Raw genomic sequence first — 461373 nt, forward strand, 5'->3', positions numbered from 1 at the left:
TCGAAATGCACCATGCGCGACATGTCGTAATCACTCATGGGGTGCGGATCGTTGGGATCCGGAATGGGACGCCTCATATATCGCAGACCTTTCTTCTTTTATGCATCACCGCTCTCTGCCTGCTTCTGAAACACTTCGCGTGACCGGCGACAGCAGATAGGACAGCACACTCCGCTTGCCCGTTTTGATCTCTACGGCGGCCGACAGACCTGGCGTCAGCAAGGATCGATACTCTGTATTCTGATTAATTTGGACTGGGAGTTTGTTTGCATCGTCACCGAGCGAGCGGAACTTCGATCCGGTGATCCGGATCCGGGCTAGGAAAACCAGCCCCCGTGCTTCATCCACAACAGCATCCGGCGACACAGACTCAACCTCCCCTTGCAAATATCCGTAGCGCATGAAGGAATAAGCCTCAAGCTTAATATTCGCCTCCTGGTTGATTTTCACAAATCCGACATCCCGGTTGAGCAGGTAGGCCTCGATGATGAGTTCATCACCTTCCGGGACGACCGTCACGACAGGGGATCCGGGCTCGGCCACCTGCCCGATGGACGTGACGGAGACTTGCTGGACGACACCATCAACGGGAGAGCGCAGCGTCTGCAAAGCTTCGCGCCGCTCAGCCTTGGTCAGCAATTCACTCCGCGTTGCAATAATTGATTCGGCCTCGGACAATTCGGTTGCTGCGCCTGCTTCAAAACTTTCCTTTGCCGCCGTGATGTCTCGGTAGATCATCGCGACCTGCCCTTCCGCCTTCGAGATCTCGTCCTGCTGGACAACTCGTTCGAAACGGAGATTCATTGCCTTCTCCTCAAGCTCGCGCACCTGAACCATGGGCGCATACCCATTTTCCGCCAGTTCGCGCCTCGAGGCGAGCTGCTGTTCCACAAGGGGCAGGGTTGCATTGACCTTGGCCAGTTGGGTTTCGGCCTGCCGACGTGCGATGTCCGCCCCGTTTATCTTCTCCATCAAACTGTCGATCTCGGCCTCATGCGCGCGGATACGGGAGGCCACCAGGCTCTGCTCGGCAGCCGAGACACCTGGGGCAAGACCTTCAGGGTCAATCCGCCAGGGCTCGCCATGGCTGTATTGGATCAGCGCGCGGGATCGTGCCCGTTGGAGGCGCGCCGTTGCCAGTTCACTGCGCGCCGCATCCGCATCTGCGTCGGCATTGGTTGGGTCCAGTTCAACCAATGCCTGACCCGCCTTCACTCGTTCGCCTTCCTGGACGAGCAGGGCACGGACCACCCCCGCCTCAGCCGCTTCGACCGTTTGCAACCGCCCCCTTGGCGCCACCCGGCCTTCGGCCACCGCAACAATGTCGACCTTGGAATAGGCCGCCCAGACAATGGCAAAAGCGGCCGCGCCAATGATGAGCCAGAGAATTGCCCGCCCGATCGGACGGGGCGGCGAGTCCATGATCTCGAGCGCAGCGGGGAGGAAAGCGGTTTCGATCCGCTCACGCCTGGACGTCTTTCGGCGCCTGGTCTCGTCCTTCCACGCATCTTTCAGGGCCTTGGCATGTCGCATCAGGCGCCTCCTGTCCGTGTGCCCATTTGCTCGTTCCACAGGCTGGCATATCGCCCGCCTTTCGCCATCAACGCTTCATGAGTCCCGCTTTCGGTCACAACGCCTGCTTCCATGGTGATGATCCGGTTGGCATGGCGCAGGGTCGCCAATCTGTGCGCAATGATCAGAACTGTCCGCCCCTCTGACATCGCAGCCATATTTTTCTGGATGATGGCTTCGCTCGCGGCATCGAGCGCGGAGGTGGCTTCGTCGAAGATCAGCATGCGTGGGTCGGCTGCCAGCGCCCGGGCAATGGCGACCCGCTGGCGTTGCCCCCCGGAAAGATTGCTTCCACGCTCTTCCAGCTGCGTGTCATAGCCTTCCGGAAGCTCCAATATGAATTCATGCGCACCGGCAAGCCGGGCCGCATGCACAATTTGTTCCATCGACATACCGGGATCTGCAATCGCGATATTGTCCCGGACGGACCGATTGAACAGAATATTCTCCTGCAGCACCACGCCGACCTGGCGCCGGAGCCAGGCAGGGTCAATCAGGGCAAGGTCAACGCCATCAATTAGGATCCGGCCGCTTTCCGGCACGTACAGGCGCTGGACCAGCTTGGCGAGCGTGGACTTGCCGGAGCCGGAAGGACCAACAATGCCGAGCACTTCGCCGGGCTGGACCTCGAGATTGACGCGCCGCAGAATCTCCCTCGCCCCTGGCCGGTAGCGGAAGATGACATCGTCAAACCGGATCTCGCCATCCAGGCGCGGCAAGGACGTCCTGGACCCTGAGGCCGAGGCTTCCTGCGGCGTATTCAGGATGTCACCCAGCCGACTTACGCCGACGCGCGCTTCCTGGAATTGCTGCCAAAGCTGGGACAGGCGCAGGACGGGTTCCGCGACACGTCCCGACAACATGTTGAAGGCGACAAGCTCCCCGACGGTCAGCTTGCCTTCAATCACCAGCGTCGCCCCGACAAAAAGCACGACTGCTCCCGAAACCTTGTTGACCGCCTGGATGGACTGCCCGCCCCAGATGCCGAGGACATTGGCATTGAAGGAAGATCGCACATAAGCGGCAAGCAATCGCTCCCACCGTCCTTGCATCTGTGGCTCGACCGCAGAGGCCTTCAATGTCTGGACGGCTGTGACACTCTCCACAAGGAAGGCCTGGCTTTCCGCGCCGCGTTGGAAGCGTTCGTCAATTTTTGACCGGAGCGGCGGGGTCAGGAATCCCGAAATCAGGACATAGAACACGATCGCCACAAGCACGATGAGCAAGAGCACTTTTGAATAGAAGTACATGACCGCCAGGAAAACAAAGGTGAATAGCAGGTCGATCACGAGCGTCGCAGCCGAGGAGGTCAGGAACTCCCTTATGGTCTCGAGTTCGCGCACGCGCGCCACCGTGTCTCCTACCCGACGTGACTCAAAATAGGCGAGCGGCAGGTTGAGCAGATGACGATAGAGCTTGGCCCCAAGCTCGACATCGACCCGGCTTGTCGTGTGCGTGAACAGGAAGGATCTGAGGCCCCCGAGGACGGACTCAAACAGAATGATCGCCACCAGGCCAACGACCAGGACATTCAGGGTTGTCAGGCCCTGATGGACCAGGACCTTGTCAATCACGACCTGGAAAAAGAGCGGCGTGGCGAGCGCGAATAGCTGCAAAACGAATGACGCCGCCAGCACGTCACCGATGAGTCCGCGGTACCGGACGAGGGCTGGCACGAACCAGGTCACATCAAACTTCCGCTCGCCATTCGCCCCGGTGACCCGGCTCGTGAGCAACAGGAAACGCCCTGTCAAAAGTCCGACGAGATCCTCCAGCACCATCTCTTCGGCCTGACCGCCCGGGCGCTGGACAAGCGCCCGCCCGTTCCGTATGGCGCCGACAATCATGAATCCGTCTTCCCGGGTTTCGGCAATCGCCGGTAGCGGCGCATCCTCCAGACGGCCAGAGGGCAAGACCGACTTTTTCGCGCGCGCGCCTGATCGGCGGGCGAGTCGGGTCAAATCATTGAGCGTGGCGGGTGTGTCACTGCCAAGCTGGTGTCGCAATTGCGCAGCATCAGCTGGCAGTTCGACAAAGCCGAGCATCATGGACAGGCACCAGAGCCCTTCATCCTCAACGCATTGCGTGCTGCCATCCACAACTACAAGGCCCCTCTGATTCCCCCATCCATACCACCCGTTTAAGGAGAATTATGCAATCGTCAGGGGCACGCCTTGCGCGATGTTTTTCGACCTGTATGAGTTTTTCATGTGGATAGCGGCGAGTCGGGGCGTACCTTATGGGAGACGGAAACGTGAAGATTGGTCGCGCGTGTGTAGCGATACTCCCCGCTATCCTGATAGCAGGCCTGTCAAACGCACAGACCGTAGACGACGCGATTTCGGCGGCGCTCCTCGAAAGTCCCGCGCTGGACCGGACCGAAGCAGGCATCAAGGCGGCGCGAGAAGGCGTGCGGCAAGCGCGCGCTGCCTACCTTCCCGAAGTCACTTTCAGTGCGTCTGCCTCCACGGCGCGCAGGGATGCCCGGCTCCGCGAGAGCTCTGACTTTTCAGAAACCTCAGAACCCACCTCAGTCACAATCCGGGCCAGCCAGCCCCTCTACACGAATGGGCTGCGCCAGGTAGCGCAACAACAAGCCACCAACACCGTCCGGGCACGCCGTCATGAACAGGAGGCGACCAGGTTGGACGTGGCCCTGCAAGTCGTCGAAGCCATGGTACAGTTGGATCTGGCCCGGAAATCCGCAAGCCTTGATCGCACACTCCAATCCCTGCTCCGCGACCAGGTCCGTGCCGAGGAAGAACGCTACCGCCTCGAGACGGGGACCCAGACCAATGTCGTACAAGCCCGTGCCCGCCTCGCGGCTGCGGAGGCGGCCATCACGGCATCGGATATGGGCGTGCAACAAGCTGAAATCCGATTGGCTCTCCTGACCGGATACCCGGTCGACATGCTGGCCCCAATGATCACGGCTTCGGCGGAACTCCCGCCAAGCCTAGACGACGCTCTCTTTCTCGCCCGGGAAAACTCCCCGAATATTGCCCTTGCAAGATCCTCCTATACCGCAGCCCGACTTGGTGCCGTAACTGCCGCCAGAAAATACGGACCCCAAATCAATTTGTCTGCAGAAGCCTCAACTGCGCGCACACCGTCTCCCGCGATTGAGCAGGACGACGACATAAGAGCAACCCTCACTTTCTCCATGCCTTTGTTCAATGGCGGCCGGAGCAGTTCGGAACGTCGCCAGGCCTATGCCGAGCGCCGGGCTTCAGCCGCCGATGTGCGGAAAGCAGGGCAGGACCTTCAACGGCATGTCACCGACACCTGGGTTCGCCTTGCCAGCGCAAAATCCCGCCTCACCGCGCTGCAAGTCCGTCTTGATGCGGCAGGCGAAGCCCTCAAAGGCGTCCGTCAAGGCCAGCAAGCCGGCCTCTGGACCGTGACGGATATCCTTGATGCGATGGAGGAACGCGTTGAAGCGGAACGGGCCCTGGAGCAGGCCCGGGCAGAGCATATTCTGTCCGCCTACGAATTGTCCATAACCTGCGGCCTCTACATTTTGCCAAGATAGGACCTATTCACGAGGTCGCAGATGCTCCAGGACCATGGTGCGCAGCGCATCGGTCCTCCGGGAAATATCTGACGCTGTCCAGCGTTGCGCTTTTGAAAGCGATGTATTCACTTCTAGCTTCGCACACGCCTTCGACAACCCCTTCTTCCAGTCCTTGAACCCACCCATTGCAGGCTGACCCGCGTCTACTCCTGGCGTCACCAAGGCGAAATTGCCCCATGCATGCGCCAGAAGCCAGCGCGCGTCGCGTTCAGGAAAATCCTTCTCCCACTCGCTAAATTCCTCAGGATTGGCAGGCAGGATATGGCGCGGGACCAAGGCCAGTAAGTCCGGATTCCCTCCGCGATGCCCCGGAGCCTCCAGCCAGCGGAACACTTGCCGGATCACGGGCAGGTCATAGGCGGGCTCGTCGAGGATTTTCGAAATACGTTCCAGCCGCGCATCCGATATGACCAATGCATGGGTTACGGGATTGCGGCCTGACTGGAGGTCCCCCAACGCGCGCAGGCAAACCGACACCCGGTCCATTTCAGCCGCTCCCTCCAGCGTCATGGCCGCGCAGGCTCGGTGAAGGGCGGAGAATCTCGTGGTCAAGGATTTCACTCTTCGCCGGTCTTTCGCAGCCAAGGACCGACGCAGCTGCCCTGCCAGTTCAAGCGCCACCGGACGCCATTCCGGCCAATCGAACGCAAATAGCTGGAAGACATGCCCCTTTGTGACATCGGCATTTTTCGGATTCTCCCGGATCGCAGACAGCCAGTGCCAGGAGATTGCCCGGTCTTCGAACCCTTCGAGCCAAGGCAGGATCTGGTCATCACTGAGTGTGGACGCCAAATGCTCACCAAGCTGGGTCAAGCCTTCCGAGCTGCGGCCCTCCCGCCGCGTCAGGAAATCCACGGCATAAAGGAAATCGGTGTAATCGGTATCGGACTCGAAACTGTCCCGGATACGGGTCCAGCCTGACAGGACCTTAACGGCAACATCCTGGCGAAACGGGATGGAATTGACCTGGCTCTTCAGGACATCGGCTTCATTGAGCGGCACGCCCCGATTGTTCGTGCTGATGAATATCTGCCGCGCCAGACGCTCATCCCCCACCTCCACAATACCGACAAGGACATTCTTGAGCACATAGTCGGCAAAACCCGCCAGCGTTTCGGGAGACCAGCCTTCGAGGCGCGCGCGGAACAATCCGGCTGCCGAGAGCAAGCGGGCCCGCAGCGTGTTGGCCGAGAGATTTCTCCGGGAGCGGACCGCTTCACTATGTTTCTGGATGAGGTTCGCAAGGGTTTGGTCGGCGCTGCCGGCATTGAGGTGCGGCTGGCCCTTGGTGTCCATGACCATTAGCGACAGTCGCGCATGCAGTTCCTTATCAAACGACTCAACGAGGTCCCGCATGACCGCAAACAAGATGGTGAGAGTCGTTAGACGCTGGAGGCCGTCAAAGACCTCGAAACGTGCTTCAGCGTCAGGCCGCAGCACGAATGTGCCAAGGAAATAAGGCGTTGCCTCTTGGGTCTCCGGCATTCCCCGCACGAGGGATGCAGCGGGATGATCGGCACCTCGATTCTTGAGTGTCCATGCGCGAACAAAATCACTGAACAATGCGCCACATTGGTCGACGGTCCACTGGTACTCGCGCTGCACTGCGGCTGGCCGGAAGTAATAGCCGGACAACATGGTCTCGACATCCTCAACCCGGCTCCGGATTGGCTCCATGGCAATAGGCCTCCTGATAGGTTCCCGGTCGGGAGAAACACCCGGTTCGCTTCGGAATTCAAGACCGGCGCGCGGGATTTTCTCCCTGCCAGGCGTCATGGCCAGCCCTGCATCAAGATAGGACAGGCCCGCAGCGCACATACCTGCCGGCGAGCGTCCTAAGAGGCATGCCCTCTTACGGCCTCTGGCCCTCCTGCCCGGCCCGGGGATAAGCTGGCACAATCAGGGTCCGGCCTTCGTCCCGCGTGAGCTCAGCCTCGGCGTAGAGCGTGAACGCTTCGGCAAATTCCTCCTCCGCGCCTGCCGGGAAGGTGCCGCTGATGCGCTCGCTGGCGAGGCCCGGATCCTCGATGACGATCCTTGTTGCCGAACAGTGGTTCATCTCGGCGATGGCCTCGGCCAAGGTCACATTGTTAAATTCGACTTAGCCTGTGCGCTATTACGCGAGCGCGTTGAGATCTGCAGGCGACACATCGAGCCCTGCCCGGATATGGCCAGGGCTTGCTGGCCGGGCGAGAGTTCTCGCACCCCGGTTCCGGCGGCCGCCACGCTGGCCCGGCCTCTGACCAGCGCGTGTCCAGCCCCCATTTTTAGGCCACTTTGCATTAGAGTTTCTGGGACTGGTGGACGCATGCCAAGCGCCTGGTGAGGCCGGACACGATTGTATTGTTTAAGCCATGTGTTGATGACGGTTTGGGCCTGATCGAGCGAGACAAACCACTCGGCGTTCAGGATTTCACGGCGCAGCGACAATTATAGGTTTCTTGTCATTCGTCGTTGACAGCACACCGCGTAACAACAGCTCAGACACAGCTGCACCCGCAATCGCGGGTGTGTAGAAGCCTGCCTTAGGGCGGCCACTTTCATCGTTCAGCGTCAAAAGCAGCAAGAATTGAGGAAGCGTAAGAGCGTCTGACAAACGGTACCCTTCAAATATATTTATTGATTTCAATATATTGGAGGACTAAATTCGATTTTTAAGGGGTAATCGCTCGTTATGTCCCCTGTTGGCGATTTTCTGACATTCAATTTCGTTTAGCCGAATGGCTACTTTCAGGATGAAGTAGTCGTTGACTATTTACGACTGACAACACGATGAACCAGCAATCACGGCCCCGACGCATAAACTTTGGTGCTGAAGTCAGTCACACACACGTCACACAAACAGAATGTAGTACTGACGGGGACCTATATTTTTTCGTGTGATATCAGCAGCTTAACAAATAGTTCAGTGAACTGGCGGAGAGGAAGTCCGTTCTCCGCCAATCTCAGAATGATAATGATCTGTTTTATCAGCATTTATAATTTTTGTGTGCAGCATAGTGTGCAGCAAAATGTGCAGCAGATCTGGCGCTCAGAAGGTGAGACGCCCCCCCTTGCTCTGCCCCACAGAGGTGGTCCACCAATTTTGTTGGTCCGGTGGTTTCCAGGTTTAAGGGGGAAGGACATTCGGACCCGCGGGGCTGAAAGAACCACCGCCTATAGGCTTGTAGTGAAAGTGTAGCTCTCAGGACACATGCACCCTGCCATTCAGAAAAGCGTCGTCACGTACGGCTCTCAAGCACCGGAGATTTATAAGTAGAAGGGTCCGTCACAAATTCAGCGTGCCCATAACCAGCCAGCTGTTTTCTGATTTTTTGGATAAGCGACCTATCTACGCGAGCCCGCATGCCAGGTACTCTAGAGGCCCAGTTAGCGGTCTTGAGCTGGATCACGATCCACAGCAACACCACACCTGCCCGAATTCGGTCGGTGCGCGAGAGCCGCACCCCGAGATCGGCTGCTTTCTTTGTGTCTCCACTCAGAAAATTCCGTACGAAAAATGTTTTGGAGAAGCTCTTCTCGAAACGTTCCCGTACATTGCTCATAAATGAATCGTCGTCTGCGAGACGTGCCGACATTGTTGCGCGAACCAGTTCGCCGCAGGTCGCGTCGTCAAATCCTTTTCGAAGGGAGGATTGGCGAGCAGCCATGATGTCGATGATGCTTTGCGGCGTATCGGCTAGCAAGTCCTCAGGCAAACCAAGAAGAAAGCAACGATAGCGGCTAAATTCGACACGAGCTCGCTCATTGGTCGTGAACTCCGTGCGACCACTTTTTAACACCCTCATCGACAAGAGGGACACGCCTGTCAGTCCGGCCGGCATCTGATCCACCTGAGGGATAGGAATCCCATAGATCTGATCGCTCCATGCTCCGCTCCGGAGAGCATTGAATCTTACCATGGAGTGCATAAGGCGCACCATGGCAGCCGCTTTAAAGCCTTCGCCGAAACGACCAAGGGCACCCGGCAACACGCTGGTGCTGAAAAATGTCGCGGTCTCCTTCACGCGGCGAGCGGCCAAGTTGTTGGAAAGCGTCCCCGTCAATGCCATGGGCAAAGCTGCATATTTATTCATGAACGTGGCGATCAGGCCGCCACGAATTGCCCAAGGCGCAATGATTGCCGCAGAGCTTCGTTCAAGCTCGGCACCGTTTTCGACCAAGGCCATATCGAGCCATGATGGCGTACGTTCCATATCCCGTATCAGGACGACGAGTTCGTCAGGTGCACCTTCGACCTTTTCGACGCCTTTTTCGCAGGCCTCCATCAGCATTCCGACGAGACGACGAAAGCCAAATGTCGGAATAAGCGCCGCATAGGGATCAGCGACGGAATCCCCAAGCATGGTGTACAAACGCATACGCTGAACAAGGTCCGGATCTTCGGCAAGGGGTGACTTGTAGCGCGAGAAATCCCCCCTCAAAGCACTCTCCGCAACATTGTCCGAGATGCGTTCTGGCGTCGTTTCAAAGTCTACCTGCCCATACAATTCCGGTATCTCAGTAGCTTGACTTTTCACGGCTCGTTTAATTGTCAAAATGGGCAACTGCATTTGAAATTCTCCTCGGAAAATGTGCGCTACCGCCGCAATGTGACGCCCCATCAACTCATAAGGTCGCCATCGGTGCGCGCTTTACCGACCAGTAGCTTTCTATTGTTGGACTACGTTTTCATATCCAAGACGCACGTTTAAACTTGCAAAACATGCGGCTTCAAACGACGCGCCGAGCGCGCAGGCGCGTACCGGTCTTCATTTGGAAAATGAACCATTCATTGCGTGGCATAATCCAACTGAGGGGGCGCATCTCCCACGAAGGACTCGTATTCGAACTTCTCACCTCTCCGCATACGATGCTCAGATTTGACTGCAGTCAAAGTGTCAGGGGACATAATCATTTCAGCAGCAGTGAGCCCCATGACTTTTGAAGCCACATGCATACCCTTCAATCCAATGCTCGTATTTCCGGCTGCAACCGCTTGCCAGCTATGCGGTGCCGTTCCAGGCACCCAGGTCGCCGTCACAAAGCTGTTCGTGGGGGTTACCCAAGACACGTCTCCTACATCTGTTGATGCAGGCAGGATAACGACTTTGTTCATGAACAATGGCCTGACTTGGCGACTTACGTCCAATGGTTTGGCGTTTTGTCCGAACGTAGTGGACATCTGACTCGCAAATTTAGCTTCCTCGGGTGTGTAGGTTACACCGCCCACTGATTTTAAGTGTTTGTCCGTCAGCTGCGCGAGCGCATCGTTCGGCAGCAACGGGTAGACCGCACTAACGATCTCGACTTCACTCCGCGTATCAGTTCCTAAGGCAGCACCTTCTGCGGCACGGTTGACCCGCCCCCACACATCTCTCAGCACATCGGGTTTGTCATGCCGTACATAGTAATAGACTTCTGCGAAGTCCGGGACGACGTTTGGTGCACTTCCGCCAGAGGTAATTACATAATGGATACGAACTCCGGACGGTATATGTTCGCGCATCATGTTTACCATGTCATTCATGGCTTCGACGGCGTCCAACGCCGATCTTCCTCGCTCTGGCGCTGCAGCTGCATGTGCCGACTCGCCATGGAACCTGAATTTTCCGGAAATGTTTGCCATGGTCGATAGAGACGTGACAGCGTTCTGGTCGGCCGGATGCCAATTCATCATCGCATCGACATCATCGAACAAGCCCTCTCGGGTCATGTAGACTTTTCCGCCCCCGCCTTCCTCGGCTGGCGTGCCGTACACGCGAACAGTCGCGGGAATGTCGGCTCGGTCGAGCCAGTTCTTTAGAGCGACCGCGGCCTCTATACTGGCAGTTCCCAAGAGGTGGTGGCCGCATGCATGCCCTGTGGACATTCCTTCAAGAGGAAGCTTTTCAGGCTGAGGTGCCTGAGAAAAGCCAGGCAAAGCATCAAACTCAGCCAGAATGCCAATCACAGGACCTTCCGTACCGTAACTGGCAACAAAGGCTGTTCGCATATCCGCTACACCCCGTTCGACATCAAAACCATTCTGTTCCAAATGTTCCGACAACCGGGCAGAGCTCTTCCATTCCTGGAATCCGAGTTCCGCGTATGACCCGATCTCTAGAGCCATATCATCGTATTCAGCTGTGTGACGTTCGATATATGAGAGGATCTGCTCTTCCCAACTCTCCCTTTGAGTATTCATATCCTGAGCGACTGCTGTGCACGTCATGAAAAAGAACGTTGTGACAGCCAAAATAGGTTTTTTCATTTGAATTCCTTCAGAACTGCGTTCGCTACCATTTGCAATTCAGGTCGTCTGATTAAGTGGACGCCCGCACCGCAAAACTTCGACCTAAAATGACCAGCGCGCATTTAGACCGAACGTACGAGGCATATTGACATACGCGTTGTAGCTTCCAGCCTGGAGTGGAGCCGCCGTATTCTGCAAGGGGTACTCATCATTGAAGAGGTTACGCCCCCACAGCGTAAAATCGATTTCGCCGACCCTCAGGCCCGCACTCGCGCTGAACGAATTCACGCCCCGCTTTCTGGTTTCACCTGTTTCCAGAATGGCGTTGACAGGATTCGCCCCCTCGCCTCTTTCTGTATCCACATCTGACTCGTACTGGTACTCTGCGCGAATGAAGACGTCATGATCCTTGATCGACCACATATACGTTCCGGAAAGCGTTCCATAGAATTCACTTACGTTCCCGGGTCGCGTGCCACTGATGTCGCCGCCCTCCGGAGAGGCCGTGTACGTATCAAATACAGCGTCCAGATAGGCCCCCGAGGCCCTGAACGTAAGGCCTTCCACAGGCGAGACAGTTCCGTCAAATTCTATCCCTTTAACTGACTGGCGCTCGGCGTTTGCCAATGCGTTTGATGTTCCGAGAAAGACGGTGGCCTGGAAATTTTCGATCGCTTGGTCGAACAAGGCAAGATTCGCTTCCCACAACGCACCTTTGGCCTTGATACCTGCTTCGTATGCTTCGGACTCCTCTGGAAGAGCGAACCGCGACCCCGCCCCCAAACGCGCGGCGACCGAGCCTGGCTCTGCATTGGCAAACAACCGCAAATAGTCTTTCGGTATCGGCCGCGTACCCGTTGTCAGGTTGAAGGAAGACGCCTTGTAGCCCGTCGCATAACTGGCATAAACATTGAGCCAGTCATTGACGTCATACGATGCTCTCAGAGTGTAATCGACATTGCTGTCATTTGTTTTGCCACCCTCGACGCCATTCGGAAAATCGGACAGCTGCGGCATGAACTGGAATGCGGAAAGCCCGTTCAAGGCATCATTGACACCCGATTGAATCGCCGCAGTCGTCCCCGGCGCAACAGACTCGATAAACGCAATGTTTTGCGGCGTCGCCTGCAGCCCGGTCGCCCCCTGAAAGGCAGAAGAGAAGAACGCAGCCGGGATGATACCATTGTTTACAGTGAACAGATTTATCTGTGAGAAGGCATCAGTGTTTGACTGCTTGATGGCGAGACTTTTGTAGTCTTCCATGTAGGACAGGCCCGCGGTGATCGTCAGCCTGTCAGTAAGGTCAAAATCCAGTTGTCCAAAGATCGATAGCGTCTCATTGTTTTGTGTGTAGTTCGTAACGGAACCGGTACCTGGGGCATAAAACGTCCCCGGTACATTTCCAGAGAGATATTCCAGCGTCCCGATCAGGCCGGTCCCTCCCGACAGAGCCTCGAAGAATGCGCGAGAGTCTTCCCCGTGCTGAAACAAATCTGTTTGAGACAAGGATTCATCGTAGTAGAACGCCCCGAAAAGCCAGTTCAATGGTCCAGTATAGTCGGAACTTGCACGAATTTCTTGAGAGACGGAGTCAATTTCCAGGTCCGTAGGTAATGGACTGAAGATGTCCAGGTTCGAAAAATCACCGTCGATTGAATTGTTGGTCCTATTCTCTCGAACGGCCGAGATCGATTCAATTTTGACATCACCAAGCCTGAGGTCGGCATGGAATGAGAGACCTTGGTTCTTGACCTTGTTCTCAGGGTCAGTGTTCTGCGCGGTTTGATAGTCGAACGGGCCAGTTACGATTCGCCCCCCCAGAGCCTTCACTAACGCGCCTGTTGGACCTTCCACGGCATTGATCAGTGCACAGCATGCCTCGTCAATCTCGTCGACATCCCCGATCACCCTGAACTCCAGATTTTCGCTTGGCGTGTAGAGGAGCTGTCCACGCAGTGCGTATCTATTTGTGTCACTGAACTTCGTGCCGAGTTCCAAATTATCAATATAGCCATCTCTTTTCCGGTAACTTCCGCCTAGGCTAAACGCAACTTGATCAGAGATCGGGCCGGTGAAGAAGGCTTTCGTATGAACTCCGTTGTAGTTCGACACCCCTGCCTCCACATAGCCTTTTTGGACGAAGTTCGGCTTTGGCGTCACAACGCTCACGACGCCCGCAGAGGCGTTCTTGCCGAATATCGTGCTCTGAGGGCCCCGCAGCACCTCAACTCGCTCGAGCATCGGTAAGTCTGACATGGCCGATGCTGAACGAGACCGGTAGACGCCGTCGATGAAGACACCAACAGACGGCTCCAGCCCAGTATTTCCCCCTCCGTTTCCAAAGCCGCGGATAAAGAAGCTTGTATTCGTGGTGCTGTACAACTGCTCTGCACGGAAAGACGGGACCAGCGCCTGAAGATCGATCAAGTCCACGACACCGGATTGTTCGATTTCTGCTTGCCCAATAACGCTGACCGCGACCGGAACGTCTTGAAGAGTTTCTTGGCGCTTGGTTGCTGTCACAATGACCGCGTCCAAAGTACGCCCCTCTTCACCGCGCTCATCTCGTACATCCTGAGTTGCTACATCCTGCGCTGCCGCTACGTCAGTCACGTTTGATAGAGCCGCCAAGGAGACTGCGCACAAAAGGGTGTATCTCGCCGTTTTCATAAATTCGTCCTGTAGATGAGAGCCTGTTCACCAAGCAGGCTACCGACGATTATATTCAATGAAATATCAGTTTGGTTCTCGGCTTATCATTTTCGTCTGGCACATTAGGTTTTTCTGTGTGACAGGTTTTGCTAGTACTGGAACATATCAATGAGCCAAGCAGCATCAAAACAAGATAGAATAAATAGAAATGGCCACTTCAAGCGACTATCTCGACGCCCAACCCCATTCCGGTATTGTTTCGAGAATCCTGAACACTGAAACAACTGAAATCCAGTTCGACCAGTTTCCGTTCTTTCATAATGATCAGCCTGCCCCAAACGGGGGGGGACATTTCGCCAACTATACGCCAGGATACGGAAACGGGCGCCTCTTAACTTTGAGCGTCGCCCCAGGAATTGGATTCGCCAAATTTGAAGGGACTCACACATCTCAAAGCATGATGAGCCAATCGTCTGTCGCCAATTTTCTCAACACCAAGTCTTATAGTATTCGCCTGCTCGAATACGGACTGGAAACCATCAGAATAGGTGAGGAAGAAACCACAATTCAATCCGGTGACGGACTTTTAAGCTTTTACGCCGGCGATGAAACGGAACACTCTCATCAATCAAGCCCGACCTATCAATGCAAGTCTCACTTCATCTTCACGGATCGAGGGTTAAAGGCGATGTCTGAACGGTTCGGATTTTCCACTCCTTTCCCCTTGTCAGACTGGCAATTCCAGAACCGCGTCCAACGAACCATGCGGCCATTCAAAATGTCTCGGTCGATGATTTCACTCTGCCAGTCCCTTTCGCAAGAGACTCTCTCGCGCAAGGAAGGACGTCGCTTCGCACAGCTGAAATTCGCAGAGTTGATCTTCCACTTGAGCGAATCATTGTCAGCCGACCAACAAATGGACAATCAAAGCATCTCCAGCCGGGATGATAAAATCGAGGTTGCAAAACGCATCGCCGATACTGTAACGGGTGTTCTGCACACCGCTGAAGCCATAGCGCAAACCGTACATCTGAGCCCCAAAGACCTGAGCAGAGGATTCAAACATAAATACGGAAAGGGCTTCGGTAGCTATTTGATCGCGAAACGTCTCGAAAGAGCCAGGCTACTACTCTCAGAAAAAGACCTGACCATTCGTCAGATTGCGACGGAATGTGGCTACAGCGAAGTCAGCAATTTCTCTCGCGCCTATAAATCCTTTTACGGGTACCCGCCGAGCGCATCAATATAGGACTCGTTTCTGCGGCGATGCGATTCTAACCCGAACAACAAACACATCCAAACCGTGCAGAGTCATCTGTCCATCGTCCGAAACTGCCATAGTATGGGCGGCACAAAGCATTCGGCAGTCGCTTCAAGTTTATCAAATGCGACGTCATCTCCCAGAAGAGAAAACGCACTCTCGATCTCCCTGATACTGGACTTGGACTTCCCCCGGTTTGATGGACAATTTTTGATCTATCGAACAGGATGTTTTCATGCCGAGAACGAGTAACCCGTACCCTGCGGAATTCAGAGAGCATATTGTTGCGCTGGTGGTGTAATTCTAATGCGAACCCGTCTCCATTTTTCGTGAACGAGCATGTGTTAGGCGACGAGAAGGTCGCGCCACTCGCGAAGAGCGGCGTCTCGTTTCTGTTTGAACCTTGTTCGGGAGTTGATGTGCATTTCGAAGTTGAAGTGATTGTACACTGACGAACCGATCGAGACGAATTTCTGCAAACTTCGCATGCGCCGGAATCGAGACATCGCCCGCTCTCGCCTTCGGAACGGCAAGTGCGAATTTTCGGCGCGGTTATTGAGATGACGCCCCGTTTCCTGGCGCGCCTCGTTTCCAATCACTTTCATTGCCGCACGGTATGAGGGACATCTGTCCGTTACCACGACACGCGGATTGGCTTACCGTTTCATTGCTTTCTTGAGGAATTTCAACGCAGCAGCCTTAGCCCGGGTCTTTGTGACATAGGATTCCAGCACTTCACCTTCGTGATCGACAGCTCGCCAGAGATAGTGCCTCTCGCCGCGTATCTTTACCAAGACCTCGTCCAGGTGCCACTGCCATTGCGGGCTCCGGCGCATCGCTTCGGATCGCCGTTTCCGGATCTTGTGAGCGAAGTAGGTGCCGAACCGATCGACCCATAGGCGGACGCTTTCGTGGCAGACATCAATGCCGCGCTCGTGGAGCAGGTCTTCAACATTCCAAAGCGACAGTGGAAATCGGACATACATGAGTACGCCTAGATGGATAATCTCGGGCGAAGTTTTGAAGTAGCGAAACGGGTTCTTGGCCATTTTCCGAAGCTATTCACCAGGATCGGTCACCTCAAGCCCAGTTCGGCTAACAACACTTGATATTTAACTACTATTTGAATTTGCGTGCAGCAATTTGTGCAGCAAACTGTGCAGCAGTTCTTGTCACAGTATACGCAAATGATGGATTTGTTCAGCACGAGAAAAAGCCTCGACAGACCCGTCCAGCCCCCTCAGCGGAAAGCGTTGAAATATGCGGTGACCAGAGATGCCGACAGCGAATGGTTCAGTCGGATCGGCCGGTGGCGGGCAACATTCCTGCCATCAGGCTATTTCGTCATCCAGTCCGACTCTGGATCATCTCGCGTCAAATGCATTTGGTAGTGAAACCTATCCGCGCGGTAGTGGGCCGTCACGTCCTGAACCGAGCGCCCGTGCCGGTCTCGCATGATACGATGAATACGCAGGATCGGTGCGCCTGTATTCAGCCCGAGGGCTGACGCAACATCCGGGGGGGCGGACACAGCCATGATTGTTTGGTCTGCGGAGACCGGCGAATGCCCAGACTTTTCCAACAGCTCAAGAAGATTCTGGGTAGCCAGGTCACGTTTGCTGAACTCAGCTGCTACGTCCTCGGGAACAAATGTGATCAGGTAGGAAAAGGGTTCTCCACCCAATCTCCGTAACCGCACAATTCGTTGGACCGAATCACCGGGAACCAACCCCAGGGACTCGGCAACACCCGAATCGGCAACCATAATCTCGGAAGACAGCAGTTCGACTTCGGTCTCGAGGCCCATGCGCTTAAGACCATCGATCAAATTATCAAAACTTCCTTTTACGACGGCTGCAGTCGCATCATATGCAACGATCGTTCCCTTTCCTCGATGCCGTCGAACGAGTCCTGCCAGAGCCAGCTCATCGAAGGCACGTTTTATCGTGATACGGGATACGCCCAAGCGCTCGATAAGCACCTGCTCTGCAGGAAGCCTGCTTTTTGAAGCGACTTCGCCAGAAAGAATACTCTTGCGAACCAACCCATAAATCTGTTGGTAGAGGGGGATGTCAGACTCTTCATCGAGCTGATCCGGCGAAATCTTGAGATCGACATCTATGAGCATGATTCTATGGTTCCGCGTTCTGGCTCAGACATTCAGGGCTATTGGTTCAATTAGCCGTTGAACTGGCATTTGTCGTGTAAAAGCTGTCAATCGGTGGAGTTACTTCTTGTAGGCGTTTTAGCGCCCATCATTTTTATCATGCCTGGCCCGGTAGTAGAAATGATGAATTGACTTGTGCGGCAGTGACTACTTCGAGTTCTGGCATTCCAGCCAGACCGCTCAGCAGGTTTCTGAGTGACGATACTCTGAAGGGCTGTCCCACAATGTAAGGCGTGAGCGTAAACCCGAAGCATTGCGCGCCAGCATCAGCATAGGTATCAAGGTGAAACTGCGCGGCCTCCAGAATCTGAGCCGCCCAATCGTCAGCCTGTTGCCGCCGATCTATCAACAATGTGTAATCCGACAACTCATTCATCAGTGGCAAGCTCGTTATCGGGCCATACTCCGTCCTGAGGGCAAGCGGCCTTTGATCAGGTTCCCAATCAAGACAGACTTCAAAACGTGCCTTCGCAAGCAGGTCGAGGGTTCTGTAGCTTTGGTTTCTTGCCGGGCTTATCCAGGTTTTGGCATCCGGAAACGCAGCGCGACACCGGTCAATGAGTTCCTCTTCCTGTTGGCACGATAGCCCCGCATGGTGAATATGCGCAGTGGACACGCCATGTGCCGCTATTTCGTGACCAGCATGCTCTACGGCTTTCAAAAGTGGCGGATAGCGCTCGGCGACCGCGGCATTCACAGCAAACGTAGCCTTCAGACCAACATCTTCCAGAGCTTTGAGTATCCGAAAGACACCAACTCGACTGCCATAGTCCCGAGTGGTATAGTGCCGAAGATCCGGGTAAGGCGTTTTCATTGAACCAGGGTGCGAAAAAGGTTTCGCAGGTGGATCCAGAGGAAAGAACTCAAGCGGCACTACAATAAAGGCCGCAGCCTTTTTCCCACTCTTCAGTTGCAAGGGACCGCGTCGGTCCGCGGGTGCCCAATCATGCCGATCATGATCCAGACCGTAGCGCCGTTTAGAATATTCAAGGTAGCTCTCAGGCAAGTTCAAAACCGCTCCCTCCTTTAGCGACGCCGCGGGCTCGAATGTCCATCAGGCTCTGGTCCCAGTATGTATTCCGGAAATAGTCGGCAATTTCCCGTCCGGTGGTGATCCAGACGTCATCGGAATGGGATGCGATATATGCAAGCGCCTCCTCGAACGGCCGGAGCCTGTGTGGTTGACTCACAAGATATGCATGAAGCGGGATACACATGACCGTACCACTTTCCTCCCCCTCTTCGAGGAGTTGATCAAAATGCCGTTTCAACATGTCGGTATATTGATCAGGAGTATACCCCATTACCGAATAGGTGATGACGTCATTGACTTCGAGTGAGTACGGAAGAGATATTAGCTTCCCGCTCTTTGTTTTGACGGGTTGGGGCTGGTCGTCCTGGAAAAGATCGCACGTATACCAGAAGTCTTCTTCCGCAATCAGGTCCATGGTCTGTTCAGTATGTGTCAATGCAGGAGCCAGGTATCCACGTATGCGTTGTCCGGTTGCCCGCTCCACGCTCTCGATAGAGTCACGGATGACCGCGCGCTCCTGATCTTCAGTCATCTCATAAGAAAATCGCGTGTTGTAGATTCCATGAGAAAAGAACTCCCAGTCTCTTTCCGCAACGGCCTCGATGATTTCAGGATGATGGTCGATCAATCCAATCGACAGGGAGATCGACCCCCGCATGCCATATTTGTCGAGCAGCTCCATTAGCCGCCAATGGCCAATTGTGTTGCCCCAGCTTCGTTGTGAATAGCCTACAATGTCCGGATTGCCCCTTGGCCACGCCTGCCGCTTCGGGTTTGCTGGCGGCGCGTACTCATAATACTCGATATTGGGGGCAATCCAGAACGCCAGTTTTTTCTCCCCCGGCCAGACAAGTTTGGGCCTTCCTGCATATGGCCAGTAATCATAGAGGTTGGGATCTGATAGCATTAGCCAACATACTCCTCTATCCAGTCGAATACTTGTTGAACCGACACAACGTCTGCATATTTTATCAACAGGTCTGTCAGGTTGGCGAAGTGGAAGCTTTCATGCTTGTCGGCCACGCATTCGATCGGAACAATTGTCCTGTATCCATGCGACAGCGAGTCCACTGCCGTGGCCCGAACACATCCGCTGGTCGATCCACCGGTCACAACGACCGTGTCAACGCGATGCCATGTGAGGAAACTGGAAAGACGCGTCTCGAAGAAGGCGCTGGGCATTTTCTTCTCATAAACCGCATCGACCGAGCGATCGATCTCCAGTCTGTCATCAAACTCAGAGCGAACACTGTTTGCCTTGATATTCTGGAGACTGTTTTCGGTGTTCGTGCGCGTTCCCCATACGCCCGCATCCGCCGCATTGTCCATGTAGGAGACATGAGTCCACACAACCGGAAGCCCCTTCCGTCGAGCTGCGCCCGAAAGAGAGTTTATGTGCGTGATCTGATCCGGGTCTGTAATATAACCTGATTGCGGAAACAGGTCCGGACGGGTGTAAGCCTTCTGTGGATCGACGTTTACAATTGCGATCTTTTCTCCAAATCCGAAACGGGCTCGCTTGGGGTTTGACCGAACTTGTTCGAAAATCTCTCTCGCTGTTAGGTCGGACCGCTCCATCGTTGGGTGATTGCCTGTTTCACTCATAATACTGCCCCTCTCGACATCCACATCTTAAATGTTATATCTTTTGAGAGATGTCCAGTCCATAGCCAAGGACTTTTGCACAGGGGCTCATCCAAGAGGCTCGGACCGACGGCGATGCGCAATATCTGACACCAATTACGCACTTTACAAATGTTATATCTTTTTATACGGATAATTTAAGTCGAGAGCGATGCAGAGGCGCGCCAGCCCCTACTCTACCTTCGACTTTATCGCCTGATCCCGTCAGAAACCCGGTAGCACAAAAATAGCGAGACAGAATTGAGCTCGAAACCGCAAACACTCTTTGACAAGCTTTGGGCATCACACAGAATTGGAAGCGCTGGAGATGGGGCCGACCTCATAGCGATTGACCGAATTCTCTTGCACGAACGCACCGGTGGTGTCGCCCTGAAAATGCTGGCGGAAACGGGACATGCCGTCCACGCGCCGTCCCGCGTCTTTGCAATTATGGATCACATTGTTTCGTATCGGGCAGATCGGGCGGCTGACGATGCACGCTCGCCCGGTGGGGAAGTGTTCATCCGCGAAACCCGCAACATGGCCCAGTACGCTGGCATCCACCTCATAGACAGCAATGACCCTCGCCAAGGCATTGTTCATGTCATTGCCCCGGAACTTGGCATCGCCATACCCGGCGCGTCACTTGTCTGCCCGGATAGTCATACTTGCAGCCTGGGTGCACTTGGCGCGCTGGCCTGGGGTATAGGATCAAGCGAAGCTGAACATGCGATGGCGACGGGGGCCTTACGCGTGAACCCACCACCTCAGATGAGAATTACCATTCATGGCGAACTGCCGGAGGGAACCGGAGCCAAAGACCTCGCCTTGCACATCATAGCGCAGCATGGAGCATCGGGAGGAAAGCGCTGCGCCGTCGAGTATGCCGGAAGCACCGTTGAGAACCTGTCTGTCGAAGAACGACTGACGCTGTGTAACCTGGCTGTCGAATTTTCCGCTTTCACGGCGATTATTCGCCCGGATGACAAAGTATTCGAATATGTCGAAGGCCGGCCTTTCTCACCGGCGCAAGAATACGCGCACCGCGCCGCAGAGCAATGGATGGCACTCGAAACCGACGAACATGCCGAATTTGACTATGAACTTTCAATTGATGCCAGCCAGGTGGTCCCACTCGTAAGCTGGGGAACCAGCCCGGCGCAGTCTTCTGCGATCCACACCCCTATTTCGCAGAAAGCAGATTCGCGAGCCATGGCGTATATGGGGCTTGAACCAGGCGCCCCCTTGGCTGGACTAAGGATTGACGGCGCCTTCATTGGTTCGTGCACTAACGGGCGATTGTCTGATCTGAGATCGGCGGCTAAAATCCTAGCCGGACAAAAAGTGGCCAGTCACGTACACGCCGTTTGCGTTCCGGGATCCCAGCAAGTCAAGCGACAGGCAGAAGCTGAGGGATTGGACATCATATTCAAGTCTGCCGGATTTGAATGGGGCGCTCCTGGGTGCGCAATGTGCTTCTATGCTGGTGGCATAACCTTCCCCCCCGACGCCAGGGTGATCTCTTCTACCAATCGGAACTTCGAAGGACGACAGGGGCCCCGTGTACGGACCCATCTCGCGAGTCCGGCAACCGTCGCGGCATCAGCTGTTGCGGGTATGATCGCGCAATCTGAGTCCAGCAAGCCGGAAATTGACGCATGAAGCGCACTCCCTTTATACGCCATTCAGGAAAGATCGCTGTTCTTCCGGTCGATAATATCGACACAGACCAGATCATTCCCTCGAGGGAAATGAAAACCGTCGGACGCACGGGTCTGGCTGACGGATTGTTTGCAGGCTGGCGATACGTGTCTGCAGATGACCGAACCCCGAACCCCGACTTCGTCCTGAACGACCCAGAGCACTCAGATGCAACTATTCTTGTAGCGGGAGAAAACTTCGGGTGCGGATCATCTAGAGAACATGCTGTCTGGGCGCTTTTCGAATATGGCATTCGGGTCATCATTGCTCGTTCCTTCGGAGACATATTTTTCAACAACTGTTTGCGAAACGGCATATTGCCCATTCGACTAAGTCCCGAAAAAACCGATAGAATCATGGCTTTAACCCGGGACACCACATTCGTGATTGACCTCCCCGAGCAGCAATTGCATTTCGGAGATTCAGCAGTACGATTTGACATCAGCGCATACGGAAAACGGTTGCTGGTAGAAGGCCTGGACCCAATTGACCTGACGCTGAAAAGTTTCGAACAGATCAGGCACTTCCACCGGGAAGATGAAACACTCAGGCCATGGATCTACCGCGCGGTGCATTGAGACCGCGGACGCATAATTTTCCTAGACTTAGAAAGCACCTCCATGAACTCAGCGCAGGTACTAATTAGCGAGGTCGGCCCTCGAGACGGACTTCAAAACTGCAAGAGTATTATGCCCACCCAGTCCAAGAAGGACTGGATCGGCGCTTTGGCATCAGCAGGGATTCGGGAAATTGAGGTCGGCTCCTTTGTTTCCCCGCGTCTCTTGCCGCAAATGCAGGATACGGCCGAAATAGTTCAACATGCTAAAACCCTGCCGAATCTCGAAGTCGCCGTCCTGGTACCCAACCTGAAGGGCGCTGAACTCGCGATCGCTGCGGGCGCCGATAAGATCACTCTGCCACTCTCCGTGAGCGAAACCCATTCCATTCGCAACATCAGAAGAACTCACGCCCAGGTCCTCTCTGAAGCTGAAGAAATTTCCAAGCTGATTAAGCAACTTCCGAAAGACCAACGTCCGCATTTCGAAGGATCCCTGTCAACCGCATTCGGATGCACATTGGAAGGACGAATTTCTCAGGTCACAATCTTGAACTGCGCCGAGAAATTGATGCAAGCCGGGTGCGACGAAGTCGGGCTTTCAGACACGACAGGTTATGCGGACCCACGATCCATAAGACACATGATCAGAGCGGTGAGAAACCTGGTCGGAATTGACAATCTGACCGGTGTTCACTTGCACAATACCCGGGGGCTTGGTCTTGCAAATGCGCTCGCGGCGTTCGAGGAAGGCATCACCACGTTTGACGCGTCTCTTGGAGGCCTTGGAGGCTGTCCAACCGCACCGGGAGCCAGCGGAAACATCGTGACCGAAGACCTGGTTTTCATGTTCGAATCCATGGGTGTAGCAACCGGCATTGATGTTTCCAAACTTGTTTCAACGCGCGACATTCTGCATTCCGCTCTACCAGAAGAAGAACTCTTCGGATTTGTTCCTGGGGCAGGCTTACCTCTGGGGTATGAGCCGGCAAGTACAAGCCTGAACGTTTGATATCCGCCAGAGATGACGAACTATCCTGCTCTAATTACGCTCGTCACATATTCGGCAATTCTTGTCGCTATAGGTTTTTCCTTTGCGCGAAGGGCAACGTCTGAAGACTCCTTCCTCGTTGGAGAGCGAAAACTTGGCCCTCTGATCATTGGACTGGCGTATGCGGCGTCCAGTTCCAGCGCTTGGGTGCTTTTAGGGTTTTCAGGATTTGTTTATTCAGTCGGCCTGTCCGCACTCTGGATGGTGCCGGGAATATTGGCTGGATACGCCGCGGTCTGGTTGTGGGCCGGCCGAATTCTGCAATCAGAGAGTCACAAGCTGGGGCTTGTTACATTCTCCGACTTCCTGACCATTGGTTGTAGCCCCGGCGCATCAAGACTCATCCGCATTGTCGCGTCGCTCATGATCGCATTTTGCTTTTCATACTATGTCGCCTCACAATTCCAGGGGGCCGGAAAGGCGTTTGATGATTTGTTCTCGACCGGAATGGTTGCGGGCGTCTTGCTGGGTGCCACGATCATACTTGTCTATGTGCTGTTGGGCGGTTTCCTTGCCATATCGGTGGTCGACACATTGCAGGGTGTTCTCATTGGCTGCGTAGCCATCGCATTGCCCGTTCTGGCATTCTTCGAGGCTGGCGGCTTTAGCGGAATCGGCCAAATTCTCGTTACGGCACCCGCACCTTATTCCGATACCTTTGGCAACAGAACAGGATGGATTGCGGGCGGCTTTGCACTGGGTATGACCGCCACGGGCTTCGGCGCCCTTGGTCAGCCGCACCTGGTTACATGGATCATGGCAGCGCGTGACACCCGGTCGAGGGTCGTCGGGGCCGGCGTGGCCATCGGTTGGGCGGCGATCGTTTATGGTGGAATGGCAGTTCTCGGCTTGTGCGCCAGAGCGCTCCTCGACCCGCAAACCGCTCCGGAATCCATTTTCTTCCTTCTTACGGCAGAGCTTCTTCCTGGAATGCTTTCAGGCATTGTGGCGGCGGCCATCCTCTCGGCCATTATGTCCACAGTCGACAGCCAGCTCCTCGTGGCCGGGGCTGCAATCAGTCATGATATGGGGATTGCACGAAAGTTCCGAGGTCAGGACATACTCCTCACACGCCTCTCCATTCTAGCCGTCTGTGCTGCAGCAGTCATAATTACGCTCACGCTCCCTTCTACAATCTTCGAACGCACCCTATTCGCTTGGACGGCGCTCGGTGCGAGCTTCGGACCAACACTTGTCGCAAGAATACTCAGATACCGCTCCTCGGGCGCAGCGATCCTATACTCGATGTTGATCGGATTCAGCCTTTCAGTGGCCTATGAGTGGATATGGCCTGCCGGCCCGGGATCCGTCTGGGCCAGGATAGTGCCATGGGTCGGCGCGTTCCTCCCGCACTATTTATCACGCGTCTTCAAGGGCAAAGGCACACCTCTTTAGGCTCACCATAATCAAACCCAGTTTCATAGTCTGCAAACAAAGTGTTTGACCGTCTGATCATCGGCCACTGAATCATGAAGGGCCGGGCATCCAACAATGCCCGGCCCCAAACGCAAAACGGCCCAGAAGGCGTTTAAAAATCGTAGGACAGCTGGATCCCGAATTGACGGGATTTTGCAAGCGGCATCAGGAATGCGCGCTCCGTCGATGTTGTACCTGGTACATTGTCCAGCGCCGGATTTCCGTTTGGACCTGTGTTCAGGTTACCCAGGTCCGCATAGCGAACCAATGTAGACGGCGTACGATCATCAAAAACATTGTCGAGGAACATGGTGAAGGTCACTCCACTGTCCAGACGCACGCCCGTCTTGAGATTAAACAAGCTCCGATCGCCAGTATGGGCAAGATTGTGAACCTGCGCATACTTCTTGCTGGTAAAGGAATAGTCCGGGCGCACAAACCATTCACCACCTCTCAATAGCGGGTATGTGAACTCGGAAGACACGACGAGATGATGCTTTGGTGCGTTCGGAATCTGATTTCCGGCAACCTGCCCGCCCTGGATTCCATCCGAATTCACACAGTCGAACCCGGTCAGTTCCGCGCCTTGGGTTGGATCGCAGAAGTCAGTTATCTCAGCGTCTGCGTAGGCGTAGCCAAGACTGAAGACTAGATGATCAGTTGCCAACCATTGTGTATCAATCTCAACGCCCTTGACCTCAGTTTCGCCTGCATTGGTCACCACAGATTGCGGAACGCCATTCACGAACACTGAGTCTGACAGTTGCTGATTGGTCCAGTCGATATAATAGACCGCACCGTTCAACTTCACACGTCCATCCATCAGCGTGGTCTTGGCTCCAATTTCGTAGTTCCAGGATTCCTCTTCGTCGGCATACCGAATATTCTCTGGAAGGCTGGACGCCGTGTTGATGTATCCCGGCTTGTTGCCTTTCGCGATCACGCCGTAGACCATGACATCTTCACTCGCATCATAGTTCAAGGTGAACCGGGGCGTGACGCTGTCAAAAGTCGTCTCATACATAGTACCGGTTGTATAATCGACACCGATCGTGTCTTCCTGATATCGAACTTCAGCTCGCGCCGTCAGTCGATCTGTCAGATCATACTCGGCCGCACCAAAGATCGCCCAGTTTTCGGTATAGGCGTTACCATAGTCCGTCAGCGTTGCGGTTGACTCCGGACGCCGACGCTCGGCTTCCTTCTCGCGGTCATAATAGAACAAGCCTACAGTACCGCGTAGCGATTTCTCGACGGGCGTATCCAGACGAAGTTCGCTTGACCATTCTTCCTGATCTGTGGTCTCGACCCGGGTAAAGATCCCTCCATAAAGACTGATCGGGTCGCCAAGATACGTACCGTCATGTCCGAAGACAGACTCTGATTTGGTGAGTCCGGAATTGGACGTGAGAACATATCCGGATCCGCCAATATCCCATTCAACCTTGCCCACAACTCGCGAGATCTGCCGGTCCAGTCCCACCTCACTTCCCAAACCATCTGTGTTGAGTGTGACCTCGTCGAACTCGACAACTTCACCACAATAATACTGACGCGCCTGGTCCAGAAAGCAGTTATTATAGAAACGGCTCTGGGCGATCTGTGCAGGTATGCCGTCATCGTCCTCATTGTACCCTCCACTCAGCAGCATAGTTACATTTTCTGAAGGGTGGAACTCCAGAGACCCATTAAGCCCCCAGGAACTCTCGTCACCAATTGTCTGGCCGGTTAGAGTGTTCGTATACTCGCCACCATACTCATACTTCCGGGCATTCAGGAAATAGAACAATTTATCCTCGACCAGCGGACCGCTGCTCGACAGATTGACTTCGTATTCGTCATCCTGGGCGAGACGCGCCGTGACATTGTGCTCGTAATCATTCGTGCCTCGCTTTGTGATGACATTGACCGCGCCTGCAAAAGTCGAACGACCAAACAATGCCGCTTGTGGACCTTTTACGACTTCAACACGCTCGACCGACGCAAGGGGGTAGGACAGGAACGATCCCGAAAAAGGAATCCCGTCGACAAACACAGCTGCATTGGTCTCACCCAGAATATTCGCCTGTCCCCGAATGACGGGTCGCGACGTATCGCCTTCAGCCCCCCGACGTCCGCCGAACTTCTCCATGGTGAATCCAGGCGTGAAGTTGGACAACTCGCTGATATCCTTCACGCCCATATCGGTGATCGCTTCGGAATCCAGGGCGCTAATCGAAAGCGGCGCGTCCTGAAGCGATTCCTCCCGTTTTCGAGCGCTGACTGTGATCGTGTTCAGTTTCATGGCAGATTCGGTTTCTGCCTGCTCGACTGGTGGAAGCGCGTCGACCTCCTGGGCACTGGCACCCGACAATAATGGGAATCCCAAAGCGAGTTGAGATGTGGTTGCGAGCGCTGCAAGTCGTATTGCGGTAATCTTGGTCATAAGTATTCCCCTTCCGTGAAAATTGGCATTTCTAGGACCGTTTCCCTTAGTCCATTTGATCTGTATAAAGCCGGCTTCACCACGCGGATGTTGGTATTCGACAGCGAGCCCCCTCCGCTTGAAGGCAAAGCTGATCCTGCCACCAGATGACAAGGTCTCTGGCGTTGACAGAATTGCAAAAAATGTAGAGTCGACGTAATCGTCCGTGAGTTTGCTAACTATCTTTCATGGGGCCTCCCCCGTTCTGCCTCGGGACCGCGGACCTCATACTGCTTGACCAGATCCTTGATGGGGGCGAGCACATGCTCGCTCAAGCGCGCCGCCATGATGCGCTTCTGGTTTTCCGCATGCGCGTCCGGTTCGAACCGATCGACCTCTTCAGGATCGATTTGTCCTCGCTGGCTCAATACGCGCTCGAGCGTATCCAATCGGTCCTGTGTGACGGCCAACTCTTCAGCCAGGGCCAGGCACGTCCGGTAAAGCATGTCCAGGCCGGGCGTCTCAAAGAACCTGACGCCATCATCTTCACGTTTTGATATTGGGGGCGGTATCTTGCTCATGACATTTCATCCGCAACAGTCTTTTCAGCTGCAGCCAACAACCAGCTCATTGTCTTGTCGAGCAATGGAAATGGTTTGCAATCTATAGCGGCCGGATCAAAGCCCGCCACTTCTAGTCCGGCTTGACAATCGGTTTGCGCATAGTCCGACCAATGCAGTTCCCCATTATACCATTCATCGAACATGATATCAGCTTGCCGAACGGGTGACATTTCAGCGAACTTCACTGGAAGATCCTGGTGAACACACACACCGCCTCTGCGGAGAAGGCGGAACGACTCATTGAACATCGCCTGTTGCGTCGAAGACGACATTTCATGCATCGCATTGTGCGACACAACCAAATCGAAAGATCCATCCGGAAAGCTTATTTGCTCTGCACTCATCTCATGAAAGTGAACTGGCACCCCGATCGACTGAGCGCGCGCGTGCGCATAACGCAACAGGCCTTTGCCGATATCGATTGCGTGAACTTCCGCTTCAGGAAACGCGCTCGCATAGGGCACTGACGATGCCCCGGCAGAACATCCAATATCCAGGATCCGGCGAGGCTGAAAATCCGGCTTCCACTCCTTCAAAAAGCGGATAATGCACTCAGCCTTGCTTTCCTTCGTACCAACTCCCTGCCCCCTCGAATAAAGCGCGCCTCCCTCTTCATAGAGAGCACCGGCGACCACGTCCCGATCCCCATCATCTCTTAGATAGCCGCCAGGCTGGAGGTGGACTCGCGCCGTCGTCCATTCGTCAGGCAGCGACACGTCATCTCTCAGATTGAGGCTACCTCCTACATCGCGCTTTCCGGCATCTTCGAATAGGCTTCTCAATCTTGGCAATTCAGCGTCGATTGCATCTTCGATCGCATTCCACATCATTTCCTGACCGGCACGCTTTACGAGGCAGACGGCGCGATACTCGTCTTCCGAGTAAAGTTTGGACACGGCCTGCTGAAAATTGCCCTCGGCACCTTTCCCCGCGGCAGAAAAGTGGGCGTCTACACTTCCGACAAGCTGACGACGTAATTGCTCGCCACTACTCTTCAGCGCGAGAACAAATCGCTGCCGCGCTCTGATTCGAGAGGATGGAGAGGTCAACATTTCATGCTGTACATTCCGAGCCATCAGGCGCTCCTATACGCTGCGAGGTTTCTGGATCTGATCATGAAGAACCCGCTTGCCGGGCATTGGCTTCGACTTCGTCTTCGCTCAAATTGTATTGTGTCAGCAGAAGGATGCTGAGGAACAACATCAGCGCCGGGAGTATCGACTGACAGATATAGACGGCCAAGATAGCGCTCTCTGGCTGTGCAACCGATCCACTTGTGGATGAGACATATCCCATGGCCCCGAGAAATATCCCGGTCAGCGCTCCGCCTACCGCAAACGCCGTTTTCTCAGCCGTAGTGAATATTCCGGAGAAAACGCCTTCCCGCCGCAAGCCTGAACGCTTCGCGTCGTGGGCAATAGCATCCGGAAGCATGGACTGCCCAAACAGAAGCGATCCGGCGGTTGCGATTCCGTGCAGCAGCTTGCGCAGCATCGTTATGGCCATCGGCTCGGCAGGCGTTGCGAACCACCAGCTCAGTATAATACAGGCCGCCAATGCCGAGGCGATCATGTAGAGCGTGCGCTTGTCGCGGAGCTTTCGCGCCGCCGCATACCAGATCGGGGTTCCAATAAGCATACCAATCGCATTTGCCAGTCCGAGCATGCCCACCGCGACATAGCCTTTTTCGAGGACGTAAACGACAAAGTAGATAAAGGCGGCCTGCGTAATTGCGAGAGAGGCAAGGTGCATGAATTTCACGCCAACCAGGACCAGAAAAGGCTTGTTGGACAGAATGAGTTTGAATTGATCTCTCCGGCTGAGCGACGATGACTCCACTTTCTCCGTTGCGCGCGCATTGCGTGTCATCAGAAAGCAGAGAACGCTTGCGGAAACAATCACTCCGCCGAAAACAACGGAGAGCACCGCGTGCCCTTCTTTTCCACCCCCAAAAATCGGGATGAGGGTTGGCGCAAGGGACAGACCAATCAAGCTGCCGATGCCAATCGCATAAACACGAAAAGAAATAAGACGCGCCCGCTCCAGATATCCATTGGTCATTTCGACGGGCATCGAAAGATACGGCACATTAAAGACCGTATAGCCAGTGGAGTACAAGATCATGCCCAATGCCAGAATCCACGCAGCATTGGCGGCCGTATCAATACTTGGCGTGTTGAAGATGCAAATGAACGCGACGGCGGAAATCGCTCCGCCCAGAAGCAAATAGGGTCTACGTCGGCCGAATCTCGACTTTGTTCGGTCAGACAACCACCCCATTGTGGGATCCGTCACAGCATCATAAATCTTCGAAACGAAATAGATCACTCCAAAAGTACTGGCGGCAATGCCAAGATAATCTGTCGCAAATCTGGAGAGCAGCAGATTGACCGAGTTGAACATGACCGACATGCCCAATGTTCCGATACCCCATCCCATGCAGAGCCAGAGCGGCAGTTTGCCGAGTGCCCCATCCGAAGACTCCGTGGAGGTTGTTTCGGCTTGACTTGTTCCCGCTTCAACAGACATCAGGCCTCTCCCGCTCCAAGCTTTCTCAGCGGAACATCGCCAGTAAGAAATGCCGTTGTCTTTAGTTCACTGTAAAATGCTTCGCAGGCTGCGCCGCTTTCACGGCCAACGCCCGACTCCTTGTACCCGCCAAACGGCGCTCTCAACTCACGAATAATCGGGGAGTTGATGCAAAGCACGCCGGACTTTACATGCTCGTGTGCCGCCATCGCGGTTGCGTAGTTACTGGTCCAGACATAGCCCAACAGCCCGAACTTGCTGTCATTGGCGATATCCCATGCTTGCTGCGGCGTCTTGAAGATCTGGAACGCAGCAAACGGGCCGAAGATTTCCTCCTGGCACACGACCGCCTTGTTGTCCGGTGCAAGCACCGCGGTCGGTTCATAATAGAATCCCTTTTCGAACCCCGCACACGGATTTCCGCCAATCAACAACTTGCAACCATCTGCCTCAAGTGTATCCACGAAACTGTGCACACGGTCCAAATGTTGCTTGGTCGCCAAGGGACCCACTTCGGTCTCGGGCAGAAGCGGGTCTCCAATTCTCAGATTCCTGGTCCGCTGGACAAACGCATCTATGAAGCGTTCAGCAATACCCTCCTGAACAAGAATCCTGGAACCAGCCAGACATTGCTGCCCATTATTGCTGAAAATACTGATCAAGGCTCCATCCAGAGCACGTTCGAAATCAGCATCATCAAAGATGATATTGGCTGACTTTCCACCAAGCTCCAAAGTCACCGGCGTCAAATTCTGTCCGGCGGCAGACATGATTGCACGGCCGGTCGCTGTACCGCCCGTGAACGATAGCACGTCAATATCGGGGTGCGATGCCAATGCGGCTCCAGTGACCGCACCCGATCCATTGACCAAATTGACAACACCATCCGGCACACCAGATTCCCGAATAAGGTCCACCATCCGCAGGGCAGTTAGCGGAGAAATCTCCGAAGGTTTGACAACGCAGCAATTTCCGAACGCCAAAGCCGCAGCGATCTTCATTGATGTCAGCGCGATTGGCGCATTCCACGGTCCGATCAGGGCCGCGACCCCCACCGGCTCTCTTGTGACAACGGAAAGATAATTGTCTAGCTGAGTATATGCATCACTCCGACTTTGAGAGATATACTCTGCAAAGAAACGGAAATTGTACGCTGCTCGAGGAACATGCCGTCCGCGACATTGGCTCAATGGTGAGCCAATATTCATTGATTCAAGCCAGGCAAGTTCGTCAGCATGTTCGTCTATCAAATCCGCGATTCGAAATAGAACCTTTTGGCGCTCCTCAAGCCCGAGCTTTGACCAAGTACCCTTTTCAAAAGTTCGACGAGCGGAGCCAACCGCATCATCAACAAGACCTGCGTCAGCCTCGGCGATTTCAGTCAAAACCTGCTCGTCAACCGGATTGATTACCGGCAATCGAACGCTCGAATTCACCCATTGCCCATTCACAAAGTTTCTGCACACTTCGGGAATTGCATATTCGGGTTTTGCTCGCGCAAGCATAAAGCGTCTCCTGCCGCAGGTGATGGAATCTCTCCTTATCACCTAATTTCAATGCAAGCCGAGTTTCCCCGGCAGGCGACTTCCATCCAAACACACACATGTTGAAAACATCAGTCGGCCATAAAGATATATCTTATTTGAACTTGATCTAAAGTAAAGACAAGTTCGTTATGCGGTGTCACTTTTTTAAATGTGACCAGCATTCCGATTGATTGTTTGGCGGAGAAGCTGGTCTGTGCTTAAACACCGTTCAGGGAGCTATCGAATTGATCAAACAGACTGGCAATACCGGCGGCGTATTCTCTACGCCAGATTCGCAAAGAGGCGGCGTGCCCGCTTACTACAAGTTGTATGTCTTGCTGGCTCAGAAGATTCGCGACGGTGAGCTGCAGCCCGGCCAGGCGCTTCAGTCCGAAAACAATATGACTGCTGAATATGGTGTGTCGCGCATTACAGTGCGGAAAGCCCTCGATGTGCTTGAACAAGAGGGCCTTATCGTTCGACGACGGGGCGCACGGACATGCGTGGCCACAATTGAGAATGACGTACCCGAACCAATCGTTGAAGGCCCAATAGACAACTTGCTCACTCGCGGCCTGGCAGCCAAAGCACTAAACATCGAAACAGGCTGGAAGCTCGCCACTCCCGATGCCCGATCTGCGCTGCGTCTGCAGAATTCGGAAAAGTGCTTCTCCGTCACGCGTTTGCGATCTCATGCGGATACGCCATTTTCCTACAGCCGGATTTATGTTGCGCCAGAGGCTGCCCAGATCCTGAATCAGGACGATCTCGGAAGCGAACCCATTCTTGTCCAAATCGAGAAAACGGGTTTGTTCGCATCATCAGCGGACCAGACCTTAAGCGCTAAACTTGCCCAGGATCCAGCTGCTTCTGCCTTGAGAGTTCCAATCGGATCCGCCCTGATCGAACTCCGGCGTATCGTGTTCGACAAGATGGAAAAGCCATTCCTGTTTCAAGTTAGTCTCTATCGGCCTGATAAATATGAATACAATATGCGCCTGTCGCGGGACAGTGCGACGGCCCGCCCGCAGTGGCGCCACACCTAACCGGCCGGCGAGCTTGATCTTGCTTCTGACAATCGCATGCCCCAACCGCGAATGAAGGGCGGATGGTCAGTCTCTAGGAGCTCTGCCTTCCCAGCGACCTGCAGGAGTCGCCACGCCAAACAGAGGTTTGACGAGATGATGGGTACATTGAGCTTTACATCATGTATCGCGGACAGTGTTGGCATGCCTGTCCCACTTATCAGTACAGCGTCCACACCCGTCATCATGCTATCCCGCAACAATGGCAGAGCATCCGCGCTGGAAAGCTCGTAAATGGTTTCGGTGTTGGTTGTTCGGGTCGCTACTCGGCGCACATTCGTTACCTGGAATCCAGAAGCGGTCCAATAGGCATGCGCCGCGTCTGATAGCCAGTCAGGATAAGGAGAGACAAGAACTATCCGCTCCGCTCCCACGGCTTGCAAAGCGGATCGGATCGCCGAAGCGGCCAGCACGACAGGATAACCGAACTGGTCAGACAGCTCTTCTTCTATCACCTGTTCGGCGTCCGCACCGACAAGGTAGGAGGAGCCGGTACACGCAAATCCGAAACTGGTCAGCTTCATCCCACCATAACCAAGCAGCGTCTTGTCGAGATTCTGAATATAGCTCATCAATCTCTGCTTTGGATCAGCGGCGTCGCAAATCAGCCGACTTGCTTGTAGTGAAACAGTTCGTGGAAACAGGATTGAAAACTCGGCCTCAACCGTTGGGTTCGCCTGAGGCGTCGCCACCCCCATCCGTCCGTTATTGCCATAGTCGTAAGTCGAATCGGGAAAATAATTCATTTGATACTCTGAGACCTCCGCCATCCGGTTATCATAGAAGAATTCATCAGAAACGTCTTGCATGCCTCCTTGTCGGCGATGGTTGCCTGGAGCTTATCGAAAGCTTCCTGGCGCTTGCCGGGGTCGCGCTCCTGCATTCTTTTGCGGTTTCCATCGGCCTGTTTCAGAATTTGCTCGTGAGCAACCGGTCTTCTTTGGCGCGTATACTGATCAAGAAGGCTTTCACTTGCACCACCCGCCATCTGCCGAAACTTGTCTGTCAGGATATAGGCGTCGTGTAACCCGCCATTCATGCCCATTCCACCACTTGGACTGTTCAAGTGCGCAGCATCGCCAACGAGTACGAGACGGCCCTTTCGGTAATCATTCACAATGCGCATATGCAGACGATATGGGCGAACCTCCAACACACTATGGGGTTCATCTAGTGGAACAATTTGCTGCAGCTTTCTTTCAATTGAAGGCCGACTGGTCGCCTCTTCAATTGTTTCTCCCTCGTCTGGGTATAGGCTGCATCGCCAGAGATCTGGTAGCCGGAGCAAGGTGAATGTCCCACCCGGCTTCCAGACGTAATTTATACCCGACAGATTGTCCAAATGCTCCTCAAACCGGAAATGTGTAGTCGCCAATATAGTAGTTTCCGGATACGTCACACCTTTGAACTGAAGGCCCATCGTTTTCCGGACGATACTTCGTGCACCATCGGCCCCGATGACGTATCGGGCTTCGACGACACTATCCCCCTCGGCCGATTCCACAGTTAAGCGCACGCCATCGTCATGCTCGGATACGGATTTAACCGTATGTCCCAGGAGTACCTGAACATTCGTCCGGGTCCGCAATTCATCATGGAGAAAGCGGCACAACTTGGATTGCTCGCACTGCAACCGATATGGATGCCGTGTCTCACTTTCGAGGATGGACAGATCGAATTCCGCCCTCTCGCCTGTAGAGTGCATCCTGATCTGCCATGTCGGACAGACACGCCCTGCTTCAAGCAGCTTGGCGGTTATTCCGTACTCCTCCATCATGTCCAGGGTAGGCGGATGAAACGTTGACGCGCGCAGGTCATCCTGCAACTCTGTCTCAGCCTCCAAGACGACACAATCAATGCCAAATTCTGACAATCTCAATGCAGTAAACAGCCCCACCGGCCCGGCGCCAACAATAACAATATTGTGTTCAGGAACACTCATACAAAGCTCAATCTATCAAGTTTAAAAGATACTGTTCGACGGAAACATGAGGAGGGAAGCGATCGGCTCACTCACATTGAATAAGGTTTAGCGCTGACAATTCCGTGATCTCCTGGTCAGTAACTCCGAGGTCCAACAGCACACTTCGAGTATGCTCACCGACTCTGGGCGGATTTAGTTCCAGGCCTGGACGCATGCCGTCCATTTGGACCGGCAATGAAGGTAGTTTCGTCCCTCCCCCGTCGGGAAGGACGACGTCCAGCAAGCCGCCATTCGCGTTAAGATGCTCATCTTCGAACAGATCTTCCGGCTTGGATATGGGCGCAAAAGGTAAGCCAACCCGTTCGAGCTTCTCCATTAATTGCGCCTTTTCGAATGTCGAAAACAGTGTCTTGAGACGTGGAATCAGCTCTTCGCGTCTGGCCACGCGCTCATTGTTCTTGGACAAGCTTTCGTCAGCCAACCAATCCGACAGTTCAAATGCCTCGCAGAATTTCTGCCATTGCGTATCCGATACTACGCCCACAAAAACTTTCTCGCCGTCACGAACGTCAAAAACATCATAGACCGCCCAGGCTGAAATTCTGGCCGGCATGGGCGCAGCAGGCGACCCCGTCACGGCATATTGTGCCATGTGCTGCCCCACGAAGAACGCGGTGGTCTCAAACAAGGAAGCCGATACGAGCTGACCTTTCCCGGTCGAAGCTCTCTGTTGAAGAGCTGCCAGTATGGCAATCGCTCCAAACATACCGCCTGCAACGTCAATGACAGAAGCACCCGCGCGAAGCGGTCGCCCTGGCGGACCTGTCATGTAAGCAAGACCACCCATCATTTGGGCGACCTCATCCAGGGCTGTTCGCCGCTCATACGGACCCGGGAGAAAGCCCTTCTCGCTACAATAGATCAGTCCAGGATTTGAAGCCGATAACGCCTCATACCCGAAACCCAGCCGGTCCAGCGCGCCCGGCCTGAAATTCTCGATGAATACATCCGCTCCATTGATCAGCGCCTTGACGTGCTCAGCACCCCGACTTGACTTCAAGTCAATGGAAATACTGGACTTATTCCGATTGTACATGGCGAAGTAGCCAGCGCCTGATCCCTTCAGGCGGCGCGTCTTGTCGCCGCCGATTGGCTCGACTTTGATGACCTCGGCACCGAGATCCGCAAGCACAAGTCCTGCTGCAGGCCCCATGACCATATGGGTGAACTCCACAACTTTTGTTCCGGCGAGCGGCTTAGAGTTCATTTGAGCCATGAGAATCTCTTTCGTAAAACTAGTATTGCACATAATACAAGTTGAGCTGGATTGGCAACTATTTTGTGAGTATTTAGGGCTTTGGTTTTTCACTCACAGAATGAGCGAAGGCGTTGTCAGGGGAACCGGGCTTGAGACGACGTATCCAGGCGTCTAGCTTGAGGAAATGACCAAAAGTCCCTTCCGCTACTTCAAAACCTCGCCCGAGGTCATCCAGCTTGGCGTGCTGATGTATGTCAGATTTCCCTTGTCACTTCGCAACGTAGAGGACTTACTCCACGAACGTGGCATCGATGTCTGCCACGAAAGTGTCCGTCTCTGGGCAGATCGGTTCGGCACGTACTTCGCACATAAGATCAGGAAACGGCGTTCGGAATCTATGCGACGCAGCCCTCAATGGCGGTGGCACCTGGATGAGGTGTTCGTCAAAATCCGGGGCGAGCGCCATTATCTCTGGCGCGCCGTCGACCATGAGGGCGACGTTCTCGTGTCCTTAGTGACCACCTCCCGCGCTAAAGTTTCAGCGTCTAAATGCATGAGAATAGCCATGAAGTCGTAGGGGAACCCGAGGTGTCCTGGTCACGGACAAGCTTCGTTCGTATGGGGCAGCTATGGATGAGGTCGGCAATGCGCACCGCCGGGAAACCGGGTGCCACTTGAACAATCGGGCTGAAAAATCTCGCCTCCCTTTCCGGTAACGAGAGCAGGTGATGTCTCGCAGTCCGGCACATGCGAAGTCTTCGGATATTCGCCTCAATTCATTCGTGCACAGCCACTTCAGTCGCCAAACGAATATCGAGAGCAGGGCCTGGTTCAATTTGCTGCGTAACGCCGCTCTGCTCGAAGGGGTCGAGTGGGTCACAGCACTCCCTGGTCGAAATTTAATCAGCGCTCGACGTCCTGACGGTGAAGCGCTACACATTTTTGGAATGGGCTTTCCAGAGTGCGTCAACACTGCGTGCGACAGGCATCCACTGCAACACCTGAAAAGGGTAAATACTTGATGTTAACAAAATTCAGTAAGCTGGGACTGGCGATAATAGGTTCCTGCGGTTTTGCCTTTGCTGGCGCTGCCGATGCATCCTGTCGCGATGTCCAAATACCCAATGATAAAGTGTTCTTGTTCACGGACGCAGACTGCAAAGGGCAAAAACAGGAATATTCCGTAGGCAATCACCCGCATCTTGGCGGCTTCAATGACAAAGTGTCGGCAATAAAGGTCGGGCGTAACGTCAAAACGACCATTTTTAGTGCAAGCAAGCTCAGTTCGAAAGACCGGTCCGCGACATTGTGGAACGGCAACTATCCACACATTGGCAGTTTCAGCGATGTGATGAGTTCACTTTCCGTCGAGCGCGTCGATGACAATACACCCGTCATTACCATGTTCGACACTACCCAGGACAGCAACCAAAACCCGACCCAAATGATGCATCGCGTCAGTTTTGGCGACTACAACAAGGGAACGAATACATACGAACTTCTGCTCGCAGATTCCATGTCCATGATTTTCATTCCTCAAGGATTAAAAGTCGAGCTTTGGGAGGATCTCAAGCAACAAGGCGTGAGCACAACTTTCGAAGCAATCGGCGGCAACAGAACCGTCAATCTTGAAAAAGAACGCTGGAACAATTCAGTATCAAGCATATCTGTCGACCGGATCGGTTATGAAATGTACAAGATCTCGACCTGGCAGGACAAAAAAGATCTGCCAGGCGACGAGAAGCAAACGGTTGGCATCGGGAATACCTGCTCAAACGACATCAACGCGACCAGCGCCGTTGAATGCACGATAAACGTATCATATTCCACATCGAGCACCGCATCATTTTCCTGGCATGAGACCACCGCCGTTTCTGCGGGTGTCTCAATATCGGAGAATGCGTCCGTAGGGGTGCCGGGCGTCGGAGAAGCCGGTGAGGAGGTCACCGTATCTGCGAGTGTTACACAAGATTTTGGTGTTGGTGGCGATAGTAGCGATACAATCGAAAAATCAAGTGAGGTCAGCGAGACGATTACTGCCCGCCCGGGCGAGGTCGTCCGTCTTGAAGTTGTGGCGGTCAACAAGAAAGTACAATTATTCCCCCGCTATCACTACAGGCCGAAAAATTCATCCTCATCGGTTGGGGAGTACACAAAGGACGCTACGGTCATCATCGATGCATATACTGATGCCGAAACGGTAACAAACGTCTTGAAAAGCGCCGCTTTGTCGAATGATGCCATCATTCCTTCGATAAGTTTGGGGACGGTGATGGACATAGGCGAGCGCCACTATACGCAGGACAAGCAGTACTTTCTCGTTCTCCAAGAAGACGGGAACCTTGTCGTCTATGATGCTAACAGTGTTTTCGTCTGGGATAGTCATACTAGTGCTGGCACACCCTTAACAGCCAAGCATGCTGAGCTGAAAGTGTCTGGAAATTTCGTTCTTGAAGATGGCTCTGACGCGGTCATTTGGCAGACGGGCGTCGAGAACACTCGTGCGCATGTCGCTATCGAAAATCGCAAACTGAAGATTGTTGACGATACAAACAAGACGCTTTGGTCTCACTAGACCGTCCGAACCGGCCCTGCGCGCATATATTCATGGCGCGCAGGGTCTTTTCGCCATGCTCCTGTTCCGCCATAACTGTACTATAGACCAATCAGCGAGACACCGGATCAAGCTATGAATTGATGATCAGGTGTCTCGGTGATTATTCGACCTTACACGTCTCAACCACCTATTCAGTAGAGCAACTATAATTTGCGAGCTGTTGGGAGACTTCCGGGATCCAGACATTCCGTTCCACGTCGGTCAGGGCTTCAGATGCCTCTAATGGGGTCAGCTCCCCCATGGATTCTTGCAGCGCATCGCAGGCTTTGGTGCCGAGGCCGAGGCCGAGCCTCTGATACACAATAGCTGCAGTTTTCAGCGTGCCGGCGAGATCTCTCCGGTGCCCGGCTGTATCCGGGAAATCTGCGATCACCCGGCGGCGAATATCCAGCGCCTCCATAGTGGCTGACAGGGCTGCGTCCCGATCTCCGAATTCGGATTCGACCCGGCCGTCCATTTCAAGCTGAGTGGCGACAAAGGCCCGGGAGGCCGCATCCTTCGGATCTCCCTCTCGAAGCGTTTGCGCAATCCGGACGGCTTCCTTGCTCGTTCGCAGAGCCTGGTCGCCTTTTCCCGTCTTTAGGTAGGACATCACGAGCGGGCTGAGGGTCGTCATTTTCTGGAGATTGTAATAATAGCCGGCAGTGTCCTCTGCGAGGATCTTGTCATAGGCCTTTACGGCATATTCGAACGGCGGGATGGAATCTTCCCAGTGCTGGGTATCTGAAAGTCCTTCACCTTCCAGCCGGGCAAAATAGGCGAGCCTGGACAGACGGCGGCGTGGCTCTTCTTCATATTCGCTCGCGGTCAGTTCGTCCCGATAGCGCCGGGCTTCGGCGATGGCGGTCTCATACTCGTTTCGGTACATCAGGATCTTCACCCTGTCCGTTCGGGAATTCCAGAGCCGGAAGAAAAGTCTCGTCTCATCAGCATCCGGCAGGACCATGCCGCGCTCGATGAGGTGGTCCAGCCTTGGTGTTAAAATCCAGCGGAGGTTAATTGCGAATCCAAAAGTGTCGAAACGGGAGGCGCTAGTCCAACAGAAATGACATCTGTGCCAGCCGTCCTACAAACTCTAAGGTTGGCGTCCTACACTCGAAAGCGACGCCGGACTATCATATTGTTTTTATTGATTAATATATCTGGAAACAGTTGCTGGCGGAGAGGAAGGGATTCGAACCCTCGATACGCGTTAACGTATACGCCCTTAGCAGGGGCGCGCCTTCAGCCACTCGGCCACCTCTCCAGCGCGGAATATGGGGTCTAGAGAAACCCCATCCTGATCGCAAGCCCCTGAATTCGGTGGAGCCGTCAAAATCTCCACAAAAGCTGGCCTACCCTGATTACACGCGCAACTGCTACATATGCGGCGTTACGTATGGTCGCCCCATCCCTCTGTGCTAATCTCCCTTCTAAATCTTGCCAGAGACCGCGATAATGATGACCGACTATTTCAAACCCGTCCCGTTCGACCTGTTCAAATCCGATAAAAAAGCGTTCGGAGATGCGCTCTGCCGCTCCTTTCGAGAGACAGGGTTCGCAGTGGTGTCCGGCCATACAGTCGATCAGGGCGTGATTGACCGCAATCTGGATGCGACCAAGGCTTTCTTTGCTCTGCCGGACGCGGAAAAGCTGAAATATGACGGACGCCAAGGGGGTGGCCAGCGCGGCTATACGGCCTTTGGCACGGAGAATGCCAAGGGCAACGCTCATGCCGACCTCAAGGAATTCTGGCATACCGGTCGCGCCCTGCCGGAGGACAGCCCCTATCGCGCGACGATGGCCGATACACCCAGCGTTAGCGAAGTGCCTGCTTTTGACGAAGCCACAACCGCACTTTTTGATGCGCTGGATGAAATGGGCCGGGAAATTCTGGAAGGTGTCGCCTTGCATCTTGGGCTCGCCGAGGATTGGTTCGACGACAAGGTCAATTTTGGCAACTCGATCCTGCGTCTGCTCCACTACCCCCCGCAGCAAACTCCTCCACCCGCAGGCACGGTCCGCGCGGGCGCGCATGAGGATATCAACGTCATCACGCTTTTATTGGGTGCTGAGGAGGCCGGCCTCCAAGTTCTGCACAGTTCAGGCGAATGGCTGGACGTTAATCCGCCCGCTGGCGCGCTGGTCATCAATTGCGGAGACATGCTACAGCGCCTGACGGGCGGCGTACTGCCGTCGACAACGCACCGCGTGCTTAACCCATCTGCCGAGCGCGCAAAATTCCCGCGCTACTCGACGCCCTTCTTTCTGCACTTCAATCAGGATTACCTGATCGAAGCGCTACCTGGCTGTGTCGCTGAAGGCGGCAAAGCCGAAGCCCCGATCACGGCTCAGGATTATCTCATGGAACGGCTCCGCGAGATCGGCCTCGTAAAGGCCTGACGTAGACCTAATGCTCCGCTGCACTAAACGGTCACAGACATCGAACACTCTTTTGGACGCGAAAATGTTAGCGTTGACATAAATACCCACTCCCCCAATGATTGCGCTAACGAAACGCGGTCGACGCGACACTTATGGGGAGGGAATTATGACCGATGCTTACACGGGCACGAAGCGCCGGCTTGCGATTGGTGCCTTGGCGACCACCTTGTTGGCGACCGCTTGCGCCACGCCTGTACAAGCGCCTACCGCACCCGCTGACACCGTCGTTTCCGACATTTCGGAGGCCAGAGCCTGCACGCCGAATATGAGCCTGACGAGTGCGTCACAGCGCGTGCGGTCATTGGTGGCACAGATGACCATTGATGAAAAACTCGGTCAATTGAACCAGGCCGCAGGTGGCCGCAGCAAGTCACTGAATTCAAAGCTCACCCCTGAAGAACTCGGCAAAGTCCGGAATGGCAAGATCGGCTCCTATCTTCATGTTGCGGGCGCTGAGCCGCTGGGAAAGCTCCAAAAGGTCGCCATTGAAGAAAGCCGTCTGGGCATCCCGCTCCTCTTTGCGATGGACGTAGTACACGGCTACCGAACGATTTTTCCGGTACCACTGGCCATGGCGGCATCATGGGATCCAGGCGTCTGGCGGGAAGCCGCCGCCGTCTCCGCTGACGAGGCATCGTCGGCAGGCCTTCACTGGACGTTCGCCCCGATGGTCGACATTGCGCGTGACCCGCGCTGGGGCAGAATTGTCGAGAGTGCTGGTGCAGACCCATATCTGGGGTCTCGTATGGCAGTCGCGCAGGTCGAGGGCTATCAGGGCGAAAGCCTGGCAACCCCAAACACCATTCTCGCTGCGACGAAACACTTCGGCGCATATGGTGCCCCAACTGGCGGCCGCGACTATGGGTCTGCTGACATCAGCGAGCAAAGCCTGTTCGAAACCTACCTACCGCCCTTCTACGCCGCCACCAAGGCTGGCACCGGCTCCATGATGACGGCGTTCAATGATGTCGCCGGGGTTCCGTCCACAGCCAATGAATATCTGATCGATGATGTATTGCGCGGCGAGTGGGGCTTTGACGGCATGATCGTGTCCGACTGGAATGCAGTCGCTGAATTGATGAATCACGGCGTGGCCGAAACCGAAGAACAGGCGGGAGTGCTTGCCCTGCGCGCGGGCGTCGACATGGACATGACCAGCATGGTCCTGCCAACCAGAATCAAGACCGCTGTGCAGTCAGATGAATGCCTGACACATGATCTCGACGCGGCAGTTGCCCGCATACTGACGACAAAAGAGCGATTGGGCCTGTTTGACAAACCGATGGCCTATCACGATGCAGAACGGGAAAAGACAACTCTGCTGAGCCATGAATTCCGACGCGCAGCACGCGAAGCCGCGGTGAAATCCACGGTGCTTTTGAAGAATGAAAACCAGGTTCTGCCTCTCTCCAAATCTCCTCAGAAAATCGCCGTTATTGGTGCCTTGGCGGAAGACCAGCTGACTCAGCTCGGCTCTTGGCGTGCACAGGGCAAGGTCGAGGATGTCGTCTCATTGCTTGAGGGCCTGCAGCAAAACGCTCCTGACGGCACCACCATCACATATGCAGCCGGAGCGCATCCTTCAAAAAATGCGGATTCTTCTATTGAGGCTGCTGTGGACATTGCGTCAGCCGCCGATCACATCCTCTTGGTGATCGGGGAGGATTTCGACCTGTCCGGGGAAGCGCGCAGCCGCTCAGATATTGCCCTTCCCCTGAACCAGTCCGCCCTCGCCGCGGCGATGTTTGAGATCGGCAAGCCCGTTACGATCATATTGGTGACGGGACGGCCGCTCGCAATGGAACAGGAAGTTGGAGCCGCTGATGCCGTGCTCAACACATGGATGCTGGGCATTGAAGCCGGAAACGCGCTGTCTGACGTGATATGGGGTGATGTCTCCCCTGCGGGTCGCCTACCTATCGAATTTCCGCGACGCACCGGTGCGGTGCCGCATACCTATTCCGAATATCCCGGTGGGCGCCCCGCTGACCCGGACCTGTCGAAAGACACGAACCGGTTCATCGATATTCCGATCACGCCGCTTTTCCCCTTCGGTCATGGACTGACCTATTCCAGCTTCAAATATGGTGACCTGATCGCAACAACCGATGCAGATGAATTCACCCTGAGCGTCAAGGTCACAAATTCCGGAGACGTCGATTCCGATGAGGTAATTCAGCTGTATATGCGTGATCCGCTCGCCACGATTGCCCGACCGAAACGAGAACTGCGCGGATTCAAGCGAGTCCATATCCCTACTGGTGAATCCCGCACAGTGAGCTTCACCCTGACCCCCGACCAGATGGCGTACTACACGGCAGGGGACGGCTGGATCGTAGAACCCGGTAAGATCGAATTCATGGTGGGTGCATCCGCTGACGACATTCGGGCGCGCGCGGAGGTCATCATTGATCAGGCTTACCACACGAACGTTCCAGCCAGCGCAATTGCCACAAGGACACATGTAGAATGAAACAAACGCGACGTGGCTTCATGGGGTCTGCCGCCGCAGCCACCCTGATTTCGGCTTGCAATCCCGATCTCGAGATCTTCGATGCGGAAGCCCATTCCCTGTTGGATATTTCCGCAAGACTGGAGGTTTTGGCCTCCGGTTACACATGGAGTGAAGGGCCGGTCTGGGATCGCGCACGCAACAGCCTGTATTTTACCGATGTACCGGAGAACATTGCGTGGAAATGGTCAGAAGCCAGCGGCGCGACGGAATTCCTGGCCCCTTCGGGCGTTGCACGTGAGCAGGCGACGGGTTTCCGCGAACCGGGCGCCAACGGATTGGCTATCTCTCACGATGGCTCACTTCTCATCTGCAACCATGGTCGTCGCGCGGTCGAAAGAATGGACTTCGAAACCGGGCATCGTAAGATCATCGCCGCCACGTTCAATGGCAAGAAGTTCAACAGTCCAAACGATGTTGTCGAAGCGCCTGACGGAAGCCTGTTCTTCACCGATCCGCCCTATGGGCTGGAGGGCATGAATGACTCTCCCCTGAAGCAGCAAGATGCCAACGGCGTGTACCGTCTGTCACCAGATGGAAAAATCACCCGGCTTATCGATACAATGACTTTCCCGAATGGTATCGTACTGTCACCAGACAGCCAGACGCTTTATGTCAGTCAATCGGATCCCGACCAGCCGGTCATACTGCGCATGGCACCTGATGGTTCTTCCAGTTCGGTGCTTTTTGACGCCAAGCCGTTCATGTCCGACACGGCTCCGGGCCTGCCGGACGGGATGGCTGTGACGCGTTCGGGTCACATCTTTGCAACGGGCCCGGGCGGCGTGTTCCTTCTGGCCTCGGACGGCAAACCCCTTGCCCGGATCAACACCGGCAAGGCAACTGCCAATTGCTGCTTCGGCGACGCAGACGGCCGCACACTTTACATGACCGCACATGACACACTCATGCGCATCAGAACGACATCAATTGGCCTCGCATGGAGCTGACCGAAGCGCTCCTCGTCTACCGCCCCCTGCTGGCAACCGTGTTTGGCATTGCGGCGCTGCTTGCGCTGATATTGCGCGCACGGATGAATGCCTTCGCGGCCCTGCTACTGGTAAGCATATTCAGTGCCTTGGCCGCGGGCATGGCCCCAGAACAAGCCTTCGATACATTGGCAAAAGGCCTGGGCGGCACGCTGGGGTTCATTGCCACAGTCATCGGGCTTGGCGCGTTGTTCGGCGCGATCCTGCAGGCCTCTGGGGCGCTCGACGCTCTGGCTTCAAAACTCTCTACTTCATCCAGCTTCAAGACGAACCAATGGAAGATCGCCGGCATTGGCTTGTTGGCGTCCACACCTGTCTTTTTCGATGTTGCCCTCATCATACTCGCACCCCTGATCCTCACCATGGCTCATGAGCGCCTGAAACCCGCCATGTCTCTAGGACTTCCGCTCATGGCAGGACTAGCGGTCGGCCACGCTTTCCTGCCGCCCACGCCGGGACCGATCGCCATCGCGGAGCTGATAGGCGCGGACCTCGGCTGGGTTATCCTCTTCGGCGCAATAACAGGCTGCGTCGCGCTGGCTGTATCCGGTCCGCTCTTCGCGGCGTTTTTGGAGCAGCGCAATCGCATGCCGATCGGCAATCCGGCCTTCGAACTGGACGAAAGCAGCAATCATACAACCCGACCCATCCCACAGCCCGAACGGGCCATATTCCTGATTACGCTGCCACTCGTCCTGATTCTGTTGGGCACGCTTGCGACAATCTTGCCGGACGGCCCCATCAAATATGTGCTTGAAATCATCGGGCATCCATTCAGCGCGCTCCTGATTGCATGCGGCGCATCCTGGCTGCTGCTTTATCCAAAGACCGTCCAGAGCCGGAAATTGATGTCGGACGCGATGGCCCGCGCATTCGAGCCAACAGGCGCAGTCATCCTCGTCACTGGCGCGGGCGGCGCGTTCAAGCAGGTTCTTGTGGACACAGGCGCTGGCGAGCAGATCGCAGATGCCGCGCTTGGTCTGGGGTTTGGTCCGCTTCTGGCGGGCTATGTACTCGCCGTCATCCTGAGGCTCGCCCAAGGCAGCTCCACGGTTGCCATGATAACGTCAGCCGGCCTGACCGCGCCCATTGTGGCGATGGCCGATCTCTCCGCCCCGCAGCTAGGTATTGTGGCCATCGCGATCGCCGCGGGCGCAACAACCGGCAGCCATGTGAATGATAGTGGCTTTTGGCTCGTTGGACGGATCTTCGGCATCACGCCAGGTGAGACACTGCGTACATGGACCGTCTCCACCACGCTGATCAGCGTGGTAGGATTTTTGATGTGCCTGATCCTGTACGCAGCACTCGCGTTGTTCTGATCAGATCAGGCCCGCAAGCGGCGAACTTGGATCCGCATACGTCTTTTTTGGCATCCGCCCGGCCAGATAGGAATCTCGACCGGCGATCACCGCATGTTTCATGGCATTGGCCATCCGGATCGGATCCTTCGCGGCGGCAATGGCCGTATTCATCAGCACGCCATCACAGCCCAGTTCCATGGCAATCGCGGCGTCCGAGGCCGTTCCGACACCGGCATCGACAATCACCGGCACTCGTGTTTGCTCGACAATGAGACGGATATTGACCGGATTCATGATTCCGAGGCCTGACCCAATCAAGCTACCGAGCGGCATGATCGCGCAGCAACCTGCGTCTTCCAGCATCTTTGCATAGACCGGGTCATCAGAACAATAAACCATGACCTCAAACCCATCGGCGATCAGGGCTTTGGCTGCCTCAAGCGTCTCCGGCATGTTCGGATAGAGCGTCTTCTGGTCAGCCAGCACTTCCAGCTTCACCAAATTCCAGCCACCGGCCTCGCGCGCCAGGCGCAGCGTGCGAACGGCTTCATCCGCCGTGTAACATCCGGCTGTATTTGGCAGATAAGTAAATTCGTCCGGCTTCACAAAGTCTGTCAGCCGCTCTTCGTTCGGGTCCGACAAGTTCACGCGCCGCAAAGCCACGGTGACGATCTCCGCGCCAGCAGCCCGCGCTGCATCCGCGTTCTGTTGATAAGTCTGATACTTGCCCGTGCCCACGATCAGGCGGGAATTATAGGATTTGCCGGCGATGATAAGGGGATCTGTCAAAATTCTAACCTGTCTGGTCTGCAAGAGCTCGATGGCGCAAATAGCTGAGATCGCAAGCGATCAGCCACCACCCACGAACTGAACCACTTCTATCTTGTCGCCGTCCTCAATCACAGTGCTGGCATGCTCTGACTTCGGCACGATTTCGAGATTTCGCTCAATCGCAATGCCGCGCTGATCCCTGCCGGACTCGCCTGCCAGTTGAAGCACCAACATGGCAAGCGTCAGGCCGGGATCGACTTCGCGAGATACGCCATTGACTGTAATCAACATTCGGGTTTTCTCCGTTGACCAGCCCCCTTGCCTTGCCCGGCGTTACAGCGCAAGACGGAAGACTATGACCAAGCCCGTATATGTCCTTGGAGGCCCAAACCTCAACCTTCTCGGCTCACGCGAGCCCGAGATTTACGGGCACGAGACCCTCGCTGACATCCATGCACGTCTCGAAGCGCTGGCAGATGGAACACCGCTGGAGCTTCGCCAGACGAATCATGAAGGCGAATTGGTGGGCTGGATTCAGGAGGCATCTGAAAAGGGCGCCGCCATCATTCTGAATGCTGCAGCCTACACGCATACATCCATTGCTCTTCACGACGCGCTGAAAGCGTGCAAAACCCCTGTAATTGAAGTTCATTTGTCGAATCCTGCGGCGCGCGAAGCGTTCCGCCAGGTGAATTACGTATCCCCCGCTGTGAAGGCCACGATTGCAGGCCTTGGCGCCTATGGTTATGAGCTGGCGCTAATGGCGGCAAAGACCCTCACGGGCAAATAAGAGACCTGACATCCCATGAGCACAACGAAGAACAAGCTGGATACCGGACTTGTCCGGGAACTCGCAGCCATTCTGCGGGAAGCAGACCTTGGCGAAGTTGAAGTTGAACATGAAGGCCTACGCATCCGCGTCAGCAAACCTGCTGCGCCGGTTGTGCAGGCCGCTATGGCCGCGCCGGTCGCTGCACCGGCTCACCACCACAGACGCTCCACCTCAGACATCTGACAACGCCATCAAGTCTCCGATGGTCGGCACGGTATACCTGTCGCCTGAACCCGGTGCGAAGCAATTCGTCGGCGTTGGCGACAAGGTGAAAAAGGGCGACACGATCTTGCTCGTCGAAGCCATGAAGACTTTCAATCCAGTCGAAGCCGACAAGGCCGGTACCGTCAAAGAAATCTACGTCACTGATGCCCAGCCAGTTGAATATGGCGAAGCTCTCATTCTGATCGAGTAATATGGCTGACCAACCCGTTATCAAGAAGGTTCTCATCGCAAACCGCGGCGAGATCGCGCTGAGGATTCACCGCGCCTGCAAGGAAATGGGACTGTCCACCGTGGTCGTCCATTCCGAAGCAGACAGCGACGCCATGGCTGTGCGCCTCGCGGACGAGAGTGTCTGCATCGGGCCTGCGCCATCGTCCGAAAGCTATCTGAAGAAGTCGCAGATCCTTGCCGCTGCCGAGATCACCGGCGCGGACGCGATCCATCCGGGATACGGCTTTCTGTCGGAGAACGCCCAATTCGCCGAAATGGTCGAAGCACATGGGCTCGCGTTCATTGGTCCTACGGCCGAGCATATCCGCATCATGGGCGACAAGATCGCTGCCAAGGCCGCAATGATAGAAGCGGGCGTGCCGTGCGTACCCGGTTCAGAAGGCGCTTTGTCGTCTATTGCCGAAGCCAAGAAGGCCGCCAAGAAAATCGGCTTTCCGGTCCTCGTAAAAGCATCTGCTGGCGGCGGCGGCCGAGGCATGAAGCTCGCCAAGACTGAAGCAGACCTCGAAAATGCCGTTCGAACCGCCAAGACCGAAGCCAAGGCTGCATTCGGTGATGATGCCGTGTATCTTGAGAAATATCTTCAGGGTCCGCGTCACATCGAAGTCCAGATCATCGCTGACACGCATGGCAATGTAGCCCATCTCTGGGAGCGCGATTGTTCGCTGCAGCGACGGAACCAGAAAGTTTTCGAGGAAGCGCCCTCGCCTGCTCTGAATCAGGCTCAGCGTGAAGAGATCGGCGGCATCTGCGCCCGTGCGATGGAAAAACTTGGTTATCGCGGTGCCGGTACGGTCGAGTTCCTCTATGAAGACGGTAAATTCTACTTCATCGAAATGAACACCCGGCTCCAGGTCGAGCACCCTGTCACCGAAATGATCACAGGCATTGACCTGGTGCGCGAACAAATCCGCATTGCCGAAGGCAAGGAACTCTCTTTCCGGCAGGAAGATGTCATGCTGGTCGGTCACGCCATCGAGTGCCGGATCAATGCCGAGCACCCAAAGACGTTCGTGCCTTCCCCGGGCCTGATCACAGACTTCCACGCACCCGGCGGACCTGATGTCAGACTCGATAGTGCGGCCTATTCGGGCTACCGCATTCCTCCTCACTACGACTCGCTGATCGGCAAATTGATCGTGCACGGGCGAACCCGCCGTGAATGTATCATGCGCCTTCGCCGCGCCTTGCAGGAAATGGTCATTGGCGGAGTCTTCACGACTCTGGATCTGCATCGCGAACTCGTTGAGAATGAGGATGTACTCGAAGGTGAATACAATATTCACTGGCTCGAAAAGTTTCTTGAAAATCAAACTGATACAAAAAAGTGAGCATTTTTCACCTTTCGCGTTCCACTAGGATCGACAAAGGGTAGACATCACATAAGCCGCTGGTTCATATAATTCCATGTCACAGCGGTTTAGTTCATCCGATCTGCTTGCTTGCTATCGTCGTGGGATTTTCCCCATGGGCGATGCCCGAAATGACCCGAACTTGTTTCTGGTCGACCCTGATATGCGAGGGATCATTCCGCTTGGTGATTTCCACGTGCCCAAGCGCCTGCTCCGAAAGGTCAAGCAGGATCCGTTTCGCGTGACCATTGATCAGGCCTTTACGCGTGTAATGGAATTGTGCGCTGAGAGTGCAAAGGGGCGAGAAAGCACCTGGATCAACTCGCCCATTCTGAATCTGTACAGCTCGCTCCACCGCGAGGGCCACGCCCATTCCATCGAATGCTGGGACGGCGACAATTTGGTCGGCGGCCTTTATGGGGTGGCACTTGGCGGCGCCTTCTTTGGAGAAAGCATGTTCTCACGCGCGACGGACGCATCAAAGATCGCGCTGGTCCATCTCGTGGCGCATCTTCTCGAAGACGGTTTCGTCTTGCTCGACGCGCAGTTTCATAATCCCCACTTGGAGCAATTCGGGCTTGTTGAAATACCCCGTCAGGATTTCAAGAAACTCTTGAAAGACGCCCTCACTGTAGAGGCCAAATTCTATTCGAACTCCGCATCCTCTTCGGATGGACGTGGTGCGAGCTTCACAGGCTCCGGCGCAGCGCAGCGTATTACCCAGATATCATAGACAGGATGTTCAAGCGCGCTGAGTCCTGGCGATGAAGCATACATCCAGCCTGAAAAGAGTTCTGGATTATCTTCGCTGACGGTTTCGACATCCTCCGCATCGACAGCGGCTTCCATCGTCTCAACAGCCACAGGCTGGGTCGAGGCGATCTTTAGAAATGCTGCGCTTTCCGGCGCTTCCTCCGGCGGGGTCTGGTAACAGACCTGCAGTTCGACCTTCAGGGATCCGAAGACAACCGGCTCACCGACTTTCACGTCAATATCCGTGGAGCGGCCGGTAATCTTGTCGAGCGCGCGCAACGTGGCCGTATCCTTCTGGACGAAGGTGGCCGCGTGTCCGGCGCCCCCAACGAGGGCGGCCAATGCAAGTGCAGAGACCATGATACGCATTATTGGTAATCCTCATCCGGATATGCATCGTCTGCTGTGGCATCTGGGCTGGCCGCCGGGTCGGACGCACCATCACCACCGCTGCCTGAAGCAAAGGACGCAAACAGGGTCAGCAGGTCGACGCTGCCACGCGTATACTTGATCTCACCAGACCCATCCTGGGGGATATTGTCGAAGCTGCCACCTGGTTCCAGAGCCACATAAGCTCCGCCGAGAAGACCGTCAGTCGACACCCGGGCATCCGTATCGTCCGGCAGGGCCCATTTTTCGTCCAGGCTGAGCGTTACAACCGCTTCGAACCGCTCGGGATCACCTACGATACTTTTGACGATGCCAGCCTTCACACCGGCAATACGCACATCGGAACCGCGCGAAATGCCCGATACATTGTTGAAACGCGCCTCAAGCTCGTACTGATCGCCTTGCGACTGGGTTTCTCCACCGCGGTCGATCGCGAACCAGAGGAAGATACCAGCCACCGCGACCACGGCGGCGCCAATCAGGGTTTCGAAGAGTGATTCACGCATCGGGGTTCCATGCCTCATAGTCGCCTGATGCCTTCTGGCGTGCCATGTCAGTCGACAGGCTGCCCTTCGGCTTGGTGGCGTAAGGAGTGCCCGTCATATTGGGCTTGTGGTCCGTTTCCCATTCACGGCGCGTAAGCGGCGACTTGGTGGGCGGATCTTCGACAGTATGATGCAGCCAGCCATGCCAGTCCGCAGGCACCTTGGATGGCTCGGCCAGGCCCTTGTACATCACGTAACGACGCTTGCGCCCTTCGAGAGACGGCTTGCGCTCCTCGAAATAGCGGTTGCCGTATTCGTCGGTCCCGACATAGCCAGAGCGCCGCTTGATATCAAAAGCCGCTCCGATCGTATTGCCGCTCCACCAGGTAAAAATCTGTTTCAGCATCGTGAGGATGTCCTGACCTGTCTTGTTGGCCGTAATATGGCGTTATCCGGGCAGTTAATCCATACGGCAGCCGCAGGCAATGCGACGCACGTTTTTATGATCTGACCGCTAATTTTGCTGCCGGAATGGTTGATACCCCTGACTGGAACCGTCACGCTCGAATATGTGATTCGCTGGTGATTCGCGGGAGGGTTTGATGAAAACTGCAGAGATTGCGTCCATTGTGGAGGCCGCCGAGACTGACGGCCTGCTTTCTCCGGAGATGGAGTTCGGAACCGCCTTCCGCGCCGCGGGAAAACGGCGGCGGCCGATTACTGAAGAATCTCTGAGAAATGTTGCGTCCGCCTATGCGTCTGCTGGTTTGCTCGGCGCGTCCCAGATTGCCACCGCCGAAATGCTGGAACGTCTGGGCAATGCACCACGCAATGCAGAATTGGCGGAGGCCGTGGCATCAGGCCTGCCGCAAGACATACTTGAAGAAGCGCTGCGTCAGCCAGACGGTTTTGCACGCACGGCGGAGGCCTTGAGAATCGCCGCTGCCAATAACCAGCCTCCCCCCGCAGCAGTCTTCAGCGCAGAATCGGCCGATGCGGAATTCGACACTCTGCTATTAAGTGCCCTCAAAGAAGGCGCTGAAATCCTTCTTGCTCAGGATGACCTCGCTCCGGCACGTACCGCTTGTCGGTTGCTGGATGTCTCGCTGGCAGTCAGCCCCGATGGACTCGAAACAGATTTGTTGAGCTCTGTGGCGGAAGCAGCTGGCAAAAGCGTCGGAGACGGCCTGCTCCTGATACAGGGTCTCGGCGCAGCCGTGCTTTCGCTCGGCCTCTCCTATGATAGCGACGACGGACGTTCGGTAGCGGCTGCGATATGTGCCCTTGTAAAGGCCCATGCAGCCGGCTCATCGCTAGCGGCAAGCTATGCCAGCGTACTCGGTCTCGAGGCACGCAGAGCAACGTCCCGGAAATCCTGTACGGTTGCCATTCTGCCCATCACAGACCTCGCCGATTTGATGCCTGAATGCGAAAGCGAGGGCGCTGGGCCTGTGCGCACCGTACTGGCCTATTCCGATGACGGCCCGACCCTGGCGCGATGCGCTCGGCTGGCGATATCACGTACCGCGCCAGAATCTCTCCCAACAATATTGGACCGGGTGGCCAATTGTGGAGGTGAAGACCTGGAAGCCGCCCTTGGGGCAGACCGTTTGCGAGACCGCGGCTTCTCCGAAGCTGCCCTCGACCGGGTTACACGCGCGCTCAGCGACGGACTACCTCTGAACGCCGCCTTCTCCCGATGGGTATTGGGTGACGAGATCATCAGCGAAGATCTGAAACTGGCCCCAGAGAATTTCGATTCGGATGGTCTCGCACTTCTCTCCGCGATGGGGTTCTCCAGAAAAGATATTTCAAATGCTGAAGCTGCCGTTGACGGTACGGTCGAAGATGTTGCTACCAACGCCTTTCGCCAATGCGGGCTGAACCTTTCTGTTGGTTCAGAAGCTGAACTGGCTTTCGCGATGGCGTGTTCCGAAGCGCTTGGCGGGCAGACGACCGTCCGGGTGAATGGGCGAGACGGTCTGGATTTGGCCGACAAGGCTATCGAGGCAGGCCTGTCCGCCCTGTTGATCGGCATACGGGCATCGGCAAACGAAGAAGTGGCCGAGCGCATGGACCATATTCTCAGCCTCGCCGACGAGCTGGCGGCAGAGGCCGAGATTCCACACGAATCCCCTCAAAGCCCGGCTATCGCGGGTCACGGTCCAAATGCCCGTACCCGACTCCCTGATCGCCGAAAAGGTTATATCCAGAAGGCATCAGTCGGCGGTCACAAGGTCTACCTCCATACGGGCGAGTTTGATGATGGCGCGCTCGGGGAGATCTTCCTTGATATGCATAAAGAAGGCGCCGCTTTCCGGAGCCTGATGAACAATTTTGCGATCGCCACCTCTATCGGTCTGCAATACGGTGTGCCGCTGGAGGAATTCGTCGACGCCTTCGTGTTTACCCGGTTCGAGCCGGCTGGTGCCGTCACCGGCAATGATCGCATCACCAAAGCGACCTCCATTCTAGACTACATCTTCCGCGAACTCGCCGTGTCCTATCTCGGCCGGGACGACCTCGCCGAAGCCGATGTCACCCATGACGGCCTCGGTCGGGGCGCTGGGGACGGAACCCGCGAAACTGCAGAGTTTACGGAAGAAGCCGCCCAGTTGATCTCACGTGGCTTCTCACGCGGGCAATTGCCGGACAATATCGTCATCCTGGACAAGAAACGCGAAGAAAAGCTTTCCGGTGAGGAGGGCGACGATGAGACGTTGAACGCGCCAGCCTACCTCACCGACGCTTGCCCGAATTGTGGGAGCTTCACACTGTTCCAGATCAGCGAGGACGGGGATGCCGAGTGCGACACCTGTGGGCAGGAATTACAGGATACGAGTGAAGTTCCGTCCTGATTACTTCAACGTCATCAGTAGAAACGGATGATTCTTTCCCTGAATTTCGGTTAATCGCTGTTTTCTTAGGCATGGCGGAATTGCAACACTTCCCGTGTTTTAGGCAGTCCTTACTGTTTGTTCAGTTTGGGGTAACAAAATCAGGCGTTATCCATGTTCCATGACCCGCTTGGTACATGCACTTCTTTCCGCATCCGCCATGTCCTTTGTCGCCTTGTCGGCACAGGCACAGAGCCAAACCGTGGCTTGGTCCCCCGGTTATGCGGGTGCTTGTGGCGAGTGTGACCTTTCCGGCAAGAATTTGACTGGCTGGTCCCTCGCTGGCGGAAACTATTCCAGCGCAAACATGGAATACGCTTTCATGCGGGGTGTTCAGGCCGGCAATGCCAATTTTGAAAACGCCAATGCGACCAGCGCCGACATGCGTGGCGCCATTCTTACCTCTGCTCAATTCGCGGGAGCCATTCTGTCAGATGCACGCCTTCAGGGTATTCAGGCATCTGGAGCTGATTTTCGGAGCGCAAATGTCCGCGGCGCGAATCTTCAAACTGCCTTGCTTGTCGGAGCCAATTTTGCTTCGGCGGACCTGACGGGATCCCGGATGGAATCGGCAGACCTGTCAGGCGCCAATCTCACCGGGTCCTGGTTAAACGAAACGATCCTGGCTGGCGCCGTCTTCAACGGCTCAAACATGACCGGTTCCCAATTACGGAACGCGGCTGTGAATGGTGCCTCGTTCAAGGACGTCCGCTTCATTGACGCGGACCTGTCCGGCCTGAAAGGCGCTGACACCGCTGACTTCGAGGGCGCGTGCGTTTCGCTCAGTTCGACCCTTCCAGCGACTCTTACCCTACCGCTCTGCGGCACAGCGGTCGCCCCTGCGGCCTTTGCCAGCAAATAGATTTGTAAACTGGTTAAAGAAAAGGGCGGAGCGCTTGGCCCTCCGCCCTTTTTGATTTTGGATGCGGCGTAGTGCTTACGACTTCATCTGCGGTGCCAGGCGGATGTGTAGCTCTTTAAGCTGCTTTTCATCCACAGGGCTCGGTGCCTGCATCATGAGGTCACGCGCCTGCTGGTTCATTGGAAACAGCGTAACGTCGCGGATGTTCTCGGCATCAGCGAGCAGCATGACAATCCGGTCAACACCCGGCGCAATGCCACCATGCGGCGGCGCGCCGTAGCGGAATGCGTTCAACATGCCGCCAAATTCCGCTTCCACAACGTCGGGGCCATAGCCTGCCAGTTCGAACGCCTTCAGCATCAGTTCCGGGCTGTGGTTCCGGATCGCGCCAGAGGACAGTTCCACACCATTACAGACGATGTCGTACTGAAAGGCTTTCAGATCCAATTGCTTCTCTTCAGTGTCTGCAGCCAACAATGCCTCCATCCCGCCTTGGGGCATGGAGAATGGGTTGTGGCTGAAATCGACCTTCTTGTTGTCCTCGTCGTATTCGTACATCGGGAAGTCGACGATCCAGCAGAGGCGGAACACGCCGTCCTCGATCAGGTTCAGCTCTTCGCCAACCTTTGTCCGCGCGGCACCCGCAAGCTTGTAGGCGTCGCTTTTCTTCCCGGCCGAGAAGAAGATGCCGTCGCCAGCCCCCAGACCGAGCTTCTCAAGAAGCGCAGCAAGATGGGCAGGTTCGAAATTCTTAAGCACAGGATCCTGGCTGTCGACACCGCCGCCATCAGCCTCTTTGAGGCGCGCATAGCCGAGGCCGGGCGCCTGCATTTCCTTCTTCGCCCACTTGTCGAGTTCGTCGAAGAATTTGCGGGATTTCTCCGCAGCCGCCTTGGGTGCTGGGATCGCGATCACGCGACCACCCCCGCCGATGATCTTCGCGAAGATGCCAAAGCCGGTCTTGCTGTCATCCTCGAAGAATTCGGAGACATCCGCCAGTTCGATCGGGTTGCGAAGGTCCGGCTTGTCGGAGCCGTACTTCGCCATGGCCTCGGCATATGGGATGCGCGGGAACGCGCCATCCGGAACTTTTCGGCCCTTGCCTTCCCAGTTTGCGAACTCTTCGAACACACCCGCCATGACCGGCTCAATCGCATTGAACACGTCTTCCTGCGTGACGAAGCTCATCTCGATATCAAGCTGATAGAACTCGCCCGGTGAGCGATCGGCGCGCGCGTCTTCATCGCGGAAACAAGGCGCAATCTGGAAGTAGCGGTCGAACCCCGACACCATCAGCAATTGTTTGAACTGCTGCGGCGCCTGCGGCAGCGCGTAGAACTCGCCCGGATGGATACGGCTCGGCACGAGGAAGTCGCGCGCGCCTTCAGGGCTCGACGCCGTCAGGATCGGCGTCTGGTATTCCGTGAAGCCCTGTTCGAGCATGCGGCGGCGCAGGCTGGCGATCACCTGGCTGCGCAGGATCATGTTCTTGTGCAGCGTCTCGCGGCGCAAATCGAGGTAGCGATGCGTCAGGCGGATCTCTTCCGGGTAGTCCGGCTCACCAAACACCGGCAGCGGCAGCTCGGCGGCTTCCGACTGGACGGTTCGCCTGTAGCAAGGTTGGGGTTCACGAGGCTCTCATCCCGCGCAACAACCTTGCCTTCCAGCGTGATAACGCTTTCCGCGCGCAACCGCTCAACCGTACCAAACCCCGGCGAACCAGGATTGAATACAATCTGCGTAAGACCGTAATGATCGCGCAGGTCGATGAACATAACCCCGCCATGATCACGGCGGCGGTGAAGCCAGCCAGACAGTTTTACAGTTTCCCCGACATGGGACTTACGAAGTTCCCCGCAGGTATGGGAGCGGTAGGCGTGCATCGGAAACTCTCTCCGGAAATTCGATCCAACAGAAATAAAGGCGCGAAAGGCATTCAAGCTCTCGCAATTGTCAAGGCGATGCGATACGCAAGCGCGCGATGACTGACAACACCCTGACTCCCATTACTGAGCAGTCCGCACTGGAAGATCTGTGCGGAAAGCTTGCTGAATCCGACTTTATTTGCGTCGATACCGAGTTTCATCGGGAGACGACCTACTGGCCGGAACTCTGCCTCGTCCAAGCCTCCGCCCCCGGTGTAGAAGGCCTGATCGACCCATTGGCCGAGGATCTGGACATCGGCCCCTTCCTCGATCTGATCGCCGCAGACAACCGCGTGAAAGTGTTTCACGCCGCCCGTCAGGACCTTGAAATATTCAACCGTCTGATCGGCCATCCACCCGGCCCGATTTTCGATACGCAGGTCGCCGCGATGGCGCTCGGCCTTGGCGATTCGATTTCATACGACAATCTCGTTCAGCGCGTGCTGAAGCGCCAGATCGACAAATCGAGCCAGTTCACAGACTGGACCCGCCGTCCACTCAGCCAGAAACAACTGGTCTACGCCCTTGGCGACGTAACGCATTTGCGGGACGCCTATCTCAAAATGCGCGATGAGCTGGAACAGCTTGGACGCCTGGGATGGGTGCGCGAGGAAATGGCAGATCTGGAAGATCCCGCCAAATACGATACCGACCCCGCCAAGGCATGGCAGCGACTCAAATTGCGAAAGCCGAAGAAAGACTACGCAGCCATTGTTGTGGCCGTTGCCGCCTGGCGCGAAACCATGGCGCAAGAACTGGACAAACCACGCCGCCGGATCCTGAAGGACGACGCGATTCAGGAAATCGCCAGCCAGAAACCGCGCTCCGAGGGCGATTTCGGCCAGCTCCGCGCAGTGCCAAATGGGTTCATTCGGTCGAAATTCGGCAATGGCCTGCTTGAGGCAGCAATCGATGCCATCGACAATCCAGACAAGTACGCGCCCGAGCTTGGCCCGCGGGTCCAGAACGCCCAGATCCCCGCTGGTGCGCCCGAACTGCTCAAAGTGCTCCTCAAGCATGTCAGCGAGGAGAATGACGTCGTGCCCCGCCTAATCGCAAATGCGGCCGATATCGACCGGATCGCTCGCGGTGAGACCGGTGACGAAATTGCCGCCATGTCAGGCTGGCGTTATGACATGTTCGGGAAACGCGCACAGGCCCTGCTGAACGGGAAACTGGCCGTATCTTTTGAGGGCGGTCAAGTCAGACTGTTCGACGTCTAGGCTGCTCACCCTCAACTAATAATGACATCCGATTTCAAACGCAGCTGGCTCGCCGTTTGCGAAAGCCTGCGCTCGACCGTATCTGAAACCATCGCCTCATCGGCTTTCGACACTTTCAGCTGAAGCGTATCATGCGTGCGAACCAGTCTGGCCCGCTGAAGGATTGGCCCTGACCGACCCGAGAACACAGCCCCCAGTCGCATCGCACTCCCGATCTGGCGGGCGCGCTCATCCTGCTCCGGCGTCGTGAGCGCGACATACTCATCCGGTCTCTTGAAGTCTTTCTGGTAGCGGCATCCAATGGCATAGGCGATCAGAGCGCGTTCGCCGTGCGAGACGCCGACATAAGGCGCCCTGAGCGCTTGATCATAGGCCATGATGGACCGGTGATCCGGATGGAACCGCCCGGCACTGTCAGCCATCATGCAGGCCGCCTTCTCGATTCTTATGTCCGCGGCAGGCGATCCGAACAAGTCCGGCTCGGGGGCCAGGGCCGGCGCGATGAAATCATGCAGCGCTTCGCCGAACAGGATCTGGTTCTTGTCCAGCCGCGCGAACGCGATCGCGCCATCCATCAGCGGATCGTGCAAAGGCGCGCCCAGCGCATCCCGCAGCACGCCTTCCCGCAAGCCTGCCGAGGAAATGGTCACGCCCTCCAACCGGCTGTTGCCAAGAATTTCCTGAAGCAGGATCGCCGCGACCGGCAAATGCTTGGCGCGGCGTTTGTCGACGTTTTCCAGCATCGCCCGCGCCGTCGAACTGGTCACGCTGTCGAAGCAGAGCTTTGCTGCCTTGTCGACCTGGGATTTCGACATCTGATAGCCCTGCAGCACTTTGAGCGAATAGTCCTCGATCTGCATGTTCAGCTTTGCCACGGTCCGCCATGCGCCGCCCACCGCATAGAAGCGCCCCGTCGATTTTGCCAGCACATCAGACGTCTTGAGCTCCGCCCGTATGGTACGGCGCAGCGCCTTCAGATCAATATCCCCCTCGACCAGAGAAAGCGGGCCAAGCATCAGGCTCTCACCGTCTGCGGACTTGCCGCCGATTTGCTTGAACTCAAGGCTCGATCCACCAAGATCGCCAATCATGCCGAGCGGCGCATGGAAGCTCGCCTCTACGCCAATGGCCGATAAGCGCGCCTCATCCTCCCCCGACAGAACCACCACGCGCCGTCCCAGCGCCTTGGACGCCAGGCTGATGAACTCCGGACCATTCTCGGCTGACCGCACGGCTGCAGTTGCCACAGCCGTGTAATGCCTCAAGTGCAAGGCTTTCAGGATCGCGCGATACCGACCAAGAGCCTTCAACGCCGATTCAACACCAGTCGGGGAAAGCTGCCCCGTCTGCATCAAGCCCTGACCCAATCCGGCCATGACTTTCTCATTGAAGGTCGGAAGGATTGAAGCGCCCAGAACATCGTAGATCACCAGACGTACCGAGTTTGACCCGATATCGATAATTGCCGCACGTTCTGATTTGGGAAACATCAAACCTAGACGCCTTCGCGAGGTTTCAGACGTGGCGGCAGGCTGACTTCGAGCGCGCTCCCGCGTCCAGACAGGCTGGGATTGTCCATGAAATATGTGTGGGCCGAGAAAGTCTCTGTATCGGGACGCAATTCCATTCGCTCATAGACGCCGTCTTCTCCCATGATCCAACTTTGTTGTTCGTCATTCAGATTGGCGACCATGATCTGGTTCAGCACCTGACGGTGAACGGTTGGATTTTCAACCGGCACCAATGCCTCGACACGCCGGTTCAGATTTCGCGGCATCCAGTCCGCAGACGAGATAAACACTTTGGCCTTGGGCGATGGCAGAACCTCCCCATTGGCAAAACAGACAATGCGGGAATGTTCCAGGAACCGACCCACAATGCTCTTTACAGAGATATTATCAGACAAGCCCGGAACGCCGGGACGCAGGCAACAGATGCCGCGTACGACCAGAATGATCGGCACGCCCGCCTGGCTGGCCGAATAGAGCGCATCAATCACTTCGCCATCGACCAGCGAGTTCATCTTCGCCCACACGCCGCAGGGTTCGCCCCGGCGCGCCGCGTCTGCCTCTGCCTCAATCATCCCGATGAGTTTCTCTTTCATGTCGAGTGGCGACATGGAAACCTTTTCCATCACGGGACCGACAGAGGGTGGCTCGCGATAGGCCGTCACAAAGTTGAAGAGACGATTGGCGTCACGACCCAACGCCGCATCCGCAGTGAATAGCGACAAGTCTGTGTAGATCCGCGCATTGATCGGGTGGTAGTTGCCCGTCCCGTAATGCGTGTATGTGCGCAGCTCATCACTTTCGCGGCGCACCACAAGCGACACTTTCGCGTGGGTCTTGTACTCGATGAAACCGTAGACAACCTGAACACCCGCGCGCTCAAGGTCGCGTGCAAGTCGCAAATTGGCTTCTTCATCAAAGCGCGCCTTGATCTCGACCAATGCGGTAACATTTTTTCCGGCCTCTGCCGCTTCGACCAGGGCGGCAACAATCGGTGAATTCGCCGTTGTTCGGTAGAGCGTCTGCTTGATCGCAACGACTTGCGGATCGGCTGCGGCCTGCCGGATGAACTGGACTACAACATCAAACGTCTCGAATGGATGATGAACCAGAATGTCCTTTGCCCGGATCGCCGCAAAACAGTCACCCCCCATCTCGCGGATACGCTCGGGGTAGCGCGGCTCATAGGACGGGAACTGCAGGTCTGGCCGATCACTGACAATCAGTTCCGATAGCTGTGCCATTCCAAGAATGCCATCATAGAGAACGATGTCGGCTTCTTCAGCGCCGATCTCATGCGTGATCAGTCGGCGCAGGTCTTCCGGTGCACTGGATTGCATTCGGATACGAACGATCCGGCCCCTGCGACGTTGCTTCAGCAACACTTCGAATTCGCGGATCAGGTCTTCGGCTTCTTCCTCGATCTCGATGTCGCTGTCACGGATCACACGGAACAGGCAGCGGTCTTTCTCCTCAAATCCGGGAAAGAGTTCATCGATGAACATGCCGATGACATCTTCCAGCGCAATGAAGCGCAAATTGCCCTTGGTGCCTTTGGGCAGGCGAATGAAACGCCGAACAAAGGCCGGCAATGGAATGATGCCCACATGGGCATCTCCATTCCCCTTGGCAACCAGATTGATCGCAATCGAAAAGCCCAAATTTGGAATGAACGGGAACGGATGCGCGGGATCGACTGCGAGTGGTGTCAGGACCGGGAAGATGTTCGACCGGAAATATTTGTCCAGCTCAGCCCGGTCTTTCTTGTTCAGTTCCTTCACGCCCAGCACATGAACGCCTTCGGCATTGAGTTCCTGCTTGAGGCTGCGCCAGCGCGCTTGCTGTTCGGCGATCAGGTTCAGGGAAGCTTCTTCAATCCGTTCCACCTGCTCGGCTGGGGTCAAGCCATCCTGACTGGCTTTGACAACGCCGGCCCGCACCTGTTCGCGCAGGCCCGCATAGCGCACCATTTCGAACTCATCGAGGTTGCTCGCCGATATCGACAGAAACCTCAGGCGCTCAAGAAGGGGATGGTCGGTATTCGACGCTTCTTCCAGCACACGCTGGTTGAACTCCAGCCAGGATAATTCCCGGTTCAGGAACCGCTCCGGCGAATTCATCGTCTGCTTCTGGGTTCCAGACTGTCCATCGGCCATGATGCCAAACTCCGCAATTCCATTCAATTCTAGAGCATGGACCTCTGATCGGGGTCGGCCCAGCCCAATTCTTCGACGACTTCCCGGGCCAATGGCACCGAGGGTGCCCGGCCCGCTTCGGTCACCTTATCATTCAATTTCTCTATAAATATTTCGATAGCCTCATAAGAAAGTTCCAGTCGGGGTACCAGATACTTAATGACCTCAGGCTCAAGCTTCAGGAAATAGCGCTCGGCAGCGGATTCCAGCCGCGCCTTGAGCATTTTTTCGTCAGGTTCTCCAATCTCGATCACCGGCAGTGCCATGAGGCGGGATTTCAAGTCGGCTGACTGGGTTTGCCATTGGCTCGGATGGTGCTTTGAAGTCAGCAGGACATGCCCGCCCTCAGCCGTTGCTGTATTGATCAGTGTCAACAAATTCTCGGATTTCTTGACGCGGTCGGCATCGTCCACCGCGACAAATCCCGACGCCAGCGCCGCCAGGCCGCGTGATTTCAGACGGGAAAACTCCTTGGCGACATGATAGCTGCCTTCAAATTCCTGACACCAGGCGCGCGCCAGAACAGACAATCCGCAGCGCGGCGGCCCCAACAGGCAAATGACAGGAAACGGCCAACTCTGCGGCGCGCCGAGCACCGCCAAAGCGCTCTCATTGGCTTCCGTCACCAGAAGCGCATCAAGCGTGGGTTCTTTTGCAGGAAAGCCGAGGCTGAGCTGGCTCGGCTTGTAGGGCCTGTTCGGGTTCGCCGGGTTCACGGTTCCCCCGACGACGACACCGCGGACCGGACAATCCAGCCATAATCATTTTCAGACAGGGAAACCCCGCGCTGCAGCAGGTCGTTCTGCAGGCGCGGTGGATCGCCCGCATAGGAAAAGGCAACCATCGCCCCGTCACGCGCAATCGCGTCAATGCGGAATTCCGAGATCAGAGGCGACCGGGCCAGCGCGCCCCGCAACGTGTTCCATTCGATGAGAGATGTGTAGCGTACACTCGCCGTGGCCGGAGTCCGCTCACCGCTACGGATAACCGAGGTCCGCTTCCAGTTTTCATCCAGCAGGCCAAGCATCGCATCGACCGCGCCGTCCAGTGTCTGGGCGTAGGGTGTCGTGCCGACCGGTTCGGTGCCCGCCGCCGTCACAGTGGACACTGTAACGCGCCATGCGCCATCCTGGCCGGACAGGTCCGCCAGAATGCCTCGGCGCGCGCCCAGGGCAGACGCCTCCGGTGACAGTTCCATCCAGCTGCTGAAGGCGCTGTAACCGGGGCTGTTCGAGGTCACATAGGGCGACAGCGTCTCATCGCGGCCTGTTCCGAGCGCTTCGCGCCAGGCAGCGTCCAACCCCGCAGACGCAGCGAGCGGGACCAGCAGGCCCTTGGGGCCCTGCGTATCAACATAGGGCACCGACAGGGAGTCGAGATGCGCGCGAACCATGCGGGGGTTGTAGACCATGGCCAGCGTGCCCTTGTAGCGGCCATTGCCGGCCGTCTCTTCCTGCACATCAACGGCCGCTGACAAGCGGTTCGCGAGCGCGGCATCAATCGGGATACCCCCGGCAGACACACGGTCATCGGCCAGTGTGATCCGGTCGATCAGCACACGAGCCCCCTTGATCCGGGCTGCAGCCATGGCGCGCTCACGCGCCTCGATCAGTGTGCTGGCGGATTCGTCCACTTCGATATTTGAAACCGTGTAGACATCCCGCGTATCAGCGGAGGCGCCCAGCCCGAGGGCAACCAGCGCGAAAAGGGACGCAATAAGGATACGAATCATGGTCAACGGCCTCCGTTTGGACCTCTTGTAGCAAGCCAGAGCTGGGGCTGGAACCGCAAGCGGCACTGGCAGAGACGTTTTCCCCATGCTAACGCGCGAGTCATCATGAGCGATACATCCAAAACTCCCCTTTCCTACCGTGATGCCGGTGTCGACATTGAGGCAGGAGAAAGGCTGGTTGAGGCCATTGGCCCGCTGGCAAAGGCAACCGCACGCGCAGGCGTCATGGGCGGGCTCGGCGGCTTCGGTGCGCTGTTCGACCTGAAAGCCTCCGGGTATGAGGATCCTGTCCTGGTTTCCGGCACAGACGGCGTCGGCACCAAGCTGATGCTGGCTTTCGAAACCGGCATCCACAACACGGTCGGCATCGACCTCGTCGCCATGTGCGCCAATGACGTGCTCGCCCAAGGGGCTGAGCCGCTGTTTTTCCTCGATTATTTCGCAACTGGCAAGCTCGAAGCCGGCATCGCCGAAGCAGTCGTCGCCGGCATTGCGGAAGGCTGCCGCCAGTCCGGCTGCGCCCTTGTCGGCGGCGAAACCGCTGAAATGCCCGGCATGTACCCGCCCGGCCATTATGACCTTGCCGGCTTCGTGGTCGGCGCCGTGGACCGCGCCAAGGTCCTTCCCCGCATGGGCGACATGGCCACTGGCGACGTGCTGATCGGCATCGCCTCATCCGGCCCGCATTCGAATGGCTATTCTCTGATCCGCCGCATCGTCGAGCGGGAGGGCCTCTCCTATGAGGCCGCATCGCCCTTCTCTGACGGCACGCTCGGCGAAGCCCTGCTGACCCCGACGCGGCTTTATTCCGCAGCCGCCCTGCCGCTCATCAAGGGCAGCCTGATCAATGGCCTTGCCCACATCACCGGCGGCGGCCTGACCGAAAACACCCCGCGCATGTGCCCGGACCATCTTGTCCCCCGCATTGACCGCAACAGCTGGACGCCCGGCCCGGTCTTCCAGTGGCTGCAGGAAGCCGGCGGCGTCGAGCTGGATGAGATGCATCGCACCTTCAACATGGGCATCGGCATGGTCTTCTCCGTCGAGCCGGACATGGTTGAAATCGTCATGAACCAGCTGAGCCTGTTGGGGGAACACCCGGTCGTGCTCGGAGACCTCGCCCCCGCATGACCCGCCTGAAACTGGCCATCCTGATTTCCGGGCGCGGCTCCAATATGGAAGCTATCCTAGAGGCGGCGCGGGACCCGGCCTATCCGGCCAAGCCCGTTCTCGTCCTCTCCAACCGTCCTGACGCGAAGGGGCTGGAAACGGCAGCGCCATAGATCACAAGACCTATGGCAAGGACCGCGAAGCATTTGAGCGCGCCATGCACGAGCAGCTCACAGAGGCAGGCGTCGAGATCATCGCGCTGGCCGGGTTCATGCGGGTGCTGACACCCTGGTTCGTCAACACATGGGAAGGCCGGATGGTCAACATCCACCCCTCGCTGCTGCCAAATTACAAAGGCCTCGACACCCATCAGCGCGCGCTGGATGCAGGCGATACCGAAGCCGGCTGCACCGTCCACTGGGTCAGTCCCGGTGTTGATGATGGCGAAATCATCCAGCAGGGAAGCCTGCCCATCCTGCCGGGCGACACAGCCGACAGCCTCGCCGCCCGCCTCCTGCCAGTTGAACACCAGCTCTACCCGGAAGCGCTGGCCAAGGCCTGCGCCGAAATTCAGGCGCGCGACTGAACTCCCTGCCCAAATTGAAGTCGCGAAGTTCGCTTGGCGCTCTTGATGTCCCGGTCAGCATGGGTAGGCTTCATGCCAAGCCAAAATGACCGTGGGGACGTAATCGGTGCACATCATCACTCGCTACCGCAGGCTCAGCCTGTGGAACAAGATCGCTTTTTGGGGCTCGCTGGCTTCAATCTTCGGCGTCGCAATCTTTGTCTGGAACACGATTGATACGGCCCGGCGACAGTTCTCTGAACCTATCGCGATCAGCCGGGTATATGATGAGATAGACAGCTTCATATACGAAGGTGTGAGTGATGAGCGACCCATCGAGGATGTCCGCCAAACCCTTCCGGCGATTTCCTCCACGCCTTTCCTCTCATTCTCGGTTCGGTCGGACGCCGAGAAACACACAGTGCAGTTTGCGCCCTACCTGCTGGTCGACGTTCTGTCCGCTGAACCTTTCGCACCGCAAATGCTTGCGCTGTACGAAGCCCAGCGCGGTGCAGGTGGTGAACAGCGCGAGTTCAAAGGCATGCTGCGCCCCGTAACCGGCCTGCAATTGGCCCCGCATCTGGACCCTTATGACCGCACCTTGAAACAGGTGGATTTCTTCACGCTCGCACCCGGCGAGATTGAAGAAGTGTTTTTGAACCTTGGCTACTATCCTGGCTACAAGTTCACATACCGGATCGGGCTACAGTATCGGTATCAGGACAAGGACAGGACCCTGTGGCTGCCGGATACATATGAGCGTGGCGTACCCAATACCGAACTTCCTGTGTCACATTTCGGGCGGGCCTATGTCGTCTCATTCCATCCCGACAGCTATGAAGAAGATGTTGCGACAACCCAATCCCGGTACACAGAATTTCAGGATGAAGTTGAGCAATTTGTCAAGCAAACGCGGGTTTTCTCTCCACGTGATGTTGACTTGCAGGTAGCAGACTAGCCTCCAGTCCACGCAGCTTCATGCCTTTCGAATTCGTCGGAGACACAGCGCCAATATGCTGATCAGACGATGCCAGCCCTTTCCCTCTTCCAGCCCTTGCCGGGCCTGCCTTGGCATCTTTTGCTCATCTGGCCCCTGATCTTCTGGCGCATCCAGCGCCTGAGGGCGTGGTTCCGTGCCAATGGCCGCCCCGGCTCTCAGATGCTCTGGGGCATCACACGAAGCGGGCGGGTTGCGGTCAATCTGTTGTCGGATGATCTATCGGGACGGAGGCCGCTCCAATCCGGATTCGGTTTTGAACCGTCACGCCCTTTCCGTGAAGCGGCCTACGGCGAATTGATCGTTCTCACCCCTGATCCGTGCCCCCGGCGCATGCCGGGGCCTCCTGCAGCAAGAGATCCCGGCTTTCGCCAGGAATTCGGACTCTATCACCTGCCGCGCCCAGACACATGACCCTGCCAGCCTTGAAACTGATCTGGTACCCCCCGGAAGGCGCCGCCTGTCCGGCCGCTTGTGCTGCGCGCAAGAAAAAGGGCCCAACCTTACGGCGGGCCCTATGCAAATCTCACCTGCCAGAAGGCGTCGCCTTAACCAGCGATGTCGGCCTCGGAGAAGAATTGCGCGATCTCGATCGCGGCATTCTCTTCGGAGTCCGAACCGTGCACGGTGTTTTCGCCGATGGATTTGGCGAACAGTTTGCGGATCGTGCCGTCAGCGGCTTCGGCCGGGTTCGTGGCGCCCATCACTTCGCGGTAGGCCGCAACAGCGTTCTCGCCTTCGAGGACCTGAACGACGACCGGGCCGGACGTCATGAATTCAACCAGTTCGCCGAAGAAAGGACGCTCACTGTGAACGCCATAGAAGCGCTCGGCCTGAGCCTGCGTCATCTGGATGCGGCGCTGGCCGATGATGCGGAGACCGGCTTTCTCAATGACGGCGTTGACGGCGCCGGTCAGGTTACGCTCGGTGGCGTCCGGCTTGATGATGGAAAAAGTGCGCTGAACAGCCATGATGACATCCTGCTTGAAAGGGAAAAAAGGGTTCTGGCGCGGCCTATAGCGGGGCGGGCCCAGCGGGGCAAGCATCGAAGGCCGCTATTGCGCAGGCGGCCCGAGAGGCATAGGGGCTGGGGCCTGAATTTCGACAAGGATCCGACCCATGAGCGCGCTACCTCCCTGCCCCAATTGCAATTCCGAATACACTTACGAAGATGGCGCGCTGCTGATCTGTCCGGAATGCGCGCATGAATGGAGCGCCGATGCCGCAGGCGCGGCCGATGCGCCAGTCATCAAGGACTCAAACGGCAACCCACTCGCCGATGGCGATACGGTCACGGTCATCAAGGACCTCAAGATCAAGGGCTCGTCCTCAGTCGTCAAACGCGGCACCAAGGTCAAGAATATCCGTCTCGTCGACGGCGATCACGATATCGACTGCCGCATCGACGGCATTGGCCAGATGGGCCTGAAATCGGAATTCGTGAAAAAGGCCTGACGCCTACTTGCCTGCCTCCTGCCAGCCGCCATTCGGCGTCTGCTGGAAATATCGGGTCACCAGCCCGGCATCCTTGGCCGCTTTGAACTGTTGGCGGGCCAGATTGCGCGTGTCCGTGTCGCCATCATCGAACATGACCATGCAGCGCGTATAGGGCGCATCGACAGGCGCCTTCGTCCCGTCCATCAGGAACAACGCATCGGCCTTGTTCAAATTCTCCGGCTTGCCTGCCAGCAGGATCGGCTGGCGCGCAGGATCAAGCCCCGGCGCCTCGGCCTGGCCATGCGGCAGGAAAGTCTTCTCGTCGAAAGTCCAGAGGCTCGCATCCAGCGCCGCCCGGCGCTCGACACTCGGGCTGACCGCCAGAACGCGCCAACCAACATCAAGGCATTTCTGCATAAGCGGCGCCGCAGCCTGCTCCAGCGTGGTGCGGGAGAGATGGTAAAACCACCATTCAGGCTTCGGCGCCTCTGACATCACCTAGTTCTCGTAATTGTCCGCGATCCAGCGATCGAGCAGACGCGGGCCGAAGCCGGATGCCCAGCTCACATCGAAGGCGGCCTTCTCACCTTCAACCCAGGCAACGCCCGCGATATCGAGGTGCGCCCATTTCACGCCTTCTTTTACGAAACGCTTAAGGAATTGTGCCGCTGTGATCGAGCCAGCAGCCCGGCCGCCAATATTGCGCATGTCGGCAAATTTCGACTTCAACAGCGAGTCATATTCTGGCCCGAGCGGCAGGCGCCAGACGCGCTCGCCTTCGGTCTGGCCAGCCTTGGAGAGTTCATTCGCCAGATCGTCGCTCTCCGTGAACAGGCCGGCATGATGATGGCCCAGCGAGATCACAATCGCACCGGTCAGCGTGGCGAGATCCACCATCGCCTTCGGTTTGAAATGCTCCTGAGCATACCAGAGCACGTCGCAAAGCACGAGACGGCCTTCTGCGTCAGTATTCTGGACTTCGATGGTCTGGCCGGAGGCCGACTTCAGGATATCACCCGGACGGATTGCATCGCCATCCGGCATGTTCTCAACCAGACCCACAAGACCGATCACATTGACCTTGGCCTTGCGCTCGGCCAGCGCGCGGATTGCACCGGTCACAGCCGCTGCGCCGCCCATATCCCCGCGCATATCTTCCATGCCCGGTCCGGGCTTCAACGAGATGCCGCCCGTGTCGAAACAAACGCCCTTGCCAATCAGGATCACCGGGTCTTCGCCTTCGGCACCGCCCATCCATTTCATCACGCCGAGCTGGCTTTCCTTGACGCTGCCCTGACCGACGCCAAGCATCGAATTCATGCCGAGCTTGGCAAGTTCGGCTTCGCCAAGCACTTCGACCTGAACGCCATACTGGCCCAGCTCGCGGCACTTCTCTGCAAAGCTCGCCGGATAGAGATCATTCGGTGGCATATTTACCAGATCGCGCGCAAGCTTGGTGCCTTCGGCGCCCGCATTCAACGGCACGAATGCCGCCTCAGCCGCAGGCACATCGGAGACCATCAGCGTCACGCTTTCAAGGCTGGGCTTCTGGTCATCTTTCAGCTTGGTGAAATATGTATCGAAGCGATAGCTGGCGAGCTTCGCACCGAGCGCAATGCGCGCAGCATCCTTTGCGGAGCCAGCATGGATCGCGAGAGATTTGAAACCGCTGCCTGAATGGGACTTGTAAAGATTGGCACCGAGGCCTTCGAGAGCGCGCGCATCGCGCTTGTCTTTCTTGCCTGCACCGATCAGCACCGCACGGCGAGCATCGCTGCCCTTGGGCAGAACGATAAAGGCCTGCTGGTCCTTCTTGCCACTGAACCGGCTACCATCCATGGCTTCTGACAACAGACCGCCCGTGGTTTCGTTCAGCGCGGCCGCAGCTTCGGGAAGATCCCCGTCTTCATCGACCAGAAAGGCGATGATGTCGGCCTTGGCACTTTCAGCAAATGTGATTTTCATGTGTGGATTCTCCATTTGCAGCGGAAACTAAACGTCGACGCGCGTTGCGCAACTCGTTAGCTAGGGAAATATCACCCCTTTCTGAAGGATTCTGCGAAAAGCCTGCTAATCGCCTTATGACCAAAGTCCAGACATACCTGTTTTTCGAAGTCCTGAAGGCTGTGGTCATCATCATTGGCGGGCTCGCCATGCTGGCCTTGCTGGCCCAAGGGCTTTCACGCACCGATTTGATTCTGGAAAACCGCCAGTCTGCGATCACCTATTTCTATATTGTCATGCTCGGCGCACCGCAGATCATAGCGCTTCTGACCCCGCTCGCCCTGTTCGTGGCAACGGTCTGGTCGCTGAACCGCATACACAAGGATAGCGAGATCGTTGTCGCGCAGGCCGCCGGCATGACCCGCTGGCAGATCGCTTCACCGATCATGCGGCTCGCCGTGCTTTGTCTCGTCGCACACCTGACCGTGAACCTCTGGGTCCAGCCCGCCGCTCAACGTGCCATGCGCGAAACCGTGGCGACGGCGCGCGCCGATCTGGCTGCAGCCTTGATCCGGCCCGGTCAGTTTACCTCCAATGGGGACCGGCTGACCTTCTATGCGCGCGAACAGGCCGGCGGCGAACTGCGTGGCGTGCTGATCTCCGACATGACCGATCCGGAGAACCCCACTGACATTCTCGCGCGCAGCGCCGCGCTGATTGAAGTCGAAGGCAGCCCAACACTCCTGCTGCGGGATGCGACAAGCCAACAGCTCGACGCAAACAACCAGCTATCGATCCTGGAATTCGACCAATACTTGTTCGATCTGACTGACTTCATGAAAGAGGACTCAGACCTCGTCCTGAAGGCATCGGACAAGTATCTCTATGAATTGTTCTTCGTGGACCGAACCAATTATTTCGAACTCAAGGAAATAGACTCCCTGCTGGCGGAAGCGCACAGTCGCCTGACCACACCCTTGCTGAACATCGTCATGACGCTGCTGGCGATCTTCGCAGTGCTCGGCGGGGATTTCAGCCGCAAGGGCTACAGCAAACGGATTGGCTGGGCGACCGGTGGTGCCATCGGCGTTCTGATTGTGCAGTTGGTATTGCAATCGGCCGCCGCGAATGATCCGGCGCTCAATGTGCTGCAATGGCTCGTCCCGCTCGGCATTATTGCAATCCTCAGCTATATCTATTTTGCGAGAGGGCGCCACCTCGGCAAGGTCGATCGCCCACCACTTGAGTTATTCCGGAACCCGACCGGAGCCACCAGCTGATGCCTCTATTTTCCAAGATACAGAGATACATCCTGAAGGAATGCCTCATGGGACTGGCCCTTGTGCTGGGCATCCTCCTGCTGGCCATTCTCATGATCGATGTGGTCGAGCAACTGCGCACAGTGGGCGGCGATGTACGCCTCAGCATTCTTGGCGCGCTCAACCTGTCCCTGATGAAACTGCCGCAAATTGTCGAGCAGACCTTGCCCTTCGCGCTGTTGATCGCCTCCATGATGGCCTTCACCCGGCTCAATCGCCGGTCGGAATTGTCCATCATCCGCGCCAGCGGCATTTCGGCGTGGCGCTTCCTGACCCCGGTCATGGTCCTCGGCGTGGTCCTCGGCCTGTTCACAATGATGGTGCTCAATCCGTTTGCGGCGAAACTGACCGAGTCCTTTGAGCAGACGCGCGACCGCCTGCTCAATGAAGGCCGTCCTACCCTTTCGGTTTCCGATACAGGCATCTGGTTGCGCCAGGGTGACGAAACCAACCAGATTGTCATTCACGCCAAGCGCGTCGCCGAAGGCGGGGTGAATCTTCAGGATGTGAAGATGATCCAGGAAGAGCGCCTCTACGCAGATGGGCGACCGACCAATGACTACGCCTTTGCCCGCCGGATCGACGCGGATAGTGCGATTCTGCGCAATGGCTTCTGGCAGCTTGAAGGCGTAATCGAAAATGTTCCGAACGCGCCTCCCGAGTTCAAGGAAAATCTCGCCATCCCCACGACACTGGACGCGGTGACGCTGCTCGACAAATTTGCATCTCCCAACACGATTGGCTTCTGGCAATTGCCGCATTTCGTTCGCCAGACCCAAGCCGCCGGCCTGGACGCTTCGCGCTACAAGATGCGCCTCAACGCGCTCATGGCCCTGCCGGCCCTATTTGTGGCGATGGCGTTGATCGGCGCCGTTGTGTGCCTGCGCCTGCAGCGAATGGGTGGAAATTCACAGCTTCTGGCCATCGGGTCGCTCGCAGCGGTCGGGCTGTATTTCTTCACTCAATTCTCTTCCAGCCTCGGGGCAACAGGTGCAGCGCCCCCCGTGATCGCAGCATGGAGCCCGCCACTCTTTGTGCTGTTCTGCACGCTCACCTTCATCGCCTATCGGGAAGACGGCTAATCACAACCCGGCCTTGACAGGGCCTGTCTCCCGACCCCATCTCTCGCCGCCTTAAAGAGGTAAGCGCATGAAACTTGTCGTCGTCGAGTCGCCCGCAAAGGCGAAAACCATCAACAAGTATCTCGGCAAGGACTATAAGGTCCTGGCGTCCTATGGGCATATCCGTGACCTTCCCTCCAAGAATGGTTCGGTCGATCCGGACGATGATTTTGCGATGGTGTGGGAGGCAGATTCCAAATCGTCCAAGCGTATCTCCGAGATCGCAGCGGCGTTGAAGGAAGCCGATACGCTGATCCTCGCGACCGACCCCGATCGTGAAGGCGAAGCCATCAGCTGGCACCTCGTGGAAGCCTTGCGCAAACGCCGCGCCCTGAAGAAGGACACGCCAGTTGAGCGCGTCGTCTTCAACGCGATCACCAAGAATGCGGTCACGACCGCAATGGAGCATCCCCGCCAGATTGATGGCGAACTGGTCGATGCCTATCTGGCGCGCCGCGCTCTCGACTATCTGGTCGGCTTCAACCTGTCGCCTGTCCTGTGGCGTAAATTGCCCGGTAGCCGGTCGGCGGGCCGTGTCCAGTCTGTGGCACTGCGCATCGTTTGCGATCGCGAGAACGAGATCGAGATGTTCCGGCCGCAAGAGTACTGGAATGTGGCGGCTAACCTGCGCGCACCAGACGGCACCGACTTCGAAGCGCGACTCTACAGTCTCGATGGCGAAACACTGAAGAAGTTCACGCTGGGCAACAAGGGCGACGCCGACAAGGCGCTCGAGATTGTTCAGGCTGGCGGTTATTCCGTCACTTCGGTCGAGGCCAAGCCGGTCAAGCGCAACCCACCCCCACCCTTCATCACGTCCACGTTGCAACAGGAGGCCTCCCGCAAGATCGGCTTCAACGCCAAGCGGACGATGCAGGCCGCCCAGAAGCTCTACGAAGAAGGTCGCATCACGTATATGCGTACCGATGGCGTAAACATGGCCGAGGAAGCCTATGCGGCAGCCCGGTCCATGATCCAGTCGAACTATGGCGCGCGTTACCTGCCGGAAAAGACCCGCCGCTATTCTTCGAAGGCCAAGAACGCCCAGGAAGCGCACGAAGCCATTCGGCCGACCAATTTCGACCTTCGCCCGGAAGATTATCATGGCGATGGCGACCTGAAGAAACTCTACACGCTCATCTGGCGACGCGCGGTCGCCTCGCAAATGGAAACCGCCCGCTTCGAGCGCACCACCATCGACATGACCTCCAAGGACAAGCGCGCGGTCCTGCGCTCGACCGGTCAGGTCCTGGTGTTTGATGGCTATATCAAGCTCTACACCGAAGGTCGCGATGAAGGCGATGATGGCGACGATGACGAAAATCGCCTGCCCAAGATGGAAGAAGGCCAGCATGCGGACCTGCTGAAGGCCGAGGCCAGCCAGCACTTCACCACACCGCCACCACGTTTCACGGAAGCCTCACTGGTCAAGAAGCTTGAAGAGCTCGGCATCGGCCGCCCGTCTACATATGCGTCGACCCTCTCCACGCTGGAAGATCGCGACTATGTCCGTATCGAGAAGAAACAGCTGATCCCCGAGGACAAGGGACGCCTCGTGACGGCGTTCCTTGAGAACTTCTTCCGGCGCTATGTGGAATATGATTTCACCGCCGGGCTCGAAGAGAAGCTCGACATTATCTCGGATGGCAAGCTCGACTGGAAAGCCTTCCTGAAGGAATTCTGGCAGCAATTCGCCGCCGATATCGACGAGACGAAAGACCTTCGTGTCTCAGCGGTTCTGGACGTTCTCAACGAGGAACTTGGCGCTTACGTGTTTCCGCGCCAGGATGCCGATGGCAATCCGATCGAGAACCCGCGTCAATGCCCGCTCTGCAAGGAGGGCGAGCTGTCGATGAAGCTCGGCCGCTATGGCGCCTTTGTCGGATGCTCGCGTCATCCCGAGTGCAAGTTCACCCGCCAGTTCAGCGCAGATGGCGACGCCGCAGCAGCAATCAATCCAGACGGCAACGAGCTAGGCCTGCACCCCGATACAGGCGAGATGATCTATCTCAAAACCGGTCGGTTCGGTCCCTATGTCGAGATGGCGAATGGCGAGAAGCCCAAGCGCGCTTCCCTGACCAAGGCCGAAAAGGAAAACCCGCAGGACATCACGCTCGACCGCGCAGTCGAACTGCTGATGCTGCCCCGTGAAGTCGGCAAACACCCGGAAGACAACGAACCGATCCTCGCCAATTTCGGTCGCTTCGGCCCCTATGTTCAGCATGGCAAGACCTATGCGAACCTCAAGGACCCGAACGATGTCTTCACCATTGGGCTGAACCATGCCGTCACGCTGATTGCCGACAAGCGCGCCAAACAGGGAGCCCGTGGCGGAGCCGCCGCGCTGAAATCTCTCGGCGATCATCCGGATGGCGGCGCAATCGAAGTCTTCGAAGGCCGCTATGGGCCTTATGTGAAGCACGGCAAAACCAATGCAACCCTGCCGAAAGATGTAACGCCGGATATTGTCACGCTCGAACAGGCTATCGAACTGATCAACGCAAAGGCGACCAAGGGCGGGAAGAAGGCTCCGGCCAAAAAGAAAGCCCCTGCAAAGAAAAAGGCACCTGCGAAGAAAAAGGCGCCTGCCGCAAAAAAGGACTAATCCATAGGGCAATAAGCTCAATCGACGGTCACCGGAACACTTCCGGTCGGCCTCCGGTTGAGGGATTGGCCCGCCAATGGTTTACTGTTCCTGCCTCGCAGAACCAGGGGTTTCATCATGCCTGTTTTAGAGAAATTGGCATTCTTGGGAGCGGTTACACTCGCCTCGATTCTGATCGCTCAGGAGCTGGACAAGACGATTGCGGCCTTGGATCGGCCGTCTGAAGCGGTTGATCTAGAGGAAATCCCGCGCCCGGCCCCGGATATCGCGCCAACGCTCATGTCGCTTGCGCCAAGCCCGACGGGGTTTCTGGACATGCTGACCGCGTGCAAGGGAATGGCGCCGAGCTATGGAACGAATGTCGATCAGGACCTCGTAATTACCGACTATAAGCGCTTTGTGCTGGCGGAGGGCCATATACGGCTCGCCACCGCCCCAGTCGGCGGCGGATGCCTGTCATCGGTCTTCGGCCCCCGGAATGGCGGCCTTCACAAAGGCGTGGACTTTTACAGCCTGGAGCCAGTGCCCGTATTCGCCGCCGCAGATGGCAAGATCCGCCGGCAGCGATACCGAGGCGATTATGGCAACATGATCGTCCTGGAGCATGGTCGCGGCGTATTTACACGCTACGCACATCTGGAAGGCTTCGCAGACACGCGGGAAGGCGATCTGGTCACAACCGGCCAATATCTTGGCATGATGGGTAATACGGCCAGCTACCTGATACCGCGCCACCTGCATTATGAAGTGCTGGTCGGCACATGGGGCCCGCAGGCCGGTTCCTTCGCCCTGACACCAATCGACGTGATGTCCCTGCCCGACGCCAGCGACTGAGCCCGAAACACCCCGCTGCGTAAAAGCCCCGCGCATTTTTCTGCGAGTCCCCCTATATGGGCGGTATGAGTTTCCCAGATAAGAAAACAGTGCTCGATTTCATTCGAGACAATCCGAACGCAACGACCAAACAAGAGATTGCCCGCGGCCTGCACGTAAAAGGGCGCGAACGCGCCGTGCTGCGCGAAATCCTGAAGGAGTTGGAGGCCGATGGCACGCTGGAACGGACAGGCAAACGCGCCTGGTCCCAAGCGGATCGCCCCCCTTCGACCGGCGTTGTCCAATTCACCCATACAGACGAAAATGGCGATCTGATCGGCAAGGCCCTCGGCGACAATGGCCCGTTTGGGCCGGACATCATCTATTCCGGCCTGTCCGGTAAGCAGAAAGGTGAGGCAACCGAGCCCGGCGAAGGCGACCGCGCACTGTGCAAGATCACACAAGTCGATGGCGACTGGCAGGCCCGCGCCCTGACCGTGCTGGAAAAGCAGCTGACCAATTCGCTCGTCGGCATGTATTCGCAAGGCCCCCGCGGCGGCAAGGTCACCCCGGCCAATCGCAAGGAGCGCCGTGAATTCCTGATTCAGGAGGCTGACCGCAATGGTGCCGAGGATGGCGATCTCGTCGTCACGACGCCCAAGCCACAGGGTCGCCGACAATATGGTCCAAATCTCGGCGTGATCCGCGAAGTGATCGGCCATATCAGCGATCCCCGCTCAGCCAGCCTGCTGGCCATTCATGCCCATGGCATCCCGGTCGACTTCCCTGAAGCGGCGCTGGAACAGGCCCGCAATCCAAAACCCGCTGCGGCGGAGCGTGAGGACCTGACAAAAACCCCGCTCATCACCATCGACCCGCATGATGCACGCGACCATGATGATGCGGTATTCGCCGAAGAACTGGATGATGGCTGGCGCGTGATCGTCGCCATTGCTGACGTGGCTGCGTTCGTCACGCCGGACTCCCCGCTCGACCGCGAAGCCCTCAAGCGCGGCAACTCCACCTATTTCCCGGACCGCGTGGTCCCCATGCTGCCGTTCGAACTGTCAGCGGATGAATGCTCGCTGCGCGAAGGCGCACTGCGCCGCTGTATGGCGGTAGAGATGATCTTCGACAAGTCAGGCTCGAAACGTTCGCATCGCTTCATTCGCGGCATGATGAAGTCTGCAGCCAAGCTCTCCTATGAGGAGGCTCAGGCGGCCATTGATGGCAAGCCGGGCGGCAAGGCTGGCGACATGCTGGAAACCGTCCTGAAGCCGCTCTGGGGCGCGTACGCGGCGCTTTCCAATGCACGGGACGATCGCTCTCCTCTGGATCTCGACCTGCCCGAGCGTCGCATCCTGTTTTCCAAGGATGGAGAAATCGAAGGCATCATCACCAAGGAACGCCTCGACGCGCACCGCCTGATCGAAGAATTCATGATCCAGGCGAACGTGGCTGCGGCCGAAACCTTGGAGCAGCAAAAAAGCCCGCTGATCTATCGTGTCCACGACACGCCCACAGATGCGAAGATCGCAGCCTTTGCGGAATTCCTGCAGACTATCGACATGAAATGGAATATCGGCCAGCGACCGCAGACCGAAAATTTCAACCGTTTGCTCGGCGAAATCCGCGACGGCGATTACGATCAAATGGTCACCCAGATGGTGCTACGCACACAGGCACAGGCGATCTATTCGGAGGAAAATCTCGGCCATTTCGGCCTGAACCTTGTCCGCTATGCGCACTTTACGTCACCAATCCGGCGCTACGCCGATTTGATCGTGCATCGTGCGCTGATCGCCTCGCTCGGACTCGGCCCGGACGGCCTGTCCAAGGACATGTCAGTGCGGCTCGAAGAAATGGCTCAGCATATCTCTGATACCGAGCGCCGTTCCATGGCCGCCGAGCGCGAGGCTACCGACCGCTATCTTGCCATTTTTCTTGCTGATCGTGTGGGTAGTGAATTTGAGGGTCGCATCACGGGCGTCACTGGCGCAGGGCTGTTCATTGCACTGGCCGGATCCGGCGCCGACGGGTTCGTCCCGATTTCATCTATCTCGGATGATTATTGGGTACATGACGACACCGCCATGCAGATTTATGCGCGGGGATCAGGCAAGACCTATGGTCTCGGTCAGATCGTTCGGGTGAAGCTGAAAGAGGTTACCCCTCTTCAAGGTGGCCTCCTGCTCGAAATGCTATCCGACCCGATGCCAGCCCCGGAAGGACGCCGGGAGGCACGCGAGCGCCATGATACAGGCCGCGGTCGTCCCCCGCGCAGAAAGACCGGCCCCGGCAAACCAACGGGTAAGCGCCCCGGCAAAGGGAAGTTCAACAAGAAGACGCTGCCCAAGCACAAGCGCAAGAGCCGGAAATAGTTTGGACATGAATTCGAATCCGCACTCAGATACGCTGATGGGCTCCGCATTTGACAAGGAAGATGATGGCGATGTCATCGAGACTCGCAAACGCAGTCCCCGCCCGAAAGACGCCGCCACACTCATACTGGTCCGCCGGGACGCCGCCGAACCCCGTGTCCTCATGGGCAAGCGCTCGGCGCGCCATGCCTTCATGCCAGACAAATACGTCTTCCCCGGTGGCCGTGTGGACCCACAGGATGGAAAGGCGGTCTCCTATTGCGAACTGGATGCCCAGCAGGAACGCCTCCTGCGCATCCAGACGCGCCGCAAGCCGCGCGCCTTCGCCCTGACAGCCATACGTGAAACATTCGAGGAAACCGGCCTCCTGGTGGCGCGCGACGCCGAGATGCCAGACAGGCACCCGATCGGGTGGAAACCTTTTCATGAACTCGACGCAGCTCCGCACCTGTCCCCGCTGACCTTCATCGGCCGCGCCATTACCCCGCCCTACCGACCGAAGCGATTCGACGCGCGATTCTTCATGGCGAACGCCGAAGATGCCCTGATTGATGAGCGTCCGCCCGTCGACGGCGCAGAATTGTCAGACCTGCAATGGGTCACCCTGGAAGATGCACTGGCGCTCGATTTGCCCAATGTCACCCGGTTCATGCTGGGGGAAATCGAGGAAAGACTGGACAAGCCGTCACTGAACCGGGGGCCGCCCTTCCTGCGCTGGACCCGCAGCGGGCATTCGACCGACCGCCTCTAGCAGCAATGGTGCTTGACTTCCGACGCGCACATCTCCATTAAGCCGCTTTCCAGTTTCAGACGCTAACACAAGCGAGCATTCGTCATGGCCAAACCAGCCACCATCAAGATCCGCCTCAATTCGACGGCCGACACCGGTTTCTTCTACGTGACGAAGAAAAACCCACGCAACATGACCGAAAAAATGGTCAAGCGTAAGTACGACCCGGTCGCGAAGAAGCACGTCGAATTCAAGGAAGGCAAGATCAAGTAAGATCCTTGTTTTTCATGCATTGTTCGAAAAGCCCGCTCCACAAGAGCGGGTTTTTTGTTGCCTAGTCCTCCGGAACGCCATGATGCAGGTCTCGCGTCTTGCGGATGCCAGGGAACAGGACTGACCACGCCGCAGCCACGCCGACAGCCGCATAGCCACCCGCAACCACGGTAAACACTGCGCCCCATTTGGCGGCCATGAAACCGGCGCGCGCTTCGCCAAGCTCATTGGACGCGCCCAGGAAAATCGAGTTCACGGCATTGACCCGCCCGCGCACCTGGTCCGGTGTCCAGAGTTGTAGGAGAACTTCGCGGATATAGACCGACACCATGTCAAAAGCCCCAACGAAGATCAGCGCAACGATGGATAGCCAGACGACATTCGAATACCCGAACACGACGGTGGAAATCCCGAAGAGCGCGACCGAAACGAACAGTATCAGGCCGGCATGATCCTTGATCGGAAACGCCGTGATGATCGCCAGCATGATCAGTGCGCCAATGCCGGGCGCCGCGCGCAACAAGCCAAGCCCCTCTTCACCGATCTCCAATATATCTCGCGCATAGATCGGCAGCAGTGCCACAGCGCCGCCCAGCAACACCGCGAACAAATCCAGAGAGATCGCGCCCAGCACGACCTTCTGATTGAACACATATTTGAACCCGCCCAACAGCACGTTGAGTGTCGTGGGCTCGCGCTCGATACGCTGGGGAGGTTTTGGGATCGAGAAAATCAGGATGGCCGATATGGCAAACAGGCTGACAGCCGTTCCATACGCAAACCCCGCCCCGACACCATATAGCAAGCCGCCTGCGACCGGTCCGAGGATCGAAGCCGCCTGCCAGGACGATGCAAGCCAGCCCACCGCATTGGCGAAGTCTTCGCGCGGCACAAGATTGACGGCCAGACTCGACGAAGCAGGCGTATAGAATGCCCTTGCAACGCCAAAGACAGTGAGCGTTGCGAGAATGATCAGAGGATCAAATCGCCCCGTCAGCGCAAGCGCCAAAATCACCCCGGCGCATACCAGTTCGACGCTGACTGAGGCTCCCATGACATTCCGGCGACCGAGCCGGTCTGATGCCACACCTGTCACCACGACCAACAACAGGGCTGGCAGGAACTGGACGAGGCCGATCCAACCGAGAAGAGCCGCGTTCTGGGTAACATCATACATCTGCCACGCCACGGCGACAGAAACGACCTGCGCCGCAAGCGATGTCATGAAGCGAGACAGGAAGTATCTGCGATAGGAAGAATGGCGAAACGCCGAGAACCGGTCATTCATGAGCAGCGCCTTGCGACGGGCGGCGGCTCAAGTCAATCAGGCAGCAAGACTTTCGACTCTGTTCCGGCCAGCAGACTTGGCTTGATAGAGCGCCGTATCCGCGCGCTTGGTCAGATCAGCAATCGTATCATGAGCGCCGTTAATGGTGGAAACGCCAGCGCTGAGCGTAATGGAAATTTCGCGCGCACCACTATTCACAATGAATGGCTCAGCCGCGACAGATCGGCGGATTCGCTCGGCTGCTGCGCAAGCGAGATCACCCGGCGTATCTGGCATAATGACCATGAATTCCTCGCCACCCGGACGACAGACCACATCCATGACGCGGCTATTGACCTTCAAGCGCTTGGCCACTTCCTGCAGGACTTCATCTCCGACATCATGGCCATAAGTATCGTTCACGGCTTTGAAGTGGTCGATGTCGGCCATAACCACAGATACGGGTCGTCCCCCCATCTGGGAGCGCTGGATCAATTGTTCCAGCTGGCTGTTCATGTACCGGCGATTGTAGAGGCCCGTGAGCTGGTCGATGACCGACAGCTCAAGGCCACGATCCACGCGGTCTCTCAAGGCCTCGATATAGCGGGTTCGCCTTGCCTGTGTCCGGACACGAGCCAGCAATTCCTGCTTGTCGACGGGTGCAAAAATGACATCGCTCGCACCCAGATCGAGACCTTTTCCAGCCCTGGGCCGATCATCAGGATCGCAAATCAACAGAATTGAAATCGCGCGTGTCGCTTCATTCATCTTGAAGTGCGCACAGAGTTTCAGGGCGTCATAGCGATCGCTGAGCATGGACAGGACGAGAATATCCACGCCAAGCTCATTCAGCCCTTTCATGCCGCCCGCCTCCAGTAGTGTGATGGCCGTATGGCCACCAGACCGCAGGGTTTCGGCGACGCGCGCCGATGATCTGGGATTGTCATCCACTACGAAGAGGCGTGCCGGCTGGTCTTTGACATTGAGGCTTTCGTCGCCATCAATGCCCGCTCGCAGGCCGCTCGCCTGACGCTGGCGAAGCTCTGACGCAACCGCATTGTACCGGGTGATGGCCCCCATACGCGCCATCAAGGCAAAGTCATCAACCGGCTTGGTCAGGAAGTCTTCTGCCCCTACGTCCAGGCCCCGGACGCGATCCTCGGCATCATTCAGGGCCGTAACCATGACGACGGGTATATGCGCAGTGGCAGGGTTTTCCTTCAGGCGGCGGCAAACTTCATACCCGTCCATACCGGGCATCATCACGTCCAGAAGGATAATGTCAGGCTCGCTACGCTCCACCATGCTGAGCGCCTCGATCCCGTTTTCAGCCAGCATCACTGTATAATATTGAGCCTCCAGCTTGGCTTGCAGGAGGCGTCGGTTCGCTTCGATGTCATCTACGACGAGGACGCGTGCTGTCACGCTGCCTCCTTGGGCATCAATGCCTCAACCGCCTTGATGAAGGTTGCAATCTGGATGGGCTTGGAAAGGTACCCCTCACAGCCTGCTTCACGAACCCGCTGCTCATCCGCGCGCATGGCAAATGCCGTGACGGCCAGAACCGGAATGTGCGCGACCTTGTCATCGTCCTTGAGCCATCGCGTGATGTCGAGACCTGAAACTTCCGGCAGCTGGATATCCATGATGATGAGGTCCGGCAGTTCCTGGCGTGCAATCTCGACAGCCTTGGCACCATCGCGACATTGGAAGGTTTCAAAACCGAAAGCATCCAACAAGTCACAGAAAAGGCGCATGTTGAGTTCGTTATCCTCAACAACCAGAACTTTCCTGGTGTGCGACTTCGTCATGATTGAGTTGGTGCCTCTGATTCGGGACGATTCTAAGAGCTCTTTTGCCAGCTACACCCGAAATCGTTAACACTGGTTTACGTGTTTGCGTCCCATTGATTGCCGCGGGCGCCGGAACATGGCATGAACATGGGGCTATGTACACGCTCTGTCGAGACTGCTTTCACCTCTCAGAAGACGATGGCGATTTCTGCAATCGTTGTGGTCGGCACCGTGTCATCCGTAACAGATACATCACAACGCTCGGGATTGCCCATCTCGATTGTGACGCCTTTTTCGCTGCTATAGAAAAGCGCGATGATCCCTCCTTGAAAGACCGGCCCGTCATTGTCGGCGGAGGAAAAAGAGGGGTTGTTTCTACATGTTGTTATATTGCGCGGCTATATGGCGTGCGCTCTGCCATGCCCATGTTCAAGGCCCTCAAAGCCTGTCCGGACGCGGTCGTGGTTAAGCCGAATGGCGAAAAATATCGCGTCGCAGCCCAGCAGGTCCGCGAAAAGATGGAGGCGCTCACTCCGTTGATCCAACCCGTATCGGTCGACGAAGCCTATCTGGACCTGACCGGAACGGAAACTCTCCATAAAGCCTCGCCGGCGGTTTCCCTTGCCCGTCTCGCTGCCGAGATCGAGCGAGATATCGGGATAACTGTCTCGATCGGCCTTTCGGTGAACAAGTTTCTGGCCAAGACCGCGAGCGAACTGGACAAGCCCAGAGGGTTCGCCGTCATAGGTAGCGACGAGGCCGACGCGCTGCTTGCCCCCCAACCGATCGACTTCATTCATGGCGTCGGCCCCAAACTGGCCCATAAGCTCACCATGGATGGCCTTGAGACGATTGAAGACCTCCAGAAGGCTGACTTGAAGCACTTGATTGGCAAGTATGGGGAAACCGGCTTGTGGTTGAAAAACCGCGCGCATGGCATCGACAATCGCCCGGTCCGCAATGATGAAGAGCGAAAATCCGTCAGTTCTGAAACCACATTTAACGATAACATGTCTGATCCGGCCTGGCTGGAAGACCAACTCTGGCGGCTTTGCGTGAAAACCGCTGACCGGGCCAAGGCCACGGGCCTGGTCGGGAATGTGATTACGCTGAAGCTGAAGACAGCGGAGTTCCGAACAGTGACGCGGCGCGTTTCGCTGTCGGAGCCGACACAATTGGCGCAGACTCTCTTTCGAAACGCGAAAGTGCTTCTGGCAAAAGAAGCGACCGGGCGTACACGGTTCCGCCTGATCGGGATCGGCATTTCGGATCTGTCTGAGCATCGCTTCGATTCAGTAGACTTGCTCGACCCCCTCGTTGCCAAACGTGCAGCCGCAGAGCGCGCTTCAGACATTGCCCGAAAGAAATTCGGGGCCAATGCCGTCATTACAGGCCGGTCGGCACGGGTCAAAAACGCTTCCTCGTAAACCGCGTTTGCGTGCTCCGGCGTGGCGGTCTAGGGAAGACGAAACGCCAATTCCAAGGAGCGCGCCATGTCGACCCCAGAAACCCGTCTCGATGAACTCGGCATTGAATTGCCCGAGCCCATGAAACCGGTCGCCACCTATGTTCCCTACGTCATCAGCGGCAACATGTTGTTCGTATCAGGCCAGGTTAGCGCGTCCTCCGACGGCCTCATCAAAGGCCGCCTCGGAGAGGACATGGAGCTTTCAGCCGGCCAACAGGCCGCGCGCTTCTGCGGCATAAACCTCATCGCCCAATGCAAGGCTGCCGTTGGCGATCTGTCCCGGATCAAACGCGTGGTCAAGCTGGGCGGATTTGTAAACGTCACGCCTGGATTCACCGACATCCCGCAAGTCATAAATGGATGTTCAGATCTCATGGTCGACGTATTCGGCGAGGCTGGCCGTCATGCCCGTTCAGCTGTGTCATGTCCCGAATTGCCTCTGGGCGTCGCCGTGGAAGTCGATGGCATCTTCGAGATTGCCGATTAGATGGCACAGGCATTCACGCTCACGGACTTCGTCTATGCGCATAGAGGCCTGTGGTCCGGACACACGACACCTGAGAACACGATGGCGGCCTTTGAGGCGGCGGCCCAGTACGGGCTCGGCATGGAGTTCGATATCCGCCCCGATTTGGATGGAAACCTTGTCGTTTTCCATGATGACACACTGGACCGCCTTGCCGGGCGCCCTGACCGTGTAGAGGATCTTACGTCGGACGACCTGCAGGACATAATGGTCGCCGGAAGCCACCGCTTGCCGACCTTCGAGCGCCTGCTGGCAAAGTGGCCCCACAAGCTGCCCCTGCTGACAGAAATGAAGCTGGACGGACGCACTGACCCGGCAGATCTCGGCCGCCGAACCGGGGACTTGCTTCAGAACTATGCCGGACGCGCAGCGGCGATGAGCTTTTCGGAAGATGCGGTACGGGCCCTCCCCTCGGACGTGACGCGTGGTCAGCTCATTGGACCGTCCCACAAGATTGGCAGATCCGAGTTCGAAACCATTCTTCAGCGCGCCTTGTCAGACGAGATTGACTACATTGCCATCAACATCGCGGACGTCGATGGCATCCGCAGACATGTACCGGAAAACCTCCCCGTTGTGTGCTGGACAGTACGGACGCTGGATGAGGTTCGCCGGTCTGTTCATGAAAATGTTGCCATCATCTTCGAACATCTCGCTCCGGGACTGGTCTCGGCCTACGCCTTGCCCTAGATTCAGGACATGGATGACACCGCGCTGAAATTGAGTTTTGCCTCAGCCATGGCGGAGGTCGATTCCGAAGAGTGGAACGCGGTCGCCAATCCAACTGGCGTGCGCTTCGATCCCTTTCTGAAATGGGAATTCCTGGACGCTATGGAAACGTCTGGTGCAGCCACTCCAAACACGGGCTGGATGCCGCGTCATGTATTGATCCGCGACGCAACTGGCCGCCTCAAGGCTGCGATGCCGCTCTATGGCAAAACCCACTCACGCGGCGAATTCGTCTTCGACCAATCCTGGGCCGACGCCTATGAGCGCGCAGGCGGAGCCTATTACCCCAAACTGCTTGGGGCGGTGCCCTTCACGCCTGTGACCGGGCGTCGCCTGCTTGTGCGTCCGGGCCCCGATGAAATACGCCTGCAGACGGCGCTCCTGTCCGGCGCGATCCAGCTGGCCGAGCAGAATGAGCTATCTTCATTGCACATCAATTTCGCTTCACTGGCAGAAGCCACAATGCTGTCGGAGACGGGCCTGCTGTTGCGCACCGACCAGCAATTCCACTGGCAGAACCGCGACTATGGCACGTTCGATGACTTCCTCGCCGACCTCTCCTCATCCAAACGGAAAAATCTGCGAAAGGAGCGCGCAAAGGCTCAGGAAGGGTTGGACTTTGTCCACCTGCGCGGCGACGACATTACCGAAGCTCATCTCGACGCATTCTACATCTTCTACATGGATACGGGCACACGCAAATGGGGCTCGCCCTACCTGACACGTGAAACCTTCTCCCTTTTGCGCGAGCGAATGGCAGATGATCTTCTGTTTATCTTCGCCATGTCAGACGGCGCACCTATCGCCGGCGCCATGAATCTCATCGGTTCCGACACGCTCTATGGCCGCTACTGGGGGTGTTCCGAGCACAGATCAATGCTGCACTTCGAGACCTGCTACTATCAGGCCATCGACTACGCCATCGAGCACAAGCTGGTTTTCGTCGAAGCAGGTGCACAGGGCGGACACAAACTGGCCCGGGGCTATACACCGGTCACCACCTATTCCACCCACTGGATTGCCCATCCCGGCCTGCGTCACGCGATTGCCGACTATCTTGAACGCGAACGCGAGGCGGTAGAGCAGGATCAGGAATACCTGACCGAACGGACCCCGTTCAAGAAGGGCGAATGAACAGTCCTGCCTCACCTGAAACTCAATACATCACCGAAAGCCCAAAGATGACCCTTCACGATACCTACGATCCCGACAATATCTTCGCCAAGATCCTGCGCGGTGAAATGCCCGCCGTCAAAGTCTATGAGGATGACGCCGCACTCGCCTTCATGGACGTGTTTCCACAGAGCGAAGGCCATACGCTCGTCGTGCCAAAGGGCGTGGAAGCGCGCAACCTGCTCGACATGCCGGCCGACAAGCTCGGCCCCTATGTGGCGGCTGTGCAGAAAGTGGCGCAGGCTGTCGAAGCTGCCCTGACGCCTGACGGCCTCGTCGTGACCCAGTTCAATGGCGCCCCCGCCGGACAAACTGTCTATCACCTCCACTTCCACATCATTCCGCGATGGAAGGATGTGGCGCTCGACCGGCATGGCTCGGGCGAAATGGCAGATACAGCTAAACTCGGCGTGCTGGCCGATCGCATCAAGTCCAAGGTCTAGGCTCTAGAGACCCAGCTTCGCTTTCAGGATGTCGTTGACGGCCTTCGGATTGGCTTTGCCGCCGGAGGCTTTCATTACCTGGCCCACGAACCAGCCCATCGTCTTGGGCTTTTCCTTGATCTGCGCGACCTGGTCCGGATTGGCAGCCATGATGTCGTCGACGATCTTCTCGATCGCGCCGGTATCGGTTACCTGTTTCAGGCCGTGCATTTCGACAATGTCAGAAGCTTCGCCTTCGCCTTCGATCATCCGGGCAAAGACGTCCTTCGCGATCTTTCCACTGATCGTGTCATTAGCAATCAGTTCGATCAGGCCGCCGAGGCTGGAGGCAGATACGGGGCTGTCGGCCAGCTCAATGTCCTGCTTGTTGAGGTAGCCGAACAATTCCTGCGTCACCCAGTTCGCCGCAAGTTTCGGATCGCGGCCTTTGGCGACGTCCTCGAAGAAGCTGGCTTTTTCGGCGTCGGCGCTGAGGACACCCGCATCATAGCGTGACAGCCCATAATCGGTTTCAAAGCGGGCGCGCTTCTCGTCTGGCAGTTCCGGCAGGGTCGCACGGATTTCCTCGATCCAGGCCTGCTCGACTTCCAGCGGCAACAGATCCGGGTCCGGGAAATAGCGGTAATCATGCGCGTCTTCCTTGGAACGCATGGAGCGCGTCTCGACCTTCACCGGATCGAACAGGCGCGTTTCCTGGTCGATGGAGCCGCCATCCTCAAGGATCTCGATCTGGCGGCGCGCTTCATACTCAATGGCCTGCTGGATGAAGCGGAACGAGTTCATGTTCTTGAGTTCGCAGCGCGTGCCGAGATGGCTGAAATCACCCGTTTCACGGAATTTCTCATACTGGCCCGGACGGCAGACCGATACGTTCACATCGGCGCGGAGATTGCCCTTCTCCATGTCGCCATCACAGGTGCCGAGCGCGATCACGATAGCGCGCAGCTTCTTCACATAGGCGGCCGCTTCGGCAGGTGTGCGGATGTCCGGCATGGACACGATTTCCATCAGCGCGACGCCGGACCGGTTAAGGTCCACATAGGTCGAGCTCGGGTCCATGTCGTGAATCGACTTGCCAGCATCCTGTTCCAGATGAAGCCGCTCAATGCGGCACGGGAAAGCATAGGCATCGCCGCCATGCGCGGGCTCGACATCCACCTCGATTTCGCCTTCTCCGACAATTGGGTGAGCAAACTGGCTGATCTGATAGCCCTGCGGCAGGTCAGGATAGAAATAATTCTTCCGGTCGAAGCGGGAATAGGTGTTGATCTGCGCCTTCAGGCCGAGGCCGGTACGGATAGCCTGCTCGACGCAATACTTGTTGATCACGGGCAGCATGCCGGGCATTGCCGCATCGACTAGCGACACATTGCAGTTGGGGTCCGCACCAAACGCCGTGGACGCGCCAGAAAACAGCTTCGCATTGGACGAGACCTGAGCATGGACTTCGAGGCCCATGACCAGCTCCCAATCGCCGGTTTCGCCCTTGATGACATATGGTGTGCGCGCGGACATAGTGTTCCCTGCTGGCAGTATGATTTGGCGCTGTTCTAGCCGCCTGAGCGGCGCACTGTCGAGCCGTCAATACCATTCGATGGGCGCCAACCCTTCCAATTTTCGGGATATGGGCGAATAATTCCGCTCGTGGAGGAAAAAGGGAGTGCCGGAATGATTTTCAAGATGATCATGGATGCCTCGGGCGAGGATGAAAAGCCGGTGGTTCGCGGCTTTCTCAAACATCTTGTCTTAGGATTCGCCGGCGGCGTGGCTGTGGGCTCCATCCTGCTGGGGGGTATGTTGCTATCTCTCCAGAATATGGACCTCGACATGCCCCTGTTATGGATTTTCGCGATGATGCTGCAATGCGGCCCCGTAGGCGGCCTGATCGGGGTTGGCATCTACTTGTCGCGGGTCACACAGCGGGATTCTGATGAGGATGATGACGACAAACCAGATTCCGGCGGTAATGCGCCGGAAGAAGTAGAATTTGACCAGGTTGTCATTCGGCCAAACAGCAAGTCCGGCGGAGCACTCAAGCCATCCAAGGCGTGAGGCCTAATCAAGCTTGCCTGACTCTTTTGCCCGCCGCACCCGTTCGGCACGCGCGGCCATGCGGTCCTTGATGGGGGCCGATTGAGCGACACGGACAGGACCTTCGCTGTCAGACGCTGGTTCGGGTTCTGGCGTGTCTTCCAGCTTACCCTCCTCGACCAGCTTCTTACGCCGCGCGGCAACCCGTGCCTCACGCGCCGTCTGCGCTGCGCTCTTGCCGCCAAACAGGCCGGACAATTTCGACTTTCCCGCACCACCCGGCTGAGGGTGATCCTCTAGTCGCCGCTTCCTGCGTGCGATGATCCGTGAAATCCGAAACGAGACGTATCCCGCCACCAGAACTGCAACGAGCAGCATGGACCGCATTTCCGGGGCAAACAGGCTGTAGCCATACTGCGCCATCATCGCCGCCATAAGGGCGAGGCAGAAGACAAGCAAGACAGCAAAGAGAAGGAGAAAACGGGTGATGTTCATATCCCCGAACCTACCACCACTTCTCCGCCTTGGCCACGAAACCTGCTGCGCGTTCCAGTTCGCCGCCGACGCGGAAACAGGCTGTCTCGTCGAGCGCCTTGCCGATTACCTGTAGACCGAGAGGCAGGCCGCTTGAGGACAGGCCGGCAGGCACGGAGATGCCCGGCAGGCCGGCAAGGTTGGCCGTCACCGTGAACACGTCATTGAGATACATCTCGACCGGATCGCCGCTTTTCTCGCCAAACGCAAAGGCCGGGCTCGGACAGGTCGGCGTCAGTACGGCATCACAGCTCTCGAACGCCTCAACAAAATCATTGAGGATATTGGTGCGAACTTTCTGGGCACGCAGGTAATAGGCATCGTAATAGCCGGACGAAAGAACATAAGTGCCAATCATCAGGCGGCGCTGGACTTCAGCCCCAAAACCGCCAGCCCGCGTGTCTTCATAGGTCGCGGTCAGGTTCTCCCCGGCTACGCGCGCGCCATAACGCATACCATCATATCGAGCGAGGTTTGAGGATGCCTCAGCAGGCGCAACGATATAATAGGCTGGTAGCGCATACTTCGTGTGCGGCAGACTGATATCGACGATTTCGGCGCCTGCAGCTTTCAGCCAGGCAATGCCTTGCCCCCAGAGCTTGTCGATCTCGTCGGACATGCCCTCCATCCGGTATTCTTTCGGAATACCGATCCGCATGCCCTTTACGCCTTTGGACACATCGCTACGCCAGTCTGGCGTTTCGACGCTCAGCGAGGTCGAATCCTTGGGGTCATGACTGCACATGGCTTCCAACAGGATGGCGCTATCCTCGACCGTCTTGGAGATTGGGCCAGCTTGATCGAGCGACGAGGCAAACGCGACCATGCCATAGCGACTGGCACGGCCATAGGTTGGCTTGATACCGACGGTACCTGTGAAGGCTGCTGGCTGGCGGATGGACCCGCCCGTGTCGGAAGCTGTCGCCGCGAGGCAAAGGTCTGCTGCAACGGATGCTGCCGACCCACCTGACGAGCCGCCGGGTGTCAGGCCTTGATTGTCGCCCTTGCGGCGCCACGGGTTGATGACATTTCCAAACCGCGAGGTCTCGTTGGAGGAACCCATGGCGAATTCGTCCATGTTGAGCTTGCCCAGCATGACTGCGCCTTCATCCCAGAGGTTCTGGGTGACGGTGGATTCATAGGTTGGCGTGAACTCACCCAGGATGTTGCTGCACGCCGTCGTGCGCACACCCTTGGTGCAATACAGATCCTTGATCCCCAGCGGGGCGCCTTCCAGCTTGCCGCCCTCGCCCTTGGCCAGTCTCACATCGGACGCGTCCGCCATGGCGAGCGCCTTTTCCGGCGTTTCGACCACATAGGCATTCAGCTTCCGTGCGCCTTCAATGGCGTCGACGAATTGCTGGGTGATCTCGCGCGAAGAAAACTCCTTGGCTTTCAAGCCATCAAGCGCTGCGGCGAGGGTAAGTTTGGTCAGTTCGGTCATCGGACATCCTGAGAAGAAATCTGCCCGCCTGCTATGACGGCTTGGCACAAAAGTTCAAGCCTTCGTGAGCCTTCTTGTCAGTTGCGCGAGAGTGGCGCAGGCTCGGTTCCAGCGCCAAATTCAACGGAGACCCATCATGCGTACCCTCATGCTCAGCCTTGCTGCCCCCGTTATCCTGGCGGCCTGTGCCACTTCAGAGACACAAGAGGACCGACCACGCGGCGTCGAGCGCTATGCCGACGATCCACGACTGGGCGAAGAGGTGAGCAGCATCTGCTTTGCATCCACCATTGATGGTTTTGGCGAAACAACACGGGACACAGTTGTGGTGCGTGACGGGCGCGACCATTACCTGATTGAAGTGTTTGGCGCGTGTACGCCGCTGGATGATGCAATGCGGATCGGAATGGACGCAACCGGCAGCTGCTTGCGAAAGCATGATGCGCTAATCGTGTCCGACTCCATTTCTGATTTCGCAGAGACCTCACCCTTTTCCAAGCAGAGATGCCTGGTGAATGGAATCTATGCATGGGACCCAAAGGCAAAGGCGGAAGAACCTGAAGAAGAATCTGAAGAGGAAGACGCTGAATCCTGATGGCGGCGGCTTCGGCATGTGGTAATCAGGCCTATGGAAAAAACCGGATACGCCTCACCCGTTGAGGTTCGCCAATCTCCCTTTCACGGTCGCGGCCTGTTCGCGGCCGTTTCCTTTGAAGCGGGTGACCTGATCGCAACCTATCCCCTCCTGGTCCTCAGCCAGGAAGACACCGCCGCCATTCGCGGCACCCAGATCCATCATTACGTCTTCTACGTGGATGAAAATGAACAAGGACAAATGCGCGCCGCGGTCGCATTCGGCCTGATCTCGATGTGCAATCACAGTGTCGAAGCCAATGCGGATTTTACCGTCGACCCGGCTGCACAAACTGTGACGCTAAGTGCCCGCACCCCCATCCTTGCCGATGCAGAAATCCTGATCGACTACGAAGAATTCGCTGACCAGATTATCTGATTGCTACCAGCGGCCAGACATCCGATTCCAGCGCCACAGAAGGTGGGCGGTCACATGATACAGGCTACGGGATACCAGATTCAACCCAGGCAGATTGCCCCGCCAGGCCAACCATCCATAGCCGGGCGTCCGCTGCCATATCTCAGCGACCGCTGGCCATCCTTTAACCGTGCGACCATCCGGCAGGACAGCATGCAGTTTCAGGCGAACGTCGTTGAGGGAGATGCCCTGATCGAGAAAACGATCAGGTGTTTGAGAAACATCCACATAATCGACACGGTCTGAACCTGTTCGGGTTCGCCGTTCGAAATGGCAAATTCCCTCCCGACAGACAGGACACACACTGTTGTAGAGAACTGTCAGCCGTTCCATGAGCGCGTTGTACAGCACTTATGGTACGATGGCACTGCGGCGGGTGGCTTATTCCACGGCCTTGGGCACAACGAAGAAGCCATCTTCGGTGCGCGGTGCGTTTGCCAGAACCTGATCCTGGATATCGCCATCTGTGACGATATCTTCACGCATGGGCAGCGTCGTCTCAACCACGGAGGTCATCGGCTCCACGCCGTCAATATCGACCTCGTTCAACTGGTCGATCCAGCTGAGGATGCCATTCAATTCCCCAACCAGTTCCTCGACATGCTGTTCGCTGACGGCAATGCGCGACAGGCGGGCAACCTTGCGGACATCATCCTTGGTAACAGACATGAGCGAACTCCAACGCGTGAAAATGAACCGCCCGAATACGCCATAGGCAACACGGCATCAAGGCGCTATGTGGGCTATTCATGCCCATAACTGATCCTGACCATTTCCCGAAAACCGGCGCCCTGATCGGCATTGATCCCGGGACGAAGACGCTCGGTATCGCGTCGGCGGACGGCCTGCGGATGCTGGCGAGCCCGGTCGAGACCATTCCACGGGGCAAGAAGCTGGCTCCTGTCCTTGATCGCTTGTTCCACCTCTATGATGATCGAGTGGCTGTCGGCATTGTCATGGGACTTCCGCTTAACATGGACGGGTCCGAAGGCCCACGCGCACAATCTGTCCGCGCGCTGGCTTGGCACATCATGAAACGCCGTGATGTACCAATCCTGTTTCAAGATGAACGGCTCTCAACAGTAGAAGCAAAGAATGCGATGATCGAGGCTGACATTTCGAGGAAACGACGCGCCGAGCGAATCGATGCCTCAGCTGCTGCGGTGATCCTGAATGATGCCCTTCAAAGACTGGCTCGCACCTGATGTCAGGCTTTCTCTATGCCCTGTTGCCCGTCATCGCGATCGTGACGCTCGGCCACATCCTGTCGGTGCGCAAATGGATTCCGACCGATAGCTGGCGCGCCATTGAGCGCCTCTCTTACGTGGTCCTCTTTCCAGCTTTGATCCTTCGAACACTGGCAAACGCCCCCTTTGAGGAAGCGCCCTGGGGACTCGCCGCCGCGCTGATCCTCGCGCAGTTTGCCCTCGGTGGTGTCGGTTGGCTGGCCCGATTCCTACCGAATATGCCGGGCCCGGCTGTGGGGTCCGTCATCCAATCCAATGTCCGCTGGAACACGATGATCGGCCTGTCTATCGGCAGCCTCCTGTTCGGTGAGGAGGGCCTCGCGCTTGTCACCATCGCCGCTGCCGTAATGATCCCTACAGCCAACATATTGTCCGTCTATGCGCTGATCGCACACGCGGATGCTCCGCACGGACCAAAGCCCAATCCGTTTATGGCATTGTTCAGGAATCCGATCGTCATCGCGTGCATTGGAGGATTGGCATTGGCGGGCGCTAGCGTCACGCTCCCTCGTCTGCTTGACGACAGTCTTCACATCCTTGGCGATGCGGCGCTGGCCCTTGGCCTGTTGTCTGCAGGCGCGGGCGTTGACCTATCAGCACTAAGGCGCGCCGGGCCGCGCACGCTGACATGGTCGCTTGTCCGCCTGCTGGGGCTCCCCGCCTTCGCGGTTGGCTTCTGCCTGCTGCTGGGTGTCACGGGGACGCCATTGATCATCGCCCTTATATGCGCCGCGACCCCGACAGCGACCAGCTCATACATCCTCGCCAAGGAACTGGGGGGCGATGCAGCGCTCTCGGCCAATCTGATCGCCGTTGAAACAGTGCTCGCCATGGTCACGATCCCAACACTGTATCTGCTTCTCACGCTCTGAACCTCTTGCCCCAACTCCGAAACGCGCCTAAACCGCCAAAAATCGAAAGGGCCTCCATGAGCAAGGCGGCATATCACTACTCCTTCGACCACGAGCATTTGCTGGGCATTGATGGCCTTCACCCGCTCGATCTCACTCATATTCTCGATCTGGCAAACGACTATGCCGAAGCGACACGGACGGGCCAGCGGGCAGATCCGGTCTTGTCTGGAAAGACGGTCGTGAACCTGTTCTTTGAAAATTCCACTCGGACGATGAGCAGTTTCGAGATTGCCGCCCGCCGATTGGGCGCCGACGTCGTATCGATGCCAGTGGCACAGTCTTCCGTGAAGAAGGGTGAGACACTGATCGACACAGCAATGACCCTGAACGCCATGAAGCCCGACGTGCTGGTGGTTCGGCATTCGGCCTCGGGCGGCGCAAAGCTGCTCTCCCGCAAGGTCGATTGCGCCGTGATCAATGCCGGGGACGGCACGCATGAACACCCGACTCAGGGCCTGCTCGACACGCTGACCATCCGCCGCAACAAGGGCCGCATCGAGGGGCTGAAAGTGGTGATTTGTGGTGACATCGTCCATTCGCGCGTCGCGCGCTCCACCACCATGGCACTGCACCTGCTAGGCGCTGAAGTACACCTTTGCGCACCGCGTACACTAATGCCGTCCGGCACGGAAACCTGGGGTGCCGCCTCAGCCACATCCGACTTCGACAGAGCCCTTCAAGGCGCAGACGTCGTGATGATGCTGCGCCTCCAACTCGAGCGCATGGATGGCGCGTATCTGCCAAGCCGCCGCGAGTATTTTCGCTATTTTGGCCTGACTCAGGAACGGCTTGCTCTTGCAAAGGGTGACGCGATTGTCATGCATCCCGGCCCGATGAACCGCGGCATCGAGATCGAAAGTGCCATTGCTGATGGTGAGCGCTCGGTGATTACAGAACAGGTGGAAATGGGCGTCGCTGTGCGAGAGGCCGTGCTCCATTTGCTGGCAGGAGGCCGCCCATGAGCCTGTCCATCTTCAACGCACGCCTGCTGGATCCGGCGTCCGGACTGGATGAAATCGGCGGCATCCTGATCGAGGATGGTTTCATTACCGCAATTTCGCTAGGCGCTACGGGCGCCGTTGGCAATGCAAATGAAGTCATCGACGCAGGCGGACTTTGTCTCGCACCGGGCCTAATTGATCTGCGTGTGAAAACGGGTGAGCCAGGCGACGAGCAAAAGGAGACGCTCGCAACAGCATCCCGAGCCGCCGTTGCAGGCGGTGTGACCAGTCTCGTCGTCATGCCGGACACCAAGCCAGTCGTGGATGACGTCGCACTGGTCCGTTATATTTCAGATCGTGCCAAAGTCAGCGCGAAAGCCCGCATATATGCCGCCGGCGCACTCACCGTAGGCTTGGAAGGTCACGCCATGGCCGAGATAGGCATGATGGCGGATGCTGGCGCGGTCCTGTTCACCAATGGTGATGCGCCCATCTCAAATCCCTCCATACTCAAACGCGCGATGACTTATGCGGCCAGTCGCGGTGCCATCGTCATGTCTCGCCCGGATGATAGCGCGTTGAAGGGCTCTGGCGTGATGAATGCCGGAGCCTTCGCCGCCCGCAAGGGTCTCGCCGGAATTCCAAAAGAAGCTGAATGGATCGGCGCGGCGCGCGACCTGATGCTTGCGGAAGCAACTGGCTGCACCCTGATCCTCGATCAAGTATCCACCCCCCGCACGCTGGAACTGGTCGCAGATTCCCGCGCCCGGGGCGCCAACGTCTTCACGACCATCGCCGCACATTCGCTTTTCTTCAACGAGATAGACGTCGGCGACTACCTGACTTATTGCAAGGTCAATCCGCCCTTCAGGGACGAGGAAACACGCCAGGCCATGATTGCTGCGTTGAAGGCGGGCGAAATCGATTCCGTGGTGTCCGCACACGACCCGCAACCCCCGGAAGAAAAGCGCCTGCCATTTGGTGAGGCGAGCTTTGGCGCGGCAGGCCTCGAGACCACGCTTTCGGCACTACTCAGCCTTGTTCATGATGGCCCGCTCACCCTGCTTGAAGCGCTCGCGCCGATTACCTCCAAGCCGGCGGACATGATCGGGTTGCCTGAAGGGCGACTGGCTGAAGGGGCGCCTGCAGATGTCATTCTGTTTGATCCAAACAAGCCCTGGCTCTGTGAACGTGAACACCTTCTTTCCAGATCAACCAATTCGCCTTTTGATGGGCGGCGCCTGCAAGGCCGTGTGCTGCGGACATTTGTGGGTGGAGTGCAGGTTTTTGAGCGATAGCCCAGACTGGCCTTGCCCACCGCCGGTTCCATTCGTAGAATTTTCAATTGGGAATTGAGGAGATCGACATGACAGCTGAGCTGGCATTCCCCTTGGCCGCACTTTGCGGCTATCTCGCCGGTTCGATCCCGTTTGGCTTGCTCATCACCCGCGCTGCAGGTCTTGGCGATATCCGATCCATTGGCTCCGGCAATATCGGAGCAACAAACGTGTTGCGTACGGGCCGCAAAGACCTCGCGCTTGCGACGCTGCTTCTCGATAGTCTGAAGGCAGGCCTACTGGCGCTAGCATTTGGCATGCTGGCCGGCAGGGAAGTCGGCTTCGTGGCCGGCGCATTCGCCTTTGTCGGCCATTGCTACCCCATATGGCTTGGATTCAAAGGTGGTAAGGGGGTCGCGACCTATGCGGGACTGCTGCCATTCGTGTCCCTGCCCGGTTTCTATATCGCCGCACCGGTTTGGCTCGGCCTGGTTGCACTTACCCGCATTTCTTCTCTCGCCGCGTTGACCGCTGCGACATTGGTCCCGCCCGGCGCATGGCTGCTGGGCGAACGGAACATGTTCATCATTGGCGGGCTCGCGCTGTTGTCGCTCTTCGTGTTTTGGACTCACCGCGCCAATCTGAGCCGCCTATTGAAGGGTGAGGAGCCCAAGTTCGGCTCCAAGAAAACGGTAGACCCGACCACATGAGTCCGGCGCGCGCGCTCAATGATGCAGAACGCCTGGATTGGGTGAGGCTCGCGCGCACCCCGAATATCGGCCCGGTCACTTTCTTCCAGCTGATACGCAAGTTCAAATCAGCGGGCGCAGCGTTGGACGGTCTACCGGAGCTGACCCGGAAGAGCCGCAGAGGCCGTGAACTCGTCCCCCCGGATGTCTCCGATATCAAGCATGAGCTGGACCGGACCCGGAAGTATGGCGCACACATAATCGCAAGCTGCGAACCCGCTTATCCGCCCTTGCTTAAGGCACTCGATCCCCCGCCGCCCGTCCTGACAGCGCTCGGCAAACTCGATCTGGCCGCCAAACCCACAGTGGCCATCGTCGGCGCGCGGAATGCATCCGCCGCCGGACGAAAGCTCGCCCGCGATATGGCTTCCGCGCTTGGCGGCACCGGGTATGCTACGGTTTCCGGTCTCGCCTTGGGCATAGATGGCGAGGCACATGCCGCCAGCCTAGGCACTGGCACCATTGCTGTGCTGGGCGGTGCGGTGGACCATGTCTACCCGCCCCAGCATGACCGACTCTATGCCGAAATCGCGGCGCAAGGGCTCATCGTATCTGAAAGTCCGTTCGGATATCGCGCCACAGCAAAGGATTTTCCGCGACGCAACCGCATCATCACCGGCTTGTCGCGTGGTGTTGTCGTTGTGGAGGCCGCTGAGAGGTCTGGCTCCCTCATCTCGGCCCGAATGGGGGCAGAACAAGGCCGTGACGTCATGGCGGTGCCCGGCTCACCGCTAGATCCCAGATCAGCCGGGACAAACCATTTGATCCGGCAAGGCGCGACACTCGTGCGTCATGCCGACGACGTTCTGGAAGTTTTGGAAAGTCTTTCCTTTTCAGGTGTGTCCGCGCCCAGAGAGTTGTTCGAAGGATCGCCAGAGCGTGATTTGCCAACCGACTTGATTGAGCGAATCCAGCAAGCCTTGTCGCCCCATCCCATGCCCCTCGATGAAATCGCAAGAGCAGCCGGGGCTACACCGGCCCAATGCGCCGCAGCCTTGATGGAACTGGAGATTGCTGGTGAGGCAATCACCCTTCCTGGTGGTCTGGCATCCCGCGCGGTTTGAACCGAGCTGTGCTGTCAGTGCATCGACAAAAACATGAAAAATCAGCCGGAATGGTCTCATGGCTGGACGATTCCCGCCTTCCTCTCTAAGCCTCCAAAAGGAAATGAGTGTAGGCGGAACGCGGCGCGCGTTCGGTTCGACGCCCGAAAACAGCTGTAAGGGTACGCGTTTTGGCAAAATGGCATCATGTTGCAGCTGCACTTGGACTGGCAGCTTCTCTTCCTTGGTACGCCATCGCCCAGGAAAACACGGGCGCTCCGCAACCAGCCGAGCAGGATGAGCGGGTCGTTCTCGAAGCCGACTATGTTTACGAAGTTCGAGATGAGAACAAACTTGTTGCCGAGGGCAATGTTGAGGCGCTGTATCAGGGCCGCATCCTGCGCGCTGACAAGATCGTCTACGACCGCACGACCGAGAAAGTCCGGGCCAGTGGCAATGTCATTATCATCGATGAAACCGGCAGCCAGCAATTTGCAGACGAAATCGAGGTCAATTCCAACCTGGAAGACGGCTATGCAATCGGCTTTTCAGCGCGGCTGGATCAAGGCGCGACGGTCGCCGCCAATTCTGCGATCCGGCAGTCAAATGGCGTCAACGCGCTGGATCAAGTTGTGTATACGGCCTGCCCGGTTTGCGAGGAAGACAAGACGCCGACATGGTCGGTAAGAGCACGGCGTGCTGTCCTGGATCAGGAAAGTCAGATGATCTCGTATCGCGACGCCGTGATCGAGATTGCAGGCATTCCGGTTTTCTACTTCCCCTTTCTCGCGCACCCAGATCCCTCATCTGAACGCAGGTCGGGGCTTTTGATTCCGTCGGCTGGCAATTCGTCAAAACTCGGCTGGTTCTACCAACAACCCTACTACTGGGCGATCTCGGATTCCTCTGAAGTGACCATATCGCCAATGGTGACGCAAAACGTGAACCCATTGCTGGAACTCGATTATCGCAAGAAATTCTATTCGGGCGCTATCAACATCAATACGAGTTTCACCAATGAACAGGACTTCGATAGCGATGGCGAATTGTTCGGCGAAGAGAAACTTCGCGGGCATATTTACGGAAGTGGCCTTTTCGCGATCAATTCAGACTGGAAATGGGGCTTCGGTGTCGAACACCAGACAGACGACCTCTATGATCGCCGGTATGACCTTGATGGACAGAATGAACAGCGCGGTCTGTATGCCAGCCAGCCACGCAGGTTGCTCTCGCAATTGTTCGCCATCGGCCAGGGTGACAGCTACTACACCGACATCGCGCTCCTGAAGTTTCAGGGATTGCGTGAAACCGATGATGACGGCGAATTGCCAACCGCCTTGCCGGTCTTTTCAAGCGAAAAATACTGGGATTTGGGCGAGTTGGGCTTTGCGAGCATCAATGCATCCACAGCCATTCTCAGCCGGGATGTGGGGGATGACAGTCACCGGGTCAGCGTCGGAGCAGACTGGACCGACCTGGACGTCCTGCCCGGTGGTTTCACATTTGAGCAATTCGCCGAAGTACGCGCCGATTATTACGGATTGGACGAAGACGTTTCCGGTGAAGAGAGTGTCTCCCGCGCCGTCGGAAATGTCGGGGGCAAGCTTGCCTACCCGATGATCCGACCCGGCAAATCGGTGGATATAATGGTGGAGCCTGCTGTCATGGCGGCATGGGGTCTATCGAACGTCAACGACGACGCGATTCCAAACGAAGACAGTCTCCTGTATGAGGCCGATGAAGCGTCGCTGTACGACGCCAATGGTTTTGGTGCCTTTGATCTTTATGAGGGCGATGGAAAGCTTGCTGCGGGCATCACCACACGGGCGGTATGGAAAAGCGGCCCGAGCCTGAGCACGACCGTTGGCAAGCGCTGGCGGTCAAGACCTGACGACTCTTTCAATGCCCTCAGCAATCTCGAAGGAACGTCATCGGACTGGATTGTGTCTGCTACAGCAGATTTCGGCCGACTGCTGCGTGTGAACACGCGGGCACGCCTGGACGAAGACGGCTTCAGCCTGAACCGGATCGACGCCAAATTGTCCTCGAATTACAAGCGCTTCCGTGCCGTAGCCCAATACTACAAGGTGGACGAACGCATCTCCACTGCCGGAACCGGTGACGAGGGGATACTTCTACGTGGGGACCTCAAGGTGACCAGCCAGTATTCGGTATTCTTTGGACAGTTGCGAGACATCCAGTCAAACCTCAACGCCCGCCAAGAATACGGCATCGCCTTTGAAGATGATTGTTCGCGCTTCGAACTGGTTTACCAGCGTTCCGAACTGGAAGACCGCACGCTCGGACCTGAAGAGAACATTCAAATTCGGTTCTCGCTGAAGACAATTGGTGACTTCGGTTCGAGCGAATTCGATTGATTCGAGCGGACGGAGCGCGGTTGGACCGGCGTTCCACCCTAAATTTCCGTAAGAATTCAGGGATGACTGCCCTGATGCGTTGCGCGCGATTGCAGGACTTGTATTGTCCCGCAGTATAATAGCCACGGGGCCCGACTGGGCACTCAATGGAGGCCATTCATGGTTCGTCAGATTTTCGCAGCTGTTCTTCTTGCAGCCATGCCTGTTGGCCTTGTTTCAACAGCACAGGAAGCAAGCGCTCCGGAACGGCTGGCGCTGGAAGGTGTCGCAGCCATCGTAAACGACCAACCTATTTCCTATTCAGATGTTCGCCAGCGCGCACGACTATTGCTGCTCAGCCTCGGTGGTCAGCAGCCCTCCCAGGAACAGATTCAGCAGATCACGGGCCAGGCTCTTGAACAGTTGATTGATGAGCGCCTCCAACTGGAAAAGGCGGCCGAATTCGAGATGGAAATTGCGCCGGAAGAGATCAACGGTGCTGTAGACGACATGGCGCGCCAGTCCGGCGCCACAGGCGATCAGCTGAAACAACAATTGCTGGCCGCTGGCGTGAACCCCACTAGCCTTGAAGAGCAGATGCGTGCCGAGATTGCCTGGAGCCGCGTGATGAGCGGATTGTACGGCTCACGTATCCGCATTTCGGACAACCAGGTGGAAGACCAGCTTAACCGCGTGCGCAGCTCCCTACAGCAGACCCAGTATCGTGTTTCCGAAATCTTCCTGTACGCACCGGATGCGGAGACCAAGGATCAAGCCCTGCAAGCCTCAAGTTCAATCATCGAGCAGTTGAATCAAGGCGCTGATTTCCGGATTGCTGCGCAGCGCATCTCCTCTGCCCCGACCTCCGCCACAGGGGGCGATATGGGGTGGATCACAACAGGTGACCTTGATCCTGTGCTCGCACAAGCGGTCGAAGATTCACCTGGACCTGGCATCGTCGGTCCGCTCGCAGTCGAGAATGGAATTTACATTCTGAATATTGCCAGCAAACGTGAGCCAGCCAAACTGACAACCAAGGTCGACCTTATTCGCCTGCAAGTGACAGACGGCGATGAAGCCGTCCTCAAAGAAGCCATGGAAGCCATCTCCAGTTGTGATGATGTTCAAAGCGTTTCCAATTCGAAATCGAACTTGCGGCATGCTGACCTGACAGACATAAACGTCGACGAGCTGGGCACTGAGGGCAAGGACCTCGTGCTTGCGGCAGACGTTGGCCAGCCCACAGAAATCTTTGCCGCCGGCAGCGGCCTTGCAGTCATGTATGTCTGCCGCCGTGAAGATGGTGCCGAAGCCCTGCCATCGCGCGATGACCTCAAGAGTCGCCTGAAAGATCAGGAACTCAGCATGATTTCGGAGCGAGAGCTGCGCGATATGCGCCGCGAAGCGACGATTATCTATCGCTAGGCCTTGCATGACCAGCTATTTGGGTGAAGACCGCCTGAGTGACTGATAAAAGCCGAACTCCACTCGCATTGACAATGGGTGATCCTGCGGGTGTGGGACCGCCGATCACGGTGTCGGCGTGGAACGCGCTAAAGCATGATCCGTCTCGCTGTTTCTTCGTGATTGGCGCGCCACATTTGTATGCTCCGGACATCCCGGTGCAGGAAATTTCCAGCCCGGCAGACGCGCAAGAGATATTCGCTCATGCGCTGCCCGTCCTTCCCTTGGAAGGTGTGCCACAGATCCAGCCTGGACAGGCAGATGACAGCGCCGCCGCATCCATCATCAAATCCATCGAACTGGCCACCACCTTGTGCCTTGATCGCTCTGCAGACGGCATGGTCACCAATCCAATCAACAAGGCGCTGCTCTATGGGACGGGCTTTCGTCATCCGGGCCATACAGAATTCGTGGCCGCGCTGTGCGCGGAAGGCGCTCAGACATCGCCCCTTCCGGTCATGCTGTTGACCGGAGGTGGTCTGCGCGTCGCACTCGCAACCATTCATGTCGCACTGAAAGATGTGTTCAGTCAGCTGAGTACTGAAAGCCTTGTCACACTTGGAAAAATTGTGGCGGGTTCGATGCGTATGGATTTCGGCATTGCCTCGCCCCGTCTCGCTTTCACCGGGCTGAACCCACACGCTGGCGAGAATGGCACGATAGGCCACGAGGAAGTCGATATCATCAACCCTGCAGCCCGAGCCCTGCGCGCCGCCGGCATCGACATGTCGGATGCAAGGTCGGCCGACACAGTGTTCGCGGAGTCCCTGGACGGACGGTTCGACGCCATTATCGCTATGACCCATGATCAAGGACTAATCCCGGTCAAGACGCTGGACATGTGGGGCGGTGTAAACACGACGATCGGCCTGCCTATTGTCCGCACGAGCCCCGATCACGGTACCGGCTACGATGCCGCCGCGAATGGCACAGCCCGGCCCGACAGCCTGATCGCCGCCATCGAGCAGGCCCGAATGATCGCCGATAACCGAAAGCAAACTTCATGAGCCGTGACGAGACGCCTCCAGGCCTGACACAGGCAACTGCGCGCAAGGCGCTAGGCCAACATTTCCTTTTCGATCCGGACATTTTAAAACGCACGGCACTGGCCGCAGGACCGATAGAGGGCCGCACAGTAATAGAGGTCGGCCCAGGTCCGGGCGGGCTCACACGCGCCTTGCTGGACAATGGCGCAGACAAGGTCATCGCCGTTGAGGCTGATGAGCGATTTGCCAAGGCGCTACAATCATGGCCGGAAGCTCAAAGCGGTCGTCTCCATCTGATCCTGAGAGACGCCCGCAAAGTCCGCTGGGAAGAGATGCTGGCAGAACTTGGCGGCACCACACCAGCCATGATGATTTCCAACCTTCCCTACAATGTTGGCACGCCATTGCTGGTAGCTTGGCTGAAGTCTGGTCCGTGGCGTGGCGAGATGGCCCTGATGTTCCAAAAGGAAGTCGCTGAGCGCGTGTGCGCCAAACCCAATACGGATCAATATGGTCGCCTTGCCGTCCTGACCCATGCGGTGACCGATCCCCATATTGCCTTCACTCTGCCGCCGGGTGCATTTCGTCCCCCGCCGAAAGTGGACAGTGCCGTCGCCGTTCTGCACCCATTGCCGCCGGAAAAGGTCTTTCCCCATCTCGACAAGCTGGAAGAAGTGGCTGGTGCAGCTTTCGGTCAGAGGCGGAAAATGCTGCGCGCGGGGCTGAAGCCGCTTGCCAAGCGTCACGGCCTCAAAGCGGTGGAATGGCTCCAGAGCCTCGACATCGACCCGACAGCCCGTGCCGAGACGCTCAGTCAGGACGAATTCCGGCGGATGGCTGCCTCCCTCGTCAAATAAAAAAAGCGGCGCCCCGATTTCCCGGAGCGCCGCGCTTTGGACAATCTGCAACCAGCTAGTCGCGGTCAAGATCGAACCGGTCGGCTTCCATGATCTTCGTCCAGGCCGCGACGAAGTCGTGCACGAACTTCTCTTTGGCATCATCCTGGGCGTAGGTCTCCGACAGGGCCCGCAGTTGCGAGTTCGAACCGAAGACGAGATCAACTCGTGTGCCGGTCCATTTCACTTCTCCGGTGTTGCGATCTCGTCCTTCGAAGACATCCTGCTTCTCAGTGGCTGCTTTCCAAGCGACGCCCATGTCCATCAGGTTCACGAAGAAGTCGTTCGACAGCGTGCCGGGTCGATCCGTGAAGACGCCATGCGTGGAACCAGCATGATTGGCACCGAGTACACGGAGGCCACCGACAAGGACCGTCATCTCCGGCGCCGTCAGAGTCAGCAACTGCGCCCGATCGAGTAGCAATTCTTCGGTCGGAACCGAGAATTCGACCTGAAGATAGTTGCGGAAGCCATCGGCTTTCGGCTCGAGGAAGGCATAGGATTCAACATCCGTTTGCTCCTGCGAAGCATCCATACGGCCCGGCGTGAACGGTACCGAAACATTGATGCCCGCATCCTTGGCGGCCTTCTCCACGGCAGCAGACCCACCGAGCACGATCAGGTCGGCCATCGATACCTTCTTGTTGCCTGTCTGGGCGTAATTGAAAGCGCGCTGAACGCTTTCGAGCAGACCGAGAACCTTGGCAAGCTTTTCAGGTTCGTTGACTTCCCAGTTCTTTGCCGGGTCCAGGCGGATACGGGCGCCATTCGCACCGCCCCGCTTGTCGGAGCCGCGGAACGTGGAAGCTGCGCCCCATGCAGTCGAGACCAGTTCGGACACAGACAAGCCCGAAGACAAGATCTTCTCTTTGAGATCAGCAATGTCACTGGCGTTCACCAGCTCATGGTCAACTGCCGGAATTGGATCCTGCCAGAGCAATTCTTCGCTTGGAACTTCCTCACCAAGGTACCGAACGGCTGGCCCCATATCGCGATGGGTCAGCTTGTACCAGGCGCGGGCAAACGCATCTGCAAACTGATCCGGATTTTCGTGGAACCTGCGAGAGATCTTCTCGTATTCCGGATCCATCCGCATGGCCATGTCGGCCGTGGTCATGATGGTGATCTGCTTCTCGGACGGATTGTGAGCCTTTGGCGCCATGTGCGCCTCGTCTACATCCTTTGGCTGCCATTGGAACGCGCCAGCGGGGCTCTTCACAAGTTCCCACTCATAGCCGAACAGCATATCAAAATAGCCATTGTCCCATTTGATCGGGTTTGGCGTCCATGCGCCTTCGATGCCGCTGGTGATCGTGTCATCGCCATGGCCAATACCGAACTTGCTCTGCCAACCAAGCCCTTGTTCGGCGATGTCGCCGCCTTCAGGCTCTGCACCGACCATCGCCGCGTCACCCGCACCGTGGCACTTGCCAAATGTGTGACCGCCAGCAGTTAGCGCAACAGTTTCTTCGTCGTTCATGGCCATCCGGGCAAACGTTTCACGGATGTCCTTTGCCGAAGCCAGCGGATCAGGATTGCCGTCCGGGCCTTCGGGGTTCACGTAGATGAGGCCCATTTGAACGGCTGCGAGCGGGTTCTCGAGCACACGCTCGCCGCTATAGCGGCTGCCGGGCTTATCGCTGGTGGCCAACCACTCTTCTTCCGTGCCCCAATAGATATCTTTCTCCGGCTCGAAAATGTCTTCGCGGCCGCCGCCAAACCCAAACGTTTTACCGCCCATGGATTCAATGGCGCAATTGCCCGCAAGAATCATGAGATCTGCCCAGGAAATCTTGTTTCCGTACTTCTTCTTGATCGGCCACAACAAACGACGGGCCTTGTCGAGATTGGCATTGTCTGGCCAGCTGTTCAGCGGCGCAAAGCGCTGCGAGCCGGAGGTCGAGCCACCCCGACCGTCACCGGTGCGATATGTACCCGCGCTGTGCCAGGCCATCCGGATGAAGAACGGACCATAATGGCCGTAGTCCGCAGGCCACCAATCCTGGGAATCCGTCATCAGCGCGAAGATGTCCTGTTTGATCGCCTTCAGGTCGAGTTTCGTGAATTCCTTGGAATACTTGAACGTCTCGCCAAGTGGATTACCGACCGGCGGGTTCTGGTGAAGGATGCTGAGGTCTAGCTGGTTGGGCCACCAGTCGCGGTTTACGCGCCCTCGCAGCGAATGCATTACGGGGCACTGGCCCTCTGGAGCTGCGTCATTTCCGTCCATATTCATCTCTCCCTGGATTGGTCTGGCCTGAGAGCAGTCCCTCCCGGAACAACCCTCCTGATTTCATGGTCGCCGAGAGAATATTCGTGCGGAGTAACCGCAATTCTTTGACGACGATCTTGAGGCTACGCAAAGATGTTGAATAGAACCAATCAATAGAAGCCCACTCCGGTATCGATATTTTCTATGCATAGAATTAGTGGCACAAAAACAAAGGCCCCGGCGTCTTTCAACTAGTGGCCTGCGAGAACCGCGAGCATGAGCAAGGCCACGATATTTGTGATCTTGATCATCGGGTTCACGGCTGGACCAGCAGTATCCTTGTAGGGATCGCCGACCGTGTCTCCCGTCACAGCAGCCTTGTGAGCTTCTGAGCCCTTTCCGCCATGATGACCGTCCTCGATATACTTCTTCGCATTGTCCCAGGCACCGCCTCCGGACGTCATCGAGATGGCCACGAACAGGCCTGTCACAATCACACCAAGGAGCATCGCCCCAACCGCCGCGAGGGCCGCGCCTTTGCCGGCAATCGCAAAGATCACGCCGAACAGGACAATCGGTGACAACACTGGCAGGAGTGACGGGACGATCATTTCCCGGATAGCGGCCTTCGTCAGAAGGTCGACCGCCCGGCCATAATCAGGCTTCACTTCGCCTTTCATGATGCCCGGCATTTCGCGGAACTGGCGACGGACTTCCTCGACCACTGCTTGCGCGGCACGGCCAACAGCCATCATGGAGAGACCACCAAACAGGAATGGCAACAGGCCGCCGAACAGGAGGCCGACCACCACATATGGGTTGGCAATCGAGAAATCAGCCGTTGCATTATAGAAGAAGTCCCCTTCCACGGCGCGCGCCGAGAAGTATTTGAGATCTTCTGCATAGGCAGCGAACAGCACAAGCGCGCCGAGCCCGGCTGAACCAATGGCATAGCCCTTGGTCACGGCCTTGGTCGTGTTGCCGACCGCGTCGAGCGCGTCCGTTGTCTCGCGAACTTCCGACGGAAGCTCCGCCATTTCGGCGATGCCGCCCGCATTGTCCGTAACAGGTCCGAAAGCGTCGAGCGCCACGATGATACCGGCGAGTGCCAGCATGGTCGTGGTTGCAATGGCAATGCCGTATAGGCCTGCGAGGTTGAACGTCAGGATGATGCCCGCAATGATCACGATGGCCGGAAGGGCCGTCGATTCCAGCGACACAGCGAGGCCCTGGATCACATTCGTACCGTGGCCAGACTCTGATGCCCGCGCGATGGAGCGTACCGGACGATATTTGGTCTCAGTATAGTAAGCCGTGATCACGACGATCAGACCGGTCACCACCAGGCCAACCACGCCGCAACCGAACAGCATCCAACCGGACACGTCATTGGCTAGGCCAAGCCGTTCGCCCGCATCGTCGAGCACGCCGAACCCATTCGGCAGGACTGTTGCGATTGCGATTGCGAGCCCGCCAATGGACAGTACGCCCGTCACGATGAGGCCCTTGTAGAGCGCCCACATGACATCGGTCTTGCCGGGTGCGAGGTTCACGAAATAGGTGCCGACAATCGACGTGACGATACAGACGGCGGCAATCGCCAACGGCAGCATCATGATTTCGACGATATAAGTTGCACCAGAGAAATAGATTGCGCCGAGCACCATCGTTGCCACCAACGTGACCGCGTAGGTTTCGAACAGGTCGGCCGCCATGCCGGCACAGTCGCCGACATTGTCTCCGACATTGTCTGCAATCGTGGCAGCGTTGCGTGGATCATCCTCCGGAATGCCAGCTTCGACTTTGCCAACCATATCACCGCCGACATCCGCACCCTTGGTGAAGATACCGCCGCCAAGGCGCGCGAAGATCGAGATCAGTGACGCGCCGAACCCGAGGGCCACGAGTGAGTCAATGACGAGACGTTTCTCGCTTTCGATGCCGAGGTTGAGTCCGACCACCATTGTGAGCAGGCCGTAATAGACGACAATGCCCAGCAGGGCGAGGCCAACGACGAGCATGCCCGTGATGGCACCTGATTTGAACGCCAGCTTGAGACCGGCGTTGAGGCCGGACTTGGCCGCTTCAGTTGTGCGCACGTTTGCCTGCACCGACACTTTCATGCCGATGAACCCGGCCGCGCCTGAAAGCGCTGCGCCGACAATAAAGCCGAGCGGCACCTGCCAGTTTCGGAACAGAATAAGCAACAGAACGACGACAACGACGCCGACGATCGCAATTGTACGATACTGGCGCCCAAGATAGGCATTTGCGCCTTCCTGGATCGCTTGAGCAATTTCGCGCATACGCGCATCACCAGCCGGGGCCTTCATGATCGAATTGATCTGGAGCCAGCCATAAAGGACTGACAAGACCCCCGCCGCGAGAGCGAGATAATACCACATGGATTACGTTTCCTTCCCTTAAAACAGAACTTCGACGCCAGGTTATTCCTGATCATGCACTGTTTATTATACGTGACCAGCCTGCCCGGCCCTCGGGAAATAGGCAATATGCCTCCCGTCAGGGGCGAGTCAGCCCAGTCCCACTTCAGCCATGCTCAAAGCCGAGAGTTTCCGGGAGGTTAATGGGCGAATTTCGCAGGGTGACGGAAAGTCCTCCTTCGGGTCGGGTTTCGCCGATAAGCGTAATAATTACGCCAGATCTGCCCGCATCCGCCAGGATTTCATCGCGCCGCGTTTTTTCTGAGGTGAAGAGCAGTTGATAGTCGTCTCCCCATGTCGACAGGCGGATCATTTCGTCCACATCGGTTGCATTCCCCGCAAAGGGCACGGACTCAAGTGCTATATGGACGCCGATTTCGGACGCGCTGGCGAGACTCGCGGCATCCCCCAACAGCCCGTCGGAAACATCCATCGCCGCCGTCGCGAACTGCGCGACAAGATGCGCGGCGGCAAGCGGTTGGACCTGCGGCACCCGATACGCCTCAACCTCGGCGCTTTCAACCGCCCCTTTCTGGATCGCATCAAAGCCCAGATACGCCGCGCCGACACGACCTGTGACCCAGACATCTTCGCCGGACCCTGCGCCCATCCGGCGAACAGGCGTGTCACCAACACATGTGCCGGTCAGCGTGAGTGACAGGAAAAGACCACCCGGGCTGCGTACGGTGTCCCCACCGATCAGCTGGATATCGAATACATCCAGTTCTGCCCCAAGGGCGGATGCGAATTCAGCAAGGTCCGTTTCCGGTCGATCCTTCGGCCATCCGAGCGTCAGTAAAGCTTCAGCCGGCAAAGCCCCGGCGGCGTAGATATCAGAGACGTTCACGCGTACGAGCTTCCGGGCGATGGTCCCAACCGGATCAGATGCGAGGAAATGAACGCCCTCGACCAACGCATCAACCGTGATGACTGTCGGAGACTCGCTCGCGGCTAATTGCGCGAGGTCATCCCGCAACCCAGCCGCTCCGCCGGACATGGCGAGCGGGGCAAAATACTTGGCGATCCAGTCTTTCTCGGCCATCGGATTAGCGCCCTATACACGCTGCGGCTCTACAGGCCTTCGCGGCCAATTGCGTAGAAACGCTCCTTGCGCTGGGTGCGCAGTTCGGACGGGCTCAGGCCTTCCAGTTCCTGCAAGGCCTCATCAAGCGCTTTTGCGGCAGCAGCCATCGCACGTTTCGGGTCACGATGTGCGCCGCCGACTGGCTCCTTGACGACACCGTCGATGACTTTGGTTTTCAACAGGTCCGGCGCTGTGATTTTCATTGCGTCAGCCGCATCCTTCGCCTTGGCAGCGTCGCGATAAAGGATCGAAGCGCAGCCTTCCGGAGAGATCACCGAATAGATGGCGTGCTCCATCATCAGGACCTTGTTGGCCGCCGCGATACCGATCGCGCCGCCCGACATGCCCTCGCCGATGATCAGCGTGACGAACGGCACGCCCAGTGACAGGCCGCGCTGTGTGCCGCGCGCAATGGCTTCAGCCTGCCCACGCTCTTCGCCGCCCTTGCCGGGATATGCCCCCGACGTGTCCGGAAAGCTCAGGACAGGCAAATTGAACTTCTCGGCCATCTCCATCAAGCGCACTGCCTTGCGATAGCCTTCAGGGTGGGCCATGCCGAAATTGTGCTTCAAGCGCTTCTCAATCGTGCGGCCCTTCTCATGGCCGATAATGACCACCGGACGCCCCTTGAAGCGTGCCAGTCCGCCCATAATGGCTTCATCATTCCCAAACACGCGGTCGCCCGCGAGCTCCTCGAAATCGTCGAAGATGTTCTCGATGAAATCAGACAGATGCGGCCGATCAGGATGACGGGCCACAAGGGTCTTCCGCCACGCGCTGAGATCGGAATACATATCCTTCAGCTGCTTGCTCGATTTGGCCTTCAGCTTCTTCAGCTCGTCGGTGATCGATGGACCTTCCTTGCTGGAAGCAAGCGCTTCCAGTTCGGAGATCTTCGCGTCCAGCTCCGCAATGGGCTTTTCGAATTCAAGATAGGTCGTTGTCATGATGCGCAAGTTAGCAATGACCGGCTGACTCGCCTAGCCGAGAATTCACTAAAGTGCGCCTTGCACCTTTACCACGGCTGGCAGGATCAAAACGCCAAGCAGGACCGGAAAAACGAATATAATCAATGGCAAAGTCAGCTTTGCCGGCAGTGCCATGGCCTTTTCCTCCGCCATCAGGATCCGACGCTTCCGCATATCTGCCGAGAAAACTCGTAAAGTCTGGCCCAGGCTGGTGCCCATCTCCTCTGCCTGACGGAGCATTGTGGCCAGAGAACTCGCTTCCTCGATGCTCATCCTGTCAGCAAAAGCGCGCCAGGCATTCTTGCGCGCCTTGCCTGCGCGCAGCTCCAACGATAACTTTTTCATGTGACCGGCAATGATCGGATGCCGCAATTCCAGCTCTTCGCCGACCCGCTGAACCGAGGCATCAAGGCTGAGACCGGCCTCTACGCAGGCAACCATCAGATCCATCATGTCGGGAAAGCCAGCCGAGCATTGCTGCTGGCGCGCTTTGGTACGGCGCGAAACGAGCATGTCAGGCGCGAGCAAGCCCGCAATGATCAGGCCAATGCTGACCATGATCAGATGTTGCTTCGAAAAGCCGCCGAGATACGGCAAAGCCACGAGGAGAGCGAGCTGGGGCAGCACCACGCAAGCAATCCGGGCCATGTAATATCGCCCCACCGCCGAAGGGTTCGTGAACCCTGCCAGAAGTAATCTGGCACGCACCTCGCTGACCGCGTCCTCGTTCGATGGAGTCGCGCGATTGGCAAGTCCGATAACTGCCCGACCTATCCGCGTATCGTTCCGGCTTTGGTCCTGTACCGCAGGACGTGACTCGCGTCGCTCCAACCGACGCTCAAGATCTTCCTTGGCCTTCCAGCTTCTCACGAAGGCCATAATCGCAGGCACGGCGAGGAAGCCGGCAATGGCCAGCATGATGATGGGCAGAAGAGCAGATGCGGAGAAGGGCATGGGTTTGCTTGGAGCCTACATCTTGAAATTGATCATCTTGCGCATGACGAAATTGCCAATCGCCATCCACACAAACAGGATCGGGAACACCACCCGCACAAGCGGCTCATCGATCACTTCGCCGTAAAATTCCGGGCGCAGCACATGAATGCCAGACATCACGATGAAGGGCGCCGATGTAAGGATCATCGCAGAAGCGCGCCCCTCGGATGAAGCGGCCTTCACTTTCAGGCGCATGGTCTGGCGCTCACGGATGGTTGTCGTGTTCGCTTTCAGGAGTTCGCAAAGGTTGCCACCAGTCTTTTCCTGCAGGCGTACCGTGGCGACGAACAGTTCGACGTCCGGGTCGCCCGCCCGCTCGGCCATGCGCTGGACCGCATTGGTCAGCGACATGCCGTATGACACTTCATCCGCAGCCATGCCGAACTCTGTCCCAATCGGGTCAGGCATCTCGCGGGCCACCAGCGACACGGCTGTCGCAACCGGGTGGCCAGCCTCCAGACTGCGACAAACGATCTGAAGTGCGTCGGGCAACTGTTCCGACATTTTCTTCATACGTCGTCCGGCAACCATCTTCAGCCAGATGATAGGTCCGAGCAGAAGAATGAGCGCAGCGATGCCAGCGGCCGGTCCGGGTCCACCAACGAAACGCCAATAGGCGAGCCCCGCTACCAGGCCTGCCCCGGCCGACATCCCGAACCAACGCAATGGCTGAAACTTCAGGCCGGACCTGACGACCAGCTGATTGAACCAGCGCAGCGGCATGGCAAGATTGCCATTCTTGTCGAGACCACGGCTCTTGCGCAGTTCGACCATGGCTTCACTTGTCGTTTCAAACCGTTCCTTGAACTGAAGGCGCTTGTTCACAACGCGTCGCGTTTGGGCTTCGGTCACCAGCCCCACGACTGACTGGATTGCCAGAAAAACCGCGCCGATCGCCATGATCACAGGAATCAGGACTGTCAGGCTGATATTGGTGATGTCAGGCATCCACGACACGAAGCTCGCCTCCTAGAAACGCGTAGAGGGATCAAACATGCCCTCCGGCATAGACACGCCGCGACGTTCCATCTCATCGAGAAATTTTGGGCGTAGGCCAGTCGCGGCGAAGTGCCCCTCGACCTTGCCCTCATCGGTTGTGCCAGTGCGTTCAAAGCGAAAGATTTCCTGCAATTGAACAACTGAGCCTTCCATGCCCGTCACTTCGGAGATTGATACGACTTTGCGCGAGCCATCTGACAGGCGCGTGGCCTGGACAATAAAATTGACGGCGGAAGCAATCTGTCCACGGATCGCCGTCTCGGATATTTTCATACCACCCATCATCACCATCTGCTCCAGACGGGTCAGTGCATCGCGCGGATTGTTAGCGTGGATCGTCGCCATAGAGCCTTCGTGGCCCGTATTCATGGCTTGCAGCATGTCGAACGCTTCTTCTGAGCGAACCTCGCCCAGGATCACGCGGTCAGGCCGCATGCGCAGCGCGTTCTTCACCAGTTCGCGCTGACGGATCTCGCCCTTGCCTTCAATATTGGGCGGGCGGGTTTCCATGCGCGCAACATGAGGCTGTTGCAACTGGAGTTCGGCAGCGTCCTCAATCGTGATGAGGCGTTCATCTTCATTGATAGCGGCTGATAGCGCGTTGAGCAGGGTTGTCTTCCCCGACCCGGTGCCCCCGGAGATAACGGTAGAGGCCCGGCACTTCACCGCCCCGAGGATGAACTTTGCAACCGGCTCAGGAATTGCGCCAAAGCCGACCAGCTTCTCCATTGTCAGTGGCGATTTGGAGAATTTCCGGATTGAGACAAGCGGCCCATCAATGGCGATTGGCAAGACAGCGGCATTGACACGGCTGCCATCCAGAAGGCGTGCATCAACCAAGGGCTGGCTCTCATCGACACGTCGGCCCACAGCCGCCACGATCCGCTGCACAATGCGAAGCAAATGGTCATTGTCCGCAAACCGGACCGGTGCCAGTTGGAGCTTGCCGTGCCGCTCGACATAGACCTGGTCAAAACCATTGATCAGGATGTCGGCAATCGAGTCGTCCTTCAGTAGCGGCTCGATGGGCCCAAGCCCTGTCATCTCGTCCATCACAGCATCGGCAAAGCTTGCCTCTTCTGTGGCCGAGAGCGCCATCTCTTCCTTCTTGATGATCTCCGAAACGATCCCCCGCACGCGGCGCCGCATGGTTTCATCATCCAGCTTGTCGAGAACGGACAGATCCAGTTCGTCGATCAGCTTGGCATGGATACGCAATTTGGCATCGAGCTGGTCAAAAGCCTTGGTGTCGGCAGGAGCGGGCGGCGCGGGCTTCGGCGCAGTTGGCTCAGCTACTTCAGGCGCGTTGACCGGTTCAGGCTTGGCGGCGGCGTTCGAAAATCCAAAACGGCTCATTTCGCTTTCCTCTTACCGGCAACTTGTTGAACGAGCTGCCTCGCGGCGTCGGGCATCATCTTGTCGACCAATGTCGAGACATCTGCGACGAGCGCGCTTTTCGGTTTCACGTCACCAATCGGCTTTCCGAGATTTACCGCCGTGCGGGCAGCATCCCAGTCCGACGTGATCGTTGCATCAATCTGACGGTCGATGGCCTTCTCAGCCTTGTCGACGGCAAACTCGGCACGAAACTTCTTTTTCGGGAACATGCGGTTCAGCACGAGCTTGGCCTTGCGGTCAGGTCCGCGCAGCATATCAACCTCGCGCGCCATATCCGCAGCAGCGTGCAGACTAGGCACGGTTAGCTCACTGATGATAATGGCCTCATCAACCGCGCCCAGTATTGGTTTGGTCCACGGCATCATATGGCGGGGCATGTCCACGAGAACAAATGGAAACTCGGCGCAGGCAACGTCCAGCAATCTCAGGATTGCCGCTTCCGTGGCCAACGCATCCGCATCCGGATTGCGCGGCGCCGAAATTGTGGAAACACCATCCTCGTGTTGCCAGCACCAAGCGGCGAGCAAGCGCGCGTCAAGGCGTTCCGGCGCAGCCGACAAGGCTGCAAGGTCCAGCTTCGGAGCCGCTTCCAGAAACGAACTGACCATGCCGTCAGACACATTCAGATCAACGAGACATACCTTGCCGGGTCCGACTTTCTCACAAATGGCAAACGCGCTCTCAATAGCCAGTGTTGAGACCCCCGCACCACCGACAGCGCCCCGGAACGCCCAGCACACGGCGGATGCCGGCCCATCACCGCCGCTCTCCGCGGCTTCTGTAGCAGCACGAATGCGTTCTACGGACTCCAGAATTTCATCCGCGCCAGCGCTCGCTGGCAGGATGTCCGATGCTTCAATTTTCATCAGTGCTCGAACGATGTGAACCGGAAGATTATCTGATACCATCAGGACGGCGCTGTCCGGCTTTTCAACTGCCAGACCCAGCACGACCTGTTCCGCGCCTGTTTGCCCCTGTTCCAGCAGGATCAATGCGCCGCCGAACTTTTCAACGATGTTCGCGGGGTTCATTGAAGAGAGGTCGATAACATTCCGGCAGATAGACTTGAGCTGCATCAGCCGCTCCGGTCCCGCCAATGCGGCGATCGCTGGGATCATCGCCGGCGCGGAAGCCGGCGGGGCTCCATCAGATAGTTTGCGGGCTACGCCTGACATCAGCTGCCTCCCGAAGCGCTAACTGACGAATCCCGCAAGTCCTTGGTCTTGCCCTCATTGAGGGCCTTTACGGCATTGGCCGCACGCAAGCCGGATGTGGACTCGACGGCCTTGGAGTTGCTCAGATTGACGTCACGAACCGATTGCTCACGTATGTTGCTAGCATTGGCTTCACCCAGCAGAAATTTGTCCTGATTGTCATAACTTGCACATCCGACGAGGAACACGCTCACCATCATGACACTGATAATACGGCGCTTGAAAGTCATGTTCAGTCTCCTTCGCCAACCAGCGGCGCATGAGTGGTTTGGTTCATGAGAAAGAATTCTTCTTCCGTCGGTTCAGCAAATGCGTCGAGCGGAGTCCGAAGCATGGAAGGGTGCGGAGTAGGTTGAACCAGACGCGGAATGATGATGATCACCAATTCGCTTTCCTGACGCTGATAGCGCTTGGAAGAGAACAAGGCGCCCAATACCGGCACATTTCCAAGCCACGGTGTCTGCCGAACATCATTGGAATAATCATTCTGCAACAGGCCCGCGATGGCAAAGGCCTGTCCGTCATGTAGCTCTACCGTTGTATCGGCGCGACGGACGGAAATACCTGGGATCTCGATGTCTTGGGCTCGGATACCATTGTTTCTGTCAAGCTGGGAAACTTCCGGGCGCACCCGCAAATTCACAAGCCCGCCACCCAAAACGGTCGGCGTGAAATCGAGGCTCACGCCAAACTTCTTGAATTCGACCGATACCTGGCCATTCTCGCTTGAGACCGGAATGGGGAACTCGCCCCCGGCCAGGAAGCTCGCCGTGTCGCCTGACAAGGCCACCAGATTAGGCTCAGCCAGCGTACGCACGATTCCCTTCTCTTCAAGGGCGCGCAGTTCGACATCAATATTCTCTCCACCGACATTGGTGAACAGGGCAACCGTCTTGGCGGCCAGTCCGGACACGGTCGATGGCTCCGTGAAAGCAACCGCGTCGCGCCCATCCATGGAATTACCAAATCCGATTTCTTTCACCGCGCTGCGGCTGGCTTCCAGGAACCGCACCTCCAGCAGGACTTGCTGACTCTGACCAACAGACAAACCATTGGCCACACCACCCGGAACATAGCGCTCGGCCACCTGCACCGCCATATCCGCCGCAGCGGCCGTGGTCAGCTTGCCATCCAGGAACACGCCATCATGCACGGGATAAACATCAATACGCTCGCCCGGCAGCAAATTTTCCAGATCAGCCCGCAGTTCATCAAGGCTCAGCTCAACTTCAACATCAATCAGTTCAGAGATCTCGCCTTCCGCATTGTAGATGAGCACGGTCGTTGAACCGGGCACCTTGCCACGCAGGAAGAAAGACCGGTTGGAAGTTGCCATCGCTTCGGCGATATCAGGGTCGGCTACGACGAGCGTGGAAAATCCCTGATCGGACTCGATGACAGTCGAGCGTCCCTTTTCTAGCACGAGCACCTTGGCGTCAGGGCCGGTCGTGCGCTCGGTCCAGGCATGCGCCGGCGCAATGGCGACGACGCCAACAACCAGAAGAAGCAGGATATAAGTCAGTTTAGGCATCAGTTCGCCTCCTCGGTCAGCGGCTTCGGCTGCGCGACAGGCGCGGTTATACTTGTTTCACGGTCCCCATTGATGACGCGCACGGTCGCCGTTGTTGCGCGCTTGGGCGCCGCGCGACGAACAGGGGCCTTCTTGGGCTCCGCCTTCACAAGCGTGATGACATCGGCGTCCTCTTCGCGTCCGATCAATGCCAGTCCCAGTGCGCCTTGCATACTCACCGCACCCAGGCGGAGTGCGCCTTCTGGCGACACTTCCAGAGTTACCGTGCTGGAGGGACGTGCGCCCTCAAGGTTCGATTCGAATGTCTGATCGACCGCCAGCACTTTCACACGCTTGAGCACAGGGCGCGCAATCAGGTCCGATGTGACACGCACGGCATCGCTGCCAAACGAGTTTGCAGACTGGCCAGGTTCACGCTGAATGAATTCGTTCACGTCGACCCTGTCGCCGGGCAGGACGAATCCAGCGACTCCGGTATCACTCCGTACCGTGATGGCCACCGCACGCATGCCGGGCTCGATGGCAGACGCAAGGGTAAGCAGGTTTCCGGCCGCGTCGAGCTTCTCCAGCATAATCGGTTCGCCGGGCAAGATCGGGCCGCGTGCATATAGGATTTCCGACAGTTCTTCCGTCGAGGCCAGAACACCTTCGGGAACAGAGTCACTTGGCCACTTAATGGCTTTCACATTGCTGACCGAGACCTCCTCACCTGCTTCGATCGCTGCAGATGCAACGAGAACAGACGACATCTGGACCGCCGGTGCCGCGATCTGGGCCGTCGCGTCATTGGAATTCGACGTCATGTAATAGCGGCCAAGAAACACTGCTGCGATGCCCAGTATCGCAGAGAGACCAAGACTGATCAGGGGTGCGAGTTTCATTCTGAATGCCCTCTCCCGCGCAAAATGCGCAATCATCAGCATTCATGATTAATCTTCAGGCGATAAGGTCTCTTGAAGACTTGTAGGGAAATCTAAATCACGAACAGAACCGCGCATTAACCATGCCGCAACTGTTTCGCGGCCAGTTCTTAAAATTCAGCACACGCATGTTAATCTGCTAGGCCGATTTAGCCTCTCAAGACAGTGGAGAACATGTCTGCGTCGACGTTCCCGCCCGTGATAAGCACGCCGACCCGCTGTCCGTGCATCTCGGATGGCAAGCCCTTCACTGCGGCCGCCAGCGCTGCTGCCCCGCCCGGCTCGGCCACGACCTTCAAGTAACGGAAGGCCAAGCGCATCGCCTCGCGCACCTCATCATCCGAAACGACCAGCCCACCGCTCAGCAACCGCTTGCCGAGGGCAAAAGTGATCTGGCCGGGCATGGGCGTCAGAATGGCATCACAGATCGACCGCGTCCCAGGCGGATTGCTGTGCCGCTCGCCTGCTGCTAGCGACCGCGCCCAATCATCATGCCCTTCAGGTTCGGCCGTCCAAATTCTTGTTTGCTTCGATAGTTCGGCCATCGCGATCGCCACGCCCGTGATCAGCCCGCCACCACCAGCACAACAGATCAGATGGTCCAATGGCGAACCTAATGCTTCCATCTGGTGCGCAAATTCGAGCCCGGCGGTGCCTTGCCCGGCCACGATGTCTCTGTCGTCAAAACTCGGCACAACGACCGCGCCGCGGTCTTCGGCGATCCGGGTCGCGATCTCCTCGCGGCTTTCGGTCTCCCGGTCATAGAAGTGAACCACGCCGCCATCTGCCTCGACGCCTGCCACTTTTATACGGGGCGCATCGGATGGCATCACAATTATCGCGGGCATACCCAGCAAACGCGCGGCCCGTGCAACGCCCTGTGCATGGTTGCCAGAGGAAAAAGCCACCACGCCCGCTGCGCGTTGCGCCGCCGGGACTTGTGACAGACGATTCATAGCGCCGCGTATCTTGAAGCTACCAGTCACCTGCAGGCACTCAGCCTTGATAAACAGTGATCCGCCAGCAAGGGCGTCCAGCGCCTCATGCGTCAAAATCGGTGTCTCACGCACAACGCCCCGCACACGGTCAGCGGCAGCAAGTACATCCTCGAAAGATGGTAGCGTGTCAGCAGTAGTCATGCCGGTGGCCTAACCCGAACCGGCATGCCCTGCAATGCAATAGGATCGACTAGAGTTTGTCGAGCATCGCCCTGGCGAGTGCCTTGGCGTCTTCGCCTATCTCGTCATTGGCAAGCGCATAACCCAGTACCGCTTCGAAATAGCCAAGCTTCGAACCGCAATCATAATCCTGCCCTTCATACTCGTAGGCATAGAAGGACTGGACTTCCATCAGGCGAGCCATGGCGTCCGTCAGCTGGATCTCGCCGCCAGCGCCCTTGCCCTGGCTTTCGAGCAGGCCGAACACTTCGGGCTGGAGAATATAGCGACCCGTGATCTTGAGGTTAGATGGCGCGTCGGCGACAGGTGGTTTCTCAACCATGCCCGTCATCTCAATCAGGCGTCCGTCGCGATCATTCCCTTTCGGCGCAATGACGCCATAAGATGACACCCGATCCATCGGCACCTGGTCCACGGCGACGATATTCCCACCGACCTTGTCATAGGCTTCCACCATCTGCGCGAGACAGGATGGGCTGCCCTTGACCAGAACATCCGGCAGCAACACGGCGAACGGCTCGTTGCCGACAATATCTCGCGCACACCAAACAGCATGGCCAAGCCCCAAAGGCGATTGCTGGCGCACAAAGCTGGCGGAGCCCGCTGGAAGAGTGGTCTGCCTGACCTGTTCCAGAATGGCCTTCTTGCCCTTGGCCTCCAGCGCGACTTCAAGCTCGTAAGGGATGTCGAAATAGTCTTCGATCGAGCCTTTGTTGCGCCCGGTCACGAAAACGATGTGCTCAATCCCGGCTTCCAGCGCTTCATCAACGACATATTGGATAGCCGGCCGGTCGACGACTGGCAGCATCTCCTTCGGGATAGCCTTCGTCGCGGGCAGGACTCGCGTGCCAAATCCGGCCACAGGAAGAACAGCTTTTCTAACGCGCATGAACAGGAAGCTCCTTGGAATTCAACATGGGGCCGTGAAAGGCCACCTATGTGGGGTTCTAAGCAGACTTGAACTTAGATCGCGTTAACTCAGAGCAATAAAATGGCCGTAAGTCTAAATCCAGCCAAGGCTGTACAAGCTTAACGCACCAACGCTGCACGCAAGTGACAAAACGAGCATTGTAGCCATGGACCGCTTGACCGATGGTGCACGTGTCCCACGCATCTCGGCTTCGAGGAGGCTCTGCAGTCGCCGCGCGGGGGATGGCGCGGCGGGATAACGCGGCTCGGACAGGCTGGCGGATTGCATGTTCGCTTGCGCCATATCTTTGGATTTCGCGGCTTCCTGGGCGCTTGATTCGTCTGGAATCGCCGGCTTGCTTTTCGGAAGGGCCATCTGAATTCTCCGGTATCTGCCAGAGAGTGTGCCAGATGAGACCTAACCGATAGCTAACAAAATTGGATGGACTGAGGTCAGAGCGGGACCGGTCCGAAGAAAACGCCGCCGTCTGGCGCTTCATAGCCATTCGAGCAGCGCAATGTGCCATCAGAACCGCGATCATCCAGAACGATAAAGGTCTTTAGGCGGGTCTCACCGAATTGGCGCGCTTGCGATACGGTCTCACCGCCATCGCTGCGCACTGTTGTCGCCGATGCCATGCTTCCCGAGATCATTACGGCGACACCGGTAGACAGGATTTCCTTGAGCATGTCTCGGCCTTCTGGGGGTTACCCGAAATTTACCAACGATAGGGAGCGAGCGCCGCCTATATTCGTCCGGCCCGAAAACTTCAAGAGTTAAAGCGGGGTCAACGTATGCCCTCCATCCACAACCAGTGTAGATCCCGTCATATAGCCGCCCTGCTCCGACGCCAAAAGCAGGAGCGGACCAGACAATTCCTCATAATTTCCGAACCGACGCATCGGGACCCGCTTCGCCATTCTCTGGCCCGCTTCCGAATCGAGAAACTCATCATTGATCGCAGTCTTGAAATAACCAGGCGCAATCGCGTTCACCCGAATTCCATGTCGAGATGCCTCAAGTGCCATTGTGCGAGTCAGATGATTCACCGCAGCTTTTGACGCTGAATAGGCCGAGATCATGTTTGACGGCCTGAGCGCGGTGATTGATGCGATATTTATGATCGAGCCGCCAGAGCCCGCATCGATCATGGCCTTGGTTGCGTGTTTGGCGACTCGCCACACACCGGTGAGATTGGTCTCAATAACAGTGTCCCAATCCTTTTCAGGCATTTCCCAGAACCATCCCTCACGCGACATTCCGGAATTGTTGACGAGAACATCGCACGGACGACCGAGCGCTTCGCGAATCTCTGCAAACGCCCCCGTAACACTGTCGTCCGAAGTCACGTCCATCTGTACAGGCAACGCCTTTCCGCCGCGCTTTTCGATGCTTTCTGCAACTTCTTCCAATCGGTCCAGCCGGCGCGCCGCAAGCACGACATAGGCCCCTGCATCGGCCAGAACATGGGCAAAATGCTGGCCCAAACCGCTTGATGCTCCGGTGATCAATGCCGTCTTATTAGTTAAACTGAACAATCTCATGCCCTCCAAACAGAAAATTCGTGTTGCACGCCGCAATATTTTTCCTCTATCCCAGCCATATGAAAATATCTGTTCTGAGGGAGCGACGAGCTGGTGAGACCCGTGTGGCGGCTACACCAGAAACCGTCAAGAAGTTGGTGGCCTCCGGCCACTCGGTAACAATTGAGTCCGGAGCGGGCACTGTCGCAGGGTTCCCTGACGACAGCTTTTCTGAGGCGGGGGCTACCCTCGCACCAGACGCGGCCGCGGCAACCAAGGGGGCCGACATTGTCTTCAAGGTGCGCGCACCGGAAGACGGCGAAGTTAGCTCCCTGCCCGACGGCGTCGCGCTAATCGCGTTGATGGACCCCAGCAATCTGGACGCAAGCCCGCTTAACGGAAAGAAAATCGCGTCCCTGTCCATGGAATTCACCCCCCGCATCACGCGCGCACAAAGCATGGACGCCCTGTCGTCCCAATCAAACCTTTCCGGCTATCGCTCAGTCATTGAAGGTGCGCAGATCTACGGCCGCGCCATGCCGATGATGATGACCGCTGCCGGCACGATTGCCCCGGCCAAGGTCTTTATCATGGGGGTTGGGGTCGCAGGCCTGCAGGCCATTGCCACGGCGCGCCGCCTCGGCGCCGTCGTCACCGCAACCGATGTGCGCCCCGCGGCGAAGGAACAGGTTGCCTCGCTCGGCGCGAAATTCATCGCGGTCGAGGATGAAGAATTCAAGGCGGCTGAAACTGCCGGCGGTTATGCCAAGCAGATGTCGCCGGAATACCAGGCCAAGCAGGCAGAACTCACGGCCAGCCACATCACCAAGCAGGACATCGTCATCACGACCGCCCTGATTCCCGGCCGCGCCGCGCCGGTCCTTGTCACCGAGGACATGGTGAAGACCATGAAGCCAGGTTCGGTCATCGTCGACATGGCGGTCAGCCAGGGCGGCAACTGCCCGCTCTCCAAACCTGATGAGATCGTGGATGTGAACGGCGTGAAAGTGGCCGGGTTTTCGAACCTGCCCGCGCGCCTTCCTGCCGACGCCTCATCGCTGTTCGCCAAGAACCTCCTCGCCTTCCTGCCGCTGGTCACAGCCGAGGATGGCAGCCTCAATCTCGACACCGATGACGAAATCGTCACCGCCATGCTGCTCACGCGCAATGGCGAGACGGTGAACGAAAGGATCCAATCATGAAGCGCGCACTCTTGACGCTTTCCACGGCCAGCTTCGCGCTGCCCGCCTTCGCAGATGCTGGCGGCGTCGATTCGACCGTCTTCCTCGCCGCTATCTTCGCGCTGGCCTGTTTTGTTGGCTACTATGTCGTTTGGTCGGTAACCCCGGCCCTGCACACGCCTTTGATGGCCGTGACGAACGCCATTTCGTCCGTCATCATCGTCGGCGCGCTCGTGGCGGCGGCCACGGTCGGCCTCACCTCCGACAATTGGGTGTCCAAGATCCTCGGCACGATCGCCGTGATCCTTGCCAGCGTGAACATCTTTGGCGGTTTCCTCGTCACCCAGCGCATGCTGGCCATGTACAAAAAGAAGGGGGACTAAGACATGGACTCCTTCCACTCCACCTGGGCGCCGATGCTTTATCTCGTCGCCGGTATTCTCTTCATCCTCGCCCTGCGCGGTCTCTCCAGCCCGGCGACCAGCCGCGCAGGCAACCGCAATGGCATGATCGGCATGGCCATCGCTGTCGGCACGACGCTGGCGCTGGTCTGGTCACAGCTTGACCTGCAGACTTGGGGCCTGATCCTCGGCGGCGTCGCCATCGGCGGCACGATCGGCGCGATCATCGCTCGCAAGATCCCGATGACCGACATGCCGCAGCTCGTCGCCGCCTTCCACAGCCTTGTAGGCCTCGCTGCGGTGCTCGTGGCGGCCGCCGCGCTCTACTCTCCGGTCAGTTTCGGCATTACCGGCATCGCAGGCATCAAGGCAGCGTCGCTGATCGAACTCGGCCTCGGCTCCGCTATCGGTGCGCTGACCTTTACCGGCTCGCTGATCGCGTTCGCCAAGCTCAATGGCAACATGTCCGGCTCGCCGATCATGTTGCCGGCCCGCCACCTGCTGAACATCGCGCTGGCTGTCGGCATCATCATTCTGATGGTCATCCTGATCCAGTCTGACGGTTCGGCTCAATGGGCCTTCTGGGGCGTCACAGTGCTTGCCCTGATCCTCGGCATCACGCTGATCATACCGATCGGCGGCGCGGATATGCCAGTCGTGGTCTCAATGCTGAACTCCTATTCGGGCTGGGCCGCAGCGGCGCTCGGTTTCACGCTCGGCAATTTCGCGCTCATCATTACCGGCGCGCTGGTGGGGTCGTCCGGGGCGATCCTGTCCTACATCATGTGCAAGGGCATGAACCGCAGCTTCATCTCGGTCATCCTTGGCGGCTTTGGCGGCGATGATGCCGCCGCAGGCGGCGCAGGCGCAGATGCCGATCGTCCGTTCAAGCGCGGCTCGGCCGAAGATGCAGCCTTCATCATGAAGAATGCTTCTAAGGTTATCATCGTACCCGGTTACGGCATGGCGGTCGCTCAGGCCCAGCACGCGCTGAAAGAGATGTGCGACAAGCTAAAAGAAGAAGGCGTCGAAGTGAAATACGCCATCCACCCCGTTGCGGGCCGGATGCCGGGTCACATGAACGTCCTGCTCGCCGAAGCGCAGGTGCCTTATGACGAAGTCTTCGAACTCGAAGACATCAACTCGGATTTCCGCAATTCCGAAGTTGCCTTCGTGATCGGTGCCAACGACGTCACCAACCCGGCCGCCAAGACGGACAAGACCAGCCCGATCTATGGCATGCCAGTCCTCGACGTCGAGAATGCCGGGACGGTCCTGTTCATCAAACGCTCGATGGGTTCCGGCTATGCCGGTATCCAGAACGAACTCTTCTTCCGCGACAACACGATGATGCTGCTCGCAGACGCAAAGAAGATGGTCGAGGATATCGTGAAGAACCTCTAGGCGCTTCGGAGCGACGCAAACCGACGCGTTGCCGCCCCATCCAATACACAAATCTGATCGGCCGCCTTCTTTTTGAGGGCGGCCGATTTACTTGTTACAGTGCCATCTTCCAGAGCCCAGTCCGACGCAATCTCCGCCAGCGGCTCCAGCACGAACCGGCGCTCCGCCATGCGCGGATGCGGGATGGCCAGCGTCTCGGTATCCATCTCCACGCCTGCCATCAGCAGAACGTCCACATCCATCTCGCGCGGTCCCCAGCGCAAGCGTTCCTGTCGCCCCAGTTCGGCCTCCACGGCCTTGCAGGCATGCAGTAATTGCAGCGGCCCAAGATCGGTCTCGATCAGCAGGCAGAGGTTCAGGAAATCCGGCTGGTCCGCCACTCCCCAGGGCGCGCTTGCATAGAGGCCGGAGATCGCGGTCACCTCAATGCCCGGCATTTGCTCCAGCCGGTCCGCCGCGTGCGCCAGCGCCGCCTCGCGGTCACCCAGATTGGTGCCGAGGCCGAGCGCAGCCTCAGCCATTACGGGTTCGTGTGATCGAGACGCCGACATGGTCCACCAGATGCCGAATTGGCGCCGACGGCTTGCGCACCGTGACGGTGACTTCTTCGACGATGTCCCACTTGGTCAGGATCGCATCGGCGATGCGTTCGGCAAAGGTTTCGATCAGATTGAATACGGTCTTCCCAGACAGGTCTTCGGCAAGGTCACAGACCTCCCCATAATGGACCGTCTCTTCCATCTGGTCGGTTGACGTCGCCGGCTGGCCGAGGCGGCAGTCGATGTCGATGAAGAATTTCTGTCCGAGGGATTTCTCCGCCTTGTGGACCCCATGGAACCCATGAAGGCAAAGGTTTGAGACAAAGATGCGGTCGGTCAAATGGCGCTCCCAATGGCTTGAAACATGTCGAGCGCCTCGCGGTGCGCGGCGACATCATGGACACGAAGAATCGTTGCGCCCCGGTAGACGCTGTCGAGGCCGGCGGCAAGCGTCCCGACAAGACGATCCTCCACGGGCTTGCCCGTCATGCGTCCGATAAAGGACTTCCGGGAGACTCCGACCAGGACCGGACATTGGGTATCGACGAGCACATCCAGGTGCGCGAGCACGCCGAAATTCTGATCATACGTCTTGGAAAAGCCGACGCCCGGATCGAGCAGGATGTGTGCGCGGGGAATACCAGCACGATCGGCCACGTCGAAGGCGCGCCCGAAGAACGCTGTCATGTCCTCGCGGATGTCTATGTCGCCATCCGTTTTGCCGCGATTGTACGTGATGCAGACAAGGCTTTCAGTCTCGGCCACGGCGCCGGCCATGCCCTCATCCTTGGTCATGCCCCAGACATCATTCACAAGCACCGCGCCCGCCTCGGCAGCGCGCCGGGCGATCTCGGCCTTGTAGGTGTCGATGGAGAGCGGCAAGGCGTCCGGTCCGGCAAGGCGTGTAATGGGCTCACGCACGCGGGCCCATTCGTCTTCGAGGCTCACCGGATCACCTCCGGGCCGTGTCGACTCACCGCCAATGTCGAGAATGTCTGCGCCGTCCTCGGCCATTTGCCGGGCATGCGCTTGCGCAGCGGACAGGGTGTCATGCGCGCCGCCATCGGAAAAAGAGTCAGGGGTCACATTCAAGATGCCCATGATCAGCGGCGTTCGGGCCGCGAGCCGCTTCAGCAGGTGGTCTCGAACCGCGATCCGCGCAAGCCTATCCATATACGCATCCTTTCCGGTTGGCAGCGTTACCGTCTCAACAGGTCAGGAACAACGGTTCCGCTGCCACTATCCTCTGCCAATGCGCGACTTTCTCCAGCATTTTCAATGCTCATATCCGCTCAAATCCAACCGGGTTGAATACGGTGTAGAGTGATGTCTGTCGGCGGCCTACGGCATGGCTGCTGGCTTGACGGTCCGGAGCGTGAGAGAGGGGAATCAGCGTCCCTTCTTCCTGCTCCCGGCGGATGGAAGCGGCTTCGCGTGCACTCGGGGCTACTATTGTTTACTCCATCCATAAAAAAGGCCCCAGCGTCCGGAGTTTTGCTCCATCCGCCAGGACCTGATCGCAACACCGGATGGGGTTTGCCCCAGTCCGGCTCTTTTTGCTGTTTTACTGTTTGGTCTCCACCCCCGGGTCGTTTTGGGAATAGGCGTCTTCGAGTTCGTGAGTGTCTGGAGACTGTTTCAATGCGCCCGCCTTTGTGTCTTCGGCACCAGTATCGGCATTGAGCGTCTCGGGGGCATTGGGATGACGCCCATCGCGCGGCATCAGGACGGGGTTCTTGCCCTCATCCAGACGCTGAGCACGTTCTGCGGCGGTGCCTGGGGCCTCAGGTCGGTCCTTCTGACCGTCATCCCGCAAGAATCCGTGCTCGCCGTCCTGCGGCTGGTCGTCCGTGCTGCGGTAGCCAGCCTGATTCGTATCCTCGCGGCCGGGGGTCTCGCCATCACCTCGCTGCTTGCTGAGGTCGTTCTGGCGCTGGGTATCGAGATCTGTTTCTTGCTTGTTCATGATGAGTCTCCTTTCGGAAAACCAACGGGCGACAAGCGCGAGATGTTCCGAGGAGACGTGGCCGGCGGGGTTAAATCGGGGTAATCGGAGAAGACGCAGATGTCTCAGCTACACCTCAATCATTCTTTTCCGATTTTCGATCCTGTGAATCGAAAATTTTTGACTTCGTCAAAAAAGGAAAAGAATGGTGTGCCCTACAGGGTTCGAACCTGTGACCTACTGATTAAAAGTCAGTTGCTCTACCAGCTGAGCTAAGGGCACGCCGGAACGCGCGATTTAGGCGACCAGAACCGAGCGGTCAACCGCCTCTTGCATTGTATGGCTTGAAGTCGCCACAATTTTCGCATCACCCTCGCCGCATGAGACGTACATGGCCCCTTTTCCTTACACTTGCAGCAGTTGGCGCATGCGCCAGCCAACCTGCCCCGACAACACAAAAAACCGCTTCGACCGGCAACCTGACCGAAAATGTCAGCGACGCGGCCGGCAGCGCCTACACGCAGACCCGTTCGGGCCTGTCGGATGCTGCGCTTTCGCCGCTTGAGGATTTCAACCTGCGCAGGGAAGAAATCCCGCCCATTCTTAAAGGGGTGCAGAGCCCCTACGAACTTCCAGAGAAAATGAGTTGTGAGGAAATCGAACAGCGATTGGCCGACCTTGATGCCGTGCTTGGCCCTGACTGGGATACGCCGGTTCCGGATGAACGTCTTCGCACCGAGAAGCTGGCGGATTCAGCCGCGCCTCGGAAGCCCGCGGCCTGATTCCGTTCCGGGGCATCGTCCGTAAAGCTACGGGCGCGGAAAGCCACGAGAAGAAGTATAATCTCGCCTACAAGATCGGTGCGCAACGACGGGCATATCTGAAAGGCATGGGCCTCGCCATGGATTGCCCCCTGCCCGCTCGTCCGGACTTCGCCGCAGAGCGCGACCCAACGGCGGTCACCTTCAAGGGCGATGCGCCGACTATGCCGAATTCAGGCGCGTATGACGCCTATCAACAAAAGCAACTCGACAATCTTACCCCTGTTGGTCCTTCGGAGCCGACTTCGTCGACGCCCAAGCCGTCTGAAGTCGATGACGCAGGGCTTGAAACCGTCCCTCCGCAATACTGAGCCGAATTTCTTGCATAAGAGCCTGAAAGAAAGCCGTATTGTGCCAGCTGAGCAGCATGGGCCCGAGATACTCACCCGCCTTGAAGAGGTGGTGATAATAGGCGCGTGAATAGTCCTGACTGGCGTTGCAGTTCACTGCCTCGTCGAGCGGTGAAGTGTCTTCCGCGAACCGCGCATTCTTGACGTTCACCGGCCCGTCCCAGGTCCAGGCCTGACCGTGGCGACCGGACCGCGTGGGCAGGACGCAGTCGAACATATCGATGCCACGCGCGACGCTTTCCACCAGATCGATCGGCTTGCCGACGCCCATCACATAGCGTGGCAAATGGCCCGGCAGGTGCGGCACCGTCATGTCGATGGTGGCACACATCTGGTCATGCCCCTCACCCACAGCGAGCCCGCCGAGCGCGATACCCCCAAAGCCTTGCGAGACGACGCCTTTGGCGGACTTCTCGCGAAGGTCTGCGAAGTTTGATCCCTGCACGATGCCGAACAGGGTCTGGCCCTCGCGGTCGCCAAAGGCGTCCAGGCTCCGCTGACCCCAATCAAGCGACAGGTCGAGGCTACGCTCGGCCTCTGCGTGCGAACAGGGATAATCGGTGCATTCGTCAAGCTGCATGGAGATGTCGGCGCCGAGCAGGTCAGCCTGGATCTCGATGCTGCGCGCCGGCGTCAGCCGGTGGGTGGAGCCGTCAATATGGCTCTGGAAGGTGACGCCGTCGGCATCCATCTTACGGAGCTGTGCCAGCGACCAGACCTGGAAACCTCCGCTATCAGTCAGCATCGGGCCATCCCAATGCGCGAAGCTGTGCAGGCCACCAAGGCGTTTCACGCGCTCTGCGCCGGGCCGCAGCATGAGGTGATAGGTATTGCCGAGGATGATATCTGCCCCGGCGTCCTTCACCTGGTCCATATAGAGCGCCTTGACCGTGCCGGCCGTACCCACAGGCATGAAGGCCGGCGTGCGGATTTCGCCGCGCGGTGTCTTGAGCGTGCCCGTACGGGCCTTGCCCTCGGTCGCCTTGATCTCGAATGGAAATGTCGTCATAGGCCGAGGCCTATAAAGTCTATGCTGGCCCCTGCCTAGGCGTGGCTACAGCCGGTAGATGCGCCGCGCGGTTTCCGTGAACAGCGCGCGTTGCTCCACTTCGGAGTATTTGGCGGCAATTTTCTTCAAGCCATTCCACAGGACCGGGTAGCTGATGGACCAGCGATCCACCGGGAAGTTGCTCTCGAACATGCAGCGGGCTGCACCGAAACAGTCGATCATGTGATCGTAATAGCGCTGTTGGGCCAGCACGAATTCGTCCGAGGTCGGCGGCGTCTCACGCTCATGCCAGCCCCAGCCATTGTCCGGCATGGCAAGGCCACCCAGTTTGGCGACGACGTTCGGGCAATGGGACAGGTCGGCCATGTCATCTTGCCACTGCTCGAAGATCTCTTCGCGCTTGTCGGCATATGGGCCGATACCGATGGGCGTGCCGAAATGGTCGAGCACCATGGTCGTGTTCGGCACCGCCTTCACCAGGTCGAGATAGTCGCGGTTTTGGTGGTGATAGTGCCATGTGTCATAGGACAGGTCGTGCTCGCCCAGCAATTGCACGCCCCGGCGGAAATCTTCATCCGCATAGAGACGCTCAGGCGCCCGGCCCGGAATGCGCAAGGTCGCGCCGCTCGTGTCGCGTGAACCCGCATGGCGGATGCCGCGGAACAAGCCGTTGGCAGCCTCCCGGTGAGCATCAAGTACTACTTCCAGATGCGGACCCCGAAGGTCGGCATGCCCGACAATCCCTGCGATACAGGGCCCGCCCTTCGTCTTCATCTCGGCTGCAGCGGAGGCCACGAACTCGGTCTCGCCGACGGGTTTGAGGTGATCCGGTCCATCCTCGCGATAGGCCGCACCGCACTCCATGAACACCGTCTGCACGACATTATGCCCGCTGGTCAGGTCAGCGAGGAATTCCGGCACATTGTAGTACATGTCCGCCTGGGGCCAGAGATGGTGATGCGGATCGATGATCTCGCGATCAGGATCGACAATATCTTCCTGAACCTGTGCCAGCCAGTCGCTATTGTTGAACACCATCTGCGCTTCCTCCTGCTTTTAGGAGGAGTGTGAGCCCCAGAAACGCGAAAAGCCAGCCCCAAGGCTGGCCTTTCGTAATATCCATTTCTCAACAGATCAGAATTCGATTTCGGCGCCGACCAGCTCTGGCAGCTGCATGATGATCAACAAGTCACGCATTTCCTGACGGGCGGCGACATGGCTCATTGTGAAGGAGATATTGGAGCCCTTCTCGGTAAGATCGAGCAGGGTCAGACCAGCCGGGAACAGTTCGCGATAAATCACGCGCTCAGAGAGACCTGGCGCAAGGCGGAACCCGATCCGCTTGGACAGATTGGTCAGCGCTTCGCCGACGCGCTCCTTGTTACGCGCCGCTAGAGGCGACATGCGGTTGCGCATCACGATCCAGTCAATCGGACGGCGCGACGTCTGAGCCTTCTTCTTGCGACAGGACCAGACCATTTCTGAGTAGAAGCTTGGACGCAATACTTCGAGCGTCTGCGGGTTCACATCGCCCAACAGGTCAAAATCGACGAAACTGTCATTCAGCGGCGTGATCAGCGTGTCTGCATTCACATGCGCAAGACGCGAGAGATAGGTGTCACCGCCCGGACCATCGATGATGATGAAATCGCAGGCTTTCTTGAGGCGCGCCACGCTGCTGAGAAAACGCTGGGTCTCCTCGGATTCAGCCTTATCGAGATCGCGCTCTGTAGAGGCATCCACGCGCACGATTTCCGGCATGGGAAGTTTCGCACCGGTGGATTGCATCCAGCGGAGGCGGTTTTCGAGATAACGGGTGAGGCTGCGCTGGCGCACATCAAGATCGATGACGCCAACCTTCTTGCCCATCCGCATCAGAGCGACGGACAAATGCATGGAGACGGTCGACTTGCCAGCTCCGCCCTTTTCATTGCCTACGACAATGACGCGGGCCTCGCGCTGCTGCGCTGACAGGTCCGGGCCGCTAACCGTTTCAAGCGGTGCGAATCCATCAGCGGGCATTACGGGCGACTCCTTCAGAGGTATTTCAGTTCGTTAGGGCTCAGGCGACGTGAGACATCTCGGCACCAACAGACTTGCTGCTGGGAACCACGTCCATGAAGAGATCGGCGTCTTCAGCCGGAACGTCGCCATAATGCGCAGCCATCGGCTCACCATCGAAGAGGACATCGTCCGAAGTGATTGGACCGAAAGCAGCCTGCAAGGGCAGCTCGGCGCTGACGGGGGCATGTGCCGCAATGTCAGTGAGCAATGCGCGAAGGCTGGAAAGCGTATTTGAGATGCGTCCGAAGTCGCGGGAATAAAGCGTTGCCGCTTCGGTCACCGGGCTGCCGTCGCGATCAAACATCCATTCGTCGACCGCGTTCGGGTTCAGATATTCGCGGATCGGCTCTGGAACAGCCGTTTCAGCGAGTCTGGACTTGCCTGCTGCCAGTCGGAGACCGATAGAAAGCGCGAAGGTTTTTAGCGGAGCGAGAATGCGATGTGTCATGAGTTTGAAATTCCTCCGAATGGGTTAACAACGCGTTTACGAAATCCTTTGGCGGGACGTTTTAAACAATCCTCATACGGGAAGATTTCATAGTGAATTCCATGACAGGTAAGTTAACGGCGGCCGTCCACTCGCGGGCCGAGCTGCAACAACAGATTCGGGCATGGCGCCAAGCCGGTGAAACTATTGGATTTGTTCCCACAATGGGCGCCCTTCACGGGGGGCACCTTTCCCTTGTGCAGATGGCACGCACAAAGGTGACAAAAGTGGTCGCGAGCATCTTCGTGAACCCCACACAATTCGCACCCGGTGAAGATTTCGACACATATCCGCGCGACGAATCGGCTGATCGGACCAAACTCGATTCGGCGGGCTGTGATCTCGTATACTTGCCTACCGTCGAGGAAATGTATCCGGAGGGCACCCGCACCAATGTACGAGTGGAGCAGATGTCTGATCTGCTGGACGGCATCTATCGTCCCCATTTCTTCTACGGCGTGGCGACTGTGGTGGCGCGGCTGTTCCTGCATGTCCAGCCGGATGTCGCCGTGTTCGGGGAGAAGGATTACCAGCAGCTCCAGATCATCCGGCGCATGGTGAAAGACCTCGGCTTTCCAATCGAAATTCTTGGCGGCGAAACCACACGTGAGGCTGATGGGCTCGCCCAGTCCTCTCGCAACCTCTACCTATCGCCTGAACAGCGTCGCAGCGCCGGGGCGATGCAGGCAGCCTTGCACCGGGCCTCGGTCCGTCTATCACTTGGCGCAAAGCCGTCAGATGTGCTGGAAGAAGCCCGGCGCCTGATCATGGCCTCCGGGTTTACCGAGATGAACTATGTCAGCCTTGTCGACCCAGCCTCCCTGGAGGACCTGCCCGACGCGCCCCTGTCATCTGGCACGGTTGCGCGGCTGCTCGGCGCGGCATGGCTCGGAAAGACGCGCCTGATCGACAATATCAGCGTGACGCGGTGAACTCTTTCAGCGCGTCCAGGACCGCCTGATTGTCGTCGGCCGAGCCGACTGTAATCCGCAATCGTTCCGGCAGGCCGTAGCCCCCAACAGCGCGGACAAGGATGTTGCGCGCCTTGAGGAAGTCGTTAGCCGCCGTAGCGCGCTCTGAGGAGCCGAACTCCGTCAGCACGAAGTTCGCGTCGCTATGCGGGGTCGGAAGGCCCATCGCATTCAAGGCCGCGGTCATGCGGGCGCGCCAGTCGGTATTATGGTCCCAGCTTTTCGTCAGGAAGTCGGTATCCTGAATGCTGGCCATGCCGGCTGCCACAGCGAGACCATTCACGTTGAAGGGTCCGCGAATACGCTGATAGGTCTCAGCGATCTCGGCAGGCATGTACCCCCAGCCAAGACGCAAGGCCGCAAGCCCATGAATCTTGGAGAAGGTCCGCATCATCACCGTATTGGCTTTCCGGTCCACGAGGTCCCGAATTTGCGCTTCATATTCCGGGCCGACATATTCGGCATAGGCACCGTCGACGACGAACAAGACATGCGGCGGCAGGCTGTCCTGCAGCTGTTCCAGCGCCTCGACGGGCAGCATCGTGCCAGTCGGATTATTCGGATTCGCGAGGAACAGGATTTTCGTCCGCTCCGAGACCGCGCCAAGGATGGCGTTGACGCCCGCGGTCAGATCGGTTTCCGGGACAGTCACTGGCGTTGCGCCGTGCGACAATGCCGAAACGCGATACATGGAAAAGGCGTGCTCGGTGAACAGGATTTCGTCGCCCGGTCCGGCATAGCTCTGGGTCAACAAGTGAATGATCTCGTCAGACCCCGCGGAAACCACCACACGGCTAGAATCGGCAATGCCAACCGCCTCGGCAATCGTTTCCCGCAGGGCACGGTATTCCGGATCAGGGTAGACGTGCACATCGCCCGCCACCGCCTTCATCGCCTCAATGGCTTTCGGGCTGGGGCCGAACGGATTCTCGTTGGAGGCCAGCATGATGACGGAGCCACTCGCGCCGGCGAGCTTGCCGCCGGGCACATAGGGCTTGGTCTGGGCGATATGCGGAAGAGGCGTAATCTTGGTCATCGCCGCGCGACTTACACGAAAGCGGCTGACTGGGAAACTCGCGAATTGCGCGTCATGCGCGTGGCGCGGCAGTGGATTGCCGTAGCATCAACTTGTATTCGAGCAACTTGTGGCGGGGCGCATCGCCGGTAGGGGCAGCCTCTTCCAGCAACATGCTGACGGCCTCTGCAGCAAGTTCGCGACTTGGCTGGTAAATCGTCGTCAAAGACGGACTGATTGTCGTGGCCAGCGGCGTATCGTCGAAACCCACTACGGAAAGGTTGGCTGGTACATTCACCTGGCGGCGATACGCCGTCGCGAGTACACCGGCAGCCATGTCGTCATTACTCGCAAATATCGCGGTCGGACGGTCAGGCAATGACAAGAGTTTCTCAGAGCATGAGACACCGGAGTCAAACGCGAAATCACCATCCTCGATTAGATCAGGATCGAGGGGGATGCCCTCTTCTTCCAGTGCCTGCCGGTAACCGGCAAAACGCCGGACAGCCTGCGCATGAGAATCGGCCCCCTTGATGAAGCCGATCCGCCGATGGCCGAGTCCGATCAGATACTCCGTCATCTCTCGCGCAGCCGCAGCATCGTCGATGGCCACATCCTGACCATGCTCAACGTCTTCTGCAGGCGCAATTCGAACGAATGGAATACCACGGTTTTCGAGTTCGGTGATGAGGTTCTTGTCGTCCGATAATGGCGGCGTCAGGATAGCTCCGGCCAGCTTGGTTTCGGCCCTCAGTGCAAGCAGCGACGTATGATTGTCGCTGCAATCCTCGGTGATGAGGCTGTAACCAAAGGCTTGGCAACGTTGCAGAGCGCCCAGCTGGACCTCGCCGATATAGTTGCGCGACGGGTTCGCATAGAACAGGCAGATGATGTGACTGTGGCGAGCCCGCAGATTGCGCGCATTGTGATTGGTCCGATAGTTCAGCGTCTTGACCGCTTCGAGCACCTTCAAGCGGGTCTCTTCGCGCACATTGGTCTCGCCATTCAGCACGCGGCTGACCGTCTTGAAGGACACGCCTGCTTCGCGGGCAACATCAATGATGGTGGCAGGCCGGACATGTCCGGCAGTCCTGTGCGCTTTTAGCCCGTCAGTCATCGCGGCTCCTCGGTTGAAACCCTTGAGAGCAAGCCAATCGCGCAGCAGAAATCCGCCGCCAGCAAGTTCGTCCGCTCTTAGGGGTATGGCCGACAAGCCTAGCTTCTTTTTCCCTACAGTGACAAGGCCTTGCCCGCGCTCAATACGCTCGGCAAGGCCTGCCGCTGTTCAGTTTATTTCAGGCTGCGGTTCACGAGGTTTTCCAACATTTCCTGACGGCCGCTTGTATGGGACGGATTTACGCCCGACTCGGCAGCCTTGTTGGCGATGCTCTCCAGGCTTGCACCTTCCGAAAGCATCATTCTGCCAAGGTCGGAATTCTCCCACCCCGCATACCGCGCGGTCTTGAGCTTGGCGATCTCGCCCTTTTCAAGAATGTCCGCCGCCGACAGCAGCGCGCGGGCCAATGCGTCGACTCCTCCGACATGAGCGTAGAACAGGTCTTCGACCGTGCTCGACTGACGACGTACCTTGGCATCAAAGTTGAAGCCGCCTGTGTCGAGACCGCCGGATGGCAACAATTCGATCAGCGCCAGCGTGATGTCGCGAATGTCGAGATTGAACTGGTCGGTATCCCAGCCATTCTGGTAATTGCCGCAATTGATGTCGATCGAACCCATGATGCCGAGCGATACCGCTGTCGCGATCTCATGCGCGAAGCTGTGGCCAGCCAACGTGGCATGGTTCGGCTCGATATTGACCTGGACTTCGTCTTCGAGACCGAAGCGCTTCAGAAAGCCGTACACGGTCGCAGAATCGAAATCATACTGGTGATACATCGGCTCGTGTGGCTTGGGCTCGATTAGGATCTTTCCTTCAAAGCCGATCTTGTGCTTGTGGTCGACGACCATTGCGAGGAAGCGGCCGAAATTGCCAAGCTCTCGGTCGAGGTCCGTATTCAGCAGGGTATCGTAGCCTTCGCGGCCACCCCAAAGCACATAGTTCTCGCCTCCAAGCGCCTGCGTCACTTCCATACAGTCGCGTATCTGGCGGACCGCAACGGCAGCAACTTCCGGGTTAGGATTGGTCAGGCCGCCGGCGCCGAAGCGCGGGTTGCTGAACAAATTGGCCGTACCCCAGAGCAGCTTGATGCCGGTCGCTTCCTGATAGGCTGCGAGGCGGTCGGCCTGACGCTTGAGATTGTTCGACAGATCGTCCGGTGTCGGAGATTCCTCGGTGACGTCCACGTCGTGGAAACAATAGTAAGGCAGGCCGAGCTTGCTGAAAAATTCGAAAGCTGCGGCCATCTTCGCGTCGGCTGCGGCGCGGTCATTTGCGCCACCATGCCAGGGGCGATTGAAGGTCCCGCCACCAAAGACGTCAAAACCGTCCCAGCAGAAAGTATGCCAATAGCAGACGGCCATGCGCAGATGGTCTTCCATCCGCCTGCCCATGACCATCTGGTCCTTGTTATAATAGCGATAAGCCAGCGGGTTGTCGCTGTCTGGTCCCTCAAACTTGATTGGGTCGATGCCCTTGAAGACGGGGTCTCCGCCTACGTTGATCTGTCCATCAGCCATGTCTTTATTCTCCTCAGAAGGTATCTTTCAGTATACGGTACAGCACACCGAATTTCTCATATTTCGGAGCGAGCCGGTCGCGGTCGCTTTCTTTTGGCTCAACAATCTGCAGCACTTCGGGTGCCTCGAACATTTCTTCGACTGATCCGCCCATGCTGGCGTAGCGAGCCAGGCGCGCGGCGCCGTAGGCCGGGCCAGTGGCCGCGCCGTCACGGTAAACCATGGGGCGGTCCAGCACAGCGGACAGGATGCGCCCCCAATACGTGGATTGCGCGCCACCGCCGATAACCGAAATCGAATGTACGTCCACACCGGACTCCACAAGGGCGCGGAAACCATCCGCCATACCGAAGGCGACGCCCTCAAGCACGGCCTGGCCGATCTGCGCAGAGCCGGAATCATGGTTCAGACCGAACAGGACACCCGACGCATGGGGATTGTTATGAGGTGTGCGCTCGCCAGACAGATAGGGGAGGAATTGCTCAGACCCGGCTAGGCCTGCCTCTGTCTGGGCGAGCTTCACAAGCTCTCCCGCATCGGATGTCCCGGTCAGTTTGACGGCCCAGTCGAGACAGCTGGCTGCACTCAACATGACCGACATCAGGTGCCACCGATCCGGCAAGGCATGACAGAACGCATGCGCTGCAGAATCGGGATTGGAGCGGAACGTATTCCCCGCCACGAAAATTACGCCGGACGTGCCAAGCGACAGCAGCGCTTCACCCTCATCAATCACGCCAACCCCGGCTGCGCCCGCTGCATTGTCACCGCCGCCGGCGACAACAGGAACACGATCCATACCCCATGCCTCTGCCGCTTCCTGGCGAAGCACACCGGTCACTTCATGGCCTTCATAGAGCTTTGGCATATGGTCGACAGTGAGGCCACAAGCAGCAAGCAATTCCTCAGACCAGGTCCGCACCTCGACATCCATCCACAGCGTGCCTGAGGAATCCGACATGTCGGAGGCGAGATCGCCAGTCATCCGCAGGCGGACATAGTCCTTGGGAAGGAGCACCTTGTGCACTTTCTCGAATGCACTTGGCTCATGACGGCGCACCCATTCGAGTTTTGGCGCAGTAAAGCCAGGCATGACAAGATTGCCGCCCTTAGACACAAAGGCTGGTGTACTCTCTTGGAGGTCGCGGCATTCTTCAAAGCTGCGTCCGTCATTCCAGAGGATCGCCGGCCGAATCGGAGCAAGAGATTTATCAAGAAGCGTCGCACCGTGCATCTGGCCGGACAGGCCGACAGCCTTCACCTGATGACGGCGATTCACATCCAGCTTCGCGACGGCCATGTTCGTGGCGGTCCACCAATCGGACGGATTTTGTTCGGACCACAGGGGTTTGGGACGCGAAATCGGGAGCTCCGCCTGGCTGACTTCAACTTGGCGTCCTGCCTCATCGATCAGCGCTGCCTTTACGCTGGATGTGCCTATGTCGATCCCTAGAAACACGTTCGGAATGTCCTCCCTGGCAGCCCGTCTGAGTGCGACTGTCCGATAAATGATACCGCTATCATTTCATCTTTGCCATCGCAAGAGCGGATTATCAACTTGGCGAACCCCGGTAGATCCGCCGCTGCCGCAGCCTCGCGACCCAGCGAAAAAGCTATTCAAGCTTTTAATGTTAGCGTTAGCATGCTTTGTAGCCAATGCTTACGAAAGAGGGAGATCGGGGTTTGGCCGATTCAACTGCGCTGTCGCGCCTTGTACTTCAGAGAGGAGCCCTAGAGCTCATCCTGTTGCCGGATCTCGGCGGCAGTGTGGGTGGGTTGACCTACAAGGCTCAGGACATTCTGCGCCCTCTTACGCGCACAGCAGATGAAAGCCCGCTACAAACCGCCGGCTTTCCTCTTTTCCCGTTCTCGGGCCGGATTTCCGAAGGGCACTTTGCTTGGCAAGGCCGAGATATATCCCTCGCGCCAAACTTCCTGCCGGAACCCCACGCCATTCACGGCCAGGCTTGGCATGCGGCTTGGCAAGTTGCAGAGCATGGCAGCGATCATGCGCGGTTAGTGTTTGACTACTGTCCCGGAGACTGGCCGTGGGCCTATCGCGCGGAACAGGAATTCAAGCTCCGGGATGACGGTCTGCACCTGATGCTTCGCCTTACCAACAAGGCAGATGAGACCATGCCCGCAGGGCTTGGTTGGCACCCCTATTTCCCCCGCTTGGACGCGCGCGTGAAAGTGCCGGTCGACCGGGTCTGGATGTCGGATGAGGGCATGATCCCCGATAGGCTGGACGTACCGGCCGCGAGCGCCGATCTGTCGGACTGGCGTGTCGTGGCTGAGCTCGACCTCGACAATGCCTTCACCGTGTCAGACCGGACAAGCCGCGTCGAATGGCCAAGCCGGAACCTGTGCGTTGAAATGGTCTCGGACGCAGAGCTCGGCCACATGGTGATATACACACCAAAGCAACAGGATTTCTTCTGCGTTGAACCCGTTAGCCATGCGCCCGACGCGGTAAACAGCCAGCATCCGGCCGAGCTGACAGGACTGCACAGCCTCGCACCCGGCGAAACGCTGTCGGCTCAGATAAGCCTGACCATTCGCGAAACCTGAGGCGCCTAGATTCAGACCTTGATGACCGAATCCCGCTCAATGATCGCAACATCGAGAATCGGGTTCAGCTCGCCCAGCTCGGCTTCATCATCCGAAATGAACGCTGCCAGCAAATCAACTGACTGATAGCCCATTTCAGCAATCGGCTGACGCACCGTGGTCAGCTGCGGCCAGATCGCGCTGGCGATGGGTGTATCATCATATCCGACCACGGAAATGTCTTCCGGTACGCGCTTACCATGACGGAAAGCCGATGCGATCACGCCGGCGGCCATATCATCATTGCTGGCAAAGATTGCCGTGGGCTGGTCTGCGAGGTCCAGCATCTTGTCGGCCGCTTCCATGCCGCTGCGATAGGTAAACCGACCCCGCCGGATAAGATTTGGGTCAATGTCGAGGCCGCGTTCCTTCATCGCCAGCTGGAACCCGCTATAGCGGCGATGCGAGGATATCTGGTCTTCGGCGCCGATCACGAAGCCGATCCGGGTATGGCCACGAGCGATCAGGTATTCCGTCATACGCTTGGCCGCGGCTTCATCATCGATGGCGAGGCTTGTGCCCGATTCTGGCGGAGCTTTTGGCGCGATAAGGACGCAAGGGATGCCTGCCTCCTCCAGCTTGGAAAGCAGGAGGTCGTCTTCGCTGAGTGGGGGTACGACGAGAATGCCGTCCAGACCGGCGCCGCTGACGCGCCCCACAAGCTCATCCACGTCGGAAGGGTCCTGATAGGAGGAGAAATCCTCGAGCACGAGGTGGTGCCCCGCTTCTCGGCACCGGTTCATTGCGCCGATGAGCAGCTCACTGAGATAGGAGTTGCTGGGGTTGTTGAAAATCATGCCGATGAACAGGGAGCTCCCACCCGCAAGGCTGCGCGCGAGCAGGTTCGGGCGGTACTTCAGTTCCCGGATGGCATCTTCGACACGCGCCCGGGTCGCTTCACGCACGACATCCCGGCGATTGAGCACACGCGAGACCGTCATCTGTGAAACGCCAGCGAGTTCGGCGACCTCCTTGATGGTCGCGTGCTGGCGACGTCCCGACTTTGTAATTTTTTCGGACATACTTGTTCTTCTTATCCCGTGAGCAGGGTTCCCGCCCTGCTTTTCTTTCGATGTCTTGCGCCGACTTAACACCCAAACCTCAAGCCTTTATGTAATTTTTTCAAGACGATTCAGCCAGATGGGGTAATGTGGCGCAGTTCACGTGCGGGTTGGCGCAGCCTTGAGCGCAGACGCAACGGCGTCGCGCATCAGCTTGGGGCGATAGCTGGAATCGTAAAGGGTCGGTCGTTTTTCCACCCCGTCTTCGCGCGGTTTGAATCCCTGCAGCCAGCTGTGATTGTCCGCCAGACCCCACATCAACAGGTCCTTGGTCTCCCGATAGCTGAACATCATGTCGAGATAGTCCCGCGTAAACGCGGCAATCTCCTGGTCGCGCTGAACAATGCCAGGAGCCATCATCGAGTCATTCACGTCGAATTCGGTGAGGTAGATGTCCAACCCCATACCGATGGCCTCTTCCACGAAGTCCCGCCAGATTTTTTGCTGGGTCGGCGTAAAGGCCGAAGGCGGCGCATCATTGGAATGACTTTGAATGCCAAGTGCATCAATGGGTGCCCCGTTGCGTTTCAAACGCTCGAGCATGCGCAGCACGCCTGTGCGATGTTTTTCATGGCTGGGCTCCCAGCTCATATAATCGTTGTAGGCCAACGTTGCATCCGGCGCCGCTGCGCGTGCCGTGCGGAATGCAAAATCCAACACGTCCGACCCCATGGCTCGGGTGAAGGAGGTCTCGCGAATGTCTCCGGTTTCCGGGTCGATCGTCTCGTTCACCACATCCCAGGAATAGATGAAATCAGCGTCTCGCGACGCCACCGCTGTGATATAACCACCCAGGACGGCTTCGGCTTCCGAGGCGTTCGCAAAATCTATTTCGTTGATCCAGTCGGGGAGCCACTGCGGATGCTGCCATAGCAAAGTGTGGCCCCGCATGCCGAGACTGTTGGCTTTCGCAAACGCCACCAGCGTATCGCCCGGCATCCAGTTCATGGCATCCGGCGTTGGCTGAATCGTGTACATCTTGTGTTCGTTCTCGGCTACGATCACGGCGCAATCACGCAAGACAATATCGAGATACGCTGGTTGGGACACCTCACCCACATCCATCGCCGTGCCGAAGTGAATGCCTTTTGCGGCGGCCAAACTCTTCAACGGCTCAGACTCATTCCCGAGCTGCACGGCGGGCTTACCTGTGGACGTACACGCAGCACCGGTTGCGGACGCAATCAGAGCGAGCGCGTGGCGTCTTGTAAGTTTGGACATTGAGTTCCTCCCGGTCAATTTCGGCTCTTGGCGGCCTTGGCATAGCGATAATGATAACGCTATCATATCGTGAATTGAAACCGGGTCCATACCGGTAGAACGACAGAGGGAGTCGGAAGCGTGATTATTCAAATGCGACATTGGAAGGCGTTTGCCAGTTTCGGGGCGATCGCGATCGCAGCGTCGTGCGGCAGTGTCAGTGCGCCTACGCCGCTGGAAACATCGGAAGCCCGCTTCTCCTATCTGACATATAGCGGCACTGACCCGATCTTTGATCTGCCCGTCTCCGACAGTCAGGCTCGGAATCCGATCCTGGCCGGATACTATCCAGACCCCAGCATCGTGAAAGTCGACGCCGACTACTACCTCGTGAACTCATCCTTTACCCACTATCCGGGTATCCCTATCTTCCACAGCGGAGACCTGATCAACTGGACCCAGATCGGAAATGTGATCGACCGGTCGGACATGCTCGACTTTTCCGGGCTGACCGTGTCGCGCGGTGTGTTTGCTCCGACCATCGAATTCCATGGCGGCGTCTTCTACGTGATCAATACCTGCGTGGATTGCGGCGGCAATTTCATCGTGACGGCTACCGACCCTGCCGGGCCATGGTCCGACCCGATCTGGCTACCCAATATTGGCGGGATCGACCCGTCGCTTTTCTTTGACGAGGACGGCAAGGTCTACATCCTGAACAATGACGCCCCTGAGGGCGACCCCCTCTATGAGGGGCATCGCGCGGTCTGGATCCGCGAAGTTGATGCACAAACGTTCGAACCGGTTTCGGATGCGGTCGTAGCGGTGAATGGCGGCGTGGACTTGTCCGAACAACCCGTCTGGATCGAGGGGCCGCATCTCTACAAGGTTGATGGCAAGTACCTGCTTAGCGCTGCTGAAGGCGGAACAGGCCCGCAGCACTCGCAGGTGATCCTCATCGCGAAGTCCCCCTTGGGGCCATTTACGCCCCATCCTGATAACCCGATCCTGACGCAACGCGACCTACCGGAAGACCGGGCCGAACCGATCACTTCGGTTGGCCATGCTGACTTCACCCAAGATTCTGAGGGCAATTGGTGGGCCGTATTCCTTGGCACGCGCCCCTATCAAGGCAACGAATACAATACCGGCCGCGAAACTTTCCTCATGCCGGTGTCATGGGACAATGGTATCCCACGCATCACCAAGCCCGGCGACGTCATCCCGCACGTCATTGATCGTCCCGCCCTGCCGGCGCAGCCGAAGGCTCCTTTGCCGCTGACTGGCAACTTCACCTATACGGATGAGTTTGAGGAAGACGTACTTCCGCTGCACTGGCTGACGGTCAGAATACCTGCCCAGAAAGCGTATCGACTGGAAAATGGCGAACTCGTTCTGGAAGCGCGCGCAGACGGAGTCGGCAGCCCTGGACAGCCTTCCTTTCTCGCGCGGCGGCAGCAACACACAAATGCTGAAGCCTATACTGAGGTCTCTTTCGTGCCGGGAGATAATGACGACGAAGCGGGAATTGCCGCTTTCCAGAATGATGCGGCCTATTATGCGCTCGGCTTGTCGATGAGTGAAGACGGGAAAGCGATTGTGCGGCTGCGCAAGCGCGCGGGGGACGCGACAGACAAGGACGGCGAGATCGTCGCAGAGGTCCCTGCAGCCGCGCCTTTTGGGGCCTCCCTCAAACTGCGGATCGTATCACGGGGCCCTGAGATCGACTTCTATCAGGCTGCCCGCGGCGACGACTGGGAGCCCGTGGCACTCGGCGAAGACAGCACAATTCTGAGCACGGAAAAGGCTGGTGGGTTTGTCGGTACGCTTCTCGGTGTTTATGCCCAGTCCGCCGCAGACTGATCATTAAAAATGAAAATGGCGGCCTTCGAACGATCAGACCTATCTTTCAGGCTGGCGCTACTCAGAGCAACCTTGGTCACTCTCGGAAGGTTCGAAGCGGATGTCTGCCACTGCCACTGTCCCAGCATCCATCGTTCCGATAACCGCCGGGATCTGCACGGCAGTAAGGTCGGTCAGACCGAGACAGGCCGCAGGCGCTCGGTATTCCGCCCAGTCGGAACCTGTGACGGTGATCTGCTCAACGGCTTCGCAATTGCCATTCTGGTCGCAAGAGCCACTGACGGATATGACGTGCTCCCCGCCATCCATCACCTTGGCTGCGATTACGATGTCCAGCGCGGCGTCGCCAGCCGCATTCAGATTGACCGGATTGGCAAAAGAACCAATGGACAGGACGCCAGTCGGATCCGACCATGAAAGCACCAGTCCATCCTCCTGAATTTCGTAGTCCGTCCGGCTGATCGAAAGGCCCGCCAGTTCGGTAAGCCCCGGCTGCAGCGTCGTGTAAGCCCCCTCAAACGCGAGGAGCGCGCCCCAGCGGTCTCCTGGGCGTCCGCGCCTGAACAAGGTCCGCGGATCCGCATTGCCCATGAGGTCTTCGGACAGACCCGGATCTTCACTCAGCTCTCCAAGCTCGGTTGCGTCAGAGGCATAGCTGAGGCCGTACCCGTAAGCGAATAGCGGCTCATAAGGTGTGTCTTCCGAATTGAGACGCAATGGCTGAGCTGTCGCCGGCCATGAGAAGGAGAGACGTCCCGTAAAGTCGTAGTCTGGTTCCGTCTGGAATAGCACATCGGCAATCCCGGCACCTTCGGAGCCCGGGAGCCAAGCTGCTACGAATGCATCGGAGTCATTGAGTTCGGGATTTACCCAAAGCGGCCGACCCGACAGGAAAACCGACACGACCGGCACGCCCTTGTCCTGGAAGGCTTCGAGCTTGCTTGTGTCAAAACCATTCGGCACAAAATCCATCGTCCGAATATCGCCGATGCCTTCAGCGTATGGATTTTCTCCGTACACAGCAATTACAACATCCGCATCCACATCGGACTCTCCTGTGGGGTCGAAGATCAGCGTTCCGCCGCCCGGCAGCAGCGCATCCTCAATACCTTCCAGAATGGACTGTCCATTGGGGAAGTGGCCATTGTCATAACCACCGCCCTGCCAGGACAAGGTCCAGCCACCAGCGGCCTTGGTGATACTGTCTGCGCCATCACCGATCACGAGAATGGTTTGCTCCGTGCTGAGCGGAAGGAGATTGTCATTGTTCTTCAGCAAAACGAGCGATTCCCGCACGGCGCGGCGGGCGATCTCTCGGGCCTCGGGCGTTGCCATCAGGCTCTCGTCGTTCGCTCCAGGGCGTTCGCTCGGCGCAGGCTTGTCGAAAATGCCATAGGCGAGCTTCACACGCAGGATACGGCGCACGGCATCGTCGAGACGCTCCATCGGGATGGTGCCATCCTTGGCGTGCTGGAGCGTACTTTCATAGAGCCCCTTCCAGCTGTCCGGCGCCATGTACATATCGAGCCCAGCATTCAACGACTGTGGACAGTCAGTATTCGCACAACCCGGCACCTGACCGTGACCATTCCAGTCACCGACAACAAAGCCAGTGAAACCGAGGCGGTCTTTCAGCACTTCGGTCAGCATGACGTGGCTGCCATGCATCTTGACACCCTGCCAGCTGGAGAATGACGACATGACGGTCTGCACACCGGCTTCAAGCGCGGTGAAATAGCCTTGGGCGTGAATGTCGATGAGTTCCTGTTCGGTGGCGAGCGTCTCGCCCTGATCGATGCCATCTTGTGTGCCGCCGTCGCCGACATAGTGTTTGGCACTGGAAATGACACGGCCCTCGCCGAGAAAGTCCTCATCATCCGGACGGCCCTGCAATCCGTAGACGATCCGTTCGGCATATTCGCGGACAATTTCGGGGCTTTCTGAATAGCCCTCATAGGTGCGGCCCCAGCGGTCATCGCGCGGCGTGGCAATGGTGGGCGCAAAGGTCCAGTCATGACCGGACACGATCAGCTCTTCTGCCGTGATGCGGGCAATATCTTCGATCAGGTCCGGATTGTTCGCGGCGCCAAGACCAATATTGTGCGGGAAGATGGTCGCACCGAACAGGTTCGCATGGCCATGCACGGCATCGATGCCCCAGATGACGGGGATGGCGATTTCAACACCTTCTGGATCGACCGAGGCGTGCCAATAAGCGTCTGCATCCGCGAGCCACGCGTCCATGGACGCGAACGGTTCGTCACCGGGCGCCGAGCTGCCACCACTGAGAACGGACCCAAGGCGATAGGCCTTTACTTCTTCGGGGGTCACACTGTCGCTGTCCGCCTGGATGACCTGACCGACTTTCTGCTCCAGAGTCATCTTCGCCATGATCTCGTCAATGCGCGCTTCGATCACAGGGTCGAGATCCGGCACAGTGATTTCGGGCCAAAGTTCTGGTGTTGCAACGAGATCCTGCTCAGTCATGAGCGCGGTCTGCACGGGCTCTGCAGCTACCATGGTTTCGGTGGCATCGGCATCGGTCGGCGTATGGCTACACGCAGCAATGAGCGCCACACTAGCCACGCCGCCGAGCAGCGAAATGATTGACGATTTCCGGACAGCCTTGGCCATCGCGACCTCCCTTATTCAGTTTTTAAAAAAATGCCCTCGCCGACAGATCGGCGAGGGCGGAATGTATATGCCGGGCCTATCCCTGCATTTCCTCGAGTTCGAGACCTTTGGTTTCCCTGACCGCCTTGAAGACGAAGAAGACGGAAATCAGCGCACAGACAGCGTAGAAGCCGTAAGCACCCGCCAGACCGATACCAGCCGTTGCCAGCATGATCGGAAAGGTCATCGTGATCGCGAAGTTGGCGATCCATTGCGCAAAGCCGGAGATGGCGAGACCTGCGCCGCGAACCTGGTTCGGGAACATCTCACCAAGGGCGACCCACATGACAGGGCCCCATGACGCGTTAAAGAACACAACATAGGCATTCGCGGCGAGCAGAGCGATCAAGCCAAAGCTGCCGGGCAGACTGACTGCCCCATCAATCGTGACCGCTTGTGAGAAGCAGAATGCCACGATGGCAAGTGTGACCGTCATGCCGATCGAGCCGATCCACAGTAGTGGTTTGCGACCGATCCGGTCGATCAGCAGCAGCGCAATGATCACGGCAATAATCGAGACCGCACCGGATATGATGTTGATCAGCAAGGCGTCGCTCTCGGAGAAGCCAACCGCCTGCCAGAGCACGGCGCCGTAATAGAAGACGACATTGATACCAACAAGTTGCTGGAACACGGCAAGACCGATACCGACCCAGACGATGGGCTTGAACCCGAACTGGCCGAGCGCGTCCTTGAGCGACGGCTTGTGATCATTGGCGAGCGACTGCTCGATCTCGTCGACCTTGCGACGAGCGGCCTTGGCGCCAGAGAGACGCGACAGAACCGATCGCGCCTTGTCCGTAGAGCCCTGTGCCACCAGGTAGCGCGGGCTTTCCGGAATGAATAGCAAGGCAACGAGGAAGAACGTAGCTGGCAGCAATTCCATCCAGAACATCCAGCGCCACGCTTCAAAACCGAGCAGCCATTCGTTCATGGCAGACCCACCGGTTGCCTGCGCGATCAGATAGTTGGACACGAATGCCAGAAAGAGGCCGCTGATGATGGCGACCTGCTGGATCGAAGTGAGGCGGCCGCGATATTTAGCCGGCGCAACCTCGGAAATGTAGGCGGGAGACATGACGCTTGCGGCGCCGACCGCAAGACCACCGATGATGCGATAGACGACAAATTCCGCCGACGAGCCCGCTACACCGGAGCCCCATGCGGAGATTATGAAACAAACCGCAGCAACGATCATCATCGTGCGGCGACCAAATGCATCCGACAACGTACCTGCCAGTGCCGCACCGACCGCACAGCCGAGCAACATGGAAGCGACATTGAAACCTGTGCCCATTTCTTGCGAGTTGAAGGCGACACGCAGGCCGTCGACCGTTCCGTTGATTACGCCTGAGTCAAAACCAAAAAGAAATCCGCCGATCGTGGCGACGGCGGTGATCAGCAGAACCTGGCCAAAACTGCCCTGTCCTGTATCCATACTTACAGTCGATGATGCGTCGCTCATACCGCGCGCCCTCCCTTGTTTCGCAGCAGGCAACCCCCTGCCCGCTTTTTGCTTATACCGAAGTCTAGCCTCGAATGTTATCGCCAACAAGAAGTCTATCAAAATTGAGTTGTCAACGTTGACAAATTTTTCTGCCGTAACGACGTCTACGAGTCGATGCGACGACGATGCGCCAGTTGCGCATCATCGCGGGCTGAGGTCCAGCATGAAAGGAGAAGGGAAGTTCCGCCTATTTGGCAGTTGCGCAGCTCTGATTATATGAGGCAATGTCCTGATTGAACTGGCGCGCAACTGCCTGCAGCGCACGCTCTTTTCCCATCAGTTCCTTCCTGGCGGTCTGATAGGCAGCCTTGGTCTCATCAGCTGTCGCAGCGTGCGCAGACGAGGCAAGGCGATGGATTTCGGCATCTTCCCAAACCTCACCCAGCTCTTCGACACTGATCGCCAACTCATCACGTTTGGCCTGCAGCGTTTCAATCTCCGCCTTCTTCGGCGCCATGGTTGCCGCCATCGCATTGCACCGCTCCACGTCTGCAGTCGTCATCGCCTGAGCGACGGCCGTTTGTGCAGCAATGACAAGCATGAAACTGGCGACAATGGATTTCATCATGAAACGGGACCTCTTGCTAAGTTCACGCTTTTTATGGCGGAAAGTCACTGAAGCAAAGCTGAACGCTGTTGCCCCCGAACTGCCTCATTTGAACGATCTCAGTCGCGTTCTTGGCCTTCCCGGGTTCGTCCGATGATGACAGCATCCATGATGCGGAATATGGCCGCAAAATCGGTCAGCAATTCCCGCACACGATCCGCACTATCGAGGGGTTTGAACATGCTGCCGGGCTCGAACAGATTCCCTCCCTCCAGCGTGATGAACATCTCGCCACCATCAAAACACGCCTTCAGGCGACCGCCATGGAATGCCTTTTCCAAGTCGACGAGATTCTGCATGAGGTCCGGTGTTAAGAGGTAGCGGCTCTCGACCTGATCGGTCGTGTAGACCTCAAATATCTTTTCAAACACCGGGTCTTCCAGCATGGCACGGGACATGCCCTTCCCCCCGCCAAACCGATTGAAGAAGCCCGAATCACGCGTGATCAGCGTGCGGCCATAGAAGCGCTTGGAAAACTCGAAGCGCAGGCACTGGCCCTTGAAGACCGTTCTCCAGCGGGTTTGCGTATTGCCTTTGGAATCGGTCGACGTACTGCGCTCTTCGAGATGCACCTCGAACAATTCGAAATCCACGCCTTTGCGCCGTCCCGTCAGCCGATCCTCATAATTGGCGCGGTCCCAGCTGGGCACGATTCCAACATCATGATGCTTGTAGATAGAGTCGACAGAGCCGGGCTCCGCCAAGAATTGCAGACCAAGCTTTCGCACAACGGGCAGGACAATCAGATCCTTGGCTTCCTTGCCCAGTCGACGCACATCACGGCCTCCCCAGTACAGATAGCCCACACCGACCACCACAGCGATGATTGCTGCGAAGGGATGCCGAACAAGAAACACGCCAGCAAGCGCACCGATAACAGCAACCGCGATCCCCACATAGCGGGCTTGTCGCGCCTTCGCGACGGCGACTTGTCGTTCGGCCTCACGAGTCAAAAGTGCTGGCCTGATCTCATCCTGGAACAGGCGGGGAAACTCCCGGAATTCCTCTGGAAGATCACCCAATGCCTTTACAACATCCGGATCGACAGGAGATTGTGACGGGAGTGGATCGGTCGATGGCATATCCTGACTCATCTGGGGCGGCCTCTCATAAACAGACCGCCCCAGTTAAGCTTGGATTCCGTGACAGGTAAAACCTGTATCAGATATCGGCGTAGACGTGCCGCTCACCCGCAAAGCCCGGATGGGTCGTCGCGCCCTTGTGGGCAGGCCCGACCAGCGCAGCAAATTTCTGCAGCGCACCTGAGCCATAGGCCGTAATACGCGGCTTCCACTGGCGCTTGCGATCTTCCAGCTCAGCAGGTGTCAGGCGCACATCAATTGTGCCTTTTTCGGCATCGATCGTGATGACGTCCCCATCCTTCAGCAAGCCAATGGGGCCGCCTTCCTGCGCTTCAGGGCCGACATGACCAATGCAGAAGCCTCGCGTCGCGCCGGAGAAGCGACCATCGGTGATCAGGGCCACCTTGTCGCCCATGCCCTGCCCGTAGATCGCGGCGGTGGTCGACAGCATCTCGCGCATGCCGGGGCCGCCCTTGGGCCCTTCATAGCGAATGACAAGCACTTCGCCTTCCTTGTAGTCGCGGTTTGAGACAGCTTCGAAGCAGGCTTCCTCGCCATCAAAGACCCGCGCCGGGCCGGAGAATTGCAGCGTGTGCAGTCCGGCTACTTTCACAATCGCGCCATCCGGGGCGAGCGAGCCCCACAGGCCGACCACACCGCCCGTCGGCGAGATCGGGTCGGTTGCCGGATGAATGACCTTCTGGTTCGGGTCCCACTCGATGTCTTCGAGGTATTCTGCCCAGGTCTGTCCGGTGACGGTCAGGCAGTCGCCATTGATCATGCCGGATTCGTGCAGCGTCTTCATCAGCATGGGCACGCCGCCCGCTTCGCCGAAATCCTTGGCAACATAGTCGCCACCGGGTTTGAGGTTCGCGATGTAAGGTGTCTTCTGGAAGATCTTCGCGACGTCTTCGAGATCGAACTGAACGCCGCACTCATGCGCCATGGCTGGCAGATGAAGCGCCGCATTGGTCGAGCCGCCGGTCGCGGCGACGACGATGGCCGCATTCTCGAAAGCTTCGCGCGTGCAGATATCGCGTGGGCGCAAATTCTTCTCAACCAGCTGCATCACCACTTCGCCGCTGGCCACGGCATAGCCATCGCGATCCGTGTATGGCGCCGGCAGCGCCGACGAGAGCGGCAGGGCGAGGCCGATGGCCTCAGAAACGCAAGCCATCGTGTTCGCCGTGAACTGGCCGCCACAGGCCCCGTCGCCCGGACAGGCGACCTTTTCCAACGCGTGCAGCTTCTCGTCGGTCATCTCGTTCGAGCCGGCAGCATGTGCGCCGACAGCTTCGAACACGTCGAGCACGGTAACGTCGCGGCCCTCATAGGAGCCCGGCAGAATCGATCCGCCATAGAGAAACACGCTCGGCACGTTCAGGCGCAGCATGGCCATCATCATGCCCGGCAGGGATTTGTCACAACCGGCAATACCCACCAGCGCATCATAGGAATGGCCACGCATGGACAATTCGACCGAGTCCGCAATCGTGTCGCGACTGACCAGCGACGAGCGCATGCCCTCATGACCCATGGCAATGCCATCGGTCACGGTGATCGTACAGAATTCGCGCGGCGTGCCATCGCCCTTCTTGACGCCTTCGGAGGCCGCATGTGCCTGGCGCATCAGGGCCGTGTTGCATGGCGCAGCTTCGTTCCAACAGGACGCAACGCCAACGAGTGGCTTCTGGATGTCCTTGGTCGACAGGCCCATGGCGTAAAGATAGCTGCGATGCGGCGCGCGCTCCGGCCCTTGCGTAACGTGGCGGGAGGGCATTTTCGATTTGTCCCAAGTCTTGCTCATGACGATCCTATCCTGTGTGTTCTGCAATGCCCCTAGCGCGCAATCCTGTTGCGGAAAAGGGACTATTCGCCGCCATAGATGGCAGTTCTTGCCCCTGAAGTATCCACGACCCCACGATACATGCCTTCGGAGTTGAAGACGAAGACATATCCACCGTCACCATCGAGGACGATCACGCCACCATCGCCGCCGAGTTCTGCGACTTCTGCGAGCGCGGATTCAGCGGCCGATTCAATCCCGTCGCCCGCCAGTTTCACCCGGTCGCAAATGGTCTTTGCCACGCCCACGCGGATGAAATATTCGCCGTGTCCAGTTGCAGACACGGCGCAAACGCCGTTCTCGGCATAGGTCGCTGCGCCAATCAGCGGCGAGTCCCCGATCCGGCCCGCTGCCTTGGCTGTCATGCCGCCGGTCGTCGTCGCCGCGGCAAGATTGCCGTCCTGATCGATCGCGACCGCGCCGACGGTGCCATGACGGTCGGCGGCGGTCCGTACGCGCTCTTCGAGCACGCGCTCCAGAGACTGCCTGCGCCGGTCCGTGTCGAAATAGGAATTGTCAACTATATCGAGGCCCTGCGCTTCAGCAAAAGCGTCGGCCCCTGATCCGGCGAACATGACATGTTCGGACTTGTCCATCACAGCGCGTGCCGCCTTGATCGGGTTGCGAACGCGGGTGACGCCCGCCACTGCGCCCGCATTGCGCGCACGGCCGTCCATGATTGATGCGTCGAGTTCATGAGTACCCGCCGCGGTGAACACGGCGCCGTGGCCGGAATTGAACAGCGGATCGTCTTCCATCGGTATGACAGCCGCCTCGACCGCATCCAGCGCGCTGCCACCGTTTCGGAGCACGGCTGCGCCAGCTTCCAACGCAGTCTCGAGCGCTGCGGTGTAAGCCGCTTCCTTTTCCGGGCTCATACCTTCGCGGGTGATCACGCCTGCGCCGCCATGGATCACCAGCCGCCATTCGGGCGTGGCGGGCTCAGGGTCCGGGGTCGCAGCGCACGCGCCGAGGAAGATCGCCGACGCGATCACCAGTTTGCGGAAATTCATGAGGGCAACTCCTGTTCATGCTGAAACAGGATGCCCGCATTGGTCAGAGACCTTCAAGCCCCTTGCGGGCAGCTTTCAGCTTTTCCCTGCGCGCGGACCAGTCACGGATCCGCTCACGATTCTCTTCCACGATTTCGGGCGGGGCACGCGAAACGAATTTCTCGTTCGAAAGCTTGCCCTCGGTGGATTTGATATCCTTGTCGAGTTGGGCCAGTTCCTTGTCGAGCCGATTGCGGGCCTCGTCGATGTCGACAATGTCGGCCACCGAAAGCGCAGACATGGTCTCGCCGATGACCGCAGTCACCGCTCCTTCGGGGGTCGCATCCGTCATCGAGATGTCTTCAAGGCGCGCAAGGCGCTTCAGGACGTCCTCATGGCTCATCGCGCGGTTTTCGATTTCCGCGCCGGCATTGACCAGGGTTAGCGGCAGCTTGGAGCCCGCCGGGACACCGAGATCGTTCCGGAGCGAGCGGAGTTCGGTGATCATGTCGATCACCCAGTTGATCTCTTCAGCGGCAGCCTCATCCGTGAACGGCTCAGTCGATGGCCAGGACTGGTGCATCAGGAAGCCCTTGGCCTCAGCGCGGCCCTCAGCGCGGCGTTCCCACAGTTCTTCGGTGACGAAGGGCATGAAGGGGTGGAGCAGCTTCAGCGATTCATCCAGCACATAGCCGCAGACCATGCGGGTTTCCTGCTTGGCGGCATCGTCCATGCCTGCCAGCAGCGGCTTGATCAGTTCGAGATACCAGTCGCAGAGCGTGTTCCAGATGAATTTGTAGAGCGCGCCCGCAGCTTCGTTGAATTTGTAGTCCTCAATGCCCTTGCTGACTTCTGCCGCGCATTGGGAGAGTTCGGACAGGATCCAGCGGTTCACCGGGCTTTCGACCCTGGCATAGTCGATCTCGCCGGGCGCGCCGCACTCATTCATCTCGGCAAAGCGGGCGGCGTTCCAGAGCTTGGTGGCGAAGTTGCGATTGCCTTCGACGGCCTGTTTGGAGAGCCGGATGTTGCGCCCCTGCCCGGCCATGCGGCCCATCGTGAAGCGCAGCGCATCGGCACCGTATTCGTCGACCAGTTCCAGCGGGTCCATGGCATTGCCCTTGGACTTGGACATTTTCTGCCCCTTCTCGTCGAGCACGAGCGCGTGGATGTAGACGTCCTTGAACGGAACTTCCCCCATGAATTCGAGGCTCATCATCATCATCCGGGCGACCCAGAAGAAGATGATGTCGAAAGCTGTGACGAGTGTTGCCGTCGGGAAGAAGGTTTCGAGATCAGCCGTCTTGTCCGGCCAGCCTTGCGTGGAAAAGGGCCAGAGGGCGGAAGAGAACCAGGTGTCGAGAACGTCTTCGTCCTGAACAAGCTTCTTGCCCTTGCCTGCCTGCTCCTGAGCTTCCTCTTCGGTGGATGCGACGTAGGCATTTCCATCTTCATCATACCAAGCCGGAATTCGGTGCCCCCACCAGAGCTGGCGGGAGATGCACCAAGGCTGAATGTTTTCCATCCAGTTGAAATAAGTCTTTTCCCAATTCTCCGGGACGAATTTGGTCTTGCCCTCTTTCACCGCGGCGATGGCAGGCTTGGCCATCGTCTTGGCGTCGACATACCATTGATCCGTCATCCACGGTTCGATGACGACATTGGACCGGTCACCGAAAGGCTGTTCGATCTTGAGGTTCTCGATTTCCTGCAGGAGTTCAGCTTCCTCGAAAGCCGAGACAACTTTCCGGCGTGCATCGAACCGGTCGAGGCCGCGATACTCAGCCGGAATACCGGCCGTGTCAGCCTCTTCGCCGTCCACGATATGCGCGGTCGCATTCAGGATATTCAGGGGCGTGTGGCCCGCGCGCTTGCCGACTTCGAAGTCATTAAAATCATGCGCCGGCGTGATCTTTACCGCGCCTGAGCCCTTTTCCGGGTCGGCATACTCATCGGCGATGATCGGTATACGGCGGCCAACAATCGGCAGCTCGACAAACTTGCCGACAAGGCCAGCATAGCGCGGGTCTTCCGGGTGAACGGCGACGCCGGTATCGCCCAGCATGGTTTCCGGCCGTGACGTGGCGACGACAATGTAGTCGCGCATCTCCTGATCCACGACATTGCCGTCTTCATCCTTGACCGGATGCAGATAGGTGACGCCATCCGCGAGCGGGTAGCGCAGATGCCAGTAATGGCCCGGCACTTCGCGCTGGTCGACTTCAAGATCCGAGATCGCGGTCTGAAAGTGTGGATCCCAGTTCACGAGCCGCTTGTCGCGATAGATCAGGCCCTTCTTGTGGAGCTCCACGAATACTTTCGTGACCGCGCGCATCATGCTGTTGTCGGGATCGTTGCGGTCGCCCATTGTGAAGGCTTCTTTTGACCAGTCGCAAGATGCGCCGAGACGTTTCAGCTGGCCGACAATGGCACCGCCGGATTCCTCTTTCCAGTTCCACACGCGATCGACAAAGGCCTCGCGACCCATGTCGCGGCGGGTGACATTGTCACCGGACTGGGCCATCTGGCGCTCGACCACCATCTGCGTTGCGATGCCGGCATGGTCGGTGCCCGGCTGCCACAGCACATTCTTGCCGCGCATGCGCTCGAACCGGATCAGGACATCCTGCAACGTATTGTTCAAGGCGTGGCCCATATGCAGGACGCCGGTGACGTTGGGCGGTGGTATTACGATGGAATAGGCTTGTGCAGACGTGTCGCCGGAGGGCTTGAAGCATCCGTTTTCTTCCCAGGCCTTGTACAGGCGGGGTTCGGCTTCGGCGGGGTCAAATCTTTGATCGAGCATCGTTTCAGGCGTATTCCATGTAAAAGAAAAGGCGCGCCAGTGACGGCGCGCCCTTCCCTATAACGTATTTGTCAGGAGAGGCTAGCGCGCCATGCGGGCAATGCGCTGTACTTCGGCCTCGACCTTTTCCTCGACGATCTTTGCCAGGTTGGCATCGAGCCAGTCCTTCATCATCGGCTTGAGCATCTCGCGCACGAGGCCCTCGATCGTATTGTCGCCGCCCATGTCCATTTTGGAAATGAGTTTGCCAAGTGCACCAGCTGCCACATCGGCTGTCTGGTCATCGGTCAGGACTGTTTGCTGGTAACGTGCGGTAGCCGCCATGTCTTCCTCCACGGATACGGATGCAGCCACCGGTTCGGGGGCAGCGGGTTCAGGTTCAAGTTCTGGTTCGGGATCCGGAGCGATTTCTTCAACGAGCGCTTCGGGGAATACTTCTTCGACGACTTCCTCAGCCTCTTCAGCCTTGGGGGCCGCCACGACCGCGCGCGCCGCACCGAGCATTTCTTCGAAGCTTGGCGGCTCGCTGACTTCGTCGGCGCTGGAGTCAAATTGCTCGAATTCCACCTCAAAGGCGTCTTCGTCAGCTACAACCTCTTCGGCAGAAGCCTCGTCCGCTGCCGGTTCGTCCTCGAACATGACATCATCGATGTCGTGCAGATCATCCTCATCGAATGAGGCTTCAGCCTCGACAGGCGCGGGAGTCTCTTCGGCGTGCGCCGATTCTTCCGCCTGTGGAGCCGTGTCATCATCTGAGATGATCTTGCGAATCGACGCGAGGATTTCCTCCATCGTCGGTTCTTTGTGTGCTTCATTGGCCATGGCCAGCCCCTCGATATTTGGTGCAGTGCGAATCCCTATGCATTAACCGCTACGGGGATTGTGTTAACAACCGTTTATCGTCGTTAACGCGAGTCTCAGCCCGCGCCATCCAGAACCAGCATGTTCGGAGACAATTGTCCGGTCGCGCGCAGGAGATTGTGAGCGGCGACATAGGAGTCCCGCTCGGCCTGCACGAGGGCAAGCCGGGCTTCGAACAATTGCTGTTCCTGGTCCAACACATCCAGCGTGGTACGAATGCCCACCGCCAGCTCTTCCGTGGCACCATCATACGCGATCTGGGCTGCGTCGACCTGACGCTCGGAGGCCGAAATGGAGCGCAAGGAAGCTTCATAAGCGAACCAGGATTGTGCGATCTGAGCGCGAATGCTGCGTTGGAGTGTATCGATCTGGCGCTGAGCCTGAGCGCGCTGCAGCTTGGCTGATTTCACCTGGCTTTTGATCAGGCCGCCGGAAAGCAACGGGACGGTGCCTTGGGCCACAGCTGAGACGCTCGAATCGCGCTGAGTGAAGTCATTATAGGTTTCCTGGCGCGCCGCAGTGCCCACGATGCTGATCTGAGGCTTGTACTGACCGCGGGCAACGTCGATTGCCTCGCGAGCCGCACGTTCAGCATGGCGGGCGGCGATCAGGTCCGGATTCGTGTCGAGCGCGATCTGGACTGCTTCGTCCAGCGAGGCCGGAAGGGGCGGCAGCGGCGGCGGCGGCGCGAGATCGACCGGCGCAAGACCGGTGAGGAACTGATAATTTGCAATATCTGCTTCGAGAACTGCTTCGGCGCCTGCCAGAGCGGCGCGCGCGCCCTCGAGGCGAGCTTGAGACAACGAAACATCGGTCCGCGTCACCACGCCCACGTCGAACCGGTCAGACGCCGCACGGACCTGCTCACCGGTCACTTCGACATTGTTTTCGCGAATCGAAACGGTTTCGAGGTCGCTGCGCACATCGACATAGGCCGTTATGACCTGAAGGATGAGATCCTGGACGGCGGCATCATATTGCGATTCAGCGGCGTCCACGCCGGCCTTTGCCTGACGGATGCCAGCATTGATACGTCCTCCGGTATAAATGGGTTTGGCAGCCTGAATCTGGGCGCTGGCAATCGGACGGTCGCCATTCGTGCCGGAGAGCGACGCAAAAGCGGCGTTTGAATCTGTGTACTGGTAGCCCGCACTCCCGGACAGATCGACTGTGGTGCGCCCCTGTGAGCGGGCCTGTTCCACGCTCTCACGAGCAATATCGGTCTCAACTCGTTGAGATTGCAGCCCCGGATTGGTTGCGAGCGCTGCATCAATGGCGTCGGCAAGTGTTTCTGCTTGGGCTGCGGTCATCCCGCTGAGGCCAACGGCAAGAAGGCTGACAGCGAGGGATCGGTGGAAATTCATGCGGCGCTCCTTGAGACCCAGACCGACTGAGCCCCTTATATGCTTGATCCCTAATATAAGGGTTCTGATCGCATTAGTGAACACTGTTCACTTTTCTGGAGTCTTAACAAATTGTCGCGGCCTGTCGCTTGTCAGAAGACAAATGACTTCTTGCGGTCGAATGCAGGGAATTTTGGTGGAAAAGCGTCGAATCCTTCGCGGGCCGATACGGTGTCGCCTGCGCGCGTGTAAACCTTGCCGCGCCCAAGCCCTTCCCGCTCGAGCGTCACGACGGCCAGTCGACCGCCCTCAGCCAACTGCGAAGTCCAAGCTTCTGGAAGTGTTTCGACCATGCCGCAGACATAGATAACGTCGAAAGGCGCCTGGTCAGGCAATCCTGCAGCGAGATCACCTTCGACGGCAACCGCCTGATCGATCCCAAGCGCTGCAAAGCGCTCTGACATGGCGTCCACGCGCGCATCGGTATCGTCGAGCGCGATAACGGTTTCGGCCAAATGACTGATAAGCGCCACCTCGTAGCCAGAGCCAGCACCAATCACGAGCACAATGTCGGATGGTTTGATGTCGGCCAGCTTGACCAATTTTCCCGTATCGCGCGGCGTCCAGAGGGCACGGCCCTCGGATGTCTCGATTTCCAGTTCGGAATAGGCCACCGATTTGCGCGATGTCGGCACAAAGGCTTCGCGAGGCGTTTTCAGGAAAGCTGAGACGATGTGAGGGTCAGAGACATCATTCGGGCGCACTTGCGTGTCGACCATGATCTCACGGGCTTTGTCGTAATTCATCTCGATTCCCTCTCGGGCTTTGTTATAGCGCGGTTTCTCTGCCCTTTAACATGGGTTTTCGAGGGCGCAATGCGCGATAAACGCACGCCGCATGAAAAGGACAGATTGCAAGCTACGAAGTTCGTTGCTAAGTGACGCGCCTTCTGGGACGGCTCTGTGGCGGAGTGGTTACGCAGCGGATTGCAAATCCGTGTACGCCGGTTCGATTCCGGCCGGAGCCTCCAGACTTTCAAACAACCACTCCTATCCGCCACACGCCTGACCGGCGCGCCCACAGGTGCACTAACACCCCGACGCCCATGATTTCGGAGTGGTAAACGCAACCAGGCCAATTTTCCCTCCCACATTCGCAAACCGTTTACAGCCCGTTAACCAATTTGAGGGATTGTGTACTCGTCTTCTCTTGGAGACACCCACCATCACCCAACGCCTCGGCGGGAGCTTGTCTCCCGCCTTTTTTTTGCGGAATCTGCAAGTTTTTATGACTTCGCAGCATGTGGGGGCTTGAACGGGTATTCGGGTCTGCTATTCACCCGTCTCCGGCTGTTCCGCGATAGCTCAGTTGGTAGAGCAGGCGACTGTTAATCGCCCGGTCGTAGGTTCGAGTCCTACTCGCGGAGCCACCTTCCCCAAACCAAGCAGAACGACGCTCAGGTCCCGTGCCTGCGCCTACCTAACCAATCAGCCGTTCCCACAACCTGATCACGACATAACAGCTGCTGGCGAGCCCGAGCCCCGCCAGAATCAGCACAAATCCGTCGCGCGCTGTAAGCGCCAACCCGAACAGCAAGACTGTCAGCCCCGGCAATACGGGGCCAAACGGGATCAAACCGAGCGGAAACGATACCAGCGCTGCTGCAATACAGATCAACGCAACCAGCTGAACGAAGGGCGGTTCTGTAAGAAACGCTAGTCGCGGTTTCAGGAACCGGTCGACCTGGCAAACATAAGGATGGGCCTGTTCCACGCCCAGGATCAGCGCCGATCGCGGAAACTCGAAATCCAGAATGCGCCGCGGTACCCATGGATATTTCAGGCCCAGGACGATTTGACCCGCGATTATGAGAATGATCAGGGCGACGAGCCAGTTTGCGCCCGGGATGATGGTCAACGGGCTGATCGACACAAAGCCCAGAAGCAATAACAGCGGTCCGTAAGACCGTCGTCCGACCGCATCAAGCATGGCTCCGACAGTAACCTTCTCTCCCGATGTCTGCTCCCGCAGGCTGATCAGTAGCGATCCGAGATTGTTGACTTGCGTCATCAGCACTCCACGACATTGACGGCCAATCCGCCCTGACTGGTTTCCTTGTATTTCGAAGACATGTCGAGACCGGTTTGTCTCATCGTTTCAATGACCTGGTCCAGGGACACATGCGAATGCCCTGTTGAATGCAGGGCGAGCCGCGCCGCATTGACGGCTTTCACAGCGCCGATGGCATTGCGCTCAATGCAAGGTATCTGGACAAGCCCACCTACAGGGTCACATGTCAGGCCGAGATTGTGCTCCATGCCGATTTCCGCTGCATTGGACACTTGCTGGGGAACCGCCCCCCAAACGGCGGCGAGACCGCCAGCCGCCATAGAACAAGCCACACCAACTTCACCCTGACATCCCATCTCGGCACCTGAGATAGACGCCCGCTGCTTGTAGAGAATGCCGATCGCGCCCGCGGTAAGCAGGAATTTGCGTGTACGGTCACGCGCATCGTCTGTATCGCTGCAATAATGGCGGATCACAGAGGGTATAATGCCAGCGGCGCCATTTGTTGGCGCGGTGACCACTTGGCCACCCGACGCGTTTTCCTCATTCACCGCCATGGCATATACGTTGAGCCAGTCAAACAATTGCTCGCGTTCGTTTGAAGCATGATCTTTGGCGAGTTTCGCCCAGAGTGATGCAGCACGGCGTTTGACATTCAGTTTGCCCGGTAGCGTTCCCGTCTGCGACAGGCCCCGCTCAATGCATTTTGTCATAACGTCAGAGATGCGGTCGAGCGCTTCAAACGTTTCAGACCGCGGCCGCAAGGAATCTTCGTTGGCGAGAACGAGTTGCTCGATCGTGAGATCGTTCTGCGAACACATCATGATCAATTCGGCAGCAGACGTGTAAGGGTAAGGCACGTCGACTTGAGTCTGGATGAGATCGTCTTCAAGCGGCTTTTCAAGCTGGCGCTGCGACGCAATGAACCCCCCACCTGTGGAGTACCACGTCTCATCGGACAAAATTTCGCCTGCTGGGCCGAACGCCCTCAACCGCATCCCGTTGGGATGTAAGCTGGGGATAACTCCATATGCAAATACGATATCCTTATCCGGATCAAATATGATCTGGTGCGTACCGGTTAGGAAGAGATTGTGGCTGGATTTGATCTCTGAGACAGCAGCATCCGCCACGTCCGGATCCAAAGTCTCTGGCGCAAACCCGGCGAGCCCAAGCAAAACCGCTTTCGGCGTTGCATGCCCCTCTCCCGTCAGCGCCAAGGAGCCCTGGAGCTCCACCTCGACCCGCCGAACTTGCGAGAGATTCCCCGCCTTCTCAAGTCCATCAGAGAAACGCGCCGCAATCCGGATGGGCCCAACTGTATGGGAACTGGATGGGCCAATCCCCACGCGGAATAGGTCGAGAACTGAGAGCATAGGGACTCGAATATTGTTTCAAATGAAACATCTGAATGCCCTCTTCCCAGCGAACTGACAAGCCGTGCGCCGCTCAGCCCAGCGTGACATCGTGCCCGTACAGCCAATCATTCCGCAAATGAATGAAGCCCTTCATCATGCGGCCAGCCACCCACATGGGACCGTATGTGGACAATTGGGTTATTGGATTGCTGCGATGGAAAAGGCTCGCATTCTCTCTCGCGCCCGCTTGAACCCTGCTGGTGCGCGGTTTGCGACAGGCCTCGTAGGTCTTGAGGGCGCCTGGCAGGTCTGCTTCGGACGAAACTTCCCTGGCAAGCACATAGGCATCCTCAATCGCCATCACGGCGCCTTGTGCAAGGAACGGCAACATCGGATGACAGGCATCCCCCATCAATACCACGCGCCCGTCGGACCAACGCGGTAACTCGTCCCGGTCAAACAGCGCCCAGCGATGCAGCACCGGCGCGTGTTCGACGATGCCGGTGACAGATGTGTGCCATCCCTTGAAATCAGCGAGCGCATCCTCTCGCGATCCTTTAGCGGTCCATGATTCCAGATGCTTTGCTTTGCGCTCCACCACGCCAACGAAATTGGCGAGGCTGCCGCCTCCCGCATGTCTGCGAGACCCGGTCCACACTGTGGCCGTTGGAGGCGGGATTTCGGTCAGGTCCGAGACCGCCGACACGGCCCGCCACGCCGTCATGCCAGTATATCGAGGCGCTTCCGTGCCGAGCATCTGAGCCCGGACGGCAGAATGAATACCGTCTGCGCCGACAAGGAGATCCCCCTCAACCGTTTCGCCAGTGCCCAATGTCGCGCGAACGCCAGTCTCATCCTTCTGATAGGAAACAATTTTCCGACCAAGACTGACCGTTTCCGGACGGCGTGCGGCCAACGCGTCGTAAAGGGCCTGGATCAGATCCGCGCGGTGGACATGGAGGTAATCAGCGCCCCAGCGATTGATCGCCGACTTTCGGAGTGGAATGTCGAACAGCCGACGACCGCTGCGGCCCATCCGCATTTCCAGAGCCTTGGGACGGAACGCATCCTTGAGAATGCGGGCGGATACTCCCAGCTGATTGAGCACCTGCATGCCATTGGGGCTGAGCTGGATACCCGCGCCGACTTCATCCAGCACGCTGGACTGTTCGAAAACGAAAACCTCGTGTCCAAAATGATCGAGCGCCAGAGCGGCGGTCAGGCCCCCAATGCCTCCGCCTGCTATCAGGACGCGCATTCGGACACCTCACACATCATCCGGCCGCAATCATCGCGCCCGTGAAGGGTCTTGCTTGCCGCCGATCAGAACGAATCGCCGGTCACAATATTTGCACTCGACGAAATCCTCGTCGCCCATTTCGTACCAAACGCGCGGATGTCCGAGGGCGCCGCCGCCGCCATTACACGAGACCCTATGGCTCGTCACCATTGAGATTTCCGGCGGGTCGAACACATCGCGTTTCGTGGACATGACTTGTAATTCCATCTGCAATTTCGTCGGCATGGTTGTTACCGGTGCCACATGGTCCTACCTAGATTGCACCGCCCATCGGCGCAAGATCGAATGGACAGAGTGAAAAGGCCCCCACATGTCGTCCAGCAAACCTGCCCCTGACTTCGCCATTGAAGTCAAAGACCTCAACAAAATCTATCGCGCATCTGGCAAGATGCCCGAAAAGCATGCGCTAAAGGGCCTGAATCTGGAGATTCCGCGTGGCTCTATCTTCGGACTGCTTGGTCCGAACGGTGCGGGAAAATCGACCTTTATCAACATTCTGGCTGGCCTTGTGAACAAGACGTCGGGTTCGGCGAGCATTTGGGGGCTGGATATCGACAAATATCCACGCCAGAGTCGGGCAGCCATCGGAGTGGTCAATCAGGAAATCGTTGCCGATCCCTTCTTCACGCCTTTGGAAATGCTTGAATTGATGGCTGGTTTTTACGGCGTGCCGAAATCGGAGCGCCGCAGCCTTGAAATCCTCACAGCCGTCGGGCTCGATGACAAGAAGGATGCCTATGTGCGCCAATTGTCGGGCGGCATGAAACGTCGCCTGATGGTAGCCAAGGCTCTCGTCCACAATCCCCCCGTCCTGATTCTCGACGAGCCAACAGCGGGTGTCGATGTGGAACTGCGCAGGTCTCTCTGGACCTATGTGCGGGAACTTCACGACAAAGGCACGACGATCATCCTGACGACTCATTATCTGGAAGAGGCCGAGGAGCTGTGTGATTCAATCGCCATCGTGAACCATGGTGAAATTGTTGCTTGCGAGCCGACCCCACAACTACTTTCCCGCCTCGACTACAAGACGCTGGTGATTACGCCGAAGGAACCGCTTGCGACCGTACCCGCTGCCCTGTCGGATATGGATGCATTGTTGCGCCCCGATGGCGATCTCGCCATTACGTTCCGGTCAAGCGAAACCGGTATCGGCAGGTTGCTGGAGACTGTACGCTCAAACGGAATCGGAATTGGCGACCTGGTTACAGAAGCACCTGACCTTGAAGACGTCTTCATCGCCCTGACCACGCAAGCTGCATAAAAAAACGCCGACATCGCTGCCTGCGTTTCTTCAATATCTACTTAGCAAGACGTTTTAGACGCTTTGCTTGATCCAGTCAGAGATGGCCTGTTTGCTCATCGCGCCCAGGTGCGTCGCGGCAACTTTGCCATCCTTGAAGATCATGAGAGTCGGCATACCCCGAACTCCATACTTCGAAGGCGCGATTGGGTTCTCGTCCACGTCGATCTTGGCGACCTTGATCTGGCCTGCCAGCTCTTCGGACACCGCATCAATGTGCGGCGACATCTGCTTACATGGGCCGCACCACTCAGCCCAGAAGTCCACAACCACCGGCAAATCGGAATCGCCGATCAGGCCGTCAAATTCATCGTCGGTAACATTCACCGCTGCCATAGCGTGGCTCCTTCATGCTTTCTGTTTCACTTGGAACATACATAGGAACTCTATTGGGAAGTCAAACCGGGCTCTGCGCACCCTTTAGAGCTTCTAATAGCATCTCCTCAGGCAAGAACATCAGGCGTGGACCGTCAGTCCAGCAAAGCGCCGTGCGCACCGTCCGTCCGGGATAGGCCCGCCTCAGAACAGCCCAATAAGCCGCCATCTGGGCACGATACGTTTCTGCTACACCGTCCGGACTGTCAGGCGCAGGCTGATCGGTCTTGAAATCGACAATCAGCACTTCGTCATCCGTCACCACCAGCCGGTCGACCCGGCCATTGATGATCAGCCCGTCCGGCAGCTCAGGCGCCGAACCGACAATCGCAGCCTCCGCGCGCCCGCCGGGCCGGAAGAGACGCTGCATGTCTGGCGCGTCCAGAATGCCAAAGACCGCAGCGTTCATTTCGTGGCGATCAGAATCTGTGAGGTCGGATAGGCGGGACAGGTACCTATCCGCGGCCGCCTGGCGCGCGGTAGGGTCCAGCGCCGGCAAGTATTCCAGCAAGGAATGAATGATTCTGCCGCGGCGCAGGCGCGCCTGCCGCGTCTGGCTGAAAGGCGCAAGGACCGGTGTCTTGCGGCCAAGCAGGCTGGACGGCGCGCCGAACCTGCGCTGGCGTTCGGCCTGACGGGGTGGCGTAAACACCCAGTCTGGCAGCGCTGAATGCGCTTTGGATTCTTCGAATACATCCCGGTCTTTCGGAGGCACCCGTCCAAACCTGCGGATGCCATCCTCATCAGCCTCTTCAGCAAACCGGCTCATGGCTGCACTACACAATGCGTACCAGCTCCGGTCATGATAGCCGGGCGGGCGCGCACCATGCCAATGACCGGCAATGATCAACCGGTCCTGCGCGCGGGTCAGCGCAACATAGAGGAGCCGGCGAAACTCTTCTTCCGACTTTGCATTCGCAACAGCACGCTCATGCTCTGCAGCGGGGATGTCGCTGTCCTTGCGAGGAGACCAGATCGGCATGTCGCTGACGGTGAACATGGCAGATGAAACAGACTTCGGCCCAGCGGTCGTATCGGGCAACACGACGACCGGAGCCTGAAGCCCCTTGGCACCATGCACCGTCATCACCCTGACCTTTCCTTCAGGCGCGGCGAGATCTCGTTTGATCTCGACAAGCTTCGACTCCATCTCTGCAACGAAGGCCTGCAGTGAAGACGGCTCCGTCGCATCAAAGCCTTGAGCGCGGGAAAGCAGTGCCTCGACTGGATCATGAGCCGGCGTACCAAGCCGTGCATTGATCTTGTCCCAACCCGTCAAATCGTCTGCCCCCGGCACATCCAGCACCCGCGAGAGAAATTCGTATGGCGGCTCATGGCGACGCTCCAGCAGGCCTGACAAAAATCTTTCGGCAGCCTGCACATCGGGATCGTCACTCGCGCGAACGTGCGACCAGAGCGTCTCGCCCTTCCCGCGCTTGCTCGCAAGCCGGTACAGATACCGATCATCGTCCACCAGTCCCACGAAAGGCCCGCGCAGGATTTCGGCCAGTGTCAGATCACGCTCTGGCAGGAGCGCAAACCGCATCAAGTTCAGGCAATCCTGTACTGCAATATGGTCGGTGAGCTTCAACCGGTCGGCCCCAGCAACCGGGAGACCTTCGGACTTGAGCGCTGAAATCATTGCATCGAAGAGTCCACCCGTCCGACTACGCACCAAGATCAGAATATCCTCAGGCTTCATGGCCCGGCGCTGCCAGTCCCGTGTCGGCAATTCCTCCCATACGGTCTCGCCCCGATCCACCATGGCTTTCAACTGTTTTGCAAGTCGGCTTGCAAGCTGCGCCTTTGGAGAACTTGAACGCAGCGCATTTACGGGTCGTGACCACGCATCAGCGTCTTCGTCCTCGTCACGCTCATCCACCGGCCAGAGCTCCACCAGGCCTGGCTGGTTCGCGCGACGAGCCGTATGTGTCACCTCATCCGCCGTCAGCGGAGGTTGTGCGCCAGATGCGATGTCGACCGGCGGGGCCGAGTTCCAGACCGCGTCGACGAAGCCGAGAATTTCCGGCGATGACCGGAACGACATTTCCATGGTTTGGGACAGGGCCGCCGGATCCTTCTGGATATAGGCCTGCTCCTGCGCACGAAGCTGGGCAGGCTCTGCGCCCTGGAAGGAATAGATAGACTGTTTCTCATCCCCCACCACGAACAAGGTACGCGGGTCCTGTTGGCGTTCGGCGCCGATGCCCGCGGTGAATTCTTCCGTCAACGCATTGATCAGCTGCCATTGTTCTGGGCTGGTATCCTGTGCTTCATCAAGCAGTATGTGACTGATTCCTCCGTCCAGTTTGTAAAGTACCCAGTCGGACATGCCGGTCCGGGTGAGCAAGTCACGTGTCTTGCGGATAAGGTCATCGAAATCGAGCGCGCCGCGACGACGCTTCTCTTCCTGGTATGCGACCAGCGCATCCAGCCCGACTTCCAACAGAGCGGAGGTGCGCTCTACGGTCTCGGCCAGCTTCAACTTCGCCGCGAGCGCCTCAACGCGCGCCACTTCTGACCCAATTTCATCCTTGGTCGCGAACAGCGCGACCACATTGGCATCCTTACCCGCCTCTGCATTGTAAAGGGATTTGTATGCGTTGCCCTGAGCGCCGAAGAAGGCACCCTTGTAACAGCCCCACCGGCGGCCCGGGTCTTCTTCGTAAAGCGCCGCCTCTACGGCATTGACCGTACGGGTATCGTCACGCTTACCCGAGGCACGAAGACTGATCAGGGCCTCTCGCAGTGCACCAACCGGCATCTGCGAGCCCATTTCCAGCTCGAGAATTTCTGCAGGGCTCGCTTCAGGAGCGTTGAGCCCCTCAATGAGAGCAGCACGCATTGCAGCCTGATCGAATGCATGCGTTTCAGCGAAATCAAGATAGGCGCTCATCTGGAACCGCATGGCATTCAACGCAACGTCCGCGCCATCATGCCCCCCTTCCAGCGCCAATACGTTCAGAGCTTCAGGAGCCACCTCACTTGCGTTCAGCACCGCTTGCGCACGAACGGCTTGCCAAATTGCCTGAGCCTCATCTTCCTCAATCTCTGCGAAGCCGGGTAGCACGCCGGCCTCCAACGGGAAGCGCCGCAAGATGCGGGCGCAGAAAGCATGGATTGTTTCGATCCGGAGGCCGCCCGGTGTTTCGAGCGCGCGAGCGAAGAGGGCGCGGGCTGCTCTCAGATCATCTGTTTTGTAGGCGTCTTTCGGTCGCCCCTCCAGGCGGGACAATTCCTCGCGCAACTTGTCATCGCGCATGATCGACCATTTTCCGAGCGTTCGAAACAGACGCGACAACATCTCGTTTGCGGCGGCCTTGGTGTAAGTTATGCACAGGATCGAGTCCGGCGCGGCGCCTACGCGACCATCTTCGCGGCGCAGCAACAGGCGGGCGACGCGATCAATCAGGACTTTTGTCTTGCCGCTACCCGCATTTGCCATAACGAAAACCGGACGCGCCGGATCGGCCGAAACGAGCTGGGCAGTGCTCGCGTGACGATAGTCCTCCGTATCCGGCGGAGCAATGGGCGTCTTCACGTCAGGCATCCCCGCCCTCCCCGTCTTCAGTATCACCTGCCCATTCGGCACGGCGGGCCAGGAGATTGTAGCCATTGTCGTATTTAACGAATTTCACCCGCGGCGCAGACAGGAATTTCGAGCTGGGTTCGCGATAGGCTTCAATCAGGCGCAACAGGCCCTCTTCAGCCATCGCCGCCATGTCGGCAGGTTCTATCGGGAGGTTGTGCTTGCCCCCCACGCTGAATGCTTCCGGCTTCGCCTTGAAGGCCACATAGTGCAACTGGTCAACTCGTGCCGATGGCACGCCGTCATAGCCACCCTTCTGTGCAATGAGGGCCTGCAAAGGCATTTGCTGGCTAAGCCCTGTGGCCACTTCCTTGTCGCGCGGCGGACTGCCCGTCTTGAAGTCCACAATGACAAGATCGCCCCTGGACGTTTGCTCTATCCGGTCAGCGGTCGCCGACAAAGTGAACGGGTGACCGGCGACGCTGTACTCAATGGAACCTTTGACTTCCTGCTTCAATTTGCCGCCCGACGTATCACGCTGACTACGCCAGATCATGAACCAGTCTACCGTACGCCGCCACACGGCCTCACGCGCAGCCCATGCGTCACCAGGTTCGCCCACACGCAGCAATTCCTGCCTGAGCAGGGCCATCAATTGATCGGCCGTCTTTGGTTTTCCGTCTTCCTCGAACAGTTCTAGCGCCCTGTGAATTGCGGTCCCACGCGGCGCAGGGCCGAGTTCACCATTCAGCGCATCGATTGACGAGAGGCCCAGCACCTGTTCAGCCCAGAGCGCATAGGGATCGCGCTGCAACAGGTCAACGCGCGTGGCGGACAAGCGCGAGGGCCAGCCTTCAGGCCGCGCGGAGGGGGTCGGCTCAGCGGTAAAATCCGCAAACGCATTTACCTCGTTCAGTTTTAGAGCCTCCACCAGCTTGACCGGATCAAAAGCCGTCGGCGCAAAGTGATCTGCAGCCTGATTTTCCAGTGCGCCTTCCGCGAGCGTCTTCAGCCGCCAGACCCAGCGCGACGCAACTGCCGGTGCATCATTTCGCCGTGAGGCGTAAACCAGCGTGACATCCGGCGCGCAGGCAAGTTGGGCAAAGTCGTGTGCGGCAAGTCCCATGCGTTCTTCAGGATCACCAAGGCCGAGGCGCGCACGGAAATGCCGGGGCAGGAAAGCGTCAGGCGCCGGGCGCTTTGGCCAAACGTCCTCATTAAGTCCGGCAAGGATCACTCGGTCTGCAGACTGGAGTCGCGCTTCCAGCGGTCCCCAGATTGAGAGTTGCGGATGCTCGACTTCACCAAAACTGACAGTCATCTGGGACGCCTGCGCATTGACGAGATCAGCGAGCGCGGCCGGTCGCATCGGCCCAAGGGATGCAGAGACCTCGCGCACGAATTCGAGCAAGCGGCTCGTGGCAGCGCCATCTTCCCCCGCCCAAGGCATCGGCGTCTCGCTGACCGATTCCGCCAAGGCTGCGATACGCTGAATGGCGTCGTCACCGGTGACTTCTTCAATCTGGCTAAGGTCCGCATTGGCATGCTCGAACCGGGCAATCAGGGATTCGACGAGTGTGATCCCCCTGATCTGATCATCCGGCCCGAATTGCGGATAGGGTTCGATCACATCTCGAGTGCGAATGCTCTCGACGAGTTCCTGAAGCGATTTCCATCGCCGCGGACCTCTCAGGAAATGAAGCTCGAGATCAGCGAGATCAGCGACTGGCGCGGCCAGTTCATGCGTTAACACCGCCACGATCAGGACCGGGTCGCCCGGATCGACCACCCATTTCGCACAGAGTCCAACGAAACTACCGGCCGCTGTCCGTCCAACCGGAATACCGGCCGATGGCGGCACACTGATGTCCCAACGCTTCAGCAGGGCGGAAGCCCGGCGCGCCAAACCAGCATCCGGCGTCACGAGGGCTGCTGTGCGGTCCTTGGCTTCCAATGTCTCGCGCATCATCAGAGCGATGGCACTTGCTTCAGCAGACTCGTCCGCAGCCTCTACGAGCGACAGGCCCTCCAGCGCGTCTCTTGCAAAACTCGGTACATCGGTGCCAGCAGTGGCGGAAAGCTGATCGAGGGTATCTCGCCAGTCTGCTGTGGCATCGGCGGGCGCGAGCGCCTCCATGATCATGCGTCGGCGCGCGTCGCGGTTGGGGCCAATCTCGATGCCAGGCCATTCAGCAACAGCCCCTGGCTCAATTTCGAGCGCGACCAGTGTATTGAGCAACGTATTCTGCGGATGTCCGACCTCGGAGAGAATACTGGCACGATGCTCTTCCGAGGCGGCAGAATCGAGCCCAGGCAAAACGATAAGCCCCATCGGCAATTGCAGCGCCGCTTTCATCAACACGCGTCCAGCAGGCGTCGCCCCGGTCGAGCCGGCAATGATGACCGGTGCCTCGGGTGGATGCGCCAGCCAAGCCTCTGCGGTCGCCTCGGCTGCCAGCAATCGCCGTTGCAGGGGGTCGGTCACGCCCTGCTCGTCCAGCCATTTCGGCCAGGCATCGGTGATGATTTCGAGGAATTTGGCTGAATTCTCCCAGTGCTGCGCAAGATCAGCGTCTTTCGCCAGATCCGCCAACCCACTCCAGTCAACCCCGGGGCTGAGGTGGGCCTGGTCCAGCAATCGCGCCAGTTCGTTCGCGGCTGCAAGCGCCGACGATGGCGGAACATCCATGCCGGAACTGTCGTGGTAGAATTTCTGAACCAACCGAGCCAGCGTCCCCAACCGCCTGGCAGGCGCCAAAGCGGGCGGGAGGTCGGTGACGGAGAACTCCGCGACGGGTGGCGCCTCATCGCTTTCAAGGTCGCCCATTGCCCGAATGTCCGGTGCCAAGATCGGAGTATCGTTCGCGGCGAGGAAAAGGGCGGCAGACAATTCCCGCGCAGACCGGCGGTTTGGAACATAAATGGTGGCGTCCGCCAACGCATCCGGGATGTTTTGCAAATCCACCGCGCGAACCAGTTCCGCTGCGAGGCATTTCAGGAAGTTTTCGCCCGGCGGGATGGACCAGACTCTTGGCGCGGCAGTGCCAAACAGGTGCGGATCACGCGCCATGGCAGTGTAACCACATTTCGGCATCTTTCAGGGCGTCCGGATCACCCACATGCAGCCAGAAATCATCAAGTGGCAGACCGTGCAACCGTCCGGATTCGACAAGCGGCCCCCAAATTCGCCAAGCAACCGAGAAGCGCTCCACAGCGAGGCCTGAGAATGCTTGCGGCTTGAGGATGCGGACTCCCGCATAGGCCCATGGGGCAGACAGGTTTTCACCGCGTCGCTTGAGGCTGCCATCCTCGGCACGGAGAAAGTCTCCGGCGCCCCCATATCCCAGGCTGCGCTGCGTATCCGCGAGAAGGAGGAGCTCGTCCATCTGCGCTGGATCAAATGCGCTGGCCAGATCGAGAAAAGGGGTCGGATCACCCTTACCCCAGAACGCATCTGTGTTGACCACGAAGACGGGATCATCGCCAAGCATCGGCGCGGCTTTCACCAGCGCGCCGCCTGTTTCAAGCACTTCGCCACGCTCGTCCGACACAATCAGGTCCACACCCTTGATGCCCGAAACATGATCTTCGACCTGATCGGCGAGCCAATGGACATTGACCACGATCCGCTGAACGCCCGCTTCGATCAGGGGGTCAGTCATTCTATCCATCAGACGCTTGCCACCGACTTCTATCAGGGGCTTCGGACATGTGTCCGTTAGCGGCCGCATCTCGCCGTATGCGGAATATTTGAAGACATCAGCTTTCCTTGAACACGAAGGGGGTCGTCTCCCGCACAAAGGCCGCCATGGGCTCCAGTGCGGGGTGGGACAGATTGCGGGCGAGCAGTTTCAGCTGACGCGGCTGGAATGTGCCATACCGAGCCTTGCCATCACGATGCTGCAACCGGGAGAACACACCAGCGATACGCAGCGCGTTTAGAGCCCCAATCACGGCGAGCCGCTCGTTAAAAGCCTCACGCGTCTTGCCGGTCTGGTCGAGATAGTGCCGGATCGCCGCTTCGGATGCCGCATGCGAAACGTCCCGTCGCGCGTCCTGGGTCAGCATGGCCATATCCCAAGCATCCCATCCCTTCACCGCATCCTGGAAATCGAGCAACGCAATACGGCCATCGCCCAACCAGAGCAGGTTCTCAGCATGGTAGTCACGCAGAGTGAACACACGCGGGAATGCCATAGCCTGTTCGATCAGGGCATCACGTTCGGACTCCCATCTAGCGCGGGCAAGTCCAGTCAGCGCAGCGCCACCCGCCTCCACTGGCAACCAGTCCGCATACAAGTCAGCATTCGAGGACAATGCGAGGCGATCAAAATCGAGTATCGGCCATTGCTCGGCCTCATGGGTTACAGAGTCGGGGATCGGGTGTTGATGAAGCCTGGCCAGCATGCCTGCGGCCAGCGTGTAGGCGGGCACTTCCAAAGCCGGATCCTGCTCGATCTGCCGCGCCAGTTCCTTACCGTCGCCGAAATCCTGCAGAATCGCCAACCCGGCCTCAGTATCATGCGCAAGGATTTCCGGCGCCTCAAAACCGAGTGATCTGAGATGGTGAGCTATCAGGACGAAGGCGTCGACACGAGAGGCCGCCAAACGCGTCTGCGCATTCCAGCCCATCGCGTTGCGCGTGGCATCATCGGCATCCGGTGGGCACGGATCAGCTTCGATGCGTGGAGCATCCATCAGCATCGCCGTCGAACCATCGGTCCGCACCATCCGGATATACCGACGCGTGGATGCGTCTTGTCCCAACGGCTTGAGGTCTGCACCATCCCATTGATGGCGCGCAAGAAAATCAGCGATCAGCGCGTCGCGGGAACTAGAACTGAAATTCATTGCAGCGCGCCTGCCAATCTTCGCCATGGGGTTCCAGGGATACGAGCCGATGTTCGCCTTCAAAGTCAAAGACGATGTCCAGCCGCCAAGCAGGTAGGTGCTTTCCCCCTTTCTCCGGCCACTCGACAATCGCCACGCCTTCCGGCGTCTCGTCCCACCCAATCTCAGCCATCTCGTCAGGCGATTCCAGCCGATAGAGGTCAAAATGCCAGACGGGAAAATCCGGAGCCTCGTAGGTTTGGACCAGAGTATATGTCGGGCTCGGCACTTCCTGGATATCCGGTATGAGCGCCCGAACCAGCCCTCGCGTAAATGTCGTCTTCCCGACGCCCAGTCCGCCATGCAGGGCAATCACATCGCCCGGCTTCAGCAAGGGGGCGATGGCATTGCCGAATGCGAGCGTGTGAGCTTCATTGTCGAGTCGGTAGGTCAATTTCATCATCATGTGCATATAAAAGACTGACCTCACACACCATCGTTTCCTGACCAAATTGCGGCAAAACGCGTGGTGACATGCCTTGCAGTAGCAGGCAGACTGGCCTAGAACATTAAAAATGACGCAGGCGTCACGAATTGACCCTACGTAGACCGGGAATAGCACATTGGATTTGACAGACGCAAAACGCATTGTGGTGCTTGGGGCTGGGCAAGCTGCGGCGCAAGCAATTCAATCCCTGCGCATGGGTGGCTATACGGGCGAATTGACATTGGTCGGTGAAGAACCGGCACTGCCCTACCAGCGCCCACCATTGTCAAAAGCCTATATGAAGGGTGAGTTCGCCGAGGAGCGCCTCTACTTCAAACCAGCCGCCTGGTACGAAGACAACAATGTGGAATTGATCCTTTCGACACGTGCAACCAGCATCGACCGGGCGGAACGCAGAGTGGATCTCGAACATGGTGGCCACCTCGAATATGACGCGCTGATCATCGCGACGGGTTCGCGCCCTCGCGCCCTGCCGATCGACGGTGCAGAGCTTGAGCATGTCTACGCGCTGCGCGGTCTTGCCGATGTCGAGCGGATCCGGCCGCAAATGGTGGCCGGACGCTCCATGGTGATTATCGGAGCTGGTTATATCGGTCTTGAAGCAGCGGCCGTCGCCCAGCAAATGGGTCTGAAAACGACCGTTCTGGAAATGGCACCACGTGTTCTAGCCAGAGTTACAAGCCCGGTCATGAGCGAGTTCTATGAGGCTGAGCATCGCCGCCAGGGCGTTGAGATTCGCACAGAGACGAGCCTGTCGAAGCTTGAAGGGAATGATGGCGCGGTGACCGCTGCCGTGCTCACCGATGGGACCAAACTCGATGCGGACATTGTTCTGGTCGGCATCGGTATCCTGCCAAACGAAGCACTCGCCAAAGATTCCGGAATTGCCTGCAATAATGGCATTCTTGTTGATCGCGATGCGCGCACATCCGACCCACGAATCTTTGCCGCAGGCGATTGCGCCAGTCGGCCGCTGGTGCATTTTGGTCGCTCTGGTCGGCTTGAAAGCGTCCACAATGCCATCGAGCAGGGCAAGCTCGCTGCCGCCGCCATTCTTGGCAAACCGCGACCGAATGAAGATTGCCCTTGGTTCTGGTCGGACCAGTACGACCTCAAGCTCCAGATCGCCGGGCTCAGCGCCGGCTATGACGAGATCGTGGTGAGAGGTTCACCGGAGGATCGAAAGTTTGCGGCCTTCTACCTGAAGAATGGAACGCTCATCGCAGTGGATGCGATCAACAGTCCGCCCGAATTCCTCGCATCCAAGAAGCTCATCATGTCAGGCGCCAAGCTTTCGGCTGACATTCTTGCAGACACATCAATAACAATGAAAGAGATTGCCACTAACGCAGTGGCAGCTTGAAGGAGAGAAACCCGCACATGGCGAAAATTACCTATATCGACCACGACGGCACGGAGCGCGTTGTGGAGGCCCAGAACGGCGAGACCGTGATGGAAGCTGCTATCAAGAACTCCATTCCAGGCATTGATGCCGATTGCGGCGGCGCCTGCGCGTGTGCCACATGCCACGTATATGTCGACCAGGCCTTCATGGACAAAGTTGGCGAGCAGGAAGAAATGGAAAAATCCATGCTCGATTTTGCTGAAAATGTTCAGGAAAATTCCCGCCTGTCTTGCCAGATCACCGTTTCGGAAGATCTGGATGGCCTGAAAGTCACGACACCGGAGAGCCAGCACTAGGTTACGCCTCATTGAACACATTGAGCGTCCCGGTGATATACCGGGGCGCTTTTTTGTTCGCATACCCCGGCGTCATGAGTTGGTTCCCTTCCAGAACTGACTAGATTGGCACCCTGTAGTCAGGGAGAGACTGATGGATTTCACCACCCTCATGCGCAGCGGCAAACAGACCGGCGACCATGCCATGTCTTTCCATGTGCCGGAGACCTGGATGCAGGGCCGCACAACCTATGGGGGGCTGACAGCGGCGCTATGCCTACAGGCCGCGATGCCGACCTCTGGTGGGCGTCAGATCCGGTCAGCGCAAGTGGCATTTGTTGGACCTGTGTCAGGTGACGTTGCTTGCACCGCCACCCTGCTGCGCGAAGGCAAGAACACCGTATTTACAAGCGTGCGCATGATGGGCGAGACCGGCGTCGCTGCCGAGGCGATCTTTGCCTTTGGGGCACACCGTGAGTCGTCGCTCAACTTTGCACACCTTCCTGCACCTGCAGTTACCTCCCCGAACGAGACCGTATCTTTCTTCGGAGAGTCACCGAGGCGCCCTGCCTTCACCCGCAACTTCAACATGCGGCTGGCGAAGGGAAGCCCCCCGATGTCGGGTGCGCCAGACGCAGACATGTCTCTCTGGATGCGGCACAAGGATGGCTCGGTTCCGCCGGACGCGGTTTCCGTGCTGGCACTTGCAGACGCACCACCGCCTGCGGCCATGTCGATGCTGACAGGACAGGCCCGTATCAGCTCCATGACATGGATGGCAGAATTCCTGACAGATGACATCAAGACGAACGAGGGGTGGTTTTTGGCCCGGCATGTCGCCGACACGTCAAAGGATGGCTATAACAGCCAAGCCATGACGTTGTGGAATACATCAGGCCAACCTATCATGATCGGCCGACAGACCATCGCCGTCTTCGCCTGAACTAGTTTTCAGGTTCCGAATCTTCGGTATCATTCACAATCGGCCCCGGCTCGAGCACTTTCATGAGTGATGCCGGCACCTGGCCTGCTGGACAGGATTCCTGAAGGACATACGCATTTCCGACACCCGGTGCACCGGCATAGACCGGAGCAGTGATCGTCTGAGAGCGGAAAATCCAGCTCAGGAAGAACATAGCGAACACGGCTGCGCCAACTGCGGCAATCGTGCCCCATCCCATACCCAAGGGATCTGAAGCGGCAGGCGCCGCTGAGCTTGTTGGGCGTTGGCCTGGACCGGAACTTGCGACATGCGGTTTGACGGAAGCCTTTGCCAAGGCGGCTGCGCTGGCCGTCTCGGCCGCTGGCGCAGGCTTGATACCCATCGCCTTCTCACGCTTCTTCTTTGCATCAATAGCAAGCGGGTCGTCCGGATGAGCCGTGAGCCAGTCTTCCCGCGCTTCTTCATCCTTCGAGCCATACCCCATCCACTCTCGAAGGTCGGAGCGCCCATCGCGCTGGCCGAGCTCTTCGATCAGTTTATAAAAGCCTTCAGGAGTCTTGCGCGACGTCATGCCCTCAATTGAGAAACGTTTGTCGCTTTTGAACGGCTCGTAAGGGATCGTCTTGTCGACGCTGACCTGGGCCAACATGCCAGGCCGCGAATGCCCGACAGAAGCCGCCGCACGCACCCAGTCGCTCTTCACTGCATGTTCGGACCACATGACAAGCATATGCTTGGAATTGCCCGCATTGCGTGCATCCTTGGCATCGAACGTATTGTCGACCTGCTTTTGATCGAACCAGACCTTGAACTTCAGCGAACGCAGCCGACGTGCGACCAACTTCGCCATGTCGCGATCTTCGATCGCCGATACCAGGAAAACATCGTACGCCATATGCGCGCTACCTCTTGAAGTAATGGGCCAAGCATACCCATAGACCCTTAATATTCCACCCAATTCCGCTATCAGGCGATATTTCAGTCTGTTTTTCGGCTGTGAATACGGCTATTTGCGCGGCGAACCAGTTACTCAGGAGACCGGTATGGGCTTCAAATGCGGCATCGTAGGCCTTCCCAATGTGGGCAAGTCCACACTCTTCAATGCGCTCACCCAGACAGCGACGGCACAAGCAGCCAACTATCCATTCTGCACGATCGAGCCAAATGTTGGCGAAGTCGCCGTACCGGAGCCCCGACTGGAGAAGTTGGCCGAAGTGGGGGGCTCGAAAGAGATCATCCCGGCGCGCATGAACTTCGTGGACATTGCCGGCCTCGTCGAAGGCGCTTCGCAGGGCGAAGGCCTTGGCAACAAATTCCTCGCCAATATTCGTGAAACAGATGCAATCATCTATGTCCTGCGTTGCTTCGAGAATGACGATATCACTCATGTCAGCGGGAAGGTCGACCCGATTGCCGACTTCGAAGTCGTCGAGACCGAACTCATGCTGGCTGACATGGAAAGCCTTGAAAAGCGCAAGGCCGGCGTCGTGAAAAAGGCCAATTCCGGTGACAAGGAAGCCAAGGCTCAGGTCGCTTTGATTGATCTCGCACTTGCCGAGCTGAACGAAGGTCGGCCGGCCCGACGCGCTGTTGTCTCGAAAGACGACACAAAAGCGTGGAACATGCTGCAGCTCTTGACCTCGAAACCGGTTCTGTTCGTCGCGAACGTTGATGAGGACAGTGCCGCAACAGGTAACGAATATTCCAGTCGAGTCGAGGCCCGCGCGACTGAAGAAGGCGCTGCGTGCGTTGTGATTTCAGCTCAAATTGAAGCCGAGCTCGCCCTGTTGGATGAGCCGGACCGCAGCGAATATCTTGAGACGCTCGGACTGGAAGAGCCGGGCCTGACCCGTCTGATCCATACCGGATACGACCTTCTCGACCTGCAGACCTATTTCACGGTCGGACCGAAGGAATCCCGCGCCTGGACCATCCGGAAAGGGTGGAGTGCGCCCAAGGCCGCCGGGGTTATCCATGGTGACTTCGAGAAAGGCTTTATCCGCGCCGAAACCGTTGCCTACAAGGACTATGTCGAACATGGCGGCGAAGCAGGCGCAAAAGAAGCCGGCAAGATGCGGTCAGAAGGCAAGGATTACATAGTCCAGGATGGCGATGTGATGCTGTTTCGCTTCAACGTCTAGGCTATTTTGTTGACAACGCAGCGCGCCTTTTCCCTCGCTCGCTTCCAGACAAGCTGGCCCAATCAGGACGTACGTACAGGAAATTGAGCGGCGTGCCGCGAATGAGGGCGTGAAGGGCAAGCGGGAGCGCAACAGCAAGTGCAAGGGTCAAGGCGGACGCCAGCCCCACATCGCCGAAGGGCGCTCCAATAGAAGGCAGCACCAGTCGCTCCATCGCAACGAGCGGAAACGCGTAGGTCAGGTAGATAACGATCGAGTGCCGGCCGCAATATCTGAGAAAGTCTGCTGCGCGGAACCGGGTCAGCAGCGCTGAGACGACGCAGACGGCGGTCGCGCCGGCAATGCCCAGAATGAAACTGGCAACCACTTCTTCGTGCAAGGCGAGGCTGACAGCCCACCAATTCAGCATGCCCCACGCGAGCAAACCAAGGGATCCGATCCAGGGCGCTTTGGCTGCCCTTTCCGCAAATCGGAAGATTTGTGGTGCAAACGCATAGCCCATGAAGAAGTAGACATACCGGTTTGCGAACCGGTCGATCACGCCCCATCCCGTATCAATCAGCACAAGTTGGTAGAGAGACTGGAGGACGAAGGCGCCTGCAAACACGATCCAGACCGGCACGTTCCGTAACAGGCGCGTTACCATATAGAAGATCGCCAGCATGTGCACGAACCAAAGCGAGTTCGAGGGCTCAACGAAACTGTAGACCCACAGCTTCAGGACGTAGCCAGGATGGGACACGAATGCATCGAACTCCAGAACGGGAAGCTGGAGCGTGAGCCAGAGCACGTAGAAATATATGAAATGCACGACTTTCCGGTCGAGATAGTCGACGAGCGGCGCATGGATCGACCGGCTCAGGAACAGACCCGCCACCAAAAAGAAGTCCGGAATTCGGAAGGGCCGTGCAAAATCGATGATGGGATGCATCCATCCTTGCTCATCGAACAGATATTCGACGCCGTTTACCGCGTGCATCATTACCACCAGAATGATGCAGATGCCCTTTGCGTAATCTACCCAATCTACCCGTTGCGCAGGTGGTGCGGCGATAGGATGCGTCGAAACCATTCAATTCAACTCCAATGGCGACATCGTTTCAGCGTCGGGATGAAGAAACCACCGACAAGTTGGGATGATCATTACAATAGGCTTTGATGCAAGCAGTGAACCAATCGAATGTCTGGTCCACGCGGGTGACTGCATTGCGTTGGCGCGACAAAACGCTGGCCTTGCCATGGGGTAACCAGAAATACGGATTGGCCTCCCATATGATGATGCGCCCATCTGGTCGGATACTGTAGTCGACCGCGGCAAAGTCCAGCCCAAGCGCCTTGACCGCCTGAACGAGTTCCTGCGCCTCTTCCAAAGGCGCAGAGAAATATGCCTTGTCTGCAGCAATCAGTTCAGCCCGCAAACGCTCATGATAGCCAAAATGTCTTGCGAGGCGCCGCAGGCGACTCGCCTCCCGCTGGAACAGACTGTTCGACAGGCCAACAATCCTTTCTGTGGAAAAGAACAGGTGAGACGCCAGCACTCGGTCACCAAACACAAACGCCCGGGCCTTGTGGTGATAGCGCGCAAACAGATCGGAGCGGGGCCTGCCAACGTCACGATACTCCTGACGGATGTCATACAGCTTCAGAACAACTGCTGGCAGCAACGCCTCACCATCCAGCTCCTTTGCGTCCTCAGCCTTGAACAGGGTCGTAACCTGTCTTTGTGCATGCTCCTGATCACTTCGGACAATACAGGGAAACCCGATGCGCTCGATCGCGCCAGCCATATCCCCCAACGTCGATGCAGACGCTGCGGCGGCGCATGGTGCGCCTGCGTCAGCCCAGATATGCGCCTGTCTGGATTTGGTCGTGTTGCTGAGCGCGTCTGGATGGTTGAGTATTCGGATACCTCGACCAACCGCCTCTTCGGCGATGGCCACAGCGTCAACATAACAGGCAGGATACTTCTGCATCAGAGGATCGCCCAGCCAGAAAATGACCAGTCCCACACCCTCAAGGTCCGCGGACCCGGAGCCTGTGCGATGGATCCGGATGTCCTTGAGCAAGGGATCAGACTTGGCTGCCAGCCGTTTCAGGAAAACATCGCCTGTTGGCACTTTTCGGCCGCGACCCGCGCCATGCGTGATGAAGAGAATCTTGCTGTCACCGGAGGCGCGCATACGCAACTTAGTCCCGAATCCTGACAGTCGCACAATCGCTGCGACGCATAGACTTTACGACGCAAACAGTATGCCAGGATAGCGAAACTGGCACAGGACAAATGCCCTCAAGCGAGGCGAGACTGACTGGCCCGGGGTAATCGCGCCCTATCCGCCTACTCCGCTGTGACAACCGGAGTTTTTCTTATGCGCGGGACACCAAGAAGCAGGTCAAATAACTGCGCAACTTGAGCCGAACCTCCTCGCAAAAGCTCAGTTGAGATATTTGCAAGCCTGTACAATCGCTTCCGATGCTGCCTAGAACCCCGCCACACGATTTACGTCAACGGGCATTCTTCATCATGCAGACATTTCCAGATACGGATTTATCCCATTCTGAAGCGCAATTTGAAGCTCAGATTCGCGCAGCAATCGATGGCAAGACCAAACCACTTGGCGCGCTGGGGGGTATCGAAACCCTTGCTGTTCAGATAGCCCAGATCCAGAAGTCCCTGACACCTCGCGCGGACACATGCCGGCTCACCATCTTCGCAGCTGACCATGGCATGGCAACAGCGGGTGTTTCGGCATTCCCGCAGGATGTGACCCGCCAGATGGTGCTCAATTTTCTTTCCGAGGGCGCAGCCGCCAACGTCTTCGCCCGTTCTGTCGGCGCAAGCGTGCGCGTCGTTGACGCTGGAGTAACTGGATCGCTGATGGATCACCCAGGCCTGATCCAACGTCGGGTCGCCGCAGGTACGGCCAACGCCATTGAGCGGCCCGCCATGACCCCCTCCGAACACGCTGCTGCGCTGTCTTCCGGGTCAGCGCTGGGTCATGAAGGCGACGAAGCGGTTGCGTGTTTTGGCGAGATGGGCATCGGCAACACATCTTCGGCAAGCCTCGTGGCGGCCAAAATACTCGGAGTGCCAGTTGCCGACCTGACCGGACGGGGCACAGGTCTCGACGATGATGGTCTTCGCCGCAAATGCGAACTGTTGGAAAAAGCTGCAAACCGGACGAACGATAAACTGGAAGCTGGTCTGGCGCTCCAGGAGTATGGCGGCTTCGAGATTGCCATGATGGCCGGCGCCATGATCGGAGCGGCAGCGAGCGGCAAGATTGTCATCGTGGACGGCTTCATTGCGACAGTCGCCGCATTGGCCGCTGAAGCGATTTCACCCGGTTGCCGGAAGAGCATGATCTTTGCGCACCAATCCGCAGAGGCCGGACATGCGCGTGTACTGGACGCGCTGAAGGCCAGGCCTTTGCTGCATCTGGACATGCGCCTGGGCGAGGGCACGGGCGCATTGCTCGCCTTCCCGCTTGTAAAGGCAGCCGCCGCGATGCTGCGCGAGATGGCGAGCTTCGACAGCGCCGGAGTGAGTGGCCCGGCATGAATGGCGAACTCGCCAAACTCGTGCTGGCTGTGCAATTTCTGACCCGGCTGCCGCTTGGAACTGACAAGATGTTCACGCCGGAGCGCATGGCGCAGGCGCCGAGATACTTCCCCCTGGTCGGCATACTTGTGGGACTCGTAAGTGCAGCCGCTTTCTGGATCGCCGCGCTGGTCCTGCCGGGCTATCTGGCAGCGCTGCTGGCGGTCAGCGCAGGCCTGCTGCTGACAGGTGCGTTCCATGAGGATGGCTTGGCCGACACGTTTGACGGCGTTGGCGGCGGACATACACCTGTTCGTGCAATGGAAATCATGAAGGATAGTCGGCTCGGCACATATGGGGCCGCCGCGCTGTTCCTGGCGCTCGCAATCAAGGTGGGTGCGCTGTCGGCGATACCGCCAATCTGGGTCTGCGCTGCCCTGCCCGTTGCGCATTGCGTCTCTCGGTTCTCAGCTGTGTGTGTGATCGCGACCAGCCGGTATGTGCGGGAGGAAGGTACGGGAAAGCCTGTGGCAACGGGTATATCTGCGTCCAGCTTGATAATTGCCGGTTTCACAGCGTTGGGTGCTGTTGCAGTCGGTGCTGTCCTGTTTCCTTTCGTCTCACTCCTGTCCGGTATTGTTTCATTGTGTTTCGCGCATGTTCTAATGCGCCTGTTCTTTGAGCCCAAACTGGGGGGCTATACGGGCGACACGCTCGGCGCGGTGCAGCAAGCAAGCGAGATCGGATTCTATCTGGGGCTCCTCGCATGGCTCTGACCCTCCTTCGGCATACAACGCCTGATGTCGCACCCGGCACCTGTTATGGTCGAACTGACTTGGCGCTCGCGACCTCTTTTGCGGACGAGGCCAGCATCGTTCTGGCCGGACTGCCACGGATAGACCGCATCGTATCGAGCCCGCTGACCCGGTGCGCTGAGCTTGCCGAATTCGTCGGAAAACGGAGTGGGCTGAACATCATCCGGGATGAACGACTGGTCGAGATGGATTTCGGAACCTGGGAGATGAAGCCCTGGAACGAATTGCCGAGACATGAACTCGATGCCTGGGCATCGGACTTCCTCCATGCGAGGCCTCATGAGGGGGAAAGCGTCGCCATGCTGACCGCCCGCACTCAGAACGCCATAGCCGAACTCAACCACCCCGACAGCCACACTCTGGTCGTGACCCATGCCGGCGTGATCAAGGCAGCCTTTGCCGCGCTCGGCGGCCACCATCACTATCAGAGCTCGGTCGCCTATGGCGGCCTCATCACGCTGCTGGAACACTCAGGAAACGCGACATGACCGACGACACTTCCCATACTGAAAAGATGAAGGCGCTGCAGGCAGAGCAACGCAAGAAGACCGACGCGGCCGCCGTGCCTGACCGCGGGCTGGTGCTGGTTCACACGGGAAATGGCAAGGGCAAGTCAAGCTCGGCCTTCGGCGTCATTGCCCGTGCCCTTGGCTGGGGTCACCATGTGGGGGTCGTCCAGTTCATCAAGGGCAAATGGATTACCGGTGAACGACAATTCTTCGACAAGTTCCCCGATCAACTCGATTGGCACACAATGGGTGAAGGCTTCACTTGGGACACACAGGACAAGGCTCGCGACATCGCCGCCGCCGAGGCAGCGTTCGACCGTGCGAAAACCATGATGGCAAATGGCTCCTACAATCTTGTTGTGCTGGATGAGATCAACATTGCCATGCGCTATGACTATCTCTCAACCGACGCTGTTCTTGAGGGACTGAAAGCGCGCGACAGCCAGACCAGCGTCATCCTGACGGGGCGCGATGCCAAACCGGAACTTTGCGACTATGCCGATCTTGTCAGCGAGATGGTCGAGGTGAAGCACCCCTTCAAAGCGGGGCTCAAAGCCAAGCGTGGCGTCGACTTCTGACCATTTTGCCGCGCGTCCTGTAATAGCGGCAGTATTGACAGGTCGCGAGGCTTGCAACATTACCACGTTCAGATGGTGCTTTCTGCAAGGAAAGCTAAGAGGGAAGCCGATGTGAATTCGGCGCTGTACCCGCAACTGTGAGCCGGGAGTTGAAGGCCATACAGCCACTGGAGCAATCGCTCTGGGAAGGCGGCCTGAGATGACGATCGGTGAGCCAGGAGACCTGCCATCGCGTCGTTCGTCCGGAGGCCGGGAATAGTTCTCAGCGGGCGGGAAGGCTTCAAGCCTATCCTTTGTAACGACATCCGAACCCCTGGGCCTGGCCGTCCGCACCAATCACAAGGTGAGGCCAGATTGTCGTTATGAACTGCATCCACCATTCGGGCGGCTGGGATGCGAGGAAAAGATATGTTCTACAAAACCGCCCTGCTGGGGGCTGTTGCGTTCGGCTTTACCGTCTCGGCGACCGCCCAGACTGCAAGCATCGAAGAAACCAAACTCGATACGATCATCGTCAATGGATCACGCCTTGACCAGACGATGACCGAAATTGGCTCAAGTGTCTTCGTCATCACGCGGGACGACCTGGAAGAGTTGGGCGTCGACTTTGCCCTGGACGCTATTGCAACCGCGCCCGGTGTCACGGTCAACCAGAACGGTGCCTTTGGCGGCAACGCCAGCGTGCGTATACGCGGTGCTTCCAATGACCAGACATTGGTGCTGATCGACGGCGTACCCGTAAACGATCCGACCGGCACCGGTGGCGGCTACAACTTCGCTTATCTGGACACAGACACCATTGAGCGTATCGAAGTGCTGAAAGGCCCGCAATCGACGCTCTGGGGGAGTGATGCCATTGGCGGCGTCGTGTCCGTCACGACCAAGCGCCCCACAGAAGGCTTGTCAGGCATGGTGTTCGGCGAATACGGCTCCTTCAATACATTGCGCGGCGGCGCGTCGATCAGCAATGCGAATGAAATCGGTGATTTCCGGCTCGCGGCTACCGGACTGACCACGGATGGTATTTCCAAAGCGGATGAGGCGAATGGTAACTCCGAAGACGACGGCTACGACTCACAGACGGTCTCGGCCAAAGGCGGTTTGAACCTGCCGGCCAGTGTTCGTCTCGAAACCAGCCTGATGTGGAGCGACGCAGAGTCAGAATATGACAGCTATGCGTTCGTCGCGCAGGGCAGCGTGGCGGATGGAGATGAGGTCACGAATTCGGAGACGCTGTCTGGAAACATCACCCTGAAAGCGCCACTGTTCGATGGCCGACTCGAGAACCTTGTTCAGATTGGCTATGCCGATATTGAACGCGAAAATAGGTCAAACGGTGTCCAGAGTTATTTCACCGAAGGTGACCGCGTGCTGTTTCGCTATCAGGGCACATTCGCCATCAACGACACAAATACATTGGCCTTTGGAACGGAGCGCGAAGAGACAAGTGCCAATGAGCAAGAGTCCTCGATTGACAGTTTGTTTGCGCTCTACGAATTCAAACCCGTGGACGATCTGACCCTGACGGGCGGAATTCGGGTCGACGATCACGAGACTTTCGGCTCTGAAACGACGGGTCGCGTGGCAGCAGCTTGGACCGCAACAGATCAGCTCACCTTCAAGGCAAGCTGGGGTCAGGGCTTCAAGGCACCCAGCATCTTTCAGTCGACCTATATCTGCACTTTCTGTGGACTGACCGCACCCAATACCAACCTCAAGGCTGAAACCTCCGAGGCCTATGACATTGGTGTGCAATGGCAGTCTGCTGACGAGCGCATGGTCCTTGGTGCAACCCTGTTCGATCAGGAAACCGAAAACATGATCGATTTCTCTTACACGGCTGGCTACGACAATATCGCCCTTGTGGACTCGCAGGGGATCGAGTTGACTGGCGCTTACGCGATCAATAACTGGCTGGGTATCGCGGCGAGTTATACGTTCATTGACTCAGAGGATGGCAACGGAAACGCATTGGCCCGCCTTCCGGAAAGCACCGGGAACATCTCAGCTTCTTTTGATCCGGACGGCCCCTTCTCTGGCGCAGTGCTCGTTCGCTATAATGGCGAAGAAGCCAATACAGACGGATCCGAACTCGACAGCTGGACACGCGTCGACCTGACCGGCAGCTATGATCTCAATGAAACAGTCGAAATCTATGGCCGGATCGAGAACCTGTTCAATGAGGAGTACCAGCAGATCTTGGGATATGGCACACCCGGACTGTCCGGATCTGTCGGCATGCGGCTCCGCTACTAGGACATCTCCATGTCGAGGCTGATAATCCCAATTCTTGCGCTTCTTCTGTCTGCTTGCGGACAGGCCGGCAAGAATGTGCTCACAAAGCCTGAGCGCCCTGCCCGGATTGTCAGTCTCGACTATTGCGCCGACCAGTATGTTTTGAAGCTTGTCGACCGGGAACGCATCCTGGCCTTGTCGCCGGACGCGGGCCGGGAATTTTCCTATATGCGGGACACCGCCGGCGGCATCGCGACGGTCAGGCCAAACGCCGAGAATGTACTGATCCTCAAGCCCGACCTTGTTGTGCGGTCCTATGGCGGCGGACCGAATGCCGCCGCGTTCTTCCAGAAGGCAGGCGTGCCTGTGGTGGAAGTTGGTTGGACGCCTGACATTCCTTCCGTGATGAAAAACACGCAACGCATCGCCAACGAGTTGGGAGAGCCTGAACGGGGTGCGGTCGTGAACACTGAGATGCAACACCGCCTTGCGCGGTTGAGAAAGCGCGAGACTGGCCAGATCGCATTGTACATGACGCCCGCAGGTGTAACGACCGGCCCGGGCTCGCTGATTCATGAAATGATCGTGGCGGCGGGCCTGACCAATATGGAAACAGAACATGGCTGGCGATCCATCCCGTTGGAAACGCTTGCCTATGAGAAACCTGATGTCGTAGCGGCTGCGTTCTTCGGATCGCGCACCAATCATCCGGACGCGTGGAGTCCGATGAAGCACCCTGTCGCAAAGGCGCAGCTTACCCAGAGCGAAGTCGTATCGCTTGAAGGCGCGTGGACCTCGTGCAGCGGCTGGTTCTTGATGGATGCCGTCGAGGCGTTGGCCGGAAAGGACGGACAATGACGCGTGAAACCCTGCTCATGCCGACATTGATCGCCGCAAGTGTGTTGGCAATTCTCTCGGCATGCTTCCTCGGATCAACCGCCTTGCCCGCCGACCGGTTGCTGGCAGCCCTCTTCGGGGGAGCGGAAGCAGGCGACCGCCTGGTCGTTTGGCAGATACGGCTGCCGCGGGCGATCGCGGCTTACATCGTTGGGGCCGCGCTGGGCATCAGCGGCGCTGCCTTGCAGGGCTTGCTGAGGAACCCTCTGGCAGAACCGGGGGTTCTGGGAGTCTCGGCGTCTGCGTCGCTTATGGCTACGTTCGCACTCTATTACGGGATCGCCTCGATCACCCCCTGGGCCGTACCGATTGCTGCGATCATCGGTGCGCTGACGGCAACAGGCCTCATCACCGTCGCCGCATTGCGCACACAGTCTGTTGTCACGCTCATCCTGATCGGTGTTGGCCTGTCGAGCTTTGCTGGCGCGGCCATGAGCCTGTTGATGAACCTGGCACCGAACCCGTTTTCACTATCTGACATGATCAACTGGATGCTGGGCTCAGTTGCCAATCGCAGCTTTGACGAAATTACGCTGGCGGCGCCCTTCATCCTTGCGGGCGGCGCAACTCTGTTTGCTACGCGGCGCGGTCTGTCTGCATTAACTCTCGGCGAAGAGGCAGCGGCAGGGATTGGCCTCAATCTGCGGCGCCAGCAGATATTCACCGTGGTTGGCGCGGGTCTGGCAACCGGTGGCGCGGTGGCGCTGGCTGGAGCAATTGGCTTTGTCGGCATTGTTGCGCCTCATATCATTCGTCCCTTCGTCGGGCATGACCCAGCGCGCTCGCTTGTGCCGTCCGCGCTGTTCTCCGGATTGATCCTGGTCGTCGCTGACATTTTCGTTCGCCTGATGCCGACGTCAGCGGAGCTTAAACTCGGCGTTGTCGCGGCGCTCATTGGTGCACCCGCTTTTGTCTGGATCGCGATGCAAAGGCGGACCGGAAATGACTGATCTCGTCGTCGAAAACATCTCCGTTCTCGCAAGGGAGAGCGTGCTGGTAGACGATGCCAGCTTCCGCCTCGGCTGTGGCGAGTTCGTAGCGCTGCTTGGTCCGAATGGTGCGGGCAAGACGAGCCTGATCCGCGCCGGTCTGGGCCTGCAATCGGCGAGTGCGGGGCTCAGCTTGCTTGGCGGTAAACCGGTTGATGCTCTCTCACCGACGCAGCGCGCCCGGCAAATAGCCTACCTTCCCCAGACCCGGCCGCTTGCTTGGCCGAATAGTGTCCGTGACGTCGTATCCCTTGGGCGGTTCAGCCACGGAGCGCCGTTGGGCCGCTTGAAAGGATTAGACGCCGAAGCCGTTGACCGCGCGCTTCAGGCCTGCGGACTTCTAGAACTGGCGGGGCGCCGCACGGATACGCTTTCAGGCGGGGAGCTGGCCCGCGTCCATTGTGCGCGCGCGTTTGCCGCCGAAGCGCCTTTGCTCATCGCGGATGAGCCCATAGCTGCGCTGGACCCCCGTCAGCAATTTCGGATTCTCGACCTGATCCGCGCCTATGTGGACCAAGGTCGCGGCGCACTGGTCGTGCTCCATGATATTCAACTCGCTGCACGCTATGCCTCTCGCATGGTCTGGATGAAGGATGGGCGTATTGAAGCGGACGGCCCTCCGTCCGAAACACTGACAGCCGAGCGAATGCGGGACATTTATGGCGTTGCGGCGCGGGTTGAGGGGTTGAATATTCATATTGACGGTGCCGCATGACCGCCCGCGCACTGATGTTGCAAGGCACTGGCTCGGATGTCGGCAAGTCTGTCCTGACGGCGGCCCTTTGCCGGATCGCGCGGCGCCGAGGCCTGAGTGTTGCCCCCTTCAAACCTCAGAACATGTCCAACAATGCCGCCGCCTGTCCAACGGGTGGTGAAATTGGCCGCGCTCAGGCGCTGCAGGCGCGTGCAGCAGGCCTGGACCCCCATGTTGACATGAATCCGGTGCTTCTGAAGCCCCAGACAGACCGTACCGCGCAGCTCGTCGTACATGGCAAGGCTACTCATGCCATGGAGGCCGCAGACTATATGGCCAATCGCGACCAGTTGATGGGCGCAGTCATGGAGAGCTTTGGCCGACTTACCAATGCGTACGACCTGGTCATTGTCGAGGGTGCCGGCAGCCCGGCGGAAATAAATCTGCGCGACCGGGACATAGCAAATATGGGGTTTGCCCGACGCGCGGGCGTTCCCGTTTGTCTGGTTGGCGACATCGAAAAAGGTGGTGTCATTGCCAGCCTTGTTGGAACACGGAATGTAATTGAGAAGAAAGACAGTGCGATGATCCGCGCCTTTCTGGTGAACAAGTTCCGGGGCGATTTAAAGCTATTTGATGAAGGCGTGACGGAAATCGAAACCCGCGCCAGGTGGCCGTGCCTCGGCGTGATACCCTGGTTGCCCGCCGCTTCAAAACTGCCTGCCGAAGACGCGCTCGTCCTGGACACGCCGCTCACCCCCTCTGGAAAGGCTTTGAAAATCGCGGCCCCCATGTTGTCGCGGATCGCAAATTTCGACGATGCCGACCCCCTCAAGCTTGAGGAGAACGTCAAGTTCAGTTGGATTCCTCCGGGCCAAGCCATTCCGCGCAACACGGATGTTGTTATCCTGTTTGGTACGAAATCAACCCTCGGTGATCTCGCCTTCCTGCGCGCGCAGGGTTGGGACCATGACATCATTGCTCACGCGCGTGCGGGGGGCCGGGTGCTCGGTATTTGTGGAGGTTACCAGATGCTTGGCAACCGGATCTCTGACCCTTTCGGCGTAGATGGTGAGCCGGGCGAAGCAGCCGGCTTGGGATTGCTCAATGTCGATACAATAATGACCCGGCACAAGGAAGTGAAACCTGTCAGCAGAGCCGTGAGTACCTTGGGACCGACCGCATCCGGATATGTCATTCATGCCGGTCGCACGTCAGGCCCTGATACGAAGCGTCCGTTCATAAATCTTGGTGCGGAGCAGGATGGCGCGTGCAGCGCAAATGGCCGGATCGAAGGCACATATCTGCACGGAGCGTTCGCAGGCAATGAGTTTCGCCGCGCGTGGCTGGAACAGGCCGGACATTTTCGCGGGGCAAATCTCGACTATGATGCGGCAGTGGACACCGCTCTGGACGAATTGGCCGATGGCGTCGAGCAAGCCGTGGATGTTGACGCACTGCTGAACCTTGCGGAAGAGCCTGGTTGGCGACGGAAAGCTTGATGGGGTTCGCGCCATTGATACTATGCGCATGGGGGTTGGAGGTCATAATTGGCTGGCCTCAACAACTGTTTCGCCGAGTTGGTCACCCAGTGACATGGCTGGGCGGGGTAATCGGCACCGCGGACCGGATGCTGAACCGCCCGAATTGGTCACACAAGGCTCGCTACCTGATGGGCGGATTTGCAAGCGCGGTTCTCATATTGAGTGTCGCCGCTCTGGCGCACGCCATTTCGCGCCTATTGCCACCAACGCTTGTCGGAACTGTTCTTGAAGCAGCCATCGCCTCAAGCCTCATCGCGTCCCGTAGCCTTCATTCACACGTAGCTGACGTGGCGAAACCTCTAGTGACAGGAGATATCAGTGCAGCACGCCAGGCGGTTTCGTTGATCGTGGGCCGGGACCCTGCGCTGCTGGAGGAGGATGGCATCTCGCGCGCAGCGCTGGAAAGCCTTGCCGAAAACATGTCTGACGGTGTGATTGCCCCGGTGTTTTGGGGGCTTGTATTCGGACTGCCGGGAATTGCTGCGTACAAAGCCACCAACACACTCGACTCGATGATCGGGCATCGCAGTGAACGGCATCATGCGTTCGGTGGTTTTGCCGCAAGACTGGATGATGTGGCAAACTTCCTTCCGGCGCGCCTGACGGGCTTGCTCCTGGCACTAACCTCCCTCAAGCAACAAGCGTGGAAGGTGATGCTGAGAGACGCGGGACGACACCGTTCTCCCAATGCTGGATGGCCTGAAGCTGCAATGGCCGGCGCGCTTGGTATTCGGCTGTCGGGACCGCGCGCATATGAAGGACGAACCACCAATCAGCCCTGGCTAAATGGTGGTGCGAGAGATCCGGCGCGGGGTGATGTGTCGAGGGGACTGGCGCTGTACCGCCGTTCATGCGCGGTCGCATTCGCATTGGTGGCATTGGTCGTTTTCGGAGCGTACATGTTATGAAACACGATCTCGTTCACGGTGGCTCTCTCGACAAGATGCGCGCCGCATTTCCAAATGCGTCAGGGCCATGGATAGATCTATCGACCGGAATCAATCCGTGGCCCTATCCCGTATCGGATGTATCGCCAGATACGCTGAATGCCCTGCCGACCCGCGACGCATATCAACAATGCCGAGCCGCCATGGCATCGGTCATTGGCGCGCCCGCTGACACATTGGCACTTGCGCCTGGAAGTGAATTGCTGATCCGGCTGTTGCCGCAGATCATTTCTCCGAAACGTGTCGCAGTTCTGACCCCCACCTATGGGGATCATGCACAAGTTTGGCGCACAGCCGGATGTGACGTCATGGAAACCACTGCCCCCCTGTCCCGAACTCATGACGCAGATGCCGTCATCATTTGCAATCCGAATAATCCTGATGGGCGGCTCTTCAATCCGGATGAACTGGACGCTGCACGTGCGGAGCTGGCAGAGCGGGGCGGATGGCTGATCGTGGACGAGGCGTACGCTGATCTTGCACCAGAGCTCAGCCTCGCCCGACATGCCGGTGCAGCCGGCTTGATTGTGTTGCGATCCTTTGGAAAATTCTATGGACTTGCTGGCCTGCGTCTCGGGGCGGTCATCGCTCCTGAAGACATACTGCGAACGATTTCGAACCTCCTCGGTGTTTGGCCCGTATCCGGATTGGCGCTCGGCATTGGCAAGCGCGCCTATCAAGACACTTCCTGGCAAGTCAGCGCGCGAGCGCGGCTTGACGATGCCCGAAAACGTCTGGACGAGATATTGGTGGGCACCGGAATCAAGGAGATTCACGGAACCAATCTTTTTCGGTTTGTTGAGTGCGAAGATGCTCATCTGATCTGGAGACGACTCGCCGAGCGCGGCATTTACGTGCGTCGCTTTTCCTGGTCGAACCAGCATCTGCGTTTTGGCCTCATCGCGAACGAAGCGGCAGAGACGCGATTGCGGGAAGCGCTCAGCCTTTCAGTCTGAGCGGAAGGCCGGCAGCGACGAAGTCTACCTGATTGCAAACAGCAGCTACCTTCTGGTTCAGCCGGCCCTGCGCATCCCGAAAAGCCCGTCCCAAAGATGTCTCTGGCACCAACCCCAAGCCAATTTCATTAGAAACGAGTGCAATCTGCGCCTGTGACGACTGGAGCGCATTACAAAGCGCCATAGTTTCCTGCTCTATATCTCGATTGTGGTGGAATAGATTGGAGAGCCAGAGCGTCAGGCAATCTATAAGTACGGACTCACCCGGATTGATCTCCCCCTGAATCACGGACACCAGATCAAGCGGCGCTTCAATTGTTCGCCAGCCTTCACCGCGATCGGCCTGATGCCGTTTGATCCTGTCGGTCATTTCGGCATCGAGTGCCTCGGCGGTTGCCACGAACAGGCGGTGCGGCGAGGCGGCCTCTGCGAGAGCCTGCGCGCGGGCGCTTTTACCGGATCGTGCGCCCCCCAGAACGAGGAATTTCGTCATCGGCTCAATAAGCAGAATTGCATCGGCTTGGCCAAATTATTCGTCTCGGTTCATGTGCGCTCAGTCGGCGGCTGGATCAGGCGGGTGTATCGTCGTCGTTATCCAGAATGCGATAGGCAGGTCCCTGCATGTCGTCAAACTGACCCGAGCGAATCGACCATACAAACGCGCCCAACCCCAGCAGGCCAAGTGCCAGAGCAACTGGAATAAGATAGATGATGATGGTCATAGACCTTTAGTTCTCGATCTGCAGCCGCATTGCGTTGAGGGTTACAATAATTGAGGACAGCGACATGGCAATGGCGGCGATCAGAGGTGTTACGTGCCCGGTCACCGCAATCGGAACGGCGACAACATTGTAGGCAGCGGCCAGCGCGAAATTCTGCCGCATGACCGACCGTGTTTTTCTCGCTACGCGCAGAATGACCGGAATGGCTTCGAGCCCCCCACTATATACGGCGTCGCTGGCTGACTGGGAGATGTCGATTGCGGCTCCCGGTGCAAGAGAGGCATGGGCCAGGGACAAAGCGCCGGCATCATTCAAGCCGTCGCCCACCATCAGGACGCGATGGCCATCGGCGCGGAGACGCTCCAGACGGGCAACCTTTTCCTGCGGTGTAGCCTCGCCGGTCCAGTCACTGATTCCGAGGGCCTCAGCCAGCGACGCAACGACGCTATTTTGGTCCCCCGACACAATCTCCAATCCGATGCCCTGGTCCCGAAGTGTCTCAAGCGCCTCAGCGGCACCCGGCTGTACGTCATCCACGAAGCGGAACTGGACCGCTGGTGCGACGCCCTGGTCTAGCCACAAGGATGGGCCGTGCAGAGCGCCTTTCGCTGCCGCACCTGTCCAGCCGGCCGAGCCCAGCCGCCAAACCTGACCATCCACTTCCGCCTCAAGACCGCGCCCGGCAATTTCATGTACACCTTCCAGCACAGTTCCCGGTCCCGCGATGGCCACGAGGGCGCGCGAAAGCGGATGATGGCTGACACGTGCCATGCTGGCAGCATCTGCCAGCATGGCCGCAGCCTCAGTCGACTCAAGCGGCACTGGGCAGCCATTCTGCTGAATGCCTTCTAGTTTTGGCGTGCCGAGCGTGAGCGTCCCCGTCTTGTCAAAGACGATATGATCCACGTCGGCCAAACGCTCAAAGGCATCCCCGGACCGTAGATAGACGCCCTTGCGAAACAGTCGCCCCGCCGCCACGACTTGAGCCACTGGCGCCGCGAGCGCGAGTGCACATGGGCAGGTAATGATGAGCGTCGCTGCGGCGATCATCAGCGCTTCAGGTAGTGACGCGCCAAGCAGCAACCAGCCAACACAGGCGAGCACCGCTGTCGTATGAACGAACGGCACGTAGATGGATACCGCACGGTCGGCGATCCGGCGATAGGCAGACCGGCGCTGCTCACCAGCCTCCAGCATCTCGCCAATTTGTGACAGCAGCGACTCTTCAGCGACCTTCAACGCCTCACCGCGAAGCGGTCCGGTCACGTTGATCGCGCCCGCGTGAAGCGTCATTCCCGGAGAGAATGTACGGGGAAGAGATTCTCCCGTCACGAGGCTCTCATCTACATCGCTAATGCCTGTGAGAATACGCATATCCACCATTGCGCGCTCTCCTGGCGCGAGCAGGATGCGATCGCCTGCCGCAATGTCGCTGGCCGCAACAGAGACGGCGCTTCCATTGTCGTTCAGACGGGTGACAGCACTTATCTGCATTGCCGCCAGGGCATTCGCTGCCGCATGCGCCTGCCGACGGAGACGCGCATCCAGGAACCTTCCGATCAACAGGAAGAAGCACAACATCACGACCGCATCGAAATAGGCGTGCTCGCCGCCGCGTATTGTTTCGAAAACGCTCACCCCGAATGCGAGGCTCAGAGCCAGCGAGATTGGGACATCCATGTTTGCATGCCCCTTGCGAAGCGCAGCCCATGCCGAGCGAAAGAAGTGCCGGCCGGAAAACAGGAGGACGGGAAGAGCGATAATCCCGGAAAGCGCATGCAACGTTTTGCGTGTCGCCTCGCCCATCTCGCCATGCCCGGCCCATACCGACACTGACAGCAACATGATATTGGCGGCGGCGAACCCGGCGATGCCCATGGAAATCATGAGGGAGCGTTCTTCCCGCGCCTTGTCATCAGCACCAGGGTCAGCCGCTTGCGCGGCGACGCCATAACCCAAGTCGGATATTGTCTGGGCAATACGGTCAGCGCCCAGCTCGCCTGTCCAGCGAACGCGCATCAAACCGTTAGAGAGATTTAGCCGGGCCTGCGTCACGCCCTGAAGGGCGAATACGGACTTCTCGATCTTGCTGAGGCAGCCACCACACTTCGCCCCCCGAACAATGAGATCAATCGCGCGCTCGTCTCCGACATTCCGAACAAAGCCCGAATACCCTCTCTTGGTATCTCGCGCGGCTGCAGGCGCGAGACCAGATGGGCAGCCAGGTAAGGCAGGCACAACAGCCGTCATGGCAGGATCACGATCCGCTTGTTCGCGCGAAACACCACCTCGTCTCCCGCAATATCGAAGACCTGGAATTGAGCGTCCCATCTGCCAGCCGGCAAATCGGCAATACTCGTGACATAGTCACCGCCACCATAAGGCTCGAGCACCACGATCTCGTCATGGGTCGTCGTGCCAGGATGGCGCAATTCAACAGATACCAGACGCGCCGAGATGGGTGCACCTGCGGCGTCAACCAGATTGAAAACAAGATTCTCATCATACTGGCCGGCCGCAGCGCTCCATCCGAGCAGGTCCTGCGCGGCCTTCGCTTCCAGCGTGCTGTTATAGTCCAAGCCCTGCAGGTAGGACTTCCTTACATCCTCACCCGGGAAGCTGGTAATCGCATGATAGAGGAAAATACCGTTCACCGTGAACATCAGGCCAAAAAAGCCCACCATGATCCAGAACACATGCCATCCGGTCAGCTTTCCACTCCTGGCACTCGGGTTGGCGCTCAGCGCATGGTCGGTCATTGTTCGGCTCCTCTGAACGAAGATATGTTTACATCGGTCTCACCCGTGGCCGCGTCGCGCACAGTGAATGTCACTTGTCGGCGAGGAACGGTAGCATCTGCCACGACGAGAATACGGTAGCGATCCACCCCGAATGCCTCCACAGGCAATTCGAGCGTATCGCTGCCTTCGTGGTCCATACCGATTACCCTGAACGCCCCCCCTTCCAGTCCGCTGACATCGAGCAGCATTGTACGGGGTTCACTTGCCTTGTTCACGAGCTTGAGCGTGTAACCATTCTGAATGCGTCCGTTCGAAAGGGTGACAAAAGGGGGCGAGCGATCCTTGAGTATATTTGCCTCGATGGTCGACTTGGTAGCAAGGCCCCACGCCATCAGACTCCCGATGGCAAGCATGACGACGGCGTAGACGACGGTACGTGGTCGAACCAGTTTGTGCTTTGTCGGGGTTAGCCCTTCATTGCGTGCAGCCACGGCAATTTGGGTGTCATAGGCAATCAAGCCCTTTGGCCGATCTACCTTCACCATGATCTCGTCGCACGCATCGATACACAGCGCGCAATGGATGCATTCGAGCTGCTCACCCTCCCGGATGTCGATGCCCATCGGACAAACTTGAACACACTGATTGCAATCGATACAATCGCCACGGTCGTCCCAGCTCTCGGATTTACGCTTCGGACCGCGGGGTTCACCACGGTCATAGCGATAGGTCACATTCAGGGCCTGCTCATCTGTCAGAGCGCCCTGAATGCGCGGCCAGGGGCACATATAGGTGCACACCTGTTCGCGCATCGTCCCTGCCAGGAAATACGTCGTCAATGTGAGGATTCCGGCGAACCAATAAGCGGTCAGGGGCGCATCGCCCGTGAACCAGCCCGCAGCGACTGTCGGCGCGTCATGCCAGTACAGGATGAAGGCGCCACCGGTCCAGAATGCGATGACAAGCCAGACAGCATGCTTGCCCAGCTTTCGCGTAATCTTGTTTGCCGTCCAAGGCGCTTTGTCGAGACGCATTCGGGCCGCACGATCACCCTCAAAGGCACGCTCGACCCAGATATAGAGATCGGTCCAGACGGTTTGTGGACAAGTGTATCCGCACCAGACCCGCCCAAGCAGGGAGGTTACAAGGAACAGCAATAGCGAGGCGAGGATCAGCCCGCCGGCCATGTAATGAATGTCCTGCGGCCAGAGTTCGATAAAGAAAAAGTAGAATTTTTCACTGGAGAAGTCTGCCAGCACAGCCTGGTCCGGAATGCCGTCACCGCGATCCCATCTTACCCATGGCAAGCCATAATAAACTCCCAGAGTGACAGCCATCACAAGCCATTTGATCGTCCGGAACTTGCCATGCGCGAGCTTGGGGTAGATCTGCTTGCGTTTGGCATAGAGGTCTTCATGGCGCGGTGGCTCCCCGCCCGATTGGGCAGGGAGTTCCGAAGTGTGGTCGATCAAGGTTGTGCTGGCCATGCGAGGCTCCTACTCGCCGCCGCCAAGCGAATGTACATAGACGGCAATTGCCTTGATGGTTGCGTCATCCAAACGGTCGTCCCAAGCAGGCATGTGGGAGTTACGGGCATTGTAGATAGTGGCTTCGATGTCCGCCTCGCGCCCACCATATAGCCACTCAGCGTCCGTCAAATTCGGCGCCCCTTGGGTACGGTCCCCAGTGCCGTCCGCCCCATGACAAGAAGCACATTGCTGCTGAAAGATTGGTGCGGCTCGCAAAACAGCTTCCGGTTCATCGCTGCGTCCTGACAGATTGAGCACATATTGCGCCAGATCATCTACTTCGCTGCGCTTCAGCAAACCATCTCGCCCAAATGCCGGCATGGCGGAAAAGCGGGTTCCATCATCTGTATCATGCCGGATGCCGTGGCGGATCGTGTACTCGATACCGTCCAGAGAACCATCCCAAAGCCATACATCGTCTGCCAGCGCTGGATAGCCAATTGCGCCGCGCCCGCCTGCCCCATGGCAAGTTGCACAATTGTCGCCAAAGGCACTTTCGCCCATGGCCAGCGCAAATTGCTGCAAGGTGCGGTCGGTTTCGATCTTTTCGAGCCCTGCGTCCAGAAGAACGATGGATTGGGCGTCACGCGCCGTCTTGAGTTCGCTCACCGCCTTGGCGACTTCAACCCGGTCTGAGTGTCCGCGAAGGCCTTTGGTGTTGGTGCCGAGCCCTGGCAATGCAGGTATGGCAGGCATCAGGATCATGTAGACGATCGCCCAAGCAATCGAAATATACCAGACATACAACCACCAGCGTGGCAGCGGGTTGTTCAATTCCTTGATACCGTCCCAGGAATGACCCGTTGTCTCCACACCGGAATGCGTGTCGATATCCTTGGTTTCATCAGTCATTTCCAGGCCCCTTGTCGTCAAGTGGAGAATGCGCGGCGCGGTCGAACGTGTCCTGATTGCTGGGCCACAGCGCGTAGATGAGCGCCCCAGCAAACATCAGTACGAAATAGACCAGGCCACCTGTCTGGGCGAAACTTGAAAGTGCTTCATACATAGTGAGTTCCTCCTAGCGACGGTTGCTGAGGTCATCGGCCTCGTAGGTGGAAAAATCGACGAGCGTGCCGGTCATTTGAAGATAGGCCACAATGGCATCCATTTCTGTGACGCGCCGAGGATCACCATCATAGTCGCGAAACTCAACGGAGCCCTCGCGCCCGGATGCGCCATCATATTGTTCAAGTAAGCCATCTAGATAATCGTATCCTTTTTCGTCTGGATCGGCCTGAGCGTAGAGGTGTCCTTCCGCGTTCTCGATCATTTCATCTGTATAAGGCACGCCAAGCATCCGCTCGGTGCGAAGGCGATCCTCAATCCGGTCGAAGTTCAGCTTCTTCTCTGCAAGAAAGGCATAAGGCGGCATGACACTTTCCGGCACCAGCGCACGCGGATCCTTGAGGTGGTCCACTTGCCATTCAGCAGAATACTTTCCACCAACACGGGCCAAATCGGGACCAGTCCGCTTGGAACCCCACTGGAAAGGATGGTCGTACATACTTTCTGCCGCGAGTGAGTAGTGGCCATAGCGTTCCACTTCATCCCGCAAAGGGCGCACCATCTGGCTGTGGCAAACATAGCAGCCTTCTCGGACGTAGATGTCCCGCCCCATCAGTTCGAGCGGGGTGTAGGGACGCATCCCGTCCACTTTCTCGATCGTGTTGTCCATATAGGCAAGCGGTGCCATCTGGATCAGACCGCCGATGGAGACCACGACCAGGATGCCTATGGTGAGCAGAAGCGAGTGACGCTCCAGCAATCCATGTTTGTTCAGAATACTCATGGATTCGCTCCTATTCAGCCAGAACCAGCGTCGCGCGTGGTTCAGGAGTTGCGTATGGGTCGGGCTTGGCCTCGACCGGCTCGGCAGCGCCATGGCCAAGGGCGGTACGCACGAGGTTGTAGGCCATGATCAGGGCACCGCTGAAGTAAAGGCCGCCACCCAGCGCACGGATCATGTAGCTGATATGCTTGGCTTCGACGGTTTCCACGAAGCTGTATTCGAGGAAGCCATACTCGTTGTAGGCACGCCACATCAGGCCTTCCATGATTCCGGCAAACCACATCGAGATCATGTAGAACAGGATGCCGATCGTGGAGATCCAGAAGTGCCATTCGACAAGAGACTTCGAGAACAGCGCCTTCTTCTTGTAGAGCCACGGCACGAGGCAATAGAGCGCTCCGAAACTGATATACCCAACCCAGCCGAGCGCCCCGGAGTGAACATGCCCGATGCCCCATTCTGTATAGTGACTAAGTGAGTTGACGGCACGCACTGACATAAGCGGACCTTCGAAAGTCGCCATACCGTAGAACGCCAACGACACGACCATCATGCGAACTACTGGATCAGTGCGCAGCTTGTCCCAGGCACCAGACAGGGTCATGACGCCATTGATCATGCCTCCCCAGCTGGGCATCCAGAGCATGATCGAGAAAGTCATTCCAAGCGTCTGCGCCCATTGTGGCAGCGCCGTGTAATGGAGGTGATGCGGCCCCGCCCAGATATAAATGAAGATAAGGCTCCAGAAGTGAACAATGGACAGCCGGTAGGAATAGACTGGCCGATTAACCCGCTTCGGAATGAAGTAATACATGATGGCGAGGAAGCCCGTGGTCAGAAAAAAGCCGACCGCGTTGTGACCGTACCACCATTGCGTCATCGCATCCTGAACACCTGAAAATACCTGCACTGACTTTGTACCGGTCAACGAAACAGGAATGGATAAGTTGTTGACGATGTGAAGCATCGCGATGGTCACGATGAAAGAAAGGTAGAACCAGTTCGCCACGTAGATGTGCGGTTCTTTCCGCTTCCACAGCGTGCCGAGGAAGACGAGCAGGTACGCGACCCACACAATTGTCAGCCAAAGGTCTACGTACCATTCCGGTTCTGCATACTCTTTCGACTGGGTCACCCCCATCAGGTAGCCCGTTGCCGCAAGCACAATAAAGATCTGGTAGCCCCAAAACACAAACCAAGGCCACATGCCACCCGCTATGCGTGTACGGCAGGTGCGCTGGACGACATAAAAGCTCGTTGCCAGCAGAACGTTTCCGCCAAAGGCGAAGATCACGGCGCTGGTATGCAGCGGCCGCAATCGCCCGAAATTTGTCCATCCCAGTTCAGGGAAGTAGAAGACGTTCGGAAAGGTCAGCTGAAGCGCGATGATGACGCCAACCAATAGTCCGGCAATACCCCAGAACATGGACGCGAACACACCAAACTTGACCAGCGTGTCTTCATAGCGTGACTCATCGAATGGATTGCGGTCGAGCAAATTGCCAGCCCACATACCCGTGCCCACCAGAAATGCTGTAGCCAGCGCGATAAACGTCATCGCCTGAATGCCCATGGCGTGATCAATCGTGCGTCCTGCGATGATCAGGGCAAGCACCCCGAAGATCGCAACCAGCGCGGAGACACTTGCGATGCTCCCCCCGCTGGCATTCGATGAGTTGGTTCGTGATATCATCATTCTGATTAGCCCCTTCCGCAGAGCGTTGCGGTTGCGTCGTATGGGGCCTGATTACGGTGATCGCTTCGCGGCGCGTATAGGGGCTTTCCCGTATAGGACAGTTCGTCCCTGGAGGGTCTTGCCTGTGAAACGAGTTCATTCTTATGCCGCCGCCGCCGCGCTGGTCTTCGCGGGTATCACCAAGATGGTCTTACAGGCCTCCGCGCAATCCACGCTCCTTCTGCCGACCTGTCTTGGAAAGTCTGTAACTATTCCAATTGAAAGCGCGGGCACGTCACTGATGCATTGTTGGGGTTGCTATGCGCTTCTGCTCGGGCTGCTGGTTATTGGTGCGCTCTTGCTGAACGACCTGCGGCATTCACGCCTCCGCACGAGGTCCGTTCTTTCCTAAATGCCCGGCCACACTTACACTGGTCGGGATATGTCAAATCCCCTGTCCGACCTCTGGCGCTTAGAGAATACCGACTTTCAGGATTCGGATTCGCTTCAATCGATTTTGAGGTCGATCCTGCTGTCTGTCCCGGACGCGATGATTGTGATCGATGATGCGGGAATCATAATGGCGTTCAGCCGCGCAGCAGAAGCCTTGTTTGGTTACAAGTCGGAAGATGTCGTTGGTACGAACATCAAATGCCTGATGACGCAATCTGACCAAGCGCACCACGACCAATATATCCGCAATTACCTCACCACGGGAGAGCGCCAGATCATCGGTATTGGTCGGATCGTTGAAGCGCGTCTCGCAAATGGCGATTCCATACCGGTCGAATTGAAGATCGGCGAAGCCAACATCGGCGATCGCAAGCTGTTTACGGGGTTCATCCGGGATATCACCGAGAAGCAGGCCAACGTGCATCGGATCGGGGAGCTCCAGGCGGAACTCGGAAACTTCTCGCGGCTGAGCGCGGTCGGCACGATGGCCTCCGCCATGGCTCACGAACTCAATCAACCGCTCACAGCCGTCGCCAACTATCTTGAAGCCGCACGTGACCTGTTGGATGAACCGAGCGAGAATGATCTGGCTATGGTCCAGGAAGCGGTGTCGGCCGCTGCAGAACAATCAATCCGGGCCGGCCAAATTGTTCGCCGGTTGCGCGATTACGTCTCACGCGGGGAGCTCGATCTCAGGCCCGCTCCCTTGAAGGGCGTAATTGACGACGCTGCAGCCATCGCCAAGGTCGGCATTGAAGGCCCCCTCGCACGCGTGATTCTCCGAATGGAAGATCCTGATGTCATCGTGATGGCGGACAGGCTTCAGCTGCGACAGGTGTTCGCCAACCTCATCAGGAATGCCATTGAGGCGCTTTCGGGAACAGAAACACCTCAGATCTGGATCTATACGCAGTCTTCCGGCGAGGAAGTGACGATCGAGGTCAAGGACAATGGCCCGGGGCTTTCAGAGGAGTTGCTCCATTCCCCATTCGATGCTTTTCAAACAACCAAAGCCAGTGGCATGGGGCTTGGCTTGTCGATTTGCCAAACCATAATCGAGGCGCATGGCAGCACGATTGCGGTTTCGTCCGAACCTGGCGCTGGAGCATCGTTTACGTTTACTTTAAGAGTAGCCACGAACGTGGCAGGGTGAGCATGCGATGACGAAGACCATTTTCCTCGTAGATGACGATGATGCCATCCGGCATTCCGCCAGCTTCATGCTGCGGCATGCCGGCTACACGGTGAAGACCTATCCGGATGGCGTGAGCTTCCTGGACGAATATGAGCCGAACGACTCCGCCTGCATACTTCTGGATGTTCGCATGCCGGTGATGGATGGCCTGACTGTACAGCAGGCCTTGTCCGAACGCGGCAACAAGATGCCCATCATTGTGCTCACCGGGCATGGAGATGTATCGGTCGCCGTTCAGGCCATGAAGAATGGCGCCATCGAATTCCTGGAAAAGCCTTATGAGAAAAAGGCTCTGCTTGAAGCCATCGAAACCGGTTTCAGCCGCATTTCCGACGACGAGGCCCAACAAGGGCTCAAGAATGAGGCGGTTGCGAAACTAACCCGACTAACGACCCGAGAATCCGAAGTGCTCGATTGCCTGGTTGAGGGTATGACCAACAAGGCCATCGCCGACGAATTGTCGATCTCCCCCCGAACGGTGGAAATTCACCGTGCAAACCTGATGGAAAAACTTGAAGCCGACAGTTTGTCTGCAGCGCTGCGCGTTGCATTCATGGCGGAACGAGGCCGCAAAGAGGCGCGCTAAGTAGGTCTACTTAGAGACGTCTTACTCCTGCGATCATAGATGTGTGACTCCGAAACTATCGAGACCACGCCTAAATGAATCAGTCCGTTTCACAGCCTGGCCTGCTGAGGGTTGCACTTGTCGAGGATGATGAGGAGGTACGCTACTCCCTCATGATGCTCCTGCGATCGCGCGGGTTTGCCGTAGATTCCTATCGGAACGGCATGGAAATCCTGATGAATCAACCAAGTTTGCAAGTTGATTGCCTGCTGATCGATTACAAGCTGCCGCGATTTGATGGTGTGGATCTTCTCGAGAAAATGAGGCTGGCTGGTGATACGACACCCGCAATCCTCATCACTGGCTTTTACTCTACAACGCTTAAGGACCGCGCGCTCAAGGCTGGATATGCCGCTGTTGTCGAAAAATCTTCTGCTCCTCAGGAAATCCTGGACCGATTGTCAGAAGCAACGAAGCAACTCCATTAGGTCCGTCTCGGCTCCCATGGGAATTACTGGTCGTAGAACTTACACAAAGTCTCTATGACTGCCGTGCCAACGCCTCCGGTCGAACGGTAGAATATCGCCTGACCGTCCCGTCGCGACGCAACCAGCCCCTCGGCCTTCAATTTCGACAAATGTTGCGACACGGCTGATAGCGATTGGTTCACTGCCTCGGCAATCTGGTTTACCGGCATTTCACCGTCAAACAACTCGCAGAGAATGCGCAGACGGGTCTCATTGGCCATCGCCCGCAGTGTCGCGCAAACTTCGGATACTTGATCCGACAGCGCATCAACTGAATCAGGATCGGGACGTGGGTCGGCAGGCTCGCTCATGCCGTCCGGCCTTCTGTGGAAAGATCATCATTGCCATCAGAAACCGCTGGCGCCACCCAATCTGGGCCCTTCAGCGCCACATAGATCGCCGGAATCACGAGCACCGTCAGAGCCGTTGAAGAGGCAAGCCCGAAAAGGAGCGAAATCGCGAGTCCCTGAAAGATCGGATCTGTCAGAATCACTGCCGCACCAATCATCGCCGCCAGCGCCGTCAACAGGATTGGCTTGAAGCGGATCGCGCCCGCATCCAGTAGAACTTCTTTCAATGGCTTGTCCGAAAATTGGCCATGCCGAACGAAGTCGACCAACAAGATGGAGTTTCGAACGATGATCCCGGCAAGGGCAATGAAGCCGATCATGGAGGTCGCCGTAAAGGCCGCGCCGAACAGCCAATGCCCAATCATGATACCGATAAGAGTGAGCGGCACAGGTGTCAGGATAACGAGGGGTGTCCGGAACGTGCCAAACTGGGCGACCACCAAAATGTATATGGCGACCAGAGCCACCCCAAACGCCACACCCATGTCACGGAAAGTGACATAGGTGATTTCCCACTCGCCATCCCAGAGCAAGGAAGGTTTCGATTCATCAGATGGCTGACCATAGAGTCGGATGGCAGGCTGCTCCAGCCCTGCGCTTTCCCAATCATACGCTTCTACCTGATCCTGAATTTCCAGCATGCCATATATCGGCGCCTCGAACCGACCGGCGAGCTCACCCATGACCATGTCAGCGAAGTAGCCATCTCTCCGGAAAATCGTCGATGACCCCGCTTCCATCCGGGCGTCCACGAGCGTGCCGAGTTCGACAGCTTGCGCGCCCGACTGTATGGGAACCGGCAAACTGGCCGTGCGCTCGGACCAGACCTGCGCAGATTTCGGTAGACGGATCGATACGGAGAGTGGGTCACGTCCTTCGCCGCGGGGTGCCACACCTACAATCTGACCCGAATAGATCAACGCCAGCGAATCCAGTATATCCTGCTCAGCGACGCCCTGATCAGCCGCAATCGTCTCATTCACGGAAAGGACGAGACGCGGTTGCGGTCCTCCGAAGGAATTGTCCACATCGACAATGTACTCCGTGTCCCGGAACAATTGCTCAATCACATCGGCCGTCTTGCGCCGCGTTTCGGCATCCGGGCCGTATATCTCGGCCAGCAGTGTCGAAAGGACTGGCGGACCGGGCGGCACTTCCACCACTTTCACACTCGCCCCTTCGGGCAATGGAACGACATGTAACTGGTCCCGCAAGACAAGAGCGATGTCATGGCTGGATCGGTCTCGGTGGCTCTTTTCCAGCAGGTTGACCTGCAAATCCCCCAATTCGGGTGCGGTGCGCAAGAAATAATGACGTACCAACCCATTGAAATTGAACGGCGCGGCTGTGCCAGCATATGCCTGAACCGATTCAACTTCCTCTACATCGTACATCGTCGCAGCGAGGGCAAACAGCGTGCGTTCAGTTTCTTCCAACGTCGTGCCTTCGGGCATGTCCAGCACGATCTGAATTTCCGATTTGTTGTCAAAGGGCAGCAGCTTGACGGTAACAGCCTTAGTGGCAAATAGAGTGAGTGATGCCAGCGTTGCAACACCGACAAGGCCCAGGAAAATCCAGGCATTTTTCCGGCTGGCAACAATTGGACTGGCAACGGATCGGTAGAAGCGACCCAGGCGGGTTTCCTCATGCTCCGAATGACCACTGACAGGTGCCTGCCCGGCAATCTTCATCAGCAACCAAGGCGCGATTCCTACCGCGACGAAGAAAGAGAACAGCATGGCGGCCGACGCGTTTGCTGGAATGGGCGCCATGTAAGGGCCCATGAGTCCCGACACGAACATCATGGGCAAGAGGGCTGCAATAACGGTCAGTGTAGCCACAATGGTGGGATTTCCCACTTCCGATACCGCATCAATGGCGGCCTGTGCGCGTGTTCGACCGTCCTTCATCGCCCAGTGCCGGGAGATATTTTCAATCATGACGATCGCATCATCAACCAGAATGCCGATTGAGAATATCAGCGCGAACAGGCTGACCCGATTGATCGTGTATCCCATCATCAGTGCCGCAAACAGGGTCAGCAGGATGGTCGTGGGGATGACAATAAGGGTAACCAAGGCTTCGCGCCAACCAATGGAAAACGCGATCAGCACAACAATCGAAACGGTCGCTAGCCCAAGATGGAACAGCAATTCATTCGCCTTGTGGTTTGCCGTTTCACCATAATTGCGGGTGACGGCAATATGGACCCCTTCAGGTATCATTTCACGTTTCAATAGCTCAAGACGCTCGAGGATCTGGTCCGCAACGACCACCGCGTTGGCGCTTGGTCGTTTCGCCAGTGAAAGCGTAACGGCAGGAAATGATTCGAACTCCGAACGCTCAGCACTCCGCTCCAGCGTCCAGGCTCGCGCTTCAGTCTCAATGCCAGCGACACGAACCCGCGCGACGTCGGAAAGATAAACCATGCGACCATCGGGAGCTTGAATTTCTAGCCGTTCGAGATCGCCCACGGCGGCAATCCGGTCACCGGCTTGAATGATGATCGAGTCGCCAGAGCCGCGAGCCGTACCAATGGGACGCGCCTGAACGGCCTGCGCCGTCACATCGACCAACGCCTGAAGCGAGACGCCATAAGAAGACAGCGCCTCGATGTCGGGTTCAACGCGAAGCTCGAGACTACGTCCCCCAATAACGTCAGTCAGGCCGACATCCTCCACCTTCAGGAGTTCTTTCAGAACCTCATCGGCGAGCATGCGCAGGCTGGTATCGTTCCAGACGTTTCCGGTCCACGTTTCCGGGGACAGCGTCAATGTAACGATGGGAACATCGTCAATGCCGCGCCCCACGACTTGCGGCATCTGAACTTCAGGTGGGATGCGGTCGATATTGGCGCGAATCTTTTCGTGTATTCTCAGGATGGCATCATCAGCATCTGTGCCGACCATGAATCGAGCCGTGACGGTAGCACCATCATCCCGGCTCTGGCTGTAGACATGCTCGACGTCGGGAATTGCCTTGATGATTTCTTCCAGAGGCTCGGTAACCTGCTCGACCGTGTCAGCCGCTCGCAATCCCGGTGATTGCACCAGAATATCAACCATAGGCACAGAAATCTGCGGCTCTTCTTCACGGGGTATCGTCAGCAGGGCAATCAACCCCACGGCAAGAGCGGCCAGCAAGACAAGAGGCGTCAGCGGTGAACGGATCGTGGCTCGCGTTATGGAGCCGGAGACATCGGCTTTCATGAATTCTCCGCTCCCGGCAGTGCAACCACATCGCCCGGCCGCAGACCTGAAAGCACCTCAAAGACCCCATTGGAAACTAATGGCTCCGCCAGCACGACGGGGGCCTCAACGAAGCGATCACCCACCTTTACGCGCACAAAGTCCACGCCATAGCGCGTGGTGACGTATTCCTGTGGCAGACTGATCGCGCGGCGATCACCCACCGGGGCGAGCACATCGGCCCGTTCGCCCACCAGCGCATTCAATCCGCCATCCACAACTGCGTCCGCGACCACTGCACCGTCTCGCAGCGCTGGATAAATCTTCTCAATGCGTGCTGTGCGCACGTCATTGTCGCGCGCGGGCAGGCGTAACGAAACTTCTCCGCCTTCGGCAAGAAAGCTCAAATGCCGCTCCGGCAAGGACAAGCGTACCAGTCCGTCCAGCGTCGCGAGGCTGGCAACGACCTGCCCCGGAGACACCACACTGCCTTCAACCACGAGTACATCTGTCACTCGTGAGTCAACTGGCGCGCGGACATACCCTTCCGCCCGACGGGCGATCAGACTGCGGCGTTCTTCCTCTGCGGAGGCTCGATTGGCCTTCACAACATCCAGAGCGGCCTTTTCCTGCTCGAACCGGGCTTTGGGATAAAATCCATCTGCTAACAGTTTGCTCGCGCGGGCGAGGTCTTCTTCCTGTTGTGTCATTTGCGCCGTCAATCCATCGACGCGAGATTGGAGTGCATTGATTTGCGGCGCTATCGTGTCGTCAGCCACGAAGGCGAGCACCTCACCAGCCTTGACCGTTTGGCCCTCATCGATGCTCAACTGTGTGATGACACCCTGAAGGCGAGACCGCGCCATAGCTGTATCACTCGCCTCAATACGCCCCACAACCGGACGAAAATCCGTGATGATGGACTCCTGAATGGTCAGTGTCTGCGCGGTGGCAGTCATGCTCAGCGCCAAGCCAACAATGAGACCACCGATATGTCGGGCGACCATCTCAATAGTCTCCCTTGTCAACGATCGCACCCGTCGCCGGGTCCAGCCGAATGCAGGGCTGCCCTGCCGACGTCCAGGCCGCGATGCCTCCCGCCAGATGAGCCGCGTCTGCGCCTGTTTCCTTCATGAAAGTGTTGAGCGCCATTCTGGACCGTTTGCCAGATCCACACTGAAACACGATCCGCCTGCTTCCATCCGCAGGAATCGCTTTGGGTTCAAACGTGGATAGAGGGTGCAGCAATGCGCCATGAATGCGTTGGTTTGCGAATTCTGCAGGCTCGCGGACGTCGACCAATACGATCTTGCCAGCCTTGAGGTCTGTAAAGACACTTTGCGGTGTCAGGTCATATTTATCAGCCATGATTTTTTCCTCTGCCAAGCCACCGGTCGCATTCGCGCAGTCGGTCTTTGATTTAGCTCAATGCCATCGTGACCTATATAGGTAATATTGCGTATTTGCGAAAGTGCTAATATACAACATGTTTCCGGCAAGGAGGATTGGTCATGGCGAACATTGTAATTCTCGGCGCGGGCCTAGGCGGATTGATCGCCGCCTACGAAATCAAAAAGACCCTCGGGCGGGACCATCAGGTTTCGATCATCAGCGAAACGGACTACTACCAGTTCCAACCCTCCAATCCCTGGGTGATGGTAGGGTGGCGGGATCGCAAGGACATCACGGTCGACTTGGCAAAACCCCTCCGCAAGCGAAACGTCAACTTGATTGTCGGCAGGGCAGAAAAAGTTGATCCCGCGAACAAATGCGTGCGTATGCCGGATGGGTCGCAGGTAGAATACGACTATCTGGTCATAGCCACGGGCCCCGAACTCGCCTTCGATGATGTCGAAGGCCTCGGCCCGAACGGCCACACTCAATCGGTCTGCCACATCGACCATGCCGAAGCAGGAGCCTCGGCCTTTGAGACCTTTTGCAAGAACCCCGGCTCAATCGTGATTGGAGCGGCACAGGGGGCTTCCTGTTTCGGGCCAGCCTATGAAACCGCAATGATCATTGAGACCGAACTGCGCAAACGAAAGATTCGCGATCAGGTGCCGATGACCTTTATCACCCCCGAACCCTATATTGGTCACCTCGGTCTCGATGGCGTGGGAGATACGAAAGGTCTGCTCGAGAGTGAGATGCGCAATCGGCATATCAAATGGATCACCAACGCCAGAGTACTCAAGGCCGAAGCCGACATGGTACGTGTGGAAGAGTTGAATGAAGACGGCTCTGTCAAGCAAATACATGAACTGTCGACCCGGTATACGATGCTCATGCCGCCATTCAGAGGGGTAGCCGCCGTGCGGGATGTCGAAGGCTTGGTGAACCCCAAGGGCTTCGTGGTTACGGACGAATTTCAGCGCAATCCACGGTGGCCGAATATCTTTGGTATTGGCGTCTGCATCGCGATTCCGCCCATGGGGAAAACGCCCGTGCCAGTTGGCGTACCCAAAACAGGCTTCATGATCGAATCCATGGTGGAAGCAACCGCCCGCAACATCGCGCAGCTTATCGAAGGAACCCAGCCAACACACAAGGCGAGTTGGAATGCGATCTGTCTCGCTGACTTCGGCGATGGCGGCGTGGCGTTCGTTGCGCAGCCCCAGATCCCCCCTCGCAATGTTAACTGGTCGGCTTCCGGGGGATGGGTACACTTGGCCAAGGCGGGATTCGAAAAGTATTTCCTACACAAGCTGCGTACAGGCCAGTCTGAAACCTTCTATGAAAATGCAGCGTTGGGTCTACTGAAGGCTCATAAATTGAAAGACCATTCCTGATGCCTGATCACCAGCATATTGTTTGCACCAAATGTGGCGCTGTAAATCGTACGCCCATAGGGAGTAGTTTGGCGAGAGGCCATTGTGGATCGTGCAAGGGTGACCTTGCCAGCGATGCTCCCGTCGAAATCAACACGAAGATTCTCAACCGACTCATGTCCCGTGACGAAGGCAGTTTTCTCCTGGATGTATGGGCCCCTTGGTGTGGACCGTGTCGGATGATGGCGCCTTCATTTGCCGAGGCCGCAAAGCACTTTGATGGCAATCTTCGCTTCTTCAAACTCAACACGGAAGCCCATCCGGAAGGTGGAGCCGCTTTGAATGTTCGCGGCATTCCTGCCCTCCTGTTGTTCCAAGACGGCAGCGTGATTGATCAGCGGTCTGGTGTAATGACTGCGCCCACAATCATCCAGTGGGTGAATAGCCTGAATATTCTGAAAACCAGCGCCTGACAGTATCTGACGAAAGGTAACAGATATGAATCTTGATCGTGCCGTACTCGCCTTTGCCGGATTGGTCGTTCTGATCAGCCTCGCATTGGGATACTGGGTATCCCCCTATTGGTTCCTGCTGACTGCTTTTGCGGGGCTTAACATGTTTCAGGCCGCCTTCACCGGTTTTTGTCCGGCCGCACTGGTCTTCAAGGCTATCGGCATACGGAGCGGCAACGCCTTCAAATAACGTCTGAGAGATTTGAGTTCGACCTTGGGTCAACAGCACATCACAAGGGCGACGTCCGCCGCCAGCTATCGCACTAAGCTTGATGGCTCATCGCTTGTCGCAAACTGAAGGCCAACATGGAAGCCGTCTGCCGAAGGATCTCGCCTTCATCAATCGACCGTTCATCAAACACCATCTCGACCACCGCATACCCGATCTCAACACTCAGCCTCGCTGATGGCAGGATACGTCCATGATCAAGATCAGGTCGTGTTTCGATTATCCGTTCCGCCAACAATCGCGCAACATGTCGGTGAGACTCAACCCTGACACCCGCCAATACAGGCGTGGCATGCATGGACCGCATAATCCACGCGCCTGCTTTGGTCTGTCGAGTTACCCGTATTGTCTCGAAGAGTAGCGTTTCGATTTCAGCCTCAAGATTGCTCAAGTCACCTGCGTCGAGGCTCCAATTCTCCATCAAAATATTCTGCTGAGCCATCAGTCGCTCGCCCAGTTCTTTCAGGACCGAATATTTGTTCGGGAAGTAGCGGTACAATGCCGGCGGCGTGAGTTCAGCTCGTCTACAGATCATGTTTGTCGAGAGTTTCTCGAACCCGACCTCCTCAATCAAGTCAGCCGCGGCGATCAAAATCTGCTCAAGCGTGTCTCGACTTCGCTGCTGGTTAGGAGCGGATCGTCTTGTGGTGTTGGGTTCGATTTTCGTTGTCATCACTCAAACATACTTCATTGACAGTTCAGGGGCGGCTGCCTATCGATAGTCATCGCTACCATTTTGGGGAGGTTGGCGCAATGGGAGTATCCAGACGGAGAGTGATTCAAGCTGGCCTCGGACTCACGGCAGTATCTGCCATTCCAATGGTTCAACACGTAGCGTGGGGCACGAGAGACTATGTCCGCGAAGACTACGCTCCAGATTATCCTGAGCCACCTATTGGCGAAGAGAGCTGGAGGAACTGGTCAGGCGCGCAAACTGCCACGCCCAAACAGTTTCGGTCTCCAGCGTCAGCTGCCGAACTTTCAGAAATCATCCGAACTACGCCAGGACACATCCGCCCAAGAGGCAGCGGCCATTCTTTTTCGGGGCTCGTACCCAGTGAAGGAGTTATTCTGGATGTTGGGCAGCTCGCCGGCTTGAAGGCCTATGACCCTGTAACTCAGCGCGCGACCTTTGGCGCTGGAACCGTTCTGTTTCAGGCAGCATCCCAATTGAATGAGATTGATCGGGCCTTTCCAAACCTTCCCGACATTGTCGACCAAACACTCGCGGGATCCTTCTCGACCGCCACCCACGGCGCAGGCCAAACCCTGACCGCACTCCATGACTACATCCACTCCTTCAAACTGGTAACTGCCGACGGCAGTCTGTTGGACGTCACGGCCGATTCCAACCCCGATCTGTTTTCTGCGGGCAAAGTCTCTCTCGGTGCGCTGGGTGTGATCAGCGAGTACACGGTTGAGACTATCCCCTCCTTCAATCTGAGGCGTATCGTTAGTGCAGAACCCATAGATGCCGTACTCGATGACGCTTTTTCCCGTGCCAGCTCATATCGAAATTTCGAATTCTATTATCTTCCAGGTACGGGACTCGCTGCCAGTATCACTCACGATCTGCATCACGGAGAGACGACCGGCCTGGAACCTTCCAACGATGACGATGAAATGTTGGAGGGCCTTAAACAGCTACGGAATGAATTCGGGTGGTGGCCCTGGCTCCGAAAACGCATTGCGCAATCTGCTCTTCCCAGCGGCACGATTGAAGATGTCACCGATACCTCACTCCAGCTCCTGGCCACGACCCGCCCGATAAAGTTCAATGAGATGGAGTATCACCTCCCTTGGGACGATGGTCTCAAGGCCTTGAGGCAGATCATCAAAATGATGGATCAGCGAAAGCACGTCTTCTTTCCCATGGAGGTCCGGTTTACCGCTCCCGACGATGCTTGGCTTAGCCCGTTCCTTGGTGGCCCCCGAATATCCATCGCGATCCATGCGGCAATCGACGAAGCCTATGATTATTTCTTCAGCGAGTTCGAACCAGTTTTCAAAATGTATGGCGGCCGCCCCCATTGGGGCAAACACCACAGCCTGCAACGCAAAGATTTGGAAGCTCTCTATCCGGACTTTACCAAGTTCGCAGACTTGCGCCGTTCGCTCGATCCGACTGGAAAATTCCTGAACCCCCATCTCGCCGATGTGTTTGGAGTTCCCTTCAATGTCTGAACTTAGCAGAAGGACACTCTTGATCGGAGGAACAGCTTTAGCAGGAGTAGCAACTCTCATGTCGAAACCCAGTGACAAGAGCGGACCAAGAGATCCTTATTTCTTGCAAATGCAAAAAGCTCTCACCGATGCAGGGATCGCAACACCGACCCTGGTGATCGATCGCGCACGGCTCAACGCCAATATTGATACGCTGAAACAACACCTGCCGCAGGGCATGGGATATCGTATTGTCGCCAAGTCCCTGCCATCGCTTCGATTGATTGACCATATTCGCAAGCGAACCGGCACGGATCGGTTGATGACATTCAATTTACCCATGCTGCTGGCACTGAGCACGGAAGTGCCCGAAGCCAGCCAGTTGCTTGGCAAGCCCCTGCCCATTCAGGCTGCGCGCCAATACTTTCACAAACTGCCGCCCGAGCGCTCTGATGCGGCAGGTCGCGTCCAATGGCTCATAGATACTCCGAAGCGACTTGAGCAGTACCAGGAACTCGCAAAGGATACTGGTCGCACCCTGAATATTAATCTGGAACTGGATGTAGGACTCCACAGGGGCGGCTTTGAACCAGGTTCCGAGTTGGGGAGCGTGTTGCACGAAATAGAACTGGACCCGAATCTGGAATTTGCGGGTTTCATGGGTTACGAACCGCATATTCCCAGCCTGCCCACGAGCTTGGGCTGGCGCGACAAGGCGCTCGCAGGAGCTTGGCGTTCATACAGGGCGGCGCTTGATCAAGCCGCTGAGGTGTTTGGCAAGGAAGCCATAGAGCAAATCACCCGAAACGCAGCAGGCAGTCCGACCTATCGTTACTACGAGGACACTTCGATTGCGAATGAAGTCTCTGCAGGGTCGTGCCTGATGAAGCCAACGCATTTTGACACTGAATTGTTGGAGCCCCATACGCCCGCGAGCTTCATTGCAACACCGGTCATCAAATCTGTCGCCAGAACTCGAATGCCCGGCCTCGAGTTCGCCGACAACACCAAACGGGCGTGGGATCCGAACTACAGCAAGACCATATTCATTTATGGAGGCCACTGGCTCGCCGACCCGGTTGATCCGCCCGGCCTGAAATACAATTCGACGTTCGGACGCTCCTCCAACCAGGAAATGCTGAATGGTGGGCCGGAGCTGCAAATCGCGCCAGACGAATTCGTATTTCTTCGTCCGCACCAGAGCGAAGCAGTCTTCCTGCAATTCGGGGATATCGCCGTTTACGAAGACGGAGAAATTGTTGACTCCTGGCCCGTCTTTGAGGCTTCAGCTTAGACTGTTTCAGCAGTATCCTCAGTCTGGAGCGCGAGACTGCTCCGCAACGCCTCGTCCGCTTCAGCCAGACCGTTGCGGGGCATCATGGCAACTTCCAGAGATCGGGTACGCAGGGCGCCCTGGATCACGCCGCGTCTGTCGAGATCTTTGAAGCAGGTCGGGACACACCAGACATAGTGCCACCAACCGTTGCTTTCCTTCAGGAATTTTGATCCAAGTGAAAATGCTTCATCGCCGTTTGTAGTGCAATCAGTTCGCATTTTGTGGTGCACGACGGGCGAAACGGCTTAGAGCGCCTGAGCTTTTCCAGGTAATTTCAATGATTTCAAGGGAGGTGTCAGGCGTCACCCTGAAAGAAATGGCGCGAGTGACGCGCCCGGTAATCGTGCTTGAAATTAAATTAATTCAACGCACTATGGCGCTCGAAACTTCGCTTGTTGTGCAGATTGTTTGCAATTTGTAGTGCAAACTGTGGTGCAGCCCTTTCGTGTTGTCAAAGTTCGACGCTGCCTATCAGCGACATTCACATCGCTAACATGATTTGCTGGCCGTTCAAATTCGCGCTGGAGCGTAGCCATGCAACTTTTCGCTCGGGACTGACCCGCGGGTCTGGGTTGATCCTGCTCCGTTACGACAAACCTTGAGTGCTCAGAGGTTCTTTCTTGATTTAAACCCCTATGGGGTATAAGTGGTAGTCATGAACTTTGTTGTCGCAACTCTCGTGACGGTATTTTTCAGCCTGTCGCAGGTGCTCTGCGCGTGTCCCGTCGATATGTCGGCGACGAACAGCATGGCAACCGAGTTCACCGCTCATTCTCACCAGGCGCCCGCCGATGGGCCTGAGGCGCCCTGCGATGATGAGACTGATCACTGCAAGCTTCAGACAGCAACGGTCGCCCAAGCCGACAAGACGGCGAACCCGGTCCAGCACGTATTAGGCGATACGACGCCCATCGGGCTTGCTACACCCTCATGGCAACACGCATGGAAGCGCGTCGTCAATGTCCGCACGCCCTGGCCTGAGGTCCGAAGTTACCTGCTGCAACAAACGCCAGTCACATTAAAGGTGCGTTCCCTGAGCTGATTTCGTGCGTCGCTGCATTAGCAGCCCGATTGCATAAATTCACCTCACGGAGACGATTATGTTGAACAGACGACATATGCTGCAGACGGTGCTCGGCACCGGCGCAGCCTGGGGGGCAAGCAGCCTCCTGCCCGCTTGGGCAAAATCTTCCAGCAACGGAAACCTTGGTGTGCCCTCACTTTCGGGCACGCGCTTCGACCTCGAAATCGGGCAGTTCCCGGTCAGGCTCAACGGCAAAGTCGGTATGGCAACCGGAATCAATGGCACACTTCCCGGTCCGCTCTTGCGGTTGCGCGAGGGCGATGACGTTACAATGAACGTCACCAACCGGCTTGCCGAAGACACTTCGATCCATTGGCACGGACTGCTTGTCCCCTTCCATATGGACGGCGTGCCGGGCGTCAGCTTCCCGGGCATCAAACCGGGCGAAACGTTCAAATATCAGTTCAAGGTGCCGCAAAATGGCACTTACTGGTATCACTCCCATTCTGGTCTGCAGGAACAACTCGGCCATTACGGTCCGATCGTCATAGATCCGGCAGGTACAGACCCAGTGGCTTATGACCGGGAATATGTTCTCGTCCTCAGCGACTGGAGTTTCACGCATCCGCACCGGATCTTCGACAAGCTCAAGAAGAATGCCGAGAGCCTGAATTTCAACCGCCCGACCCTGTCGAACCCAACCGGACTTGGCGGCATGTGGGGGCAGATGCGAATGAGCCCGCGCGATCTCGCAGACGTGACGGGCGAAACCTACACCTACCTGATCAATGGCCATTCGACGGCCGATAATTTCAATATGGTCTTCCAGCCGGGCGAGCGGGTTCGCCTGCGCATTATCAACGCCTCCGCCATGACCCTCTTTAATGTCCGCCTCCCGGGCTTGCCGATGACGGTGGTCCAGGCCGACGGTCTGAATGTCCAGCCGGTTGAGACCGACGAGTTCCAGATGGGCGTGGCCGAGACGTATGATGTCATCATCGCGCCGACCGAAGCGCGCGCCTACGCCTTTGTTGCCGAATCGATCGACCGCTCCGGCCAGGCCGTTGCCACGCTCGGCCCGCGTGCCGGTATGCGGGCCGATGCGCCTGCGCTTCGAGCCGTGCCGATGCTGACCATGCGGGACATGGGAATGGCCCATGGAGACATGGCGGGCATGTCAGGCATGGAGGGTATGGATCACAGTCCCGACACCAGCATGGACACGGACATGTCGGATCACGCCATGAAAGGTCACGACATGGGCACCATGTCCATGCAGCCTGACCCCAACGGTGCGGCCGTCCAGCCCGTCAAGATCGAAGCAGATATAGAGCGCGGCCCCGGTGTCGCAAAAGTATCAGGCATGACGATGAGCCGCTTGGGCGAACCCGGTCTCGGGCTTGATGATGTCCCCCACCGCACGCTCACCTATAACCAGCTTCGCGCGCTCGACATGAATGAGGACCATCGCCCGCCTGGCCGCGAAATTGTCATTCATCTGACGTCGAACATGGAACGCTACATGTGGTCGTTCGACGGTGTAAAATTCTCCGAGGTAACCGAGTCAATCAAGTTCTACGAGGGTGAACGTGTTCGCCTGACGCTCGTAAACGATACAATGATGCCACACCCGATCCATTTGCACGGCATGTTTTTCGATCTCGTGAATGGCGGTGGTCATCACATGCCTCGAAAGCACACAGTAACGGTCAAGCCTGCAGACAGGGTCAGCGTCGACATCACCGCAGAACATGTCGGTGACTGGGCGTTCCACTGCCATCTGCTTTACCACATGCACGCTGGCATGATGCAGGTCGTCAGCGTCATTCCGCCAGCAGACGATACGACACCAGCTGAAAAAATGCCGGCAGGTCAGATGAATATGCCCATGGACCATCACGGCATGAACCATGGGGAGGGAAAATCATGATGAAACCGAATTTGGCAGCCCCTCTCCTCCTCGGCTTCGCGCTCTACGCGACCGGCAGCGCGTTCGCGGAAGACACAAATCAAACCCCGCCCTGGGATCAGGCCGACGCCATCTACGGCGAGGATGCAATGGCGGACGCTCGCCGGGACGTTCTTGCGGAAGGCGGAGACCAGAAGAGCTTCTACATCCTCTTCAACCAGCTCGAGGCTCAGATGTCTGACGAGGGCGACAGTTTGTACTGGAACGGACAGGCTTGGTATGGGGGCGATATCAACAAGCTCTGGTTCAAGAGCGAGGGCCGCGCCTCTCTGAATGGAGAGGGCGTGGATGATGCCGAGATCCAGGCGCTCTATTCCCGCGCGGTTGCGCCTTTCTGGAATGTTCAGGCGGGCGTTCGCTACGACATCGAACCGGATAGTCTCGCGCATGGGGTCGTCGCACTGAATGGTCTGGCGCCCTACTGGTTCGAAGTCGACGCTTCCGCCTTTCTCAGTGAAAAAGGCGATGTAACGGCCCGCATCGAGGCTGAATATGAGTTGCTCCTGACCCAGCGGTTGATCTTGCAGCCTCGGATCGAAGCAAATCTTTCCGCGCAGGACATACCGGAAAGGGAAACGGGCGCGGGACTTAGCACACTCGATGCCGGCTTGCGGCTTCGTTATGAAATCAGGAGGGAGTTTGCGCCTTATGTCGGCGTCGAATGGCAAAGCGCCTTCGGTGAGACACGCGACATGATCAAAGCCGCAGGCGGTGAAGGCGACGATATCGTCTTTCTCGTGGGCCTGCGGACCTGGTATTAGGAGAACAAAATGGGCGGTTTCATAGAACCCAATATTCACCCCGTGCTGGTGCATTTTACCTATGCCCTCGGCACATCTGCAGCCCTGGCATATGTGGCTGGCCTCCTCGTACCTGCAGGCCGCTGGCGCGACAGCCTTCGACCGGCCGCCGACTGGATGCTGGCATTGGCTGCCTTGGCGGTTCTGGCCACCATCGCGGCCGGGTTTCAGGCCTATTACAGCGTTGCTCACGATGCGCCGTCCCATGAAGCGATGACAACCCATCGCAACTGGGCTGTTCCCACGGGCCTCGCATTACTGGCCCTCGCCGGTTGGCGCTGGCTGAGAAGGGCCTCGTCGCCCGGCCCGGTATTTGCGATCAGTGCCCTGGCGGTGGCAGGTCTTTTGACGGTTACAGCGTGGTGGGGAGGCACAATTGTCTACAAGTACGGACTTGGCGTGCAGACCCTTCCTGAAGCCAGCGGGCCAGGCCACGATCATGATCATGGCGGCGGAGCCGGTCATGGCGACCAAGGCACCGTAAATTCAACAGACGATCATCAAGACGCTCACGGAGCGCCTCCATCCGACACGATGGATGGATCATCGGCGAGCGGCGATGGACATGATCACGACCATACCGACGGTGCAGCTGATCGAGAAATGTCAGGCACGGTCCCCGCCGGACACGACAACTCCGACGGCCATCACGACACCAAACCGGTCTCGACTGATGAACAGGCGATCCTGGATATCATGGCCGCGATCGAAACCGGTTGGGAGACCGGCGATGGCGAACTGTTCCGACAGAACTTTCTCGACTGGTCAGGCGCCCGGTACTTTGAGTCAGGCGGCGAGAATACTGGCCTGCTCGACCTTGTCGAAAATCATGTCGAGCCCGAAAAAGATACCATTCCGGATCTCGAACTCGACTTCTCGAATATAGACGTGCGATTCGAGGGAAGTGACTTTGCATGGGCTGTCGCGGACACAGCGATCAGTGGAACGTTCAGCTCCAATGGCGAACGCCTGGAGCGTATCGGGAAACAAACGGTGCTGTTCCGCAAGGTCGCCGGCACCTGGCAGGTCATTCACACGCACTCGTCCTCCCGTGCGCCGCGATAAGGAGGAAATCCAAACTGCCGCTTGCCGGCCAAGTTGAAAAGCAACCGGCAAGCGGCGATGATATTGAATATACCCCCTAGGGGTACTATACTATGACTCTCCTACTTGCTCTTGCCTGGACCGCTGGAGGTCAGAATGAAAATCATCCCCGTCGGACACTCGCTGTCTCTGTTCCTGCTCGTCAGTTATTTGCTGTGCGTCGGCTGGGGGAGTGTGACGCCGTCCAGCCTTCACATGCATCCAGCATGGCAGGATCTACTGCCCGGATTTGAGTTTGGAACGCTGACCGGTTTCCTGATCGGCCTTGTCGAGAGCTATCTCTATGGCTGGTACATCGCCCTTCTGTTCGTTCCCTTGTTCAACTTCTTCAACCGAAACAGCAGCGCATAAAAGTGATGCATACCCTCATCCTGTGAAGCACTCCTGCTGAAAGAGTCAGAGCCATGACCAACGACACTTCTCACGCCCATTCCGGACATGCGTGCCATCACAACGATCAGGCCGCTCCACAGAAGCCCGATGATGCCTATGACAAGGTTCCGATCGGCTATGCCGGCACCGTCTGGACCTGTCCCATGCATCCGCAGGTACGCGAAACTGCCAATACAGGCTGCCCGATCTGCGGCATGGCGCTCGAACCGGAAACGGTGACGGCCGAGCAGGATACCAGCGAACTGGATGACATGACGCGGCGCTTCTGGGTCGCCCTTGTCTTCTCGGCGCCACTGCTCGCCTTTGTCATGGGCGAAATGATTCCCGGCAGCCCGCTCAGGCACTGGATTGATCCGACATGGAGTGTCTGGCTTCAGGCCCTGATCGCGACTCCCGTTGTCGTTTGGGCCGGCTGGCCTTTCTTCGTGCGCGGCTGGCAATCCGTGAAGCGACGCAACCTCAACATGTTCACCCTGATCGCGATGGGCGTCGGCGTGGCCTATATTTATTCCCTGGTCGCAACATTCGCGCCTGGCATATTTCCCGATTCATTCCGTGGGCATGGCGGCGCGGTAGCAGTCTACTACGAGGCGGCCGCCGTCATCGTTACGCTGGTTTTACTTGGCCAGGTGCTCGAACTGCGCGCGCGCAACGCCACCTCAGGAGCCATTCGTGCACTGCTGGAGCTTGCCCCTGCTACTGCGCGCAGGATTGCTGACGATGGCAGCGAACAGGATGTCGATCTCGCGGATGTAAAGTCTGGCGACAAGCTGCGGGTCCGGCCAGGTGAGAAGATCCCGGTCGATGGCGAGGTCGTCGACGGCCATGGGTCGGTTGACGAGTCCATGGTCACCGGCGAACCCCTGCCCGTCGAAAAAGCCGCTGGCGCCCGTGTGACCGGCGGCACGGTCAACGGAACCGGGTCGCTCGTTATGAAGGCGACACATGTGGGCGAAGACACGCTCTTGTCCCAGATTGTCCGAATGGTTGCCGCCGCTCAGCGGTCCCGAGCTCCAATCCAGCGGCTCGCTGATCTCGTCGCTGCCTGGTTCGTTCCGGCTGTTATTGGAATTGCAATCCTGACCTTTGTCGTTTGGGCCGTGTTCGGACCCGACCCGGCGATGGCTTTTGCGATCGTGAATGCCGTTGCCGTCCTGATCATCGCATGTCCCTGTGCGCTAGGTCTGGCAACCCCGATGTCGATCATGGTCGGCACGGGCAAGGGCGCGTCCAACGGCATCCTGATCAAGAATGCTGAAGCGTTGGAGACGCTTGAGAAGGTCGATACGATCGTGGTCGACAAGACCGGGACGTTGACGCTCGGACGCCCCGAACTGGTACGCGTCCAGCCAGGCGAAGGCTTCGACGAAGCCTCGTTGCTTAGTCTCGTAGCCGCGGTGGAACGTTTGAGCGAGCACCCACTTGCCGACGCGATCGTGCGTGGCGCAAAAGGCAAGGGCGCGCCTCACAAGGATGCGCACGGATTTGAATCCGTCACTGGCGAAGGTGCGCAGGCAAGCGTCGACGGCCAAACCGTCGCCATCGGCAACAGAAAGATGATGCAGCGGATCGGGGGCTGGTCTGACGACCTCGGGACACGCGCTGACCAGTACCGCACCGAAGGCCAGACGGTTATGTTCGCCGCCGTCGACGGAAAACCGGCAGGCCTTGTCTCTGTGGCGGACCCGATCAAGGAGACGACACCGGAAGCCATCAGACGTCTTCATGCCGAAGGGTTGAAGATTGTGATGTTGACAGGTGACAATGAGACGACAGCACGCGCGGTCGCCGACAAGGTCGGCATCGATGAGGTTCACGCCGACGTCTCGCCTGAAGACAAGCATCGGATCGTGTCCGAACTCCAGAAGAACGGTGCCCGCGTGGCCATGTGCGGTGACGGCATAAATGATGCGCCCGCGCTCGCTCAGGCGGATGTCGGAATCGCCATGGGAACCGGAACCGATGTGGCCATGGAGAGTGCCGGTGTAACGCTTGTGAAAGGCGATCTGATCGGGGTCGCAAAGGCCCGGGAGCTCAGCCACGCCACGATGCGCAACATCCGCCAGAACCTGTTCTTCGCGTTCTTCTACAATACGCTTGGCGTGCCGGTTGCCGCTGGCATTCTGTATCCCTTCTTCGGCTTGTTACTGAGCCCGATGATCGCGGCGGCCGCCATGAGTTTCAGTTCCGTATCTGTTATCGGCAACGCCTTGCGGCTGAGAACCCTTAAACTCTAATTTTCCGGAGCACAGACATGTCCAGACCACTTGCTATGAGCGCGCTCGGTGCGCTGATGATTGCAGCCCTGATAGCGGGTATGATGCTCTTCTCCGCGTCACCCGCAGCCAACGCGCAAACAGTCACTGTACACAAGACGCCATGGTGCGGTTGCTGCGCCGCCTGGGTGGACCACCTGCATGACGAGGGTTTCGACGTCATCGTGAAAGAGGAAGAGGACCTGACACCCATTCGGTCACGGCTTGGTGTTCGGGATGAACTGATGAGTTGCCATACCGCAGAAGTCGCCGGATATGTCGTTGAAGGTCACGTTCCCGCTCGGGAAATACGACGCTTGCTCGAAGAAAAGCCTGACGTCAACGGCGTCTCGGTGCCCGGCATGCCGCAAGGCTCTCCCGGCATGGAAACACCGAACGCGCCAGATCGGTATGATGTCATCATCTTCTCTGGAGAGGATGCCAGGACATATGCCTCCTATCGGGGAACGCAATTGGTCTCCGAACCGGCAAGACCATGAGTGAGGATGACTACAAGCATGGGTCACTGACGCTGGCGGGCACCGTCGCCATGGGGACGGGCGTGATGATCGGTGCCGGCATCTTTGCCCTGACCGGTCAGGTCGCTGAATTTGCAGGCGACCTGTTTCCGCTCGCATTCCTCACGGCAGCCATCATCAGCGGCTTCAGCGCCTATTCCTATATCAAGGTCTCCAACAAGTATCCTAGCGCCGGCGGCATCGCGATGATACTCCAACGCGCTTACGGCCCGTCTACCGTGACCGGAAGCGCCGCCCTGCTGATGGCGTTCTCGATGATCATCAATGAAAGCCTGGTCGCCCGCACGTTCGGCACGTACACGCTGCAGCTGTTTGGCGTCGAGGGCGGCATATTCGTCCCCTTGCTGGCAATCGGACTGATTATCCTGGCTTTCGTGATAAATATTGCCGGTAATCAGGTGATCGGCGGCGTATCGAAGGTCACGGCTATTCTCAAGATTGGTGGCATACTGATTTTCGCGCTTATTGCGATCTGGGCTGCCGGATTCAGCTTCCAGCCAGCAGCAGACGGTTTCGCTGACAGCACATCTGCCGGTGGGTTCCTGGCCGGCGTCGCGCTCGCCATCCTGGCCTATAAGGGATTCACCACCATCACGAACAGTGGCGACGAGGTGAAGCAACCGACCCGCAATGTCGGGCGGGCCATCATGATCTCACTTGCGATCTGCACTTTCATCTATCTCTTTGTCTGTTTCGCTGTCGGATCAACCCTCACTGTCTCGGAGATTGTTGCGGCGAAGGACTATGCCCTCGCCGAAGCGGCCCGGCCAGCACTTGGAAACTATGGATTGTGGTTCACCGTAACGATTGCGATCATCGCGACAGCGTCAGGCCTGCTTGCTAGCTTGTTTGCCGTCTCCCGCATGCTCGCCATGCTGACCGACATGAACCTGATTCCGCATAGACATTTCGGCATGCCCGGAACGGTACAGCGTCATACGCTCGTCTATACGGTTGTGGCTGCCGGATTGCTCGCGGCTTTCTTCGATCTCAGTCGGATCGCTTCGCTTGGCGCAATCTTCTATCTGGTCATGGATATCATCATCCATTGGGGCGTCTTCCGGCATTTGAGACAGGATGTTGGCGCCGCACCTGCAATCCTTATCTGTGCGATGGCGCTCGATGCCTTCGTCCTGATCGCCTTCATCGCCCTGAAGTGGCAAGCCGATCCAGTCATCATCCTGATCGCGGCTTTCGGCATGGCTGCAGTCTTTTCATTCGAGCATTTCTTCCTGAAACGTCTCCGCGACAATCCTCCCGGAGAGGAGTCCGGAAACGACCAGCACAAAGCCCATTCATGATCATTGCAACCTTGATCGGACTGCTCACTTTTGTGCTGGCAAGCACGCTGCATTATCTCGCACTGGCGCATCTGCACCGACGCCTGAACCATGAAGCGCGTTCAGGTCTCCCGATCGTTGTTTCGGGTATCGTAGGTGCAGGCCTGGCGCACCTGGCTGAGGCAGCGCTCTATGCAACCAGCTTTACGCTACTGGATGCCTTCGACTTGGGTGGTTTCAAGGGCGGCGAAGCGGACGGGTTCATGGACATATTCTATTTCTCCCTCGTCAACTACACATCGCTTGGGCTGGGCGATATCTATCCAACCGGACATTCGCGGTTCCTGGCCGGACTGGAATCACTCAATGGTTTCCTGCTGATTTCGTGCTCGGCATCCTTCATTTTCCTCCTGATGCGAAACCAAATGGATGGTCCAACTTCAGGCGGAATTCAAAAATCGGATTAACTCGGAACCTGTTCACACACTTCTCCGTTAGTCGTGGAAATACCCCACCACTGTATAAGGAGGATGTTGAAAGTGGATATGAAGAACAGTTATTGGCGGTTTGGAGCAATGATCATCACATCGGTGATCGTGATGTTTGGACTGATGTACCTCAACACCTATGCGTGGGAGCATGTTCGCTGGAGCGAAACGCGCTTCTACATGGCCTTCATCATGGGCGCCGCGATGGCCGTCGTGATGCTGAGCTTCATGCTCAACATGTACAAGGACAGCCGGATCAATTTCGGCATTTTCATTGGCGCTGCGGTCGTGTTCGTCCTGGCCCTCTGGCTGGTGCGCAGCCAGAGCACTGTCGACGACCGGTCCTACATGAAAGCGATGATCCCCCACCACTCCATTGCCATCATGACAAGTGAACGCGCCGGCATCGACGATGTCCGTGTGCGCGAGCTTGCCGACGAGATCATCACGGCGCAGCGCAGCGAGATCAAGGAAATGGAATGGCTGATTTCCGACATCGCGGAAAATGGACCGGCATCGACGGAAAGCGAGGCGGCGAGCCGCCCCGTTCCCCCCTTCGAAGGCACGCTCAATCCAGACGACGCTGCCGGGGCAGCCATCGCGGAGGACTAACGCGCCTTCCACGTCCAGTCAGACCCGTTCGATCCCGAAAAGGAGCGAAACAGAACGAGACTCGAAAAGATCAAGACACAGGGCCTTGCCCACCTTTCCTACTTCCTGAGCGCCGATGGCGAAGCTGCGGTCATTGATCCGCGGCGCCTTCGCGGGCTGGTTGCTGCCAGGCGACAAACCGGTGCTGCTGGTAGCGCGCGATGACGACCAGGCGGTCGATGCGGCCACCACGCTTCAGCGGATCGGCTTCGACAATGTGAGCGGATTTGTCAGCGGCGCCATGCCCGTGGCGGTCCAGAACGGCCCGCTCGACACACTCGACTTCGTCGATACCGAAACCGTCGCCGCGCGCGTAGACAACCCGCCGGCTGGCTGGACCCTGCTCGATGTCCGCGCCATCGATGAATATGAGAGCGGCCACATCAAGGACAGCATGCACGCTTATGTCGGCAAGCTGCCTGATGCGGCCAGTGACCTCGACCCGGACAAGCCCGTCACCGTCATGTGCGGAAGCGGCGCCCGGGCCACCATTGCCGCCTCGCAGCTCATGCGGAAGGGGTTCTCCGAGGTCGATGTCTATATCGGCTCGATGAAGGCGTGGACCGCAGCTGGAAATGCCATTGAGTGATGACTGTCAGTCCATCTTGGGCTGAACCTTTCGTTTCTGACGCATAAAGAGACTGGAAATTGCTTCACGAGGTCCCCATATGTATACCCTGTATGGGGTATTTGCCATGAAGACTGAAACCAAAGAGGCCGCGACCCGGAGGCTTGCCCGCATCGAGGGACAAGTGCGCGGCATCACGAAGATGGTGTCCGACGACCGGTATTGTATTGATGTCATTCGTCAGGTGCAGGCTGTGAAGGCCGCGCTTGTCGGTCTCGAGGCCGTTATCCTGGATGACCATATTGCAACGTGTGTGGATCATGCCCTGACCGGAAGCAATGTCGATGACCGGCGTGAAAAGGTCGAGGAACTTGTTGCTGTGCTTGGTGGCCGCAAGAAGTAGCGGCCTCACAGTTTGTTGAAATGAAAGCTTTAATCTTTTCACGTATTTGAACAATGATGCAGTTTGTGACCCGCCTCCTGACACTGTTTGCCGCTGCCTTCATGGCGGCTCATCCGGTCATGGCGTGTCCATTGATGGTCGGGGCCTCCGAAACCGCGCCGACTGAAATGAGCAGCAATCATCCCTGTCATGACATGGCGATGGAAGCCATGGCCGACACCGGGCATACAGATCAGGCGTCATCGTCTGATTGCCCCGCGGGATACGACTGTGCACCCATGCTTATCCAGGCGCACAGTGACGCCAATCCAGTTGCACCTGTTGCGAATGTAGACGCAGAATTTGCTGCGGTTCTCGCTAACCCACCAAAGGCATTCCTGCCAGAGCGCGAAACACTAAAGACCGGGCCTCCACCTCGGCTGGATATCGTCCAGCACACGCCAATATCGCTAAAGCAGCGCTTCCTGAATTGAGAGCGATGACCTGCGGCTGGGATTCAGAAGAGCCTGTTTTATCATGCCCCACATTTCGAGAATGCTGCTGGTCGCAGCGTTTGCCGCTGTGCCCCTTGCGGCGGTTGCCAGCGCTCAGAGCTTTGCCGAGCTTGAAGCCCGTCTCGAGGCCCATCCAAGCCTCTCCGCTCTCGGTTACGATGCCGAAGCCGACCGGGAGCGTGCAGTCGCCTCAACCGCACTCCCGGACCCGGTCGTATCCCTCGGGATCAACAACATTCCGATTTTCGATCCCTCATTCGACAGTTACTTGCCGACCAATAAAGCCGTTGGTATCCGGCAACAATTTCCGAGCTTCGCGGGCCGTGAAGCCCGCGCCGGTGAAGCCCGGGCGATGTCAGCACAGACCGAGGCGGTTCGCGATGCCCGTTATGCGGCCTTGCGCGCCGAACTCATCGCTTTTCTCGCTGACAAGACTAGACTGACCAGGCAGAGATCCCTCGCCGAAGCGCGAAACGCCAAATATGACGAGCTTGTCGACATTGTCGAGGCCGAGATCGACGCGGGCCGCCCGGCCGTCTATCGCCTTGCCGAAATTGAAAGCGAACGGGCAGAAGTTTCCCGGACGCTTGTTGATCTTGATCGGCAGGAAGCCGAGACCGATGCGCGCCTGATCGAACTCGTCGGACTGGTCCCTTCGACCGGCCTCCCTCCCCTGACTGAAAGAGACTGGTCCGGCGCAGCGCTTGAGTTCCATACCGTGCGTGTTGCCGACGCGGCCGTCCGCGTTACCGATTACGGTATCGACGAGGCCCGCGCGGCCTGGAAGCCAGAATGGGGGGCCCAGCTCACTTATCAACAGCGCGATGAAGGCGCGATGTTCGCGGGGGATGACTGGGTCTCCGGTATGGTGACTTTTACGGTTCCGCTCTGGGCCGAAAGGAAGCAGGCGCCGAACTTGCGCGCCGCAAAGGCCGAGCGGGCCGGCGCCGAGCAACGCTACCAGGCCGCCGCACGGAATGCGGCGGCCCAGTATGCGTCCCGGGACGCCATTATCCGCGCGGCCGATGCCAGTATCGACGTCCTGCAGGTCAAGATCGCTGCCGTCGAAGACGAAGTCGAGGCCCAGCTGATTACCTATGAATCCGGTGTTGGCGGCTATGCGCCGATCATTGACGGCGAGATCGCCATTCTCAAACTCCGGGCGGAAATCGAAGCTGAAACGGCCCGCAAGGCCGCTGCGATCGCACGCCTGAATGCCCTCCTGGTGACACAATGAAAAAGACATTCCTGATAATGGGCACCGCATCTGCCGCCCTCTTGCTCGCCGCATGCGGCGCACCGGGCGGATCACCGGGCGGCCAGGGTGAAAAGCCGAACGCCTCGAGCGAGACGCAACGATACACCTGCCCCATGCACCCTCACTATATTTCGACCGATCCGGACGGCACCTGCCCGATCTGTGGCATGGACCTGGTGCCTGCCGACAAGGCCCAGGAACCAACGAGCTCAGCAGGCGAAATCCTTTACTACAAGCATCCCATGGGCAAGCCGGACACCTCGCCCGTTCCGAAAAAGGATTCCATGGGCATGGATTACATCCCGGTTTATGCCGATGACACCGGATCGGGCGTGGCCGTCTCGCCGGAAATGATCCAGACCATGGGGATCCGGACAGCACCTGCCGAGACCGGGGATTTCAGCCGTGTACTGAGAGCCTTCGGCACGGTCGAGACCAATGAACGGCTCGAAAATGTTACCGTCTCGCGGCTAGAAGGCTGGATTGAGAATCTGGCGGTCAATGCCGAGGGCGACACCGTCCGCCCCGGCAGTCTCCTCTACCGGATCTACAGTCCGGACCTGATCGCCGCGCAGAAAGATTATCTGAACTCGTTCAAGATCGGCAACGAAGCGCGCATCGCGTCGGTTCGCCAACGCCTGCGCTCCCTTGGCATGCAGAATGCGGCCATCGACCGGCTGACCGAAACCCGCCAGGTCATTGAACGTGTTCCAGTTTACGCAGAAGCCGGCGGCACGGTTGCCGAGCTTCAGGTCCGCAATGGCGACTATGTCAAACCCGGTACACCCATACTGCGCCTGCAATCCTATGCCGATGTCTGGGTCATTGCCTCTGTGCCGGAGAGCGACCTGCCGCTAGTGCAGGCAGGCATGCCGGCCGAACTCGATTTTCCGAGCGCGCCCGATGCCCCCGGTAAAGGCCAGGTCGACTATATCTATCCGACAATCGACCCGAAAACCCGTACAGCCGACGTCCGGATCGAAGTGGACAATGTGTCGGGCTATCTTCGCCCGGGCGCCTATGCGGACATAAGGCTGAATATCGGCGGCCGACCGCGTCTTTCGGTTCCAAGTGAAGCCATTCTGCTTGGTAGCGAGGGCGCCCGTGTCGTCATCGCCGAAGGCAATGGCCGCTTCTCCGGACGCGCCGTGCAAACCGGGATTTCGGCCAATGGCCGGACCGAAATCCTGTCGGGTCTGGAAAGCGGCGACATGGTCGTCGCCAGCGGGCAGTTCCTGCTCGATAGCGAAGCCAACCTGAAAGAAGGCCTTGCTAAGCTGGAAGCTCCAGATGCGAGTGCGGCCAGTCCGGAAACACCGCTCTTCGATATACCGGTGGACAGTAAAGCCCTCGCCGAAATCGATCACTTCACTGACATGGCGCTCTACTTCCACGAGGCCCTGACAGACGGGTATGACATCGATCCGCTATTCGTGGATCCGGCGCTCGCCCTGGTGCCAGTGCTGCGGGACCGTTACGCGAACACGAAACTGGCACCGGTCATGGATGCTACGCAAACCGCTCTCGCCGCCGCGCAAAACGCCACGGACCGCGAAGACCTTGCCACGCAACTCTCAGACCTGGTCGAGGCCTTGAAACCCTGGCTGCTGGAAGGCGCACCTCAGCATTACAGCGAGGCTGGTCTGGTGCTCTACCGGGACATGGCAACGGGCCGGTACTGGCTGCAGGAAGAAGCCAAACCGGCCAATCCGTACAGCGCAGATGGGGCCGAACGGATTGACTGGCCCAGGCCGATGGCCGGCATGTCGATGACGACCAATGACAGCGAGACTGGCGCTGACCAGGCCCCTGGGCATTCGGGGGACGGTCATGACTGAACGAAACGACAGAGACCTCGCGGGGCAAGACCCCTCCAGATCATGGGTGGCAAAGCTGATCTCCTGGTCGGTTTCCAACCAGCTCATCGTCCTCATGCTCGCCGCTGCACTGGCTGTGACCGGGTGGATGGCGATCCAGCGCACGCCGCTCGATGCAGTGCCGGACCTGACAGATACCCAGGTCATTATTCGTACCGATTTTCCGGGCCAGAGCCCGCAGATTGTCGAGGACCTCGTCACCTATCCACTATCGACGAACCTTCTCGGTCTGCCGAAGACCAAGGATGTGCGCGGCTCCTCAATGTTCGGCACCAGTTTTGTCTATGTCATATTTGACGATGATGTTGACCTCTACTGGGCCCGCTCGCGCGTGCTCGAAGCCTTGTCCCGGCTGGGGTCTGAACTCCCGGAAGGCGCCGTACCGCAGATAGGACCGGATGCGACCGGCGTTGGCTGGGTCTATCAGTATGCCTTGGTCGACAAAACCGGCAAGACCGATCTCGCCGAGCTGCGTTCACTCCAGGACTGGTTCCTGAAACTCGAACTGGCCGGTGTGGAGGGGGTCTCTGAAGTCGCCTCGGTCGGCGGTTTTGTCAGGGAATACCAGGTTCTCCTCGATCCCAATCGCCTGAGAAGTTACGACCTGTCGATCACCCGTATCCGTGACGCGGTCCGCGCAGCCTCAAGCGAAGTCGGTGGCCGCGTGCTCGAACAGGGCGAAACGGAATATGTCATCCGCTCATCAGGCTATGTCGATGAGAAGCTTGATCTCGAACAGGTCGTGGTCAAGGCAGAGGATGGCACCCCCGTCCAGCTGAGCCATGTCGCCCGGATTGTCGAAGGCCCGGCCCTCCGGCGCGGCATTGTCGAACTCAATGGCGAAGGCGAAACGGTGTCCGGCATCGTGGTGATGCGCGATGGCGAGAATGCGCTGTCGGTGATCGAACGTGTGAAGGAGAAACTTGATAGTCTCCAGCGCGGCCTGCCGGAAGGTGTCGAGATTGTCACTGTGTATGACCGCGCGCCACTCATCGAGGGTTCGGTCGATTATCTGAAAGACAAGCTGATCGAGGAAGGCATCGCGGTTGCGCTCGTCATCCTGATCTTCCTCCTCCATGTAAGGTCGTCTCTGGTTGCCATCATCACCTTGCCGCTCGGAGTGCTCGGCGCGTTCCTGATCATGTCCTGGCAAGGTGTCACAGCGAACATCATGTCACTTGGCGGGATCGCCATCGCGATCGGCGCCATGGTCGACGCCTCGATTGTGCTTGTCGAGAATGCCAGCCGGAAACTGGCGGATCTGGGACCGAAACCCGATCCGAGCGTGCGCCGCCAGGCGCTGGTCGAGTCGGCTCAGGAAGTCGGCCCCGGCATATTCTTTTCACTCCTCATCATCACGGTCTCCTTCCTGCCCGTCTTTGCCCTGACCGGTCAGAGCTTCAGGCTCTTCAGTCCTCTTGCCTATACCAAGACCTATGCGATGGCCTTCGCGGCCATTCTGTCGGTGACACTTGTCCCGGTTCTGATGCTGTACCTGATGCGGGGTCGGTTCCGGCGCGAGGAAGCCAATCCCCTGAACGCCTTCTTCGTCTGGGCCTACAAACCGCTGCTCCATCTAGCCCTGAGGTTCAAATGGATCACGGTCGCCCTAGCGCTCGCGCTGACGGCCACCGTCATCGTGCCGGTCCAGAGGATCGGCTCGGAATTCATGCCGGCCCTTTATGAAGGCGAGCTCCTCTACATGCCGACCACCCTGCCCGGCGTGTCATCCACCAAGATGCGGGAGATTCTTGGCCAGACAAACCGCGTCATCAAGACCGTGCCAGAAGTCGATCGTGTCTTCGGCAAGGCCGGGCGCGCCGATACCGCAACCGATCCAGCGCCACTCACCATGATCGAGACCTGGATCAAGCTGAAACCGAAGGAGGATTGGCGGCCAGGTGTGACGGTCGAGGACATCACCGATGAGCTCGATGCCAAGCTGCAAATGCCCGGCCTCGTGAATTCATGGGGCTATCCGATCAAGATTCGCATGGACATGGTTTCAACAGGAGTGCGCACGCCCATTGGCATCAAGGTTACGGGCGATGATCTGACAGAGATTGAGACCATTGCCCGGGACATAGAAGCGGCCATTTCGGACGTACCCGGAACGCGCTCGGCCTTCGCCGACAGGGTCATGGGCGGCAAATATCTCGAGATCACGCCGGACAGGGGCGAACTCGCCCGGCGGAATATCGACATGGCAGCCTTCCAGTCCGTGATCCGAACCGCCCTGGGCGGCATGACACTCTCCCAGTCTGTCGAGGGCCGGGAACGCTATGACATCATCCTGCGCTATGATCGGCCATTTCGTGAGAGCGCCACAGACCTGGAAGAGATACTCGTGCCCGCCCCGTCCGGCGCCCATATCCCTCTCAGCGAACTGGCGGACATTTCCTATACGGAAGGCCCGCCAATGATCCGATCGGAAAATGCCAGGCTGACTGGCTGGGTTTTCGTCGATATCGCGGACCGGGACATGGGCAGCTATGTTGCAGACGCCGGACAGGTGATTGCCAACGCCGTCGACCTGCCTGCGGGATATGCGGTGGAGTTCTCCGGACAGTATGAACAGATGCAGGAAGCGAATGCGCGGCTGAAGATCGCCATTCCAGCTGCGATTGCACTGATCTTCCTGCTGCTGATGCTACATTTCGGTCGGCTCGACCGGACCCTGATCATCATGGCCAGCCTGCCATTCGGCCTGGTCGGCGGAATGTGGGCCGTCTGGTTGGCAGGCTACAATCTGTCAGTAGCCGTCGCGGTCGGTTTCATCGCCCTGGGCGGCATCGCGGTCGAGACAGCCGTCGTGATGCTGCTCTATATCGACGCGGAAGTCCGCAAGGCGAACCCGTCTGACAGGAGCCAGCTTTTCGCAGCTGTCAGCAAGGGCGCGGCCATGCGCGTCAGGCCGAAGTTGATGACGGTCACGACCATTTTTGCAGGTCTTGCCCCGATCTTCCTGACCGACGGCCTCGGATCGGACGTCATGCGCCGGATTGCCCTGCCCATGCTTGGCGGCATGGCCTCAACCCTCATCCTCTCCCTGATCGTGATCCCGGCCATCTACTACATCCGGGTCGGGCTGCAGATTCCATCAGATTTACCCCGGGCCGAACCGGATAACCGGGCCGGCTCATTCACCCCCGAAGGAGAAAAACCATGACGAGACACCTGTTGAAAATTCCGCTTTTGTTTCCACTGCTTCTGAGTAGCGCCATGCTGCCGGCGGCCGCGCAGGATCGCTCATCAGGCAGAATGATGATCGACGGCGGCATGATGGGTGGCGGCCTGTTCGGCACGGTGTTCATGCTGCTTGCTGTGCTCCTCCTCCTGCTCGGGATCGCTGCCCTCATCAAATATCTGAGGTCGAAATAATAGTCCCGTGTCCATCCACCCTATTCCCCCGTCCCGGCGCGCATCGGGGGCCTCTGTTGAAAGCCGCGCCTGACAATCAAAAAGGAAGAAAACGATGAAAACCCTCGTCAGAAAGACAGCAGTCACAGGCGCAATCCTCGGACTGGCCCTGATTGGTCCGGCGCTCGCCCAGGAGGCCGGCATGAAAATGGACAGCATGAAAGACATGGACATGTCCGGCATGAGCTGCTGCGGCGACATGGCGCCCGGCTTTGGCGTCATTAACGGCGTCGATCTGGATGCCCGAACCGTCAATATTTCACACGATCCGATCAAGAAGATCGGCTGGGGTGAAATGACAATGGACTTCGAGGTCGGCGGAATGGTTGCGCTCGACAAATTCGAGAATGGCGACAACGTCCATTTCATGCTCAAGCAGGACGACAGCGACAATTATGATATCGCCATGATGATGCCGATCGGCGGCGATCCGGATGCTTTCAAACTATCCATGATGTCGATGATGAAAGGCAAAGGCATGATGGACTGCAACATGGCCGGACACGGATCCATGTCCGGCATGTCAGGCAAGGATCATGACGACACCGATCACTAGCCGGTCCTCTGTTTCAAGCAAAAAATTCGTAAATCAGGTTCCGGCCGCGTTCCGATTAGTTCACCAGGAAATCCCAATGACTCAAAGAATTCTGATTACCGCCTTCTTGTTAGGTTCCGCTTCCCTGACAGCCTGCAGTGACCCCGAAAGCCGAACGCCGCCAGCATCCGGCCCTGCGGATCAGACCAGGCCTGAACCGTTCGAACAGGCAGATGAAGCTATGCCCGGCGATACTGGACGGGCCACGGGCAGGATCACATCCCTTGATCGCGACGACGGCCGGGTCACCATCGACCATGGCCCTTTCGAAGGCATCGCCATGGGCGCGATGACCATGAGTTTCGCTTTAATGGGCGATCTTGAGCTGACTGACCTCTCTGAAGGCGATGACGTGATCTTCCAGGTCAAACGGGGCCGGGACGGTTCTCACCGCATCATGGAAATTTGCAGCATTCCCGCGAATGGCCGCGACTGCCCGGACCAAGAAACAGTCTATCCGCACAACCCTCCAGATCAGTAAGGCGGCATACTCCGGCACTGTCCCCGATCGAGCTAAAGGGAAGACGATAAAGACCCGTTTCGCCATAGTGTCAAACTGGCATGCGCGGACCAAAAAGAATAACCGCAGCCCCGATCAGACAGGTTACAACCCCTATCAGATCCCAGCGGTCGGGACGAATCCCCTCAATGGTCCATAGCCAGATGAGCGAGGAAGTTATGTAAACCCCACCATAGGCGGCATAGGCGCGCCCGGCTGCAGACGCTTCCACCAGTGTCAGCAGCCAAGCGAATACAACAAGGGATATCATCCCCGGAACCAGCCAGAAAGCGGACTTTCCAAGCCGCAGCCAGGCCCAGAATGCAAAACAACCGGCAATTTCGGCGGTTGCCGCGCCAGCATAGATCAACAACGTCGCGCGAATATCCATGGCTGGGACGTTTCCTGATCTGGCTGGACTGGCGAGGCCCCGTTGCGGTTAAAATTGGTTTCAGCCTGCGCAGCATGAAAGCTTCGCCACGTCCTTGTCGAACGTCTGTGCCGCCAATTTTAACCCTTCAACAGTTGTCAGGTATGGAAAAATTGTCTCGCCAAGCGCCTTGCTCGTCATGCCGAACTTCAACGCCATAGCCAGCGTCTGAATCGCATCAGACCCTTCGGGCGCCGCGATCTGTCCGCCCAGGAGGCGGTCGGTCTTCGCATCCGCGACCAGCTTGATGACGCCGCGGGTATCGCGGGCGGCGGCGGCGCGTGCCACGTGGTCCAGCGTCAGCACGCTGGCCTTGACGTCATGACCGGCTGCCTTCGCCTGCACCTCGGAAAGGCCGACGCCGGCGACCTGCGGATCGGTGAACACGACCCAGGGCATGGCCCCATTGTCATAGCGCAAATCCTGAAGCCCGAGCGCATTGTTGGCCGCCACCTTGGCCCCATAAGCGGCCATGTAGACGAACTGGTCGCGATCGGTGACATCACCCGCTGCCCAGACGCCAGGCCGCGTTGTGGCCATGTCGGCTCCGACCTTGATCGATCCACGCGCATCGGTCTCGATGCCGAACTCGCGCAAGCCGAGGTCTTCGGAATTGGCCACCCGGCCTGTGGTGGCCACAGGCTTTCCACCCCGTTCGATTGTCAGCGTGACGCCGCCGTCACTCCGTCTCACCGATCGGTAGGACAGGCCGGTCTCGACCGCGACCCCCTCAGCCTTCAACGCGTCGGTCAACGCCTTGGCCACTTCCGGTTCCACGCCGGGCAGAAGGCGAGAACGCGTGACCAGTGTAACCTTGACGCCCAGCCGCGACGCCATCTGCGCCAGTTCACAGCCAATATAGCCGCCGCCCAGTACCAGGATGCTTTCGGGCTGATCGGGCAGGCTGAGAAGGTCCCAGGAATCCAGCGCCTCCACGGTCTCGATCCCGTCAATTTCCGGCAAGAAAGGGCGCGAGCCGGTGGCGATCAGAACCTTCGGTGCAGCGATGATCCGCCCGCCGACCTCAATCCCACCTTCGATCAGGCGTGCGGCACCTTCCTCGATATAGGTGACATTCTCATAGGAAGGCAGCAGGTCGATGTATTTTTTCTGGCGCATCTCGTCGACCAGATCGGCCGTGCCCTTGACGACCGCCGACCAGTCCACGCTCTGCGCACCGGGCTCAATGCCCGGAAACCGTGCCGCCGCTGTACCAGCATGCACCGCTTCACCGGCCCGTATCATCGCCTTGGACGGCACGCAGCCGACATTGACGCAGGTGCCGCCGATGGTGCCATGCCCAACCATGGCCACGCGCCTGCCGGCCTCGGCCGCGCTAATCGAAGCCGAAAACCCGGCCGAGCCAGCACCTATGACGATGAGGTCATAGCTGTCGTCGCCGTTTTTATTGACGGAGCAGCAATCGCCTGTCTTTACGGTTTGATTCATTATTTCTTCCTTGGCTTGTGACCAGGCATGGCGACGCGGCCTCGATCAAGTATTCAAAATCACACCATCGACCCGATGTCGGAGGCGTGGCCGGGATCAGGTTGAGGCCGCTGTCGCCGCATTCGCCTGCGGCGAAGACCGCGGGATCGCTCGTACGCATCGATGTGTTCACCTGGATGCCCCGCCGAGTGCACTCGGCGCAGGCAGCTTCAAGGTTCAGCCTGTCCATTTTTGGTACCCGGCCGGGGCTGAGGCACATGCTCATTGATGCAAAACAAGAAGGTGTCGCAATGACGGTACCGGCCAGACCCGTTATCAGCAGTTTTCGGTCAGTCCATTTTGACATCAAAGTGAAAGCCTTGTGTGAAAATCTGACGATGTATGCGAACATCGACTGGCAGGTGCCTCATCAGGATATTCCAGATGCTGCGTGTTCAACCGTCCGTAACGCTTGCCGGGTATCCTACATCGGTTGAAGCCGCAGCGATCAGCTCAGGCGTTGTCGCCGCCGTATCGTAAACCACTTCTGCGGTCCTGGCCGCATAATCGATATCGACAGATTTAACGCCCTCGACACGCATCATCGCTTTCCTGACAGCAATCGGACATGTCGCGCAGGTCATGTTTCCGATCGTAAAACGGGCTGTCGCCTGTTCGACCTCCACCGAGGCATCCGGAGCATTCTGCGCGCCGGCGACTGCGAGCCCCCCCGCGAGTGCCAGACCTGCCAGTCCGGCGATCATCCATGTGCGTTTCATACTTGTCTCCCTGGCTAGTAAAATAACGGTGCCCATACATCGATGGTCAAGGCCGCCAGCACGACAAGCGCGCCGCTCCACAGGGCGACCTGCTTGACGACTGACGACTGCAAACGGGCGCAATAGCTACCATCCTCGCAGACACTGGTTTTTCGAAAGTAGACATCCCAGAACCCAGCCGCGAGAAATCCGATCGCGACCAGAAGAAAAAGGGGCTTGTAGGGTTCCAGCGCCGTCAACTGGCCAATCCACGCTCCGGAAACACCGAGACTGATCAGCACAAGCGGCACGATGCAGCAGGATGATGCAAGGAATGCCCCCAGCATGCCACCGGCAACAAGCCACCTTGAGCGACGCTCATTTGCTGGGCTGTTTTCCGTACCTGCCATGACCAGCTGTTCCCATTGCTTTATTGATCATGATCACGTTACGCTCTGTAGTTGGTACAGACACAAGTGGGTATTTCATCATGGCCATCACATCGCCGCGAGCAGCACTCAAACGGGCTGAACTGGCCGGGCGGCTCGGCTGCAATCTTGAAACGATCCGCTATTATGAAAAGATCGAATTGCTGCCCGAACCAGCCCGCACGGCAAGTGGCCACCGGCTGTATTCGAATGAAGATCAGGTACGACTGCGTTTCATATTGCGAGCCCGCAGCCTCGGCTTCTCCGTGGAAGATGTACGCTCGCTACTTGGCATCAATGATGGCAGGCCGAGCTGCGCGGAGGTCAGGGCGCTGGCAGAAGCACATCGGGGCGATATCCGTAAACGCATCGCCGATCTGAAGCAGATGGATCGACGGCTCGGCGAGATCATGGCTGGTTGCACCGGCGCTGAAACACCCGATTGCGCACTCACCGACAAACTGTTCGAAGATAGCTGACAAAAGGGGCTCCTGCATCTGCCAGAGATGCAAATGATGGACATCCACGACACCATCACCGCTCCGCATCGCCTCAATGACGGTACCGTTGTCAATGTCCGGCGGACTACCTAGCCACAACATGTGGATCGGCCCGCCGATTTCGCGGAACGACAGGCAGAGAATGTTACCGCGATACCGATCGTCACGAACGGATCGAACAGTATTCAGTCATAGATGAGGATGAGCGCGTCGCCCGCAACCACGGCTACAGATGCGAGTGCGTCGGACAGATTGTGAAGGAGGAGCGCCCGGATATTCACGCTCCCATTCTGCACCGAATAGATCAGGAGGGCTGTAAGCTCTGCAATGACCAGCGCAACACCGCCAAGAATAACGATCGTCCAGCCACCAACGGCGGGCGGATCAGTGATCCGTATGACAGTCTTATTGACCAGATGGCAATGGAGACCCGACGATCATCGCTCGCGGGATCAAGATCGTCATGATCATGTGCGTGGCTCAGGATCGGCCTCCTCTTCCAGCACCTTGCGCTTGCACTCGAGATACGCGCGTCGCCGCGCGTGTACCGCGTTTTTTACGCGGCTCTTTGGTGGTATCAGGCCGCATTCCTCCTGCACCTTGGCCGCCTGCTCACTTGAAAGGGCCCCCATCACGTTGTCGAGACTCTCGCAGCCGGCCAGGGCTGCGAGAGAAACGGACATGACCGCGAAGCGAAGTTCACGATGGATGAACATGCTCGGCCTCCAACAAGGAATGGTGCGCGTCGGGCTTTGGTGCGAACCAGCGGTGAAGGGCGGGTAGCACCAGCAAAGTTAGCACGGTCGAGGAGACCAGCCCGCCCATGACCACCGTGGCCAGTGGCCGCTGCACTTCAGCACCGACACCACTTGCGAAGAGCAGCGGCGCAAGGCCGAGCGCCGTCGTAAGGGCGGTCATCAGCACAGGACGTGCCCGCAAGCCTGCCGCCTCGACGGCAAGTTCATCGCGACCACGGCCCTCCCTGGCAAAATCATCCATGAAACTGACCAGCACCATGCCATTGCCGAGCGCGATACCGAACAGGGCAATAAAGCCGACCGTCGCAGGCACCGAGATCGGCAGGCCTGCAATCCAGAGCGCCATCGCCCCGCCGGTCAGCGCCAGCGGAATGTTGAGCAGGATCAGGATGGCCGATTTCATGCGCCCGAACGTCAATAGCAGGATCAGGAATACGATACCGAGCGTGATCGGGATCACGACCGCGAACCGCGCATTCGCTTCCTGCTGGAGTTCGAACTGTCCGCCCCATTCGACGCGATAACCAGCCGGCAGGTCGAGCTGGCTGGCGACCGATTGCTGCGCATCAGCGACATAGCTGCCAATATCGCGTCCTCTCACATTGAGTTGAACGGTGATGAATCGCTCACCATTCTCGCGCGTGATCTGACGTGGACCGACAATCTCCCTGATGTTTGCCACGCTTTCGAGTGGAACCCGTGCGCCGCTGGACGATTCCAAAATAATCCGTCCGATGGCCGCGGGCGTGTTGCGGTCCTCTTCGGCATAGCGCACGATGACGGGAAACTGGCGCACGCCCTCAAAAACGGCACCAGCCTCTGCCCCGCCGACGCCGGAACGCAAGGCATCGAGCGCCTCCTCCACGCTCAGTCCATACCGGCCGAGCGCAGGACGGTTGAGCGAGACCACAAGCTGCGGCGCGCCGGTGATCTGATCGGCCTGGACGTCGGTCGCCCCTGGAACCTCCTGAAGAATGGACTGCAAGTCCTGCGAGCCTTCCAGCAGGACCGCCGTATCCGGACCGAAGATCTTGACCGCCAGTTGCGCCTTTGTGCCGGTCAGGAGTTCATCAACCGACATGGCGATTGGCTGGCCAACATTGACCCTGACGCCTGGAAAGCCGCCGAGATTCTCGGAAATCGACGCCCGGAGTTCATCCGGGCTGATGCCATTGCGCCATTCGTTTCGGGGTTTGAGCGCCACGAAGGCCTCGATACTGTTGACCGGGTCGGCATGCGCGCCGACTTCCCCACGACCGATCCGGCTGACAATGGAACTGATCTCGGGGAAGGCTTCAAGCAGTCTTGCCTCGATGCGGGTCGACGTTTCCTTTGCTTCGGTTAGCGAGATGGACGGCGCCATCGTCACACGCAACAGGACATCGCCTTCCTCCAGCGCAGGCGTGAACTCCGAGCCAAGGCGTGTCGCTGAGAGGCCCCCAACCAGAAGCAGGACGCCTGCTAGCCCGACCGCCGCGAGACGTCGCCGGACGAAGAAGGCCGCAAGCGGCTTGATCAGCGAAACAAGCCGGCTGTCGCTCTCCTGGCTATTGCTCTTGGGCGGACGCATGAGGCCGAGCGCCATCGCCGGAGCGATGAGCGCGGCATAGATCAGCGACCCTGTCATGGCGAGCGCGGCAGAGGCGGCGAGCGGCCGGAACGTCTTGCCTTCGGTTCCCTGCAAAGAGAACAGCGGCAGGAAGACAATGATCACCACGAGGACGGCAGCAATCAGCGGCGCGATCACTTCGGCGCTCGCTCGCGCGACCGTCGTGCGGCTATCTTCACCCTCGCGTCGTTCGCGCAAGCCGCGATCCACGTTCTCGGCGATGACGATGGCGCCGTCGACCATCATCCCGATGGCGATCGCCACCCCGCCCAGCGTCATCAGATTGGCCCCGATGCCGAGGAATTTCATCGCGATGAAGGCAAAGCCGACCGAGAAGGGTATGGCCATGACAACCACGAGGCTTGGACGCCAGCCGCCGAGGAACAGGAAGACGATGACCGCGACCAGGAGCGCGCCCTGCCAGAGGGCGGTCGTCACGGTCGCGGCTGCCTTATTCACCAGCGTACCCTGATCATAATACGGAACGGCTTTGACACCGTCGGGAAGCGACAGGTTGATCTCGTCGAAGCGCGCTTGCGCGTTCTCGATCACCTCAGACGTGTTTGTGCCATAAAGTTTCAGGACGAGACCGGCGACGGTCTCCCCTTCGCCATTGGCAGTTGCGAGCCCCTGCCGGACGCCGCCACCTATCGCGACTTCACCGAGGTCGCTGACGCGGACGGTTCGTCCATCCACGGTCTTGACCGGCGTTTCACGCAGATCATCGAGGGAGCGAGCGAGCCCGACCCCGCGCACCGTGTACTGTTCGGCGCCAATTTCGATGAATTGCGCGCCGGCCGTCCGATTGGCGCTCTCCAAGGCGGCAATCACCTCGCCGACGCTGAGGTCATAGGATGTCAGCTGATCGGGATCGAGGCGGACCTGGTACTGCTTCTCGAAACCCCCTAGTGACAGAACCTCCGTCACCCCTTCAACCGACTGAAGCGGATACTTGATCATCCAGTCAGCAATCTCGCGCAGCTCAACCAGCGACCGCTCGCCGGTCTCATCGACGAGCCGGTAGTACATGATGATACCAAGGCCGGTCGAAATCGGCCCCATCTTGGGTGTGCCGAAGCCGTCGGGAATGGCGTCGGCGGCCTCGCCGAGGCGCTCGCCGACGACCTGGCGGGCAAAATAGACGTCCGTGCCGTCCTCGAAATAGATATTGATGACAGACAGGCCAAAATTGGATGTCGAGCGGATCTCGTCGACCTTGGGCAGGCCGGACATGGCCGTCTCGATCGGATAGGTGACATAGCGTTCGACCTCTTCGGGCGACAGGCCTTCAGTTTCGGTGAAGACTTGGACCAGAGAAGGTGAGGGATCGGGAAAAGCGTCGACAGGCAGGCTGCGAAAGGCAAACAGTCCCCCGATCGATAGGGCGAGTGCGGCAATGGCGGCAAGCAGCCGGCCACCCGCAAGGCGGTGCATCAAATTGATCATTTTGCGGGTCTCCTAGTGTGCGTGGCCGTCGCCGAAAGCGTCTTTTTCAAGCTGCGCTTTCAGGGTGAAGGCGCCCTCGGCAACGAATGCTTCGTCGGCCTCGAGCCCGGAAATGATCTCGGTATAGCCCCTCGCGCTGTCCCCTGTGCGGACCTCGCGCGGTTCGAACCCGTCATCGGTCGGGACGAAGACCGACATCCTGTCTTCAACACTGACAATCGCATCGGAGGGAACGCGCACGACGGGGCGCCCCTCTCCCGTGTCGATCCGCGCCGTTACGAACTGACCGGGCTTCAGCCTGTGTTCGGCATTGTCGACAATGACCCGCGCGGTCGCGGTGCGGGATGCCTCACTGATGACAGGCAGGACATTTGAAATTGTCCCTTCGGCCAGGACGCGGCCATCCTCCTGCTGGAATGTCACGGTCTGGCCTTCGCTGACCTTGCCGAGATCTTCCTTGTAGACGGCGATGTCGGCCCAGACGACGCTATCATCGATGATGACAAAGATGGGCGCGCCGCCAGCCGATACGGTTTCTCCAAGAGAAACGCTCCGCTGAATCACCTCTCCGGCAAGGGGAGCCGTCACATAGGCTTGTGCAAGCGACCCATCCGCAGCCTCATTAAGCTTGTCCAGTGTGCCATGACCAATGCCGATCGCATGAAGCCTGTTTTCAGCAGCTTCCCGGCCGGCATTGGCTGCAGCGAATGCCGCACGCGCCGACTGCAGATCGGCCTCGGCGGTGATTTTCTGCTCCCAGAGGTTTTCCTCACGCTCAAGCTCGGCTTGCGCGAGGCGCTCGGCGCTCAGGGCATTCAGATAATCGGCCTTTAGGCCGGCGAGTTCACGACTGGTCAGCCGGGCAAGCGTGGCGCCGGCTTTCACGATATCGCCTTCGCCTGCATAAAGTTGGGCAACGGTGCCCTCGACCTGTGGCGAGACCCTTGCGACACGGTCCGCATCGAAACGGATCTCGGCCGGCAGTTCCAGCTGGCCCGAAACCGCTCCGGTTTGGGCTCGCCCGGTCCGGATACCGGCAGCTTCCGCCTCCTCGGCGGTCAGCTCGACATGATCGCCGCCTTCACCTTCGTGTTCGGTATGACCGCCTCCATCTTCATGTCCCTCATGATCGTCGCCATCGGCCTCATCATGGCTTTCATGCTCCTCATCACTACCGTCCTCGTGGTCGTCATGGCCATCTTCGGCTTGTGGGGGCGTCCGGTTTGCACCAGACGAATCGGAGGCGTCACTGCCGCAAGCACTAAGATACAAAAGCGCTGGAGAAAGCAGCGCCGCATAGAATAAATTCAGTTTCATTCGATCTCTCCTTCGAACGGCGCGGCGCCAATCAGCGCACGCAACCGCAGCGTGTATGTCTGGAGCGCCAGCCGGGCATCGATTACGGCGGCGCGGGTTTCAATCAGACTGCGCCGCGCATCGAGCGTGGCTGTGAGGTCGAACTTGCCAACCCGGTAGCCCTCTGCCGCAGCTGTATAGGCTTCTTCTGCGAGCGGCAGCGCTTCGCCCTCGAGACGCTGCAAGCGAGACTTCGCAGCCCGCACCTGCGCGGCGAGGCTCGCTTGCTCGGCCCGCAACCTTGCCTCAACAGTCTGTGCTGATAGCTCGGCACTCTGGGTACGTAATCCCGCCGCCCGCGTTGCGTCCTGATTGCGGTCAAAGACCGGCAAAGGAACACTGACACCCGCCAGAAACGCGCTATCGCCCGTGTCCTCAAATCTTCGGACACCAGCCGATACGGTTATATCAGGCCATGCGCCAGCGCGGGCCCGGTCCGTCGCCGCGCTACGAGCCGTCGCTCCGGCCTTAGCCGCCGCAAGTGACGGATGAACGCCAGAATCTGGTTGAGCCGACCCACCCGCCGGATCTGTTACGATTTCCGCAGTGCCAGACAAGACAAAGTCGATCTCTGGACTACCCCAAACGGACGCAAGCGCTAGCCCTTTGGCTTCGACCTGGCCCCGCGCACCATCCGCAACCGCCTGAAGCGCTGCTGCTTCAGCCCGCGCGCGCAGCAACTCAGGCGGAGCCGACGCTCCAGCGTCCACGCGGCGCTGGACGACGCCAGAGAACTCGGATGCGAGATCGGCTGAGGCCTGAGCGACCTCGGCCATGTCGTAAGCGGCACGAAGTTCCAGATAGAGTTCCCCTGCGAGTTTCTGAGCTTCCAGGCTTCGTACAGAACATTCGGCACTCGCCAATGCGGCTTCAGCTCTGGCGGCCCGCTCGGAAAGTCTTCGTTTGTCGCCAAGCTGTAAGGTCTGCGCCACTGCCAGGGTCGTCTCGTAGGCATTGAAGCCTTCAAGCGATCCGCTGCCGGCAAAGTTCTCGGTTTCGACAGACAGAGATGGATTAAGCCAACGGCTCGCCTGATCGGCGTCGGCCGATGAAGCTTTCGCCTCGAGAGCCGCCGTCAGAACTTCAGGCGAAGCATTGGCGGCGCGAGCAATAGCCGCGTCGAGCGTCAGTGGTTGGGATAGATCATAGTCAGTCGCGCTGACATAGACAGAACTACACCCTTGCGCATAGGCCGTACCGGCCATGACCGGCAGGGCGAGCGCGGTGATCGCGCTGCATATAATAATTTTCATTTTTGCTGGTTTCCTCGTCCAGATTCAACGACAGCGAGGCCGTAGCCACGCAAAATATTCCTGTGTCGTTGGTCTAGGCGCGAGGAGGACGGTAAAGACCGTCTGGGCGGAGGTTCTCGAGAAAAGAACCGCCAGGCAACAAATGTTTTGTCTGCACGACAGACTTCGGAGCGCCGCTTAGATCGCCGCCGCCTATCAGATGGAAATGACAGCTTCCGCACTGATGCGCGGTATGGTCATGACCTTCATGCGATGGCTCCTTATCAGGGGCATCTTGGGCCAGCTCACTCGTAGAACATTCCTCTGCGGCCTGATCGCCCGGATGCATGATATCCGCCGCAGCCGTCATCGGCGCAATAACAAAAGCTATCGCCATCACCATGACGAGCAACCTTCGTAAACACGTTATGACTTGGAACGGAACCATGATTGCTGGCTAGCTACTTTCTTTTACGATCGGGTAAACAGGCTCACTCTCTTTTTAGCACCTCCAGTCACTGGAGGGTCAAGCGCCTTTTGACGGAAGCCCTGCAAGCACCTCGGCGCCATCATGCTGTTCGTGCAAGCAATTCTCGTGCTGGCCAAGGGCAGCGAGCACAGAGCAGGATCCGATCTTGCCGCCTTCGCAAGCGCGGATCATGCGCTTGAGCTCGGCCTCGAGCGCCTCCAATTGGGTCAGCCTGCGGCGAACCTCGTCAAGCTGGCGACGTGCAATCTGGTCAACCAGGACGCACTCCCTGCCTGGCTCTACCTGCAGCGAAATCAGTTCCCTTACCGCTGAGACGGGAAACCCCAGATCCCTTGCATGACGTATAAAACGGAGACGCTCTACAGAGTCCCCTGCGTACAACCGCTGTCCGCTTGCGCTGCGTTGCGGCTCGTCGAGCAGGCCAATGGATTCATAATAGCGGATTGTCGTGACTTTTACGGCCGTCGCCCCTGACAGTTTTCCGATCGTCATCAAGGCCATGATAGCGCCCCTTGCCCCTCTAGTTACTGTAGACTGCAGGAAATAACCTAGACGGCTGAAAACACAAGCGCAGGAGGCAACATGAGTGGCGATACGACAATCCAGATACTCGGCATTGCCACAGGTGGCGCAGTTGCTGTGATTCCTATTTGGTCTGCAGCCTTCCCCGCGCAGAGAATTTGGCTCCCGCAGCGTTATTCGCGTTTTGTGGCACCAATCATCTGGATGGGTACGATCACGAATTTCGGAGCGGCGCTGTCGATTGGGGCTTCAGGTAGGGCAACCGCTCCCGTACCCTGCTGGGCGATATTCGGCCTCGGGTTTGCCCCTCTCATCATCGCGAATATGGTGGTTTGGCGCGCAGATTTCCGTTTCGGTTTCGACGAGACACCAGGAGCCAAGGGCACACTTGCCACCACAGGGCCCTACCGCTACTCCAGCTATCCTCAATACGCTCGCAATACAAAGCTTTCTAACGGAGACGCTTCGGTAAAATTCTTACGGTGCATCTCCCCTCACAGACAACGCATGGTAAAATCATAGGATGGGTAGCGAAGACTTGAAAATCGAGACGTCAGACGAGCGCCGAACTCTTCAAATCGTACTATGGCTAAACATACTCATAGCCATTGGCTTTTTTGTCACAGGCTGGTTCGGCGACTCCAATGCCCTCCTGGCGAACGGGCTGGATAATTCCTCGGACGCGGTTGTGTATGGCTTGAGCCTGCTTGCACTTACACGTTCGCGGATCTGGAAACGCAACGCCGCTCGACTGTCAGGTGGAATGCTTCTTGTATTTGCCGTCGGCGTCGCCGGCGACGCAATCCGTCGATACTTTGAAGGATCTGAACCCCTCGGTCTCATCATGCTGGCAATGGCCGCGATTGCAGGTGTTGTAAATCTGATCTGTCTCTGGCTTTTGAAAAAAATAGAAAAGAAGGATGTAAACCTGCGAGCCGCTACAACATTTAGTTTCAATGACTTCATCTCGAATGGGGGGATCATTATCGCGGGCGTAATCGTACTGTGGACTGGGTCCAACTGGCCAGATCTGCTTGTCGGATTGGGAGTCGCGGCGATTGCGGTATATGGTGGAATCGATATTCTGCGCGATGCGCATGCTGATAAGCATCAGTCAGGTGATGCCCCAAACCCGGAATGAAACAAGTGCGTAAAATTCTCAAAATGGTGCGCGCGCAGCGTCATTGAGCCTCGCATGATGGGCTCCCAAGCGTTACCGTAACAAATATCTACTCAATCAACTTTCTATTCCGGCATTGAATTTGCTTTCCCTGTTTAGTTGAATCTCTCTTGGGGAACGAGGACAAATGTCCCGGCTGGCAGATCATATAAGTGCTTATGACTACACATGGTTGTTGTCAGACAGCAGATGGGCCTGGGAGTTCCTGCGCCGAAACCGCCGGTTTCTTGAGGACTCGTCGCTTCCTTCCGCGAGTGAGCTTAGTTTCGCTCCCGCCTGCCATCAGATCACCCTCGTGCGCCCTAGAGCCTCTCAGGCGCTTGCTGAGCGATGGGGGCTCGCCTTCTTCCCGGATCCAGAGGATAGCGGCCTTGAAGCCGACGCGTTCTGGTCGGGAGGTCTCTATCCGAGGCGGGTTCACATGCAAGTTTCTCCGAGTGGTCCTAATGAATCCTGTGAATTCTATGATCGCACTGTTGGCATCTGCAGGATCACGCACTTCACCGACCTCGCCGGCCGCGAACAATTTCTTCTCAAGGGAAATGGCTGCGTCATTCAGGTATTCTGCACGGGCATGTCACTTCTCGCCCGCGAACCTGTCAAGCTCAGCTTCATCATCGACAGTCTCGACGAATTCCAGGCCAAGCTGAAAACGCTCCAGCGCGCCCAGCGTGTCTATGATCCGCAAGCAGCGGCGGATATCCCGGAATGGACTCGCCATTCCTTGGCCCTTCGCAATGCACTGGTCGCACTCGATTGTCATGATGCCAAACTCTCATATTTTGAGACGGCGCGGTTTATATATGGCGAAGAACGGGCCCGCGAAGCCTGGGACAGCCCAAGCCGAGCGATGAAAGACGAGATGAGACGTGCCCTTGCCCGCGGCCGTGACCTGCGGGACGGCGGTTATGCAACGCTTCTCGGACCCGTCGAAAACGCGCTTCTTTTAGCCTGAAGTAGAATTTTGGCACCTCTTTTGCAGCACCCGCTTGTGAAGGAGGCACCTGATGAGTCCCGCCGACACACCCTCGGTCCGTATTGATCTGGATGACTACGCCTATACTTGCCGACTCTCCAGAAGTCGCTGGGCTTGGGAATTTCTTCGGCGAAATAGCGAATTCAGGCAAGCCGCCCTGCGGGCTGGCGACTCACAGATATCTGAAAAGCCAGCCTGTCATGGCATCCGGCTACTCCGGCCGCTATGCGACCAGATCGACGCTGAGAAATTCGGCTTGGTTTTTTTTCCCGACATAGACGCGAATGGCTACGAGGCCGACGTCTTCTGGATCCCTGCCCTCTATGCTCGCGCCCTGACCATGCAGGTCGTACCGCGTCATCCGAGCGAGCGCGACGATATTTTCGAGCAGACGATCAATGTGTGTGAAGTCACCCACCTCACAGATCGCGTCGGCCGGGAATACCTGATGATCCGTGGGCACGGCCACAGCATCCAGGTCGCTTGTTCTGGTCTGTCACTACTCAGCGTCGAACCCGTCCGCATGAAACTGATCATCGATAATGTGTCGAGCATGGACGAAACACTTAAAGTCATCGGCAAGGCTCAGCGTATTCTTGGCAAGGACGATCCGAGTTTCAACGACACCTGGACACGCTCATCGCTTGCGTTTCGCAATGCGCTCATTGCGCTCGATGCGCATGAGACCGGTCTAACTTATTTTGAAACCGCTGCCATCATCTATGGCGAGGATCGCGCCACCGAAGCCTGGCAGAGCCCCAGCCGGGCCATGAAAGACGAAATGCGCCGCGCCCTCGTGCGAGGACGTGAACTCCGGGATGGCGGATACAGGGCCCTCCTGACTGCACAGACCTGAGCAGATCCAATTTGGCATCAGACCTTGATCCGGCGATCACCCCTCGCTGACGCGAGGGGGCTGTTTCGCGGGCGGCACGCCGCCAGCGGCCCGGCTCGTCTCCGGACCCCTGGTCTGCCCTCTCGGGCAGCCCAGCGGCATGCGGGTGTCTCGCCGGTGATCGCGCCAGGCTGCGCTTCCCACTGCAGGGCAGAGGGGTCGCAGCCTGCCTGGCCTTTGAAAGCGGTTCTGGGACGGTAGGAGTGACCATCTAGCTGCAGGCGCAGCAGAGCTATTCCTGCCCGGCCTATGCCCATTCCCCAGGCGTCCATGACAATCTCCCTCTCAGACGGGGGTGGGCGGACGACCGGTCTGCCCGGACCCGCCGCTTGCGCAAGGTGCCGGGACTGAAGGCGTCTGGAAGTTGTCGCGGCGTCCTACCTTTCCGCCTTGCGCAACCGGCTAACGGGTCCGGCCTGCCGGCCTTCTCGCCGCCCACCCCCGCCTGATGCGGGAGGGACATTTGGGCGGGGAGACGAGACTGACGCCATGACCACACCGCAACCTTCAGCCCCCCTTGCGGCAGACGCTGCACCCACATCTCCAGACCGGCCCCGTATCTATGTAGCCTGCCTTGCCGCCTACAATAATGGCTGCCTGCACGGGCGCTGGATCGAGGCCACCACGCCGGATGAGGTGATGGACGAGGTTCGCGCCATGCTGGCAGAGTCGCCGCTACCGGACGCCGAGGAATGGGCGATCCATGACTATGAAGGCTTCGAAGGCGCGCAGCTTTCCGAATATGCGAGCTTCGAGACAGTCTGTAATCTCGCCGATTTCATTGCAGAGCATGGCAGACTTGGCGCGCTGGTCCATCGCCATTTCGGCGATGATCTTGAGCAGGCCGAGGCGGCTTTCGACGACTATGCAGGCACCTATGCCAGCCGGGCAGACTTCGCCGAGGAGCTGCACCGCGACACCGGCACCGATATCCCCGCAGCCCTCGAATACTATATCGACTGGTCAGCGCTCGCCCGCGACATGGAGCTCAATGGCGACATTATGGTGTTCGAAACAGGGTTCGAAGACGTTCACGTCTTCTGGACGCGGTGAGCGCCATGACCTTTACTACCCGCTTCAACACTTATGCCTCTGAAGACGACACGATCAGCTGCGAGGCCGAGGGCTTCACCTTCACGGCCCGGATTGTCGTCGATGATTGCCCCGATGCGCCCGACCAGCGGCAGGATGGGTTCTGGCCCTCGCTTTACAAGAATGCGCCCGGTTTTATCGGGCCGGGCAACGGATTCCGGCAGCGCTTCGCCGATGCGCAGGCCAAGGCCGAAGCCGTCATGGAGGCATGGCGCAAGGGTGAGTGGTTCTATTGCGGGATCGTGCTTTCGGTCGAGCGCAACGGCATCGAACTGGACCCTCATGCCGCGAGCCTCTGGGGCGTCGAATGCAATTATCCCGGCACAGATAATAGCTACCTCACCGTAGTTGCGAATGAGCTTCTGCCGGAGGCGCTGGACGCAGGCCGCGCCGCTGCCTCGCGTCTTGCCGCGACCGTGACAGGCTGGGCTTCGACATGAGCGCGGCCCGCTGCCTCACTGAATTGCTTGGCCCACGGCCCCGGCTGACGCTGGTCATTGCCGAGGCCCAGGTCGCCGAAATCTGGGTCGAGGGCCGCGCACCCCTGATCACGATCCGCGATTATGACTGGGGCGAAACCGACCCCGAACCAAGCCGCGACGGCGACGGCTTTCCCTTCACCAAGATCAACTGGAGAGGTCCGGCATGGGCGCTGGGTCTCTCGCTTCACCCGCCAGCAAAGGAGACCTCCATGGCACAGCCCGACCTCAAACATATCCCGCTCGACGAGCTTCGGATTTCAAAACTAAATATGCGGCATGGAAGGAAGAAGCCGGACGTATCCGACATTCTGCCATCCATCCGCGAGAGCGGCCTCCGCCAGACTTTGCTGGTCCGCCGCGAGGGCAAATATTATGGCGTCATTGCCGGACGCCGCCGATTCTTCGCCCTGAAAGAGATTGCTAAGCAAACGGGAGAGACGCCGCTGGTCCCCTGCGCAATAATGACAGAGAAGGATGCGGCATCCGCGATTGCCGCCTCCGTGATTGAGAATGTCGGACGCCTGCCAGCGACCGAAATGGAGCAGTATCAAGCCTTCAAGCGCCTGCATGATGAAGGCAAGGCGATTGAAGATATCGCCACCTTTTTCGGGGTGACCGAACTTCTGGTGCGCCGTGTGCTCGCACTTGCTTCGCTCGCCGAACCGATCCGCAAACTCTATGCCGAGGACGAGTTGGACCGTGAAACGATCCGTGCGCTGACACTCGCCACACCCGACCAGCAGGCCGAGTGGCTTCGCCTCATTGAGAGCGAATCCGAACGCGCACCGATAGGCCGGTCCTGCAAAGCATGGATCACGGGCGGCACGACGATCACAACGGACAAAGCGCTGTTTGATCTCGAAACCTATGAGGGACAAGTGACGGCTGACCTGTTCGGCGAGCACGGCGTTTTCGCGGATGCAGACCAGTTCTGGCAGGCCCAATCCACCGCCATTGCCGAGCGGATCGAGGCTTACAAGGCCGGCGGCTGGGCCGATGTCATCTGCCTTGAGCGCGGGGCGTATTTCCACCGATGGGACCATGTCCAGTGCGCCATGGAAGATGGCGGGAAGGTCTTCATCGAAGTCCGGCATGACGGTACGGTCCAGTTCCATGAAGGACAGCTGACTTCCGCCGAAGCCCGCAAGCGGCAGCAGCGATCGAACGGCGAAGGCGATACGGTTCCGGCAGAAATCCGGCCTGAAATGTCCGGCCCGCTCGCGGAATATATTCTGCTCCACCGCCATGCCGCCGCGCAGGCGAGCCTTGCTGCGTCGCCCGCTATTGCGCTGCGTCTGATGGTGGCGCATGCCATGGCGGGGAGCGCGCTCTGGGACGTGCGTCCTCACGAGCTTCGCGCCCGGAAAGATGAGACGCAGGCGAGCGTCGAAGGCTCGACATCTGTGGCCGCACTCACCGAAAAATCGGCTCAGACTGACGCCTTGTTCAAGGCGCTGAACGTGAACCCGGCCCTTCGCCGGAACGGCGATGACTACCGGCTGTGCGAGCTTTTCTCTGCGCTGCTCGCCATGTCGGATGAGGAAGTTCTGACGGTTCTGGCAAGTGTCATGGCCCGCACGCTCGAGGCCGGGAATGGCATTGTCGAAGCCGTCCTGCATGTCTGCGGCACCGACCTTTCGGCGGCGTGGAAGCCCGACGATGTGTTCTTCGATCTCACGAAGGACAAGCGCGCCATCAATGCGATGATTGGAGATATTGCGACCCTGTCGCTCGCGGAATCGTGCCGCGCCGAGACGGGCAAGGCGCAGAAACAGGAGCTTGCGAACCGGATCAGCGGGGAGGGTTGCGAGGCCAATCCTGACTGGCGACCGGGCTGGATGCAGGTGCCACCGACCCGCCTTGTCGAGGGGGCCGGATCACCGCCCGCCGATGCGTGGACACGGATTGCGAGCCTGTTCGAAGCGGGGGCGGAAAACGCGTCCGATGAGACGCCTGAGCATCAGGACGCTGCCTGAATAATCGTCTCCTGTTCAGCCAGCTTGAGGAGCCGCCCGGTGCCTGTCACCGGGGGACTGGGGACTGTGGCTCCGATACCTGGGCGACCCATGAAAATACCTTCAAAAATATCGCGCGTCTTGAGGTCTCGATGGACAATCGAGACGCGTGTGATGAGGGGTCTGATTTCTTCCCGAAAAGCGTGTCACTGACCCCTTGTTTCCGTCTTTGCCTTGAAGACCTGGACGCGGACTGAGCGGCCATGAAACCGCCTGGGGCGAAGAAATTTCCCCGCCGCTTTGCGGCTCCTCGCGCAGCAAATTTCATCGCCCCAGGCGGTGCTCCGCATGCGCTTCGCCCCTATCGGGTTCTAGCCGCTCAGCCCCCGTCCGGGCGGTCCGGCGTCGACGGGGACAAGGGGTCCCCGGGAGACACGCCAAGGAAAGAAAAGGAGACCCCTATGGCAAACGCACTCGGATATGTCAGCGAGACCAAGTCCGGCTTTGAAGGCACCCTCGCAATGATGAACCTCTCTGCCGCAATCCGCATCGAGAAGAATGCAGAAAAGACCGAAGAAGGACATCCGGACTACCGCATCTATGCCGGTGAAACCTCGACCGAAATCGGCGGCGGCTGGATGCGCAAGTCGAAGGCATCGGGACGCGACTATGTCTCGCTGACGCTGGCAGACCCGCAGATCGGACCGCGCCGGATTTTCGCGAACCTCGCCCCGGTCAAGGGCAAGAAAGGCCGGCACGTCATTCTCTGGAACGCGCGCGACTAGGGTAGATCACAGCCTTGCCAAGCCGCTCCGGAGACACCTCCGGAGCGGTCTTCTTTCATGCCGAAAGGGTCTGAAACGAAGGTGCTGATACGCCTATCAGCGCTGCATTCTAACGTGAGGTTTCTTTGGGAATTCAAGGGTGTCGCCAGCGTGTAGTGCAAGTTCGACACTCTTAATCTGAGGATGAGTTGGCAGTCTGTCAGGGCTTCGAGTTGCGTAGAGGAAAGGAGAAGCAACGCTATGACAGAGACAAATAGAAGTGGAGAGGAGCTTCGACCCAAATCAAACCTCCCAACCCCGACCGAATGGATGAACACGGATGAAACCGCTGACCATCTCGGCCTCAAACCGAAGACCCTGGTCAATATGCGTTCGCTGGGAACAGGCCCGGTTTATCACAAGATCGGCGCCAAGGTCTGGTATCGCGGCAAGGACATCATCGCTTACACCAATGGACGTAGGTTCATGGGGACAGGCCTTCGCGATGAGTCGTAGAACCGCGTTGTTAGGCATGGGATGCGGGCTTAGCCTCATGGTCTCCGCCAGCATTATCAACCGGTCCGACTTCATCTGGAACCGGACGGAAAGCGTGCCCAAGGGCCTTTACTTTGTTGACCGGTCGGCGCGAATTTCGACAGGCGATCTGGTAGCGTTTGCGCCCTCGGATGAGGTTCGACATTGGCTGAACGATGAGGGAATTGTTGGCTCCGACTGGCCCTTGTTGAAGCATGTTGCGGGCCTATCCGGTGACGAGATTTGCAGATGCGATACGCAGGTCTCCATCAACGGGATCACATCTGTTGATGCGCTCAAAGTAACCGAGTCCGGCAGCGCCCTTCCCGCCTGGCAGGGCTGTCAGACCCTCAAAGCCGGCGACGTTTTCCTGCTCAACTCTCATCCCCTATCAGTCGATGGACGATACTTCGGCGTTCAGGACGGCGCGCGCATCATTGGCGTCGCCAGGTCCATATGGACTTATGGCAACCGGTCGGCTGAGGATCAGGCGACCGTCAAAGCGATAGATAGCGGGACGGGAATGGCTTCTGTGTCCCGGAGGGCAAGATTAAGGGAGTGTCACCCTGCGACACTTAACCCATTGTCTGCACATCCTTTTTCATGTGACCCGGCGCCGGAAAGCGGGTGCACGGATTTGCAATCCGCAGCGCGCTTAGAGCCGTGAGCAACGGTTTCGACTTCGTTCCTCGACTCGGGAAGATCAGGTCGCAGGGCAAGGTAAAGACCCAGCTGAAGCGGCTGAAACGTGTCGTCGCGAAGGGGCGGCTTGGCAGCCGTGGCCGCAAATCCCTGGCACCGGGCGCTGTGCGTCATGCAGGGCGTGGAAAAGTACAGGCCGCCCTTGCTCGCCATTGGTCAAACCAGCGGGCCCGGCGCGTCATTGTGAAGGTCCATATTGCGCGGGCGGGTCCAACCGGCGCGGCGAGTTTTGCAAAGCACGTCGCTTACATCCGCCGCGAAGGTGCCGGGCGCGAGGGTGAGCGCGGAAAGCTCTATGACCGGAGCGTCGATGAGGCCAATGCAAAAGCGTTCAACGAACGGGCCGACGAGGACAGGCGGCAATTCCGGCTGATCGTCTCTCCCGAAGACGCCGAGCAGATGAAGGATCTGACACAGTTCACGCGGGAGTTCATGAACCAGGTCGAGAAGGATCTCGGCCGCCGCCTCGACTGGGTTGCCGCCAATCATCACGACACGGCCCAACCTCATGTGCATATTGTCATCAGGGGTGGCAATACCCGGAATGGCGAGCTGCTGATTGACCGCAAATACATCAGGCAGGGATTTCGGGCGCGAGCGCAGGATCTGGTGACGCTTGAGCTTGGTCAGAGGCGGCTACGGGAGATGGCGGCGGCGAGGTCCAATGAGGCCGAGCGTGAGGCGCTGACGGCGATCGATCATGACATAGCCCGTTCGCTGACCGGTGGACGTTACACGCCAGAGAGTGAACGCGGCGGATCGTCGAGATTTGATGGTGCGGTCGTTAAGCGGCGTCTGCGGTTTCTGAAAACGCTCGATCTTGCGAAGCGACAGAAGGACGGTCGCTGGGCGATGCAGGAAGGTTGGCAGGATACGCTTCGAGCACTTGGCAGGCGGGGTGACATTATTCGGTCGCTCGCCAACCTCGAGGGTCGGAAGATCGATATGTCGCGTCTCCATGCCCTGCCCCGTGAATTGAACTCCTCTGGCGAATTCCTGGGGCGGCTCGCGGCCACCTTGCCGGGCGATGAATTGAGGAATGGTACGACGGCACTGATTGAAGGCCTCGATGGGCGGATTTGGTCAATCGAGATGACGGAGCAAGAAGCGGGTCGATTGCCGAAACCAGGCGGGACTGTTTCGGTTGGGCGGCGAGCAGTTGAGCCGAAGCCTGCGGATCGGACGATTGCTGCGATCGCCGAGCGAAACGGTGGGGTGTACTCTGAGGAACTGCATGAGGAGGCTGATCCATCGAGCTCACCGGCGTTCCGGCTCGCGCACAAGCGTCGGTTGGAAGCGATGAGAAGGTTCGGTGTTGTCGACAGGAATGCGGATAGCTCCTGGGCCATTCCAGAAAACTTCGAAGAGCGCGCTTTGCAGGCCGATACGAGAAAGCAACGTCTCGCTGTCGATGTTCGGTCCTGGCTGCCGATCGAAGCGCTTACTGAACGACATGTAGAGACGTGGCTGGATCGGATGAACGCAAATGAGCTGGATGGCGCGAAAGGCCCATTCGCGGACGAACTTCGTACGTCGCTCAGTATTCGAAAGGATTGGTTGCGGAGCAATGGATACGCACTTGATTATAACGGACAGCTGACACGGGAAGACGCAGAGCGTCTCAGGAGACACGAACTTATAAAAGCGGCGATAGCGGAACGCGCCCGCGTTGAGCTACCCTTTACATATCCGGACAACTGGGATCAATTTTCAGGGACCTATTCGCGGCATGTCGATCTGGCTCAAGGCCGATTTGCTGTGATTGAAGGAAAAGACGGCTTTGTGCTTGTTCCGGCATCCGGCCAGAAATTGAATTGGGTCGGCAGATGGGTCGAGCTCAACCGTTCGCGTGCTTCAATTCAATGGTCGTTAGGTAGGTCTAGGATACGTGAATCATGATGGCGCAAAAAGAAAACCTAGACTTGAGTGAAGACTCTCCCTCTTTGTATAAAGCTAACGACCCTAAGTTGATAAACTCCATAGGCGTTTGCAGCGCTAGGCGCTTCAATTTAAGCTGGCACTATGCGCCGTGAGTATAAGCGGGCGATTTGCCCAGCACCCGACTTGAGGCTTCTGTAAAGGAGGTGCATTGAATTTCTCAGACGTGAACGCCGTCAAGGATATGCTCGCTCTGCTGGCACCGGGCTTCATTATCCTTATGGTTCAGGAGGCTCACAAAGTCGGGCCAAGAGACAGTCTGCAGCAGAGGCTCTTTAGCTACGCCGTCGCCTCTACTGCATACTTCGCAGCCATCGCCCCTATTGTTCGCCACGCGGGCGAGGTCCTAAGCGTGCCTGTTCTTTGGGCGCAGGTTGCTGAATACGCTGTACTACCAGCTATCCTAGGCGTCATCCTGGCGGTGTGTCGGTCGAGACGGTGGCTGGACAGAATTTCGCGTTTGCTGAAATTGCCGCCGATTCATCATATTCCGACTGCCTGGGACTGGGCGTTTCCCCTGCAACGTAGCGGAGTGTTTGTTATAGCGACTCTGGAGAATGGGGACCGCTTTGCAGGGCCATGGTCTCCGGCCGCTTTTGCGTCTTCGACAAGCGGGGAACGCGACTTGTACATCCCAGAGGTATGGGACGCAAAGGAACAAGGCCCGTGGGAGCGGTTTGAACCAAAACGCGCCATCTTGCTCTGCGGAAAGGACATTAAGACCATCGAGTTTTTCAATGCAGGAGAAAGCAATGACGAAGAAACCACGTCCGGCACCACACTTTGAAAAGAAGGGTTACACAGCACCGCCGCCACAACCCCATAAGGTCAATGGCGGCTATCAAGGCCCAGGTCAGACCACCAATGAAACCAAGCCGCCATCAGGAGGTGGCGGAGGCAGTCAGTCATCTGGCAGCAAAAAGTAAGACCGTTGGCTTTCGATTCTGGACCAGACTAGATGTTTCGCTTCGTACACACAGCTGACGTTCATCTCGACTCGCCTCTGAAGTCGTTGGCTCTACGCGACCCCGATCTGGCGGAGATGGTTGGCGTGGCGACTCGGACAGCTTTCCGCCGGGCCGTCGACTTATGCCTTACCGAGCAGGTCGATGCATTTATCGTCGCGGGAGATCTGTATGACGGCTCACTGCGAAGCATGAAGACGGCGCGCTACTTCGGTGAGGAAATGCGCCGGCTCACGGAGGCCGGAATTCCTGCGTTTATAATTCGGGGCAATCACGACGCGGAATCCATCATCACACGCGAATTGACCCTCCCAGAGGGCGTGCATGTTTTCAAGAAAACAGATGAGCCGGTCGTTCTGAAAGACGGCGCGGTCGCGGTTCACGGCGTGAGCTTTGAGGAGCCGCACGCGCCGAATTCGCTGCTTTCCCGGTATCAGCCGGGGACACCCGGCGTCATTGATATCGGGGCGATGCACACCAGCCTGGATGGATCGCCGAACCATGACGTGTATGCGCCGTGCTCCACCACGAATCTCGCGGCCCACGGGTATGCTTACTGGGCGCTTGGTCACATCCACAAGCGCAGCGTGACCACGCATGACGACTGCACCATCGTTATGCCCGGTATTCCTCAAGGCAGGCACATGAACGAGGACGGCGTAAAATCGATAAGCCTGACGACGATTACGGAAACTGGAGACTGTACAGTCGAAGAAAAATACGTCGCGCCTGTTCGTTTCGAGCGGCAGTCGCTTGATGTGTCTCAAATTGGAGATTGGCCGGAGCTTATTGGGCTTACCGAGGACGCCTTCAATTCATTGCGCGACGGTCCGATTGCCGACCAAGACGTCATTGTGCGGTTGACCTGTACCGGGGCCGGAGAGTTCGCGCGCAAAATGCGTCACGACCGTGAAAGGCTGGAAGAAGAGCTACGGTCCGCCGCGTCACGGGTCGGGCGCGTTCATTTGGAACAGGTCGTTTTTGACACCGCCGTTTCGCAAGTGGTGAAGGACAACCGGGTTTCTGAACTCTCAGCCATCGTTCGAGGCGGTCAAATCGACCTTGCTCAGATCGCGTTGCGGATTGGAGACGATGTACAGCAATTGATTCAGAAACTGCCAGGCGAACTTCGCGCGCGGTTCGATCCTGCAGAAAATGAAGGTCTGATCCAAGACCTTTCCGAAGAGGGTGTTTCAGATCTGCTGGCGCAAATAGAGGGAGAAAGCTGAGACATGCGCTTTAGCGCTCTCCATCTGACGCGGTTTGGCTGTTTTACAAACGAGTCGATCGACTTCGGCGGCGTCAGTGGCGCGCCTGATTTTCACATCGTCTATGGCGACAATGAAGCCGGGAAGTCTACTCTTCGCGACGCCATCACAAGTTTTCTGTACGGCATTCCCGCCCGCACAGAGTACGACTTTATCCATGACTACAAAGCGCTTCAAATTGGAGCCGAGCTCGACACGAGCGCCGGTCCGCTTTCAGCCGTTCGGGTCAAGGCGAACAGAGACTCGCTACGCTCGCCCGAAAGCGCCGTTTTGTCAGAAGACAGTCTAAAGCGGGAGATGCTGGGCCTCGCCGAGACGGACTTCATCAACCTGTTCTCGCTCGACTTGCAGTCCCTCTTGAACGGCGGGGCGGATATTCTGCAGGCGAAAGGCGATCTTGGGGCTCTGCTGTTCGCAGGCGCCTCGGGACTTTCCTCCGTCACTTCGACATTGGAGCGCGCCCGCGAGCAGGCAAAAGGGTTCTTCAAGCCGAGAGCGACGTCTACTGAGCTGGCCCAATCGCTGAAGCGGCTCAAGGACATTGATGGGGAGCTGAAAACCCTCGACGTTCATGCGCCGGAATATCGGCGCATGAAGCAGAACGTCGGAGAAGCGAAAAGTGCCTACGAAGCGGCCGCCGACGAACAAAAACAACGCCGCGCTGCGTATGAGAAAGACAAAGCGGTTCTGCAAGCGATTGAACCATGGCGCGATCTTCAGGAGCGTAAAGACCGCTTGGAGGCGTTGGGTCCTCTTCCGCCAGCCGATGATGCAGCGCTTGAGCGCGCACGCCAGTTAAAAGCCGAGCTGAAGGCGTTGACCGATGCCAAAGAGGCACTGGAGGCGCGCCTAAAACGTTCAAAGGATGAGCTTGATGATTTGAAGCAGCCGCCTCATCAGGAGAAACTGACAAGCGGGCTTGAAGCTTCGATCGCCGAAGATCTTGAGACACGCGCTCGCGCAGCGGCGCTCGATTTGCCGAGCCGGCGTGACGACTTGAAATCGCTTGATCGGGACGTCGCCGGCTATCTTACACGGCTTGGTGAGCAAAAAGATGCGAAGCCCGAAGCACTGCTCGTTTCGAAAACGGACGCCGCCAACATCAGGGCGCTTGCTGAGAGGGGTGAAAAACTCTCTGAAGAGCATGAACGGGCCCTCGCCGAGCAGGAGAAGGCGGCATCTGATCTCACCGTTGCCAAGGATGAACTCTCTGCGCTGACCGAACCCGTGGATACCGCCTCTTTGGATGACGCGATCACTTCTTATCGGTCCGACCTCGACGCAGCCAGACTTGAGGAATTGGAAACAGACATTGAGGCCTCTAAGAGAAATCTCGATCGCGCGCTGGTGGGTCTGGCGCCCTGGAGTGGTACGCCTGAAGACTTAGAGGGACTGACGCCTCCGTCCGCTTCCGATCTCGATGATGTCCAAGGCCGGCATGATGAACTGAGGGCTGATCTTGAACGATTTGAGTCTGAGCGCCGGAATCTCAACCGGAGTATCGAAAGCGACACTGCGCAACTTGATGAAATAGAGACCGATCCGGAAATCGTTTCAGACGATGCGGCTGCCAAGCTGTTGAAGGCGCGGGACAGTCTTTGGTCCGATCATCGCCGCGTCATTGAGCAGGGTGTCGTCAATGAGATTCAAGTCAGCGCGACCGCTTTTGAAACCGCCATGGGCAAAAACGATGTCGCCGTAGCAAAGCGCATGGCGCACGCTTCGCAGATCGGACAAATCAAAGAACGCCGGCTCAAGCAAAAAGGCGCGATCGCTGAACGCGAGGCCGTCGATAAAGCGATTGAAGAAGCGACTGATCGACTGACGGTCTTGGACGACGAGCTTGCGCGACTCGCCGAAACTACGGGTCTGCCAGAGTCGATCAGCGCCTCGGCTTTTATGGCGTGGCGCGCAGCGTGGGAAGACGCACAACAGGCATTGACGACTTATCAGGACCGTTGCGCCGCGTTCGAGAAAAAGCAAAAGCGCTTCAAGACCGCCGCTTCCGCACTCAGAAAAGCACTGAACTCCGTTGGTGTGGAACATTCAAGCGCCGACGAAACGGTTCTGGCTGCGGCCCTTAGAACACTGGATGATCTGCGCAAGAGCGCCGAAGCGTACAGGATTGCGAAGGCCGAACATGACACGTTGGCGAGACAGCAAGTTCGGCGCGCCGAAGCGGTTGAAAAGGCAAAGACGTCTTCTGATGAATGGGAAAAGGAGTGGGACCGTACACTCAACGCATTCTCGTTTGCGCAAGGTCTTCCGGCCGCGATCAAGGCGAGGCTGGACGATCTCGCCAGTCTTTCCAGCATTCTGGATGAAAGAAATAAATTAGCGCGCCGTGTTGCGCTGATGGAAACGAGTGAAACAAATTTCGCGGACGCCCTCGTCCAGCTTTCCTCAGATACCGGGATTGGAGATAGGAACGCGCCTGCGTTTGATTTGCTCGATACACTGAAATCTGAAGCAAAAGCCCTGGACGCAAAGACTGCACAGAGGCTGAAGCTTTCCGAGCAGGTCGATGAGAACAAGGAAGAATTGGAGGAGACGGTTCGCAAACTCGCCGCGCTTGACAAAGAGGCAGTTGCGCTTTGCGAGCGGTCGAAAGCGGCAGACATCGCGCACTGTATCGAGACACTCAATTTGGCGACCGCAGCGAGAACGCTTGCTGACGAGATTGGCGAGCGCCGCCGACGATTGTCCAATCTCCTCGCCACCGATTCCGAAACCGAATGGTCGCAGATGCTAGCGCCGCTGCTGGACTCGATGGACGCGCTGGCCACGGCAGAAGCGGAGCTAAAAGGCGATCAGACACAAATTGAGATTGAAGAGACCCGCGTGCGGGAGCTTTATTCGGAGTGGAAAGCCGCCGAGCGGGCGCAGGACGGTGTCGACGATAATGAGTCGGCTGCGCGACTTCAGCAGGAGAGGGCGACGCTTCTTGCAGAGATCGAACAAGGCGCGCGTCACTATATCAGCTTGAAAGCAGGCGCTTTGATCGTGGACGAAGCGGTTCGGCTTTTCAGGGATCAGCACAGGGGCGCCATGTTGAAGGCCGCCAGTGAGGCGTTTTCAAAGATTACCCGTGGGCGCTATCCGAGACTGGTCACAGTGACTGCGGAGGACAGGGAGACATTGGTGGCTGAACGCGATGACAATACGACGCTGTCAGCAGACAAGCTCTCCACGGGCACGCGTGCGCAGCTCTACCTGGCCCTTCGTATCGCTGGCCACGCCGAATATGCGAAGTCTCAGACGCCGCTGCCGTTCATAGCAGACGATATCCTCGAAGCGTTCGATAATCAACGTGCGAAGGAAACGCTCATCCTGTTGTCCAGCATGGCGGAGTCCGGTCAGGTAATTTACCTCACGCATCATGAGCATCTGGTTGATATGGCCCGCACCGTCGCGCCTGATCGCTGCAAGGTCCACAGATTGAATGCGAAGGCCGCCGGTGAAGCGTTGGCTGCCGAGTAACGCCCAGCACTCTATCGCAGCCTTACCAGGAGTCGTCGCATAGTCTCGATGTGACTGCGTTCAGCTTGCCGAGTGTCCAGCCTCGGTCTCCTGCGACGCACATGAGCTCGTACAGGAACAACGAGTTCTTGTTCAGCTTGGCGACACCGCCACAGAGTGCGCGCGCCTCTGTTTTTGCAGACTCCAATTCCGCATCAGCAACGTCAGAGAAAATCGATCCCTGGATATCGTTGTGCCAAACGGCCATTTTCGACCCAACGAAATCAGTATCGGGAAAATCAGATAGTCCGTCTTCGCCCGCCCATTTGAACAGGGCGTTGTTTAAGGCCTTATGGTCTTCGCGAGCGCCTTCCTTGCAGTTGCTGTCCCCATCGAACATCAGGAAAGTAGGGATTTCCATTGCCTCTGCTAGCAGGCAGCACCGCAGTAGGTCCGACTTCCCATTGACCGGCACGATCGAAACGCCGCGTCGGCGAAACTCCTTTTCGAGCCCGGTTGCATAAATCCACGTTGTGAGGATGACCTGATCTTCGATGCCTTCAACGAGGACAAGCTTGTCTGTGAAAAGCATCTCGCTCAGCGCTGGTTGTAACGTTGTCTCGAGACGCGCCCGCAGACCCTTGGGAGGCTGCGGGGCCTTTCCCACTATCTCCGCTTCGCGATCCGCCAGTTGCTGGTAGACGGCGGCGCAGCTGTAGGCTTGGTCAGCCGCGTTTCGTCGGATCGCCCGGACGTTTTCGAAGCCACGACCAGAGACGAAGTATGGGCTATGCGTCGCCGCCAAGACCTGTGCGTTGCCATCCGAGAGCTGCTGTAGGACATGGGCGAGGTGTTTCGCCTGAGGCGGATGCTGATAAAGTTCAGGCTCCTCAATCCCCAGGACGAGCGTTGAAATGTTTTTGTCTCCGAGCGTCGCCAGCTCCTGCAAGAGGCTGATAAGATAAGAGCGCTGCAGGCCATGACCGATGCGCGCCAAGCTGCCTTCGAAGCCTTGCTCGCCCGTTTTCAGGCGTGCGGCCGGCTCTTCGATTTTGAACTTTGCAGGATCCTGATACCAGGCGATTGAGACCGTGGCGCGCGGATTGCCCCAGTCTTGCAGGCGTTCTTGCAGGGACGAGGACAGCTCGCTCAGAGCGCCATTCTCCGCTTCGATCAGTTTTTGATACTGGGCCAAAGTCGAATTTCGTAAATCCTCAATCTGATCGCCGAAATCGACTTTGGACCGGACCGCTCGATCAAGCAGCTTGGAGAAGGCGGTGTTCTTGCTCTCCAATTCCTCGGTCGCCGCGTCCTTCACGGCGGGCACGTAGACCCATTGAATGTGTTTCTCCAGAAGATTAGCGCCTTTGGAAAAGCCGTAGAATTGCGACTCGCTCTCCAGTTCTTCGCAGAGGTCGGGATGGCTTTGTTCAAAACTGTTCAGCGCTTCCTGCCCGGCCGCCGCGCTCGACCATTTCGGCAGTTCGGTGAATGAGCCTTGGAGGTCTTCATAAACCGCTTTCTTGTCTTTCGCGCTTTGGGCTTCGAAGAACGGCCTGAACTTTCCGATCCCCATACGCGATCCGTACTGCCGAATGCCGGCGCCGCTTTCCGAGAATTCAGCACGCGCTGTAACGATCAGCTTATTGCCGCGCACATAGTGCTTAAAATCTTCCCGGGCTTCGTCGGAAAGATCGCCAAACGTGACCTTGATTTCGATCGGTTCGGACGTGTCCTTTTGAAAGAAGTCTTCATCTACCAGATTCCTGACGTCGGTCGCGTTTCCATCCTGATAGCCGAAAAAGACGTTCAGCGCGGCCAAAACTGTGGACTTACCAACGCCATTGGCCCCGACCAAGCAGGTATAGTCGTCAAAATGGATCGTGCAGTCTTTGAACGCGCGAAAGTTTTTAATGCCGACGCTTTCAATTCTCATTTGGCCGAGTCCTTCGCCAACATCTTTGACCGCATTACGCTCTACTCGCCGGATTCATATTGTATTGGAATGAGGTCAAACGAAGTAATTGCATTTGGCTTTTTATACTCGCAGTATTTCTTTGGAAGAGAATTCACTTCACGCTTCGCTTTGACAGATTGATCTCGCTCAGAGATGCTCAACGAGGTGCTTTTGAACCTCGGCTATGCGGATAGCCGAGAGGCGATTCGCCGCTTTCGAACATTAAAGTGCAGGTTGTTTGAACGGTCAAAGACCCATTTATCGTGCAGTTTTAGGGGCAACTTGTAATCTCATTGTGTCTGCTTCTAAGAAGAATCGGCCATCCCCGCTGACGACAGCTTCTGCGATTAGAGTGTCACAACTGACCACTTAGAACTCCCCAGAAGTCCCCTCGCATTTCCAAGCCGGCATGGCATTATTGCGCCTCGCAGTGGCGGAGGAAACAAACCATTACCCCCACAAAATTTCTTCTCGGTCAGTTTATTTTGACGCTTTTGCTGATCACCTGTTCGGTGTGGGTGGCGACGCAATGGGTGGCGGGTGTTCTGGATCATCAGCCACGTTTGGGTGGTCCATGGTTCGAGCTTGCGGGTCAGCCTATCTACAAGCCCTGGCGACTGTTCCAGTGGTGGTATGCCTATGATGCTTACGCGCCAGACGTGTTTGCGCGTTCAGGTTTGATTGCCTCGCTGGGCGGCATCGCCGGGATTGTGATGGCGATCATCGCGTCGCTCTGGCGGGCAAGACGTGAGAAGAATGCGACGACCTATGGCTCTGCGCGCTGGTCTTTGGTGCGGGACGTTCGGCGATCTGGTCTGCTTGGTACGTCAGGTGTGGTGCTGGGGCGATTCAAAGGGCGCTATCTTCGGCACGCTGGCGCCGAGCATGTCATGGCCTTTGCGCCGACACGGTCAGGCAAGGGTGTGGGGTTGGTGATCCCTACCCTTCTTTCCTGGACCGGCAATGCGATCATTCATGACATCAAAGGAGAGAACTGGGCACTGACATCGAATTGGCGATCGAGCTTCTCTCGCTGTGTCCGTTTCGATCCGACGGATTTGTCGAGTTCGCGGTTCAACCCATTGCTTGAAGTGCGGCTCGGGGCACATGAGGTTCGCGACGCGCAGAATATTGCGGACATACTCGTCGATCCGGACGGCTCCCTGGAGCGACGTAGCCATTGGGACAAGACGGCGCATTCACTGCTTGTTGGCGCCATCCTGCATGTTCTTCACGCCGAGGACGACAAGTCGCTTGCGGGCGTGGCGACGCTGCTCTCTGATCCGACCCGGCCGATCGATGACACGCTGGAGCGAATGCTTGAAGCGAACCATCTCGGAAGCCGCGACCGGCCAATGACGCATCCGGTTGTGGCGGAAGCAGCGCGTGAGCTTTTGAACAAGTCCGAGAATGAAAAGTCGTCGGTCGTGTCGACGGCGGTTTCATTTCTGGGACTCTACCGCGACCCAATCGTTCAGCGGGCGACATCCGGTTCGGATTGGCAGATTGAGGATCTTTTTCGGAGTGGGAAACCTGCGTCATTGTACTTGGTTGTTCCGCCCTCTGATCTCTCGCGAACCAAGCCCTTGATGCGGTTGATCCTCAATCAGATTGCACGGCGGCTTTGTGAAGAGTTGCCCGATGGGCAAGATCGCCGGCAGACGCTGCTTATGCTGGATGAGTTTCCGGCGCTCGGACGGCTCGACTTCTTCGAGAGCTCGCTCGCCTTCATGGCGGGCTATGGGATCCGCGCCTTCCTGATTGCTCAGTCTCTGAACCAGGTCGAGAAGGCATATGGGCAGAACAATTCAATCCTCGACAATTGCCATGTCCGGATCGCGTTTGCGACCAATGATGAGCGCACGGCCAAGCGCATCTCCGACATGCTGGGCACCACGACGGAGCAGCGAAACCAGAAGAACTATACCGGGCACCGGCTCGCGCCCTGGCTCAGTCATGTCATGGTTTCGCAACAGGAAACCCAGCGACCGCTCCTGACACCCGGCGAAGTGATGCAGATGCCAGCCGTTGATGCGCTAATCTTTCTGGCGAGTCATCCCCCGATCCGGGCGAAGAAGCTCCGCTACTATGAAGATCGCAATTTCACGGATCGTGTTGGCGCGCTGCCGATTGCTGCTGCCGGTGCGGATACGTCTCGGCTGTGCGGCTATCACCAATCTGGTGTGTCGCCTTCGGACGGGGAGTCAGGCGGGCTGGCGCGATCGGTCGGCGCCGACATCGGCGATGAGGAAGATATCTCGCAGGATGTTGCGAGTGAGGAGGAGCGCGGGCCGCAGCAGCGCGGCGGCATACAGGACCAGATCGCCCGCTACTACCTTCAAGTCCAGGAAAATGGCGGACGGGAGCTTTAGAACATGGCGCGCAATCCAAGGCTTCATATACGCGTCTCCGAAACGAACCATCGCAAGGTGAAGCAGTTCTCTGCTGAGCATGATGTCCACGTCGGCACGCTAATCGACGAAGCTCTGACCCTGTTGTTTACACCGCCTGAGGACAGGCCCGATGCGGCGATCATCCAGCGGCTGGAACGCGTTGAAGACCAGATCGAGAAGCTGGAGACCGGAACAGCGTTCCAGACGGACCTCTTGATCGAATTCATTTTCGAATGGCTGAGACAGCGGCCAAGTAAGAACCCGTTTGAGACGCCAGCAGATGCAGCGCGAGCGCGGGCGGAATTGCAAGCTCTGACTAAGCGCGTTGTTGACCGCTCCAATCCACATATCTGGAATTAGGATTGCGAGCCTCTTCGAAGTGCTGAGCTGAATGCCCTAGGCGCTTACTTGCCGAAGAATACGAAAGACAATTTTAGCAAACGTCGAAAACTGTTCCGAGTCGGTACCTTCCCTTAGCTTCAACGGGATCATGTCACGGAACTCAGTTTCGTCTTGGGGCAAGTTTTCCAAAAGCGTCTCAACCATGACTTTTCGCAGCAAACCGCGTTCAGGCGGAACTTCGGGCATACTTGGCTTAATCGTGTCCTCGCGCAGCCGTATCAAAACGTCTCGGGCTTCACTTCGCGACATTCGCCGATCCTGAGCTGGCGCCTCTTCGAGCACCGTATCGTCTGGGTCGAGATACTCCGAATCTTCTTCTTGCTCCGCACCATACTGAATGGAGATGTCTTCTTCCAAAGATAGAGGTGACCGGCGCTCAGGCGAAATCGGTCTTTGTCTTTGAGCAATCCTACGGGCTTTTTCATCCTCAATCGCATCGATTATCCGAGAGAGCTCCCGGCCGGGCTCTTGGAACCAATCGGTCGACCAGATGCGCTCAATTCGCCAGCCTAGGCCCTCAAGAATATCCTGCCGCAGTCTATCCCGGTCACGAGCCGATTTACTCGAATGATAGCTCGCTCCGTCACATTCAATGCCAATCAAATAAGTCTGTGGTGCCTCAGGATCTTTCACTGCCAGATCCAGGAAGAATCCATCTACACCTAGCTGCGCGACGACCTCATAGCCCTTTCGACGTAACGCTTCTGCGACCGCTATCTCAAAATCACTATCAGGTTCCCGACCACTTCCCACGGGCACGACCCTGCCAGGCAGGATACCGGTTTCCGAATATTCGAGGAAGCCGCTCAATGCCCTGACGCCAAGTTTTGAGCTTTCACCCACAAGCACCTCGGATGCCTTCATCGAAGAGAAGACAATCATGCGTTCTCGTGCCCTGCTGAAAAGGACGTTTAGTCTGCGATGGCCGTGTTCGAGATTGATCGGGCCGAAGCGCTGATAGACCTTCCCGGTCTCAGGACTCGGCCCGTAGGTCATGGACAACAACACCACATCGCGCTCATCACCCTGCACATTCTCCAAGTTCTTTACGTCGAATGGCTCTCCCCTGCTGGAATCCTCTTCAGCTCTGACAATGGAAACGTCGTTCCGGGTCTGCTCGTCGATGTACTGTCTGATCCGGTCGCGCTGGGCTGAATTCATCGCAACGACGATCAAAGATTGCTCGGGGCGGGCTCGCATGTGTTGGATCGCAGCCTTCGCTACTGTGCGCGCTTCTTCGTCATTTACGCCGCGGTCGAACCTGCCCGTGGGTACATAATTGAAGTCTATTCCCAAACGATCACCTGTATTGTTTGGCGTGGGATAGACGATCAGTTTGTTGTCGTAGAACCACGAGTTTGAGAAACCGATGAGGCTCTCATGCCGCGACCGATAATGCCATCGAAGCATGCGGCTATCGAACTTGGACGCAGCGAGAGAGAGGATACTCTCTTCCTTCTCGCCTACAACTTCCTCGTCGTAGTCTTCGGTTCCGTCGCCCTCCAGACCGATCTTGTTGAAGAAATTCGTGGGCGGCAATTGCTTGTCATCCCCAACGACAACCAACTGCTTTCCTCTCGCCACCGCAGATAAGGCATCCTCGGGGCGCATCTGCGACGCTTCATCCATTATGACAACGTCAAACTGAAGGCCGCCGGGTTTTAGGTATTGAGCAACTGAAAGAGGGCCCATCATGAAACACGGCTTCAGAGCCTGAATTGCATTTCCGGACCTGTCCATCAAATTGCGGATGGACATCCGAGGCCGCTGGAGCCCCCACTGATGCGACAGCAGAGCCATTTCCGTAAGATCGCCAACCCGCGCCGACGATCTACCCGGAGGTGGTCGCCTGCTATGTGCCTTGGCTGCGATTTCTGACCGCCTCGCCTCCATAATGTTCTCGTCAAGCGCACGAAAGATCTTTCGCTCCTGGTCCCTTTCGCTTCCGTTCTTTTCATGCAGCGGCGGAGAGGCCTTGAATACCGTTTGAGCCGAGCTGCGATAGGCGCAGTATCGCCAAACACCCGCGAGATCTTCAAAGAGCGGATAGCCTTCTTCAGCAGCTCGTATGAGAGGTGCTGTTGCGGCATCCAGAGCTGCCTTCCGATACCGAGCATAGCGAATCCAGGTTGGCAGATGATTCAGGCGATTTAGTTGGCGGTGCACCCTCGCCAGCTCATCTTCTAATGAAAGCCAGTCTGCGTCGGTGTTCCGCCCGAGGGTTATGTCAACAGAGAGTCGCGCACGAACTAATGCGTTTGCAGCCTCTCCTGTCTTTTGAAGTATCTCAATCGCAGCCTCAGGAGTACCGCCTCCTTCGGCCGTCAATAGCGGTCGAAATTCATCAGGAGCGAAGGCGTACACCAATCCGGTCCAGAAGTCAGATTGATAGCTTTCCATAACGGAGCTGCCGCCGAGATCCATTGCCCATTGAAGCTCCTCCTTGGGCGAATTCAGATCTATGCTGGCGACACGTTCTATCGAACGGAAGTCTTGTGAAAGAAGCCAGTCTGCGAGCCTGTCTGCTTCCGCATCTCCTGAAAGCGCCTTTCTTGCACGGCGTCTCCAGCTGACGATTTCGTCGAGAACGGCAAACTCAGTATCCATGCCATCGAAGAGCTGGTCGAATAGGCGCCTTCCGGCCTTGTCTGTTGCTAGGGCCTCCCTCCGTTGCAGCAGGCCTGCCAGATCGGCTAAGCGAAGTGCCCATACATCCGGCTTCTCCGACGAAAAGTTTCCCCCAAGAGATACGATGGCGGACTTGGCTTCCTTCCAGGACTTCGAAAAGAAGCGCGCAATCGGGGAAATTGTAGCAAGGTTTGAACTGTGCAAGAGGAGTTCAGCGTCACCGAGATGGGACGTTCGCGAACGAAGGAGATGCTCCTCGATGGCATCGAATCCTGCGTTTAACTCCTCAGCTTCCGATCGAAGTCTTGCCAGCTGGACATCTGCATCCGGCTCATCCATTTCGGGCTTGCTGTAATTTAGCCAGGCCATCGGCGCCGTCTTTGCAACTTCGCAGAGATCCACGATGCGGCGCAGCATCTTCCACGAAGGACTGACACGAAGCGAGAGGTGTTCAGCGAGTTCGTCGAAATCTTTCGTGGCACCCACTATTCGCGCTCTCGACGTGGCAACGATCTTGGTCGATTCCCACATATTTAGAACGCGTTCCGGACTGACCCCTTTCAGGCTCAATCCGTAGTCAGAGTCTAACTGAGCCAAGAGCCCGTCAAATTCTTTGAGTGCCGTGGCAAATGCATTCAATTGGCCTTCAATTATGGGCCTGTCGCTTTCCAGAAGGCTGAGGTTGCTCGCTCCATACCAAGGGCTGGCGCTGATCGGCTCGTCGGAGGACACCTCCTTCGCAGTCTTGGCCAGATCCGTCAGCAAATCCTCTCGTGCTTCGATATCAATCGGCGTGCCCCTCAACGAGCTGAGCCCCTTCGACACGAGTTCAGGCAAACGCAATCGGTCCACCGTTCTGGCGGTTTCACCGATTGTCAAAGTGTGCCGCCCGGCACCAAGCAGCAGATCTGCAACAGAGCTTCCGGCCGATGTGTTCGCGCTTACTGCTGCAACATAGTCGTTCAAGCTTTGTCGGACGTTCGCTGCCTTTTCCTTGAGCTTCGACAGATCACTTCTCACTCGCGGCTGGTGCGATTCAAAACGTGTACGGAGCGCTTCCAGAAGTGCTTTCTTTTGCGTCTTGTGACTGTGGAGTTCGAGACAGTACGGGTCAAAACCAAGTCCCGATAGTCGTCGCTCCACGACCTGCAAGGCTGCCAGTTTCTCGGCAACAAACAAAACGGACTTGCCCTTGCTGACCAGCGCGGCAATCAAGTTTGTAATTGTTTGTGATTTGCCGGTCCCTGGAGGGCCCTGCACGACCAGGTTCTTTCCTTCAAGAACCAGACGGATCGCTTCGAGCTGAGAACTATCAGCGCGGTCGATGAGTGGGAATTCCATTTCCTGTGAAATGGTTTCTTCGGAGACTTCGTAACTTATCGCTCCGGTCGGAATTGCGTCTTCCGACATTGCACCAAGCAGGGATCTAACGAGTTCGTTCTTCACGAAAATCCCGCGACCAGGCCAATTTGAAGGATCGAGGTCGTTGTAAAGCAGCAGTCGCCCTAATTGCGAAATGAGGCTCAAGAATATCTGACGCCGAACCACCCAATCACGGTTTTCTCCGATCGCTTCCTTGACGGCGTCAAAATACTCCTCGAGTCCGGTTCCATCCTCATACTCGGGAAGAGAGATTCCGAAGTCCGCTTCAAGTTTCTGACGGAGTGCGAGATTGATCTGAACATCGTCGCCATTTGCTTGTAGCTTATATGCTCTTGGCCCTCGTCGGACTTCAGGGCGAACGAGCTCCGCTGGCAACAGTAACAGCGGCGCGAGTTGGGTCTTACTTTCCGCAGTCTCTCGCCACTCAAGGAAACCAAATCCCAAGAATAGCATGTTCGAGCCGGTTTCATTGATCGCGGATCTTGCGTCCTGCGCGAGCTTCCTGACGGCTGACTCCAAGGAGTCGTACCATTCCAGTGTCTGAAGTTTCTGGTCTCGATGGACTGACCTTCTACTCCCTTCCCCCGGATCAGAAGGAAGGTCGAATTCCGGAATAATTCCTTTGTGCTTCGCCCAATCCCTTTTCGGTATATCACGCCGCTTCGCTGCGCTGACATCTGATGCATCTTCGTTCAGCTCTTCACTCGTTAGCATGAACTCTTCGGGAGGCTTCGTGGCCGCTTCCCACTCTTCGACTTCTGCCTGAGTTGGCTCGGGAAGAGGGAGGAAAGAAAAGCTTCTTCCGTCGATCAGGGACGAAAAGACCTGATCAGGGAGTTCGTCGATCAGTCGAAGCGTCCGTTTGGTGAATTTGAAGTTCAACAGCGGATTGCGAAGCGACAAATCGAGGAGCTTCAATCGCAACTTTTCGATCGTCGACGCGATCGTGGCGAGCTGGTCCGCGCTGGAATCTGATTGGGTTCTGCGGGCCTGGCTCGCCTCCATTTCGAATCCTCTGATAGCGGCAATGCAAAAAGTGCATTAGCACATCAGGAGCGCAATTATTCAACCACCAGATTTCAATCTAAAATAATCAGATCCTCTCGCTCTGTATCGCCGTTTCGAACTCTGCGGCATCTTCTTCTGACCTGAACATATAGCGGGCCATGTGTTAGCCCCTCTCAAAATGGCTGTGTGAGCGCCAGTCGGGACCGATATTTGTGTTGAGCCAGGCGGCGATGATGTCGAGGCGCTTGCCGAGGCCGAAGGGCGGGATCGGCAGTTCGACATGATGCGGGAAGTCCCGCGCACCCTTTTCGGCCATGAGAACGGATATGTAGCGACCCATGGGCTTCTCCTCGTTGTTCGTGCGTTGTTCTTTTTTCTCCTTCCGGTCTGATATCAATCCCTGCGGCGCGATTTCCTGTGAATTGCCCCTCTGCGTCCTCGGACTTCCCGGTGGCGCCTTTTGTGTCCTCCGGCCCCAACTGTGCAGCGGCGTATAGTGACCTGATGTTGGTTCCATCACTGATGAGGACCACACGCTGTCATGTCTACCCCGCCCCAGCCCAGCGAAACCGAGACCCGCCGAACGGCGATGCTCCGCACGGCCTTTGACGGGCCGGTTGGCGCCGCACTGGCAGCACCTGACACGATCGAGATCCTCGCCAATCCCGACGGATCGGTCTGGGTCGAGAAGGCAGGCTTTGGTCTGCAGCGGGCTGCGGAGACTCTAGGCCGCGCCGAGCGCGAGCGGATCATCCGGCTGGTCGCTTCCTCCGTCGGTGAGGCCTGCGACCGGGCCTCACCCATTGTGTCGGCCGAACTGCCAGGCTCCGGCGAACGGTTCGAAGGCATCCTGCCGCCCGTCTCGGAAGCGCCCTGCTTTGCCATCCGCAAACCGGCAGGTCAGCCTATCGCGCTCGATACCTATGTCGAGACCGGTGCGCTGACGCCGGCGCTGTGTGTCGCGCTCAGGCAGGCGCTGGAAGACCGGCTTAACATTGTTGTCGCGGGCGGAACCTCGTCGGGCAAGACGACCTTCACCAATGCGCTCCTGTCTGAGCCCGCTCTGGCAGACGACCGGATTGTCATCCTGGAGGACACCCGCGAACTCCGTTGCACAGCCGATGATGTCACACAGCTTCGCACGCATCGCTCAGGCATCACCTTGCGCGACCTTGTCCGCTCGACCATGCGGCTCCGGCCCGACCGGATCATCGTCGGCGAAGTGCGCGGCGGCGAAGCGCTCGACCTTCTCAAGGCCTGGAATACCGGCCATCCGGGCGGGATCACCACGCTTCATGCGAACTCGGCGCTAGGCGGGATCACCCGGCTTGAACAGCTGGTCGAAGAAGCAACCAGCGCCCTGCCCTACGCCCTGATCGGCGAGGCGGTTGATGTAATCGTGTTCATGTCCCGCGCCAGTGGGTCGCGGCGCGTCGAGCAGGCCCTACGCATTACAGGCTTTGACGGCGCGGATTATCGCACCGAGCCGCTCGCCGCCCCCTTCATCAGCATCGTCAATTGAGGAGAGATTCCATGCACTATCACCAGATCAAGGCGCTCAATCGCAGCGTTCAGGCAGCAGCGCTAATTGCATCGGTCGGCCTGCTCGCCTTGCCGGCGCATGCCGCAGGCACCGGCATGCCCTGGGAAGGCCCGCTCGACCAGATCCTGCAATCGATCGAAGGCCCTGTCGCCCGGATTGTCGCGGTGATCATCATCACGCTGACCGGGCTGACGCTCGCATTCGGCGAGACCTCTGGCGGATTCCGCAAACTGATCCAGATCGTGTTCGGCTTGTCGATCGCCTTTGCGGCCACATCGTTCTTCCTGACCTTCTTCAGCTTCGGCGGCGGCGCGGTGCTCTGATGCTCGATGGCTACGAGATCCCCCTCCACCGCTCGCTCGCCGAACCCATCCTGATGGCCGGCGCGCCACGTTCGGCCGCCATCGCCATCGGGACGCTGTCAGCCGCTTTGGCCCTCGGCCTCCGGCTCTGGATACCGGGGCTTGTGGTCTGGGTGGCGGGACACTCGCTAGCCGTCCTCATGGCCCGGTCCGATCCGGATTTTCTCGCCGTCGCAATCCGGTCTGCCCGTCACAAGGAACATCTTTCATGCTGAACCTTTCCGAATACGCGGCGAAACCGGCACACCTCTCAGACTACCTCCCCTGGGCGTGCCTCGTCGCGCCGGGCGTCGTCCTCAACAAGGACGGCGCCTTCCAGACAAGCTTCCGCTATCGTGGCCCCGACCTTGAAAGCTCGACGGAAGCCGAACTCGTTGCAGTCACCGCACGGGTCAACAATGTGCTCCGCCGGTTCGGGTCCGGCTGGGCGCTTTTCTTCGAAGCGGTGCGGGCGGAAGCTATTGCGCTTGAAGAGAGTACTTTTGACTGTGCGGCGGCCTGGCTGATCGAGCAGGAACGGCGCGCTGCCGCCGAGGAGACCGGTGCCCGGTTCGAGAGTTTCTATTATCTGACCTTGCTCTGGCTTCCGCCCGCTGAGAAGGCCCTGATCGAGCGGCCGGAGAAACGTGACGGCGAGGACTGGCGCCAGCGGCTCGAACATTTCCAGACACGCGCCGCGCAGACGCTCGATCTTCTTGCGACGGCCCTGGATGAGATCCATCCGCTCTCGGACGAAGAGACGCTCACCTATCTCCATGCCTGTATATCGTCGAAACGGCACAACGTGCCGGTTCCGGAACTGCCAGTTTTTCTCGATGCGGTGCTCGCCGATGAAAGCTTCGCGGGCGGACTGGAGCCGCGGATTGGCGAGGCACACCTTGCGACGCTTACCCTGCTCGGCTTTCCGGCCTCGACCCTGCCCGGCATGCTGGATGAACTCAACCGCCTAGGCTTTTCCTATCGCTGGACGACGCGCTACATCGCGCTGGACAAGGCCGAAGCAGAGAAGCTTCTTGCGAAGAAGCGCCGGCACTGGTTTGCCAAACGCAAATCCGTTGGCGCGGTCCTTCGGGAGACGCTGTTCAACGAACAGGCCGCGCTTCTCGACAATGATGCCGACAACAAGGCACTGGACGCCGATGCGGCCCTGCAGGAGCTCGGTTCGGACCTCGTCTCCTACGGATATGTCACGACCACGCTGACACTGATGGGCGCCTCCCGCGAGGAAGTCGAGGAACGCACCCGCGCCGTCGAGCGGGTGATCAATGGGCGCGGGTTCACGACGATCCGCGAGACATTGAACGCCGTCGAAGCCTGGCTCGGCTCGCTGCCGGGCCATGTCTACGCCAATGTGCGCCAGCCGATCCTCCATACACTGAACCTCGCTCACCTCGTGCCGATCTCTTCAGTCTGGGCAGGTGATGCGTGGAACGATCACCTCGCAGATCGCGCGCTTATAGAGGCCCAGACCGAAGTCACCACGCCGTTCCGGCTCAACCTGCATGTCGGCGATGTCGGCCATACACTGATCATCGGCCCGACAGGCTCCGGCAAGTCGGTGCTCCTGTCGCTCCTCGCGGCGCAATGGCAACGATACGAGGACGCGCAGGCCTTCATCTTCGACAAGGGCCGTTCGGCGCGGGCGGTGACGCTCGCCATGGGCGGCACCTGGTTGCCGCTCGCGGGCGATGAGCGTCCGGCGCTGCAACCCCTGAAAGACATCGATACCGAGCGCGGCGCGAGCTTTGCCGCAGACTGGCTGCTCGGCCTGATCGAAGCCGAAGGCGTGACGGTCACGCCGGACCTGAAGTCCGTCTTGTGGGACGCGGTGCAGTCACTGGCTTCAGCGCCTGTTGCCGAACGGACGCTGACAGGGCTCAGCCTGATCCTGCAATCCGATACGTTGAAAGCGGCGCTCCATCCCTACACGCTGGAAGGCGCCCATGGGCACCTGCTCGACAGCGATGCTGAAGCGCTCGACTTGTCATCTGTAGCCTGTTTCGAGATGGACGAGCTGATGCAGACGCCGTCTGCGGTCGCGCCGGTCATTACTTATCTCTTCCACCGCGTGGAAGACCGGTTCGATGGCCGCCCAACCCTGCTTATCCTCGATGAGGCCTGGCTGTTCTTGGATCATCCGGTGTTTGCGGCGCGGCTGCGCGACTGGCTGAAGACGCTGCGCAAGAAGAATGTGGCCGTCGTGTTCGCAACCCAGTCGCTGGCCGACATTGAAGGCGCCTCCATTGCCCCGGCCCTGATCGAATCCTGCCCGACGCGGATCTTCCTGCCGAATGAGCGGGCACTCGAACCGACTGCCCAGGCGATCTATCGCCGCTTCGGGTTGAACGACCGCCAGATCGACATTCTCGCCAAGGCCATCCCGAAGCGGGACTATTACTATACCTCGCCGCTTGGCTGCCGACTCTTCGAGCTGGGCCTCGGCGAAGTCGCGCTTGCCTTCTGCGGCGCCGCCTCCCCTGCCGACCAGAAGCTCATGGATCAGTGTCTTGAGGCCGACGCGGAAGCGGGCTTCGCCCGGAGCTGGCTGGAGCTGAAACAGCTTGGCTGGGCCGCCGATCTGCTGGCCGAGCAGCCGAGCGCACCCCTCCCACAAATCGCTGCTGAATAGGAGCCCCCAAATGAAAGCCCTTCTGTCTTCCGTCGCGCTTGTTGCCATTCCGCTGTCTGGCCTGATGGCCCCGCCCGCCTCGGCGCAGCTTGCTGTCTACGACCCGGCCAACCACGCCCAGAACATCCTGCAGGCCGTGCGAGCGCTTCAGGAAATCGATAACCAGGTTCGCCAGCTCACCCATGAGATCGACATGATCGAGAAAATGGCGCGGGATTTGGAAACCCTGCCTGTCGAAGTTGCCCGCGCCATCATTGCCGACCGTATTCGGCGCATCAGCGAACTCATGCGCGATGCTGAAGGCATCGGGTACGGCGTGGAAGAGGTCGAGGACGAGTATGAGGACCTCTATCCCGAAACCTATGGCGATACGCCGCCTCAGTCCGATGTACTCGTAGAGGATGCGCGCGCCCGCTGGCGCCAGTCGCGTAGTGCCCACAAGCACACGCTCCTCATGGTCGCTGAGACCGTGCGTAACAATGCCGAGGATTCCGAGGCGCTCACTGGTCTCGTGGATGAAAGCCAGACCGCGATTGGCAACCTCCAGGCCCTGCAGGCCGGCAACCAGATCGGCGCGCTCTCGGCTGAGCAGCTGATCCAGATGGAGGCGCTGATGGCCGCCCATTACCGGGCCATAGCCTTCGACCGGGCACGTGAGCTTGAAGAGGCCGAACGCGGCCGGGCCCGCCTTAAATCCTTCCTCGGAGACTGACCCGTCATGGAAGAGATGGGCGTCATCGACCGGTTCCTCGAAACCTTCATTGCCTATATCGATTCAGGCTTCGGCCTCCTTGCCGGCGATGTCGCTTACCTGACAACCACACTGATAGTCATAGACATCACGCTCGCCGGTCTCTTCTGGGCGCTGTCGCAGAATGCCGACGTCATGTCGGGCCTCCTCAAGAAGGTGCTCTATGTCGGCTTCTTCGCCTTCATCATCGGCAACTTCACCCTGCTCGCCAACATCGTGTTCGAGAGCTTCGCGAGCCTCGGTGTGAAGGCGGGCTCCAGCACGCTGACGGCAGGCGACCTTATGCGACCGGGCTATATTGCCGGGGTCGGGTTCGAGGCGGCAGAACCCTTGCTGGCCGAAATCGGCGACATGCTTGGTCCAATCAGCTTCTTTCACAATTTTATCCTGATCGCTGTCATGTTCCTGGCCTGGGCGATCATCCTCGTCGCCTTCTTCGTGCTCGCGGTTCAGCTCTTCGTGGCGATCCTGGAATTCAAGCTGACGACGCTGGCCGGGTTCGTACTGATCCCGTTCGCGCTCTGGAACAAGACCAGCTTCCTCGCTGAACGCGTGCTCGGCAATGTCGTCACCTCGGGCATCAAGCTGATGGTGCTCGCTATCGTCGTCGGGATCGGCTCAACGCTCTTTGCTTCGATCACGGATGCTTTCACCGGGCCGGGCGATACGACTCTGGCGCAAGTGATGGGCACCGTGCTTGCCGCCATCGTCTTTCTCTGGATGGGTGTGTTCGCGCCGGGAATTGCGTCAGGCCTTGTCACCGGGGCGCCGCAGCTTGGCGCCGGTTCGGTCGTCGGCACAACAGCCGCTGTGGGTGCGGGCGCGATCCTCGCAGGCACAGGCACAGTCGCTGCTGGACGCGCCGCAATTGGCGGGGCGTCGGCAGCGGTCAAGGCCGGGGCCTCAATGTCGGGCGCGGCTCGCACCTCGTATGACCTTGGACGGCTTGGTTCCGGCGCCACCGGCTGGCGCGGGCATCTCGCTGGAGCCACAGGTATGGCGCAGGCTGGCTCGGACGCCATGCGGCGCATGGCCGGACGGCCCTTGCAAGGCGCCCGAAATGCTTACAGGCGCGGCAGTGAAGCCGCCTTTGCGGCAACCGGCGGGAGCACAGCATCTACAGGCGTCAGCGATGCCGGAATCAGCGGTTCAAGCCCGGCCTGGGCCCGGCGCCTGCGCACAGAACAACGCCTGCAGCATGCCGGCGCGATCACTGTGCACGCTCTGAAAGATGGCGACCGCGGCATGGCTGGCGAGAACCCGAAACTTCAAAGAGACGAGGACTGATCCCATGTTCAGGCGAACTTCCACCCATTACGGGCAAAGCCCGCATCCCGAAACGCCCTACCAGAAGGCCGGCCAGGTCTGGGATGACCGGATAGGCTCAGCCCGGGTCCAGGCGAAGAACTGGCGGCTCATGGCGCTCGGTCTGCTCGGACTTCTGGCCGCTTCGTCTGCCGCGCTGGTCTGGCGCAGCCTGCAATCGACGGTGACGCCGTATGTCGTGGAAGTGGACGATACCGGCGCGGTCAAAGCGGTTGGCCCCGCCCTCGCCAATTACGACCCGACCGATGCACAGGTCGCCCATCACCTCGCCAACTTCATCTCCGATGTCCGCAGTCTTTCCATCGATCCGGTCATTGTCCGGCAGAACTGGTTGGCGGCCTATGACTATGTGACCGACAAGGCCGCCATCACGCTCAGCGATTATGCCCGCGACAATGACCCCTTCGCCGAGATCGGACGTCGCTCGCGCAGTGTCGATGTCGTAAGTGTCGTCCGCGTCTCGGACGAGTCCTTCCAGGCGCGCTGGCTTGAGAAGACCTACGAGAATGGCGCGCTGACCGGCGTCAAACGGTTCACCGGCCTCTTCACCCTGATCCACTCCCCGCCGCGCGATGCGCCGACGCTCCGCGCCAACCCGCTCGGCCTCTACATCCACAGCCTCAATTGGGGCGAAGACCTTATCACAGGAGACAACCCATGATCCGCACTCTCACACTGGTATCCACACTGGCCCTTACCACCGCCTGCGCCAGCGTTCCGGAGGCCGCGCCGATCGAGCCGGAACTGTTTGTCGCCGCCGCGCAGGTCGAGGACGCAGAGCCCCGTCCTGTCGAGATCGTCGAAACACCAACACCTTTGCCGCTTCCCGGCCAGATGAAACCGGTCGACGGGGTCAAGCGCACGGTAACCCGTGTCTATACCTCGCCCTCCGAGACGATCCGCAAGGGCACTTCAGAAGCCCGGATCGAACCGTCCGTGGACGGCTATGTAAATGCCATTCAGGTCTATCCCTATACAGAAGGGGCGCTGTACAGATTGTATGCCGCGCCGGGACAGGTCTCCGACATTGCGCTGCAGCCCGGCGAGACGCTGGTCTCTGTCTCGGCTGGCGATACGGTGCGCTGGATTGTGGGAGATACATCCTCCGGTTCAGGCGGAACAGCACGCGCACATGTTCTGGTCAAACCGATCGGCGCCGGCCTCTCGACCAATCTCATGATTGCGACAGACCGGCGGACCTATCATCTGGAACTGGAGAGCGGTGACGGCACCTATATGGCGGCGTTGTCTTGGCGTTATCCGGCCGACGAGCTCTCGCAACTCATCTCTCGCAACAGCGCAGCGCTCGCGCGGGAAGAGACATCAATCATGCCGGGTGTTGCACTCGACCGGCTGGACTTTGATTACCTGATCGATGGTGACCGTCCAGACTGGCGACCCGTCCGCGTGTTTGATGATGGGCGGCAGGTTTTCATCCAGATGCCGGAAGGGTTGTCGACTATGGAGGCCCCGCCCCTCTTTGTCCTTGGCGCTTCTGGCGAGGCCGAACTCGTCAATTATCGCCTCAAGGGCAATTACTACATTGTCGATCATCTCTTCCGGGCCGCTGAGCTTCGCCTTGGTGAGAAATCCCAGACCGTCGTCCGGATCCGCAAACGCGAACCACGTTCCGGTTTGGCAAGTCTGTTCGGGAGCAAGGGATGAGCGAGCCAGCCCCTTTCCCGAAGCAGGCGGATGCGTTGAAACTACGGGCACGCCCCCGCCCCGTCACCCGCATCAACCGGAAAGTCCTGATGATCGGCGCTGGGCTTGGCGTAATGGGTCTCTTCGCCGCCGCCTCGATTGCGCTCGATCCGCCGAAAGCTGTTGATCCGGCAGATCGTCAGGAACTCTACAACACCTCGACTAAGCGCGCGCCGGATGGGCTGGCAGACCTTCCCTCCTCCTACGCGACCTGGACGCCTTCGCCGGACACGCCCCGGCTTGGGGCGCCGCTCGCCGGCGATCTTGGCGGCACCATGGTGTCGGAAGAGAAAGAATGGGGCCTGGATCCGGACTGGAATGTGGCCCCCACGGAGGATTTTCGGCCCTCGCTCGAAGATGAAGCCTTGCGCGCTGAACGCCTTGTCGCGGCCAAGCTTGCCGACGCGGCAGGAAAATCCTCCGTGTTCTTCGATATAGGCGCGGGCACGAGCATCGAGCCCGCATCCTTGCCGTCTGCCGAACTTCCAGCCTCGCTCGGCTCTGAACTGCTGGCACTCGCGGGCCAGGGCGCAGGCGGCTTGCCGACAGGTTTCGACAGCGATGAGAACCTTCAAGCCCGCAAGATCGCGTTCGCCGACGAGGAGCGAGAGGGCTCGATGTACAACCCGCGTGATCTCGAGACGCCTGTCTCGCCCTATCAGGTCATGGCCGGCACACTCATCCCGGCCTCGCTGGTCACAGGGCTGAACTCCGACTTGCCAGGCACTGTGGTTGGCCAGGTTACCCAGCCGGTCTATGACACGGTGAGTGGGCGATATCTGCTGATCCCGCAGGGGGCTCGGCTCATCGGACGTTACCAGTCGGAAGTCTCGTTCGGTCAGCAACGTGCGCTACTGGTCTGGGACAGGATCATCTTCCCGGATGGTGGTTCTGTTCAGATTTCGGAACCCTCGGCCGACAAACAGGGCTTTGCGGGTCTCGCCGACCGAACAGATCATCATTGGAGCCGCGTGTTCGCCGCAGCGGGTCTTGCGACCCTTTTGGGTATCGGGTCGGAGCTTGGCTCAGATGATGACGACATTGAGCGGGCCATCCGGCGCGGGTTCGGGGATAGTGTCTCCGAAGCGGGCTCGCGCGTCGTTGATCGCAATCTCGGCATCCAGCCGACACTGCGTATCCGGCCGGGCTGGCCGGTCCGCGTGATCGTCACGCGCGACCTTGTTCTGAAACCCTATTCTGACGGAGGACGCTAATGGTGCTTCGTATCGCCCAGCTACCAGACCGCACACCGGTCAAACTCACGCTCTCTGTCGACCCCGATCTTGCTTTGGCCCTCGAGGATTACGCGGCGATCTATGCCGACACCTATGGGGCTAAAGAAAAACCCGAGACCCTGGCTCCCGCCATGCTGGAAATGTTTCTCGCAGGCGATGCCGGGTTCAAGCGGGCCCGCAAGGCCCTTCATGCCAAAGCCAGCAAAGGAGCTTGATATGGCAACCATCGGAACCTTCAGCCAGAAGGAAGGCAAGTGGACCGGCACGATCCGGACCATGACAATCAATGTGAAAGCGCAGATGGTGCCTGTCGCCGAGCCGGTCGAGGATGGCCCGGCCTTTCGCATCTTTGCAGGCGGCGCAGAACTCGGCGCCGCCTGGCGCGAGGAGAGCAAGGATGGCGAGACGCCTTACCTTGCCGTGAAGCTCGATGATCCGGGCTTCGACAAGCCGATCCGGGCGGCCTTCTTCGAAAAGGAAGAGGATGGCAGCGGCGTGCTGGTCTGGAACCGGCAGAAGCTGAACTAAGCCCTTGAAGGACGGCATGAAATCCGCGGACACTGGCGATATCGAGGACGCCCTCGATATCGCTGCGCGGATCATTGACCGCTTTGGATACCGCTATTGGCCAATCTTTGAGCGCTTAGAGGCAGAGCTCGAAAACCGCACCAGTCGCGAAATGCGGATTCAGGCCAGGCTAAACCCGGCCATGACGGAAACCAACCAATCCGGGCAGCCATCTCGCTATCAATAAGGACCTATATCGGTACTTTCAGCGCTTTTCATTTAGCATTTGACGGAACGCCCGATGACGCACCGGCTTCATGCCGCATCGACAATGGGTCACCCGCCATGCAAACCAAAGATTGGAAATTATTCTGGCCGGCCGCCCTGTTAACGCCATGGAGATGGGGACCCGTCAATCTTGGAAAAATCGATTCGCACCATCAAACTCAGCCGTTTGGGCAGTACTGCAATGCACAAAGACCATCACATCCGGAATGCGCTCCACTCAAAGAAGCTGAGCCATCTCAAGCAATGCCGTGATACGCTTGTCATCGATGAGCTCGGCTTGTCCCATGCACGAAGCCGTATCGATATAGCCGTCCTGAATGGCACGCTTCACGGCTACGAAATTAAGAGCGAAGCCGACAATCTGGACCGATTTGAATTGCAATTGCAGACGTATAGCCAAGCGCTAGGCCGCCTCACATTCGTTTGCGCAACAAAGCATGTGCAAACCGTGCTCGAACATGCACCCAACTGGTGTGGCGTGATGGAAGCGCGACGCGGCGCACGCGGGGCAGTCCTTTTTTCAACACTCCGGCGCGCCAGCTCAAATCCGCACCTCGACACAGAAGTTCTTGCTCGTTTGCTGTGGCGCGATGAAGCCGTAAAGTTGCTCATAACCAAAGGGATACCAGCATCCGGTTTACGCGGCCCTCGCCGGGAGCTTTATACCTTGATTTCAGATGTGTGCTCCAAGAACGAGATCTTGTCCGAAATCAAGATGGCTATGCGCCAGCGTGAAAACTGGCGAGATCGTCCAGTACGACTGTCATATGATGACTTATCCCTACATGTTTCCAGCGCGTGAGATTGCTGGTGCCCTCAGAGCGCGCCGCGCATTGGGTAATGTAGTGGTCTCCGAATGAGTATGAAGATCCTTTGAATTCAGAAAGCAGAACGATTGCATCGCAATGACCATACATTTGATCACGGTTGTCGCGAAAAGAACCTCCCTTTTCGACGTGCCAGGAATTGTCAGTGGCATAAATGACTTTTCCTGCGGGTTTCACCATGCGCATATCCATCGCGACGAATCCAGGATGGGTAATTGTATAGTCGCCGAAATTCGGCAGGCGCCCAACAGACGGTAGTGAGCCGATTAGCGACTTATAGAATATCCAGTGATTTCTCGGAATCGACGACGCCCCCGTTGCGATACCTGCCATACTCTCGGGAAAACCTGTACCAATGAGCGCAAAGTTCCTGAATTGCTCAAGGATAGGAAAAGCCCGGAATTGGGCGAGAAGAGCATTAACGAACGGCACGAGCGGGTCGTAGTTTGGCGCCTCAATATCGACCAACAGGTCGGTCTCACTGATGTCGCATCCGACAGCATTCAATACCGCCAAGGAACGCGCAACCTTGTCAGGGTGGATCAGATCCACGAGCGTTAATCGCAATCCAAGTCCGAGTTGATCTTTCGAGACGATATCACCGATCACTTTTAGCGTGGCCAACGGCATATCGAGGGACGCAACGGGAATAGCTGTCGCCCTATCGTCGCGGAGGCCATCAAAGACGTACTGGTAGGTGACACGACCATCATCCATAAGTGCTTCTCTAAGAGTGGGATGAAGGTCGACCCAACACGGCCGGGTTCCCCATTTCTTTTTGAGACGCGTTGCGAAAGGATGGACATGTTGATGCGGCGTCTTTTTCGGAACACCCAGTTCGAAATCGAATTCGAGCGGGGGAATTGTGACGAGAGGGCAGATTCGATCTTTACGATCCTCAGGAAGGAAGAGCAAAGATTGATACTCCGCCTGCCGCCAACGCAATGATGGCGTGTAATCTTGGATATCGAGCTTCACCTTAGCCCTCCTCGAATTGGCGGTGCACTTCGCCCTGTCCGACCAGGTCGGTCAGGATGGTGTAGTCATTTCGTTCTCGGCGTATCCGGCCTGCGAGAATGCTAGGATGAATATTGAGCCGCTCGGCATCCAACCGGACAGCATCTGCCGATAAAGCGAAGCGGGAAAGGCAGGCCGCCCAGCTTTCCGGTGGAACGAGCATGTCCAGCGCAAAATTGTCCGCTTCCTTTTCGAGTATGTCATCGCCCGTTGGCCCTTCTTCATCAAAGAAATCAAAATGCGTGTGGTCAAATAAATGTCGAAAGACGTGCCCCAGCTCATGAAGAAGAACGAACCAAAAATTATCCAGCCGATCGAAACGCAACGTAAGCGCCACGATGGGATTGTCTGAAAGAGACAGCATCGCTGCCCCATCCAGGTACGAGCCCGGGAGATGTGGTTCGATTACAAGAACAACCCCGTGGCGCCACAACATATCCGCTGCTTTTGACGGGCCCTCATCATCAGCTGACAGACCAACCAGTTCCTTCACCCAATTTTCATTGTGATCAAAATCGGGTAGCTGCGACACATTCGTTTTCTGGCGCGCAAGGTCTAGAACTCTGACCTGCCACGCCAGCAACGCAATTTCGTCCGGAAGATTCTTGCCGCGGAGTTTTTTCCTATGGTGAGCACCGGCAATAGCACCTCCCGCAACGGTCTCTACATAGGCCCGCGCTCCTGCTACCAGGCTTTGTCCGAGTTCCGGCTTGAACCAACTTCGCCGAACCATCTCCTTCACAGGAAACTTGTCCCATGCGACATCGTCGAGACTTCTCCACGTCAAGACACCCCCGGATTGTTCGTCATTGGAAGAAAAGGATTGAGCGACCTGTACGCCCAGCACATCTGCGAGCTCAATCAGTCTCGAAAGAGAAGCGCCCAGATAACCGTTCGCTTCATACCGTTGAACTTGCTGTTGTTTCATGTCTAGCATCGCGGCGAGCTCAGTCTGGCTCCACCCTTTTGCAATTCGAGCCTGGACAAGAATTCTGGGCAAATCCGCCAGAGAATAACTTTCGGAAAAGGCGATCTGACGATCCCGAAGCAACTCGTATTCCTGAATTTCTACCTCGATATCCGCGATCTGGCTCTTGAGAGCATCGGCCTCAATTTTCGCAATCCATGAATTGGGGTCGTCGGTCGTCGTCTGGCACTGATCAAGAGCAGCACGGAGACGTTCCAGTTCACGCTTTGCTACCGATAGCTGTTTGTTGCTAAGTATCATACCGCGCTCCGGCCCAATGTGGGATCAGTCGAGAGATCGATGAGGAGGATGCCTTTTGCGTCCCCGGAAAATCGATCGACCTGAAAGAAGTCCACGAACGCCTGCCCGCAGCCGCCCTCAATCAGCGAGGAGGGGAAAAACTCTCCCTTGAACGCAGCCTTCTGCGCCGCACGGCCATTCGAAAAATCTTTGAAAATAGGATCGAGAAGACGCTCCTGTACTCCTGAAGGATCCCAACACGCATCGAAATCGCCAGGTCTCGGTTTCGATGTTACAAAGCTCCCATCCACATAAACGCGCTGACAACCAGCTACGCTTAGCTGCTTCACCCCGACGACCAGTCCCTCAAATAGCTGACGACGATATCGGCTTGCAGCGTACACGGCTTTCACTTCCTCCAGAGTTGCCTGGTGAACTCCGGCCGGAAGCACCTTCCACGGCGAACCGCTCAACGAGACTAAATCCGGAATCATTGCTTACAACAATAATGTTGTATAGAAGGTATTGCAAGACAAATCAGGAACATATTCACCTCTACAGAGAGTTCTCGGCCTATTTGCACCATTTTGGATTTAATTTTCGCTTACAGGCCAAGGCTTGCTGGCCGATCAAACAGATCCGACGAAAAAGGATGTGCGATCTTCTTGAGCGCGTCGCGCCTGTACGCCAACGATCCGCCCTGACCGTACTCCGGTCGATTGTTCTTATGACCCATCAGGGCGCAGCGCAGCCCATAGTCGAGCCCCCCTTCGAGCATACGGTCTTCAAAAGCGTGCCGGAAAGAATAGATGACGTGATCCTTGCTTGGCAGGAGTTTGCGCTGGTTAAACGCTTTCAGCAGATTGGCGGATACGAGCGTGTTTCGATCATAATAATGATCGAACCCATGGGGACACAGCTTCATCGCTGGTAAGGCCACTCCGACAAGCGGTATCTGGCGCTCGGAGTCTCCGGTCTTCAATTCACGGTTTTGTTCAGGTCTGATCAGGATATGCGGCACGTCGTGGTCGAGACGGATATCTTCCGGCCGGAGATTCACGATCTCGCTGGGACGCGCACCGGTCTCAATGAGCAGGTAGATAATCGCCCGCAATTCGATGCGTAGTCCATTGAACAGACCTGGCACAAGAATGCGGTCGCGTACCCACTCATCGCTGAAGGCGGCACGCTTTGCCGTGGATTTCCCCGCAAAGAAAAAGTCGCGGAACGGGTCCTCGATATCTGTGATGCCGCGGTACTTGAAATAGCGCTTGCGGAGCGAACGGATATTGCCGATATGCCTGTTGGCCGTATTCGGCGTGATCGGACTGGAACCGTCTTTCTGTGGCAGCATACGGGATTGCCACCAATCCCTGTACCGCGTCGCGACGTCCCTTGAGATGTCGATCAACGGGATGTCGCCTTCGCGCTCAATGAAGTAGCCGATCGAGGTTCTCTTGGTTTTCTCCCATGCGTATCGCTGGGCTTCGGACTTGTTGTATTGGTCATCGAATGCGATCTTGGAGACGTACAGTTCGAAGGCTTCAGAGACTGTCGTGCGATCCTTGGCTTCCGGCGCCCCGCCAAGCAAGGCTTCCGCTTTTTCTTCCGTCGCAGCGCCGCTCCTGTCCACCTCCTTGAGCCGAGCGATGATTTCTTCAATGTCTGGCAAGGAGGCGATCTCTTCGACGGGTCGATAGACAAACCCTTCAGCCATGGCTCTGGCGACGCCCGCGCGATGACGTTCGCTCGCCGCCCGGTTTTTTGCTCGTTCGCCCCCCTCGGCCTGCAAGGCAAGACTGCACCAAAGAGCATCATCAGCTTCTGCCAGCCCGTTGCGTCGCATCATGGCGACTTCCTGCGACTGCGTTCGCAGCGCGACCTGGATCAGCCCACGCTTGTCGACATCTTTGAATCTTTTTGGAACACGCCTGACATAATGCCACCAGCCGCCGCGATCCTTTAGAAATTTTGATCCAAGTGAGAAATGCTTCATCGTCGTTTGTAGTGCAAAAAGTTTGCGTTTTGTGGTGCAAACAGTAGTGCAAAACCGGCGAGAGAACCTGGAGAACCCGAAGATTCTCCAGTATTTTCAATGATTTCAAGGGATCTGGACGGTTCCATTTCCGGAGAAATGGCGCGAGTGACGGGGCTCGAACCCGCGACCTCCGGCGTGACAGGCCGGCACTCTAACCAGCTGAGCTACACCCGCGCATTTCCTTGCCGAAACTCGGCGAAGCGCTTCTCTATTAAACCCGGCATGGCGGGTCAAGCGGGGAACTTCACGCGAATTTGCACTTTTCTGTATAAAGCTGTCATTCCCAAGCCATATTCCCATATCAGGTTAGACTCCCAGTCCTGAGGTTATTCCATGAAGCGCGTTCTCCTAATTGTTTCCGGCATCGTAGCACTGCTGATTATCGCAGCCTTTTCAGTGCCCTTCTTCATTCCGAAATCGGTTTACAAGAATCAGATTGAGAATGCGGCGACCAACGCGTTGCAACGTGACGTGACGCTCGCAGGCGATGTGAAAATATCCGTGTTTCCGCGCATATCGGCCTCGGTCGAACAGGTGAGCGTTGCCAATCCCGACGGATTTGCCACACCGAACATGATTGAGGCAGGTGCGTTGCGCGGCTCGGTCAAATGGATGCCGCTGCTGTCGCGCCGCGTGGACGTGCAGGAAATCGCCTTCGTGGATGCAGATGTGTTCCTTCAGCGCAAAGCCGGTGGAAATACGAACTGGGAGTTCGCCTCTTCAGAAGCGGCATCGCCACCATCTGAAGGGACAAATGGTTCATTCGATGCGGGAATCGAATCGGCAATCCTCAAGAACGCTTCGCTCACCTTTCAGGACGACCAATCTGGCGAAACATACAAATTGTCCGAACTCGACCTGGAAGCATCTCTGCGAGGCATGGACCAGCCTCTCAGTGCGACAGCCAGCGGCCGGTTTCAGGAGCAAGCCTTCACCGTCGACATCTGGCTGGATGCGCCCGAAGCGCTCACCCGTAATTTGCCCGCTCAGGCCCGGCTGGATTTGGCATCCGACCTGGCAAACATCAAATACGATGGCAGCGTCCAACTTGGTGACGCACCGAGTATGGACGGCGCATTCGAAGCCGTGGTGGCAAATCTGGCCGCGCTTACACAGAGATTCGAATTGGATGTGCCGGCACGCTCAGCCCTGGGTCGTTTACAAGTTGCTGGCAAGGCGTCCGGCGCGCTCACCTCCCCGTCACTTACCGAACTCATATTGACCCATGACAGTGATCTGTTGAGCGCGTCATATGAGGGATCCGTTTCGCTCAATGGTGATGGGACTGTTGCCGGCACCCTCTCCATCGCCAGCGACAGAATGCGTGACTTGCTGAGCGCTGCGGCAATTGAACTGGCCCCGGGTGATACACTCCAGACCTTCGCCGTCTCCGGTACGGCAAACGGCACATTCAAGTCCGTCATGGTCAACAATTTGAACCTGTCGCTAGATGCATTGAGGGGCACCGGACAGGCGGGGATTGATGTGTCGGCGACAACACCGCGCATTATCGGCGATCTCAGCGTACCCGCTCTGGACCTCACACCCTTTATGGGAGAGTCAGATCCGGAGAAGACCACACAGGGAATTCAGCCATGGAGTGATGAAACGCTCGAACTGTCCGGGCTGAAATCAGTGAACGCAAACCTCAGCCTTGAGGTCGGATCGCTTACCATTGGTGATGTCGAACTGACCGATGCTGTCATGGACGTCGACCTGATCGATGGCTTGCTGACAGCAGACTTGTCGCAATTCAAAGCCTTCAGCGGAAATTGGTTGGGCAAGCTGACTGTGGATGCCCGACCCGCAACACCGAAAGTCGGCTTCGACATGCAGGGCCAGAATGTTGCCGTCGCAAATCTGCTCGGAACGTTGGCCGGATTCGACAGCCTCACAGGAACAGGACAATTCAAGGTTTCTGCGCAGTCGTCTGGTACATCCATTGACGCAATCATGCAGGCAATTGACGGAGAGGTCTCCACGAGCCTTTCGGATGGTGTTGTCAAAGGCCTGAATGTTGCAGCCTTGGTACGAAGCGCCTCCTCTCTCAAGCAGGCCATAGCGACAGGCTCGATTCAGGAACTCAATTTTGGCGAAGCCTTATCGCAGAATGCCGAGACTGATTTTTCGAGCTTCAACACTGTTTTGAAAGTGAATGACGGCGTTGCGAATGTGGATGTGATGAAACTGCTGAGTCCCATTCTGGGCGTAGATGGGACCGGACAGATCAATCTGGCAGGACAGTCCATGGACCTGCGCCTTGCAACCAGTGTGGACAAATCGGCCCAAGGTCAGGGCAGCGTGGTGCAATTGAACGGCATTCCAGTTCCGATCCGCATATCGGGCGCGTGGACGAATCCGAAAGTCACACCAGATCTGAGCGGCGTAAGCTCTGCGTTCAAGGCAGAGTTGGGCTCCCGTGTGTTGGAAGAGCTTGGTGTCTCCAACTCAGCAGGCTCCGGCAGCACCGAAGATGTCATCGGCGGACTCCTTGGCATCAAGAAGCCTGACCCAGAAGCTCCGACGGACGACGCGCCTGCCGAGACATCTGCTGAAGATGTAGCGATCAAAGCGCTCGGCGGCTTGTTGAACAATCGCAAGAAAAAAGAGGCCGACACTTCAAACGAAAACTGAAATCCAGGGATCAGGCTTGGGCGGACTTCGCCGCTGGGAACTGGATAGTATTATCGGCTGCGGTCGCGTCATCCGACTCCCGCTTGGGTGATGCAAAATCGGCAGGTAGAAGGTCGATAATATGGTGAAGTTTGTCGAGCGGCTTGGCCCGGCTGATGAAGAAACCCTGCAATTCCTGGCATCCAATGTCACGCAGGAACTCTGCTTGAAAATGCGTCTCGACACCCTCCGCTGTGCACCGCATGCCCAGTGAGTGCGCCAGTGCGATGGTGGCTTGCGTGATAGAACGGCTGTCTGATCGGCTTTCAATGTCTCGCACGAAGCTCTTGTCGATCTTGATCTTGTCGAACGGAAAGCTCCGCAAATAAGACAGAGAAGAATAGCCTGTGCCGAAATCATCAAGCGCAATGCCGACGCCGATCTCCTTCAGTTTGTGAAGGCGCTTGAGCGTGAAATTTGTGTCCGACATCAGGACCGTTTCCGTGATCTCAAGCTCGAGCCGTCGCGGATCGATCTTGTTGGCAGCAATCGCATTCACGATGGTCGTCATCAAATTGGATGAGTGTATTTGCAACGGCGAGATATTCACCGAAACTTTGACATGATTGGGCAGACGACGCGCCTCTGCCAAAGCCGCCCGAATGACCCAGTCTCCGATCCGGGTAATCAGACCATTGTCTTCTGCGTGCTCAATGAAGTCGCCGGGATAAACCAGGCCCCGCTCAGGGTGGTTCCATCGCAGCAAGGCTTCGCATCCCACCACATCATGTGTGTGAGCATCAACTTGGGGCTGGAAATGAAGTTCGAACTCGCTGTGCTCCAGCGCGGAATGCAAATCGGCCTCGACTTGCAAATGGGCTCGCGCGCGTTCGTCGAGCGCGGGTGTGAACATGCACCAAGTGGACTTTCCGAGCTTCTTGGCCTGATAGAGCGCCAAGTCAGCATGCTTCAGCATGGTGCGGGCATCTTTCGTGTACGGATCGAACATCCTGACACCTACCGACGCGGAGCAATTGGCGGTCGACCCCCACAGGTCATAGGGCTCGCTCAGGCGTTCGGTTATCTCGTCGAAAAAGAGTTCGAGGTCGCCCATCGTCGGACGCTGAACGATCATGGCGAACTCGTCACCACTGATCCGCGCCACCATGTCATGATCGCCGCTCAATTCGTTCAGACGACCGGAGACATGCTGCAAGAGCTCATCACCCGCCGGATGGCCCAGCGTATCGTTCACCCATTTGAAATTATCCAGATCGAGCCAAACCAACGCTCTTTGGACTGTTTCAATATCCGGTTTGCGGAGCGCCTTTTCCAGTCGCTCCTGCATGTTCATCCGGTTTGGCAGACCCGTCAGCCCGTCATAATGCGCCATAAAGGCAATACGGTCTTCTATTTCCTTGGACTGGGTGATGTCCGATGCCACCCCGCGGAAGCCTCGGAACTTGCCATCATTGAAGATTGGCTTCCCGGTAAGGGACAACCAGCGTTCGGTCTCTGAACCTTTGAGCCTCATGGCGATATCGCGAAAGCCCTGGCGGCGCATGAGGCTGGTATTGAGCACTCTGGTAGAATCGTCCGCCTCGAACTGATCGACCAACAGATTGCCAAGCGTTAGGTCACCATTGTCATGCTCAGCGCCCTCAAACACGAGAGGAATGTCTACAAGCACGCCTCTGGCGTCAGTTTGCCAGAGCCAATCGGACGTACTTTCCTCAAAATCCCTCAACAGCAACCCAATCAGATGCGACTGCTCTCTAACCGCCGTTTCGTTGATGCTTTTGAGCACGAACTGGCGATGCGACCAGCGAATGGCTAGGATGAGTATCGCGACATAAGCCAACGTCAAAATAGATGTATACTGATATTTTGGATTTTGCTGAAACTGCATTTCCGCAACCAGTCCCAGTCCGATCGGAACAATAAAGGCAAAGGCTGCCTTGGGCAGACGCGACATCAGGAGCGCACCGGTGAACATGACTCCAGCCAGAACGACGCCCACAATCATCTGGCCATAGCTATCCGTGACATTCATCACAATGATAGGTACCGACGCCCAAAGAAGTCCGGCAATCGCCGCAACAAACGTATATTCCCTCATCACCTTGCGCGCGATCGCAAGATCGCTGGGCCGGTAGGTTCGAACCTTGTTCGTAACAAAAGCCGCTGCGCATATCGCGGCGATACAGACGAGCCATACAGACAAGGCAAAGTCCGCTGGCGTCTCCTTGAAGGACAGCCAGACAACCGACGCATTGATGAGGTTGGCCAGAACCAGAGGAATCGTGATCGTGCCCACGATTTCCAGCTGGCTTTCTCGCCAGGCCGCCTCATGCTTTCGTTCGTCGTCCGAGTCCCTAACGATCTCGGACAGCGGCCCATCGCCGCTATCCTTCATAGCCAACAGTTTCATGCGTCCACCCCGGAATTCATCCGACTTCTCGGAATCACCATTGTCAGCATGTCTAAGCCACGGAGGTGAAAATCAGTGTAGTGTGACGTCGAAAATTCTCTGAAACCGGTAACGATGCGTAAGTCATCAATCTTTGGTTGGATAAATATTCAAGGATTTCAATACGGTTCTGGCTCGCCGCTGTATCAGATCACGTTCACGATCCGGCATTTTTATCGCATTTTTCATGAGCAATGACATGCGGGGATTACCCTGCAATCGTTTGGAATGGCGGATCAGGAAGTCCCAATAAAGCGTATTGAAGGGACACGAGTCCTCATCGGTCCGGGTTTTGGAATTGTAACGACACCCGGCGCAATAATCCGACATCTTGTTTATATAGTTTGCACTGGCAGCGTAAGGCTTCGACGCAATCACACCCCCGTCTGCAAAGAGCGCCATTCCATGCGTATTCGGCAGCTCCACCCATTCGTACGCGTCGGCATAAACACTCATGTACCAATCATTGACGTGGTCCGGATGGATGCCCGCGAGCAGCGCAAAATTTCCCGTGATCATGAGGCGTTGAATATGATGGGCATAAGCATGCCGAATGGTCTGCCCCAGCGCATCGGCCAGACAGGACATGTCGGTTTCGCCGGTCCAGTAGAAATCAGGAAGCTCATTTCGGGCATTCATAAAATTGCTCTTTCTGTACTTAGGGCCCTTCCACCAGTAGAGCCCCCGCACGTATTCGCGCCAGCCAAGGATTTGCCGAATGAAGCCTTCCACAGCATTGAGCGGCGCACGGCCGGATTTCCATTCCGCCTCAGCGCGTTCACACAAATCCAGCGGATCCAACAAACCGACATTCAGATAAATCGAGAGGATTGAATGCCACATCCACGGCTCATTCTTTGCCATGGCATCCTGGTAGTCTCCAAAGCCAGGCAGGATCTCCGCCATGAAAGCATCGCGAGCGGCCTCGGCATCGTGACGTGTGACTCCGAACACGAAGGGTTCCAAATCTCCGAAATTGTCTGGAAACCTGTGCGCGACCATATCGAGCACGTCTTGCGTAACCTGGTCTGGCTGGCAGAACCATCTTTGGGGAGTGACCTTTGACTTCGGCAGCCGTTTGCGGTTTTCCTGATCATAATTCCATTTGCCGCCAGCGGGGCTGTCTCCCTCCATGAGCAGACCTGTCTTCTGTCTCATTTCACGGTAAAAATACTCCATCCGCAACTGCTTGCGACGGGATGCCCAGTTCGAAAATTCACTCAGTGTCGCGATGAACCGCGTGTCGTCGCGCAGTTCCACTTCTACATCGAAGATGTTGGCCCACACCTCCATATCGCTCAACAGGCGCCATTCGCCGGGTTTCGTGATGATCAAGGTGTCGATCCCAGGATCGGCGTCCAGAGCACGTGCTACTTCACCGCGCAATGAGCCTTCATTCTCTGGATCCGTCAATTTGACATAGCGAACCGATACACCCGTTGCTTCCAACTCCTCGGCGAAGTGGCGCATGGCAGAGAATACAAATGCCAGCTTCTTCTTGTGGTGGCCTACATAGGTCGCCTCTTCCATGACTTCAGCCATCAAAACAGTATCTGTAGACGGATCGAAATCAGAGAGAGATGATAAGTCGGGCGTTAGCTGATCGCCAAGAATGAGTGTCAGAGCTGACATGCGGTAGCGAAATCAGTATGGCTTCGCCAAAACGTATTCAATGTCCTGACCACGCGCTTCGAAGGCCAACTTCATCCAACGTCCAGCTCGATCATACCACAGCGTAACATCAATATCAGAATCCAACAGATACCGCGTGGTCTCGATCTCTTCACCCGCCACACGTATGGTCTCGTTCCCCTGTTCCGAGACCGTGACCTCCAATATTTCTCCATTGCCGGTCGACAGTAGTTTTGAGGAATTCGTGGCAGCAAAGTTCCAATGACTTGAAGGCACGATTGAGCCTGCAACAACACCGTCGTACTCTGTGCCATCGACCTCCAACCCATCACCGCTGCGCACAGCTTTCACCGACCCTTCATCGCCATCATCGTCGACCTGACCGGTGAGAGAAACGAGCTGTCCATCCTCCCACACTTCAGTGGCGTCGAGTTCATACTTGAAAACGGTGATAGGCCCCAGACCGGCTTTGAGGTTCACATCAGTCGTTGCGGTCAGGCGCCCCTGGCTATCCTGCCCAAACTTGACGGAGTGCGAGCCGAACGGCTTGCCCTTGCGCAGTACATCAAACTCGATCACGTCGCCCGGCTTTGGTGCCCAACTCGCATCCGACGTTTTCGCGACGGCGGGTGTGCTAAACATCGCGGCCGATACAAGAATGGCTCCCAGAAAATGCTTCATTGAAAAAAACTCCAGAACCTGTTGGGCCGATGGGCGACAAAGCAGATACAACTTTCGTCTCCCACAGCGGCGGGCTTGTGACGCATGCCGGGTTCGCCGAGCACAAGGTCACCGCGAGAATATGTGCCATAACCGTCAGTAAAACGCCCGGACAGGACGACGGTTGCCTCAAGCCCACCATGACCGTGCATCGGTGCGCTTTGACCGGGCTCAAGTTTCATGAACTTTGTCCCCGGCGTGCCTGCAGATGCATATTGAACGCCGGAGAAACCGCGCCGCCAGCTCAAATCGCCAGATGATTGGAACAGGACCTCATCAGCTGAGAGACCTGACCATCGGGCGCGACCAGTTCTCGAACTCTGCTGGGCCGGGTCGGCAAGTATCGGGTCAGATCGTTCCAGCATCACACCGCCGATCATTGACCAGAGATGCGCGGTCTCAGCCCCCCTCTCACTCAGTGAAATGTGCAGGTCCCCCGCCACAGCAAAGGACTCCGGATGGTTCCCGGCGGCATGGTCCATCATGAAAGCAATATAGGTGTCGGTGTGGGTCAAGCAGGCGGTCCTGTCTCGGTTGGTCTATTCATGCTTCTTACGCAGACCGGCACGAATTGGATCACACGGGCCCTGTGGGACTCACAACGGTTGTGAAAACCTCTGCGCCGCACTAGCTTCGTCCCAAAGAAAATTGACCAGAATCGGACCTAATCTGATGAAGTTTCATCGCTCGGTGATCGACCTTATCGGCAACACCCCCCTGCTTCGCCTGAACCAGGCATCTGACGAAACCGGCTGCGAAATCCTCGGCAAATGCGAGTTTCTCAATCCGGGGCAGTCTGTGAAAGACCGGCCGGCACTGGGCATTGTTCGCGACGCTGAAGCGGCTGGAGAGCTGAAACCCGGCGGCACCATTGTCGAAGGAACGGCTGGAAACACCGGCATCGGGCTCGCATTGGTCGGCGCAGCACTCGGCTACCGCGTGGTCATCGTGATGCCACGCACGCAAAGCCAGGAGAAAAAGGATGCAATCCGCCTACTCGGCGCAGAGCTGATCGAGGTCGATGCGGTCCCCTACAAGAACCCAAACAACTACCAGCACTTCTCGAAGCGTCTGGCCGAAGACCTTGCCAAGTCGGAACCAAACGGCGCGATCTGGGCAAACCAGTTCGACAATATCTCGAACCGCAAGGCCCACTACGACACCACTGGTCAGGAAATCTGGACCCAAACCGATGGCAAGCTTGACGCTTTCATCTGCGCGGTCGGATCTGGCGGCACGCTCGGCGGTGTATCGCTCGCACTAAAGGAAAAGAACAAGGACATTCAGATCGGTGTCGCAGATCCCGGCGGGGCTGCTATGTATGAATACTACAAGAACGGTGAGTTGAAATCCGAAGGCACCTCAATCACTGAAGGTGTCGGACAAGGTCGCATCACAGCCAATCTTGAAGGTATTGAAGTGGATCGCGCTTATCGCTGTACGGATGAGGAAGCGCTCAACATCCTTTTCGGCCTCGTTCAAAATGAGGGTCTGTGTCTTGGCGGCTCTGCGGGAATCAATGTCGCCGGGGCCGTTCAGATGGCGAAGGATCTGGGGCCCGGGCACACAATCGTCACGGTGCTCTGCGACTATGGCAATCGATACCAGTCGAAACTCTACAATCCCGATTTCCTGAGATCGAAGGATCTGCCGGTTCCCGCATGGATGGAGGCTTGAATTATGGAATCCGGAGACCCGCTTGTCACAGCCGAATGGCTGAAAGAACATATCTCTGCGCCAGACGTCCGGGTCGTGGACGCAACCTGGTTCCCTCCCTTCCTCAATCCCGAGAAGACGGGGCGCCAGGCATGGGCTGAAGGACACATTCCCGGCGCCGTCTATTTCGACATCGACGCCATCAAGGCAGGCGGAACCGATCTGCCGCACATGCTGCCCGATCCCGTCATGTTCTCGTCGCGTGCGCGCAAGCTCGGCCTGGGAGACGGCAACCGGATCATCGTCTATGACCAGTTCAACTTCTTCGCCTCGGCTCGCGTATGGTGGATGTTGCGCGTAATGGGCCAACGCGACGTAAAAGTACTTGATGGTGGGCTCAAGGCCTGGACGGATGCTGGTGGCGAGATCGAGGACCTGCCACCGGTGGCCGTCGAACGCCATTTCACAGCGCGCGTCCGGTCCGATCTGCTGAAGGATGCAGGCCAAGTGCTTGCAGCATCTGCGAACAGCTCCCACAACATCATAGACTCCCGCTCGGCCGAGCGTTTCTCCGGCGAGGCTCCCGAGCCGAGAGAGGGGCTTCCCTCCGGTCACATCCCAGGCAGCATTTGCCTGCCCTCCGGCGAACTCCGCACGGAAGACGGCAGGATGAAATCCGCCGAGGAACTTGGCAAACTGTTTCCAAATCCCCTCGCGCCCACAATCGCGACCTGCGGGTCTGGCGTGTCTGCCGCTGTCACGGCGCTCGCGCTGGCCCGACTCGGTAATTGGGACGTCGCGGTCTATGATGGATCGTGGGCGGAATGGGCGTCTGACGCATCCCGTCCCGTCGCCACTGGCACAGTATGACAAAGGACACTGCGACACGTCTCATCCATACGCGTGGCCGCCGGTTGGCCCAGAAAACCGTCAATCCCCCCATTGAGCGGGCGTCCACACTCCTGTTTGATACATCCTCAGACCTCTATGGCGCGAAGCCCGGCTACGGCCGTATGGGCCTGGCGGTTCATCGTGAACTTGAAGACGCACTTTGCGTACTTGAGAATGCGACCTTCGCAAAACTGACCTCGAACGGATTACAGGCCTGCGCGCTTGCCATCGGCAGCCAGGTAAAAGCCGGGGATCACATCCTTTTCACCGACTCCGCCTATGGCCCCACCGCGCGCTATCTTGATCGTCGATTGGAAAAAATGGGGGTAGAGGCGACGCGCTTCGATCCGCGATGTGGCGCAACCATTTCTAACCTGATCAAACCCAACACGCGCGTAATTTACCTGGAATCTCCGGGCTCACTCACCTTCGAGATCAGCGATACGCCTGCCATTGTGGACGTGGCGCAGCAGCGTGGTATTCGCACCATTCTCGATAATACATGGGGCGCTGGAATTCTGCACAAGCCACTGGACCTCGGCGTGGACATTTCTGTCCAGGCGTTGACAAAATATGCGGTTGGCCATGCGGACGTGTTTGGCGGCGCTGTCATGAGCCGCGACAAGCGCGTGGCGCAAGACATTATCGACTGCGGAGATGATTGGGGCATCAGCCTGGGCCCGGATGATGCTTACACGGCCTTGCGCGGCTTGCGCAGCCTGAAGACGCGCATGGATGCGCACGAGGCCGCTGGTCTCAGGATCGCGAATTGGTTGTCTGAACGCCCGGAAGTCTCTCAAGTCCTGCACCCGGCACTCGAACAGCATCCGGACCATGTCATCTGGAAGCGCGACTTCACTGGCTCAAACGGCCTGTTTTCCGTCATTCTCAACACGGTCAGCCCAGAAGGCCTGAAACGCTTCTTTGACGCATTGGAACTGTTTTCGATGGGCTTTTCCTGGGGCGGTTTTGAAAGCCTGATCATCCCGTGCGACCCGCAATTGAAACGATCAAAAGGCCACTGGATTGACCAAAAGGTCGGCCCTCTGCTCCGCATACATGTCGGTTTGGAGACCGCAGATGACCTGATTGCCGATCTCCGGGCAGGGTTTGAGGCTATGGGGGAATAAGAGCGTGGAATTGGGGGCTCGCAAAATCGGATTGATGCTGGGCCCTGCCCTGGCCGCGCTCATGTTGCTGTTCGGCCCACCGGAAGGCCTCAGCCATGCGGCTTGGGGCACGGGAGCCCTGATGGTGCTTATGGCGGTCTGGTGGGCCACCGAGGCCATTCCCATACCTGCCACCTCTCTGTTGCCGCTTTTTGTTTTGCCGCTCGTTGGAGCGGGCTCACCTGCCCAGACGGGCAGTGATTATGCCAACCATATTGTCATCCTGTTGCTCGGAGGCTTCATCGTTGCCCTCGGCATTGAACGCTGGAACCTGCACAAACGGATTGCACTCAACGTTATCAGCCGGGTGGGCACGTCGCCCGGGGCCATTGTCTTCGGCTTCATGCTCGCAACGGCCGTCCTGTCGATGTGGATATCCAATACGGCCTCGACATTGATGATGGTACCCATCGCCATCTCAGCCAGCGCCGTGCTTGGGAATGTTTCAAAACACTTCACCACGGCACTCCTGCTCGGTGTTTGCTACGCGGCCTCCATCGGTGGGGTCGCCACCCCGATCGGCACACCGACCAATTTGATTGCGATCAGCTGGCTGCAGACCGAAGCGGGCGCTCATATCGGGTTCGCACAATGGATGGCCTTTGGCCTGCCGGCCATGGCGCTACTATTGCCGGTCGCATGGTGGAATGTCACACGCGGTATGCCCGTCCGCTCCGAAAATGCAGAAGCTGTGTCCGCTCACGTCAAATCCCAGCTTACCGACATTGGCAGAATGACCGTTCAAGAAACCCGCGTCGCAATCGTATTCGGGATCACGGCCACTCTATGGCTGCTCAGACTGCCACTTCAGCTATTCCTCGAAGCGTCTGGAATAGAGTTGCTCGCGAATTATGGGGGCGCGGAAGTCGACATGATGATCGCGATCTTCGGCGGGGTACTCATGTTTCTGGTCCCGGCGGGCGGCGGTGAAGATCGTGGCCTGCTCAACTGGCAGGAAGCTGAACAGATTCCGTGGGGCGTGTTGCTGCTGTTTGGTGGCGGCATCGCAATGGGCAAAGCCATTTCCCGCACCGGACTGTCGGAATGGATCGGCGAGAATTTGCGTGTTCTGGACGTGCTCCCGCCGCTGGTCTTCATTGTTATTGTGGTTGCTCTGGTCATCTTCCTGACGGAAGTCACCTCAAATGTGGCCACAATGACCACGCTTGCACCCGTGCTGGGTTCGCTCGCTGTTGCGCTCGGCACAGCTCCGGAGAGCCTGCTCGGCCCGGCCGCCGTGGCGGCGTCGTGCGCCTTCATGCTGCCGGTTGCCACCGCACCAAACGCCATCGTCTATGGCACGGGCCACATCACCATCCAGCAGATGATCCGCAAGGGCTTCTACATCAATCTGGCAGGTATCGTGATCATCGCTGCGGTAGGCTACTGGATCGCTCCGCTGGTCCTGTAGAGGAATCCAGCGACACGCGCCGAATTCCTCCTACACCCGACAAGCCTGCGTCCCTCAACCCCAGCCTCGTCTGCAGTCAGACATACAGGGGCAAGCTGAACGCCACCTGAACTTAGGTTAACTCAGGCAGCTGGTGGCTCGCTGACCTGGACCATCAGTTTGCCTAGATTCTTGCCTTCGAAGAGACGCGACAAGCTGGCTGGTGCATTTTCCAGACCATCGACAATGTCCGCCTCGAACTTGATCTTGCCTGCCATCAACCATTCCGCCATCTGCTGAATACCTTCCGGAAACCGCGGGAAGTAATCGATCACGATGAACCCTTTCAGCAAAGTCCGGCGCATCAACAGGTTCGAGAAATTGTACGGTCCCGGCACCGGGTCAGTCGCATTATAGGTGCTGATCAGTCCGCATAGCGGCATGCGCGAGAAATCATTCAGACGGGCAATCACTTCATCCATGATTTTGCCGCCGACATTCTCGAAATTGACGTCGATTCCCTTCGGACAGTGCTTGTCGAGCGCTGCCCCAACGTCTTCCGTCTTGTAGTTTATCGCAGCATCGAAGCCGGCCACCTCGGTCAGCCATTTGCATTTCTCGTCACTGCCCGCGATGCCAACAACCCGGCAGCCCTGGATCTTTGCAATCTGTCCCACCATGGAGCCGACTGCGCCGGCCGCCGCAGAGACGACCACCGTCTCGCCAGCCTTTGGCTTCGCAATATCCATCAGTCCGAAATAGGCCGTCATGCCAGTTGCACCGAGCGGCCCCATATAGGCCGTCAGCGGTACGCCGGGCAGGCGGGGCAATGCGTTCAGCGAACTGCCGGGCAGATTCGAATAGAGCGACCAGGTTCCGAGACCCGTGTTTACGATGTCTCCTTCCTTCAGCCCGTCAAAACGGCTTTCGGTGACCACGGCCAGACCGCCGCCACGCATGGCATCCCCGATGCCGACGGGCGGCAGATAACCATCCACATCGCTCATCCAGATGCGATTGGTCGGGTCGAGGGACAGGTAAATCAGGCGGGTTCGCACTTCACCCTCTTCCAACGGCACAAGCGGAGACTCGACCAGTTCGAGGTCTCCCTCCTTCAGGTCACCTACAGGCCGCTGACGCAAAACCCAGCTCTTGTTCATCTCAGTCATTTTTATCCTCCCATGTCTTGACCGGGAGGCTAGGTCGAATTCCGGCTAGCGCAAGACTCCGCGTCGCGTCATCCGCCACGCATATGCAAGCAACAAGGCACCAATCAGGATGATGACTGCCGCAAACGCGGGATTTGAAGCTCCTTCCGGAACATCTTTCAGCCACATCCCATGAACCATGGATACGAGCGCGGCCAGCAGCGATATCAAGAACGCCCAAACGGCAAACCGGCTGCGCAACAGGAGCAGAATGGATCCGATCAACGCGCCCCAGACGCCGAATGCCCAGATGACATACTGCCAGACTGGAAACGAATAGAAAAAGGCTCGCTGCTCTTCCGTGAAGTTCGACATGTACGGTGCCCAATGGGTCACTGTGGCCGTGTAATCGAACGCGCCAAATCCGTTCCACACTACCGCGAGAATTCCCACGACCCAGAGATGCCAGGGTGTACCGGCGGCTTGTGGTTCCAGTGTTTCACTCATGGTTCCCTCCCAGGATTATTTGAAGGAGTTTACGCTGGGGATGCGCGTTCAGCAAATCCATGCAGGCAGGGATGCAATCCATCGGCACATACGGGTGACGCCGTGCATGACACGGGCTACACATTTGGCCAGCAAAGGATTCCCGAACCATGGCCACTGCCCCCGTCAACAAGGACAGCCACCTCTACCTGGTAGATGCCAGCGCATACATTTTTCGCGCTTTCCACGCCCTGCCCCCACTGACCCGGGCCAGCGACGATCTGCCAATCGGCGCGGTGAGTGGCTTCTGCAACATGTTGTTCAAGCTGCTGGAGGATCTGAAGGGCGACGAGCGGCCTACCCATTTCGCCTGCATCTTCGACAAATCTTCGATCACGTTTCGCAATGAACTGTACGACCAGTACAAGGCCAACCGTTCAGAACCTCCTGAAGAGCTGCGCCCCCAATTCCCGCTCGTGCGCCGCGCCGCCGAAGCCTTCGCGGCCCATGCCATCGAGAAGGAAGGATTCGAAGCCGACGATCTGATCGCCACCTATGCCCGTCAGGCTGAGGCGAAAGGCGCGCGCGTCACCATCGTCTCATCTGACAAGGACTTGATGCAACTTGTCTCCGACAGCGTCATCATGCTCGACACGATGAAGAACAAGACGATGGGCCGCGAGCAAGTCTTCGAAAAGTTTGGCGTCGGCCCGGAACAGGTCGTCGACATTCAGTCACTTGCTGGCGACAGTGTCGACAATGTACCCGGGGCACCTGGTATTGGCGTGAAAACTGCGGCTCAGCTGCTGGTTGAATATGGCGACCTCGACACGTTGCTCGCACGCGCTGAAGAAATCAAACAGCCCAAACGCCGCCAGACCCTGATCGACAATGCCGATCTGATCCGCATCTCCAAACAATTGGTGACGCTGAAAGACGACGTGCCCCTCGACGTGCCGCTCGAAGACCTCGCTGTGCAAGACCCTGACCCTGACACGCTGATCAATTTCCTGGAAGAAATGGAGTTCCGCACCATCACACGGCGCGTGCGAGAAATGATGGAACTCGAAGGTACCCTGGAGTCCGCCCAGCCAGCAGAAGATCCGATCGATCGCAGCAAATATATCTGCGTCCGCGATTTCGAAGAGCTGGAAGAGTGGATCGCCCGCATCACCAAACAGGGCTATGTTGCAGTTGACACCGAGACCGACAGTCTTGATTCCATCGCGGCCAACCTTGTCGGCGTATCGCTGGCGCTCGCCCCGAATGAAGCCTGCTACATTCCGCTCGCACACGTCGATCCAAACAATGCGGGCGACGGAGACATGTTTGGCGCAGATCCGCCACGGCAGATCCGCATGCAGGATGCACTGCGCGCTCTGAAACCGATGCTCGAAGATCCGGCGATCCTGAAGATCGGGCAGAATATCAAGTACGACCTCTCGGTCTTCGCCACGCACAACATCAATGTCGCGCCGATTGATGACACGATGTTGCTGTCTTACGTATTGAATGCGGGCAAGCACAATCACGGCATGGACACACTGTCGGAGCGATACCTGCAGCACAACACTATTCCGTTCAAGGAGATTGCCGGCACTGGAAAATCGCAGGTGACGTTCGACCGAATCGCCTTGGACAAGGCCACAGAATACGCCGCCGAAGATGCCGACATCACCTTGCGCCTGTGGCAAGTCTTCAAGCCCGAACTCCGCACTGAGAAAGTCACGACAGTTTACGAGGCGCTCGAACGCCCGCTCGTCCCGGTGCTCGCCCGCATGGAGCAGGAAGGCATCAAGGTAGACCGCGATCACCTCTCGCGCCTGTCATCCGATTTCTCCCAGCGCATGGCCGCGCTGGAGGCCGAAGCCTACGAACAGGCTGGCCGCGAATTCAATATCGGCAGCCCCAAACAGCTCGGGGAAATCCTGTTCGACGAGATGGGTCTTGAAGGCGGCAAGAAGACCAAGACTGGCGCTTGGCAGACGGATGCCGACGTGCTGGAAAGCCTCGCTGCTGAAGGCCACGGCCTGCCCCGCACGATTGTCGACTGGCGCACCCTCTCCAAGCTCCGCTCCACCTATACTGAAGCACTTCAAGCTGCGATCAACCCCACCACGGGGCGCGTGCACACCAGTTACTCGATGGCGGTTGCCCAAACTGGTCGCCTGTCCTCCACAGATCCGAACCTTCAAAACATTCCCGTTCGCACCGAGGAGGGCCGCAAGATCCGCGAAGCCTTCGTCGCCGAAAAGGGCAATGTTCTGGTTAGCGCGGACTACAGCCAGATCGAGTTACGTATCCTGGCGCACATAGCCGACATCGACACGCTGAAGGGCGCCTTCAAGGAAGGCCTCGACATTCATGCCATGACGGCCAGCGAAATGTTTGGTGTGCCTATCGAAGGCATGGACCCCATGGTCCGCCGTCAGGCAAAGGCGATCAATTTTGGCATCATATACGGCATTTCCGGCTTCGGCCTCGCACGCCAGCTGGGCATTCCCCAGAGCGAAGCCAGCGAGTACATAAAAACCTATTTCAAACGCTTCCCCGGAATCCGCGCATACATGGACGAGACCAAAGCTTTCGCTAAGGAGCATGGATACGTTACCACCGCCTACGGACGGAAAATCAATCTCTCTGGCATCAAGTCCAAAGGACCACAGCGCTCCTTTGCTGAGCGCCAGGCCATCAACGCGCCCATTCAGGGATCCGCTGCCGACATCATCAAACGCGCCATGATCCGCATGCCAGATGTACTGGCCAAAGCAGGTCTGTCTGCGCGTATGCTGCTTCAGGTGCATGATGAACTTGTCTTTGAATGCCCGGCGGCCGAGGCCGACAAACTGATCGAATCCGTGAAGGCCACAATGCAGGGGGCCGCCGGGCCGGCACTCCAGCTATCTGTGCCCCTGGTTGTCGATGCGCGCGCGGCAAGCAACTGGGCGGAGGCGCACTGACCCGACTTGGCAGTGAACCGCCCCGTCACAGACAAGCGATGGGGCGGTTGCCTAACTACACTTCCGTCAGGGTGTCCGAATAGGGAAGGCGGGATTTCGGGAGCGTGGCGTTATAGTCCTGCTCGGGGTCGTGATATCCAAGCGGCACAACCAACAAGGCTGAATAGCCCTTGTCGCGCAGCCCGAATTCAGTATCCAGAACCGGAATTTCAATGCCTTCCATGGGTGTCGCGTCCACACCAAGCGCCGCTGCACCTAGCAGGAATTGCCCAAGGTTGAGATAGACCTGCTTGTCCATCCAGTGCTGGACGTCCTTGAAGTCCTGCTTGTGCAGATTCACGAACAAGGAGCGTCCGCCATGCATGGCGGACTTGTGGGTTTCCTTGTCGGTATCGAAGCGGCCATCCTTGTCTTCCTGCTTCAGCACGTGCTGGAGATAGTCTTCATCCACAGCAAGGCGGCTTGCAAACACGACGACGTGCGAGGCGTTGAGGATGGACGGGCGGTTGAACGGATACTTTTCAGTCGCCTTGGCGACCCGCTCCTTGCCCTCTTGCGTGGAGGCGATGACGAAATGCCAAGGCTGGATGTTCGTGCTGGAGGGGCTAAACCGCAGCAATTCTTTCAGTTTTTCGACCGTCTCGTCCGGAATGCGGCGGCTCGGGTCATATGCCTTCGTTGTGTGCCGTTTTTTAGCATAGTAGGTGATATCATGTTCCATGGGATAGTCCTTTCAAGGAGAATATTCTTGAGAGAGTTTCGGGGGGTTAGGATCGGTTCCGGGTGGAGGTGATCTCAAAATGTCCTTCGCTGCGGACATAGAGCAGGCAGTCTGTCTCGGCGTTGCAAGCGAACACATCTGCAGCGTTCGGCGCGCTTGCCACAAAACTGCCGGGCACAAGCTCGTGCCTCGCACGGGCATCGCCAATCTGAACTTCGGATTCTCCAGAGATCGAGACGATCTTGAATTCAGCCCCGTCACCGGAAAGACCAACAGACTGTCCAGCAGGTAACTTCACCAAAATGCCGCGCGCACTGGTATCTGTTTCACCTCCCCAGAGGAAAGCAACTTCAGCGCCGCTGCCCTGTTCGACCCAAGAAAGATCGGATGTATCCAGCCAGACCAAGTTTGAACGGTCCAGATTTACAGGACGCTCGCCATTGTTGAATGCGTTTTCGGTCGGCTCAACCAGATACGGACCATCTTCAATCTCGATATAGGCCATATTGAACGCGCCCTCGGCGGACGTGATGTGCGCTTCTCCAGCTGGCTGCGTCCAGAAAGACCCAGTGGGCAACCACATATTGGCCGCTCCCGGATCATCATTGTGAATTCGTCCCTCAATCACGACGCCACGATAAGTCACATTGTGAATGTGTGGCGGGGAGGAAAAGCCTTCCTGAAACTGAACGAGGAACCCGGAAGCACCCTCGGCCGCGCGATCTCTCCAGAGCGTTCCAGCTCTCGGGCTCGCATCACCACGGGCAGGATTGAGAGGCCCCCATTCCACGTCAGAGGTCAAAACGATTTCGGAGTGCGGCAATGGATCCTGAACCTGCTGGGCGGTGGCGCATGCCCCCAGTAGCGAGGTGACCAACGCTGCGCCTGCAACTCCACGGACAGCATTTCGTATTGAAGGGATTGAATTCAGCAGCATGAGTGATCCTTCCACGGGACGGGTTCGATTGTGGCGTATGGCAGGCCAGATCGGCCCGCTTGGTTGACGCCCACCGATTTATCGATACAATCTGAATGCGCAAGTACGCACAATTTTGGCTTATACGCACATAAAGTATACTGTAAGGCATGACTCGCTTCGAGAAATATGACTGTTCCGCCGGCTGCCCTGTGGAGGCGGCCCTGGAAATGATCGGCGGAAAGTGGAAAGGCGTGACGCTGTTCCATCTGATGGATGGCGTGAAGCGCTTTAATGAGTTGCAACGCGAAGTCGGCAATGTCACCCAGCGCATGCTGACCAAGCAATTGCGCGAATTGGAAGAGGCTGGCCTCGTGCACCGCGAGGTCTATCCAGTGGTGCCTCCGAAGGTGGAATACAGCCTAACTCCGAAGGGTGAAACGCTGCGGTCCATCCTTACTGCGCTGAAGGATTGGGGCGAAGAACATGCCTTCGCTGCAGCCGAGCCCGCAACAAATCTCCCTTAAATTGCCGTAATGTGAGCCTTCGCTCGCCTTGATCCCTTGATTTCATTGCAATTGCATTGAAGGAGGGCTTTTGCCGTGACGCGAACCATGTTTGAACACCGTAGTGCAAGACGACCGGATCCCGTTCACGGATATGGGTTGGTTGAGAAGGATAAAGCGATGACGACATTGGCGCTGGTGGATGATGACGAGAACATCGTTGCGTCCCTGAAAATCTTCTTCGAGGCCGAGGGCTACGATGTCCGCACCTATCACGATGGTGAAACGGCCCTTCCGGCATTGACGGAAACGCCACCCGACATCGCTATACTGGATGTGAAAATGCCCCGTATGGACGGCATGGAACTGTTGCGGCGCCTGCGCCAGACCTCCGAATTGCCTGTCATCTTCCTGACGTCAAAAGACGAGGAAATCGACGAAGTTATCGGCTTCAATATTGGCGCCGACGATTTCGTGCGCAAACCCTGCTCCAATCGCCTGCTGGCGGAACGCGTCAAGGCCGTGCTCCGGCGCGCCCGCGGCGGGGTGGCCGGATCTGAAGAGGGCGACCAGAAGCCGATCGTTCGTGGCAAGTTGACGCTTGATCCGAACCGTCACGCCTGTACGTGGGATGGCCATCCGGTCCGCCTGACCGTCACCGAATTCCTGATCCTGCAAGCGCTCGCCCAGCGCCCCGGCTATGTCAAAAGCCGCGATCAGCTGATGGACGCCGCCTATGATGATCAGATCTATGTCGACGATCGCACCATCGACAGCCACATCAAGCGGCTTCGCAAGAAGTTCCGCGAGGTGACCGACGAATTCGATGCGATCGAGACCCTGTATGGCGTCGGCTACCGCTACACCGAATAGGCACGGCATCTCGGAGGTCTATATCGGCGGGGCGGGCGATACCCGCACCCGCCTCGTGGCCGCGTATGCAGAAGCGCGGCAGCGCGACTTTGCGCATGGGGCCCACCATGATGCGCACTATTTCCCGCATTACGCGTTGCGGCGCATTCTGAAACTGGCCCGTCAGCACGCCGATGCTGGCCGCACGCTGATACTGGTCGGACATAGTTGGGGCGGCGACACAGCTCTCCGCGTATTGAAGGCGCTCCAACCACACCAGGTAGATTTGCTCATCTGCGTCGACCCGGTTCCCAAATCCCGGCTGAATCCCCCACCGACCCCACGCAATGCCCGTCGGATCATCCATGTTGATGCAAGGCCAAGTTATCCGAACCGATCAGACCAGGTAAAGGAGATGGGGCAATGGTTCGGTGGCACACTGCACCGACGATTGTCGTCCGCCGACACACGTATCGTCGCCGATCTGAATCATTTCGCCTTCGCCCAAATGATGTTGGCGCCTGGTGAAGACGGCCTCTCTGCCGCCCAACATATCGACGGACTGAACAGACCTAAGCGATCCCGAGGCGCCAGCTCCAATTGGGCAAGCTCAGGACGAGCAGAATGAATCCCAGCCCAATCAGGAAGCTCAACGGCGAATACACACGTCGGTTGAGGGTGAGAAATGGCGATTCAGGCGACGAGCGCTCAAACGCTGGCAGAACGCCAATAATGCCGCGCCCGAGAAACACGACTCCAGCTGCCAGACCTGCCAGCACCAGCACGCCTTTCTGGATTATGGGCGGCAATGGAAGGGAGAAATACCCGCCCAGCCAAGCTGCCAGGACGGAGGCCGCAAACAAGCAAAGCGCTACCATGAAGCAGGAAAATGCTGACGGCATCTTGGTTATACCGCGGCGGCCCACGACGGCGCGCGCAAGTGCCTGCTCATTTGCACACGGGAAATTGCTGCCAAACGCCCATAGCAGGTGCAAACAGCCGAGAGCGAACAAAACAGCCACCAAAATCGGTGAAATGAACGGTGCAATCATGCAGACACTCCTGCGGCAATGCGGAGCAGTAAAATGCGCCGCCCACTTGCCGTTCCATCCATCATTCAATAGCCAGACACGAGACTAACACAAGCAATAGGATAACTTCATGGCAGACCCGGAAAACACGCTTCTCCTCGAAACCTCCAAAGGCTCGGTAAAAATCGACCTGCGTCCGGACTTGGCCCCCGGCCATGTCGAACGCATCAAGGAGTTGGCGCGCGGAGGCTTTTATGATGGCATCATCTTTCACCGCGTTATTGATGGATTCATGGCGCAAGTCGGCTGTCCACAAGGCACCGGCATGGGCGGTTCGTCCAAGCCGGACCTGAAGGCCGAATTCAATGCCGAACCCCATGTCCGCGGCACATGCTCCATGGCCCGCACGTCGGCCCCGAACTCGGCAAACAGCCAATTCTTCATCTGCTTTGACGATGCCAGCTTCCTGAACCGCCAATACACGGTCTGGGGTCAGGTCAGCGAAGGTATGGACGTGATCGACCAGCTGGCCAAGGGCGAGCCCCCGCGCAATCCTGACAAGATTGTCAGCATGAAAGTGGCTGCCGACGCCTGATCTCAGGCAGGCAGAACCCCGTATGACGGATAGGAAAATCAGGCGAAAGGCGATTGCGCGCCACGGGTCGAAGATCTTTGGCTCACGTATCGCACGCCTGATTTTCGCGTCCAATTTGGCGGGACTTGCCATCCTCATTATCGGCGCGATGGTTCTGAACGAAATGCGCGCTGGTTTCGTTGTCTCCAAGAAGCAGGATCTTGTTGCGCAAGCCCAGATTTTCACCAGCTTGCTTGGTGACGATGCAACCACGCCTGCCCCCAAGCTCGATGATGAAGCCGCGCGCCAGACAATCGTGCGCCTTAACCTGCCCGAACGGGTTCGTGCACGTATCTACTCACCCGATGGCGAACTTGTTGGCGACAGCTTCTATCTCTCCGAGCGGGTCGACATTGATGCCCTGCCGCCGCTTCAGGAGCCCAGCAGTTTTGCGAAGCTAGGCGCCAATCTGTCGGAATGGGCAAGCCGCACGCTTGGCCCGATCATGCCCCGGCGCAGTTCTGATGCGCTCGTCGCTCAGAGCTTTGAGGAAGAGTTCGAGATCGCCGTGCGCGGTCAGGAAGCGGCCAGTCAGCGCTTTTCCGATCGGGGCCAGCGGATCATTTCCGTTTCCATGCCAATCCAGCGTGTGTCAGCTGTTGTGGGTGTCCTGACACTGGAATCGAATGACATTGATGAGATCATTCGCTCCGAACGCGCTGCGCTCATACCGTTCATCGGGGTCGCAGTCCTTGTCGCATTCGTCACGTCGGTCCTGCTGACACTTGGTATTGCCCGCCCACTGCGCCGTCTATCGGTTGCAGCAGACCGTATCCGGGCCGGCGCTTCTGATCGGATCGACATTCCGGCCCTGACCAATCGCAAGGACGAGATCGGCAATCTCGCCGCCTCGATGCAGAGCATGACCGAAGCCTTGCTGGAGCGGATCGAGGCGAATGAACAATTCGCTGCCGACGTGGCTCATGAGCTGAAGAACCCCCTCACCTCCATCCGCTCGGCCGTCGAAACCGCTGACCGGGTGCAGGATGATCCGGTCGCGCTTGAACGCCTCCGGCAGGTCATCGCACAGGATGTGAAGCGGCTGGACCGTCTGATTACAGATATTTCCAACGCATCCCGTATCGAAGCGGAAATGACGCGCGTGCCGACGGAGCAAATGGACATTGCCGGATTCGTCCACGATGTCGTCCAGACCTATGAAGCATTCAGCCGGGAGGAGCGATCGGTATCGGTTCATTTCCGAGACGATACGATGGGTGCGCGCCTGCTTGTCCGGGGGCGCGATGGGCCGCTCGGTCAGGTTGTTCGTAATCTGGTAGACAATGCGCGCTCTTTCTCGCCCCCTGACGCAGAGGTCAATGTGATTGTCGATCAATCGAATGATGGCCCGCAAACCATCGCGCGGATCATGATTGAGGATAGCGGTCCGGGAATACCTGAAGACAAACTAGAAAAGATCTTCAGCCGCTTCTATACGGACCGCCCGGCCGGAACGGCTTTTGGCAACAATTCAGGCCTTGGACTCTCAATCGTACAACAGATCGTCACGACCCATCGCGGAAAGGTCTGGGCTGAAAACCGCGCAGAAGGTGGCGCGCGGTTCATTGTAGACCTACCCGCGATCTAGGGTGTTACCGGTTCTTTCGGTTATCGATCAGGTCATCAACAACTTCCGGTTCTGCCAATGTCGACGTGTCGCCAAGGTTTGAATACTCGTTCTCGGCAATCTTGCGCAGGATACGACGCATTATCTTGCCAGACCGTGTCTTGGGCAGACCGGGCGCGATCTGGATAAGGTCAGGGCTCGCAATCGGACCGATTTCCTGGCGCACATGCTGGATCAAATTCTTGACCAGCGCATCATCCACTTCGACGCCCTGACGCAATGTGACATAGGCATAGATGCCCTGCCCCTTCACATCATGTGGATAGCCAACCACAGCGGCCTCTGCCACCGCATCATGACTGACCAGTGCGCTTTCGACTTCGGCGGTACCCATGCGATGGCCAGAGACATTGATCACGTCATCAACGCGGCCGGTGATCCAGTAGAAGCCATCCTCGTCGCGGCGGCAGCCATCGCCGGTAAAGTACGTGCCGGGATAGGCCGTAAAATACGTGTCGATGAATCGCTGATGATCGCCGTAGACCGTTCTCATTTGTCCCGGCCAACTATCCGTGATCAGCAGATTGCCATCGGCCGCGCCTTCCAATTCGTTACCGTCCGCGTCCACCAGCACTGGCTTCACGCCAAAGAAAGGATGGCTGCCAGCGCCAGGTTTCATATCGGTCGTGCCCGGCAACGGAACAATCATGGTGCCGCCTGTCTCGGTCTGCCACCATGTGTCAACAATCGGACACCGCGCTTCGCCTACGACGTGGAAATACCATTCCCATGCTTCCGGATTGATCGGCTCACCAACTGTTCCCAGCAAACGGATCGACTTGCGCGATGTCTTGTTTACCGGCGCTTCGCCCTCGCGCATCAGTGCGCGAATAGCGGTTGGCGCGGTGTAGAAGATGGTAACGTTCTGCTCGTCGCAAACCTGCCAGAAACGCGAAGCATCCGGATAGGTCGGCACGCCTTCAAAGACGAGGCTTGTTGCGCCATTTGCCAGAGGTCCGTATACGATATATGTATGCCCGGTTACCCAACCAACATCTGCCGAACACCAGAACACATCATCTTCTTTGAGATCGAAGACATACTCATGCGTCATTGACGCCCAGACAAGATAACCGCCAGTCGTATGCATCACGCCTTTCGGCTGCCCCGTCGAGCCAGATGTGTAGAGGATGAAAAGAGGGTCTTCGGCATTCATCGGTTCGGGCGGACAATCGGCGGAAACGCCTTCAGCCGCCTCGTGCAGCCAATAGTCCCGCCCCTCCTCCATGTTGACCTCAGCGCCTGTGCGCTTCACGACCAACATCTTCTCAACCATACCTCCGGCAATCTCGGCGGCCTTGTCGGCGTTTACTTTCAACGGCACACGGCGACCACCCCGCACGCCTTCATCGGCTGTGATCAGGAATTTGGACTCGCAGTCGGTAATTCGCCCTGACAACGCTTCGGGGCTGAATCCCCCAAACACGATGGAATGTACTGCGCCAATTCGCGTGCACGCCAGCATGGCATACGTGGCTTCGAGGATCATCGGCATGTAGATCGTGACGCGATCGCCCTTTTTTACACCCATCTTCTTCAGCACGTTTGCGAACTTGCAGACCGCAGCGTGCAACTGACGATAGGTCATCTTGTGGGTGTTGCCCGGCTCGTCGCCTTCCCAGATCAACGCGACCTTGTCGCCACGCGTTTCCAAGTGGCGGTCAAGGCAGTTCGCCGACACGTTGAGGACACCATCAGAATACCATTTCACATGCAGGTCGCCCGTCTCCCACGATACATCCTTTACAACCGTGTATGGCTTGATCCAGTCGAGCCGCTTGCCGTGCTCCCCCCAGAAAGCTTCCGGGTCTGAAATCGAGGCGGCATACATCTCTCGATATTTTTCCGGGCTCAGGTTCGCCTTTGCTGCGAACTCCGCCGGCACTGGATAGGTTTTCGCTGCGTCGCTCATGAATGGCTCTCCGTCTGGAATGTTTTCTGTTCTCGCCTCAGAATGCATACTTTGCCGAGAAGGTGAACCGCTTGATCGGCCCATCTGCGTCTTGAATGCCATGCAGCAATCCCGTCCCCAACGTCACGTGGGTGCAACCTCCCACGGATTGGCGCCAAAAACGGCCAGATAACCCGGATTGTCGATAAGCAGTGCCGAATAGCGACCGGGTTAAACCTGATCTCATCCGAATCGTCCAGATTGGCGCAACTGAGTAGACCAATTTGTCTCTGCGACATCGACCTGAAAACGAAAATGGGTGGCCCTCTTCAGCGGGCCACCCAGCAGTTTGACTAGACTACTCCGCCGACATGGGCGCCATGCCTTCGTCTGCAATACCGTGAGATTTCCGGGTGCCCGGTACGCGAATATCCTCGACCAAATCTTGGATATCCTGGGGCGGTGGTGCCGTCATGAGGGCCACCACGACACCCACGGCCATCGACACGAACATGAACAGGAAACCTATACCTTCCGGCGACACGCCAAACCACCAGTCTTCGGGGTCGGTGTTCACAAACTTGAAGTAGTAGATATAGCTGAACGTCGAGATCAGACCGGTCAACATCGAAGCGATGGCTCCTTCCCGGTTCATCCGCTTCCAGAATATGCCCAGAACGATCACAGGGAATAGCGACGCTGCAGCAAGGCCAAAGGCAAAGGCAACCACCTGCGCCACGAAGCCAAGCTTGGCGGTGTTCATGCCCATGATACCGGCCAGCACTACCGCCCCGGCGGCAGCGCCGCGCGCAGTCAGCAGCTCCTGCTGGTCGGTCATGTCCTTGAAGAAGGTCCGTCGACAGAGGTCATGACTGACTGAAGATGAGATCACCATCAACAATCCCGCCGCGGTAGACAGAGCGGCGGCGAGCCCAGGCCGGCAGATTTGCAATTGATGGATTGGCCATCACGAAGATGTCCCGATCAAGTTTGGTCACCTCATTGTCGTTGCCTGCCCGGTACTGCACGATACCATCACCATTCTTGTCCGTGATGCCCAATAGCCCGGTCTTTTCCCAGTTCTTGAACCATTCGGGAATTGGCTTGCCGCCGTCTGCGACAATGGCCGCCGCCGCGGCATCATAATCCGCATCGCTCGCAACATAGGTCGACTCATTCACCGTATCGATGAAGTTGAGCCGCGCGAAGGACGCAACTGCTGGCGCCGTCGTATAGAGCAGCGCTATGAAAACCAGCGCCCATCCGGCCGACACTCTGGCGGCGCCCGCGCTCGACACAGTGAAGAAGCGAATGATCACATGCGGCAACCCTGCCGTACCAAACATCAGCGCCCCAGTAATGGCGAAGATGTCGATCATCGATTTGTTGGATTGGGTGTATTCGAGAAAGCCCAGATCCTGCACCACCGTGTTCAACTTTTCGAGCATGGCCACATCCTCCCCCTTGACGTTCGAAATGAAGCCAAGCTGGGGAATGGGGTTTCCGGTGATGATCAGTGAAATGAAGACTGCCGGCACGGTGTAGGCAAATATCAGCACGCAATATTGTGCAACCTGCGTATAAGTAATGCCCTTCATTCCGCCGAGCACCGCGTAGACAAAGACAATACCCATCCCGACCATGATTCCGGTGTTGAACTCGACGCCAAGGAAGCCTGAAAACGCCACGCCGACACCCTTCATCTGCCCGGCAATATATGTGAAGGATACGAACAAGGCACAGATCACAGCGATCAGACGCGCCGCTGTCGAGTAATACCGGTCTCCCACAAAATCAGGCACGGTGAACTTTCCGAACTCACGCAGGAAGGGCGCCAATAGCAGGGCAAGCAATACATAGCCGCCGGTCCACCCCATCAGATAAACTGAGCCGCCATAGCCTAGAAACGCGATCAGGCCTGCCATGGAGAGGAATGAGGCCGCTGACATCCAGTCTGCCGCCGTCGCCATTCCGTTCACCATCGGATGAACATCGTGGCCAGCGACATAGAAATCATCGGTGGATGAAGCCCGCGCCCACAAGGCTATCGCGATGTAGGTGCCGAATGTGCCAACCACCCAAAAATAGGTCCAGAATTCTTCTCCCATCGCCTCAGACCTCCAGCCCGTACTTCTTCTCCAACCGAGCCATGGCGCGGCAGTAGTAGAAGATCAGTCCGACGAAGACGTAGATTGATCCATTCTGCGCAAACCAGAATCCCAGCGGGGCTCCGCCGATCGACAGATTATCCAGCAGGTCCCGAAACAGGATGCCCGCCCCATATGACACCGCAAACCAGATGGCGAGCAGAGCGAGGGTGAGCCGAAGGACTTCGCGCCAATACCCCTTGCCATCAATTTTCGTGTGAGTTTCCGACACGTGTTTCCTCCCATGACATTTTTGTCTTTGCGCCGTTCCGCAGTCTTGAAGCTGCCGGAAGCGGGAGGATTATGAAACCGGAATTTTGGCCTTGCAGTCTAATTGACTCAATTTCGGTGTCGCGGACCTTCCGGCTATTGCGCGCATGGCGCCATTCAGCAATGCCACCCATGATGAGCCACCCTGACAGGATCAACCCACCCAGAAGATAGGCGTCACGAACACCAAGCCCCGGTTCCAGGATCGCGAATGCGGCCCGGAACGCGAAAACCACTCCCATCAGGATGCCGAGAGAGATCATGATATGGTGCTTCATGTTGGTGAAAATCGCTGTCTGTTGGCCCACAATGATCTTAAGCGCCTGCCATGAGGTCGCAAGGCACAACTCTGGTCTGACACGCCCTGTCCCTGATGCCTTGCCAGCCCGCGCCTGATCGCATATACGCGCGCCTTCAGAAACGGCGGCGCAAGGCCGTTCGTGTCAGCTTCTTACCTCATCCCAAGATGGAGAGGCGGAGTCGAGGGCGAAAGGAAACCCCATGTCGAAATCCAAGATTAGTTTCAATGTCGAACTGCGTGAGCGCGTAGGCACCGGCGGATCCCGCGCAGCACGTCGTGAAGGCCTCGTGCCCGGCGTTCTTTATGGTGGTGGTGAAGACCCCGTCGCGATCTCCCTGAAGCGCAACGAAGTGCTCAAGGCCATCGAAACCGGTCACTTTCTGTCGTCGACTGCAACACTCGTTCACAGGGGCGAGAAGCAGATGGTGATCCCACAGGCGATCCAGATGCACCCGGTCTCCGATCAGCCCATGCACGTCGATCTGTTCCGCGTCAGCCGCGATCAGAAGATCAAGGTCGAAGTCCAGGTTCACTTCATCGGCGAAGAAGTTTCCCCTGGCCTCAAGAAGGGCGGCACGCTCAACGTGGTGCGTCACACGGTCGAACTTCTGGTTCCAGCCGGCAACATTCCGGAATCCCTGGAAGCAGACGTTTCCGAGTTGGAAGTCGGCGACAATGTGAAAATCTCCGACATCAAGTTGCCGGGCGATGCAGAGCCAACCATCACCGACCGCGACTTCACGATCGCCACGATCGCTGGCCGTACGGCAACCACCGAAACCACGACGGAAGAAGGTGAAGAGGCCGAAGGCGAAGAGCCAGCAGCCGAAGCTGACGCAGAGTCGGAAGACTGATCGGTACATTATGGTCTCGTGTGTCCAGCCTTTTGGGGCTGGGCACACAGCCAAACCCTGCTAATTCGGAAGAGGGAGGCCAAGTCGTGCTCATTCTTTCCGGTCAGGGTAATCCAGGCGAAAAATATGCGAAGAACCGGCACAATGCCGGTTTTCTTGTCTTGGACGAGATCCACGCCGCCCATGGATTCCAACCCTGGCGCTCCAAATTCGAAAGCGAGATTGCAGAGGGCTTTATCGGCCTCGGCCGCATCAAGACCCTGCTGGTGAAGCCGCAGACTTTCTACAATGAAACCGGGCGTGCGCTCTCCAAAGTGGCTCAGTTCTACAAGCTCTCCCCCGAAGATATTGTTGTCCTGCATGACGAGATCGACCTCGCGCCTGGCCGCGTCCGCCTGAAACAGGGCGGCGGTCATTCCGGCAATAATGGCGTTCGCTCGATGATTGCCCACCTCGGCGAGAACGTGCGCCGCGTACGAATTGGTGTCGGCCACCCCGGCGACAAGTCGCGGGTCATGCCTTACGTGCTGTCCGATTTCTCAAAAGCCGATCATGACTGGTTCGATCCGCTGGTCAGGGCGATTTCCGACGCGCTGCCTTTCCTCGCCGACGGCAATGATGAACGCTTCCAAACCGAAGTGATGCGTCTTGCCCCAGCGCCAAAGCACGATCCCAAACAGAACCGATAGCGCCGTCGGTTAGCCGTCGAGTTTGGCCAGTACCGACTTTTCAGCGGCTTCTGCCATGGCAACAGCGCCGACCGTACCATGCGCGGGAACAGGGCTGCGCCCCAAACCAAGACAGGCTGCGTAGAAACCCTCATCAGCGGCTCCCAGAGGGTCCGGCAGATCCGCAGCGATCTCTACCCTCACATCATATGGCGTCGTATTGACCAGTTGCCGTGTCAGGAAGTCGATGGAGATCTCGCCCGACGGATAGACAACGTGCATGGAACGCTGGCGCGCCTCCACTGCCCGGCTGGCCATCAGACGCGCCACGCCACCGCTCGCATAGGTGAACTGGGCGTTTGCTTCGTCGATATGGTCAGAATGAACCCGTTTGCCACTCGCCATGACACCGGTGAACTCATTCCCCATCATCATCGCAGCAAGGTCCAAATCGTGGATCATTAGATCCCAGATGACCGAGACATCGCCTGCACGATTGTCTGGCGCCGGCGGTCCGGCGCGGACGGATTCGATCAGCAGGGGTGTCTCTTCGATCGCCAGCACGCCCATTGCCCGCGCAACAAACCGCTCCTGATGCCCCACCTGCAGGATACGGCCGCGGGCCGCAGCCTCATCAGCGAGATCACGCGCAGCCTTGCCGGTCAGCGCCAGCGGTTTCTCGACGAGCACATGGCAGTGCGCCTCAATGGCCTGCCGCGCCAGCTTTTCGTGCCAGATAGCCGGAACCGCAATGACGATTGCATCGCACGCGTCCAGAAATGCTTCGTAATTGTCAAAACCCTTGGCGCCGAACTGGCTGGCGATCCGCGTCGCGCGCTCAAGATCGATGTCGTAAACACCGACAAGCTCAGTTCGGGCAGACGCAGCGGCCTTCTGGGCGTGATAGTTTCCAAAAACTCCGGCGCCCGCGACGCCGACTTTTAGTGTGGTCATAACAGATTAGCCCTCTTCCCACCTAAAGACACTGCATCGCGAAGAGCTGCAAGTCTTGGCCTCAGGCCGCGCTAACACAGAGAATTACAGAATCTTTCCGTCGCCCCCTTCACACGTCCGGTATGCCGGTCCACTTACGCCTTTACATAACAGAGGAAGGAAACATCATGACCGCACTCACATCCACCGAATGGTCCCTTGCTGCCCGCCCGGTCGGCATGCCGAAACTGTCGGATTTCCAGATGAAGACCATCGACATCGCCCCGCCCGGCGCTGGCGAAATCCAGGTCAAGAACGAGTGGATGTCGGTCGACCCCTATATGCGCGGCCGCATGCAGGACCGCGAAAGCTATGTTCCTCCGTTCCAGATCGGTGAAACCATGCAAGGTGGCGCTGTGGGCCGCGTGACGGTTTCCAACCACCCAGACTACAAGGAAGGCGATCTCGTCTCCTCCATGGCAGGCTGGCGCACGGCGTGGGTTGGCAAGCCCGAAATGGCCATGGCTCAGAAGCTTCCCGAAGTCGGCCTGCCGGAAAGCGCGTTTCTTGGCGTCGCAGGCATGCCGGGCCTGACGGCCTATGCAGGTCTGCTGCGGGTTGCCGAACTGAAAGAAGGCGACACGGTCTTCGTGTCCGGTGCAGCCGGTGCGGTCGGCTCAACCGTGGTCCAGATTGCCAAGATCAAAGGCTGCACTGTGATTGGTTCGGCGGGCGGCAAAGAGAAATGCGACGTCGTCAAATCGCTCGGCGCGGATCATGTCATCGACTACAAGGCCGCTGGCGGCTTCGACGGACTTGTCAAAGCGCTGCGCGAAGCAGCTCCCAAAGGCATTGATGTCTATTTCGACAATGTCGGCGGCAATCACCTGACCGCTGCTATTGAAGTTGCCAGGCCAATGGCGCGTTTCGCCGAATGCGGCATGATTGCGCAATACAATGAGACCGGCCAACCAACCGGCCCGCACAATGTTATTCAGATCGTCGGCAAACAGCTGAAGATCCAAGGCTTCATTGTATCTACGCACGCCGATATGCAGCCCGACTTTTTCCAGGACATGGCAAAGTGGATTCCGTCTGGTCAGATGAAATACGAAGAGACCGTCAAAGAGGGTATCGAAAAGGCACCCGAAGCATTCATCGGCCTGTTTGAAGGCGCCAATACCGGCAAGATGCTGGTCAAGCTGGGGTAGTTATGTCGCGTCTGTTTGATGCCTATATCATGGTGGACTGGAGTGCCGCGTCCAAACCTGTGACGGGCAAGAACTCCATCTGGATCGGGATTCTCGCAAAGGATGCCCGGCTCAAGCTGCAGTACCAGTCCGTCAACATCGATACGCGCCTCAAGGCGCGGACTTTCCTTGATGGCATCATCGCAAAGCTGACAGGGCGCGGAGACCGCGTCCTGATCGGTTTTGACTTCTCGCTGGGCTATCCGGCAGGCACCGCGGCTGCATTGGGCCTCGACACATCGACCAAGGCACCTTGGCAGGCCATGCATGCGCACCTGGCATCCAAGATGAAGGACAAGGCCGACAATTCCAATCCGCGCTACGCAATTGCGGCCGGCATGAACTATGCGATCACGAAGGGGCCTTTCCCTTTCTGGGGGGCTCCCGCACGCGATGTGGTCTCGACACTCTCCGACAAGAAGCCGGAATTCAGCGGTCAAATCCTGTCTGAGTACCGTATCGTGGAAACCCATCTGAGAGACTCAAAGCGTGGACAGCCGAAATCGGTCTGGCAGTTGGCTTATACGGGTAGCGTGGGCAGCCAGTCGCTGACCGGAATTCCCCATGTGCACGCGCTCAGGCAGTCACTACCCTCCTCACGCATCTGGCCATTCGAATTCGAGGATGGCGAGATGACCGAGGAGACGCTTGAAGGCATTCAGGTCGTTATTGCCGAAGTCTACCCGTCACTCATTCCCTCAAAGCCTGAAAAGGGGGAAACGCCAGATGCTGCACAAGTCCGCCAGATCGCCCATTACTATTCGGAAATGGACGAAAAAGGCCGGTTGAATGGGCGAATTTCCACAAATAGTTCTCTTGACGAGGGAAAAATATCGCAAATTCAGTCAGAAGAGGGCTGGATTCTCGGCGCATAGCCCGTCTTTATTGGGCTTTCGTCATATTCACGCCTTACGAATCGTGGGTATGTCGCTGCAACGGCGGGGGATCGCCGTTTAACATTAGAGGAGAACCCCTATGAATAAGGGCGAACTTACAAAAGCTGTCGCAGGTGAATCCGGTCTGTCGCAAAGCGACGCTGGCAAGGCTGTAGACGCTGTTTTCGACGCAATTGCTGGTGCCGTGAAAGACCGTCAGCAAGTGGCGATCGCAGGCTTCGGCACATTCTCGGCCAAAACCCGGAATGCTCGCACGGGCCGCAACCCAGCCACCGGCGAAGAAATCAAGATCCCGGAAAAGACATCGGCTGCTTTCAAGCCGGCTTCGGCTCTGAAAGACCTCTAGGGTTCCTCAGGACTGATAGGTCCTGACCATGGAATTCAAGCGGCGCGTCGGCTCGGCTGGCGCGCCTTTGCAGTATCCCAGCCGTAAACACGCCGACAAACACCCCCTCCATCATGCCGCGTGCACCCCGGCCTTCGACAATGCCGAGCCAGTAGCAGGCTGGCAGCATCACCAGGAAGAACGAGCCGATATGGATAAGGCTTGGCGACCAGACGATCTCCTGCGCCCTGAGCGCGAATGAGGCTGTCGCCTGCAGCCCGTCAAAAACCGTTACAAATGACACCATCACGAGCAGGGCAGCGATGCCGGATGCGAGATGAACACCATTGATCACGGCATCATCCTTCACGAGGAAGCCGGCCAACGAATTATTGAAAACGATCAGAATCACACCAAGCGCCACCCCCATCACAAGTGTGGCTGCCACGCCAAGACGCCCTGCATCCCGCATCTCCGTCAGGTTTCGTCGGCCATAGGCCTCCGCCACGCGGACGCTGGTGGCGGTCGCAATGCCCAGATAGAACATGAAGCAAAGCCCCATGATCTGAATTGCATAGCCATAGACAGAGTTGGCAGCGAGGCTGATCCATGTCGCGATCACATAGGTCAGGTTAAACCCACCCCACTCGGCAACATTGCTGATGGCGGTGCCCGTGCCGACCGACAGCTGCCGTTTGGCCTCGTTTTCGGGACTGGTTGGTGACTTTCTGAATGCGGGAGTCAGCAAGATCACGGCAACGAGCAACAAGATCGTGATCAATAGGCGAGAGCCTGTGGTCGCCCACGCCACACCTGCGGCACCCATGGGCTCGAACCCCCAAAATCCGCCGACCAATGCGAGGTCAATGATCACGTTGAGTAATACACCGAAATACATCACGGCCGAGACCAGCAAGGGCCGGCGCAGCGCTTCCAGATAGTAGCCGCAAACCGTGGAGATCATGAAGCCTACCATCCCGTAGGACAGGATGCGGGTTACGCCCGCCACGGATTCAGCGACCGTATGAGGGTCGACCGATGCCGCAACCTCGGTCGGGGGAGCAATATCGACAAAGAGCCATGTGAACAGCGCGCTGGCCGAAAAATAGACGACCGCCATCAATAGGATGCCAAGCCAGACGCTGGTCCACAGGCCGCGCCGGAAGATGCGGCCGCTTTCCTTCTCACGTCCAATACCGAGCAGTTCAGAGGTCAGTACCTGCACCCCCAACAGGATGCCAAGTCCCAGCCCGAGCGACACGCCCATCGGCAACCACGAGTTCAGAATATATGGCAGCTCACCGGGCGCATATTGCCCAAGCACAATCGCATCGGTCACAGCCATCAGCATTTGCGACATGCGCGTAAAGGCTATCGGTACCGATAGCCGCAACAGGTCTGCAATGTCGGCTGGGCTGCGCATGGAACTGTCTTTCTATCCCGCTTTGAGCTTGGCGGCGCCGGAGGCCCCGACGGACTGCAGCTTCTCTGCGATCATGAAGGCCAGTTCAAGGGCTTGTTCGCCATTCAGGCGAGGATCGCAGTGAGTGTGGTATCGGGATGACAGATCTTCTTCCGAGATCGCCTGAGCGCCGCCGATGCATTCGGTCACGTCCTGGCCGGTCATTTCGAAATGCACGCCCCCCGGATAGCAGCCTTCCGACGACAGCACGTCCACGAACTGGCGCACTTCCGACAGGATGCGATCTACCGGACGCGTCTTGAAGCCACTATCGGTCTTCAACGTGTTTCCGTGCATCGGATCACATGACCAGACCACGGTCCGGCCACTTTTCTTCACGGCGCGCGCTAATGGCGGCAGGCCTTGCGCCACACCATCCGACCCGAAGCGGGAGATCAAAGTGATCCGGCCCGGCTCGTCATTCGGATTCAGCGTCTCGATCAGGCGCAGCAGCTCGTCCGTTTCCAATCCGGGTCCACATTTGATGCCGATCGGATTCCGCACGCCCTTGCAGAAATTGACATGAGCGTGGTCGATCTGGCGCGTACGATGGCCGATCCACAGCATATGAGCTGACGTATCGTACCATTCGCCGGACGTGGAATCGATGCGCGTCATCGCTTCTTCGTAGCCGAGCAGGAGTGCTTCATGACTGGTGTAGAATTCGACCTGAGACATTTGCGGGACGCTGTCGGCCGTGACGCCACACGCTTTCATGAAGTCCAGTGACTTCGAAATCTGGTCCGCCAACTGCTCGTACCGCTCGCCCTGCGGGCTACGATCAACAAAGCCGAGCATCCACCGGTGGACGTTGGCGAGGTTTGCATAGCCACCCTGGCTGAAGGCGCGCAGCAGGTTCAGCGTGGCTGCTGACTGCGAATAGGCCTGTGTCAGACGCTCGGGATCCGGAATGCGGCTCTCGGTCGTGAAATCCATGCCATTGATATTGTCACCGCGATAAGAAGGCAGCGTCACCCCATCAATTGTCTCGATGGGCGACGAGCGCGGCTTGCCGAACTGGCCTGCAATTCGGCCAACTTTCACCACGGGCTTCGATGCTGCAAAGGTCAGCACGACGGCCATCTGCAGGATCACGCGGAACGTGTCGCGAATATTGTCGGGATGGAACTCCTTGAAGCTCTCGGCGCAATCGCCGCCCTGCAGTAAAAATGCCTCTCCGGCCGCCACTTCGCCAAGGCGCTGCTTCAATCGACGAGCCTCCCCAGCAAAGACCAGCGGCGGAAAGCTTTTCAGCTTCTCCTCGACTGCAGCAAGCGCGGCAGAATCCGGATAGTCTTCCGGAATGTGCTTTGCTGGCAGTTGGCGCCAATCTGAGGGGGTCCAGGTCATCTCGGTTACTCCAATTATGAGCCGCATTAATCACATGGCAGGCACTCGCTCAAGTTTCACTATAATTTCACAGCAGATTGGTGGAGGAATCATGATTTGGCCTTTTAGTAATTGCATAGGCCTGTTGTCGCTCGGAGAACCTCTAATCTAGTCATGTCGCACGTCTATATCAGCCACTCCGCCAAGGATTTCGATGCGCTTCTGGAGTTGCACGAAGCCCTCCGCACGGCGGCCATTCCCGACTGGTATGTGCCGAACGACGGAGCCTCCCGCGACATGGCAAACCAGTCGATTGACGACGCATTTGCCATGATTGTTCTTGTGTCGGCATCCTCCGTCCGGTCCAAGGCCGTGCGCCAGGATGTCGAACGTGCCAAGGCACGCGGCCTCAAACTGATCCCGTATCAGATCGACAAAGCCCGCCTGAACGGCTTCTTCAAGCATGAAGTCCTGCCGCACCTTCGCCTGTCATCGACCACTCCAGACGGCATGAAGCAACTCGTGAACGAGACGCGGCAAGCCTATAAGAGTAAGTGCCCCGTGCTGGCGGTGATGAACTTGAAGGGCGGCGTCGGTAAGACGACCATATCCAGCCAGGTCTTCGGCGCATGGCAAGGCGCGCTGGGTGGGCGCATCCTGCTGGTCGATCTTGACCCGCAATACAATCTTACCCAGACCTTTTTTGAAATGGATGTTGCAGACGCCAGTGCTGCCGCCGACAAATCGGTTATCTCCCTGTTCGAGAAGTCGCGCCTGCATGCACGGGATGCGACCAGTCCGGCCGAATCCTGGCTCACCCTCTCCACCGATCCGTTCGCGCCAGTCCCGAAAGAAAAACTCATCCACGAATTGATGGGCGAAGGCAGCCCGGGCGGGCGGCTCGACCTGATCTCCGGCCAGTTCGAAATATCAAAGTACGCCTTCGCGTCAGACCCGGCATCTCTCGCACTGATCAAGGAACACTTCCTGCAGTCCATTGAGCGCTATCGCAGCGATTATGATCTGATCGTGTTCGACACCAATCCCAACGCCACCTTCCTGACGCGATGCGCATTAGAGGCAGCCGACCGCGTGCTCGCCCCCATGCATGCCGACATCTACTCCCTGCGCGGTGTGCGCCTGCTGAACCAGGTCATCCGAGAACAGATTGCGCCCGAACACCGCCCGGACCTATCTGTGCTGTTCAATGCGGTTGGCCGATCGGAGCAATCCACCTTTGAAGCTGATGCTCGCAACGGCGCATACAATTCCAAAGCAGGCTTTGACCTGGCTGGGTCCTTGCTAAGGGCAGCATTGCCCCGATCTGGTCATTTACAGGTCAAAGCTCCACGTGAAGGCGAGCCCGCCTGGAAGCAATTGGTCATTCATTCCGGCCGCGGCGGCGGCCTGAAGCCCATCCGGGAGAGCCTCAAGACCGTCGCGCTGGAACTGAAATTGCTCGTTGAAGCCTGATCCGGACCACCGGTCCTGATCTGGTTAAAGCTCCTGTACGTCCGGCACCCACTTCTGACGCATCGTTACCAGTTCTTCTGCCGTAGACGGGTGCAGCGCACAGGTACGGTCAAAGTCAGGCTTGGTTGCGCCCATCTTCACCGCGATGCCAGCAATCTGGATCATTTCCGCGGCATCGTCACCGACAATATGGACTCCAAGCACGCGCTCATCTGACGCGCGGACGACCAGTTTCATCATAACCCGTACCGGGTCTCCGTTCAGCGCATTCTTCATCGGCTTGAACTTGGTCTTGTAGATGTCGATTTCGCCGAACTCCCTGCGAGCATCCGCCTCGGTCATTCCAACCGTGCCGACTTCTGGCTGAGTGAATACGGCTGTCGGAATGTCGCTGTGATCAAAATGCCAAGGCTTGTCGTAGAACTCTGTCTCCGCAAATGCGTGGCCCTCGCGGATAGCCACAGGCGTCAACGCGACACGGTCGGTCACATCACCGACAGCCCATACCGTATCGACATTGGTCTTCGACCACTCATTGACCGGAATGGCGCCGTTCTGGTTTACTTCGACCCCGGCATTTTCGCAGCCTAGGCCCTCCGTATTCGGACGGCGTCCAACACCCATCATGATGACGTCGCAGTCGAGCGCATGACCATTGGTCATGGTCAGGTGCAAGGGCAGGTCTGCCCCCTCCCGCTTCTCGATTTTCTCGAACACGGTCCCGGTAATGACTTGCACGCCAGCTTCCTTCAGACCCTCATGCACCTCGGTGCGCACATCAGCATCGAAACCGCGCAGCACTTCCTCACCACGATAGACCAGGCAGGTCGGCACGCCGAGACCGGCAAACACGTGCGCGAACTCTACCGCGATGTATCCGCCCCCTGCGATAACCAGGTGCTTCGGCAATTCTTCCAGATGGAAAATCTCGTCAGAGGTAATTGTATGTTCGACGCCCGGCAGCTCTTCCGGAGATGGTCGCCATGGACGCCCGCCAACGGCCACCAGAATTTTCTTCGCCGTCACGGTCTTTCCGCTGTTTTTCAGGCGCAGAGTATTCTTGTCCACAAATTCGGCCCGGTCTTCGAAAATCTCGACGCCAGCATTTTTCAGATTGCGGAAATAGATGCCGGACAAGCGGTCGACTTCGGCATGCATTGCTGTTGCGAATACTGAATGATCGTAGCTGACCTCCCCCGTAGACCAGCCATAGCCAGCCGCCTTCTTGATGTCTTTGCCGTACTTGCTGGCGTAAACCATGAACTTCTTCGGTACGCAGCCGCGGATGACGCATGTGCCGCCCATGCGATACTCTTCCGCCAGTCCGACCTTGGCACCAGATAACGCCGCCAGCCGCGCCGCACGGACACCGCCCGACCCTCCGCCAATTACGAATAGGTCAAAGTCATGTGTCGCATCGGTCATGGGAGGGTCCTTGAATCTTTACAGGTTTCGACCACCCATATGAGGCGGGATCAGGAGAATTCAAACACCGTAGCGCCATTCTCATTGCCGATGATGACAGTTCGCGCGAGGCCGATGAACAGGCCATGCTCTACAACGCCCGGCACATTGGATAATCGCGCAGCCAGCGCTTCAGCGTCAGGGATGCGCTCGCAATGGCAGTCCAGGATATGGTTTCCGCCATCAGTGACCACGAGTTCACCATTGGTCAGCGACCGCAGTTGTACGCGTGGGCGGTCAATACCGGAAGCCGCCAACACGTCGTAGACAAGCTTCGCCGTGATTGTGTATCCGAACGGTGTAACTTCCACTGGCAGAGGAAACTTTCCGAGCCGTTCGACCTGTTTTGACGGGTCCGCAATCACCACCATGTGATCGCTGGCATTGGCGATAATCTTCTCGCGCAGCAAAGCGGCGCCGCCGCCCTTGATCAATTGCCCCTGCGGATCGACCTCATCCGCGCCATCTACAGTCAGATGAATGCGCTCAACCTGTTCGAAGGGGATCAACGGAACACCAAGGCTGCTGGCAAGACGGCGCGTCTGTTCGCTTGTCTCGATACACCGTACCACAAGTCCGTCAGCCACTTCCTCGGCCAACATCTCAACGAAATACTTCGCCGTCGAACCGGTGCCGAGGCCGATGGTCATGCCGTCCTCGACATATTCCATCGCCGCCATCGCGGCATTCTCTTTCTCGTGCTCGTTCGCCATCAGCCTTCAGCCCTTTTGCTTGTCTGCCTTTTCCGATGCCTTCCGGCTCCGGAATTCAATCGCCCAATCCTTGATTTCCGTCTGGCGGGCGCGCCCCAATGCCAGGGCATCCGCAGCAACATCGTCAGTAACGACACTGCCAGAGCCAACGACTGCTCCGCGCCCAATCCTGACCGGTGCCACCAGAGCGCTGTTGGAGCCGATAAACGCGCCATCTTCAATGCGGACCTGATACTTCAGGAAGCCATCATAATTGCAGAAGATTGTGCCGGCGCCGATGTTCACATCCGCACCGACCTGTCCATCACCCAGATAGGAAAGATGACTCGCCTTGGCCCCTTCTCCCATCGTCGTATTCTTCACCTCGACGAAGTTTCCGATGAAGGCGTCTTTCTCGAGCACGGTACCGGGGCGAAGCCGGGCATAGGGACCGACGGAACAGCCCGGCCCGACCTGCGCACCTTCCAGATGGCTGAAGGCCCGGATCACCGCACCAGACCGCACGGTCACACCGGGCCCGAACACAACATTCGGCTCCACAGTCACATCGGCCTCAAGCAAAGTATCGTGGGAAAACCAGACCGTTTCCGGGGCAATCAGAGATACCCCATCCGCCATGGCTTGCATGCGGCGGCGATTTTGGAAAATGGATTCCGCATCGGCAAGGTCAGCCTTGGAATCACACCCGATCAGATCGTCCTCATCGCAGCGCACGGCCTTGCAGGTCATGTCCTCGGCCCGCGCCAATGCGACAAGATCAGTCAGATAGTATTCGCCCTTGGCATTGTCGTTCGTCACCTTCTGCAAAAGGCTGAACATGGTGACCGCATCGCCCGCCATGACGCCGGAATTGCAGAGCGTTACATCCAGTTGCTCGGGGGTCGCCTCACGCGCTTCGACGATTGCTTCGAGGTCTCCATGACCGGAGGTGATGAGGCGGCCATACAGACCGGGCTCGGCCGCATCAAAGCCCAGCACCCCAATCGCCGCGCCGTCGCTCAGACTGTCGAACAGGCTCCCGATCGCAGAGGCCGGCACGAGCGGGCTGTCGCCATACAGGACAACAAGGTCGCCTTCGAAACCCGCAAGCGCTTCCTCGGCGCACCGCACAGCATGACCCGTTCCCATAGGCGGATCCTGATAGGCAAGAGAGTCGGCTCCCAGCAACCCGCCAACATGATCGATCAGAATCGTTTGTGATGGGTGTGCAACAACAACGATCCGGTCGCATCCGACGTCTCTGGCAAGCGCTATTGACCAGTCGATCATCGGCCTGCCAGCCACCTTGTGCATCACCTTGGGCAGATCGGACTTCATCCGCGTGCCCTTGCCAGCCGCAAGAATGACCGCTGCACGTTCTCTGGCCGGTTTTTCCACAGGTTCTGCCCTCTCGCTTTCCCTAGTCCTTTCGCCTAGACCAAAGGCCGATTCAAGGCGAGACCGAAAAGGAATTGCGGCGCATATGTCAAAACCCTTCGACGGATGGACAATTGTCTTCGACCTGGATGGTACGCTTGTGAACACGGCGCCCGATCTGCTGGAAGCGCTGAACCATGTGCTGACCAATGCCGATCTCACGCCGGTCACTTTGGACACAATCGCCACGATGATCGGTCACGGTGCCCGCGCGATGATCGTAAAAGGCCTGCTGGCGCACGGCATCACGCCGTCCGATTCGGACCTGGATGTCTTTCTTGAGCAGTTTCTGGACTATTACGCCGCACACATTTCAGACCACTCGCATGCCTTTGATGGCGTAGTGGAAGCGATGACCACCCTGTCTGCCGGTGGCGCAATTTTGGCCGTCTGCACGAACAAGAAACAGGCCCTTACCGACCAGCTGCTGGCAGAACTGGACCTGACCCGTTACTTCGCCGCGATTGTGGGCGCAGACAGCGTACCCAGCCGGAAACCGGATGGAGACCATATACTGCGCACTATCGAGGCCGCCGGCGGTTCGCCCGAGCGCGCTCTGATGATCGGAGACTCCCGCACAGATGAAAGGGCAGCCCGGAATGCCGGACTGCCCTTCATTTTCGTCCCGTTCGGGTACGAAGAGGAAACACCACAACAGCTGAAACCTGACATCGTGCTGGAGCACTATTCCAGGTTGGTCTCAGTTGTGGATGGATTTGTCAGCTAAGCCGAAAGTTCACGCTGTTCGCGTGGGCGGTAGCTGGGACGGGCAGAGCCCGTTTCGTTTGCAATACGGCGACGCGGCATGCCGTTCACCATATTGCTGCGTACATCAGTGCGTGCAGACCGCATAGCCGGAACAAAGCCAGCATCGATCAGGTCGACATCAACTTCATAGCCACGCTCTGCCCAATAGGCACTAATTTTCTCGCGAAGGCGCTTTGCGCCGTCTTCGTCACACCAGTCTTTCATTTTTCTCTCTCTCCAGGCTGTACTGTTATTGGGGCCTTAGGCCCCCGCCTGTCCTTCTTATATGATCATGCAGTCCGTTCGTCGGGCTGTCTTGTGTGACCGGAACATGACCATTTTTTGTGGTTTTCTCAAGGCTAATTTCGAATGAAACTAGTGTAAGGTTCTCCGATGAACATCCGTTCATAATGAACGCCTGTTCATATTCATGTTATCGCAAACAGAAATCTGCTCACAATCAGAAAAAATCTAAAGAACTACCAAATCCTTGTAACCAGATCATGGTACAGCGACGCATTTCTACCCTTAGCGCGAGAAGTCGTCCCCCCAAGGGTGCATGCGCAAACGATTGTAATGCATGCGAGGAATGTGTTTATGCATATCTATAATCAGTCATTTTACGCGACTCAGCGCCAGCAGACATCCGGACTTGACCTCGACTCAGGCGCAGATTACGCCATCTGCTTTGCTGAATTGGGTGATTAGCTCAGTGGTAGAGCACTGCCTTCACACGGCAGGGGTCAGTGGTTCGAACCCACTATCGCCCACCATTCGCCCCGTTGCGCCCTGCCTCAACCTGTCATTCACTTATCCCGCGCATCTAATTCATGGTGAGCGCGCCGAAGCGCAGTATAAGGCGGTGCGATGAAATCCCTGTTCCGATCCAAGGTTATGACCTCCATACTCGGCGTTTTGATTTGGGGCTGGATGTCCCTGATTGCGCGTTCGGTCCGGTGGAAGGTCGAAGGGGAAGAGTCAGCGCGCAGCTTGTGGACCAACTATAACGGCGTCGTCCTTACGGGCTGGCACTCTCGTATTCTCCTCCTGCCCAGTGGCTGGATCCGCAACATGAAGCATTGGCCCGGCCAGATACAGAACGGCGCGATGTTGGTTTCATTGTCCCCCGATGGGGAGGCCGTCACCCGCGCGATCGCCCATCTTGGGCTTCACCCCATTCGGGGCTCAGCCGGGAACAAGAAAAAGGCGAAGAAGGACAAGGGTGGCATCCGCGCGATTGCCGAAGCAGTCCGTTTGCTCAAATCGGGTACTGTGGTCTGTATCACGCCCGATGGCCCCCGCGGTCCGGCGGAAATCGTCAGCCCCGGTGCGGTCATGATTGCCCAGCGCGCGGGCGTGCCAATACTGCCCTACGCGCTCTCGGTAAAACCGGCCTCGCGCCTGTCGACCTGGGACCGCCTGATTATTCCCTATCCGTTCGCACGAGGTGCCATTGTATATGGCGAACCAATCCTCGTATCACGCGACAGCGATCCTCAGCAGATTCAGGCCGAATTGCAGAAACGGCTTGATGAGGCGACCCGGAGAGCCGACATGCTGGCGGGCTATCCTGCTGAGACGCAATCGGATTCAGACAAGACATGACAGCCGCGATCCATCTTTACCGGACCCTGACGCAGGCCGCATCGCCCTTTTTGGGCGGCGTAATGAAACGCCGCGCCCGCGCCGGCAAGGAAGACTATGGCCGCATAAACGAGCGGCTCGCCCGCAATATGCCCCACGCTCGTCTGGCTACACGGCGCCAGCGTCGGTGAGAGCCAACTCCTGCTCGAACTGGGCCAGCGACTGCTCGAAAAGCGCCCGGACCTGCTGCTCCTCTTCACCAGCCAGACCCAGACATCGGCGCGCCTGCTCGGCCCCGCCCTGCCCGACCGTGCCATCCATCTCATGGCGCCACTTGATACGCCGGCGATCGCCCGCCGCTTCATCCAGCACTGGCAACCAGACCTGTGCATTTTTGGCGAAGGCGAATTCTGGCCCAACCTGATCCTCGAAGCGGAAAAGTCCGGCGCGAAACGCGCACTGGTGAATGGCCGCATGACGGACTCGTCTGCAGAAGGCTGGCAAAAGCTCAGCGGAGCCTTCCAACGCCTCGTCGGTCGCTTTGATGTTGTCCTTGCCGCCGATACTGACACGGCGCGACGGTTGGAAACCCTGCTCAATCAGCCAGTCCAGTCCACCGGCAACATGAAGTCTGCCCTCCCACCGCCTTCGGCCAGTGAAGTGGAAATCCGCCGCCTGCGCGAGAACTTCCTTGGCGACCGGCGTTGTATCCTAGCCGCGTCGACGCATGACGGCGAGGAAGCGATCTTCCTCGATGCCCTCAAAGGCAATGACGACACCGCGCTGATCATTGCCCCGCGCCATCCGGACCGCGGCGACGCCATCGAAAGCCTGCTCAAGACGCGCGGCCTGCCGCTGGCGCGCCGGTCCCGCGGCGAGACACCCACACCCCGTACCCGAATCCTGCTCGCTGATACGATGGGAGAAATGGGCCTCTGGTATCGCCTGGCAGATGCCGTCTTTCTTGGCGGCGGGCACACGGAAGGCGTCGGCGGACACAATCCGCTGGAACCTGTTCGCCTCGGTCGCCCTGTCGTGACGGGTCCCGATGTGTTCAACTTCGCCACAATGATGGATGATCTGGAAAAGCGCGGTCTAATCCGGCGCCTGAAGACGCCCAAGGCCATAGGCAAGGCACTGCTGACAATGGAACCGCCAGCTGCCGAAGCGCTTGCCGCCCTGAATGAAGCGGCTGATGCGCCCATGACGGTGACTTTGGAAGCCCTGTTGCCGCTTCTTCCCGAACCAGGCCTGCTACAATGAAGGCGCCGTACTTCTGGTCGGCCGGGCTCGATCCGAAATCTCGGGAAGCTGCGCCCCTGACTCGCGCTCTGCTCAGCCCTCTTGCCGCTCTTTATACATGGGGCATCCGTCGCAAGCTGGCCAAGGCCACCCCGGCGCGCACATCGATCCCCGTCATTTGCGTCGGCAACCTGACGACCGGCGGCGTCGGCAAGACGCCCATCGTGCAGGCTATCCGCCATCATATCGAGCTGAAAGGCATTCACGCGTCCAGCCTGTCACGCGGCTATGGTGGCTCCGAAATCAGTCCACAGAAGATCTATCCAACCTGGCACACCGCAGACATGTGCGGCGATGAGCCTCTTCTGCTGTCCCAGACCGGCGAAAGCTGGATCGGCAAGGACAGGTTCGCCGGGGTCCAACTGATGGCCTTTTATGGCACCAAGGTCGCCATCATGGATGACGGCCATCAGAATCCCGGCATCGTGAAGGACCTGTCGTTCGTCGTGATTGATGCGGCTGCCCCTTTCGGCAATGGCTACGTCCTGCCCAAAGGCCCGTTGCGAGAACCTGTCCAAGATGGACTCGCCCGCGCCGATGCGGTGATCCTGATGGGGGATAGCGATGTCCCAGAACGCGTGCAGCAGAGCGGCCTGCCCGTGCTGCGGGCCAGGATTGTCCCCTCGGCCCCCGCACCGTCTGGCCCGCTGGTGGCATTCGCAGGCATCGGACGTCCGCAGAAATTCTTTGACAGCCTGAAAGATCATGGCGGCGAGATAAGCGAAGCGGTCGGTTATCCGGATCACCATGATTATTCACCAAAGGAACTCGGCTTCCTCCACAAGCTCGCAAAATCCCATGGGGCGCGCCTGATCACGACCAGCAAGGACTATGTCCGTATCCATCCCGATGATCGTGGCGGCATCCTGCAATTCCCGGTCACCGCAGAGTTTGATGACATCCGCCAGCTTGACGCGCTGCTCAACCCGCTCCTCTATCCAGACAATTCATGACGCAGACCGCCCCGAAATATATTCGCCCAAAAGATATCGACAATCGTGCGACGTTCTGGCAGCGCGTCCAGTGGCGGCTGGAAACCATTGGCTGGGATCTACTTTATTGGGGGCCAATGAAGTTGCTTGGCCCAGACCGTGCCTCCGATTTTGGTGGCTGGCTGATGAAGAAGATCGGCCCGCGCCTTTCTCAGCACAAGACAGTGAAGCGCAATCTCCGGCTCGCTTTTCCGGATTGGACGGATGAACAGATCGAGCAGACGGCACTTGATGCATGGGAGAGTGCCGGCCGCGTCGCAGGTGAACTGCCGCACCTGCCATCCATCGATCCGTATACGTCTGGACGTGTGGATATTGTCGGTCTTGAAGTGCTTGATCGCCTGAAGGCCAGCGACAAGGGCGCGGTCTTCATTTCCGGCCACTTCGCCAATTGGGAAATCATGCCCGCCACGATCACCCAGCGCCTGCCGGACGCGGTGATGACTTACCGCGCTTTGAACAACCCCCATATTGATCGACGCATCTCGGATCTCCGCGCGGCCTATGGCACCCAGATCAATGCACCCAAGGGCGTCGGCACCCGTGAGTTAATGCGCGCTCTGGCCAAGGGCCAGACCATCGCGCTGATGAACGACCAGAAATTCAACGAGGGTATCGCGGTACCCTTCTTCGGTCATGAAGCCATGACCGCGCCGGGACCGACTCGCCTCGCCATGAAATACGGCGTCCCTATCGTGCCCGTGTCTACTGTACGCACCGGCCCGGCCCGGTTTCGGATCACCTTCCATGAACCTTTCGTGCCTGAAATCACCGGTGATGAGGCAGCAGACATCCAGCGCAGCGTCCAGCGTATTACCGATTTCATTGAAGAACAGGTCCGCGCAAATCCGGGCCAATGGTTCTGGCAGCATCGCCGTTGGCCAAAGGAAGCCTGGAAAGCCGCGGGCATTATCTGACCGGCCCTAGCGCTCCGGTTCGCTCCAATCAGCAGGCCCCACATGCCGACGCCGCAAACGGATCGCGAGTCCCAGAGAAACACCTACACCGATCGCGATTGTCAGATCGGCCACAACGGTCAGCACCAGCGTAATCAGCAACAGCGCGACATTCGCTTTCTCGTCCGACATATAAGCTCGCCATTTGTGCGGCTCGCTCATGTTCCATGCCGTCAGCATCAGCAGTCCTGCCAGTGCGGGCATCGCCAGATACCCCGCCAAGGGCGCCGCGAACAAAACGGCCATCAGGATGGTGAGCGCGTGAACAATACCGGCGACCGGCGTCTTTCCGCCTGCCCGCACATTCGTCGCTGTGCGCGCAATCGCGCCCGTAGCAGGCAAGCCACCGAACAATGCCGATCCAATATTCGCTGCTCCCTGCGCCATCACTTCAGCATTGCGTCGGTACTTCCCGCCGGTCATGCGGTCCGCTACCATCGCGGACAGGAGGGATTCCACACCCGCCAGAAAAGCAATTACGAAGGCTGAGGGCAGGAGTTCCGTCACACGGTCCAGACTAAACCCGGGCAATTTCGGCATCGGCAACTGGCTCGGCAATGCCCCAAACCGGCTGCCGATTGTATCGACTGGCAAGTGGAAGAAATACACGACGGCTGACGTCAGTCCCACTGCCACGATCAGGCCCGGGAATTTCGGTGCAACCCGCCGTAACCCGACGATCAGTGCCACTGTCGCAGCTCCGATTCCCACCGATGCCCAGTTCACCGTCCCGCGCGCCGCCCAAAGCACTTCCAGTTTGCCGAAGAATTCCGCCGGCAGGTCGGAAGTTGTCAGGCCGAACAGGTCATTCAGCTGGCTCGCCGCAATGATAATGGCGATGCCGACGGTGAAGCCGTTCACGACCGCCTCCGGAACGAAACTGATCAGATTTCCTGCCCGCAACAGTCCGGCGACAATCAGAATGATCCCCGCCATGAACGTCGCCAGAACGAGTCCGTCATAGCCGTGCGCAACAATCACGCCGAACACAACGACGATGAATGCGCCAGTCGGCCCGCCGATCTGAACCCGGCTGCCTCCCAGGAATGAAATAAGGAATCCTGCGATAACTGCCGTAACAAGACCGGCCGCAGGGTCAGCTCCTGACGCAATTGCAATGGCTAGGCTAAGCGGGATAGCGACCAGCGCGACCGTCACACCTGCAAAGAGGTCCGCCACAAAGAGCGGCCCCGAATAGGTCCGGATTGTTGTCAGAATCTTCGGCTTCATTCGTGCCCGGCCATGCCATGCCACCCCGTTACCCAATATCAATACGCCTACACCCGCACTATGCGTGCCGAAAAGGGCCGAAATTGTCGCGATCGATAGAGTTATGATCCGGCAAGTCGCCCTCAAAAACTCTTACGAAAGTCCGAAGAAAGAGTGTTGGGCTTCAATGAAGTGTGGAACGGAGTTTAAGGGACACTGGGATACTGTTGCCACTGAAACTGGTCTTCTTCGCCAGTAAACCAATGCGAGTCTCAGGGGCTTGAACGAATGACCGGATTCTCACTTCCTTCAACGGTTCTAGACGGACGTGCGGAAACATCCCGGCAGGCAATCAACTCTGCATTGACAGCCATTCGCCAACACCTAGGAATGCCGATTGCCTACATATCGGAATTTGTCGCGGGCGAGTCCGTATTTCGTTATGTAGACGCGCCGGGGCTCGAAAACCTGATCAAGCCGGGAGACAGCAGAGACCTGACCGAAGTCTATTGCCTGCACGTACTTGAAGGTCGCCTACCCGAACTCATTCCGGATACCTCCAAAAATCCGCTGGCTCTCGCCATGCCGATCACGCGCGAAATTCCGATTGGCGCACATATGAGCATTCCGATCCGCCTTGAGGACGGCACGCCATATGGCATGTTCTGTTGCCTCAGCCCGGAGGCAAACACGAGTCTCAATGATCGCGATCTGGAAACCATGCGCCTGTTCGCAAACCTGGCCGCACAACAGATCGACAAGGATTACGAGGAACGCCGCATCCTGCAGGAAAAGCGCGAGCGTATCCTCGAGACCCTGGATACAAGCGCGTTCGCCATTGCCTACCAGCCAATTGTCGACCTCGGCCAAATGCACCCCAGCGGGTATGAAGCCCTCTGTCGCTTCTCGGCTGAACCTTACCGATCACCGGATGTCTGGTTTGACGAGGCAGCTGCCGTTGGCTTGTCCGTTGAACTGGAACTCGCTTCGATCCGACAGGCTGTGGAAAAGATCCGCGAGATCGCACCCGACCAGTACATTTCCGTCAATGCCTCACCCTCCACAGTGATCAGCGATCAATTCGCGAGCACTTTCCTGAATTTGCCGCTCGACCGCATCCTGCTGGAAATCACTGAACACGCCGTCATTGACGACTATGAGGGCTTCACCAAGGTGCTGCGCCCACTACGCCATGCTGGTCTGCGGCTCGCCGTGGATGATGCTGGCGCCGGTCACTCCTCGCTCCGCCACATTGTTCAGCTTAATCCGGACTATGTAAAGGTCGACATGAGCCTGACCCGCAATGTGGATTCGGACTTGGCCCGTCGTGCGCTGATCGGCGCACTGCTGTTTTATACGCGAGAAACGTCGGCCCACATCATCGCCGAAGGTATCGAAACCGAGGCAGAGCTGAATACACTCAAACTGCTGGGCGTTCGCAGAGGCCAAGGCTATCTGCTTGGCCGCCCGGAGCAGGATATCGCCAAGACGATCGATTTGTTCAGCAAGGCGTCCTGACAGCATTCAGCCCCTGTGCATTCCGCAAAATCGTTCTAGATTGAGCTGACAACCCCGGAGCACGCGCCTCATGAATATCGGTGAAATCGTTTCTGTCGTCACCCTTCTGTTTGGGGCGGTTCTCGGCCTGTCCGCCATGTTTTCCCCCGCTTGGGCCAGCCGCATTGTTCGCCTCGTCGAGGATCCGGACCCGCTCCGCCCCGGTGGCTATTCGGAATTTCGCGCCACTTATGGCGGCCTGTTCCTGTTCGCACATCTGATGACGGCCATTCTGGTTGTGAATCTGTCGACGGGTTCCGAAGACATCCTGACGACGCTCGTTGTCCTGCCGCTCGCTGCAGGGTGGGTTGGCGCTGGCACCGGTCGCCTGATGTCGCTAGTCTTCGACCGAGCCAAGAACCGGGAGCCCGGTCTGATCCCGATCTGGATTCCGATGGAGATCATACTGGGCCTTGCTATTGCGGCGCCCTTCCTCCACTTCCTGCTCTGAAGCAACAGAAAGAATATCCCATGACGGAGCGTCGAGAGACGGGCCGCCCGCGCCGGAAACCTTCCAGCCCGAGCAAGCAACGCCCAGCCCCAAAATCCAAGCGTCCAGCCGAAGAGAAAGACTGGAGCGAAGGTGAGCGGATCGCCAAATACCTTGCGCGCGCTGGCGTCGCCTCGCGCCGCGAGGTCGAACGCATGATCGAGGATGGCAAGATCACGGTCGATGGCGTCAAGCTGACCTCTCCTGCCTTCAAGGTCACAGGCCGCGAACTGATCCGCGTGGGCCGCAAGACCATTCAGGCCCCTGATGCGACGCGCGTCTGGCGATATCACAAACCGGCTGGCCTCATCACCACCACTGTTGACCCGGAAGGTCGGCGCACGGTCTTTGACGAGTTGCCCAAATCCCTGCCACGCGTGGTCACCGTCGGCCGGCTAGACCTGAACACCGAAGGCCTGCTGCTACTGACCAATGATGGCGCGCTTGCCCGCGCCCTGGAGCTGCCGAAGAACGAGCTTGAACGCACCTATCGTGTGCGGGCCAAGGGCACCGTGACCGACTACAAGATTGCCGAATTGGCCGAAGGCATCACGGTCGATGGCGTCGACTACAAGCCGATCACCGCCGTGTTCGACCGGGAAACCGGCGCAAACAGCTGGCTAACCGTGACCCTCTCGGAAGGCAAGAAACGCGAAGTCCGCCGTGCACTGGAAGCGGTGAATCTCATGGTGAACCGCCTGATCCGCGTGCAGTACGGCCCGTTCCTGCTGGACGATCTTCGCCCGGGCGCGGTCGAGGAAGTGCCGACAGACCTGCTACAACAAGCCATCGGCCACTTGATGACGAATGAGCACGCTGCCCGGCCTGCCGAGCCGGCTCGCACCTCCAAAAAGCCTGCCCCTAAGTCACGCCTTGGCAGCAGGTCACCTTCAGGTAAGCTGCCTTCCAGGAAACGCACAAAGCCTCGCTGAGACGGCCATTGATAGGTCTCCGGCGGCAAAGCCATACGGAGGTCCCTCATGCCACTTCAGAACGTAACCGAGACCTATCAGGTAGATACCGCACCGCGGCCACCGAAGAACAAGCCCGTCTTCGATCTCGCACCGCCAGTCGACCTGACGGACCCGACCGTCTTCTCGTCCCGCGGCGGCTACACTCATGAAGCCTTCGCAGAAATGCGCGAAAAGGCTCCCGTCATGTGGCATCCAGAACAGGTCGGCGCGGGTTTCTGGGCGGTGACTTCCTATGATCTCGTCAAGAAAGTTGAGCTCGACCCGGTTATCTATTCTTCACAACGCGGTGGTATCCTGATGACCTATGGTCAGGAAGACACGCCCCGCCATCCGCTGCTGCACTCATCCAGCCTGAACAGCCTGATCAACCTCGACCGTCCCTACCATACGACGCTCCGTATGGAGCATATGCAGTTCTTCCGTCCCGGTTTCGTGGCAGAGTTGCGCAAGCGCGTTGATGTGCAGGTCAACCTGCTACTCGACGCGATGGAGAAGCAGGGCCCTGTGGTCGACATGGTGGAACTGTTCTCTGCCGAATTGCCGCTGTTCACGCTCTGCGAAATCCTTGGCGTACCGCCAGAAGATCGGCCGAAACTTGTCCACTGGATGCACTTCCTCGAAAATTCGCAATACCAGGCCCAGCAGGAAGGCCTCGGAAATGTCACGCCCGAACAGATCATGGCCTTCATGTCAGAGATTCAGGCCATGTTCGATTACGGTCGACATATGCTGGCCAAGCGCCGTGCCGATCCGCAGAACGACCTTCTTTCCGCGATCGCCAATGTCGAGATCGACGGCGAGCCCCTGAGCCCCGAATTTCTTGATGGTTCCTGGCTCCTGATCGTCTTCGCCGGCAATGACACAACCCGCAACTCGCTGTCGGGCACAATGCGCCTTCTGACCGAATTCGCCGACCAGAAGGAAAAGCTGATCGCGAACGAGGACCTCTTTCCCAATTTCGTCCATGAATCGATCCGCATGGTCAGTCCCGTCACCTATATGCGCCGCACCGCAACAGCGGAGACGGACCTCGGCGGCCAAACCATCGCCGAGGGCGATAAAGTGGTCATGTACTATGCCGCGGCCAATCGAGACCCGTCCAAATTTCCCGAACCTAACCGTTTCGACATCACACGCGCCAATGCGAAGGAACATCTGGCGTTCGGACATGGCCCACATGTCTGCCTGGGCCAGCGTGTTGCCAACATGCAGCTCGACTCAGCCTATCGCAACATCCTCGCACGCTTTCCGAACATAAAATGGACGGGCGAACAAACCCTCGCGCCCAGCAATTTCGTGCACGCCATTTCAAGCCTCATGGTGGACCTCGGCACATGAGCGAGCCGCTGGTCCTTCGTCAGGACAAAGACGGCCTTGCGACTCTTACCCTGAATCGGCCCGACAAACTCAATTCACTCACGGTCGGCATGTTCCGCGAACTTCGCCATCATGTGCTCGACCTCGAGACGGATGACAGTGTGAATTGCGTTATCCTGCGCGGGGCGGGCAAATGCTTCTCTGCCGGGCATGATCTTGGCGACATTGCCGAAGGTGAAAAAGTCCCGTCACCGGGGTGGCACTCTGAAACGCTCCGCCTGATGGAGCGCCTGCCCAAGCCGGTCATCGCGGCCGTCCACGGCCACTGTTATACAGGTGCGTTGGAAGTTGCCCTCGCGGCTGATTTCATCATCGCCGCGGAAAGCGCACGTTTCGGGGACACACATGCCAAATGGGCGCTTACCCCGATCTGGGGCATGAGCCAGCGCCTGCCACGCCGTGTAGGGATTGCCACGGCAAAACGCCTGATGTTCACCGCCGACATGATCCGTGCTGATGAGGCCTTCCGCATCGGCCTCGTCGAGCAAGTTGTAGCAGACGCCGACTTCGACAGCGCCTGTCAGGACTTGGCGGATCGCATACTCGCCAACTCGCCATTCTCCCATGCGGCAAACAAGCGTCTGCTGGAGGCGACCGAGGCGCGAGACTTGGATAGTGGCCTGCAATGGGAGATACTCAATTGCGAAGGGGTTGGGCCTGACATGCAGGACCGAATCGCGGCCTTTACGGGCAAGAGCAAGAAAGCGAAGACATGAGTGATTTCCTGATCCGCCGTGATGATTTGCGCGACACGCGCTGGACCCCAGCCGACCTGCCTGCCCTGGCCGACGGCGCTGCCCGTCTCAAGGTCGATACGTTTGCCCTGACGGCCAACAATGTCACCTACGCCACTTTTGGCGACCAGATGCAGTATTGGAACTTCTTCCCCGCCGCAGATGCAAGCTTTGGCCGCGTGCCCGTCTGGGGGTTCGCGACTGTGGTGGAATCCAAGGCTGAACATGTGAATGAGGGTGACCGCCTGTACGGATATCTCCCCATCTCCGAACATTTCGATGTTGAGCCGGTCAGCGTCGGCAAACATGGTTTCATGGATGGCGCCGCCCACCGCCAGGGCCTCGCGCCCATCTACAACACATACATCAACACTGCTGGCGACCCTTCCTACGATGCCGCGCTCGAAGACCAGCAAATGCTTTTCCGTCCACTCTTCACGACGGGTTGGATGATTGATGACTGCCTGATGGAAACCGGCGACCCGGTGCCGGAAACCGTTGTGATCTCCTCTGCCTCGTCCAAGACTGCCATGGCGCTGGCTCACTGCCTGAAGGTTCGCGGTGGTGTCGACACGGTTGCGCTGACCTCGCCCGGCAACAAGGACTTTCTGGAAAAGACCGGCCTGTATGGCCGCGTCCGCACCTATGCTGACGCCGACCGCCTGCATGCACGCGGCCTGACGGCCTTTGTCGATTTCCTCGGACGCCCCACACTGACGGCAGATGTCCACAATGCCTTAAAAGACCGGCTTGTTCGTAGTCTCGTCATCGGCGTGACCGATTGGGAAGGCGACCGTTCGCCCATCGCGCTGCCAGATCCTCAGCCGGAATTCTTCTTCGTGCCAACTTATGCCGCTGAACGCGCAGCCACGCTCGGCGGCGCTGAAATCAATCGTCGGCTCGGCTCTGCCTTGAAGAGTTTCTATACGGCCTCGAAGGACTTCGTCACGCCGCGCCACGCCAAAGGTGCAGACGCAATCACGAAAGCATGGACGCAGACCATCGACGCCCAGGTCAGCCCCTCCGAAGGACTGATCCTCTCAATCTCCTGATCGCAAAAACAAAAGCCCCCGCTGCGGCCAAACAGCGGGGGCAGGTCGCACACCTGGAGCGCTCTAGCGTCGCTCCGAGACCTTGAACTCCATGCGTCGGTTCTTTGCCCAGGCTTCATAGGTTTCGGCCCTGTCCAGCGGACGGGATTCCCCATACCCGACTGCCGTCAACGCTTCAGCCTCGACGCCGTGCTCGACCATATAGTCACGCACTGCTTCTGACCTCTGTTGGGAGATCACTTCATTATATTGATTGGAGCCGCGAGAATCCGTGTGGCCGCCAATCTCGATCACGTGGGCATCACACAACAGCGCCACGCCCGACAGCGCATCCAGCAAGCGTTCGCTGGTCGGCGAGATGATGGCCAGATTGCTCTGGAACATGATGGTGCGGCCATCCATCGTGGCATTGAACGCAGATTGGCACCGCCCGGCATTGGCTTCGCCATCAGACAATGCCGCCAGCGCCTCGCCCACGCCCCGCTCGCCTTCTTCAACCGAGATGCCATCCACGACGAGCGTCACATCGGACGCGACGTCGGCATTGTCCTCGAGGGCCGCCTGCCCGACCAGAAAGCCCTGCTCCTTGGCGGCCGGATCCGGCGCCAGGCCAGTCAGAACGGCAACCGGCCCACTGACATGCAGCCCCATCCACGGGAACCCGGCATCCGGGAATGTACGCTCTAGCGCGCCCACCCAGCCAACATTTTCTGGCCGCGTCTCAATGGTTGTTGGTTGTGACGCCGGGGGTGTGCTTGAGACAACAAACGCCGCCCCGTCCCAGTAATAGTCGCCTTCAGCGAGTTGGACACACTGAGGCCCGCTTTCGGCGGCCACTGCTTTCGGCGCATCTGCCGATTCCCCTCCACACGCCGCAACACTGAACAGCGCAGCCCCGGCGATCGCACGGGCAAGGAAAAGATCTCGTTTCATGCAACTCACTCTAAATTTCGTGGCGCTTGCGCCGCATCCTCATCAATCGCCAAGTCTCTGGCGATTGATTGGGAAAGTCAAAACGCTTCGCGGCTCAGGCGAAGTCCGGTCCGATCATTGCGCCTGCTTGTAGACCGTTCCGCCTTTCATCACGAAATCCACATCCTGCAATTCAGTAATGTCTTTCAGGGGATCTCCCATGACCGCAATGATGTCGGCATGCTTGCCAGCCGTGATCGTACCAATGACATCTGCCATCTCGACATGCTCGGAGGCGACCACGGTCGCCGCGCGGATCGCTTCTTCCGGCGTGAACCCGGCTTCTACCATCAACGCGAATTCCTGCGCATTGTCGCCATGCTTGGACACCCCCGTATCCGTGCCGAACGCCACTGTGACACCGCCCTCATGCGCACGGCGTAGCATATCCAACATCAACGGTCCCACAATTGCGGCCTTTTCCCGGCTCGGCGCGGGGAGCCAGGGCTCGTTGACCCAGCCCGTCACCGTTGCCCCGGCCAACACTGTCGGAACCAGAACAGCGTCATGCTCCTTGAACAGGGCGATCGTTTCATCATCGGTATAGGAGCCGTGCTCAATGGAATCGATGCCAGCCTTCAACGCCGACACGATGCCGCCCTTGCCATGCGCATGCCCGGTCACCTTCCGGCCCATCGAATGCGCGGTCTCGACAATCGCAACCAACTCATCATCCGTAAACTGCTGTTCCAGTCCGGCCCGAGTGTTTGAGAGCACTCCGCCCGTCGCGGCGATCTTGATGACGTCTGCACCTTCCTTGATCTGCTGGCGCACGGCGCGGCGGCAATCATCGGCGCCATTACAGATATTCTTGCCGGTGAACATTGCCATGACTTCTGGCGAATAGCCGTTGATGTCGCCGTGCCCGCCGGTTACGCTGATCCCCTGTCCGGAGGCCCGGATGCGTGGGCCCGGCACATTACCTTTTGCAATGGCATCGCGCAGTCCGAAAATCGCATTGTTCGACGAGCCGACATCCTGAACCGTCGTGAAGCCGGTTAGCAATGTCTTGTAGGCAAAGCCCGCGCCGTCGAAAGCCGCATCCACATCTGTGTACTCGAACGCCTTGATCCGGTCATTCGGCCCATTCTCGAATGTGATGTGCACATGGCTGTCGATCAGGCCGGGCAGGACATAAGCGTCCTTGAGATCTATCAGGTCCGCATCCCGCGGAGCGCGCTTGTAGCCCGCTTCAATCGAGACGATCTCGCCATCTTCCACCGTAATGGTCTGGCGGGTCAGGTAACCTTCGCCCGGTTCGGCCAGCACGTGCCCGGCATGGATCAGGGTTGTCTCGGCCATTGCAGTACCGGTCATCACGGTTGCCAGCGCTGCGCTCGCAGCCAGTTTGCTAATCATAGAAGTCATCAGGTCAGCCCTCCCTCAAGGTGTCAGGATCATTTTCATCGCACCATTCTCGCGTGCGTCAAACATACGATACGCCTCTGCCCCTTCCGACAGCGGCATATGATGGGTAATGGTGCGCTCCGGGGCCAGCTTGCCCGCCTGCACCAGCGGGATCAATTCGGGCCAGTGCTCTGGCACCGAGCAAGTGCCCGTCCGGAACGTCAAATTCTTGATAAAGGCCAGCGCCATCGGGAATTTGAAATCCATTGTCTGGTTCACACCGATGCAGGAAACCGTTCCCGCGGCCTTGGCCAGTTTCAGCGACAGATGGATCGCCGGGTCCGCGCCGACACATTCCACGACGCTGTCACACATCCGGCCTCTGGTCTGCTCCTCGATCACGGCCTTGGCTTCGCTCGCGTCCAGCGCAACCGCACCCATCGCCTCTGCCATGGCGCGCCGCTCCGCAACCAGATCGACCGCATAGACTTTCGCCGCGCCCATCAGGAAAGCGCCTTCCACGGCCATCAGGCCAATCGGACCGCACCCGACCACGGCAACAGTCGCACCGGGATGAATATCTGCTCCCTTCAGCCCGTGCCAGGCCGTTGGCAAATTGTCCGTCAGCAGAACGGCCTGGTCATCACTGATCCCGTCCGGAATGCGCGCCAGGCCAAAATCCGCGACCGGTACCATCGCATATTCGGCCTGTACGCCCTGCAGGCCGGGGCCGAGCCCATAGCAACGCCCGCCATGCGTGTCGCATTCATTCATATTGCCTGACATGCAGGGCACGCACGCGCCACAGCCCACAGCGGCCGAGATCATTACCCGGTCGCCTGTCTTGAACCGCGACACGCCACTGCCAGTCTCGACAATCTCGCCCACGGCTTCATGCCCGACGCAATAGCCGGTCTCGTCGCTGAAACCGTGGCCCTGATAGATATGAAGGTCCGATCCGCATATTCCGCAGGCGGTCATCTTCACGATGGCACTGCGCGTATCTTCCGGTTTCAACTCAGGCGCCTCGCCATACGCAATGTCGCGCGTGCCTTGGTACAACAGTCCCTTCATTCCATTTCCTCCGGGCCGGTCAGGTGGCCATTCTCATTTCTGGTCTCGGGACCGAAGACACGGGCCCGTCCGTCTCCAAAGGCTGCATCCCGCGCGCGAAGCGTAGGCTTCAGGCCCTTGTCTGCAACGCTGTCACGAAACCCCTGTGCGGCACGGGTGTTGTGGCCCCGCACATCATTTTCCACTGCAAGCCGTTGAAGCGTACGCGCGCCCATCAGCTCCATGGACAAATTCACAATCCGCTTGTTGGCAGATAGCAAATCGGGATCGATCTTTGCCATGCGTGACGCCAACCCTGTGACCTCTGCTTCCAGAAAGTCGCCGGGTACGGCCTTCAATACCAATCCTATGGCTTGCGCTTCCTGGCCGGTGACGGTGTCGCCGGTCAACAGCAACCGTTTGGCCCATTGCGGTCCGCAATTGTAGACCCAGAAATTGTTTGGCAACGCGCCGAGGTCGCGCGCCGGAGGGAAGCCAAATGTCGCATCATCTGCCGCAATCACCATGTCCGCCATCAATGCGAGATCACACCCGCCTGCCAGGCAATAGCCATGAACCTTTGCAATCACCGGCTTGTGCATGTCGAACAGCGCCATGCGCCAGCGCTGTTGCCGTTCCAACTGCCACGCATCATCATCCAGGCTGCGATGACCGCGATAGGATTTGGTATCCTTGTCCTCCACCGGCGACACCGGCACATCGCCGTCTGCACCGGAAAGGTCGTAGCCCGCACAGAAGGCACGCCCAGCCCCCTCAAGGATCACGCAGTGCACTGACCTGTCATTGTCAGCCTCCCACAAGGCCGCCGACAATTCCGACTGCATCAGGTAGGAAAGGGCATTCAACTTTTCGGGCTGGTTCAGCGTGATGCGCGCATAGCCATCCTGCGTCGTGTAGAGAAGTGTATCGAAACTGCCCATGCCTCAGGCCGGCAGCCGGTCAGCGGGATAGTCCGGATAGCTCGCCTTCATGACACCATGGTTCAGCAGCATTTCGGCAACCGGCGTCTTGCCGGTCGCATCAAAGAAGCGTGTGCGGATCCAGTAATTCTCGACCCGTCGGCTTTCCGACAGTGCCACGACCTCGCGACGCAACAGATAGGTCTCCCCGACCAGCAGTGGCCCATCAACCATGCGGATTTCCAGATCGGCAAACAGGCCAATCGCAGGTTGCTTGACCGGGAATTTGGAATTCCGGTTGGAGTAGTTTCCCAGCACACTGACCATTTCCAGGGGCACAATCGGTTTGCCCCACGGCCCCGCAGCGCCATCGGAGTATACATCCATCGGCTCTGTGATGACCTTCAACTTGTCAGCCAGTGAGAAGGGATAGAGATTTCCCATATGCTGATCCGGGTGCATCGTAACCGTCTCGTCGGCTGCGCCGGTCATGCCCACTTTCATATCGGCGAGGATCACGAGGTCTCCCGCCGGGCGCAGCTTTGCCATGCGCGCTTCGAGCAATGTCTCACCATGATCCGGCCCAATCGATGCGCTGGCCTCCAGCACCGGCGTACCATCCTCCTTGAACGCCCGGCACATTGTCCGCGTCGCCCCCGGCGCTGGGCGATCGACTTCGACACGCACCTTCTCACCCTCGAACACCATGTTCAGGAAATGACTGGAGAAACAGCCGCGCTCGAACCACGCGTCGCCCCAGATTTCGGCAAGGTATGGCACGAATTGCGAGAAATGCGTCGGCCCTTCAATCGGCCCGGCCTTGATGCCGAGGCGCTCCGCTTCGCTGTCATCATGAAGGCTCTTATGCCCATCATAAGATTGCTCTTGCAGCATCTGAGCGGGCGCGCGCAGTGGCCCCTTGATTGTCTCTGTCATGTTTCCTCCGTCCTTCATCGTCTTCTATCTGGGGTGTTCCGGCAAGGTTTATCGCGGCGGCAACAGGCCTGTCTGGCTGGCCGTTGTCAGCAAGGTGCCGTCTTCTCCGAACTGGTACAGAACGCCATGAGCGACGCCGGCAGCAAAGCCCGACATACGCGTCACATTCAGCACCCAGTCCGTCTTCGGAAGCGCGTGGATGCGCACTGTGTTGTCGAGGCTTCGCCCGCCTCGCGTGCGGGTATGTGCGCCAAGGAAAAAGTCTGAGATCAGCGACAGTCGCGCGGCATCCGCGGGTCCGGTATCCTTCACCCGCACCCAGACCATTTCCTCCGCTGTCGTATCATCCTGATGCACAGAGCGGCGCTCGATCCGTCCGGCGAGATTGTCGTCCCGCGAGAAGGGTATCTCGTGACTTTCCGCACATTCCGCTGGCGGCGGCACAGGGGGCATGTTCAAAAACTGCCGCCCCTCGCTGTCATCCCATCCGCCCAAGGCGGCTGAAACGTGCAAGACCGAGCGACCGTCTTCCGTCAAATCGGCAACCGCTTGCACAACGGTCCTTCCCTCGGCCAGCTTGCGCACCGTGATGTCGATGCGCGAGTTCAGCGTCGCGCCGCCCGCAAACTGTGCCGTTGCCCATAGCAGAGGGCGCCCGATCGCAGTCTCCAATGCATGCACGCCTGCGGCCATGGACACGCCGCCCATCAGGAATTGCCGGTCTGGCGGTCCCGCACAGGCGCTCTGGCGCGCGACGAATTCAAACCGGTTGGGGTCCTCTGTCGATTGGATTGGTATCCAGAAGGTCGGGCGTGGGCCCTCACTGTCAGCCATCTGCGTCCTCCTCAGCATGTGTTTTCGACCGTTTTGGATCCAGCCGCACGGCAATCAATGCCAACACCAACAAGGTAGCTGACAAGCAAAGCGCCATCATGGCGGTGCCCGACCAACCCCAGATTTCATAAACGGATGTGCCCGCCCAGCTGCCCAGCCCGCCTCCGATGAACATCAGCACGATATATGCTGTCATCAGGCGCGTGCGCACTTCCGGCGGCTGATTCAGGAACGTCATCCGCCCGGTGACATCAATCAGCGGCCCGACCACATTCATCAGCATCAATGGCACCAGCAACATCCACAGGCTGTGGCCGAACACGTCGAGCAGGCAGACGCCGGAAAACTGCACCAGCGCTACGAATGCTCTCAGCCGTCGGGGCCCGATCCGGTCGGCCCAACCACCGAAGAACGGCGTGGTGAACACATTGATCAGCGCAAGCGCCGCCAGATAGCCTACCGTATCAGCACCATAGCCCATTTCAGGGCTGGTCAGGTAGAGGCCGAGCCCGAGCCACACCGCCAGGAAGACACCGAAGCCGAGCCCCTGCATCGCACCAGACAGCAGAACTTCCGGGTGTCGCCGCACAACCGGGAACACAGACATGACAAGTCCGACATAGCTTTGCTTTTCCTGCGCATCGCCGCGCCCCTGTCGCTCATCCATGATCCGCGGCAGCAACAGCGTCACCCCGCCCATCAATGCTGCAGCAACATAGTATACCGACCGCCAGCCATAATACTCACCCAGCCAGCCGCCGCCCACGCGCGCAACGAGAATGCCGGAGATGACGCCCGTGGTCAGCATCGCCATGGTCTGGCCCAGCCGTTCGGGCGGCACGCGCTTCGACGCATAGGCCGGCAGCAAATAGGGCGTGATCGTTGAAAATCCGAGAAATGTCGAGCCTGCAATGAACAACCGGAAATCGGTCGCGAATGCCATGGCCAGCATGCCGACGAACTGGCCTGCGGCAAACACGGTCGCCAATCGCTTGTTGCTGAACCGGTCCCCCAGCGGCAGCAAAAGGAAGATGCCGAGCGCCAGCGCAATCTGGTTGAACGCAGGCACAAGCCCAATCTCCGACGGCGACGCGCCGAAATCTTCCGCCACCAGAGCGATGATCGGATGGATGTAATAGGCGTTGGCCGTCACCACCGCGCAGGCCAGCGTCAACAGCCAGATGTCGCGTCGGCTCAGATACCGGTAATCAGACCCGCTGCCCGGCGGGCCGGACAGGTCAGAGCTCACCCGGACATCCCGGCCCGGCGGGCATATTCGGCCGCAAACTGCGCCAGCGGCACCACCCGTGCAGCGTTCGACTCGGCATTGGCACTGTTTGCAGTGCCATCACGAACGCGACCAATGATGCCCTGCAGGATTCCCGCAAGCCGGAATCCGTTATAGGCAAAATAGTAGTCCAGCTCCGGCAAGCCATCGCGGCCCGTATGCTTGCAGTACATGTCGACATACTCGTCCATGCTCGGAATTCCCCAGGCCTCGAGGTCATCAATCGCCATGATTGAGCCGCGCGAGGAATCCCCCGGCGGCATCACCCAGTTCATGAGGTGATAGGAGAAGTCGGCAAGGGGGTCGCCCAACGTGCAAAGCTCCCAATCCAGCACCGCGATTACTTTTGGCTCGGTCGGATGCAACACCATATTGTCGAGACGATAGTCGCCATGCACGATCGTGGTCTTGTCGCCCGGCGGGATGTTCTTGGGCAGCCATTCGATCAGCTGTTCCATCTCCGGGATATGCTGGGTCTCAGATGCCTTGTACTGTTTGGTCCAGCGATGGATCTGGCGGGCCACATAGTCGCCTTCCTTGCCGAAGCCTTCCAGGCCTGCAGCGCGCCAGTCGACATTGTGGAGATCAGCAAAGGTCTTCACCTTCGCCTCATAGATCGCGCGGCGCTCGGCTGGCTCATAATCGGGCAGCGTGCCATCCCACAGGATGCGGCCCTCAACCATGTCCATGACGTAAAACATCGTGCCGACGACGCTTTCGTCGGTACACAGGCCATAGGGGCGTGCGACCGGATATCCCAGCGGGTAGAGCGCGGAAATCACGCGGAATTCGCGGTCCACGGCGTGTGCGCTCGGCAACAGCTTGCCCGGCGGTTTGCGGCGCATGACATATTTCTTGTTGGGCGTGACCAGTTGGTAGGTCGGGTTGGACTGCCCGCCCTTGAATTGGCGCACTTCCAGAGGGCCTTGATACCCCTCGACATTGGCCTCCATCCACGCGGCGAGCTTCGCCTCATCGAATTTGTGCGACTCGACCACAGGCTTGGTGCCCGTGAACAATTCTGCAGCGGTTTCTCCCTCGGCCATTTTCTGCCCTCTTTTCTACAAGTTTTCCTGTCACACCATACTCACGGCTTACGCGACGCCAAGGCCTTCCGCGACGTCCGCATTGGCCAGCTCACATGAAAGGTTCGCACTGTGCGAAAATTGGAAACTCTCGTCACCGCCCTCGCCCTGCTCAGTTTTGCCGTGTTCGCCTTGGTGGCGGTCATGATTGTCATCCTCGTCCGCGAAATCGTATTAGTCTTCCAGCGCCTCCGCGGCGTCTTTCATCCGGTCCCCCGTCCAGCCAACCGACACCTCGTCCACACGCTCGAAAGCCCGATAACCCATGCGCCGCTTGCTGATCCTGCTCTATCTCTGTTTCCTTCCGGTACCATCGCACGCCGCCGAGATTGATCCCGATCGCATGATCCGGCCGGAATTGCTGGGCGAGGCCATACAGGCGATGAGCCGGCATTCCGACCGAACCAATCCGAGCCGACTGGTCATCGTCGATTATGGCCTGCATTCTGCGCAGAAGCGCCTTTTCGTGGTCGATCTCGAAACCGGCCTCGTCAAAGCCTATCGCGCCACGCATGGCCGGGGTTCCGACAAGGATCATGATGGCTTCCTTGATGCCTTCTCTGATGTGCCCGGCTCCTCGGCGAGTCCGCAAGGCGCCTATCTCACGGCCGAGGAATATTACGGCAAACATGGCCGCTCGCTGCGTCTCGATGGCCTCGACAAGACCAATGCCAATGCCCGCCGTCGCGCCATCGTCATCCATTCTGCCGCCTATGCCGAACCTGCGATGATCGACAACTACGGCAAGCTGGGGCGCTCGAATGGCTGCATCGCCTTTTCGCGCACCGACCTCGACACCTTCATGACCCTCGTCCCGCAAGGCACGCTGATATATGTCGGGCGTTAAGCCTCCCCGGAAAATACTTGTCACCCCCCATTCCCGGCCTAAAGTGCGCGGCTGGGGGACGAAAACATGCTGGCGGACGACATGTCTGATCATCTTGGGACAAATTGTGCGAGGCCGGACGCCTCGTGAAGCTCCCATCTGTCCTGTCCCGTCTGCGACGCAAGCAAGCGCGTGTTGATACACCGCCCCTACCGCCCGTCACGACATCCCCGACAGGGCCACCCGACGCGCCGCGCCCCGCCCCGCTGGAGCGGCTCAATCGCTGGCTGACCCTCGCCGCGAATGTCGGCGTCCTGCTAGGCCTTGTCGTCCTGATCGTGGAAGTTCGCCAGAATGCGTCCCTGACGCGCACGGCAATGGACCAGCAGAAGAATGATTTGCTGGCCGAAATCGAATTCAATATCGCAAAGCCGGAAATCACCAATATCTGGGTCAAGTCGATCCGGGCACCTGAAGAATTAAGTGATGCCGAGATCCGGACCATCGACGGCCTTCTCATCTCCATCATGCTTCAATGGGATCAGATGTTCATGATGCAGGATGCCGGGCTGATCTCGGAGACCCGTGTCCGGCAGCATATCCAGAACTCAGCCCCCTTCTATTTCGGCTCCCGTTTCGGCAAGCACTGGTGGGCATTGCAGATAAACGGCTGGGAGGGCACGGCCATGCAACAAGTCGCCGGACCCATCGTCGAAGCGCTCGATGAGGATTTTCTGGACCACCACCTCGACAAGCTGAAATTGCTCCCCTCCGAGGAACTGACCACAGACGAGGAGATGCCGGAATGACCCTCGAACAAGCTGCCCTCATTGCACAGATCATCGGCGTCGTCGTAGTGGCGGCGACGCTCATCTATCTTGCCCTGCAGGTGCACCAGGGCGCGCAGCAAATGCGCTCTGAAGCCCGTCAGGCACAGCTCACCTATGACCAGACCGGCGTCTACAAGTTCGTCGATTTCCCGGAACTGGGCCGCATCTTCTCGCAGACTGAAACGCCAAGTTTCGAGGAGAAGACCAAACTCTTTTTCTGGATGATCGGTCAGATGCGGGCGCGCGAGTATGAGTGGCTGCAATACCAGAATGGTGCGATCACGAAAGAGTCGTGGGAAACCTATCAGGGCGTTATTTACTTCGTCCTCGGCACGCCGCGCGGACGGGCCCTGTGGCAGCTCTGCCGGGGCTATTTCAATGCGGGGTTCGCGGACATGGTCGACGGCATGGTGAATGATACGCCGCCGATTGATCTCTGGGACCAGCTGCAGGCTGTGGAGTAGACTGACCATGATCCTCCAGCGCCTGACCACAGCGCTCCGCAAACAAGACTGGTTCACCGTGTTCATCGAAACGCTGATCGTCGTGCTGGGTGTGTTCCTCGGCGTGCAGATCGGCAACTGGAACCAGTCTGGCCAACAACAGCGCCTGTTCGATGAATCCTTTGACCGGACCATCGTCGAAATCCAGTCCAATCTGGCCGAAATAGAGGCCTCACGCGGGACAATCGCGGCGCGGATTCCCATCGTGCAACTGGCGATCGAGGATCTCCGGGCCTGCCGCACAGGCGATGCAGCAAAGACACGGATTGAGGCTGCGTTTGCGCCAGTCGGGGCGCTGAACGGTTTCAACCTGGATACCAAGGCGCTCGACCAGTTGATCAACAATGACGGCTTCCTGCCTTACCAGACACCCGAAATGCGCAAGCGTTTGATGGCCCTGTCGACACGGCTCAACCTGCTGCATACCAACTCAATAGCCATGGGCGACAGCCACAAGGTTACATACCAGGATGTTTCCCACATCGTGCGCCCCGGCCCACTGACGTTTGAAGGACCAGAGCAGGCTTTCGAAGCCATCCGAGGCGGCGCGATTGCCAGTGGGGAAATGGTCAGGAAACAGGCACTTGTCGTGCCGTTGGACGTAGCTTGCAGGGATGAAGCCTTCCTTGGTGCTTTTTTCAGTTGGGAGAATGCAGCCTATTATCATTGGATCATGGGTAAATTTGCCGCTGAGGCGATCCGCAACGACCTTGAAGCGCTGGACGTACCGGCGTCCAAGACGGAAGGAGACACGCCATGATCCTCCAGCGTCTCGCCACCTCCATCCGCAAACAGGACTGGTTCACTGTCTTCATCGAGACACTGATCGTCGTGCTCGGCGTGTTCTTCGGCCTCCAGCTCGGCAACTGGAACGAGGCGCGCGCCGAGCGGGCGCAGGAAACCGAACTTCTCCGCGCACTGCATCAGGAAATCGAGACATCCATCCGCCTCACCGATCAGAAAGTCGATGCCATCCGGCAGGTGGTCGCTGCCGGCAAGCGCTCGCTTGATTTCCTTGAGTCAGGCGAAAGCTGCGGTGATGAGTGCTGGAGTGTGCTGGTCGATTTCTTTCACGCCTCGCAGTGGCAATCTATCGAGGTCGACCGGTCCACCTATGACGAAATGCGCCGGCAGGGCTTTCCTCGCTCTCGCGACATCGTCGACGTGGTCGAAGGCTACCTTGCCCAGAATGCCACCCTGTCAATCACCAACGAGCTGCCTGCCTATCGCTCCCGCGTACGCCAGCTCATCCCGTTCGACGCGCAGGAATTCTACTGGGATAATTGTTACATCCTGAACGACGGTGCCGAGACCTACATTCTCGATTGCGCGAAAGGCATCAGCGACAAAGCCGCCGCGCGCGCTGTCGGAAGAATTGCCGACACGCCTGACATCCCTCTCCTCCTCACTCAATGGGTCGGCCTCCAATCCGCTACGCCAGCTGATCTCATAGTCCAGAACCGGACAGCAGAAATCGCCCTGGAGGGAATCGAAGCCGAACTGGAGCGCCGCGAATGATCCTCCAACGCCTCGCCACCTCCATCCGTAAACAGGACTGGTTCACCGTCGTCATCGAGACATTGATCGTAGTGTTCGGTGTCTATCTCGGTATCCAGCTTGGCAACTGGAATGCGGCGCAGAATGCGAAGGCCGAAGAGGCGCGGATCATTGAACGTCTGACGATTGACTTTCAGGCACAGGAAGCCCTCGTGCTGCACTATATCGAGATGGCAGAATACATGATTGCCGATCTCGACGAGTTGGCGACATTATTGGAGGTTGCTGACCCTCCCGAGGACGAGGCCCACGTCCGGCGGATGATCGTCAACATATTTGGCGTTAGCACGAAAACCCCGCCGCCGCCGAGTTTCGAAGAATTGGTGGCGTCGGGCGGGCTTGCGCAACTGAGCGACATTGCGCTGCGCGAAGCACTGACGAAGTATGGGCAGACAAGCTCACTGTGGATCTACGTCGAAAATCGGTCGGTTGCATTGAAGCAGCCGGACTCCCCACTTGTACTGGCGCTGAACTACAAGCCCGGATCACTTGGTTCCGGCGAAGAGGCTGACAACTTGGTATATGATTGGGAGAAGCTGCGAGAGGCCCGCTCCGCCTTGCTACTGGTTCTGATCAATCTCGGCCAGGCGCTTGATCGTCATCAAAAGGATCTGGCCGCGGTGCGCAATGTGATGGATGCGCTGGAGGCGGCGCAGTGATCCTCCAACGCCTCGCCATTTCCCTCCGTAAGCAGGACTGGTTCACCGTCGCGATCGAAACGCTGATCGTGGTGTTTGGCGTCTTCATCGGTCTGCAGGTCAACAACTGGAATGAAACGAGGGTGGAGCGTCAGCTTGCAAAGGACTATGTCAAACGTCTCGAAACAGACCTTCGCACAGACCTCGCCAATTCACGTCTGCTGACAGAATACCATGAACAGGTATTGGCCGCAGTTGTGAGAACAGGTGAGCTGCTGTCCGCCGATGCGCCCGATGCAAAAGAACTGATCCAGATGGCTTATCGGGCGACGGAGATAAACCAGCTGCCACCGGAGCGCGCGACATGGGACCAGATCGTCTCCTCCGGGCATCTGGGATTGTTACCCGAAGGTGCTGTCGAAGGCGGACTTTCCACATATTATGCATTCGATGCGATGAAGGTGACTTATGACGCCCTCGAACAAACGCCGTATCGCAAGGCCTTGCGGTCAAAAATCCCGATACCGGTCCAGCAAGCCATACGGGTGGGATGCAGCGACCTGCTGGATGAACAGAGTATTCTGCTAGGTTTCAAGGAGGAATGCGAGATTGAGGCGGACCCTGAAACCCTGCAGGCCGTCGCTGATGCCATCCGGGCCGACCCGGCTATTCGTGAGCATCTGAGGTTACAATTTGCCGAAGCAACGACTGCGGTCAACAATCTGCAGGGGAATTCCGCACTTATCAGCTCGGCCCTGGAACTACTCGGTGCTGCCCCGGAGGGTAGCACTGATGAAGGGACAGTCCAATGATCCTCCAGCGCCTCGCCACCTCGATCCGCAAGCAGGACTGGTTCACCGTCCTGATCGAGACGCTGATCGTCGTGTTCGGCGTGTTCATCGGTCTGCAGGTCAACAACTGGAACGAGGCGCGGGGGGATCGGCTTGAGGCCGAGACCTCGCGTGAGCGACTGATTGCTGATCTCCATGCTGATCTCGACGCCTTTGCGGTTCGTCGGCAATGGTACGCGGAGGTCCAGGAAGCCGCCCTGCGCGTGGATGATGCGCTGCGGTCCGATCCCCCCGAAACGATTGATGAGACTTGGGGGTTTGTCCTCGACAGCTGGATTGCAGGGGGCGAATGGCCGTTCGAGCCGTCGGCGCAGATTTACAGGGAGCTTCAAAATTCTGGCGATCTCGACCTCATTGCCAGCGGATCAATGCAGCGCCGACTGCGCGACTATTATGAAGACTCGGTCAACGAGATTGAAACGCTGATGATATTCCAGTCGGGGTATCGCGACCTGTCGCGCCAATTGATCGAAGGCCGCGTCGGTATGGTCATTAGTGACTGTCTCTCCTCGGCACCCAGTCCCGAACCCAGCCAGCCAGGCGCAAACCCTGATACATTCTATGAAAACTGTCCGCCGCCAGAAGATATTGCTCTCGTTTTGCACTCAGCCGAAAGTCTGCGGGAATCGGAAGCGCTCCGATTGCAGCTGAATTTCCAGCTGAGCAAACTCGCGTGGCTGCCGTCATTTCTTGATTACCTCGATCGGCAAGCAGCATCGCTCGTGTCCGATCTGGAGACGACGCGATGATCCTCCGCCGCCGATCCGAAGGGGTGCTGAATCGCCGCTGCCAGATATTGCTACTGACTCTCGTCGGCAAGCAACTAAGGTACGTAAAAAATGATTCTGCGGATCGTCCGCGCCTCGACAACAAGGAGTGACCATGACCGCCAGACATTCGCTTTTCGCCCTTTCCGCACTGCTTGGAGCAAGCTGCCTGACGCCCGTCGCGGCCGCGCAGGAGCGCACCGCCGATGAGCTGAAAGCGCGCGAGATCTATGCCAAGGTCGTCTCGATCCGTTCAGCCCGCGGGCAGGAGAATGTGCCCGAAGTCTTCGAATACCTGATGAGCGAATTGGCTGCCGCCGGGTTTGCCGACGAAGACATGAAAGTCACAAACTACGAAAACAATGGCGAAGCCACACAAGGCCTGATGGTCTGGTACCGGGCCGAAGACCCGGTGAAGGCGCCCATCGTTCTGCTCGCTCATGCGGATGTAGTCGACGCGCTGGCCGAGGATTGGGTTCGGGCGCCCTATGAACTGATCGAGGAAGACGGCTATTTCTTCGGGCGCGGAACGGCAGACAACAAATATGGCGTGACCAATCTGGTGCAGACCTTCATTCGTCTGAAAAAAGAAGGTTGGAAGCCGAACCGCGATATCGTGATGGTGCTGTCCGGCGATGAGGAGACCGGTATGGTCTCGACCCGCGGTCAGGCCCAATATGTCCATGAGCATATCAAGCCGGAATTCGTGCTGAACGCCGATGCGGGCGGCCTTGCGCTCGGACCAAATGGTCAGCCACTTTACTACGGTGTACAGGGCGCTGAAAAGACCTATGCAACCTGGGATCTGACCGTAACCAATCCGGGAGGTCATTCATCTGCTCCGCGGGCAGACAATGCAATCTACGAACTCTCCGAAGCGATCCTTAAAATTCGGGACTACACATTCCCGGTCATGTCGAGCGAACTGACACGCGCGTCGCTACGCATCGGCGGGCGCCAGCGGCTTGACAAGCTTGGTCAGGCGATGAGGGACTTTGCCGATGACCCGTCCGACGAAGATGCAATCGCAGTCCTGCGTGCCAATCCGGCAACGGTCGGCACCATAGGCACCACATGCGTGGCGACCATGCTGCGCGGCGGACATGCTGAGAACGCGCTGCCGCAATCAGCCACCGTAACCGTCAATTGCCGCATCTTCCCTGGGGTCGGCATCGAGGCGACCGAGGCCACACTGAAAGAAGTCATCGACAATAAAGGCGTGAAGTTCAAATTGATCTCCGACCTTGTTGAAAGCCCGGAATCCATCCTGCGCGAAGATGTGACCAACGCAATCAAGGCCTCGCTCGCAGAACGCGGTGTCGACGTGCCGATCCTCCCACATATGTCATCGGGCGGCACAGACGGCATGCATTATCGAAATCTCGGCTATGACACGGTCGCCATTTCGGCGGCCGCCGCCAAACAGAACGACACGTTCGCCCATGGCCTGAATGAACGCCTTCCCGTTGACAGCTTCTATGACGGTCTCGATCACTGGTCGATTATCCTGAAGAACCTTGCCGGGGCGGAGAACTGAGCAGCCTGATCGCTCCGAGCGTAAGAATCCGGACTGGTTCACCGTCCTGATCGAGACGTTGATCGTGGTGTTCGGTATGTTCATCGGTCTGCAGGTCAGTAACTGGAATGAGGCGCGTTCCGAGCGGCTGGACACCCGGAATGTTCTCGAAAGGCTGGAGCGTGACTTCGAACTGCAGCGCACGCTCACCAATCGCAGCATTGGGCAACAGGAATTGCTGCTCGAAGCGACCAGCCGGCTCATCATGGGAATTCGTGCAGGAGAATTGGATGAGCAAACGCTTAACGAGGACCTCGCATTGGTGGACTCGGTATCGACATTTCCCGGACCTTTGGCTGCCTTTCAGGAACTTGTCTCTACCGGACGCATGCGCCTGATCGCGAATGAAGACTTGCGGGACAAGCTCTATGAGTTTGACAGCTCGATCGCGTTTGGGCGCGAAGTCTTCAGTGGCACATTCACCGCGCCGATAGAGGACCTGGCGCGTGTGCTGTTCAAGGCGAAAAGTCTGGTAACGTCAGGCACCCCGTCCGAGACCTTCCAGCAAGTGGGAGCTGTGGAGACCGTCGATCGCGCAGTCTTGCTTGAAGATCCCGAAATCCTTGCCGCATTTCAGAACGCATATCTTATCCAGGACAACTACCATCTGATACTGATAAGGTACCGTGGCCAGATCGAAGACATCCTCGAGCTTCTCGCAGAAGAGCAAAAACGGGCCTCCTGAACCTCTTTGGCCAAGTGCTCCGGGACCCTCCCTCAACATTACCCAAACTTCACCCTTCACGAAGGCGTGAGCCGCTTGGACACGGCCAACCTGCCACCTATATCAGGTAGGAGAGAGAGGTTTGCGTTCGCTGCGTTTGTCCCCCTCCCCCCAGAGTAATGCAGCGAACCGCCCGTCATGCCATTTACAGTTCTCCCCCTACTGGTGGCATGGCGGGCCCTACTCACTTCGGACAAAATCCCCCGAAAACTCCGGCATGACTCCTACGGCTCGCCGTGATATTCTGGTTCTCTGAAGTGATGTGAGGATCAGCATTGCATCGTCCGTCAGGCCCCCTTTGGGTATTGCGGGCACCGGCCTCAAAAAGGCCCGGCGGGGGCGTCATGACCCTCAATGACATCTACCTCGTCTCCCAGATCATCGCCTCCGTTGCCGTGATTCTTTCCCTCATTACCCTGATCATCTCGATCCGCCAGAACACGCGCGCTCAGAAAACCGCGTCGGCCCAGTCCATTACCGCTGCCATCACAGCGATCAATGTGCCCGGCATGGCCTCGCCCGACATGGGGCACGCCCTGTCTGCCGCCTGCCGTGACTGGTCAGGTGCCACCCGCAATGAGCGCATCCTTGCGCATTACTTCCTCTTCTCCTTCTTCAAACTATGCGAGCAGGCCTGGTATCAGCACCGCTCCGGCGCGCTCGAAGAAGATCAATGGAAAGGTTGGGAAAGCTCCCTCCTGCGCTTCTATCACAGCCCCGGCGTCAAGCATGGCTGGTGGCCAAACCGATATGTCGCCTGCTCTCCGGCCTTTCAGAAATTCCTGGCGTGCAGCACAGAACCCCGCACCAATGCTGGCGCGTCGCTCTACGCCCTGTTCGAAGGTGCCCCTCCCCCTCTCCCGCGCCAGCCAAGTGCTGAGCGCTCCTCGATTAAACTTCGGAAAGGATAACAGCAGGCCCGACGGATTTTTCTCGCTCCGCCGTTTTATCCCTGACATTTCTACACAGGAGACTCATCATGACCATCGTCAAACCTGCCCGCCTCGCCGGCCTCGCTGCGCTTGCCGTCATCGGCGCCGGTACGGCCTCTGCCGGTGAATGGCGTCTCGACCCGGCCCGCTGCCCCGATTTACGCGAAGACCGGATTGACCAGCGTATCGATTATGGCCGCGCTGACAGGCGCGAAGATATCCGCGACATGCGTCAGGTCAGCTGCCCTGCTTCGGCCTGGACCTATGTGCCAGCACCTGGAGAGCGCGTGGCCCGCAAGATGGCCTATTCGGGTCCGCGTCAGGTCTATGTCGCTCGGCATGGCTACCATCAAGTGCAGGCTCACAAGCATGGCAAACATCCGGCTCCGGCGCTGATCAACATCGTGATCCGCTAAGGCGCCCCCAAGCGTTTCATGCTATCGGTTTTGCCATGAGAGATTCCCATAGCGGCGCATGCCTGTGTGGGGCTGTCCGATTTGAAATCGATGGCCCGCTTGAACATTTTTATCTTTGCCATTGCAGCCGGTGTCGCAAGGACACCGGCTCTGCGCACGCCTCCACGCTTTTCTCGGGACGCGCGCATCTTGTGTGGCAGTCCGGCGCGGAACACATCCACACATTCCGTCTCGCAGGGACGCGCCACCAGAAGAGCTTCTGCACGCAATGCGGATCGGCGCTTCCCTACGCGCTGGAGGGCGGCCAAGGCATTGCTGTGCCCGCTGGCAGCCTGGATACGCCGATTACGCTGCCACCCGAGGCCCACATATGCTGGGCCAGTCGTGCTGACTGGGAAGACCAGTTGGCAGACGCCCCGCGACTCGACGACCTGCCAGGCTAAAGCGACTTCACCCACGCCCTTGCTTTCACGGTAGTCTCTAGTAGACCGCCGCGCATGCTTACCATTTCAAATCTCGATTTTCAGGTCGAAGCCCGGCCCCTGTTTGAATCTGCCACGGCGCAGATCTCGGCCGGCTGGAAAGTGGGCCTTGTCGGCCGCAACGGCACGGGCAAGTCCACCCTGCTGCGCCTGATCCGAGAGGATGTGGAAAACCCCCGCAATGACAGCGCCATCCGGTTGAACACCGGCGCCCGGCTCGGCTGGGTCGCGCAGGAGGTCACGTCGTGCTCGCCGCCGACACAGAGCGCCACGCGCTGATGCTGGAATCCGAGACCGCGACCGACCCGGACCGCATCGGCGAGATCCATGAACGCCTGCTCGACATCGACGCCTGGACCGCCGAGGCACGCGCCGCCGAGGTGCTGAACGGCCTCGGCTTCACAACCGAAGACCTTGGCCGCGCGACCAAGGAATTCTCCGGCGGCTGGCGTATGCGCGCAGCCATTGCCGGTGTCCTGTTCTCCCAACCGGACTTCCTGCTGCTCGACGAGCCGACCAACTATCTCGACCTCGAAGGCGCGGCCTGGCTCGAAACCTATATCAAGAAATATCCGTATACCGTCCTGATCGTCAGCCATGACCGCGAGATGCTCAACCGCTGCGTCACGCACACAATGGCACTGGAGCATCGCAAACTCTCGATCACACCCGGCGGCTACGATGACTGGCTGAAGCTGCGCGCAGCGAAGCTTGCCCAGCTGGAATCTCAGAAAGCCAAACAGGACAAGGACCGCGAACACTTGCAGGCATTCGTGGACCGGTTCCGCGCCAAGGCCTCCAAGGCCCGTCAGGCCCAGTCGCGCATCAAGATGCTGGAAAAGATGCAGGACATCTCCATCCCGGTCGGCGACCGAACGACGCCGTTCCACTTCGCCCCGCCCAAGGACAAGCTCGCCCCGCCCATGCTGGAACTGCGCAATGCCACGCTCGGCTATGGTGAGGACGCGATCATCCTCGACAAGGTCAATCTTCGTCTGGACCCGGATGATCGGATTGCGATCGTCGGCGCCAATGGCCAGGGCAAGACGACGCTGGTCAAGTCCATCGGCGAACGCCTCTCGCTGATTGGCGGCGACCGGGTCGTGCCCAAGGCGGTCCGCATCGGCTATTTCTCGCAGGACCAGCTCGACGAACTCTCCGAAGGTGACAGCGTTCTGATGCACGTCCAGCGCATCATGCCGCCCGGCACACCGCCAGCGCGAGTCCGTGCAGCTGCCGCGGCGATGGGCTTCAGCCACGAGAAAGTGGAAACCAATGTCGAGAAGCTGTCGGGTGGCGAAAAGGTGCGCCTCCTGCTCGGCCTGATGTCATCGGCCGCGCCGCACATCCTGATCCTCGACGAGCCGACGTCCCACCTCGACATCGACAGCCGCGAAGCGCTGATCTACGCACTGAACGAATTCCCCGGCGCGGTCCTGCTCATCACCCACGATGTCTACCTTGCCGAGGCCACGGCCGACCGGCTCTGGCTGGTCAATAATGGCCGCGCCGCGCCCTATGATGGCGACCTTGCCGACTATCGCGCCCTCGTCATGAAGGCCGACCGCGACGACACCAAGGGGGCCAAGCCTGCCAAACAGGCCAAGCCGGCTGCTCCGAAGGAGATCACTCCCGAAGAGAAGAAACGCCTCAGCGCCCTCAAGAAAACAGCCCGCGACGCCGAAAACCGACTCGAAAAGGCGAACACCGCCATTGCGAAGATCGACGCCAAGCTCGCCAGCGGCACACCTCCTGCGGACGAACTGGAAAAGCTCCTGAAAGACCGCGCAAAGCATGCCAGCGCAGCCGAAACCGCCGAAACCGAATGGATGGACGCTGCGGAAGCGCTTGAATTGGCGAGCTCATAAGGGACGGCCTCCTGAGTACACGACCCGCAACAGCCGCATCAGTACCAGATATGACCGGCACGCAAAATACGCCGCCCTCTGACTATTTTTATTTGATTACGGACCGTCTTTTGCTTGCCTCGGACGTTAACCAACATTAACCTGTTGTCATGGTGGCGGTGGGGCCACTGACGAGCGCGCAGGCGCTCTTTCGTCTTGGAGACAGATAATGAACATCAAGGGACTGCTTTTGTCAGCAGCGCTGACGGCTTTCGCGACTCCGGCACTGGCGCAATTGAACGCATACGAAGATTAAACGATCAGCGATTCCGTGTGGGAGATCGCGACAATCAAGGTCGATTCCAATATGGGGGACTATTACCTCGAAGGCATCAAATCCACATGGGTTGAATCCAACGACGTGGCCAAATCACTCGGCCATATTGAAGACTACACCATTATGGTCAGCGCCATGCCGGACAGTGGAGCCTTCAACATACTCCTCGGCATCAAATATGCGAGCATGGCCGATATCGGCCCTTCCAGGGAAAAATATGATGCGTTCATGGCGGCCTGGGGTGAAGCCAATCAGGATAGTTCACGCGAGACATCGAAGACATATCCCGAACTCCGCAAGATTACGGGTCAATATCTGATGCATGAACTCACCATGCTGGACTCCAGCAGCGAGTAAATCCTGGTCTGAGGCCCGCTTGTCTTTCGGCAGCCGGGCCTCACCTGTCACAAAAACCGCCCCTGTTTCGTCTGACTCCTGAAACAGGGAGTTATGAACATGTGGAGACTGTGCCTGATCGCCATTGCGGCGTTTCATTTTGCCAATGGGCTAGGGATGTGGTTTGCGCCGCAATTCTGGTACGAGACCGTACCGGGCGTTGCGATGATGGGGCCGTTCAATCTCCACTTCATCCGCGACATTGCGTTGATATTTGGCCAGAGCGCAGGGGCGCTCGCCTATGGCGCGTTTGCACGTGACCGGACCGCCGCCATCATCGGCGCGACATGGCCCGCCCTGCATGCGCTCTTCCATGTCTGGATCTGGATCAGCCGCGGCTTTCCGCTGGATCATGTCGCTTCCTCCAATCTCACCGCCCTTCAGCTGCCGGCCTGGCTCGCCCTCGCCGCCGCGCTCAATTTTGCCCGCAAGGAGACCGCCCGATGATCCGCAAACTCTTCCATGCTCAGGCGCGCAAGATGCAGCGCGCTTTCAACTATAACACCAGCTATATGCACGAGATCATCGACATCTCGCCCGGCGCGGCCTGGGGCCTGTCCCGCTTGCCCGCCTTCTACAAATATCGCGGCGCGCCCGCCGGACAAATCCCGTGGACCGGAACCCTGTTGGCCTCGACGCTCGACGGCGATTGTGGACCATGCGCCCAACTGGTCGTCGACATGGCGCTGGCAGGTGGGGCAGATGCTGACGCCCTGCAGGCCTGCGCCGAAGGCCGCCCGCTGGAGGCTGGCGCGATGGGGCTCGGCTACCGTTTTGCCGAGGCGGCCATATCTGGTGATCCGACGGCGGATGACCTACGCGGCGAGATCATCTCCGAATTCGGCGAGAAATGCGCCCTCTCCTGTGCCTTTGCCGCCGCCTCCGGCCGCATCTATCCCGTAATCAAGCGCGGCATGGGCCATGGCAAGGCCTGTCAAAGGCTGGACTTTGCCGGTAAAGAAGTGATCCTCCCCGCATGAGCGCCGACACCGCCATCTTCGAGGCCGAACGCCCCGGCCTGACCGCCCTGTGCTATCGCATGCTGGGCGAGCGGGCCGGCGCCGAAGATGCCGTGCAGGACACATGGCTGCGCTGGCAACGATCTGACCGCACGGCCATTGAAAACCCCCGCGCCTGGCTGCGCCGCACTGCCGCCCGCATCGCCATCGACGCGCTACGGTCGGCTCGCGCACGCCGGGAAACCTATCCCGGCCCGTGGCTGCCCGAGCCCATTGTCGAAGCGCCCTCACTTGGCGTCGAGGAGAAATTCGCCCTCGCCCAGGAATGCGAGCTCGCCTTGCTGTGGGCGATGGAGCGATTGTCGGAAACCGAGCGCGCCGCCTTCATCCTGCGTGAAGCCTTCGACGCCGGCTATGACGAAATTGCCGCCGTCACAGGCAAGTCCGAAGCCGCCTGCCGCCAACTGGTCAGCCGCGCCCACAAACGCCTGCAGGAGAGCGGCCCGCGCTTTGACGCAGCCCCGTCTGAGGTCGCCGACCTCCTCCAGCGCTTCATGGCAGCCGCCGCCGCGCAGGACCATGCCGCCGTGCTGGACCTACTCGCGCCAGAGGCCACCGCCTACACCGATGGCGGCCGCAAGGCCCGCGCCGCACTACGTCCGCTGCGCGGACCGGCTGACATTGTTCAGGTCTTGATGGCCGTGATGATGAAGGATGCCAAGTCTGACGCTACATGGACCATGGAGCCCGCTCTCGCCAATGGCGCCCCGGCGCTCCTCCGTAGACTGAACGGAAAGGTCGATCTCGTCCTCACCCTCGCCCCGGACACAACCGGCCGCATCGCCTGGCTCTACGCCATGCGCAACCCGGATAAACTGCCCGCTAATTGAGGCCGAGCGCCGTGATGTTCACGCCTTGTGCGGCGAGGCCGCCCAGTACGTTTTCCTGCGTGCGCTCCAGATTATGATTGCGGGCGCTGTCGCGCAGGGCTGTCAGATCCGCTTTATTCAGCCAGACTCCGGCTCGGATCAGGGCCTCAGGCGAGTGCAGGCAGGATATGTCCGCCAGCGGATCACAGGCATAAAGCACCAGATCCGCCGCGCAGCCTTCAAGCGCGCAGCCGTCCAGACCTTTGCGTCCCAACACCTGAGCGGGCGCATCCGTCGCCGCTTTCAGCGCGTCAAACGGCGTCAGCCCCGCCTTCACCATCAGGCCCAGCTCCTCGACCAGGGACAGGCCCGGCACATTGGTGAAAATCCCCGCATCCGTGCCCGCGACCAGCATCACGCCCTCCTCCTGGAGCATCCGTGTCACGCGCCCGTAAAAGGCATCGCTCTGCGCCGCCGGCCCCGGTGGCTGGCTCGCCCAGAATTCCTGATGATCCCGCTCGGTCTGCTGCACGACCGGGTTCAGCATCTCCGTCCCCGGACGGACCAGCGCCGCGCCCTGCGACTCGGCCACCCGCCACAAATTGTGATAGGCCAACAATGTCGGCGTTACCGGCACCCCAGAGGCCGCGATGCGCTTGGCCAGCGCCCGCGCCGCCGCCTCATCCTGCCGATCGCTCAGGCCATGCCAGACAATCGACTCGACATGCTCGATGGTCTCGAACCCATCATCCAGCACCTCCTCGAAGGCAATGTCGAACGGCGCCTCGAACGGCACACCCGGCCCGCGCACGCCCTCCGGCGTGTGCCCGGTCACGATCATGCCCCGCGCCTCCGCCTCTTCCAGCACGGCGCCATACGCTTCGCGGGTCAGATTGGAATACACTTTCAGCCGCGTGAAACCCTGCTCAGCCTGCCACGCCACCGCCGCGCGGGCCTCCTCAGCCGTCTCGACCAGTTGGTGGTTCACCTGCGCGTTCGGGCCAGTACTGTTCAGGATCGGCCCGGTGGTCAGCAGGTGCGGCCCAAGCACATTGCCCGCCTCGACCTGCTCGGCCAGTGTCAGGTGAAACGGCAGGCCCGACATGTTGCGTACCCGCGTGACGCCCGATGAGAGATAAGCCGCCAGCTCCGCCTCGTCCCAGACATGCACATGCATATCCGTCAGGCCGGGGATCAGCGTCAGGCCGCTAGCGTCCTGTTCTACATCCGCAATCAGGCCCGCCTGCGTGTCCGCGACGGCGATAATCGCGCCCTCATCCACCAACACGAACACATCTTCCCGTACGTCTGGCGCCTCGCCCGAAAAGTCGACCACTCTTACATGCGAGATCAGCAAATCGCCTTCCTGCGTGGGGGCGGCGGGCTGGGTGGCACAGGCCGTCACCAATGCGCCAAGCGTCAGGCTTGCCCGGCCAGCCCACTTGCGCGCGTTTGATCGGAATACCTCGGACATAGATTTGCGCATGATCCGGGCTCCAACTTTCCTATTTCAGGGCGCGCCAGCCAATGTCGCGGCGGCAGAAGCCTTCCGGCCAGTCGATGGCATCGACGCCAGCATAGGCCCGTGTGACAGCTTCCGGCAAATCGTCGCCGCTCGCCGTCACGGCCAGCACCCGGCCGCCATTGGCCAGCAGCGCGCCGCCTTCGTCCATGTCCGTACCTGCCTGGAACACGGTCACGCCCGGCAGCTCATTGGCCGTTTTCACACCGCGAATGACCGAGCCCTTGGCATAGTTGCCGGGATACCCCTCGCTCGCCAGCACAACGGTCGCCGTCGGTTCGAACCGGTCCAGCTCCAGCAGTGCCTCGAACGCTTCTTCATTGCCCTCAAGGCCGCCGGTCGCCGCGCCGAGAATTGCCGGCACGATGTCGCCCGCAAGGCCCTTCATCAGCACCTGGCATTCGGGGTCGCCGAAGCGCGCATTGAACTCGACCACTTTCGGTCCCTGGTCCGTGACCATGATGCCGACATAGAGCACGCCCTGATACGGCATGCCGTCTGCCTTCATGCCCTTGAGCATGGGCTGGACGATCTCGGCCTTCACGCGGGCAAGGATCTCGTCCGTCGCGACCGGCGCCGGCGCATAGGCGCCCATGCCGCCTGTGTTCGGTCCGGTATCGCCATCGCCTGCGCGCTTGTGGTCCTGTGCAGCTGGCAGATAGATCGCCCCCGTGCCGTCGGTGATCACGAAAATGCTGGCTTCCTCGCCATGCATGAATTCCTCGATCACCAGCGTGGCGGACGCATCGCCGAACTTGCCCGACAGCATCTCGTCAATCTCGGCATCGGCCTGCTCCAGCGTTTCCGCGATCACGACGCCCTTGCCGGCGGCAAGGCCATCGGCCTTCAGCACGTAGGGCGCTTCCAGCGTGCGCAGATAGGATTTCGCCAGCACCGGATCGGTGAATTCGCCATAGGCCGCGGTCGGCACACCATACTGAACCATGCGCGCCTTGGAGAAGGCTTTCGAGCTTTCCAGCTGCGCCGCCTGCTGGCTCGGCCCGAACACATCAAAGCCGCGCGCCCGCAAGATGTCCGAAAGGCCAGCGGCCAGCGGTGCTTCCGGTCCGATCACGATCAGGTCCGGCTCGACCTGCAGGGTCAGCTGCACCAGTTTCTGAATGTCGGTGACGGCCACATCAAAACAGGGGCCTTCCTCATCCATGCCGGGATTACCCGGAGTCGAATGCACCATATCCACCAATGGCGACTGTGCCATTTTCCACGCCAGGGCATGTTCACGCCCGCCCGATCCGATCAGAAGTATGTTCATGACTGCGCTCATTGCGCAGGTTGGCGGCGGGAATCAAGCCCTCAGCGGCGACCAGCAAGGGGAATGGCTCTCTTGCTATCCCCGTGTCACATACGGCGTAGATTGGAAAAAGCCGTTCTGTCATGGTCACTTGCGACCATGGTCCGCAGACCAGGTCGACACGAGTTCATCTGAGAGCCAATGCATTCAGGCTCTACAGCATGAAATCGCCATTTCCTCTCGCCGTTCACAGCCTCACCCGCTTCTGGTGGGATGCCGCCGATTATCTCGCATCGGCTGCTCAAAAGCGGCTTGGACTCTGGCCAGTTGCCGCCAAGCCCTTCCTGCCCCGCGCAGAGTTGGAGGATCTGGCTGGCCTCGTGGGATTTCTCGAAGCGATCCTCAGGCGCCTGTTCTGCCTTGCCGCTCTTGAACTCGGGCCCCTGCCGCGTCTCAACGCGAAACCGCAGGACCCGGACAAGGGTGCCAAGCATTTATCAAGCTCCACAATCTCACCCGCCCCGGAACCGGCGAGTCGCCGCCCGCGCCATCGCATTCCCCGCTTCCGCCTCATCGAAGCGACGAAAATCATCCATGCCACACCGCCGAAAGCCCAATTTCGTACCGGCCCCCGCATTCGCTTCCTTGATGAAGAGACGCCCGTAGACTTGCGGGACTATCCGTCCAGCCCAACTGACATTTTACCAGCCGGAAAGCTCGTTCGACGGCTGCTGGCTGTTAACCACGCGCTCGATCACGCGGTCGAATACATAGCCAGGTTGCGCCAGATTATGGCGACGGCAGTCCCGGTGCTGAAGCGTGCTGTACCGTCCGCATTCAAGACACGTAAACTGAGGTATTTACAACAGGATAGCGCCCGCCAATTGCACGCGGCTACTTGGGATTTCCTGTCGCCTGACACGTCCTGAACTGACCCGAAAACATGGACCTCCCAGCGCGGTGCCACAAGGCATTCGCGGCGCTGGTCGTGGTTAAGGAAACCTTTCCGTTATCGGAGAAACCCTGCCCCCCGACTTTACCGAGAAGTTATCCTGTTCTGGCAGTGTGCCCACTAGAACCTTTGGGCCAGGTGCGGCCAAAACTGGGGTGGGTAATGATGACGAATACGAATTTGATCAAGAGGACTGTCGAAACAATTCGCCGGTTCAAGGACGAAACACAGGGCAACATCGCGATCATTTTCGCGCTGATGACCATTCCGCTCTTCCTTCTCATGGGCTTTGCGATTGACCTGCAACAGGTCAACACCGCGAAAAACCGCGTCCAGTTCATTCTGGACAGCGCGGTTATCGCGGGTGCCCGCGAAATGCAGGAAGGCAAGAACGACACCGAAATCAAGACGTACATCGAGAACTATTTCAAATCGGCAATGAAGGCCCAGGGCAAAGGTACCGATTGTGCCGAACCCGTTGCGACCATTGCGAGCGAGTCTCAGGATCTTTCGGTGAAGGTGCGCTGTGCACAGCCGACATCGATCATGCAGATGACGGGCACGAAGGAATTGAACTTCTCCGTCACCTCCGCTTCGACCTACGGTATCGGTAAAGTCGACATCGCTTTCGTGTTCGACGTTTCCGGATCAATGGGCGGCAGCAAGATGTCCGCCCTGAAAAGCGCAGCCGACACGGCAATCAATGTGCTCGTGCCCGCAGACGATGACGGCACGACCGGTGAAGTCCGCATCGGTATGGCCTCCTATTCCTCCATGGTGGACGCAGGCGACGATTATTTCTTCAAGGCAACCGGACAATTGCCAATTCGCACATACACTTTCTCATACGATGAAACCTACGAGTCTGGTGGCGACTGGGAAGAGGTCTGCCAATGGAAGAAGAAAAGAGGAAAGTGGAAATGGACGTGTGAAGATGAGTGGGTCCCTGAATACGGCACCCGCACAGTCACCGAGACCAAGACGATCAACAATACTTGCGTCAAGGAACGTGTGGGTGACGAGCAATTCACCGACGAAGACCCAGGTCCATTCCAGTGGATCGAAGCCGCCGAAGCGTATGGCAGCATCAACTGGAGAGGTAATGTCAGCTGGTACACAGAATCCTGTAACCCAATTGGTCCACTGCCCATGACCAGCAATCGCGACAAGCTGTTCGATTATATTGATGGCCTTAACGCCAGCGGCGGTACGGCTGGCCATCTCGGCATTGCCTGGGGCTGGTACCTGATCGCACCGGACTGGGACGTCGTCTGGCCTGCAGGTTCCGACCCGTATCCCTATGACGAACCGGATTCGGCCAAAGCCATGATCATCATGACTGATGGTGAGTTCAACCAGGAATACGATACGTCGAACGGTGACTCCTTCGATCAGGCTGAAAAGATGTGCGACGCCATCAAGGAACAGGGCATCAAAGTCTACACCGTCGCCTTCCAGGCCCCGGCTTCGGGTCAGGCCATCCTCAATTATTGCGCGTCGGGCGACGACTTCGCGTTTACTCCGGAAAGCTCCGAGGAACTGACCGAAGCCTATACCAAGATCGCCCAGTCCATTTCGGACCTGCGCATCCGGTACTGATCTCTCATTCTGGCAGCGGTGCGCGTGCACCGCTGCCAATCTCCAACCCCAAATTTTCTATTACTTTACAAGCTTATGCCCGCCCCAGCAAAAGGGCCTGCCCACCTCCTGCGCGAGCGCTCAGCCGGATGATTTGGGTTATGGACAAATGGCCGTGATCCGAAGTAGAAAAGATGTTGAAAACAGCGCATTGTGCGCTGGACATTTTTTTCGGGAGCCCCGTCATGAAACGGGATCGTCTGTCTAGCGCTCCCTCTCCGGTTGCGCCTGCCCCTGCCTTGTCAGCAGCGGAGAGCTCTTGGCTTAGCGCCATCATCACATCGTCATCCGATGCAATCATTTCAAAAAACCTGGACGGTATCATTGCCAGCTGGAACCCTGCCGCCGAGCGCGTGTTCGGTTACACACCTCAGGAGATCATAGGCCAGTCGATCCGCGTATTGATCCCGGAAGATCGCCAGAGTGAAGAGGATGAAATCCTCGCTACGATCCAGACCGGCCGCACCGTGGCGGATTTCGAGACAATCCGTCTTCACAAGGACGGCACCGCAATCCCCATCATGGTCACGGTCTCTCCCGTTCATGATAAAAGCGGCACGATTGTTGGCGCCTCGAAAATCGTGCGTGACATCTCTCGCGAGCACGAAAATCAAGAACGCCTCCGCCAGAGCGAAGCCCAGTTCAAGGCGCTCGCAGACAACATCCCTCAGCTGGCTTGGATGTCGGACCCTGAAGGTCACATCTTCTGGTACAACAAGCGCTGGTATGAATATACCGGGGCCGACGAAGAAACGACACGCGGACATGGCTGGCGCTCCGTGCACCATCCCGAACATGAAGCGCGCGCCACCGAACACTTCCTGAATTCGCTGAAGACCGGACAAGTCTGGGAAGACACATTCCCCCTGCGCGGCAAGAATGGAAAATTCCGCTGGTTCCTGTCTCGCGCGCTACCCATCCACGACAAGGATGGCCAGATCGAGATGTGGTTTGGCACCAATACCGACGTAACTGAACAGAAACAACGCGAGGAGCAGATCCAGCTTCTACTGGGCGAGGTAAACCACCGCGCCAAGAACATGCTGACCCTCGTTCAGGCGATTGCGCGCCAGACCATGGCCAGCGGCGACAATTTCATGGATCGCTTTGCTGAGCGTATGCGCTCGCTGGCCTCCAGTCAGGACTTGCTGGTCAGTTCCGGCTGGCGCGGCGCGCGGGTCGAAGACATCATGAATTCCCAGCTTGCGCACCTGGAAGACTTCATCGGCACCCGGATCAAGCTGGAAGGCCCTCATGTTCGCCTGACTTCCGCAGCGGCGCAGTCGCTCGGCATGGCTCTCCACGAGCTTGCCACCAATGCTGGAAAGTATGGCGCCTTGTCCAATGATATCGGCCAAGTCGATATTCGTTGGAACATCCGTCAGGAAGAAGGTACGAACCGATTTGAAATCAGCTGGACGGAAAGCGGCGGCCCACCCGTCATTGCCCCCGACCGGCGCGGCTTCGGCTCGACGGTCATCGAGCGGATGACGCGCATCGCCTTCGGCTTCCCCGTCAAGCTGGACTTTGCCCCTGAAGGCTTGCACTGGCATCTCATCAGCGTGGATGATCGCGTCTTTGAGGCTGACTTCGTGGCGGAAGTTAAGGACTCCTCCATAGACCTGTCCCGTTCGCCGCAGTCCGCTGTGGCCGCTCAACCATCCAATGGTGGAAGACGCGTACTCGTCGTTGAGGATGAAGCGATTATCGCAATCGACATGGCAGCCGCTCTGGAAGATGCCGGCTTTTACGTGGTCGGTCCGGTAGGATCCGTTTACGAGGCAATGAAACTGCTGGACGAACATGTGTGCAATTGCGCCGTTCTGGACATCAACCTTGCCGGCGAAACATCGGCACCCTTGGCCAGTCGTCTGCTCGCGAGCGGAATCCCTTTTGTAACGGTATCCGGCAACACACAAGAATCGATAACTGAAGAATTCAGTCAGTCACCTTTCCTGTCAAAGCCGATTGTGACGAGCAAGCTGTTGTCGAAACTGTCGACGATCCTTCCCGAGCCTGAACGCGCGATCAGTTGAAAGAAGTCAAACCGAAAATGCGCCGACATCTTCTTTCAGCAGAGGTGCTTCGACGAGTATCTGAACACCATCCTCCGTGAACGTTCGGGTTGCAACCAACTTTGGAAACATATCGAACAACCGGGTTCCGAAGCCAACCCGTGTTGGGGGCTGAATGCCGGGGACGCCGGTTTCGGTCCACGTGACACGCAACAGATCGCCCTTCAGGGTCCACTCTACGGTCAGGTGTCCGTCCGGCGTGCTGAAGCAGCCGAACTTCCGTGCGTTCGCCGCCAGTTCGTGAACGATCAGTGCGGCGTCCTTGCTGCCCTTCACTGTCAGGATCGCGTCGCTGCCTCTCAGCGTGTAGCGCTGGCTGCCCCGGCCGAGCATGGCGTCGAGTTCCTCAATCATGATCTTGCGCAGGCTGAGACCCGTCCAGTCACTGCGCGTGAGATTGGAGTAGACCCGGCTCATCGAGGCAAGCCGCTCATTGAAATCATCCACGAACGCATCGACGCTTTCGGCGCTCTCTCCTGAGATACGGGAGGTCGCCATGATGACCGCAAACATGTTGCGGATTCGATGGTCCAGCTCATTCTGCATGACATCATTCTGGCGCTTCAGCTCCACCTGAGCAGTGATGTCCTCGGCCCGCTGGATCATGTGGGTCACGACACCATCATCATTCCGGTAGGGGTCCTGCACGGCCTGCCACATTCTGGTCTGAACCGTGCCGTCCGGCTGTTTCAGCTCATAGGGCTGTACTTCCAACCGGGTCTGCACTCCCTGAAACACTTGGCGAAATTTCGCCTCAACCGGATCTCGACGCTCTTCGACATCCGGGAAGATTTCAAAGATGTATTTCTGCCGAATATTGGCCCATTCGGTATTGGTCGCCGTCAAATATGCCCTGTTCGCATACACAAAGCACAACTCCCGATCGAGCACCATCAGAGGCACCGTCCACCTGTCAGCAACCTCGCGGAAACTCAAATCTCCGGTGATTTCCTGCGTCTGAGAAACCTGATCCATGACATACTCGCTGGGCTGCGTAGAGAGACTACACCCTCGCGCACTTCCGTTAACCTTGCATGACCAAACGGGGGCAATGTCAGCGCACTTGCCCTTGCCGCTGCGAGGTTTATGACTGTCGGAATGCCTTCTGAATCGCCTCCCTCCAATGATGTCGCCCTGTCCGTATCTGATCTCGCCGCAAGCCTGAAACGGACGGTCGAGACCAACTACGATCATGTCGTCGTGCGCGGTGAGCTCGGTCGGGTCACGATTGCGCGTTCCGGCCACATGTATTGTGACCTGAAGGATGAACGGGCGGTCCTGAACACCGTCATGTGGAAAGGCCAAGTGAACCGCCTGCCCTTCAAGCCCGAAGAAGGTCTTGAAGTCATCGCTACTGGCCGACTCTCCATTTATGAAGGGCGCTCAAATTACCAGATGATCGCCGCCTCCATGCGCCCGGCCGGTGCGGGTGCGCTCATGGCGCTGCTGGAGGAGCGGAAGAAGAAATTCGCTGCCGAAGGCCTGTTCGCCCCGGAACACAAGAAGCATTTGCCTTATCTGCCCCGCACAATCGGCGTGGTCACCAGCCCTACAGGTGCGGTTATCCGGGATATTCTGCACCGCATCGGTGACCGCTTCCCGGTTCGCGTCATCGTCTGGCCGGCTCTGGTTCAGGGCGACAACGCCGCAGGCCAGATCACCGCAGGTATCCAGGGCTTCAACGCCATAACCGGCGCCGACCGGCCCGACGTGCTGATCGTTGCACGCGGCGGGGGCTCTATCGAGGACCTCTGGCCGTTCAACGAGGAAGCTGTCGTTCGCGCGGCCTTCGAAAGTGAGATCCCGCTGATATCGGCGGTCGGCCACGAGACCGACACGACCCTGATCGACTATGTATCTGATGCACGCGCACCCACTCCGACCGGAGCGGCAGAGATCGCGGTGCCGGTTCGGTCCGAATTGCTGCTGACCACTGGCGAACATGGCGAACGCCTCAAGCGCGCCCTCGCCCGCCGCACCGGACAGGCCAGGGACAAGCTGGGTGCAGCCCGCCTACCCCGACCAGAAGCCTTGCTTCAGCCAAAACGCCAACGCCTGGACTATGCCAGCGCCAGCCTGCCCAAGGCCGCGCTCGCCCTCGTCCAGACTGCCCGCCTCCGACTGTCTCGGCTCGCGATTAGTCCGGCCAGCCTGAAATCGGACATTCGCGCCTCTAAGCAGCGCCTGCGCGACACAGCTGTTCGCGCGCGCCCGGCGCTGACCCGTTTGATCGAAGCCCGTCACATCGCTCTCGCCTCCCAGGGAAAGCTGCTTGAGACCTTGTCCTACCAGTCCACCCTGAAGCGCGGCTACACTATAGTGCGCGACACGAATGGAAACCTGATCCGCTCGGCCAGTTCCGCTGCGGCGAGCGACGCCTTCAAGATCAGCTTTGGCGATGGTGACGTAATGGCCCACCCGGATGGATCCAGCCCCCCAACGGCCGCCAAGCCTGCCAAAGCCAAGCCCAAGGGCGATCAGGGCTCCCTGTTCTAGCTTCCCGGCGCTGAATGCCTCCTCACAACTTCTGCGGTGATTCCATTACTGTGCTGCCAGTTTGATGGGCAAACCTGCACGGTGTGACAAAATGGCTGCAATTGACTGCATGTGCCAAAGTTGGAAATAGTTCATCCGTATACCTCTTGCCCGTATCAACAATCGAACTTTTCAGAAGTTTTCGTGACAATCTCATTGATTTTTGCGCGCTCTGCGAGAACGCCTGTTCTGCAGTATTTGCTGTAGCAAAACTTTCATTTGAGCCCACTCACCCTGCTGAGTACCCAGCGCGCGACAGCGCACGGGGCGCCTTCAAAATGGGTTCAATCATGAAACACGCATACCTCTCCGCGACGGCCGTGGCCGCGCTCAGCCTTTCCGGACAATTGTCCGCTCACGCACAGGAATCTGGAGCTGAGCAGACCCGCCACCTACAGGTCGTCACGGTCACCACCCAAAAGCAGCAGCAATCACTGATTGATGTGCCAATTAACGTCTCGGTCGCCGACCAGGATCTGATCGACCTGCTGGCGGCAGACGATTTCGAAGACCTCGGCAACTTTGTTCCGGGCTTGCAGGTTCAGGCTCAGAGCCTCAACGCACCGAGCTATTCCCTGCGCGGTGTCGTCTCCGATGGCGGCACGCCTCGCGTTGCCATGTTCCAGAACGGTGTTGCCATCGGTAACGTGTCGTTCGCCACCAACCTTGCCATCTATGACATGGAACGGGTCGAAATCGTCAAAGGCCCACAAGCAACCTTGTTCGGCCAAGGCGCTCTGGTCGGCGGCGTGAACTTCATCCAGAACCGCGCCTCGCTCGACGAAAATTCTGGCAAGGTCAGCCTCGAAGGTGGCGATTACAGTTCGGTGCGCGCGGAAGGCCACTACAACTACGTGCTCAGCGACACACTGGCACTGCGCGTAGCTGGACAGGTCAAGAATATGGACGGCTATGTGCCGAACACAGCCAACTCACCCGACCTGATGGGTCAGGACACGTTGGCCCTGCGCTCCGCTTTGCGCTGGGAGCCTACCGAGAAGCTCCGCGCCGATCTGTTCGTCAACTATCAGGAAGACGACTCCACCGGCACGCAGTTCACCTCCGGCTTCTTTGAAGTGAATGGGAAAGTCGACCCGTTCGGCGCCACCGCAATGAACGTCAACGACGATCAGGTCCGCAGCAAGCTCGGCAATGACCGGGAATTGTTCTATGTCACCGCCAATGTAGAATACGATCTCAATGATGCCTGGTCACTGACCTCGCTCACTGACTATCGCAACCTGTTCTCGAACGAAGCCTGGGATTCCGACGGCGCAGCCTTCAATCTTCTGCAATTCTACCAGGGGCGCCAAGCAAATACGTTCAGCCAGGAGCTGCGCCTGAACTATGATGATGGCGGCAAACTGTCAGCCTTCTTCGGCGGCAACTATTTCACGGTCAGCGGCAAGGACGAATTGATCTTCTCGACCGACGAAACCTATGCCCAATCCCTGTTTGCCCCTTCTCTCGCAGCCGCTGTGGCCCCCGGCGCGTCTATTGAGCAACTGGGTGCGCAGCTGGCCTTCCTGGGCCTGCCCGGCGGCGAAAACCTCGGCAGCTTCGATACGCCGCTTCAGTATTCCATGCTCGCCTTCCTGCTGGGTGGCAGCGTTGTTCCGCTTTTTGATGAACACCTCGAGCAGCAAGTCGCGACGTATGGCCGTGACACGTATGACCTGTTCGGCGATGTGACCTATCAATTGACTGACCGGCTCGAAATCACCGGTGGTCTTCGCTACACGCAAGAGGAATTGTCGGCCAGCACGCGCGCGGCAATCCTGAAGTCCAACCCATATCTTGGTGGCCTGAACGGCGTGACGATGGGCCCGAGCATGCTGCTCAGCGCAGCGACGTTGAATAACGAAGCCTTCGGGTCTGCTGATACGGATGGCGCTTTCACCTGGCGTCTGAACGCGGCCTACCGTGTCTCTGAAAACGTGAACGCCTGGGTTGCCTATGGTCGCGGCCGCCGCCCGGAAGTGCTGTCGGCCTCTGGCGCAGACTATGACGTCATCGACGCGGAGACGCTCGACAATGTCGAGGCTGGCTTCTTTGGTCGCTTCTGGGACAATCGCCTCCAGATGACCAGCTCGGTCTATTATGGTGAGTACAAGGACTTCCAGACGACGCGCTTCGATCCGATCCAGGGGATCTTCATCACCGAGAATTCGGGCAACGCCACCCAGTATGGCCTCGAATTCGATGGTCAGGCCCTGATCACCGACAATATCCGCCTGCTCGGCACCTATGCCTACACGCATTCGGAATATGATGACGAAGATGACAATGGAAACCCGCTGCAGTTCGCGGGCAACAGCTTCCGTATCAGCCCGGAGCACAGCTTCTCCCTCGCAGCCGACATCACCATCCCGGCCGGCGAGCGTGGCGACTTCTCGATCGTGCCGAGCTATGTCTGGAAGGATCATCACTATTTCGAGGATGACAATGGCTATGACTATGCAGCCGACGGCAATGGCGGCTTTGTTCGCGTCCGTGAATCCTATCCGGACGGCAGATTCGTCGAAGAAGAGCAGGATGCTTACGGCATCGCCAACCTGCGCGTCGGCTTTGACAGCGCGGACGATGCCTGGGGCGTCTATGTCCTCGGCGAGAACATCTTCGATGAGGAATACCTGATCGATGTCGGTAATACCGGTGGCGCGTTCGGCCTGCACACGATTATCCGTGGCAAGCCGCAAATGCTGAAAGCCGGTGCCTATATCAAGTTCTAGGCGATTGACCCACCGGGGCGGACAGATGTTCGCCCCGGATTTCCCACACAGGAATCATTCCATGAGAAAATACCTGATCCTTGCCAGCCTGTTTCTGGCCGCCTGCAACCAGGCGGCAGAACCGACAGCGCCTGCCGAAGCCCCGGCGGAGACAGAAGTCGATGGCGCCGCAGAGGCTGAAGCCGTAGCTGCTTACAAGTCGCTCGACGGAAAACCACCAATCATTATTGCGCATCGCGGGGCCAGCGGCCTCTACCCTGAGCATACGCTGAAAGCCTACCAGGCCGCCATTGATCAGGGAGCGGACTTCATAGAGCCGGACCTGGTGATGACGAAGGACGGCGTGCTTGTTGCCAATCATGATGGGTATCTGTCTGACACGACGAATGTCTCTGAGCATGCGGAGTTTGCCGACCGCAAGACCGTTCGCAAGACACCGATGGGTGATCTTGATGACTGGTGGTCGGATGATTTCACACTGGCAGAGCTGAAAACACTGAAAGCCATCCAGCGCGTCGAAGGCCGCTCGCATGAGTATGACGGCCAGTATGACATCGCGACCTTTGACGAAATCATTGATCTGGTTCTCGAAAACGCCGAAGCAGGCCGCCCGGTCGGCCTGCACATCGAAGCCAAATGGCCCGCGAACTTCTCCGCTGCCGGGCTCGACATGGTCGACCCGATCTTGGACACGATCAGTGAACGCGGCTTGGTCGAAGCAGGCATTCCGATCTTCATACAATGCTTCGAGCCGACCTTCCTCGCCCAAGTCGCTGCCAAGAGTGACCTGCCTTTGGTCCAGAACCTGGTCGGTCCACCCTATGCCGCCCTACTGGGCCTCGACATGAAGCTGGAAGATATTCCTACAATGGGCGTGGGCGCTCACAAAGCGATGATTTTGACCCCGGAAGGCGGCACGACCGACTATGTCGCGCGTGCACATGAACTCGGTAAGATCGTGCACGTCTACACTGTCCGCGACGATGAACCCGCTGAGGGCTTTGACTCTGCGGAACAGGAACTGAAAGTCCTTATCGAGGCGGGTGTCGACGGCATCTGGACTGACTACCCAGAGACCGCAATCAATATTCGCGACGGGGCCGACTAGTCGCAAAAAATCAAGTACGGCAGAAGCCGTGCCTACTCCCTGACAAGACTGGCGATCCAGAAGGGTCGCCAGTTTTTTCATGCGGACGAGAAAAAGGCCCCGCCAGCGAACAGCCGGCGGGGCCTGATACGAAATCGTTGATCTGGCCTTAGCTGATGTCTTCCGACAGAACCGTCATCTGGAACTGGTAGGAAGTTTCACCCTCGTCCACATCCTTGTAAACGACGGCCAGAAATTCGGCGCCGAGATAGCATTCGACGGAATCATCGGTCTTGTCGCGGGCGACCAGGCGCAGGCCCGGATGCAGTTTTTCCTTGAGATAGGCTTCAAGGCGCAGCGTTTCTTCGCGCTCCATAATCGGGCTCCTTCAGGTCTTTCGGTTCGCGGCGCAACGTAGAGGTTTTCGATACGGTTGCAACCGCAATGCCTGTAAATCAGCTGCGCTCTGCCTCCAGCGCGCAATGGGCCGAGAGGCTTTCCAGCACGCTCTCAAACCGGCTCGGAAGCAAGCGCTGAAGTTCCGGCTTGTCGATCTGGTTGCACTCCATCAGGGACAACACCATCGCGGTCTCATCCTGAATCGTTTCCATATTTTCCAGAGCTTCCCGACTCGCACCGGCCTGACGCAGGGCGATACCATTCTCGCGCGCAGCAATATGGCGAACCGTCAAATTCCAGGCGAGCGGAAGGATGTCGTCGATCCGCTTGGTATGGTCCAGCGCCGCAGGCCAATCCTCATCCAGAATGTGAATGAAACCGATATTCTCTTCAGTATAGGCAACGCCAACTTGTGTCGCGCCCCGCTCGGCCCGGATACGCGCGGCGGTGCGAAGCTCAGACAAGGCCTCCTGCAAGGCTTCTTCATAGAGGCGCCCTTCCGGCAGCTGGCGCTGGGCCGCCAAGGCCACTAGAGTGGTGCCGACGCCGTGATGCGCCATCTGTTCCTGTTCCAGCGTGATGTCTTCAGGATCGGCCAGGATCAAATGCGCCGCCTCGCTGAAGGCCCGATAGGCCAGCAACGCATCCCCACGCTTGCGCAGGCACTGGCCTTTCCAGAGCAGCAGCATCGGCTCATCCAGATCACGGGCACTCGCCTGGTTCACATAGTCCACAACGGTGGAGCAGCCGCCATTCCAGACAAGGGACGCATCATTGGCATCGCGGTATTCCAGCATGGCGAGTCCCGCTGCCCCGATCGCCTGATCGGACAATTGCTCGGCATCCATGAGTTGCTGAAAGGCTGCGCGAACATCGCTCGACTCAACCTCGCCGCCCCAGTCGTTCAATGCAGCTTGCAGCAGCAGGTGCTCTTCATCCTTCAGCAGGCGAACTTCCCCATCATCGGCGCGCAGCACCATGCTGACCACTTGGGACGTCACATCATTCATCGTCTTCCCAAGCACATGGCTGCGCGCGATAGAGATGGCGCGGTCCTTGTAAGCCGCAATCTGGCGGGCAGATCCGGCCTGTTGGAGTTCGCGGGAAAGCTCGCCCTGACGACGGGCAGACTCATTCTCTTCGCGGATAGCCACCAGCTGCGCCTGCGTCGATTCCCGCTGGCGGCTGGCTTCCCCTCGTTGAGGCGCGCTTGATAGGCATATTCGGATTTCAGCCCCTGTAGCGCCACATAGAAATAGATCACGCTGCCGACCGCGATCACCGCCGCCGTCACCAGCAGAACCGCCAGTGCCCGGATCAGGAAGCGAAAGGCTTTCTGCTCGCCTTGCAACTCACGAAGCAGGTCCAGTGACGTAACCGGGGTCTTGCCGATATCTGATTGCGGGCTCATGCCGGGCTCCTGTGAGCGAGAATGGGCGTGTCGGCTCCGTCCCAGACAGTTGGTCCGAATACGGGCTCCAACAGCAGACGAAGGCCGGTGTCCGCATCGTCTTCCCGAATGAACGCCTCGGCGATCAGGAGTTTGATCCGCATCTGCCGTTTGCGCCACATGCGCAGCGCCGCGCCAATGGCGGTCGCCACGAAAAAATTGGACGCGCCAATCATGCGTTCCGGATTCTCCGCAAACAAATCCTCTCCGAATGGCAGGGGATAATGCCCGAGCAGAGTGGAGATGAAGACACTGAAAGATACGAGTGCCATGAACATCGCCCCGAGCAAGAGATAGCGGTTGAGCCGCGCCTCTGCCTTCAATTCAGCCCGGTGGTGGCTGATCAGGGGGCTGATCGTCTTCATCCGCTAGTCCCTGTCCCTCGCCACACGGAATCCGATCCCGTCATCGCGCCCGGTGTCTGGAAACCCGTCACGAAACGCCGAGCGCACATAGGACGGCACCTTTTCCCAACTGCCGCCCCGTACCGCTCGGGTCCGGCATCCCGGCTCGTCATAAATGGTCGCCGTGCCGAACCGCCCCAGATAAGACCGCACGCTGCAATCGGCGATCCATTCGGCGACATTGCCATGCATTTCGTGCAGGCCGAAAGCATTCGGGGGATAATAGCCGGCAGGCATCGGACGGCGTGGCCATGTGCCTTTGGGGCTGCCATTATAGACCCGTGATGCGTTGAAATTTGCTTGTGAGTCGCTGAGCGTCTCGCCGGTATGGAAAGGCGTGGTTGTGCCCGCCCGCGCCGCATATTCCCACTCGGCCTCGCTCAACAGGCGATAAGGCTCGCCCTCCACGCGAGTGTTCAACCAGTCGATATATGCCGTTGCCTCGCCCCAGGTAATGTTGATCACCGGAAGGCCCGATTGCTGCCATTGATCACTGCGTGTCGCATCGCTCGCTTCATTGCCAACACAGCCTCCGGCTGCGATGCATGTATTGATCTGTCCCCAGGTGATTTCGGTGGCGGAAGCGGCAAAAGGTTCAATCGTGGCGCGCCATTGCGGGCCTTCATTATCCTTGCGCTCTTTCTCTCCGTCAGGCGAGCCCATCAGGAATTCGCCGCCTGGAATGGCTACCATTTCCGGACAATCGGAGCAGTCCCGGAACTTGCGCTCGGAAATGTCCCCGCCCACTGTGGCAGCATTGAAAGCCGCTGCGCGAAGCAGGCTGGAAACTTCCGTGAAGGCGGGCTTTGAAGCGCCGCCGCCTGTCTCTGCCGTGGCACCGCCTGCGCTACGCGCAGAAGAGTTACGCGCGCCATGTGGTGGCAGGCGGGGCGAGGTGCTGACCGGCGCTGGCTGGGGTGCTGGGCCGCCAAAGCATCCCGCAAAGCAGAAATCAGCGCCCGTGAGACCGGAATTGTAGAAAGGAGTCTGCAGGCCGTTGGTGGACTGGTTCACGCGATCCGCAACGCGTTTGAAAACCTGTTCAGCGATTAGATTCTGCTGACCAATCGTCTCGGCCAGCGCCAGGGCAAAGGTCGAATTTCCGCCCTCGCCATCATAGGCGACATAGCCGGGCGCCGTGGAATAGGAAATGAGCAGGCCGCGCGCAGGCTTCACCTCGGCCAGTCCGCCGGCAGCGCTGCGCGTTGCGCTGGGCAACGGATTGTCGCGACAGGCATCGAGAATGACAAAATTCACCGCATTGCCGGCGTGTTCGACGTAGCGCAACGCATCGCCGAGACGTGGCGCCTGTCGCCATACATCCTGCTCTGAACGGGCATTGGCGTCCACCGGGACGAGATAGTTCAGCCCCTGCGACTGCACGCCATGCCCGGCATAATAGATCAGGCCGACGGAGGCCGGTCCGCCAGCTTTGAGCCGCGCGCCATGACTGGCAAAGGCCTGCTCCATTTCTTCTTCAGTGCCATCCAGCACCAGATCGACGGAAAAGCCGACCTTGCCGAGCGTGTCCGCCATGAGCCGGGCGTCTCTTGCCGGATTGGCGAGCTGCCACCCGGTCTGCTGGTAGCCTGAATTCCCTATGATCAGGGCGTATCGAGGGGGATCGCCGCTTTCGGCCAAGGCAAATGGGCCCAGTATCAGGCATAGGAAAGCTGTCAGTACGGTCCGAAGCATTGCGGGCGTCCCCTTCCGCTGGTCGCTACATCGTCCCCCGAGCGCGCAGTGTTAACTAACCCCAATTCCCGGTTTGAGAAAAGGGGTCAGCTGGACCGATTTGCCAAAAGCCGGATCAGGCCTTGCCGGGACGTTGGGCAGCTTCCGGCTGTACCGCCAGCAATTTTGCCTGTCCGACCCAGTCATCGCGCTGGATACGGCCCTTGAAATGCTCGAGCTTGTCATCGACCCACTTGATCTCGTCCGGACCCCATTCGGCAATCTGCCAGAAATAGAACACGCCGATTTCATTGAGCAATTCGGCCAGCATCGGGCCAATCCCGTTGACGCGCTCAAGATCGTCATCCTGACCGAAAGCGGCGCTGACCAGCAAGTTCGCCTTGTCATCCGGCCGACGGGCCGCCGCGATGGGATCGACGCCTCGGCGAACCTCAACTGTGCGGACGGTTTCGGCTGCAGCCGGAGGAGGAGGGGGTGGAGGCGGCGGTGGTGGCGCAGCCGGAGGCGTTTCGGCTTTTGGCGTGAAATGCGCCTGAGACAGCGGCACGCGCTGGCTATAGTCGATTTCGGTGCGGGAATAGGCCGTTTCCTGCAGGGTGCGCACCATATGGTGCATCGCCGCCATGCCATATTCGATAGAGGTCAACCGATCCTCGACGGCGCCCATATTCAAGCGGGCTTCCATCTTGCGCAGCGAATTGGTGACGCTGGACAGGTCAGGATCCTGCAAGTTGAGGACAGATTCCTGAAGCGCAGCGAGACGACGTTCCAGCGGCGCAACATCGGGAAGCGACTGCATGTCGATGCGGAGCGCTGCCATCGACGATTCGAAGTTGGCGAGACGCGCCTGGATTGGCGTCAGGTCTACGGGCGTACGGTCCATCACCGACACATGGGCTTCGAGCGCCGCCAGTTTCGAATGAAGCGCTGCGGTGCCTCCCTCAAGATCGGCAAGTTTGTTATGGGTGATCCGCACATGGTCAGGTGCGCTCTTCATATCACGCTCGATCTGGCGAAGCGTTTCAGTAACCGGACCCAGGTCAACTTCGGTCTGGGACAGTTCACCAATGGCCGTTTCAAGACGGGCCAACCGGTCACGCAGGCTGTCGACATCCGGCACGCGCAGCGACGCGAGCGACGACGACAAGGTCTGCAGACGGATGGTCATGCTTTCATTGTCTGCCTTGCGCTGGGCATCCAGCCCTTCCGCAAATTCGGCGAGGCGCGCCTCCATCTGGCCAAAATCACTGCGAATCGGCTCAAGATCCGTCATCGGCACGTCGAGATTTTCGAGTGCCAGTTCAAGCCGGGCAAGGCCGCTATGGATCGGTCCCAGATCAACTTCCGGCACTTCAGGAAATGCCGGCATTTCCTGTGGCTCTGAATTGACCAGAACGTTCACATTGTCCTCGATCCTCGACAGGCGTGCCTCCAGGCTTTCAAGGTCAGTGTTCTTCAACTGCCCCACGGCCATGTCGAGATCCGCCAGCCGCGAAATGACGGGGTCAAAGCTGGACCCACTATCGGTGAGCCGGGTCTCAATAGATTCAAGGCGGGAATTGATCGGAGATACGTCAGGGATGGGCAAAGCCGTCAGACGGTCGCCGAGACTGTGAATATTGGCGTGGAACTCATCTCGTGTGACGGGCGCGGGCAAACTCGAAAGCCGCTCCTCGATAGCCGCAAAATGCGCGAGCAGGTCATCGCGGGTCACACCAGACCGCATTTCCGAAAGCGCACTGGTCTCCATCAGCTCTTCATAGCTCTCGGTGACATCCTCATAACGATTGCGCATCCACCAATAGGCCAGCATTGCGCCCGCCAATGCGGCGAACAACATGAGCAGCAAGATCTGGATGAGAAGAAACCACATGATGTTTACTTTCGACGTATCAGGAGGAAATCATTCGGAAACACGGATCACCCGTATCTCTATTCGGCGGTTCAGGGCGCGACCCTGAGCGGTCGTGTTCGGCGCAACGGGGCTGGCATCGCCATAGCCGGTTGCGACCAGCCGGTTCGGCGGTACTCCCCGCGCGATCAGCGCGTTGCGGACAGCCTCGGCACGCGCCTGGCTCAACTGGCGGTTGGTTTCAGGTAGACCTGTGCTGTCAGTGTAGCCTGCAATACGCAGCGAACCGGGACATGCTCGAACGGCTTCGGCCACATCATCCAGCAAACTGGCACTTCCCGCTCCGATCACTGCGCTGGAGGACTGGAACTCTATCCGCGCATCACCCAACAGGTCGGACAGCGAGGACTCGCAGGAATCCACGGCCTCCCGTGAAATGATATCGACCGCCCCGACTTCGCCCATGGGGACAGGCGCCAGCGCGATATCACGGACAGTCGCCGCATCCGCGGCTGGCAGTTCACAGCTGAGCGAGAAGCGGTTTGTGTTGAAGCCCGACACACCGCGATCACAACGCGAAACCGTGTCCACGCCGCGCAGGGCGATTTCGAGGAAGCCGTCCGGTGACGGGTCATTAGTGATAGACAAGCTGTCCTGAACTGACACGATACGTGGTGGATTGATTTCCGTACGGGCCGCCGCAACCACCTGTTCCCGCACCGTATTGTTTGGCATGTCGCCATCCAGCGTCAGCACACCATTCGCGACCCGGAACGACCAGTTGATGCTGCTGGCGGAGGCTGTCTCTCCCAAACCACTCCAGTCGAATCCGTCGCGCACCCGTGTGACGGGCCGTGCCTTGCCAAGCAGGGTCGAGGCGCGCGCTTCGCGCACAGCGGCGAGGGCTCCTTCGGCGGCCTGCCGGCTGGGCGGGCGGCCTTCCAATGTCACCCATTGGCCTGACACGCGCGGCCGGGCCCAAGCCGCATCGATATCAGCAAGTGCCTGAGCAGCAGCGCGTTCGGTTGAAAGCTGAATGACACCGAACGCAAATGGCCATAGCGCGAACGCCATAAGCAAACCCAACGCGATGATTGGCGCACCACCATACGGGACAAATGGCAGCCGGTCGCTCTGTGCCCGACGCACCTTGCGCGTACGCAGAAGCCGGCCTTCGGTGCTGGTACTGTCACTCAAACTGCCGCCCTCGATTCAGATGCAATCAACGCCCCACCCAATACCGGGCATTGCGCTAAACATTATCTGAAACAGAGGCCTGCAACAACATTCCGATCCCGAAATGAAACGCTGGTAGAGACAATAAAACTGTCAAAACTTGCTGCAATTCAGCCGTGACGAGAGTTGTATTCACCGCGAACGCCTGTCAGGCGAAACTTGGGATTACTTGCCCATCTCGTCGGGAATCGTCTGGTCCATGGTCTGGGCCGGATGACAGCAGGATGGACCGCTGACAATCCGGGCCGGAACGCCCGCAACGGTGCACTTGGCGGGCACGTCCTTCAGCACGACGCTGCCGGCCGCAACCTTGGCTTCGTCACCGATATGGATGTTGCCCAGAACCTTGGCACCAACCGAAAGCAAGACACCCTTGCCGATCTTGGGATGGCGATCGCCGACTTCCTTGCCTGTGCCGCCCAATGTCACCCCGTGGAGCAGTGAACAGTCATCGCCAACAATCGCTGTCTCACCAATCGTGATTCCGGAGGCATGGTCCAGCATGACGCCTGTGCCGATGCGGGCGGCGGGGTGAATGTCGACACCGAACAGTTCCGAAGCGCGGCTCTGGAAATGGAAGGCCAGCGTTTCGCGGCCTTCACGCCAAAGATGATTGGCGACGCGATACGTCTGAAGCGCGAGGAACCCCTTGAAGTAGAGGAAGGGTTGAAGCATGCCCCGGCAAGCTGGATCACGCTCAAGAACGGCCTGCATGTCGGCTTCAGCCGCGGTCACCAGAGAACGGTGGTTATCATACGTATCGCTGAGTATATGGCGCACCTGCTGGGTGCTCATGACCGGGCTCTTGAGCTTCTCAGCCAGATGGAACGACAGAGCCTGACACAGGGTCGAATGCGCAAGGATCGCGGAGTTCAGATAACTCGACAGCGTCGGCTCATCCGCCGCAGCGGCGCGCGCTTCAAAACGCAGGCGGTTCCAGGCGGGCGCCGGGGCGCCGATATCCGGGTTCTCTGGCATGTCTCTTCCTTCCAGTCCCTGACTAAACGAGATGGGCGATTTTTGCCCGAGTGCAAGTGTTGGCAGCCAATTACTCAGCTGGCATTTCCGAGCGGTTAAACACATGGCGCATCGCGGTGCGAACGGGTTTTGCTGTCGTGATGCGAAATACTGCGGGCGTGAAGTACAAGGCCAGCAGCGCTGATCCGCCGACCCCGCCTGAAATTCCCGCTGCCAGCGGCATCCAGAAAGAGTCCCCGGTCAGCAGGATCGGCACAAAACCGCCCATTGTCGTCAGCGTCGTTGCCACGATGTGCCGAGTGGCGTCCACGACCACTTCGCGCTGGGCAATCACATCGTCGGCCATCGCTGCGGGATTGGCCCTCAACAGGGACAAGACCACGATGGAGCCGTTGATCGCGATCCCGAACAGGCCAAGCCCGCCGATAATGGCATTGAAACCAAATGGCAGATTGAACAGCCAGACCCCGAAGAAGGCGAAGCCGAGCGACAAGAAGCCGGAGGCGAGTACGAGCAGCATCATGCGGAACGAGTTGAACACAAGCATGATTGCGCCTGCCATCACCATGACAAGCGGCACGCCTACGGCGGCAAGATTGCCAACGGCATCGCTGGAGTTTTCTGCCTCGCCACCGACGACGACCTCATACCCCGCTGGTACATGAAAACCGGTTTCCGCAAAACGGGCCTGATAGTCCTCCAGCACCGGTGCCGGCAGTGTGTAGGGGTCCAGATAGGCCAGAATCTGATTCATCCGCTGGCCGTTCCGGCGCGTGATGACTGCTGTCTCCGGAACGAGCGTGACCTCGCCCAATGCGGAGATCGGCGTGCCAGAACCGTTGCCGACCGTTGCCGAGCGCAAATCTGACATACCGGACCGGCGCGACATCGGCGCGATGACTTTCACGGGCAATTCCTCGGTGCCTTCAAGGACCGATCCAGCCCGGACACCTTCGAGCTCCGCGCTGAGGTCTGCCGCAATATCAGTGAGGCGCTCGCCCGCCATTGCAGAGGCGGCTTCATCGGCCTGCAAGCGCATGGTCGGCGCGCCAAGCTCCAGCGAAGCCACGGTGTAGGTTACTCCGGGGGTTTGTCCGAGCACGGCGCGTGTCTGGTCCCCAATCATGTTCAACGTGTCAAAGTCATTCCCCATGATCCGGAACTCAATCGGCGCATCCGCAGGCGGGCCCTGTTCGAATGGCAGCGCCAGAAAACGGGCGCTCGGGAATTCTTCGCGCACCCTGCGCTGGACTTCTCCGACGATTTCATGCGTCCGCTCATTCGAATCCAGCTGGACCCAGCCAGATGCAAAGCCTTCAACACCTTCGGTATTGTTGATGATATTGTAATAGACTCGCGGAGAGGGCTGGCCGAGCACCCATGTCACATCCTCGACCCCCTCGATGCCACTGATCATCTCGGTCGCGCGATGGACCAAATCGACCGTATCGTGGATGTCTGCCTCGGGCGAGAGTTGCAGCGACACCTGAAACTGGTCGCGCTCCGTCTGCGGAAAGAATTGTGATGGTAGTTGGCCAACGAGCCAGAAGCCGAACACCGCAGGGGCGACACCCGCCAGAATACCCAGCGGCGGATAGCGCAGCACCATTTCAATAGAGGCCCGGTAGCCATCGGAAATGAAGTCATTCGTGAAGCCGTCGCGCCACCAGCGACGCGGCCGCTTCGCATGCCCCGTCTCCCAGCCCCGCTTGCGGTCAAACCAACCGGCCATGGCCGGGATAACCGTGATGGATACCACGAAAGAGGCTGTAATCGAGAACACGACTGACAGGCCGATCATGCCGACAAACTCTCCTGCCCCGCCGGGCAGCATGGCGATGGGCGCGAAAGCAAGCGCCGTTGTCAGGGTGGAGGCCGCGAGCGGTGCTGCCAGATGGTTCAGGCTCTTGCGGATCGCTTCGAAACGGTTCTGCCCCTTGGCGCGCAACTGGTCGAATTCGTCCACCACAACGATCGCATTGTCGATCAACAGGCCAAGTGAAATGACAAGCCCCGTCACCGACATCTGGTGCAGCGGGTGACCAAAAAGGCTGAACAGGATCAGCACGAGGCTGACCGTCAACGGGATGGCCATGCCGACCACGATGGCCGAACGCCACCCCATCGTGACGAACAGGACGAGGACGACGATGAAGGCGGAAAACAACAGGCTCTGCGCAAGACCGTTAAGGCGGTCATTGGTGTAGAGACTCTGGTCGAAGATTGTCTCGACCTTGAGCCCTGGCGGCGCGGATGCCGCAAAATTTTCAGATATCTCACGCGCACCTTCAGCCCATTTATCGACGCGCTGGCCGGGCGAAATATAGACGCCGACCATGACCGTGCGGAGATTGTTCTCATAGGCCTGCTGAGTGGACGGATCGGCAAAGCCCTTCTCAACCCGGGCCACATCGGCCACGCGAACAGCCGAGCCGTCGGCACGTTGCAAGAGCGGAACCTGGCGAACACGGGATATGCCATCGAATTCACCGCCGACCTCAAAGCCGATCGTGCCGCCTTCCCCGCGCAAACGGCCCGCTGGTGTCTTGCTGTCAGCCGATGCGATCAATGCCGCGGCCTGCCGGAAAGACAGGCCGGATGCTGAAAGCGCTTGTGGATCGACGACAACGCGCACTTCCTCGACGGGCATGCCATAGGTTTCGGTTTCTTCTGTTCCGGGCAGGCGTTGAAACTGGTCTTCGAGATCAAGCGCGAGACGCCGCATGACAGTGAGCGGCGGATCTCCCTCGCCGGTCCATGTCAGGCCCACCACAAGCGTCGCGGCGCCGACATAGAGGCGTTCGACTTCGGGCGTGCCGACGCCTGTTGGGAACTGCGCACGGGCCTCCTCAACCTGCCCTCGGATCAGAGTCCAGGTATCATCCACTTCGGCTTCGGACAGGTCTTCCCGAATTTCGACCCGGACCTGCGAGAAGCCGGACCGGCTGGTCGAGGTCACGTCTTCGATTTCGGGCAATTCCATCAGCGCCGCTTCAACCGGTTCTGTTATCAGCGCCTCGATCCGCTCAGCGTCTGCGCCGGGGAATGGCGTCAGCACATAGCCATAGCGTTCAATCAGGGTCGGGTCTTCCTGACGCCCCAAAGTCAGCATTGCGCCCAGTCCGCCAATCAGGACTACGAGAATGGCAAGGATCGCCAGGCGCGGCAATTTGAAGAAGAGTGTCGACATCGGGTCTAGCCACCATTCACGGTGGAGGCGCGGTGAACATCCCGCGGCTCAACCGGCAAGCCAGGCACAATACGCTGCAGGCCATTGGTGATGACGCGCTCGCCATCCGTCACCGCGCCGCGCACGAAAGCGCGGTCACCATCAGTATGCACCATTTCGACCGGGCGCGTTGCAACCTGCCAGCCTGAGCCGACCGGCTCCGCCACATAGATAGTCCAGAGGCCGCGAGAGGCCGTCGACAATGCTTTCACCGGAACCCAGAAGCCCGGCTCGTCTATATTCCGCTCCATGGTCAGACGGACCACAGCGCCGGAAGCGACGATTTCGGCATCATTGATCTCGAACACAGCTGCGACCGTGCGCTGCGCCGGGTCGATCACGCCGGTCACGCTGCGCAAGACAGCCTCAACTGCCCCTGTATCGGCCTGCAAAGTATACGCATCTCCAGGTATCAGGCGCGCCGCGCTGTTGGCGGGTAGCCCGATGCGCGCTTCGAGATGCGCTGCTTCGACCAGATCCAGAATCGGTTGGCCCACGCCGGCAATCGCGCCCTCATCGGACCTGCGCGCCGTGACCACGCCATCGAACGGCGCCGAGATGCGGGACAGGTCAATCTGGACACGGAAAATATCGGCTTGCGCCTTGGCCGCTTCGACTCGGGCCAGCGCAGTATTCGCCTGGGCTTCGGCTTCATCGACCGCCTGCTGGGATACGTGGCCTTGCATCTTGAGGGTACGTTGTCGCTCGACCGTGCTCAGGGCGAGAGAGTGCGCAGCGCGCGCCTCCTTGACCACGGCGGTGGCCGATGCGAGTTGGGCGCGCAGGCCGCGCGTGTCGAGGCTTGCCAGAATGCTGCCCTGCTTGACGCGATCGCCCACATCAACGGCAATGGTCTCGATACGGCCACCAGCGGAAAAGCCCAGCGCAGAATTGCGTCGCGCTTCGGCAAGGCCGGAATAGGTTTCGTTCAGCGTGAAGGCTGTGGTCAACTCGACTGGCGCAACCTGCACCGCCATCGGCACAGGCGCGACCGTGGCCACTTTGGGCCCCTCTTTGCTGCGCAGCTGCGTCGCAGCCAGCACAAGGCCGCCGCAAACGAGCAACAGGATGATGAGGAAGAACAGCCCCTTCAGGGCCGTCGGCCGTTTGTCACGTGCGGTATCTCCGGCTGTGTGATCAATGTCGGTCATGGGTTTTGTCCTGGCAGGCGGCCACTTCCAGTCCCGTCAGCAGGCTTTAGCAGCCCACGGATCTGAAGATCGGCATGGAATTCAATGAAGTCTGTTGCGGTCATCGGCTGTTGGTTCGGGACGAGCTGATGGAATTGCGGCATGTGGATCAGCAATTGCGCGAGCCCGTGAGAGGCGGCCCAGATTGATTTGGCTGCCATGACGGGATCAAGCGAAGGATCAAAAACCTCAAGCTCCTGCCCTTCGGTGACCATACTGATCAGCACGCCAAAGGCCTGTCCTTTCTGAGACGCCACAAATCCGTCCCAGGATAATGGCGCGGCACAGCCTTCCGGGACGGTGCTCTGGATGCTGGAAAAGGCGGCGGCGTAGTGGAAGGGGCGAGTCACTGCAGTCTCCACATAAGTGGCCACGCACGCCTTGGCGCGTTGCAGAAAAGGACGGTCTGCACTGGAGCTGCGATCAACCTTCTGAAGGAGCCGCTCAAAAAACGCCTCTTTCAACTCATCAATCAATTCATCCTTCGAGCCGAAATACTTGTAGATTGCGGAGGGTGAGTAATCGATCTCGTCGGCGAGCCGACGAATTGACAAGCCGTTTTCGCCTTCCTTGGCGAAAACGCGCTCTGCGGCGGAAATAATCGATTCCCGCACGCGCAAGCGACGACGATCGGCTGGCGTCGCTTCGGAAACGTTATCTGTCTGCATATGGCACATTACTCGCGCAAACCGTTCAGAAAGTGAACACTGTTCACTCTTGTACGCCTCCCGACGCAATTGCTCAAGCCTGCAATCGTTAATGACCGCCTTTAAGAACGAGTCTCACCCTCCTATGTTGCCGCGATGACAAAGCGATTCCCCCCCGCCCCAGCCATTGCGACCCCCATGCTGGCAACACGCCCAAGCGCCGAGGCGCGGCAGCTGCTCGCCTTGCGACGCTCTGCCGGAAAACATTTTATCGGTGAGCCGGGGCCGTCTCCCGAGGCGCTGGATGAATTGCTCGAAATCGCAGCGCGGGTACCAGACCACCGTCGGATGACCCCCTGGCGGTTCATCGTATTTGAAGGAAAGTCCCGCGAAGATTTCGGGCAGGAGCTGGCGCGTATTCGGGGGGAAACGCTTGAAGGCGCCGAATCCCGCGATTTGCTGGAAGCCGCCGGTCTTTTTCTGCGCGCGCCCGTGGTGGTCGCGGTCATATCTGCTCCAACGGATGACGGCCGCACGCCCGTCTGGGAACAGGAACTCTCCGCCGGAGCGGTGTGCTACAATCTGCTGCTTGCTGCGAATGCCAGCGGATGGGCCGGGGCCTGGCTAAGCGAGTGGCCAGCCTTCGATAATCAGGTTGCGGGAAGTCTTGGCCTGTCCGAGACCGAACGGGTCGCCGGCTTCATCTATCTCGGAACTTCAAAAATATCCCCACCGGAACGCGGACGGGCGGATATGTCTGCACTCGTGACCCGCTGGACGCGCTAACCGCGACCGCGATAGGACGCAACGCCCGTATCCGGCACGTGAAGTCCGGCAGGCACCTCGCCGGACTGCCAGAACACATCAATCGGGATGCCACCGCGCGGGTACCAGTATCCCGAAATACGCAACCAGGTCGCTTCTGTGAAATCGAAGATTTTCTTGCCGATGGATACGGTGCAATCCTCATGGAAAGCGCCATGATTGCGGAAACTGGTCAGATAGAGCTTGAGGCTCTTTGACTCTACCAGCCACTGACCCGGCGCATAGTCGATCACAAGATGTGCGAAATCCGGCTGGCCTGTCACCGGACAAAGCGAGGTGAACTCGGGGGCCACGAAGCGTGTCAGATAGAGCGTGCCAGCGTGCGGATTAGGCACGCGCTCCAACTGGGCGTCTTCCGGGTTTTGCGGTTGGTGGGTCTGCTGGCCGAGTTGGTCCAGGCCCTGATAGATCGGATTGTCAGCCATATTATAGGATCGCCGGTACGGGAATGAGATTGAATGTCAGCCCCATATAGAGCGCATAGCCCAAAAGGAGAACTGCTCCTTCCCAGCGGGCGATCAGCTTGCCGGAAATTGCAAACAGCACCATCAGCGCAACCGACAGGACGAGCGCTGACATGTCGCCAACACTAATCAGGCTGTGGCCCGCGCCAGAGGCCAATGCGTCCGTTGTCACATCTCCACTCGGCATACTGCGCACGCTGAACGGGTGGACGAGAGCTGTCAGGCCGAGAATACCTAATATATTGAATATGTTGGAACCAATGATGTTGCCGAGCGCGACATCGGCCTTGCCGCGGAAAGCCGCGATGGCAGACGTGGCAAGCTCTGGGAGACTGGTCCCGACCGCCACGATAGAGAGCCCGATGACCGTCTCGCTGATGCCAAACTCTCGTGCAATGACTACGCCGCCGTCGACAAGCAGTTTCGCGCCGACCACCACGCCCATAAGACCCGCCAGAGCAATGAATACCCCCTTCACCACGCCGTAATTGGCCTCAACCGTTTCGCCTTCCCCGGCGTGCATTTCAGCCACCTCGTCGCCAGCTGCCTGGTCGGCAAACAAGGAGAAGGCAATATAGCCGAGCAAACATGCGACCAGCACAAATCCTGCAAGGCGTGAAAACAGGTCAAACCAGATCAACACGCACAGAAGGGCGGTAACAATGACCATGATGGATGTATCGCGCATCAGGGCGCTTGGATTGGTAATGATGGGATGGATCACCGCCGCCACGCCGAGCACCAGAAGGATGTTGGCGATGTTGGAACCAACGACATTGCCCACCGCTATGCCGACTGCACCTTCATTGATCGCGCGCAAACTGGTCACCAACTCAGGGACCGACGTGCCGAAACCGACTAGAGTGAGGCCTATGACCAATTCGGAAATGTTGAGCTTTCGCGCAACGCTGACCGATCCTCGAACAAGCCCCTCCCCTCCGATAAACAGGAGGACGAGACCGCCCAGAACCATCAGATATGTCATGAAAATCCCCGTAGGAAAGATTGAAGTTACGAATATGGGGAACAGCCCGACGTCGCGCAATCAGGCCCATGATGACTATTTTTGCGAAGCCAGGACGCATCGCCCACATGCAAAAAAGCAGCTATCGGATTGGAAGTGACAAATTTCAGCAAACTTGTTCACCGTACACTCAGCTAGATGGCGCACATAACTCAATGAATACACAGGGATCGAACACAGGATGGTAAACCGGGCAGAACGCCCAGCGGAGAGTCGTGGCCTGCCCTTCGGCAGGACTGCTGTCTGCTGTCTTGCGCTCAGCCTGATACCCGCCTGCGCCTACCTTCCTTTTACGGGCGATGACGAAGCTCAAACGTCCGACACGACCACAATTCCCGTCACAATTGATGGGTTGCCCCGAAATCTGGAAGCAGGTGCGCGCGACGCAGTCGAAATTCGCGCGGGAGCGCCAACCAGCCTGCTGGACGTGCGCCGCCGCGCCACACAGGCTGCAAGTGCCCTGGAAGAATACCTCGCCTCCGAAGGCTATTTCACCGCCATTGTCAGCCCAGACCTCGTGGAAGACATGGACACTCGTCCACGCCTTGATGTGGATCTGGGTGATCGGTTCACGATCGCATCGGTGGCCCTTTCCGGCGTTGATGACTTGCCCGCAGATGTCAGCAACCAGATCGACGCGGTTACGGATGGATTGGGTATCGGCACATGGGCGGTCACCGACGACATCGAGTCGCTCGAGAAGCGTCTCGTCAATCAACTCCGCAATTCCGGATACGCGTTTGCGGAAAGCAAGGGCATCGACGCGCTCGCATCCCGCGCCGAGAAAACCCTGGAGCTAACCTACAAGCTGGTTCCGGGACCTCGCGTGAAGCTGGGCGAACTCGTTATTCCAGACTCGCTGGAAACTGAAGATCGCGCCATCAATATCCTCCGCAACTGGCGGCCGGGCGACTATTTCGCCCCTGAGAAGATGGAAACCTTGCGAACGCGCGTACGGGGAACAGATCTCTTCGACGGCATCGGCGTGAACATTCAGAAGACAGCCGACAGCGATGGGCTGCATCCCGTCGAACTCCAGCTTTCTGAAGGCCAGCGTCGTTCTGTCGGCGCCGGTGTCAGCGTTTCCACATCTGATGGTGTCGGCACGACCGCCAGCTGGGAGAGACGTAATCTGACCGGTATTGGCGACACGCTCGGTGTCGATGCCCAGATCGCAACGCGCGCAAGCGAGCTGACGCTGAGTTATGAGCGACCGAACATCGGCCGCTATGGACGTGACTTCTCCGCTGAGACAGGCGTGCGCGCGGAAGAAACCGACGCATACGACCTACAAGGCGCGAGCATCTCAGCCAGCCTGTCCCAGCCGTTCAATGACCAGTTTACATTGTCCGCCGGCACGACGCTGGACGCCACTCGTTCCACAGACTACGAGCTGCGGGCCCAAGGCGAGGACGACTATGTCGAGCAGGTTACCCTCTCGTTTCCCCTTGGCGCGACCTACAACACGGTAAAGGCGCCGCTGGACCCACAGGCTGGCAACCGCGTATCGCTTGGTGTTGAGCCGGGTATTTCGTTCGGGGACGGTGAAGCGTCCTATACTCGGATCACCAGTTCCGCCTCGACGTATCGAAAGATCTCCGACCGTCTGGTCGCGGCTGTGCGCGCCGAAGCTGGCACGTTCCTGGGCGATGAAGGGGTGCCGGTCGATCGGAAATTCTTTGCGGGCGGTGGTGGGTCCGTACGCGGTTTTGAGTACCAGTCTCTTTCACCGACCGATTCCGACGGCAACATCATCGGCGGCGACGCCATGTTCGCTGCCTCGCTTGAACTGCGTTGGCGGAAGTCCGAGCGGTGGGGCTATGTCGCCTTTGTCGACTCCGGATATGCAGCTGACTCCATCGACGAAGCCTTCGGCGAGATGCGGACATCGTTCGGACTTGGTGTGCGGTTTTACCCTGGCTTCGGACCGGTCCGGTTTGACATCGCCACCCCACTCGGCCGCCGCGATGGGGAAGACCCGGTTCAAGTCTACGTTTCCATCGGACAATCCTTCTGATGGCCGTTCTTACATCTCTTCTCGGTATGATCCGCAGGCGGAAATGGCTGGTGGCCACCCTGTCGGTCCTCCTTGTGCTGGTCGTCCTGCTCATTGCTGCACGTATCTGGATTGCCTCAGACGGTGGGCGGGCATTTGTCGAATCTCAGGTCGATGGCCGTGAAGCGGGGCCATTGGGCACCATCCAGATCGATGGCCTCAGCGGTGATCCTTTGGATCGGCTCGGCGCATCACGCATCACGTTGACTGATTCTGAAGGCGTGTGGCTGAGCATGGAAAATGTCGCCATCGCCTGGTCACCTGCGCGGCTGATGTCAAAGACCGTGAAACTTGACCTTGTTAGCGCCGAGAAAATCGATGTGGGCCGCCGCCCCATCCTGGAACGGGAGGAGGATGAGGATTCGGAATCTTCCAGCAATTGGGCCGTGTCCCTCGATCAACTTAGTATCGCGGAGCTTTTGTTGCAGGAAGGTGTGGCCGGTCCACGCGCTGCGTTTGATATTGATGGCCAGTTTCGTTTGCCGAAATCGCGCACGTTCGATCTTTCCCTGACAGCGCTTCCGCTCGAAGGCGTTGGCGACCGGGTGGATGCTACATTGAAGCGCACAGCCTCAGGTGCCTACCGGCTGGACGCAGAAGTCGACGCTCCCGCTGGTGGCACCCTGGCCACACTCACAAATCTCCCCGACGGCGATAGCGCTTCGCTCAGTGCCCGCGCCAGCGGAACGCTGGATGATGGCGATGGCTTTGCCCAACTGAAGGTATCAGGGGCGACCGTCGCAGAATTGACAGGCAAGATCACGGCTGGCGGCTTGCTGGCCAGCGCGGACATCAACGCATCGCGCCTGCCAATCTCCGAACAGCTGAGAACACTTATCGGTTCTGCTGCCACCCTGAAACTCGACGGAGATATTGAGAAGGCGAGCATTCCTTTCAACTTTTCCGGCACGCTGGCATCCGGGTCCATATCCGCAAACGGTGTATATCGCAGCCGCCAGCGTGACTTCGACGGCCCGATCAATCTTGATGTAGCGTTTTCTGGCCTCAGGGAACTGGCCAGCCTTGATGCCGATCTGGTCTTTTCAGGCTCTCTGACTGATCCCCGTGAGGCTCCCGGACTGACTGGCATTGCAGCGCTTCGCGCAAATGCGGGTGCGGACCTGCCTTTCGAGAAAGTCGAAGGGCCGGTGGAGATCGTATCTACCGGACGATATGTTAACTTCAAGGGGTCGCTGACGGGAGCTGGCATCCTGGCAACAAACGCTACGGGTCGCCGGATCGCAGGCCAATCACCGAGGGTGGATATCGCAGGCGATTATAATCGGGACACCGGGGTCGTCACTCTTGACCCTTCGACTGCACGTCTTGCCAAAGGACGCATAGCAGCAAGCGGTGCGATCAGTATACGCGAGAAGACACTTGACGTTCAGGCACGACTTCAACAGGTGTCCGGCCTCCTGTCATCCGCCCCCAACTTGTCCGCCACTGGAAGTCTCGCGGTGACGGGCCCGTTTGCCGCCCCATCAATCGTAGCAGACGTCAAGGCGCAGGGCATAGACGAGGTGAATGCGACAGCCACCAAAGCTTTCGGAGATATCGCGCGGCTGCGCGCCACAGTTCAAAAGACAGACTCCTCTTATCGTGTACGGACCGCCAGAATAGACGGTGACAATCTGAATTTGTCCCTATCGGGCACCTATGCACCTGGCGGGGCCGCGAACCTGTCGGGCCAGTTCACACAGTCCGATGCCATCCCTATCTCAGGTTCGGTAATCGATCTCAGCTCCGGCATCTTCCAGCTTTCCGGCCCAAGAGGCGTGGATGCGATAAGCCTGGCATCCTCAGGCGGCGCGTTTAGCCGCGGCTCCATTGATATCTCTGATTTGCAAACTTCCGTAGATTTCAGACGGTCGGACGATGGCTGGGCGGGTCCGGTCGCCTTGCAAGGTATTGCTGGCGACCACCCTGTCGAGATCACCTCCACGGCATCCTGGTCTGACGGTGTGTTCGCACTGCGGGACATCCAATCCGACTATGAGACGGCCCAGCTTTCAGGGTCACTCTTGTATGGCGGCGAGCGCGGGCTCGACCTCAAACTCAGAGTAGCCGGAGACCGATTTGATCTCGGGTCGCGGCATGTCGGTGCATTTGATGTCGAACTGAGCGTGGACCGGGCGCAGGACGAGGACATGTCGATTACCGCCTCTGGCCAGGTTCAGAATGTTTGGCTCTCACCGTCGCTTCGCTTCGACTCAGTGGACGGACAAATTCGCAATGCCCCGGAAGGCTACAATTTCGCGATACAGGTCGAACGCGAACATACTGCCCGGCCCACTTCGCTCAACATATTGGGTGAGGCGGATTTCGGAGCCGAGTATCCTAGCGGCCAGATAGAACTGGATGGCACCTTGCTTGGCGAGGCTGTCCGTTCCGTTCAGCCCGTCAGTTGGCGGTTGGGCGAAACTCCCTCGGTCGAGGCGAACATCGCCATCTTCGGCGGGAATATCGAAGCGCGCATTGCCGAGCGAACCCGCACGCCCCGCATGACCCTGACGGTCGACAGTGTCGACCTGGCTCCGGTCCTGGCTTCAGCGGGGATAGCAACGCGCCGTGTGATGGTGAATGGCAATGGAGACTTCCTGTTATTCGGAGCAAATCCGGAAGGCCAGTTCGACATGAATGTCGAAGGCCCGTTACCCGGACTCGAGCGCGCGCTGGCCATTGATCTGGCAGGCCGACTGAGGAACGGCTCGCTGATCGTGGATGGCGCAGGCGATTATGGCGACTTGCGACTCGCGGGGTCCGCGACCCTGCCGGTCGCTGCCGATCCAGAGGGTATCGCACACCTGGACATGGACCGCCCCTTGCAGGGAACGGCCAATCTTCAAGGTGATTTGTCAGATTTGAGATCACTCGCCCTAGCTTATGGACATGATATTGGCGGTGTCATAGACGCATCGGCCGACCTGACCGGAACACTAAAAACACCCACATTCAGCGCTGAAGCAAAGCTAACGGATGGCACCTATGAGTTCGGGGCAACAAGCCTCAGGCTCGTGAATTTGAATCTGGACACAGATTACGTCGACCGGGCCCTAACCTTGCGCGGGAGTGGCAAAGGGGCTGATGGCGGTACGGTGAGCATATCCGGTACACTCTCGGCAGACGACACCAACCTCACGACCGATTTTGCTGACTTGTTGGTCTATAATCGGGATGGCGACTCACTTCGCGTGGATGGCAAGGTCAATCTCGCTGGTGGCGCAGACAAGCGGACCGTTTCCGGAAATGTCGACGTACAATCCGCTCGGTTCAATCTCGACAATCTACCATCATCCAAAGCACAGGCCATCGACGTGCGCTGGAAAGAGGATGGCGATGCAAGTGACAGTCAAAGCGCACTCAGGCATTCACTCGCGCTGGATATGCAGATCACGGCGGACCGCCGGGTCTTCATTGATGGCCGCGGACTGGAAAGCGAATGGGGAGCAGACCTGAAATTGACCGGGACAGCCGCCGATCCGCGACTCAACGGCACGGCCACAATGCGTCGGGGCACTCTGGACCTGGCAGGGCGACCCTTCGTATTCGACAGCGGTACGGTTTATTTTGACGGACCTCTGCGACGGGCGCGCCTGGAGGTAGAGGCAGACCGGACTGTCAATGGGTTCGAAGCGAATGTCGCCCTGACAGGCACACCCACGAGCCCCTCGATCGAGCTGACAAGTTCCCCCGATCTGCCAGAAGACGAAATTCTGTCACGCCTGCTATTCGGGCGGTCCTCGGTGGACCTGTCAGCGCTGGAAGCAGCTCAACTGGCCAATTCAATTGCGCGACTCAGCGGTAACAGTTCCGGATTCGACCCTACATCCGGGCTTCAAGCCGCCCTTGGTGTGGACCGGCTATCATTCGGAACCAATGATGAAGGCTCGGCGCAAGTAGGAGTCGGACAATACATTGCAGACAATGTATATCTCGAGTTGAACTCGGCTGGCGCGGCGGGCAGTTCCGTTGAAGTTGAGTGGGAGCCAAGACCACAAGTCTCCGTTACTTCAGAAACTACTACAGATGGCGATGCCACGCTCTCAATTAAGTGGAAAAAAGATTATTAAAAATTGCAGAGGATCAATCCACCAGAGGTGGGATTGAGGGCATGTTGATCTGGATTAAGCAATAGCAGAGAACGCTGCTTTTAATGGGTTTTTCAGCATCTCAAACAGGTCCACTATCAGGGCAGTAACCAAGATGAAATGCGGAATTCGTTGTGCATTCCATTTTCTTGGGTATCAGCAACCTTGCCATAACACCCTTCGCGGGAAAACTGGTTACCTCTGATGGATATATGGAGCGAGCAGGTCATGAAGCAATCTACTTCCAGAGCCCCTACGGCAGTCGATCAGATGGTTGGCGAAAAAATCCGAAAACTTCGTCTGGATCGCAACCTGACCCTCGCTGAACTTGGCTCTGAACTCGGCATCAGCCATCAACAGCTTCAAAAGTATGAGACTGGCACCAATCGATTGAGCGCCGGAATGCTTGCCAATGTCGCGGAAGTCCTGCGCGTCTCAATCGCCAGCCTTTTCGAAGACGAGAATGCCGACGATGACAAAAATGCTGATCCGTCCGCAAAGGTTCGCGCCGAATGCCATTCCTGGATCGACCGTACGCCCTCCAAAGAGCGCCTTTCGATGATGGCAAAAGTTTTGCGGGTCATGTCGAGCGATTGATCCCAAAAGGATTTATGTGCCGGCAGCTCTTGGCACCGACGCGCTTTCGTCAAATTCCGCTTCAGCTTCGATCCGCTGCTTTGGGTGATAGAACTCGTCCGTGAACCAGGGCGAGACCTGCTTGTCAAACAGCGACTTGATCCACTCGATCATGAGATTGCCAAGCGGCGACCGCCGCGTCTGCTCCGTATACGCTATCCAGAACTGGATCGGCGCCACTTCCGACATGTCCAGTGCGACGAGATCGGGGTAGACATCTTGATGGTAAGTCGGCAGCAGCGCGATCCCCCCACCTCTCCGGCACAATGTGATCATCGCGCTTGCTGAATTCGTGACAAACGCAAAATCGATCATTTTCTTCAGCTCATGCGCCTTGGGGGCCCATCGCTCAACTTGCTGAACATATGATTCGTGCAGGATGCATCTGTATTGATGATACTCGAACATGCTGGAAGGCTGGCTGGTTTGCGCGTCGAGATACCCTTTGGACGCAAAACCGATGTAATGAAGTGTGCCCAGTTTGTGCGAGATAATTTCCGGGTCCCGCGGTTCGGTAAACTGAATCGAGATATCCGCCTCATCATTGAGCAGGTCTGGCTCCTCTGCCTTGACGTGCATTCGGACTTGCGCCCTTGGATGCGCCGCCTGAAACTCGGCCAGGCGCGGGGCGATCCAGTAGGGTCCGACACCGTCACCTGATCCGATCGTGATCCGGCCTTCGGTGCCATCGGTCTTGCCGATCGCCTTGCTCAGCACTTCATTAGCGGACTCTTCCATCTGCCGCGCATAGCGCAGCACCGTCTTACCAGTCTCCGTCAGCTCCATGCCGCGAGTTGACCGGGTAAACAGTTTGCTGCTCAGGAATTCTTCCAGCTCATCAATCTTGCGACTTACTGTCGGAGGCGACTCCTTCAACCGCGCCGCGGCAGAAGTCATGCTGCCCAATTCGGCAACTACCTTGAAGACACGTAGTTTGTCCCAGTCGATCCGTTGGTTCGTCATACTGATTCCAGAAGCGTGGAAGCTACTTGTTCAATCAACATGTTCGCTAGTCAAACAACTAGCCTGAACACAGATAGCTCCATGAATACTGGGAGGAATACTATCCTCAATACCCAGAAATACAACGGCTTGGCATGAGTCTATACAGATTGTGATCTGAGGTAGCTGGTTCGAAAAGGCCAGACTGCCAGCAGGCATTTCCGAACAGCGGTATCGATTCGTGTCTGTTGGCATCCGATCAATGGTCGCCTGGAATTGACTTGTTACGCGATCAGATTCACGGGGCACGTCTCGAGGCCGTAATTGAGCAGACCGCCTCTTTGGCGCACACGTTCACCTGCTGGTTCCAAGCGGCTGTAGCGGTTGAGCAGGCTGTTGATCATCTGGGCAGCTTCATTGCGAGCAATCCCTGCCCCCATGCAATGATGGATACCATGACCGAATGTGGCCTGCTTGATCATGTTCGGTCGCTTCAGAATAAACTCATCCGGCCTTTCAAAGACAGCCGGGTCCCGATTGGCAGAGGCGTGGAAGATCGCCACCCAATCTCCTTCTCTGATCTGCGCTCCCCCAAGTTCGTAGTCCTGCGTGCATACCCGGTGGAGACGCTGAACCGGCCCGTCCCGGCGCAGGCTTTCTTCGATGAAGGCCCGCACGAGTGAACGATCGGTCCGGAGCGTCGCATACATCTCGGGATCATCGGCCAGCACATCGATCAGATTTCCCAGGAGATAGCCCGTGGTCTCTGCGCCAGCCACGACCAGCGTCAGGCAAAATCGCACCACTTCCTCACGCGTCAGGCGGCTTCCGTTCGACTCAGTCTGGATGAAGGCAGACATCAAGTCGTCGGGAACCGGTTTGCCTGTCTCGATATCGGCGTAGCGCTGGTCGACCGCTGACTGATAGTAATTCCAGAGCTCGACATTGCACTGCTGGCGCTCCGCCAGGGTGAAGTCAGAAGTCACCATGAAGGCATTTGCCCAGCGACGCAAAAGGACATAGTCCTCCTCCGGCGTACCGATCAGTTTGGTCATTACGAGCGCGGGCAAATTCGGCGCAAGGTCTTGCATGAAATCTACCGTCCCGCCGCCGACCATATCGAGCTGCGCTTCAACCGTTGTCTCCATCCATGGCGCCACGTCGCTCATGACCCGTTTGGGCGAAAACGCCATTTGGGCAATCTTGCGAAGCTCCGCATGGCGAGGATCGTCATGATTGACCAGCATCAGGGTCGGCGCTTCGGATTCTTCCTGCATGATATCGCGCGACGAGAAGACATCTGCGCACCGGCAGACTTCCTGGACATCGGCATGCTTCAGCACGACCCACGCGGGATACGGCTTGTCCAAGCCGGGTATGGTGCCCGGCGGATAATCTTCAAGGCCAAACTGAATCGGCTTGTCGCGCATATGTGCGTAATACGGATAAGGGTTCGCCATTACGTCCGGATGATAAAGATCCCGCACGTGAAATTCATCAGGAATGTAAGGCTTGGTGGAGGCTTGTGTCATCTGGTCTTCTCCCGGGTGCAGCGGCCCAGCGCCGTGCTGGCAACCGGCATGATTGTTGAGGGTATGGATCGCGCTCGAATTTGCGTGCGCTGGTTTATTGTGTCCTTAGGACCTTTTTGTTACATGGCGCAGTTCCTTCTTGTCGGGCATTCTGGAGACTCGGTATTTGAAGGGAGATTCGACTTCGCTTATCGGCGAAGGCGCAGCAATGAACCGGAGACTGGATGGACCTTTCGAAGCGCAAGCAATCGAGCAAGGATTTCCTCGACCTGTTTTTCCCGATCCACTATCTGGTCGGAATGCAGATTGAGGACGCCCTCAAATGCGGCGTGCTGACACGCCAGCAAGCCTGTCTCCTCTGGACCATCCATACGCGTGGCACTGATGGGAAGAAGATGCGTCGCAAGGACATCGCGCATGCGCTGGCGTCTTGGTACGAAGTAACGAGTTCGGCGATCTCGAAATCCCTCCGTGCGCTGTCCAAGCCGCCCCTCAACCTGATCACAATGGTCGAAGACCCCGAAAACGGACGCGAGAAGTTTGTCGTGTTGACGCCCCGCGGCGTTCAGTTTGTCGAAAGCATGATGCGCAACGGAACCGCCTTTGTGGAAACAATGGTCGAACGTCTCAGCGATGATGAAATCAGGTCCGGGATTCACTTCCTGGCCAGAGTAACCGAAATCCATCATGAGCTGGCCTCCGAGGCTGCCGCGAAGCAGAAACCGAAGCGCAACAGCGCGACAAAGCCCAAAGAGTTGAGCTGATAATCGAGGGCGGGACGCGCGTTCATTCCTAGCGTTCCGGCGTCGTCAGGTCGAACGCGACATGCACAGCCTGAGCGCTATCCTGAAAATCCCGGAAGCGGATGACCTGTCCATCCCGAATGGTAAGGATGTGCGCATAATCGGCCGCGTAAAGGCGCCCCGTTGCCTTCAGCACCATGCGTAGATGCCCGGTCACCGCCACCTTGTCGCGTTCCGCTATGAACTCGTCCTGACGAAACGTCTCGATGTCTACATCATTGCCAACATGGCCGAAAAAGATCTTGCACTTCTCCTTGCCGCGAAAAATTCCTGCAAAGGGGATGACGCTCGGACCGTAGAATTCGATCGTACAATCCTCGGCCATGACTCCGAACAATTTGTCGAAGTCACCTTCATGCACGCCGGCATACCAGGTCTGGGCGGTTTCCAATGGGGTCATCATCTTGTGAGGTTTCCTCTGGCTGAGCCTCTAGAACTGGGTGGAGAGTTCGATTCCGAACGTACGCGGCGCACCGAGGGAACCGACGAATTCGGCACCATAGGTTGTGCCCGTAAGAATCTGGTTGGTGAAATAGGTCTCGTCTGTCAGGTTTTCCCCAAACAACGCGACCTTGTATTGTCCGTGTCCCGGCGCATATGTCGCCCGCGTGCGCAGGACACCATAGCTATCCTGTGACGCCGCATTGATATTGAACACGGTAAAGAAGACCTGATCCTGCCAGGCATAGTCCGCCCGAAGGGTCAGATCGCCGCCAAATGCCGCAAAGTCTGCCTGAGCGCCGATATTCATTTTCCATTCCGGAGCCCGAGGCAGCCTCAAACCATCAAGATTGCGCAGAGTTGATCCCGGCTCATCCGTCAGCGGTGCGGGACGCAAGGGTTCAGTCAGCTCGCCTTCGGTAAAAACCGCGTCGAGATAGGTTACCGACCCGTCGAGTTGAAACACATTACCGAGCAAGGCCGCAAACTCGACTTCAGCCCCTCTGACTTCCGCCTTGCCGACGTTCCGGATGATGGGCTGGTTGGCGATCGAGTCCTGTGCCTGCAGGTTTGTGTAATCATATATGAATGTCGCCGCGTTGAGACGCAGTCGCTTGTCGAGCAGTCCAGCTTTGACGCCGGCTTCATAGGCCCAGATTTCCTCAGGCTCGTATGGGGTTCGCTGGCTGGATCCAATATTGTATCCGCCACTCTTGAAGCCACGCTGGGCGCTCGCATAAAGAAGCAGGTCATCCGCAGCCGTCCATTCAAGGGCGAATTTCGGCGTGGTCGCATCAAAGGTCGCAGGGCCCTCGACTGGTGCAACCACGAACCCAAACGGGTCTGGCTGGACACCATCACGGCTTTCACTAACGGCGTTGGGGAAAAACAGAACTTCCGGTGCAAACCTAACAAGAGACCCGCCCGGTGCTGACGGGAGAAAGGCGAGGTCGAAATTCTGGAAGCCGTCACGCTCTTCCTCAGAATAGCGCAGACCGGCCTTCAATGTCAGCCTGTCGGTCAGATCGAAACTCGTATCAATGAAGATATTGTATGCTTCGGTTTCCTGACGCCCGTTCAGGTGCAGCTCGCAACATAGCGTGCTTTCCGGAATGCTGACCGGAAAGGGTGGCAGGACACCCGCAGTCTGCAGATCAAGCAGGCCTTGCGTAAGGATCGGCTCCCAGAAGTCGCCAAAGATGTTGTTCTGGATATCATTCTCTTCAGAAAAGTATCCGCCCCCGGCAATCCAGCTGAAACGTCCTCCGGACGGGGAGGATAGCTGGAAATCGGCGTTCCATTGCTCATGATCTTCGGCGCGATGGATGTAGGTATTGAACTTGTCTCCGAGATCAAACGAGTTCTGGAAGTCAGGATTTGAATTCTTGTAGCCGGTGATGACCTGAACATCATAGTCGCCGAGGGCCCAGTCGAGCCGCCCTGTGAGACCCCACACGCTTGTTTCGTTGAAATAGTCGACTGCCGAAAAGATGTCGCGAGAGGCGGGTGCCGAGATACGGCCACTATTCTTGATGCCGAAATAGGGCAGCGTCTGGGAGCCCTCGCGAGTCCCGAGCCAGCCCGGCACTTCATCCTGGTACCCCAGGCTCGCAAAATGGAAGACGTTGGCGCGATCGTCCGCTTCGTAATAGTCCCCCGTCAGGGTGAGCATGGCGGTGGGCGTCAAATCGACCTCCACCGTGGCGCGGGCGGTGATGTCGTGCTTGTCCTCCGCATCGAATGTGCGATCGGGCTGGGATGCGGGGAGTGACCCACGTGGCAGATGAACCGCCGTGTACCCGGCGCGATCCTCCTTCTGGACCGCCAGACGGGCCCGCACACGGTCATTGAGAGGGCCGCTCAGGGCGGCGAATGCGTGCGTGCGATCATAATTGCCAAGGATCAGTCGCGCTTCGCCGACGAATTCATCGGTGGGGCGCTTTGTGATGATGTTGACGGCGCCACCGGTGGCGTTGCGCCCGTAGAGGGTTCCCTGTGGACCGCGCAAGACTTCCACGCGCTCTATGTCAAAGAAACCAGGACCAATTGCAGCCGCGCGCGACAAATAGACTCCGTCCAGATAGGTCGCCGTGGAACTGTCGGCACCGGCCACGATGACCGGCGTACCGATGCCACGAATAAAAATGGACGTGTCTCCCTGATAGTTGGAAACGTGAAGTCCCGGAACCATGTCTGCGACATCTTCGACGGACTGGACCGACCGGTCGAGCAATGCCTCGCTGTCGAGCGCCGAAACCGAAGCTCCCGTACTCTGAATATTTTCCTCTCGCCGCGTGGCCGTAACCGTGACCGTACTCAGAGTACGGGACTCCATCTCAGGCTCAGCCTCGCCTGAGACATCCTGCGCGGCGGCCGACTGCATGACCATGGCAAAAGCGCACACCGAAACGGTGGCGCCAAGAGCGCGTTTCAACATTGTTCCCTCCCTTACCCCCGCGGTGCGAGGGTTCTTTTTGTTATACCGCAAGATGTCCCTCGTTGATTGTTTCCGTCAAGACCCTTTTTGAAACCAAGATCACTCACCTTCACAAAATCGCGCGCCTGTGCATCACTCCGCCTCAACACCCCTCAATTTACTACGTTGTTTTAATTTTATTTTTCTATTGCGCATGCACCAGAGCAATTCCGGGCACCGAATCATTGTCAAAACTCGCACATTGAATAAAAGGGTCCTCAAGACCTCTTTTGCATGTAAAGGACCTGAAATATGCCTGGATATACGATCGGACTGGACGCAGGAATCGCCCACCTCATATTGGAGCGCCCCCAGTCAGGGAATGCGTTGGGCGCCGGATTCTGGAATGGACTAGCACCCGATATCTCCGCGCTCGATCGCAGTGGGGAAGTACGCGCCATGGTTCTGTCAACAGGCGGACGAAATTTCTGCGCAGGAATGGATCTCGTTGAATTTGCAGGCGGTATCCCCGAGCCTGACTCACCCGGCGCCCGCGAGAGTTTCTACCATCTCGCTCTTTCCTTGCAGGAGACTTTCTCTTGCCTGGAGCGCGCACGCTTCCCCGTTTTTGCGGCAATACAGGGCGCTTGCCTCGGCGCCGGTCTGGAGCTGGCCGCAGCATGCGATCTCAGATACGCGACCCGCGACTCTTATTTCCGGATTGAGGAAATCAATACAGGTATCATGGCGGATGTCGGGGCATTGCAGCGCCTGCCGAAAATCCTGCCTGAGCCGGTTGTAAAAGAGATGGCATTTTTGGGCGAGACACTGCATGCGGACGAAGCGGCCCAGCATGGCTTTGTGACCCGCCTTGCGGATACGCCGGATGCGGCGATCAAACTGGCCATGGCCGCCGCAGATCAGGTGTGCAGGAAGGCACCTGTCGCCATCGCAGGGACAAAAGCCGCCTTGCGATGGGCACGTGACCATTCTGTTGCGGATTCCCTGGAATGGTCTGCCCGTACGCAGTCGGCATTGTGGAGCACGCATGATATTTCCGCCGCCCTTCGTGCCAGAAAAGCGCGCACTGATCCGTTATTTGAACCACTCCTGGCCAAGCCGGTGATGGGAGGATCAACATCCAGTCCAAGGGGCGGCGACCCGCAACCTGACTGAATGCTAATCCTTATCCAGTGTGAGTGCCTCGTACCGGATAATCCTTCTCGCGAATAAAGGTAAGGCCATCCAGCAAGCCCTTCAGCGCAGGACGCGCAAAGGGGGCATTCGATATGTCAACGATCTGCAACTTGCAATCATCCCTCACAACGAATGTTGCCGGTTCTGCAAAGGGGCGGTCAGTTTCCTCCGGGCTCCGGGGGTCGGATACGAACAGGCCCAACTCTGCCATCTGCGCGGTGCTGAGACCATAACCGATCGTGCCCATGTAGCCGATATCGCTGGCAGAGGCTTTCGCCTTTTCTTCCGGATCAGCAGAAACCGCGACGACATCAACGTCGATCGCAGCAAAATCATCGAGCATGCCATTCAGCTCTGTCAGATAAGTCTTGCAGATGGGACAATGCTTTCCGCGATAGACAATGATCAGCTTCCAGTTCCCGCGCTCCCGGTTGGGGACGCCGAGCTTGGTGTCACCCCCACCCAGTGTGGCAACCTCGATGTCAGGAAACGATGCGGCGGGTGTCAGAGTATTGGGCATGAACTGTATCCTATGATTATCTGCGGGCAGTAACACTAGCTCACAACTGGACCGCTTGTTCCGCTTCACGCGCGATGAAACACAGATTTGAGCCGCGCACACATCTCGCAAGGTATCTGGAATTGCGCAATGAACTTCCCAAATCCAAAGCAACCGAGCAGGCGCCGGAACTGGAATGACGGTCCGGCCTCCTTGTTCCGGTCACTAAAAAGAGAGGGCCGGTGTTTGAAGTTGATGCCCGTGTCGGATAGTCCAGCCTCACGCAGGCGACCAGCGCGATCAATCTCATTTTTACCGGTTGCGGGCCAATTCCACATCGCATTTCCCGCAAAACAGGTGATAGACCCTTGTTTTTGCTGGTGCCGGCTGAGGGACTCGAACCCCCGACCCTCTGATTACAAATCAGATGCTCTACCAGCTGAGCTAAGCCGGCCACGCTGGAATGGGTGTCACTACTTCGATCAGCGCGGCGGCGCAAGCGGGTGTTCCAGTCAAATTGTTATCAGTTCGCTCCGGAGCCGATTTCTTTCAAATTCCCCAACTCTGCCCCATTCGCCCTGATGGCCGCATATTTCCGCCTCAAAGGGCGTCTATCCCATCCTTCATGAGACCACACACCAAGATGTGGCGTTGATGGGTGTCAGACGACACGGGAGCCTGAAGGAATACTGGAAATGAAACGCGCACAGATACTGGCCGGCTTCAGCATCGCCGCAATCGCCTTGGCATTCCCTGCCATGTCGGACGCCCCGAAGGCTCCGCCCCTTGAGCCTGTTCATGTTCCTTACGAAAAGACCTGCCAGGATACTCGAATCACCGTCTATTTCTCAAAGCAGGAATCAGTCCTTTCCTCTTATGCGGTTCGCTCGCTCAACACGGCTGGCGACCAGCTTGCCGGATGCGCCGTATCGGACATCGAGGCTAGTGTCGTATCAGCCGATGCTAACGACGACATGGCAGCCACCAGCCTGTCTGAAGCTCGCGCCGCCGTGGTGCTTGAAGCCCTGAACGCGCGGGGTATCCGTGCGCGTGACATTCGCACGGCCTTTGTGTCGGCCGCTGAAGCCAACCCGTCAGATGCCCTCACATTCCCTATGGCGCGCCGCGTCGATCTTACCGTGACGGCCGCCACCGGCTACGGCCTGTAGGCCTACAAATTTTCCTCCCGGAAAGTCCAGGATTCCTCACCGCGTCCTGGAACCCCTCGCCCCGAGCGCCTTGCAGCGTGTTCGGGGCGTTCTTTTTGACGGACTGCCCTGTTATTTAAGGCGTCACAATTCTTTCCTTTCCGGCGCGCATCGCTAAAAGGTGCAGGGCAACCGGGCACACGGCCCGGCCTGCCCGCAACGCTATTTGGGAAAGACCGCATCTCCATGACGCAAACCCGGCGCATTCTCGTTACGTCCGCCCTGCCTTATATCAACGGCATCAAGCATCTCGGTAATCTGGCAGGCTCCATGCTGCCGGCGGATGTATATTCCCGCGTGATGCGACTGATGGGCCATGACGTGACCTATATCTGCGCCACAGACGAGCATGGCACGCCAGCTGAACTGGCCGCCCAGGCCGCCGAGATGAGCGTCCAGGCCTATTGCGACGAGCAGTACGAGATACAGCGCGCCGCAGGCGAGGGTTTCAACCTGTCCTATGACTGGTTTGGACGCTCCTCCCGCCCTGCCAACAGCGCACTTACCCAGCATTTCGCGCAAGTTCTGGAACAGAACGGACTGATCGAAGAGCGTACATCCAAACAGGTCTATTCTGTCGATGATGGCCGCTTCCTGCCCGACCGCTACGTCGAGGGCACATGCCCGACCTGTGGCTTCGAAAAGGCGCGCGGCGACCAGTGCGACAATTGCGGACGGCTCCTGGACCCGGTCGACCTGATTGACCCGTATTCCTCGGTCTCCGGCAGCAAGAATATCGAAATCCGCGACACCAACCATCTCTACCTGCTGCAGACGCAGATGCAGGACAAGATTCGCGACTGGGTGAACAGCAAGGGCGCCCAATGGCCTGGCCTTGCCGTTTCCATCGCCAACAAATGGCTGGATGAGGGCCTGATCGCCCGCGCCATCACGCGCGATCTGAGCTGGGGCGTGCCGGTGCTGGACGCCGATGGCAATCCGCGTCCGGGCTATGAAGACAAGGTCTTCTATGTCTGGTTCGACGCGCCTATCGAATACATCGCGGCTACGCAGGAATGGGCCGAAGCGACCGGGAATGATTGGGAAGCCCTCTGGCGTACCGACAAGGGCGCCGACGAAACTGAGTACGTCCAATTCATGGGCAAGGACAATGTCGCCTTCCACACGGTCAGCTTCCCCGTGACGCTGCTCGGCTCCGGAGAACCATGGAAGACGGTCGACAAGCTGAAGGCCTTCAATTGGGTCACTTGGTATGGCGGCAAGTTCTCGACGTCGAACAAGCGCGGCGTCTTCATGGACCAGGCGCTGGAATTGCTGCCAGCCGATTACTGGCGGTGGTATCTGATCGCCAATGCCCCAGAAGGCTCGGATGCTGCCTTCACCTGGGAAGGATTCCAGTCTGCGGTGAATTCCGACCTCGCCAACGTACTCGGTAATTTCGTCAACCGGATCACCAAGTACACGGTGTCGAAGTTCGACGGCATGGTTCCGGAGACGGGCGAGGCCGGCGACGCCGAAGCGTGGATGACGGCGGAGCTGCAGGAGCGCCTGCCACGTCTGATCGAGCATTATGAGGCGATGGAGTTCCGCAAGGCCGCAGCCGAGACCCGCGCAATCTGGGCCGCCGGCAATGAGTATCTTACCAAGGCCGAGCCATGGGTGAAGTACAAGTCAGATGTGGACGCGGCTGCTGTCGGCGTACGCACGGGCCTGAACCTAGCGGCCCTGTTTGGCATTCTCGCGCTGCCGATCATTCCCGACGCGGGCAAGAAAATCCTCGATGCGCTCGGTATTCCTGACGAGCATTGGAGCTTCAGGTTCCGCGACATTCCCGGCCTGCTGAACGCCCTGCCGCCGGGCATGGAGATTTCTCCGCCAGACGTCTTGTTCCAGAAGATCGAAGACAGCCAGGTCGAAGAATGGACAGAGCGTTTCGGCGGAAGTGATCAGGCCTGACGCTCGAATATGACGCTCAGATTGTTGGCCGGCATATCGATGATTTTCGCGACAGACAGGCCGACTTCTTCGGCCAGCGGGATGATCTGACGATCCAGATCACGGACTCCCCAAGTGGAGTCTCGCGATTGCAGGCTCTCGGTGAATGCCGCGTTGGATGGCGCGATCTCACCATTGCGCGCGAAGGGTCCGTACAGGAACAGCTTGCCACCCGGCTTCAACAGCCTACCTGCGCCAGCTATGAGCCCAAGTGCGGCCTCGAAAGGCGCAATATGAATCATGTTGATTGAGACTATGGCATCCCAATAGCCGGGTCGTTCCACTTCTCCCCACAGCCCCTCGGAAGCGTCCACGACGACAGGCCCCGCCAGTCGATCATGCGAACTGGCGTTCCCCCAGGCCTTCTGGCTGGCGCGGCTTTCCGCATCAATGTCGGAATAAGTCCAGTAGAGCTCGCCAAGCGCCCGGGTCAGGTGAGCCCCATGCTCGCCAGTGCCGGAAGCGATCTCGAGAACGTGCCCGCCTTTACAGACATGTTCGCGAAACACGCTGAGGATCGGGTCACGATTGCGCGCAACAGATGGCGAGTAACGCCGACCATCCCCCTCGGTGCCCCGCACCTCTAGAGCGACTGGCTTGCCACTTTCAGACTTTGGGTAGGCCCCATCAGACCCATTTGTCATTGGGTCTGCTCGAAGGGATACATCTCCGTGGTTACGACCGCCTGCCCCAAACTGTTGTAGCGTGGGCCAACGGCTTTCTCCGGCAAGAAGAATGCATCCAGCCGCGCAACCATATCTTTCGACAATTGGACGCTGCCTGCCTGCCAGTTCTCTTCAAGATGAGCGAGACTGGTGGTACCCGGGATCGGGAGAATATTATCTCCCTTGGCAAGCGTCCAGGCGAGCGCCAATTGTGCCACTGAACAGTCCACTTCTTTAGCGCAGGCCCGCGCCTCGTCCAACAGGGGCAGGTTCCGGGCATAGTTTTCTGGCGTGAAGCGTGGAAAGATGGATCCACGCAAATCCGACTCATGGAATTTCGCCGGATCCACCGGCGGATCGGCAAGAAAGCCGCGTCCCACGGGCGAGAAGGCCACGAGCGCCACACCCAGCTCTTCACACGCCGCCTTGATGGCGATTTCCGGGTTGCGAACCCAGAGAGAGTACTCGCTCTGCATTGCCGCAATCGGATGCACGGCGTTCGCGCGGCGCAAATCGGCTTCGCCCATTTCCGACAAGCCGATCATGCGGATTTTGCCTTCTTGTACGAGGTCCGCCAATGCGCCAACCGAGTCCTCAATCGGCACGTTCGGATCCGGGCGGTGCATGTAGTAGAGATCGATCACATCTGTTTGCAGGCGCTTCAGGCTGGCCTCGCAGGCGGCCTTGATGCTTTCTGGCCGCGCGTCCAGCGTCCGCTGGCCACCATCAAACCCCAACACACATTTACTGGCGAGGAAATAGCTGTTCCTTCTATCCTTCAGCGCCTGCCCGATCAGCTCCTCGCTGCGCCCGAAGCCGTAGAGCGTTGCCGTGTCGAGAAAGTCGTAGCCGAGGTCCAGCGCGCGCACGAGCAAGCCCTTGGCTTCCGCCTCATCCATCGGCGGGCCATACGCATGCGTAATGTTCATGCAGCCGAGGCCAACCGGGTAAACCTCCCGGTCTCCAATACGTCGTTTTGCAGTCATGGTGTGGGTCCCTATGAGACGAACTGTTCCCGCAGGACGGGCTTGAGGATCTTGCCGTTTGCGTTGCGCGGCAGGGGTTCGGTCATGAAGAGAATCTTCACGGGCACCTTGAACGCGGCCAGGTGGCTGGCGGCATGCGCTCTCAATTCGTCTTCGGTGACATGCATGCCGGGTTTCAGCTGCACGACAGCGCCGACTTCCTCACCGAGAATCTTGTGTGGGATACCCACGACCGCCGCGTCCATCACAGCCGGGTGCTCATAAAGGGCATTCTCGACTTCGATACAGTAGACGTTCTCACCACCGCGGATCAGCATGTCCTTGGCCCGGTCAACGAGATAGAGGAAGCCCTCTTCATCCAGACGCGCAAGATCGCCGGTCACGACCCAGCCGTCGCGAAAGGTTTCGGCAGTCGCTTCCGGTCGGTTCCAATAGGCCTTGCAGTTCATCGCGCCCTTGCACCAGAGTTCACCAACTTCGCCCTGTGGCACAGGATTTCCATCAGGATCGCAGATTTTCAGCTCAACGGCTTTGGGCGGCGCCCCGGCACTGCCCGGACGGTTCACATAGTCTTCGCCGATGTTCAGCGTTGCCGTGGCACACGTTTCCGTCATGCCCCAGCCATTGCCAGGGGCCGCATCCGGAAAGCGCTTCTTGATGGTCGAGACAAGCTCCGGCGCCGACGGTGCGCCACCATAGGAAATAGCGGCGATAGAGGACAAATCATATTTGTCCCTGTCCGGATGTTCAAGCAATTGCCAGGCAATGGCAGGGACACCCCCGACAGCCGTAACCTTCTCTTCCTCGATGATCGGCAGGGCCTTGCCCGCATCCCACTTGTACATGGAGACAATCTTGTCGCCGCGCAGCAGGGACGGGATCAGGATCGCAAAAGCCCCTGTGGCATGGAAAAACGGAATCGCCAGCAAGGTCGCGCGCTGTTCGTTTGGATCGGGCTCAGGTACAGGTTCGCCCTTGCGCAGGAACATACGGGCCTGACACGTCATGGAATTGAACATGTTGGAAACGACCGCGCGATGGGTGGCCAATGCGCCCTTTGGTTTCCCGGTCGTTCCCGACGTGTACATGATCGTTGCGTTGTCTTCAGGCTCCAGATCAATAGCTGGCCACGACACTTCTGGCAGATTGGCCCATTCATTGGCCCCGCCTATATATGTTTCCATCCGGGACACGCGCGGGTCGCCATACTCACCTTCTGGGTCGCGCGCGATGATGACGTTTTTCAGGTCCGGCAACTTTTCCCATTCCGTCCTGACACGCTCATAGATTTGTGGATCAACGAAAGCGATCTTCACGCCAGCGAACGACAGACCGTATTCCAGTTCCTCACTGGTCCACCAGGAATTCATGGGCGTGGCGATGGCGCCAAGCATGGAGGCGGCGAAGAAGGCGACGGGCCATTGCGGATAGTTACGCATGATGATGGCGACGCGGTCACCCTTCTCGATACCATATTTGTCACGCATGACGGCGGCGAGTTTAACGACGGCTCGGGCAAGGGCGTCAAATGTCACGCGCTCATCTTCATACACAATGAAGTCACGGTTGGTGTATTGCATGCTGGCGAGTTGAAGTACCAGTGGAATGGTCGGCGGCGCATTCTTGTAGATCTTCATTTCGACGCCATTGATGACAGCGTCCATGAGCTCTAGCGGGGAACCTTCGGCCGCGAGCATCTCATTCGCCTGAGCGATGGACATGGCGGGCCAGTTTGGCAAAGTGTCTGCGGGCATGGGTTTCCTCTGGATGTGTGTTTTGTCCACACAATCACGCCGCCCCAAAGTATTGAAGGAAAAATTGACCGTTCATCCGACAATTTTTCGAGAGCGGGAGCAAAATCATGTTCCAAAGCGCAGTACGCCGCCAACACGCCCGTTCCGAAATAGAAACAGTCGTATCGACGGCGAAAAGTTCTGGATCGATTAAGAGCGGTTACTTGCCGAAATCGCAGAAACGCAGCGCGTGGTTGGTGCCATCCGGCTCGACAGCATCGTAGCTGCGTCCGGTCAGCTCATCGCCCTCACAGAGATAGCCGATCTGGTACATGGCGATCAGTGTCTCATTGTCCGGCGTCAGGTCGCTGGCAATCATGAGATCGATAGCATCCTCATGGCGGCCCAGTTGCATCAGTATATCGAACTTTTGCTGGCGAGTGGTTTCGGGCTGGTTCAACACCGTCATCAGCGAATCTGCCTTGCCACGCGCCGTCGCGAGCGCAGGCACTGCCTTCGCAGACACCGCTGTATCGTCGAGCGTGTTCACGACTTCGTCGAAATCCTCGATCGCGCCCATCACATCATAGCCTGACTGGCTGGCACGCAGCTCGCCGCGGCGCATGAGCGTCTTGGCAAGTTGCTCGCGGGACAGTTCCGGATCGCCTGAAAGCTGGGTCAGGCGGTCGATGGCGGTCTGAGTGTTGCCAGCCTCCTCCAGACCCTCAACCGTGGTCATCGCCAGCGCGTAGCTGGACATGGTTTCAGTCATTGGTGCGACTGTGGCACCCGTTGCCTCGGTCGAGCCGGACGTGGAAGAACAAGCTGCAAGTGCCAGAGCGGAAGCAGCAGCGATTAGGCCGGAACGAATCATGGGACATCTCCATCAGGGAACAGAAGAAATTCAGTGCCTAGTCGTAGTCGCTCAAGGCGTGCGCTGACAGGGCGGTAATGTGGATTTTATGTGACCTTTCAACTGGTCAGGTCTGCACACCATTCCAGCCCGGTGAGATCATCCCGGTCTTCACCGAACTCGTGCAAGCGGACATCCGACTCGCCTGCCTCACAGATATAGCCTGCGGCGACCAGTGTTTCGACCTGCTCAGGGGTCGGCGGCAAGCCGGAGGAGCGATAGCGCGCAACGGCCTCTTCATGGCCGCCCAAAGTCCATGTTCCGTCAAACCACTGAGCGAGCGTAAGGAACCGGTTCATCGACACCTTGATTTGCTCTACATCGGTGCGGACATAATCGAGTTCCGTTCGCGCATTCGCCGCAAGGGCGTGATCCGGCGCGATCTTCAACAGGGCTTCGAAATCTTCAATCGCGCCCAGCCGGTTGTCTGCCGCCTGTCGGCGCAAGCTGCCCCGATGATACAGGGCCTGGACGCGTTGCTCGGTCGTCAACGAGTTGCGAGCGAGCAATTCGCTTAACATCGCGTCGGCGTCGTACGGGTTAGAATCCGCCAAAGCCTGCGCAATGACCGTTTCTGGTGGCGGCCCGGTATCGGCTGCCTCAGGCGCGGTGGCGCAAGCAGCCAGCAATAGCGCGGCACTGATCGAAGTATAGAATGGAAAACGTCTCATGCGCGGCACATAAGACCGGTTCGCCGTGCGCCGCAAATTGCTTTTCAGATAGATATCAGGCGCGCGCCAGCCGGTTGATCTCGGCAATGTCACCGCGCCCCAGGGCTTCAATCGCCTTGGCGGCAATGTGACGGGCATTAAGGCCAGCCGTTTCATACATCTGGTATGGGCTATCCTGATCCTGGAAGACATCTGGCAGCGTCATCGGGCGGATTTTCAGGCCATTATCGAGCGCGCCTACGCGGGCCAGGTGTTCCAGCACAAAGCTGCCGAAGCCGCCCGTGGCACCTTCTTCCACAGTGATCAGAACCTCATGCTCGCACGCCAAGCGTTCGACGAGTTCGGCATCCAGCGGCTTGGCGAAGCGTGCATCTGCGACTGTGGCGGACAAGCCCTGGGCAGCCAGCATTTCAGCAGCCTTTTCAGCTTCGCCAAGGCGCGTGCCGTAAGACAGGATCGCAATCGTCGTGCCTTCGCGAACGATCCGTCCCTTGCCGATTTCGAGCGGCTTGGGGTTCTCCGAAACCGCCACGCCGGTGCCTTCACCACGCGGATAGCGAAAGGCGGATGGGCCATCATCGATCTGCGCCGAGGTCACGACCATCCGTGCGAGTTCTGCTTCGTCTGCAGCGGCCATGCATATCATGCCCGGCAGCGCACCGAGATATCCAATATCAAAGCTGCCCGCATGCGTTGCGCCATCAGCGCCAACAAGGCCTGCGCGGTCTATGGCAAACCGGACCGGCAATTTCTGGATCGCCACATCATGCACGACTTGGTCGTAGCCGCGCTGAAGGAAGGTAGAATAGATCGCCGCGAACGGTTTCATGCCGTCTGCCGCGAGGCCCGCGGCGAACGTCACCGCATGCTGTTCGGCGATGCCGACATCGAAATGGCGGTCTGGGAATTTCTTTGCAAAGATGTCCGTCGATGTACCTGACGGCATCGCGGCCGTAATGGCGCAGATCTTGTCGTCAGTTTCTCCGAGTTTCGCCAAGGTCTGGCCAAACACCTTCTGGTAATTTGGCGCCTTGGGTTTTGGCTTCGATTGCTCGCCGGTGATTACGGAGAACTTCGAGACGCCGTGATATTTGTCCGCCGAATTTTCGGCCGGCGCATAGCCTTTGCCCTTTTGGGTAACGACGTGGATCAGGATCGGGCCGTCCTTCATCGCTTTCACATTCTCGAGAACCGGGAGAAGCGTATCGAGATCGTGACCATCGATTGGCCCGACATAATAGAATCCGAGTTCCTCGAACAGCGTGCCGCCCATGGCAAAGCCGCGCAAATACTCCTCCGCGCGCCTGGCCGGACTTTCCAGCCCGATGGGCGTGACCACTTTTTTGGCGATCCGGCGCAGACCACGATAGGGCCGCGAAGATACGAGTTTCGACAAGTAGTTACTCATCGCGCCGACCGGAGGCGCAATCGACATGTCATTGTCGTTCAGGATTACGATCAGGCGGGATTTGTCCGCGCCGGCATTGTTCATGGCCTCATAGGCCATGCCAGCAGACATGGATCCGTCGCCAATCACGCAGACAACATGCGTGTCGCTGCCTTGCAGATCGCGCGCCTTCGCAAAGCCATGTCCCGCAGAAATGGAGGTGGATGCGTGCGCAGCGCCGAATGGGTCGTATTCGCTCTCGGCGCGTTTCGTGAAGCCTGACAGGCCGCCCGGCTGTCGCAGTGTGCGCATCTGGTCGCGACGCTCTGTCAGGATTTTGTGCGGATAGCATTGGTGGCCGACATCGAAGATCAGCTTGTCTGCCGGTGTGTCGAAAACGGAATGGATCGCGAGCGTCAACTCGACGACACCCAGCCCCGACCCTAGATGGCCACCTGTGACCGAAACCACATCGATGACTTCGTCGCGCACCTCATCTGCAAGTTGTTTCAATTCCGCCCGCGAGCGGCCTTTAAGGTCGGCAGGAGAATTGATTGCATCCAGCAAACGATTGGGGCGGGCGTCGGTCATTCCAGTTTTAGCTCGATCTTTGAATTGTTATTCTGACCAGACCTTAATGCGTTCTATCGAGCACAAAATCGACTGATTGCAGCAGTATATGGGCCTTTTCGCGGAAAATTGCGAGGTGTTCCTTCGCCTGTGTGGCGAGAATGCGCACCCGCTGGCGTGCGCCCTCAATGCCAAGAATGGTCACAAAATTCGCTTTTCCTGCCGCCTCGTCAGTGCGTAGGGGCTTTCCAGCGCTGTCCTCGCTGCCGGTCGCATCGAGCAAATCATCAGCAATCTGGTAGGCCAAGCCAAGATCATTGGAGAAACCCGCCAGTGCGTTGCGTTCAGCTTCCCGGGCGCGGCCGACAATCGCCGCCGCTTCTGTCGCGTAGGAAATCAGCGCGCCCGTTTTGAGGCGTTGCATGCGTGTGATTGTGTTCAAATCCCGCGGGCTGTCGGATTCCAACATGTCGATCATCTGGCCGCCGACCATGCCGCGCGCGCCGGATGCATCGGCAAGCCGCTCGATCAGCATGGCCCTTACGGATGCATCATCATGGGTCTCGGTTGATGCCAGGATCTTGAAGGCCAATGTCAGCAGCGCGTCTCCGGCCAACACCGCAGTCGCTTCATCAAAAGCCTTGTGAACCGTCGGCTGGCCACGCCGGAAATCATCATCGTCCATGCAGGGAAGGTCATCATGAACGAGTGAATAGCAATGCACGCATTCAAGCGCCGCTGCAGCGCGCAGCAAGGTCTTTTCGGGCGCATCGAACATGGCACCGGTTTCCAGCAGGAAGAAAGGCCGCATACGCTTGCCATTGGCCAGAGCGGCATGGCGCATCGCGCGCATCAGATTGGCTTCCGGGCCACCTGCAGGCGGGATCAGCTGGTCAAGCGCAACGGTAACCCGGTCGGCCACCTCTTTCAGGCGCTGTTCGAACTCTTGGGCCTCGCCCATATCGAGGCCCCTTTAGTCGAAATTGGCGGACTCTGTGGTCGGCCCATTGGCCCCTTGGACGATCTGCTCAACCTTCAGCTCAGCGGATTTCAGACGGGATTCGCAATGCGCTTTCAGCGCCGCGCCGCGTTCATAAATCGCGATGGATTTCTCCAGTTCGACTTCGCCCGCTTCCAGTTGGCGGACGATGATTTCGAGTTCGGCCAACGCCTCCTCGAAGGTAAGCTTGTCGACTGGTTTCTCTTTCGCATCAGCCATTCTTCGGCCTCATCTTCCTTGAAATTTCCGTGACACTAGAGCGGCGATCTGAGGTCCACAACCACTTCCCGACCAGATTTACCGGTATTCGTAGATGCGGTAGCTCCAATAGGCATCGCCGCCATCATACGAACACTTCCATCCAAGCTTCTTCATCTCCGGACGCAGCATTCGATTGAACCAGCCATGGGCCGCCAGATACACCTTGCCCTCACTGGACGCCTCGTCGAGCTTCGACGCAGCGGCGGCGGCACGCTGGCGCGCCTGTTTCACGCTTTCTCCATCCAGCGCATGCCCGTTCAGCCAAGCAGCACGGGCGAGAATATTCCACGTTTTCGGCAGATAACGCACACCCGGCAGAAGTGGCGGGGGCAATGGCGCCTCATTGAATACCGGATCAAACAGCGCCTGCATGTGCGGCGCCGCACGTGCAGCGGTCTGCTGGGCACGCAATCGCGCAGAAGCGAAGACAATATCGGCATCGGCCACCGATTTGACCAGGCCGTCCGGCGGCGTCTGGTCATCGGCCAGAGGGCCAATCTCGTAACGTTCCCACCAGTCGCGATACTGTTTCCAGTTCAGTCGCGGGCCCGCCGTGCGGTCGAGGGCCGGGCGACCGTGACGCGAAATGATGATGGGACCGCGCTTCCGGTCTGTCGATGTCGTGTCTGGCATCGCCATACAAATCATACTCGTTGTTGCTGGCCCCGTGACCATTGTTCCAAAATTGCCCTAACGGGGTTGCCCCCGCCCGGCAAGGCGCGTTTGTACACCTATTCGCTTGTCAGGCTGTGAAATTCGAAGGGCTCAGAGCCCCTTCCAGACACGCTTGCGGCAGGGTTCTTCGTCCTGCAGCTTACATTTGTGGAAGGTGACGAGGACCGTTTCAGCGCGACCAATCATATGATCCATCGGCACAAAACCAATTGATGCTACATCCGCAGGCACGCGCGGCTGACAGCCCGCCCGGTCAATTACGCCTTCGATGGCCGGGCAATGCCCACTTGGAAAGCGACTGTCGAGCGAATTGTCCCGATTATCACCCATCATGAAGACATGCCCTTCCGGCACGATGAACAGGTCGGTATTGTCGCCCCGACCACCTTTTTCCTGCCGGTGAGTGACCCACGTCTTGTCGCCAATCGTTTCCTGCCATTCATGGGCGATATCGATCGCCACGGCATTGTGCGGAACGTAACGGATGGTGCGCAGATATTCGCTCTCAACCGCTTCGCCATTCAGATAGAGCTGCTCGCCAATCAGCTGGATCTGATCGCCGGGCAGGCCAATCAGACGCTTGATCATGACGCGACCCGTATGCGGATGCTCGAACACAACCACATCGCCGCGCTTGGGTGTGCTGGCAAAAACCCGGCCCTCAGGCAACGGAATGAAGCGCCCCATGGAAAACGGCAGCGAGTAACGGTCATAACCATAGGCGAACTTCGCCACGGCGACCCGGTCAGTCACCTGTAGCGTTGGAACCATGCTTTCAGACGGGATCACGCGCTGTTCGTAGGCAAGCCCCGAAAAGAGCAGGAAGACAGGCACAAAAACGGCAAGCGTGGCGCCCCATTCACGAAGCTCCTGTTTAAGCTTGGCGCCAAGGCCTGGCGCCTCGGCGACTTCATCGTTCGCCGCAGTGTTACCATCTGATGCCATGGGGACCTCATCCATCGTCTTCGTGACGTTTGATCTGTTTAGACGAAAGAAGTCCTGATTGCGAAGACGAAAACGCCTCCGCTGCTGCAAAAGCCGGGAATGCCCGCCTTAGCTCAGGCTGTAGAGGTCTATTCCGGTTTCATTCCGCGTCACAGACACATCACCCCGATAGATGAGATAGTTGAGATGCGCCAATGCCTCACCCGTGGCCATGCTGACCTCGTCGTCGGAAATCGCGCGGCCGAACAGCGTGATGAACGTATCCACTGCCTTCATTGGCCCACGCTCCAACCTCTGAAGCAATCTTGAGAGTCCCACATGATGCCCGTCGATCAAGTGCTGCAGCCGTTTGTGGGCTCCGGTAAAGGGCTCATTATGAGCTGGCAGGACAAGCACGTCTTCCGGCAGCCGCTGTTTCAACTTTTCACAGCTTTCGAGCCAGTCGAGCAATGGATTCGCCGCAGGCTCAGTCGGATGGACGGATATGTTGGAAGAGATCCGCGGCAGAATCTGGTCACCTGAGATCAAGATATTGAGATCGCGACTATAAAGACATGCATGCTCGGGCGAATGCCCACTGCCGGTGATGACTTCCCATTCCTGACAGCCCATTTCGAATGTATCGCCGTCAACAAGGCGGCGGTAGGAATCCGGTAATGGCATGACACCTTTTCCGAACCCGCCGAACTTCTCCTTGTACTGGTCCAGCTGGGCCTTGTTCCAGCCGGCACGCAAATAGAAGTCCAAACCAGCCTTTGGCGCACTGCGCCCGGTGTCAGATACCAGCATCCGGCACGTTGTATATTCCAGACGAGTCATCCACAGCTCAGCGCCCCATTTGTGACAGAGCCATCCAGCCGTCCCGATATGATCGGGGTGCATGTGGGTGACGATAACCCGCTTGAGAGGCTTCTGCTCACTGACCCGATCAGCCAACAATTTCCGCCAGACGTCACGCGTCTCATCATACGGAATCCCGGTGTCAACAATGGTCCAGCTATCGCCATCGTCGATCAGCCAGACATTGATGAATTTGAGAGAGAAATGCAGAGGCATCGCCAGCCAGAACAGGCCGGGCGCTATCTCCCTGATTTCGCCGGGAGCGGGCGCCGATTGTCCATGCGGATAATCAAGGCGCGGCCGTGTCGGCTTGCTGATTTCTGTACCATCCATGTCAGGAGGATACGCAGCTTCTTGCGTCCGTCGAGCCGTACCGCAAGGTCATGCCACAGCAAGACGCGTGCGAATGTCCTCAACCAGAGCGATTGGAGCTGCCATACCGTCGACCCGGATAACGTCTTCCGGCGGAACCAGCGCGGCCAGTTGGCTGTCGAGCAGGGAGACCGGCATGAAATGGTCGGCGCGCGAGGAAATCCGCTGCGCAAGCTCATCTTTGGGCACGTCCAGCAGGACGAACAGGCATATCCGGCCGCTCTGCTCGCGCAGGCCTGTCTGGACAAAGGGCGTAAGCGCCGAACAGGCCAGGACCACCCGGTCCTCCGGCATGTCGGTCAGGGTTTTGCACAGGCTGCGCACCCAGTCGGCGCGATCTGCATCGGTCAGGGATGTGCCGGAGGCCATCTTCTCCTTGTTGGCGGCGGAGTGGTAGTCATCCGCTTCCACAAACGGCCAACCCTCGGCCTTGGAGAGGGCTTCGGCAATGGACGATTTTCCACTGCCCGCCACGCCCATGATGATCACCAGGTCCCTCACTTGATGGGTGTTCGCTTGCGAGGCTTGAGCTTGGTGCGCTTGAACTTCTCGCCTTTCAGCGGGGAGACCGTTTTCTCTCCAGAGGCCGGTCCCGGCTTCCCGCCTGAGCGGGGGGCGGTCCTGTCAGGGCGCCGGTCTGGCTTGCCTGACCGTTCGGGACGTTCAGCCCGCGCGGGACGATCCGGACGCCCACTCCGTTCTGCCCGATCTGAGCGCTCTGGCCGCTCCGGTCGCGGCTTGCGGGGACGGGGCATGTCACCTCTCAGCAAGGCTTCGCGTTCACGGCCACTGATCGGACGCCACTTGCCTTCCGGCAAACCTGCAAGCTCCAGCGGCCCAACACGCACACGCATCAGGTCCACAACATGCAGCTCTACCAGTTGGCACATACGCCGGATCTGGCGGTTGCGGCCTTCGTTCAGGATAAATTTCAACTCCTGCTGTTTCACTTGCTCGACGATGGCAGGTTTCAGCTGGCGACCATCCAGCTCGAGACCATGACGCAACTTGCCCAGCTTTTCGGGCGTAACATCGCCCTTCACCTTGACCAGGTATTCCTTGTCGAGCTGGCTCTCCGGCCCAATCACGGCCTTTGCCAACACGCCGTCTTCGGACAAGATCAACAAGCCGCGGGAATCCTTGTCGAGCCGACCGAGGGGCGCAAGCTTGTTGTAGCGCCCCGGAATAGCGTGACTTTTTCCTGAAAGACTATCGCCTGAGATGAGCCGCACAGCGGGAATTTCATCACCCTCCGGCGTGCCCGAAACAATACCGATCGGTTTGTGGAACAGGATGGAAAGTTGGTTATCGAGCCGACGTGCAGCCTTCTGCGCCAGATCCAACGTCTGACCGGTCTCGATCTTCTGGCCGGAGACCGCTTTCTCGCCGTCGACCTTCACCAGGCCCTGCTCAATCAGGGAGTCCGCCTCGCGCCGCGAGCAAACGCCTTCCAGCGCCAGCCATTTGTTGATCCGCAAGGGCTCGTCGCCGGAATAGGTTTTGGTCCAGGCCATGGCGTGTCGCGCCTCCGTGCAATGTTGCGGCCCGTCATATCGGCGCGCGCCGCCCCCCGCAACATTCAGTCGACATTGTGGGGCATTTCCGGCATAGGCGCAGCCCCAACGGAGATGATTGAATAATGACGGACCGCCGCACTGCAGCGCCCCTGCTCGCCTTTGGCCTGTTAGTCCTCGGGACCATTCTCGGCCTTGCCGGGACAGATTTGGTCCTGCCTGCCGTTCCGTCCTTGCCGGAAACCTTGGGGGGCTCGCAGGCGATGGCGCAGCTGGTGCTGGCCGCCTTCGTGGCAGGTGGTTGTATGGGTCTGCTGGCCTTCGGTGAACTCGGCGCACGGATCGACCAGCGTAACTTGTTGGTCATCTCGCTTGCGGCCTATGCGCTGGTTTCGTTCGCCTGCATGGCCGCGCCGTCCCTGTCCGTCTTGGTTGGCCTGCGGTTCTTGCAAGGTCTGACCGGATCTGCCGCAGCTGTGTTTGCTCCAGGCATGATCCGCGCCATGTTTTCCGAGGAGAAAGCCGTTGGCGCACTTGGCTTCATGGCGAGCATAGAATCCTTGATCCCTGCCCTTGCCCCTGTGCTCGGCGTCTGGCTGCTGATGGCATTCGGCTGGAAAAGTTCCTTTCTTGCCCTGGGTATCTTGAGCCTAGGCGTTGCGGCGCTCGTCGCCATACTGCGTCATCGCCTGCCCGCGCCGCCGTCGACGCGGGCGCCGGGCAGCTATCTGCGCCACGTGATCAATCCGGTCTTCCTGCGCTATGCCCTGAGTCAGGCCTTCACACTCGCCGGACTGCTTATCTTTGTGTTCGGCGCACCGGCCATGATCACCAAGGGTCTTGGCGGCGCCCTGGGCGACTTCATCATCATGCAGGTTACAGGGATTGCGTTCTTCATTGCAGGATCGAACTTTGCCGGCAAGCTATCCGCACGGTTCGAACCTGAACCGATGATCCTGTTCGGATCGGCTATGTCCGCCGCAGGCTTGGCTGGTATCCTGATTTACGCACTGGCGGGTGGCACAGCACCACTCATGCTCGCCGCCCTGTTCGTGCCGGTCAATCTCGGCCTCGGTTTTCGTGGACCTCCCGGTTTCTATCGCGCGGTCGTCGCTGCGCGCGGAGATGATGCGCGCGGGTCGGCGCTCGTCCTCGTTGCCATCCTTTCCACGACTGCTGCCGGCACGGCGATCGCCGCGCCGTTCGTCACATTTGGCATGGTACCACTCGCTGTGATCGGGACAGCAGTCTCCTGCGCCTCGGTCCTGTGCTTAATCGCCTTGCCAAAGCTCAGCACCTGAGCCGAAATCACGCGATACCGAACAGAGCTTCGCTATTGTCGAGGAAAGGGGAGCCGCCTTCGGTGATGCCGGAGACACGGCCCGGCGCGGTTGCCAGAACAGTCTCGGAAAAGAAGCCCGCAAGTGCCAGTTGGCGTGCCCGGAAGCTGCCTTCCTCACCGCGTGCAGCAACAGCTGCCCGCGTCAGGAAGTGCCCGCCAATCACGTCTCCCGCCAGCGCGAGATAGGCCGTCGCGCCCGCAAGTGCCTTGTCCTGGTCGCGATCCTTCATCGCTTCCAGCATCCAGTCACTGGCCTCGCGCAGGGCTTCGGCGCCCGCGCGCAGGCGGTCTGCAATCTGCACAAGCTGTGGGTCATTGGTCGCGCGGGCATCTGCCGCCGTTGCCTCGACCTCACCCAACATCACTCGCATGGACTCACCATTCGTACCGGTCAGTTTACGCCCGACAAGGTCGATGGCCTGAATGCCATTCGTGCCTTCATAGATCGGGGCAATCCGGGAGTCGCGATAAAGTTGGCCTGCGAGTGTCTCGCCCATAAAGCCCATGCCGCCATGTATTTGCACACCAAGGCTCGCCACATCGACGCCCATATCCGTGCACCATGCCTTGGCAATTGGCGTCAGCAGGTCTTCCCGCATCTTTGCAGCTGCGCGTGTGGTTTCATCCGGGGACGCCTCGGCGAGGTCTGCGGCGACCCCACAGGCATAACAGATCGCGCGCGCCGCAGCAACGCGGGCGCGCATGGTCGTCAGGGTACGGCGCACATCCGCATGATGCAGGATCGGAGCGGGCCCTTCAACGCCCGGCGCCTTGCCTTGCTTGCGCTCCTGCGCATATTCGAGTGCCGTCTGGTAGGCCGCCTCGCCTACCGCCACGCCCTCTAGCCCGACGTTGAGGCGTGCGGAATTCATCATGGTGAACATACAGGCCAAGCCCTTGTTCTCCTGACCGATCAGCCATCCGGTCGCGCCATCATATTCCATCACACAGGTCGGCGAGGCGTGGATGCCCATCTTCTTTTCCAGACCGATACATTTGACGGCATTGCGTGCGCCGAGGCTACCATCCGCTTCAACCATAAACTTCGGCACGATGAAGAGAGAGATGCCGCGCGAACCTGCAGGCGCATCCGGCAAGCGCGCCAGGACCAGGTGTATGATGTTCTCGGCGACATCATGGTCGCCCCATGTGATGAATATCTTCTGCCCACTGATGGCGTAGCTGCCATCTTCCCTCGGCACGGCTCTTGTCTTGAGCGCGCCAACATCCGAACCGGCCTGCGGCTCCGTCAAATTCATGGTGCCGGTCCAATTGCCGGCCACGAGGTTGGGAAGATACATCTGCTTCTGGTCATCTGTGCCGTGTGCCAGCAGGGCCTCAACTGCGCCGAAGCTGAGCATGGGGCAGAGCCCGAACGACATGTTGGCCGCGTGGAACATCTCCATGACCGCCAAGGCGAGCGCCTTCGGCAGGCCTTGCCCGCCCCATTCCTCTGGCGCCGACAGGCCCATCCATCCACCCTCCCGGAATTGGGCGTAGGCATCAGCAAATCCCGGCGCGGCCTTCACCCCATCCTCGGTCAGTACGGCACCGTGCGCGTCGCCAGATGCATTGAGCGGCGCCAATACATCACGTGCCAGCTTGTTGGCTTCTTCCAGGATCGGCGTGATCAACTCGGGATCATAGTTACTGAATGCCTCCAACCCTTCCAATCGGGACAGACCCGCAACGGACTGGAGCGCGAACGCCATATCGTTGAGCGGAGCGTCGTAGGCCATGTATTTCTCCCAGAATCCGAATAGGTTATATCCCGAAGAGCATTTAGCGCGGGGATGGTGCCACGCCAACTGCGCCCTATAATCACCATGACCGAACCAATAGACGTCCAGGAGACACGAATATGCGCAAAATCCTACTTTCCGCTTCTGTCCTCGCGCTCGCCGCCTGCGGCGCCGCCGAGACCACTGCCCCTGCAGCAGAGGCCCAAACGCCGGCAACTGAGACAAGTGAAACGGCTGCTCCGGCTGCAGAAGAGACCGCACCTGCTCCGGAAATGGCTCCGGCCGGCACGTACGTGCTTGATCCCACCCATGCGTCGCTTGTCTGGACGGTGAATCATTTCGGCCTGTCCAACTACACAGCCCGCTTCACCAAGATGGATGCCACGCTGGAGTTCAATCCTGATGACGCGTCTGCCACATCGCTGACCGTCACGGTCGACCCGACATCGGTCGAAACAGATTATCCGGGCGATTTCAAAGCGACCCATGCCGATTCGCCTTACGACACGTTCGATGAAGAAATCGCGCAGGATCCAACCTATTTCAACGCAGGCGAATACCCCGAGATCACCTTCACCTCGACAGAAATCACAACAACCGGCCCGACCACCGGCACTGTCACAGGCGATCTGACCTTCCTTGGCGTGACCAAGCCAGTGACGCTGGATGTTACTTACAACGGCACCGCGACCTTCCCGTGGGCCCCGGAACAGCCAAAAATCGGCTTCTCCGCCACCGGTTCGTTCAATCGTTCCGAATTTGGCCTGTCGAAAATGGTGCCAAACCTGGGTGACACGATCCACCTGACCATCGAGGCGGAATTCGCCAAAGCTGCCGAATAAGACAGGTACATCCTCCACATGAAGACTGAAACGTCTCGTTACACGATCGTCGCCATCACCCTTCACTGGGTGATGGCAGCCCTTCTACTGTTCATGATCTGGCTCGGCTGGAACATGGACGATAACGAAGTACGCTTTCAGCTTCACAAATCGATTGGGATCCTGCTCCTGTTCCTCAGCTTGGTCCGGGTGATCTGGCGCGTCATGAATCCGCCACCGCCACTCCCGGAAGAGATGCCAGCCCATGAAAAGCTGGCGTCTCATCTCGTCCACATGGCATTCTATGGACTGATGGTCATTTTGCCTTTGGCCGGATGGCTGCTTGTCTCCACCTCCAAGTTCAAGGTGCCGACCGTCTTGTTTGAGACGGTCAGCTGGCCCCACTTGCCCGCGCCGGATTTCCTGCGCGGAGATATTGCGCACGTCATCATCGAGAACATCCATTCCAAAGGTGCTTGGGTCCTGATCATCCTGCTAGGCCTGCATGTGGCCGGCGCGGTGAAACATGAATTCGCTGCTGAAGACGGAGTATTGAAAAAGATGTTGCCTGGCTTGTTCGGAAAGCCTGCGACACCCCCCACCGCACGAGGATATGTCCGCGCCTTCGGAACGGCGATCATTGCCTTTGCCCTCATCGCGATCATACCGATTGCGGGCTCAGGTCAGTCCAGCAGCGCCACACCGCAAACTGACGAGGCCATCGCACCCGCAGACGAAGCCATCGACGCGAATTGGGATGTCGATTACGACACTTCCGAAATTCGGTTCACAGGTATGTATGATGGAGCTGAATTCAGCGGCACCTTTGACGATTGGTCAGCAGATGTGGAATTCCATCCAGAAGCGCTCGATGAGTCTCGTGTGCTCGTAACGGTCCGGACAGCTACTGCCGATGCCGGCAAGAAGCTCTACAATGACAGCCTGAAGGGCCCGGAATGGTTCGACACGACCACCTATCCTGACGCCAAGATCAGCCTGAGCAATTTCAGCAAAACGGACACCGGCTACAATGCGGACGCTGCAATATCGCTGAAGTCCGAGTTGGTAACGGTACCGCTCGACTTCTCACTTGAAATCGATGGCGACACCGCGATGCTGGCTGGAAAAGCGGTTATGAGTCGCAAGGCCTTCAATCTCGGCCAAGACTCTGATCCCTCTGGAAGCTGGGTTGGCGATGAAATCACAATCTCCGTAACGGGAACCGCCACGCGCAAATAATGCACGGGTGGCTTCCGGGGCCGCGACGCGAATGCTAAGCCCGCGCGCATGACTGCCATCGCTCCCATCGAATCCAGCACGCTTCAGCTGGCTGCCAGCTTCCTGCGCAAGGGCGGGCTGGTCGCCATGCCGACCGAGACCGTATATGGTCTCGCCTGCGATGCATCAAACCCTGACGCGGTGGCACGACTATACGCAGCCAAGGGGCGTCCCAGCTTCAACCCCCTGATCGCGCATGTTGCTTCACTGGAAATGGCGCAAGCCGAAGCCGTGTTTTGCGACGCAGCGTTCACACTCGCACAGGCGTTCTGGCCGGGCCCACTTACCTTGGTCTTGCCGGTGGCGTCGACGGGGACGGTTTGCGACCTGGCGCGGTCCGGCCTGGATTCAATCGCCATCCGCATGCCAGCCCATCCCGGCGCGCGCAGCCTGATCGCGGGCTTCGGTCGTCCGGTTGTCGCACCGTCGGCCAACCGGTCCGGTCATATCAGCCCGACGCTGGCCGAACACGTCAAAGCCGATCTCGACGGCAAGGTCGACCTGATCCTCGACGGTGGGCCGTGCACGCAAGGCATCGAATCCACCATTGTCTCATTGGTCGGTGACCAGCCAACACTCCTGCGCGCCGGCACAGTCGAGACCTCCGCCCTCGAAGCGGTTCTGGGCACGTCACTCGCGCGCGCCGGCGAAGACGATAGCATTGCCGCCCCCGGCCAGCTGAAAAGCCACTATGCACCGAATGCCCGCTTACGTCTCAATGCGAGCGCCCCCGAAGCAGGGGAGGCCTGGCTAGGCTTCGGCCCGGATGGGGCAAATGGGCTCAACCTCTCACCAGCTGGCAACGTGACCGAAGCTGCTGCAAACCTGTTCGCCATGCTGAGGCAACTGGATGCAGAGGCCGACCGCATCGCTGTCGCGCACATTCCGAATGAGGGTCTTGGCGAAGCCATCAATGATCGCCTCGCTCGGGCCGCGCACCGAGATGAATGATGGAAGCAACAAACTCGAAATCGCGCAGGGAATGAGTAGGTTTACCCAATGACAGAGCTTAGCCCGGACTTCCTGACCGCCGCCCAAAACCTGCTCGGCCCGAAAGGGTGGAGCATGGCAGCGGAGGAACTCGCCAAAGTGTCGTCACCCTGGCGCGGCACCTACAAGGGCGAGACGCCTTTCCTCGCAAAGCCCGCCACAACGGAAGAGACCGCTGCACTGGTGCGACTTTGCAATGAATATGGCGTCGCGATCACACCTCAGGGCGGCAATACCGGCCTGGTTGATGCGGGCACGCCGCATGGCGAAATCTGTGTGTCGATGCAACGGATGAATGCGGTACGTGCACTCGATGCGTTCAACAATTCGCTCGTGATCGAGGCTGGCGCCCCCCTTGTCGTGGCGCAGCAAGCGGCCGACGACGCCCAGCGCTTGTTCCCGCTTTCACTCGGCTCGGAAGGCACCGCCACGATTGGCGGCCTGATTTCGACCAATGCTGGCGGGGTCGCGGTGCTGCGCTATGGCATGATGCGCGACCTGATCCTTGGCCTCGAAGTCGTGCTGCCGAATGGAGATATCTGGAACGGCCTGTCGGGCCTGCGCAAGAACAATACGGGCTACGATCTGAAACACTTGTTTGCTGGCGCAGAAGGTACGCTCGGTATCATCACGGCTGCGACCCTGAAACTGTTTCCCAAGGTTCAGCGCGCGAGCGCTTGGGTCACCTGCACAACAGCAAGCGACGTCGTGAAACTGCTCGCAATGGTTCGCGACCATGCCGGCGATACGGTAACAAGTTTCGAGATCATCCCTGCGAATGCCCTCGCCATGGTACAGGCAGACGTGCCGGACACACGCGACCCGCTTCCATCTGATTTGCCTTGGCGCGTGCTGATCGAAATTTCCATGTCCCGCGCCGAACATGCCCGCGACGTTCTGGAAGGCGCACTCGCCGCAGCATATGAGAGCGAACTTGTGCAGGATGCCGTCATTGCCGAAAGCGTCGCGCAAGCCGAAAGCTTCTGGCATATCCGAGAGACAATCCCGCTGTCGAAACGAGCATATGGCACCGCGCTGAACCAGGACATCTCCGTACCGGTTAGCCGCATTCCCGAATTTATCGATGCTTGCAACGCTTCGGTTCTGGAAAAAGTGCCTTCAGCGGAGTTCGTGATCTTCGGTCATGTCGGCGATGGCAATCTCCATTATTCTGTTTGCGAGCCAGCCAGCGCAGAGCGTCCAGTTCTACGTGGTCAGGATGAAGCAATCTTTCGTATCATCTATGATCAGGTCATGAGCTTCGACGGATCCATTAGCGCCGAACACGGTGTTGGGCGGCTGAAACGTGATGAACTGGAACGCATTCGTCCGAAGGCAGCCACCGAAATGATGCGTGCCATCAAACATGCGCTAGACCCAAACAAGATCATGAACCCCGGTCGCGTCATCAATTCCTGATCGGGTTCCCAGTTGCCTTCCCGCCCGATCGCTGTAGCGTCCACAGACCAACGCGGGAGACATAAATGCGTACACACCTTGCCGCCATCGCGCTCATCACGCCGCTGATCGCCTGTGAGCCTACGCCTCCAATCGTAGGCGGACCGTGCAGCTATGAAACCACAATCATCTCGGCAACGGTGACCGAAGTCGATGAAGACGGCGCTTTGTTCGATGGGCCCGAGGGAGAATTGTGGGTCCCGGCCTCCTACTTGGGCACGCTGCCGGAAGTCGGAGAGACACTGACGCTGAAACGCGATCAGATCACCGAGGGCACATGCACGCCGGAAATGTACGAAGTGGTCGCAGCCGATGTCAGCGACGAGGACTAGCGTCCCGAGCGGCGACTGGAAACGACCATGAGACGGCCGTCCAGCGTCGATGCACTTGCGGAGTTTGGACGTGCGCGCTTGTCGCGCTCTTTCTTCATGCGCGACTTCCTGTATTCGGATATCGCCGCGCTTCACGGCCTCTCGAACGTTCCCGATGATCCGGACCTTGCCATTACCGCCGGCACGAAGCTCTGCACGGAATTGCTGGAACCCTTGCAGGACGTTTTCGGGCGCATCGCCATCAGGTCCGCCTATCGCTCTGCTGAAGTGAATGGATTTGGCAACCAGATGCAGCGGGACAAGAAGAAGGGCTACAATTGCGCCTCGAACGAAAGCAATTACGGCCATCATATCTGGGACCGGCGGGATGCCGAAGGAAACATGGGTGCAACCGCCTGCGTCGTCATTCCAGCCTTCTACGATGCTTTCCACGCAGAAGGGGACTGGCAGAAACTGGCCTGGTGGATCCACGACCATTTGCCTTATTCAACGCTATACTTCTTCCCGAAACTCTGGGCCGTGAACATTCAGTGGCGCGAAAATCCGGTTCGCCAGATCGACAGCTATACCCCGCCGCGTGGTCGGCTGACAGATGAGAGTAAGCCGAATTTTCACGGCTCTCACGAAGCGGAGTGGGCATCCCTGCGTGACGTTTTCCCGAAAGCCTGAAAGGGTCAGCTGGCAAGCGCTGCAGATATCTCCGCATGCGACGCAAACACATCCTGCGCGCCCGCCGCCCTGAGCCGGTCGCCAAGCCCCGCATCGGCATGACCACCGCCCGTAAAGCCCCACGCTGTCATCCCGGCGGCGCGCGCGGCTGTCACACCATTCACGCTGTCTTCGAGTACGACACATTTGTCGGGCCGGGCACTGATCTGTTCGGCTGCGTGCAGAAACAGATCAGGCGCAGGCTTTCCATTGGTCACGAGGTCTGAGGAATATATGTGCGGCGCAAAGTTATCGTACAGTCCAGTGAGATGAAGTTTACGGACGAGCTTCTCCGCCTCGGACGACGATGCCACTGCCTGCGCACCAGAGAACGCGGCCGATACTTCCAGCACACCTTCAATCGCGCGCAGATCCGTTTCGAAGCGTTGCCAGATGCGCGCCTGCAACTGGTCGGCAAAATCCGGAGGCAAGGGGCGTCCACGCTCAATGGCATCCGCCGCGAGAGCCGCATGGAAGTCCCGATTGTGCAGGCCGACAAAACGCGAAACGAAAATCTCGAACGGATATTCGAGCCCCCAACCAGAAAGCATTTCCCGTTCAGTGGCGATGGAGATTGTTTCGGAGTCGACCAACACCCCATCGCAATCAAAGATCAAGGCGTCCACAGAGCCTATCCCCGCCGCCCGAACAGGCGTTCGATGTCGGCGAGCTTGAGCTCCACATAGGTCGGCCGCCCATGATTGCACTGGCCGGAATGTGGCGTCGCTTCCATCTGGCGGAGCAGCGCATTCATCTCCTCGCCATTCAGTCGTCGTCCGGCTCGCACTGAACCGCGGCACGCCATGTTCCCCATGACTTCCTCGAACCGCTCCTTGAGCGCGAGGCCCGCATCATATTCGGCGAAGTCATCGGCGAGATCACGGATCAAGCCCATTGCGTCCATTTCCCCGAACAGGGCGGGGGTGGCCCGTACACAAATCGCGCCTGCGCCGAAAGGTTCGATTTCCAGGCCCAGTTCAGCCAACTCGTCGGCGCGCTCGAGCACGCGGGTCGCCTCGTCCTCAGTAAGCTCCACCACATCCGGGATCAGCAGCGCCTGACGCCTTACCCCGCCCGCAGCCATTTGGCGTTTCATGTCTTCGTAGACCAGCCGCTCATGAGCGGCATGCTGATCCACGATAACGATGCCATCCGCTGTCTGCGCAACGACATAGGTTTCGTGCAACTGAGCGCGGGCGACGCCGAGTGGAAAGTCAGAAGGCATACCTTGCGCGGGCACGGCTTCCGGCTCCACCCGTGCGGACGGAGCGGCATCATGTCGATAGGCAGGCGGCGGTGCTTCGTGCAGCCCCGCCATCACATCGCCAGAGGGCGGAAGAGGCTGGTCGAAATCAATACCCGATGGCTGGCGATAATAGGACGAGGGTGAAGCCTGCCGCTCTGGCGCAGATGGCAACGACCAGAGATTGGCCGATGTTGCCTCTTCAATCCGAACCTTGCCGAGCGCAGAATTCGCGACCGTGGTCGACGCTCTGTGCCCCGCAGCGGCGAGCGCGTGACGCAGTGCACCGATCATCAAACCTCTTACATTCCCCGCATCGCGGAACCGCACCTCGGTCTTGGCGGGGTGCACGTTCACATCGACATATTCCGGATCAAGATCAACAAACAGCGCCGCCAGCGGATGCCGGTCGCGCGCCAGGAAATCCTGATAGGCCGCACGGATTACGCCGTTCAGCATACGGTCCTTTACCGGTCGGTCATTCACGAAGAGGAACTGCATCTGGGCGTTGCCGCGATTGAGCGTCGGCAGGCCGGCAAAGCCAGCAAGGCGAACACCTTCGCGCTCGGCATCAATCTCCAGCGCGTTCTCACGGAAATCACGTCCCATGATTGCGCCGAGCCGAGCCAGTTGGCCGGAGGCGCCTTCGACTTCAGCGGCATAGCGCAGCGAGTTCCGGCCATTATTTTCCAGCGAGAAAGCAACATGCGGATTGGCCATGGCGAGACGCTTGATCGTGTCAGTCACAGCCATGCTTTCGGCGCGCTCGCCTTTCATGAACTTCAACCGGGCGGGAGTCGCATAGAACAGGTCGCGCACTTCGATGCGCGTGCCAGTCTCGCCGCGCCCGGTAAACGCCGCCGGGCGAGGGCCTTCCATCCGTCCCGCCTCAACAAAGACTTCGGCTGCGTCTTCGCCGGTCGCGCGGGATGAAATGCTGCAGCGGCTGACCGAGGCAATCGACGGCAACGCTTCACCCCGGAAGCCCATCGTGTGGATGTTCAGCAAATCCACCCGCCCGCCGGCATCCGGCACGAGTTTGGAGGTTGCATGGCGTTCCAGCGCGACGAGCAGATCGTCGGCAGACATGCCACAGCCATCATCTTCGATGATGATCCGTTTCAGGCCCCCCGCTTCGATGGAGACAGAAATACGGCGAGCGCCAGCGTCCAGAGCATTCTCGACCAATTCCTTGACGGCGGCCCGCCGCGATCCGGTTCACGACATCAGGTGGCAGCTTGCGAATCTCGGGGCGAGGGCGGACGGAATCAGGCATCTGGTTACAATACCCCGGCTGACGCGCTTTGTCCCCGCCTGCCCGCACGGTTTCAACAGGGACCAGCCAAGGCGGGTATGTCCGGCTCGCGCCCGGCGTCCAGTTGACGCAGGCCGGTTGCCTTCCGTGCGGTTACCCCACAAAGTGCGCCGGAACATTCCGGAGCCTGAAATTCCATGAAGTTGACTTCTTCCCTCGCCGTCGCCGCAATAGTGTTGCTCACCGCTTGTGGCGGCTCCGATGCGCCCGAAACTGATACCCCGGCCGCAGAAGCACCTCCGGCGAAGGCCCCGGCAGAAGCGGCGCCCGCCGCTGCCCCCGCTGAAGCGGCGGTTGATGCGGTATCACCGTTCGCGGCCCTGCCCGCCCCGTACAATACCGCCGATTATGCGCGCGGTCGCCGCACCTGGAAGCTCTGCCAATCCTGCCACATTACGGCGGAAGGCGGCGGCAACCTCGTTGGGCCGAACCTGCATGGGCTGTTCGGTCGTGAGGCCGGCACACTGGAGGGCTTTGCCTATTCCCCTGCCCTGCAAAAAGCCGACTTCATCTGGACGCCCGACAAGGTCGATCACTGGCTGGAGAACCCGCGCACTTTCCTGCCTGGCAACCGCATGACGTTTGCGGGCGTACGCAAACCAGACGACCGCCTGGCGGTTGTCGCCTATCTGATGAGTGAGACCGGCTTCGCCGCCGAAGCTACCCCGGAAGACGCCCCTGCGGAATAGACTCGTGTGATTAATGCCGGAGGATAAGGGCGAGCAGCACAGCATGCTCGTCAAACTCTCCGGCAAATTCCTCTCGATAACCGACCGCCACATCGGCCCAACCGAAATGGTAGCCAAGCTTGGTTTCGTACTTGTTTGAGTCCGCCGTTTCGTTGCCGCGCTCGACCCAAAGCTGCTGGCTTATAAAGAAGTCCTGCCAGATATCGACGCCATAGCCGAACTCGGCACGCTGGCGGACACAGCCATCTTCATGACGGATCACCGCGGCATCTGCGAAGACATAGAAATTGCGACCACCCCGCAGGCCGGACAGGCCGCCGCTGAGGCGGGCTTCGGCGCCCCACTCGTCGCACCCGAATACGCCGGCCAGCGAACTGCCATGAACCAGGCCGCCCTCAACCCCTATGGCCCAACCCTTGTGGGTGACCAGTTGCCGGCGCAACGTGGCACGCCAGAACTCCTTGTTAAACTGGCTGCCGACCTCATAGGCCACCGCCTCTGATTTTGCGGTAACCGTCCAATTCGGTGCGAAGCCATACTCGCCGTAGAGCGAAACCCGGTTTCCACGGACGCCTTCCAGTTCCTCTTCAGTGCCGACGGCCTCGGCATACCAACCTTCATGCGGTTGGGACCAAGGCCCTGCCGAAGCGGGTACGGCCCATGCCAGCCCGAGAAAAAGAACCCCAAATCCCCTCATCACAGATGAAACCTAGTGAAGAAATCTGGGGTTGAAAACCATTTTCTGTCTCGCGCGGAATCCATGAAAATGAAAAAGCCCCCGCCAAATTGGCGAGGGCTTTTTTTAGTCGTCCATGTAATCCGCGCGCTTAGAGGCGGAACCGGATCTGGTCGGACCAGAAGCGCTCAAGGCGCGAGATGGTCTTGTTCAGTTGCGACAGGTCATCCGGACGCACGCTGGCCGTTGGCTCAAGCGCGCCGGCCTGCTTCTCGAAGAGGGCCTCGACCCGTTTGCGAACCTTCAGACCGCGCTCGGTCAGGCTGAGCGTGACGGTGCGCTTGTCATCTTCGGAGCGGGTCTGGATCAGATAGCCGCCTTCCTGGAGTTTCTTGACGTTGTAGGAGAGGCTGGTGCCAGCAAAGGCGCCACGAGCCCGAAGAACAGATGCGGGGGCTTCGCCTTCGCCAATTTCATAAAGCAACAATGCCTGAACGCCGGTCAGCGAACGCTCACCGCCGCGCTCCAGATCGTCCTTCACAACATCATGAAGACGACGGTGCGCCTGCTCAAGCAAAGACAAAGACTTCAGGAAAGACTCGCCCAACGAATTGTTCGCAGTATCCTGCGCTTCTGCAATCATCATTTTCATCACCACTCAACTATTCACTCAACTTTTGTTGTAGTTTGAGTAGAAATACACGAGCAATCCTAATGAATTAATAAGCATGCCCTTTTCTCAAGATTAGAAGGTTAATATCCACGCGAATACATTAACCGTTACTATTACGTAACGATTTGGGCCTGTCAGGTTTGGATATCATGAAAGTATTCGCTCAAGCGAACGTGTCGACCGTGCCGCGAATGCCGTATTTCGGACTAGGCCCATGCACGTTCGGCTCTGCACGACTGTCGATCAGCATGAATACGAAAACGATCAGGCCGCCGACATAGGGAATCAAGTTCAGCAGGTACATCCAGCCGGACAGATCCTGATCATGGAAGCGCCGTACGGTGACAGCTATACCCGGAATGATGGTATAAAGTATCCAAAGCGCGGTGAAGAGAGGGAGAAAGTATCCCTCGGAGTCGTCGACGCCAAATATTGATAGGGTAAGGATCGTGTCGACAACAAACGCCAAGATGAGCGCAAGTATTGAAAACAATATGTACCCCCAATACTCTTGGCGGCGTGCGCGGCCATTGAACTTGAAATAGCTGGATGACAGACATCTGAGAAAGTACGTCCAGATACCGTCACTCTTGACTGCCATGGGCTGAGCATAGGGTGCAGCCCCCGCATACCCCTGACTAACGGGCTGCGGCGGAACTGGCTGTGTAGAGGGTTGTCCGGTAGCCTCGAGCAAATAGATATCGCGCGCCTCGTTACCCATACCGACGAAATCGACAACATGTCCCTGGACGAGCCGATTGTTGTCCCGCACCTGTGCCTGAGAGAAATTGTAGCGCACACCATCGTCTCCGAGGATGAGACCCAGCCCCTCTACAGAGTCAGCCTTTAATACTTGTCCGCGCATACATGCTCCTGAATCGCCCCAACATTGATTGTCGGCACTATTTCAAGGCCTTGGCTCGCGCTCAATCCCCAAAGGTCAATTCATCGTCGCCCAATGGCTCGAAATATCTCGCCACGTCCGCATCGCTGACCTCTTCCAGCGTGGCCGGCTTCCATTTCGGAGCATTGTCCTTGTCGACAATGACCGCGCGAACGCCTTCAAGGAAGTCATGACTTTGCACTTTGCGCCAGCCAATGCGGTACTCCATCCGCATGTTCTCTTCAAAGTTATCAAGTTTGGCGCCATCTCGAACCTGACGAAGAGCAACCTTCACAGTCTCTGGGGACTTCGTTCGAATGGTCGCCGCCTGCTCGGATGCCCACTCATTGTCAGCCACGTCCAACGCAGCCACAATCTCCTCAGCGGTGTCCTTTGCAAAGCAATCATCAATCAAATCGCTATGCGCCGCAAAGCTGCCCGCTGGCACAGGATGGGTCATGCCGCGCAGGATCTCGTTCAGCATTTCGGCGGCACCGACGGAGAAATCCGCGCCTTCGATCTGCTTTTTCAGGTTCGGCACCAATTCCGATGGCAGGAAATGCGTCGCCACCCGGGCCGCAACAACATCTGCGCCCTTCAAACGCGCCCCCGTCAGCGCCAACCATGTACCAAGATAGCCCGACAGGCGCGGCAGGAACCAGCCACCCCCCACGTCCGGGAACAGTCCGATCCCGGTCTCCGGCATGGCGAACAGCGTGCGCTCGGTCGCAACCCGGTGAGAGCCATGCACAGACAGGCCAACCCCGCCACCCATGGTCACACCATCCATGATCGCCAGCACCGGCTTGGGGAAAGTCTTCAGCGCGGCATTCATCCGGTATTCGACATTGAAGAAGGCACGCGCCTCACTCGCATCACCCGCGCCGCTATCGGCCAGCATGCGAATGTCACCACCAGCGCAGAACCCCCGCGTTTCTTCTTCATGGTCGATCATGACCATGTGAACGGTCGGGTCTGCCGTCCAGCGCTCCAGGGCGGCCAAGATGGTGTCGCACATGGGTGCGTTCAGCGCATGCAACGCCTCTGGCCGCGTCAGCGTAATTCGTCCCACACCGCGATGGGTCTCCACCGATACGTCATTCGACATGCTTTATCCCTTTGTCTCCGGCGTCTTCCGCCGACCATTGTTTGTTTCGCCTACCCCTACATTCGACGCCTCGCGGATCAAGCCCGCCCCGCGCGTCAGGACGTTAACAGTCCGCAAATCCCTATTGGAAATTCATGACAATGGCGAACCGCGAATGTTTACCCGTTGGGACTATGGTTCGCCCATGAGACAGACCGACCTCCCCGGCGCAGAGCTGCGCGGACGCCGTACTCCGGTAATCGCCAAAGGCATTCTGAAACTGGGTCTCTGGCGCTCGGTACCGTGCGAGATTCGCAACATCTCATCCGGCGGCGTCCGCTTTGCGACCCGCAAGGAGATCAATCTGCCGGAAACCTTTTCAATCCGTCTGCCTAACAGCCGACGCCCACGCCTGTGTCAGCGCCGTTGGCAACTCGGTCGCGAGACCGGTGTCGAATTTATCTGATGCCTTCCTTTTGTTGGCGACGCGGTGGCGTCACGCGCAACGGTCACACCCACTCCACAAATGAACCTTCCGCCTAGCGTGGCAGCAGCGCCGTATCGCAATGCCAGCAAGCTTCGGCGCTGCCTGCGCCAATGGGGCTGCCGGGCGGGATATCGACTTCAGGTGTGGACGGCATGACGGGTAGAGATGGCCTGTCGAGATGGGCCGTAATACGACGGGAGAGCTCGTCCCGCACTGCCACATCCGCTGGATCAGCTCGCCGCGAACGGGACACAATCCGGCGCGCCAGAGCGCTGAGATATGCATTGGTCTGGATCACCGTTTCAGGCGTCGCATTTGTGTTTGCGGCAAGGTCTGTCAGTACGGAAACGTACCGCACTTGCTCGCGCCGCAGGATACTCGCCTGACGTGGCGTGTCAGCATCTTTGAACAGCGCCTCCTCCACTTCGCGCAAGACATCACCAAAGCTCAGCGCGTTCGCGTCGCGGCGTTCAGTTTCGATCAGGCGTGCGACGCGCTGGGGATGCAGCAAGGCGCCCAAGGTTTGTGAGGCTGATGTGTCAGCGGCTGTCAGAAGATCAAACATCGCCCCGGTTTCGCCTGGGAAATATTCCGCCCCCGCGCCCGCCCCACGGAACGACACCAGCGGCGGCGTCAACAGGTCGAGCGTCTGGTCTGGCAGATCAAGCACGGCCGGATCCAGCGTTGCCACCAGCGCACTGAGCGCGCCGCGTTGCTGATCTGCCGGTACGGGCGCTCCGCCAGTATTGGCCTGCCCCGTTTCGGCATAGTGGAAATCATAACCACCAATCATCTTCGCCGCCGCGTTCACCTGATAGCGATGATAAAGATAGATCGGCACGATCACCGCCCGCAGGCGCGAGGTCGGCTCGCCTGCCTGCAGCGCGCCGAGGCCGAACCGTTCAAGCGCTACTTTCCGTACCCGCATCACCTCCGTCAGGGACGCGACAGGGTCTGTGCCATTGTCCCAGACGCTCGCATAGGGATGCGCTGTTCCAACGCCGCGCCCCTGCGGATCATCAATATAGCGCAGTCCGCTCCCCCAAGCCGATTCCAACAATTCGTCTCCTGCAGCATTCTCGTCCGTGCCGTCAGGATATTGCCGGTAGAGCCACATGGCAGACACCATGTCCCACTCACCGATTCCGACATCATAGGCGGCTGAGAAATCCAGTTCCCCATTCTGGCCAACCCAAATAAGCGGCGCTGGATAATCCATCACCGACGCGCGCTCATTCGAGGACGCCGCAAAATTGTGGGCGAAGCCAAGCGTGTGGCCGACTTCGTGCGCAGCCAATTGGCGAATACGGGAAAGAGCGATCTCAACCGGATCATCCGCCGCGCCAGTGCCGGTCTTCGATGCGCCAGCCAAACCTTCAAAGATCATCCTGTCCTGGCGCACACGCTGGCTACCCAGAATAACATTGGCTTTAAGCATTTCACCCGTACGCGGATCGGTCAGTCCACCACCATAGGACCAGCCGCGGGTCTGGCGGTGCACCCACTGGATCACATTATAGCGGACATCAAGCGGATGCGCGCCTTCGGGGAGGACTTGCACGAGATAGGAATCCGGAAAGCCAGCGGCCTCGAAAGCTTCGGCCCACCAGGATGCCCCTTCAATCAGGGCGACACGAATTTCCTCTGGCGCACCGGAATCAACATAGAAGACAATCGGCTCTTTTGCCGGGCTGCTCGCTGCGGACGGATCCTGTTTCTCAAGACGGAAGCGGCGCGCATAGGATTGCCCGACCTGTCCGCTCAGTGGCGCGGAAAAATCATAATAGCCTACATCAATCGCGCCGCTGCGTGGATCGAACATACGAGGCGTGTAGCCGTCATCCGGCAAGCGCACGAGCGATGTGTGCTGCACCAGCGTCACAGAGCGCGCATCGGCCGCCGTGGCCCAGACTTCCGCTTTCGGTTCGTCACTGCCCAGCGTCAGAAAGGCGTCAAACTCGACATTGTCCGGAAAGGCCAGCGCCGCCGAAACGTCCGGCATGGACAAGTCCTTCGAGATCTGGAACGCGCCGCCCTTGGGATGCTGTTTCAGCCGCGCGCGCACATCCATCGTGTCGCGCGTCAGATAGGACGACAGGTCCACCAACAATTCGCCCTCCGGTCCGGTGCCGAGAATTTCACCCGACCAGACAAAGCTGCGCGCAAAGGAATCCCGCACGGCTTTGCGCTCCAGCGGATTGTCGGCGCTGGCGCGATAGGTCCAGTTCTCGATCTCCGCGATGACCTTGTCGCCCACCTTGCGGAAGGCAACGATCTCGCCGGCATTGGCGCGGCCCCGATCCAGCCCGATCGGATTGGAGCCGAGCCCCGCCGTCAGGCCCGTCGCCTGGATCGCGCGCAGGGCAACGCCTTCCTCGTCCGGCGCGGGCAGAGCGACCAGCACGCGCCCGCCATCTGCATCCAGATAGAGATCAACAAATCCATCCTTGTGAACAAGTGATCCGGTTTCTTCCGCCCAGTCTCCAGACTGCGCCCATGCAAATGGAAGGACGAGCGTCGCCACCATCGCCAAAACCAGACTCTTCAATCCCCGCACAAGCGCACCTCTTCCGATCAGCTGAAACACAGCCGCACGGTGCCGCATATCGGATGGAGGTTCAATCGCTTTCCGGGCTGGCGGCCCGTCAGGGCTCAGTGCGCCCCCTTACCCATCGCAAGTTTGCGTATCGCGCATGATGCCGACCTTGGTGACCTTCCCGGTCTTGTTGTCGACGCCGAAATAGATGTCACGGTAATCATATAGAGTGACGTCATCCTCCGTCACCACGCATTTCGGCTTGCCGTAGGCCCCACGAGTCAGAATCTGCTCAGCGCCTGTGCCAACGCCCATCTCGGTGCGATAGCGTGGGTCGCGTGCGATGATCCAGTACACGCTCTCATCAGCGGCAATCACCAACCCGTCATAGGTATAAGTCGTGGCGCGCGTACCTTCGATCGGGGTGGTGCTCCGGGGTGGGCCTTTGACGGCAAACAACTCAATCAGGCTCATGCCCAGTTCGACATCGCCGACTCGGTCGCCACGGACAATCATATCGTCGTTCAGGTTTGGCGGGGTGTTGGCGCAGGCACCCATCGCGATAATCGCGCCAAGGGCAGACAGCTTACGGACCACTTTCATCGCGGGTCCTCCTATTTACTAAAACTCTACAAGAGCCTTAGATCACCCCATGGGTGGCCATATGTCGAGAGACCGGCAGTCAAAACCTGTCCCTACACGCCCGAAATGGGCATAATTATCCGTAATGTTCGGATATCAGGACGATCTTCCTAGCCAGCGCTGCGAGCGTCGGCCCCTAATCCTTCAGCATGTCCCGCGAAATGATGACGCGCATGATCTCGTTCGTGCCTTCCAGAATCTGATGCACGCGCAAATCGCGCACGATCCGTTCGACACCATAATCTGCGAGATAGCCGTATCCGCCGTGGATTTGAAGGGCGTCGTTCGCAACCTTGAACGCAGTATCCGTGACAAAGCGCTTGGCCATCGCGCACCAACGCGTCGCGTCCGGCGACTTGCCGTCCAGTCGTCCAGCCGCCTCGTACAGCATGACCCGCGCGGCCTGCAGCTCGGTTTCCATATCCGCCAGCTTGAACGCCGTGTTCTGGAAGGTCGCAATCGCCTTGCCGAACTGTTCGCGCTCTTTCGCGTAGGCCACCGCCTTGTCGAGCGCGAGTTGCGCACCGCCGAGGGCACACGCCGCAATATTCAGCCGCCCGCCATCGAGCCCTGCCATCGCAAATCGGAAGCCGTGACCTTCCTCGCCAATTCGGTTTGCCGCCGGCACGCGAACGCCGTCCAGCATCACCTGCCGCGTGGGCTGGCTCTTCCAGCCCATCTTGCGCTCATTCGCCCCAAAGCTCAGCCCGGGTGTGTCCTTCTCGATAATGAAGGCCGACACGCCCTTGGCGCCGTCGTCGGAAGTGCGCGCCATCAAGACGTAAACGTCAGACGTGCCCGCGCCGGAGATGAATTGTTTCGTGCCGGAGATGACATAATCATCGCCATCCTTCACTGCGCGCGTCTTCAGGCTGGCAGCATCCGATCCCGCACCGGGTTCGGTCAGGCAATATGATGCGATCAACTCCATACGCGTCAGCCGCGGCACCCACGCCTGGCGCTGCGCGTCCGATCCGAACGTGTCGATCATCCAACTGGCCATATTGTGAATGGAAATGAATGCCGCCGTAGAGACATCACCATAGGACAACTGCTCGAAAATCATGGCCGCGTCGGTGCGCGTCAGGGCGCTGCCGCCGACTTCTTCAGAGACATAAATGCCCGCAAAGCCAAGCTCTGCGGCCTGCTTGATCACATCGACCGGGAAGTGGCTGTCGCGGTCCCAAGCTTCCGAATGCGGCAGCAATTGCGCCTCGGCAAATTTGCGGGCCATGTCCCGGATCATCAATTGTTCGTCGGAAAACAAAGCACTCATTGTTAATTCCTCGTTTTTTGGCGTAAGAGGCTTCCACGGGAATTGAATGGGTAGCGCGCAATGTCAATGCAACACGCCAGCACACGCTATGGAATCGGCGATGCGGACGCGTCCGAAGTCGGCGTTCTGGCCGAAGTGGATCGCGCCGCCAGCGCCCTGTTTGCTCCGACCGGTCTATTGTCCGAAGAAGCTCTGAAAGACCATGTACCCGTCGACATCCTTGCCAGCGCCGCCGAGAATGGCGACCTGTTCACCGCGCGGCTGGAAACCGGCGCGCCGGTTGGATTTGCGCTGGTCTCCCTGCGCGGCGGCATGCTCTATCTTGACCAGATCAGCGTCCATCCGGACCAAGGTCAGCGCGGCATCGGCGCGGCTCTGCTGACCCGCGTTATCGACGAAGCGAAGCGTCGCAAGCTGCGCCGCATTGCGTTGTCCACTTTCCGCGACCTGCCCTGGAACGCACCGTTCTACGCCAAGCATGGCTTTCGCGAGGTCAAGCGCAGTGACATGGCCGAGTGGATGCTGGAATTGGAACGCATTCAGGCCGAAGAACTCGACGTCTCAAAACGCTGTTTCATGCTGCGTAAAATTGGCTGGTTGTAGCCATCCGGATTTTAGACCAATGAGACCTGCATGACCCACTTTTCCCAAGCCTTCCCCGCCACCCGCATGCGCCGACTGCGCCAGGCCCCATGGATCCGTTCGCTCGCTGGCGAAAACGTGCTGACGCCCGCCGATTTGATCTGGGCCGTCTTTGTCCATGATGGCGACGACCGCATGCCGGTCAGCAGTCTGCCCGGCATTGACCGGTTGAGCGTAAAGGACGCCGCCAAGGCCGCGGTCCGTGCACGTGAGCTTGGCATTCCGGCCATCGCGCTGTTTCCCTATATTGGCGCAGACGGCAAGGACGAGACAGGCTCCGGCGCGCTCGACCCTGATGGACTCGTGCCACGCGCCCTGAAAGCGATGAAGGATGCTGCGCCTGAAGTCGGCTTGATCACGGATGTGGCGCTCGACGCCTATACCAGCCACGGGCATGACGGCCTGCTGGACGAGGACGGCACCATCCCGAATGATGCGACCACGGAAAACCTGGTTCAGCAGGCGCTGGTCCATGTCGGCGCGGGCGCCGATATCGTCGCCCCGTCAGACATGATGGATGGCCGCATCGGCGCGATCCGTTCCGCGTTCGAGGAAGAAGGCTTCACCCACCAGATGATCCTCGCCTATGCCGCCAAATATGCCAGCGGCTTTTACGGCCCCTATCGCGATGCCATCGGCTCGGCCGCCGCGCTGAAGGGCGACAAGAAAACCTATCAGCAAGACCCGGCCAATTCCGATGAAGCCCTGCGCGAGGTCGCGCTCGATCTTGCCGAAGGCGCTGACATGGTCATGGTCAAGCCCGGCCTTCCGTATCTGGACATTGTGCAACGCGTCAGCTCCACCTTCGGTGTGCCGACCATCGCCTACCAGGTCTCCGGCGAATACGCCCAGATCAAGGCCGCCGCCCAGAATGGCTGGATCGACGGCGACCGCGTCATGATGGAGTCGCTCATGTGCTTCAAACGCGCGGGCGCGAGCGGCGTGATCACCTATTTTGCTGAAGAGGCGGCGGAGAAATTGGGGTGATTTGCCCAAGACTACTGCCGGATCAAGAAAAGAAGCAGCGCAAACTGGGAATACTACAATGACCGGTCAGCAGAGCGGTAACGATAAAAGAAGCATTTCTATTATCAATTCCGAAGAGCTCATCGCCCTATCCGAAAGTGAAATTATCCCGGACGGGACAGCCATCGACTGGCATTCGGTACAATCTCAACTCGACGAGGCGGCAAAAAAAATGGAAGCAGCAGGCAGCAACCAAGCGCCTGTAGTACGGCTCCTCAGTAACATCATGGGCATACACGATAAGTATGACGATCCAGCGGAACCCTACGGTCCAATGATAGTCATGGACGGGCGCCGATCCATGATCCCATCTGATCTTGCGGGCGAGCAGTCTGAGCAACTGGCGGCTTATGCGCCAACAATCAATAACCCAACCTTGCGGGCCCGCGTTGCGGACATCGCTTGGCTTAACGACCGAAAACGCCGTGATATGGCAGACCTCGCAATAGAGGCTTACCTGCAACGCGTAATTCAGTACCTGAATGGAGAAGCGCAGTTTCGGCTCGATTCGGAATCTCTCATTGACTACCGAGCTATTAAGCTCCTCCAACGGGCCTTCCAGATTTCAAAGGCTGTGAAAGGAAAAGAAGAGCACTCAGCGGGGCTGATCGATGCCCTAGCACTTCTAAATCAGAGAGCTTTCGGCGCCTGTGATTTACCCTCTATTACTCGAGTGGCGCGATTGTCTTTGGACTTCTATGCTGTTGATGAACTGGCGCTCGCTCAGCGGATCGAAGAGGTCCTCAAGAAAACTGATATGGTTGATCCCTATTGGCGCAAGGCAACACTGGAACAACTTCAACGCATCTACAGACGTAATGAACTTCAAGAAAAGGCCAACGATTGCCAGCTTCAAATTGCTGAATGTTCGATTGCACTATCCGAGGCGATGGCCGGGTCTGCGATGGCTACCGCCGGGTGGTTGATGACTGCGATTGACGAACTGCGTCAAGCACGCGGTCCTGCCGCGAAGGCGCGCGCTCAGGAAGTCCGCACCTTGTTGCGTGAGAAGCAGGAAGACTCCATCTTCGAAATGGGTACCATTTCTCACAAAACCGATATTACTGATCTCGTCACAGACACGATTAGGCGAATAAGCGGCCTTTCTCTTGGCGAAGCACTGGGACAGTTTGCATGCCTAGCCGGTTCGCCCGATCCTCAGCAGCTTGAAGAACAGGCAAAAAAAAGCATCGCCGAATATCCGCTGTCATCCATGTTCGCGGCTACTCATGTTGATCGCGAAGGAAAAACGGTCGCGAAAGCTGAAGGCTCTACTATCGGTGATATTATCTCGGACGACGCGCTTCGAGAGCACATACTTAGGGATATGGCGATGTTGAGAAATCTTGTTGTTTCGAGCGCAATTGAGCCCGCACGCCGACATATCCAATCAGAGTTACCTCTCAGTCAGAACGCTTTTGACGTCATAACCGCAAACAGCCCTTTTGTTCCTGAATATCAGAGACCTCTTTTTGCTCTTGGCTTCGCCCGATTCTTTCAAGGCGATATGATGAGTGCTGGTAGCCTGCTCATTCCGCAGATGGAAAACTCGATACGACATTTGCTTAAAACAGCGGGTCGCGACCCATCGACTATCGAGAGCGATTTGACTCAGGATGACAGGTCGATTTCTAGCTTGATCACTCATGACAGAAAGGCGCTTGAGGAAATCTTAGGAACTGAAATCGTTTTTGAGATCGATAGCCTGTTCAATTCTCGTCCTGGGCCTGCGTTGCGACACGAATTCGCACACGGAAAAATCCCGGGCGCACACTTCTATTCATCGGATGTAAAATATGCTTGCTGGTTCATGTTTCGTCTGACTTGCTTGCCACTCTTTGAGTACTGGGAAGACATCTGCCTGCTGATAGATACCAAAGAAGTCTGAAGCACTGCGTTATGCAGGATCATCCAGATCTTGCTTAAAACTATAATCATAACGCAACCGTATCCCCCCACGCACCTCCACCTTAATCCTGCCACGATCCCGGCCAGTCCCTGGCCAGTCGAAATCTGGAGCGCCGGAAAGAACTTCGCCTAGCTGGTACTACCCCGCCAACCCCTCAAAATACCCCATCAGCATTTGCAGCGTCAGCTCCCTTGCGCGCTCTGGCGGTTTGCCGATCAGTGTGCCGAGGGAGGGGCCGAACAGGCCGGTGCCGAGGGCGAGGGTAACGCTCATCAGGATCATGTCTTCGGCAAGCTCTGACGGGATGCCGCCCTGCGATATCTTCTTCTGTGCGACATCCCGAACCGCCTCGCGCACCACGGTCAGGCGGCTGGTCTCGTCCGTCAGTTCCAGCCAGGCAGCCAGCCGCGCCGCGCCGCGTGACTCCAGCGCATCAAACAAGGTCTTCAGGCCCTCGGCCCGCGCCTTTGCCGGGGCATCGACGGGAATTTCGATGGCCATGATCGCGTCCACGAGATCGGCAATCATCCGCTCCATGAGGGCCTGCTGCACGGCGTCGATGGAGCCGAAATGATGCAGCACGGTGGCATTCGCAACGCCCGCCGCCTTGGCCACATCCGCCAGGCGCAGCGTCTGCGGCCCCTGTTCCACCAACAGCGTCTCCGCCGCAGCAAGGATATTGGCGCGCGATTCTTCCGGCGTGCGACGGATTCGGGGTGAGCTGTCTTTTTTCTTTATTGACATTTTTGTCAGTAGTATTACCTGTTGCGACAAGACGATTGCCAGTTCTGTACCAGAAAGCAGTAAACACAATGACGCGCAAACGCACCCCCGAAGACATCACGATCCAGCCGCGCAATCTGCGCTTTGACATGACCGCCGCGGAGGATGGCCGCCCCTGGCTGGACGGAAACCCCGTCGCCACCGCCGTTTACAACGCCATGTCGCTGACCTTCCCGGAGGGCGAGCGCATGTTCATGGACGCGGTAAAGGCGTATCGCGGAGAGGTTTCGGGCAAGCTGGCCGACGATGTGCAGGATTTCATCACGCAGGAAGCCATCCATTCGCGTGAACACCACCTGCTGAACAACAAGATCGACCCCGAAAAGTATCCCATCGCCGAAATCAATGCAGCGATCATGGAGAAGATCAACTTTGCCCGCGCCGGTGGCCCGATGCGCATGTTGATTGGCACAATCTGCCTCGAGCATTTCACGTCAATGATGGCCGACCTGATGTTCGATGCCGAGATCGACGGTGTGGCGATGTTCAGCAAGACAGACCCGGCGCTGGAGCGCCTCTGGCGTTGGCATGCGATGGAAGAAACTGAGCACAAGGCCGTTGCCTATGATGTCTTTCTGGAGGTCACCAAGGGCTGGTCGCCGCTGAAACGCTATTTCCGGCGCAGCCTGTCCATGCTGCTGATCACAAAACACTTTACCACCAACATCGCGACCTATGCGGCCATGCTGCTGGAAGCTGATGGCTATACCCGCGAAGACGCCGACCGCGCCGTGAAAGCGTTTCTCTGGAAGAAACCATCCCTGTTCGGACGCGGCTGGAAAGTCTGGCTCTCCTGGTTCAAGCCGGGGTTCCATCCGTGGGATCATGACAATCGCCATGCCATGGATGATTGGAAAGCGGAGTTTACACCGGTGGCCGCCGAATAGGCCTGGCCCACATTTGACCTGATGAGAGGGCGTCTTGGCAGGGACGCCCTCGTTTGCTTCCAAGGCATCAATCTGTTTCGACAACCCGGTAGAGCGCTTTCAATTCGGCGGAGGGCGCAAAGCCCGGATCGGCCGTCAGCGCCTTTTCGAGATAGTCATACGCTCGCGCATACGCGCCGAGATCATGATACGCGAGCGCGAGGTTGTGGTAGAGGCGTGACTGAAATTCCGGCGCGACAATGTCCACCGATGACAGCACCTGCACAGCCTTTTCCGGCTGCCCGGCATCGACATAGACCCCGCCGCAGCTGATGATCGTGCCCGGAACAGCTTGTCCGGAGGCCAGCGCCTCCTCGCAATCGGACGCCGCCTCTGCAAACTTTCCGGCCCTCCGGTACAAGATCGCGCGATTGGTCAGCACCGCCACGCGAACTTCTTCATCCGTCTCAGGATCTTTCAGCGCTCCGCTGCAGGCCTGAACGCCGTCGCGGGATGCCTGCCCGGCGCGTTGCGCGGCCTCTGCACAAGCCTCAGCCGGCGGCGGCGTAAAGTACAGTTTACGGATGTACATGCCGGCTGGGTCTGCAGCTGCCGGCGTACTCGCAAGGGAAAACGCGACCGCTAACCCCGCAAGCCCTTTGTTCAGGATGTTCGACCATTTCATCGTGACGCGCTCCTCCACTGGCGTTTCAATACCTCATAGGTAGGGGATTGCGCTGCTGGGCAGAATTGGCAATAATGCCATTATATGGTCGATTTTCGCCAATCTGAGAGCCACTCCATGACGGACCGGAATACCCCCGCGCGCCACCTTATTGTCGCCCTGGCCTATGAAGGCCTCTGGCCGCTTGAATTCGGCATTGCGGCTGAAATCTTCGGCTGGCGCCGGCCGGAACTGAAGGATCTCTGGTATGATTTCCGCGTGGCCTGTCCGGCACAATCGGCTCAGGCCGTTGGCGGATTTTCGATTTCGTCACCCTATGGACTCGACAGCCTGAGTGAGGCGGACACGATCATCGTTCCCGGCTGGCAGAGCATCATTAAGCCGCCACCGGAAGAGATTCTGGAGGCCATACGCGCAGCGCACGCTCGTGGCGCACGATTGCTCTCTTACTGCACCGGCGCGTTTGTCTTCGCCCATGCCGGCTTGCTGGATGGCCAACAGGCCACCACGCATTGGCGCTACCTTCCCTTGCTGAAAGAGCTGTTTCCGAAAATCGAGATCATTGATGACGTCCTCTATGTGGACAATGGCAACATCGTCACCGCCGCCGGCAGCAGCTCGGCCATCGATGCCAGCCTTCATGTCATCCGCAAGGATCATGGCTCCGGCGTGGCCAACAAGATTGCACGCAGCCTTGTCACCCCGCCCCATCGCGATGGCGGGCAATCCCAATATGTCGAAGCGCCGGTGCAAGAACGCCCCGGCAAATCTGTCGCCGCTGTGCTGGACTGGTCCCGCGAAATGCTGGACCAGCCGCTGACCATTGCGTGCTTCGCCCGCCAGGCGGGCATGAGCAAGCGAACCTTTCTACGTCGTTTCCGCGAAGGCACCGGCACCACGCCCCTGAAATGGCTCCGCCGCGAACGGGTCTTCCGGGCAATGCAGCTGCTGGAATCGACCCCGCTCGACATCACCGACGTGGCGCTGCAAAGCGGGTTTGCATCGACTGAGACCTTCCGTACCGCTTTCCGCCAGATCGCCTGCACCTCGCCGCACGCCTATCGCAAGCGGTTCGAGGCCATCGACGCCTGAGCGAGGGGCTTGCCCTGACGCGTGAGGCTTGGAAGGAAGGGGCATGACCAAGCTTCTGATCGTCTATCATTCCCGCACCGGCGGAACCCGCCAGATGGCGGAGGCTGCGGCCAAGGCGGCACGAAACGAAACCGAAACGGAACTGAAACGCGCGGAAGACACCACGCCGGAGGATATGCTCGGCGCGTCCGGCTATCTCTTCGCAGCGCCGGAAAACCTCGCTGCGCTGTCGGGCGCGATGAAGGAATTCTTCGACCGGTGCTACTATCCCGCGCTCGGCAAGATCGAAGGGCGGCCCTACGCTCTGATGATCTGCGCGGGCTCGGATGGCGAGAACGCCGCGCGCCAGACCGCGCGCATTGCCACCGGGTGGCGGCTGAAACAGGTCCAGCCCCCCCTGATCATCTGCACGCACGCCCAGACGGAAGCGGAAATCCTCGCGGAAAAGACGATACCCGAAGTAGACCTCGCCAAATGCCGCGAGCTTGGGGCCGCGCTCGGCGCTGGGATAGAGATGGGGGTTTTCTGACTGCCGCTGTGCCCGTCCGAGGTTCCTGCTATCCCCCACACCAGCCGCACAAACCCTTGAAATTGCTGGCGATCAAAAAACTTTATCCCACCCCTCCGTGCTCGGCCTATAATGCACGTCATGACAGACCCGCGTCACGCCCGCTATTATGCCTTTGTCTGGCCACTCTTCTGGCCCTGGCTCTGGCTGAATCTGCGCCGGCTCGAAGCCTGGCAGGAGGAGACCGGGCGCACTGTGCTGCTGCGCATTGACCGCTTCGGCAACATCTACATAACGGCGATGGCGGATGCGCCCAACCCACAGCGCTATCAATACACCGCGCCGGTGATCCCGGCATGGGAGCGCCCGTTACGCTGGAGCGATCTGCCAGAAAACCTCGTCGCGGGCGTGGTCCCGCTCGCAAAATGCTGTGCGGCAGCGGTGACACAGGCGAAAGCCGTCACCATCTCAGGAACCTCACCTGTTGCTCCCGACACATCCTGATACGGATGACCTGACCGAATTCAAATCGACCCAACCGGAAGGCCACCGCCTCGCCGGCCATTCCTGCTGCCTGAAACAAAAAACGGCGGACCCCCACTCTGGGTACCCGCCGCTTTGAATTCGAGAACTCGGAAGAAATTAGGCAGCTTCGCCGATCTTTACCAGTTCGATGTTGAAGGTCAGGTCTTCGCCGGCCAATGGATGGTTGGCGTCCAGCGTTACAGATTCCTCTTCAACGGCAGCCACTGTCACAGGGATCACTTGCCCGTCCTGGGTCTGCATCTGAAGGCGTGAGCCAACTTCCAGCGGAATCTCCGCCGGAATATCTGCGCGAGGCACATCCTGGCGCATGGCCGGGTTCATCTGACCATAGGCGTCATCACACGCAACATTAACGGTCTTCTTGTCGCCAACGGTCATGCCCGGAATGGCAGAGTCGAGGCCAGGTATGATTTGGCCGGATCCGACTTCGAATGTCAGCGGCTCGCGCCCTTCTGAACTGTCGAATGTGGTGCCGTCATTGAGGGTGCCGGTGTAATGGATGTGTACGGTATCGCCCGTTTTCACTTGCGTCATGGTCTCGCTCCAATCGTGGTGGGTGGAATTTCAGAGGCCGCGTCGCGCGCACGGGTGCTCCGTTGAACTGAGGCCATACCTAGGGCTTCTGAGGCATATGTAAACCCGCCGAGCAGCAAATGGCCCGGCGGCGTGCCGGGCCAGTACATTGATCAGTATACGAAAACTGCTTTGACGTTGACGAATTCCTTCATGCCAAAGCCGCCATGTTCCCGGCCAAATCCGGAATCCTTGACGCCCCCAAACGGCATGTTTGGTGCGGCAATGCCAAACCCGTTGATCCTCACCATGCCGGTGTCGAAATGATTACAGGCCAGCTCAATCGCGCGGTCTTCATTGCGCGAGAAAATGCCGCCACCAAGGCCATACCGGCTGTCATTGGCAATCCGCATCGCATCGTCATCATCCTTGGCGCGGATCACCGAAGCCACGGGACCGAACAATTCGTCGTCATAGGCGGGCTGGCCCGGCGCCACATCAGTCAACACGGTCGAGGGATAATAGGCGCCCTGCATGTCAGGGATTTCACCGCCACAGCGAATGGTCGCGCCTTTTTCAACACTGTCCTTGACCTGGCCATGCAGCGTTTCACGCAGGTCAGCGCGGGCCATTGGCCCCAGATCACTGTCTTCGGCAAACGGGTCGCCGAGCTTGATGTCCGCCATTGCCTTCACGAATTTTTCGGTGAACTCATCATAGACTTCCTCAGTCACAATGAAGCGCTTGGCGTTCACACAGGTCTCGCCATTGTTGAACAGCCGCCCTTTCACGCATGTCTCGACGGCGAGATCCACATCGGCATCTTCCAGCACCAGATAAGCGTCGTTCGAGCCAAGCTCCAGCACAGTCTTCTTCAGCGCCTTGCCGGCTTTCTCACCCACCACGCGGCCGGCGCCGTCACTGCCGGTCAGGGTCACGCCGCGTATGAGGTCATTCTCGATCACGGCATCGGACTGATCATGCGAGATCAACAGAACGGTGAAGAGATGTTTCGGCAGGCCTGCAGCTTCATAGATATTGCGCAGCATCAATCCACTGCCCGTACAGGTCTCAGCGTGCTTCAGCAGAACGCCATTGCCCGCCATGAGGTTGGAGATGGAATAGCGGATCGCCTGATAGAGTGGGAAGTTCCAAGGCTGGATACCATAGACGATGCCAATCGGGGAATAGGTCACGATGCCTTTGCGACCCGTCATGATATCGCGCTCTTCGCTGGCCAGCTCTTTCGGGCCCTGCTCAGCCGTATAGTCGCAAATCCCGGCGCACAATTTCACCTCTTCCTGCCCATCGCGATAGAGCTTTCCCATCTCCTTGGTCATAAGCTCGGCATAGTCATCGACATGCTTGCGCAACTCATCGCCGATGGCCTTGATGACTTTCGCGCGGTCTTCGAGACTGCGCTGGCGCCAGTCTTGGTAGGCAGCGTGGCACTGCTCGATAGCGAGCGCCATCTCGTCATCACTCATGCGGGGATAGGTCTTCAGCGTCTCGCCAGTGGCCGGGTTGATCGTCTTGAGAAGGTCGGTCATGCAGGGGGATCTCCAATCTTGCTTTCACAAGTTCAACGACCCGCCCCGCTGGCAGTTCCGATCACATTCCCGTTAGATACAGCCAGATTATTCCGGCCACGTATCGTAATTCTCTTTCATGTAAGAGAATCCATCCTCGACGATCTCGCGCAGGACCTCCATGTCGATGTCGGCGAGCTTGTTGATGTAAAGACAGCTCTTGCCGACCTTGTGCTTGCCCAGCCGGGCGAGCTTGTCGCTCATGTCGCGATATCCCGGCATGATATACAGGACGAGATTGGCTTTGCGCGGCGAAAACCCGGTGATCAGCATATCGCCTTCGCGACCGCTGTCATACTTGTAGTGATAACGGCCATAACCGACCAGGCTCGGTCCCCACATCCGGGGTGTATAGCCCGTGACTTCCTCGAACCAGTCCAGCAGCTTTTCGCCATCAGCGCGGCGCGTGGGATGCTCGACCGCCGCGACAAATTCTGCTGGCGACACCAGGGTCGGCTTGGTCTTGTTGTCCGATTTCGCCATACACCCCCCTGACGGGACGAGCTTAGCCGACCGACACCTCAGCGCCAAGGTCCAGCCAAAGGATCAATGCGGTGGCAGCGGCCAGCAGCAGGATCGAAAGTCCCGCATTGATCCACACGGCCCGGTCGGCATTCTTCTGATCTATCCAGGCACGCGGCCTGATCTTCCGCAGTCGGAACACGATCAAGGCCGCCAGAACCAGGGCCACCACATTCAGAGACAGGAGCAAGCCTGCCCGCAATGCCAATGTCCAGTGCCCTGCTCCCACAAAAAGACCCAGCGCCGCGCCCGGCGGCAGCAAGGCAGCGGCGACCATCACGCCGACCAAAGCCGAGGCCTGCCCGCGCGTCAGGGACAGGGCCGCCGCACCACCAGCCGCCATGGCAAGAGCCAGCCCGTCCAGACGCACTTCAGCGCGTGACATCAGCTCCCGGCTTTGCAGGTCAATCTGGAGCACAAACGACAATAGCCATGCACAGACAAGCGCGATCGCGATTCCGGACCCCAGCGTGATCGAGGCCCGCTTCAGCAGTTTGAAATCGCCCAGCGCAGCGCCCATCGAAAAGCCAAGCACAGGCCCCAACAGGGGCGCGATCACCATGGCGCCGATCACAGCCGCGATGCCGTCAGAGTTCAGACCAATCGCCGCCACAATGGTCGACAACACGACCATGATGATGAAGTCCCGGTCCAGCCGCGCACCCGTGGAGACATCGGAATAGATCTCTTCCCGCGTCGCCTGAACCCGTTTGTCGGCCTTCTGGTCCGTCGCCTCTTCAATGTTTGGCGCAGTCGCCTCCACCGGAAGCACGGTGATCCGGAAATCTTCGCACGTATCCAGCGCGGTCTGGATATTATCGATCAGTGACTGGCCACTGCCTTCCCGCATGAAGACAGAGATCAGCTTGCGATCCTTGCGCTCAGTGTCCTGAACATAATAATCGATCGGGTCGGCCGCTTTCACCGCCCGGATTACGGTATCGTAGCGTTCGTCATTCGGCAGGTGAACTTCCAACAGGCGCATGATTATCTACCCGCGCTTCAAGCGTGCGATCAGGCTGGACGTGTCCCAGCGCTGGCCACCCATGGCCTGAACATCTGCGTAATACTGGTCGACCGTCGCCGTCAGCGGCAGGCTCGCCCCATTCTCCCGCGCGGCTTCCAAAGTGATACGCAAATCCTTGCGCATCCAATCGACCGCGAAGCCGTGTTCGAAGTGGCCTTCGACCATCGTTTTCCAGCGGTTCTCCATTTGCCAGCTCTGGGCGGCCCCGCCGCTGATGGCTGCGATCACTTTCTCCGCGTCGAGCCCGGCCTTCTCGGCAAAGTGCAAGCCCTCCGACAAGCCCTGAACGATGCCCGCAATACATATCTGGTTGACCGACTTGGCCAGCTGGCCCGCGCCACTCTCACCGATCAGCGTCATATTCTTGCCGTAGGCCGCCATCACCGGTTCGGCAGAATTGAATGCCTTCTCCTCGCCGCCACACATGATGGTCAGCTTGCCATTGACCGCACCGGCCTCGCCGCCACTGATCGGCGCATCCACAAAGCGCGCGCCTTTCACACGGCAGCGCTCATCCAGTTCGCGCGCAAGATCCGCTGACGCCGTTGTATGGTCTACCACGATCATGCCCGCGCCGAGGCTGGGCTCCAACTGGTCGAAGACGGCACGAACATCCGGATCATCGCCCAGGCACAGGAAAACATATTCAGCGCCGAAAGCTGCGGCCGCCGGGTCCTTTGCGACCTCGCCCTTATGCTGGGCGGTCCAATCCAGGCTCTTGGCCTCTGTCCGGTTCCAGACAGTCACTTGATGGCCTTTGGTCGCCAGATGCCCCGCCATATGGAAGCCCATCACCCCCAAGCCAAGAAACGCCGTTTTCGCCATGCCAGATCTCCGTGTGTCCTGCGGACCCAATTAGATTGAATTTCAGGGAAATCACACCCTTTGTTCTCAACGCCCATAAACCAAGCTCTGTTACAAACCGCGTTCCTGTCAGAATGAAGGAACACGAAGCGCATGGCGATTGCCACCACTAATACGCAACGCTTTCCGGGCAGAAGGCCCGCTGCGCCCCGTCGTAAGATGGGGACATGGAAGATGGCCTATGCCGATTTCCTTACTGCGCTGATGGCATTTTTCCTGATGCTCTGGCTGGTCAGTGGCGTCTCCCCGGATTCGCGGAGCATGATCGCCGACTACTTCACAGGCAAAGACACGGCCGCCGCGAGTGGTCCGCTAGTAGAAATTCGCCAGTCCGAGACGTTCCGCCTTTACGAGACGCTGCGCACAGACGAAGCGCTCGCTGCCGCCGGAAACAATCTGCAACTGATTCAGGCACCAGACGGCATTCGTCTCAACCTGGTTGATACCAATGCCCGCCCCTTGTTTGCCAGCGAAAGCGGCGCCCTGACCGAAGCGGGCGAAGCGCTGACCCTTCAGCTTGGCCAGGCCATTTCTGGCCTTGCAGGGCCAATCACCATTGAGGGCCACACGGACGCATTCCCCTCGCTGGACGCGAATCGCACCAATTGGGATATCTCTTCCGAGCGCGCAAATGCTGCGCGGCGCATCCTCGTCTCGGCCGGCGTTTCCACTGATCGTGTGCGCGCCGTAACAGGTTTGGCCGACACCAGCCCCCTCAATCCAGGTGAACCGCACTTGTCAGCCAATCGCCGGATAAGCATATTGCTACATTCTGACGGCTAGTCGTTCTGGCGACGTGTCGGGGCGTGCTGATGAACCGGAGCCGTAATGCTATCTGAATTCGTCCAAACTTGGCCGATGTGGGCGAGCCTCGCCATCGTCTGCGCCGCGATCACGTTCTACATGCTCGACCGGTGGTCGATGGAGTTCGTGTCGGTTTGCGTGATGGCAGCCCTGCTGCTGGTTTTCATCATTCCCGGTGCACGCGGGGTCGACGGCGAAGCCATCAGCGCGGCAGACCTGTTGTCAGGCTTTGGCAACCCGGCCCTCATCACCATCATGGCATTGCTCGTGGTCGGCCAGGGACTGTTCCAGACCGGAGCGCTGGAAGGGCCGACCAAGGCCTTGCTCGCGGGATATGACAAGCGGCCCGTCTCAACTCTGATTCTGGCCTTCCTTGCGGTCTTCGTGACCAGCGCATTCGTCAACAACACGCCCATCGTCATCATGTTCCTGCCGGTGATGACCGCCATCGCCATGCGTATGAACGCGCCGCAGTCGCGCCTGATGATGCCGCTCAGCTTTGCGTCGATCTTCGCCGGCATGACCACGCTGATCGGTACATCGACAAACCTGCTGGCGGCCGAATCCTATGACCGGATCACCGGCCAGCAACTCGGTTTCTTCGACCAGACCCCTATGGGCCTGATCCTTGCGGCCGCCGGCCTGCTCTACATCCTGATCTTTTCCAAATTCCTGTTGCCGAACCGGCGCGGTCTTTCCGATGACATCGTCCAGCCCTCCGGCAAACAATTCGTCGCTCAGATCGAAGTGACACATGGCCATTTCCTGCTTGGCAAGAAGCCAGTCGCAGGCATGTTCGCTGACCTGCCCGACATGACCGTCCGCATGATCCAGCGTGGCGAACGGGCGATCCTGCCGCCCTATGAGGATATCAGCCTGCAAGTTGGAGATCTGGTCATCATTGCCGCGACACGCGCCGCGCTCCAGAACGTGCTGGCGCGCCAACCGGATTTCCTGCAGCAGGTCTGGCAGGCGTCAGGCGCTGACCTTGAGGATTTCTCGCGCCCCGGCTCGCTGGCCCTCACCGAGGCCGTCATCGCCCCCGGCTCGCGCATGGTGGGCCGGACGGTCGAAATGCTCGGCTTTCGCCGCCTGACCCGCGCCGTGACGCTTGGTATCCAGCGCCGCAGCCGAATGATTCGGACGAAGCTTGGCGAAATCCGGCTGGAATCCGGTGATACGCTGCTTTTGTGTGGCCCGGTCGAAGCGTTTCGTGAGCTGCGCTCAAGCCGCGATCTGATCCTTCTGGAATGGTCCCAAACCGAAATCCCGCTCACAACCAAAGCGCTGGCCGCGCGGGTGATTGCCATCTCCATGGTGATCCTCGCGGCGACGGGCTTTGTGTCGATCCTGCACGCATCCGTTCTGGCCGCCGTCGCCATGCTGATCGCGGGCTGCCTGAACACACGCCAAGCCAGCCGGGCACTCGATCTGCGCATTTTTCTCGTGATTGGTGCGGCGCTGGCCATGGGCATGGCCTTGGAAAAGACCGGCGCGGCTGACCTGATCGCCCATTCGGTCGTCAATCTGGCTTCGCCCTATGGCACGCTGGCCGTCCTGTCGGCGATCTTTCTCGCGGTCGCCTTGCTAACCAATCTCCTGTCCAATGCCGCGACAGCCATCCTGTTTTCGCCAATCGCCTTGTCAGCCGCGGCGGAGCTGAAGGTCGAGGACCCATTACCCTTCCTGCTGGCGGTTATTTATGGCGCCAATTGCTGCTTCGCGACGCCGATTGCGTACCAGACCAACATGCTGGTCATGGGTCCCGGGCACTACAAGTTCGGGGACTTCATGAAGTTTGGCGGGCCGTTGGTGATCATACTTTGGGTCGTCTTTACCATATTCGCCCCTTGGCGGTTCGATTTGTAAGTGTATCGTCGCACTTATGAAGTTCACTGACTCCCAGATCCTGCCCCCGGGGCTCGAGCGCTCGCTTCGGTTCTACGTGACCAATCCGAGCCCTTGCCCCTATCTGCCGGGCAAGAAAGAGCGGAAAGCGTTCACCAATCTGGCCATCGGGGAAGCAGATCTCGTCCACAACTCCTTGAGCCAGGCCGGGTTTCGGCGCAGTCAGACGATCGCATATCGCCCGGCTTGCCCGCGCTGCAATGCCTGTCGCAGCGTGCGCGTGCCAACGCGGGATTTCGAACTGTCGCGCAATGACCGGCGCACCCTGAACCGCAATGCTTCTCTGATCCGCCGCCCGGTCGAGGCCCAACCGAGCCGCGAGCAATACCGGCTGCTGAAAGCCTATGTCAAAACCCGTCATGATGGCGCCGGCATGTCCGACATGTCTTATCGGGATTACAGCGCCATGGTTGGCGGCAGCCCGGTGCAAAGCCTGATCTTCGAGTATCGCGATGGCGTGGAAGAAGACGCGCCTCTGGTCGCCGCCTCGATCACAGATGTGCTCCGGGATGGCTTTTCGATGGTCTACACGTTCTTTGATCCGGAGCTGACCTCAAGGGGACTCGGCCATTACCTCATCCTTGATCATATTTTACACGCGCAGGATCTAGGCCTGCCGCACGTGTATCTTGGCTACTGGGTGAAGGGCAGCCAGAAGATGGACTACAAGCGGCGCTACAAGCCGCTCGAAGTGCTTGATGGCGACGTGTGGCGTCCGCTGGGCGACGATGAATGACACGGTTTAGCCTTTAGCCCGGCCAAGACCGGGGAGGCATGGGGAGATAGATGATCCATAGACGCAACCTGCTGGGCGCAGGCGCACTCGGCCTTGCCGGCGCGGCTGCTGCCTTTGCCAATCCCGAAAAGGCGGCCGATCTTGCTGCGCCGGCTATTGCGCGCAATCGACGCCGATTCAACATGGTCACCACCTGGCCCAAGGGCCTGCCCGGGCTTGGGGAAGCGGCCGAGCGCGTAGCCCTGCGCATCCAGCATATGTCCGAAGGCCTGATGGAAGTGAAGGTCTATGCGGCCGGCGAACTCGTCCCGCCTTTTGAGTGCTTCGATGCCGTCTCGAATGGCTCGGCCGATATGTATCATGGCGCCGAATACTACTGGACGGCCAAGTCCAGCGCCTATCCGTTTTTCACCGCTGTTCCCTTCGGAATGACCGCACAGGAACTTATGGGCTGGATTGATTTCGGCGGCGGCCAGAAATTATGGGATGAACTGTCAGCCCAATTCGGAATCAAATCCATCCAGGCCGCAAATACCGGCCATCAGATGGGCGGCTGGTTCCGCAAGGAAATCAACACGCTGGATGATCTTGTCGGACTCAAGATGCGCATTCCGGGTCAGGGCGGCGACGTACTGCGTGCACTGGGCGGCTCCTCGGTCGCACTGCCGGGCGGGGAAATCTATCAATCCCTGCAAACCGGAGCGATCGACGCGACGGAATGGGTTGGCCCCTGGAACGACTATTATCTCGGCTTTCACCGCGAGGCGCCATACTACTACGGACCCGGTTTCCACGAACCGGGCGCAAGTCTCGCAGTTGGCATGAACCTCCGCGTCTGGGACGGTCTCACGCCTGGCGAACAACAGATCATCAAGGCCGCCTGCGAGAGCGTGAATCACACATCGCTTGGCGAGTTCACCTACCAAAATGCGGTCCATCTGGACCTGCTTAAACGCGAACATGGCGTCCAAATGCGCAGCTTTCCAGACGAAGTCGTCAGCCGTATGGCCGAAGCCGCCTGGGATGTCCGCGCGGCCTCCGGAAGGGATGGGATCGAGAAGCGTATCTATGAGAGTTTCGAGGCAGGCTTGAAGTTGATGCGTGGCTGGGCCGACGTGTCCGAAGGGCCGTACTATGCCGCCCGCAATTCGAACAAATAGGCCGGGGGCGGGCTGGGCATGTCTCCGGAGATCTTCCTCACCCTTGGCGGGGCACTGAATTGGCTGGGGCTTGCCCTGTCGCCATTGCTCTTGCTGCCACTGATCGTCACGATCTGGCCAGCCCCTGTCGAGCGGATCGCCAAATGGCTGAGCACGCGCATTGATGCGGTGTCTGGCTGGGCACTTGGCGGCGCGATCGCCGGCGCGATCATTCTTGTGGGCGCGCAATTGATGGTCGTGCTGCTACGCTACGCCTTTGGCCTCTCATTCACCTGGTTGAACGAGGTCGTGATCTATGCCTTCGCCGCCATGTTCATGCTCGGCTCGGCATCAGCTCTTCGAGATGATGCGCATGTGCGGGTCGATATTCTCAGGCCTCGCTTTGGCGCGCGCAGGCGCAACTGGATCGAACTGGCGGGCATATATCTGTTCCTCTTCCCGATCTGCATCCGCCTGCTAGCAATGACCGAACAAGGCCTTGCCCGTAGTTGGGCGCTGTTCGAAGGCTCACGGGAATCCGATGGCTTGCCCCTGCTCTTCCTGTTCAAGACACTGATGCCAGCCTTTGCCGTGCTGATGCTGGTTCAGGGCTTGTCAGAAGCGCTGAAAGCCGCTCTGCGCCTGACCGGAAAGCTGGAAGATGTGGCCGAGGAAGAGCCCCATGGAGGCGTCCATGGAACTTGAAGTCATCTTGGCCCTCTCCATGTTCGTCTGCGCCATTCTCGCACTATTGGCAGGGTATCAGGTCGCGCTGACGCTTGGCGGCATAGCGTTGCTGTTCGCTCTGGTCGGAATTGGTCTTGGCGTGTTCGACGAGGCATTCTTGCGCAATCTGCCGAGCCGCATAATGGGCGGCTCGATCATGCAGAACCAGACCCTGATCGCGGTTCCACTTTTTGTGTTGATGGGTGTGATCCTGGAGCGCTCGCGTGTCGCGGAGGACCTGCTCCATATTGCCAGCCGTCTATTGGGGAAGGTGCGCGGCGGGCTCGGCTATGCCGTGGTACTGGTGGGCGCCTTGCTGGCGGCGTCCACGGGCATTGTCGGCGCGACGGTCATCACGATGACGCTGATTGCCCTGCCCACCATGATCCGGCAGGGCTACGACCCGCGTCTCGCCACCGGCACGATTGCCGCCTCAGGCACGCTGGGCCAGATCATCCCGCCTTCCATTGTGCTCATCCTGCTGGCCGATGCGATTTCGAACGCCGCCAGCCAAGCGAGCCAGGCCACTGGCTCTGCCGGTTCTTTTGTCGTGTCGGTCGGAGACCTGTTCGCCGGCGCGCTGATTCCGGGCTTCCTGCTGGTGGGCCTCTATCTCGGCTGGATCGCACTGACCGCCATTCGCCACCCGGAGCGCTGCCCGCCGGTACAGGATGATGACAGTCCGCCGCTAACCACGAAGGAAGTTGCTTTCGGGCTCGGCGCGCCGCTCCTGTTGATCGTGGCCGTGCTCGGCGCCATCCTTGGCGGGGTTGCCCCGCCCACCGAAGCTGCCGCCATTGGCGTGGCTGGTGCCGTCCTGCTCGCAGGCCTGCGCCTTGCCGATGACGATCATGAGCGCCGCATCACATGGCTGCTCATGGCGGGCCTCGGCAGTGTCATCGCGATCATCCTGCTCCGGAACCTGTTTGATCTGCGCACCGGCGTGGCCACGATTGGCCGCACGAACGAGATCGGCATCCTCCTGACAATCCTTGCCTCAATCGTTTTCTTTGCCGGGGTCGCCACCGGTCTCGTCGTCTTGCGCCGGATGCGCCAGCTCCTACCCGCCCTCAAAAGCGCGACGCAGATCACCAGCATGGTGTTCCTGATCCTGATCGGCGCGTCGCTGTTCAGTCTCGTTTTCCGCGGCTATGGCGGCGATGACATCGTGGCCGACATCCTACACTCAATGCCGGGCGGTAAATGGGGCGCGCTGGTCATGACCATGATCGTCATGTTCGTCCTCGGATTCTTCCTCGACTTCATCGAGATCGTCTTCGTGGTCGTGCCACTGGTCGCGCCACCGCTGATCATCCTCGGCTTTGATCCCGTCTGGTTGGCCATCCTGATGGCGCTGAACCTGCAAACCAGCTTCCTGACGCCGCCCTTTGGCTTTGCCCTGTTCTATCTGCGCGGCGCGGCCCCGGCGAGCATCAAGACCTTGCAGATATGGCAGGGTGCGGTGCCATTCATCATGCTTCAGCTTCTGTTGATCGGACTGGTTGCCGCAATTCCCGCCTTGGCAACCTGGTTGCCGGCGGCTATCGCCCGATAGTATGGGACAAGACATTGATCCGTTTCGCGCGATTTCGGTCAGCAAACGCGCACATGATTTGAAGACCGAGGGCCGCCGCATCCTGCATATGGAGTTCGGCCAACCCTCAACGCCTGCGCCCAGAGGCGCGATCGCCCGCGCGCACGAAGTACTGGATACAGACCCCATGGGGTATTGGGAAAGCCGTCCGCTCAAGGATCGTATTTCCCAGCACTACAGGGATGAGTATGGTGTCGATCTGACGCCGGGACGGGTGACACTGACATGCGGGGCCTCGCCCGCGCTCGTACTGGCGCTCTCAACGGCATTCAATCCGGGCGACCGGATCGCCCTCGCACGCCCCGGCTATGTGGCCTATCGCAACACATTGCGCGCGCTCAATCTCGCCCCCGTGGAAATCGCTTGCGGTGCGGACGTGCGTTACCAGCTGACGGCCGCCGCGCTGGACTCCATCGACCCAGCCCCAGCAGGCGTCATCATCGCAAGTCCCGCCAATCCAACCGGCACGATCATTCCCGAGGATGACCTTGCGGCTATCGCCGCAGTGGCCAAGGCAAAAAACATCCGTATCATCTCGGACGAGATCTATCATGGCCTCAGCTATGGGCCGGACATCCGATCCATGCTGGAGTTTGATCCGGATGCTTACATCGTAAACTCGTTTTCCAAATACTTCTCCATGCCAGCTTGGCGACTGGGCTGGCTGGTCTCGCCCAGGGATGGGGCCGCGCGGACCAGCGCCTATGTCGGAAACCTGTTTCTGACGCCGCCATCCCTGTCCCAGCATGCTGGCCTCGTGGCGATGGACAGCGCGGAGGAACTGGACGGCCATGTCGAGGTCTACCGCCGCAATCGCGAATTGATGCTTGAAGCCCTGCCGCGCCTCGGGCTTGAAAAGATCGCGCCGCCGGATGGAGCGTTCTACATCTATGCCGACATATCGAAGTATACCGATGACAGCCTGGCCTTCTGCCTGAAATTGCTCGAAGATACCGGCATTGCCACGGCCCCAGGCGTCGATTTCGATCCGGTTGAAGGCCATCGCTTCATGCGGTTTTCATTTGCGCTGTCGACAGCACAGATCGAAGAAGCGCTCAGCCTGCTGGAGCCATGGTTTGCGGCTCAGCCGCAATCATAGTCGGCCACGGCGCCGCCATCTGCGCTGCGCTCCAGAGACACGAAATTGCAGCCCTCCGGCGCTGCAGCCCTGGCGGCCTCGACCAGCGCATCTTCGGTCGGCGCTTCGGCCACGCCGAATGTGCCATCAGTCTTGACCGAGAATTTGAGTTTGAAGCCCTGACCCTCGGCCGGTGAGGCAAAGAAGCTGTAGCCGCCCCCCGCCACGGTGCGATCCGGCAGGCCGCTCCAGGTGGATGCACTCCACCCGGCAGAATTTGCGGCGCAAGCCCCAAGGACAAGCGCCGCACTGATCGTAAGATATTTCATGGTCCCACCTCCTGATCCGGAGGCACCAGTATAGCCTAGAACTTGACTTCTGGCACCATGGACAAGGCTTCTCGTCCTTCGACACCGACATCGAAGAATTCGCGACCTTCGAAATTGAACATGCCCGCCACGATGGACCCGGGGAATTGTTCGCGGGACGTGTTGTAGTCCTGAACAGCCGAATTGTAGAAGCGGCGCGCGGCGGCGAGCTTGTCTTCGATGGAAGACAGTTCCGACTGAAGTTCAAGGAAGTTCGTGTTCGCCTTGAGGTCCGGATAGGCTTCGGCGAGCGCAAACAGCTTGCCGAGCGATGCGGTCAGCATGCCTTCGGCCGCGGACATTTCCCCCGGTGTGCTCGCGCTTTGTGCGGCATTCCGCGCCGAAATGACGGCATCCAGAGTTTCCTTCTCATGGCTCGCATAGCCCTTCACGGTCTCCACGAGATTCGGGATCAGGTTTTGACGCTGTTTCAGCTGGACATCCACGTCCGCGAAGGCCTGATTGACCCTCTGACGCTTCATCACAAGGCCGTTGTAGATCAGAATGACAAAGCCAGCGATCGCGACGATTGCGGCCAGAACTACTAGAATGGGGCTCATCGGGCGTCCCTCCATAAGAACCAGATATAAAAGGGGTATCCGGGCCCGGCGCAGAGTGCAAGGGACGCTGCGATGCTCACGCGACCGTTTCAGTTTCCAGATCAGTTTTCAGGCGGTCCAGCAGGGCGACCGCACCAGAAGCATAGCCCCCGATCCAGCGCTCATGAATATGTTTGATCGGCAAGGCATTGAGATAATTCCAGCGCTGGCGACCAACCCGACGCACGAGCACAAGGTCAGCTTCTTCCAGCACTCCCAGATGCTGCATCACCGTGCACCGGTTGAGCTGGCTGAACTGCGCGCAGAGGTCACCCGTCGTCTGAGGTGCATCTTTCA

General features: G+C 58.2%; 419 protein-coding genes, 7 tRNA genes, 8 pseudogenes and 1 riboswitch (1 of these 435 only partly in view). Of the genes and pseudogenes, 217 read left to right on the plus strand and 217 right to left on the minus strand.

The window, feature by feature from the left end; all coding sequences use genetic code 11:
• Window positions 1-105: 105 nt before the first annotated feature.
• Complete coding sequence (locus tag L53_RS05940; protein WP_034813222.1) at window positions 106-1533, minus strand: HlyD family type I secretion periplasmic adaptor subunit; 1428 nt, start codon at window positions 1531-1533, stop codon at window positions 106-108.
• Window positions 1533-3671 carry a type I secretion system permease/ATPase gene (locus tag L53_RS05945; protein WP_034813225.1) on the minus strand — a complete coding sequence of 713 codons (2139 nt, stop codon included), beginning with the start codon at window positions 3669-3671 and terminating at the stop codon, window positions 1533-1535. Before L53_RS05945 ends, L53_RS05940 begins: the two co-directional genes overlap by 1 nt.
• 155 nt (window positions 3672-3826) lie before the next feature.
• Here L53_RS05945 and L53_RS05950 point away from each other — a divergent pair, with 155 nt between their 5' ends.
• Window positions 3827-5104: a TolC family protein gene (locus L53_RS05950; protein WP_198019752.1), complete on the plus strand. Its 1278-nt coding sequence runs from the start codon at window positions 3827-3829 to the stop codon at window positions 5102-5104.
• 3 nt (window positions 5105-5107) lie between these two features.
• Here L53_RS05950 and L53_RS05955 read toward each other — a convergent pair whose 3' ends face one another.
• From L53_RS05955 to L53_RS05985, 7 genes are all read right to left on the minus strand, one after another.
• Window positions 5108-6823: a DUF262 domain-containing protein gene (locus L53_RS05955; protein ID WP_198019753.1), complete on the minus strand. Its 1716-nt coding sequence runs from the start codon at window positions 6821-6823 to the stop codon at window positions 5108-5110.
• 175 nt (window positions 6824-6998) lie between these two features.
• Window positions 6999-7226: a hypothetical protein gene (locus L53_RS05960; protein WP_034813232.1), complete on the minus strand. Its 228-nt coding sequence runs from the start codon at window positions 7224-7226 to the stop codon at window positions 6999-7001.
• Window positions 7227-7228: 2 nt separating this feature from the next.
• Window positions 7229-7576: an integrase core domain-containing protein gene (locus L53_RS17710; RefSeq protein WP_034813234.1), complete on the minus strand. Its 348-nt coding sequence runs from the start codon at window positions 7574-7576 to the stop codon at window positions 7229-7231.
• Complete coding sequence (locus L53_RS17715) at window positions 7560-7775, minus strand: GPP34 family phosphoprotein (protein ID WP_369794154.1); 216 nt, start codon at window positions 7773-7775, stop codon at window positions 7560-7562. Before L53_RS17715 ends, L53_RS17710 begins: the two co-directional genes overlap by 17 nt.
• A 592-nt stretch (window positions 7776-8367) precedes the next feature.
• Entirely contained in the window at window positions 8368-9699 is a 1332-nt protein-coding gene (locus L53_RS05975; protein ID WP_034813240.1) for an oxygenase MpaB family protein, read from the minus strand.
• Between the two features lie 218 nt (window positions 9700-9917).
• Window positions 9918-11378, minus strand: coding sequence for an amidohydrolase (locus tag L53_RS05980; protein ID WP_034813243.1), 1461 nt, complete (start codon window positions 11376-11378; stop codon window positions 9918-9920).
• 84 nt (window positions 11379-11462) lie between these two features.
• Complete coding sequence (locus tag L53_RS05985) at window positions 11463-13973, minus strand: TonB-dependent receptor (RefSeq protein WP_034814216.1); 2511 nt, start codon at window positions 13971-13973, stop codon at window positions 11463-11465.
• 247 nt (window positions 13974-14220) lie between these two features.
• Here L53_RS05985 and L53_RS16285 point away from each other — a divergent pair, with 247 nt between their 5' ends.
• Window positions 14221-15261, plus strand: a complete 1041-nt coding sequence (locus L53_RS16285; RefSeq protein ID WP_051607652.1) for an AraC family transcriptional regulator — start codon at window positions 14221-14223, stop codon at window positions 15259-15261.
• 356 nt (window positions 15262-15617) lie between these two features.
• Here L53_RS16285 and L53_RS05995 read toward each other — a convergent pair.
• From L53_RS05995 to L53_RS06015, 5 genes and pseudogenes are all read right to left on the minus strand, one after another.
• Window positions 15618-16322: pseudogene (locus tag L53_RS05995) on the minus strand (IS6 family transposase).
• A gap of 287 nt (window positions 16323-16609) precedes the next feature.
• A complete protein-coding gene (locus L53_RS06000; protein WP_051607653.1) occupies window positions 16610-17401 on the minus strand; it encodes a GntR family transcriptional regulator in 792 nt (263 codons plus the stop codon).
• Between the two features lie 136 nt (window positions 17402-17537).
• Window positions 17538-18356 (minus strand): polysaccharide deacetylase family protein, encoded by an 819-nt coding sequence (locus L53_RS06005; RefSeq protein ID WP_233347599.1) that lies wholly within the window; start codon window positions 18354-18356, stop codon window positions 17538-17540.
• An 82-nt stretch (window positions 18357-18438) separates the two neighbouring features.
• A complete protein-coding gene (locus tag L53_RS06010; RefSeq protein ID WP_034813248.1) occupies window positions 18439-19380 on the minus strand; it encodes a polysaccharide deacetylase family protein in 942 nt (313 codons plus the stop codon).
• Complete coding sequence (locus tag L53_RS06015) at window positions 19380-20051, minus strand: isochorismatase family protein (protein ID WP_034814219.1); 672 nt, start codon at window positions 20049-20051, stop codon at window positions 19380-19382. The genes L53_RS06010 and L53_RS06015 overlap by 1 nt, the downstream gene beginning before the upstream one ends.
• A gap of 306 nt (window positions 20052-20357) precedes the next feature.
• Between L53_RS06015 and L53_RS06020 the strand changes: the two genes are divergently transcribed.
• Genes L53_RS06020 through L53_RS06035 form a run of 4 tightly spaced genes read left to right on the plus strand, consistent with a single transcriptional unit; the run spans window position 20358 to window position 24799 of the window.
• Entirely contained in the window at window positions 20358-21758 is a 1401-nt protein-coding gene (locus L53_RS06020) for a 3-isopropylmalate dehydratase large subunit (protein WP_034813250.1), read from the plus strand.
• A complete protein-coding gene (gene leuD / locus L53_RS06025) occupies window positions 21755-22375 on the plus strand; it encodes a 3-isopropylmalate dehydratase small subunit (protein ID WP_034813252.1) in 621 nt (206 codons plus the stop codon). Before L53_RS06020 ends, leuD begins: the two co-directional genes overlap by 4 nt.
• 42 nt (window positions 22376-22417) lie before the next feature.
• Window positions 22418-23365, plus strand: coding sequence for a hydroxymethylglutaryl-CoA lyase (locus L53_RS06030; RefSeq protein WP_034813254.1), 948 nt, complete (start codon window positions 22418-22420; stop codon window positions 23363-23365).
• Between the two features lie 12 nt (window positions 23366-23377).
• A complete protein-coding gene (locus L53_RS06035) occupies window positions 23378-24799 on the plus strand; it encodes a sodium/proline symporter (RefSeq protein WP_034813257.1) in 1422 nt (473 codons plus the stop codon).
• A gap of 133 nt (window positions 24800-24932) precedes the next feature.
• On the opposite strand, the gene L53_RS06040 is transcribed toward L53_RS06035, so the two are convergent.
• The 5 genes from L53_RS06040 to L53_RS06060 all read right to left on the minus strand — a co-directional run bounded on the left by L53_RS06040 (window position 24933) and on the right by L53_RS06060 (window position 31881).
• Window positions 24933-27245, minus strand: coding sequence for a TonB-dependent receptor (locus tag L53_RS06040; RefSeq protein WP_034813259.1), 2313 nt, complete (start codon window positions 27243-27245; stop codon window positions 24933-24935).
• Window positions 27246-27463: 218 nt separating this feature from the next.
• Complete coding sequence (locus L53_RS06045) at window positions 27464-27805, minus strand: hypothetical protein (protein WP_034813263.1); 342 nt, start codon at window positions 27803-27805, stop codon at window positions 27464-27466.
• Window positions 27802-28743: a class I SAM-dependent methyltransferase gene (locus L53_RS06050; protein WP_198019754.1), complete on the minus strand. Its 942-nt coding sequence runs from the start codon at window positions 28741-28743 to the stop codon at window positions 27802-27804. Before L53_RS06050 ends, L53_RS06045 begins: the two co-directional genes overlap by 4 nt.
• 217 nt (window positions 28744-28960) lie before the next feature.
• Complete coding sequence (locus tag L53_RS06055; RefSeq protein ID WP_034813265.1) at window positions 28961-30376, minus strand: MFS transporter; 1416 nt, start codon at window positions 30374-30376, stop codon at window positions 28961-28963.
• Window positions 30376-31881, minus strand: coding sequence for an aldehyde dehydrogenase (locus L53_RS06060; protein ID WP_051607655.1), 1506 nt, complete (start codon window positions 31879-31881; stop codon window positions 30376-30378). Before L53_RS06060 ends, L53_RS06055 begins: the two co-directional genes overlap by 1 nt.
• A 266-nt stretch (window positions 31882-32147) precedes the next feature.
• On the opposite strand from L53_RS06060, the gene L53_RS06065 reads away from it, so the two are divergent.
• Entirely contained in the window at window positions 32148-32948 is an 801-nt protein-coding gene (locus L53_RS06065) for a GntR family transcriptional regulator (protein ID WP_034813267.1), read from the plus strand.
• On the opposite strand, the gene L53_RS06070 is transcribed toward L53_RS06065, so the two are convergent.
• From L53_RS06070 to L53_RS17280, 4 genes are all read right to left on the minus strand, one after another.
• Complete coding sequence (locus L53_RS06070) at window positions 32945-33733, minus strand: hypothetical protein (RefSeq protein WP_034813269.1); 789 nt, start codon at window positions 33731-33733, stop codon at window positions 32945-32947. The genes L53_RS06065 and L53_RS06070 overlap by 4 nt on opposite strands.
• Window positions 33730-34929, minus strand: a complete 1200-nt coding sequence (locus tag L53_RS06075; RefSeq protein ID WP_034813271.1) for an NAD(P)/FAD-dependent oxidoreductase — start codon at window positions 34927-34929, stop codon at window positions 33730-33732. Before L53_RS06075 ends, L53_RS06070 begins: the two co-directional genes overlap by 4 nt.
• 67 nt (window positions 34930-34996) lie before the next feature.
• On the minus strand, window positions 34997-36187 hold the full coding sequence (locus L53_RS06080; RefSeq protein ID WP_034813273.1) for a CaiB/BaiF CoA-transferase family protein: 1191 nt from the start codon (window positions 36185-36187) through the stop codon (window positions 34997-34999).
• Window positions 36188-36458: 271 nt separating this feature from the next.
• Window positions 36459-36659 (minus strand): hypothetical protein, encoded by a 201-nt coding sequence (locus L53_RS17280; protein ID WP_233347703.1) that lies wholly within the window; start codon window positions 36657-36659, stop codon window positions 36459-36461.
• Here L53_RS17280 and L53_RS17285 point away from each other — a divergent pair.
• Together L53_RS17285 and L53_RS06090 are read left to right on the plus strand one after the other, a co-directional pair.
• Window positions 36606-36746: a DDE-type integrase/transposase/recombinase gene (locus tag L53_RS17285; protein ID WP_233347679.1), complete on the plus strand. Its 141-nt coding sequence runs from the start codon at window positions 36606-36608 to the stop codon at window positions 36744-36746. The genes L53_RS17280 and L53_RS17285 overlap by 54 nt on opposite strands.
• A 399-nt stretch (window positions 36747-37145) precedes the next feature.
• Complete coding sequence (locus L53_RS06090) at window positions 37146-38744, plus strand: bulb-type lectin domain-containing protein (RefSeq protein ID WP_198019780.1); 1599 nt, start codon at window positions 37146-37148, stop codon at window positions 38742-38744.
• Window positions 38745-38913: 169 nt separating this feature from the next.
• On the opposite strand, the gene L53_RS06095 is transcribed toward L53_RS06090, so the two are convergent.
• Both L53_RS06095 and L53_RS06100 read right to left on the minus strand, forming a co-directional pair.
• Window positions 38914-39732 (minus strand): hypothetical protein, encoded by an 819-nt coding sequence (locus tag L53_RS06095; protein ID WP_034813278.1) that lies wholly within the window; start codon window positions 39730-39732, stop codon window positions 38914-38916.
• A gap of 210 nt (window positions 39733-39942) precedes the next feature.
• Window positions 39943-40032: transfer RNA gene (locus L53_RS06100), tRNA-Ser, on the minus strand.
• Between the two features lie 194 nt (window positions 40033-40226).
• Here L53_RS06100 and L53_RS06105 point away from each other — a divergent pair.
• The 4 genes from L53_RS06105 to L53_RS06120 all read left to right on the plus strand — a co-directional run bounded on the left by L53_RS06105 (window position 40227) and on the right by L53_RS06120 (window position 46033).
• The gene (locus L53_RS06105; RefSeq protein ID WP_034814222.1) at window positions 40227-41168 is read left to right on the plus strand and encodes a 2-oxoglutarate and iron-dependent oxygenase domain-containing protein; all 942 of its coding nucleotides are present in this window, start codon (window positions 40227-40229) and stop codon (window positions 41166-41168) included.
• 148 nt (window positions 41169-41316) lie between these two features.
• Entirely contained in the window at window positions 41317-43683 is a 2367-nt protein-coding gene (locus L53_RS06110) for a glycoside hydrolase family 3 N-terminal domain-containing protein (protein WP_034813280.1), read from the plus strand.
• The gene (locus tag L53_RS06115; protein ID WP_084333169.1) at window positions 43680-44672 is read left to right on the plus strand and encodes an SMP-30/gluconolactonase/LRE family protein; all 993 of its coding nucleotides are present in this window, start codon (window positions 43680-43682) and stop codon (window positions 44670-44672) included. Before L53_RS06110 ends, L53_RS06115 begins: the two co-directional genes overlap by 4 nt.
• Complete coding sequence (locus L53_RS06120) at window positions 44663-46033, plus strand: GntP family permease (protein ID WP_084333171.1); 1371 nt, start codon at window positions 44663-44665, stop codon at window positions 46031-46033. The genes L53_RS06115 and L53_RS06120 overlap by 10 nt, the downstream gene beginning before the upstream one ends.
• On the opposite strand, the gene L53_RS06125 is transcribed toward L53_RS06120, so the two are convergent.
• Together L53_RS06125 and thiS are read right to left on the minus strand one after the other, a co-directional pair.
• Entirely contained in the window at window positions 46034-46804 is a 771-nt protein-coding gene (locus L53_RS06125) for a thiazole synthase (RefSeq protein ID WP_255342002.1), read from the minus strand.
• Between the two features lie 60 nt (window positions 46805-46864).
• Window positions 46865-47077, minus strand: coding sequence for a sulfur carrier protein ThiS (gene thiS / locus L53_RS17290; RefSeq protein ID WP_034813282.1), 213 nt, complete (start codon window positions 47075-47077; stop codon window positions 46865-46867).
• Window positions 47078-47141: 64 nt separating this feature from the next.
• On the opposite strand from thiS, the gene L53_RS06135 reads away from it, so the two are divergent.
• The 4 genes and pseudogenes from L53_RS06135 to aat all read left to right on the plus strand — a co-directional run bounded on the left by L53_RS06135 (window position 47142) and on the right by aat (window position 50159).
• Window positions 47142-47576: a type II 3-dehydroquinate dehydratase gene (locus tag L53_RS06135; protein ID WP_034813284.1), complete on the plus strand. Its 435-nt coding sequence runs from the start codon at window positions 47142-47144 to the stop codon at window positions 47574-47576.
• 15 nt (window positions 47577-47591) lie between these two features.
• Window positions 47592-48033 (plus strand): annotated as a pseudogene (gene accB / locus L53_RS17720) (acetyl-CoA carboxylase biotin carboxyl carrier protein).
• A gap of 1 nt (window position 48034) precedes the next feature.
• A complete protein-coding gene (gene accC, locus L53_RS06145; protein WP_034813286.1) occupies window positions 48035-49405 on the plus strand; it encodes an acetyl-CoA carboxylase biotin carboxylase subunit in 1371 nt (456 codons plus the stop codon).
• 76 nt (window positions 49406-49481) lie between these two features.
• Entirely contained in the window at window positions 49482-50159 is a 678-nt protein-coding gene (aat, locus tag L53_RS16730) for a leucyl/phenylalanyl-tRNA--protein transferase (protein WP_084333173.1), read from the plus strand.
• On the opposite strand, the gene L53_RS06155 is transcribed toward aat, so the two are convergent.
• From L53_RS06155 to L53_RS06165, 3 genes are read right to left on the minus strand one after another with little or no spacing between them, the layout of a single operon-like run.
• Entirely contained in the window at window positions 50072-50548 is a 477-nt protein-coding gene (locus L53_RS06155) for a DUF2155 domain-containing protein (protein ID WP_051607657.1), read from the minus strand. The genes aat and L53_RS06155 overlap by 88 nt on opposite strands.
• On the minus strand, window positions 50548-51075 hold the full coding sequence (locus L53_RS06160) for an outer membrane lipid asymmetry maintenance protein MlaD (RefSeq protein ID WP_034813290.1): 528 nt from the start codon (window positions 51073-51075) through the stop codon (window positions 50548-50550). The genes L53_RS06155 and L53_RS06160 overlap by 1 nt, the downstream gene beginning before the upstream one ends.
• Entirely contained in the window at window positions 51068-51460 is a 393-nt protein-coding gene (locus L53_RS06165) for an NADH:ubiquinone oxidoreductase subunit NDUFA12 (protein ID WP_034813292.1), read from the minus strand. The genes L53_RS06160 and L53_RS06165 overlap by 8 nt, the downstream gene beginning before the upstream one ends.
• Window positions 51461-51656: 196 nt before the next feature.
• On the opposite strand from L53_RS06165, the gene L53_RS06170 reads away from it, so the two are divergent.
• Together L53_RS06170 and L53_RS06175 are read left to right on the plus strand one after the other, a co-directional pair.
• Window positions 51657-53912 (plus strand): hypothetical protein, encoded by a 2256-nt coding sequence (locus L53_RS06170; RefSeq protein ID WP_051607658.1) that lies wholly within the window; start codon window positions 51657-51659, stop codon window positions 53910-53912.
• Window positions 53913-54072: 160 nt separating this feature from the next.
• On the plus strand, window positions 54073-54813 hold the full coding sequence (locus tag L53_RS06175; RefSeq protein ID WP_051607659.1) for a pentapeptide repeat-containing protein: 741 nt from the start codon (window positions 54073-54075) through the stop codon (window positions 54811-54813).
• A gap of 75 nt (window positions 54814-54888) precedes the next feature.
• On the opposite strand, the pseudogene aspS reads toward L53_RS06175, so the two are convergent.
• Window positions 54889-56696: pseudogene (gene aspS, locus L53_RS06180) on the minus strand (aspartate--tRNA ligase).
• Window positions 56697-56794: 98 nt separating this feature from the next.
• On the opposite strand from aspS, the gene rnd reads away from it, so the two are divergent.
• Window positions 56795-57961, plus strand: a complete 1167-nt coding sequence (gene rnd / locus L53_RS06185; protein WP_034813294.1) for a ribonuclease D — start codon at window positions 56795-56797, stop codon at window positions 57959-57961.
• A gap of 11 nt (window positions 57962-57972) precedes the next feature.
• Here rnd and L53_RS06190 read toward each other — a convergent pair whose 3' ends face one another.
• From L53_RS06190 to L53_RS06205, 4 genes are read right to left on the minus strand one after another with little or no spacing between them, the layout of a single operon-like run.
• The gene (locus tag L53_RS06190; RefSeq protein ID WP_051607660.1) at window positions 57973-59451 is read right to left on the minus strand and encodes a Ppx/GppA family phosphatase; all 1479 of its coding nucleotides are present in this window, start codon (window positions 59449-59451) and stop codon (window positions 57973-57975) included.
• 5 nt (window positions 59452-59456) lie between these two features.
• Window positions 59457-61625 (minus strand): RNA degradosome polyphosphate kinase, encoded by a 2169-nt coding sequence (locus L53_RS06195; protein ID WP_084333271.1) that lies wholly within the window; start codon window positions 61623-61625, stop codon window positions 59457-59459.
• A gap of 29 nt (window positions 61626-61654) precedes the next feature.
• A complete protein-coding gene (locus L53_RS06200; protein ID WP_034813295.1) occupies window positions 61655-62380 on the minus strand; it encodes a DnaA ATPase domain-containing protein in 726 nt (241 codons plus the stop codon).
• The gene (locus L53_RS06205) at window positions 62377-63396 is read right to left on the minus strand and encodes a hypothetical protein (protein WP_034813297.1); all 1020 of its coding nucleotides are present in this window, start codon (window positions 63394-63396) and stop codon (window positions 62377-62379) included. The genes L53_RS06200 and L53_RS06205 overlap by 4 nt, the downstream gene beginning before the upstream one ends.
• A 105-nt stretch (window positions 63397-63501) precedes the next feature.
• Between L53_RS06205 and purM the strand changes: the two genes are divergently transcribed.
• The 4 genes and pseudogenes from purM to L53_RS06225 all read left to right on the plus strand — a co-directional run bounded on the left by purM (window position 63502) and on the right by L53_RS06225 (window position 66482).
• Window positions 63502-64527 (plus strand): phosphoribosylformylglycinamidine cyclo-ligase, encoded by a 1026-nt coding sequence (purM, locus tag L53_RS06210; RefSeq protein ID WP_034813299.1) that lies wholly within the window; start codon window positions 63502-63504, stop codon window positions 64525-64527.
• Window positions 64524-65092, plus strand: a pseudogene (gene purN / locus L53_RS17725) (phosphoribosylglycinamide formyltransferase). Before purM ends, purN begins: the two are co-directional and overlap by 4 nt.
• A gap of 106 nt (window positions 65093-65198) precedes the next feature.
• Complete coding sequence (locus tag L53_RS06220) at window positions 65199-66029, plus strand: hypothetical protein (protein WP_034813302.1); 831 nt, start codon at window positions 65199-65201, stop codon at window positions 66027-66029.
• A gap of 69 nt (window positions 66030-66098) precedes the next feature.
• Window positions 66099-66482, plus strand: coding sequence for a hypothetical protein (locus tag L53_RS06225; RefSeq protein ID WP_034813303.1), 384 nt, complete (start codon window positions 66099-66101; stop codon window positions 66480-66482).
• Window positions 66483-66616: 134 nt separating this feature from the next.
• Here L53_RS06225 and ndk read toward each other — a convergent pair whose 3' ends face one another.
• The gene (ndk, locus tag L53_RS06230; RefSeq protein ID WP_034814231.1) at window positions 66617-67039 is read right to left on the minus strand and encodes a nucleoside-diphosphate kinase; all 423 of its coding nucleotides are present in this window, start codon (window positions 67037-67039) and stop codon (window positions 66617-66619) included.
• A gap of 148 nt (window positions 67040-67187) precedes the next feature.
• Here ndk and L53_RS06235 point away from each other — a divergent pair, with 148 nt between their 5' ends.
• Window positions 67188-67523: a zinc ribbon domain-containing protein YjdM gene (locus tag L53_RS06235; RefSeq protein WP_034813305.1), complete on the plus strand. Its 336-nt coding sequence runs from the start codon at window positions 67188-67190 to the stop codon at window positions 67521-67523.
• 3 nt (window positions 67524-67526) lie between these two features.
• On the opposite strand, the gene L53_RS06240 is transcribed toward L53_RS06235, so the two are convergent.
• On the minus strand, window positions 67527-68000 hold the full coding sequence (locus L53_RS06240) for a DNA polymerase III subunit chi (RefSeq protein ID WP_034813307.1): 474 nt from the start codon (window positions 67998-68000) through the stop codon (window positions 67527-67529).
• Window positions 68001-68003: 3 nt separating this feature from the next.
• Window positions 68004-69470, minus strand: a complete 1467-nt coding sequence (locus L53_RS06245) for a leucyl aminopeptidase (protein ID WP_034813309.1) — start codon at window positions 69468-69470, stop codon at window positions 68004-68006.
• 116 nt (window positions 69471-69586) lie between these two features.
• Between L53_RS06245 and L53_RS06250 the strand changes: the two genes are divergently transcribed.
• From L53_RS06250 to rpmG, 7 genes are all read left to right on the plus strand, one after another.
• Complete coding sequence (locus tag L53_RS06250) at window positions 69587-70729, plus strand: LptF/LptG family permease (protein ID WP_051607661.1); 1143 nt, start codon at window positions 69587-69589, stop codon at window positions 70727-70729.
• Entirely contained in the window at window positions 70729-71850 is a 1122-nt protein-coding gene (lptG, locus tag L53_RS06255) for an LPS export ABC transporter permease LptG (RefSeq protein ID WP_034813312.1), read from the plus strand. The genes L53_RS06250 and lptG overlap by 1 nt, the downstream gene beginning before the upstream one ends.
• A gap of 67 nt (window positions 71851-71917) precedes the next feature.
• Window positions 71918-74494, plus strand: a complete 2577-nt coding sequence (gene topA / locus L53_RS06260; RefSeq protein ID WP_034813314.1) for a type I DNA topoisomerase — start codon at window positions 71918-71920, stop codon at window positions 74492-74494.
• Between the two features lie 117 nt (window positions 74495-74611).
• Window positions 74612-75328 carry a M23 family metallopeptidase gene (locus tag L53_RS16295; RefSeq protein ID WP_051607662.1) on the plus strand — a complete coding sequence of 239 codons (717 nt, stop codon included), beginning with the start codon at window positions 74612-74614 and terminating at the stop codon, window positions 75326-75328.
• A 65-nt stretch (window positions 75329-75393) separates the two neighbouring features.
• Window positions 75394-77688, plus strand: coding sequence for a ribonuclease R (gene rnr / locus L53_RS06270; RefSeq protein ID WP_034814234.1), 2295 nt, complete (start codon window positions 75394-75396; stop codon window positions 77686-77688).
• A gap of 7 nt (window positions 77689-77695) precedes the next feature.
• The gene (locus tag L53_RS06275) at window positions 77696-78439 is read left to right on the plus strand and encodes an NUDIX domain-containing protein (protein WP_034814235.1); all 744 of its coding nucleotides are present in this window, start codon (window positions 77696-77698) and stop codon (window positions 78437-78439) included.
• A gap of 84 nt (window positions 78440-78523) precedes the next feature.
• Window positions 78524-78691, plus strand: coding sequence for a 50S ribosomal protein L33 (gene rpmG / locus L53_RS06280; protein WP_034789743.1), 168 nt, complete (start codon window positions 78524-78526; stop codon window positions 78689-78691).
• 61 nt (window positions 78692-78752) lie between these two features.
• Here the strand turns inward: rpmG and L53_RS06285 are convergent, their stop codons facing one another.
• Genes L53_RS06285 through L53_RS06295 form a run of 3 tightly spaced genes read right to left on the minus strand, consistent with a single transcriptional unit; the run spans window position 78753 to window position 81769 of the window.
• Window positions 78753-79979, minus strand: coding sequence for an MFS transporter (locus tag L53_RS06285; protein WP_034813318.1), 1227 nt, complete (start codon window positions 79977-79979; stop codon window positions 78753-78755).
• 36 nt (window positions 79980-80015) lie between these two features.
• The gene (locus L53_RS06290) at window positions 80016-81383 is read right to left on the minus strand and encodes a PleD family two-component system response regulator (RefSeq protein ID WP_034813320.1); all 1368 of its coding nucleotides are present in this window, start codon (window positions 81381-81383) and stop codon (window positions 80016-80018) included.
• On the minus strand, window positions 81380-81769 hold the full coding sequence (locus L53_RS06295; protein ID WP_034813323.1) for a response regulator: 390 nt from the start codon (window positions 81767-81769) through the stop codon (window positions 81380-81382). The genes L53_RS06290 and L53_RS06295 overlap by 4 nt, the downstream gene beginning before the upstream one ends.
• A gap of 137 nt (window positions 81770-81906) precedes the next feature.
• On the opposite strand from L53_RS06295, the gene L53_RS06300 reads away from it, so the two are divergent.
• From L53_RS06300 to L53_RS06320, 5 genes are all read left to right on the plus strand, one after another.
• The gene (locus tag L53_RS06300; RefSeq protein WP_034813326.1) at window positions 81907-83178 is read left to right on the plus strand and encodes a DNA polymerase IV; all 1272 of its coding nucleotides are present in this window, start codon (window positions 81907-81909) and stop codon (window positions 83176-83178) included.
• 66 nt (window positions 83179-83244) lie between these two features.
• Window positions 83245-83706, plus strand: coding sequence for a RidA family protein (locus tag L53_RS06305; RefSeq protein ID WP_034813328.1), 462 nt, complete (start codon window positions 83245-83247; stop codon window positions 83704-83706).
• Window positions 83707-84435 (plus strand): glycerophosphodiester phosphodiesterase family protein, encoded by a 729-nt coding sequence (locus tag L53_RS16300; RefSeq protein WP_051607663.1) that lies wholly within the window; start codon window positions 83707-83709, stop codon window positions 84433-84435. It abuts the gene before it with no gap.
• 9 nt (window positions 84436-84444) lie between these two features.
• Window positions 84445-85608 carry a GNAT family N-acetyltransferase gene (locus L53_RS06315; protein ID WP_034813330.1) on the plus strand — a complete coding sequence of 388 codons (1164 nt, stop codon included), beginning with the start codon at window positions 84445-84447 and terminating at the stop codon, window positions 85606-85608.
• A gap of 47 nt (window positions 85609-85655) precedes the next feature.
• Complete coding sequence (locus L53_RS06320) at window positions 85656-86090, plus strand: HIT family protein (RefSeq protein ID WP_034814237.1); 435 nt, start codon at window positions 85656-85658, stop codon at window positions 86088-86090.
• A gap of 3 nt (window positions 86091-86093) precedes the next feature.
• On the opposite strand, the gene gatB is transcribed toward L53_RS06320, so the two are convergent.
• Window positions 86094-87605, minus strand: a complete 1512-nt coding sequence (gene gatB, locus L53_RS06325; protein WP_034813334.1) for an Asp-tRNA(Asn)/Glu-tRNA(Gln) amidotransferase subunit GatB — start codon at window positions 87603-87605, stop codon at window positions 86094-86096.
• Window positions 87606-87758: 153 nt separating this feature from the next.
• Between gatB and L53_RS06330 the strand changes: the two genes are divergently transcribed.
• Complete coding sequence (locus L53_RS06330; RefSeq protein WP_034813336.1) at window positions 87759-88142, plus strand: hypothetical protein; 384 nt, start codon at window positions 87759-87761, stop codon at window positions 88140-88142.
• Between the two features lie 3 nt (window positions 88143-88145).
• Here the strand turns inward: L53_RS06330 and L53_RS06335 are convergent, their stop codons facing one another.
• Both L53_RS06335 and gatA read right to left on the minus strand, forming a co-directional pair.
• On the minus strand, window positions 88146-88616 hold the full coding sequence (locus L53_RS06335; RefSeq protein ID WP_034813340.1) for a hypothetical protein: 471 nt from the start codon (window positions 88614-88616) through the stop codon (window positions 88146-88148).
• 10 nt (window positions 88617-88626) lie between these two features.
• A complete protein-coding gene (gene gatA, locus L53_RS06340; RefSeq protein ID WP_034813342.1) occupies window positions 88627-90099 on the minus strand; it encodes an Asp-tRNA(Asn)/Glu-tRNA(Gln) amidotransferase subunit GatA in 1473 nt (490 codons plus the stop codon).
• Between the two features lie 136 nt (window positions 90100-90235).
• Between gatA and L53_RS06345 the strand changes: the two genes are divergently transcribed.
• Entirely contained in the window at window positions 90236-90694 is a 459-nt protein-coding gene (locus tag L53_RS06345) for a DUF6491 family protein (protein WP_034813343.1), read from the plus strand.
• A gap of 33 nt (window positions 90695-90727) precedes the next feature.
• On the plus strand, window positions 90728-91111 hold the full coding sequence (locus tag L53_RS06350; RefSeq protein ID WP_034813345.1) for an SET domain-containing protein-lysine N-methyltransferase: 384 nt from the start codon (window positions 90728-90730) through the stop codon (window positions 91109-91111).
• A gap of 3 nt (window positions 91112-91114) precedes the next feature.
• On the opposite strand, the gene L53_RS17730 is transcribed toward L53_RS06350, so the two are convergent.
• Entirely contained in the window at window positions 91115-91483 is a 369-nt protein-coding gene (locus tag L53_RS17730; protein ID WP_084333179.1) for a DUF393 domain-containing protein, read from the minus strand.
• 48 nt (window positions 91484-91531) lie between these two features.
• Window positions 91532-91819: an Asp-tRNA(Asn)/Glu-tRNA(Gln) amidotransferase subunit GatC gene (gatC, locus tag L53_RS06360; RefSeq protein ID WP_034813347.1), complete on the minus strand. Its 288-nt coding sequence runs from the start codon at window positions 91817-91819 to the stop codon at window positions 91532-91534.
• A gap of 80 nt (window positions 91820-91899) precedes the next feature.
• On the opposite strand from gatC, the gene ruvX reads away from it, so the two are divergent.
• From ruvX to rsmA, 10 genes are all read left to right on the plus strand, one after another.
• Window positions 91900-92355 (plus strand): Holliday junction resolvase RuvX, encoded by a 456-nt coding sequence (gene ruvX / locus L53_RS06365; RefSeq protein WP_034813349.1) that lies wholly within the window; start codon window positions 91900-91902, stop codon window positions 92353-92355.
• Window positions 92355-93269, plus strand: a complete 915-nt coding sequence (locus L53_RS06370) for an AEC family transporter (protein ID WP_034813350.1) — start codon at window positions 92355-92357, stop codon at window positions 93267-93269. The genes ruvX and L53_RS06370 overlap by 1 nt, the downstream gene beginning before the upstream one ends.
• Window positions 93270-93325: 56 nt before the next feature.
• A complete protein-coding gene (locus tag L53_RS06375) occupies window positions 93326-94273 on the plus strand; it encodes an aspartate carbamoyltransferase catalytic subunit (RefSeq protein WP_034813351.1) in 948 nt (315 codons plus the stop codon).
• Window positions 94270-95550 (plus strand): dihydroorotase, encoded by a 1281-nt coding sequence (pyrC, locus tag L53_RS06380; protein WP_034813354.1) that lies wholly within the window; start codon window positions 94270-94272, stop codon window positions 95548-95550. Before L53_RS06375 ends, pyrC begins: the two co-directional genes overlap by 4 nt.
• 68 nt (window positions 95551-95618) lie before the next feature.
• Window positions 95619-96239 carry a glycerol-3-phosphate 1-O-acyltransferase PlsY gene (plsY, locus tag L53_RS06385; protein ID WP_034813356.1) on the plus strand — a complete coding sequence of 207 codons (621 nt, stop codon included), beginning with the start codon at window positions 95619-95621 and terminating at the stop codon, window positions 96237-96239.
• Window positions 96236-97342 carry a DNA-processing protein DprA gene (gene dprA, locus L53_RS06390; RefSeq protein WP_034813358.1) on the plus strand — a complete coding sequence of 369 codons (1107 nt, stop codon included), beginning with the start codon at window positions 96236-96238 and terminating at the stop codon, window positions 97340-97342. The genes plsY and dprA overlap by 4 nt, the downstream gene beginning before the upstream one ends.
• Window positions 97343-97512: 170 nt before the next feature.
• Window positions 97513-99699 carry an LPS-assembly protein LptD gene (locus L53_RS06395; RefSeq protein WP_034813361.1) on the plus strand — a complete coding sequence of 729 codons (2187 nt, stop codon included), beginning with the start codon at window positions 97513-97515 and terminating at the stop codon, window positions 99697-99699.
• A 159-nt stretch (window positions 99700-99858) separates the two neighbouring features.
• On the plus strand, window positions 99859-101103 hold the full coding sequence (locus L53_RS06400) for a peptidylprolyl isomerase (RefSeq protein WP_034813363.1): 1245 nt from the start codon (window positions 99859-99861) through the stop codon (window positions 101101-101103).
• A gap of 38 nt (window positions 101104-101141) precedes the next feature.
• Complete coding sequence (gene pdxA / locus L53_RS06405; protein ID WP_084333181.1) at window positions 101142-102149, plus strand: 4-hydroxythreonine-4-phosphate dehydrogenase PdxA; 1008 nt, start codon at window positions 101142-101144, stop codon at window positions 102147-102149.
• Window positions 102146-102985, plus strand: a complete 840-nt coding sequence (gene rsmA / locus L53_RS06410) for a 16S rRNA (adenine(1518)-N(6)/adenine(1519)-N(6))-dimethyltransferase RsmA (protein ID WP_051607664.1) — start codon at window positions 102146-102148, stop codon at window positions 102983-102985. Before pdxA ends, rsmA begins: the two co-directional genes overlap by 4 nt.
• Window positions 102986-103040: 55 nt before the next feature.
• Here the strand turns inward: rsmA and katG are convergent, their stop codons facing one another.
• From katG to L53_RS06490, 16 genes are all read right to left on the minus strand, one after another.
• Window positions 103041-105254, minus strand: a complete 2214-nt coding sequence (katG, locus tag L53_RS06415; RefSeq protein ID WP_034814239.1) for a catalase/peroxidase HPI — start codon at window positions 105252-105254, stop codon at window positions 103041-103043.
• Window positions 105255-105487: 233 nt separating this feature from the next.
• The gene (locus L53_RS06420) at window positions 105488-107641 is read right to left on the minus strand and encodes a sodium-translocating pyrophosphatase (RefSeq protein WP_034813369.1); all 2154 of its coding nucleotides are present in this window, start codon (window positions 107639-107641) and stop codon (window positions 105488-105490) included.
• A gap of 145 nt (window positions 107642-107786) precedes the next feature.
• Window positions 107787-108722 (minus strand): thiamine-phosphate kinase, encoded by a 936-nt coding sequence (gene thiL, locus L53_RS06425; protein WP_034813372.1) that lies wholly within the window; start codon window positions 108720-108722, stop codon window positions 107787-107789.
• 29 nt (window positions 108723-108751) lie between these two features.
• Window positions 108752-109711, minus strand: coding sequence for an acetyl-CoA carboxylase carboxyltransferase subunit alpha (locus tag L53_RS06430; RefSeq protein ID WP_034813374.1), 960 nt, complete (start codon window positions 109709-109711; stop codon window positions 108752-108754).
• 48 nt (window positions 109712-109759) lie between these two features.
• A complete protein-coding gene (locus L53_RS06435; RefSeq protein WP_051607665.1) occupies window positions 109760-110686 on the minus strand; it encodes a type II secretion system F family protein in 927 nt (308 codons plus the stop codon).
• Window positions 110687-110701: 15 nt separating this feature from the next.
• The gene (locus L53_RS06440) at window positions 110702-111676 is read right to left on the minus strand and encodes a type II secretion system F family protein (protein WP_233347691.1); all 975 of its coding nucleotides are present in this window, start codon (window positions 111674-111676) and stop codon (window positions 110702-110704) included.
• 21 nt (window positions 111677-111697) lie between these two features.
• The gene (locus L53_RS06445) at window positions 111698-113083 is read right to left on the minus strand and encodes a CpaF family protein (protein WP_034813376.1); all 1386 of its coding nucleotides are present in this window, start codon (window positions 113081-113083) and stop codon (window positions 111698-111700) included.
• Complete coding sequence (locus L53_RS06450) at window positions 113080-114300, minus strand: hypothetical protein (RefSeq protein WP_034813379.1); 1221 nt, start codon at window positions 114298-114300, stop codon at window positions 113080-113082. The genes L53_RS06445 and L53_RS06450 overlap by 4 nt, the downstream gene beginning before the upstream one ends.
• Window positions 114300-114569 carry a hypothetical protein gene (locus L53_RS06455; protein WP_034813381.1) on the minus strand — a complete coding sequence of 90 codons (270 nt, stop codon included), beginning with the start codon at window positions 114567-114569 and terminating at the stop codon, window positions 114300-114302. Before L53_RS06455 ends, L53_RS06450 begins: the two co-directional genes overlap by 1 nt.
• Window positions 114570-114571: 2 nt before the next feature.
• Window positions 114572-115870 carry a type II and III secretion system protein family protein gene (locus L53_RS06460; RefSeq protein WP_051607666.1) on the minus strand — a complete coding sequence of 433 codons (1299 nt, stop codon included), beginning with the start codon at window positions 115868-115870 and terminating at the stop codon, window positions 114572-114574.
• On the minus strand, window positions 115870-116751 hold the full coding sequence (gene cpaB, locus L53_RS06465; RefSeq protein ID WP_198019755.1) for a Flp pilus assembly protein CpaB: 882 nt from the start codon (window positions 116749-116751) through the stop codon (window positions 115870-115872). The genes L53_RS06460 and cpaB overlap by 1 nt, the downstream gene beginning before the upstream one ends.
• Before the next feature lie 188 nt (window positions 116752-116939).
• Window positions 116940-117929 carry a threonine/serine dehydratase gene (locus L53_RS06470; RefSeq protein WP_034813387.1) on the minus strand — a complete coding sequence of 330 codons (990 nt, stop codon included), beginning with the start codon at window positions 117927-117929 and terminating at the stop codon, window positions 116940-116942.
• A gap of 49 nt (window positions 117930-117978) precedes the next feature.
• Complete coding sequence (gene galU / locus L53_RS06475; RefSeq protein WP_034813389.1) at window positions 117979-118857, minus strand: UTP--glucose-1-phosphate uridylyltransferase GalU; 879 nt, start codon at window positions 118855-118857, stop codon at window positions 117979-117981.
• Between the two features lie 114 nt (window positions 118858-118971).
• Window positions 118972-119253 (minus strand): hypothetical protein, encoded by a 282-nt coding sequence (locus tag L53_RS06480; RefSeq protein ID WP_034813390.1) that lies wholly within the window; start codon window positions 119251-119253, stop codon window positions 118972-118974.
• 77 nt (window positions 119254-119330) lie between these two features.
• Window positions 119331-119567 carry a hypothetical protein gene (locus L53_RS06485; protein WP_034813392.1) on the minus strand — a complete coding sequence of 79 codons (237 nt, stop codon included), beginning with the start codon at window positions 119565-119567 and terminating at the stop codon, window positions 119331-119333.
• Window positions 119568-119654: 87 nt separating this feature from the next.
• Window positions 119655-120422 (minus strand): SDR family NAD(P)-dependent oxidoreductase, encoded by a 768-nt coding sequence (locus L53_RS06490; RefSeq protein ID WP_034813394.1) that lies wholly within the window; start codon window positions 120420-120422, stop codon window positions 119655-119657.
• 59 nt (window positions 120423-120481) lie between these two features.
• Here L53_RS06490 and L53_RS06495 point away from each other — a divergent pair, with 59 nt between their 5' ends.
• Genes L53_RS06495 through L53_RS06505 form a run of 3 tightly spaced genes read left to right on the plus strand, consistent with a single transcriptional unit; the run spans window position 120482 to window position 123387 of the window.
• Window positions 120482-121603: a Re/Si-specific NAD(P)(+) transhydrogenase subunit alpha gene (locus tag L53_RS06495; RefSeq protein WP_034814243.1), complete on the plus strand. Its 1122-nt coding sequence runs from the start codon at window positions 120482-120484 to the stop codon at window positions 121601-121603.
• Window positions 121600-121965 (plus strand): proton-translocating transhydrogenase family protein, encoded by a 366-nt coding sequence (locus tag L53_RS06500; RefSeq protein WP_084333183.1) that lies wholly within the window; start codon window positions 121600-121602, stop codon window positions 121963-121965. The genes L53_RS06495 and L53_RS06500 overlap by 4 nt, the downstream gene beginning before the upstream one ends.
• Before the next feature lie 3 nt (window positions 121966-121968).
• A complete protein-coding gene (locus L53_RS06505) occupies window positions 121969-123387 on the plus strand; it encodes an NAD(P)(+) transhydrogenase (Re/Si-specific) subunit beta (RefSeq protein WP_034813397.1) in 1419 nt (472 codons plus the stop codon).
• Here L53_RS06505 and folK read toward each other — a convergent pair.
• The 5 genes from folK to L53_RS06530 all read right to left on the minus strand — a co-directional run bounded on the left by folK (window position 123384) and on the right by L53_RS06530 (window position 126153).
• Window positions 123384-123908 carry a 2-amino-4-hydroxy-6-hydroxymethyldihydropteridine diphosphokinase gene (gene folK, locus L53_RS06510; protein WP_198019756.1) on the minus strand — a complete coding sequence of 175 codons (525 nt, stop codon included), beginning with the start codon at window positions 123906-123908 and terminating at the stop codon, window positions 123384-123386. The two genes, L53_RS06505 and folK, sit on opposite strands and share 4 nt — an antisense overlap.
• Window positions 123901-124266 (minus strand): dihydroneopterin aldolase, encoded by a 366-nt coding sequence (gene folB, locus L53_RS06515; protein WP_034813399.1) that lies wholly within the window; start codon window positions 124264-124266, stop codon window positions 123901-123903. Before folB ends, folK begins: the two co-directional genes overlap by 8 nt.
• Window positions 124263-125099 (minus strand): dihydropteroate synthase, encoded by an 837-nt coding sequence (folP, locus tag L53_RS06520; protein ID WP_034813401.1) that lies wholly within the window; start codon window positions 125097-125099, stop codon window positions 124263-124265. The genes folB and folP overlap by 4 nt, the downstream gene beginning before the upstream one ends.
• Window positions 125100-125490: 391 nt before the next feature.
• Window positions 125491-125892, minus strand: a complete 402-nt coding sequence (locus L53_RS06525; protein WP_034813404.1) for a hypothetical protein — start codon at window positions 125890-125892, stop codon at window positions 125491-125493.
• A 185-nt stretch (window positions 125893-126077) separates the two neighbouring features.
• A tRNA-Lys gene (locus L53_RS06530) sits at window positions 126078-126153 on the minus strand.
• Between the two features lie 98 nt (window positions 126154-126251).
• Between L53_RS06530 and L53_RS16305 the strand changes: the two genes are divergently transcribed.
• Window positions 126252-126653 (plus strand): hypothetical protein, encoded by a 402-nt coding sequence (locus tag L53_RS16305; protein ID WP_051607667.1) that lies wholly within the window; start codon window positions 126252-126254, stop codon window positions 126651-126653.
• Window positions 126654-126908: 255 nt separating this feature from the next.
• Here the strand turns inward: L53_RS16305 and tgt are convergent, their stop codons facing one another.
• From tgt to L53_RS06555, 4 genes are all read right to left on the minus strand, one after another.
• Entirely contained in the window at window positions 126909-128051 is a 1143-nt protein-coding gene (gene tgt / locus L53_RS06540; protein WP_034813408.1) for a tRNA guanosine(34) transglycosylase Tgt, read from the minus strand.
• A gap of 45 nt (window positions 128052-128096) precedes the next feature.
• Complete coding sequence (locus L53_RS06545) at window positions 128097-129089, minus strand: amidohydrolase (protein ID WP_034813410.1); 993 nt, start codon at window positions 129087-129089, stop codon at window positions 128097-128099.
• Window positions 129090-129185: 96 nt separating this feature from the next.
• Window positions 129186-130073, minus strand: coding sequence for a division plane positioning ATPase MipZ (locus L53_RS06550; protein ID WP_051607668.1), 888 nt, complete (start codon window positions 130071-130073; stop codon window positions 129186-129188).
• Between the two features lie 40 nt (window positions 130074-130113).
• On the minus strand, window positions 130114-130563 hold the full coding sequence (locus tag L53_RS06555; RefSeq protein WP_034813413.1) for a hypothetical protein: 450 nt from the start codon (window positions 130561-130563) through the stop codon (window positions 130114-130116).
• Window positions 130564-130664: 101 nt separating this feature from the next.
• On the opposite strand from L53_RS06555, the gene panC reads away from it, so the two are divergent.
• A complete protein-coding gene (gene panC / locus L53_RS06560; protein WP_034813416.1) occupies window positions 130665-131534 on the plus strand; it encodes a pantoate--beta-alanine ligase in 870 nt (289 codons plus the stop codon).
• On the opposite strand, the gene hisC is transcribed toward panC, so the two are convergent.
• The 4 genes from hisC to xylB all read right to left on the minus strand — a co-directional run bounded on the left by hisC (window position 131518) and on the right by xylB (window position 136684).
• Window positions 131518-132609, minus strand: a complete 1092-nt coding sequence (gene hisC, locus L53_RS06565; RefSeq protein WP_034813419.1) for a histidinol-phosphate transaminase — start codon at window positions 132607-132609, stop codon at window positions 131518-131520. The two genes, panC and hisC, sit on opposite strands and share 17 nt — an antisense overlap.
• A gap of 52 nt (window positions 132610-132661) precedes the next feature.
• Complete coding sequence (locus tag L53_RS06570) at window positions 132662-133705, minus strand: LacI family DNA-binding transcriptional regulator (protein WP_034814247.1); 1044 nt, start codon at window positions 133703-133705, stop codon at window positions 132662-132664.
• A 173-nt stretch (window positions 133706-133878) separates the two neighbouring features.
• Window positions 133879-135225: a xylose isomerase gene (xylA, locus tag L53_RS06575; RefSeq protein ID WP_051607670.1), complete on the minus strand. Its 1347-nt coding sequence runs from the start codon at window positions 135223-135225 to the stop codon at window positions 133879-133881.
• A gap of 13 nt (window positions 135226-135238) precedes the next feature.
• A complete protein-coding gene (gene xylB / locus L53_RS06580) occupies window positions 135239-136684 on the minus strand; it encodes a xylulokinase (protein WP_034813420.1) in 1446 nt (481 codons plus the stop codon).
• 224 nt (window positions 136685-136908) lie between these two features.
• Here xylB and L53_RS06585 point away from each other — a divergent pair, with 224 nt between their 5' ends.
• Complete coding sequence (locus L53_RS06585; RefSeq protein WP_198019757.1) at window positions 136909-137796, plus strand: aldose 1-epimerase; 888 nt, start codon at window positions 136909-136911, stop codon at window positions 137794-137796.
• 11 nt (window positions 137797-137807) lie between these two features.
• Here L53_RS06585 and L53_RS06590 read toward each other — a convergent pair whose 3' ends face one another.
• Window positions 137808-138857 carry a LacI family DNA-binding transcriptional regulator gene (locus tag L53_RS06590; RefSeq protein WP_034813422.1) on the minus strand — a complete coding sequence of 350 codons (1050 nt, stop codon included), beginning with the start codon at window positions 138855-138857 and terminating at the stop codon, window positions 137808-137810.
• A 138-nt stretch (window positions 138858-138995) separates the two neighbouring features.
• Entirely contained in the window at window positions 138996-140117 is a 1122-nt protein-coding gene (locus L53_RS06595; protein ID WP_034813425.1) for an endo-1,4-beta-xylanase, read from the minus strand.
• 132 nt (window positions 140118-140249) lie between these two features.
• On the opposite strand from L53_RS06595, the gene L53_RS06600 reads away from it, so the two are divergent.
• The gene (locus tag L53_RS06600) at window positions 140250-141959 is read left to right on the plus strand and encodes a glycoside hydrolase family 43 protein (RefSeq protein WP_034813438.1); all 1710 of its coding nucleotides are present in this window, start codon (window positions 140250-140252) and stop codon (window positions 141957-141959) included.
• A gap of 57 nt (window positions 141960-142016) precedes the next feature.
• On the opposite strand, the gene L53_RS06605 is transcribed toward L53_RS06600, so the two are convergent.
• From L53_RS06605 to L53_RS06650, 10 genes are all read right to left on the minus strand, one after another.
• On the minus strand, window positions 142017-144593 hold the full coding sequence (locus L53_RS06605) for a glycoside hydrolase family 3 protein (RefSeq protein WP_051607672.1): 2577 nt from the start codon (window positions 144591-144593) through the stop codon (window positions 142017-142019).
• Window positions 144594-144669: 76 nt separating this feature from the next.
• Complete coding sequence (locus tag L53_RS06610) at window positions 144670-146097, minus strand: sugar porter family MFS transporter (protein WP_051607673.1); 1428 nt, start codon at window positions 146095-146097, stop codon at window positions 144670-144672.
• A 229-nt stretch (window positions 146098-146326) separates the two neighbouring features.
• Window positions 146327-146707 (minus strand): hypothetical protein, encoded by a 381-nt coding sequence (locus L53_RS06615; RefSeq protein ID WP_034813440.1) that lies wholly within the window; start codon window positions 146705-146707, stop codon window positions 146327-146329.
• 98 nt (window positions 146708-146805) lie between these two features.
• The gene (locus L53_RS06620; RefSeq protein WP_084333187.1) at window positions 146806-147840 is read right to left on the minus strand and encodes a DUF3137 domain-containing protein; all 1035 of its coding nucleotides are present in this window, start codon (window positions 147838-147840) and stop codon (window positions 146806-146808) included.
• 67 nt (window positions 147841-147907) lie between these two features.
• Window positions 147908-149635 carry a dihydroxy-acid dehydratase gene (gene ilvD / locus L53_RS06625; protein WP_034813441.1) on the minus strand — a complete coding sequence of 576 codons (1728 nt, stop codon included), beginning with the start codon at window positions 149633-149635 and terminating at the stop codon, window positions 147908-147910.
• 62 nt (window positions 149636-149697) lie between these two features.
• Entirely contained in the window at window positions 149698-150687 is a 990-nt protein-coding gene (locus tag L53_RS06630; RefSeq protein WP_034813444.1) for an isoaspartyl peptidase/L-asparaginase family protein, read from the minus strand.
• A gap of 43 nt (window positions 150688-150730) precedes the next feature.
• Entirely contained in the window at window positions 150731-153472 is a 2742-nt protein-coding gene (locus L53_RS06635; RefSeq protein WP_034813445.1) for a valine--tRNA ligase, read from the minus strand.
• A gap of 81 nt (window positions 153473-153553) precedes the next feature.
• On the minus strand, window positions 153554-154294 hold the full coding sequence (locus tag L53_RS06640) for a DUF2497 domain-containing protein (RefSeq protein ID WP_034813447.1): 741 nt from the start codon (window positions 154292-154294) through the stop codon (window positions 153554-153556).
• A 95-nt stretch (window positions 154295-154389) separates the two neighbouring features.
• Window positions 154390-155697, minus strand: coding sequence for a TolC family outer membrane protein (locus L53_RS06645; RefSeq protein ID WP_051607674.1), 1308 nt, complete (start codon window positions 155695-155697; stop codon window positions 154390-154392).
• A gap of 131 nt (window positions 155698-155828) precedes the next feature.
• Window positions 155829-156482, minus strand: coding sequence for a protein-L-isoaspartate O-methyltransferase (locus L53_RS06650; RefSeq protein WP_034813450.1), 654 nt, complete (start codon window positions 156480-156482; stop codon window positions 155829-155831).
• Window positions 156483-156632: 150 nt separating this feature from the next.
• On the opposite strand from L53_RS06650, the gene L53_RS06655 reads away from it, so the two are divergent.
• Window positions 156633-156706: transfer RNA gene (locus L53_RS06655), tRNA-Cys, on the plus strand.
• A 323-nt stretch (window positions 156707-157029) separates the two neighbouring features.
• Window positions 157030-157105: transfer RNA gene (locus L53_RS06660), tRNA-Asn, on the plus strand.
• Between the two features lie 50 nt (window positions 157106-157155).
• Here L53_RS06660 and L53_RS06665 read toward each other — a convergent pair.
• From L53_RS06665 to L53_RS06680, 4 genes are all read right to left on the minus strand, one after another.
• Entirely contained in the window at window positions 157156-157746 is a 591-nt protein-coding gene (locus L53_RS06665) for an exopolysaccharide biosynthesis protein (RefSeq protein WP_034813453.1), read from the minus strand.
• A complete protein-coding gene (locus tag L53_RS06670; protein ID WP_034813456.1) occupies window positions 157746-159122 on the minus strand; it encodes an L-serine ammonia-lyase in 1377 nt (458 codons plus the stop codon). Before L53_RS06670 ends, L53_RS06665 begins: the two co-directional genes overlap by 1 nt.
• A gap of 73 nt (window positions 159123-159195) precedes the next feature.
• On the minus strand, window positions 159196-160362 hold the full coding sequence (locus tag L53_RS06675; protein WP_034813459.1) for an FAD-dependent monooxygenase: 1167 nt from the start codon (window positions 160360-160362) through the stop codon (window positions 159196-159198).
• A gap of 30 nt (window positions 160363-160392) precedes the next feature.
• Entirely contained in the window at window positions 160393-160596 is a 204-nt protein-coding gene (locus L53_RS06680; protein WP_034813464.1) for a zinc-finger domain-containing protein, read from the minus strand.
• Between the two features lie 118 nt (window positions 160597-160714).
• Between L53_RS06680 and L53_RS06685 the strand changes: the two genes are divergently transcribed.
• The gene (locus L53_RS06685) at window positions 160715-161668 is read left to right on the plus strand and encodes an ABC transporter ATP-binding protein (RefSeq protein ID WP_034813467.1); all 954 of its coding nucleotides are present in this window, start codon (window positions 160715-160717) and stop codon (window positions 161666-161668) included.
• Window positions 161669-161722: 54 nt separating this feature from the next.
• Here L53_RS06685 and trxA read toward each other — a convergent pair whose 3' ends face one another.
• From trxA to tsaE, 6 genes are all read right to left on the minus strand, one after another.
• Complete coding sequence (trxA, locus tag L53_RS06690; protein WP_034813468.1) at window positions 161723-162043, minus strand: thioredoxin; 321 nt, start codon at window positions 162041-162043, stop codon at window positions 161723-161725.
• A gap of 61 nt (window positions 162044-162104) precedes the next feature.
• The gene (gene addA / locus L53_RS06695; protein WP_051607675.1) at window positions 162105-165632 is read right to left on the minus strand and encodes a double-strand break repair helicase AddA; all 3528 of its coding nucleotides are present in this window, start codon (window positions 165630-165632) and stop codon (window positions 162105-162107) included.
• Entirely contained in the window at window positions 165625-168681 is a 3057-nt protein-coding gene (gene addB, locus L53_RS06700) for a double-strand break repair protein AddB (protein WP_051607676.1), read from the minus strand. The genes addA and addB overlap by 8 nt, the downstream gene beginning before the upstream one ends.
• Window positions 168671-169342 (minus strand): nucleotidyltransferase family protein, encoded by a 672-nt coding sequence (locus L53_RS06705; RefSeq protein WP_034813470.1) that lies wholly within the window; start codon window positions 169340-169342, stop codon window positions 168671-168673. Before L53_RS06705 ends, addB begins: the two co-directional genes overlap by 11 nt.
• A gap of 28 nt (window positions 169343-169370) precedes the next feature.
• On the minus strand, window positions 169371-170462 hold the full coding sequence (locus L53_RS06710) for an aminoglycoside phosphotransferase family protein (protein ID WP_034813473.1): 1092 nt from the start codon (window positions 170460-170462) through the stop codon (window positions 169371-169373).
• Window positions 170446-170901: a tRNA (adenosine(37)-N6)-threonylcarbamoyltransferase complex ATPase subunit type 1 TsaE gene (gene tsaE / locus L53_RS06715; RefSeq protein ID WP_034814257.1), complete on the minus strand. Its 456-nt coding sequence runs from the start codon at window positions 170899-170901 to the stop codon at window positions 170446-170448. The genes L53_RS06710 and tsaE overlap by 17 nt, the downstream gene beginning before the upstream one ends.
• 163 nt (window positions 170902-171064) lie before the next feature.
• On the opposite strand from tsaE, the gene L53_RS06720 reads away from it, so the two are divergent.
• From L53_RS06720 to L53_RS06730, 3 genes are all read left to right on the plus strand, one after another.
• Window positions 171065-172312, plus strand: coding sequence for an NAD(P)/FAD-dependent oxidoreductase (locus L53_RS06720; RefSeq protein WP_084333193.1), 1248 nt, complete (start codon window positions 171065-171067; stop codon window positions 172310-172312).
• 17 nt (window positions 172313-172329) lie between these two features.
• Entirely contained in the window at window positions 172330-172650 is a 321-nt protein-coding gene (locus tag L53_RS06725) for a 2Fe-2S iron-sulfur cluster-binding protein (RefSeq protein WP_034813477.1), read from the plus strand.
• 133 nt (window positions 172651-172783) lie between these two features.
• Window positions 172784-173572: a thioesterase family protein gene (locus L53_RS06730; RefSeq protein ID WP_051607677.1), complete on the plus strand. Its 789-nt coding sequence runs from the start codon at window positions 172784-172786 to the stop codon at window positions 173570-173572.
• Between the two features lies 1 nt (window position 173573).
• Here L53_RS06730 and L53_RS06735 read toward each other — a convergent pair whose 3' ends face one another.
• Window positions 173574-174467 (minus strand): toll/interleukin-1 receptor domain-containing protein, encoded by an 894-nt coding sequence (locus L53_RS06735; RefSeq protein WP_034813483.1) that lies wholly within the window; start codon window positions 174465-174467, stop codon window positions 173574-173576.
• 148 nt (window positions 174468-174615) lie between these two features.
• Between L53_RS06735 and ychF the strand changes: the two genes are divergently transcribed.
• Window positions 174616-175713: a redox-regulated ATPase YchF gene (gene ychF, locus L53_RS06740; protein ID WP_034813485.1), complete on the plus strand. Its 1098-nt coding sequence runs from the start codon at window positions 174616-174618 to the stop codon at window positions 175711-175713.
• A 1-nt stretch (window position 175714) separates the two neighbouring features.
• Here the strand turns inward: ychF and L53_RS06745 are convergent, their stop codons facing one another.
• A complete protein-coding gene (locus L53_RS06745; RefSeq protein WP_034813488.1) occupies window positions 175715-176785 on the minus strand; it encodes an acyltransferase family protein in 1071 nt (356 codons plus the stop codon).
• 28 nt (window positions 176786-176813) lie between these two features.
• On the minus strand, window positions 176814-177893 hold the full coding sequence (locus L53_RS06750) for a hypothetical protein (protein ID WP_034813491.1): 1080 nt from the start codon (window positions 177891-177893) through the stop codon (window positions 176814-176816).
• Between the two features lie 341 nt (window positions 177894-178234).
• On the opposite strand from L53_RS06750, the gene cobT reads away from it, so the two are divergent.
• From cobT to cobD, 11 genes are all read left to right on the plus strand, one after another.
• Window positions 178235-179272, plus strand: a complete 1038-nt coding sequence (gene cobT, locus L53_RS06755) for a nicotinate-nucleotide--dimethylbenzimidazole phosphoribosyltransferase (protein ID WP_034813493.1) — start codon at window positions 178235-178237, stop codon at window positions 179270-179272.
• Window positions 179269-180027, plus strand: a complete 759-nt coding sequence (gene cobS, locus L53_RS06760) for an adenosylcobinamide-GDP ribazoletransferase (protein WP_034813495.1) — start codon at window positions 179269-179271, stop codon at window positions 180025-180027. Before cobT ends, cobS begins: the two co-directional genes overlap by 4 nt.
• Entirely contained in the window at window positions 180018-180554 is a 537-nt protein-coding gene (cobC, locus tag L53_RS06765) for an alpha-ribazole phosphatase (RefSeq protein ID WP_051607678.1), read from the plus strand. The genes cobS and cobC overlap by 10 nt, the downstream gene beginning before the upstream one ends.
• Complete coding sequence (gene cobO, locus L53_RS06770; protein ID WP_034813497.1) at window positions 180551-181153, plus strand: cob(I)yrinic acid a,c-diamide adenosyltransferase; 603 nt, start codon at window positions 180551-180553, stop codon at window positions 181151-181153. The genes cobC and cobO overlap by 4 nt, the downstream gene beginning before the upstream one ends.
• A 56-nt stretch (window positions 181154-181209) precedes the next feature.
• Window positions 181210-181399: riboswitch (cobalamin riboswitch) on the plus strand.
• A 162-nt stretch (window positions 181400-181561) separates the two neighbouring features.
• A complete protein-coding gene (locus L53_RS06775) occupies window positions 181562-183409 on the plus strand; it encodes a TonB-dependent siderophore receptor (RefSeq protein ID WP_034813499.1) in 1848 nt (615 codons plus the stop codon).
• Window positions 183410-183418: 9 nt separating this feature from the next.
• Window positions 183419-184246: an ABC transporter substrate-binding protein gene (locus L53_RS06780; protein WP_034813501.1), complete on the plus strand. Its 828-nt coding sequence runs from the start codon at window positions 183419-183421 to the stop codon at window positions 184244-184246.
• Window positions 184243-185235, plus strand: a complete 993-nt coding sequence (locus L53_RS06785; RefSeq protein ID WP_034813510.1) for an iron ABC transporter permease — start codon at window positions 184243-184245, stop codon at window positions 185233-185235. Before L53_RS06780 ends, L53_RS06785 begins: the two co-directional genes overlap by 4 nt.
• Window positions 185228-185989 (plus strand): ABC transporter ATP-binding protein, encoded by a 762-nt coding sequence (locus L53_RS06790; protein WP_034813512.1) that lies wholly within the window; start codon window positions 185228-185230, stop codon window positions 185987-185989. Before L53_RS06785 ends, L53_RS06790 begins: the two co-directional genes overlap by 8 nt.
• Window positions 185986-187470: a cobyric acid synthase gene (locus L53_RS06795; RefSeq protein ID WP_034813514.1), complete on the plus strand. Its 1485-nt coding sequence runs from the start codon at window positions 185986-185988 to the stop codon at window positions 187468-187470. Before L53_RS06790 ends, L53_RS06795 begins: the two co-directional genes overlap by 4 nt.
• Window positions 187470-188420, plus strand: a complete 951-nt coding sequence (cbiB, locus tag L53_RS06800; RefSeq protein WP_034813516.1) for an adenosylcobinamide-phosphate synthase CbiB — start codon at window positions 187470-187472, stop codon at window positions 188418-188420. Before L53_RS06795 ends, cbiB begins: the two co-directional genes overlap by 1 nt.
• A complete protein-coding gene (gene cobD, locus L53_RS06805) occupies window positions 188417-189415 on the plus strand; it encodes a threonine-phosphate decarboxylase CobD (protein ID WP_034813519.1) in 999 nt (332 codons plus the stop codon). The genes cbiB and cobD overlap by 4 nt, the downstream gene beginning before the upstream one ends.
• Here cobD and cobU read toward each other — a convergent pair.
• The 9 genes from cobU to ccoN form a co-directional block, all read right to left on the minus strand.
• On the minus strand, window positions 189399-189908 hold the full coding sequence (gene cobU, locus L53_RS06810; protein ID WP_034813521.1) for a bifunctional adenosylcobinamide kinase/adenosylcobinamide-phosphate guanylyltransferase: 510 nt from the start codon (window positions 189906-189908) through the stop codon (window positions 189399-189401). The two genes, cobD and cobU, sit on opposite strands and share 17 nt — an antisense overlap.
• Before the next feature lie 76 nt (window positions 189909-189984).
• Window positions 189985-190137 carry a cbb3-type cytochrome oxidase assembly protein CcoS gene (ccoS, locus tag L53_RS16740; protein WP_084333195.1) on the minus strand — a complete coding sequence of 51 codons (153 nt, stop codon included), beginning with the start codon at window positions 190135-190137 and terminating at the stop codon, window positions 189985-189987.
• A 6-nt stretch (window positions 190138-190143) separates the two neighbouring features.
• The gene (locus L53_RS06815) at window positions 190144-192387 is read right to left on the minus strand and encodes a heavy metal translocating P-type ATPase (protein ID WP_034813530.1); all 2244 of its coding nucleotides are present in this window, start codon (window positions 192385-192387) and stop codon (window positions 190144-190146) included.
• Window positions 192384-192896 carry a FixH family protein gene (locus tag L53_RS06820; RefSeq protein ID WP_051607679.1) on the minus strand — a complete coding sequence of 171 codons (513 nt, stop codon included), beginning with the start codon at window positions 192894-192896 and terminating at the stop codon, window positions 192384-192386. Before L53_RS06820 ends, L53_RS06815 begins: the two co-directional genes overlap by 4 nt.
• Window positions 192893-194365 carry a cytochrome c oxidase accessory protein CcoG gene (ccoG, locus tag L53_RS06825; protein ID WP_034813532.1) on the minus strand — a complete coding sequence of 491 codons (1473 nt, stop codon included), beginning with the start codon at window positions 194363-194365 and terminating at the stop codon, window positions 192893-192895. The genes L53_RS06820 and ccoG overlap by 4 nt, the downstream gene beginning before the upstream one ends.
• A gap of 9 nt (window positions 194366-194374) precedes the next feature.
• The gene (gene ccoP / locus L53_RS06830; protein WP_034813535.1) at window positions 194375-195259 is read right to left on the minus strand and encodes a cytochrome-c oxidase, cbb3-type subunit III; all 885 of its coding nucleotides are present in this window, start codon (window positions 195257-195259) and stop codon (window positions 194375-194377) included.
• Window positions 195252-195413: a cbb3-type cytochrome c oxidase subunit 3 gene (locus L53_RS06835; RefSeq protein ID WP_034813537.1), complete on the minus strand. Its 162-nt coding sequence runs from the start codon at window positions 195411-195413 to the stop codon at window positions 195252-195254. Before L53_RS06835 ends, ccoP begins: the two co-directional genes overlap by 8 nt.
• Before the next feature lie 12 nt (window positions 195414-195425).
• On the minus strand, window positions 195426-196196 hold the full coding sequence (gene ccoO, locus L53_RS06840) for a cytochrome-c oxidase, cbb3-type subunit II (RefSeq protein ID WP_034813539.1): 771 nt from the start codon (window positions 196194-196196) through the stop codon (window positions 195426-195428).
• Between the two features lie 10 nt (window positions 196197-196206).
• On the minus strand, window positions 196207-197889 hold the full coding sequence (ccoN, locus tag L53_RS06845) for a cytochrome-c oxidase, cbb3-type subunit I (protein ID WP_034814261.1): 1683 nt from the start codon (window positions 197887-197889) through the stop codon (window positions 196207-196209).
• Between the two features lie 424 nt (window positions 197890-198313).
• Between ccoN and L53_RS06855 the strand changes: the two genes are divergently transcribed.
• From L53_RS06855 to L53_RS06865, 3 genes are all read left to right on the plus strand, one after another.
• Window positions 198314-199477: a sensor histidine kinase gene (locus L53_RS06855; RefSeq protein WP_051607680.1), complete on the plus strand. Its 1164-nt coding sequence runs from the start codon at window positions 198314-198316 to the stop codon at window positions 199475-199477.
• A 7-nt stretch (window positions 199478-199484) separates the two neighbouring features.
• The gene (locus L53_RS06860; RefSeq protein ID WP_034813546.1) at window positions 199485-200105 is read left to right on the plus strand and encodes a response regulator transcription factor; all 621 of its coding nucleotides are present in this window, start codon (window positions 199485-199487) and stop codon (window positions 200103-200105) included.
• Window positions 200106-200179: 74 nt separating this feature from the next.
• Entirely contained in the window at window positions 200180-200572 is a 393-nt protein-coding gene (locus L53_RS06865) for a response regulator (protein WP_051607681.1), read from the plus strand.
• Between the two features lie 23 nt (window positions 200573-200595).
• Here the strand turns inward: L53_RS06865 and L53_RS06870 are convergent, their stop codons facing one another.
• From L53_RS06870 to L53_RS06885, 4 genes are read right to left on the minus strand one after another with little or no spacing between them, the layout of a single operon-like run.
• Window positions 200596-200922: a metalloregulator ArsR/SmtB family transcription factor gene (locus L53_RS06870; protein ID WP_034813549.1), complete on the minus strand. Its 327-nt coding sequence runs from the start codon at window positions 200920-200922 to the stop codon at window positions 200596-200598.
• A complete protein-coding gene (locus L53_RS06875) occupies window positions 200919-204170 on the minus strand; it encodes an efflux RND transporter permease subunit (protein WP_051607682.1) in 3252 nt (1083 codons plus the stop codon). Before L53_RS06875 ends, L53_RS06870 begins: the two co-directional genes overlap by 4 nt.
• Window positions 204167-205156 (minus strand): efflux RND transporter periplasmic adaptor subunit, encoded by a 990-nt coding sequence (locus L53_RS06880; RefSeq protein ID WP_034813553.1) that lies wholly within the window; start codon window positions 205154-205156, stop codon window positions 204167-204169. Before L53_RS06880 ends, L53_RS06875 begins: the two co-directional genes overlap by 4 nt.
• Window position 205157: 1 nt before the next feature.
• Window positions 205158-205517, minus strand: coding sequence for a rhodanese-like domain-containing protein (locus L53_RS06885; protein WP_034813555.1), 360 nt, complete (start codon window positions 205515-205517; stop codon window positions 205158-205160).
• Between the two features lie 143 nt (window positions 205518-205660).
• On the opposite strand from L53_RS06885, the gene L53_RS06890 reads away from it, so the two are divergent.
• The 3 genes from L53_RS06890 to L53_RS06900 all read left to right on the plus strand — a co-directional run bounded on the left by L53_RS06890 (window position 205661) and on the right by L53_RS06900 (window position 207619).
• Entirely contained in the window at window positions 205661-206938 is a 1278-nt protein-coding gene (locus L53_RS06890) for an NAD(P)/FAD-dependent oxidoreductase (RefSeq protein WP_034813558.1), read from the plus strand.
• Between the two features lie 155 nt (window positions 206939-207093).
• The gene (locus L53_RS16745; protein ID WP_198019758.1) at window positions 207094-207390 is read left to right on the plus strand and encodes a co-chaperone YbbN; all 297 of its coding nucleotides are present in this window, start codon (window positions 207094-207096) and stop codon (window positions 207388-207390) included.
• Between the two features lie 25 nt (window positions 207391-207415).
• Window positions 207416-207619, plus strand: a complete 204-nt coding sequence (locus L53_RS06900) for a DUF2892 domain-containing protein (protein ID WP_034813564.1) — start codon at window positions 207416-207418, stop codon at window positions 207617-207619.
• Window positions 207620-207692: 73 nt separating this feature from the next.
• Here L53_RS06900 and L53_RS06905 read toward each other — a convergent pair whose 3' ends face one another.
• Window positions 207693-208331, minus strand: a complete 639-nt coding sequence (locus L53_RS06905; RefSeq protein ID WP_051607684.1) for a TetR/AcrR family transcriptional regulator — start codon at window positions 208329-208331, stop codon at window positions 207693-207695.
• A gap of 146 nt (window positions 208332-208477) precedes the next feature.
• On the opposite strand from L53_RS06905, the gene L53_RS06910 reads away from it, so the two are divergent.
• Window positions 208478-209842, plus strand: a complete 1365-nt coding sequence (locus L53_RS06910; protein WP_233347632.1) for a D-arabinono-1,4-lactone oxidase — start codon at window positions 208478-208480, stop codon at window positions 209840-209842.
• Window positions 209843-209900: 58 nt separating this feature from the next.
• Entirely contained in the window at window positions 209901-211115 is a 1215-nt protein-coding gene (locus L53_RS06915) for an alanine racemase (protein ID WP_198019759.1), read from the plus strand.
• On the opposite strand, the gene L53_RS06920 is transcribed toward L53_RS06915, so the two are convergent.
• Window positions 211112-211375: a hypothetical protein gene (locus L53_RS06920; protein ID WP_034813571.1), complete on the minus strand. Its 264-nt coding sequence runs from the start codon at window positions 211373-211375 to the stop codon at window positions 211112-211114. The genes L53_RS06915 and L53_RS06920 overlap by 4 nt on opposite strands.
• Before the next feature lie 437 nt (window positions 211376-211812).
• Here L53_RS06920 and L53_RS06925 point away from each other — a divergent pair, with 437 nt between their 5' ends.
• From L53_RS06925 to L53_RS16970, 19 genes are all read left to right on the plus strand, one after another.
• Window positions 211813-212199 carry a hypothetical protein gene (locus tag L53_RS06925; RefSeq protein ID WP_034813575.1) on the plus strand — a complete coding sequence of 129 codons (387 nt, stop codon included), beginning with the start codon at window positions 211813-211815 and terminating at the stop codon, window positions 212197-212199.
• Window positions 212200-212257: 58 nt separating this feature from the next.
• Complete coding sequence (locus L53_RS06930; protein WP_034813577.1) at window positions 212258-214111, plus strand: copper resistance system multicopper oxidase; 1854 nt, start codon at window positions 212258-212260, stop codon at window positions 214109-214111.
• Complete coding sequence (locus tag L53_RS06935) at window positions 214108-214911, plus strand: copper resistance protein B (RefSeq protein WP_034813580.1); 804 nt, start codon at window positions 214108-214110, stop codon at window positions 214909-214911. The genes L53_RS06930 and L53_RS06935 overlap by 4 nt, the downstream gene beginning before the upstream one ends.
• Window positions 214912-214920: 9 nt before the next feature.
• The gene (locus L53_RS06940; protein ID WP_034813583.1) at window positions 214921-216015 is read left to right on the plus strand and encodes a DUF2231 domain-containing protein; all 1095 of its coding nucleotides are present in this window, start codon (window positions 214921-214923) and stop codon (window positions 216013-216015) included.
• Window positions 216016-216150: 135 nt separating this feature from the next.
• Window positions 216151-216405: a hypothetical protein gene (locus L53_RS06945; RefSeq protein WP_034798659.1), complete on the plus strand. Its 255-nt coding sequence runs from the start codon at window positions 216151-216153 to the stop codon at window positions 216403-216405.
• A 53-nt stretch (window positions 216406-216458) separates the two neighbouring features.
• Window positions 216459-218684 (plus strand): copper-translocating P-type ATPase, encoded by a 2226-nt coding sequence (locus L53_RS06950; RefSeq protein WP_034813586.1) that lies wholly within the window; start codon window positions 216459-216461, stop codon window positions 218682-218684.
• A gap of 17 nt (window positions 218685-218701) precedes the next feature.
• A complete protein-coding gene (locus L53_RS06955) occupies window positions 218702-219202 on the plus strand; it encodes a DUF411 domain-containing protein (protein ID WP_034813589.1) in 501 nt (166 codons plus the stop codon).
• Entirely contained in the window at window positions 219199-220542 is a 1344-nt protein-coding gene (locus L53_RS06960) for an APC family permease (protein ID WP_034813592.1), read from the plus strand. The genes L53_RS06955 and L53_RS06960 overlap by 4 nt, the downstream gene beginning before the upstream one ends.
• Window positions 220539-220988 carry an ion channel gene (locus tag L53_RS06965; RefSeq protein WP_034813593.1) on the plus strand — a complete coding sequence of 150 codons (450 nt, stop codon included), beginning with the start codon at window positions 220539-220541 and terminating at the stop codon, window positions 220986-220988. The genes L53_RS06960 and L53_RS06965 overlap by 4 nt, the downstream gene beginning before the upstream one ends.
• Window positions 220989-221051: 63 nt before the next feature.
• Entirely contained in the window at window positions 221052-221621 is a 570-nt protein-coding gene (locus tag L53_RS06970; RefSeq protein ID WP_233347634.1) for a DUF305 domain-containing protein, read from the plus strand.
• 115 nt (window positions 221622-221736) lie between these two features.
• Window positions 221737-222249, plus strand: a complete 513-nt coding sequence (locus tag L53_RS06975) for a rhodanese-like domain-containing protein (protein WP_233347636.1) — start codon at window positions 221737-221739, stop codon at window positions 222247-222249.
• 106 nt (window positions 222250-222355) lie between these two features.
• On the plus strand, window positions 222356-222631 hold the full coding sequence (locus L53_RS06980; RefSeq protein WP_034798806.1) for a metal-sensitive transcriptional regulator: 276 nt from the start codon (window positions 222356-222358) through the stop codon (window positions 222629-222631).
• 56 nt (window positions 222632-222687) lie between these two features.
• Window positions 222688-223104, plus strand: coding sequence for a hypothetical protein (locus L53_RS06985; RefSeq protein WP_198019773.1), 417 nt, complete (start codon window positions 222688-222690; stop codon window positions 223102-223104).
• 43 nt (window positions 223105-223147) lie between these two features.
• Entirely contained in the window at window positions 223148-224362 is a 1215-nt protein-coding gene (locus L53_RS06990; protein ID WP_034813594.1) for a TolC family protein, read from the plus strand.
• Window positions 224359-226221, plus strand: coding sequence for an efflux RND transporter periplasmic adaptor subunit (locus L53_RS06995; protein WP_034813595.1), 1863 nt, complete (start codon window positions 224359-224361; stop codon window positions 226219-226221). The genes L53_RS06990 and L53_RS06995 overlap by 4 nt, the downstream gene beginning before the upstream one ends.
• On the plus strand, window positions 226214-229429 hold the full coding sequence (locus tag L53_RS07000; RefSeq protein WP_034813596.1) for an efflux RND transporter permease subunit: 3216 nt from the start codon (window positions 226214-226216) through the stop codon (window positions 229427-229429). Before L53_RS06995 ends, L53_RS07000 begins: the two co-directional genes overlap by 8 nt.
• Entirely contained in the window at window positions 229426-229641 is a 216-nt protein-coding gene (locus L53_RS07005; protein ID WP_013301490.1) for a hypothetical protein, read from the plus strand. Before L53_RS07000 ends, L53_RS07005 begins: the two co-directional genes overlap by 4 nt.
• Window positions 229642-229735: 94 nt before the next feature.
• On the plus strand, window positions 229736-230236 hold the full coding sequence (locus tag L53_RS07010; protein ID WP_034813602.1) for a copper-binding protein: 501 nt from the start codon (window positions 229736-229738) through the stop codon (window positions 230234-230236).
• Between the two features lie 76 nt (window positions 230237-230312).
• The gene (locus tag L53_RS16970; RefSeq protein WP_158084498.1) at window positions 230313-230756 is read left to right on the plus strand and encodes a copper-binding protein; all 444 of its coding nucleotides are present in this window, start codon (window positions 230313-230315) and stop codon (window positions 230754-230756) included.
• 70 nt (window positions 230757-230826) lie between these two features.
• Here the strand turns inward: L53_RS16970 and L53_RS07020 are convergent, their stop codons facing one another.
• From L53_RS07020 to L53_RS07035, 5 genes are read right to left on the minus strand one after another with little or no spacing between them, the layout of a single operon-like run.
• Window positions 230827-231165 carry a YnfA family protein gene (locus tag L53_RS07020; RefSeq protein WP_013301493.1) on the minus strand — a complete coding sequence of 113 codons (339 nt, stop codon included), beginning with the start codon at window positions 231163-231165 and terminating at the stop codon, window positions 230827-230829.
• Between the two features lie 60 nt (window positions 231166-231225).
• On the minus strand, window positions 231226-232653 hold the full coding sequence (gene merA / locus L53_RS07025) for a mercury(II) reductase (RefSeq protein ID WP_034813604.1): 1428 nt from the start codon (window positions 232651-232653) through the stop codon (window positions 231226-231228).
• Entirely contained in the window at window positions 232610-233044 is a 435-nt protein-coding gene (locus L53_RS17310; protein ID WP_084333201.1) for an FAD-dependent oxidoreductase, read from the minus strand. Before L53_RS17310 ends, merA begins: the two co-directional genes overlap by 44 nt.
• A gap of 43 nt (window positions 233045-233087) precedes the next feature.
• Complete coding sequence (locus L53_RS07030) at window positions 233088-233411, minus strand: heavy-metal-associated domain-containing protein (protein WP_034798642.1); 324 nt, start codon at window positions 233409-233411, stop codon at window positions 233088-233090.
• 14 nt (window positions 233412-233425) lie between these two features.
• Window positions 233426-233800 (minus strand): mercuric transporter MerT family protein, encoded by a 375-nt coding sequence (locus L53_RS07035; RefSeq protein WP_034813607.1) that lies wholly within the window; start codon window positions 233798-233800, stop codon window positions 233426-233428.
• Between the two features lie 80 nt (window positions 233801-233880).
• Between L53_RS07035 and L53_RS07040 the strand changes: the two genes are divergently transcribed.
• Window positions 233881-234297, plus strand: a complete 417-nt coding sequence (locus L53_RS07040; RefSeq protein WP_034798637.1) for a helix-turn-helix domain-containing protein — start codon at window positions 233881-233883, stop codon at window positions 234295-234297.
• Between the two features lie 9 nt (window positions 234298-234306).
• Here the strand turns inward: L53_RS07040 and L53_RS17735 are convergent.
• The 7 genes and pseudogenes from L53_RS17735 to L53_RS07075 form a co-directional block, all read right to left on the minus strand.
• A pseudogene (locus L53_RS17735) lies at window positions 234307-234713 on the minus strand (cation transporter); the annotation flags it as partial.
• 72 nt (window positions 234714-234785) lie between these two features.
• A complete protein-coding gene (locus L53_RS07050) occupies window positions 234786-235034 on the minus strand; it encodes a hypothetical protein (protein WP_034813609.1) in 249 nt (82 codons plus the stop codon).
• Window positions 235018-238131: an efflux RND transporter permease subunit gene (locus L53_RS07055; RefSeq protein ID WP_034813612.1), complete on the minus strand. Its 3114-nt coding sequence runs from the start codon at window positions 238129-238131 to the stop codon at window positions 235018-235020. The genes L53_RS07050 and L53_RS07055 overlap by 17 nt, the downstream gene beginning before the upstream one ends.
• A 12-nt stretch (window positions 238132-238143) precedes the next feature.
• Window positions 238144-239448: an efflux RND transporter periplasmic adaptor subunit gene (locus tag L53_RS07060; protein WP_034813614.1), complete on the minus strand. Its 1305-nt coding sequence runs from the start codon at window positions 239446-239448 to the stop codon at window positions 238144-238146.
• Window positions 239445-240740, minus strand: a complete 1296-nt coding sequence (locus tag L53_RS07065; protein WP_034813616.1) for a TolC family protein — start codon at window positions 240738-240740, stop codon at window positions 239445-239447. The genes L53_RS07060 and L53_RS07065 overlap by 4 nt, the downstream gene beginning before the upstream one ends.
• A 73-nt stretch (window positions 240741-240813) precedes the next feature.
• Window positions 240814-241167 carry a DUF2946 family protein gene (locus tag L53_RS17740; RefSeq protein WP_369794159.1) on the minus strand — a complete coding sequence of 118 codons (354 nt, stop codon included), beginning with the start codon at window positions 241165-241167 and terminating at the stop codon, window positions 240814-240816.
• Window positions 241168-241245: 78 nt separating this feature from the next.
• Entirely contained in the window at window positions 241246-241710 is a 465-nt protein-coding gene (locus L53_RS07075) for a helix-turn-helix domain-containing protein (RefSeq protein ID WP_084333203.1), read from the minus strand.
• Window positions 241711-241791: 81 nt separating this feature from the next.
• Between L53_RS07075 and L53_RS07080 the strand changes: the two genes are divergently transcribed.
• The 14 genes from L53_RS07080 (at window position 241792) to L53_RS07145 (ending at window position 257962) form a co-directional block, all read left to right on the plus strand.
• Window positions 241792-242253: a hypothetical protein gene (locus tag L53_RS07080; RefSeq protein WP_034813618.1), complete on the plus strand. Its 462-nt coding sequence runs from the start codon at window positions 241792-241794 to the stop codon at window positions 242251-242253.
• A gap of 1 nt (window position 242254) precedes the next feature.
• Entirely contained in the window at window positions 242255-242872 is a 618-nt protein-coding gene (locus L53_RS07085) for a cation transporter (protein WP_034813619.1), read from the plus strand.
• A 166-nt stretch (window positions 242873-243038) separates the two neighbouring features.
• Window positions 243039-243866, plus strand: coding sequence for a DNA -binding domain-containing protein (locus L53_RS16760; RefSeq protein ID WP_084333205.1), 828 nt, complete (start codon window positions 243039-243041; stop codon window positions 243864-243866).
• Window positions 243867-243918: 52 nt separating this feature from the next.
• Window positions 243919-244743 (plus strand): DNA -binding domain-containing protein, encoded by an 825-nt coding sequence (locus L53_RS16325; RefSeq protein ID WP_051607689.1) that lies wholly within the window; start codon window positions 243919-243921, stop codon window positions 244741-244743.
• Window positions 244744-245271: 528 nt separating this feature from the next.
• Window positions 245272-245835, plus strand: a complete 564-nt coding sequence (locus L53_RS07100; protein WP_034813620.1) for an antirestriction protein ArdA — start codon at window positions 245272-245274, stop codon at window positions 245833-245835.
• 5 nt (window positions 245836-245840) lie between these two features.
• On the plus strand, window positions 245841-246314 hold the full coding sequence (locus L53_RS07105) for a hypothetical protein (protein WP_034813621.1): 474 nt from the start codon (window positions 245841-245843) through the stop codon (window positions 246312-246314).
• The gene (locus L53_RS07110) at window positions 246311-248332 is read left to right on the plus strand and encodes a ParB/RepB/Spo0J family partition protein (RefSeq protein ID WP_051607690.1); all 2022 of its coding nucleotides are present in this window, start codon (window positions 246311-246313) and stop codon (window positions 248330-248332) included. Before L53_RS07105 ends, L53_RS07110 begins: the two co-directional genes overlap by 4 nt.
• A 440-nt stretch (window positions 248333-248772) precedes the next feature.
• Window positions 248773-249096, plus strand: a complete 324-nt coding sequence (locus L53_RS07115; protein ID WP_013301513.1) for a DUF736 domain-containing protein — start codon at window positions 248773-248775, stop codon at window positions 249094-249096.
• Window positions 249097-249336: 240 nt separating this feature from the next.
• Window positions 249337-249591, plus strand: coding sequence for an AlpA family transcriptional regulator (locus L53_RS16975; protein ID WP_013301514.1), 255 nt, complete (start codon window positions 249337-249339; stop codon window positions 249589-249591).
• Window positions 249581-250276, plus strand: coding sequence for a S26 family signal peptidase (locus L53_RS07125; protein WP_051607692.1), 696 nt, complete (start codon window positions 249581-249583; stop codon window positions 250274-250276). Before L53_RS16975 ends, L53_RS07125 begins: the two co-directional genes overlap by 11 nt.
• The gene (locus tag L53_RS07130) at window positions 250273-252210 is read left to right on the plus strand and encodes a DUF3363 domain-containing protein (protein WP_034813622.1); all 1938 of its coding nucleotides are present in this window, start codon (window positions 250273-250275) and stop codon (window positions 252208-252210) included. The genes L53_RS07125 and L53_RS07130 overlap by 4 nt, the downstream gene beginning before the upstream one ends.
• Before the next feature lie 190 nt (window positions 252211-252400).
• Window positions 252401-253036: a DUF6338 family protein gene (locus L53_RS07135; protein ID WP_034813623.1), complete on the plus strand. Its 636-nt coding sequence runs from the start codon at window positions 252401-252403 to the stop codon at window positions 253034-253036.
• A gap of 171 nt (window positions 253037-253207) precedes the next feature.
• Window positions 253208-254443, plus strand: a complete 1236-nt coding sequence (locus tag L53_RS07140; RefSeq protein WP_034813624.1) for a DNA repair exonuclease — start codon at window positions 253208-253210, stop codon at window positions 254441-254443.
• Between the two features lie 3 nt (window positions 254444-254446).
• Window positions 254447-257962 carry an AAA family ATPase gene (locus L53_RS07145; protein ID WP_034813625.1) on the plus strand — a complete coding sequence of 1172 codons (3516 nt, stop codon included), beginning with the start codon at window positions 254447-254449 and terminating at the stop codon, window positions 257960-257962.
• A 22-nt stretch (window positions 257963-257984) separates the two neighbouring features.
• Here the strand turns inward: L53_RS07145 and L53_RS07150 are convergent, their stop codons facing one another.
• A complete protein-coding gene (locus tag L53_RS07150; protein WP_051607693.1) occupies window positions 257985-259877 on the minus strand; it encodes an ATP-dependent endonuclease in 1893 nt (630 codons plus the stop codon).
• A gap of 470 nt (window positions 259878-260347) precedes the next feature.
• Here L53_RS07150 and traG point away from each other — a divergent pair, with 470 nt between their 5' ends.
• Together traG and L53_RS07160 are read left to right on the plus strand one after the other, a co-directional pair.
• Window positions 260348-262270, plus strand: coding sequence for an IncP-type conjugal transfer protein TraG (gene traG, locus L53_RS07155; RefSeq protein ID WP_084333209.1), 1923 nt, complete (start codon window positions 260348-260350; stop codon window positions 262268-262270).
• Window positions 262271-262273: 3 nt separating this feature from the next.
• Window positions 262274-262651 carry a hypothetical protein gene (locus L53_RS07160; protein WP_034813626.1) on the plus strand — a complete coding sequence of 126 codons (378 nt, stop codon included), beginning with the start codon at window positions 262274-262276 and terminating at the stop codon, window positions 262649-262651.
• Window positions 262652-262687: 36 nt separating this feature from the next.
• Here the strand turns inward: L53_RS07160 and L53_RS16330 are convergent, their stop codons facing one another.
• Together L53_RS16330 and L53_RS07170 are read right to left on the minus strand one after the other, a co-directional pair.
• Window positions 262688-267709, minus strand: a complete 5022-nt coding sequence (locus L53_RS16330) for a DUF4011 domain-containing protein (protein WP_051607694.1) — start codon at window positions 267707-267709, stop codon at window positions 262688-262690.
• A gap of 166 nt (window positions 267710-267875) precedes the next feature.
• Entirely contained in the window at window positions 267876-268052 is a 177-nt protein-coding gene (locus L53_RS07170; RefSeq protein ID WP_156947845.1) for a hypothetical protein, read from the minus strand.
• Window positions 268053-268253: 201 nt separating this feature from the next.
• On the opposite strand from L53_RS07170, the gene trbB reads away from it, so the two are divergent.
• The 13 genes from trbB (at window position 268254) to L53_RS16765 (ending at window position 278859) form a co-directional block, all read left to right on the plus strand.
• Window positions 268254-269234 carry a P-type conjugative transfer ATPase TrbB gene (trbB, locus tag L53_RS07175; protein WP_034813633.1) on the plus strand — a complete coding sequence of 327 codons (981 nt, stop codon included), beginning with the start codon at window positions 268254-268256 and terminating at the stop codon, window positions 269232-269234.
• Window positions 269235-269245: 11 nt separating this feature from the next.
• Window positions 269246-269578, plus strand: a complete 333-nt coding sequence (locus L53_RS07180; RefSeq protein WP_034798591.1) for a TrbC/VirB2 family protein — start codon at window positions 269246-269248, stop codon at window positions 269576-269578.
• Complete coding sequence (locus L53_RS07185; protein ID WP_034798589.1) at window positions 269578-269832, plus strand: VirB3 family type IV secretion system protein; 255 nt, start codon at window positions 269578-269580, stop codon at window positions 269830-269832. The genes L53_RS07180 and L53_RS07185 overlap by 1 nt, the downstream gene beginning before the upstream one ends.
• Window positions 269826-272246: a conjugal transfer protein TrbE gene (trbE, locus tag L53_RS07190; RefSeq protein ID WP_034813635.1), complete on the plus strand. Its 2421-nt coding sequence runs from the start codon at window positions 269826-269828 to the stop codon at window positions 272244-272246. Before L53_RS07185 ends, trbE begins: the two co-directional genes overlap by 7 nt.
• Window positions 272247-272256: 10 nt before the next feature.
• Window positions 272257-272958: a P-type conjugative transfer protein TrbJ gene (trbJ, locus tag L53_RS07195; protein WP_034813637.1), complete on the plus strand. Its 702-nt coding sequence runs from the start codon at window positions 272257-272259 to the stop codon at window positions 272956-272958.
• A gap of 6 nt (window positions 272959-272964) precedes the next feature.
• Window positions 272965-274284 (plus strand): P-type conjugative transfer protein TrbL, encoded by a 1320-nt coding sequence (trbL, locus tag L53_RS07200; RefSeq protein WP_034813640.1) that lies wholly within the window; start codon window positions 272965-272967, stop codon window positions 274282-274284.
• 4 nt (window positions 274285-274288) lie between these two features.
• Entirely contained in the window at window positions 274289-274984 is a 696-nt protein-coding gene (trbF, locus tag L53_RS07205) for a conjugal transfer protein TrbF (protein ID WP_034813643.1), read from the plus strand.
• Window positions 274981-275988: a P-type conjugative transfer protein TrbG gene (trbG, locus tag L53_RS07210; RefSeq protein ID WP_034813645.1), complete on the plus strand. Its 1008-nt coding sequence runs from the start codon at window positions 274981-274983 to the stop codon at window positions 275986-275988. Before trbF ends, trbG begins: the two co-directional genes overlap by 4 nt.
• Complete coding sequence (locus L53_RS07215; protein ID WP_034813659.1) at window positions 275985-277241, plus strand: TrbI/VirB10 family protein; 1257 nt, start codon at window positions 275985-275987, stop codon at window positions 277239-277241. Before trbG ends, L53_RS07215 begins: the two co-directional genes overlap by 4 nt.
• The gene (locus L53_RS07220; protein ID WP_084333211.1) at window positions 277241-277477 is read left to right on the plus strand and encodes a DUF2274 domain-containing protein; all 237 of its coding nucleotides are present in this window, start codon (window positions 277241-277243) and stop codon (window positions 277475-277477) included. The genes L53_RS07215 and L53_RS07220 overlap by 1 nt, the downstream gene beginning before the upstream one ends.
• Window position 277478: 1 nt before the next feature.
• Window positions 277479-277790 carry a DUF736 domain-containing protein gene (locus L53_RS07225; protein WP_034813662.1) on the plus strand — a complete coding sequence of 104 codons (312 nt, stop codon included), beginning with the start codon at window positions 277479-277481 and terminating at the stop codon, window positions 277788-277790.
• A 16-nt stretch (window positions 277791-277806) separates the two neighbouring features.
• Window positions 277807-278016, plus strand: coding sequence for a hypothetical protein (locus L53_RS07230; RefSeq protein WP_034813663.1), 210 nt, complete (start codon window positions 277807-277809; stop codon window positions 278014-278016).
• A 171-nt stretch (window positions 278017-278187) separates the two neighbouring features.
• Window positions 278188-278859 (plus strand): sce7726 family protein, encoded by a 672-nt coding sequence (locus L53_RS16765; RefSeq protein ID WP_198019760.1) that lies wholly within the window; start codon window positions 278188-278190, stop codon window positions 278857-278859.
• Here the strand turns inward: L53_RS16765 and L53_RS07240 are convergent.
• From L53_RS07240 to L53_RS07260, 5 genes are all read right to left on the minus strand, one after another.
• The gene (locus L53_RS07240; RefSeq protein WP_051607695.1) at window positions 278777-279862 is read right to left on the minus strand and encodes a beta family protein; all 1086 of its coding nucleotides are present in this window, start codon (window positions 279860-279862) and stop codon (window positions 278777-278779) included. The genes L53_RS16765 and L53_RS07240 overlap by 83 nt on opposite strands.
• A gap of 1 nt (window position 279863) precedes the next feature.
• Window positions 279864-281129: an XRE family transcriptional regulator gene (locus L53_RS07245; RefSeq protein WP_034813677.1), complete on the minus strand. Its 1266-nt coding sequence runs from the start codon at window positions 281127-281129 to the stop codon at window positions 279864-279866.
• Window positions 281126-281581 (minus strand): hypothetical protein, encoded by a 456-nt coding sequence (locus L53_RS07250; RefSeq protein ID WP_198019761.1) that lies wholly within the window; start codon window positions 281579-281581, stop codon window positions 281126-281128. The genes L53_RS07245 and L53_RS07250 overlap by 4 nt, the downstream gene beginning before the upstream one ends.
• A 131-nt stretch (window positions 281582-281712) precedes the next feature.
• The gene (locus L53_RS07255) at window positions 281713-283104 is read right to left on the minus strand and encodes a tyrosine-type recombinase/integrase (protein ID WP_034813694.1); all 1392 of its coding nucleotides are present in this window, start codon (window positions 283102-283104) and stop codon (window positions 281713-281715) included.
• 139 nt (window positions 283105-283243) lie between these two features.
• Window positions 283244-283320: transfer RNA gene (locus tag L53_RS07260), tRNA-Asp, on the minus strand.
• A gap of 159 nt (window positions 283321-283479) precedes the next feature.
• Here L53_RS07260 and L53_RS07265 point away from each other — a divergent pair.
• The gene (locus tag L53_RS07265) at window positions 283480-285780 is read left to right on the plus strand and encodes an AsmA family protein (RefSeq protein WP_034813697.1); all 2301 of its coding nucleotides are present in this window, start codon (window positions 283480-283482) and stop codon (window positions 285778-285780) included.
• Between the two features lie 10 nt (window positions 285781-285790).
• On the opposite strand, the gene L53_RS07270 is transcribed toward L53_RS07265, so the two are convergent.
• The 4 genes from L53_RS07270 to L53_RS07285 form a co-directional block, all read right to left on the minus strand.
• Entirely contained in the window at window positions 285791-288190 is a 2400-nt protein-coding gene (locus L53_RS07270) for a bifunctional diguanylate cyclase/phosphodiesterase (protein WP_084333213.1), read from the minus strand.
• Window positions 288191-288316: 126 nt separating this feature from the next.
• Complete coding sequence (locus tag L53_RS07275; RefSeq protein ID WP_034813700.1) at window positions 288317-289861, minus strand: cryptochrome/photolyase family protein; 1545 nt, start codon at window positions 289859-289861, stop codon at window positions 288317-288319.
• Window positions 289862-289873: 12 nt separating this feature from the next.
• The gene (locus tag L53_RS07280) at window positions 289874-290542 is read right to left on the minus strand and encodes a DUF6134 family protein (protein ID WP_034813703.1); all 669 of its coding nucleotides are present in this window, start codon (window positions 290540-290542) and stop codon (window positions 289874-289876) included.
• Window positions 290539-291096, minus strand: a complete 558-nt coding sequence (locus L53_RS07285) for a cupin domain-containing protein (RefSeq protein ID WP_034813706.1) — start codon at window positions 291094-291096, stop codon at window positions 290539-290541. The genes L53_RS07280 and L53_RS07285 overlap by 4 nt, the downstream gene beginning before the upstream one ends.
• Window positions 291097-291253: 157 nt before the next feature.
• Here L53_RS07285 and L53_RS07290 point away from each other — a divergent pair, with 157 nt between their 5' ends.
• From L53_RS07290 to L53_RS07305, 4 genes are read left to right on the plus strand one after another with little or no spacing between them, the layout of a single operon-like run.
• A complete protein-coding gene (locus tag L53_RS07290) occupies window positions 291254-292258 on the plus strand; it encodes a cysteine synthase A (protein ID WP_034813710.1) in 1005 nt (334 codons plus the stop codon).
• A 3-nt stretch (window positions 292259-292261) separates the two neighbouring features.
• Complete coding sequence (locus tag L53_RS07295; protein WP_034813714.1) at window positions 292262-293107, plus strand: sulfurtransferase; 846 nt, start codon at window positions 292262-292264, stop codon at window positions 293105-293107.
• Complete coding sequence (metC, locus tag L53_RS07300; RefSeq protein ID WP_034813718.1) at window positions 293104-294258, plus strand: cystathionine beta-lyase; 1155 nt, start codon at window positions 293104-293106, stop codon at window positions 294256-294258. Before L53_RS07295 ends, metC begins: the two co-directional genes overlap by 4 nt.
• A 10-nt stretch (window positions 294259-294268) precedes the next feature.
• Window positions 294269-295708: a DASS family sodium-coupled anion symporter gene (locus L53_RS07305; RefSeq protein WP_156947846.1), complete on the plus strand. Its 1440-nt coding sequence runs from the start codon at window positions 294269-294271 to the stop codon at window positions 295706-295708.
• Between the two features lie 122 nt (window positions 295709-295830).
• Here L53_RS07305 and L53_RS07310 read toward each other — a convergent pair whose 3' ends face one another.
• Complete coding sequence (locus L53_RS07310) at window positions 295831-296847, minus strand: zinc-binding dehydrogenase (protein ID WP_198019777.1); 1017 nt, start codon at window positions 296845-296847, stop codon at window positions 295831-295833.
• A gap of 54 nt (window positions 296848-296901) precedes the next feature.
• Window positions 296902-297342, minus strand: coding sequence for a hypothetical protein (locus tag L53_RS07315; protein ID WP_034813727.1), 441 nt, complete (start codon window positions 297340-297342; stop codon window positions 296902-296904).
• A gap of 149 nt (window positions 297343-297491) precedes the next feature.
• Between L53_RS07315 and polA the strand changes: the two genes are divergently transcribed.
• Window positions 297492-300281 (plus strand): DNA polymerase I, encoded by a 2790-nt coding sequence (gene polA, locus L53_RS07320; protein WP_034813731.1) that lies wholly within the window; start codon window positions 297492-297494, stop codon window positions 300279-300281.
• 55 nt (window positions 300282-300336) lie between these two features.
• Here polA and L53_RS07325 read toward each other — a convergent pair whose 3' ends face one another.
• A complete protein-coding gene (locus tag L53_RS07325; RefSeq protein ID WP_034813733.1) occupies window positions 300337-301002 on the minus strand; it encodes an oxygen-insensitive NAD(P)H-dependent nitroreductase NfsB in 666 nt (221 codons plus the stop codon).
• 46 nt (window positions 301003-301048) lie between these two features.
• Window positions 301049-301939 carry a DUF4437 domain-containing protein gene (locus L53_RS07330; RefSeq protein ID WP_156947847.1) on the minus strand — a complete coding sequence of 297 codons (891 nt, stop codon included), beginning with the start codon at window positions 301937-301939 and terminating at the stop codon, window positions 301049-301051.
• A gap of 149 nt (window positions 301940-302088) precedes the next feature.
• Between L53_RS07330 and L53_RS07335 the strand changes: the two genes are divergently transcribed.
• The 3 genes from L53_RS07335 to L53_RS16770 all read left to right on the plus strand — a co-directional run bounded on the left by L53_RS07335 (window position 302089) and on the right by L53_RS16770 (window position 303904).
• A complete protein-coding gene (locus tag L53_RS07335; RefSeq protein ID WP_034813736.1) occupies window positions 302089-302445 on the plus strand; it encodes a helix-turn-helix domain-containing protein in 357 nt (118 codons plus the stop codon).
• 159 nt (window positions 302446-302604) lie between these two features.
• Complete coding sequence (locus L53_RS07340) at window positions 302605-303297, plus strand: response regulator transcription factor (protein WP_034813738.1); 693 nt, start codon at window positions 302605-302607, stop codon at window positions 303295-303297.
• A complete protein-coding gene (locus tag L53_RS16770) occupies window positions 303269-303904 on the plus strand; it encodes an alpha/beta fold hydrolase (protein ID WP_034813741.1) in 636 nt (211 codons plus the stop codon). The genes L53_RS07340 and L53_RS16770 overlap by 29 nt, the downstream gene beginning before the upstream one ends.
• On the opposite strand, the gene L53_RS07350 is transcribed toward L53_RS16770, so the two are convergent.
• Window positions 303849-304328 (minus strand): DUF3995 domain-containing protein, encoded by a 480-nt coding sequence (locus L53_RS07350; protein WP_034813744.1) that lies wholly within the window; start codon window positions 304326-304328, stop codon window positions 303849-303851. The two genes, L53_RS16770 and L53_RS07350, sit on opposite strands and share 56 nt — an antisense overlap.
• A gap of 109 nt (window positions 304329-304437) precedes the next feature.
• Between L53_RS07350 and L53_RS07355 the strand changes: the two genes are divergently transcribed.
• Both L53_RS07355 and L53_RS07360 read left to right on the plus strand, forming a co-directional pair.
• On the plus strand, window positions 304438-304902 hold the full coding sequence (locus L53_RS07355) for a peptidylprolyl isomerase (RefSeq protein WP_034813746.1): 465 nt from the start codon (window positions 304438-304440) through the stop codon (window positions 304900-304902).
• 22 nt (window positions 304903-304924) lie between these two features.
• On the plus strand, window positions 304925-306529 hold the full coding sequence (locus tag L53_RS07360) for a stimulus-sensing domain-containing protein (protein WP_034813749.1): 1605 nt from the start codon (window positions 304925-304927) through the stop codon (window positions 306527-306529).
• 4 nt (window positions 306530-306533) lie between these two features.
• Here the strand turns inward: L53_RS07360 and acs are convergent, their stop codons facing one another.
• From acs to L53_RS07375, 3 genes and pseudogenes are all read right to left on the minus strand, one after another.
• A complete protein-coding gene (gene acs, locus L53_RS07365) occupies window positions 306534-308480 on the minus strand; it encodes an acetate--CoA ligase (protein WP_034814292.1) in 1947 nt (648 codons plus the stop codon).
• 337 nt (window positions 308481-308817) lie between these two features.
• A pseudogene (locus tag L53_RS07370) lies at window positions 308818-310567 on the minus strand (sodium:solute symporter family protein).
• Between the two features lie 4 nt (window positions 310568-310571).
• Window positions 310572-310838, minus strand: a complete 267-nt coding sequence (locus L53_RS07375) for a DUF4212 domain-containing protein (RefSeq protein ID WP_084333215.1) — start codon at window positions 310836-310838, stop codon at window positions 310572-310574.
• Between the two features lie 539 nt (window positions 310839-311377).
• Between L53_RS07375 and L53_RS07385 the strand changes: the two genes are divergently transcribed.
• Entirely contained in the window at window positions 311378-312031 is a 654-nt protein-coding gene (locus L53_RS07385) for a 50S ribosomal protein L25/general stress protein Ctc (protein ID WP_034813754.1), read from the plus strand.
• 86 nt (window positions 312032-312117) lie between these two features.
• Complete coding sequence (gene pth / locus L53_RS07390) at window positions 312118-312720, plus strand: aminoacyl-tRNA hydrolase (RefSeq protein WP_034813756.1); 603 nt, start codon at window positions 312118-312120, stop codon at window positions 312718-312720.
• Window positions 312721-312729: 9 nt separating this feature from the next.
• Here the strand turns inward: pth and L53_RS07395 are convergent, their stop codons facing one another.
• Entirely contained in the window at window positions 312730-313653 is a 924-nt protein-coding gene (locus L53_RS07395) for a Gfo/Idh/MocA family protein (protein WP_034813757.1), read from the minus strand.
• Between the two features lie 167 nt (window positions 313654-313820).
• Between L53_RS07395 and L53_RS07400 the strand changes: the two genes are divergently transcribed.
• The 3 genes from L53_RS07400 (at window position 313821) to L53_RS07410 (ending at window position 316124) form a co-directional block, all read left to right on the plus strand.
• Window positions 313821-314843: an NADP-dependent oxidoreductase gene (locus tag L53_RS07400; RefSeq protein ID WP_034813759.1), complete on the plus strand. Its 1023-nt coding sequence runs from the start codon at window positions 313821-313823 to the stop codon at window positions 314841-314843.
• A 2-nt stretch (window positions 314844-314845) separates the two neighbouring features.
• Window positions 314846-315757, plus strand: a complete 912-nt coding sequence (locus tag L53_RS07405) for a hypothetical protein (protein WP_034813762.1) — start codon at window positions 314846-314848, stop codon at window positions 315755-315757.
• Between the two features lie 100 nt (window positions 315758-315857).
• On the plus strand, window positions 315858-316124 hold the full coding sequence (locus L53_RS07410) for an HU family DNA-binding protein (protein WP_034813765.1): 267 nt from the start codon (window positions 315858-315860) through the stop codon (window positions 316122-316124).
• Here the strand turns inward: L53_RS07410 and L53_RS07415 are convergent.
• Window positions 316093-317526, minus strand: coding sequence for an MATE family efflux transporter (locus tag L53_RS07415; RefSeq protein ID WP_084333217.1), 1434 nt, complete (start codon window positions 317524-317526; stop codon window positions 316093-316095). The genes L53_RS07410 and L53_RS07415 overlap by 32 nt on opposite strands.
• Before the next feature lie 12 nt (window positions 317527-317538).
• Window positions 317539-318915, minus strand: a complete 1377-nt coding sequence (locus L53_RS07420; protein ID WP_034814298.1) for a class II 3-deoxy-7-phosphoheptulonate synthase — start codon at window positions 318913-318915, stop codon at window positions 317539-317541.
• A 153-nt stretch (window positions 318916-319068) separates the two neighbouring features.
• Between L53_RS07420 and L53_RS07425 the strand changes: the two genes are divergently transcribed.
• On the plus strand, window positions 319069-320367 hold the full coding sequence (locus tag L53_RS07425) for an AAA family ATPase (RefSeq protein WP_034813768.1): 1299 nt from the start codon (window positions 319069-319071) through the stop codon (window positions 320365-320367).
• Window positions 320368-320391: 24 nt separating this feature from the next.
• Here the strand turns inward: L53_RS07425 and gor are convergent, their stop codons facing one another.
• Genes gor through glmU form a run of 3 tightly spaced genes read right to left on the minus strand, consistent with a single transcriptional unit; the run spans window position 320392 to window position 323921 of the window.
• Window positions 320392-321792 carry a glutathione-disulfide reductase gene (gene gor, locus L53_RS07430; RefSeq protein ID WP_034813771.1) on the minus strand — a complete coding sequence of 467 codons (1401 nt, stop codon included), beginning with the start codon at window positions 321790-321792 and terminating at the stop codon, window positions 320392-320394.
• Window positions 321793-321842: 50 nt separating this feature from the next.
• A complete protein-coding gene (rpiA, locus tag L53_RS07435; protein WP_034813773.1) occupies window positions 321843-322544 on the minus strand; it encodes a ribose-5-phosphate isomerase RpiA in 702 nt (233 codons plus the stop codon).
• Window positions 322545-322550: 6 nt separating this feature from the next.
• Window positions 322551-323921 carry a bifunctional UDP-N-acetylglucosamine diphosphorylase/glucosamine-1-phosphate N-acetyltransferase GlmU gene (gene glmU / locus L53_RS07440; RefSeq protein WP_034813775.1) on the minus strand — a complete coding sequence of 457 codons (1371 nt, stop codon included), beginning with the start codon at window positions 323919-323921 and terminating at the stop codon, window positions 322551-322553.
• 85 nt (window positions 323922-324006) lie between these two features.
• Between glmU and L53_RS07445 the strand changes: the two genes are divergently transcribed.
• Entirely contained in the window at window positions 324007-324687 is a 681-nt protein-coding gene (locus L53_RS07445) for an HAD family hydrolase (RefSeq protein WP_034813777.1), read from the plus strand.
• Here L53_RS07445 and L53_RS07450 read toward each other — a convergent pair.
• Complete coding sequence (locus L53_RS07450) at window positions 324684-324932, minus strand: hypothetical protein (RefSeq protein ID WP_034813781.1); 249 nt, start codon at window positions 324930-324932, stop codon at window positions 324684-324686. The genes L53_RS07445 and L53_RS07450 overlap by 4 nt on opposite strands.
• Window positions 324933-325405: 473 nt before the next feature.
• Between L53_RS07450 and L53_RS07455 the strand changes: the two genes are divergently transcribed.
• The 6 genes from L53_RS07455 to L53_RS07475 all read left to right on the plus strand — a co-directional run bounded on the left by L53_RS07455 (window position 325406) and on the right by L53_RS07475 (window position 329502).
• A tRNA-Val gene (locus L53_RS07455) sits at window positions 325406-325480 on the plus strand.
• A gap of 94 nt (window positions 325481-325574) precedes the next feature.
• The gene (locus L53_RS07460) at window positions 325575-326312 is read left to right on the plus strand and encodes a lysophospholipid acyltransferase family protein (protein ID WP_051607698.1); all 738 of its coding nucleotides are present in this window, start codon (window positions 325575-325577) and stop codon (window positions 326310-326312) included.
• The gene (locus tag L53_RS16980) at window positions 326309-326482 is read left to right on the plus strand and encodes a hypothetical protein (protein ID WP_156947849.1); all 174 of its coding nucleotides are present in this window, start codon (window positions 326309-326311) and stop codon (window positions 326480-326482) included. The genes L53_RS07460 and L53_RS16980 overlap by 4 nt, the downstream gene beginning before the upstream one ends.
• Window positions 326483-326501: 19 nt before the next feature.
• Window positions 326502-327554 (plus strand): 3-deoxy-D-manno-octulosonic acid transferase, encoded by a 1053-nt coding sequence (locus L53_RS07465; RefSeq protein ID WP_233347695.1) that lies wholly within the window; start codon window positions 326502-326504, stop codon window positions 327552-327554.
• Window positions 327551-328546: a tetraacyldisaccharide 4'-kinase gene (gene lpxK, locus L53_RS07470; protein WP_034813784.1), complete on the plus strand. Its 996-nt coding sequence runs from the start codon at window positions 327551-327553 to the stop codon at window positions 328544-328546. Before L53_RS07465 ends, lpxK begins: the two co-directional genes overlap by 4 nt.
• On the plus strand, window positions 328543-329502 hold the full coding sequence (locus tag L53_RS07475; protein WP_051607700.1) for a lysophospholipid acyltransferase family protein: 960 nt from the start codon (window positions 328543-328545) through the stop codon (window positions 329500-329502). The genes lpxK and L53_RS07475 overlap by 4 nt, the downstream gene beginning before the upstream one ends.
• A gap of 6 nt (window positions 329503-329508) precedes the next feature.
• Here L53_RS07475 and L53_RS07480 read toward each other — a convergent pair whose 3' ends face one another.
• Window positions 329509-330771, minus strand: coding sequence for a SulP family inorganic anion transporter (locus tag L53_RS07480; protein WP_034813785.1), 1263 nt, complete (start codon window positions 330769-330771; stop codon window positions 329509-329511).
• A 267-nt stretch (window positions 330772-331038) separates the two neighbouring features.
• Here L53_RS07480 and L53_RS07485 point away from each other — a divergent pair, with 267 nt between their 5' ends.
• From L53_RS07485 to L53_RS07510, 6 genes are all read left to right on the plus strand, one after another.
• Window positions 331039-332268 (plus strand): EAL domain-containing protein, encoded by a 1230-nt coding sequence (locus L53_RS07485; protein WP_051607701.1) that lies wholly within the window; start codon window positions 331039-331041, stop codon window positions 332266-332268.
• A gap of 70 nt (window positions 332269-332338) precedes the next feature.
• Entirely contained in the window at window positions 332339-332758 is a 420-nt protein-coding gene (locus L53_RS07490) for a hypothetical protein (RefSeq protein WP_034813789.1), read from the plus strand.
• Window positions 332759-332778: 20 nt separating this feature from the next.
• Window positions 332779-333729 carry a pseudouridine synthase gene (locus tag L53_RS07495; protein WP_034813792.1) on the plus strand — a complete coding sequence of 317 codons (951 nt, stop codon included), beginning with the start codon at window positions 332779-332781 and terminating at the stop codon, window positions 333727-333729.
• A gap of 48 nt (window positions 333730-333777) precedes the next feature.
• Window positions 333778-335109 carry a cytochrome P450 gene (locus L53_RS07500; protein WP_034813796.1) on the plus strand — a complete coding sequence of 444 codons (1332 nt, stop codon included), beginning with the start codon at window positions 333778-333780 and terminating at the stop codon, window positions 335107-335109.
• Window positions 335106-335864, plus strand: a complete 759-nt coding sequence (locus L53_RS07505; RefSeq protein ID WP_034813799.1) for an enoyl-CoA hydratase/isomerase family protein — start codon at window positions 335106-335108, stop codon at window positions 335862-335864. Before L53_RS07500 ends, L53_RS07505 begins: the two co-directional genes overlap by 4 nt.
• Complete coding sequence (locus L53_RS07510) at window positions 335861-336934, plus strand: DUF2855 family protein (protein WP_034813801.1); 1074 nt, start codon at window positions 335861-335863, stop codon at window positions 336932-336934. The genes L53_RS07505 and L53_RS07510 overlap by 4 nt, the downstream gene beginning before the upstream one ends.
• A gap of 63 nt (window positions 336935-336997) precedes the next feature.
• Here the strand turns inward: L53_RS07510 and L53_RS16335 are convergent, their stop codons facing one another.
• The 8 genes from L53_RS16335 to L53_RS07550 form a co-directional block, all read right to left on the minus strand.
• Window positions 336998-337867, minus strand: a complete 870-nt coding sequence (locus L53_RS16335) for an OmpA family protein (RefSeq protein ID WP_051607702.1) — start codon at window positions 337865-337867, stop codon at window positions 336998-337000.
• 114 nt (window positions 337868-337981) lie between these two features.
• Entirely contained in the window at window positions 337982-339265 is a 1284-nt protein-coding gene (locus L53_RS07520; protein WP_156947871.1) for an amidohydrolase family protein, read from the minus strand.
• Between the two features lie 24 nt (window positions 339266-339289).
• Complete coding sequence (locus tag L53_RS07525; protein WP_034813808.1) at window positions 339290-340327, minus strand: alcohol dehydrogenase catalytic domain-containing protein; 1038 nt, start codon at window positions 340325-340327, stop codon at window positions 339290-339292.
• Window positions 340324-341247 carry a crotonase/enoyl-CoA hydratase family protein gene (locus L53_RS07530; protein WP_034813810.1) on the minus strand — a complete coding sequence of 308 codons (924 nt, stop codon included), beginning with the start codon at window positions 341245-341247 and terminating at the stop codon, window positions 340324-340326. Before L53_RS07530 ends, L53_RS07525 begins: the two co-directional genes overlap by 4 nt.
• Before the next feature lie 3 nt (window positions 341248-341250).
• A complete protein-coding gene (locus L53_RS07535) occupies window positions 341251-342162 on the minus strand; it encodes a hypothetical protein (protein WP_084333221.1) in 912 nt (303 codons plus the stop codon).
• 48 nt (window positions 342163-342210) lie between these two features.
• Entirely contained in the window at window positions 342211-342996 is a 786-nt protein-coding gene (locus tag L53_RS07540; protein ID WP_034813816.1) for an acyl-CoA thioesterase II, read from the minus strand.
• On the minus strand, window positions 342989-344245 hold the full coding sequence (locus tag L53_RS07545; RefSeq protein WP_233347654.1) for an MFS transporter: 1257 nt from the start codon (window positions 344243-344245) through the stop codon (window positions 342989-342991). Before L53_RS07545 ends, L53_RS07540 begins: the two co-directional genes overlap by 8 nt.
• Window positions 344242-345330, minus strand: a complete 1089-nt coding sequence (locus tag L53_RS07550; RefSeq protein ID WP_034813819.1) for a phosphotransferase family protein — start codon at window positions 345328-345330, stop codon at window positions 344242-344244. The genes L53_RS07545 and L53_RS07550 overlap by 4 nt, the downstream gene beginning before the upstream one ends.
• A 304-nt stretch (window positions 345331-345634) precedes the next feature.
• Between L53_RS07550 and L53_RS07555 the strand changes: the two genes are divergently transcribed.
• The 18 genes and pseudogenes from L53_RS07555 (at window position 345635) to sigJ (ending at window position 359900) form a co-directional block, all read left to right on the plus strand.
• Window positions 345635-346216, plus strand: coding sequence for a murein L,D-transpeptidase catalytic domain family protein (locus tag L53_RS07555; protein WP_051607703.1), 582 nt, complete (start codon window positions 345635-345637; stop codon window positions 346214-346216).
• 125 nt (window positions 346217-346341) lie between these two features.
• Window positions 346342-347004 (plus strand): hypothetical protein, encoded by a 663-nt coding sequence (locus L53_RS07560; protein ID WP_156947850.1) that lies wholly within the window; start codon window positions 346342-346344, stop codon window positions 347002-347004.
• Window positions 347001-347489 carry a hypothetical protein gene (locus L53_RS07565; RefSeq protein WP_034813823.1) on the plus strand — a complete coding sequence of 163 codons (489 nt, stop codon included), beginning with the start codon at window positions 347001-347003 and terminating at the stop codon, window positions 347487-347489. The genes L53_RS07560 and L53_RS07565 overlap by 4 nt, the downstream gene beginning before the upstream one ends.
• Before the next feature lie 7 nt (window positions 347490-347496).
• On the plus strand, window positions 347497-348288 hold the full coding sequence (locus L53_RS07570) for a hypothetical protein (RefSeq protein WP_034813825.1): 792 nt from the start codon (window positions 347497-347499) through the stop codon (window positions 348286-348288).
• Window positions 348285-349046, plus strand: a complete 762-nt coding sequence (locus tag L53_RS07575; RefSeq protein ID WP_034813827.1) for a hypothetical protein — start codon at window positions 348285-348287, stop codon at window positions 349044-349046. Before L53_RS07570 ends, L53_RS07575 begins: the two co-directional genes overlap by 4 nt.
• Complete coding sequence (locus L53_RS07580) at window positions 349043-349744, plus strand: hypothetical protein (protein WP_034813828.1); 702 nt, start codon at window positions 349043-349045, stop codon at window positions 349742-349744. The genes L53_RS07575 and L53_RS07580 overlap by 4 nt, the downstream gene beginning before the upstream one ends.
• Window positions 349741-350535 carry a hypothetical protein gene (locus L53_RS07585; protein WP_034813829.1) on the plus strand — a complete coding sequence of 265 codons (795 nt, stop codon included), beginning with the start codon at window positions 349741-349743 and terminating at the stop codon, window positions 350533-350535. Before L53_RS07580 ends, L53_RS07585 begins: the two co-directional genes overlap by 4 nt.
• Window positions 350532-351323: a hypothetical protein gene (locus L53_RS07590; RefSeq protein WP_034813831.1), complete on the plus strand. Its 792-nt coding sequence runs from the start codon at window positions 350532-350534 to the stop codon at window positions 351321-351323. Before L53_RS07585 ends, L53_RS07590 begins: the two co-directional genes overlap by 4 nt.
• 133 nt (window positions 351324-351456) lie before the next feature.
• Window positions 351457-352878: a M20/M25/M40 family metallo-hydrolase gene (locus tag L53_RS07595; RefSeq protein WP_034813833.1), complete on the plus strand. Its 1422-nt coding sequence runs from the start codon at window positions 351457-351459 to the stop codon at window positions 352876-352878.
• A complete protein-coding gene (locus L53_RS07600; RefSeq protein ID WP_034813834.1) occupies window positions 352859-353602 on the plus strand; it encodes a hypothetical protein in 744 nt (247 codons plus the stop codon). Before L53_RS07595 ends, L53_RS07600 begins: the two co-directional genes overlap by 20 nt.
• Before the next feature lie 383 nt (window positions 353603-353985).
• A complete protein-coding gene (locus tag L53_RS07605; protein ID WP_034813835.1) occupies window positions 353986-354552 on the plus strand; it encodes a hypothetical protein in 567 nt (188 codons plus the stop codon).
• 68 nt (window positions 354553-354620) lie between these two features.
• Window positions 354621-354989, plus strand: coding sequence for a hypothetical protein (locus L53_RS07610; protein ID WP_034813837.1), 369 nt, complete (start codon window positions 354621-354623; stop codon window positions 354987-354989).
• A 35-nt stretch (window positions 354990-355024) separates the two neighbouring features.
• On the plus strand, window positions 355025-355432 hold the full coding sequence (locus L53_RS16775) for a GFA family protein (RefSeq protein WP_084333225.1): 408 nt from the start codon (window positions 355025-355027) through the stop codon (window positions 355430-355432).
• A gap of 54 nt (window positions 355433-355486) precedes the next feature.
• Window positions 355487-357339, plus strand: a pseudogene (locus L53_RS17550) (ATP-binding cassette domain-containing protein).
• A 310-nt stretch (window positions 357340-357649) separates the two neighbouring features.
• The gene (locus L53_RS07625; RefSeq protein ID WP_156947851.1) at window positions 357650-358012 is read left to right on the plus strand and encodes a hypothetical protein; all 363 of its coding nucleotides are present in this window, start codon (window positions 357650-357652) and stop codon (window positions 358010-358012) included.
• Between the two features lie 93 nt (window positions 358013-358105).
• Window positions 358106-358498 carry a hypothetical protein gene (locus L53_RS07630; protein WP_051607705.1) on the plus strand — a complete coding sequence of 131 codons (393 nt, stop codon included), beginning with the start codon at window positions 358106-358108 and terminating at the stop codon, window positions 358496-358498.
• Window positions 358495-359031 (plus strand): hypothetical protein, encoded by a 537-nt coding sequence (locus L53_RS07635; RefSeq protein WP_034813842.1) that lies wholly within the window; start codon window positions 358495-358497, stop codon window positions 359029-359031. The genes L53_RS07630 and L53_RS07635 overlap by 4 nt, the downstream gene beginning before the upstream one ends.
• Complete coding sequence (sigJ, locus tag L53_RS07640) at window positions 359028-359900, plus strand: RNA polymerase sigma factor SigJ (RefSeq protein ID WP_034813843.1); 873 nt, start codon at window positions 359028-359030, stop codon at window positions 359898-359900. The genes L53_RS07635 and sigJ overlap by 4 nt, the downstream gene beginning before the upstream one ends.
• Here the strand turns inward: sigJ and L53_RS07645 are convergent.
• Together L53_RS07645 and purD are read right to left on the minus strand one after the other, a co-directional pair.
• On the minus strand, window positions 359893-361365 hold the full coding sequence (locus L53_RS07645) for an amidohydrolase family protein (RefSeq protein WP_034813845.1): 1473 nt from the start codon (window positions 361363-361365) through the stop codon (window positions 359893-359895). The two genes, sigJ and L53_RS07645, sit on opposite strands and share 8 nt — an antisense overlap.
• Before the next feature lie 19 nt (window positions 361366-361384).
• On the minus strand, window positions 361385-362674 hold the full coding sequence (purD, locus tag L53_RS07650; RefSeq protein WP_034814310.1) for a phosphoribosylamine--glycine ligase: 1290 nt from the start codon (window positions 362672-362674) through the stop codon (window positions 361385-361387).
• A 200-nt stretch (window positions 362675-362874) separates the two neighbouring features.
• Between purD and L53_RS07655 the strand changes: the two genes are divergently transcribed.
• From L53_RS07655 to L53_RS07665, 3 genes are all read left to right on the plus strand, one after another.
• Complete coding sequence (locus L53_RS07655) at window positions 362875-363582, plus strand: hypothetical protein (protein ID WP_034813847.1); 708 nt, start codon at window positions 362875-362877, stop codon at window positions 363580-363582.
• A 185-nt stretch (window positions 363583-363767) separates the two neighbouring features.
• The gene (locus L53_RS07660; RefSeq protein ID WP_034813849.1) at window positions 363768-365204 is read left to right on the plus strand and encodes a TadE/TadG family type IV pilus assembly protein; all 1437 of its coding nucleotides are present in this window, start codon (window positions 363768-363770) and stop codon (window positions 365202-365204) included.
• Between the two features lie 224 nt (window positions 365205-365428).
• A complete protein-coding gene (locus L53_RS07665) occupies window positions 365429-367279 on the plus strand; it encodes a PAS domain S-box protein (RefSeq protein WP_198019762.1) in 1851 nt (616 codons plus the stop codon).
• A 6-nt stretch (window positions 367280-367285) separates the two neighbouring features.
• On the opposite strand, the gene L53_RS16985 is transcribed toward L53_RS07665, so the two are convergent.
• Entirely contained in the window at window positions 367286-368293 is a 1008-nt protein-coding gene (locus tag L53_RS16985) for a sensor histidine kinase (protein ID WP_034813852.1), read from the minus strand.
• 123 nt (window positions 368294-368416) lie between these two features.
• Between L53_RS16985 and xseA the strand changes: the two genes are divergently transcribed.
• The 3 genes from xseA (at window position 368417) to L53_RS07685 (ending at window position 373693) form a co-directional block, all read left to right on the plus strand.
• Window positions 368417-369814: an exodeoxyribonuclease VII large subunit gene (gene xseA, locus L53_RS07675; protein WP_051607753.1), complete on the plus strand. Its 1398-nt coding sequence runs from the start codon at window positions 368417-368419 to the stop codon at window positions 369812-369814.
• A gap of 329 nt (window positions 369815-370143) precedes the next feature.
• A complete protein-coding gene (locus L53_RS07680) occupies window positions 370144-372585 on the plus strand; it encodes a TonB-dependent receptor (RefSeq protein WP_034813860.1) in 2442 nt (813 codons plus the stop codon).
• 61 nt (window positions 372586-372646) lie between these two features.
• The gene (locus tag L53_RS07685; RefSeq protein WP_034813863.1) at window positions 372647-373693 is read left to right on the plus strand and encodes a glycerophosphodiester phosphodiesterase family protein; all 1047 of its coding nucleotides are present in this window, start codon (window positions 372647-372649) and stop codon (window positions 373691-373693) included.
• Between the two features lie 148 nt (window positions 373694-373841).
• Here the strand turns inward: L53_RS07685 and L53_RS07690 are convergent, their stop codons facing one another.
• The 10 genes from L53_RS07690 to L53_RS07745 form a co-directional block, all read right to left on the minus strand.
• Window positions 373842-374048: a DUF3126 family protein gene (locus tag L53_RS07690; protein WP_027836519.1), complete on the minus strand. Its 207-nt coding sequence runs from the start codon at window positions 374046-374048 to the stop codon at window positions 373842-373844.
• A gap of 79 nt (window positions 374049-374127) precedes the next feature.
• Window positions 374128-375225 carry a hypothetical protein gene (locus L53_RS07695; protein WP_156947853.1) on the minus strand — a complete coding sequence of 366 codons (1098 nt, stop codon included), beginning with the start codon at window positions 375223-375225 and terminating at the stop codon, window positions 374128-374130.
• Between the two features lie 253 nt (window positions 375226-375478).
• Window positions 375479-375886 (minus strand): hypothetical protein, encoded by a 408-nt coding sequence (locus tag L53_RS07705; protein WP_034813872.1) that lies wholly within the window; start codon window positions 375884-375886, stop codon window positions 375479-375481.
• Window positions 375887-375889: 3 nt separating this feature from the next.
• Window positions 375890-377620: an SUMF1/EgtB/PvdO family nonheme iron enzyme gene (locus L53_RS16340; protein ID WP_051607706.1), complete on the minus strand. Its 1731-nt coding sequence runs from the start codon at window positions 377618-377620 to the stop codon at window positions 375890-375892.
• A gap of 115 nt (window positions 377621-377735) precedes the next feature.
• Complete coding sequence (locus tag L53_RS16345; RefSeq protein ID WP_051607707.1) at window positions 377736-379493, minus strand: hypothetical protein; 1758 nt, start codon at window positions 379491-379493, stop codon at window positions 377736-377738.
• A gap of 30 nt (window positions 379494-379523) precedes the next feature.
• Window positions 379524-380669 carry an OmpA family protein gene (locus L53_RS16350; protein ID WP_051607708.1) on the minus strand — a complete coding sequence of 382 codons (1146 nt, stop codon included), beginning with the start codon at window positions 380667-380669 and terminating at the stop codon, window positions 379524-379526.
• 204 nt (window positions 380670-380873) lie between these two features.
• Entirely contained in the window at window positions 380874-381686 is an 813-nt protein-coding gene (cysE, locus tag L53_RS07730) for a serine O-acetyltransferase (RefSeq protein WP_034813874.1), read from the minus strand.
• Between the two features lie 70 nt (window positions 381687-381756).
• Window positions 381757-384876, minus strand: a complete 3120-nt coding sequence (locus L53_RS07735) for an efflux RND transporter permease subunit (protein ID WP_051607709.1) — start codon at window positions 384874-384876, stop codon at window positions 381757-381759.
• Between the two features lie 5 nt (window positions 384877-384881).
• Window positions 384882-386066 carry an efflux RND transporter periplasmic adaptor subunit gene (locus L53_RS07740; RefSeq protein WP_051607710.1) on the minus strand — a complete coding sequence of 395 codons (1185 nt, stop codon included), beginning with the start codon at window positions 386064-386066 and terminating at the stop codon, window positions 384882-384884.
• Complete coding sequence (locus L53_RS07745) at window positions 386063-386773, minus strand: TetR/AcrR family transcriptional regulator (protein ID WP_034813877.1); 711 nt, start codon at window positions 386771-386773, stop codon at window positions 386063-386065. Before L53_RS07745 ends, L53_RS07740 begins: the two co-directional genes overlap by 4 nt.
• A gap of 177 nt (window positions 386774-386950) precedes the next feature.
• On the opposite strand from L53_RS07745, the gene L53_RS07750 reads away from it, so the two are divergent.
• Window positions 386951-387538: a nitroreductase gene (locus L53_RS07750; protein WP_233347656.1), complete on the plus strand. Its 588-nt coding sequence runs from the start codon at window positions 386951-386953 to the stop codon at window positions 387536-387538.
• On the opposite strand, the gene queF is transcribed toward L53_RS07750, so the two are convergent.
• Together queF and L53_RS07760 are read right to left on the minus strand one after the other, a co-directional pair.
• Window positions 387535-388002: a preQ(1) synthase gene (queF, locus tag L53_RS07755; protein ID WP_034813881.1), complete on the minus strand. Its 468-nt coding sequence runs from the start codon at window positions 388000-388002 to the stop codon at window positions 387535-387537. The genes L53_RS07750 and queF overlap by 4 nt on opposite strands.
• A 1-nt stretch (window position 388003) precedes the next feature.
• On the minus strand, window positions 388004-389026 hold the full coding sequence (locus L53_RS07760) for a calcium/sodium antiporter (protein ID WP_034813883.1): 1023 nt from the start codon (window positions 389024-389026) through the stop codon (window positions 388004-388006).
• 220 nt (window positions 389027-389246) lie between these two features.
• On the opposite strand from L53_RS07760, the gene L53_RS07765 reads away from it, so the two are divergent.
• The 3 genes from L53_RS07765 (at window position 389247) to L53_RS16355 (ending at window position 395809) form a co-directional block, all read left to right on the plus strand.
• On the plus strand, window positions 389247-391082 hold the full coding sequence (locus L53_RS07765; RefSeq protein ID WP_034813885.1) for an autotransporter assembly complex family protein: 1836 nt from the start codon (window positions 389247-389249) through the stop codon (window positions 391080-391082).
• Complete coding sequence (locus tag L53_RS07770; RefSeq protein WP_034813888.1) at window positions 391082-395194, plus strand: translocation/assembly module TamB domain-containing protein; 4113 nt, start codon at window positions 391082-391084, stop codon at window positions 395192-395194. Before L53_RS07765 ends, L53_RS07770 begins: the two co-directional genes overlap by 1 nt.
• 246 nt (window positions 395195-395440) lie before the next feature.
• Complete coding sequence (locus L53_RS16355; protein WP_198019763.1) at window positions 395441-395809, plus strand: helix-turn-helix domain-containing protein; 369 nt, start codon at window positions 395441-395443, stop codon at window positions 395807-395809.
• Window positions 395810-395821: 12 nt separating this feature from the next.
• On the opposite strand, the gene L53_RS07780 is transcribed toward L53_RS16355, so the two are convergent.
• A complete protein-coding gene (locus L53_RS07780; RefSeq protein WP_034813890.1) occupies window positions 395822-396811 on the minus strand; it encodes a LysR family transcriptional regulator in 990 nt (329 codons plus the stop codon).
• A 263-nt stretch (window positions 396812-397074) separates the two neighbouring features.
• A complete protein-coding gene (locus L53_RS07785) occupies window positions 397075-398322 on the minus strand; it encodes a cytochrome P450 (RefSeq protein ID WP_051607712.1) in 1248 nt (415 codons plus the stop codon).
• A 224-nt stretch (window positions 398323-398546) separates the two neighbouring features.
• Between L53_RS07785 and L53_RS07790 the strand changes: the two genes are divergently transcribed.
• Window positions 398547-399086, plus strand: a complete 540-nt coding sequence (locus tag L53_RS07790; protein WP_051607713.1) for a MarR family winged helix-turn-helix transcriptional regulator — start codon at window positions 398547-398549, stop codon at window positions 399084-399086.
• Between the two features lie 28 nt (window positions 399087-399114).
• Here the strand turns inward: L53_RS07790 and L53_RS07795 are convergent, their stop codons facing one another.
• Together L53_RS07795 and L53_RS07800 are read right to left on the minus strand one after the other, a co-directional pair.
• Complete coding sequence (locus L53_RS07795) at window positions 399115-399528, minus strand: nuclear transport factor 2 family protein (protein WP_051607714.1); 414 nt, start codon at window positions 399526-399528, stop codon at window positions 399115-399117.
• 27 nt (window positions 399529-399555) lie between these two features.
• Window positions 399556-402003: a TonB-dependent receptor gene (locus L53_RS07800; protein ID WP_034813892.1), complete on the minus strand. Its 2448-nt coding sequence runs from the start codon at window positions 402001-402003 to the stop codon at window positions 399556-399558.
• A gap of 291 nt (window positions 402004-402294) precedes the next feature.
• On the opposite strand from L53_RS07800, the gene L53_RS07805 reads away from it, so the two are divergent.
• On the plus strand, window positions 402295-403158 hold the full coding sequence (locus L53_RS07805) for an enoyl-CoA hydratase-related protein (protein ID WP_051607715.1): 864 nt from the start codon (window positions 402295-402297) through the stop codon (window positions 403156-403158).
• A gap of 10 nt (window positions 403159-403168) precedes the next feature.
• On the opposite strand, the gene L53_RS07810 is transcribed toward L53_RS07805, so the two are convergent.
• Window positions 403169-403699, minus strand: coding sequence for a redoxin domain-containing protein (locus tag L53_RS07810; protein WP_034813894.1), 531 nt, complete (start codon window positions 403697-403699; stop codon window positions 403169-403171).
• Between the two features lie 357 nt (window positions 403700-404056).
• Window positions 404057-404132, minus strand: a tRNA-Thr gene (locus L53_RS07820).
• A 241-nt stretch (window positions 404133-404373) separates the two neighbouring features.
• Here L53_RS07820 and L53_RS07825 point away from each other — a divergent pair.
• Both L53_RS07825 and metG read left to right on the plus strand, forming a co-directional pair.
• Window positions 404374-404847 (plus strand): hypothetical protein, encoded by a 474-nt coding sequence (locus L53_RS07825; protein WP_034813899.1) that lies wholly within the window; start codon window positions 404374-404376, stop codon window positions 404845-404847.
• 225 nt (window positions 404848-405072) lie between these two features.
• Window positions 405073-406803: a methionine--tRNA ligase gene (metG, locus tag L53_RS07830; RefSeq protein WP_034813900.1), complete on the plus strand. Its 1731-nt coding sequence runs from the start codon at window positions 405073-405075 to the stop codon at window positions 406801-406803.
• Here the strand turns inward: metG and L53_RS07835 are convergent.
• The 13 genes from L53_RS07835 to L53_RS07895 all read right to left on the minus strand — a co-directional run bounded on the left by L53_RS07835 (window position 406794) and on the right by L53_RS07895 (window position 419374).
• Complete coding sequence (locus tag L53_RS07835; RefSeq protein ID WP_034813902.1) at window positions 406794-407486, minus strand: DUF938 domain-containing protein; 693 nt, start codon at window positions 407484-407486, stop codon at window positions 406794-406796. The genes metG and L53_RS07835 overlap by 10 nt on opposite strands.
• The gene (locus tag L53_RS07840) at window positions 407483-408493 is read right to left on the minus strand and encodes an aldo/keto reductase (protein WP_034813904.1); all 1011 of its coding nucleotides are present in this window, start codon (window positions 408491-408493) and stop codon (window positions 407483-407485) included. Before L53_RS07840 ends, L53_RS07835 begins: the two co-directional genes overlap by 4 nt.
• Before the next feature lie 11 nt (window positions 408494-408504).
• Window positions 408505-410247, minus strand: coding sequence for a class I adenylate-forming enzyme family protein (locus L53_RS07845; protein WP_034813907.1), 1743 nt, complete (start codon window positions 410245-410247; stop codon window positions 408505-408507).
• A 199-nt stretch (window positions 410248-410446) separates the two neighbouring features.
• The gene (locus tag L53_RS07850; protein WP_034813909.1) at window positions 410447-411100 is read right to left on the minus strand and encodes a hypothetical protein; all 654 of its coding nucleotides are present in this window, start codon (window positions 411098-411100) and stop codon (window positions 410447-410449) included.
• A 98-nt stretch (window positions 411101-411198) separates the two neighbouring features.
• Window positions 411199-411810, minus strand: a complete 612-nt coding sequence (locus tag L53_RS07855; RefSeq protein WP_156947854.1) for a hypothetical protein — start codon at window positions 411808-411810, stop codon at window positions 411199-411201.
• Window positions 411811-411865: 55 nt separating this feature from the next.
• Entirely contained in the window at window positions 411866-413788 is a 1923-nt protein-coding gene (gene dxs, locus L53_RS07860) for a 1-deoxy-D-xylulose-5-phosphate synthase (protein WP_034813915.1), read from the minus strand.
• Between the two features lie 43 nt (window positions 413789-413831).
• Window positions 413832-414728, minus strand: a complete 897-nt coding sequence (locus tag L53_RS07865) for a polyprenyl synthetase family protein (protein WP_034813917.1) — start codon at window positions 414726-414728, stop codon at window positions 413832-413834.
• 12 nt (window positions 414729-414740) lie between these two features.
• Window positions 414741-414986 (minus strand): exodeoxyribonuclease VII small subunit, encoded by a 246-nt coding sequence (locus L53_RS07870; protein ID WP_034813920.1) that lies wholly within the window; start codon window positions 414984-414986, stop codon window positions 414741-414743.
• Between the two features lie 78 nt (window positions 414987-415064).
• Window positions 415065-415667, minus strand: coding sequence for a histidine phosphatase family protein (locus tag L53_RS07875; protein WP_233347658.1), 603 nt, complete (start codon window positions 415665-415667; stop codon window positions 415065-415067).
• Window positions 415668-415793: 126 nt separating this feature from the next.
• A complete protein-coding gene (lepB, locus tag L53_RS07880) occupies window positions 415794-416648 on the minus strand; it encodes a signal peptidase I (protein ID WP_084333279.1) in 855 nt (284 codons plus the stop codon).
• A 108-nt stretch (window positions 416649-416756) separates the two neighbouring features.
• Entirely contained in the window at window positions 416757-417821 is a 1065-nt protein-coding gene (locus L53_RS07885) for an MBL fold metallo-hydrolase (protein WP_034813922.1), read from the minus strand.
• A 48-nt stretch (window positions 417822-417869) separates the two neighbouring features.
• Window positions 417870-418361: a gluconokinase gene (locus L53_RS07890; RefSeq protein WP_156947855.1), complete on the minus strand. Its 492-nt coding sequence runs from the start codon at window positions 418359-418361 to the stop codon at window positions 417870-417872.
• Complete coding sequence (locus L53_RS07895) at window positions 418358-419374, minus strand: pseudouridine synthase (RefSeq protein WP_084333237.1); 1017 nt, start codon at window positions 419372-419374, stop codon at window positions 418358-418360. Before L53_RS07895 ends, L53_RS07890 begins: the two co-directional genes overlap by 4 nt.
• A 125-nt stretch (window positions 419375-419499) precedes the next feature.
• On the opposite strand from L53_RS07895, the gene L53_RS07900 reads away from it, so the two are divergent.
• Complete coding sequence (locus L53_RS07900) at window positions 419500-420675, plus strand: MFS transporter (RefSeq protein WP_034813928.1); 1176 nt, start codon at window positions 419500-419502, stop codon at window positions 420673-420675.
• Between the two features lie 7 nt (window positions 420676-420682).
• On the opposite strand, the gene L53_RS07905 is transcribed toward L53_RS07900, so the two are convergent.
• A complete protein-coding gene (locus L53_RS07905; RefSeq protein ID WP_034813931.1) occupies window positions 420683-422455 on the minus strand; it encodes an acyl-CoA dehydrogenase in 1773 nt (590 codons plus the stop codon).
• Window positions 422456-422577: 122 nt separating this feature from the next.
• On the opposite strand from L53_RS07905, the gene L53_RS07910 reads away from it, so the two are divergent.
• The 6 genes from L53_RS07910 to L53_RS07935 all read left to right on the plus strand — a co-directional run bounded on the left by L53_RS07910 (window position 422578) and on the right by L53_RS07935 (window position 428006).
• Window positions 422578-423300, plus strand: a complete 723-nt coding sequence (locus L53_RS07910) for a YceI family protein (protein ID WP_034813934.1) — start codon at window positions 422578-422580, stop codon at window positions 423298-423300.
• 18 nt (window positions 423301-423318) lie between these two features.
• Entirely contained in the window at window positions 423319-424518 is a 1200-nt protein-coding gene (locus L53_RS07915) for a cytochrome b/b6 domain-containing protein (RefSeq protein WP_034813936.1), read from the plus strand.
• Between the two features lie 48 nt (window positions 424519-424566).
• A complete protein-coding gene (locus tag L53_RS07920; protein ID WP_034813939.1) occupies window positions 424567-425508 on the plus strand; it encodes an L-threonylcarbamoyladenylate synthase in 942 nt (313 codons plus the stop codon).
• A gap of 48 nt (window positions 425509-425556) precedes the next feature.
• The gene (locus L53_RS07925) at window positions 425557-426966 is read left to right on the plus strand and encodes an FAD-binding oxidoreductase (protein ID WP_034813941.1); all 1410 of its coding nucleotides are present in this window, start codon (window positions 425557-425559) and stop codon (window positions 426964-426966) included.
• A 65-nt stretch (window positions 426967-427031) separates the two neighbouring features.
• The gene (locus L53_RS07930; RefSeq protein WP_034813944.1) at window positions 427032-427337 is read left to right on the plus strand and encodes a hypothetical protein; all 306 of its coding nucleotides are present in this window, start codon (window positions 427032-427034) and stop codon (window positions 427335-427337) included.
• Window positions 427338-427364: 27 nt separating this feature from the next.
• Window positions 427365-428006: a hypothetical protein gene (locus tag L53_RS07935; RefSeq protein WP_034813947.1), complete on the plus strand. Its 642-nt coding sequence runs from the start codon at window positions 427365-427367 to the stop codon at window positions 428004-428006.
• Between the two features lie 5 nt (window positions 428007-428011).
• Here L53_RS07935 and L53_RS07940 read toward each other — a convergent pair whose 3' ends face one another.
• Window positions 428012-428671, minus strand: a complete 660-nt coding sequence (locus L53_RS07940; protein ID WP_233347659.1) for an HAD family phosphatase — start codon at window positions 428669-428671, stop codon at window positions 428012-428014.
• A 5-nt stretch (window positions 428672-428676) separates the two neighbouring features.
• Window positions 428677-430564 (minus strand): annotated as a pseudogene (gene mutL / locus L53_RS07945) (DNA mismatch repair endonuclease MutL).
• Window positions 430565-430740: 176 nt separating this feature from the next.
• Between mutL and L53_RS07950 the strand changes: the two are divergent.
• Complete coding sequence (locus L53_RS07950) at window positions 430741-431292, plus strand: cytochrome c family protein (RefSeq protein ID WP_034813950.1); 552 nt, start codon at window positions 430741-430743, stop codon at window positions 431290-431292.
• Between the two features lie 10 nt (window positions 431293-431302).
• On the opposite strand, the gene L53_RS07955 is transcribed toward L53_RS07950, so the two are convergent.
• The 4 genes from L53_RS07955 to L53_RS07970 all read right to left on the minus strand — a co-directional run bounded on the left by L53_RS07955 (window position 431303) and on the right by L53_RS07970 (window position 434632).
• The gene (locus L53_RS07955) at window positions 431303-431989 is read right to left on the minus strand and encodes a hypothetical protein (RefSeq protein ID WP_034813951.1); all 687 of its coding nucleotides are present in this window, start codon (window positions 431987-431989) and stop codon (window positions 431303-431305) included.
• 130 nt (window positions 431990-432119) lie between these two features.
• Window positions 432120-432614, minus strand: coding sequence for a MarR family winged helix-turn-helix transcriptional regulator (locus L53_RS07960; protein WP_233347660.1), 495 nt, complete (start codon window positions 432612-432614; stop codon window positions 432120-432122).
• Between the two features lie 190 nt (window positions 432615-432804).
• Entirely contained in the window at window positions 432805-433506 is a 702-nt protein-coding gene (locus tag L53_RS16360) for a DUF805 domain-containing protein (protein ID WP_051607717.1), read from the minus strand.
• Between the two features lie 61 nt (window positions 433507-433567).
• The gene (locus tag L53_RS07970) at window positions 433568-434632 is read right to left on the minus strand and encodes an enoyl-CoA hydratase/isomerase family protein (protein WP_034813955.1); all 1065 of its coding nucleotides are present in this window, start codon (window positions 434630-434632) and stop codon (window positions 433568-433570) included.
• A gap of 184 nt (window positions 434633-434816) precedes the next feature.
• On the opposite strand from L53_RS07970, the gene L53_RS07975 reads away from it, so the two are divergent.
• Window positions 434817-435077, plus strand: a complete 261-nt coding sequence (locus L53_RS07975; protein WP_156947856.1) for a hypothetical protein — start codon at window positions 434817-434819, stop codon at window positions 435075-435077.
• A gap of 73 nt (window positions 435078-435150) precedes the next feature.
• On the opposite strand, the gene L53_RS07980 is transcribed toward L53_RS07975, so the two are convergent.
• The 3 genes from L53_RS07980 to L53_RS07990 all read right to left on the minus strand — a co-directional run bounded on the left by L53_RS07980 (window position 435151) and on the right by L53_RS07990 (window position 439552).
• The gene (locus L53_RS07980) at window positions 435151-437655 is read right to left on the minus strand and encodes a zinc-dependent metalloprotease (protein WP_198019765.1); all 2505 of its coding nucleotides are present in this window, start codon (window positions 437653-437655) and stop codon (window positions 435151-435153) included.
• A 108-nt stretch (window positions 437656-437763) separates the two neighbouring features.
• The gene (locus L53_RS07985; protein WP_034813960.1) at window positions 437764-438237 is read right to left on the minus strand and encodes a hypothetical protein; all 474 of its coding nucleotides are present in this window, start codon (window positions 438235-438237) and stop codon (window positions 437764-437766) included.
• A 175-nt stretch (window positions 438238-438412) separates the two neighbouring features.
• Window positions 438413-439552, minus strand: a complete 1140-nt coding sequence (locus tag L53_RS07990; RefSeq protein WP_034813961.1) for an acyl-CoA dehydrogenase family protein — start codon at window positions 439550-439552, stop codon at window positions 438413-438415.
• A 60-nt stretch (window positions 439553-439612) separates the two neighbouring features.
• On the opposite strand from L53_RS07990, the gene L53_RS07995 reads away from it, so the two are divergent.
• Genes L53_RS07995 through L53_RS08005 form a run of 3 tightly spaced genes read left to right on the plus strand, consistent with a single transcriptional unit; the run spans window position 439613 to window position 443108 of the window.
• The gene (locus L53_RS07995) at window positions 439613-440155 is read left to right on the plus strand and encodes a GNAT family N-acetyltransferase (RefSeq protein ID WP_051607719.1); all 543 of its coding nucleotides are present in this window, start codon (window positions 439613-439615) and stop codon (window positions 440153-440155) included.
• 30 nt (window positions 440156-440185) lie between these two features.
• Window positions 440186-441181 (plus strand): porphobilinogen synthase, encoded by a 996-nt coding sequence (hemB, locus tag L53_RS08000; protein WP_034813962.1) that lies wholly within the window; start codon window positions 440186-440188, stop codon window positions 441179-441181.
• Window positions 441182-441239: 58 nt separating this feature from the next.
• Complete coding sequence (locus L53_RS08005; RefSeq protein ID WP_034813963.1) at window positions 441240-443108, plus strand: hypothetical protein; 1869 nt, start codon at window positions 441240-441242, stop codon at window positions 443106-443108.
• A gap of 159 nt (window positions 443109-443267) precedes the next feature.
• On the opposite strand, the gene L53_RS08010 is transcribed toward L53_RS08005, so the two are convergent.
• Window positions 443268-443873 (minus strand): TetR/AcrR family transcriptional regulator, encoded by a 606-nt coding sequence (locus L53_RS08010; protein WP_034813965.1) that lies wholly within the window; start codon window positions 443871-443873, stop codon window positions 443268-443270.
• A 68-nt stretch (window positions 443874-443941) separates the two neighbouring features.
• On the opposite strand from L53_RS08010, the gene L53_RS08015 reads away from it, so the two are divergent.
• Complete coding sequence (locus tag L53_RS08015; protein ID WP_034813966.1) at window positions 443942-444799, plus strand: metal-dependent hydrolase; 858 nt, start codon at window positions 443942-443944, stop codon at window positions 444797-444799.
• A 67-nt stretch (window positions 444800-444866) separates the two neighbouring features.
• On the opposite strand, the gene L53_RS08020 is transcribed toward L53_RS08015, so the two are convergent.
• On the minus strand, window positions 444867-445463 hold the full coding sequence (locus L53_RS08020; RefSeq protein WP_034813968.1) for a tetratricopeptide repeat protein: 597 nt from the start codon (window positions 445461-445463) through the stop codon (window positions 444867-444869).
• A 117-nt stretch (window positions 445464-445580) separates the two neighbouring features.
• Between L53_RS08020 and L53_RS08025 the strand changes: the two genes are divergently transcribed.
• From L53_RS08025 to L53_RS08035, 3 genes are all read left to right on the plus strand, one after another.
• Window positions 445581-446555 (plus strand): helix-turn-helix domain-containing protein, encoded by a 975-nt coding sequence (locus L53_RS08025; RefSeq protein ID WP_034814355.1) that lies wholly within the window; start codon window positions 445581-445583, stop codon window positions 446553-446555.
• A gap of 43 nt (window positions 446556-446598) precedes the next feature.
• Complete coding sequence (locus tag L53_RS08030) at window positions 446599-447084, plus strand: flavodoxin family protein (protein WP_034813969.1); 486 nt, start codon at window positions 446599-446601, stop codon at window positions 447082-447084.
• Between the two features lie 120 nt (window positions 447085-447204).
• Complete coding sequence (locus L53_RS08035; RefSeq protein WP_156947857.1) at window positions 447205-447567, plus strand: hypothetical protein; 363 nt, start codon at window positions 447205-447207, stop codon at window positions 447565-447567.
• 138 nt (window positions 447568-447705) lie between these two features.
• Here L53_RS08035 and L53_RS08040 read toward each other — a convergent pair whose 3' ends face one another.
• From L53_RS08040 to L53_RS08060, 5 genes are all read right to left on the minus strand, one after another.
• Entirely contained in the window at window positions 447706-448143 is a 438-nt protein-coding gene (locus L53_RS08040; protein ID WP_034813971.1) for a peptidylprolyl isomerase, read from the minus strand.
• A gap of 152 nt (window positions 448144-448295) precedes the next feature.
• Window positions 448296-449672 (minus strand): NAD-dependent succinate-semialdehyde dehydrogenase, encoded by a 1377-nt coding sequence (locus L53_RS08045; RefSeq protein ID WP_034813973.1) that lies wholly within the window; start codon window positions 449670-449672, stop codon window positions 448296-448298.
• Window positions 449673-449759: 87 nt separating this feature from the next.
• On the minus strand, window positions 449760-450194 hold the full coding sequence (locus L53_RS08050) for a DUF1801 domain-containing protein (protein ID WP_034813974.1): 435 nt from the start codon (window positions 450192-450194) through the stop codon (window positions 449760-449762).
• 22 nt (window positions 450195-450216) lie between these two features.
• Entirely contained in the window at window positions 450217-451218 is a 1002-nt protein-coding gene (locus L53_RS08055; protein ID WP_034813975.1) for a TIGR00341 family protein, read from the minus strand.
• A gap of 6 nt (window positions 451219-451224) precedes the next feature.
• Complete coding sequence (locus L53_RS08060) at window positions 451225-452085, minus strand: NAD(P)-dependent oxidoreductase (protein ID WP_034813977.1); 861 nt, start codon at window positions 452083-452085, stop codon at window positions 451225-451227.
• A 198-nt stretch (window positions 452086-452283) separates the two neighbouring features.
• On the opposite strand from L53_RS08060, the gene L53_RS08065 reads away from it, so the two are divergent.
• The 7 genes from L53_RS08065 to L53_RS08095 are packed head-to-tail and all read left to right on the plus strand — an operon-like array spanning window position 452284 to window position 460130.
• Window positions 452284-452907, plus strand: coding sequence for a flagellar motor protein MotB (locus L53_RS08065; protein WP_255342010.1), 624 nt, complete (start codon window positions 452284-452286; stop codon window positions 452905-452907).
• 45 nt (window positions 452908-452952) lie between these two features.
• Window positions 452953-454797 (plus strand): SLC13 family permease, encoded by a 1845-nt coding sequence (locus tag L53_RS08070; RefSeq protein WP_034813979.1) that lies wholly within the window; start codon window positions 452953-452955, stop codon window positions 454795-454797.
• Window positions 454798-454813: 16 nt separating this feature from the next.
• Entirely contained in the window at window positions 454814-455572 is a 759-nt protein-coding gene (locus tag L53_RS08075; protein WP_051607720.1) for an arginyltransferase, read from the plus strand.
• Window positions 455573-455622: 50 nt separating this feature from the next.
• A complete protein-coding gene (locus L53_RS08080) occupies window positions 455623-456732 on the plus strand; it encodes a TRAP transporter substrate-binding protein (RefSeq protein ID WP_084333243.1) in 1110 nt (369 codons plus the stop codon).
• 18 nt (window positions 456733-456750) lie between these two features.
• The gene (locus L53_RS08085) at window positions 456751-457416 is read left to right on the plus strand and encodes a TRAP transporter small permease subunit (protein WP_034813980.1); all 666 of its coding nucleotides are present in this window, start codon (window positions 456751-456753) and stop codon (window positions 457414-457416) included.
• A complete protein-coding gene (locus L53_RS08090; protein ID WP_034814361.1) occupies window positions 457406-458992 on the plus strand; it encodes a TRAP transporter large permease subunit in 1587 nt (528 codons plus the stop codon). Before L53_RS08085 ends, L53_RS08090 begins: the two co-directional genes overlap by 11 nt.
• A 1-nt stretch (window position 458993) precedes the next feature.
• On the plus strand, window positions 458994-460130 hold the full coding sequence (locus L53_RS08095) for a pyridoxal phosphate-dependent aminotransferase (protein ID WP_034813981.1): 1137 nt from the start codon (window positions 458994-458996) through the stop codon (window positions 460128-460130).
• On the opposite strand, the gene L53_RS08100 is transcribed toward L53_RS08095, so the two are convergent.
• The 3 genes from L53_RS08100 to L53_RS08110 form a co-directional block, all read right to left on the minus strand.
• Window positions 460115-460438, minus strand: coding sequence for a hypothetical protein (locus tag L53_RS08100; RefSeq protein WP_034813982.1), 324 nt, complete (start codon window positions 460436-460438; stop codon window positions 460115-460117). The genes L53_RS08095 and L53_RS08100 overlap by 16 nt on opposite strands.
• Window positions 460439-460473: 35 nt before the next feature.
• Window positions 460474-461037 carry a LemA family protein gene (locus L53_RS08105; RefSeq protein WP_034813983.1) on the minus strand — a complete coding sequence of 188 codons (564 nt, stop codon included), beginning with the start codon at window positions 461035-461037 and terminating at the stop codon, window positions 460474-460476.
• 76 nt (window positions 461038-461113) lie between these two features.
• Window positions 461114-461373, minus strand: partial view of a helix-turn-helix transcriptional regulator gene (locus L53_RS08110; protein ID WP_034813984.1) — the 3' portion only. Its footprint extends 76 nt past the window's final position; 260 of the gene's 336 nt are visible here — the last part of the coding sequence; its start codon lies beyond the right edge, outside the window; the stop codon is at window positions 461114-461116.

Origin of the sequence: Hyphomonas sp. L-53-1-40 (genome assembly GCF_000682775.1) — a bacterium.
Classification (GTDB): Bacteria; Pseudomonadota; Alphaproteobacteria; order Caulobacterales; family Hyphomonadaceae; genus Hyphomonas.

Coding starts and splice junctions, on each gene's coding strand:
- L53_RS05940 (WP_034813222.1), bottom strand. CDS start 1,533: ATGCGACATGCCAAGGCCCTGAAAGATGCGTGGAAGGACGAGACCAGG.
- L53_RS05955 (WP_198019753.1), bottom strand. CDS start 6,823: ATGGAGCCAATCCGGAGCCGGGTTGAGGATGTCGAGACCATGTTGTCC.
- L53_RS05975 (WP_034813240.1), bottom strand. CDS start 9,699: ATGCAGTTGCCCATTTTGACAATTAAACGAGCCGTGAAAAGTCAAGCT.
- L53_RS05980 (WP_034813243.1), bottom strand. CDS start 11,378: ATGAAAAAACCTATTTTGGCTGTCACAACGTTCTTTTTCATGACGTGC.
- L53_RS16285 (WP_051607652.1), top strand. CDS start 14,221: ATGGCCACTTCAAGCGACTATCTCGACGCCCAACCCCATTCCGGTATT.
- L53_RS06000 (WP_051607653.1), bottom strand. CDS start 17,401: ATGCTCATAGATGTCGATCTCAAGATTTCGCCGGATCAGCTCGATGAA.
- L53_RS06010 (WP_034813248.1), bottom strand. CDS start 19,380: ATGCTATCAGATCCCAACCTCTATGATTACTGGCCATATGCAGGAAGG.
- L53_RS06015 (WP_034814219.1), bottom strand. CDS start 20,051: ATGGAGCGGTCCGACCTAACAGCGAGAGAGATTTTCGAACAAGTTCGG.
- leuD (WP_034813252.1), top strand. CDS start 21,755: ATGAAGCGCACTCCCTTTATACGCCATTCAGGAAAGATCGCTGTTCTT.
- L53_RS06030 (WP_034813254.1), top strand. CDS start 22,418: ATGAACTCAGCGCAGGTACTAATTAGCGAGGTCGGCCCTCGAGACGGA.
- L53_RS06035 (WP_034813257.1), top strand. CDS start 23,378: ATGACGAACTATCCTGCTCTAATTACGCTCGTCACATATTCGGCAATT.
- L53_RS06040 (WP_034813259.1), bottom strand. CDS start 27,245: ATGACCAAGATTACCGCAATACGACTTGCAGCGCTCGCAACCACATCT.
- L53_RS06045 (WP_034813263.1), bottom strand. CDS start 27,805: ATGAGCAAGATACCGCCCCCAATATCAAAACGTGAAGATGATGGCGTC.
- L53_RS06055 (WP_034813265.1), bottom strand. CDS start 30,376: ATGTCTGTTGAAGCGGGAACAAGTCAAGCCGAAACAACCTCCACGGAG.
- L53_RS06060 (WP_051607655.1), bottom strand. CDS start 31,881: ATGCTTGCGCGAGCAAAACCCGAATATGCAATTCCCGAAGTGTGCAGA.
- L53_RS06070 (WP_034813269.1), bottom strand. CDS start 33,733: ATGAATTATTTTCCCGATTCGACTTACGACTATGGCAATAACGGACGG.
- L53_RS06075 (WP_034813271.1), bottom strand. CDS start 34,929: ATGAGTGTTCCTGAACACAATATTGTTATTGTTGGCGCCGGGCCGGTG.
- L53_RS06080 (WP_034813273.1), bottom strand. CDS start 36,187: ATGGCTCAAATGAACTCTAAGCCGCTCGCCGGAACAAAAGTTGTGGAG.
- L53_RS17280 (WP_233347703.1), bottom strand. CDS start 36,659: ATGGTCGACGGCGCGCCAGAGATAATGGCGCTCGCCCCGGATTTTGAC.
- L53_RS06095 (WP_034813278.1), bottom strand. CDS start 39,732: ATGGTCCTGCCGGATGCTGATGAGACGAGACTTTTCTTCCGGCTCTGG.
- L53_RS06105 (WP_034814222.1), top strand. CDS start 40,227: ATGACCGACTATTTCAAACCCGTCCCGTTCGACCTGTTCAAATCCGAT.
- L53_RS06110 (WP_034813280.1), top strand. CDS start 41,317: ATGACCGATGCTTACACGGGCACGAAGCGCCGGCTTGCGATTGGTGCC.
- L53_RS06115 (WP_084333169.1), top strand. CDS start 43,680: ATGAAACAAACGCGACGTGGCTTCATGGGGTCTGCCGCCGCAGCCACC.
- L53_RS06120 (WP_084333171.1), top strand. CDS start 44,663: ATGGAGCTGACCGAAGCGCTCCTCGTCTACCGCCCCCTGCTGGCAACC.
- thiS (WP_034813282.1), bottom strand. CDS start 47,077: ATGTTGATTACAGTCAATGGCGTATCTCGCGAAGTCGATCCCGGCCTG.
- L53_RS06135 (WP_034813284.1), top strand. CDS start 47,142: ATGACCAAGCCCGTATATGTCCTTGGAGGCCCAAACCTCAACCTTCTC.
- accC (WP_034813286.1), top strand. CDS start 48,035: ATGGCTGACCAACCCGTTATCAAGAAGGTTCTCATCGCAAACCGCGGC.
- aat (WP_084333173.1), top strand. CDS start 49,482: ATGTCACAGCGGTTTAGTTCATCCGATCTGCTTGCTTGCTATCGTCGT.
- L53_RS06155 (WP_051607657.1), bottom strand. CDS start 50,548: ATGCGTATCATGGTCTCTGCACTTGCATTGGCCGCCCTCGTTGGGGGC.
- L53_RS06160 (WP_034813290.1), bottom strand. CDS start 51,075: ATGCGTGAATCACTCTTCGAAACCCTGATTGGCGCCGCCGTGGTCGCG.
- L53_RS06165 (WP_034813292.1), bottom strand. CDS start 51,460: ATGCTGAAACAGATTTTTACCTGGTGGAGCGGCAATACGATCGGAGCG.
- L53_RS06170 (WP_051607658.1), top strand. CDS start 51,657: ATGAAAACTGCAGAGATTGCGTCCATTGTGGAGGCCGCCGAGACTGAC.
- L53_RS06175 (WP_051607659.1), top strand. CDS start 54,073: ATGACCCGCTTGGTACATGCACTTCTTTCCGCATCCGCCATGTCCTTT.
- rnd (WP_034813294.1), top strand. CDS start 56,795: ATGACTGACAACACCCTGACTCCCATTACTGAGCAGTCCGCACTGGAA.
- L53_RS06190 (WP_051607660.1), bottom strand. CDS start 59,451: ATGTTTCCCAAATCAGAACGTGCGGCAATTATCGATATCGGGTCAAAC.
- L53_RS06195 (WP_084333271.1), bottom strand. CDS start 61,625: ATGGCCGATGGACAGTCTGGAACCCAGAAGCAGACGATGAATTCGCCG.
- L53_RS06205 (WP_034813297.1), bottom strand. CDS start 63,396: ATGATTCGTATCCTTATTGCGTCCCTTTTCGCGCTGGTTGCCCTCGGG.
- purM (WP_034813299.1), top strand. CDS start 63,502: ATGAGCGATACATCCAAAACTCCCCTTTCCTACCGTGATGCCGGTGTC.
- L53_RS06225 (WP_034813303.1), top strand. CDS start 66,099: ATGCCAGCCCTTTCCCTCTTCCAGCCCTTGCCGGGCCTGCCTTGGCAT.
- ndk (WP_034814231.1), bottom strand. CDS start 67,039: ATGGCTGTTCAGCGCACTTTTTCCATCATCAAGCCGGACGCCACCGAG.
- L53_RS06235 (WP_034813305.1), top strand. CDS start 67,188: ATGAGCGCGCTACCTCCCTGCCCCAATTGCAATTCCGAATACACTTAC.
- L53_RS06240 (WP_034813307.1), bottom strand. CDS start 68,000: ATGTCAGAGGCGCCGAAGCCTGAATGGTGGTTTTACCATCTCTCCCGC.
- L53_RS06245 (WP_034813309.1), bottom strand. CDS start 69,470: ATGAAAATCACATTTGCTGAAAGTGCCAAGGCCGACATCATCGCCTTT.
- L53_RS06250 (WP_051607661.1), top strand. CDS start 69,587: ATGACCAAAGTCCAGACATACCTGTTTTTCGAAGTCCTGAAGGCTGTG.
- lptG (WP_034813312.1), top strand. CDS start 70,729: ATGCCTCTATTTTCCAAGATACAGAGATACATCCTGAAGGAATGCCTC.
- topA (WP_034813314.1), top strand. CDS start 71,918: ATGAAACTTGTCGTCGTCGAGTCGCCCGCAAAGGCGAAAACCATCAAC.
- L53_RS16295 (WP_051607662.1), top strand. CDS start 74,612: ATGCCTGTTTTAGAGAAATTGGCATTCTTGGGAGCGGTTACACTCGCC.
- rnr (WP_034814234.1), top strand. CDS start 75,394: ATGAGTTTCCCAGATAAGAAAACAGTGCTCGATTTCATTCGAGACAAT.
- L53_RS06275 (WP_034814235.1), top strand. CDS start 77,696: ATGAATTCGAATCCGCACTCAGATACGCTGATGGGCTCCGCATTTGAC.
- rpmG (WP_034789743.1), top strand. CDS start 78,524: ATGGCCAAACCAGCCACCATCAAGATCCGCCTCAATTCGACGGCCGAC.
- L53_RS06285 (WP_034813318.1), bottom strand. CDS start 79,979: ATGAATGACCGGTTCTCGGCGTTTCGCCATTCTTCCTATCGCAGATAC.
- L53_RS06295 (WP_034813323.1), bottom strand. CDS start 81,769: ATGACGAAGTCGCACACCAGGAAAGTTCTGGTTGTTGAGGATAACGAA.
- L53_RS06300 (WP_034813326.1), top strand. CDS start 81,907: ATGTACACGCTCTGTCGAGACTGCTTTCACCTCTCAGAAGACGATGGC.
- L53_RS06305 (WP_034813328.1), top strand. CDS start 83,245: ATGTCGACCCCAGAAACCCGTCTCGATGAACTCGGCATTGAATTGCCC.
- L53_RS16300 (WP_051607663.1), top strand. CDS start 83,707: ATGGCACAGGCATTCACGCTCACGGACTTCGTCTATGCGCATAGAGGC.
- L53_RS06315 (WP_034813330.1), top strand. CDS start 84,445: ATGGATGACACCGCGCTGAAATTGAGTTTTGCCTCAGCCATGGCGGAG.
- L53_RS06320 (WP_034814237.1), top strand. CDS start 85,656: ATGACCCTTCACGATACCTACGATCCCGACAATATCTTCGCCAAGATC.
- gatB (WP_034813334.1), bottom strand. CDS start 87,605: ATGTCCGCGCGCACACCATATGTCATCAAGGGCGAAACCGGCGATTGG.
- L53_RS06330 (WP_034813336.1), top strand. CDS start 87,759: ATGATTTTCAAGATGATCATGGATGCCTCGGGCGAGGATGAAAAGCCG.
- L53_RS06335 (WP_034813340.1), bottom strand. CDS start 88,616: ATGAACATCACCCGTTTTCTCCTTCTCTTTGCTGTCTTGCTTGTCTTC.
- gatA (WP_034813342.1), bottom strand. CDS start 90,099: ATGACCGAACTGACCAAACTTACCCTCGCCGCAGCGCTTGATGGCTTG.
- L53_RS06345 (WP_034813343.1), top strand. CDS start 90,236: ATGCGTACCCTCATGCTCAGCCTTGCTGCCCCCGTTATCCTGGCGGCC.
- L53_RS06350 (WP_034813345.1), top strand. CDS start 90,728: ATGGAAAAAACCGGATACGCCTCACCCGTTGAGGTTCGCCAATCTCCC.
- L53_RS17730 (WP_084333179.1), bottom strand. CDS start 91,483: ATGGAACGGCTGACAGTTCTCTACAACAGTGTGTGTCCTGTCTGTCGG.
- gatC (WP_034813347.1), bottom strand. CDS start 91,819: ATGTCTGTTACCAAGGATGATGTCCGCAAGGTTGCCCGCCTGTCGCGC.
- ruvX (WP_034813349.1), top strand. CDS start 91,900: ATGCCCATAACTGATCCTGACCATTTCCCGAAAACCGGCGCCCTGATC.
- L53_RS06370 (WP_034813350.1), top strand. CDS start 92,355: ATGTCAGGCTTTCTCTATGCCCTGTTGCCCGTCATCGCGATCGTGACG.
- L53_RS06375 (WP_034813351.1), top strand. CDS start 93,326: ATGAGCAAGGCGGCATATCACTACTCCTTCGACCACGAGCATTTGCTG.
- pyrC (WP_034813354.1), top strand. CDS start 94,270: ATGAGCCTGTCCATCTTCAACGCACGCCTGCTGGATCCGGCGTCCGGA.
- plsY (WP_034813356.1), top strand. CDS start 95,619: ATGACAGCTGAGCTGGCATTCCCCTTGGCCGCACTTTGCGGCTATCTC.
- dprA (WP_034813358.1), top strand. CDS start 96,236: ATGAGTCCGGCGCGCGCGCTCAATGATGCAGAACGCCTGGATTGGGTG.
- L53_RS06400 (WP_034813363.1), top strand. CDS start 99,859: ATGGTTCGTCAGATTTTCGCAGCTGTTCTTCTTGCAGCCATGCCTGTT.
- rsmA (WP_051607664.1), top strand. CDS start 102,146: ATGAGCCGTGACGAGACGCCTCCAGGCCTGACACAGGCAACTGCGCGC.
- katG (WP_034814239.1), bottom strand. CDS start 105,254: ATGGACGGAAATGACGCAGCTCCAGAGGGCCAGTGCCCCGTAATGCAT.
- L53_RS06420 (WP_034813369.1), bottom strand. CDS start 107,641: ATGTGGTATTATCTCGCTCTCGCGGCGGGGGTCTTGTCAGTCCTTTAT.
- thiL (WP_034813372.1), bottom strand. CDS start 108,722: ATGGCCGAGAAAGACTGGATCGCCAAGTATTTTGCCCCGCTCGCCATG.
- L53_RS06430 (WP_034813374.1), bottom strand. CDS start 109,711: ATGACAACGACCTATCTTGAATTCGAAAAGCCCATTGCGGAGCTGGAC.
- L53_RS06435 (WP_051607665.1), bottom strand. CDS start 110,686: ATGCCCTTCTCCGCATCTGCTCTTCTGCCCATCATCATGCTGGCCATT.
- L53_RS06440 (WP_233347691.1), bottom strand. CDS start 111,676: ATGCCTGACATCACCAATATCAGCCTGACAGTCCTGATTCCTGTGATC.
- L53_RS06445 (WP_034813376.1), bottom strand. CDS start 113,083: ATGAGCCGTTTTGGATTTTCGAACGCCGCCGCCAAGCCTGAACCGGTC.
- L53_RS06450 (WP_034813379.1), bottom strand. CDS start 114,300: ATGTCAGGCGTAGCCCGCAAACTATCTGATGGAGCCCCGCCGGCTTCC.
- L53_RS06455 (WP_034813381.1), bottom strand. CDS start 114,569: ATGACTTTCAAGCGCCGTATTATCAGTGTCATGATGGTGAGCGTGTTC.
- L53_RS06460 (WP_051607666.1), bottom strand. CDS start 115,870: ATGCCTAAACTGACTTATATCCTGCTTCTTCTGGTTGTTGGCGTCGTC.
- cpaB (WP_198019755.1), bottom strand. CDS start 116,751: ATGAAACTCGCACCCCTGATCAGTCTTGGTCTCTCTGCGATACTGGGC.
- L53_RS06470 (WP_034813387.1), bottom strand. CDS start 117,929: ATGACTACTGCTGACACGCTACCATCTTTCGAGGATGTACTTGCTGCC.
- galU (WP_034813389.1), bottom strand. CDS start 118,857: ATGCGCGTTAGAAAAGCTGTTCTTCCTGTGGCCGGATTTGGCACGCGA.
- L53_RS06480 (WP_034813390.1), bottom strand. CDS start 119,253: ATGGCCCTTCCGAAAAGCAAGCCGGCGATTCCAGACGAATCAAGCGCC.
- L53_RS06485 (WP_034813392.1), bottom strand. CDS start 119,567: ATGCTCAAGGAAATCCTGTCTACCGGTGTCGCCGTAATGATCTCGGGA.
- L53_RS06490 (WP_034813394.1), bottom strand. CDS start 120,422: ATGAGATTGTTCAGTTTAACTAATAAGACGGCATTGATCACCGGAGCA.
- L53_RS06495 (WP_034814243.1), top strand. CDS start 120,482: ATGAAAATATCTGTTCTGAGGGAGCGACGAGCTGGTGAGACCCGTGTG.
- L53_RS06500 (WP_084333183.1), top strand. CDS start 121,600: ATGAAGCGCGCACTCTTGACGCTTTCCACGGCCAGCTTCGCGCTGCCC.
- L53_RS06505 (WP_034813397.1), top strand. CDS start 121,969: ATGGACTCCTTCCACTCCACCTGGGCGCCGATGCTTTATCTCGTCGCC.
- folK (WP_198019756.1), bottom strand. CDS start 123,908: ATGGCTGAGGCTGCGCTCGGCCTCGGCACCAATCTGGGTGACCGCGAG.
- folP (WP_034813401.1), bottom strand. CDS start 125,099: ATGGATAGGCTTGCGCGGATCGCGGTTCGAGACCACCTGCTGAAGCGG.
- L53_RS06525 (WP_034813404.1), bottom strand. CDS start 125,892: ATGAACAAGCAAGAAACAGATCTCGATACCCAGCGCCAGAACGACCTC.
- L53_RS16305 (WP_051607667.1), top strand. CDS start 126,252: ATGAGACGTACATGGCCCCTTTTCCTTACACTTGCAGCAGTTGGCGCA.
- tgt (WP_034813408.1), bottom strand. CDS start 128,051: ATGACGACATTTCCATTCGAGATCAAGGCGACCGAGGGCAAGGCCCGT.
- L53_RS06545 (WP_034813410.1), bottom strand. CDS start 129,089: ATGGTGTTCAACAATAGCGACTGGCTGGCACAGGTTCAGGAAGATATT.
- L53_RS06550 (WP_051607668.1), bottom strand. CDS start 130,073: ATGCCCGCTGATGGATTCGCACCGCTTGAAACGGTTAGCGGCCCGGAC.
- L53_RS06555 (WP_034813413.1), bottom strand. CDS start 130,563: ATGACACATCGCATTCTCGCTCCGCTAAAAACCTTCGCGCTTTCTATC.
- panC (WP_034813416.1), top strand. CDS start 130,665: ATGACAGGTAAGTTAACGGCGGCCGTCCACTCGCGGGCCGAGCTGCAA.
- hisC (WP_034813419.1), bottom strand. CDS start 132,609: ATGACCAAGATTACGCCTCTTCCGCATATCGCCCAGACCAAGCCCTAT.
- L53_RS06570 (WP_034814247.1), bottom strand. CDS start 133,705: ATGACTGACGGGCTAAAAGCGCACAGGACTGCCGGACATGTCCGGCCT.
- xylA (WP_051607670.1), bottom strand. CDS start 135,225: ATGGCTGATGGACAGATCAACGTAGGCGGAGACCCCGTCTTCAAGGGC.
- L53_RS06590 (WP_034813422.1), bottom strand. CDS start 138,857: ATGTCCGAAAAAATTACAAAGTCGGGACGTCGCCAGCACGCGACCATC.
- L53_RS06595 (WP_034813425.1), bottom strand. CDS start 140,117: ATGTCCAAACTTACAAGACGCCACGCGCTCGCTCTGATTGCGTCCGCA.
- L53_RS06600 (WP_034813438.1), top strand. CDS start 140,250: ATGCGACATTGGAAGGCGTTTGCCAGTTTCGGGGCGATCGCGATCGCA.
- L53_RS06605 (WP_051607672.1), bottom strand. CDS start 144,593: ATGGCCAAGGCTGTCCGGAAATCGTCAATCATTTCGCTGCTCGGCGGC.
- L53_RS06610 (WP_051607673.1), bottom strand. CDS start 146,097: ATGAGCGACGCATCATCGACTGTAAGTATGGATACAGGACAGGGCAGT.
- L53_RS06615 (WP_034813440.1), bottom strand. CDS start 146,707: ATGATGAAATCCATTGTCGCCAGTTTCATGCTTGTCATTGCTGCACAA.
- L53_RS06620 (WP_084333187.1), bottom strand. CDS start 147,840: ATGAGTCAGGATATGCCATCGACCGATCCACTCCCGTCACAATCTCCT.
- ilvD (WP_034813441.1), bottom strand. CDS start 149,635: ATGAGCAAGACTTGGGACAAATCGAAAATGCCCTCCCGCCACGTTACG.
- L53_RS06630 (WP_034813444.1), bottom strand. CDS start 150,687: ATGAATTTCCGCAAACTGGTGATCGCGTCGGCGATCTTCCTCGGCGCG.
- L53_RS06635 (WP_034813445.1), bottom strand. CDS start 153,472: ATGCTCGATCAAAGATTTGACCCCGCCGAAGCCGAACCCCGCCTGTAC.
- L53_RS06640 (WP_034813447.1), bottom strand. CDS start 154,294: ATGGCCAATGAAGCACACAAAGAACCGACGATGGAGGAAATCCTCGCG.
- L53_RS06645 (WP_051607674.1), bottom strand. CDS start 155,697: ATGAATTTCCACCGATCCCTCGCTGTCAGCCTTCTTGCCGTTGGCCTC.
- L53_RS06650 (WP_034813450.1), bottom strand. CDS start 156,482: ATGAATTACGACAAAGCCCGTGAGATCATGGTCGACACGCAAGTGCGC.
- L53_RS06665 (WP_034813453.1), bottom strand. CDS start 157,746: ATGACGCAAGTCAACAATCTCGGATCGCTACTGATCAGCCTGCGGGAG.
- L53_RS06670 (WP_034813456.1), bottom strand. CDS start 159,122: ATGCTCTCAGTTCTCGACCTATTCCGCGTGGGGATTGGCCCATCCAGT.
- L53_RS06675 (WP_034813459.1), bottom strand. CDS start 160,362: ATGCGCGTCCTGATAGCAGGCGGAGGCATTGGGGGCCTGACCGCCGCT.
- L53_RS06680 (WP_034813464.1), bottom strand. CDS start 160,596: ATGTCCACGAAACGCGATGTGTTCGACCCGCCGGAAATCTCAATGGTG.
- L53_RS06685 (WP_034813467.1), top strand. CDS start 160,715: ATGTCGTCCAGCAAACCTGCCCCTGACTTCGCCATTGAAGTCAAAGAC.
- trxA (WP_034813468.1), bottom strand. CDS start 162,043: ATGGCAGCGGTGAATGTTACCGACGATGAATTTGACGGCCTGATCGGC.
- addA (WP_051607675.1), bottom strand. CDS start 165,632: ATGCCTGACGTGAAGACGCCCATTGCTCCGCCGGATACGGAGGACTAT.
- addB (WP_051607676.1), bottom strand. CDS start 168,681: ATGGCGCGTGATCCGCACCTGTTTGGCACTGCCGCGCCAAGAGTCTGG.
- L53_RS06705 (WP_034813470.1), bottom strand. CDS start 169,342: ATGCGGCCGCTAACGGACACATGTCCGAAGCCCCTGATAGAAGTCGGT.
- L53_RS06710 (WP_034813473.1), bottom strand. CDS start 170,462: ATGAATTTCAGTTCTAGTTCCCGCGACGCGCTGATCGCTGATTTTCTT.
- tsaE (WP_034814257.1), bottom strand. CDS start 170,901: ATGAAATTGACCTACCGACTCGACAATGAAGCTCACACGCTCGCATTC.
- L53_RS06725 (WP_034813477.1), top strand. CDS start 172,330: ATGGCGAAAATTACCTATATCGACCACGACGGCACGGAGCGCGTTGTG.
- L53_RS06730 (WP_051607677.1), top strand. CDS start 172,784: ATGGATTTCACCACCCTCATGCGCAGCGGCAAACAGACCGGCGACCAT.
- L53_RS06735 (WP_034813483.1), bottom strand. CDS start 174,467: ATGGCGTACGATGTTTTCCTGGTATCGGCGATCGAAGATCGCGACATG.
- ychF (WP_034813485.1), top strand. CDS start 174,616: ATGGGCTTCAAATGCGGCATCGTAGGCCTTCCCAATGTGGGCAAGTCC.
- L53_RS06745 (WP_034813488.1), bottom strand. CDS start 176,785: ATGGTTTCGACGCATCCTATCGCCGCACCACCTGCGCAACGGGTAGAT.
- L53_RS06750 (WP_034813491.1), bottom strand. CDS start 177,893: ATGCGCGCCTCCGGTGACAGCAAGATTCTCTTCATCACGCATGGCGCG.
- cobT (WP_034813493.1), top strand. CDS start 178,235: ATGCAGACATTTCCAGATACGGATTTATCCCATTCTGAAGCGCAATTT.
- cobS (WP_034813495.1), top strand. CDS start 179,269: ATGAATGGCGAACTCGCCAAACTCGTGCTGGCTGTGCAATTTCTGACC.
- cobC (WP_051607678.1), top strand. CDS start 180,018: ATGGCTCTGACCCTCCTTCGGCATACAACGCCTGATGTCGCACCCGGC.
- cobO (WP_034813497.1), top strand. CDS start 180,551: ATGACCGACGACACTTCCCATACTGAAAAGATGAAGGCGCTGCAGGCA.
- L53_RS06775 (WP_034813499.1), top strand. CDS start 181,562: ATGTTCTACAAAACCGCCCTGCTGGGGGCTGTTGCGTTCGGCTTTACC.
- L53_RS06780 (WP_034813501.1), top strand. CDS start 183,419: ATGTCGAGGCTGATAATCCCAATTCTTGCGCTTCTTCTGTCTGCTTGC.
- L53_RS06785 (WP_034813510.1), top strand. CDS start 184,243: ATGACGCGTGAAACCCTGCTCATGCCGACATTGATCGCCGCAAGTGTG.
- L53_RS06790 (WP_034813512.1), top strand. CDS start 185,228: ATGACTGATCTCGTCGTCGAAAACATCTCCGTTCTCGCAAGGGAGAGC.
- L53_RS06795 (WP_034813514.1), top strand. CDS start 185,986: ATGACCGCCCGCGCACTGATGTTGCAAGGCACTGGCTCGGATGTCGGC.
- cbiB (WP_034813516.1), top strand. CDS start 187,470: ATGGGGTTCGCGCCATTGATACTATGCGCATGGGGGTTGGAGGTCATA.
- cobD (WP_034813519.1), top strand. CDS start 188,417: ATGAAACACGATCTCGTTCACGGTGGCTCTCTCGACAAGATGCGCGCC.
- cobU (WP_034813521.1), bottom strand. CDS start 189,908: ATGACGAAATTCCTCGTTCTGGGGGGCGCACGATCCGGTAAAAGCGCC.
- ccoS (WP_084333195.1), bottom strand. CDS start 190,137: ATGACCATCATCATCTATCTTATTCCAGTTGCTCTGGCACTTGGCCTG.
- L53_RS06815 (WP_034813530.1), bottom strand. CDS start 192,387: ATGACGGCTGTTGTGCCTGCCTTACCTGGCTGCCCATCTGGTCTCGCG.
- L53_RS06820 (WP_051607679.1), bottom strand. CDS start 192,896: ATGACCGACCATGCGCTGAGCGCCAACCCGAGTGCCAGGAGTGGAAAG.
- ccoG (WP_034813532.1), bottom strand. CDS start 194,365: ATGGCCAGCACAACCTTGATCGACCACACTTCGGAACTCCCTGCCCAA.
- ccoP (WP_034813535.1), bottom strand. CDS start 195,259: ATGACTGATGAAACCAAGGATATCGACACGCATTCCGGTGTGGAGACA.
- L53_RS06835 (WP_034813537.1), bottom strand. CDS start 195,413: ATGTATGAAGCACTTTCAAGTTTCGCCCAGACAGGTGGCCTGGTCTAT.
- ccoO (WP_034813539.1), bottom strand. CDS start 196,196: ATGAGTATTCTGAACAAACATGGATTGCTGGAGCGTCACTCGCTTCTG.
- ccoN (WP_034814261.1), bottom strand. CDS start 197,889: ATGATATCACGAACCAACTCATCGAATGCCAGCGGGGGGAGCATCGCA.
- L53_RS06855 (WP_051607680.1), top strand. CDS start 198,314: ATGTCAAATCCCCTGTCCGACCTCTGGCGCTTAGAGAATACCGACTTT.
- L53_RS06860 (WP_034813546.1), top strand. CDS start 199,485: ATGACGAAGACCATTTTCCTCGTAGATGACGATGATGCCATCCGGCAT.
- L53_RS06865 (WP_051607681.1), top strand. CDS start 200,180: ATGAATCAGTCCGTTTCACAGCCTGGCCTGCTGAGGGTTGCACTTGTC.
- L53_RS06870 (WP_034813549.1), bottom strand. CDS start 200,922: ATGAGCGAGCCTGCCGACCCACGTCCCGATCCTGATTCAGTTGATGCG.
- L53_RS06875 (WP_051607682.1), bottom strand. CDS start 204,170: ATGAAAGCCGATGTCTCCGGCTCCATAACGCGAGCCACGATCCGTTCA.
- L53_RS06880 (WP_034813553.1), bottom strand. CDS start 205,156: ATGGTCGCCCGACATATCGGTGGTCTCATTGTTGGCTTGGCGCTGAGC.
- L53_RS06885 (WP_034813555.1), bottom strand. CDS start 205,517: ATGGCTGATAAATATGACCTGACACCGCAAAGTGTCTTTACAGACCTC.
- L53_RS06890 (WP_034813558.1), top strand. CDS start 205,661: ATGGCGAACATTGTAATTCTCGGCGCGGGCCTAGGCGGATTGATCGCC.
- L53_RS16745 (WP_198019758.1), top strand. CDS start 207,094: ATGTCCCGTGACGAAGGCAGTTTTCTCCTGGATGTATGGGCCCCTTGG.
- L53_RS06900 (WP_034813564.1), top strand. CDS start 207,416: ATGAATCTTGATCGTGCCGTACTCGCCTTTGCCGGATTGGTCGTTCTG.
- L53_RS06905 (WP_051607684.1), bottom strand. CDS start 208,331: ATGACAACGAAAATCGAACCCAACACCACAAGACGATCCGCTCCTAAC.
- L53_RS06910 (WP_233347632.1), top strand. CDS start 208,478: ATGGTTCAACACGTAGCGTGGGGCACGAGAGACTATGTCCGCGAAGAC.
- L53_RS06915 (WP_198019759.1), top strand. CDS start 209,901: ATGTCGAAACCCAGTGACAAGAGCGGACCAAGAGATCCTTATTTCTTG.
- L53_RS06920 (WP_034813571.1), bottom strand. CDS start 211,375: ATGCGAACTGATTGCACTACAAACGGCGATGAAGCATTTTCACTTGGA.
- L53_RS06925 (WP_034813575.1), top strand. CDS start 211,813: ATGAACTTTGTTGTCGCAACTCTCGTGACGGTATTTTTCAGCCTGTCG.
- L53_RS06930 (WP_034813577.1), top strand. CDS start 212,258: ATGTTGAACAGACGACATATGCTGCAGACGGTGCTCGGCACCGGCGCA.
- L53_RS06935 (WP_034813580.1), top strand. CDS start 214,108: ATGATGAAACCGAATTTGGCAGCCCCTCTCCTCCTCGGCTTCGCGCTC.
- L53_RS06940 (WP_034813583.1), top strand. CDS start 214,921: ATGGGCGGTTTCATAGAACCCAATATTCACCCCGTGCTGGTGCATTTT.
- L53_RS06945 (WP_034798659.1), top strand. CDS start 216,151: ATGAAAATCATCCCCGTCGGACACTCGCTGTCTCTGTTCCTGCTCGTC.
- L53_RS06950 (WP_034813586.1), top strand. CDS start 216,459: ATGACCAACGACACTTCTCACGCCCATTCCGGACATGCGTGCCATCAC.
- L53_RS06955 (WP_034813589.1), top strand. CDS start 218,702: ATGTCCAGACCACTTGCTATGAGCGCGCTCGGTGCGCTGATGATTGCA.
- L53_RS06960 (WP_034813592.1), top strand. CDS start 219,199: ATGAGTGAGGATGACTACAAGCATGGGTCACTGACGCTGGCGGGCACC.
- L53_RS06965 (WP_034813593.1), top strand. CDS start 220,539: ATGATCATTGCAACCTTGATCGGACTGCTCACTTTTGTGCTGGCAAGC.
- L53_RS06970 (WP_233347634.1), top strand. CDS start 221,052: ATGTTGAAAGTGGATATGAAGAACAGTTATTGGCGGTTTGGAGCAATG.
- L53_RS06975 (WP_233347636.1), top strand. CDS start 221,737: ATGGCGAAGCTGCGGTCATTGATCCGCGGCGCCTTCGCGGGCTGGTTG.
- L53_RS06980 (WP_034798806.1), top strand. CDS start 222,356: ATGAAGACTGAAACCAAAGAGGCCGCGACCCGGAGGCTTGCCCGCATC.
- L53_RS06985 (WP_198019773.1), top strand. CDS start 222,688: ATGCAGTTTGTGACCCGCCTCCTGACACTGTTTGCCGCTGCCTTCATG.
- L53_RS06990 (WP_034813594.1), top strand. CDS start 223,148: ATGCCCCACATTTCGAGAATGCTGCTGGTCGCAGCGTTTGCCGCTGTG.
- L53_RS06995 (WP_034813595.1), top strand. CDS start 224,359: ATGAAAAAGACATTCCTGATAATGGGCACCGCATCTGCCGCCCTCTTG.
- L53_RS07000 (WP_034813596.1), top strand. CDS start 226,214: ATGACTGAACGAAACGACAGAGACCTCGCGGGGCAAGACCCCTCCAGA.
- L53_RS07005 (WP_013301490.1), top strand. CDS start 229,426: ATGACGAGACACCTGTTGAAAATTCCGCTTTTGTTTCCACTGCTTCTG.
- L53_RS07010 (WP_034813602.1), top strand. CDS start 229,736: ATGAAAACCCTCGTCAGAAAGACAGCAGTCACAGGCGCAATCCTCGGA.
- L53_RS16970 (WP_158084498.1), top strand. CDS start 230,313: ATGACTCAAAGAATTCTGATTACCGCCTTCTTGTTAGGTTCCGCTTCC.
- L53_RS07020 (WP_013301493.1), bottom strand. CDS start 231,165: ATGGATATTCGCGCGACGTTGTTGATCTATGCTGGCGCGGCAACCGCC.
- merA (WP_034813604.1), bottom strand. CDS start 232,653: ATGAATCAAACCGTAAAGACAGGCGATTGCTGCTCCGTCAATAAAAAC.
- L53_RS17310 (WP_084333201.1), bottom strand. CDS start 233,044: ATGTTCGCATACATCGTCAGATTTTCACACAAGGCTTTCACTTTGATG.
- L53_RS07030 (WP_034798642.1), bottom strand. CDS start 233,411: ATGAAACGCACATGGATGATCGCCGGACTGGCAGGTCTGGCACTCGCG.
- L53_RS07035 (WP_034813607.1), bottom strand. CDS start 233,800: ATGGCAGGTACGGAAAACAGCCCAGCAAATGAGCGTCGCTCAAGGTGG.
- L53_RS07040 (WP_034798637.1), top strand. CDS start 233,881: ATGGCCATCACATCGCCGCGAGCAGCACTCAAACGGGCTGAACTGGCC.
- L53_RS07050 (WP_034813609.1), bottom strand. CDS start 235,034: ATGTTCATCCATCGTGAACTTCGCTTCGCGGTCATGTCCGTTTCTCTC.
- L53_RS07055 (WP_034813612.1), bottom strand. CDS start 238,131: ATGATCAATTTGATGCACCGCCTTGCGGGTGGCCGGCTGCTTGCCGCC.
- L53_RS07060 (WP_034813614.1), bottom strand. CDS start 239,448: ATGAAACTGAATTTATTCTATGCGGCGCTGCTTTCTCCAGCGCTTTTG.
- L53_RS07065 (WP_034813616.1), bottom strand. CDS start 240,740: ATGAAAATTATTATATGCAGCGCGATCACCGCGCTCGCCCTGCCGGTC.
- L53_RS17740 (WP_369794159.1), bottom strand. CDS start 241,167: ATGGTTCCGTTCCAAGTCATAACGTGTTTACGAAGGTTGCTCGTCATG.
- L53_RS07075 (WP_084333203.1), bottom strand. CDS start 241,710: ATGGCCTTGATGACGATCGGAAAACTGTCAGGGGCGACGGCCGTAAAA.
- L53_RS07080 (WP_034813618.1), top strand. CDS start 241,792: ATGAGTGGCGATACGACAATCCAGATACTCGGCATTGCCACAGGTGGC.
- L53_RS07085 (WP_034813619.1), top strand. CDS start 242,255: ATGGGTAGCGAAGACTTGAAAATCGAGACGTCAGACGAGCGCCGAACT.
- L53_RS16760 (WP_084333205.1), top strand. CDS start 243,039: ATGTCCCGGCTGGCAGATCATATAAGTGCTTATGACTACACATGGTTG.
- L53_RS16325 (WP_051607689.1), top strand. CDS start 243,919: ATGAGTCCCGCCGACACACCCTCGGTCCGTATTGATCTGGATGACTAC.
- L53_RS07100 (WP_034813620.1), top strand. CDS start 245,272: ATGACCACACCGCAACCTTCAGCCCCCCTTGCGGCAGACGCTGCACCC.
- L53_RS07105 (WP_034813621.1), top strand. CDS start 245,841: ATGACCTTTACTACCCGCTTCAACACTTATGCCTCTGAAGACGACACG.
- L53_RS07110 (WP_051607690.1), top strand. CDS start 246,311: ATGAGCGCGGCCCGCTGCCTCACTGAATTGCTTGGCCCACGGCCCCGG.
- L53_RS07115 (WP_013301513.1), top strand. CDS start 248,773: ATGGCAAACGCACTCGGATATGTCAGCGAGACCAAGTCCGGCTTTGAA.
- L53_RS16975 (WP_013301514.1), top strand. CDS start 249,337: ATGACAGAGACAAATAGAAGTGGAGAGGAGCTTCGACCCAAATCAAAC.
- L53_RS07125 (WP_051607692.1), top strand. CDS start 249,581: ATGAGTCGTAGAACCGCGTTGTTAGGCATGGGATGCGGGCTTAGCCTC.
- L53_RS07140 (WP_034813624.1), top strand. CDS start 253,208: ATGTTTCGCTTCGTACACACAGCTGACGTTCATCTCGACTCGCCTCTG.
- L53_RS07145 (WP_034813625.1), top strand. CDS start 254,447: ATGCGCTTTAGCGCTCTCCATCTGACGCGGTTTGGCTGTTTTACAAAC.
- L53_RS07150 (WP_051607693.1), bottom strand. CDS start 259,877: ATGAGAATTGAAAGCGTCGGCATTAAAAACTTTCGCGCGTTCAAAGAC.
- L53_RS07160 (WP_034813626.1), top strand. CDS start 262,274: ATGGCGCGCAATCCAAGGCTTCATATACGCGTCTCCGAAACGAACCAT.
- L53_RS16330 (WP_051607694.1), bottom strand. CDS start 267,709: ATGGAGGCGAGCCAGGCCCGCAGAACCCAATCAGATTCCAGCGCGGAC.
- L53_RS07170 (WP_156947845.1), bottom strand. CDS start 268,052: ATGGGTCGCTACATATCCGTTCTCATGGCCGAAAAGGGTGCGCGGGAC.
- trbB (WP_034813633.1), top strand. CDS start 268,254: ATGTCTACCCCGCCCCAGCCCAGCGAAACCGAGACCCGCCGAACGGCG.
- L53_RS07180 (WP_034798591.1), top strand. CDS start 269,246: ATGCACTATCACCAGATCAAGGCGCTCAATCGCAGCGTTCAGGCAGCA.
- L53_RS07185 (WP_034798589.1), top strand. CDS start 269,578: ATGCTCGATGGCTACGAGATCCCCCTCCACCGCTCGCTCGCCGAACCC.
- trbE (WP_034813635.1), top strand. CDS start 269,826: ATGCTGAACCTTTCCGAATACGCGGCGAAACCGGCACACCTCTCAGAC.
- trbJ (WP_034813637.1), top strand. CDS start 272,257: ATGAAAGCCCTTCTGTCTTCCGTCGCGCTTGTTGCCATTCCGCTGTCT.
- trbL (WP_034813640.1), top strand. CDS start 272,965: ATGGAAGAGATGGGCGTCATCGACCGGTTCCTCGAAACCTTCATTGCC.
- trbF (WP_034813643.1), top strand. CDS start 274,289: ATGTTCAGGCGAACTTCCACCCATTACGGGCAAAGCCCGCATCCCGAA.
- trbG (WP_034813645.1), top strand. CDS start 274,981: ATGATCCGCACTCTCACACTGGTATCCACACTGGCCCTTACCACCGCC.
- L53_RS07215 (WP_034813659.1), top strand. CDS start 275,985: ATGAGCGAGCCAGCCCCTTTCCCGAAGCAGGCGGATGCGTTGAAACTA.
- L53_RS07220 (WP_084333211.1), top strand. CDS start 277,241: ATGGTGCTTCGTATCGCCCAGCTACCAGACCGCACACCGGTCAAACTC.
- L53_RS07225 (WP_034813662.1), top strand. CDS start 277,479: ATGGCAACCATCGGAACCTTCAGCCAGAAGGAAGGCAAGTGGACCGGC.
- L53_RS07230 (WP_034813663.1), top strand. CDS start 277,807: ATGAAATCCGCGGACACTGGCGATATCGAGGACGCCCTCGATATCGCT.
- L53_RS07245 (WP_034813677.1), bottom strand. CDS start 281,129: ATGATACTTAGCAACAAACAGCTATCGGTAGCAAAGCGTGAACTGGAA.
- L53_RS07255 (WP_034813694.1), bottom strand. CDS start 283,104: ATGAAGCATTTCTCACTTGGATCAAAATTTCTAAAGGATCGCGGCGGC.
- L53_RS07265 (WP_034813697.1), top strand. CDS start 283,480: ATGAAGCGCGTTCTCCTAATTGTTTCCGGCATCGTAGCACTGCTGATT.
- L53_RS07270 (WP_084333213.1), bottom strand. CDS start 288,190: ATGAAACTGTTGGCTATGAAGGATAGCGGCGATGGGCCGCTGTCCGAG.
- L53_RS07275 (WP_034813700.1), bottom strand. CDS start 289,861: ATGTCAGCTCTGACACTCATTCTTGGCGATCAGCTAACGCCCGACTTA.
- L53_RS07280 (WP_034813703.1), bottom strand. CDS start 290,542: ATGAAGCATTTTCTGGGAGCCATTCTTGTATCGGCCGCGATGTTTAGC.
- L53_RS07290 (WP_034813710.1), top strand. CDS start 291,254: ATGAAGTTTCATCGCTCGGTGATCGACCTTATCGGCAACACCCCCCTG.
- L53_RS07295 (WP_034813714.1), top strand. CDS start 292,262: ATGGAATCCGGAGACCCGCTTGTCACAGCCGAATGGCTGAAAGAACAT.
- metC (WP_034813718.1), top strand. CDS start 293,104: ATGACAAAGGACACTGCGACACGTCTCATCCATACGCGTGGCCGCCGG.
- L53_RS07310 (WP_198019777.1), bottom strand. CDS start 296,847: ATGAACAAGAGCTGGGTTTTGCGTCAGCGGCCTGTAGGTGACCTGAAG.
- L53_RS07315 (WP_034813727.1), bottom strand. CDS start 297,342: ATGAGTGAAACACTGGAACCACAAGCCGCCGGTACACCCTGGCATCTC.
- polA (WP_034813731.1), top strand. CDS start 297,492: ATGGCCACTGCCCCCGTCAACAAGGACAGCCACCTCTACCTGGTAGAT.
- L53_RS07325 (WP_034813733.1), bottom strand. CDS start 301,002: ATGGAACATGATATCACCTACTATGCTAAAAAACGGCACACAACGAAG.
- L53_RS07330 (WP_156947847.1), bottom strand. CDS start 301,939: ATGCTGCTGAATTCAATCCCTTCAATACGAAATGCTGTCCGTGGAGTT.
- L53_RS07335 (WP_034813736.1), top strand. CDS start 302,089: ATGACTCGCTTCGAGAAATATGACTGTTCCGCCGGCTGCCCTGTGGAG.
- L53_RS07340 (WP_034813738.1), top strand. CDS start 302,605: ATGACGACATTGGCGCTGGTGGATGATGACGAGAACATCGTTGCGTCC.
- L53_RS16770 (WP_034813741.1), top strand. CDS start 303,269: ATGGCGTCGGCTACCGCTACACCGAATAGGCACGGCATCTCGGAGGTC.
- L53_RS07350 (WP_034813744.1), bottom strand. CDS start 304,328: ATGATTGCACCGTTCATTTCACCGATTTTGGTGGCTGTTTTGTTCGCT.
- L53_RS07355 (WP_034813746.1), top strand. CDS start 304,438: ATGGCAGACCCGGAAAACACGCTTCTCCTCGAAACCTCCAAAGGCTCG.
- L53_RS07360 (WP_034813749.1), top strand. CDS start 304,925: ATGACGGATAGGAAAATCAGGCGAAAGGCGATTGCGCGCCACGGGTCG.
- acs (WP_034814292.1), bottom strand. CDS start 308,480: ATGAGCGACGCAGCGAAAACCTATCCAGTGCCGGCGGAGTTCGCAGCA.
- L53_RS07385 (WP_034813754.1), top strand. CDS start 311,378: ATGTCGAAATCCAAGATTAGTTTCAATGTCGAACTGCGTGAGCGCGTA.
- L53_RS07395 (WP_034813757.1), bottom strand. CDS start 313,653: ATGACCACACTAAAAGTCGGCGTCGCGGGCGCCGGAGTTTTTGGAAAC.
- L53_RS07400 (WP_034813759.1), top strand. CDS start 313,821: ATGACCGCACTCACATCCACCGAATGGTCCCTTGCTGCCCGCCCGGTC.
- L53_RS07405 (WP_034813762.1), top strand. CDS start 314,846: ATGTCGCGTCTGTTTGATGCCTATATCATGGTGGACTGGAGTGCCGCG.
- L53_RS07410 (WP_034813765.1), top strand. CDS start 315,858: ATGAATAAGGGCGAACTTACAAAAGCTGTCGCAGGTGAATCCGGTCTG.
- L53_RS07415 (WP_084333217.1), bottom strand. CDS start 317,526: ATGCGCAGCCCAGCCGACATTGCAGACCTGTTGCGGCTATCGGTACCG.
- L53_RS07420 (WP_034814298.1), bottom strand. CDS start 318,915: ATGACCTGGACCCCCTCAGATTGGCGCCAACTGCCAGCAAAGCACATT.
- L53_RS07425 (WP_034813768.1), top strand. CDS start 319,069: ATGTCGCACGTCTATATCAGCCACTCCGCCAAGGATTTCGATGCGCTT.
- gor (WP_034813771.1), bottom strand. CDS start 321,792: ATGACCGATGCGACACATGACTTTGACCTATTCGTAATTGGCGGAGGG.
- rpiA (WP_034813773.1), bottom strand. CDS start 322,544: ATGGCGAACGAGCACGAGAAAGAGAATGCCGCGATGGCGGCGATGGAA.
- L53_RS07445 (WP_034813777.1), top strand. CDS start 324,007: ATGTCAAAACCCTTCGACGGATGGACAATTGTCTTCGACCTGGATGGT.
- L53_RS07450 (WP_034813781.1), bottom strand. CDS start 324,932: ATGAAAGACTGGTGTGACGAAGACGGCGCAAAGCGCCTTCGCGAGAAA.
- L53_RS07460 (WP_051607698.1), top strand. CDS start 325,575: ATGAAATCCCTGTTCCGATCCAAGGTTATGACCTCCATACTCGGCGTT.
- L53_RS16980 (WP_156947849.1), top strand. CDS start 326,309: ATGACAGCCGCGATCCATCTTTACCGGACCCTGACGCAGGCCGCATCG.
- lpxK (WP_034813784.1), top strand. CDS start 327,551: ATGAAGGCGCCGTACTTCTGGTCGGCCGGGCTCGATCCGAAATCTCGG.
- L53_RS07475 (WP_051607700.1), top strand. CDS start 328,543: ATGACGCAGACCGCCCCGAAATATATTCGCCCAAAAGATATCGACAAT.
- L53_RS07480 (WP_034813785.1), bottom strand. CDS start 330,771: ATGAAGCCGAAGATTCTGACAACAATCCGGACCTATTCGGGGCCGCTC.
- L53_RS07485 (WP_051607701.1), top strand. CDS start 331,039: ATGACCGGATTCTCACTTCCTTCAACGGTTCTAGACGGACGTGCGGAA.
- L53_RS07490 (WP_034813789.1), top strand. CDS start 332,339: ATGAATATCGGTGAAATCGTTTCTGTCGTCACCCTTCTGTTTGGGGCG.
- L53_RS07495 (WP_034813792.1), top strand. CDS start 332,779: ATGACGGAGCGTCGAGAGACGGGCCGCCCGCGCCGGAAACCTTCCAGC.
- L53_RS07500 (WP_034813796.1), top strand. CDS start 333,778: ATGCCACTTCAGAACGTAACCGAGACCTATCAGGTAGATACCGCACCG.
- L53_RS07505 (WP_034813799.1), top strand. CDS start 335,106: ATGAGCGAGCCGCTGGTCCTTCGTCAGGACAAAGACGGCCTTGCGACT.
- L53_RS07510 (WP_034813801.1), top strand. CDS start 335,861: ATGAGTGATTTCCTGATCCGCCGTGATGATTTGCGCGACACGCGCTGG.
- L53_RS16335 (WP_051607702.1), bottom strand. CDS start 337,867: ATGAAACGAGATCTTTTCCTTGCCCGTGCGATCGCCGGGGCTGCGCTG.
- L53_RS07520 (WP_156947871.1), bottom strand. CDS start 339,265: ATGATTAGCAAACTGGCTGCGAGCGCAGCGCTGGCAACCGTGATGACC.
- L53_RS07525 (WP_034813808.1), bottom strand. CDS start 340,327: ATGAAGGGACTGTTGTACCAAGGCACGCGCGACATTGCGTATGGCGAG.
- L53_RS07530 (WP_034813810.1), bottom strand. CDS start 341,247: ATGGGCAGTTTCGATACACTTCTCTACACGACGCAGGATGGCTATGCG.
- L53_RS07535 (WP_084333221.1), bottom strand. CDS start 342,162: ATGACAGAGACAATCAAGGGGCCACTGCGCGCGCCCGCTCAGATGCTG.
- L53_RS07540 (WP_034813816.1), bottom strand. CDS start 342,996: ATGGCTGACAGTGAGGGCCCACGCCCGACCTTCTGGATACCAATCCAA.
- L53_RS07550 (WP_034813819.1), bottom strand. CDS start 345,330: ATGGCCGAGGGAGAAACCGCTGCAGAATTGTTCACGGGCACCAAGCCT.
- L53_RS07555 (WP_051607703.1), top strand. CDS start 345,635: ATGCGCCGCTTGCTGATCCTGCTCTATCTCTGTTTCCTTCCGGTACCA.
- L53_RS07565 (WP_034813823.1), top strand. CDS start 347,001: ATGACCCTCGAACAAGCTGCCCTCATTGCACAGATCATCGGCGTCGTC.
- L53_RS07570 (WP_034813825.1), top strand. CDS start 347,497: ATGATCCTCCAGCGCCTGACCACAGCGCTCCGCAAACAAGACTGGTTC.
- L53_RS07575 (WP_034813827.1), top strand. CDS start 348,285: ATGATCCTCCAGCGTCTCGCCACCTCCATCCGCAAACAGGACTGGTTC.
- L53_RS07580 (WP_034813828.1), top strand. CDS start 349,043: ATGATCCTCCAACGCCTCGCCACCTCCATCCGTAAACAGGACTGGTTC.
- L53_RS07590 (WP_034813831.1), top strand. CDS start 350,532: ATGATCCTCCAGCGCCTCGCCACCTCGATCCGCAAGCAGGACTGGTTC.
- L53_RS07595 (WP_034813833.1), top strand. CDS start 351,457: ATGACCGCCAGACATTCGCTTTTCGCCCTTTCCGCACTGCTTGGAGCA.
- L53_RS07605 (WP_034813835.1), top strand. CDS start 353,986: ATGACCCTCAATGACATCTACCTCGTCTCCCAGATCATCGCCTCCGTT.
- L53_RS07610 (WP_034813837.1), top strand. CDS start 354,621: ATGACCATCGTCAAACCTGCCCGCCTCGCCGGCCTCGCTGCGCTTGCC.
- L53_RS16775 (WP_084333225.1), top strand. CDS start 355,025: ATGAGAGATTCCCATAGCGGCGCATGCCTGTGTGGGGCTGTCCGATTT.
- L53_RS07630 (WP_051607705.1), top strand. CDS start 358,106: ATGAACATGTGGAGACTGTGCCTGATCGCCATTGCGGCGTTTCATTTT.
- L53_RS07635 (WP_034813842.1), top strand. CDS start 358,495: ATGATCCGCAAACTCTTCCATGCTCAGGCGCGCAAGATGCAGCGCGCT.
- sigJ (WP_034813843.1), top strand. CDS start 359,028: ATGAGCGCCGACACCGCCATCTTCGAGGCCGAACGCCCCGGCCTGACC.
- L53_RS07645 (WP_034813845.1), bottom strand. CDS start 361,365: ATGCGCAAATCTATGTCCGAGGTATTCCGATCAAACGCGCGCAAGTGG.
- purD (WP_034814310.1), bottom strand. CDS start 362,674: ATGAACATACTTCTGATCGGATCGGGCGGGCGTGAACATGCCCTGGCG.
- L53_RS07655 (WP_034813847.1), top strand. CDS start 362,875: ATGAAATCGCCATTTCCTCTCGCCGTTCACAGCCTCACCCGCTTCTGG.
- L53_RS07660 (WP_034813849.1), top strand. CDS start 363,768: ATGATGACGAATACGAATTTGATCAAGAGGACTGTCGAAACAATTCGC.
- L53_RS07665 (WP_198019762.1), top strand. CDS start 365,429: ATGAAACGGGATCGTCTGTCTAGCGCTCCCTCTCCGGTTGCGCCTGCC.
- L53_RS16985 (WP_034813852.1), bottom strand. CDS start 368,293: ATGGATCAGGTTTCTCAGACGCAGGAAATCACCGGAGATTTGAGTTTC.
- xseA (WP_051607753.1), top strand. CDS start 368,417: ATGCCTTCTGAATCGCCTCCCTCCAATGATGTCGCCCTGTCCGTATCT.
- L53_RS07680 (WP_034813860.1), top strand. CDS start 370,144: ATGAAACACGCATACCTCTCCGCGACGGCCGTGGCCGCGCTCAGCCTT.
- L53_RS07685 (WP_034813863.1), top strand. CDS start 372,647: ATGAGAAAATACCTGATCCTTGCCAGCCTGTTTCTGGCCGCCTGCAAC.
- L53_RS07690 (WP_027836519.1), bottom strand. CDS start 374,048: ATGGAGCGCGAAGAAACGCTGCGCCTTGAAGCCTATCTCAAGGAAAAA.
- L53_RS07705 (WP_034813872.1), bottom strand. CDS start 375,886: ATGAAGACGATCAGCCCCCTGATCAGCCACCACCGGGCTGAATTGAAG.
- L53_RS16340 (WP_051607706.1), bottom strand. CDS start 377,620: ATGCTTCGGACCGTACTGACAGCTTTCCTATGCCTGATACTGGGCCCA.
- L53_RS16345 (WP_051607707.1), bottom strand. CDS start 379,493: ATGTGGTTTCTTCTCATCCAGATCTTGCTGCTCATGTTGTTCGCCGCA.
- cysE (WP_034813874.1), bottom strand. CDS start 381,686: ATGCCAGAGAACCCGGATATCGGCGCCCCGGCGCCCGCCTGGAACCGC.
- L53_RS07735 (WP_051607709.1), bottom strand. CDS start 384,876: ATGTCGACACTCTTCTTCAAATTGCCGCGCCTGGCGATCCTTGCCATT.
- L53_RS07740 (WP_051607710.1), bottom strand. CDS start 386,066: ATGACCGACATTGATCACACAGCCGGAGATACCGCACGTGACAAACGG.
- L53_RS07745 (WP_034813877.1), bottom strand. CDS start 386,773: ATGCAGACAGATAACGTTTCCGAAGCGACGCCAGCCGATCGTCGTCGC.
- L53_RS07750 (WP_233347656.1), top strand. CDS start 386,951: ATGCTGGCAACACGCCCAAGCGCCGAGGCGCGGCAGCTGCTCGCCTTG.
- queF (WP_034813881.1), bottom strand. CDS start 388,002: ATGGCTGACAATCCGATCTATCAGGGCCTGGACCAACTCGGCCAGCAG.
- L53_RS07760 (WP_034813883.1), bottom strand. CDS start 389,026: ATGACATATCTGATGGTTCTGGGCGGTCTCGTCCTCCTGTTTATCGGA.
- L53_RS07765 (WP_034813885.1), top strand. CDS start 389,247: ATGGTAAACCGGGCAGAACGCCCAGCGGAGAGTCGTGGCCTGCCCTTC.
- L53_RS07770 (WP_034813888.1), top strand. CDS start 391,082: ATGGCCGTTCTTACATCTCTTCTCGGTATGATCCGCAGGCGGAAATGG.
- L53_RS16355 (WP_198019763.1), top strand. CDS start 395,441: ATGAAGCAATCTACTTCCAGAGCCCCTACGGCAGTCGATCAGATGGTT.
- L53_RS07780 (WP_034813890.1), bottom strand. CDS start 396,811: ATGACGAACCAACGGATCGACTGGGACAAACTACGTGTCTTCAAGGTA.
- L53_RS07785 (WP_051607712.1), bottom strand. CDS start 398,322: ATGACACAAGCCTCCACCAAGCCTTACATTCCTGATGAATTTCACGTG.
- L53_RS07790 (WP_051607713.1), top strand. CDS start 398,547: ATGGACCTTTCGAAGCGCAAGCAATCGAGCAAGGATTTCCTCGACCTG.
- L53_RS07795 (WP_051607714.1), bottom strand. CDS start 399,528: ATGATGACCCCATTGGAAACCGCCCAGACCTGGTATGCCGGCGTGCAT.
- L53_RS07800 (WP_034813892.1), bottom strand. CDS start 402,003: ATGTTGAAACGCGCTCTTGGCGCCACCGTTTCGGTGTGCGCTTTTGCC.
- L53_RS07805 (WP_051607715.1), top strand. CDS start 402,295: ATGCCTGGATATACGATCGGACTGGACGCAGGAATCGCCCACCTCATA.
- L53_RS07810 (WP_034813894.1), bottom strand. CDS start 403,699: ATGCCCAATACTCTGACACCCGCCGCATCGTTTCCTGACATCGAGGTT.
- L53_RS07825 (WP_034813899.1), top strand. CDS start 404,374: ATGAAACGCGCACAGATACTGGCCGGCTTCAGCATCGCCGCAATCGCC.
- metG (WP_034813900.1), top strand. CDS start 405,073: ATGACGCAAACCCGGCGCATTCTCGTTACGTCCGCCCTGCCTTATATC.
- L53_RS07835 (WP_034813902.1), bottom strand. CDS start 407,486: ATGACAAATGGGTCTGATGGGGCCTACCCAAAGTCTGAAAGTGGCAAG.
- L53_RS07840 (WP_034813904.1), bottom strand. CDS start 408,493: ATGACTGCAAAACGACGTATTGGAGACCGGGAGGTTTACCCGGTTGGC.
- L53_RS07845 (WP_034813907.1), bottom strand. CDS start 410,247: ATGCCCGCAGACACTTTGCCAAACTGGCCCGCCATGTCCATCGCTCAG.
- L53_RS07850 (WP_034813909.1), bottom strand. CDS start 411,100: ATGATTCGTTCCGGCCTAATCGCTGCTGCTTCCGCTCTGGCACTTGCA.
- L53_RS07855 (WP_156947854.1), bottom strand. CDS start 411,810: ATGAGACGTTTTCCATTCTATACTTCGATCAGTGCCGCGCTATTGCTG.
- dxs (WP_034813915.1), bottom strand. CDS start 413,788: ATGACCGACGCCCGCCCCAATCGTTTGCTGGATGCAATCAATTCTCCT.
- L53_RS07865 (WP_034813917.1), bottom strand. CDS start 414,728: ATGGGCGAGGCCCAAGAGTTCGAACAGCGCCTGAAAGAGGTGGCCGAC.
- L53_RS07870 (WP_034813920.1), bottom strand. CDS start 414,986: ATGGCTGATGCGAAAGAGAAACCAGTCGACAAGCTTACCTTCGAGGAG.
- L53_RS07875 (WP_233347658.1), bottom strand. CDS start 415,667: ATGGCGATGCCAGACACGACATCGACAGACCGGAAGCGCGGTCCCATC.
- lepB (WP_084333279.1), bottom strand. CDS start 416,648: ATGGCATCAGATGGTAACACTGCGGCGAACGATGAAGTCGCCGAGGCG.
- L53_RS07885 (WP_034813922.1), bottom strand. CDS start 417,821: ATGGATGGTACAGAAATCAGCAAGCCGACACGGCCGCGCCTTGATTAT.
- L53_RS07895 (WP_084333237.1), bottom strand. CDS start 419,374: ATGGCCTGGACCAAAACCTATTCCGGCGACGAGCCCTTGCGGATCAAC.
- L53_RS07900 (WP_034813928.1), top strand. CDS start 419,500: ATGACGGACCGCCGCACTGCAGCGCCCCTGCTCGCCTTTGGCCTGTTA.
- L53_RS07905 (WP_034813931.1), bottom strand. CDS start 422,455: ATGGCCTACGACGCTCCGCTCAACGATATGGCGTTCGCGCTCCAGTCC.
- L53_RS07910 (WP_034813934.1), top strand. CDS start 422,578: ATGCGCAAAATCCTACTTTCCGCTTCTGTCCTCGCGCTCGCCGCCTGC.
- L53_RS07915 (WP_034813936.1), top strand. CDS start 423,319: ATGAAGACTGAAACGTCTCGTTACACGATCGTCGCCATCACCCTTCAC.
- L53_RS07920 (WP_034813939.1), top strand. CDS start 424,567: ATGACTGCCATCGCTCCCATCGAATCCAGCACGCTTCAGCTGGCTGCC.
- L53_RS07925 (WP_034813941.1), top strand. CDS start 425,557: ATGACAGAGCTTAGCCCGGACTTCCTGACCGCCGCCCAAAACCTGCTC.
- L53_RS07930 (WP_034813944.1), top strand. CDS start 427,032: ATGCGTACACACCTTGCCGCCATCGCGCTCATCACGCCGCTGATCGCC.
- L53_RS07935 (WP_034813947.1), top strand. CDS start 427,365: ATGAGACGGCCGTCCAGCGTCGATGCACTTGCGGAGTTTGGACGTGCG.
- L53_RS07950 (WP_034813950.1), top strand. CDS start 430,741: ATGAAGTTGACTTCTTCCCTCGCCGTCGCCGCAATAGTGTTGCTCACC.
- L53_RS07955 (WP_034813951.1), bottom strand. CDS start 431,989: ATGAGGGGATTTGGGGTTCTTTTTCTCGGGCTGGCATGGGCCGTACCC.
- L53_RS07960 (WP_233347660.1), bottom strand. CDS start 432,614: ATGATGATTGCAGAAGCGCAGGATACTGCGAACAATTCGTTGGGCGAG.
- L53_RS16360 (WP_051607717.1), bottom strand. CDS start 433,506: ATGCGCGGACAAGTATTAAAGGCTGACTCTGTAGAGGGGCTGGGTCTC.
- L53_RS07970 (WP_034813955.1), bottom strand. CDS start 434,632: ATGTCGAATGACGTATCGGTGGAGACCCATCGCGGTGTGGGACGAATT.
- L53_RS07975 (WP_156947856.1), top strand. CDS start 434,817: ATGAGACAGACCGACCTCCCCGGCGCAGAGCTGCGCGGACGCCGTACT.
- L53_RS07985 (WP_034813960.1), bottom strand. CDS start 438,237: ATGAAAGTGGTCCGTAAGCTGTCTGCCCTTGGCGCGATTATCGCGATG.
- L53_RS07990 (WP_034813961.1), bottom strand. CDS start 439,552: ATGAGTGCTTTGTTTTCCGACGAACAATTGATGATCCGGGACATGGCC.
- L53_RS07995 (WP_051607719.1), top strand. CDS start 439,613: ATGTCAATGCAACACGCCAGCACACGCTATGGAATCGGCGATGCGGAC.
- hemB (WP_034813962.1), top strand. CDS start 440,186: ATGACCCACTTTTCCCAAGCCTTCCCCGCCACCCGCATGCGCCGACTG.
- L53_RS08005 (WP_034813963.1), top strand. CDS start 441,240: ATGACCGGTCAGCAGAGCGGTAACGATAAAAGAAGCATTTCTATTATC.
- L53_RS08010 (WP_034813965.1), bottom strand. CDS start 443,873: ATGTCAATAAAGAAAAAAGACAGCTCACCCCGAATCCGTCGCACGCCG.
- L53_RS08015 (WP_034813966.1), top strand. CDS start 443,942: ATGACGCGCAAACGCACCCCCGAAGACATCACGATCCAGCCGCGCAAT.
- L53_RS08020 (WP_034813968.1), bottom strand. CDS start 445,463: ATGAAATGGTCGAACATCCTGAACAAAGGGCTTGCGGGGTTAGCGGTC.
- L53_RS08025 (WP_034814355.1), top strand. CDS start 445,581: ATGACGGACCGGAATACCCCCGCGCGCCACCTTATTGTCGCCCTGGCC.
- L53_RS08030 (WP_034813969.1), top strand. CDS start 446,599: ATGACCAAGCTTCTGATCGTCTATCATTCCCGCACCGGCGGAACCCGC.
- L53_RS08035 (WP_156947857.1), top strand. CDS start 447,205: ATGACAGACCCGCGTCACGCCCGCTATTATGCCTTTGTCTGGCCACTC.
- L53_RS08040 (WP_034813971.1), bottom strand. CDS start 448,143: ATGACGCAAGTGAAAACGGGCGATACCGTACACATCCATTACACCGGC.
- L53_RS08045 (WP_034813973.1), bottom strand. CDS start 449,672: ATGACCGACCTTCTCAAGACGATCAACCCGGCCACTGGCGAGACGCTG.
- L53_RS08050 (WP_034813974.1), bottom strand. CDS start 450,194: ATGGCGAAATCGGACAACAAGACCAAGCCGACCCTGGTGTCGCCAGCA.
- L53_RS08055 (WP_034813975.1), bottom strand. CDS start 451,218: ATGCGCCTGTTGGAAGTTCACCTGCCGAATGACGAACGCTACGATACC.
- L53_RS08060 (WP_034813977.1), bottom strand. CDS start 452,085: ATGGCGAAAACGGCGTTTCTTGGCTTGGGGGTGATGGGCTTCCATATG.
- L53_RS08065 (WP_255342010.1), top strand. CDS start 452,284: ATGGGGACATGGAAGATGGCCTATGCCGATTTCCTTACTGCGCTGATG.
- L53_RS08070 (WP_034813979.1), top strand. CDS start 452,953: ATGCTATCTGAATTCGTCCAAACTTGGCCGATGTGGGCGAGCCTCGCC.
- L53_RS08075 (WP_051607720.1), top strand. CDS start 454,814: ATGAAGTTCACTGACTCCCAGATCCTGCCCCCGGGGCTCGAGCGCTCG.
- L53_RS08080 (WP_084333243.1), top strand. CDS start 455,623: ATGATCCATAGACGCAACCTGCTGGGCGCAGGCGCACTCGGCCTTGCC.
- L53_RS08085 (WP_034813980.1), top strand. CDS start 456,751: ATGTCTCCGGAGATCTTCCTCACCCTTGGCGGGGCACTGAATTGGCTG.
- L53_RS08090 (WP_034814361.1), top strand. CDS start 457,406: ATGGAACTTGAAGTCATCTTGGCCCTCTCCATGTTCGTCTGCGCCATT.
- L53_RS08095 (WP_034813981.1), top strand. CDS start 458,994: ATGGGACAAGACATTGATCCGTTTCGCGCGATTTCGGTCAGCAAACGC.
- L53_RS08100 (WP_034813982.1), bottom strand. CDS start 460,438: ATGAAATATCTTACGATCAGTGCGGCGCTTGTCCTTGGGGCTTGCGCC.
- L53_RS08105 (WP_034813983.1), bottom strand. CDS start 461,037: ATGAGCCCCATTCTAGTAGTTCTGGCCGCAATCGTCGCGATCGCTGGC.